This is a genomic window from Brevibacillus ruminantium, from assembly GCF_023746555.1.
GTDB classification, from domain to species: domain Bacteria; phylum Bacillota; class Bacilli; order Brevibacillales; family Brevibacillaceae; genus Brevibacillus; species Brevibacillus ruminantium.
In genome coordinates this window covers 5,042,672-5,504,044 of sequence record NZ_CP098755.1, presented here as the reverse complement: position 1 = coordinate 5,504,044, position 461,373 = coordinate 5,042,672, and the positions used below count along the sequence as shown (strand labels likewise).

Below are 461,373 nucleotides of genomic sequence, written 5' to 3'. Positions count from 1 at the left end.
GAGATGAATGAACAGCTTGGACAGATGGTAGATATTTATGTAGCGAATACCGACATTGCGTCGCGCGCTCCTATCTCTCCGGAACAGGTGAGGGCCAAGCAAATTCCGAAAAAGTTCGTGGACAATTCATACATAACAGACAAAGCAGCCTTGCAGGGTCAGGTCACGGTTGTTCCTTTATCGGAAGGGGATATCATCACGAAAAACATGATCAAGCCTACAGCCCAGCTCCGGGAAGAAAACAATCGCCTCGTTACGGTATACGCTTCGGATCGAGTCATTTTTGACCAGCAGCTGGAGGCTTTGGATCGTGTCGATATTATCGTTTCGTACGAGGTAAATGACCTGCCTGTGACAGAGGTATTCATGGTTGACGTACCAGTCGCGATGGTTTCAAAGTCGGAAAATGAATTTAAAGGTGCAGCGTTGGAACTGCCTTTTGACAAGGTACCCGCGTTCATCCACCAGCAGCATTATGTATCCGTCATGCGCATCTTAAAGGCCAATGTAGGCAAAGGGAACCTGGTGATCCCAGAACCCTTCCGAACGAGGCCGAGAGAGCCGGGAGCGTCTCTGTCAGATCCTGCTGGCAGAATCAGGGCAGGGCAGCAGCCCGTGCAGCAACCCATGCAGCAGCCCTTAGCAATCCCGCAAACGGAGGCTGCGCAGCCATGAGCATGGATACGGCCAAAATACTCGTCGTCGTCGATTACGATTCTGTCAAGGATCTGCTGAGTGAAACACTGGCACAATACGATGTCCAATTCACGACATCGCGTGAAGTAAAACTGGAAATTGACCGCATCGGGCCTGACGCAGTACTGCTGGTGCAGCCGGAAGACGGCTCGGGCATTGAGTTGATCCAATACATTCAAAACGAGCTTCCGCAAGCGATCATCATCTTTTTAACCGAAAAGCAGGATTTTGTCCTGCTGCGGGATGTTGTCCGGGCGGGTGCGGTAGAGTATATCCTTCTGCCGGACGAACTGAATTTATTAAACGACCGCATGGAGAAAATCGCAGAGCTGATGCATCAACAGCAGCGAAAGCAGGAAGCCTCGTTATCGGGGCAGCCATTTGCTCGCGGGAGAGGAAAGGTGATCTCCTTTTACAGCGGAAAAGGCGGGAGCGGCCGCACGCAGCTGTCGTCCGGCTATGCACAGGCGCTAAAGCTCGAATCAGCGAACCGTGTGCTGTTGATCGATCTGAATCTGCAATACGGCGGTGTGGAGACATTTTTATCGCTGGACACCAACCGGACCCTAGCTGATCTGGTTCCCGTCCTGCATGAGATGAACGAAAACCATATTCGCAACGTCACGCAGCGTGAGCTTCATTCCAAGCTGGAAGTAATGCTGAGTCCGCGCGATGCCGAAACAGCGGAACAGATGACCGAAGAGTTTATCAGCCGCCTGATTCGCGCCAGCCGGCGCAGCTACGACTACGTGATTATTGATCTGCCGACCCACATGGATGAGCTGACCTATACGGCACTCGAGGAGTCTGATCAGATTTATTACGTAATGACTCTGGATACCCCGTCTGTTCAGGGCTTCCGCCTTGTAGGAAATCTCTTTAGACAACTTGGCATTGATACCGAGGGACGTCTCGAAATCGTGGTAAACATGGTAAGCAAACACAATGAATTTTCGGTCGCCGATTTAAAGGGCTTGATCCCCGTCCCGATTGCCGCCCAGATTGGCATGGATCAACGGGAGGTTCAAGCGGCTGTCAACCAGGGTGTACCGCTGCAAAAGACGGCCAATGAAAAGAAGCTGGGCCCTGTGGCCAAAGATATCCGCAAATGGGTACTGAGCAAATTAACGTAGGAGGGATGAGCGATGGGCTTGTTTTCACGTAAGCAAGAATTAAACAAACTCAAAGACCAGGCGACGAAGACGCTTGCGGTGGCACCAGCCCCTGTTCAGCAAAATCCCTATATTGATCAATTGGCTGACCACTATAAAGCAAGGCTGTTGCGGGAGAAGAATCTGGAGCGGTTGACCAGCCTGGATGCAGCAGAGCTGCGGCAAGCGATCGAGCGGATCGTGTCCAAGTACATGTCGGAAGAAAAGGTGGTCATTCCGCGCAGCGAAAAAGAGCTGTTGCTCACACGTCTGATCAACGAATCGGTGGGGCTGGGACCTCTGGAGCCGCTCTTGGCAGACGCTGAGATCACAGAGATTTCCATCAACGGGCATAGGGAAGTTTACATCGAGAAAAAGGGTCGCCTGGAATTGACCGGACTCAAATTTCGCGATGAGGAGCATTTGCGCCATATCGTGGACCGGATCGTAGCGCCGCTGGGTCGGCGGATTGACGAAAGCTCCCCGATGGTGGATGCCCGCCTGAAGGATGGCAGCCGTGTGAATGCCGTGATTCCGCCCATCAGCTTGAATGGAACGCTTGTCTCGATTCGGAAATTCCGCAAAGATCCGTACTCGATGAATGATTTGATGCAATTCGGCTCCTTTGACGAAAGGATGTCCAGATTTTTGCAAGCGGTCGTCCAGGCCAAACTGAACGTACTGATCTCCGGCGGTACGGGTAGCGGGAAAACAACCCTGCTCAACGCTCTGTCGAGAGCGATCCCGCACTACGAGCGCGTCGTCACGATCGAGGACTCCGCCGAGCTGAAGCTGGACCGCCCTGGCGTGGTCGGGATGGAAGCACGGCCGCCCAATATGGAGGGCAAAGGTGAAATCACCATCCGCAATCTGGTCCGCAACTCGCTGCGGATGAGGCCGGACCGGATTATTGTGGGTGAGGTTCGCGGCGCCGAGGCGTTCGATATGCTGCAGGCAATGAATACCGGTCACGAGGGCTCATTGACCACGGTTCACGCCAACTCGCCGAATGATGCGTTTAACCGGCTGGAGGGGATGGTCGTGATGGCCGGGATGGATTTGCCGTCCTCAATCATCCGCGAATACATCGTCAGCGCCCTGGACATTATCGTACAGGTGATGCGTCTCACCGACGGAACGCGCAAAATGATGTCCATCTCCGAGGTGGTGACGACCAAGGATAAAAAGGTGGAAGTCAATGAGATTTTCCACTTCAAACGAACGGGTATGGGCAGCCGCGGGGAAGTGTTGGGATATTACAGGCCAACAGGGGTGATCCCCCACTGTCTGGAGCGCTTGCAAGTATTTGGGATTGATATGGATGAATCGCTGTTCCGGGAATGAGGTGAGGACGCGTGGCTATTTTTATGACCGTTAGTCTTTCCGTACTGGTGGGGATATGGGGGATGTACGAACTTCTGGGCTATCGCTCGAAAAAGAGCGGGTGGAAAAAGAAAGCAGAAGAATGGTACGGCGCCGGGGCAAGGCGGAAAAGTGTCCTGCTCGTATGGGGAGACCGCTTCGACCAGACTGCGCGTGCCCAGGAGATGCGGAAGAAACTGAAAAAGGCCAATATTCCGCTAGCCCCCTCAGAGTTTTACGCAGGAATGATCGTCGGTGTGATCGGTATCGCCTACCTGTTGGGCAATATCGTAGGGATTGGCTCCCCCTATCATATCGTGCTGAGTATTGCCGTGATTTACGCGATTCAAAAGCTGCTGTTCCTCATCAGGCGCAACAAGTACCAGGAGCGGCTGAATGACCAGCTCTCCGAGGTATGCCGCATGCTGGCAAACTCCTTGCGGGCGGGACTTACGCTGACACAGGGAATCGAACTGGTCGCCAAAGAGATGATGGACCCGGTAAAGGAAGAGTTCGGGAAAATGTCCCGGGAATTGCAACTGGGGGTTAACTTTGAAAGGGCCATCGCGGACATGGAGCAGCGCATCCCAACACGGGATTTTCGCATCTTTTCCGCTACCCTTCTCATCCAAAGGCGAGCGGGAGGCAATCTGAGCGAGGTTTTGTACGAGATGGCCGAAACGCTGGAAGAACGCAGATTGGTGGCTCAGGAGATCAAGACGATGACAGCGGAACAGCGCTATGTATCGATTCTGGTGCCGATCATGCCGATTGTCCTGTTGTTTATGATGAACATGATGAACAAGGGCTTTATCGATCCGTTGTTTACGCCGGTGGGCTACATCCTATTAGGTTTGTTTCTGACCGGTACAGTCTTGTCATTTGTGCTTGTAAAAAAAGTGACAAACATAAAGGTGTGATTCCATGGATGACCTGATACTGACATGTTTGTTCGTTTCACTTCCGTTATTTGTCATATCTCTCAGAATGTGGTACCAATATTTGACACAAAGAAGACTGCTGGTCGAGCGTGTCTCGGAGATTACCGGATACCAAAACGCGCGGACCCAGAAGCAGGAAAACGTCGCCAAGCGATTGATGAAGCGGATTTTAAAATATGGCGATGATTATGCGGCGCTGGGTCAACGGGTCAATTTTTTCAGTGAGGCCCATGAAGTAGAGGATTGGCTATTAAAGGCAGGCAGTCCGCTTGATTTGACGGTGGCCCGTTTTCAGGGAGTCAAAATCGTCCTCACGTTGCTGGGCTTTTTTGCGGGAAGCGTATTTTTTGTCCTCGGATTTCCCCTCTCTCAGTTTGGCTTGGTGTTCTGGCCATTGATCGGGTACTTCCTCCCCATTTTCCTGATCAAGAAAAAGGGAAAGGAGCGGCAGCAACAGCTTCGCTACGACCTGCCTGAGTTTTTGGATACAGTCAGCGTTACCCTGCAAGCAGGAGTCGGCCTGGATCACGCCTTGCGGGAAGTGGTTCGCCACTTTACCGGCCCGATTCGAGAGGAGTTTTCCCGATTCATGCAGGAGATCGAGCTTGGGGTCCAACGAGAACAAGCCTATGAGCAATTGCTGAAACGAAATGACAATCCTGAATTTCAGCTTTTGATCAAGGCCTTGATTCAGGGCATGAAGCTGGGAGTGCCGATCGCTGTCACGTTTAAGCTCCAGGCTGAAAATATGCGCAAAATGCGTAAAGAACTGGTGAAGGAAAAGGCAGCCAAGGCCTCGCCGAAAATTACGCTGATTACCACATTTGTTGTCGCTCCGACGGCTGTCATTATGATCGGCGGGTTGATGGTATTAAACATCTTGGGGTATGCGAAAGTCTTTTCTTGAAGAAATGGCAGTACATGTGCGGGAACAGGATGTCGATGTGAAAGGGGTGATGTCAGGAAGAGGGGGAGGGGAAGTGTCTCGGTGCCGGGTGCTTGCCGCAGGTCATTCATATTTTCTTCATGAAATCAAAAATAGAAGGGAGTAAAAAGTATGAAAACGATGATGCAAAAGCTGTATGTAAAGGTAACGGGTGCTCTGCAGAACGAGAAAGGTGCCCAGGCTGTAGAGTGGATCGCACTGGCTGGGGTGGTTATTGTGATTCTGGGTGCGATTCAGGGTGTTTTTAAAGACGGCGGAGACACGGCAGTTGGAAAAGCAGTGTCAAAGACACTTTCCAACATCATTAAAGGGATCAAAGGTGATTCTTAAAATCATACATTGCAAAGCAGTTGGATGGTGGAGATATTCCTCCACCATCCAACTCTAAAAGAACATTTCAGCTATTTAGTCACGCGGAGGGTACGGGCGGATGAAAATGACGGGAAGAATAGCAACTGCCGGAATACTAATTTGTTTTCTGGTTATGTCAGCTTGTAGTCCACAAGAGGGGGGACAGCCTCCCGGGACGGAGACGGGTAACGAAAATCCAATCGCGTCTCCACAGACAAATTCAAATCCGAATCAAACAGAACCTGTGCAAACAAACAGGGAAGAAAAAATAAAACAATTGCAGAACATGATCCCTGAAGGAGTAGCAAAAATTCCAACAACAGTTGAAGAGTTTGCTCAATTCCCGACAGGTATTTATGCTGGTCGGAAACTGAGTGATGAGGATAAAGAGGAAATTGAAAAGTTGCTAAATCAATTCCCAGACATTGAAAATCCGGATCAGGAAACGATCAATCTATATTTTTTGGCCTTACTGGGTCTCTTTGCCGAGGATTATCCTGATCCTTTGGATATCATAGATCAGATTAAGGTTGCCTCCTTCGGCAGTCCAGAAATTGATGATCCACGCTTCGCAGTAAAGCAAAACTATAATGTGCAAATCATTCTGGATGCGAGCGGCAGCATGGCGGAAAGGGCTGGCGGGAAGACGAGAATGGAAGCGGCCAAAGACGCGATCATGTCGTTTGCCGAATCATTACCCAAAGAGGCCAATGTGGCACTCAGGGTATATGGCCACAAGGGCAGCGGCAAGGCATCGGACAAAGCGCTTTCATGCGGAAGCAGTGAGCTGGTATACGGGATGGAGCCATACGATGCAAGTAAAATGCAAGATGCTCTTTCCAAATTCCGGCCGACTGGATATACACCGATTGCCTATGCGCTTCAGGAAGCAATGAAAGATTTCGGTGGCTTACCTGGAGTGAAAAACACCAACATTATCTACTTGGTCAGTGATGGTATTGAGACGTGTGACGGAGATCCCGTGAAAGTAGCAAAAGAGCTGGCTTCTTCAGACATCACCCCGATTGTCAATGTCATTGGATTCGGAACGGATAGAAAAGGACAGCAACAGCTAGAAGCGGTGGCTGAGGCAGCAGGTGGCCGATTTGTGCTGATTCAAAATCAGGAAGAACTGCAAAGAGAATTAGATCAAGCAAAAGAAATGGCTGATAAATGGTGGCGATGGCAATTTGATTCCTCCTATGAAAATTTCCAAATCCATCTCGATCAGGAAATCAGTATTCTGAGATTTGGCCTGGATTGGTCATCCAAATCAAATAATGAAGATTACAACATTTTTAGTGCGTTAAATGAATTAAGCTACAGGAATACCTTATCAGAAGAAACAATTGCCGCATTAACGAAAAAATATCAGGAACGTAACAAATTAGTTAACAGACATGGAGAGGAACTGGAAAACTTCCTGAATTCCTTAAATAACAAAACATACAAAGAAGCGATTGAAACCATAGATAACCTATACAAGCAAAATGTAAAGCAATAGAAGGAACCACTTCAATGGCGGGTTACGAATAGAGGTAATCTGCCTTATTAAATGCAGGGGGATGGCAAAAAATCACACCTCATACTGGGATTAGGTAACGAAAGGAGGGACTTTTGTGGGGAAGCAACCATTTTTCGTGAGAGCGATCAAGGGGTCTAACGCATTTATTTTCATCCTCCTGTTTCTAATGGTATTCATAGGCCAGCCATTTTTAGTAAAGGCTGAAGGCATTAATGTGGAAGGCATCAATGCTGATGGTATCCAGGTGGAAGGCATCCATACGGAAGGAATCAATACAAAAGGAATAAATCCGCAGGGAATAAACCCCAAAGGGATGAATACCCAAGGCATTCAAACAGAAGGAATCAGCGCTGAAGTAACCAAGCCAGAGGGAATTCAAACCAAGGGGATTGACAACAGCGGTATAAAGACAGAAGGAATCAATGCGGAGGCAACCAAGCCGGAGGGGAACCAGACCGAGGAGATTGATGCAAGCGGTATTCAAACAAATGGAATCAATAAAGACGGAATTAACCCCGCAGGCACTGATGGCAGGAGTTCAAAAAAAGAAGGTCAGTTGTACAATGCTTTATCGTTTACATTCAAAGATGTGGTGGGTGGAACGTTAGGGTATACAGCCGGACTGTTAGCACAAGGCGAAATTGATTTATCAAGTGGTATAAAAGGGAGAGGCCTGTTTTTATCCGAACTAGGAATCAGAGGTTTGGGATTTGTCTTTGGAGATAAAGATGGTGTAGGGACGGTATCCGGTCTGGGCATTGATGTGTTTGATGCGATGAGTGGTTACGATAGCTATAAGTTTGTGAGACAGAGGGGCCCAATTTCCGGAATATCCGGTTCTATTAACAGCTATGCTCTTAGTTCAAATCCACCAACGCTTCAAATGACAGGCTTATACAAGGGTTTCAATGTTGCGACTGCAGGCATAAGTCTCGTCTTTGACGGGATAGATACCTATAGGAACTTCAGTGATGCCTTTACCTCGAGTAAGAGCGAAGCGGAGCAAAATGAAAAATTTGTGGATGGTGTAGGCAGTGTAGGCGGTGTATTGATGGATGCGGCAGTATTTGCATCGGTCATCCCGGTAGCGCAGCCCATCGCTGCTGGTTTATTCATAGCTGGAGCTGCCTTATGGTTGATCAGCCGTGGCGTCAAATATGGCGACAAGCTCTCTGGTGGTGCAATTACCCGTGGAGTCCGATCCTTTGTGAAAGGTGCCGTTGGTTTTGTAAAATCGCTATTTGGATAACGGAGGATTCTAGTGATGAAAGTGGTCCAATCTACAGCAGTCAAGAAGCAAATACAAAGATTCAAACGTTTTTTCGAAAAAACGGTTATTTTTAACTATTCAGCGAAGATAAATGGCCAATTTTATTACAAAGTACAGTACTGGAGATGGGGCAAAAAAGACGCAGTCGGATATTTGATCATGCGTCCGGATGGGCAATTGGTTCCACGCCAAGAAGCGATTCCAGTCATGAGACTGTTTACGTTGCGTAATATTGCTGCCCATCGTTTAGTGGATAACCTCGCCAGGGATAAGGAGAAGCCTGTTTGGATGTTCGAGCACAAGTATGAATATCTGCAGGCACTTCATTCCTCTTATGAAAAACAGATGAATGAAAGCATAAGACAGGATGTTCAGGAGCTTATGGAGGTATGTCTGTATATAACCCAGAGCAGAGAGAAATTAAGAAAAATATACGACAGAGGAATTGCAAGACATCATGAAATAATGGAACGTGGATACGTGATTCCAGGAGACGAATTTTTCTTATTTGATTGTTTGTACGAATCGGATTTCATTGTATATGAAGGATTACGTATGCAAGAGATCTGGGAGACCATCGATAGACTGATTGATTTCTTCAGCCATACGAAAGCTGAGCTGACGACAGAGCTTAAGAAGAAGAGAACGAAACTTCTTGGTTTACTGGAGGATTATAACAAAAAAGACTTACGGGCAATTTTGGAAACCTCCATTACAAGCTTTGAAACGAGTCAGACAAGCAAACGTGTCGTATTCCAATCTGCTGAACATTTTAAAGAAGTTTACTCAAAAGCGAATGAACAAGCGTTCCTGATAGAAGGAGTTCCGCTGTTACGAAATACGTAGTCAAGGAGAAAGATGATTACCACCATCACCGGAGTATCGCATTCCCGCCGCGAGTTCTGTAGTAGGTGAATATTTCTATTTTAGGAACATTACGGTGGAAATAACCGTTTATGTAACTAGGAAGATCTCCAAAAGGGGTATGAGCAGTATGCGATTAAAGCAGATGATTGGCAATGAATCATACAGACCTTTCAGCTATTTAGTCACGCGGAGGGTACGGTTGGATGAAAATGGTGGGGGAAATAGCAACTACTGGAATGATAATTTGTTTTCTGATTATGTCTGCTTGTAGTCCACAAGAGGGGGACAGCCTCCCGGGACGGAGGCGGGTAGCGAAAATTCAGTCGCGTCTCCTGATCCGGATACTCTGCATACAGGCAAAGAAGTTGAAACCACAACAGCAGAGACAGATTCAAATGGCAATACCAATCAGCCGGCACAAACAAGCAGGGAAGAAAAAATAGAGCAACTAAAGGCAATGGTGCCTCAGGGAGTATCCAAAATTCCTGAAACAGCAATGGAATTTGCTCAGTTCCTACCCGGCATTTTTTCAGGAATGGATTATAACGATGAATACAAAGAAGAGCTTGAAAAGCAACTTCGTAAATTCCCAAACATTGAAAATCCTAATGAAGAGATCATCCACTTATATTATCTTGCCTTGTAGCGGGCGGTCGCTTTGTGTTGATTCAAAATCAGGAAGAGCTGCAAATGGAGTTCGAGCAAACGAAAGAAATAGCCGAAAAATGGTGGCGGTGGAAAAGCAAATCGGAAAGGGAAGCATTTTCAAATTTGCTAAAAAGGGATAAAAGTATTCTGAAATTTAGTCTGGAGTGGGCACAAAAGTCTATTCGAGAGGATAACCGTATTTATTCATCAATCAGTCGGTTGGAGTACGATCAAATTGTTTCAACGGAAATAACGGAAGCGTTAAACCAGTTGAGAAAAAAACGATGGGAATTGAGTAATCAACATGAGGATGAGCTAGACACCATGCTTAACTCCTTAAACGACAAAACGTACGAGGAAGCGGTTGAAACCATTAACAAACTATACGATCAAAGTGTGAGGAAATAAAAATGACATTGGAACCGACTTCAATGACAGATTAGGAATCTAAAGAAGGAATTCCGTTACTACGGAATCCTTAGTCAAAGGCGGGTGAAAAAAATGGCCCTTTTCCAAGCGAGTTTGCAATTCTATGCACAAAACATCAGGCAGCTCTTGCTGCTGTCTGTTCTTGCGGTGTTTCCCCCTTTGCTTCTATACAACATCATCATGAATTATCTCAATCTCCTGACCACCATCACCGGGGTCAAACTGGTCTCTGGTTTTGTGAACATGTTTCTCCTGCTGCTCATCTTTACGGTCATCCAGCTGCCCTTTGCCCAATTTGTTCAAAATCGCTTGGACGGCGAAGAAAGGCCCCTCGGGAAAGCACTGTACGCATTTGCTGAACACGGTTTTACGATTTTTCTCTTCGGGATCGCATATGCGCTGGCAGTGACGACGGGCATGCTTCTTCTGGTTATTCCCGGATTGATTCTTTTCATCTTGTTTTATGTGACTCCGTACCTCATGGTGATCAAGCAGCAATCAGCGTGGAAGTGTTGGCGGGCGGTTGTGGAGATGGGCAAAACGCATTTTTTCAAGATTCTCGGGCTCATCCTGGCTGTGAGCATCAGCCAATTCGGTGTTTCCATGCTGGGGATCTGGTTGCTGACGCTTGTCACCACGAGCTACGGAGTTGGATTCTTTACACAACTGTTGTTAAATGTCGTTCTGTTTCCTTTTATCGCGGTGCTCTTTTCCATGTATACCCGGGAACATGCGCCAAGAAAGGATCTGAATCGGATGGGCATTCCGGGCGACATTTTTTGAGCACCGTCCGTTTTGGCAAATTGGGGAAAGTGGCTATAAGGGAGGAGCGGAGTAGATATGCGGCTGAAGCAGATGATTCGCAATGAAAAAGGCTCGATGACAGTTGAATTTCTCGCTGTTCTTCCGCTGGTCTTTGTGATTTTGATGATCTGCTGGCAGTTTTTAATTGGGGCTTACGCTGTCATTACAGCACAAGCGGCGGCCAATGAAGCAGCGAAAGTATATGCGATCACAGGGAATTCCTCCGAGGCGCTGAACGCGGCGAAGAACGTGGTATCGGCTGCGGGCGGAGGAATCGGCTATGTGTCCGGTAATATCTCACACGGCAACTATTTTACGGCTGACATACAAGTACAGATTGACCTCATTTTCATTCCCAGTCTGATCCGCGACAATATGGACCCCAAAGACAGGGTTATCACGTTTCACCGGGAAATGACAGGTCGGGTGATTCGCTAGATGAAAAACAGGGTGTTCTCTGTATTAAAAGAAGAGCGAGGCAATATGCTGGTGTTTTCCCTGACGATCTTTACCTTCATGCTGCTGGTCATGTTTGCCGCTGTCTATAATTTTTCCACGGTCTTCGTCGGGAAAGACAAAGCCATGAACAGCGCCCAGCAGGCAAGCATCGGGGCGATCAAGAGTGTATATGACGCGATGGAAGAAGCCATCCTCGCCTATGATGCGTGGGCAAGTGTCAATTTTGTGCCGCCGATCAGCCCGGACGTCGACGAAAGGGAGCGTGCTTTACGGTCAGCAAATCGGGACTGGGCAAGCAGCGAAGTCCGCTATACGGCTATCGATCAGATCTTCACTGAACAACTGGGATCAAGGCCGATGCTCGCCTCCTTCGTAATGGCTGGGCTGGCGAGAGCGAAAGCTGAAATACCGGGAGTGGTCGCCTACATACTGGGGGAAAACAACGCATCACTGGAATACGTGACGACATTTAATGGCGATGATCGAATCGAGGTGGAAGCATCCATCCAATACCGAGTGGATAAGCTTGGTCTGGACTTTTTCCCCAATTACTCGGAAAAAATTGTCCAGACCGGCGAGAGCAGGAGAATCGGGTTTTTACGGGCGCTTTAATCGTCACAATGTTTTCGGCACAAGGAGGCAAAGGCTAAAATGTGCATCTCGAAAAAAACGCTGCTTGCACTCATATATAGCATTCTCATGTTCCTATTGAGCAGCTGTTCCCATCAGGCTTCGGGAAGCGGTGCGCCTTCAGCAGTTCCTCAAATCCCTGTATCCACTTCCGAATTGATCGCGATGGAGCCAGGGCCCTTGGCTGGGACTCATTTTTACCAAGAGGAAAATGAAAATCTTGAACCTATTCAAAACGTTCTCGACCGGTTTCCGAGATTAGCTGATGACACAGATGAGGAAGGGATGAAGACCTACTGGGCTCAGTTGCTTCGTTTGTTTGCGGAAGATTACCTAAGCCCTCAGATGGTGGTGGATCGTTGGCGGGTTGCCTCATACGGCAGCCCGGATATGGAGGATGCCCGTCTGCAGTTTAAAGAGAACTTCAATGTAGAAATCATCCTGGATGCAAGCGGAAGCATGAATGGAAAAATTGGTGAGTCTACCAAGATGCAGTTGGCAAAGGAAGCGATTAAAGAGTTTGCGGCCAGTCTGCCGGAGGGAGCGCGTGTTTCTCTTCGCGTCTACGGTCATAGGGGCAGCAGTGCCGACCAACATAAACAGCTTTCCTGCGGCAGCAGTGAGCTGGTCTATCCTTTCCAGCCCTATCATGCGGAAATGCTGGAGAATGCCTTAAACCGGTTCGAGCCGACGGGATGGACGCCGATTGCAAACTCTTTGAGGCTGGCGCAGCAGGATATGGCCGAGTTTGACGCCGCAACCAATACAAACATCATTTACCTGGTGAGCGATGGAATCGAAACCTGTGATGGCAATCCGGTACAGGTGGCCAAGGAGCTGGCGGCCTCCGATTTTACACCGCTCCTCAATGTCATCGGCTTTGATGTCAATGCAGAGGGACAGAAGCAGCTCAAGGAAATCGCCAAAGCTTCCGAAGGATTGTACGCCAACGTTACGAACAAGGAGCAATTCAAGCAGGAACTGGAGCGGGCCCGAGAAATCGCTGAAAAATGGGAGCTCTGGAAGCAAAATGCCTTGGCTGAAATTGACGAGGTATGGGTCGACCGAGCCAAATGGATCGAGCTCTATCAGCGTGATTGGTACGACAAGAATTGGCGGGAAAGTCTGAACCTTGGCGCAGCGATTGACCATTTGGCGGCATCTGGAAAAATCGGGCAAAAAGGGAGAACGTACTTTACCCAGCAAAGGGAGGAGCGGGAGAGGTTTGTTGCCGCGTCGGAGAAAGAGTTGATCGAGTACTTGTTTCATTTATCGGCGTCGTCCTACGAGGAAATGAGGGCGGAAATCGAGTCGAAATACACGGGCAACTGACGAGAAAGCAGATACCAGTATTTTTTCTGCAAGTGGATAAGGACCAATATCGCTGATGTGATTGACGGGGGGTTTCGTGAATATGCAACGCTTTTTCTTTGCAAAAGCGACCGTAATTACGTTAACAGCGCTGATTTCACTTACACAAACGTTTCATGCGGTTAAAGCAGAAGGAATTCATGCACAGGGAATCCATGCCGATGGAATCAACACGCAAGGGATTCAAACACAGGGAATTAGTACACAAGGAATCGGCACACAAGGAATTAATAAGCAAGGAATTGACGCCAAAGGGATCAGTCCGGACGGGGTGAATGCAGAAGGAATCAACAACAAAGGTATCAATCCGGATGGAATCAATGCCAAGGGAATTCAGGCCAATGAGATCAATGCAACGGGGATAAAAAATAACGGGGTTTCCCCAGACGGTATAAAAGCCGATGGGATTCAGAATGGAGGAATCAACCCCGGAGGGATCAAGAATGGAGGCGGTCAGCCCTCCCAGAATCCGGCTTCAGATCCGAACAAAAACGGGAATGGCCAAAAAGAAACGCCGGCTCCTACAAAACCGAAGGACAATACGTCGGCTTCGCCCAAACCAAATCAGGATACAAAACCAAAGACCGAAACAAAGCCAAATGAAACAAAACCGAAAGATACGAAGCCTGGCACCGACAAAAAAGACAATCAAAGCCCGCCGCCTTCCAAAGATAAAAATCAGCCAAATGCCGGGACAAAGCTGGGTTCCTTATCAGCCGCCTATGAATCAAACGGCAATCCAGGCACCATTTCCACAGGAAAGGGAGATATCGGCGGAAAGTCGTATGGCGCTTATCAATTTAATTCAAAAGACAAGGTCATTGATCATTTTTTTCGATGGTTGGAAGGGAAAGATAAGGACATCTATAACCAGTTATTAGCAGGGTTTAATGCGGATGGGAAAAAGATCGGATCAAGCTTTGATCAAAAGTTTAAAGAGGTCGCTGCCAATGATTCGGACAGATTCCTGGAACTGCAACATCTGTATACAAAGGAGAAATACTATGATGTCGTGGATCGCGCCTTGCAGAAGGACATCGGCTTTGACATCAGTCAGAGAAGCGCTGCACTGCAGGACGTCCTGTGGTCAAGGGCGGTTCAACACGGGGGAGCAGGCGGGGCGAAGGTTTTCAAAGAAGCGTTGAAAAACCTCGATCTGGCAACAGCTACAGATGAGGATATCATTCGAGCGGTCTACAAGGAAAGCGGCAAGGTCGTGGACAGCGGGAAAAATCAAATGCTGTCGCAAAAGGCCAAAACGAACGGTGTGCATGGGAAGTATATGAAATATTTTTCGGGCAATTCTTCTGACATACAGATGGGTGTATGGGAACGGTTAAATATCAGGGAACCCGAAGCTGCTTTAAAAATGCTGTACGGCAAAGACTATGTATTTAAAGGATTGTAAAAAGAAAGGGGAAGCCCATATGAAAAAGATGCTTTTTCTCGTGACCTTTACGCTGATCTTGACAGGTTGTGGAGGGAAAGAGAGTGCAGCGCCAGATACAGCAACAATAAATGCACAGCCTGGTCAAAGCGTTACAGATCATGTCCAGGCAGCTTCCCAGGAAAGTCCGCAGGCGGGGGAAGCGTCGCAACAGTCTGTAGAAAAACCTGAAGCTTCCGGAGAACAGAATGACGATGCGAAGGCAGACACCTTTCATGTAGAAAACATCGTTTCCGGTTATGAAGACTTGATCATTGGTGCCATCAACCAAAAGGATTTTTCCTACGTAAAAGACTTCCTGCTTCCAGACAGCCCGGTTTATCAGGAACAAGAAAAGCTGATTGAAGACCTGGGGAAAAAAGGCGTCAGTCTCAAACTGATTGACTCGCGCATCGAAGACATCAAGGAATCGAATCAACCGAACGAGTATCTTGTGGACGTGCAGACAGAGCTGGAGATCACGAAAGCAAACGAGACGAAAACAAAAGAGATCAAGAAGGTGTATACAGTCCTTTCACAGGACGACAACCTGTACATTAAGGAAATCAAAGCGGATCAAACCTATGAATAACGCAAGTGCATAGCTCGAAATGGTTCGGGTTTTCCACATTTTCCGTGTTGGGTAAAGGGAGAGATTTTTGTGAGAAACCAGTATTTTCAAGTGGGGGGAAAGAAGGGAGCGGGCGTTTTCGCAATCCTTGTGCTTCTGACGGCGTTCACCTCTCCATTTGAATTGACAAGTGCTCAAGGAATCAATACAACAGGGATAAATGCAGACGGAATCAACTCGCAAGGAATTCATTCGGAAGGGATCAAGACACAGGGAATCAATGGACAGGGAATTGATTCGAAGGGGATTCAATCACAGGGAATTCACTCAGAAGGGGTTACTCCACAGGGGATCAATCAGGAAGGAATCAACCGACAGGAAATCAATCCACAGGGTATTAATTCACAGGGTATCAATCCAAAAGGAATCAACCCACAAGGGACCCAATCCACCGGCATTACGGGACAGGGAATCCAGAATAACGGGATTCAAACAGGCGGAAACGGTCCATCCGTTACACCCGGAAAATCGCCTTCAACGCCAGAGCCGAAGAAACCAGAGCCATCCCAGCCAGTGCCGCCAAAGCCGGAGCCGAAGAAGCCAGAACCGCCAAAAACAGAGCAGCCAAAGCCGGAGCTGAAAAATCCGGAACCCAAGAAGCCGGAGCCGCCAAAGTCGGAAACTCCAACACCACCGAAAAAGGACGACAAAAAGTCCACAAATCGGACGAAGGAAAATTATCAAAAAGTATTGGATATGGAGAAATTTGATGTAAGCAAGCATTACCTGCCGGATCAGTATACCTACTGTAATATTTTCTCCAGACATGTCATGAAGGAGATGGGAGCCTACCTTCCCGAGAAGCTGGCAAACGATTTATACGGATGGCTCCAAGGGAAAGAGGCAAAAAACAAAGGTTGGCGGGAAGTCACGGCAGAAGAGGCGCAAAGGTTGGCGAACGAAGGTTTTCCGACGATCGCATCCTGGAAGAATAATAACGGATATCACGGGCATATTGCGCCAGTGATCCCCTATGCGAAGGGTGAAACCTTTAATCCCAAAGATGTTGCAGCAAGTGTGGTAGTCAAAAATGCAGGTGCAAGTAATTACAATTACACAACGCTCGAGCAAGCGTTTGGGAGAAAAAGGGTTCCGGAAATTAAGTTCTTTGTAAATGAGTGACAGCAGCGTTCATAGAGGAATGGAACAGGGAGGAAAGGACCAATGAACAATTTTCGGCGAGGAACATTTGCAACACTCTTACTCGTGTTTCTACTCAGCACTGCCGTCCTATCAGGATGCGCTGAGACAAAAGCAAAGAAACAAGAGCCACCGCAAGCAAACTTGCAGGAGCAGCCTGCTTCGGACGCTTTGACACCGCCGGAAAGCCCGGAAAAGACGCCTTCTGCGTCATCCATCCAAACACAAAACGAGCATGCCAATCCATTTGATCCGCGTGAGATGAAAGTGGGGGACGTCGTGGCCGGAATGAAGGTAACCAAGGCCGACATCTTGCCTAGTACCGATGCGGAGTTTTACGTAGATCAAGCCAATTTGGACCTGGCAGGTGAAGTCGAGGTAAAGGGGACGATGGAATTCTATCCTCAGGGGTTTGAGCATTTGGATCAGCATGTGTTGTTTACCGTGGACCCATCATCTTCATTTCCGCGTATGAAGGTTACGGATGATCCGGATTCCTACGATAAAATCAAACTCGTCTTTGATGATCCAAATGATTTGAAGGATTTTCGCGACAAACCATCCCGCGGGGAAGCCACACTCCTGATTCGAGAGTATCATCTGCGTTTCCCGGGTGAAGATGGTGATGAAACGACGGCGATTGTGAAAAAGATCGTTTCTAAAAACATGAAAGAGGCAACTGCGGAAGAATTGCAAGTGGTCGAACAGAACTAGGGTAAGTGTAACCTGTAGGGCCTGGTAGCAAGGGTGAAACAACCACAGGGAGGTGTAACGATGTCATTACAGCCTATCAAACAACTGTTTCCATATGTGGAGGACCAGGATGACGGGAAAAACATCATGTACATCCGAATAGAGCCGGCTCTGCTTTATCTGGAGGCCGGTCAGACGTCGAAGATCAAGGTATATGCAGTGCTGACGGATGGCCGCAATGAAGAGATTACGCATAAAGTCAAATGGCAATCGCAGCACACGACGGTTGGCAAGGTCAATGAAGAGGGAACAATCACGGCCGTAGAAGCAGGCAGTATGACGATCACGGCTGAGTTTGAGCGGCATAAGGCGGAGTTGGTTGTCTCGATTGACAAGCGGGAGGCGACGGTAAAAAAGAAAAATCCCGTCGTGATGGACAAAAGACTCGGCAGAATTGCGCTTTTAACATTGGCGGCAACATTGGTGGTCTCCGGCAGTATTTATGGAGCAAGCCAGTTCCTGTCCTCCGATGAAAATGCAGAGGGTGATCTGACTGCGTCATTACCCGTACAGGCCGCTTCAAACGATCCAGGCAACCAAGCGGAACCAGCATCAGAACCTCCGTCAAACTCTGCTGTGCTGCAAACCGAGGGGACACCTGGCCCTGATGGTGAAAAGTCTGGTGAATCAGCACCATCCTCCGCAGCAGCAGCAGAAGAGAGTTTCGTCCAAGGGAGCGAAGGGGTCCAAACGACGGAACCAGGTTCCGTAGCAGCAGGGTTCATGAGTGCTTTATCCCAAGCAGTTGCCGCGACAGATCGAGCAGCAGCATCCACTGCAGCGGAAGAAAATGCACAACCTGAACCAACTTCAGCATCGGCACCGACGCCTGAACAGACACAGGCATCGTCAACGCCTGCTGCGACATCCGCGCAGACACCAGCAGCCTCAAAACCTGCTTCGACGCCTGCACAGACACCAGCAGCCTCAAAACCCGCTTCGACATCTGCACAAAAGCCAGCATCGTCAACACCCAAGCCTGCTGACACGAAAGGAAAAGAGAAACCGAAGCAACCGGCAGCGAATCCAAAACCAGAAACGAAGAACACGGCTCCGTCAACGCAGAGCAATCCAGCCCCAGACGTCAAACCGGAGGCCGCGCAGCCAGCAGCTCAGTCTACCGCTGCGGCGCCTCAAAAGCCGCCAGCCGCTGCAAGTCAACCAGTAAAACAGGAAGCCGTTATCGCGCTGGTGCCTGTAGAAAAGGGAGGAAAATGGGGGTACAAGCGATCCGGCGAAGAGGAGATCGTGATTCCCTACCAGTTCGATCATGCCGCGAAGTTCTCGGACGGTCTTGCTGTCGTGAAGAAGGATGGACAATTCGGTTACATCAACAGCAGCGGACAAGTGGTAATTCCGATTGAATACTCCTACGCATCCTCGTTTTCCGGCGGCAAAGCGACCGTTAAAAAAGATGGGAAAATGGGAACGATCGATAAGAAAGGCAATTTTAATGAAAATTAAAGACTACCAGGGCAGATACCGAGGTGTGGTGATCTGCCCTTTTTACTGGGGTGGATTGGTCTGTGCACAATTCCTGTTGTGATGAGGTAACAACCTTGATTGGCTTTGGCCATTCAAGGTTTCTTTTTGTTCGCCCGGCGTGATCAAGAGCCTTTTGCCGAGGAATGTTCATCAACACGTCAGCCGTAGCGTGAATGACATGGCATCGGATCGATCACTGGGACAAGATACTGATGCTTTCACCGATAAAATAGCCGGCAGTTATAAACGTAATGCACCAGATGAGCGCGCCAAAGCCGGCAAACAGGAGATATTTTCGGAACCGGATACCGCTGATGCCGGACAAATAACAGGTAAAGTGGCGCACGCCCGGGATAAAATAGCCGAAGCAGACCGCCCACAATCCGTATCGGTCGAACCACCGCTCCGCTTTGTTTAGCCTGGCAGGCGTTAACCGAAGCCACCAACCGTATTTCAACAGCAGCGGTCTGCCAAATTTTCTGCCGAGAAAATAACTGAAAATCATGCCGCTGATCGCTCCCAGAAAGCTGACTGTGAGCGCCGCAAAAAAATTAAAAATCTGAATCGATGTTAAATAGCCAACAAAGGTCATGATCGTTTCATCGGGAATAGGGAGGCCGACAATCCCCAGTGCCAGCAAGAAATAGAGGGCGAAATAGCCATATTGGTCGATCAATTCTTTCATGATATCCATCATTATCAGACTCCAGTTAGGTAGATAAACGCTGCTTGCTTTATAAGATTGTAATGGCTTGGTTGCCCAATTGCTTCCATCCCGCTTCAAAGGACACTCTGCTTTTCTTGGATGTCTCGCCCTGTTTCAATGGGTCTAGAAAATAGACGTATTTTCCGTCGTATCCTGTGAGCAGGACAGAGTGTTCATTTCTGGTGGTATGGATGGGTCCATCGGGAGTCATCCAGTTCAGATTGCGAGTATTGTCATGCTGATACGTTCTCGTAACAATCACCCAAACGGGATATCCGCTCTCTACAAACTGCAGGATATCGTCGAAATCCAGCGTCGATAAATTGACGACTCGCTCACCTGCATATGTGCGTGCAAGGGCTTCAATCGGTGGGTGAAAAACGCCAAAACCAGGCTCTCGCACATCGTACATGTTACCTACAAACCCTTTGTAAGGATTGCCCCACCACGTATTGTTTTTATCATCAGACGTACGAGGGGTCGTGTCTTTTACCAGCTCACTGGCCAATTGCATTTTATCCACAGCATATCCGTTGTAATTCAGCAGCATCGCAAGTGCTGTCACTTCACAACCCCTTGGCAATTCTGGTAATTGACTAATATGCGGTGCTTGTACGATCGAGAGCTGGCGTGTCTTTGGTTCTGCCTCAAAATTCCGCCAAATCAAGCTCTCGCGTGTTTGTACCTTTACATTCATTTGAGGAGACATCGCTTTGGCAATCGCGATGGCTTCCCTCGCATCCTCAAACGAACCGACCAGAGTGGTTTCCTGATAGACCGTAAATGGAGCTTCAGCCTCAGCCTTAGAGTTCTCAGACGTTTGATCCACGGCAGAGCTTTGACGGTAAAGAGGCAGAATAAAGTCTTTGAGGGCATACCCTTTTTGTTGAAAATAGGATGGGAGGAAAAAGAGAATCTCCAGTAAGGCGATGGCGAGGAAAATGTTTACAGATTTCTTCCATTTCCTGTACATGTTTACCAGACCTCGTTAGTAAAGTGATAGATCATCCGTGATCATGATCATAATACGTACCTATTCATTGTACTCGATCGGGCTGGAAAATCCTCCAGAAAAAGAAAAATAGGGATTTGTAACGGAAATGTAATTGTGGATTTGTGACAAAAATGCCAATGTTATGTCATGATACGACAAAAAACTGCTCTATCATATCTACAAGTTGAATGGAAAAGGGTGGTAAAAGAGAATGGCGATGAAAATAAGATGGATTTCGCTAACGCTACTGGCTGCAATCGTGCTTGTAGTTGGTTACTACGGTTATTCTGTGATGCAGTTTGCCATGAATATCAGCAAACCGGCAACGGATTATACAAACGTCGACAAACCATCAGAGGAACAGGAGGAAGCTGTTTATCAGGTTCCTGAATGGGAAGGGAAAGAAAGAGTAAATATCTTGATCCTGGGCGGAGATGGCAGAGACGAAAAAGATCCTGGACGTTCTGATACGATCCTGCTTCTGTCCATTGAGCCGGTAAAAAAGCAACTGCATCTTTTTTCGATCTTACGCGATACCTATGTGGATATTCCTGACCACGGGAAAAATAAAATCAATGCAGCACTCGCCTTTGGCGGTCCAAGCCTAGCGATGAAAACAGCGAGCGATCTTGTCGGCTTACCAGTCCATTACTACGTTTTTATTAATTTGGATAGTTTTATTGACCTGGTGGACATGATCGGGGGCGTAGATCTTTACGTTGAAAAAAATATGAAGTACTACGACCCGACAGATAAACCGGAATATCAGATCAACCTGAAAGAAGGGATGCAGCATCTGGACGGAAATAAGGCGCTGCAATATGTCAGGTTCCGCAAAGATGCCCTGTCGGATTACAGCCGGACGGAAAGACAACGAAAGTTCCTGATGGCTGTGGCTGAAAAAATGCAAACCACATCCACATTGATCGCGCTTCCCAACATCCTGGAGCAGATGGCTCCCCACATCCATACCAATATGGAAGTCGATAAAATGCTGAAACTGGCTGTGCTCGGTTATAAAATACCGAAAGAATCAATCGTTTCCGCACAGCTGCCCCCGATGGATTTACTAAAAGAGAATACCATTAAAGGAGCATCCGTCATCCAGGTAGACGGTGAGCAGCTAAAAAAATACGTAGAGCAACTGCTTGAGTAAAACATCCGCCATTTCAAAAACCCTTCTCAGAAGTTCTCTAAGAAGGGTTTTTTGCAATCGTCTTTAAGGTTGTACTTTACGGTAAGGCCCTTTTATGAATCGATTATGGTAATATGTACGTTAAAGAATGGAGGTATCATCATTTTGAATCATTTGCCAAATTGTCCAAAATGTAATTCCGAATACACATACGAAGAAGGAAGTTTTCTGGTTTGCCCCATCTGTGCTCATGAGTGGACGCTGCAAGCTGGAGGCGAGAGCAGCGGTGATGCCAAAATCGTGAAAGACGCAAATGGGAACGTCCTGCAGGATGGCGACACCGTAACGGTCATCAAGGACTTGAAAGTGAAAGGAAGCTCGTTGGTCGTCAAAATCGGGACGAAGGTGAAAAATATCCGTTTGGTTGATGGAGATCATGATATCGATTGTAAAATTGATGGTTTTGGCGCTATGAAATTAAAATCGGAGTTCGTGAAGAAGGTATAGAGGAGCGATACATAGCCCCCACATTTGTGTGAGGCAACGCTCATATAAGCATGTCAGATTGTCGATGAACCCGCTATCTTCCTCCTGCCGAATGCAGCTGCTCCATTTTTTTCTTTTCCTCACCCTTATAGCTGGCCAAGACAGCACCGGTGATCGTGATGACGCCCCCGATCGAGGTCACGAAAGATAACTGTTCATCAAAAAGCGGCACGCCAAACACTACGGTCCAAACCGGCAGGAGGTTGATATAGGGCGCCGCTTTTCCCGCTCCCACGATTTTCACCCCCGCATTCCATGCCAAATAGGCGCCGACCGAAGCACACGTACTGACGTACAGAATGCAGAGCAGACCTGTTGTACTCAAATGGATCATGCTCGCATCCACGGTTCCGATACAGCTGATGCCGCTGAGAATCGTTCCGTAAAAGGCAGCGCCCGCTGTCAGCGTCAACGGATCCGTATCCTTGGCATATCGTTTGCCCAAAACGGTGTACAACCCCCATGCCAAACAGGACAAAAGAATGGCGATTTCACCGAGCAGAGATCCTTCGGAAGCGTCTGCCTGCTTGCCTTGAATCAGCAGAATGACCCCGGCGATGGAGATCACGGTCCCGATCCATGCTTTCACACTGATTTTTTCTTTCAGAAACAACGGACTGAGCAGCAGGATAAAAATCGGGATTCCGGCTGAAATCATCCCGGCGACAGATGCGTGCAAATACCGGAGCCCGACGTAATTTAGCGTGGAAAAGGCAAACACGCCAAAAAAACCGAGAATGAAGAATTCCTTCGCCTTTGAGAGGAGGGGGAAGCTTTTTTTGTTGATCGCCAGCAGTCCCCACAGCAAGACGGTGGACAAGCCCCAACGAATCGTGTTAAGCAGGGTGGGAGGCAATTCCTGAGACAAAAACCGTCCGCAAATATAGTTGCCGCCCCAAAGAATGGTTGCCAAGACTAAAAGGAAAATGCCGCGTTTCATCTCGTTATCCCTTTCTTGCAAAAATTATGTATCAATAATGGACACTATCGTATCAGTAATGATATATTGCAACTATGATAAAGAGGATGAAAAAAATTGTCAATGGAGAATGTAAGCGATGAACACACAGGAAACCGTAAACAGTGTCGTGCATGCGATAAAGCTTTTGGAACAATTTCACAATGGCGAGGGACTGCGTGCCAGTGAAATCAGCAAACGGATCGGGGTTCCCAGAGCGACCACGTATCGTCTCTTGAAAACATTGATGGCCCACCAGCTAGTCATACAGGGAGAGGACAAAAAATATCGGCTGACTTTGCGATTGCTCGAGCTGGGCAATGCCGCCCTATCGATTCCCAATCTCCAGCAGATCGTTGCCCCTTTTTTGATTGAGCTTGCCGAGCTTACAGGGGAAACCGGTCATTTTTCCATCGTCGATGGCTATCATGTTGGCTACATTGCCAAGAAGGACTCTCCCAATCCCTTTCGCATGCTGTCGCATGTAGGCTGGCGAGGTCCTTTGCACGCGACGGCGTCCGGCAAGATACTTCTGGCTCATGCAAAGTCCGAATACGTCGATCACGTCATCGGCCGAGGACTGGAGGCTTTTACAGCCAACACCATTACAGACCCCGTACAGATGAAGCAGGAGATCGCCAACGCGAGGGAAAACGGCTTTGCCATTGATGATGAAGAGCAAAGTGAAGGCTTGCTCTGTCATGCCGTCCCCGTTTCTTTGGGAGAGCAGATCGGCGCTTTGTCTGTTTCCGGGCTGAAATCGCGGATTCTTCAAAGGCTGACGCAAGCGGAGATTATTTCGATTCTTCAAGAAAAGAGCATGCAGATCACGCAGAAATTGGGAAGGTAATTCCCCCCAGGCGATCCCACTTTCTTCCTGATCAACCGTCAATATGATAAACTGTCAGGGAAGTATCGAGCATAGTCACGATCAAGCTGCAATCATGCTCATCCTTTCGAAATCGTACAAAACAGGTGGTACTAACATGCGCTCCATATGGCAGATTTACAAGACAGACTGGCTGAATATATTCAAGGTGCCGACGGGAATTTTTCTGATCGTCGCGATCATCCTGCTGCCCTGCCTTTATGATTGGGTCAATATCAAATCGGTCTGGGACCCGTACGCCAACACGGCAGGAGTCAAGGTGGCTGTTACGAGTGAAGACCAAGGCACGACGATTGCCGGTAAACAGATCAATATCGGGACAGAGCTGCTCCACAATCTGGAGAGCAACAAGAAGCTGGGATGGACATTTGTCGACAGGGAAGAAGCTGATCGGGGTGTGGATCGGGGAACCTATTACGCCAGTATCTTGATCCCGTCGGATTTCTCGGACAGAATCACAGGGATTGTCAACGGTCGTCTGGACCGCCCGGAAGTGATCTACAGTGTAAACGAAAAAGTGAATGCAGTTGCCCCCAAAATCACTTCATCCGGCGTCTCGACGATCGCCAAGCAGATCAATGAGAATTTTACGGAAGCGGTAAGTGAAGCCCTGCTGACGAAGCTGAAAGAGGTCGGGATTCAGATCGAGGAGCAGCTGCCGACGATCCGCAAAATCGAAAATGGCATTTTCGAGCTGGAAAAAAGGCTTCCCGAGATCCAGGCTGCCGGACAGAAGGTATTGGAGCTGGAGCAGAAGCTCCCGGACATTCATCAAAAAGCGCAGATCATCATTGAAGTCGAGAAAAAGATCCCCGAGATCAATCGGGCTGCGCAAAACGTGCTTCGCCTCCAGGGAAATTGGCCGACAATCAGTGATGCCGTCTCGCGTGTACTGGCCATCCAGGACAGGCTCCCTGAGATTCAACGCGCCGTGGCAGTAGTTCAGACGCTCGATCAAAACTTTGATCAGGTCGAAAAAACAGTGGATCTTGCTGCGGAAAAAGCGGGGCAAGCTCTTGAGATCGTGGACGCTGCGGAAAAAGCGATACCTCGCCTGGAGAAACTGGCCGCGAGCGGGGCCGATTTTGCCAATGAATTTAACCAGTTTCTGGTGTACCATGACGGAGCGTTCGAGACGATTGCTCCCGTGGTGAAGCATAGCCTGACGCTGGCCCAGCAGGCCGCCGCTGCTTCCGAAAGGCTCACGGAGAGGCTGCTCCAGATAAACCCCGCTCTACTGCCGACTGCCGAAGAGGCAAGGGCAGTGCAAGACAGACTGTCCAAAGCCGCAGGAGCAGTGGGACATCTGACATCTCTGCTCGATCGCATCAACGGCTATCTGCCGGGGAACCCGTTAGCTGAGAAGCTGAAACGGCTGCATACCATAGAAGACAATCTCAACCGGCAGGTCGAGCTGTTGGACCGGATAGCTGCTTCGCTGGAAAGCGGGAAAACCCCCGCCAAGGATCTTGTAAAAAGCTTGCACGAACTGTCCAAAGCGACCAACAGTGCTCTCGGTGACATTCTCGCAAGATACGACAGCGACATCGTGCCTGCCATCCAGGAAGCAATCGATAGGCTGAAACAGCTGACTGGAACGACGGCTGACGCATTGCAGGCGGCGAAAGACAGGCTTCCTGTGATCGCGGGCATTCTGTCTGACGTGCGGAAGGGGCTGGAGTTCGGACAGGCCGAGCTGACGAGAATCCAGGAGGAGATGCCCCGTCTGCGGGCGAAGGTCCATGAGCTGGCACAAACACTTCAGGAGCGTACAGACGCTCTCGAGCGGGCGTTTTCGGTCGCGGCCCCGATTATTCAGGAAAATCTCCCGGTGATTGGGGAAAAGCTGGACGAGGCGGCGCGTTTCATCCAAAATGATCTGCCCCGTGTGGAGGAGGAGATTACCAAGCTGGCTGATTTCGTCCGCGTCAAGCTGCCGGAGGTGGAGGCGGGCGTGCACAGAGTAGCAGAGCTGGTGCGTGACGATTTGCCTCAGCTCGAACATGCGATTCGCCAGGCAGCAGACAGGCTGAGAGAGGTGGAAGCAACGAACCACTTTGCCGACCTCGCCAAGCTGCTCCGCGGAGATATCAAGAAAGAGAGCGAGTTTTTGGCCAGTCCCGTCGAGATCAAAGAGATACGGAAATTCCCGATCCCGAATTACGGTTCCGCCATGTCACCGTTTTATGGCGTGCTGTCCCTGTGGGTGGGAGCGACGCTCTTGATCTCATTATTGAAACCGGATGCCGACAACCCGGACGGGCGTTATCGGTCTTATCAGTTGTACCTCGGCCGACTGGCAACCTTTGCAACCATCGGGCTGTTTCAGGCGTTGTTCATCACGCTGGGAGACATCTACATCCTCGGGGCCTATGTGGCAGACAAATTGCCGTTTGTGTTCTTCGCGATGCTGGTCAGTCTGGTGTTCGTAACGATTACGTATACCCTGCTTTCTGTTTTCGGCAACATCGGAAAAGGCATTGCGATCATCTTCATGGTGTTTCAGTTCTCCAGCTCGGGCGGAACGTTCCCGATCAGCATGACAGCGCCCTTTTTCCAGATGTTAAATCCGTTCATGCCTTTCACGTATGCGATCAGTCTGCTGCGAGAAGGGGTTGGCGGCATTTATTGGGAAACGGCAACGCGAGATATCCTGTGCCTGCTCGGGTTTATTGCCCTGAGCCTGTTCGTGGCTCTCGTATTGAAGCGTCCGCTCAGCAGCCTCATCAAAAAATCAACGGAGAATGCGAAGAAAACAAAAATCATCGCGTAACGTGATGCTGACCGACTGCCCCAGCATGGCAGAACGGCAGCAGCTGGTGGGAAAATTCAAGGTGCAACGAACAATCATTGACAACCTGCATAAACAAATTTACACTGTAATGAAATTGGATAATAAAACCTTGTTGGGACGTGGACTTTTCTGGAGATTGCTCTAGTTTCGCCACACTGTTTGTCAGTTGACAAATGGTGTGGCTTTTTTTGTTGAAAGGGTGAAAATCATGAAAACTTGGCATTATGCGGTAATTGTTTTTTTGGGCGGGTGCTGCTACGGAGCATTATCGACATTTGTGAAACTTGCTTACGCGGCGGGTTATTCGGTGACAGAGGTAACAGGCGGCCAATATTTTTTCGGAGCATTGCTTACCTGGGTACTCGTTCTGTTTATGAAAAAGAAAAAAATAACGTTAAATCAAACGTTCAAATTACTGGCATCCGGAATTCCGTTTGGCCTGACAGGTGTGTTTTATTATCAAGCACTGCAAACACTTAATGCTTCGCTAGCAATCATTTTTCTATTTCAATTTGTTTGGATTGGCACACTTTTTGAGTGGATACTGTATAAGAAAAAGCCAACAAAAGGGAAGGTGATTTCCATCGCCACTCTTCTCATCGGCTCCGCTTTGGCCGCTAACATTGTGTCAGCAGAGGGAATGGTTCTTTCATGGGAAGGAACAGTTTGGGCACTGCTTTCGGCCTTTACGTTTACAACGTTCATTTTTCTCAGCAGTTCAGTTGGGAAAGATACCCCGCCCATATTGAAAAGTGCTCTTCTTTCCACGGGCGGTTTGATCGTTGTCTTTTTGGTATTCCCGCCCATGTTTTTATTCGATTTACCCGTCGTAATGGGTGTTGCACCGTATGGATTGCTTCTCGGTTTTTTTGGAGTAGTTTTGCCGCCATTATTATTTTCAATTGGAATGCCGCATATCGGGCCGGGACTTGGCACCATATTAACATCTTCCGAGCTTCCCGTAGCCGTTTCCATGTCTTCACTCGTATTAGCTGAGTTTGTGAGCTTGTCGCAATGGATGGGAGTCGTGCTCATATTGGGCGGGATTGTAGTCGGAAATATCATGCATTCAAACAATAAAATGATGTCTGTAGATGTGGAAAAAAACCCCTTGTAACGGGCGATATTCTAGTGTCCTGCCAACGATCTCGAAAGCGATATTGGACGTATAACGGTTTTTCTGGCAAGTGCAGACGATGAAACCATTACTGCTATACGCCCGGTGCGATGACCAATATTGCCAACCGGCTGATCAAAATGGGGTTTGCTGAGCGGAAGTACGATGAACAGGATCGGCGAAATGTTTTCCTCGCGATTACGGACAAGGGCTTGGAAATCCTGAAAGAAGCCCAGCAAAAAGGGCAGGAGCTGCGAATCGAGCTGTTTCAGGTGCTGAGTGAGGAAGAAGTGCAGCAGTTTCAGGCGACCCATGAAAAGCTGCTGAAGAATTTGGAAGAGCAAAAAGAGGGATCGTGACAAAGAAAGCTGTGCCTGCTCCCAGACACAGCTTTTCTAGTACGCCCTTTTCGGGTTTAGTCATGTGGAGGAGAAGAGGCCCTAACCAAAACCGGTTGTCCCTCTTCCGCAAAAAACTGCTTCGTCAGCTTAAACACGACAGGACTGAGAAGCACCAACGCAATCAAATTGGGAATGACCCCAATCCCGATCAAAATATCGATAATCCCCCAAACCATCTGCAAACCGCCGACCGCCCCGATGAAGGTAAAAGGCAGGAAGCTGTACCGATAGAGAGGGCCCCACTTTTCTCCGGCAACGTATTTGAACAAAGTCTCACCATAAAATGAAAGCGCAATAATTGTTGAAAAGGCGAATAAGACCAGACTGACTGTCACAATGTATTTCAGGGCAGGGAAGACAGAGCCAAAGGCGAGGCTGGCTAAGACAGCGGGTGAACTGTCCGAAGACATGACGCCCGTGGTAAGTACGGCCAGAGCCGTAATCGTGCATACGCCAAACGTGCTGACGAATACTTCCATCACACCCCATAGGCCTTGTCTGGCGGGATGATCGGTTTTGGCAGTAGCGTGGGCGATCGGTGCCGTTCCTTGCCCGGCCTCGTTGGAGTATAATCCGCGGGCAACCCCGTACCGTATCGCTTCCATCACAGCAAAACCGGCGATGCCCCCACCTGCGGAAGTAGAGGAAAAAGCGCTGGAAAAAATGCTTCGAAACGCTTCAGGCACATGGCCGAAATTGACGATGATGACGATGAGACCGCCGATCAGGTACAGAATAGCCATGAACGGCACCAGGACTTCGGTAATTTTGCCGAGCATCTTGATCCCGCCGAGTGAAACGACGGCAACGAGCAGCAGCAGAACAATTCCGATCGCGACAGGGGAGATACCCGCAATATCCTTGATCGATTCGGAGATGCTGTTGGCCTGTACCATGTTTCCGCCCAGACAACCGAGAGCGACGCAGAGCGAAAAAATCGTAGCGAGAATAGGAGATTTCAATCCTCTTTTCATATACCACGCCGGACCGCCCGTGAAGGTACCGTCTTCTTTCTTTTCGCGAAAAGCGATGCTGAGCACAATTTCAGCATACTTGGTGCACATCCCGAAAAGTGCAGAGGCCCACATCCAGAATATCGCGCCGGGTCCCCCCATCGCCAAAGCCGTTGTGGTGCCAACAATATTCCCGACACCAATGGTAGAGGCCAGCGCTGTCGAAACAGCCTGCCTCGGGGTAAGGGTACCTTCTCCCGGTATTTCGGACTCTTTGAGATGGGCCCGTCCAAACGTCTGTTTCCAAATAAAAGGGAATTTGCGAATCTGGAGAAAGCCGGTACCGATGGTGTAGTACACGCCGACCCCAACGAAAAATACGACGAGCCAAGGCCCCCAGATCAATCCGCCGAGCCACGCGATCCATTCCGTAAATGTTTGCATCAAGCCCCCTCCTTTCTGACGCACGCAGCCACAAATGCCAGAAACAGCTTGAGATATTCCTCATGTTTGTCAACCATCATCTCTGGATGCCACTGGACAGCTACCACGAAGCGCTCCCCCGCCATTTCGATTCCTTCCACCAAGCCGTCAGGAGCGGTCATCGTCACGCTGAAATCGCTTCCAACTTGCTTGATTGCCTGGTGATTGTAGCTGTTTACACCGATTTCCTGAGCCTGGAAAATTGCTTCGAGCCGAGAACCAGGTTGAATAGAAGCGGGATGGACCGGATGGTATTTGGGCGAATACCTGAGAGCATGAGCGATTCCTTCCGGGCGTTCAGTCTGCAAATCCTGGTACAGCGTTCCGCCAGAAACTACGTTGAGGAGCTGGCTGCCCCGGCAGATTCCCAAAACAGGAAGATTCGTGTCCTGCAACACTTTTTTCGCGAGGGCGATTTCGTGCCGGTCGCGCTTCGGATCAATCGGGCCCAATCCGGCGCGCGGCCACTCGCCATAGTAAGCAGGATCGATGTCGGTGCCTCCTGTAAACAGGATGCCGTCCAGCTTTGACAAGAGCGGATACAGACTTTCAGGATTTTCCGTCACTGGCAGAATTACAGGAACGCCGCCGCTTCGTTCAATCGACTTGATATAATCGTCAGCGAGAAGCTGCCAGTCCTGGCCGGGCAAACCGAGATTGCTCGTGATCCCTACGTTGTCTTCATGAGAATAGTTGGCACTGATTCCTATCAAGGGTTTCATTGTTTGTTCCTCCTTCAGATGTCGGGTCACTCTTTATAAAGCAATCCTCGTGCCAACGATAAAAACGCATAAGAAAGAGGCTCCTTGGACAAGCCTTGTCAATTTGATTTGTCATTTTGACAAGGAAAATCAGAAATGCTGTTTCTTCTCCACTGAAAAAACGGACGCTCCGCTTGTCATTTTGACAAATGGGTTATCCGTTTGAGAAATTGAGGGAGGCTATTTCATTTCACGAAGGCGCCGGTATAATGTGGACAAGCTGATCCCCATCTGTTTTGCCACCATCGCCTTGCCTTCCAGATGATCACCGTACTGGTGCAACAGCCGTTGGATCGTTGCTCTCTCCAGCTGTTTCAGATTGCAGTCGGCGCCCTGCCCGGTTTGCGGGGAGGCAGCAGCGCGGAGCTTGGCGGGAAGACTTGCAGCTTCGATCGAATCAGTCTGTTCTACATGAACGGCATATTCGATCGCATTTTCCAATTCGCGGACATTGCCGGGCCATTGGTACAAGAGCAGCATTTGCTCTGCTTGCTCGGTAAAGGTTTCAATTTTCTTCCCAAAGATTCGATTGAACTTTTGCAAAAAGAACCGGGAAAGCGGCATTACATCTTCCCGGCGCTTGCGCAACGGAGGAAGCGGGAGCTGGATGACGTTGAGTCGATAGTATAAATCTTCACGGAATCTTCCTTCCGCGATCATGCGTTCCAGATTTTGATTCGTGGCCGCAATCAACCGTACATTCAAGTCAATCGGCTTGACGCTTCCGACGCGCTCCACCTTGTTGTACTCGATCACCCGCAACAGCTTTGGCTGCAGGTGCAGGGAGAGATCCCCGATTTCATCCAAAAACAGCGTTCCGTTCTGAGCCATTTCAAATTTGCCCGGCTTGCCGCCCTTTCTGGCTCCCGTAAATGCCCCTTCTTCAAAGCCAAACAGCTCGCTCTCCAACAAATTTTCCGGAATAGCTGCACAATTCACTGCGATGAACGGCCCGGAGCTGCGATCGCTCATCTGATGAATGGCGCGGGCAAACAGCTCCTTGCCTGTTCCGCTTTCGCCCTGAATAAGCACGTTGGAGCTGGCACGCGATGCGCTGGCAGCAATTCGTTTCGCTTCTTCGAAAACGGCGCTTTTTCCTTTGATTTGCTCCAGATGAACAGTGTGTATATCTGTACGGTCAGAATCGCGGGTATTTCTGTCCCGCGCTTCTTGCTCCCGGAATAAAAACAGCAGGTCGGAATGCGAGTTATCAGGCTGAACATTCTTCACTGTAATCCAGTAGGTTTCCCAGAAACCCCCATCCTCGTGTTCATAGGGCCAATCTTCTATGGGCTTGTCTGCTTTTAGCAGCTTCTCTGCCACATAAGCAGGGAGAAGGGTACTCAACGGCTTGCCTGCTCGCGCTCCGGCTTGTTCCATGTGCTGATTGCTCATCAGGATGGTTCCCGCCGCGTCTGTCAGCACAATCCCTTCTTTTACTGTATTCAAGATGGCATCCATTCTTTTTTGCTTCTCCGCTTCCTTCACCTTGGCAGCGATAAAATCAGAGAGATTTTTCATGAAAGCAAGCAGCTCGGTCTCCATATGAATCAGCTTGTCTTTGGCCTCTTCGGAAAACTCCGCAATGGAGATGGCGCCGATCGCTTCATTATCGATCTGGATAGGGTAGATGATACTGACTTCTTTCAGACAGATGTTACGCACTGTACAAGTTTGGCAGACCTGATGTTCCAGCGGATTGAATATGATCAGGGGAGAGTTGTTCCGGATCACATGGTAAAATGCTGATTCTTCTGGCAGTTTCAAGCCGACATATTGCTCATATCGTCCCGTACCGGCTATCCGCATCCGGCTGTCATCGACCACCGAAAGATCAAAATGGACAAGTGGTTTCATCGCTGCCAGCAGGTGACGAACAGCCTCGCCAATATTGTGCAATCGCGTCATGAAGTTTCCCCCTTATACTAATCTCATGCTTCCGCGATTTATGCAGCAAAGCTTTTTTACTGTGATAAACCTGTACGTCATGATCATTACGGTTATTATAACATTTTATACTGCGCCCCTCCCTTTACAGACAAAATTGACTGAATAGGTGTACAATGGCAAAAGTGAAGCAATACGGACAAAAGAGTGCCTCTTTCTGTGAATAGGAAGGCCGTGCACTGTCAAAGGTCAGGGGGAATGTGACATGGAAAAACGGCAGCCGATTGATCTGGGGCATGGGATCCAGTTGATCGACGGATTTGATTTGGGTTTGGAGAACAGGACAGGTACCTATGTGATGCAGGAGGAGGAGCTGACGCTGATTGAGACAAGCGCCAGTCCCTCCGTCCCGCATATCCTGGCCGGCTTGTCCGCTCTTGGGCTTGATCCGGCCGATGTCAAATACGTGATTGTAACGCATATCCATTTGGATCATGCCGGAGGGGCCGGGCTGCTTTTGCAAGAACACTGCCCGCAGGCAAAAGTTGTGGTTCATCCAAAGGGCGCCCGCCATCTGGTGGACCCGTCCCGGCTGATCATGGGAGCGCGGGCGGTATACGGGGACAAATTTGATCAGTTTTTTGAGCCGATCATTCCTGTGCCAGAGCAGCGGGTTTTGATCAAAGGGCATGAGGAGACGCTGCAGATCGGCCCCTCTCGTGTGCTGCGATTCTTTGATTCGCCGGGACATGCCTATCACCATTGCAGTATTTACGATCCCGTCAGCAATGGCATGTTTACCGGTGATACGCTGGGGGTTCAGTATTCCCAGTTAAAGGCGGACGGAGTTTCGCTGTATCTGCCGTCGACCTCGCCCAACCAGTTTGACCCGGAAGCGATGCTTCACTCACTGGCGATGGTCCAGGAGATGCAGGTAGAACGTATCTTTTTCGGCCATTTTGGCATGAGCACAGAGGTAGAAGAGGTATACCGCCAGCTTACGATGTGGATTCCCCGGTTTGTACAAATCGCGGAAGCTGTGGCTGCGAGCGGGGACCTGGAGAGCAGCGAGGTCAGCAGACAGCTGCTGGCGATGGTCGCATCCTATCTCAAGGATCAAGGCATTGCCGCCGATCACCCGGAGTTCGGCATACTGCGTTCTGATCTGGAAATATGCGCCATGGGACTGGTCGATTATTTGCAGAAAAAGCAATAAGACTGAGCATGGAGAAAAACCTCTACCGTCAGGCAGGGGTTTTTTGGTCGTTGAAAAAGACTTGCGTCAATTCTGAAAACTTTATATAATAAAAACCATAACATGCGTTAAAATAACGTTATATTAATTAATCGTCACATACCTGGAAAATACGATAGGGAAAGCAGGGATAATGAATGGTGAAATTGGTGGCTATTTACCGCGTCCCCGAGGATGTCGAAGCCTTTGACAAACATTACTTCGAAGTGCATGGTCCGCTGGCTGAAAAAATGCCAGGCCTGATCAAAATGGAAGTAGGCAAGGTATACGGTACTCCTGCTGGTGACAGCGATCTGCATCTGATCGCAGAAATGTACTTTGCATCTAAAGAGGCTTTGATGGAAGCGTTGTCATCCGCCGAAGGGCGTGCGGCAGGAAAAGACCTGCGCGGTTTTGCCGGGCAAGTGGTGTCCATGCATTTCGTCGAAGTGGTTGAAAAATGAGTGGAAAACGGATCGTAGACGAGCGTGAGATCCACCATAAGCATTACGAGGAAATCAGCGCCAAGCTGGTGCAGGATCAGTTCGCCCAGTTTCTCGGCATCAAGCTGCTGGAGCTGGGCGAGGGAACGGCAACGGCGGAAGTGTCCGTGCAGGAGCATATGCTGAATGCGCATGGCACCGCTCATGGAGCCTTGATTTTCTCACTGGCCGACTTCGTGTTTGCCGCCGCCTGCAACTCGTATGGCAAAACCTCGGTGGCTCTCTCGATGAACATTGGTTTTCTGGCGGCTGCGATGAAAGGGAATCGCCTGGTAGCGACAGCGACGGAAGAAAAGAAAAACAACCGCACTGCCTGGTATCGGATTCGGGTAGAAACCGAGCACGGTCTGGTCGCGACGCTGGATGCTTTGGCCTACCGCAAAAATGAGTACTTCGTGCCAATAGACGAAGAGGCTTGAGTCAAACGGAACGAGACACAGGAGTAAAGCAAAGAAAAGATAACCGTACGATAAGCGAACACATTAATGAAAACAAAACTGAACGCAAGACACGCGGAAAGGATGCCAGATGTCACGCATAGGGCTCCTTTCACCGTTTCAACGCAGATCAAAGAAAAAGGGGACGCTTTGATGACAGAGGAAATCCGAAACCGATTCAATCACTATCTGGGCATCGAGGTCGTGCACCGGGATGAGCAGGGATGCAGAGTAGCGTTGAAAATCCGCCCCGAGCTGTTCAACAGTATCGAAGGGGTTGTGCATGGCGGAGTCACCGCCACGTTGGCAGATGTGGCCATGGGCCACGGCGCCGCTCCCCATATCGATGGCGTACAGCAGTGCGTTACGGTGGAGAGCAAGATTCAATACCTGAGTCCGGCGCGCGGTGAACGGCTGGAGGCGGAATCTCGCGTGCTGAAAAGCGGACGAAGCCTGATCGTGATGGAAGCTCGCGTGACCTGTGACGGGAAGCTGGTCGCCTTTGCTACTGGCACCTACGCGCGAGTCTTTGGCAAACCATCCTAATCCCGCCCGAGGAGGACAAACATGAGCCAGGAAACCGTACGATTTGAACGGGACGGGCATTTGGGCATCATCACCTTGAACCGTCCGGATGAACTCAATGCTTTGAATTACGATACCCTTGAGCGTCTGGGGGAGCTGATCGATCAGGTGCGGCTGGATTCCAAAGAAGTCCGGGTCGTGATCATCCGGGCAGAGGGCCGCGCCTTCTGTGCAGGAGCCGACTTGAAGGAGCGCCGCACCCTGACAGAGCAGCAGGTCCGCCGCAATGTACGCAAGATCAGAGATGTCTTTACAGCGCTGGAGCGTCTCTCCCAGCCGACGATTGCCATGATTAACGGCTTTGCCTTTGGCGGCGGATTCGAGCTGGCACTCGCTTGTGACTTCCGCTACGCGCTGACAGATGCCAGGATGGGTCTGACCGAGGTCAGCCTGGGCATCATCCCCGGTGCGGGAGGTACGCAGCGCTTGTCCCGGCTGGTAGGCCCGTCCAAGGCCAAAGAGCTGATCTTGACGGCTCGCCGCATTACGGCCGAGGAAGCGTACCGGCTTGGGTTTGTGAGCGGGGTGGCAGAGGATGCCGAACAACTGGAACAACTGGCAATGGGCCTGGCCCAGGAGATTCTCGCCAATGCGCCGCTTGCCGTATATCAGGCCAAAGCCGCGATTGACCGCGGATCGAGTGTGGATCTGCAAACCGGACTCGATCTGGAAACGATGTGTTACGAAGTGATTATACCGACCAAAGACCGTCTGGAAGCATTAGAAGCGTTCCGCGAAAAGCGGAGACCGGTGTTTACGGGCGAATAACAGCATCTAGAGGAGCAGACGATAAACGAAACGGAATGAGGGGAAACGGCATGATCTTTAATGTAGAAATGGAAACGCTGCCAAGAAATAAAATGGGCGAAATCCAACTGGAACGCTTGAAGGAAACCGTTAAACGAGCCTATGAGCGAGTACCGTTTCATCAGGAAGCGTTTAAGGCCGCTGGCGTGAAGCCCGAAGACATTCAATCCCTGGAAGACATTCAGAAGCTACCGTTTATGAAAAAAACGCATTTGCGTGAAAACTATCCGTTTAATCTGTTCGCTGTTGATATGAAAGAAGTTGCTCGAATTCACGGTTCCTCGGGAACCAAAGGAAAACCGACGGTGGTAGGATACACCAAAAAGGACCTGGAAAACTGGGCGGAGATCGTAGCCCGTGCCATCTGCTGCGCTGGCGGCGAGCCGGGAGACATTTTCCACAATGCCTACGGCTACGGACTGTTTACCGGCGGCCTTGGTCTGCACAACGGCATTGAGCATTTGGGGGCTGTCGCGGTGCCTGTATCCGGCGGCAACACCTCCCGCCAAATCACGCTCATCCAGGATTTCCAGCCGCGCGGACTGGCGGCGACACCGTCCTACGTGTTGAATATCGTGGAGGAAATGAAGAAGATGGGTCTTGACCCGCGTGAAACCAGTCTGAAATACGGCATTTTCGGTGCGGAGCCGTGGTCCGAGGAAATGCGCGTGCAGCTCGAAGAATCGCTCGGCATCAAGGCCGTGGATATCTACGGACTGAGTGAAGTGATGGGTCCTGGCGTCTCGATCGAATGCCACGAAGCGCAGGACGGTTTGCACATCGCAGACGATCATTTTTATGCCGAAATCATCGATCCGCAAACAGGGGAAGTTCTCCCGTACGGACAAGAAGGCGAACTGGTCTTCACGTCATTGACGAAAGAAGCTTTCCCGGTGATCCGCTACCGCACAGGCGATATCGCTTCACTCAATCCGGAGCCCTGTAAGTGCGGCCGCACGACCATGCGCATGTCTCGCATCAAGGGACGGGTGGACGATATGCTCATCATTCGCGGCGTCAATGTATTCCCGACGGAAATCGAGTCGGTTCTGCTTACCTTCGATCAATTGGCCCCGCACTATCAGGTCGTCATTGAGCGGGATGGTGCCCTGGACCGCTTTGAGGTGCACTGTGAGCTGACTCCGGATTACGCAAGCCAGATCGCGGGCAATGAAAATGCAGCGATTGCTCCGTTGGTGAAAGAGATCGGCCATACGATCAAATGCACGCTGGGTGTGACGGTCGTACTGCGCGTACTGCCGCCAAACTCCCTGCTTCGAAGCGAAGGCAAAGCGATTCGCATCGTCGACAACCGCAACAAGCCGCAAGCCGCGATCTAAACGGCTGTTGCCAGGAGAAAGGTGTGAATAGTCCGTGTCGTATGAATTCATCACAGTTTCCATAGACGAAACAGTCGGGTTGATTACACTTAATCGACCGAAGATTCTCAATGCCTTGAATTTACAGTTAGTAGATGAGCTGGTAGCGGAGCTTGAGCGCATGGATCGTGACCCCGCCATCCGCGTCATCCTCATCACCGGAAATGAACAGGCATTTGCCGCCGGTGCCGATATCAATGAAATGGCGGAAGCGTCGGCTATTGAAATCATGAAAAGAAATCAGTTCGCTGTCTGGGATCGCATGTCCCTGATCTCCAAGCCGATCATCGGGGCCGTCAGCGGCTTTGTCCTCGGCGGAGGCTGTGAGCTGATGATGAACTGCGACATTGTCATCGCCTCGGAAACAGCGCAGATCGGCCAGCCGGAAATCAAGCTGGGCGTGATGCCCGGCGCTGGCGGGACGCAGCGTCTGACTCGTGCGGTTGGACTGCGCAAGGCAATGGAGATGCTGCTGACAGGCGATCCGATTTCAGCCAGAGAAGCTTGGCAGTACGGGCTCGTCAATCGGGTAGTGCCTGTAGAAGCGTACCTGCAGGAAGCGCTCAAGCTGGCCAAAAAAGTAGCCAAACAGCCGCCTCTGGCCGTTCAGGTGATCAAGAAGTCCGTGCACAAAGCGGAAGATCTGCCGCTTCAGGAAGGCATGGACTACGAACGAAGCGGCTTCTACCTGCTGCTGGCCAGCGAAGATCGCAAGGAAGGCATGCAGGCCTTCCTGGAAAAGCGCAAACCCCGGTTTACGGGAAACTAGGAGGCAGCCATGTACGAAACGATTCTCTATGAAGTGACGGAAGGCGTCGCGGTCATCACGCTGAATCGCCCGGAAAAATTTAATGCCTTCACCGAACAGATGAATAAAGAAATCACCGCTGCGCTCAAGCAGGCGCAAAAGGATGCCGATGTCCGCTGCATTTTGCTGACAGGAGCCGGACGCGCTTTTAACGCCGGCCAGGATTTGGGCGATGTGCAGGGCGGCGGCGTGGACTTCGGCGGCTTTTTGCGAAACCGTTACAATCCGATGATTCTTCAGTTCCGAAAAACGGAAAAGCCGATCATCGCGGCAGTCAACGGTGTGGCTGCAGGAGCAGGCATGAGTCTGGCGCTAGCTTGTGATATCCGGCTGGCATCGGAAAAAGCGTCGTTCGTCAACGCCTTTGTCAACATCGGGCTGGTTCCTGATTCGGGCGGCTGCTACTTCCTCCCGCGTATCGTGGGGATCGGCAAGGCGCTGGAGCTGGCGATGACGGGCGAAAAGCTGTCCGCAGAGGAAGCACTGAAGCTCGGTCTGGTCAATCAGGTCTACCCGGCTGACTCGTTCCAGGAGGAGGCGCTGGCATATGCCCGCAAGCTGGCGGTATTGCCGACCCGTGCGATTGGCCTGATCAAACGCACGATGTACAAGGGACTGGAGATGGATCTGGAAGAGACGCTGGAATACGAAACGTACGCGCAGGAAGCGGCTGGAAGCACGGAGGACCACCGGGAAGGGGTTGCCGCCTTCCTGGAAAAACGTGCGCCCCGATTCCAGGGACGCTAGGCAAAAGGGAGGCTCGGCAAGTGGGTAAGCATACAGAAACGGTTGGTGTAATCGGCGCAGGTACGATGGGGGCGGGGATCGCCCTTGTCTGTGCCCGCAAAGGACATATGGTCAAGCTCTTGGATACCAATCAGGCTGTACTGGACAAGGCATTCGCCTATTTGCAGGCAACCCTGTCCAAGGACGTGGACAAAGGCAAGATCAACGAGCAGCAAAAGGCGGATACGCTTGAACTGGTGGATTTGGTCTCGGCTATGGAGCATTTGGCTGTTTGCGATATCGTGATCGAAGCAGTGCCGGAGCGGCTCGATCTGAAAAAGAATATTTTCAGCGGGCTCTCCCGGATATGTCGGAGCGACGCCCTGCTGCTGAGCAATACCTCCTCGATCTCGATCACGGAAATAGCGGGAGGATTGCCCCATCCCGAGCGCATTCTCGGGTTTCATTTTTTCAACCCGGCCCCGGTAATGCCGCTGGTCGAGGTGATTCGCGGAACGAAATCCAGCGAAGAAAATGTGCAGCGTGCGTACCGCTTTGCGGAAGAGCTGGGCAAGGTGCCCGTCCTGGTGACGGACTCACCCGGCTTTATCGTCAACCGGATCGCCCGCCCTTATTATAATGAAGCATTGCGCATCCTTGGCGACCATGTAGCCGATGTGAAAAAGATTGACCGGATCATGAAGCGGGCCGGCGGATTCAAAATGGGGCCGTTTGAGCTGCAGGACATGATCGGCATTGACATCAATTTTGCCACCACCCAATCGGTGTACGCCGATTTCTTCCACGAAGGACGATTTAAGCCCAGCCGGATTCAGCAACGGATGGTTCAGGCCGGAAGCCTGGGCAGAAAGACGGGGGAAGGTTTCTATGACTACAACAACTAAAGCCATTTTACTTGCTGGCGACAGTCCGCTCTACGCCGAGCTGCATCAGTTGATCACGGACAGCGGCTATCAGGTGCTCTCGCCTGATGAATCGGCAGCCAGGCTGCAGGAGATCATTCTCGCCGTCGAAGTGAACAATGTCAATCTGCAGGCAAAAGAGGAATGCATTCGCGAGCTGGATCGACTGCTTCCCGCGCATGTGCCCATCATCACTACATCGCTGGCAATTACGGCGACAGAGGCGGCCTCCTGGACAGAGCATCCCGAGCGTGTCTGCGGATTCGGTACGCTGGTGCCTCTGGCTGAGCGGGAGCTGTTTGAAATCGCTCCGGCACTGCAAACGGAGGCGGCAGCCATGCAGGTGGCCATCTCTTTCTTTCAATCCCTCGGCAAGGAGACAGAGATCGTGGACGACGAGGTGGGTCTCGTTTTCCCGCGAATCCTGTCACTGATTATCAACGAAGCGGCCTTTACTCTGATGGAAAAGGCGGCGACCCCCAGAGATATCGATATCGCGATGAAAAAAGGAACCAATTATCCCTATGGTCCGCTGGAATGGGCGGATCGGATCGGCTTGGACGAAATCTATGCGATCATTCGCGGATTGCAGCGCGATCTGGCCGAGGAACGCTACCGTCCGGCGCCGCTTCTGCGCAAGCTGGTGCTGGCAAAACGCATTGGCGTTCGCGCCGGACAAGGCTTTTACAGCTATGCGGATAAGGAGGGGAGCGAAGGATGAGTCAGATGAGATCGGATGCCTACGTCACTGCGGCGGTTCGCACGCCCATCGGCAAGCTGGGCGGCAGCTTGAAAAACACGCCGATAGACGATTTGACCGCTATCGTTTTGAACGGAGCCTTGCAGCAGGCGGGCCAAAGCGGGGAAGCCGTGGACGGGGTCATCATGGGCAACGTGATTTCAGCCGGTCCCTTCATTAATATCGCTCGGGTAGGGCTGCTGAAGGCCGGGTTGCCGGAATCCGTACCGGGTCTGACGGTGAACCGGGTGTGTGCCTCTGGTTTGGAAGCGATCAATCTGGCGGCTCAGTCGATCCAGGCCGGTCACAGCAGTGTCATGCTGGCTGGCGGGGTGGAAAACCTCACCCGTTCTCCGTATATCATGGAAAAATTTGAGCAGCCGTACCAGCGCGGCGGGCAGATGCTGATCGAATCCTTTGGCGGCCCGCGCTCTGCGCCTGTTACGCTGTACGGCGATTTGACCATGGGCGATACCGCGGAAAATGTGGCCGAGCAATTCGGCATCAGCCGTGAGGATCAGGATCGGTTTGCCCTGGAAAGCCAAAGGCGGGCCGTCGCTGCGATCGATGCCGGTCTGTTCCGGGATGAGATCGTCCCCGTAACCCTGCGCGGAAAAAAGGGAGAAGAAATCCTGTTTGACACCGATGAATTTCCGCGCCGCGACGCCAGTCTCGAATCGCTGGCCAAGCTGCGTCCGGCTTTTCGCAAAGCGGGCAGCGTGACAGCAGGCAACTCGTCGGGGATCAATGATGGCGCGGCCGCTGTCCTGCTCATGAATGAACAGAAGCTGAAAGAGACGGGCCTTATGCCGCTTGGACGGATCGTCCATTTTGTATCAGCCGGCGTGGACCCGCGCATCATGGGCATTGGACCGGTCACTGCCATCCGCAAGCTGCTTTCTGAGGCAAACATGACCGTTGAGCAAATCGACCTGTTTGAATTAAACGAAGCCTTTGCCTCGCAGGCGCTTGCCTGTATGCGCGAGCTAGGGCTACCGCCGGAGAAGACCAATGTAAACGGAGGAGCGATCGCTCTGGGTCATCCGCTTGGCTGCTCGGGCGCACGTCTGCTCGGAACGATTTTGTACGAACTGCGCCGCCGCAAGCAGCGCTATGGCGTCGTCTCTTTGTGCATCGGCGGCGGACAGGGCTTGGCCACACTGGTAGAAGCTTTGTAGAGGTTCGGGGAGAAAGAAGTCTGTACGCGATGGAGGAGTCGGAGATGAATACACCTGTTATTGTAGACGCTTTGCGCACGCCAATCGGCCGTTTTGGAGGAGCGCTGAAGGATGTGCGTCCCGACGATCTGGGGGCGCTGGTGATCCGCAAGCTGTTGGAGCGCAGCGCGATTGATCCCCGCAGTATCGACGATGTCATTTTTGGCTGCGCCAATCAGGCGGGTGAGGATAATCGCAATGTAGCCAGAATGTCTCTGCTGCTGGCCGGAGTGCCGGTCGATGTTCCGGGTGTCACGGTGAACCGTCTGTGCGGCTCCGGCCTGGAGGCGGTCAACCAATCTGCCAACGCGATCAAGGCGGGAGCCGGAAAGGTCTATATCGCCGGCGGTACGGAGAGCATGACGCGTTCGCCGCTGGTGATGATGAAGCCGGGTACGGCTTTTCAGCGCGGCAACCAGCAGTTGGTGGACACGACGCTGGGCTGGCGGCTGGTAAACAAAAAGATGGAGGAAATGTATCCGCCGATCAGCTTGGGCGAAACAGCCGAGAACGTGGCGGAGCAGCATCAGATCAGCCGTGAAGACCAGGACGCGTTTGCACTGAAAAGCCAGCAAAACTACGCACGTGCGCTGGCAGAAGGAAAATGGGAGCAAGAGATCGTTCCCGTGGAAATTCGCGGGCGCAAAGGGGAGGTCACTCTGTTTGAGCGTGACGAACATCCCCGCCCCGACACGACGATGGAGCAGCTGCAGAAGCTGAAGCCTGCCTTTAAAGAGGGCGGCTCGGTGACCGCAGGCAATTCCAGCGGATTGAACGACGGGGCCTGCGCGCTGCTCGTCATGGAGCAAGGAACAGCAGAAGCGGCCGGTCTGAAGCCGCGTGCGCGCATTGTCGCTTCAGCCGTGGCCGGTGTAGATCCCTCCGTCATGGGGATCGGGCCTGTTCCGGCTGCCCGCAAGGCATTGAAGCAGGCGGGCCTTTCCATTGATCAGATCGACCTGTTTGAGTTCAACGAGGCATTTGCCGCGCAGGCAGTCGCCAGTGTGCGTGAGCTGGGCGTCAATCCTGAGCTGGTCAATGTGAACGGGGGCGCGATTGCACTGGGCCATCCGCTGGGTTGCAGCGGTGCGCGCATCCTGACGACATTGCTGTATGAAATGGAGCGGCGCGAGGCCCGCTTTGGCATGGCTGCCATGTGCATCGGCGTCGGTCAAGGCATCGCCACCATTATCGAACGGGTGTAATCGTGCCAAAGGAGGCGTAGCCTTTGAAAAGCGGACTTGTGCCGGGTTCGGCGGCAGAGTTTACGGTGACGGTAACGGATGAGATGTTCCCCGCTTTTGACGGCGAAGTGGTTCATCGGGTCATGTCGACCGTCAGCATGATCTACTATATGGAAAAGGTCGGGCGTTACGTCATCTTGCCCTATTTGGAGGAGCATGAGGAAGGCTCCGGTTTTGCCATCAATATCAAGCATGTCGGACCTGCTGTGGCCGGACAGGAAGTCACGTTTCGGGCTGTTTGTACAGAGGTGACGGAAAAACGGGTGGTTTGCGAGGTAACGGCGCAAACCACCCGCCACACCGTAGGGCTGGGCACATTTACACAAGCCATTTTCAACAAGCAGGAAATGAGGCAGAGGTTCCAGGACCTGCAGACAGTCGTTGACGAAGAAAAAAAATCGGTCAGAAGTGACAGAAAAAATTGACTCTTGCGAAACGTTTTAATATAATAACGTTATTAAAACGTAATATCGATTTTCCGACATATTCACCAGGTCGATTCACGTGCTTGCAGAGAATATGGTACAATTTCACAGCAATGGGATGAATCGATCTGGAGGTAGAAAAACGTGAAGCCACAATCCATGCTTTTTACAATTTACGGTGAATATGTTCGCCATTACGGCAGTGAAATCTGGATCGGCAGTTTGACCAAATTGATGGGAGAGTTCGGGTTGTCGGAGCCAGCCGTTCGAGCAGCGATCTCCCGGATGCTTCGGCAAGGCTGGTTGGACTCGCGCAAGGTAGGAAACCGGAGCTACTATTCTCTGTCAGGTCGCGGCAAGAAACGCATGGACGAGGCCGCCGCACGTATCTACAAGGTGGAGACCGATATCTGGGACGGGAAGTGGTGCATCGCCAGCTACAATATTCCCGAGGAGCGCCGGGCACTGCGCGACCAACTGCGAAAAGACCTCGGCTGGATGGGCTTCGGCATGCTGACGACCAGCACGTGGATCAGCCCCAACAATCTCGCAAGCCGCGTCAAGGAATTGACAGAGTCCTATGAAATTACAGAGCATGTGGAGATTTTTACGGCCGAGCATCTGGGCTGGAGCGACCCCAAGCAATTGGTGCAGAAATGCTGGGATATTGCGGATATCAATGAGAAATACAAGGCATTTATCGATGCCTATCGTCCACAGTATGAGGAGCTGGCAGAAAGCATCCGTCAAAACAAGGAAGTTGCCGACAGCCACTGCTTTGTGGAAAAAACCAAACTGGTTCACGAATACCGCAAATTCCTGTTCATCGACCCCGATCTGCCGCAGGAGCTGTTGCCGCAGGTCTGGCTCGGCAAGGAAGCCGATCAGTTGTTCAAAGATTATTACACGATGTTGAATCCGGGAGCAGTCCGGTTCTTCGAGACTGTGTACGAGGCAGCGCCGCAAAAATAGTGGAGGCCAGGCAGGGAAAAGCCCTAGTCTTGCTAGGGCCACTCCCGTCATTTATTTACCATTAATTGAAATGTAAGCGTTTTATATGGGAATATAAGGCGCGAAAAAGGGGGTACAACACAGATATGACAGAATTGCTTCAGTATGTTGCAAACGGCCTCGTCAGCGGCGGAATCTACGCGATCGTTGCAGTCGGCTTCATCACGATCTACAGCGTCAGCAAGGTGATTAACCTGGCGCAGGGCGAGTTTTTAATGCTCGGCGGCATGATCACAGTCGCGTTGATTGGCATGAATCTCCCTTATGGGGCAGCCGTACTGTTGGCCGTGATTGCGGTGACGCTGGTCGGGGTTCTGATGCAGAAATACGTCATTGCGTATGTGCGAAATAGCAATCCAATTAGTTTGATTATTTTGACAATTGGTGTCTCCACACTGATTCGCGGGATCGCCAGCTTCATCTGGGGCAAGGATGCGTTTGCGCTCGCTCCGATTACCAGCAACCAGCCCATCTCCATCGCCGGCGTCAATGTGGCCCAGCAAAGCATCTGGATTCTGCTATCCGTTCTCATCATTCTGTTCTTGCTGTGGTTTTTGATGGAGAAAACGATTTTGGGCAAAAAGATCAACGCCTGTTCGATCAATCCGATGGCCGCGCGTCTGATGGGGATCAGCCCGGCCAAGATGAGCATGCTGGCCTTCGGGATCAGCGGTGCTACCGGAGCGATCGCCGGTATCGTGATTGCCCCGTTGAGTGTGACTTCGTACGACATCGGCGTACTGCTTGGGATCAAGGGCTTCTCCGCCGCAATCCTGGGCGGACTCGGAAATCCGCTGGGAGCCGCAGTCGCGGCATTTCTGCTGGGCATCGTGGAATCGCTGGGAGCTGGCTACATCAGCTCCGGTATGAAGGATGCCATCGCGTTTCTCGTGCTGATCGGCATGCTGCTGATCAAGCCGTCTGGCCTCTTTGGTGAACGCAGTGTAGGCAAGGGAGGATTGTAATCATGCAGATGATCAACAAATGGGGAAAAAGCCTGGGCATCTATCTGCTGCTGGTCGTAATCTTTCCCTTTATCATGCCGGATGAGTATTACCGTTCGGTCGGCATTATCATTGGTCTTCATGCGATTGTGACAGTCGGGCTTTGTCTGGTGATGGGGCTGGCGGGTCAAATCTCGCTGGGGCAGGCCGGATTCTGGGGAATTGGCGCCTATACCTCTGCGGTACTGACGACGAAGTACGGCTTCTCCCCTTTCATCGGACTGATCGCATCAGGGCTTTTGCCGGCGCTGTTCGCCTTTATCCTGGGCCGGGCCATCGCGGGCTTGCAGGGCTACTATCTGGCGATGGCGACGCTGGCCTTTGGTTACATCGTGCAGATTGGCATCACCGAATGGGAGCCGGTGACTGGTGGAGCGAACGGCCTGATCAGCATCCCCTCGGTTCCCTTCTTTGGAGACAGTGAGCTGTCCACGTATTACTTGATCTGGGGAGTCGTCACCTGTGTGCTGCTCTTCTCGCTCAATCTGCTGCATTCACGGGTGGGCCGAGCGTTTCGGGCGATCCACAAAAGCGAGATCGCGGCGACCTCGATGGGGATTGATGTACGCAAATTCAAGCTGAACGCTTTTGTGATCAGCGGCATGTTTGCCGGCATCTCCGGCGGCTTGTACGCCCATTACATGGGAATCCTCGACCCGCAGCCGTTTGGCTTGCATGAATCGATCAAGTTCCTGACGATGGTGGTCATCGGCGGGATGACGAGCATCTGGGGAGCGTTGGTCGGTACAGTGCTGATCAATTCTATCAGCGAAGGACTGGCGATGCTGAGTGAAGTGATTCCCGGCCTGCAGGGCGACTTCGATACGATCGTGTTTGGCGCCATTCTGGTGCTGATCATCATGTTCATGCCGGAGGGAATCGTACCGCGTTTACGCTCAGCCTATGAAAAGATGCAGATGAAAAAGGCAAAGGCGAAGCAAGCGCAGCAACAGTCGGAGCAAGTGGTGGAAAGGAAGGCGGCGACATGACAGCTCTGTTGGAGGTACAAGACCTTTCACGCGATTTTGGCGGCGTCCGGGCCGTCAACCAGGTAGATTTTCAGGTGCAGCAGGGAGAGATCGTTGCGCTGATCGGCCCAAACGGAGCGGGCAAAAGCACGGTGCTCAACATGGTGTCGGGAGTAATTCCTCCATCCGGTGGGGAGATCCGCTTCGACACCCGGCCGATGACGCGGGTTCAGGGCTTTGAATACGCCGGATTGGGCATTACGCGAACCTTTCAAAACCTGCAAACCTTCGATGATATGACTGTGCTGGAAAACGTCATGGTCGGGATGCATACAAAGACCCGGTCCAGCCTGTTTGCCTGCGGGATGAATCTGGGCAGCGCCCGCAACGAAGAGCGGAAGATGGTGGAGCGGGCACAGGATTGGCTGGAGCGTGTGGGGCTGGCGGAGGAATTGTCCTCGTTGGCCGGCAGCCTGCCGTACGGAAAGCTGAGACTGATGGAGATCGCCCGGGCGATGGTGGCCGATCCGCGGCTGCTGCTTTTAGACGAGCCTGCGGCTGGCTTGAACCACACAGAGACGGCAGAGATGAGTCAGATGTTTCAGGACATCCGCAAAAAGGGAACGGCGATTCTGCTGGTGGAGCATGACATGGACATGATCATGACCATTGCAGACCGCATCGTGGTGCTGGATCAGGGAACCAAAATCGCGGAGGGCACACCTCGTGAAATCCAGGAAAATCCCCGTGTCATCGCGGCGTACCTGGGTGGAGACGAAGAGTGAGAGAGTGGGGGTGACGAGATGGAGAAAGCCATTTTACAGGTGGAAAATATGATCGCACGCTACGGGCCTGTGGAAGTGCTGCACGGCATCGATCTGCAGGTAAACGAGGGAGAAATCGTCTCCCTGCTCGGGTCGAATGGTGCTGGCAAAACCACGCTGTTGAACTGTATCTGCGGTCTGCATAGCGCAAAAGAGGGAAAGGTTCGGTTTCGCGGTGAGGAGATCACGCGAATCCCCGCCGAGCTGGTCGTAGGCCGAGGCATGGCACATGTACCGGAGCGCCGGCAGATTTTTTCCACGTTGACCGTAGAGGACAATCTCTGGCTGGGTGCATCGCACCGGATGCCCAAAACCAGCAAAAAAGAGATTCTCAAGGAAATGGATACCGTGTACCAACGTTTTCCGATTTTGGCGGAGCGCAAATGGCAGCTTGGCGGGACGCTCTCGGGCGGACAGCAGCAGATGCTCGCGATCGGGCGGGCGCTTCTCTCACGGCCGCAGCTCCTGCTTTTGGATGAGCCTTCGCTGGGACTGGCGCCGCTGATTGCCAAAGAAATCCTGCAAATCGTGCAGGAGATCCGCGATCAGTGGGGGACGACGGTTCTCCTCGTAGAGCAGAACGCCCGCGCCGCACTGGCTGTCTCCGACCGGGCGTATGTCCTCTCGACCGGGACTGTGATGCTGGAAGGGACGGCTGAACAGATCAAAAACGATCCACGTGTGCAATCCGCCTATTTGGGCCATGCCCATGAAGCGGTTTGACCCATAAAAGAAAGCCAACAATCAAGGGGGAGTAACCATGCAAAAAAGAAAGATGACCAAATGGCTGTTTCCACTGGCAGTCGCATCTCTCGTCCTGCTCAGTGCCTGTGGCGGGGGAGCAAAGCCGGCCGCAGAAACAGGAGCAGCAGGCACAGGGACAGGGGCTGGGGCCGGGCAAACCGCAGCAGCGGGAGAAGCCAGCAAGGACCCGATCAAAGTGGGAGCTATTTTTTCTCTGACTGGTCCGAACAGCCCGCTTGGCGTACCGGAAAAGCAGGCGGTTGAAATGCTGGTAAAAGAGCTGAATGCGGCAGGCGGAGTGGATGGGCATCCGCTGGAGGTCGTCTTTGAGGACGATAAATCTGACAACACGGAAGCGGTAAAAGCGATCAAAAAGCTGGTTTCCAAAGAAAAGGTAGTAGCGGTGCTGGGTTCCTCCGGCAGCGGTCCTTCCCTGGGCATGGCTGAATTTGCAGCCGCCGAAAAACTGCCGATGATCTCCATGGCTGCGGCGGATCAAATCACCAATCCCGTACGCGCAGGCATCTTCAAGACTCCGCATACCGACGTTCACGGGACCAAGCGCATCTTTAAATATTTGCAAGAAAAAGGGATCACAAAAATCGCCACGCTGAACGACAGCAACCCGTACGGCAGCGGCTGGACGGCGCAGCTGCAAAAATATGCGCCTGAATATGGCATCACCATCGTAGCGGAAGAGAAATACGGAACCAAAGATCCTTCCATGAGCTCCCAGTTGACCAAAATCAAGGGAACGGATGCGCAAGCGCTGATCGTAGCGGGAACCAACCCGGGTCCGGCGACGATTGTAAAGGAAGTGAAACAGTTGAACCTGACGATACCGATCATTAGCAGCCACGGTTCTGCCAACAGCAAGTTCCTGGAGCTGGCTGGCGATTCGGCAGAAGGCGTTCTGATGGTAGCAGGAAAACTGCTGGTGCCGGACCAGGTGGATGGCAGCGACCCGCAAGCCACGATTATCAAAAAGTTTGCAGATGGCTATCAAGCGGCGTACAATGCCGAGCCGGACGGCTTTGCCGGATATGGCTACGACGGACTCAACCTGTTGGTAGAAGGGCTGAAGCAGGCAGGCGGCGATGCATCCAAGCTGGGCGAAGTGCTGGAAAAGGTAAAATACGTAGGGGTTACCGGGGAGTTTTCCTTCTCTGCTGAGGATCACAACGGTCTTACCGAGGACAGCATGATCATGGTCGAGGTGAAGGATGGCCAATACCAGATTATCAAATAATCGGCAACGTTAAAGACTGCAACCGATACGGTCATACGGCTGTTCTTTCCGCGAAAGGATGGATGCGGAGGGAATAGCCGTTTTCGTCACCAGATGTTGAGGAGGTTACGAGCATGTCTCAATTGCTGAGCAGTGTTCTTACCGTAGCTCCGATTCTGCAGAAGGCGTTTTTGTTTGACTGCATGGTCGGCGTGACGGACAGGGAAAAGTTTTTGGCGTATTATCCGGCCCCGGGACTCAATCTGGGGATCAAGGTGGGAGACCCGCTTCGCCCGGGCAGCATCAATGCAACGGCCATAGCAGAGCAGCGGCGAGTCGTGCGCAAAATCAGCAAAGAGATTTACGGTATCCCCTATGTAGCTGTAGGTTACCCCATCATCGAGAACGGTCAGGTAGTCGGCTGCCTGGCCACCGGTGTGACGACGGATCAGGAGGATCGATTGCGCGAGCTGGCAGAGAATCTGACAAATGCCCTGGAGGAGATTGCCCTTCATACGGAAAGTCTGGCCAGGGAAGCGGACGATCTGGCACAGGCCAGTCATACGCTCAGCGATGCGGCGGTCCAGATGGAGAACAAAATCGTGGAAACCTCGCAAATCAACGATCTGATCCGCACGATTTCCACTCGTTCCAATGTGCTTGGGTTAAACGCAGTGCTGGAGGCAGCGAGGGCGGGTGCAGCGGGACGGGGCTTTTCGGTTGTAGCAGAAGAGATCCGGCATTTATCACAGACGACGGCGCAGTCTGCCAAAAGCATTTTTGGCATACTCGATGAGATGAACGAATTGGTCAATCTGGTTTCAAAAGAAATGGAAAAGACACTGAACCACAGTATTCACCAATCCACGCGGATACAGGAGCTGTCTGCCGTCATGCAGCGCTTGCGCACGATGGCTGACCAGCTGAAGCAGGCGGCCGCGGCAGCAAGCCGGGAAGAATAATTCCAAATACATGTATGAATGTTGCGCCTATTGCGAAAACGTATGACGATATGTTATTATAACGTTATAAAAACGTACTATAAAAAAATCATAATGAAATCGGCATAAAAAGGAGGGCTTTCTCCATGCAAGTACAGATGGATCGTTCGAATCTGACCGAAGAAGAAAAATTGGAAGCGTTTTTAGCGCGAATCGATGCCGGAGAGAAGATTGAGGCGGATGACTGGATGCCGGATGATTACCGCAACCAGTTGATCAAGCTGATCTCGATGCACGGCATCAGTGAAATCATGGGCGCGCTGCCGGAGAAGGAATGGGTACCGAAAGCGCCAACGCTGCGCCGCAAGCTGGCGATCATGGCCAAGGTGCAGGATGAGATGGGGCACGGACAGCTTCTCCTGCGGGTAGCGGAAGACTTGATGGCTCCTCTCGGCAAGACGCGTGAGGATTTGATGCAGGATCTGTTTGCCGGACGGCTGAAATTTCACAACGTCTTCCATATGGAAGCGCCAACCTGGGCAGATGCCGGAGTCATCGGCTGGCTGGTTGACGGGGCCGCGATTATTACCCAAACAATGTCGCTCGATTCCTCTTACGCGCCGTATGCACGTGCCCTGCACCGTATCTGCGCGGAAGAGAAGTTCCATGCACAGCATGGGGAAAGCATTGTGCTGGAGCTGGCAGAGGGGACAGTGGAACAGCGTCAAATGCTTCAGGAAGCGATCACGCGCTGGTGGCCTTCTCTGTTGATGTTCTTCGGACCGCCGGACAACGGCAAAATTACCAGCAACCAGGAACAGAACATGCGCTACAAGATTCGCACACAGACCAATGAAGAGCTGCGCCAGGCATTCCTGAAAAAATACGTCCCGCGGATTTTCCACCTCGGGTTTACTCTCCCGGATGAAACCATCCATTATGATGAGGCGAAAGATGAATGGGTCTATCAGCAGCCGGATTGGGAGGAATTCAAGCAGATCGTCAAAGGCAACGGTCCGCGCTCGGCCCATCGCCTGAATCTGCGGTCCATGTCTTACGAAGAATCCAAATGGGTGCGGGACGCAATCTTGTCGTTCGGCCGCCAGGCAGGGTAGGTGAATGAAATGAGTGCGAAAACGAATGCAAATGAGAATTTTTTCATCTATGAGGTATTCAGCCAGAAAAACGTAAGCAGCGCGTTTGTCCATCAGTTCAGCCTGCTTGCGCCGAACGCCGAGGTAGCATTGACCATGGCGCGGGACAACTTCCTGCGCCGCGAGCCCTGCTTCAACCTCTGGGTCGTAAAGCGGGATGACATTCACGGTCTGGCTCCTGAGGAGCGTCCGCTGCTGGAGCGCCTCGACAACAAGAGCTATCGGGAGACAAAAGGCTATGGCGATTTGCAGGCCAGATGGCGCTACCACAAAGAACAGTACGATGAAAAACAGAAACAGGCAAGCAACGGCAGTTGAAAAGGAGGAGGCAATCACATGGGCGACCAAACTCGTGTAGAAACAGTTGAACAAGCAAAACAAAACCAGGAATACGCGCAAGCCTTGACTGATCTCCTGTTCCAGCTTGCCGACGATGATTTTATTCTGGCGTACCGGGGATCGGAATGGCTCGGCCTGGCGCCGCATATTGAAGAAGATGTTGCCTTTTCCTCCATGTCACAGGACATGATGGGACATGCGGTGATGTTCTATGAAATGCTGGAAGAACTGGGCTCGGGCAAAGCCGATGATCTCGCCCAGCTGCGTGAAGCAGGCGAGTTCCGCAACGCCATTTTGGTCGAGCGCAAAAACGGAACCGGAGACTACAACGACGATCCGCATTACGACTGGGCATACGCAATCGTCCGGAGCTATGTGTACGGACTTCATAAGCTGGTGCGGCTGGAGGCGCTGCGGGATTCCTCGTACGCACCGCTCGGGCTGGTCAGCCGCAAGATGCTGACCGAGCACCGCTACCATCTGATGCATTGGCAGGTATGGCTGAAGCAGCTTGCGAACAGCACAGCAGAGGCTCGGCAAAAGCTGGAGGCCGCGATCACAAAAGTATGGGAGGATGCAGGCGAGCTGTATGAGCTTGGACCCCATGCGGCAAATATCGTTCGCTTCGGTCTGATCACCGGCGAAGAGCTGCTCAAGCAAAAGTGGCTGAACAAAACAAAAGAAGTCTTTGAGGGAGCCGGGCTGAAATGGCCGGGCGAACCTGGCAAACCGCAAGAAAAGGGCCGGAGCGGAGAGCATACCGCTGACTTGGCCATCGCGCTCGCAACCTTGTCTGAAGTGTACCGCATCGATCCGGCTGCAAGCTGGTAAAAGGGGTGATCCGCATGACGCAGGTAAGAAATGAAGGGCTGGAAGCGGCATGCTGGGAACTGCTGCAGGAAGTCAAAGATCCGGAAATTCCGGTGATCAGCATGGTAGAGATGGGCATGATTCACGACGTTCGGGTGGAAGAGGGAGCAGCGCGCATCGAGGTGCTGCCCACCTTTGTCGGCTGCCCTGCCCTGGAAATCATGAAGAAGAACATCACGGAAAAACTGGCGGAAGCAGAGGGCATCCGCGACGTGCAGGTTCACTTCGTCTACGATCCCCCGTGGACTTCGGATCGCATCGCGATGGACGCCCGGGATAAACTGCGCAGCTTCGGCATCGCCCCTCCGCCGCTTGATTTCAAGCCGGGCGATCCGTGGGAAGTGAGCTGTCCCTACTGCGATTCACCGTATACACAGCTGGAGAACCTGTTTGGACCGGCAGCTTGCCGCAGCATTTTGTACTGCCGGCACTGCAAAAATCCGTTTGAAGCTTTGAAACCGATCTATTCACATGATTGAGAGGAGCGAGCGTACATGGGAGAGAGCAAGCACATGTATATCAATGGAGAATGGGTATCCGCGGAAAGCGGAGAGACTGTTCAAATCGTCAACCCGGCTACGGGCGAAGTCGTGGGGACCGTGGCCTTCGGCGATGACCGCGATGCCAACAAAGCGATTGAAGCGGCGCATCAGGCATTTGCAGGCTGGTCCCGCCTGACTGCACGCGAGCGTTCCAAATACCTGTACAACCTGTCCGAGCTGGTGAGAAAAAGCCGCGATGAGCTGGCAGGCATTATCTCGGCAGAGATGGGCAAGCCGCTTGGCGAAGCCAAAGGGGAGGTCCTGGGCGCAGCGGATAACTTCGTCTGGTACGCGGAGGAAGCAAAACGGGTATACGGCGAAACGATTCCCTCCTCGCTTGCGAACAAACGCATTATGGTGCTCAAGCAGCCCGTAGGCACGGTAGGCGCAATCACCCCGTGGAACTTCCCGGTCAACATGGTCGCACGCAAAATCGCCCCAGCCCTGGCGGCAGGCTGCACCGTAGTGCTGAAGCCGGCGGAAAGCACGCCGTTGTCTGCGATTCGCCTGTTTGAACTGATCGAGGAGGCCGGTTTCCCCAAAGGTGTCGTCAACCTCGTCATCGGCAAGCCGGAGGCAATCGGCCAGGAGTTTATCGACAATCCGAAGCTGAGCAAAATCGCCTTTACCGGTTCCACCCGTGTCGGCAAGCTTCTGATGGAAGGGGCGGCCAAACAAGTGAAGCGCGTCAGCATGGAGCTGGGCGGTCATGCGCCGTTCATCGTGTTCCCGGATGCCGATCTGGACGCGGCGGTCAAAGGTCTGTTTGAAAGCAAGTTCCGCAACTCCGGTCAAATGTGCATCTGTACCAACCGCCTCTACGTCCATGAGGAAGTGGCAGACGCCTTCACGGAAAAGCTGGTCGAGCGTCTGAAGCAGACCAAGGTCGGCGATGGCCGCGAGAAAGGAACAGAAATTGGTCCGCTGGTCAATGAGCGTGCGCTGAACAAGGTGCTGGAGCATATCGAGGATGCCAGGAGCAAGGGCGGCCAGGTGGTCTACGGCGGCAAACGTCTGACCGAGGGCGATTACGCCAAAGGCTTCTACTGTGAACCGACCGTGATCGCCGATGTGACGGACGAGATGAAAATCTCCTACGAGGAAACCTTTGGTCCCGTCGTGCCGATGGTTCGTTTCACGGATGAGGCGGAGGTGCTGAAGCTGGCAAACAACACGCGCTACGGTCTGGCAGCCTATGTCTACACCCGTGACAACCAGCGCTGCTTCCGCATGGCGGAGGAGCTGGAGTACGGCATCGTCGGCATCAACGACGGTTCGCCGACCCAGACACAGGCGCCGTTCGGCGGCTTCAAGGAAAGCGGAATCGGCCGCGAAGGCGGACATTTCGGCATGGATGAATACCTGGAAACCAAATTTGTCTCCATCGGCCTGTAAAAGGGATCGACATTGTATAAAAGTTCAAAAATCGAAAGCTGACGCCTGGTCGTTAACAGGTGTCAGCTTTTTATCATGAACGCTCTTTTTTCGCGCCCAGGTACCCAACCCCCGCCACCAGCGCCAGTACACCGCAGGCGAAAATCTGGATTACGTCCAAAAAGATCAGATTGATGACCAAAGAGATCAAAGAAATCGCCAAACCCCATCCGAAAATTTTCTGCTTCATCACGACCGTTCGCCTCCCGTCTCTTTTCCGGTGTACGGCTCGATTTTTCTAGACAATGTCTGCCTCTTCCACTTGACGAATGGACCAATACGAAATAAAGATGCCTACAACAGCCAGAGCAAGCGGAATATAGACGATGGAAGCCAGTGAAAATCCCGGACTGTTCTGAGTGGTTAGTGTCACGATCAATACAGCGGAAACAATGGTAGCGGGAACAGAGTATTTCCGCATGCCGAAATAGAGCGGAATCAGACTGGTTCCAGCGGCACCAATGGCAAAGACAATCATGCTTGCTACCTGCTCACCGATTCGATCTGCCGGGAATTCTCCGGGAATAAACTGAAACCAGGTATTCAGACTGATAAACATAGCGGCGACAAACAGATTGGACAGGAAAATCGTCAGAAAGGTCAGCCCAGCGATGAGCATAAGTTTGGCCGCGATGAGCTTTTTTCGACTGATCGGATAGGTAAACATCAGGAAGATGGTTTTATTTCGGTACCCCCCGATAACGAGCCTGGCGATCAGCACAGCGGCAAAGATCATAAAGGTTGACCTGACCAATGCGCCGATAATGACCAGACTTTCCTCATAGCCCGTAAAGATCATCTCTCCCTCGAGGTTTTGAACAAACCCTATTAGGCAAAGAAAACCGACAATGATCAGATTGGCCAGGACAGCCCCGGAAACATACCAGCGCAATTTCATTTTTTTATATTCCAGTTTCATCAATGTAAACAACATTTTTCACCTCAGTATGAGCGGGATGTGAGCAACTGCGTATTTGCGTTGTCTTCACGGATGAGTCTCAAAAAATATTCCTCCAGAGTCGTGGTCCTTTTATTGATTGCTTCCACCTCAACATCATGCAGGATCAATGTTTTGGAAATGGCTGATTGAGACACACCCGTTTCATAGATACGTATGATATTATCGTCCACGATTTTGAAATTCTTGATCTGGAGATTGTATTCGAGAACTGTCACCGCTTTGTTCCGGTTCGTCGTGACCAGTTCGATGTACTCGGTATTTTGACCGCGAATGCTCTCCATGGATACCTGTTCGATCAGTCTGCCGTTGCTGATCACGCCAATCGTATCGGCGATCTGTTCGATTTCCGCCAGAATATGGCTGGAGATCAGCAATGTCGTGCCGTATTCTTTGCTTAAAACCTGGAATAAGCTTCTCATCTCTTTGATGCCCACCGGATCGAGACCATTGATCGGTTCATCCAGCAAGAGAAGCTCAGGCTTGGTGACCAGGGCCCTGGCAATACCAAGCCGTTGCTTCATCCCCAGTGAAAAGTTCTTCACAGGCTTGTTGTCGATATTGGTCAAGTTGACCATCTCCAGGGCTTCCCCGATCGCCCGTTTGTCGTGATAACCCATGTATACACAGTGAAGCTCCAGATTCTCCCGGGCTGTCAGTTTTTCGTAAAAGATCGGGTACTCGATCATGTTGCCCATCCGTTTGAATAGCTCATACGAAGACGGGGCCAGCGGTTGCTGAAAAATGCGGATTTCTCCAGCCGTCGGCTTGACCAGATTTGTGAGCATCTTCAAGACGGTTGTTTTCCCGGCGCCGTTGGGACCGAGAAAGCCGTAGATCTCCCCTTTTCGAATCTTCATGTTGACGTTGGAGACGACTTCTTTTCCATCAAAGGATTTGGTTAAACGGTTGGTGGTTACGATGTAAGTCACACATCCGCCCTCCTTTCTGTTCTGGTCTTCATTGTAGCGATGGACTGTTTCTTTTTACTTTCTTGATTCTTACGAAAACCTTACGTTTGTGACAGGGTCACGTCCAGCGCTGTAATTGGACCGTAAACGTCGTTTTGTGAAACGGCTTGCTCTGGAGCAGAATCTCCCCGCCCATTTCCTCCACAAGTCTTTTCGTGATCGTCAAACCCAGGCCGCTGCCTTGAAAAGATCGGTTACGAGATTCCTCCAGCGTGAACATTCGCTCAAATACAAGCTCCTGATACGGTTCACGAATCCCTTTTCCGCGGTCCCAAACCTCGATGTAGACCTTTTTCTCATCGTAGGACAATGTCAGACCGATCGTTTTTCCATCTCCGCCATACCGGATCGCGTTGGAGATCAGGTTGTCCAAAACACTGGTGAGCGCCTCTTCATTTCCCTGGACAAAAACAGGCTCGTCCGGGATGTGGATCACCGCTTCGCAGCCTTTTGACTGAATCAAATCATAAAAGGAAAGGATGTTTTGTCTGCAAATCTCATTGATTTGTACTTTGGCTAGCGGAATTTCTTTATCCCCCGACTCCAATTTAGCCAGATCAAAAAATGCATTCATCAGGGAGATAATCTCCAGCGTTTTTTTATGAATATTGCCGAGCAGCCGGTCTCTTTCCTCTGGGTGAACATCGGGATCATTCTGGATCATTTCGATATAACCGAGAACAACCGTTAACGGGGTTTTGAGATCATGCGAGATATTGGCCAGCATTTTTTTCATCGAATGCTCGGTCCGTGAAAACTGGGCATGCCCCTTTCGATTGTCGTCCAACAAACGGTTGATCTCAATCAGCAGCGTTTGCAGATGCTGATCATCTGTCATGAGCAAAAGCTGCTCGGACGAGCTGTCAGTAACGAGTGCATTCAGCTTTTCAGCCATATATCCCAGGTTTCGATCCCGCACCTTCTTTCGTTGGTAGAGGATGACGCTGACGATGACAGAAGCGATGGCGATCACCAAAAGCAGAGTTACCATGTTAAAATTCCCCCAGCTTGTACCCGATCCCCCAGAGCGTTTTGATGTATTGGGGGCTGGAAGGATTGTCCTCGATTTTTTCTCGCAGTCGGCTCATGTGTACGTTGATAATGTTCTCATCGCCGTAATACTCGTCGTTCCAAACAGACCGGTAGATTTGTTCTTTCGTAAACACCTTTTTAGGATTCGTAAAAAACAGCTTGAGGATGTGCCATTCCTTTGCGGTAAGCTTAATCTCCTGTCCCTGTTTGGTGACCTGAATATTCTCGATATCCAGTGTCAGCTCATGGACACGAATCACCGAAGGGGGTACAACAGTCTCGCCAGTACCCGTGCCAGCGTCAGCGGTATATTGAGTAGCTCTGCGGATGGCGGCCTTCACTCTCGCTGACAGCTCAATCATCGAAAACGGCTTGACGATATAGTCATCGGCCCCAAACCCGAGGCCCAGCGCCTTCTCTACATCGCCGTCCTTGGCAGAGATAATCAGGACCGGTACGATGCTCTCTTCTCTTATGATTTTTAACAGGTCCATGCCATTTCGCTTGGGCAGCATCAGGTCCAAAAGGATTACATCAAAGGAGCGTTGGCGAAACGTGAGCATGGCTTCCTCTCCATCAAAGGCCTGCACGATTTGGAATCCTTCTTTGGTTAAATAGTCCGTAATCATTTCACTGATTGAATGATCATCCTCAATAAGCAGGATGGTTTGTTTCAATTTTTTTCACCAACCGATCTTTCAGATTCTGTTCAGGGCGCAAAATCCCATCATCTTACTATATACCATTCCGGTATTTTCTGACGGGTCAGGCGCTTTTTGAAAAAAGGAGGAACGTCCGCGATTGTGAAATCAAAGGCGATTTTTTTCCAGAGCCCGAAAAAAATGCACCTCGACCATATGGGATGAAATTATGCCTTTCGCTGCATCTCGCAGGGAGAGTTTTTTTATGGGCGAGTAAAAGATGAATTTTGTTAAGCCAATGTGAACAACTTGAAATTTATGTAAATGATCGCGCAAATACAAAGGGTTGCGTCGATTCCTGCCGAAATTTGTGATGATTTATCTCTCTATCATTCATAAAGGTAGGACTCTCCATGATTGAATTTCAGCATGGATTCAGACGTATCCAAATGGCATGAGGGAGTGAGTGAAATGACTACAGAGAAAGGCAAACAGAGATTGACGATTTTGCAAACCAGCGATCTGCACGGCTATATCTACCCGCACTCATACGCCAACCATGAGCCGAGCGATCTGGGGATTGCCAAGGCGGCGACGCTCATCAAAGCGGAGCGCAAGCAGGCAGAGCATCTGCTGGTGATTGATAACGGCGATCTGATCCAAGGCTCGCCTCTAACGTACCATCACGCACGTCTGAAGCCGGAAGCGGCCCATCCGCTCATCCTCTGTCTGAACGAGCTCGGCTTTGATGCAGCAGTCCTTGGAAATCATGAATTCAACTACGGCCTGCCCTTTCTGGAAAAGGCGATCGGAGAGAGCCGATTCCCTTGGCTGAGCGCCAATCTGACGAATGAAGCGGGAGAACCGTTTTTCGGCAAGCCATATCTGATCAAAGAGTTTGAGAAGGGGCCGAGAGTAGGCATTCTCGGTTTGACGACTTCCTACATTCCAAATTGGGAAAAGAAAGAGAATATTACCGGCATCTCTTTTCTCGATCCGGTGGAAACCGCCCGCAGATGGGTTCGGGTCTTGCGTGAGGAAGAGCAGGTAGATGTGGTTGTGGTTGCCTATCACGGCGGATTGGAGAGGGATCTGGAAACGGGAGAGCCGACTGAGGTTTTGACCGGCGAAAACCAGGGGTATGAGCTGTGTACTGCAGTGGAAGGAATCGATGTACTTTTGACTGGTCATCAGCATCGGACGCTGACTGGGACTGTAAAGGATGTTTGTGTGATTCAGCCGGGTCATGCCGGGAGAATCCTAGGGAAGGTAGAGCTGACGCTAGTCCTGGACGGAGCGGGATGGATGATTGCGGAGAAACGGGCGAGTCTGCTCTCGGTGGAAGGAGTAGAAGCGGATGCGCAGCTTTTGGCGCTCACCGAGGAGTACGAATGGCAGACGCAGCACTGGCTGGATCAGCCGATTGGCCGTTTTACCGGAGAGATGAGGGTGCTTGATCCGATGGCAGCCAGATTGAAAGACAATGCCTTTGTCGAATTTATCAATCGGGTGCAGATGGAAGTGTCCGGGGCCGCGATTTCCAATACCGCTCTGTTTGACGATCACTCGCCGGGTTTTCCGGCCGAAGTCACCATGCGTGATATCGTCAGCAACTACATCTATCCCAACACATTGACGGTCTTGCGGGTAAAGGGGAGCGACATCAGGGCTGCGCTGGAGCAGACAGCGGACTATTTCGCGCTCGATGATGCGGGTAAAATCGTGGTCAATCCGCGCTTTCTTCATCCCAAACCGCAGCATTACAATTACGACATGTGGGAGGGAATCGAATACCGGATCAACGTGGCAAGGCCAGTCGGTCAGCGGATCGTCAGCTTGACTCGAAATGGGCAGCCGCTGGAGATGGATGCCGAGTACGAGGTTGTGATGAACAATTACCGGGCAGGCGGCGGTGGAAATTACTTCATGTTTCGGCAGAAGCCTGTGGTGAAGGAGATTTCCATCGATGTGGCAGAGCTTTTGGCCTCCTACATCCTGGAGCGAAGAGTCATACAGGCACAGGTGAATGAAAATTGGGAAGTTGTGGCAAATTAATCTTTCTGTCTGAGTTACGGGCAACGTTTTCGAAATATGGGAGAGTGAAACCATTGAATCTGTGGGAAGCATTTGTAGCGGTTGTTCTGGGTCTTGTCGAGGGGCTTACGGAGTTTGCGCCAGTCTCCTCGACCGGCCATATGATTATCGTCGACGATTTTTTGTTCCAGACCCAAAACATGTTTACGCCAGGGGTAGCCAACACCTTTAAAGTGGTGATCCAGTTGGGCTCGGTTTTGGCAGTGGTGGTTCTGATGTGGGATCGCTTCTTGAATTTGCTGGGCTTGAAGAAACTTCGCGGCCGGGAAACGGATGGACCTCGTCTCAATTTGTTGACTGTTCTGGTTGGGCTCATACCTGCGGGGGTCGTCGGGGTTCTGTTTAATGATTACATTGATGAACACCTGTTTTCGACAAAGACGGTTGTCATCGGTCTTGTACTGGGTGCGCTGCTGATGATCGTAGCGGACTGGTTCCGTCCGGGACGTCCAAAGATTGATACCGTAGATCAGATCACCTATAAACAGGCTCTGGTGGTCGGTTTGGTCCAATGCTTATCACTTTGGCCAGGTTTTTCACGATCGGGATCGACGATCTCTGGCGGGGTTTTGCTGGGGATGAGTCACCGGGCAGCTGCTGACTTTACCTTTATCATGGCTGTTCCGATCATGGCTGGAGCAAGCTTTCTCTCGCTTTTAAAAAGCTGGCATGCCATCACGATGGATGTCGTCCCCTTTTTCGTCATCGGTTTTATCAGTGCCTTTGTGTTTGCCCTGGTCTTCATTCGCTTCTTTTTGAAGCTGATCAACCGCGTTAAGCTCGTGCCGTTTGCGATTTACCGGTTGGTTCTGGCTGCTGTGATCTACTTTGTGTTCATGTAGGAAAAGACGCAAATAAGAGCTTTCCCGCTGGCAACAAACCCGGAGCGACTGTGGCTCCGGGTTTGTTTGATCGGTCGGAAGCATTTAGCTGGGAAACGAATGTGGCCTTAGCTTTGGTATCCCAATTCCCGCGAAATACTTGCCGACGTCTCTTTCATTTTCCCGACCAGCTCATCCTGCACCCGCTCTATCGTGATCCGGCTGCTCGGACCGGCGATGCTGAAGCTGGCGATTACCTTGCCCTGATAGTCAAAGATAGGAGCGGCGATGCAGCGAATCCCATCCTCGTTTTCGATGTTGTCCAGCGCAAAGCCTTGTGTTTGGATCAACTTGATTTCTGCATCCAGCACTTCTTTGGACGTAATGGTTCTAGGCGTTTTGGCGACAAAATCAAAGGTAGAAACAGCCCGCTCATAGGCGTCCTGCTTCATGCCCGCCAAAAGCACTTTGCCCACACCCGTACAATACATCGGTGCGCGGCTTCCAATGCGCGAGAACATGCGGATCGTTTGCGTACTCTCTATTTTATCGACATAGATGACTTCATGACGGTCTTCCATGCAAAGGTGAACGGTCTCATTGACGTCCCCGGACAATCTTTGCAAATACGGCTTTGCTACAGAAATGACATCCATTCCGCTCAGGATATTGCGGGCCAGATAGATCAATTGAAAGCCGAGCTTGTACTTGTCCGACTCTTCGTCTTTGACGACGTAGTTCATTTTCAGCAGAGTGGCCAAAAGCCGGTGCGTGGTGCTCTTGGACAAGCCCGCTTGCTCTGCTAAACGGGTAATCTGCATGCCGTCAGGATAGTCGGACAATGTCTGCAACAAACGAAGCGCACGTTCCAAGGATTGAACATTTGCCATGGCCTTTCTCCCCTCTTTGGAACCGTGTTCCCTTCTTCATGGTAAGGGAAGCGAATCGGGTTGTAAATATTGGGGAGCGGCGTGCATTCTTGTTGTCCGCAAAATGGTCATCATCGTTTTGTTTAGAAATTGTTCAGACCATAACGATAGAATGGGTGTGAGATTTTTCACACATGTTGTTCACGCGAGGTGAATGACAGGTAGGCAGGCAGGCGGGTGTACTATGAATGCTAGGAAAAGCATTATGATCGTTGACGATGCTGTGTTAATCAGGTATATGATGAGCAATATGATTCAATCTCTGGGCTTTGGGATCGCTGCGGAAGCCATGTCCGGGGAAGACGCCGTCAGAAAGTATCGCTTGTATCGGCCAGAGCTTGTGCTGATGGATATAGCGATGCCGGGTATGGACGGTTTAAGTGCGGTTCAGAAAATCATCGAATTTGATCGGGAGGCCAAAATCATCATCTGCTCCGCCGTTGCCCAGCGGGAAGTGGTGATCAAAGCAATTCACGCAGGAGCGCAGGATTTTATTGCCAAGCCGCTGCAAATGGAAAGGATCGAATGGTCGATCCGTAAAGTGCTGGGTACATAGCGGCGAAGAGAGCGGCCAGCCAGTCCTCATCCGTCGGCATTGTTCATTTCCCGTCAAATTGATTATGATGGGAGAAGGGGTTTTTTTATTTTCATCCCCCGTGAAAGGATGTCAAAGATGAGCAAAACACTGGTACTGGCTGAAAAGCCTTCTGTGGGACGGGATATCGCGAGAGTCTTGCATTGTCATAAAAAAGGAAACGGCTTTTTTGAAGGCGAGAAATATATTGTTACCTGGGCTTTGGGCCATCTGGTGACCCTGGCTGATCCGGAAGTATACGGGGAGCAGTTCAGCTCATGGAAAATCGAGGATTTGCCGATCCTGCCGTCTTCCTTCCGGCTGGTGGTGATCAAGGAGAGCAGCAAGCAGTTTCACACGGTGAAGCATCAGCTGAACCGAAAGGATGTCAGGGAGATCGTCATCGCTACCGATGCGGGACGGGAAGGTGAGCTTGTCGGCAGATGGATCATCGAGATGGCGCGGGTGCACAAGCCGATCAAGCGTCTCTGGATTTCATCTGTTACGGATAAAGCGATCAAGGACGGTTTTCGCCGGTTAAAAGAGGGCAAGGAATTCGAGCCGCTGTACGCTTCTGCGGCTGCCCGTGCCGAGGCGGATTGGGTTGTGGGCATTAACGCGACGCGCGCGCTCACCTGCAAGCACAATGCCCAGCTCTCCTGCGGCCGTGTGCAGACGCCGACCCTGGCGATCATCGCCCGGCGGGAGCAGGAAATCCGGGAGTTTACACCGCGGCCGTTTTACGGGATCACAGCCGTGGCAAAGAACAATCTAAAGCTGGTCTGGCAGGACGCGAAGACCAAGGATATCAAAACCTTTTCCCGGGAGACTAGCGATCAGATCCTGAAGTCGCTCAAAGGGAAGGACGCCGAAATCGTCGACATTGCCAAAACGAACAAAAAGAGCTTTGCCCCCCAGCTCTACGATTTGACGGAGCTGCAGCGCGATGCCAACAAGCTGTTCGGCTACTCGGCCAAAGAGACGCTGTCCATCATGCAGGGTCTCTATGAAAATCACAAGGTGCTGACCTATCCGCGGACCGATTCCCGCTATCTCTCCTCCGATATTGTGGAGACGCTGCCCGATCGGATCAAGGCGGTCCAGATCAAGCCGTACGCCCCGTTTGCGGCGAAATTGCTCCGTTCACCGGTCAAAGGAAACAAGTCCTTTGTCGATGACAGCAAGGTATCCGATCACCATGCCATCATCCCCACGGAACAAACTGTATTCCTGGGTGATTTGAGCGACAAGGAACGGAGAATCTTCGACCTGGTGGTCAGACGCTTCCTGGCGGTGCTGTTTCCGCCGTTTGAGTATGAGCAGACCTCCATTTACGCGAAAATCGGAGAGCAGTCGTTCATTGCCAGGGGCAAGCGGGTCATTGCTCAAGGCTGGAAGGAAGTCTACGATCATGATGTGGAGGAAGAAGACAGCCGAGAGGGAGTAGGCGAGCAGCTGCTGCCCAGACTGTCCAAAGGAGATCGGTTGCCGATCACGACCCTTTCGCAAACAGCAGGCGAGACGAAACCGCCGGAGCCTTTTACGGAGGCCACGCTGCTGTCTGCCATGGAGAATCCGGCCCGGTACATGGCCAATGAAAAGAAAGAGCTGATTCAAACCATTGGCGAAACAGGCGGCCTGGGCACGGTAGCGACGCGGGCGGATGTGATCGACAAGCTGTTTAACACGTTTCTGATCGAAAAAAGAGGAAAGCACATCCATGTCACCTCAAAAGGAAAACAACTGCTGGAGCTGGTTCCTGATGAGCTGCAATCTCCCACACTGACCGCCCAGTGGGAACAAAAGCTGGCTGCCATCGCCAAAGGAAAGCTGAACAAGCAAGCCTTTATCGGCGAGATGAAAGGGTATGCCAAATCCGTGGTGCAGGAAATCAAAAACAGCGAGAAAAAGTTCCGGCACGATAATCTGACCCGAACCAAATGCCCGGAATGCGGCAAGTTTTTGCTGGAGGTCAACGGGAAAAAAGGGAAAATGATGGTCTGTCAGGATCGGGAGTGCGGGTATCGGAAAAACATCGCCAAGGTGACCAATGCCAGATGTCCACAGTGCCACAAAAGGCTGGAGCTGCGAGGCGAGGGCGAAGGGCAAACCTTTGTCTGCGTCTGCGGTCATCGGGAAAAGCTGTCTACCTTCAACGAGCGCAGAAGCCGTGAGAAAAACACCAAGATGTCGAAGAAAGAGGTATCTCGCTTTCTGCGGGAGCAGAGCAACGACGATGATGCCATGGTGAATACAGCGCTTAAAGATGCGCTTGCCAAGTTGAAGCTGGATCAGTAATCCCGTGCGAATACGGGTATCAGAAAGCCTTTCGTCTCCGATGTACAGGGAGATGAAGGGCTTTTTTGTTTATACTTTCGGAAAATTTAATTTTGCTAAAGCGATAAAGGGTGAAAGTATAAGAAAAACTAAGGCTTTCGCTATTTGACTTGGCGATAAGCCAAGTTTTTTCTAATTAGATAAAGATGAAAACAGCACTGTACAGCAATAGCACTCCCATTCCGATATTGAATACTCTCTCATGCTTGGATATCCATGTGTGAAACAGGGCTCCAAAGCTGGCCCAGCTAGAGGTGCTCAGAAAGCCGACAAACCCGAGAAAGAACGAAAAGAAGATCAAGCTGATCTGAGATTGGTAGAAAGGGATAACAAAACTGGATATCGCGGTGATCCCGTAGAGAATCGCTTTTGGGTTGATAAATTGTAAAAGGAATCCAGTAAAAAAGGAATAAGTCTTCTCCTCGTGAAGATCGTTCTTTTCAGACCGACTGGTCATGATTTTCACGGCGAGATACACCAGATAGAGCGCTCCCAAAATGCTCATTGCTGTCTTCATTTTGGGGAGGAAGCCAGACAGCAGAAGATGAAAATAACTGCTCATAAGGGCAATGACTGTGGTCCCGGTCGTTACACCGAGAATAAACCAGAGTGTTTTCCTGAAACCCACCTTGGCTGCAGAAGTCATGGATATAAAATTATTCGGACCAGGTGTAAACGACGTGACAAAAACGTATAGCAAAAACGGTACCCACTGCATGTGAAAGCCAACTCCTTTGTATGTTATAATGTCGGAAGCGTACGTTTTAACGTCTGTTCGCTATGATTATACAATATGATCGCTATAACGCACAATTGGGGGATGTGTAGCTGTATGGACAATATTAATGTTGTGCTTGCGGAGAACCTAAAGACCTTGCGGACGAGCAAGAAGCTCAGTTTGGACAAGGTTGCCGAGATGACAGGGGTAAGCAAAACGATGCTTGGCCAAATTGAACGAGGAGAATCCAATCCAACGATTCAAACAGTCTGGAAAATCGCGAATGGCTTAAAAATCTCGTTTACTGCGCTGATCAGCCATCCACAGCCCGATACCCGTGTCGTTACGAAAAGCGAGATTCAAATGCTGCAACAAGACGATGGAAAATACAGAGTCTATCCCTTTTTTCCTTTTGAGGACAACAGGCAGTTTGAAATGTATTCCGTGGAGATTGACAGCGGGGGATATGTGAGCGCAGAACCGCATCGCGAGGGCACGGAGGAATTCATTACGGTATATGAAGGAGAACTGACGATCCGTTTGAATCAAGAGGAATATCGTATCAAAAGTGGCGAGTCGATCCGATTCAAGGCCGATCGGCAACATGTGTATCACAATGGAGGTGACCTCGTTACTCGACTATGCATGGTCATCTCCTATCCTGATTAACAGGTACCATTTGGAGAACGCAAGTGGCCTCCCTCTGAGGGAAGCCACTTTTTTCAAAGATGAGACAAAGGGCACTGCCGCCTGTCTTTGCTTCCACGACCAGTTCTCCGGTAAGCTGTGCAAGAATAGAGGCACGTATTTTCGAACCACAGGACAGAGTAATGGTCATCGGCAAAGCTGACGAGGAACCTCAAGCTTCTCAAAAGGTTTGAAGGCTCATTGTCCCTGTATCTTTGTACAGCTTCACAAAACCTAGACGATTTATCCACATGATCTTAACAAAGGCTTGCTAGGATAAAAGACGTAAGCGAGTACATCATCATATACCGACTGTACGCGGGTTGAGACGAGGAGAAAGCCCCCATACAGGAATAGCTGAGCGAGGACAAAGCTGCACTGCGCAGTTCTGTCTGTCTGGGCTATTGCTGGGTGGGGGTTTTTTGTCCAGCGAAGACGCGGACACAGACGCAGAGAGGAGAGAGCGAGAGGCTTTGCCGGATGCAGCTTTGTTTGACGCGTATTTCTTTGATTTGGACGGCACTGTTTTTATCGGAGACCAATTGCTCCCAGAGGCAGCGGAGACGCTCGCAGCCCTGCGGGAGTCCGGGCGAAAGGTCATGTTCCTGACCAATACCTCGGTGCAGACGAGAGCCGACTGTCTGGCGAGATTGCACAGGCTGGGAGTGGATGCGGAGCTGGAGGAGATTATGACCGCCGCTTATGCGGCCGGGCAATTTCTGCAAGAACAGGCAGATCAGGCGCTTGTTCTGGTGATCGGCGAGACCGCACTGGAAAAGGAATTGGAGGGCTTTGGGATCGCGCAGGTAAAGAATCCGCTGGACGCTACGCATGTCCTGGTCGGCATGGACCGGCAATTTACCTATCAAAAATTACAGGCCGGAATGGAAGCTGTGCGAAATGGTGCGCGACTGATCGTGACCAACCCTGATCCGCTCTGTCCGGTCCCTGGCGGTGCGATTCCCGATACCGGGGCATTGGCCAAGGCGATCGAGACAGCGAGTGACGGACAGGTATGGGCCACAGTCGGCAAGCCCTCTGCCTACTACGCGGAGAAGGTATTGCAGCGGATTGGCCTGTTGCCGGAGCGGTGCCTGATGGTCGGCGATCGTCTGGAGACGGACATTCTGCTTGGACTGGGCAGCGGCATGAGAACTGCGCTTGTCTTGACCGGAGTGACCGGGCGATCAGATGCAGAGGCGGCACAGATCAGACCCGACTACATCCTGCCGACGATGAAAGAGATTCGACTCGGCTTGCTGGGCCAGGTTGCAGATTAACAGGACCTTTACGAAAACCAAATCCCAGCTTCGCACCAGACTGCTATGATGATGCTTGGTATCAGGGAAATATCGGGTTTGAGTGAAGAGGAACAGGAGGGAGAGACATGGCCGAAGTAGAGCTGCGGCGCATCTCCAAGAAATATGATCAGCAGATGGTGGTCCATGAGGTGAATGCGGTCATCCAGCCGGGAGAGTTTTTTGTCCTGGTAGGCCCCTCAGGCTGCGGAAAATCGACGACACTCAGAATGATTGCCGGGCTGGAGGAAATCAGCACAGGAGAGCTGTTGATTGGCGGAAAGCAGATGAACCACGTGCCGCCAAGCGGGCGCAATATCTCCATGGTCTTTCAAAACTACGCCTTGTACCCGCATTTGACGGTGCAAGAAAATATACTGTTTGGCCTTCAGGTGCGCAAAGTGGACAAGCGCGAACAAGCCAAACGGCTGAATCAGACCGCGGAGATGCTGGGGCTTTCCCAATTGCTGCAGCGCAAGCCCCGCGAATTATCGGGAGGACAGCGCCAGCGGGTGGCCCTTGGCCGGGCGATCGTCAGTCAGCATCCGATCTGCCTGATGGACGAGCCGCTGTCCAATCTGGACGCCAAGCTGCGCGGACAGATGCGGACGGAGATTCGCCAGCTGCAGCAGGAGCTGGGGATTACGATGATCTACGTGACGCACGACCAGGTGGAGGCGATGACGATGGGTGATCGGATGATGGTTCTCCGCGACGGAGCGGTGCAGCAGGTGGGACGCCCTCTCGATGTGTACAATCACCCGGCCAATCTGTTCGTCGCTGAATTTACCGGATCGCCCCCGATGAACACGGTGCATGGGCTGTGGCGCGAGAACAATACGCAGTCCGGCATCGAGATCGGGTCTGGCAGCGATCAGATGCTGCTGCCACTGAGCCGGGTTGAAGGTGTGAGGGAAGGAGCATCCGTAATCCTGGGGATTCGCCCCGAGGCTCTTCAGCCTCTGCCAGTGGAACAATCGGTCTCGGACAGTACGAGCTCGGACATCAGACGCTTTACGGTCACTGTGCAAGCAGTGGAAATCCTCGGATCGGAGACGATTGTAGAGTTTGAGCTGGCAGGAGCCCGCTGGAAGGCCAAATGGAATGGCCAATGGCCGTGTAGAAAAGGCGAGACAGTAGGTGTCGGCTTTGATCCAAGGCAGGTCTGTCTGTTTGACCAGCAGACCGGGAAAAACCTGATCTCCTCTGCTCCCGAACTGAAACGGACGGATGTTTTTCAAACGAATGCGGTCTAAAAAAACCAAATGGGAACCGCGCCATGTTATTGAAAACGGTGCGCCAATCTTTACAAACAAAGGAGAGAAAACCTCATGCGTAAAGTAGTGAAAAGTTTATTTTCCGTACTGGTGGGGATGGCACTGATCACAGGCTGCTCCAGCGGCAATGCACCTTCATCCGGCAGTCAAGCTGGCACAGGAAGTGAAGCGAAGACGGGTTCGGGTACAGCGACTGCCGGCGGAAATACAGAACTGACTTTCTTCTACCCGGTGGCGGTGGGAGGCCCGCTGACAAAAATTGTGGATGGTATGGCCGAGGAGTTCAACAAACAAAACCCGGAGATTACGGTCAAGCCTGTCTACACGGGCAGCTATCAGGATACGACGACCAAAATCCAGGCAGCCGTGCAGGGGAAAACGCCGCCAGATGTAGCGGTGATGCTCTCGACAGAGCTGTATACCATGCTCGATATGGATGCCATCATTCCTCTCGATGACTTCATCGCCAAAGACGGCGGGAATGAGTATGCCAACGACTTTTTCCCAGCGTTTATGGCCAACTCCCAGTCGGAGGGCAAAACGTACAGCATTCCGTTCCAACGCAGCACCATCGTGCTTTATTACAACAAAGACGCGTTCAAGGAAGTCGGTCTGGATCCGGAAAAGCCGCCGCAAAATTGGGACGAACTGATCCAGTACGCAGAAAAGCTGAAAAAGGATGGACGCGCGGGAGTGGAAATTCCGACTTCTGGCTTCGCGAGCTGGATGTTCCAGGCATTTGCCCTGCAAAACGGCAAAAACCTGATGAGTGAAGACGGGAAAAAGGTATTCTTTGATACGCCTGAAAATGTGGAAGCCCTGCAGCTGTGGGTGGATTTGGCGAAAAAGCATAAAGTGATGCCTGAGGGTGTAATTGAGTGGGCCACCGTGCCATCCGACTTCCTGGAAGGCAAAACCGCGATGATGTACCACACGACGGGCAACCTCACGAACGTAAAGAACAATGCCAAGTTTGATTTCGGCGTCGCATTCCTGCCGGCTCGGAAAGGATTCGCAAGCCCGACAGGCGGCGGAAACTTCTACATGTTTAAAGGAACGGAAGCCAAGAAGCAGGAGGCAGCCTGGAAATTCATCCGGTTTATGACCGAGCCGGAACGTGCGGCACAGTGGAGCATCGATACCGGCTATGTGGCTGCCCGCAAATCAGCGTATGAGACCGAAAAAATGAAACAGTACGTCCAGGATTTCCCGGCGGCAACCGTGGCTCGTGACCAGCTTGAGTATGCCGATGCCGAGCTGTCTACGCATAACAACGGAAAAGTGACCAAAATCCTGAACGACGGTCTGCAATCCGTGATTACCGGTCAGTCACAGCCGGCTGCTGCCTTGAAAAAAGCGCAGGAAGAGGCCGAAAAAGCACTCGCGCCGTTTAACAAATAGTAGAAACCGAAGATGGATTGGGGGAGCGAAACATGGGGCGAACACAACGCGCAAACTGGAAGATCAACATCTACGCCTGGCTTCTGCTCCTTCCCTCCCTCATCTTCCTCATTCTGTTTACCTTTTACCCTGTGCTTCAAACGGTTATTCTCAGCTTTCACCAAGCGGATCTGGGTACCCCAGAGCCGTTTTTTAACGGGGGAGAGAACTATAGACAGATGCTGGAGGATGAAGTGTTCTGGAAGGTGCTGACCAACAACCTCTGGTTTGCTCTCGGGACGGTTCCGACGAGCATGGCGCTGGGGCTGGCGATGGCGCTGTTTGCAAACAAAGTGCTCAGAGGAAAAGGCTTTATCCGCACCGCCTACTTTTACCCGACCGTCGTGCCGATGATCGCGGTGGCCAATATATGGCTGTTTATCTATACGCCGGAGTACGGTGCGCTCAGCCATGTGATGGAGTGGTTCGGCCAAAGAGAGATGAATTGGCTCGGGGACAAAACCAATGTCATGTTTGCCATGATCTTCATGGTGATCTGGAAAGAAGCCGGCTATTTCATGATCTTCTATTTGGCCGGGCTGCAAAACATCTCCAAGGAGCTGTATGAGTCAGCGTCGATGGACGGTGCCCGCCCGTGGACTGTCTTCAGGCGGGTGACCTTCCCGCTGCTGATGCCGACCACGATGTTTGTCATGATTATTGCCTTTACCAACTCGTTCAAGCTGGTAGATCATCTGGTCATCATGACCAAGGGCGGTCCCGACAATGCCAGCAATTTGCTGCTTTACTACATCTACGAAACGGCCTTTTCCTTCTGGGACCAAGGCATGGCTTCAGCGCTCACGATTGTCATGGTGGCCCTGCTGTTGCTCGTGGCCGCTTTGCAGTTCTTTGGACTGGATAAAAAGATTCATTACAACTAAGGGGGAGCGCAGATGTTCCGTAAACTGACGGGGGCTGCCATGTTCGGATTGGCAGCACTGTGGCTGTTTCCGCTGCTGTGGGCGCTTTGGACTGCATTTAGGCCCAGGGAGCAGGCGATTTCCTGGACGCTCAGCACAGACCTGACGATGGCTAATTTTGTGACGGTGTGGAACGGGGCTCCCTTTGCCCAGTATTATCTCAACACCTTTCTCATCGTCACCGTGATATTGTTCGTGCAGATTGTGACCGCTACACTGGCCGCCTATGCGTTTGCCAAGCTGCGGTTCTGGGGGCGGGATGTGCTGTTCCTGCTGTTTTTGGTGCAGTTGATGGTGCCGGCTGACATCCTGATTTTCCCCAACTACAATGTCTTGCGTGATCTGTCCCTGCTGGATACGAAGCTGGGGATCATGCTGCCGTACTTTGCCTCTGCGTTCGGCATCTTTCTTTTGCGCCAAACCTTTAAAACCATCCCGCATGAGCTGGAGGAAGCAGCGCGAATGGAAGGCTGCTCGTGGTGGCAAATTCTCTGGCGCGTCTATGTTCCGCTGGCAAGACCGACGTATATTGCATTTGGATTGGTCTCCGTCAGCTATCACTGGAATAATTTTATGTGGCCGCTGATTGTCACCAACTCGGTGGAAAATCGGCCTTTGACGGTTGGCTTGGCGATTTTTGCCCAATCTTTTGAAACCGGGGCGCAGTGGGCGGAGGTAAGTGCTGCCACGATCATGGTCATTTTCCCGCTGTTGCTTGCCTTTTTCCTGTTTCAACGGCAATTTATCAACAGCTTCATCCATTCCGGGGTGAAATAAGCAAGGAGGCAAAGACATGGGAGAACGCGGTTCCGTAACCATCTCCACCTACGCATTGTTTGACCAGCCGCTGGAGCAAGCAGTCCGGCAGATCATCGAAGATGGCTGGAAGTCGATTGAAATCATGTGTGAAGCAGGGCACAGCGAGCTGTTGCGATGGCCGAAAGAAAAACAGAAGGAATTCAAGCAGGCGGGCATCGAGCAGGGAATCACCTGGTCGATCCACGCTCCCATTGAGGGCTGCAATCCGGCAGCAGAGAGCGGAAAACTTCGCGACCAGTCGCTGGAGATGATGAAGCGTTGTCTGGAGCTGGCTGTTGAGCTGGATAGCGCCCATGTGGTAATGCACGCGGGAGAAGTGCATGATCGGCTGGATGAAGCGGAGCGGGCTCGCGGTGTGGAGCAGGTTCAGCGCTTTGTCGAACCGTTGGTCAGCCAGCTTTCCGGGACAGAAACGGTCCTGACACTGGAAAATGTGCCTCCCTATCCCAAGGTACTGGGCTGGACCGTTAGTGATCTGGTGGAAATCTGTGCACGCACGGACTCACAGCAGCTGGGGATTGTGTACGATGTGGGGCATGCCCATCTGATCCGCGAGGGCTATGCACTGGAGGCGCTGCAGGAAGTATTTCCGTATCTGATGGGACTTCATCTCAGCGATAATCACGGGCTGAAGGATGACCATCTGGCAGTGGGGGAAGGGTCGATTCCTTATTCAGCGATCCTCGCCTGGCTCAAGGAAAACAAGTACGCCGGAAGCTGGGTTCTGGAGACCACCAGTTTGGCTGATGCCCGGCTGAGCCTCCAGCGATTGAAGGAACTGTAGACACCGACCAGCATCGCAGAAAACAACGGATCATGACGAAGGGGGTACGGGGCTTTTGAAAATACAGCAAATACTGAAGGCAGGCTCTATCATAGCCGCAACCCAGCAGGAACAATTGCCGGAGGCTCTCGCTTCTTCCGCCAGTGCGATTTTGCTGATGTACGCCAAACTGACGGGGCTGTTGGAGGACGCAGAGCGATTTGCACAATCCCCAAAGCCGATCTTTCTGCACACGGATCTGATGAATGGCTTGTCCAATGACAAAGAGTCGCTGCGTTTTCTGTCCAGGCACATCCGGCCTGCCGGGATTGTCTCCACCAAAAGCCACATGATTCGCGTTGCCAAAAAAGAGGGGATGCTGACAATTCAGCGCATTTTTCTGATCGACAGCAGCTCCCTCCAGACCACGATCAAAAACGTCCTCGAAAACCAGCCGGATGCGATTGAAATCATGCCGGGTATCGCGCCCTCGATCATTCCCTATATCAAAGAACAGCTTCCGCAACCGATTATTTTGGGCGGGCTGATCTGGAGCCGGGAACAGGTACGGGAAGCGCTGGCTCACGGAGCGGATGCGGTATCACTCAGCAGGTCAGATTTGTGGAATATGACAGAGAAGTGATGAAAAACAGGAAATACTTATGAAAAGGGTAGAAATAAAAGGATGAAGTCTTTTTTTAGACGAATTTAGTTTAAAAAGATATTCATTGTATATTGACAAATAAAAATATTTGTGGTATAATATTTATATTTGTTGTTGACCTTCGTTTCGCCGGTGTGATACATAATAACTGGTTATGTATCGATCTACTTTGAAATGAGGGGGCGTTTGATGTGAAAGGCTCAACAGGTGTGAAAATGCTGGAACTGCAAGAAGAAGGTTTGGGCGGCCGGACGTTTCTGCACCCTGCCTTGATATGGGATGCAGAAGGGGCTGTTCTGGTCGATACCGGTATGCCGGGATCGTGGGAACGGATACGGGCCGAAATCCTGGCTGCTGGTGTTTCTCTCGACCAACTGAAAGCAGTCATCCTGACCCACCAGGATTTCGACCATATCGGCAGTCTCCCTGACATTTTGCAGGAATTGGGCGGACGGATACAAGTGTACGCGCACGCTCTTGACCAGCCTTACATCGAAGGCGAACTGCCGCTGATCAAAACAACGCCAAGCAAAATGGCACCGATGCTCGCAGCCCTCCCGGAAGCAGAGCGACAAAAAGTCTTGGACCTTTTTGGAAATCCCCCGAAAGCAAAGGTGGATCAGACTCTCGCGGATGGGGATGTGTTTCCCTGCTTCGGCGGCATACAAGTTATCCATACGCCAGGTCACACACCAGGCCATATCAGCCTGTATGTGAAAGGAAACAAAACACTAATTGCCGGCGACGCCATGGTTTGCGCCGAGGGGATTTTGCATGGACCCGTAGCCCGGGCGACGCTGGATATGGATGAGGCCCTGTGCTCGGTAAAAAAGTTTCTGGACTTTGAGATTGAGTCAGCCATTTGTTATCACGGGGGACGCTGCGATCAGAATGTGAGAGAGCAGATTGAACAGCTGGTAGAGCCGGAAAGCAAATAAATCAACATCACAAATAAATGCTGCGTAAATCCAATCGAAAACAGCCACTTTTCATTGTTTGAAGATGAAAAGTGGTTTTTTTTGTGCATGATTTGCTTTATATGAAAAGTTATTGTATAACATGTTATATATAACCATGTCTCTATAAAGTGAATAAACAGATTGGAGTGATCACAGTGAAAAAGATCGACTTGAGCTTGGTGAAGGAATTACGTGAAGCCACCGGAGCTGGGATGATGGATTGTAAGGCAGCTTTGGAAAAAGGGAATGGTGACAAAGACCAGGCCCTCGCGATTTTACGGCAGAAAGGGGTAGCCGCTGCGGAAAAAAGAGGACAGCGTGTGGCTGCAGATGGCCTGGTCCATGCGCATGTGAGCGCGGACCAAAAAATAGGCGCGCTTGTGGAAATCAACTGCGAGACCGATTTTGTAGCGAAACATACAGATTTTAAGAAATTCGTTCAAGAGATCGCCGGACTGGTGATGGAGCGGAATCCTGCCCATACAGAAGCACTGCTGACGATGTCTATGACAAATGGCAATACTGTCGCGGAAGAGGTAATTCATTTGATAAACCGTTTCGGCGAAAGCATCGCGATTCGGCGCTTTGTCCGTTTTGAAGCCGAGAGCTGCGGTTTGATTCATCATTATATTCACGATGATTATTTGACGGAGGGGAAAATCGGTGTGCTGGTGGAATTGTCCGTTGACCGCGAAGAAGTGCTTTCCCATCCTGTGTACAATCAGTTTTGGAAGGACCTCGTCCTGCAGATTACAGCAGCCAAGCCCGAGTATGTGAGCAGAGAAGAGATTTCCGCTGAAATCATGGAAAAGGAAAAAGCCATCTATCAAGAAAGGGCAGGGCAGGAGGGGAAGCCGGAGGAGGTTATCCGCAAAATGACAGAAGGCAGGCTTGATCATTTCTTCAAAGAAAAATGTTTGCTGGAACAGCCCTTTCTCAAAGACCAAGGACAGCGAATGTCCGCTTTCCTCGAGAGAGTAAAGGAGCAGGCAGGCATCCAAAATCTCGCGGTCGTGCGATTTGTTCGCTTTGAGCGAGGAGGAGCCTCGTAAAGGAGAAGAGCTTCTCTACAATATGCTACAATGACGAGAGTGATTATGTTAGTGGCTTCGGGGGTAATAAGATGTCTTTAGCTAACGCCATACTGGGATTGCTCACCTGCAAAGAGATGACCGGGTATGATTTGAAATATTTTTTTGATGCCTCCATCAAGCATATCTGGCCGGCACATCTCAGCCAGATTTATCGCGAACTGAAAACACTTGAAGAAAAAGGTCTGGTCCGCTCCCATATAGAACCGCAGGAAACCCGGCCTGACCGAAGAATCTACCGGATTACGGACGAAGGAATAAAGGAATTCCTGTCGTGGATGAACAAATCGCCAAAAGATTTTACGACCCTGGCCCGTGATGAAACCGCCCTTCGGATGTTTTTCGGCTCCAAGCTGGAAAAGGATGAGCTCATCTTTCAATTAAAGCTGTTTTTGAAGGAGAAGAAAGAAACCCTGTTGTTTCTCGATCAGATCGCGGAGTCGATCAAGCTTAGTCCATTTGACTCCGAAAAACCCTACTGGCTATTCTCACTGCGCAAAGGGTATAAGGTAGCGGAAGCGGAAATCGACTGGGCAGAAGAGTGTATTGGTGAATTGGAAGTCGAAAAGAAGTGACGACTGCCGGGTGATTCTTTCGAGCGGATCGGAAAGTGACTACGTAACAGAAAAGGAAAAGAAGCGCCCTCCTGATAGCGGAAGGCGCTTTTTTGTTTGGATTACCACGATATGCTCATCGGATGAGATACAAGGTACGGGAAGAAGAAAGCCCTTTGGCGTTTTGATCGTCTATTTTCATTTCAATAAAGGGGATCCCTGCTTCCTGCAGCCGGATACGGTTGGAATTAAAATGGCGGAAATCGACCAGTACAGGCTGATTGCTCTGCTTCATCGCATGCAGTTGCTTTTTCAGTAGCAGATGAGAATAGCTTTGACCGGCAAGGTGCCCCAAGCCGACCATCAGCATGTTTGCCAAAAGGGTGCAGATTAGCAGCCTGCTCCCATTTTGCAACCACTTCTTGCCGCTTTCCAGTCCCATCACTGCGATCAGGAGCGGAATAGACCAAAGCTGAGGGACATAGCGTGCCCACCAGGACTCCGGATTGATGAGTATCGAAATCATAAAAATCCCGAGGATGACGAAGAACGGTCGCACGGTTTCCCTTTTGCAGAGGCATACGCCAAGAAAAACAATGAAGCTTATTAGCACGGCTCCCCCAAACACAGGACCAAACCCGCCCAAGCGAACATCAGGCGCGGTGAAAGCCGCTACCTCGTAAGGCGATACCGAAAAGGGCAGCTTCCATTGACTTTCTCCATCATTCGCGACGTTGGCCGTCATAGCAAACGTGGAGATCAAAAGCTTTTCAAATTGATTTTTGTCCAGAAAGTCGCGCGGACTGTTGCTCGTCATGATATCGACTGCCTGCTCGCCAGCCAACGGGTAAAAGGGGTGCGCCTTTGTGAGCGTATTTATCACATACGGGTTATATCCAACTATCACCACACTGAGAAAAAAGCAGGCAGCTAAGGTAACCGCCAGTTTCCGCCAGTTCCTCCGGCGATCGTACAGGTAAAAGAGCAGCAGCAAGCCTCCGCTGAGCAGCACCGCATACACAAGTGCAGTAAATTTTACATTGCCGAGCAGCATAATGGCAGCGCACAGTCCCACTAGCAACCAGGGATGAAAGCGTTGGAACAGAAGGTAACCGAGGGCGCAGAGGCAGAGAATCAGTGACGACAACTGTCCGTCGATATAAAAGGTGATGAGCTGTGTAAATACAACCGGATTGCAGGCCAAGAGCAGCGAGACAAGCACAGCGCGTCTCTTGCTTTGTGGAAAGGCCGTCAGCAAGGCCGCCACAGACAGGAAAAAGGAAGCAAACATCAGGATGAAGTTGAAGATTTTGCTGACTTCGATCTGATTGGTCACTTTGTACAGGAGGGAATCCAGCAGCCAAGGACCTTTGCTGTAATGATTAATCCAGAGATGAAAGACCGACAATAGCTCCCGTCCCTGTAGCTTTGCCAGCTCGGTATCGGAAGGCGCCTCCAGCAGTTCATGGGCCGGATTCCATCCATCTGTAAGCAGAATAATCGCTTCCTGGTGATAGGTTTGCCCGTCCCATGACATGTCGTAGGTATGGGCACTCACATACCAGCTTATCCCCAAAACCACGGCTAACCCGAGGAGAATAGAAAAAAACATAGCTCCCGTGCGAGCGGGAAAAAAGGAACGGGCCATCCCCCAGAGGCAAATGAGCCCCAGACCAACGGAGAGCCAAAGACTTATGCCCATGATCGGAACCCCGCATAGCAAAAGCAGCGATGTGAACAGTAGCATGAAGGCTAAAAAGAGGATCAAGGTGATCCCGAGAATAGAGAAATAGTGCACCGACTTGTTTCTATTTATTGATTGATTCATAAATACCCGTTCTCTCCCATTCCTAGCTCAGTAGACTCGTACTCACTTGTGAAAGAAGATGCAGGAGCTTGGCGAGCAGTATACCCAGCACGACTCCTCCGACAATCTCCCCTTTTGTGTGCCCCATGCTCTCGCGCAGGGGTTTTGTGGCAGGCAACGCTGGTACATCGGATGTTGCTGAGGGGGTCAACTCCACAGAAACCGGGTGATGCTCTACGGTCATCCGGTTCAGTACAGCCGCATGTTTGCCCACAGCTCTGCGCAAACCCATCGCATCGATGATGATGATAAAGGTAACGGCAACACCCAATCCAAACACAGGATGGTCAAAGCCCTCTCTCAGGCCGATGAAAACAATGCTGGTGACCATCACGGTTGTATGCGTGCTGGGAAAGCCGCCGTTTCCGATTTTTGCCCGGGCTTCCTTGCCAAACCGAAGGTAGTTGATGAGAAATTTAATCGAGCCTGAGACGAGCCAACCGATAAACGGTACCACAGCGTAAAACATAGAAGCTCCTCCGATCGTATTTCTAAAACGGTTACTTGGCCAAAACCGCTAGGACTTTGCCAGGACAAACACTCCAATGACGATTATCGCCAAGCCAGTCATGCGTTTGGCAGACATGGGTTCGTGGAACAAGAAAACAGAAAGCACCGCGACCAGGACATACCCCAAGGCCGCCATCGGATAGGCGTAAGAAAGCTGCACTCTTTCGATGGCCGCGATCCAGACAAATGCGGAGATCCCGTACAAGGAGAGCCCGACAACGATGGGAAGATTGGTCATGTACTGCATGATTTTCAGAACAAATGGATCGCCGTTCCCCGCAAGAGACGAGGCCCCCAGCTTCATGGCGACCTGCCCGCAAGCGCTGAGAATAATCGAAACAAAAATTAGGATGTGTGCCTGCATCATCTTCCACCACCTAACCTGGCTGTTATTCAAAAAAGTACAAGATGCCAGCCACCGTAATGACATAGAGCAAGACGGTGAGCAAAATAGGCTTATCCTCCAGCAGTACCTTCTCCGGACTTCCCCCTTTGTCACTCATCGTAATCAAATAGAGGTACCGGAAAATGCCGAAGATCACAAACGGAATCGTCCACATCAACTGTACGGTTCGCCCTGATGTGAACGTAAACAGCGAGTAACTAATAATCGTAGCCGTCGTGACAATGGTATTAAGCTGGTTCAATAATTCCGGCGAATAGTTCTCCAGCACTTTTCGGTGCATGCCTTTTTGCGACTGGAGCAAATGAAGTTCATGGCGCCGTTTGCTGATTGCCAAAAAGAGGGCTAGCAGCATCGTACAGAGGAGAAACCAGGGAGTGAGAGGCGTGCCAATCGCAAGCCCGCCGCCAATCGCACGCAGCACGAAGCCGGCGGAGATGACCATCACATCGAGGATAACAATATGCTTCAGCTTGAGCGAGTAGGCGCAGTTCAAAAGGAAATAGATCAGCAGCACCCATCCCAGCAGTATGCTGGCAGAGAAAGCGACAAACAGAGAAACGCTCAGCAGCACGATACCGAAGGTCAGTGCCAAGAAAGGGTTTAACGCTCCCGAAGCCATCGGCCGCAGCCGCTTTTCGGGGTGACTGCGGTCGTTTTTTATATCGATGAAGTCATTCAGAATATAGACGCAGCCGGATACAAGGCAAAAGAGGAGAAAGGCGAGTAGTGCTTGACTGCCTACCACGTAATCGACTTTCTGGAAAGAAAACAAAAGAGCCGCAAAAACCAGCAGATTTTTGGTCCATTGGTGAGGGCGAAGCTGCCTGATCAACAAAATGAAAGCATTTGGATTGCTGGCAGCTTGTGCTTTTACCTTGACCGAATTCGGTATACTCATAAGACACTCCTAATTGATTGATGATATATCCCTACACGGTAGATATGACGGACATGCCTACCAAATTGTAACAAACTATCTCATTTTTGGGTGGATTTTCTATCGAGCCTTCTCCACAAAAAGAAGAGGCGAAACGAAAAGAGTAAAGGGAAAGTGGATATATGAAAATCATTCAATTACACGGAATTTCCTATCCAAATAAAGGATATTCTACAAAATTCGATAAGAAAATAAGGCCACTTTGTCCATTGGTTATATACCCGACTCTCAATTACAACTATTCTAAATATTAAAAAATGAAAGCGTATTCAGCGCGGGGGAGGACATATGAAGAAGGCAGTCGGTTTTGGACTCTCTATCTTATTGGCGGTATCGCTGGCAGCCTGTGGCTCGCCAAAAACGAACGACAGCTCTACCGGACAAGCTTCTGGTGGAGGGGCTTCCAAGGATGAATTAAAGCTCAAGGTCAGCATCACGGTTTCGGAGAAAGACACTTGGGGAGTAGCAGTGAAGAAGTGGATCGAGGAAGTCGATCAAAAATCGAACGGCCGGATCAAGATGAAGATGTATGCCAATGAATCCCTCTCCAACGGCAACCAGCCAAAAGGGCTGGAAGCGGTCCAGAACGGGGCGACAGACATCTCCCTTCACTCCACCATTATCTACAACGTACTCGATCCGAAGTTCGCAGCTCCCTCTCTGCCTTGGCTCATCCCCAGCTACGAGCAAGCGGACAAAGCCATGAACGGAGAAGCTGGAGAAAAGCTGATGGAATTGGTTCGCAGCAAAGGCATTGAGCCATTGGCCTTTGGCGAAAGTGGCTATCGCCAGATTACAAACAGCAAAAGACCGATTGTCACGCCTGACGATCTGAAAGGGCTGAAAATCAGAACTCCCTCTATGGAGGCCATGGTGGGCACGTTCAAAGAGTTCGGCGGAGACCCAACCGTTATGAACTTCTCCGAGGTCTTTACTTCTCTGCAGCAGGGTGTGATTGACGGGCAGGAGAACCCGCTGCCGATCATCCTGAACTCCAAACTGTATGAAGTGCAAAAGTATATGACGGTCTGGAACTACATCTACGATCCAATTGTCTTCGGGGTCAACAAAAAGCTGTATGACAGTCTGGACCCGGACACGCAAAAACTGCTGCGAGAGACAGCGCAGGAAGCAGCCAAATATCAGATTGAATTGAACCGCTCCGAAAATGATAAGGTGTTGGCCGAATTGAAGGAAAAAGGCATGGAAGTCGTTGAATTGACACCGGAACAGATCAAGGTGTTCCAAGAGAAGGTACAACCGGTGATTGACAAATACGAAGAAATTATCGGCAAGGACCTTCTGGATGCATTCCGCAAGTAAAGACGACAGGTGAAGATGGGGGCGGAACGGCCTCCTTTTTCGCCTCCTTACATTTTCCAAGCTTGTTTCGGAGGGGATTATTTTGAGAATATGGGTTCGCTTGGAAGAGTGGATTCTGGCTGCATTGATGGCCTTCATCTGTGTGCTGACGATGGTCAATGTGTTATCGAGATATTTGTTCAGTAGCTCGCTCTCCATGACGGAGGAGCTGACGACCAATATATTTGCTTTCATTATTTTTATCGGAGCCGCTTTACTCGCCAGGGAAAGCGGGCATCTGGGCTTCGCGCTGATCACAGACAAGCTGCCTGTTCGGATACGCGTGGCTACCACCTTCCTGATTGGGTGCCTGACTTCCGCCTTTTTCCTCATCCTGCTCTGGTATGGCTGGGAAATGGTCATGCAACAGTTTGAGTACAACCAGAGAACACCCGCGATGGGTCTGCCGGAATGGCTGATGGGCCTGTCGGTGCCGCTGGGAGCCCTTTTATGCCTGTTCCGTTTTTGGGAGGGCTACATCTTGGAAATACGCCGATATAAAAGCGAGGAGGCAGGGCAATGAGTGCAACCGCCATATTTCTATTCGCTTCATTCTTCCTACTGTTATTCCTGAACATGCCCATTGCGGTAGCACTCGGTCTCTCTACGGCGGCTACCCTGTTGTTATTTGACCTGCCGATTCAATCATTGCCGTCCACCTTGTACTCTTCGCTGACAAAGTTTACGCTGCTGGCGATTCCGTTTTTCTTTTTAGCAGGGCTAATCATGGAGAGAGCAGGGATTTCCAAAAGGCTGATTAATTTGGCGCAAACGCTGACCGGACACTATACCGGGGGTCTGGCTATCGTTTCTGTAGTAGCCGCCTGCTTCTTCGCAGCCATTTCCGGTTCCGGACCGGCGACGATGGCAGCCGTCGGGGCGATTATTATTCCGGCGATGGTCAAGCAAGGCTACCGCAAGGACATGTCCGCGGGACTGCTTGCCACGGCTGGAGGAATTGGCATTATCATTCCACCTAGTATCGCTTATATCGTTTACGCTGTTATTGCGGAAGTATCGATCGGGAAAATCTTCATGGCCGGGATTATCCCCGGGCTGCTCATGGGTGCGATCTTGGCGCTGACGGGGTATTTTATCGCCAAAAAAGAGAAGATTCCCACGCTGCCAAAAGCAAGTCGCCGCGAAATTCTGGCCGCGTTGAAAGACGCTGCCTGGGGCTTGATGGCGCCAGTGATCATTTTGGGCGGTATCTACTCGGGGATTTTCACACCGACGGAGTCAGCCGTTGTCGCTGTCTTTTACGGCCTGATTGTCGGCGTGTTTGTCTACAAAGAGATCAAGTGGAAGCAATTGCCCGGCCTCTTGGTCGAGTCTGCAAAAACCACGTCCATGATCATGCTGATCGTCGCTTCCGCCTCCACGTTTGCCTGGTTGATTACGGTTGAGGGCATCGCAGAGGATTTGGCGAACTCCCTGATGAGTATTGCCCCCGATAAGTTTACCATGCTGCTCATGATCAACCTGATTTTGTTGATCGCCGGTATGTTCGTGGACGCGATCTCGGCCTTTTACATCTTCTTGCCAATCTTCCTGCCGATTTTGGGTATGATGGATATTGATCCGGTCCATTTTGGCGTGATGATGACGATGAACCTGGCCATTGGTCTGGTGACTCCGCCTGTCGGGCTTGATCTGTATGTTGCCTGCGGTTTGGCGAAGATTTCATTGAAAGAGATATCCATCGGAGTGATTCCTTTTATCGTCGCATCCATCATTGCGCTGCTTTTGATCACTTACATTCCCTCTATTACATTGTGGCTGCCTGACCTATTGAACATGAAGTAAGGAGTGATCTGTTTGTCATCGACCCATTGGGATCAAATTGTTCTGGATGCAGCCGAGAAGGTACCATTATACAAGCAAATCTCGCAGCAGATAGAGCAACTGGTACACGAAGGGAAGTTAAAACCCGGGACTCGGCTGCCCTCTGAAAGAAGGATGGCTGAGCTGCTGAAGGTTAGCCGGATGACAATTACGCTTGCCAATGAAGAGATGAAAGCGAGAGGGGTCGTCCGCAGTCAGCAGGGCAGCGGCACCTTCATCATGCGCGGTCCGCGGATCGAACGAACGGAACAGGTCGTAACCTGGCAGACCAGTTTTGCCTACCAGACCGGCAATGTCAACCATGCCATGGAAGAAATCATGCGGTTCGGCCGCGACCCTCGGCTGATCAACTTTGCCGGTGTGGGCACAGCCCCCGAGATTCATCCCGGAATCGAACTGAGTCAATGCTTCGCCGAGCATTTGCGGAAAAATCCGATCCTGCTTCAATTGCCCGCTCCCACGCAAGGCTATGAGCCGCTGCGGATGGATGCCAGAGAGTGGCTGCTGGAGAGTGAGATCGAGGCAGATCCCCAAGAAATCATGATCGTCTCGGGAGCGATGCAGGGGCTTGATCTGATCAGCCGCCTGTTTCTCGCTCCAGGTGACTATGTCATCATGGAAGACCCGGGCTTTCTTGCTGCCTCGGATGCGTTTTCCGCGACCGGTGCCAAGATCTTGCGGATTACGCTGGATGAGGAAGGGATACGCATCGACAGCCTGGAGAATTTGTTAATGCAATTTCCGGTTAAATTTATCTATGTCAATCCGACGTTTCACAACCCGACCGGTGTGACCATGTCCTTGCAGCGGAGAAAGGATTTGCTGGCCCTGGCCAAAAAATACAGGGTGCCGATCATTGAAGACGATCCGTTCAGCCTGCTCTACTTCGGCAAAAAGCCGGTGCCCCCGCTGAAGGCGCTGGATCGCGACGATTATGTCATCTACCTGCAATCGTTTTCCAAATACCTCTATCCGGGCCTGCGCGTGGCGCTGCTGGTAGCCCCGGAAGGGATTATCTCCAGCTTGTCCAAGATCAAGCAGCGGATTGACCTGCACAGTAACAATCTGACCCAGATCGCGGTCCACGCTTTTCTCACCGAGGGGCGCTTGTTGACCCATACGGCAAAGCTGCGGCAGGCGTATGCGGCCCGTTTGGAACTGATTCAGGACATTCTCAAAGAGATGCCGGAGATACGCTGTAAAATGCCGGAGGGCGGCGTGTTTCTCTGGTGTAAAATCCCCAGCTCGATTCGCGCGGAAAGGATGCTGCAATTTGCTCTGCAAAAAGGCGTGTCGTTTGTTCCGGGAAATTGGACGAGCGGAGTGGGATTGGGGGAAAATTATCTGCGGATGGCATTTACCCAGCCTTCGATTGAATTGGTAAAAAAAGGGTTTCACATGATCCGTGATACCATTTCCGAATATCATTAAGACCAATCATATGAATGGTTATATGAAAACGCTTGCACACCCCTTATGCTGAAGATAGTAAATCTTCTATTCTACCATAAGGGGTGTTTTTTGTGGGAAAAAACGCAATACCTGTTGACCTCTTACAAGATTGGTATTACAAGATGCTGCTGATTCGACGCTTTGAAGAGGCAATCAATGAGAAGTTTTTGGCGGGGGACATTCCTGGGTTTGTCCATTTGTATATCGGCGAGGAAGCGACGGGAGTGGGCGTTTGCTCCGCGCTGAACCGAACAGACTACATTACCAGCACACATCGCGGTCACGGACACACACTGGCCAAAGGTGCCGATGTAAACCGCTGCATGGCGGAGCTGTACGGACGTAAAACCGGTTATTGCAAAGGCAAGGGCGGTTCGATGCATATAGCCGATTTCTCGATTGGCATGCTGGGGGCAAACGGTGTTGTGGGCGGCGGCTTTAACCTGGCTGTGGGAGCAGCGCTTGCTGTTCAACTCCGGAAAAGCTCCGAAGTCGCTGTCTGTTTCTTTGGGGACGGAGCGAGCAATCGCGGCACTTTCCACGAGGGGCTGAACATGGCTTCGGTCTGGAAGCTGCCTGTCGTTTTTGTCTGTGAAAACAATCAGTGGGCATCGACGACGCCGCTCCACGAAGCGACGGCGGTTACGGATATCTCGATTCGTGCGACATCGTATGCCATGCCAAGTGCGATGGTGGACGGAAACGATGTGTTTGCAGTCTACGAAGCGGCGGTTGAGGCCGTGGAGCGGGCCAGACGCGGCGAGGGTCCTACCCTGATCGAATGCAAAACCTACCGGATCAAAGGCCACTTCGTCGGAGACCCGGAACAGTACCGCACGCGGGAAGAAGTCATGAACCAGTTGGAGAGCAACGATCCGATCAAAAAGTTCCTGGAGCGTGTGCTTCGCGACGAGCTCCTCAGTGAAGAGCAGCTCAAAGCGATTGAGCAGCGGGTTGCCAGCGAGATCGAAGGCGCAGTCCGTTTTGCCGAGGAAAGTCCGTATCCCGATCTGGAAGAAGCATTCGATGATGTCTATGTAGAGGAGGAAGAGACTCATGCGTAATATCACCTTTTCTCAAGCCACTCTGGAAGCCATGCAGGAAGAGATGCGCCGTGATGAACGCGTCTTTATCATGGGAGAAGACATCGCCAGCCAAGGCGGAATCTTCGGACAGTTCAAAGGACTGCCCAAAGAATTTGGCCTGGAACGCGTGCGCGACACCCCGATTTCGGAAACAGCCCTGGTGGGTGCAGGTGTAGGCGCTGCACTCGCCGGAGCGGTACCGGTCATCGACATGCACTTTGCGGACTTCATCGGTGTGACCATGGACGAGGTGCTCAACCAGATGGCCAAGATTCGCTACATGTTTGGCGGTCAGGCTACCGTGCCGCTGGTCCTGCGCGCTCCTGACGGTGTCACCCGCTCGGCTGCGGCCCAGCACTCGCAATCACTGGAAGCCTGGTTCCTGCACATCCCTGGCCTGAAGGTCGTGATTCCGTCCAATCCCGCTGATGCCAAAGGCTTGCTGAAAGCGGCCATCCGCGACCAGAACCCGGTCATTTACTTTGAGCACAAGGATTTGTTCAGCAAAAGAGGACCTGTTCCCGATGGTGACTACCTGACCCCGATCGGAAAAGCGGCAGTTGTGAGAGAAGGAAAAGACGTCACGATCGTCTCCTATTCGGCGATGCTGGGCAAGTGTCTGGAGGCAGCGGAGATACTTCACAGCGAGCATGGCATCGACGCTGAGGTGATCGACCTGCGTACAATCGTACCAATGGATATGGAGACGATTTACGGCTCGGTGAAAAAGACCCATCGGCTGGTGGTCGCCCATGAAGCAGTGAAAACAGGCGGTGTCGGCGGAGAAATCGCCGCTTCCGTCAGCGAAAACATCCTGGAGTATCTGGATGCGCCGATTATCCGGGTAGGTGCGGAATTTACCCCGGTGCCGTTCAGCCCACCGCTGGAGCAACGGGTGATCCCTCAAGTGGAGTGGATCGTCAATGCCGTCTTGAAAGCCCGCTGGTAGGCCACTTTTGAAAGAGAAAGGAGGAGAAAACATGGCATTCGTAATCACCATGCCAAAATTCGGCCTGACGATGACCGAGGGGACCGTCTCTGTCTGGTTCAAAGCCGTAGGGGAACAGGTAGAGAGTGGAGAAGTGCTGTTTGAGGTGGAGACAGATAAAATCACCAACGAAGTGACAGCACCCGGGAGCGGTGTTCTCCGGCATGTGTTCACGCCAGCCGGCACGTCGGCCAAGGTCGGGGAATCGCTGGCGGTTATCGCAGGCGAGACGGAGGATATCAGCGAGCTGTTGGGCGGCGGAGAGGAATCAGGTATGGAACGTCCAGCAGAGACAAGCGGGATAGAAGAAACGCAGCAGGCAGGGACATCCGGGACGAGTTCGGCAGAGACAGACAGTGAAGCAGACGTCTTGCCGGGCGGCTTTCGAAAAGCGACGCCATTGGCCAGAAAGCTTGGACGTGAGCGGGGAATCGCAATGGACAGCCTCGCCGCATCGGGGCCGGGCGGGATCGTAGTCGCTCGCGATGTCGAAGAGAACAGGGCCAAGCAGCCGGCGATCTCACCAACCGCGAAGAAGTACGCGGAAGAGAACGGGGTAGAGTGGGAGCAAATCGAGCAGCGCGGACGGATCATGCTGCCCGATGTGATTGCTGCCCAAATGAAAACAGCGTGTGCGAGCGTACAGGGCGTACAGTACGAGGCTGCCGAATCGGTCACCAAACCAATGGCCGGAGCCCGGAAGGTTATCGCAGAGCGGATGACCCAAAGCTGGCAGCAAATTCCGCATGTGACGATTACCAGAGAGGTAGATGTAACACGACTGCAAGAGGCGCAGGCGGTTCTCTCCGGCGATTTGGCGGAGGGCGGAGTCAAGCTGACGCTCACCCATTTCCTGATCAAGATCGTCGCGGCTGCCCTGCAAAAACACCCCAGCCTGAATGCCTGGTGTCAAAATAAAGAGATCACGACACATCGGGATGTTCATATCGGCGTCGCTGTCTCCGTGAATGATGGCTTGCTGGTGCCAGTGATCCCGCACGCATGCAAAAAAGACCTGGGCGAAATCGCAGAAGCATTGAAGGACCTCTCTCTGCGGGCCAAAGAGCAGCGTCTCAGCGTCGATGAGATGCGCGGCGGCACGTTTACGATCAGCAATCTCGGCATGATGGGGATAGATGGTTTCACACCGATTATCAATCCGCCGGAAACAGGCATTCTCGGTGTCGGCCGGGTTGTCGACAAGCCTGTCTTTATCGGTGAAGAGATTGCCCGCCGTTCGATGATGACCTTGTCCCTCTCCTTCGATCACCGCGCATTGGACGGAGCGGAGGCGGCGAAATTCCTCCAGACCGTCGATGCCTATATCCAGGAGCCGCTTCGCCTGCTGCTAAAGGGGAGACAGTGAGATGAAAAAACGACTGATCGTGATTGGCGGCGGTCCGGGCGGTTACACGGCTGCTTTGCGGGCGAGCCAACTGGGCGCAGAGGTGACGCTGATTGAAAAGGGCGAGCTGGGCGGCACTTGTCTGAACGTGGGCTGCATCCCAACCAAGAGCTTGCTGGAATCCTCCCAGGTGTGGGCCAAAAGCAGGCAGTGGTACCCTGAGGCTACTGCTCGCGAAGTACCCTGGAGCTCTATTCTCAAGCGAAAAGAGCTGGCGGTTTCACAACTGCGAAAAGGCGTGCAGGGCTTGCTGCGAGCCGGAAAAATCAAAGTGATCAAGGGAACCGCCTCGCTGGCCGGAGGAAAAACAGTGACGGTTGCGGGGGAAGAGGCGCTCTCGCTGCAAGCAGACGCCATCATTCTGGCAACGGGAAGCCGGCCCTCTCTCCCTCCAATTGAGGGAATGAACCTTCCCGGCGTAGTGACAAGCGATGAACTGCTCTCCATCCAGTCATTGCCAAAGCGACTGGCGATTATCGGCGGCGGCGTCATCGGCGTGGAACTGGCGACGGTCTGCTCGGAATTGGGAGTATCCGTCCATGTGATCGAAGCGGCAGACAGAATCCTGCCCAACATGGACACACAAATCTCTCAACAGCTAAAGGATCATTTGGAAAAACAAAAGGTCGTCTTTTCCCTCGGCAAAAAGCTGGAGAAGATCCTCGAAAAAGGCGGGGGCAGCCTGGAGCTGTCCTTGTCGGGCGGGGAATCGGTCGAGGCTGATCTGGTACTGGTGGCCGTAGGGCGGGCAGCGGTACTGGAGCCGCTTCAGCTGGAGCGCGCCGGAGTAGAGGTTGTGCGCGGGAAGGTAAAAGTTAATGCCTATCAACAGACCAATCAGCCGGGGATTTACGCCATCGGCGATTGCGCTAGCCCGATTATGCTGGCCCATGTGGCAATGGCAGAGGGCAAGATTGCCGCCGAGCACGCGTTGGGCCTGGCTGTAGAGCCGCTCAACTACGATTTGGTACCGCAGGGCATCTACTCGCATCCGGAAGCGGCAATGGTCGGTCTGACAAGTGAAGAAGCGCGGAACAGAGGCTTTGACATCGAGGAGGGCATCTTTCCCCTCATGGCAAGCGGCAAGGCATTGGTCAGCGGAGAGACGACCGGTTTTCTCAAGGTGATTGCCGATAAAAAATACGGCAGATTGCTGGGGATTCATCTGCTGGCTCCTCACGCCACCGAGATGATTTCCGAGGCCTCCCTGGGCCTTACGCTGGAAGCGACGATCGATGAGATTATAAAGACAGTCTACCCGCATCCGACTATCGCGGAAGGAATCCAGGAAGCGGCTCTTGCCATCAAAGGCCAAGCCATTCATCTGCCATAACGTGGCATGAAACAGAACGTAACAACAAAGAAGGCTCCTGCGTCCTAGTGACAAGGAGCCTTCTTTTTTCATGTTCCTGATCGCAGTTACTTGTGCTCTTTTCCTCGATGCGTGTGTTCATTAGCAAATTTAACTCTGATTGAGGGAGGATTTCATCCTGTATTGCAGCCATTTCGTTCGTGCCGGCTCCCACAGGATCGCAATCAATGCGCCCAGCGAGGTGTTTGTGATCATATTGGCTACAGCCGGGACAGCCGCTACGGGACTGATGTGCTCCATGGCGAGAAGCGCGGCCAAGGCCGTGTTGCAAATCCCGAACTCATAGACGACGGATCGCCGGTCGGCTTCCGGCATCCGAAAGCCCGCTCCAAAGAAATAGCCCAGCACCATCGGGATCGTCACCTGCAAAAACACGCAGAGAAACAGCCAAGGGAGCAAGCTCAGATTGTCCTCCAGCATCTTTTGCGCCCCCGACACGACAGCGAAGTCAATGATGATCAGCGCAGCAGCGGAGAGCATCGGAATCACCTTTTTCACCCCGCCGAGCTTAGACTCCCATTTCCACTGCACCAGAAGGCCCGCGAGAATCGGCAGCAGAACGACGTAGACCATCTGCAAAAACAGCGGCAGGAAAGAAACAGGGACGACCGTACCTACCGTTCCTTTCATGATCAGCGGTGTCAATATCGGACCGACCAGGGTGTCGATGGTCGACATCATAATGCTGAGTGCCAGCGTCCCTCCCGCCATAAACGTGTAGAGGTTGGCCGATGTGCCGCTCGGTACAGCTCCGGCAAGAATGGTTCCGGTCATCAGCTCAGGCTGATTGCGAAAGAACAGATAAGCAAGCAAAATAGAGATGGAGAGGGTAACGGTCCACTTGCCCGCTACCCCGAGTATCGCGTTTTTGGGATGTTTGATCACGCGCTTCAGGCTTTCGCGCGACAGGGTCAGACCCATGTTGAAGAGGATAAAGGCAAGCGATGGTGCCGTCCAATTTTTCAAAAAGAGAAAATGCTCCGGGTAGTGATAGGCGAGCAGCGCACTACAGATAATCCATAATGGCAAGAATTTTGTGACAATTTCTTGCAAAATGCGAAACATATGGGAATCCTCCTGGTTACTTCACAGTCCACCCACCACATACATTCAGCGATTGGCCAGTGATGTAGTTTGCCATATCGGATGCCAGAAATGCAACGGTTTTGGCTACGTCGCCAGGAGCACTGACTCGTCCAAGCGGAATGTCGCCAATGTAATTTTGCAACGAGCGGGAAGCGCTCTGACCGGAAAGCTCGCTCATATCTTCTGCCATTTTGGCCAGTAATTCGGTCTCCATCGCGCCAGGGCAGACGGCGTTTACACGAATGCCGCGAGGGGCCAGAACAATGGAAGCGGTCTTGGTCAGGCTCAAAACTCCCGCCTTGGAAGCAGCGTACGCCACCGAAAGCGGTCGCGGACTGTTTGCAGCGACAGACGAAATATTGACAATCGAAGCACCATCGGACAAGAAGGGAGCAGCAGCCTGGGTCATGAAGAAGACCGCCTTCAGGTTGATATCCATCACGAAATCCCATTCAGCGCTGGTCACCTGGTTCATCGGTTTGACTACATTGACGCCAGCGTTATTGACCAGGACGTGGATGCTTCCGCATTCTTCGTGAATCTGTGTCAGTACCGCAGGAATCTCATCGGTTTGCGACAGGTCAATTGGTTTTCCCGATGCGTCATACCCGGCAGAGCGGAGTGTTTCGACGGCTGTCTGAAGCTGTTTTTCATTGCGGTCCAGGAGAACAACGTGATGACCGGAGCTGGCCAGCTCCTCAGCAATGGCATAGCCAAGTCCTTGCGCTGCTCCTGTTATGACAGCAAGCTTTTTTTCCGTACTCATGGATCGCGCCTCCTATATCGATATCTCTTGAACCATACCCCCAGTTTGCTGGTTTCCCCCTGGTTGCGTCTAGTACCAGTTCGGAAATTGGCCTTGGTTTTACAGGGAATTGCAGGAATGCGCCGTTTGGGCAAGCGCACTGCTTGAGATTATTGTATAATTTGGAAATGACCACGAGGGATGAGAGGATAAACGATGAAAAGACTAAGCGTGTTTTTTCTGATGGTAGTGATGCTGTTTTCCGTGACATCAGCCTATGCTGCTCCTCTGCCGGAGCGGGCGGGCAGCGTGACCGACCCGGTCGGGATATTTTCGCCGGAGGAACAAGAGAGGATCGCAGCCGCTGCGGCGAACCAGAAATACGAGGTTTTGCTTCTGACCGCAAGCGGATTGGATGAGCAGGAGGGTGAACAGCTCGCCAATCAAGCCTATGATGCCTGGAAGCTGGGACCGAATCAGCTGATGCTGGTCGTGACGGTCAACCCCAACCATGTGCATCTTGTCTTTGAGAACCAGCAGTTGGCCGATCTCGTTTCCCGCAGCGATGCGTCTGATGTCAAAGGAATTTTGGATCAGCAATTCGTGCCACAGGCCCGAGACGGCAACCTGGCAGAAGGAGTCATCGCTGTCAGTGAGTTTGTCAATGGATTATCTGCGGCGGCATCGTCGCCGGAAGGATCGGGTGGAAGCGGAGCGGCGACGCAGCCTTCCGGATCGAGTCAGTCGTCATCACCGCCGACTGTATCCCATACACCCAGCCGCTCATCCACCACACCATCCAGTTCGCTGCCGGTTACCGCGAACGCTGGTGGAGGGAACAACGGACTGTCGGCAGGCCTGATCGTGGGGCTGCTGCTGATCGCGATCCTGCTGTTTTTTGTCGTAAAACAGCTCGTCTTTCGTTCACGCCTGAACAAACTCCTTACCCAAGTAAAAGAAAAGCATACAGAAGTGACACCGGTGATTGACCAGATGATCGTGTCGGAGTTGTTCCGCGAACTGGAAATTGGCCTTATCGAGGGAGAGACGAAGAAAAGAGCGACCCAGCTTGAACAGGAAGCTCTCAAGCTCCACAAAGAGTCTCAGCAGCTAAAGGAACAATTGGACACACAAAAGATCGGCTTTTTCTCCACGGCGAAAACAGAGCAAGCCGTGGCAGAATTGATGGAAGCGGTAGACAAGTACGCGGCGGAAATTACAGATACACAGGCGCAGATGTCCGAGATGGAGAGATTGTCGCGGGAAGTCAGGGAAGCAGTGGAGGCTGCCAAGGAGCGGGCGAAGGAGATCGGCGCACTCATCGAGGCGCTGGCCCGCGAGACGTCATTCTCCCTTTCGGTCATGCGCAAAGATATGGAGCAGACACTGGCTTTGTTGAACAAAGCCGACAGCATGGACGAATTCGATTATCTCCAGGCGGAGGAACCGGCAAAGCAAGTGCACGCGCAGTTTGACAGCTTGCAGCTGGCGGTCGAAGAGGTGCGGCTGCAAATCCGCCAGCATCAGGAGTTTCCGCCGCGCATCAAGTCCAGAGAAGAGGAGCTTCGCCTTATTGTGGGGCGGGAGCAGCTGCTTCTGGTCGATGCTGATCCGTTTGCCATCCTGCGAGCAGCAGAAGCGGAGATTCCTCGTTTAGGCGGCTTGATTGAAGCAGGAGATACAAAAGAAGCGAAGGCTTGTGCGCAGCGCGTAGAGAATGGACTGCAAGAGGCGAGCGAGGTTGTGGCTGCGATGATTCGGCACCGCGACTTTGCCAAAGAAACGGTACGGGACATCAGTCAGCTTTTGGCCGAGCTGCAGGACTTTGATCCCCAGTATGCCCAGGAGCTGTCTAGATTGCAGCAGCAATACGCAGAGGTTCATTTGCGAGAGCAGGATGAGCGGTACAGCCAGATCATGGAGGACAAGAGCGACCTGGAGCGGCTGCTGATGGAGATCAAGGCCGCGATTGATGAACGCGCACAGAGATACAGACTGGCCTTTGAAAAAAGTGAAACGGCCCAGCAACTGCTCTCGCGGGTCAAAAATACGCGTGAACAGAGTCTTGGCTACCGTCAAAGCCTGGAGGATCGGGTGCGCACGGCCAGCGAGCGTTTTCAGAACCAGGAGAGCCGGTTTTATCAGGCGGCTTCCCTTTTTGACCAGCTCCGTGTCCGCATACCGGACATCTCGCGCATGATCTCTCACATCAAAAGCGAGGCCGCTGACATCGAAGCCTTGGCAAACAGTGCCAGGATCGATGTCTACCAGTTGGAGGATGCGATTTCCTCCTTTACCTCCCAGGTTGATCAATTGGTCCACCGCGTCGATCAGGTCAGACGGGAGAAGGAAGAGACGATGCGAGCCTTCCAGAAGCTTCAGGACGACTATGTAAGCAGACGAAATCGATACGGAGGAAAAATCAAGGTGTCGCGCTATGCTGCACAGTTTGATCAGCTCCGCGATCAGGTTGACGGTGCTGTAGCAGAGGGGCTTTTTGCCGAAGCGATGAGTGAAATCACCAATGGCCGGGAGATTTTGCGGCAGATGGAGAGGGAGTATCAGCGCAAGCTGGATGAAGAGCGGCGGCGGCGCAACAACAATTCCGGCGGGTTCGGCGGCGGTATGGGCGGCGGCCTTGGTGGAGGCTTTGGCGGCGGACGCTCATCGGGAAGCTCCGGTTGGGGCGGCGGCGGTCGTTCTTCAGGAAGCTCAAGCTGGGGAGGCTCCTCCGGCGGCAGCAGATCCTCCGGTTCATCGAGTTGGTAAAGGAACGAGCGATATACAAAAACGGCTGGAAACGGCCGTTTTTTTATTTGCTCCGGGCGGCGGACTGAGCGGAGCTGGGAAATATGCTTCTTTTCACCGAAGCTCCGCAGCAAGAAGCTTCATCCAAGCACCACCTTCCAAACAAGCACCACCACTCAAAAGACTATGGTATGCTAAAGAGTAAAAAAGGGGGAGAGGAATCCATGCATCTGTTTTACAAGCAAACGCTCCACCTGCTGGATACGGAGCTGGATCGCATCAAAACGGCGCTAGACCGGTTGCCGGAAGAGCTGCTGTGGGAAAAAGCCCGTGGGGGAACCAACAGCATCGGCAATCTCTGTTTGCATCTGGCCGGAAATGAGTATCAGAACATCATCAGCGGGATTGGACAAAAGCCGTTCATTCGCGAACGGTCTGCGGAATTTCTGGCAGAGGGCGGCATCGAGGCGGGAACACTCCTGCAAAAGCTCACGGACATTCGCACGCAAACAAGAAACGTTCTGGCGACTCTTACAGCGGCTGATCTGGACAAAGAGGTCATGATCGTCTATCCGCCCGGTGCCGGGATCGAGTCCTATACCCGTACCGTGCTCGAGCTGTTGTATCACACCACGGCGCATTACTCGTACCATACGGGTCAAATCGTCTATATGACCAGACTTTTACAGCGTTCGGACGAGCATATACTGAAGTGGAAGCATTGATATATCAGCCTATTTGTGTTACTTTTTCGGAATATAAAGTGAAATAGTCTTGTCTATTGCAAGCAAAAACCTGGAGGGACGTTTTGTGAAGAAATCAGCAATGCTCGTTGTAAGTGCGTTATTGTCGATGTCATTGGCTCTTGCCGGCTGTGGGCAGAAGGAAGCAGGAAACACGGCCGAACCGAAGCCAGAACAAAGTGCGGCGGCGGAAGCAGCAACCGTGCAGATCGGAATGCTCAAGCTGACCAGTTCCGCGCCACTTTTCATCGGGATTGAAAAAGGGTTTTTTAAAGAGGAAAACATTGATGCACAGGCCAAATGGTTTGAGGCTGCGCAACCGATTGCCGTCGCAACAGCAGCAGGCAGTGTAGATGTCGGGGCGACCGGGATTACTGCCAGCTTGTACAATATGGTTTCCGGTGGACAAAAGCTGGTTATCGTCGCGGACAAAGGAAGAGAACAGCAAGGCTACTCTTCATCTGCTTTATTAGTCCCTGGGGATTCACCGCTGAAAAGCATCGAAGAATTAAAGGGCAAGAAAATCGGGATCACCCAAACCGGTTCTACTTATCACTACATGGCAGGCAGAATGCTGGAGAAGCACGGAATCGCCCTGAACGACGTAGAATTGATTCCGCTCAACAGCATCAAGGGTCTGATGGAAGCACTCAAAAGCAAACAAGTTGACGCCGTGCTCCTGAACGAACCCAATATTTCCACTGTTGTTGCAGAAGGCTATGGCAAGGTCATCGCCCAGGTTGGGGACGAAATCGAGTACCAAACCTCGGGACTCTTTTTCTCGCCAGCGCTGGCAGAGAACAAGGATGTCGCAGAGCGCTTCCTCAAAGCTTATGCAAAATCGACGCGCTATTACTATGATGCTGTACTGACCAAGAAAGACGGTCAGATTGTGCCGGGCGAGAACTTTGATGAGGTCGTTCAGATCATCGCCAAATACACCGATCAAGAGCCGGATATGATTAAAAAGGGTCTTCCTTATATGGACAGAGACGGCAAACTGCTTGAGTCCGATATCAAGACACAGGTAGAATGGTACGCCAAAGAAAAGCTGATCGACAAAGCGATCGACACAAGCGAAATCGTCAATACCCAACTGCTGGAAGACGCCCTGCAGAAATTAGGGAAGTGATTGCATGAGAATCGTCATCGAAGAAGTGGGCAAAACCTTTCTCGATTCGAAAAAAAGAGAAGTAACCGCCCTGCAGAACATCAACTTTTCGATTGAAGAGCAGGAGTTTGTCGTGCTGGTTGGACCGAGCGGCTGTGGGAAGTCTACACTGCTCAATATTGTCGGTGGCCTGATGTCTCCGACAAATGGAAGCGTCTATTTCGAAGGAACCCAGGGCAAGAAGCCCAATCTGGGAATTGTTTTTCAAGAGATTGCGCTGTTTCCCTGGCGGACTGTTTATGAAAATGTCATCTTTGGTCTGGAAGAAAACGGGGCCAGCAAACAGGAGCAGCAGGAAAAGGGCAGGCATTACATCGAGATGGTCGGACTGCAAGGGTTTGAAAATGCGTATCCCAAGCAGCTGTCAGGCGGGATGAGACAGCGGGCAGGAATCGCCCGTGCGCTGGCGATCGAACCGGATCTGCTGTTGATGGACGAGCCCTTCTCTGCCCTGGACGCTCAGACGCGGACGCTGATGCAGGAGGAGCTGCTGACGATCTGGAACCGCACCCGACTGAGTACCTTGTATGTCACCCATAACATCCAGGAGGCGGTTTACCTGGCTGACCGCGTGATTGTCCTGTCCAGGCATCCCGGTCAAATCAAGAGCATTATTCAGATTGACCTGCCGAAAATGGGCCGAGACCAGGAGGAATACCGCAGCCGGTTTGAGCAGTACGCGGACCAAATCTGGCAGTTGATTCGTCATGATGCCCAGGAAGCGCTGAAGGAGGGGTGATAAGATGAGCGAACAAAGACAAGTCATCACCAACCGCGTCGCCTTTCTGGAACAAAAGATTCCCGGCTATGCGGCAGCCATGGGGATTGCCGGTCTGCTCATCCTGTGGGAGATTATTTGCCGGTTGAACATTGTACCGCCGCTGTTTTTGCCAGCACCATCGGCGATACTGGCAGCAGCCTGGGATATGCTGACCAACGGCGAGCTGCTGGAAAATCTGCTGGCCAGCATGTCCCGGATCGGGGCCGGTTACGCCATCGGCGCCCTGTGCGGCATCGTGATCGGGCTGCTGCTCGGCTTTTCCCGGTGGTTTGATGCCATCCTGACGCCGATTGTCTATTCGATTTACCCGATTCCGAAAATTGCTTTGTTGCCGCTGATTATTCTCTGGCTCGGCATCGGTGAAATGCCCAAGGTAGCGATCATAGCACTGGGGGTCTTTTTCCCGGTCGTCATCAACACCTACTCCGGGGTGAAAAGCGTAGACACGATGCTGATCAAGGCGGCCGTCACGTTTGGCTCCAATCACTTCAACGTGATCCGAAAAGTGATTTTGCCCGGGTCGCTGCCGATGATTTTTGCCGGTCTGAAGCTGGCAGCCGGAACCTCGCTGCTCCTCTTGGTGTCTGCAGAAATGATCGCTGCCCAACAGGGGATTGGCTCCATGGTGCTGCACTACGGAAACCTGATGATTACCACCAAGCTGATGGTAGGCGTTTTGCTCCTGTCCTTGCTGGGGCTGATTTTTAACCGCACCCTTCAATGGCTGGAGCGCAAGCTGATTCCTTGGAAATAGGATGAAGTAATCATCGTAATGAAAGAACAAAGAGCACCCTGCTGCAAAAGCAAGGGCGCAAAACGTAAAACCAAAGCTGATGTCTGTAAGCAGAAATGCTGCAGATGTCAGCTTTTTCTTGTTTTTACAAAAAGATTTTTTCGCCTTGTCACAAATGGGGGGTGTTATTTGTTATACCTTACAAAGGGAGGTGAAAAATTTGGAAAAGGAGCAAATAGAACAAATCGTGGAGGAAATCAAAGTCTCCGGTTGTTTGGAGAAGTTTGGTACCCTCGTGGAAGTTCTGCAACAACCGATTTTTACCTACTGCTATCATATGCTGGGACATCGACAGGAAGCGGAGGATGCTGTGCAAGAGGTGTTGATCAAGGCCTATGAGCATCTCGAAAAATATAATCGAACCATCTCCTTTACCGCATGGGTTTACAAGATTGCCTACCATCATTGCCTCAATCTGATCAAAAGAAAGAAGCTTCACCAGGTAATCCTGTTCTGGAAAAAGAACGAGGCAGCCCGGGAGCACGAACAGGAAACATCCCGGTTGATTCACGAGCCGTTCAGTGAACCGCTTCATCAGGCCCTGGGTGCCTTGACGCCAGAAGAGAGGAATCTCGTGATTTTACGAGTGATCGAAGAAAAAGGGTATGACGAACTAGCGACGCTATTAAATGCAAGCTCAGCCACACTGCGAAAAAAATACGAACGCGCTATCAAGAAATGCAAACACCAACTGCAGTCACAGTCACAGAAAGGAGGGAAAATAAATGAAGCATATCGAGCCATACGATGATTTTGAGAAAAGGTTGAAAAATACACCTGTTCCGCAGATTCATATCAAAGACCAGGTTTTAGATAGATTGCGTGAACGAAACAATCAAAAGGAGGCAGTTCGAGTGAAAAAGAAAATTGGTCTGATCGTAGCAGCATGTTTGGTGTTTGGAGTAACGTCCGCCTATGCGGCCGTCAAGGTATATGAGCTGAAAAATGAAAAAGGTGAAGTCATCTCCCAGATCAGTCATACGACGGAAAAACCGGTCCTGGATAAACAAAGAACGTACTATGAGTTGTTGGAAGAAGTTCGTGAGACAGTCAAGCCGGGCGGTGCCGTTGCCGTGTATATTGTGCCGGACAATCCGCAAAAACGGATCAGTTTCTTCCAAAAGCCGATGAGCTTTGAAGACCGTTCAGCGTTTCTTGAGTCCGTTGGTGGAGGGCTAACCTTCCCGGAGGAGCTTGTCGGCGGCTACAAGTTTACAGAAGGTATGTACCAAAACGAGCTGATCCGCGATTACAAAAATGAAGATTTTTACAAAGAAGCCGAAGAAACCAAGAAAGATGTCATCGTGAAGGAGCTTGCGGTAGAACCGGACTATCAGTATGCAATTGCGCGATACGCCAAAGACAAGGGCACAGTGAGCATCAAAATTGACAACTTTGCGAAAGTGAAGAATTCCTCAACAGAAGCAGGTCCGGATGACACGGTTGAAAAGGTGAAAGTAAAAAATAAAGACGCACTCTACCTCATGCGCAAATTTATGGGTGAAGACGGTAAAGTAGCATCTATCGAGCAATCCATCGAATTTTACAAGGATGATGCAAAGCAACTGTATACTGTTTTCACAACCTCAGATAAAATCACGAAAGAAGAAATGCTGGCTATCGCAGAAAAGCTGGAGTAATTCCCTGAAAAGAGGATAAAAAAGAGGGGCTGTCCCAGATCGTCAGGAAAAACGACGGGACAGCCCCTTGTCTATTCTCTATAAAACGATAAAAAGTTCCGCTTACCGATGAATGGCCTGCTTCAGCAAATCGGACGCCTCTTCGGTATCGACGCCTTTTACCAGCTCGACTTCACTGATGAATAATTGCTGTGCCTGATCCAGCATGAGCTTGTCACCTGTACCCAAGTTTTTTGTCCGGCTGATCCAGGACAGATCCCGAATCACTTCCGCACCTTCGTAGATATCACCGCTTTTAAGTTTCTCCATATTGATCCGATGTCGTTGGGCAGCGGTTACACTCATATCTGGTTCGCCCTCATGCAGCTTGACAAAAACAGCTTCCAGGGTTCTTTCTTCGACGACCAGTCGAATGTGCAGGTCATTGATTTTATTTAGTGGGACCATGATCTGCAGCTCCCGGAGCAGCATGTCCAAGACGTAATAAGACTGCTTTTCTCCAAGGAACTCTTTCTCAACGATCGATTCAATTACCCCAGCACCATGAACAGGATAAAAAATCTTGTCGCCAATGTGAAACACAAGCCCACCCCCGATCTAGTAATAAAATAAGTATAACATAATTCGTTAATTTAATAAAATAAATTATCTTAACACAGAAAAATATTTCCTGTCAATATTCTTTTGGTGATTTTGTAAGCGTTTTAATCATGGACAGCAGGCAATTCGTTAAAAGCGTAAAAACGGTGCTGTTGTGAGAAGAAGCATGTTTCCCTGCTAGGCTCCGTACTCCGCCCGCAAGGGAGGATTGACTGTCCGCTCCAGGCCGATTCGCGGGGGATCGCAAAAGCAGAACCGCTCCGAGGTCATCCCACGTTGCGCTCCTTTTTCCCGCGAATCGCCCCTCCGCTGGGTCAGGGCTCCACAGTCGCAACGCAGGGAAACATGCTTCTTCACGAAACCGGTGCTGGTAAAAATTCGCGGGTATAAGCGATGGAGAAAAATGATCAATAATTGGAGGGGGAAAAGATTGAAGTAGGAAAAGATGAAGAAACGATGTAACGCTGTTGACAACGATGAAGTAAATGTGAAGTGCATGAAGAGGCAAAAGAAGAGCGTTAAGTCTTTGCCAATAATTCATTTTCAAAGCAATAGATTTCAAATCTATATAACATTTGGTAATATATGAAAAAATAAAGGATGTGGAATTTAGGTTCGCGTATACAGTGGGGGAGCCTACATGCGGGCAAGATCATATTGATGAGCTTTCCCGAATTTTAACTTATAGGTCGAGAAGTCTCCCACTTCTAAAACCTTACAGCGTTTGGTTGTAAGTGGGGGATGAATCGACTTTGGACAAGGACAGGCTTTTGCCTGTTCAGTTGTCCGACACTTTGGTAAAATCTACTTATGATGTTCTTTGATAACTGGATATATGGGGTTGCATGGAGAAACAAAATGCGAAAACCAAGCTTATCCTTCCATGCGTAAAATATCCAAGGTAACAAAAGAACTCCGAAACGTCGGACATCTAGGGTAGGGACTACCCGAAGTAACGCTCGAGGAGACGAAAGGTTACTTTCGTCGTGGATTTGAGAAGCTCCCACTTCAAGGCGTTAGCCTAAGTGGAGAGTAGTTCACAAAAACATGTTGCTTCTGTAGCACGTGTTTCTACCCGCGAGAGAAAATATCAATTTTTAGGAGGCTTGTATATTGAGCGAGATTTACCCGTATTTGGTAATCGGCTTAATGCTTTTAACGTATATGTATAGTTTTTGGAAGAAAATAAACACGCTAAGAGATATGAATGGTGCTGTTTTAGCACTGCTTGTTTATATTATAGGGGAACAATTTTGGTGGCTAAGCCTTATCGTTTTGGTAACAGCGTATTTCTTTGCTATCCTTCAGGCGAAGCGATAACCCTCTCCCGTGAACTCCTGCAAGCGTTGATTCGTGCGGTGACCCCTCGTAAACTGTTCGGGTTCCTTCGATCGTTTGTTGTCAAACACGTTGTAAACCTCTCAAACAAGCTCCATTTCCTCTTCCTCACTCAAATCCTGCTTTCCATCATAATAAAAGCAAGCAAGGAGCAGTATGTACGAAGAAGAATCATGTTTCCCTGCGGTGCGACTGCGTAGCCCAGCTCAGCGGAACGGCGGGTGGCGGGAAACAGGGCCGCAACCTTGGAATGACCTCGAAGCGACACGGCTTTTGCGGACCCCCGCCAGCCGCTGTGGAGCGGACAGTGAATCCTCCCTGCAGGGCGGAGAACGGAGCTAAGCAGGGAAACATGATTCTTCTCCCGACAGCCCCGTTGCACGATCTTTTATCAAGTTACCCCATGCAGGACAGACTGCAGCATCTTTGCTCGCACACCCAAAACAGCGATCCCATAGGAAAAGAGCAAAAAATCGGTTATAGTCAAAAGTGAGGTGTTATTTCAGAACCGACTCGGCAGGAGGAGAAGCCCGATGCTTTTCATCGACAATCAAAACATCACCGACCCGACGATAAATCTGGCCATCGAAGAATACGCCCTGAAGTATCTTCCGGCTGATCACGATTACTTGCTATTCTACATAAACGAACCATCCATCATCATCGGCAAGAATCAGAACACGGCAGAGGAGATCAACGCAGACTACGTGGCGAAAAACGGGGTTCACGTCGTGCGCCGTCTCTCCGGCGGGGGAGCTGTCTACCACGATCTGGGGAACCTGAATTTCAGCTTCATTACAAATGACGACGGCAACTCCTTTCACAACTACCGGAAATTTACCGAGCCGGTCGTTTTGGCGCTGCACAAGCTGGGCGTCGAGGCCGAGCTGACAGGACGCAACGACATTCAGGTAGGCGAGCGGAAGATTTCCGGCAACGCCCAGTTTTCGACGAAAGGACGCATGTTTACCCACGGGACCCTGCTGTTTGACTCCCAAATGGAAAATGTAGCGTCAGCGCTGAACGTCAATCCGGAAAAGATTAAATCCAAAGGAGTCAAATCCGTTCGCAGCCGGGTAGCCAACATCTCCGAGTTTCTGCGCGAGCCGATGACCATTGAACAGTTCCGCGCACATATTCTCGCCTCTATCTTCTCAGGGGCCGAGGTAGAGGAGTATAAGCTGACCGATGCCGATTGGGAGCGAATTCATCAAATTTCCGTCGAACGCTACCGGAACTGGGACTGGAATTACGGAAAATCTCCGGCTTTCAACGTACAGCGCGTCAAACGTCTGAGCGCAGGTACCTATGATGTCCGGCTCTATGTAGAAAAAGGCCTGATCCAGTCTGCCTCTGTCTTTGGCGACTTCTTTGGCCTGGGGGAAACCTCCGAGTTTACGGACAAGCTGCTCGGTGTGCGGTATGACCGGGAAGCACTGCAGGCTGTCCTGGATACAGTGGACCTCAGCCATTATTTCGGACCGATTACCACCGAGGAATGGCTGGACATGGTATTGTAGGCAGTCAAAACGATAAACAGGAAAAGAACCGATAAACCGGAAAAAGCTCTTTTTCCCACAGGTCACCAGCATGCCAGGGGAAGAGAGCTTTTTCTTTTTTTTTGAATCTGTTTTCGGATGGGCTGCGGACCAAGCTGCGGACCGCTCTCTACGCTCTCTACTCTTGCAGCAAAGCTTCCAGCCGCTCTTTTTGCCGCAAATGATGGCGGAAATGCATCTCCACCAATATGAACCACTCCGTTGCATTCAAATGGCCAAAGCGGGGGTGAGGCTCCCGACAAGCAGGGGAAATCTCGGCCAGCAGCGGCTCCAGCTCATGCATCTTTGTCACCACTTGTCGCAAACCCGTCGAGAGTTGCTCTTTGCTCTCTGGTTGCGGCGGGGTGTATTGAGGGGACGGCGGAACGCTGATGCGAACAGGCGGAAAGCTGCCGAGAGCAAAAATTCCTGCGCCTGCTTCTGTTTTGCCTGGGACGATATCCTTGTCGGCTGCACTTCCATCTGTTTCTTCCTCCGACCCGGCATGATTGCCAGTCATAGAATCATCCGCAGGTGCGGACACAGCCAAACGCTCATTTGCCGTTTGCATTTGCTTGCTTTGTTCCCAACAGAGCTCTACATTGCGAAGCTGCATAAACAGGGCGGAGCGGATCAGATGCAGGTACATTTGACCGAGCGACCAATCCTCCTCACCGTATTTGTACGTAAGCTGGTCCATGTCGAAGCGCTCCAGATCGCGAAGATATTGCTCCGTCACCGCTTCCATCTGTGTCAGGATTTCTTTGGTATTCATAGACATTGAGCCCCTTTCGATTTTTCATGCGTCTATGTCTACTATATGTGGGGGCTACTGACAGCAGTATGTCAGTAGTGAAGCTGCATTTTTTTAATTTCGCAGCGAATTCGTTCCCGAAATGATTCCGGCTCGATGACGACAGCCTTTGCACCAAAGCCCAGTACCCATGGCAGCACCTCTTCCGGCTGGCGAAACCGGAGCGTGACGTAAAGGCCGTCCGGCTGCTCAGCCATCGTGTCGATAAAATAAAAACGGGATTCTTTCACGTGCTCCGCAACATCGTACGCCATCCGGACGGTCATGCTCAGATGGCGGTTGTCATCCGGGCGGTAAGCCTGAAGGTTGAAATCAGCGGGCGGCACAGCCTTTTCTTCCAAAAGGCAAAGCGATGCCATGCGGTCTAGTCGAAAGTGACGGAGTTCCTGGCGCAGGTCGCAAAAGCCGAGGAGCGACCAAGAGCCATTTACAAAAGCCAGGCCATAAGGAGTTACATCGCGGAGGTGTTGGCGGTTGCCGTCTTTCTCAGGGAGCTTCTTGGTATAGAGAAACCGCACTTTCCTTTCTTCCTGAATCGCTTGTCGCAACTGCTGGAGAGTAATGCGGACAGGGTCATCTGCAGGTGCATGGGAGGTGAGCAGCTTGAAGCCGGAGCGGACCCGGGCTGCTTCCCGGCGAACAGCTTCGGGCAGGATGGATTCGATTTTCTTCCGTGAATCCTGAGCACTGGCGCGGTATACCGGATCAAACTGCTGTTCCACAAAGTCCAGTCCCAGCAGCATCGTGACCGCTTCTTCGGCTGTAAAATGGAGCGGCGGCAAGAAGTATCCTTCCATTAGGGAATACCCTTGGCCAGGAGCACCGATAATCGGGACGCCAGCCTCCGAGAGAGCTTGTACATCCCGATAAATCGTCCGCACGCTGGTCTCAAAAACAGCGGCCAGGTCCTCTGCACGAAGCGACCCTCTGCGTTGCAGCTCCAGCAGGATGGCGAGCTGGCGATCCGTCTTGTTCATGTAGACACCCCTCCCGTCATGTTTTGCCCTTTCACTGTATACCTGTAGCGGTATTGCTGACAACTCCTCATTCGAAAACCTTGCAAAAACATACAATCCTACTCCTATTCCGAATAATTCCACCTAAAATCGCCGTTTCTTTTGTGAAAATACGAATGATTACTTGCCGAAGGGCTAGATCATATGTATAATGGGGGAAAATCAAAATACCTGAACCATGCTCTAGCAGGTGATATCATGACCCTACTGGACTCGAATGAGAGTAAAAAAAAGCTGAGTCACATCTACAACGAAATCTCCAAGGAATTATTCGGATTTGGCACGACCCTTTTGCGAGTGGAGATAGACAAGCAGATCATTACCTTTCAAGCCAGGCATCGGCGATCACCTCGTTCAGCAGCATTAGAGGGAGAAGCTCCCACACTAAAGCTGGAAGTCGACTTTCGGATGTCGCTGTTGTATAAAAAGAGACTCCGCGAGCGACTGGAAGAAGAGATGGGCCTGCGTATCGAAGCTGTGTTGCGGGATTATGATGCACCGACCCTGTGGGCGATTACCAACGTCATTTTGCTGGAGACGCCATAAACTGAATCATTGATTGCCGGCTGCCGGATTGTCCCTTTTGATCTATCTTAAGAGATGACCGAAGCTTGGCTCCAAACAGCAGTCACTTCTCTTTGTTTACGAAGAAAAGTGCTCTTGTTAGAAAGATCTTTTCTACCAAGGGTACTTTTCTTTCTTTTATTTGGTAAAATAAGGAATTTTTACAGAGAAAGCATTCAGGAGGTGATGGGGAACAGAAATGTCCGAAAATTAGAAGATGTTGAGGGATAGAAAAAATTTTTTTCCTCAAAAAAGCCAAAAACACGAATGATTTTTAGTGGTATTATGTTATTGTTCGATTTTACGAAAATAATGAGTGGAGGAATAGAGCGATGAAAAAGATGAAATGGATGGGTGGCTTTCTGACAGTATCCCTTTTGTCCGCAGCTTTGGCTGGATGCGGCGGCGGAAAGGAACCGGCCACAGAAGGAAAAGCAGGTGAAGCAGGCAAAGGTGATCCGCAGAAGCTGGTAATCTCGACATGGGGCTTCTCCGAAGACTTTTTCCGCAAAGAAGTATACGAGCCGTTTGAAAAAGAACATAACGTAAAAATCGTGGTAGAGATCGGCAACAATGCAGAGCGTCTCAATAAAATCCGTCAGGGAAGCTCGCAGGTCGATCTGGTTTACCTCTCTGACTACTACGCACAGCAGGGCATTGACGCCGGTTTGTTCGAACCCATCGATCGCAGCAAAATCCCGAACATCGATCACATTTACGACATCGCCAAAGCACCGCTGGGTGAAGAATACGGACCAGCCTATACAATCGGTCAATTTGGTATTGCCTACAACCCGAATGTAATCAAAACCGAGGTGAAATCCTGGAGTGATCTGTGGAAGCCTGAGCTGGTTGGCAAGCTGACCCTGCCGAATATTACCTCTACCACAGGACCGATGCTGCTGGACGCCGCTTCACAAGCAGCTGGAAGCCAAGAATTCAATGAGGATCAGGCATTTGCCAAAGTAAAAGAGGTCAACCCAGGTGTGGTCAAGTACTACGACAAAACCTCTGAGTACGTAAATATGTTCAGCCAGGAAGAGATCGCAGTCGGACCGATTATGGAAATGTACTTCAAAGACATTCAGGCCGCTGTGCCGGAAGCAAAATTCGTTACCCCTGAAGAAGGCGGCTATGCTGTTATGAATACCGTCAACATCGTCAAAGGAAGCAAGCAGAAAGAGCTGGCGGAAGCCTTTATCAACTGGCAATTGAGCCGGGAAGTACAGGAAAAGGCAGCAAAAGCGAAAGTCGATTCACCGGTCAACAAAGAGGTGCAGCTCTCTGAAGAAGAGGCAAAAGGCGTCACCTACGGTTCCGAGGTGATCAACAAGCTGCACAAGCTGGATATGAAGTTTGTCAACGAGCACTCCAAAGCATGGATTGACCGCTGGAACCGGGAGATTGCCCAATAATTGACGAATATGACAAGAACAAGGGTATATTGCACAAGATATGCCCTTGTTTTTCTGTCAAAAGGTGAAAAGAAGCCTACATCTGTTTGGGAACAGGGGGAATGGAAGCATGAAACAAAAAGTGATTCTCGATGTGGATACCGGCATTGATGACGCTCTGGGCATCATGCTGGCTGTGAAAAGCGGGCGCTTCGATATACTCGGGATTACCACAGTAAACGGAAATGTGTCACTAGACAAAGGAACGGAAAACACATTGAAGGTGCTGGAGTTTTTGGGAGTCGAAAAGGAGATTCCGGTGATCAAGGGAGCGGACCGTCCCCTGCTCAGACCCAACTTTTTTGAGCATCGGGTTCATGGCGAGGACGGCTTGGGCGGCGCTTTGCGGGACGTCACCGTTCAGACGCAGCCTGCGACCGGATTTGCCCCTGATTTCCTGATCGAAAATATTCTTCGCCATGACGGGGAAGTAACCCTGATCATGACTGCGCCGCTGACCAATCTGGCACTTGCGCTGCGCAAATGTCCCGAGCTTGTCCGCCATGTAAACGAAGTAATCGTCATGGGCGGAGTAGTGAAAGACGTCGGGAACGTGACGCCGACTGCCGAGTACAACATCTTTGTCGATCCCGAGGCTGCCAGGGTTGTTTTCCGCGCCGGCTTTCCCCGCTTCACACTGGTCGGGCTGGATGTAACACGTCAGGCCTTGCTGACCGAAGAGCATATCAGACTGCTGGGTGATACTCGCATCGGTCAATACGTAAAAACGAGCACGGCTGATTACATGAAGCGCTATTTCGAACGAAACGGCGTCGCAGCTTGCGCGATGCACGATCCGCTGGCGGTCGGCGTCGCCTTGCAAAAGGACCTGGTCACGACGCGTAAGCTGTTTGTGGATGTGGAGACAAGAAGTGAGCTGTGTGACGGCCAAACCGTCTGCGATTTTCAAAATCGCTTGTCACAGCAGCCGAATATGGATGTCTGCCTCGATGTGGATGCAAAGGCCTTTCTCGACCTATTTATCCGGACGCTGCAATCGTAGCGAAACCAGGGAACAGGAGTACATGTGATGAAAAAAATCGGTCTCTATCTATTGCTGCTGCCTGGCCTGCTGTTCTTGACGCTGTTTATGGTCATTCCCATTGCCATGACCATTTTGTCTACATTTTTTCAGGAAGGAAGCTTTACCGTAGAGGGTTATTTGCATTTTCTGACCGACCCCTACTTCCTGAAAATCTTGTGGACAACGCTGCAGGTCAGTCTGGTCACGACAATCGCGTGCATACTGCTGGGTTTTCCGGCTGCGTACTACATCTCCAAGCTGGGGCCGCGGAAAAAGGGAGTGCTGCTGGCGCTGGCGATCTTTCCGCTGTTGACCAGCTCTGTCGTTCGTTCCTTTAGCTGGATGATTATTCTCGGGAAAAAAGGGCTGTTGAACAGCTCGCTGCTCTCAATCGGGCTGATTGAAAAACCGCTTGAGATTTTGTATACACCTACGGCCATGATGATCGGTTTGATTCATCTCTTCCTCCCGCTGATTATCATCACGCTGGTCGGGGTGATGGAGAACATCGACCCGGATTTGCTGAAGGCGGCAGAAAGCTTGGGTGCATCCAGATTTACAGCGTTTCGTCAGGTCATCGTTCCGCTTAGTGTGCCGGGTCTGATCATCGGAAGCATTCTGGTCTTCGTCGGCAGTCTGACTGCGTATACGACGCCGGCGCTTCTGGGAGGGAAACAGCGGGTTATCTCGACGTTTCTCTACCAGAATGCCATTACCTTGAATGACTGGCAGATGGCATCAGTGATTGCCACGATCATGATTGTGATTACCTTTATCGTAATCGGACTGATGAACAAACTGGCGACAAAACTAAATCCGAAGGGGTAAGAGGTATGCGGGAGAAAAATCGGGGGCTCGCCCTGTTTACGTTTTTTATCTTTCTCTTTTTGCTCGGGCCGTTGCTGATTATTTCAGTTACCTCCTTCGAACCCGGCACGGTACTGAAATTTCCGCCTCAGGGCTTCTCTCTGAGATGGTATGAGAACATTTTTGAGGTAGAAATGTTCCTGAAAACCTTTCAGACTTCGATGATAGTCTCGCTCGCAGGGAATCTTCTGGCTTTGCTTCTTGGGATTCCGGCTGCCTACGCGCTAAGCCGTTTTCAATTCAAGGGCAAATCGTTTTTGAATGCAGTCTTTATCTCACCCGTGCTGATTCCCGGCATTGTCATGGGCTTTGCCATGCTGAAATACGTCATCATCACCTATCAGCTGCCGATATACGCAGGTCTGCTGGTCGGTCACACGGTACTGATGCTTCCCTTTATCATCCGGGTGATTGCCTCCAGCCTGTCCAACTTTGATTTTGCCATTGAGGAAGCATCGCTCAGCCTGGGGGCCGGGCGTCTGGAAACATTTTGGAAGGTCGTGCTTCCCAACATTCGCTCCGGGATTATCGCTGCGGTGCTGATTGCTTTTCTGGAATCATTCAACAACGTGGATATTTCCGTTTTCATGACAGGACCGGGGGTAAGCACATTGCCGATCCAAATGCTGACCTATGTGGAAAACAACTTCGACCCGACGATTGCCGCTCTCTCCGTTGTGCTGATGATCATCACGGTGATCCTGATGTTTATCATCGAACGGCTCATGGGGTTGTCCTACTTTACCAAACGATAATGGAGGCGTCATTTCATGGCATTGCTCACGCTGGAAAACATATCGGTGGCCTATGAAAATCAGAATATCCTGGACCAGTTCAACCTGAACATTGAAAAAGGGAAGCTCATCTCCCTGCTCGGCCCGAGCGGCTGCGGGAAGACGACGACACTGCGGTTGATCGCCGGTTTTCTGGAAGCAAAACAAGGGCGCTTCCTGTTTGACGGCAAGGATTATACGCGGGTGCCCGTCAACAAGCGCAACTTCGGCTTTGTCTTTCAAAGCTACGCGCTGTTTCCGCATTTGTCGGTGTTTGACAACGTCGCTTTTGGATTGCGTCTGCGCAAAGTCAGTCAAGCCGAGATTGATCAGCGCGTTCGTCACATCCTCGATGTGGTCAGCCTGCACGGTTTTGAAAAGCGTTTCCCCAAAGAGCTCTCCGGCGGCCAAAGACAGCGCGTCGCCATCGCCCGTGCGCTGGTGATTCAGCCTGATCTGCTCTTGTTTGACGAGCCTTTGAGCAACCTGGATGCCAACCTGCGGGTAAACATGCGGGTGGAGATTCGCCGGATTCAGCAAGAGCTGGGCATTACCACGGTCTATGTATCCCATGACCAGGAGGAGTGCTTCTCGATCTCGGACCAGGTGGCCATTATGAACAAGGGGATTATTGAACAGCTTGATGATCCGGCGACGATTTTCAAATATCCCCGTACCGAGTTTGTCGCAAGATTCATCGGGTTCAACAACTTTATTGCGTTTGGCGAGCGGACGGAGCAGGACGGCGAGATTCAATTGACCACGGGCAACCATACCTTCCGCGCTACGAAAAATCCGGGCACGGCCAGTCACGGGGGAAAACAAGGCGCGATCCGTCCTGACGACCTGATTGTCTCGGCGGCAGAACCGGCTGACCCGGGGCTGAATGTTTTGAAGGGAAAGGTAAAAGTAAGCACCTTCCTGGGCAGAAGCTATCAGTATGTAGTAGAGACAGAACTGGGAGATTTCACAGTCAATCAGGAGATGGAGTCCCCGTACAAAAGCGGCCAGTCCGTTCATCTGATGTTTCCCAAGGAAAAACTGGTACTGGTCGACTAACCGCAAGAGACAGGAGGGACTTCTATGCAGGTTGATCTGTTGATTTTGAATGCAAAGGTATACAACAGCTATTTTAAAAAATTTACTGAGGGCAATGTGGCCGTTGTTGATGGCCGCTTTCTCTATATCGGGAAGCGCGGTACGGAATCGTTCGAGGCAAAGGAAGTGATGGAAGCCGAAGGGAGATTTATGGTTCCCGGACTGGTCGATATCCATCTGCATATCGAGAGCACCATGGTGACCCCGGCAACCTTTTCCTATGGACTGATTCAAAACGGTGTGACGACCATCGTCCCCGAACCACATGAGATCGCCAATGTGTTTGGCCTGGATGGCATTCGGGAAATGATCCGGGCCAGCCAGGATTGCACGGTCGATATGCTGTACGCCATCCCCAGCTCCGTGCCGGCCACCTCGATGGAAACGACCGGGGGCGCTGTAGAGATAGCCGATATCGACGAGCTGCTTGCTACAGAGCGGATTATCTGCCTCGGAGAGATCATGAATTACGTCGATGTCATCACCGATCCGGACTGCAAGACCAATCAGATCCTGAAGCATATGCGCAGACATTATCCCGATCTGGTTATCGAAGGCCACTGCCCCAAGCTGCTGGACCTCGATTTGCATCGAGTCATTTTTGCCGGCGTCGACTCCGACCATACGCACCAGACCGTGGAGGGGATGGAGGCGCGCATGGCGGCGGGGATGTTCATCGAGATTCAGGAAAAGTCGATGACGGAGGAAGTGATGAGCTACCTGATTCAAAACGACGTAGACGAGCTGTTTTGCTTTGTTACCGATGATGTGATGACAGACTCTCTCTACCGCCGCGGCCATCTCAACCACATCGTGAAAAAGGCGATTCAGATGGGCATGTCACCGGAGAAGGCGATCTACGCCAGCACATTTACCCCGGCGCGGAGAATGAAGCTGCACGACCGCGGAGCCATTGCGCCAAACAAGGTAGCTGACTTCCTCCTGCTTTCCGATCTGCGTGAACTGGCCATCGATCAAGTATACAAGCACGGGCGCAAGGTATATGACAAAAAAGAGGCGTACAGGCAAGAAGGAAAGCCCAACCAGTTCCCTGCCCACTACTATCAAAGTGTGCAGCTTGCTCCTTTGACCGAAGCAGACTTCACCGTTCGGGTGGGCGAGGATACGGCGGACGGGCGTTACGCGGCACGGGTCATGCTGGTCAAGGACGGCTCCACCTTTACGGAGGAGCATCACGGAGAAGTGGAAGTTCGGCAAGGAGAGCTGAGCTGGCAGGAGAGTCCATACGGTTTGATCGCGGTATTTGAACGCTACGGAAAAAATGGCAATCGCGGCTACGGATTGATCGGCGGAGATACGATCAAGCGAGGAGCAATCGCGACGACGTATTCGCACGACAATCACAATCTGCTGGTGGTCGGCCACAACCCGCAAGACATGATGCTGGCTGCCAACGAGGTCATCCGCAATCAAGGCGGCTTTTGCGTAGTGGACGACGGACGCATTCTGGCGAATCTTCACTTGCCTGTCGGCGGCATTCTGACCGAAGAGCTTCTGGAAAAGACAGCTCGGGAGGTAGAAGAGCTGCGACAAGCGATGCTGTCGCTCGGTTACCGCCATTACAATCCGATCATGTCAATCAGCACACACTCTTTGCCGGTCAGTCCTGCTCTCAAGATCACCGATCTGGGATTGATTGATGTAAACGAGGGCAAGGTGGTGTCCCTGCTTATAAAATGACGCTTATCACCCTTCGCCAATCTCATACGTTCTGTGTCAAAAAACGGCCGCTGCGCTCAGGCAGGGCCGTTTTTTTAGGCTATGAAGATAAATTTCCGAATCATGCAAACCGAAGGGTTAAGGAGAGGGTATCTATCAAAATAGCTATCAAGTTCACAGAAAAAATATTATACAGGAATGCGGACTATGGTATATATTGGTGAGTGTGCCGTTTTACTTACATGGAAATTTTTTCAATAGGGACATAGTCACGTGAATGTAAAAAGAAGAAAGGGTGTATGAAAAGACAGATAGGAGTGCCTCGATGTTTATCAGAAATCCGAAAGAGAGAGTGGAACCAACGTGAGAATTGCCAAAGTGTTGAAAATGGGAATTGTGTTTTTTCTCTTGTTCTCATGCCTGACGTTCGTCAGTTTATATTTCCTTACTGTATCCATTAAAGAACAGGATGACGCGGTCGATGTGCAGATGGAAGGCAGACAACTGGCAAATGATCTTTTGCAGATCAGCCTGTATCTGACAAATGAAGCCAGGAATTACGTGCAGTCACAGGACAAAGAGCACCGCGACAATTACTGGAAAGAGGTAGAAGAGACGAAGACACGCGATAAAGTGCTCGACCGACTTGCCGAGCTGCAAGTACCGTCTTCTATTTTTGATCTGGCGGAGCAAGCCAAACAAAGCTCGGATGTGCTGTTGGGGTTGGAGAAGCAGGTATTCACGCTGGCAGATGCACAAGAGCATGACCTGGCTCTGCGCCTGTCATTTGGCGATGACTTTAAACAAAAACAGCAGATGGTGGTCGATAAAATAGAAGATTTTCAGGCTTCTTTGGATGAATGGGCGACAGAGAGAGCACACAAAATGACCCAAATCTTGCATCTGTGTACCTGGATTACCATTGGCCTTGTCCTGCTTATGGCCATCAGCTCGATCTGGATCATCCTCTATTTGTATCGTCGATTGAAGCCGCTGCCGATTTTGACAAAAACCGCTGAAATGATTGCCAGCGGTGATCTGCGGGTCCCTGATTTGAGCGTAAAGGGTAAAGACGAGGTAGCTCAATTGGCTCAATCGGTAGGTCAGATGGCCAGCAACCTGCGCGAGATTATCACCGTCGTCAATGATTCCAGTGAAAAAATTGCTTCCTCCTCCAGTGATTTGCTGCTGAGTGCTGAGCAGACTGCTCAGGTGGCAAATCAGGTAGCCAGTGCCATGCAAGAGATGGCGAGCGGGGCGGAACGGCAAGCGGCGGGAGCGGAGCAGAGCAGTCAATCTATTTCTGAAATGGCCTTTGGCATCAAAAACATTGCGGGATCGGCTCATATTGTATCGGCCTCGTCGCAGGAAGCGTCCCAGCAGGCCACAGAGGGAGGCACCTCCGTCGCCAAAGTCGTAGACCAGATGAAATTGATTGATGCCAGCGTGACACAGACAGCCAATATCGTAAAGCAGTTGGGAGAACAATCTGAAGAGGTAGGAAATATTGTAGAAGTCATCACCGCGATCTCCACACAAACCAACCTGTTGGCGCTGAATGCCGCGATCGAGGCAGCCCGTGCTGGCGAGCATGGAAAGGGTTTTGCAGTGGTAGCTGACGAAGTCCGCAAATTGGCGGAGGACTCCAAGCAGTCGGCTGAGCAAATCGCTTTGTTGATCGGCAATATCCAGGAAAGCACCCAAATGGCCGTGAAGCAGATGGAGGAAGTTTCTCAGGTGGTCGAAAATGGGTCCCATGTGGCCAGGGAAGCAGGAGAATCCTTCGAGCACATCCATCAAGCGATCCAAAAGGTATCCGCAGAAATCCAGGATGTATCCAGTTCGGTGGGACAACTGTCAGCAGGCTCCGACTATGTAGATGAGCTGGTAAAAGAAGTGATGCAGCTTGCCCTGAATGCAGCCAGCCATGCGCAGAACGTAGCCAGCTCTTCCCAGGAACAGTTGGCTACCAATGAAGAGATCAGCGCCGCCATTGAATCTCTGCACCAGTTTGCGGATGAACTGAAACATACCATGAAGCGTTTTACCATTTAAGAACAAGTGCGAAGTGGTGGGAAAAGGTGTACTTTTGAAGTGCGCCTTTTTCTTGTATGCCCGGAAAATGAGTGAGCCGGTTTCAGGCAGGGCCGGAAAGTTTTGACGATGCACTTGATCTCTTTGCTATTCCGCCCCGGTTTCTCTATAATAACATTCAGTATGTTTGTAAAATCTGCAATAACAAGGATGTTAAAAAAATGTATCAGACCCATACTCGAAAGGAAAAATTCCGTCAGTTTCTTACGGTATTGCTTCCGATTCTCGTTACACAGTTGGCCCTGTTTGGCATGACGTTCTTTGATACCGTCATGTCTGGACATGCAAGTCATATTGACCTGGCGGGAGTCGCCATCGGCTCCAGCCTGTGGACGCCGGTTCAGGCCGGACTGACAGGAATCTTGCTGGCCGTGACTCCGATGGTAGCCCAGATGGTCGGTGCCATGCGAAAGGATCAGGTGCCGTTTACGGTCATGCAGGCGCTGTACCTCTCCGTCGTCATCGCGATCGCTGTCGTGTTCCTGGGTGCTGCTCTGCTTGGCCCCGTGCTGAACGGCATGAGTCTGGAAACGGAAGTGCGGGAGATCGCCTACTATTATCTGGCCGCCATCGCACTGGGGATCATTCCGCTGTTTCTCTACACCGTTTTGCGCTGCTATATTGACGCACTCGGGATGACCCGGGTCACGATGCTGATCACCTTGGCTTCTTTGCCGATCAACGTCATCCTGAACTACGTCCTGATCTTTGGCTACTTCGGCTTTCCGCGCCTCGGAGGTGTAGGGGCTGGACTGGCTTCGGCCATCACCTACTGGCTTATCCTGCTGATCAGTCTGTACGTAGTGCACCGCGTCGAGCCTTTTGCGGAGTACGGCATCTTTACCAGGTTTTTTCGGGTATCTATGGCATCCTGGAAAGAGATTTTGAAGCTCGGGCTGCCCATCGGCTTTGCCATCTTTTTTGAGGTGAGCATCTTTGCTGCGGTTACCCTATTGATGAGTCAGTTCAATACGATTACGATTGCGGCCCACCAAGCTGCGCTCAACTTCGCGTCGTTTCTCTATATGGTGCCGATGAGCATCTCCATGGCTCTGACGATTGTGGTCGGCTTTGAGGTGGGGGCGCTGCGTTACCGCGATGCGCGGCAGTACAGCTACATGGGGATCGGGACAGCGCTGATGCTGGCAACGCTCTGTGCTGTCGGGCTGTTTGTCTTTACCCGGCAGGTGGCCGGCTTCTACACCAACGATCCGGCTGTTTTGGACTTGGCCCAGCATTTTCTGATGTACTCCATCCTGTTCATGCTGTCTGATGCCGTCGCTGCCCCGATCCAGGGGGTGCTTCGCGGGTATAAGGATGTGACCGTGACGTTTATCGTGGCGCTGGTTTCCTACTGGGTGATCGGTCTTCCGCTGGGATATGCATTGGCCAATTTCACGACGATGGCCGCATTTGGCTACTGGGTTGGCCTGATTGCCGGTTTGGCCGCAGGGGCTGTGTTCCTGTTCGGCCGTCTGCTCATATTGCAGCGCCGGAAAATCGCAGAGACCGCCAGTTAAGGGTCCAATAACAGAACTGGATTTGTCCCATTGTGATCGGGCATAAGTGATTCGAGAGCTGCCTTTGCGGGTATGCCCTCGAATCCTTTTTTACGGTTGGACAAAAGAGAGCCCATCATATTTGCAGCTTTTACGAATGGATCAGTATTTGCGGAAAGGGTGATCGGGTTGTTGCAGCAGGCAGAGGAGAAATTGCAAACCTACTTTGGCTACGCCTCCTTTCGGGAAGGGCAGAAGACGATTGTAGAAAGTCTTTTATCAGGCAGTGATACGGTCGGGATCATGCCGACAGGGGGCGGGAAGTCGATTTGCTACCAGATTCCGGCCCTGTTGTTCAGCGGGGTGACGATCGTGATCTCTCCCTTGATTTCCCTCATGAAGGATCAGGTGGATGCACTGGTGAGCGCAGGGATTCCGGCAGCAGAGATCAACAGCACGCTGGACTCCTCCGAGGTGCGGGAGCGGATGAAAAAAGCGCGGCAAGGCGGCTACAAGCTTCTGTATGTCGCCCCAGAGCGGTTGGAAACCGAAAGCTTTTTGTCCCTGGCCAGCGAGCTGCCCATCGATCTGGTGGCCGTAGATGAGGCCCATTGCGTCTCGCAATGGGGGCATGATTTCCGTCCCAGCTATCTGGCAATCGCGCGGTTTATAGACGCCCTGCCGAAGAGGCCTGTCGTGGCTGCACTGACCGCAACTGCGACGCCCGAGGTGACGGAGGATATCCGAAGACTGCTCACGCTGGAGGATGAGCGTGTCTATATCAGCGGTTTCGGCCGGGATAACCTGCATTTGTCCGTACGCAAAGGGGAGGATAGACGCCGGTTTATTCAGGATTATCTGGAATCACATCGGCAGCAGTCAGGGATTGTCTACGCTTCCACCCGAAAGGATGTCGATGCCCTGTATGAATACTTTGAAGGGCGAGGCTTTTCGGTAACCCGCTATCATGCCGGCCTCTCAGAGGCGGAGCGGGCGCGCAACCAGGAGGCGTTTCTCTACGATGATGCCAAGATCATGTTCGCGACCAATGCCTTTGGGATGGGCATCGACAAGTCCAACGTCCGCTATGTGATTCACTACAGCATCCCGAAAAATCTGGAGGCTTACTACCAGGAGGCGGGGCGCGCCGGGCGGGACGGGGAGCCGAGTGAGTGCATCCTGCTGTTTCACTCGCAGGATATCCAGACCCAGATGTTCTTCATCGAGCAGAATCCGCTTGGCGCGGAGCGAAAAGAGCATGAGTACAAAAAGCTGTATGCCATGATCGATTATTGCCGGACGCCTCGCTGCCTGCAGCAATATATCGTCCAGTATTTCGGGGATCACGGGGCGGCGGAGTGTGGACAGTGCGGAAACTGCACCAATGACGCCGAACTGACCGATATCACCCTGGAAGCGCAAAAGGTCTTTTCCTGCGTCAAAAGGATGCGGGAGCGCTACGGAGCCTCCCTGGTGGCCCAGGTATTGAAGGGGTCCCGCAATAAAAAGGTGCTGCAATTCGGCTTTGAAAAACTGCCCACCTACGGCTTGATGAGCGATTATACCGAAAAGCAGATTGTCGATCTGATCGAGCTGTTTATCGCCGAAGGATATCTGCGTGTGACGGAAAACCAATATCCGACCCTGGCTTTAGGGGAAAGAGCGCTTCCAGTGCTAAAGGGAGAGGAACAGGTTTGGCAAAAAGTATTCATCCGCCCAACCAAGCGGGAAGAAGATGACGAGCTGTTTGAGCGGCTGAGACAGCTGCGGAAGGAGCTTTCCCAAAAAGAAGGCGTGCCGCCGTATGTAATCTTCCACGACAGCACGCTGAAGGAATTGAGCCAGCTTTGTCCCACAGAAAAAGAGGCCATGTTGACGGTAAAAGGGATTGGAGCAGCCAAATTCGAGAAGTATGGGCACATCTTTTTGACGTGTTTGCAGGAGTATGCGGAGAGCAAAGGCCATTCTTAACATTTCAGGATGTCGGAATCCAACATAGTTGCTATTGTATAAGGCCGGGGTGTCCCCGGCTCTTTGTTGCGTTCCTTTTTTCCCTTCTGTGAAGGCGCGCTACATCACTTGCTTTAACTCGATAATTACCTTTTCAAGTTCATCTAACATCCTGTTGTGATACTCTGTTTCAGTTTCATCTTCACGTTTTTCATTCTTATTTTTAAGCTCTTGAACGATGTTCAATCTAACTAATGCTTCTTCATAACCGGCTCTAGAAAATTCGTAAAAAAATTCTTCTTCTGTGATACCAAGTTCTGCGATCATCCCGTCTAATATGTCGTATGTAACGTCTTTAAAACTATCGGCAATATCTTTAATATACGCCTGGATCTCCTCTTCAGACGGGTAAATATTCCGCTCCTTGGCATATTTGGCTACCAATTTTCTTTCTTTTAACTTTTCTATTGCTTGGCTTTCTGTTAATTCGATCCCAAATATTTTAGAATACGCTTTATACATGGCAATTTTTTCTGCAAGCTCGTCTTCGCTGATTTGATCAGGTACATGATCCAGGGTAGTTTTTCTTTTCTTGAATTGGTCTAACGTTTTTTGATAAAGCTTGGCGAACTCAGTTCCCTTAGCAAAGTCACTCAATTTATCGTTTGCGAGTGAATAAGAGAGACTTCCGATTGATAGCACAGCGATAACTGCTAGGAAAACCCAAATCTTCTTCAATAGATATCACCGCCCCTTTATCCTACGGAACGCGATTGATCCAGCCCTTTTTCCCTTCGTATTGAACCTGAAACCAGCCATCTGCCTCGGCAACAACCTTGACGGACCCCTTCGCAGGCCAGGGGATCTGTCCAACCTCGCCGTACTGCTGTCCGGGCCCGGCATACATGGTAATCGTGTTTGGCTCTGTCTGGTTCACGATATCAGGCGGCGGCCCTTCGGCGGGGACATAAGGGGTAGAAGAGCCAGTCTTGTCCGTGCCTCCTTCCGCCTGGGCATGGTCTGAGTTCTGATCGCTGGGGCTGTTCTGCTGAGCATCGCGCGGCCTCTCGTCGTTCCCCGCTTCGGATGGTGGGTCTTGTTCGGCGTTATTCCAGTCCGGTATGCCCTCATCCAGTTTCCCTGCGTACACCAGCCCCTCCTCTTCCAGTCTGTAAGAAGCGATCGTCTTTTCCTCTTCACCAGCGGGATTCCCGATGATGATCTCCTCAGGGCTCTCTGCGGAAAAGCGGTCTCCCTCAATCTCAAACCTTTTGACCAGCGCGGACCGGAGCATGTCGACACGATAGCCGACGTACTGATAGGCACGCTCCCGCCCCTTTGCTTCTAGCAGAATCAGCGGAGCTTCCTTCTGACCAAGCTCCTCGGAGAGGCTAAGGCGGACCGGCTTGCCGGCTGTCCGGATGGGATGCTCCAAATAGCGGACCTCGCCATCTGGCATTTTCGCAGCCAGATAGAGAATGGGATTGTCTTCGTCGGACAGTCCGATGGCGTAAACCTCTGTCCGCCAGAGCTCCTCTCCTGAGCGGACGAACCGGAATGATTTTTCCGGATATTTTTCTCTGAGCAGACGCGTTGGCTCCTGGTCAGCCCAGTTGCTCTCCACGGCGGCGATATAGGTGGTCGTATCCTGCAGCGGACTCAACTGCCGGTACAGCTCGATGGCTTTGTCATAGTCTTGTTTGGCCGCATATTGCTCGGCCTGGCGCATACGCGTGCGCAGGTGCCTGTCGATATCATCCAGCGTGCCTGAATTCCGGGGCAGCACATCTTGAATCTGCCGGTACGATTTTGCCAGCGAAACAAAAGCTTCCACATCATCCTGCCTGATGACGGAGCGCAGCTCTTTGGCCGCGTATCCCTCCAGGAGCGAGACCAGCCAATCCGCTTGCAGGTTCAACCGCTTATAGGTACGGAGGCTGTCAGCCGTGCTTGCCACGACTTCAGAAAAATCGGCGGAATCCGTCCAATCCTTGAATTTCGCCTGATCGTACGAACGGAACAGCCGGGTCAATTCCCTGTTTTTCTTTTCTGCGTCCCCGTAGAATTCATCCGGGATCGCCAGCAGTGTGGCAAAAAAGTGTTCATCCTGGTAGCGCTTTTTCGCCAGGTTTTGCTCCAGGCCGCTCTTCGCCTGCTCCTTTACCTGCAAAAAGTAGTCATCCACCTGTTTCTCCAGGGCAAGGCGGCTGGAGATTTTTTGAAAAAACGAAGAGGATTCAGCGACTTGCTGCTGTTCAACCTTTTTGACCAAAGCGTGATAGCTCTCGTAGACCGACAGCATGCCGGCATCATCGCCAGTCTGACTTGCGGCAGCGGCCTTGCGTGACAGGGCCTCCAGCTCCAGACGGATCGTGGTGAGGGCGGACAGAGACTGACTCCATACCTCGTCTCCGTAGCGGATCGAACTGATTTCATGGGCCCGGGCATAGGTCTCTTCCGCGAGCAGCAAATTGCTTGCCTCATAGTATTTTCTGGCTTTTTCGTATAAGCTCATTTTGTAGACACTCCAACCGATTTTCCAGAAGGATGCGAGCAAGCCGATCACGAAAAAAACCAGGAGGATATTGCGGATCCAAAGCGATTTTCGATAGGAAGAGACAAGCATGTCACCATACTCCTTCACAAAAAAGCCTTTACAAGATACCCTTGAAGTCAGGATCAAAGGAATAGCGTGTCTCAATGAGGCGGGAAGCCGCTTCCCGCAGTTCCGGCCAGTTTTCGTCAGGATGGGCCTGCAGCAGTCTGACGAGACGAAGCAGACGCTCTCGCGGCATGTATTCCAGAGACTCTCGAATGAATTCCTGGTACCGAACCACATACGATTTCATGCGCAATGCAGCACCGGCCGTAAGCCCGATGACGCGCGGACCGTTTTCTTCTAAAATGATATGCCCACGAAAGCGGATGACGTACTCGATCACTGCCTTTTTTAGCAGCCACGGTTTTACTTTCAGCACTTCGCCGAGATATTCGACGAAGTTCTTGTCATAAAAAGAGGGAATCAGGCTCTCCAGCTCCAGCTCCATGTCCTTGCGCAGGACGAAGTGATTGAGGAGCATGATTTTGCATATCTTGACGGCATCGGCATAGAGCAGGTAGCCGACCTCCCTGATTTTCTCATAAGCATCCTTGAAGCGTTCGGCTTCAATATCTTCATTCACTTCTGTCAGATTGCGGCTCAGACCGTTTTTGATCTTGCTTTGTTCTTTGCTGACCAGGTGCATGAAATAATGATTTCGTTCATAGGAGACAAATTTTCTTTGCATCAGAAAATACAGCACCATAGAAACGATACCCCCGCCAACAGCGGCCACAAGCTGCCAGATCGTATCGGCACTGAGGATGGCCAAACAGATCAACAGCCCCACGATCAAAAGCTGTTTCTGCAAATGGCGGCGGGTCAGGATATGCGCGAGCTGGCGCAGCGTGAGAAAGCTGTTTTCCCTGCCGCAGACATCACATTCCTCGTGCCAAAGGGCCGTGTAGGATTCGCAATGCTTGCAATATCTCAAGCGTTCAAAGGCGTGTGCGGTTTTCGGACTTTTCCTGAACTGGACCCCCAGCTTTTTTCTCATTGGAATCCCTCTCGTTATTTAACAAAGTGTGAAGATGCTGGTCAATCTCTGCTTCCGACAAGTTTTTTCGCTTGTGTTTGATCAGCACGATATACCGAAATACCAATACGAGCAGGACAACGGCGAGGATATAGTAGGTAAGCATCGATCATTCCCCCCATTTGGTTTGTCGGATTATGTAACAAAAAATGAAGTAGCCCGTATTACGTTATATAGGTCGGAGGATTCTTTTTCAACAAAGTTAGTGTAGAATATAGTGGTAATCTTGTCATAATCTTACTTGTTTTGCAACACTTCCGAAAACATCGACCTATTATTTTCGACAAAAATCTACATAAGCGGAGGTTCATACAGATGATACGTTTACCGGCACTCTTTCGATACATTCTGAGTCTGTGGCTTCTGCTCGCCCTCGTAACCACGGGAGGAAGCACGGGTTTTGCCCAAAGCGGCGGAGACAAAATGGATGCCGTTTTGGTCGTGGACGTCAGCCATTCGATGTCACAAAGCGACAAAAACGGCGTCAGCCTGGAAGCGATGAAAATGTTTGTGGACATGACTTCGGCACAGGGCAACAAAATCGGAGTCGTCGCTTATACGGACAAAATCGAACGGGAAAAAGCACTGATCAATGTGAATTCCGAGCAGGACAAGAAAGACATCAAAGCGTTCATCGACAGCTTGCAAAAGGGACCGTACACCGACATTGCCGTCGGCGTGGGCGAAGCTGTGAAAATATTGGAAAACGGACAAGACCCGGCTCACGCCCCCATCATCGTGCTGTTGGCCGACGGCAACAATGATCTGAACAAAGCGTCCAAGCGCACGCAGGAGAAGTCCGATGAAGAGCTGAATGAAGCGATACAAACAGCCAAAGACAAAGGATATCCGATCTACACGATCGGGCTGAACGCGGACGGAAAGCTCAACCGAAACCCTTTGCAGCAGATTGCGGCGCAGACGGGCGGCAGGTTTTTTGAAACCAGCACAGCGGACAATTTGCCGCAGATTTTGAGTGAAATCTTTGCCAACCATTCTAAGGTAAAGGTCGTGCCACTGCAAAACTTTACTTCCAACGGACAGTTCCAGGAGGTCCCCATCACCATTCCGAACGGAAGCGTGCTGGAGGCGAATATCTCCATCACTTCGGGCAAAGCAGTCGAGCTGAAGCTGACAGATCCATCAGGAAAAGACGTTGCCATCCCGTCACAGGACATTCTGCTCTCCCGCTCCCGGACATACACCATGCTCAAGCTGATCCAGCCGTCACAGGGCGACTGGAAACTGCAGGTAAAAGGAGCGGAGCGGGACAAAATTGCGGTCAACCTGATTTTCAACTACGATGTGCAGCTTATGCTTGAACCGCTTGCCGCCAAGGCCTTCAAAAAAGGCGATGTCATTTCAATCAAAGCAGCCCTGGTCACCAACGGCCAGCAGTCCGTCAGCCCTGATCTGTATAAAAAGATGAAGGCCAAGCTGATCGTCCAGGAGTCTGGCAGCCAGCAGCCGAGCGAGATCGATCTGACCAATACGGGCAGCGGCTTTGAAGGCAGCTTTACCATACCGGAGGCAAAGCAGTACGAGCTGAAGGTAAAGGCAGAGGACGCCAGCTTTTACCGTGAGACAAAGCCCGTCACGGTAGATGCCTCCAAAGGCGCCGGGACCGGGAGCGGAACGAATCCGCCTCCGATTACGTCTCCTATAACAGAGGAGCCTGGCTCATTTCCCTGGACGGCGGTGATTGTGGGAGCAATTGGCGTGCTTCTGGTTTCCGCAGGAGCGATCTACCTGTTTGCCGCATGGAAAAAGGCCAACAAGGGCTTTACTGGCCAAATCGCGATTGAGATCGTCGATGAGGACACAGGAGAGAAGTCAAACCCGCAGTACAAAAAGCTGAACGCATTTAAAGGAAAAGTGAAGCTGCATCAGCTGCTGCAGCTGGCACCCGAATTCCAGGAGACGGACAAAGTCCTCTTCTTCCCGGGAAAAAACGACACCCTGCTGATCGAAAACCGCTCAGGCTGCCGCGTGGAAAAGGCCGGCCGCGTCCTCGACGCCAGCAAGGGCCGGGAAATGAAGAAGAATGACCGCATCAAGATTTCCCTGACAAGCGTGAACAAATCCGTCTATGTAGACTACATCGTGTAGGAGTGATCGATGATGAAAGCAGTAGTCAGAGAACATATTCAACAGTTGGACGTATCGCTCGGCGGCGGGATTGTCAGCGACAAAATCCGCGTCGATACCATCGACAACCCGATGCTCGTGATCGGTCTCGGGGGTACCGGGATCGACGCGCTGCTGCGCCTGAAGTATCAGGTCAACCGCCGCTTCAAGCTGCCTGTAGACCCGCTCTCCAAAAAGCGGAAAGAAAAGCCGGACAATATCGAATTTCTCGCTTTTGAAACCAACGAGCATGACCGCAACAAAAAATACAAGGGCATCGGACTCGATCCCGTAACGGAGTTTGTGCTGCTGTCCAATCCGGAAATCGGCGGCGTGCTGCAAAACAGAAGCATTCTGGAGCCGTACATCACCGACTGGCTCTCGCCCGAGCTGACTATTACCGATGGTATCAGCGGTGCATCCGGGGTGAGACAGGCCGGACGCTTGCTTCTTTTCACCAAGATTACCCAAGTCGTGCAGACGATTGAGAAAAAAATCAAAACGCTCTCCGAGGGCACGAACAAAAAGCTGATGGTCTTTCTCCTGACGGGTATCTCCGGAGGGACCGGCAGCGGCTGCTTCCTCGACGTCGCTTACATCGTGCGCGGCATCATGGAGCGCGATTTTGGCAGCGGCGGGGTCGACAAGGTGAATACGCTGGGCTATCTGTTTACGCCGGACGTCAATCTGTCCAACAAGAGCCTCAGCTCGCACACCCGCGACTACATCATGAAAAACGGCTACGCCGCACTGAAAGAGCTGGATTACTGGATGAATGCCGACGAGCGCATGGAGCGTTTCCGCCAGCAGTATGGCAACGTCCTGACGGTGCAGTCGCCGATGCCGCCGTTCAACCTCTGCCATCTGATCTCCGCCACCAATCTGGAGGGCAAGGCGCTGGAAAACGCCTATGACTACTGCATGAACGTCACAGCGGAGAACATCACCAACTTTATGGCGAGCGAAGAAAAGCGCTCCGGCGAGGAATTTGCGATTCACGACTATATCAGCAATATCCGCACCAACATCAACCAGATGCCAAAGGCATACGCCGCCAACTATCAGTACAACGTCATCGGCGCCTCATCGGCCGTGCTGCCGATTGAAGAGATGACAACCTATCTGGCCTATCGCCTGTTTAAAAAGATGGAAAAGATGTTTGCCGTCGCTCCGACTCAGGAGGATGCCGAGAAGTTTGCCCGCAAGCTGGGGATCGACGTCGACTCCATTTCCCGGAAATTCGAGGAGCGCGTGCCTGAGCCGCTGCCGGGCTATGAAAACAGCGAACGCCTGAACTACAGCAACGTGATCAGCCAGCAGGTCGTCAGTATCGACCACGAGCTGGAGCAGGGCTACCTGGCCAAAGCACGGGAAGAGTACATCAAGTGCAAAAAGCAGCTTCCGGGCGAGCTGACAGTCGTGTTCGGCGACATGATTACACGCGTCTTCCTGCATCCGCAGCAAGGGCCTTTCTACGCGTCCCGCCTGATTCATTCGGACAAAGGCTACTGCCTGCTGAAAATGATCCAGTCTTACATTGAGACGCTGAAAGTCAATCTGGAGAGCTATCCCCGCGAGATTGAAGGCGCGCGCGACAACGCCAATGAAAAGCTGGGGGATGCCCGCAGCGCGTTTATCTCCAAGGAGAAAAAGAAAAACGCCTACATCGAGGCGAAGATCAACGAGTACCAGATTGTCGCCGACCAGGAAAAGCTGGAGCAGATGATCGAGTTTTACGAAGAGCTGTACCGTCTGCTGAACGACGAGAATAACCGGATTTATAACGTATTTACTGAGATTTTGAATACATTGAACCAGATTTTCGAGAAAAACGGCGACATTCTGATCAACGGCAGTGAGGAAGTAGACCGCACCGGCAACAAAACCTACTACTGGAATATCGTCGGCGTGCCGGATATCGCCAAAGTGATCAACAGCATCATGGAGCAGAAAGAAGCGGAGGATTTGATCCGCGACTTTACCAGTGAGCTGTTGAAGCGCTCCGACCAGTGGGTGAAAGAGCAGGAGCTGGATATCGTCAGCGCCATTTCCGAGTTCCTGTCCGAGAAGTTCGGTGATCTGATCACCAAATCCATGGAGGATTTCCTGGTGATCAAATACGGGCAGGAGGAGACGCTGGACCGGATCGTGGAGCGCAAAATTGCCGGCAAGCTGGATGAAGAAGCCATCCCGGTCTTCCACCTGAGCAATAACCTGGGCAACCTGCACTTCCCGTCCTGGGGCTTCGTATCCGTACCGGTAAAAGCCCCCGGTATTCTGAAAGGGATCAAGAATTACCAGAATACCTCGATCAGCGGCTCACGCTTCACTGTGAAGGAGAGCGAGGTTAAAAACCGCATTTTCTGGCTCAATACCAAAAACGGCATTCCGCTGTTTGTCTATACGCCACTGAAGGTGTACGAAGAAAGCTATGAGCGCACCATTCTGGAAAGAGAAGGGATCGGCCGCCACCTCGTGCAGACGGAGAAGAACAACTGGGCCTACCTGCCCTCGCCGATTCCGGAAAAATCCTGGGGCGATGTGTACAGCAACAACCGCGTCAAGGAATACAATGCACATGTCAGACAGTTGTTTGACCAGGCGCAGCGGTTCGGTTGCATCCGCGAAAAGGGCATGAACAGCCAGACCAGCAGCCGCTATGAGTGCATCATCACGAAGCCGTTTGAGATGAAAGCCTTCCTCGCCGGATACGGACTGGACGGAGAGGCCCAAAAAGCCAGCCCGGGCGAGATCAAGCGCTGTCTCGCTGAGCTGAAAGGCTTCATGAAAGAAGGACTGGAAAAGGATTCAATCCGCGACATCTTCGGCAGTATCAACGAAGAGATGGCCAAGGAAAACCTGATCCGTTATCCGGAACTGATTCGTCTGATGCAGGAGGAAGTGCGCAAATACGCAGCCATCGAAGAGAAGATTGGCGAGCTGGAGGCGATCGTCAATTCGATGCAGGGAGAGGAAGAGCTGCTCAACCTGTTCATCGAGGCTATGTATACCAGCACCATCTGCAAAAAGGGCGCCCTCTACGTATACGACAAGGATGAAGAGGAAGAGGCCTGGGAGCCTTTCGTCAATCTGATGAAGGTAAACAAGCACGCGGAATACGCGATCTATGAGCAACTGCGCAACCTGGAGCCAAAGCGTATGACCAACCTCAAGCGGAAGGCGAGCAAAAGAAGCGATGCGATGACACTCTCTGAGGATACAGCAGCGCTGATCGGCAAACTGGATGAGATCGCCGCCGCCTTCCAGGAAGCGAAAAACGATCTGGAATATGACCGCGACGATTACGTGAACGGCGAAGAGCTTTATCAGTTTTACAAAAAAGTGTGGGCAAAAGTAAACGACATGCGCAAAACGCTGCAATAGAAAGGACACTGGCGGACGAGGACGCCATCACCACACGACGATAGCGGGAGGAAGCATGAGGGATTTGATCGAACAGCTCGCGACGAATTACGCCACGGGATTGCACACACAACTGGATAGCGGAAACGGACAGCGAAGCATACAGAATCCCGTGCTGTTCCTCTTTATCGGGGACGACAGCCTGGAAGCACTCCAGGCTGTTTATTCTAGCAATGAACGGCAGTGGCAAAACCACGGAGGAGTCCTGTATCTACATGCCGGCTCCGCTGATGCGCTGCCGGGTCCGCAGGTATACGGCTGCCCGTTGCCAAGCCTGCAGGCAAGCCGAAAAACCTTGCGGAGCGATCTTTACGATGCGTTTTACGAGGATGAGCCCTTGCGCATCGAAATCAACAAGGTCATGAAGCTGGCAAGCATCCAAATGGCAGAAGCGGGAAGGCACTGCACCTCCGTCCAGCATGTTCATGTGGCAGTTGTGACCCGTGCAGACGATCCGGCCAATGTTTTGGTCCCGGAGCTTACCCTGCTGTTGAAAAGCTATCTTTCCGAGGTATTCAAGCATGTCTCCATGGACTTGTACACCTTGATTCAGGACAAGAGCAGCGGCGAGGAGTTTGGCTTTTCTGCTGCGCTGGGCGTCAGCTTTCTGGAGGAGCTGACCGTGTATCAGCGAAGCGACTACCGGTTCCGAAAACCGCTGCAGGTGACTGAGGATCAGGTCACGCTGGAGGTGGCGCATACCGGCTCCCCGTTGTTTTCGCTGATCTACCTGCTGAGTGACAAAAATGAACGCGGCCTGTTTGCCGAAAATGGTCAGCAGGACAATTATGAACTCATCAGCCATCTGGTTTTGCTGAACAACAAACCGGCCGAGACCGAACTGGGCGAGGGAAACGAGAGCTACAACAAGCATCAGTTCATCCGCAGCATCACGGTGGACAGCGGACATATAGCCTTTGCCACGGCGGGCTACTCCCGGGTGAAGCAGCCGCGCGAAGCAATCGCCCTGACAGTGCTCTCCCATGTGTATGACGACTTGCTCAGGCGTTTAAAGGGAGCAGAGCTTCCTGACCTGACGGAGCTGCTGGAGCCATTGGAGCTTTCCAACCGGCATATTCATCGAAAGGTGCAATCCATTTTGCCGGATGGCGGCAAGCTGGAGGAGATGACCGGCCTGATGGCGACGGGAGTCAGCTATGCCGAGCTGAAAAACATGTCGCTCAAAGAAGCGGAGCAAGTCTTGTTTCAAGGGAGCAGTCAGCATTTTTTTGAAAAGAATTTCACCGAGCCGGCACGCAAAAATCTGGAGGCATTGCAAAGCAAGGGCATGCTTCCGCGGCTTATCAGAGAGGCGATCATCGAAAACCCGCGATTGGGCTTGTATACGGCTTGCCGGCTTACTGCCGGGGCGTCCGGAGCGGAGAAGGACTGCTCGATTCGCGCCGAACTGCTGGCCCGCATCCGGGAAACCACGCGACTGCTGGAGGAGACGAGAGCAGAGTGGGAGGAGCTGTACCGGGAGCGCGTCGAACAGCAGGATTTTAAAAAGGGCGGCTTTTTCACCCGGGAGAAGGATCGCGTGCGAAACTTCATTCGCCATTTTTTCCCGCTGATGTACGGGAAGCGATACGAGCTGTTGGGCCTGGAGATGGAGCTGCAGCTCCTGCGAGATTATGAACAGCAAATCGAAGAGATGCATCGTCAGCTCCAGGAGGAATGGGAGCGGCTGGAGAGTCTGCAAAAGCAACTGCAGGAACTCTCCCGAAAAAGAGTGCAGGAAGCGTCGGATTACCTGGGAAAAAATATCGATCAATACTATGGCGCTGTCGTCAAAGAAGTGATTTCATCGCTGGAAGCGCGGCGAGGCCCCTCCTTTTACTGGGAGGAGCGCCATCTCGGACAGTTATCCAATCTGTTGAAGGACGGGATGGCCGCACTGATCGAGCGGCTCACCCGGCTGTGTCACCAGGAGGTCATGAGCAGTCCCCCGTTCGCCATGGCGTTCGAGGACGAACTGCTGGCCAGGGCCAACGTGACCGTCGCGTACGAGAACAGGGAGGTCCTGACCAAAGAAGAACTGTTCGAGGATCTCTACCGCGCACTGGAAGAGCGTGCCGCGGTGCATATGGAAGTCTTTCATTTTACACAAAAGCATCGGTATGAAGAGAAGTACTTTTTTGCCGACAATCACAGCGAATTTATTCAATATGTTATCGGACTGGATCAAACGGCCCGCACCTGCAAGCAGGGCTATGTGCACGAAGAGGGAAAAGGCGGGATTGAGAAGCTGAACCTGATGGGCGGCTTTACGAAAGAGGATCTGATGTACTACCGCAACAACAAGAAATATTATGACTCCTACGTGGCAAACGGCTTTGTTTTTCACCGCCGGGAAGAGGGGGTATCGATATGAATCAAAAACGCATAAGCATGCAAATGGTCTTGTTTAGCCTGATCGGGGGTCTAATCGGATTTGGAGCAGGAGAATGGATGATGCACGAGCTGTCGGGAAAGCTTCCCGATTGGCTCTTGATCGGCTTGTACATCGGGCAGTTTGCCTTCTTTGTCGGCCTGTTTTGCCTGCTTGCAGAAATGATTTCACCGAGAATCAACGGCATAGGCTGGCGGCAGCGCTACGTTGGTTTTTCCTGGAAAATGCTGGTGCCCGCCACGTTTGTCATGCTGGGAACAGCCGGACTTTTGTTTCAACTGTTGTACGGCTCCGATCTGCAGCGCTCGAGCGGTTCTGATAGCATCGTCATGCTGCTGGATACCTCGGGGAGCATGACGCAGACAGACCCGGACAATCAGCTTTTTGAAGCAGCGGCTGATCTGATCGGCCGGATGGACAACGATATGCGCGTCGCCGTGATCACGTTTAACGACCAGGCCACGGTATTGCAGCCGATGATCTCGCTCAGCAATCCCGCAGACAGACAGGCTGTGATGCAAAAGCTGGAGGATCACGAGGGACCGAGTGGGGGAACCAATATTGAAGCGGCGTTAACCACTGCCCTGGATCTGATCCGGGACCCGGCATCCAAGGCGGGCAACAGCACGGTTGTCCTGATGTCGGATGGTTATAGCAGTGTCAACACAAACCAGGCCCTGTCCCCGTTTCAGCAGATGAAGATACCGATCCATACCGTAGGGATGAGCACGGTAAGCGCCGACGGCACCAATCTGTTGAAGCAGCTTGCTGCGGAGACGCGCGGCACCTACACCGATGTGGTGAACGCAGGACAGCTCTCCAGTGCCTTTGGCCAGATTTACGATTTGAACCGGCAAGACCGCAATCTGCTCGGTGATCGGGTCGGACCAGACAGGGACAGCCTGCTGTATGCGGCAGAACGCGTGCTGATGATGACCGTCATCGGAACGCTGCTGGGACTTGCGCTCGGACTTATTTTTGATAACAAGCATGTGGCAAAAAGCTTTTCGATCGGAGGAGCAGTCGCCGGTATCCTGGCGGGGCTGGTGCTGGAAGCCGGATTTGCTTCCACAGACCTGCCCGGGGTTCTGCTGCGGTTGCTGGCCGATCTTGTGCTGGCTGCGGTTCTGACCTTGTTTGCGGTCACCATCCCGGCTTCGGCGAGCGGCCAGTCTGACAGAGGGAGCTTTTCCAGACGAAGATACTCGCCGACGGAAAGTCTGGATGCCGGATCATCCGGTTCGAAGAGATTCAATTAGTCTTACGTGGGAGCATGATGCCAGATGATCGAAATGGAAGAAACGGACCGTCGACTGATCAAGGATGTCACCTGCCAGCTGCAGGGGAGCGATTGTGTCATCAACTGGCATTGGCCGGATTCAGTCCCCTGCGTCTACGTGCACAAGTCGCCGTTTGATGCGCCGTTCGATCCCCTCCTGCTGACACCCCGGGATGTAAAGCTGTACACCCGGGAGGAATACAAGGTTAACCGGGGCTATCGGGAGCCGGCGGAAGGGATCGGCCGTTATACCTATCGCATCTTTCCCTGCGAGCTGCGCGGCGGCAAGCCTATCATGCTGCTTCCGCAGGGAGATTCGCATATCGGCCACATCAGCACAGGAAAAGCGAAAATCTACTACTCCGTAAAAAGCAAGAAAAGCTGGTTTCGCCCGTATCAATCGATCCAGATCCGGATCTTTTCAGAGCTGCCGCTCTCCAAAGACGTACTCTGCTACGTCAAAAAGGAAGGCTCCTATCCCGCAAACAAAGAGGACGGCACCCAGTATGCGTTCATCCGCGACCTGGAGCCGGGTACGAATCTGATGCCGGAGATCGAGATCGGAAAAAACGACTTTATCCGGCTATTTTTTACCGATGGAAAAAAATACGGGGAACTCTACGAACTGATTCCCGAATAGGAGGGAACGGAGATGCTCACGTTTTTCAAAAACATGTTTGAAAAGAAGCCGCCGCAAAAGGAAAGGCTTCCGTTTTACGATATCGTCTGTCCGTACTGCTTTGCCAAATATTCGCCGGAGCAAGTCGTGTTCCGTGCTGCCCATCATCGCGAAGAGGATGAGGATTACGCGCTGCAGGAAGACGTCATTTTGAACCAATACCGAAACAAGTTCGGTCTGGATGACATCGAGGAAATCGAGGCCGTGATCGACCCGGAGACGATTCCCTACGAAAACCGGATCGTGGTGGACAATGTGCTGGTCGGTGTCACGGACAAATACGGCGTCGTCACCAAACGCAGGCTCTGCCCCAAATGCCACAACGAGCTGCCGATTACAGCAGGGAAGGCGCCGAGCAATATTATCTCCATCGTCGGTGCCTCGCAGGTGGGCAAGTCTGTTTATATGACCTCGCTCATCCACACCCTGCAAAATACCACGGCGAACCATTTCAATGCCGCCTGCATGCCGCTCAACGCTCAAATCAGCCGCAAATTCCGGGAAAACTACGAGTCTCCCTTGTTCGAACGCGGACAATTGCTCGATTCCACGCAGAAAGAGAAGCGGCAGGAGCCGTTCATCTTTCAATTCATCTTCAAGGACAATGAACGGGCCCCGCTGATTCTCGTTTTCTTTGACGTCGCGGGCGAGGGCATGGTGGATCGGGAGTATCTGGAGATCTATGCGGCTCACGTGAAAAACTCCTCCGGCATTCTGTTCCTGGTCGATCCGCTGCAAATCAGGACGATTCGCGACAAGATTCAGCTTCAAGTCGGGGATGAGCCGGGAGAATTTACGGCCAAGTATGATGAACCCCGTGAGGTTGTGATCACTATGTTTGAAAACTTCATCGGGTACGAACAGGAGAGCAAGACGCATATCCCGACGGCTGTGGTCCTGACCAAGAGCGACATGCTGCACATGCTGAAGGAAGAGGATAGCGAGTACATCAAGTCCAACAGCAATGTGTTCCGCAACTTTGTCCATGAAGAGTACCTGAATCTGTCCGAGTTTGAAAACATCAACGGAGAGATTCGGCGGTTTATCGAAAAAGTGGATCGTCCGTTCAAAGACGCACTGGAGGTCTATTTTACCAATACCGCCTTTTTTGCCGTATCGGCACTGGGCAGCAATCCGGTCAATCAAAAGGTGAGCGGCGTCGTCACGCCTGTCCGGGTCGATGAGCCGTTTATCTGGCTCCTGCATCAACTGGATTACATCGAGGGGAGAGAGCGATAGTGACGCGGGATTTGATCGGGCAACAGTACTACACACGCGGGCGGCAGGGGATTTTTCGCACCAACGAAGGCTATGATACCGTCGCCAGATCACCGGGTCTGGATCACTCGTTTATCAAAAAGAGCCTCCATCCCTTTTGTGTATACGACGCACCCCGCGAGCTTCAGGAGCGGGAAGCAGATCGCAGCGAGTACCCGGAGGCGCTGGTCAGTTTTCGCGCCGAGACGGGAGAGCTGGTCATCGGCAGAAGCGTGTACGCCGGTGCGGATTTTACGGGACAGCGAAACACATTTTTTTCGCATAATTACGTGATCCCTGCCCATCGCCGGGACGAATTTTGCCAAAACCCTCGCAAGATTTTCGGGATTGCCGATTTTGCGCAGTCTCATCACGAGGAACAGGGAAAAGAGCTTCCAGCCCTGGAAGACATCCCTTTTCAAAGAGAAGGCATCACGGACAAAAGACAGGCTTTGGCCCGCTTGGGAGTAAGCGAGCAGACGTTCAAGCAACTGCTCTATGCAGTCATGGTGTCGCTCTCTGCCAAGAAGAAGGTGTTTGTCACCCTCAACGGCGAGATTGGCGAGGCAGCGGCGTCAGCCAAAACACTGATGGAAATCCTCTACGGCTGCCTCCCTTACGAAATGCGCAGGCACGTCGGCTTTTTGACGCACAGCAGCGAGCCGCAAAGCAAAAAGCACATCCATATCACGTTTGTGCAAAAGGGCAGCATCCGGCCAGGGAACAGCCACATCGACAAGGAGTTTCTGTTCGACTTTCCCAACCAGCGCTTCTGGAATGCTGAACTACAGGAAGGCGAGCATGAATATCTCAATTTCGCCTGGGAGTACCTGCATGAGCCGCGGATTTTGGCGGAGTTCTTTCAGTTTGCGGAAGAGGTGCTGGAGGGGGATGGGGGCGCGCTGGGCTTGCGTCTCGCCACCTACTATGAGCTGTGCTCGCTGTATATGATTGAAAAAGGAAGAATGAATGTTTATGAACGGAACCGGGCGGCGATTTGGCAGGTTCTCCTGAACTATCTGGAAAACAGCGGATTGACCAATAAAAAACGATTGTCTGAGCTGCTTGCCGCTCTGTTTCGCGAGGAAAAGCAAGCCGTCGCAGCCAGAGTGCTGCCGACCACCGAGCTGGCCCGGCTGATTATCCAATCTGGCGGTGTCGTCGAGGGACGGGGCCGGCAATCAGAGCTGGTGCTGTATCTGATGGACGTTCTCCTCAAGGGGCGCATTCTGAAGGAGCAGAGCTACGTGGACGAGGTGTACAAGCATTTGGCGGCCCGTCCAAAGCTTTTTTCACTCGTGATGAACACAGCGCTGCGGCATGAGCAATTCGCCGCGCCTCTGTTTGAGGAATATCTGAAAAAGCGGCTGGAGCTTGCGCTTCGCATCGAGGATGTCCTGAAGGAGATCGATTATTGGGCCGAACATGTGCCGGAAGCGCTGCGTCACGCGTTTTTCCAGAAGGCGACGCGGGAAAAGCTGCTCGCCCAGTTCAGAGGGAGCGGGCAGAAGATCGATGCAGCCCTGCAGATTCACCGCTTTTTTGAGCAATGGTCCAAGAGCGATGCCTACGCGGAGGAAACCCTGGATGAGCTCGACCGCAGTCTGCTGAAATACGCCAATCTAGAGACCCTCTCCCGCGAGGAGTTCGCGGAAATCGTCCTGCTGCTGGAGGATAAGCCGCAAACCTTTGCCCGCGGACTTGATCTGGAAAGCAGGGAGACGTATGACCTGCTCATGAATCTGGCTGCAATCGAGCAGGCTGGCGACTTGTCCTCGCCGGAAGAGTTTTTCCGTTCCTTTGATCAGCAGGATCGGAACAAGCTGCAGCGGCTGCTGCGAAAGCTGCTCGGTCAAAAGCTGGACCAAAAGAGTTATCCCAAGATATGGCTCGCATTTTATGAGGCGGAATCCCTCGGTATCCAGCAGACCTCGTTTGATCAGATGATCGCTTTTGTCGGGGAGCGAGGCGGAGAGGAGGCAGTCCTTCCGTTTATCCGCTGGACGCTTTCCGAGCGGAGCTTTTTCGAGGGGAAATTCCTGGCTCCGGCCTATCGCTCTGCGTTGAAACGCTATTTTCTGGAGGACAACGGCAGCCGACTGCGCAAAAAAGAGTGGCGAAAACAGTGGTACGCACTGAGAAACGCGGAGTTCCGGAAGATTCTTGATGAGGTGCGGTACGAGACGTCTAACGGTCTGGTTCGGCTGTTTCGCCGGCATACCGGGATCATGGTGCTCAGCACGGTGCTGATCGTGGCAGGATGCTCGGTCGGCGGCTTCATGCTCTTTGCGTCCAAACAAGCAAACCCCGCTGTGGACCAAAACGGAAATCCTCTGCCAGGCAACGATTCAACGGTCCCGGGAACAGGCGTTTCGGAGCCCGGTTCCGAGCAGCCAGGTGACAGCACGGAACCACCTGTCCGGATTTATGGCCCGTTTTTGCCTGGAACCCACCCACTTCCTGGGGATGAAGCGGAAAGCGGGGGAGCTGGAACCAGCACCGACGGCGTAGATGCCAGTGGAAGCAATGGCGGTCAAAGCGGAGATAGCGGAAAAGACGGTAATAACGGAAGTAATGGAAATAACGGAAGTAACGGAAAAGATGGAAAAGACGGAAAAGACGGCAATACCGGAAATAACGGCAATACCGGTAACGGTAATAGCAGTGGGGGCAGCACGCCAGGAGCGGGGACACCTGCTGATAAGACATAATACAGACTCCGGCGATGAGAAAAGCCAGCTTCACCTCCTACGGACCCGCCCACGACGTCCGCAACAACGCCGTGAGCGGGAAGAGCAACAACGCCGGCAATAATTTCAACAACAACACAGCCAGCGCCTGCTGCACCAACAACAGCATAAGGTTCCCAACAACACAGCCAACACCTGCTGCACCAACAACAGCACCCGGTTCACAACAACACGGTTGGCCTCCGCCACGCTAGAACCAGCGGCACCCGTCCACTCTCTGAGCTGGACAGGACATAAGCTTTCGTAGCTGCACCTAAAGAACACACGCAGACAGAGTGCTATATAGCAAAGAGAAAAGCCGTGACGGAAAAGGTCACGGCTTTTTGGCTTACACTTTACGAAGAATCTGACAGTCAATCTGCAAGACAATCTATACCCGTCTCCCTACCAGCCGCTTGGTTTGGCCAGCCAGATAGAGAAGGAAGAGCAGGAGCAGCAGCGCTTGCGCAATGATCGCGCCCGAGATGGATGACCCGAGATAGACGATCACGTAGTAGATTCCCGAGCCGGCCAGCATGAGCACGTTTTCGAAGAAGTTCTGAATCGCGATGGTTTTTCCCGTGCCGACCATGACCTTCCCTTCCTCTTGCAGGACGGTATTCATCGGGACGATAAAGACTCCGCCCATAAACCCTACCAGCAGCAGGAACAGGATCGCTACCGCCGTGATGTGGAACAACGGGAACAGGATGATCAGCACAAACATCAGAAATCCGTACAGGATGGAGCGTTGAAACTGTTGAAGCGGGATCAGCTTGGGAGCGAGAAAGGCCCCTGCGATAATGCCAATCGATGTCGTGGCCAGGATGAGTGAGACGGCAAAGCTTTTCGGATCAATGCCGAGTGCGAGCGGCACCCAGGCAATCACGGCCACGCGCAGCACTGCCGAGCTCATCCAGAAGGCACCGGTACCGACAATCGCAAATCCCGTCTCCGGCTTTTTCATCAGCTTCTGAAAGTGAGCGAAGAAGAGGCCGGCTTCCTTTCCGTAGCGGATCGACGCATTGCCTGCGATCCGCGGGATGGCGAAGGTCATCAGTACGGATAACCCGTACATCAACAAGCAGATGGTAGAGGAGGTGACGGTCGGTGTTACTGCGGCAATCGCACCGCCGCCTCCGATTCCGGTCAAAATGGCGATAATCGTATACGCTTCAATCCGGGCATTGGCTTGAAACAGCTCATCCTCGTTTTTCGTCAGCTCCGGCAGGATGCCGTATTTGGCCGGCGAGTAGACGACTGCTCCCACACCGACAGTGAAGTAGGAGAGCATCAGCAGCAGGATGTTGCTCTGATCGATCACCAGCAGCAGCAGGACGCCCAACACTTTGATCAGGTTGCCGATGACCAGCACAAATGATTTGGGGTGCTTGTCGGCGAAAGGGCCCACGAGCGGGGCCAGAACGATATAAGGTAAAAAGAAGGCCATGGAGACAAGCGCCAGCATGACGGGCGAAAAGCCGTTGTCCTGCAGCAGATTGGCGATCACGAAGAGAATCATGTTGTCCGCAAAGGCGGACAAAAATTGCGTAAAGTAGAGTGCCTGCAGTGGCCGCATCCGAGTTCTCATGCTGCGCCATCTCCTTTTTCTGCGAATTGTTTCAGCGTCACGTAGTCTGTCTTCCCGCTTCCCAGCAAGGGGAGCGTTTTGAGCAGACGGACGGAGGACGGGAGCAGCAGCGGCGAGAACTGTTTCTCTGCCAGGTACGCCCGAAGCCGATCCAGTTTGGCCGTATCGTCCGTGGTGTAGAGAAGAATTCGCTCTCCTTTTCGGGCATCGCTGACCGCGACAGAGGCAAATTCTGAGTGTCCGAAGCATTGGCTGGCCAGCTCCTCGACCAGATTGAGCGAAATCATTTCGCCGCCGATTTTGGCAAAGCGCTTCAGGCGGGACTGGATGGTCAAATAGCCTTCAGCATCTGCCGCGACCAGATCACCTGTCTGATACCATTCCTCGGCGGGGAGGAAGCCTTTTCCGTGAATCAGATAGCCCTTCATCACATTGGGGCCTTTGACGAGAAGCTGTCCGCCGTTTTCAATGCCTTCCACCTGTTGGAGCTGAAAATCGATGCCGGGCAGCAGACGTCCCACGGTTCCTTGCTTGTTTGCAAGCGGCGTATTCAGGGACAGGATCGGAGCGGTTTCGGTAGCTCCATAGCCTTCAAAGATACGCACGCCGAATTTTTCCATCCACATCTGTCTCACGTCCGGCTTCAGCTTTTCAGCACCGGCAAAAACGTAACGCAGCGAGTAGAAGTTGTACGGGTGGGCAAATTTGCCGTACCCGGCCAGGAAAGTGGAGGTGCCGAACATGATCGTGATGTTTTGGTCGTAGCACAGCTCCGAGATCACTTTGTAATGAAGCGGGCTGGGATACATATAGACCGGCAGACCGGCAACGATTGGCAAAAGTGTGCCGGCAGTCAGACCAAAGCTGTGGAACATCGGCAGAGCGTTCAAAATTTTATCCTGGCTGGTAATATCGATGACGCTCAGAACCTGCTGGATGTTGGCGTAGAGGTTGGTATGCGTCAGCACTACGCCTTTTGGCTTGCTCTCGCTGCCGGAAGTAAACAGGATCAGCTCATTTCTCGTCGCTGTCGACCGTTTTCCCGTCAGGTAGGAAAAGAGAGCAGACAGTTTGTCACCTGTCGAAGCAGAAGCTTTGACATCTTCCAGATAGATGAACTGTACATGTCCGCTCAAGCCGGAAATCAGGTGGTCCAGCTTCCCTTTTTCAATAAAGACGCGGGAGGTCAGGACGGTCTGGATGCCGGCTGTTTCGCAGCAATCCAGCAGGGAGCGAACGCCCAGCGAAAAGTTCAGGATCGCCGGAGTGATGCCGATGCGAAACAGCGATTGCAGGGTAATCACATGGCCGACGGAGTTTGGCAGCAGAACACCTACGGTTTGCTGATTTTGCAGCGTCTTTTTCAGCTTGCTTCCCAGCAGATAGCTTCCGATCAGCAGCGTACGATAGTTGATCGAGGCCGTCATATCTTTGACGACGATGGATTTGCTGCCGTACATTTTGGAGGCTTCCAGCGCTTCGTTAAACAGGTTGACGTCTTCTTTCATTCGAGCCTGGAACAATTCACGCTGCAGGGTGCGCAGAATCTGGTCGCTTGCCGCTGCTTTCTGCTCGCGCATCGAGACGTCTTCCCGTTTGTGCATGGTAAACGGTGTCCCGACAGAGATGTTTACCTTTGGGAACCAGGAAAGACGTACCTTGCCCTTCAGATAAGAGAATACCGAGCGTTCCAAACCCCGGATGATGATCGGATACACGGTAGCACCGGTACGCATCGCCAGATAACCGACGCCGCTGTAGATTTTCATCAGGCCGCCGGTCGTCGTGATGCGGCCTTCCGGGAAGATTACGAGAGACTCGCCGCTTTTGACGACGCGGATCATGTGGCGAATCGAGTAGGGATTCATCGGATCTACGGTGATGAATTTGCGAAAACGCATGAAAAGTGAAAACTTTTTGGCGATCTCTGTGTTGGCTACAAAGGTCGTGTTGGATGGGAGGCAGAAGGACAAGAGCACCGCATCCAGGAGTGACACATGATTGGGAATGATGATGCAAGGCTGGGAAAAGTCCAGTTTGTGCATTCCCTGGACGCGCAGGCGAAACCAGAGCAGGAGGAACCACTTGATGAAGGTATGAATGAGTACCATCAGAACCACACCTTTACGAATGATAATAAATTCCGTTCTTGATAGTTCTCATTCTACGTGGTCCCCGATTTTAAAAAAGTACCAACTTTCCTTGGTACCTGGTCATAAGACTTGCAAATAGGGGAAGAAGCGCGTTTTTTCCGTTAAAACAGCTTCTTCTGTTTGGCTTTTGCGGCCGCTTCCTTGCTTGTTTTGACGCCCATTTTTTTCAGGATGCGGTTGATGTGATTTTTGATCGTTCGCTTGGTGATATGGAGGTTCTGTTCGATTTGGGACTGCGTCTGTCCCTGATGGATCAACTGCAGGATATCCCGTTCGGCCGGGGACAACAGCTTCTGGTCCTCGCCGCTTCGTAAGCGGAGGAACTCGTTGCGAAGCGCGGCGGCCGCCGTCGGATGAATAGAAGATTGGCGCTGGTGAGCGGCGCGGATGGCATCCGGAATTTCCTTGAAATTGGATTTGCTGATGTAGTTGACCACCGCGGCTGCGGAGAAGGACTCGACGATGATCTCCTCAGCAGTCAGCGAAGTCAGCATGATGATGGAAAAAGGCCGTCCCAGCTCTGTCAGGGCAAGAGCGGCCTCGATGCCGTCCAGGTTGTTCTCCGTGAGATTGATGTCCATCAGCACCACATCGGCTTCTCTCGTTTCATCCTCGAACCATGTGAAAACGGCCTCCTTGGAATCGGCCTCTCCTACGATAGCGATATCCGTTTCTTTATTGAGAAAATCGATCAGTCCCCTGCGCCAGACAGGGTCGTCCTCTACGATATAAACGCGAATCTGTTCCATGAGTGGTGATCCTCCATTTACTGGTGTAAGCTTGCGGAAAAGACGGGGGCGTCTGCCAAGTGTATTAACGTGTCGTTGAACGTGTATGAAGTATGAAAGCGGCGGGCGGCCCACCATCACGAGGCTGCTTCTACACGCCTCAGCGGGAAGAACAAAAAGACAGTCGTCCCCTCGTCTTTTACGCTGTGGATATCCAGGGTGCCCTGATGCTTTTGCATGACGTTGTAGCAGTAGGACAGCCCCAGTCCGAAGTTATTCCCGGTCTTTTTGGTTGAGAAAAAAGGGTCCAGGACATGCGGGAGGTTTTCCTTGGCAATCCCTGTGCCAGTGTCAGTCACTGCGATGACCAGATGCTTCTTGGACAAAAACAATTGGTGTGTCAATGTGCCACCGGTTTTCATGGCCTCCAGCGCGTTCATCGACAGATTGATCAGGATTTCCCGCAGTTGGACGGGGTCGCAGAGGAGCAGCCAGCACTCGTCCAGCTCTGTTCGCAGCTCCACCTGCTGTGATTCGGCCAACGGACGCAAGGTTCGCTGCACGTGCTCGATCAATGCGGCGGGGCTTGCCACCTCCTCACGCAGACGGATATCCTGCAGCTGTCCCTGAATCCGGTTGACCATGTCCAGCAGATGCTGGGTGGATTGCTGGATGACCTGCAAGTCTTCCTGCAGCGCGGGCTGGTTGGTCTCGGCTGCATAATCCTGCATGCGCTGTGTGTAAAGCGATATTTTCCCCGCTTCATTTTTGATTGAGTGATTGATGATTTGCGCCCCGGAGGTCATGGCGCGAAGCGTGCTGTCCAGCCTCCGTTTTTCGACCCGCCATTTTACGCCGAGAAAACCGTATTTCATACTGATCACCAAAATCAGAAGAAACTGAATTCCGACGATCAGACTGTTGTAACGCCACGCCTCGTAATTATTTTGCGTTCGCATCACATAGATCGTGATAAATACCAACAGCACCGGAAAAATGACCAGGATATTGGTAAACAGTCTGCTTTTCTTGACGAGCGGGTCTTTTTCTTTCCAGTACAGCAGGACCAGGATCAGACTGGCCCCGATGAAATAAGGAAATACCCAGCTCACCATTAGCCAGTAGTTGAGCCTAAGCACTGGATAAATGGGCGTGATGGCCAGCATAAGCAGCGGAGGAAGCAGCGCTGTGTATTGCAAAACCGTTTTGGTCCTCGTACTCAGAAAGTCCCCCGAATGGACGGCAAACATGAGAAACGTATAAGGCAGCCCCACCTGGCAGAGAAAGGATGAGACTCTGCTGGCAACCAGGAGGGCCGTCGTCAAGGAAGAAGAAAGCGGCAGCGATTCGCCTACGAGCGGCAGGAGCGTCTCGTCAAAAACCGCTGAGAGAAACCCGCATCCCCCGACAAATGCCGTGGCGCTGGCCCAGCGAATCGATGTATTTTTCGGGTCGGTATAGAGAATAAAGGCCCCGAAGGCCCAAATGGCCAGAAAGATCAGTACCATCATGGCGCAGGCCTCCTGTCTTCGGTATCGCTTCCATTATACCTTACGGGAGCGGGGGGTGTCTTACCTGGCAATGTTTCACTTTTGTAAATGGGTCAAACCATTTTTGCGAGAAATGGTCACAAAAGAGGTCGCGAAAAGCGTTATAGGGGTAGTGGGAGGAGGGGAAAGGTGGAAAAGAGTGAGTTGGAGCAGTTGATACAAGAAATTCAGCAGGGCGATTGGGGGAGATTTGAACAGGTAATCGACCATTTTCAGAAGCCGATGTTCACCTATTGCTATCATATGCTGGGACACCGGCAAGAGGCGGAGGATGCCGTGCAGGAGATCCTCATCATTGCCTATGAGCGTTTGGGTGAGTACACATACACTCTCTCTTTTTCAGCGTGGCTGTACAAAGTTGCGTATCATCACTGCATCAGTTTGTTGCGAAAAAAGAGGCGAAACCGAATCTTCCCCTTTTTCTTCTCTAAGCACGAGAAGGGAGAAGATCAGATCAAGGAGAGGATCGATCAGCACTACCTCAGTGAACCGCTCCATCAGCTGCTCGATCAGCTCAATCCGGAAGAGCGAAATCTGATTATTTTGCGCGTGCTGGAACAGAAAGGGTATGACGAAATTGCCCAGTTGCTGGAGTCAAAGCCGGCAACGCTCAGGAAGCGATACGAACGCGCTATCAGAAAGTGCAGACGCTATTGGCACAATACAGGGGGGTTGGCGGATGGTTCAAAACAACACGGATAAATGGCTGGAAGAGCTTTTTCAATCGACAGCAGTCCCCCCCAGCGATGTCAAACAGCGCGTCATGAAAGTGATTGAAAAAAAGGAAACAAAAGAGGAGGATGTCAAAGTGAAAAAGAAACTGGGATTCTTTCTGGCAATCGGTCTGTTGGTAGGCGGCTCATCCGCATTTGCAGCCTTGCATACGATTCAACTGCATGATGAAAAAGGAGAGGTTGTCTATGAAGTGGGTCCCTCGAATGCGGTAGATGTCCCTGCTGAATATGAAGACTTGTTCAAACAGATTCAGGAAGAAAACCAACGTAAGAACAATATTGTGAATGCCCACAGGGAGACGATGAAGCCGGGCTCGGCGGCAGCCATTTATTTCGTGCCGAAAAGGGCGCCAGAGGGAGAAGTGAAAATGGCTGGAAATCCGAACCGTCCACATCCAGATCTCACGTTGGTGACGAACGGATTTTCCTATACCGCGGCACAGGACCTGCAGAAAAAATTGGGCGATCAGGTAAAGGTTCCCGCTGATTTGGCAGGAGGACTCCGTTTTCAAGAGGGAGGCGTCGATTACTTCGCGAAAAATGATGTTGATCTGGAGCTTTTGCGCAAAGAAGCCGAACAGACCAAGAAGGATTATGTGATCAAAGAGATCGAGCTGAGTGACAAGCTTAACGAAGTGTACATGTCCTATAAAGGGGAGAAGGGCAAGATTCTCGTTATCGTAAAAAATCTGGAGTGGATCGAAGGGCCGATCAGGGGTGGGACTCTTGACGGGACGAAAGTGGAAAAAGTGATCATCGGCGGTATGGAGGCTGTATATGGCGAGACGAATTCGCCAGACGGATTCCACCTGAAAAATATTGAGTGGATGAACAGCGGATCGAAACTGTCTTACGATCTGACTACGCGTTCCAAGGAGATCAGCAAAGAGGATTTCATCAAAATTGCCGAGAGCTATGTCACAGCGAAATAGAATGACAGCGAAAAGAAGTGGAAATTTGAGAAATCGAAATAGCCAAAGGTATAGCGAAAAGTGAAGAAAACGGCTCCTCTTTCCAAAGCATCAAGCGAAAGGGGAGCCGTTCTTTTCTATTTTTCCACAGGGTCCTTCGGAACAAGTTCAAAGATTTCATGCGATTCCAGCGTGTCGATAAAGCGGGAGAGCCATTCGTAATACGCGATGCCATTTTCGATACGGGTGATGCTCAGCTCCACACGTGCTTTTACATCCTCCGGCAGCTCTTCGCTTTGAAGCAGTGCGAGTAGCTCCTGACGGGACTTTTTCATGGCGTGTACATTCTGTTCGGAAGCCGCTCTCCACTTCAGGGAAAAGAAATCAATAAAGGTCTGGTGCCAATCCAGATTGACCTCGTAGTGATCCTTCCTGGTCCCTTTTTTCCATATCTTGTCGACCATTTGCAAGTCCATCAGGGTGCGTACACCGGTACTCATACTCGTCTTGCTCATCTCCAGCGCTTCGCCCATTTCGTCCAATGTCATGGCTTTGTCCTGAAACAGCATTGTGCCATACAAAAGACCGGTAGACATCGTAATTCCGTATAGATCCATGTTTTTGGCGAGTGTCTCAATGACCCGATCCTGGGCTTTTAACAGTTTTTCTTCATGTTTGTCTTCCATTTTAAAAAGAGCAGCTCCTCTGGTGAATTTACCTGTATCCGATTGTACTAAATGAGATGAGAAAAAGTAAATAAACGAATCGGACTGTATATGCTAGATAAACTGAGTATTCGGTACAAAAAGTACGTAAAGTTTTTTCTGAACAAAGATTACGCCCGAATACAGCCGATTACCAAATTTGAGCAAACAAAGGAGCGACCGATACAATAAGGGAGTCAGGATGGAGCGAGCAAAACAAAAATCACGTGGAGGTGACGGTATGCCAAAAATAAGAGTTGAAAAGCTGACGAAGGTTTTTGGACGTCAGCCGCAGCGGGCCCTTCCGCTTTTGCAAAAGGGAAAATCCAAGCAGGAAATCCTCCAGGAAACAGGACTGACGGTCGGCGTAAATCAGGCCAGTTTTGATGTGGAGGCAGGTGAGATTTTTGTCATCATGGGCCTTTCGGGAAGCGGCAAGTCTACGCTGGTACGGCTCCTGAACCGCTTGATTGAGCCAACCGAGGGAAAAGTTCTGATTGACCATGCGGACATCGTGCAGATGAATGAGAAGCAACTGCAAGAGGTGAGACGAAAAAAGCTGGGTATGGTCTTTCAAAAGTTTGCCCTGTTTCCTCACCGGACGGTGCTGGAAAATGTCGAGTTCGGGTTGGAAGTACAGAATATTGAAAAAACACAACGGGAATCCAAAGCACGAGAAGCGCTGGCGCTCGTCGGACTGGGCGGCTGGGAGCAAAGCTATCCGGACCAGCTTAGCGGCGGCATGCAGCAGCGGGTGGGACTGGCCCGGGCGTTGGCCAATGATCCCGATGTCTTGCTGATGGACGAAGCCTTCAGCGCACTCGACCCGTTGATTCGCAAGGACATGCAGGATGAGTTGATCGAGCTGCAAGCGACGATGCAAAAAACCATCATTTTTATTACGCATGACCTGGATGAGGCTTTGAAGATCGGGGACCGGATCGCCCTCATGAAGGACGGGACCATCGTCCAGATTGGCACGCCGGAAGAGATTTTGACCAATCCGGCAAATGAATATGTGGAAAAGTTTGTGGAAGATGTGGATCGTTCCAAGGTGATTGCCGCAGAGCATGTGATGAAGCGGGCGCAAACCATCACGTTAGACAAGGGACCGCGTGTAGCCTTGCAGTTGATGAGGGAAAGCGGCGTTTCCACCCTCTATGTGGTAGACCGTAAAAAGACGCTGCTCGGCGTGGTTACTGCTGATGCTGTGAACAGAGCACAGCTGGAATCGCTCCCCTTGGAGAGTGTGATGCGCAGGGAGATCCCTACGGTAAATCCAAAAACGCTGCTCGGCGATCTGTTTGATCTGGTCGCCTTCTCTGATGTGCCGATCGCCGTTACCGGTGACCAGGATCGTTTACTCGGAGTTGTGGTCAAAGGGGCGGTATTGGGCGGTCTGGCAGGCAAAGTGAATCTCTCGGTGGAAAGAGGCCTCTCTCCTGACCCAGCCGCAATGCCGGCAAACGGTGCGTCTGCGAGCGCAAACACTCCCTCACCGACTCGAGTGAACATCGGTGTGAACAAGGAAACGAAAACCACGGACCGCGCAGCGGACGGGGCTATGGACTCCTTGGGAGACGAAAGGCAGGTGAACTAGGATGGGAGAGCTTTTTCCAAAAGTGCCGTTGGACCGCTGGATCGAGTATATCGTCGATTTTCTCGATGATCATCTGGGAATCGTGTTTGATTTCATCTCGGCGGTGATCGGCGGCTTGGTAGATTTGTTTAGCTTGCTCTTTTCCGGTCTGCCTTCATGGCTGCTGATCCTGGCTTTGGTGCTGCTCGCGTATCGTGCCGGAAAATGGCCGATTGCTCTGTTTTCATTGATTGGACTGATTCTGATTGAAAATCTGGGGTACTGGGCGCACGCCATGGATACACTGGCTCTGGTCATGACGGCTGGCTTTATCTCGATTATTGTGGGAATTCCCGTAGGGATTTGGTGTGCACGGTCAGACAATGTGCGAAATGTGGTCACACCCATCCTCGACTTTATGCAAACGATGCCCGCCTTTGTCTATTTGATTCCGGCCATCTTCTTTTTTGGACTGGGCAAAGTGCCAGGGGTTATTGCTTCCGTGATTTTCGCGATGCCGCCGACGATTCGACTGACCAATCTCGGGATCAGACAGGTGCCCGCCGAGCTGATCGAGGCATCCGACGCTTTCGGTTCCACCTCGTGGCAGAAGCTGATCAAGGTGCAGATGCCGCTTGCAAAGCCTACGGTGATGGCGGGCATCAACCAGAGCATCATGCTCGCGCTTTCCATGGTCGTGATCGCGTCCATGATTGGTGCCAAGGGTCTGGGGGCGGACGTCTATCGTGCCGTGACGCAGATCAAGATCGGCGCAGGTTTTGAAGCCGGACTGGCAATCGTGATCATGGCCATTTTATTGGATAGAATCACCCAAAGCATGGGGAAAAAGAAAAACGCCTAGGAGGGGTCTTCATTGAAAAAAAGATGGAGTACAGGAATTGCTGTCGTATTGGGGTTGAGTATGCTGATGGCGGGATGTTCGGGAGCGTCGCAGCCGACAGACAAGTCGACAGAAAACCAGAATGCTTCCGGCTCAGATGGCGCGGGCAGCGGCCAAGGCGGCGTCGGTGCGCAGGTCGATTATAAAATTATCGGGATTGACCCCGGTGCAGGTCTGATGAAAGCAACCGAGAAAGCGATTCAGGAATACGATCTGAAGGATTGGGAACTGGTCGAAGGCTCCGGTGCAGCCATGACCGCTGCGCTGACGCAAGCCTACAAGGACAAAAAGCCAATTATCATTACAGGCTGGACACCGCACTGGAAGTTCTCCAAGTTTGACCTGAAGTACTTGAAGGACCCCAAGGGCGTGTACGGAGCGGATGAACAGATTCACACGATTGTCCGCAAAGGATTGAAGGAAGAACATCCGAGCGCGTATGCGTTCCTCGACAATTTCCACTGGACGACGGCTGACATGGAATCCGTCATGCTGGCCATCACGGACGGGAAAAAGCCGGAAGAAGCCGCTGCGGATTGGGTAAGCGCCAACGAAGAAACCGTCAACAAATGGGTGGAAGGTATTCAGCCTGAAGAAGGCAAAAAAATCTCTTTGGCGTACGTGGCTTGGGATTCGGAAATCGCCAGCACCAACGTCGTGAAGACGGTGCTGGAACAGAAGCTGAAGTACAAAGTGGAGCTGAGCCAGGTAGAAGCCGGTCCGATGTGGGCGGGAGTAGCGAATGGTGACGTGGACGGCATGGTAGCGGCGTGGTTGCCGACGACACATGCGGATTACTACGAGAGACTGGGCAAAGACCTGGAGGATTTGGGTCCCAATCTGGAGGGCACCAAGATCGGGCTGGTCGTTCCCGCCTATATGGATATCGACTCGATTGAGGATTTGAAGAAGTAAACGACTATCGAAAACACCTGGAATGCTGCGGCTTCCAGGTGTTTTTTTGCACACTTTCAAGCAAAACAGCCCTGTTCCTTGATTTGAGGAAGCGAGGGCTGTTTGCTTGTAGCATCATTTGGGAAAGACCACATTAACCTTGAAGTAGTCGCCGTCGATCTCGATGGAGAGGCTTCCCCCTTGCAATTCGACGATGCTTTTGGCTATCGCGAGTCCAAGGCCGGAGCCTTCGGTATGGCGTGATTTGTCTCCCCGTTTGAAGCGCTCGAAGAGTTCCTTGGCGTCAAAGTCAATCTCGTAGGCGGAGACGTTTTTTATGCTCATGACGACCGCGCTATCTTCATCGTGCAAGCTGATGTAGACGCGGGTATTTGGCATGGAGTATTTCAAGGCATTGACAATCAGGTTTTCCATCACGCGCCAGGTTTTCTTCCCATCCAGCTTGGCGTACATCTGTTGATTCTCAACCTGTACGCGGAAGGTGAGAGAGGAGTCCTCGATCTTGTCGCTAAACTCTGCCAGCGCCTGGTTGAGAAGCGAGGCAACATTGACATTCTCCAGCTGGAGATCAACGGCGCCGCTGGCCATTTTCGAGGCTTCAAACAGATCGTCGATCAGGACCTTCAGACGCTGGGTTTTCCTGTCGAGAATCTCGATATAGTTGCTCATGTCCTCGGGCCTCAGGTTTTCACTCTTGAGCAGATTGACGTAGTTGACGATGGAGGTGAGCGGTGTTTTTAAATCATGGGAGACGTTGGTGATCAGCTCCGATTTCATCCGCTCGCTTTTCATCTGACCCTCCAGTGATTGCTTCAAGCCCTGCTTCATATTGTTCAGGTTACTCGCCAGACGGAACAGATTTCCTTTGCCGGTCGCATGGATCTGATGGTCGAGATTGCCCGAAGCCATCTCTTCGGCCCCGCGAAAGATTTTGTTCATCAAACTGATCCGGCGCAGGATGTAGGGCAGTACAAAGAATACATAGAACAGGCAGTACCCCAGTGAGAGAAGCAGCAGTGTTCCCTCGTGATTGCCGAGGGCGTACAGGAGGATGATGGCTGCGAACGGAAACGCCAGGGAAAAAGAAGCAGAGACAACAAGCTTGAACAGGATTTTGCGGTTGGCAAAGGTATCCGTCAATAGCTCCCGGTATTTGACGAACAGGCTGTCTTTCCATTGTTGTGTCCAGATTGTGCTGTCCTGTCTCATCCTCGCCACCTCCAATATGCACAGGATCAAGTAAGCTGCCGCACAGGATTCCAGGCCCAGGATCAGAAACTGCTCTGGCCGGATGGGCAGCTGGAAGAATGAGACGGTCGAGGCAAGGATGTAGGCGCATAGTATGGCAAAAGCGAGCACAAGCATCCTGACATCGATAGGTATGCGCCGCAGCAGGGCCAATGTCCGGTCAACAAACGTAAGCTCGGCTGCGTGCCTGCGCAAGTAGAAGAACAGAGCGACGGTAGCAGCGACAAACATGACCAGCAGGACACATTCTTTGATCAGACGCAGGCGGATGGATGAATAATACTGCGCGTTGGAATGGATCATGCTGTATCCCTGTACGTCCTTGGGAACGGCAATCGTCCCTTCCAGCTGGTTCGTGACAAAATCCTGGTTAATCCATGTCAGCGTGCTGCGATTGGAGGTGGTACTGTTTGGAAAGCGGACCGAGTAGAGATAGGCTGATCTCAGTTCTGCTGCGGTCGGCAATTCTTTAATATTGGCGTATACATCGCCATTTTTTTTGTTGCGGATATAGTAATGAAAAGATCCTTCACGCAGAGCCAGGCTTTGCTGGATATTTTTGAATTCCTGTTCACCGGAGGAGACGATCTCCCTGATCTGGCTTTGAAAAGCTTGTTCATGCTCCTGGCGTATTTTTTGCAATTGCAGCTCGCGTTCTTTTTCCAGGGCGGCTGCTTCCTGAGGCTTGCCCTCAGCTTCCGCATGCTTGATCTGGTCGGAGAATTGCTGGGTCGTCTCTTCAAGCGCAGTCTTTACTTGTTCTTCGTAGTTTTGTTTCAAACGTTCATATTGTTCGACCCCGACTTTTTCCTCGTCGGATTGCTGCAGATAATTCGCCCGGTACTCGATATAATAATTTTTTAAAATATCCACAAACTGGCTCAGTTCATTTTCAAACAGGTCCGTGGAAAAGTAGTGATCTTCCTGCAGATAATTGGTCCGCTGCAGGATGTCTTCCGAAGTGAGAAACGAGAGGGCCGGCAGACAGACAAAGAGAAGAGCCGCCAGCGTTAGAATCAGCTTATTTTTCGATTTTGTAACCAATTCCCCATACCACCTTTAGATATTTCGGGTCCTTCGGGTTGATCTCGATCTTCTCCCGTATCCGTCTGACATGGACTGCCACTGTGTTTTCGGCGTTGAGATAGGGTTCTTTCCAGACCAGCTCGTATATTTCTTCGATGGAGAAAACCCGGCCTTTGTTTTTCATCAGCAGCTCCAGGATTTTGTACTCCGTCGGGGTGAGGCGTACTTCTTCGTCATCGACGAAGACAGTCTTGTTGGTCGTGTTGAGCACGAGCCCTCTGACGTGAATTTCATCATCATTGGCTGCATGGGTGCCCAGACTGGTGTATCGGCGCAGTTGGGATTTGACCCTGGCAACCAGCTCCATCGGATTAAAGGGCTTGGTCACATAATCGTCAGCCCCTACGGTGAGACCAAGGATTTTGTCTGTGTCCTCCGACTTGGCTGAGAGCATGATGATAGGGATGTTTTTTTCCTCGCGTATGGCGAAGGTCGTTTTGATCCCGTCCATTTTTGGCATCATGATATCGAGGATGATCAGATGCAGGTCCTCATTTTCCAGCACTTCCAAGGCTTCCAGGCCGTTCTCGGCTTTAAACACCTTGATGTTTTCATTCTTCAGGTATATTTCAATGGCGTCGCGGATTTCCGCTTCATCGTCCACGACGAGCACCTTGTATTTAGACACGTTTGCTTCCCCACCTTGTTTCCTGATTTCCGTTTGGCCCAATGGCCGCCCATCCAAAGCTACCTCTATCATACCGAGGACTTTTTACAAAAGGTCTTTGAAAATCCTTACAATATTCTTACGAAATGATTATACGCCAAAAAAAATCAACCCGCTTCACAGGGAAGGCGGGTTGGTTGGGTTGTTATGATCCGTAGCTGGCATAGGCGATGATGCCTTCATCATCGTCGAGCACCAGTTCCAGACGAGCCGCAAAGGGATCGCGATTCATATAGGTTTGCAGCCAATAGCGGATCGCTTCGATTAAATTGATTTCCACCAATATCTGCTGCCGGCCCAGTGCCTCTACTTCGGCAGAAAAGCCGTATTCCTCATCCCACATCAGTTCGACCAGAACCTCTTCGGGCTTGATTTGCTTTTTGCTGGCCACATGCATGCACACGGCATTGATAATATCTTGTTCCAGAACCGTTATCTTTTCCATGGGTTCAAATCTTCCTGTTTCTTCCGTTGATTTTTAAAGAGCTGGTAAACTTTGCGGATCAACACAAACAGGGCCACAATCGCCAGAGCGTTGATTAAAAAGCCCATGATGGAGCCAAGCATGCCCAGATCACTGAACAGGCTGCCAAACAGGAGTCCGGCCAAACCGCCGACCAACAGACCCTTCATAAAGCCGCCTTTGCTCGGAGCGGCAGTCGATGTGTTTTTGGCAGTGGTGGCATTGGTTGTGTTATTGGTATTGTTGTTCGTAGTGGCATTTACATTGGAATCAGCTTTGTTCGGCGTTGTTTTCGTTGGAGCAACCGACTTTTTCCCGGATTTGTAGCCTTTGGCATCTGCATGGTCAACGCCAAATCCGACGGGAGTCAGCAGAAGCGCGAAAGCAATGAGCAGCATCCACAGCTTTTTCATAAGCGATATGTCATCTCCTTCTCGTTTGCCTTTCTATGATATAAGTGTATGATTATTTGTCTGGATATTCAACCGGCATCACGGGCAAATCTGCTGTGTTCACAGAATGGCCTTTTTTTGACGGCTTCGGCTCAACTCGCTCGATGGGTAAAATCACTGTATTTTCCTTATTCGCAGTGTTTGCTAAATCAAGTAAAAGGTGCTATGATAAGATGTATGTTAAAAAGACATGAATACCCGGGAACGATTTTGCGGCCTCGTGCATGAGGTTTCAAGCGGAAACGGTTTTGAAGGGTTTCTTGCTTTTTATCAATTGTTTACATGAGGAGGCAACAATCGTGATCGGAAAAGTAAAATGGTTTAACGCAGAAAAGGGCTTTGGTTTCATTGAGCGTGAAGATGGTGACGACGTATTCGTACACTTCTCCGCGATCCAAGGATCTGGTTTCAAAAGCCTGGAAGAAGGACAAAGCGTAGAATTTGACATTGTGGAAGGCAACCGCGGACCACAAGCTGCAAATGTAAACAAACTGTAAATCCTTCTGATATAAAACAGGGAAAAGAGGGCTTATTCCAACTCAAGGAATACAGCCCTTTTTTTCGGTCATTTTAATGAGTAAGCTCTGTAGATTTTTGTAAAGGAGATTGACGCGCATTGGCAACATTTTATGAGTTTGGGCTCGATCATTTGGTGGCTCGGGCCCTGAGTGACATGGGCTTTGAAGAGGCCACTCCGATTCAAGAGGAAACGATTCCGACCGTCCTTCAGGGCAAGGATTTGATTGGACAGGCGCAGACCGGTACGGGAAAAACTGCGGCCTTCGGCATCCCGCTGGTGGAGCGGGTAAGTGATGAGCCGGATCTGATTCAGGCTGTCGTCCTGACGCCTACCCGGGAGCTTGCCGTCCAGGTAGCAGAAGAACTGAACAAGATCGGTCAGTACAAAAAAGTAACAGCGCTGCCTATCTACGGTGGTCAGGATATCCAGCGCCAGATTCGGGCTTTGAAAAAGCATCCGCAAATTATCGTAGCGACCCCAGGCCGGTTCATGGATCATATGAATCGCAGAACGATTCGACTGCACGGTGTGGAAATGGTTGTCCTGGATGAAGCCGATGAAATGCTGAATATGGGCTTCGTGGATGATATCAAAGCGATCCTGAAAGAGATGCCGGAGGAGCGCCAAACCCTGTTGTTCTCGGCTACCATGCCGCGTCCGATCCAGGAGATTGCCCGCAACTTTATGAAAGACCCGGTCACGATCTCGATCAAGGCGAAGGAGTTGACCGTTCCCAATATCCAGCAGCATTTCATGGAAGTTCCGGAGAAACAGAAGTTTGACGTATTGTGCCGTCTTCTCGACATTCATTCTCCCGAGCTGGCCATTATTTTCGGCAGAACCAAGCGTCGTGTCGACGAATTGTCTGAGGCCCTGAACAAACGAGGCTACGGAGCAGAAGGCATTCACGGCGATTTGAATCAGGCGAAGCGCGACAGCGTCCTGCGCAAGTTCAAAGAAGGTACCATCGAGGTGCTGGTAGCCACGGATGTAGCCGCTCGCGGTCTGGACATCAGCGGGGTTACACATGTCTACAACTTCGATATTCCGCAGGATTCGGAAAGCTATGTGCACCGGATCGGCCGTACCGGGCGTGCGGGAAAAACGGGATTAGCCATTACCCTTGTGACCCCGAGAGAAATTGACCATTTGCGTTATATTGAAAAGGCGACCAACCGCAGGATGGAGAGAAAGCCGGTTCCGACCATGGCTGAGGCGATTGAGGGCCAACAGCGTCTCACGGTAGACCGTTTGATGGAGACTGCTGGAAGCGATACCCTGAATCTGTACCGTTCGCTTGCCGAGCAGCTGCTGGAGGAGACGGATTCCGTAACATTGGTCGCAGCAGCCTTGAAGCTGCTGACCAAAGAACCAGATACCACGCCGGTTCGGTTGACCGAAGAGTCGCCGCTTCGCGTCGGCAAGAAGAAAATGATGGATTTTCCACGAGGCAGAGGTCCGCGCAGCGGTGCAAAACGGAGCGGTCCTGGTGGTGGCGGCGGCTACGCAAGAGCGGGTCATTCCAAAGGCAGAGCGCCGCAAAACAACAGAAACAGAAGAGACAGAGATCGCGACAGAGACCGAGACAGAGGGAATTTCTAGTACCCGCGCAAAACGTCGAAGTTTTGGTTCCCCGCTGAGGGGAGACGCGTTTTCACAGAAAAAAGCCGCCAAGCTGATGCCAGGCGGCTTTTCGTATATCCAAAGGAATCGATGGCCTTTCGCGTATGTTTTCCAGGGAGCGGGATCAGACCCAGCCTCTTGCCCTCATCGCTTCGGCAATGCGCTTCAGCGAGATCATGTAAGCGGCGGTGCGCAGATCTGTTTTGTACTCGTTTGCGATAGAGCGGACTGCCTGATAGGACTGCGTCATGACATCGCGCAATTTTTGATTGACCTCTTGTTCGCTCCAGTAGTAATTCATCAGGTTTTGCACCCACTCAAAATACGATACGGTTACACCGCCAGCGTTGGCGAGAATATCCGGGATGACGAGCACGCCGTTTTGATGCAGCACCTTGTCAGCATCTGGTGTCGTCGGGCCATTCGCTGCCTCTGCGATGATGCGCGCTTTGATTTTATGAGCATTTTTCCGGGTGATGACGTTTTCCAGAGCAGCCGGCACCAGAATATCAACATCCAGCTCCAGCAGCTCTTCCGGATTTTGCAGACGATAGCGGGCATCGTAATCGAGAATGGTCGAGGTGTCTTTCAGACGCTCTACCTCAGCCAGATCCAGTCCGGCGGGATTGTAGAGTGCCCCTTTGGAGTCGCTGACGGCTACAATCTTGCAGCCAAGGCCAGACAACAGATCAGCAGCGATGCGCCCGGCATTGCCGAAGCCCTGAATGGCGACGGTGGCATTTTGCAGCGGTTTGCCAGCGTCTTTGAGCGCTTCCTCGATCGTGTAGACACAGCCGCGGGCAGTCGCTTCGCTGCGTCCTTTGGAGCCGCCGATAATCAATGGTTTGCCGGTAATGACGCCAGGGCTGTAAGCGCCTTTGATGCGGCTGTAGGTGTCCATCATCCAGCCCATGATTTGCGGGTTGGTGTAGACGTCCGGAGCCGGAATATCCTTTTCGGGGCCGACGATTTCGGCGATCGCTTCCATGAAGCCGCGGCTGATTCTCTCGACTTCGGCTTTGCTGAAGTCATGGGGGTCGCACACGACACCGCCCTTGCCTCCGCCGTATGGCAGGCTGACGACGCCGCATTTGAACGTCATCCACATGGACAGGGCTTTGACTTCATCCAGCGTCACATCCGGGTGAAAGCGAATGCCGCCTTTTGTCGGTCCGATAGCATCATTATGCTGGGAACGATATCCTTCAAAAACGCGTACGCTGCCGTCATCCATTTTTACCGGGAAGGAAACGTACATCACACGTTTTGGTTTTTTCAAGATCTCGACAACGCCGCGCTCCAAGCCGAGCAATGCGGCTGCTGTTTCGATTTGCGACTGTACAATTTCATACGGGTTCAGGTTTTCTCCTGCGCTTTGTAAAACCTCCTGAGTAATGGCCATGGTTCTTCTCCCTCTCTCTATTTCTGTATTTTCTAAGTATTCTCTACATGCAAATCATTCATAGGCGAACCGTTCTTGACAAAGGAAGAACGGGTACAAAATTATTTTATCTGTCTGAATTAATCGAAACAATATAGAATGTAGATAAGATTAATGCCGAAATGAGATGAATGAACGAAAGGAGAGAGAAGAGAGGTGGAGCTGAGGCAAATTCAGTATTTCATCGAGGTGGCCAAAAGAGAACATGTGACCGAGGCTTCGCATGCCCTGCATGTAGCTCAGTCTGCTGTCAGCAGGCAGATTGTCAATCTGGAGGCGGAATTGGGGGTAAATCTGTTTATCCGGGACGGAAGAAATGTGCGGCTGACTCCAATCGGCAAGCTGTTTCTGGATCATATGGTGCAGGCGATGAAGGTAATCGACAAGGCAAAGCGCGAGATCGAGGAGTTTTTGGACCCGGAGCGGGGGACGATTCGCATCGGCTTTCCCAGCAGTCTGGCAGCCTATACGCTGCCTACCGTGATCTCAGCGTTTCGGGAGCAGCATGCCCATGTCCAGTTCCATTTGCGGCAGGGATCGTACCGGTCGCTGATTGAAGCCGTGATCAAAGGGGAGATTGACATCGCGCTGCTGGGCCCGGTGCCGAAAGAAGAAAAGCAGGTGATCTGCCATACGCTGTTCCTGGAGAAAATCGTCGCACTGCTTCCCCGGCACCATCCTTTGGCAAGAGAAAAGTCGCTCCAGCTCGGGCAACTGCGGGAGGAGGCATTTGTCCTGTTTCCGGAAGGGTTTATTTTGCGGGAATTGGTCGTCAATGCGTGCAGTCAGCTCGGTTTTCGTCCGACGGTTTCCTTTGAAGGAGAGGATATCGATGCGATCAAGGGGCTGGTTGCCGCCGGTTTGGGCGTGACGCTGCTGCCCGAGATTACCTTGACGGACAACCGGCCACGCAATACCGTCATGATCCCGGTAACGGAGCCAAGCGTGACGAGAACCGTGGGCCTTATCATCCCGGCTGACCGGGAATTGCCACCCACGGAACGTCTGTTTTGTGAGTTTTTGAAAAAATTCTTCAGTGTTTTGGAAGACTATGATATGTAGGCGAAGCCGTCTGGTTTCGCAGAAAGTACAGTGTCAGGATGGCTGACCAGATGAGGCAGATTGCGATGAGAGCCAGCTTGTGCAAAACGGGTGCGGCTTTACTCAGGATGACCACAGCCAAACCGGCAGCCAACAATCCGAGTATGGCCAGGCAAAGCCGCATCGCCGCTTTTTGCCGTTGCCCGGATGAGATCGGCAATAGGCGGATGGCGGGCGGATGGATGATCGTGCGAATATGCTGGGTCACCTGTTTTCCTGCCGCAGCAAGGCTGAGCAGACAGAGGGCGTACATCAGGACTGGTGACTGTGCCCACGCCAATATGACCAGTGCGACAGCAGACAGTCGCAGGTAGATCGCAAAGGTTTCACCTGTTCGGATCACATGCCGCACCAGCAGGAAGAGGTAGGCATCCCTTTTGGCCCCGGTCAAGCGATCAAATAGATAGACAGCCCAGGCTCTGCCGCGAACTTTTTTGCGCTTGTGAGGTACGTCGATAAACAGGTTCAGTACGCTGTAGTACAGGTCAATCCTCCGGTTTTCCCGCTCGATCAGCTCAAGCCAGGGCAGGTGGTACCTGGCGGAGCCGGCCGCGGCCTGGATGGTTAGAATAGCCATGAGCAGAAGCGAGCCGCCCAAATAGAGGTAGGAACTCGTCCACAGTCCGTACAAAAAGAGCGAGACGAGCACCCACCTGATCAGGAGCAGCAAAAGTGAGTCGCGTTTGAGGCGCAGATGACGCCAATGCAGGTCGACACTCCACGCTTTGAGCACGAGCAAGCAGACCGCCAGCAGCAGAATGCTCTGTGGCGACCGGGCCGTCTGGACGTACAACGGGTTGACGATGGCAGCAAGCAGCAGCATGCTGGCCAATTGGAGCAGGAGACTGTAAAGAAAAGCAGAGCGAAGATAACTCACCATAGGATAGGGTGAGGGTGCCAGCAGGGCAAGATCTGCTTTTCGCAGGAATGTCCGAACAGAGGCAGGAGCTACCAACCCTGCTGTCAACAGGGCGGCGGCAAGCTGCGTCCAGATGGTGGCGGACAGGGAGTCGGTTGTCTTCGTATAAAGGAAGGCTGCTGCAAAGTAAAGCACGGCCAGCCCCAAAGAATTACTGCCGGAAACGGCCTGCTTGGCGTACCGAATCCCCGTTTTCCAGGCCGCTTGACAGCGTGAGGAAAAAAGTGGGTCCAACGTCATCCTGATCACCTCCGCACGACCGACAGAAACAGATCGTCCAGAGAAGCCTGCGGCAGGCCGGCTTGACTGCGCATCTCGGGCAGCGTGCCATAGAGGGCGATCCTTCCATCGTGAACGACGACGAAGCGATCCACGTAGGTTTCTGCCAGCCCCAGCACGTGGGTGGACAACAAAATGGCAGTCCCCTCTTTTTTTAGCTCGGTCAACTGGCCGAGAAGGGTCTCCGTCGCCAGCGGATCGAGGCCGACAAACGGCTCGTCAACTACCAAGACATCAGGCTTTACGAGAAAAGCACAGAGGATCATCACCTTTTGCCGCATGCCTTTGGAAAAGGAGCTGGGGAAATGATGCGCTCTGTGTGCAAGCCGAAACAGCTCCAGCAGTCTTTCGGCACGCTCCTGGAAGGGCTGTTCCTCCATTTGGTACGCGCGGGCCATAAACTGCAGATGCTCCCAAAGGGTCAACTCCTCATACAGCTCGGGTGTCTCTGGGACGTAAGCCAAAAGCGGCTGCCGATCCGTGGAGAAGCTGATCGTGCCAGAGCTGGGCTGCAAAAAGCCGAGTACATGCTTTAAAATCGTGCTTTTTCCAGCCCCGTTCAAACCAATCAGACCCACGATTTCGCCAGCCTGTACGGTAAAAGAGATATCGTGAATGGCAGGTTTTCCTGCCGTGTAGCCGCCCGTAATCCTCTCTAGTGTAAGCAATGGGTTCACCTCGTCGTCCATCATTTTTCCATATTACGGATAGGTTTTCCTTTATCATATCACGAATGAGGAAAAAGGCCGAACGGCGAGGCTGTGGGCTGTCTTTTTTGTTACACCAGCAAAAAGGTCAACGTCGACAACAACACCGAGGTAATGGTCATGGCAATCAGCGGGCGAGAGGCTTTCGTTCGCAAATCGCGCAGGTTTACATTCAGACCCAGACCGACCATGGCCATCGTCAAAACAAAGGTGGTCAGGCTGGCAATTCCGCTGTTGAAGCTCTCGGAAACCGGGATTTGTTTGCCCAGAACATAGCTTCCGAACACACTCATGACAATAAACCCGATCAGGAACCAAGGGAATTCAATCCGGGTGCCTTCTTTCAGCTTGCCCGAGCGCTTCATCCAGTACATCAGCACAAAACAAAGCGGAACGAGCAGGAGGACACGGCCCAATTTAGCCAAAAGACCGAGCGCAAGTCCGTCTGGTCCAGCCGGTGCGGCGGCCAGTGCTACGTGTGCGATCTCGTGCAGACTCACGCCTGACCAGGTGCCGTATTCGATCGCAGACAAAGGCAGGAACGGCCGCAGGATGGTGTAGGCGATGGCAAAAATGGTACCGACAAGGGCGATGATGCCGACCCCGATCGCTGTATCCTCGTCTTTGGCCTTGATGATAGGCGATACGGCGGCGATGGCAGCAGCCCCGCAGACACCCGTACCGACCCCGAGCAGCATAGACAGGGACATATCGGCCTTGAGCCATTTGGCGAGCAAAAGTGTCAGGCAAATAGCAAAGATAATCACTCCGGCATCGTACAGCAAAAGGCCTAATCCATCATGCAGCACCACATCAATATTGAGCTTCAGCCCGTACAGGATAATCGCCAGGCGGAGCAGCCGTTTGGCGGAAAACTGAATGCCCGAGCGAAGGGCTTCGGGATATCCCCAGATTTGGCGGTAGGCGACTGCGATCAGAATGGCGCAGGCTAGCTGACCGACGCGGTTAAAGCCGGGAATTTGCGCCAGCCCGTAGCCCAGCATAGCGACGACAAAAGTAAAGGCAATGCCGCCAAGCCAGAGCTGGCCCGCTTTGGCATTCTTCGCTTTGGCGGAAGAGGGGTGAGCGCGTGCCGCTTGCTGCTCGACAGACAAGCTTTCTTTCAACTGCGTTGACATGAGATCATCTCCGTTGTTTGGTATAAGGTTCTACATGTGTGCTAACTTCAGCATAAGACAGAATGATGAATAAGAAAAATAAATCATTATGATAAATACGATAAGTAAATGGGTATGATAGAAAGAAGATGATTGGGGAACAGAAAGGGGAGGCCGTGTGGATCAACCATTACTTGTTTTTGTGACTGTCGCGGAAATGCAAAATTTCTCCCGTGCTGCAGAACAGCTTCACATGACGCAGCCGGCTGTCAGCCAGCATATTGCGGCACTGGAGCGGCAGCTCGGCACACGGCTGCTGGAGAGAAGCAATAAATACGTTCGTCTCAACAAAGCGGGCGAAATCGTCTATCACCATGCCAAAGAGATTCTCGGACTGCATGCGCGAATGACTGATCTGGTCAACGATCTTCTGCACACTCCGAGCGGCAACCTGGTGATCGGATCAAGCTATACGTTTGGAGAATATGTACTGCCCCACGTCATCGCACGCATGCGCAGTCTCTACCCGATGATCAAGCCGACGATCTCGATTCACAATACCAAGGAAATTGTGGAGCTGATCGGCAGTCGCCAGTTGGATGTAGGGATTGTCGAGGGCGAGTGCCGGGACGAGAAGCTATGCATCGAGCCTTTTGCGGATGATGAAATGCAGCTGATCGTCTCGCCTCATCATCGACTGGCGGGGAAAGAAACGGTGAAGCCCGAGGAGTTGGAGGAAGAGACATGGATCGTCAGGGAAGAAGGATCAGGGACGAGGGAAGCAGCGGAAAAAATGTTTGACCGTCTGGATGTTCATCCACAGAATCTGATGGAATTTGGCAGCACCCAGATTATTAAGGAATCCGTAGAGGCTGGACTGGGGATCAGTCTGCTGTCAACCTGGGCGATTCGCAAAGAACTGAAGCTGGGAACGCTTTGCCTGGTGCGGCTGCAGGAAACGCCAGTCAGGCGGAAGTTTTCTGTCGTGACCCAGGCCAATCAATTTCGCACGAAGGCACTGGAGCTCTTTCTGGAGCTGCTGCGAAATCACGAGGCTTTGCCCGGCTCGGCAGACCGGTACAAATAAATACCTGCCTCTCGTGAACGGTTTGGAGGCGTATATTGCAAAAGGACAATGTGCCTGGAAAATGGCCGACAAAAGAAAAAGCTGCGAAAATCGGAAAATGAGGAGAGGCGTAGATCTGATCGGGTCCGCAGGTCCGGAGATTGCAGGAGGAGTCGAAGAAAACGCTTGCATTTTTGATCAGGCTATAATAAAGTGGTTACACAGGAAGTAATCAGAATTTACTCACTCTTTTCTGCTTTTCGGAAGTGAATAAAAAAGGCAAAGGTGCCAGTAACACAAGGGTGGAAGCCCGCGTGTTTCGGCACCTTTTTTGCGTTCTTCGGCAAAAGGTTGGTGCCTCAACCGGAAAGGAGCGTGACAGGCATGGACAAACCGATCAGAGCAACGCCGCTGTCTGTGCGGCTGATACCAAATGTTGATCCGCGACTGGCAGAGAAACTGGGTGTTGCTCCCCATCTGAAAAGCTTGGGACTGCTCACCTCGACGATTGACGATGTCGGCTACACTGCAATCGACGAAGCGACAAAAAAGGCAGCCGTCGAGGTCGTATACGCCCGCTCATTTTACGCGGGCTCGGCCCATGCGTCAGGTCCGTTGTCAGGAGAATTCATCGGCGTGATCGGAGGGGCGACGCCTTCTGAGGTGGAAAGCGGTCTCGATGCAGCGATTTCCTTTATGGAGAGCGGCGCTTGCTTCTACTCATTAAACGAAGAAGGAACGCACGCCTACTACGCGCATGTCGTTTCCCGGACGGGCAGCTACCTTTCCCAGGTAGCAGGCATACGGGAAGGCGAACCGCTGGCTTATCTGATCGCCCCGCCGCTCGAAGCGGTGTACGGTCTCGATGCGGCACTCAAAGCGGCAGACGTCACACTGCAGCAGTTTTTCGGCCCGCCGACAGAGACTAACTTCGGAGGAGCGCTCCTGACTGGCAGTCAGTCAGCATGTACCGCGGCGGCTCAGGCATTTGCCGATGCGGTGCGCAGTGTGGCGAAGCAACCAGTAAAACGATAGGGCGGGAGGAAACGTAAATGCGCGCACATGCTTATGCGCTTGGCATGATAGAGACTTGGGGATTTCCGGCGCTGGTGGCTGCTGCAGACGCCGCAGCAAAAGCAGCAGATGTCCAAGTGGTCACGTACGAAGGAGCAGATGCCGGTATCGTCACCGTGTACGTCATCGGGGATGTCTCATCGGTACAGGCCGCCGTGGACGCGGGTGCTGAGGCAGCTAAACGGGTAGGAAGGCTGCTGCACTCCCACGTCATTCCCCGTCCGGACGAGACCGTGCCGCTGATGATTCAAAAGAAGTTCAACCAGCAGAACGCGGCAAGATACGACGCACCCAAACAACAGGAGGCTGAGCAGTCTGGCGTTGATATCCCCACTGTTTCAGAGCTGCAAGGGATGACGATCAACGATTTAAGAAAGCTGGCCCGTTCTTATACGGATTTCTCCCTGTCTCCACAAGAGATTCACACGGCGAAAAAAGAAGATTTGCTTCGCCTCTTGGAAGAAAGACGAAACGAGGGAGGTGAGCCCACAGCATGATGCTGGATGCTGATTTGTATTCGGTACAGGAGGTGCGAAACTGCCTGTCCCAGGCCAAAGAAGCGCAGGCAAAGCTTGCAGCCTTCAGTCAGGAACAGGTGGACGCGATCATCGCGGCGATGTCCAAGGCCGGAGAGGAAGCAGCGCATCGCTTGGCGGCTCTCGCGGTGGAAGAGACCGGTTTTGGAAATGTGCCGGACAAACGGACAAAAAATTGGTTTGCGGCCAAGCAGGTCTATGAAGCGATCAAAGATCAAAAAACGGTGGGCTTGATCGGGAAAGATGCGGAGAGCAAGGTCTGGGAGGTTGCCCAGCCTGTAGGAATTGTGGCGGGAATCGTCCCTTCCACCAATCCGACCTCTACGGTTATCTTCAAGTCCTTGATCGCGCTGAAGGCAGGAAACGCCATTATTTTCAGTCCGCATCCCTCGGCGGCAGCCTGTACACGGGAAGCGGCCAGAGTAATGGCCGAAGCGGCCGTCCGTGCAGGAGCACCGGAAGGACTGATTCACTGCATCACCCAACCGACACTGCAAGCCACCCAGGAATTGATCGGGCACAAGCTGACCGATCTGATCCTGGCAACGGGAGGCACGGCGATGGTGAAAGCGGCCTACAGCTCCGGAAAACCTGCCTATGGGGTGGGACCTGGAAATGTGCCAGTCTACATTCACCACACGGCAGAGGTGGGGCTGGCGGCCAAGCGGATTGTACAGAGCAAGACGTTTGACTATGGCACGATCTGTGCGTCTGAGCAGGCCTTGGTCGTCGACGAAGCGATTCAACGACAGGTGATTGCCGCCCTGCAGCGGGAAGGCGCCTATTTTCTCAGCGAACAGGAAAAAGAAAAGATCGCGTCCGTCATCATGAAAAACGGGGCGCTGAACGCTGCGATTGTCGGCCGTTCCCCGCAAGTGATCGCGGAGCTGGCAGGGATCAAGATTCCTGCGGATACCCGGGTGCTGATTGGAGAAGAAACACAGGTGGGCAAGGCGTTTCCGCTATCGGTAGAAAAGCTTTCCCCGATTCTGGCCTTCTACACGGTTCAGGATTGGAGGGAGGGGGCGAAGCGTTGCCGGGAGCTGCTCGAGCTGGGAGGACTCGGTCATACGCTGGGCATCCACGCACAGGATGAAGCGGTGATTACGGCATTTGGGCTTGCTCAGCCAGCATCCCGGATTGTCGTCAATACCGGCACCACCTTTGGCGGGATTGGCGCGACGACGGGAATTTTACCCTCACTGACACTGGGCTGCGGCTCTTTTGGCAACAACATTACATCGGACAACATCGGTCCGCAGCATCTGTTCAATCGAAAGCGTATCGCGTTTGGCATTCGTGAAATGCCTGCTGCCCAAAAGGAGGATACAGCAGATACAGCGGCATCGGCCAAAGTAGAACCAAAGCCTGCCGGGCAGGCGGTGTCTACGCTGCAAGGCGGACTGAGCCGTGAGGAGATCAAAGAGATCATCAAAGCGGTGTTGGTCGACATGAGTGCCAAACCATAATTCACAAGCAGCACAAAAAAAATGTGAACCGAGGAGGAAACGAGAATGGCAGGAGAAATGGCAGCATTGGGCATGGTGGAAACAAAGGGTCTGGTGGGCGCAATTGAGGCGGCAGACGCGATGGTAAAGGCGGCCAATGTAAAACTGATCGGCAAGGTGCATGTCGGCGGAGGTCTGGTCACGGTGATGGTACGAGGGGATGTAGGAGCGGTCAAGGCTTCGACAGATGCTGGGGCAGCCGCGGCAGAAAAAGTCGGCGAGCTGGTTTCGGTTCACGTCATTCCGCGCCCGCACGGCGATATTGAACTGATTTTGCCAAAGCTCGAAGGGTAATCCCGGATGGCTGTGATTACAGAAACATCCTTGCGAGCCTTGCATAAGACAGGCATCCCCAACCCCTTTTTGCTGGAAAAGGGGGATAAATTAACCCCGGCCGCCGCCGATTTTTTAAAGGGAAGAGGGATCGAAGTGAAGACGTCAGGAGAACATCTGCAACCATCCGTTCAGGAACAGCCGGAGCGCTATATTCCGGTAGGAGTGTCCAACCGGCATGTTCATCTCTCGCCGGAGGATGTGGAGACACTCTTCGGTCCCGGCTACCAGTTGACCCCTCTTCGCGAGCTGTCCCAGCCCGGCCAGTTTGCCTGCCAGGAGACGGTGACCATAGTCGGTCCCAAAGGCTCCCTGCACGGAGTCCGGATTCTGGGACCGGCTCGGGGCGTCTCCCAGGTGGAAATTTCCCGGACAGACAGCTTTCAGCTGGGTGTGAACGCGCCGGTGCGAATGTCAGGTGATCTGGCAGGGACGCCCGGACTGATCCTGGTGACGGCAAAAGGATCGCGTGTGCTGGAATCCGGCGTGATCGTGGCCAAGCGGCATGTGCACATGTCTGTAGAGGAGGCAGCCGAATATCAGGTAAAGGACGGCGATACGCTGATCCTTCAGACGACCAGCGAGCGGCCAATTATCTATCCCGACGTGGTGGTGCGGGTGAATCCGCGCTTCTCTCTCGATTTTCACGTCGATTTGGATGAGGGAAATGCGGCCCATCTGAAAACGGGTGACCGGGTACAGGTCATAGGCAAAAACGGCCAGTTGTTTACCCGTCAAGGGAGGTAGGACACCATGGATATCCGAGAAATGGTGGCATCCATCACGAGAGAGATCCTGCAATCAATGAATGAGGCAAAGACAGAGCCGTCGCCGCGCGTCCTGTACGTCTTTTGTGACAGTCAGGCGCACGAGGCTTTTGCCGATCATTTTATCCAGTTAAAAAATCACGGTATTTGCCACGACCTTCTCTTTTTGGACGGAGAGACCTCTTGCTGGCTGGGCATGCACAAGATCGAGTGCGGGGGAGCAGGGAAGATCATCGCCGCTGACGAGTACGCACCGGTCCCTCTCGAAGTACCGAAAGACTATGACGGCATCGTGATACCGGAAATCGACCTGGACAACGCTGCCCGCGTGGCGAGTGGCATGAAAGGGACGATCAAGGCGGAAATCATTTTTTCCGCTCTGGTGACCGGAAAGTTCGTCCTGGTCGGCTCTGATGTACCGGGAATCAAGCGGGCGGACCGGCGCACATTGGCGACGTTAACTCTCCCCGCCGCGTACGAAAAGCGGTTTCACCGGCATGTGCAGGAGATGAAGGAGCTGGGCGTAGAGTTTGCCGAGCAGAAGCGATTGGCAGACCGAGTCATCGCCAGGCTGAACGCTGTCCGGAAAAAGGCGGAGGGAGTCTCGGAAAAGCCGGTGCTAACCCCGCTCGATGAGACAGAAGCCGTCTTTACCGGCCGCCTGCTTACGGCAGATTGGGTCCGGTCACAGCCCCAGCTCCAGGGGACGACCCTGCAAGTCAAACAGGGAACGATTGTTTCGCCGCTGGCGGTGGACAGCTTGCGTGAGCGGGGAATCACACTCTCCTACCTGGGAAAAGGGTGATCACATGTTTTTGGGAAAAGTGATTGGCAGCGTATGGGCCACCCAGAAAGAAAGCGGGATGGAAAATCTGAAGCTGATGGTGGTCCAGCCCATCGATTGGCGGGGACTGGAAAATGGCCAGACGGTGATTGCGGCGGACCGGATCGGAGCAGGGATCGGCGAGCAGGTGATCGTCTCCAGAGGAACACCAGCCCGGATTCTGTTTGGGTCCAACAGTGTGCCGATTGATGCCGCTATCGTTGGAATCGTGGATTCATTCGAGGTGCCGGGAGTAAGCGAGGAGGAGGGATAGGCGATGGAACAGGAACGCTCTCGCGTCATCCAGGAGTTCGTGCCGGGAAAGCAGGTGACGCTGGCACATGTGATTGCCAACCCTGATCAGATGCTGTACACCAAGCTGGGAATCGCGGAAGCGGGGGCGATCGGGATTCTGACCCTCACTCCGACGGAGACAGCCATTATCGCCGCCGATATCGCCACCAAAGCGGCCAATGTAGAGCTGGGCTTTCTCGACCGCTTTACCGGATCATTGATCGTCGTGGGAGACGTCTCTGCGGTCGAAATGGCGGTGGAGGCAGTCAATCGCGTCTTGCATGAAAAACTGCGTTTTACACCGGCGCTGGTGACGAAGTCATGAAAAAACGGGTGATGATTATCGGAGCGATTCAGGCAGGCAAGTCTTCTCTGGTCAAAGCGCTGTTCAACGATGAGCAGCCGGCGAGAAAAACGCAGGCTTTGGAGTATCGTGACTGGCTGATCGACACGCCGGGTGAGTACAGTGAAAATCCGATGTATTACCGGACGCTGATGGCCACGTCGCTGGAGGCAGGAGCAATCCTGATGGTACAGGATGCTACGCGTGAGAGGAATTACTTTCCGCCCGGGTTTTCCACAGGTTTTCCCCAGCCGTGCATCGGAGTCATCACCAAGATCGATCATTCCACTGCCGATGTGTCCCGAGCAGAACGGTTTCTTCGCCAGTCACTCGGTGATGCGCCTGTGTTCGCCACTTCCTCCTTTACCCGGGAAGGCATTGCGGAGCTGATCGAGCACTTGAAAAATATGGAGATTGTCTAGTTCACCTTTTCGTCCAAGAAATTTTATGAGAAAATTTTAAAAACTCGTACCTATTATCGGACGATAAAGAGGGATTGGATGCAAACCTTACAAGAGCTGTGTCAATCAAAAACCACATTGCGCGAGGAAGAGATTCAGATTTTGGCTGATTTGGCCGGCAAGCTGCAAATTTTTTCGAACCTGTATCAGGCGGATATGTTCATCGACTGTCTGACGGCAGACCGCAGCTCGGCACTGGTCGTAGCACAGGCTTCTCCCCAAACGGCCAAATCCCTGTACAGAGGCTCGGTCGTGGGACAACTGGCTACTGCGATCAACGAACCGGCTGTCATGTACTGTCTGACCACAGGCAAATCAGTGATTGGCTCCCGAGGCGTTTCCCAGGAGCAGGTCGTGATGCGGCAAAGCGTTACGCCGATCTGCAACGCGCAAGGGGAAACCATCGGCACGCTGATCACGGAGCAGGATATCTCCAAGCAAGTCGAGCAAGAGCGAAGTGTTGAACTGCTGAAGGAGACGACCGAGCATCTCAGTGAAACCCTGATGCAGTTTGCCGAACCAGACATGCCGATCTCGTCGCTGCTGCACGAAGGCATGATTCTGTTTGATGCACAGGGGCAGGTCACATACGCCAATCGCCGCGCGGTTGAGCTGTTATCGTCAATCGGGTATCCCCTCCCGGAAAAAGGGGAGAGTGTGGAGCGGATCTTTTCCTGGCTGCTCACACCGGAAAGCTTCGTTCGGAGCGGCGGCTTTATCCAGGAGGAGCTGTCGCGGGGCAAAATCTTTCTCCTGATGAAGGCGGTGCTGGTCGCGCACAAACCAGATGACAGAGGGGGGATTGTCCTTTTGCGAGACATCTCTGACATCCGGGAAAAGGAAAAGCAGCTGATGATCAAATCGGCGGTCATCAAAGAGATCCACCATCGAGTGAAAAACAATCTCCAAACCATCTCCAGTCTGCTGCGACTGCAAATGCGCCGCTCACAATCAGCAGAGATTGAAAAGGTATACCGGGAAAGCATCAACCGGATCAGCAGCATTGCGATTATTCATGAATATCTGGCCCAGGACGGGCTGGAGCAAATCGATTTTCAAGATATCTTAACCAAAATCGCGAAAACAATCGTCTCGTCGATGAGGCGTTCCGAGCAGGACATACAAGTAAGCATTACGGGGGAATCCGTGTTTTTGCCGTCCAGCAAGGCCACCTCTTTTGCCTTGATTGTGACGGAGCTGATTCAGAACTGCATGATTCATGGATTTCGGGATCGACAGCAAGGAAATATCATCGTATCGCTTGTTCCCAAGGACGATTTTGTCAGCCTGTCCGTAACCGATGACGGCATCGGCATCGATGAAACGGAACAATTCCTGAAAAAAGGCCATTTGGGGCTGAAAATCGTGGACACGCTGGTCAAGGAAGATCTGGAGGGAAGCATTCATTTCAGGAACTCGGGCAATGGAACAGAGGTGACGATTCTCTATCCGCTGCATAAGGGAGATGAACAGGATGACACAGCCGAAAATTTTGCTCGTTGACGATGAACCCATTATTCGCATGGATTTGCGGGAAATGCTGGAGGGGGAAGGGTATCTGGTCGTGGCGGAAGCCAAGAATGGGGAAGAGGCCGTAGCGCAAGCCCATCGGCACAAGCCGGATCTGATCATCATGGATGTGAAAATGCCCGTCCTCAATGGTATCAAGGCGACCAATATCATTCGTTCCTTTTCAGACTGTTCGATTCTGCTGCTCACGGCGTACAGTCAGCGGGAGCTGGTCCGGGATGCCCGCAAAGCAGGAGTGACGGCCTACCTGGTCAAACCGGTCTCTGAAGAAGACCTCATCCCGGCTGTGGAGATTGCATTGAGCCAAAAGGAAAAAGTAGCGGCACTCAAAAAAGACATTCATGAAATCAAACAGAAGATGGAGGATCGCAAAACCATCGAGAAGGCGAAAGGGCTCATCATGAACCACCACGCTCTTGAGGAAGAGGTCGCCTACAAATGGATGCAGCGTATCAGCATGCAGCGTCGCATGCCCCTGGTCAAGCTGGCGGAGGATATTCTCTCCGGCAACCAGGTGTACTCTCCGTCTGTGTAGAGCAAAGGGCAAGCTCTCTTATTGCAATCGTCTCTTTGGCCAAATGAATCACAAAGCAAAGGCGCTTTGACAATCAGCCGGATTCTACTCTCCATCCGGTGATTTCCAAGCGTCTTTTTTTCGTATGCGACTGCTTTCTTCGTATGCCACTGCTTTCAAGGAGGTTCATGATGGATGAACAATGGATCCAAAGCGTGGGAATAGACGTCGGGACGAGCACGACAAAGATGATCGTGAGTCGGCTCAGGCTGGGGAGGATGTCCAGTACATTTTCGCTTCCCCGCTATCAGATCGTGGAGCGCCAATTGCTGTACGCAAGCCCCGTTCACACCACTCCGCTGCGCGGCTGGGACGAGATTGACGCAGACGGAATCGGGGCGATCATGCAAAGAGAGTATGAGCAGGCGCAGATCAGCCTGGGCGAGATTAAATCGGGTGCGGTGATTATTACAGGAGAAACCGCAAGCAAAAAGAATGCCCAGCATATTCTGCACCTGTTGGCTGAAAAGTCCGGCGACTTTGTCGTCGCTACTGCCGGAGCCGATCTGGAAGGCGTGTTGGCAGGCAAAGGCGCAGGAGCAGAAAAACGCTCGGTCGCCATCCAGGGGAGGATTGCCAACGTCGACATCGGAGGCGGGACAGCCAACGCTGCTCTCTTTTACCGGGGCAAGGCTGTGGCCACCGTCACCTTTCATGTCGGCGGCCGTTTGGTTCGTCTGAGTGAACAGGGGGAGGTGCAGTATGTTTCCCCACATATTCAGGCGTGGATGCAGGCAAAGGGGGTATCAATCGCCGCGGGCGAGCAGCTCACCAATGAACGACTGCGTGATTTTTCCACGCAGATGGCCCGCAGCATGCTGGACTATCTCAGCGGCAGGGAACGGAGCTTGTCAGGACTTCTGGTGCTGGGAGCACCGCTGCCCGAGGGAATGACACCGGATGAGCTTTCCATCTCGGGCGGGGTCGGTCAGCTCATGGCATCACCCGAACCAAAGACCATCCGCGAGGCGTGCCGCTACGGTGACTTTGGGCCGATGCTGGCGTACGCCCTGAAGCGGGAGCGGGAGGCCGGAAATTACCCGGTGAACTGGATCGATCCGGAACAAACCGTGCGGGCCACTGTGATCGGGGCCGGCATGCAAAGTACGGAGATCAGCGGCTCCACTGTTCACATCAAGCCGGAGCTGCTGCCGCTTCGCAATGTGCCGATCTTGAAGCTGGAGCTTACGGAAAAGCAACTGTCTGATCCGCAGCAGCTTTGCGGTGAGATTGAAAATATATACGCTCTGGGACAGCGATTGTTTGAGAAGACGACAGGCAGTCCATTTGCCCTCGCTCTTTCAGGCATCAGCTATTGTTCTTACGCTTTGCTGCAGACCATCGCGGAGAAGCTGTCCCAGCAGTACAAACAGAAATTTGCGGAGAGTCGCATCATGATCGTCATTTGCGAGACGGATATGGCCAAAGCTCTCGGTCAGGCGCTGGCTCTGCGCTGCCAGGGCTTGCCGGAAATCATCTGCATCGATCAGGTTCGCGTCGAATACGGCGATTATATCGATCTGGGAGAGCCTGTTTCCGGGAGCATCATCCCGGTGATCGTCAAAACGCTGGCATTTGATGAAGCGCCGCAAAAAGGGGGGTAACCATGCTGACAAAAACAACCGTTCTGGGGCAAACCTATCAATTTGGCAGCGTCAAAGAGATTTTCGCCAAGGCAAATGAAGAGAAATCAGGGGACCAGCTGGCGGGCATCGCCGCGCAGGATGCCCGGGAGCGGATAGCTGCCAAACAGGTGCTGGCTGATCTGACGCTGGCGGACATTCGCAACAATCCGCTGCTTTCTCCCGAGGAAGACGAAGTCTCGCGGGTGATTGAAGAAGGCATCAATGAGAAGATCTACAACGAAATCAAAAACTGGAGCGTAGCCGAGCTGCGTGAATACATTCTGAGCCATCAGACAGGAGAGAGTGGGATCAGGCGCCTCAGCCGCGGGCTGACCAGTGAGATGATCGCCGCGACGGCCAAGCTGATGTCCAATCTGGATTTGATCACGGCCGCGGCCAAGATCCGAAACATTACGCATTGCAACATCGCGATCGGCCAGCCGGGCGTGCTGGCAGCCCGGGTCCAGCCCAACCATCCGGCCGACAACGTGCAAGGCATCAAAGCGGCAATCTACGAGGGACTCAGCTACGGGATTGGCGATGCAGTCATTGGCATCAATCCGGTTATCGATACAGCGGACAGCGTAAAAGACATTTTGGAAATGACAAAAGATGTGATGCAGAAATGGAGCATTCCCACGCAAAACTGTGTCCTGGCGCATGTCACGACGCAGATGCGGGCGATTCGCCAGGGAGGACCGGCCGATCTGATGTTCCAGAGTTTGGCCGGATCGGAAAAAGGCAACCGCGCCTTCGGGATCGATGTGGATTTGCTCGATGAAGCTGACGACCTGATGCGTCGTGAAGGCACCTCGACAGGACCGAACTTCTGGTACTTTGAGACGGGACAGGGATCGGAGCTTTCCTCCGAAGCTCATTTTGACATAGATCAGGTGACGCTGGAGGCGCGCTGCTACGGTTTGGCCCGAAAATACAACCCGTTTATCGTCAATACCGTGGTTGGCTTTATCGGTCCGGAGTACTTGTATGACAGCAAACAGGTGATCCGCGCCGGTCTGGAGGATCACTATATGGGGAAATTGCACGGCCTGCCGATGGGCTGTGACGTCTGCTATACCAATCATATGAAGGTCGATCAAAATGACATGGACAATCTCGGGATTCTCTTGGCAGCGGCGGGTGTCAACTTTGTGATCGGGGTGGCGATGGCAGATGATGTCATGCTGAACTACCAGTCCACGAGCTTTCACGACATCGCAGCTTTCCGAGAGGTGCTTGGATTGAGACCAGCTCCCGCGTTTGAAAGCTGGCTGGAAAAAATGGGGATCATGGAAAACGGCAAACTGACTTCGCTCGCGGGCGACCCTACGATTTTTATGTAGGAAGGGAGGGAAAGAAGGATGGGACAACAGCTAGATTACCTGGTCGATCAGGTCCTGGCACAACTGGAAAAAAGGCTGGGCGAAATGAGCGGGAATGCGTCCGCAGCTCAGGGATCGGCGATCAATCCGGCGGGCGCTGAAAGGAAAACGGGAACGAAAGCGGGGAGCAGGGCCGAAAGTGTGGCGGAAAGTAACGCGGAACACAAAGCAGAAGGCAAAACGGAAAGCGACGCTGAACGACAATTCCCAAGCCAAGCAGAAAGCACGGCGGAAAGTTCTTCGATCGAAGCGGTACAAACGCCGCTTACGGCTGACGCATCAGCCTCGCGCGCACAGATCCCTCACCCGAAATGGCAGGAAGGCTTGCAGGAGCTGCTCGAGAGCACACCCGCCCGGATCGGGGTATGGAGGACTGGCGTCCGTCCGTTGACCAAAACCATGCTTCAGCTTCGCCGCGATCATGCGGCTGCTGTGGATGCTGTGTATGGCGAGGTCGATCAAGCGATTCTGGAAGCGTTCTCGTTGTTCTCGGTAGAGACCCAGTACGATAACATCGAAAATTACCTCAAGCGGCCTGACATGGGACGCATCATCAACGAGGAAGGGGTAAGGCTGATCGAGGAGCGCTGCCAGAAGCGCCCGCAGGTGCAAATCATCGTCTCGGACGGACTGAGTGCCAGTGCTGTCGATGCCAACCTGCGGGATGTACTGCCCTCCCTCTATGATTCTTTGAAAAGCTACGGCCTCAGCTGGGGGACGCCCTTCTTTGTCAAAGGGGGACGGGTGGCCAGCATGGATCACATCGGAGAAATCCTGCAGCCCGAGGTGCTGGTGCTTCTGATCGGGGAGCGTCCCGGCTTGGTAACGGCCCACTCGATGAGCGCCTACATGTGCTATCGCCCGCGCAAAGGGATGGTGGAATCGGAGCGCACTGTCATCTCCAATATCCATCGGCAGGGGACATCCCCCGTAGAGGCTGGCGCCCATATCGGAACGATACTGAGCAAAATGCTGGAGCAAAAAGCAAGCGGCGTGAAGCTGGTTTTATGAGTGGTGACAAGACCGTTCGGGAATATGCCCGGACGGTCTTTTTTCACTTCTGCCAAAAAAGGGTATGATGGTAGCAAGAAAAATGAGCGAAGGGGGCGGCAAACGTGGCGAATGATCCGTTAACCGTCGAACAGTTAATGCATCTGCCCGCTTTTCAAGGCGCCAAAATCATGGCGGGGATCGAGGGCATGAAAAATGAAATCTATTACGTGGACAGCATGGAAATCCCCGATCTGACCGGATGGCTGCGTCCCCATGAGTTAATCATCACAACAGGCTATGCTCTGCGCGATGAGCCCTTTTTGCTCAGCCGTTTGCTGGAGGAGATGCACCGGGTCGGAGGATCGGCCATCGCGATCAAGACCAAACGCTTTCTGCAGGAGATTCCGGAAGAGGCTTTGCGGAAAAGTGATCTGTACCGTATCCCGCTCATCGATATTCCGGCCGAAATTCCCTATATTGATCTCACGCATTCCGTGATGGAAAACATCCTGAATCGTCAACTCGCCGTGATGCGTGGCGTCCATGAAATAAATCAGCAGTTTACCCATATGGTGCTGAACCGGCGTACGCCCGAGCTGGTCGTGCTGCTCGGAAAACTCCTGCATGGGGAAGTGGCGGTGCTGAATACAGAGGGTGAGGTGGTAAACAGTACCGCACATTTTACCGCCGAGAGAATCGCAGACAAACGGCCAATTCAGGTGAACAACCGAGCGGTCGGCTACGTGGCGCTGACCCGAATTGTCGATCAGCAGGACCGATTCGGCCAGATGTGTCTGGATCAGGCCGTGACGGTATTGGCGATAGAATTTACGATACGCCAATCTCTCCAGTTGCAGCGGGAACGGGAACAGGAGTCTTTTCTGGTAGAGCTGTTATCCGGAACAGCCGGTCAGGAGGAATTGCTGCGTTATCGGGCCAAACAGGTTGGCATCCCGCACGTTGGCCAGCAATACGTGATGATGATTGCTTTGAGTGATCCGAATTTGGACCAGCAGAAGAAAGAAGAGCTGCTGCTGACCTTATTGAACAAGATCAACCAAGGAGAGAAACCGTATCGAAAAGGTGTGTTGATTAACGATCAGTTAGCGGTTATCTGTGCAACGACGCAAACGGATGTCGCCGGACAGAGGGAAGAGGCCAAACACTATCTGGAAAACTGGATCGGCGGCACCATGGAGCAGGACGTTTACAAAGAATGGCGCTGCGGTCTGGGATGCATCCATGAAAAACTGGAGGATCTGCGTCTCAGCTACCGGGAAGCGAAACGGGCACTGCAGATAGGCAGTCTGATTCATCCTGCGCAGTCGGTGGTTCATTTCGAAGATATTCTGGTAGAGGATCTGCTCGAACAGACGAGAGATCATCCATCGCTCGTGTCTTTGTCCCGCAGATTTATCGTCCCCCTGGTCGCGTATGATCAGGAGTTCGGAACCGAGCTTTTGGCGACTTTGGAGTCCTTTTTGCGGACAGGCGGTCAAACCAAAAAGGTGGGGGAAGAGCTGTTTATCCATCGCAATTCGGTTTTGTACCGGCTGGAGCGAATTACAGAAATCCTGGGAGTCAATTTGCATGATGCCGAGACACGCTTCAGGCTGGATCTGGTCATGCGTGCCTGGAAGCTGAGGGGCTTGGCATCGGACGCGGAGGGTTTGTGACGCCGCCTAAAAATAAGCGCTTTCTTTTGGGTCTCTTCCCATAGGGGGAAAAGACCCGTTTTTGTTATAGTGGGAATTAACTTAACAATCAAAAATAATTCGACAAATCGAGGCAGGTGATGCCATCAGGGACTGAGGTCCGAAGTGATGTTTCACATTTTTTTATGTACCAAAAGAGAACCAGTGGTTCGAAATGAGAAACAAAGCGGCCATGGCCGTTTTTCACAGATAAGGTGGAGAAGCATGCTAAAAACACTGGATAACTCACTAGAATTGCTCAAATACTTTACCCGGGAAAAACGGCAATGGGGCGTTCGAGAACTGGCCAAGGAAATGAATATCAGTCATACCGCAGTATATCGGATGCTGGCCACATTTGAACGCTATGGATTTATCAAAAAAGAGGCAAAGACAAACAAGTACGAGCTAGGGTATGCCTTTTTGGAGTACGCCTCCATACTCAGGGACAATCTGGATATTACGCAGTTGATTCATCCGGTCATGAAAAAGGTTGTGGAAGAAACGAATGAATCCGTTTTTCTGACCTGGCTGGACGGTGAAGAAGGCATCTGTCTGGATATTGCGGAAAGCAGACAGCCTGTCAAATACGCGTTGTCCGTAGGCAGCAGGACCGTGCTGCACGCCGGTGCATCCAACAAAGTCATCATGGCGTATTTGCCATCGAGTACGCAGGCTGCCATTCTCGACAGAGGTCTGCTGCCGAGAACAGGGCACACGGTCCGGGAGAAGGACAAGCTGTTGCAACAGCTTTCCCAAATCAGGCAGGATGGCTGGGCGTATTCCGTAGGCGAGTATACGGACAGTGTTTTCGGGATTGCCGTCCCTTTATTTGCCCAAGACAGACAGGTGGTGGCGTCGTTGACCATTGCCGGTCCGGACTATCGAATGCCGAGAGAGAAAGTGCCGGGAGTGTTACAGGTGCTTCAGGCAGCCCAACAAGAGATTCAATCCTTATTGCACCGCATTCTGTAGCCCAAAGGGGGTTATTTCAATGAATAGCATGAAGAATGGACAGACGAAAAAAGAGAAACATCCTTCGATTTTTGAACCTTTTGCGTTGATTCTCAATATTGTTACCGCCGTGATCGGGGCGGTCATCGGGATGCAGCTCGTGACGTCACTTGGCATTACTCCGAATACGGCGATTATCGGGGCATTGATCGCCATGCTGATTGCGCGACTGCCCATTGCGATCTTTTCCAAATACAAATCCATTCATCGTCAAAATCTGGTGCAAACCTCGATTTCATCGGCGACCTTTGGGGCGGCCAACAGCCTGTTAATCCCCATTGGTATCCCTTTTGTGATGGGCAAGCCCGATTTGATCATGCCGATGCTGATTGGTGCCGCGCTGGCGATGTTTGTGGATGCTGCTCTTCTCTATAAATTATTTGATTCCCGCATCTTCCCGGCATCTGGCACCTGGCCGTCCGGAGTGGCTACGGCTGAGGCGATCATCGCCGGGGACAAAGGCGGAAAGCGCGCCGCTCTGCTCGGTATCGGTGCGGCAGGGGGACTGCTCGGGTCCTGGCTCGGCATCTCGATGTCGGCATTTGGGGTAGCTTTTATCGGTAACATCTGGGCGCTTTCCATGTTTGGAATCGGGCTGTTGCTTCGCCAGTACTCTGTACCGCTGTTTGGAATGGATGTAAACACGGCATTCATCCCGCACGGCTTCATGATCGGGGCCGGTGTCATTGCGCTGTTCCAGGTCACGATGGCGATTCTGAACCGCAAGAAAAAGGGAGCTGTCGCCGCAGCAGACCAAGCTACAGCAGACCAAGCTCCGGCAGAAACGTATACGCGTGCGGACAAGGAAACCACCCGCACTCTCGGACTTGGATTCCTAGCGTATCTGGCAATCTCTCTGATTTTGGCTGTGATCGGCGGACTGATGACAGAAATGTCTCCGGGTATGCTGATTGGCTTCTTGATCTTTGCTGCTTTTGCCGCCTATGTGCATGAGCTGATCGTAGGGATTGCCGCCATGCACTCCGGTTGGTTCCCGGCTTTTGCTGTAGCGCTGATTACCCTGATCATCGGGCTTCTGGTCGGCTTCCCGCCGGTGGCGCTGGCTCTCCTGGTCGGATTTAGCGCAGCGACAGGCCCGGCCTTTGCTGACATGGGGTACGACCTGAAAACCGGGTACATTCTGCGGGGGGAAGGGAAAGACAGGGAATTCGAGCTGCACGGCCGCAAGCAGCAGTATGTAACAGGTATGATCGCGTTTGGTGTTGCGCTGATCACGGTCATGTTTACCTACAAAGGCTTTTTTGCAGAGGGACTGGTTCCGCCGGTCGATGCCGTGTATGTGAAAACGATTGAAGCGGGAGCGTCGCCTGAAGTGGCGAAACAGCTTTTCCTCTGGGCCATTCCTGGCGCGATTCTGCAGTTGGTAGGCGGTCCTAGCCGTCAGTTGGGTGTCTTGTTTGCTACCGGTCTGTTGATCTTGAATCCGGGTGCCGGTTGGGCAGTAATGGCCGGGATTCTGATTCGCATGATCGTCCTGAAGCTGAAAGGCAAAGAAGCCGAAACCTCGATGAGTATTCTCGCTGCCGGTTTTATCGCCGGTGATGCGATCTACAGTTTCTTTAACTCGATGCTCAAATTTACCCGGAAATAGGAGGGAGTCACATGTCGAAAATCCTGTTGGATGAACGGATGATGGAAGCCGCTGTGTACGGCGGCGCGGTGCTAGGCGGCGGGGGCGGAGGCTGGATCGAAGACGGCCTGCAGATCGGGCGGTTGGCCTTGGAGGTCGGGCAACCCGTGCTTGTTTCCGATGACGAGATGGCTGATGACGATTTGCTGGTGACCGTCTCGCTGGTCGGCGCTCCTGCAGCCAAGGACAAATTCCTCAAGCCGATCCACTATGTGCGGGCCCTGGAGCTTTTGTCAGAAAAGCTGAAAAAGCCGCTCTCCGGGATTCATACGAATGAAAACGGTGCGGGCACCACGGTCAATGGCTGGTTCCAGGCAGCAGTGACGGGTCTTCCCATCGTAGACTTGCCCTGCAACGGCCGGGCACATCCGACCGGAACCATGGGCTCGCTGAACCTGCATGAACTGCCGGATTACGTCTCTCATCAGGCAGCAGCAGGCGGGAAGGGAGAACGCTATGTAGAAATGAGCATTTCTTCCACGATTGAAAAAGCGGCGTCGATGATCAGGAAGGTGTCTGTAGAAGCAGGCGGGCTGGTAGCTGTGGCCCGAAACCCGGTGACGGTATCTTATGCCCGGGCAAACGGCGCACCAGGCGGTATCCGTCAAGCCATCGAGGTGGGCGAGGCGCTGCTCGGCAACAAAGGCGAAGCCGCGATTGAAGCTGTCTGCGCCAAACTGGGCGGCCGTGTCGTCGCCGAGGGAGAAGTACGAGAGTGCTCGCTGGAGACGACTGGCGGTTTTGACGTGGGCCGGGTCATAGTCGGCAACACAGAGATGACCTTCTGGAACGAGTATATGACGCTGGAGCAAGACGGCAAGCGTCTAGCTACCTTCCCCGACCTCATCATGACCCTGGATGCCCGCACGGCACGTCCGATCGTGACGGCAGCGATTGAGAGCGGCCAGGCGGTCGCCGTGATTCACGTCCCCGCCGACAAGCTGATCCTCAGCGCAACGATGCGGAACAAGGGCTTGCTAAAGCCGATTGAAGATGTGATTGGCAAAGAAATTTTGCCTTATCTCTAAACACAGAGCTGACAACAACCTAAGACGGAGGGAACAATCATGTCATTGAAACAAACGATTACAGTCTTTGAAACGATGGACAGTGCTTATGTAAACGGAGAGGCAATCAAAAAACTGTTTGCCGGTTATGATGGGATTGAGGTAACGGTTCAAACGGTTACGGGCGAAAAAGGCAGTACCGATTTCGTGAAAATCGTCGTTCCCGGAAAAGAGGGAAAATCCAGAGGGGGAAGCGCACCCACCTTTGGAATCATCGGCCGTTTGGGCGGCATCGGCGCACGTCCGAGCAGAATCGGTCTTGTCTCCGATGCGGATGGCGCAGTAGCTGCAGTGGCCAGTGCGCTGAAACTGGCAGAGATGCAAAAACAGGGGGATGTCTTGCCGGGTGATGTTATTATCACTACCCACATTTGCCCGCATGCGCCCACTCGTCCGCATGAACCGGTTGATTTTATGGATTCGCCTGTCGATATTTTGACCATGAACAAATACGAGGTTACGCCGGAGATGGAAGCGATCCTTTCCATCGATACCACAAAGGGAAATAAAGTGATCAACCACCGGGGAATCGCCATTTCCGCTACGGTAAAGGAAGGGTACATCCTGCGAATCAGCGATGACCTGGTACGGATCATGGAGATGACGACCGGACAGCTCCCCGTCACTTTCCCGATCACGATGCAGGATATCACACCCTACGGAAATGACCTCTACCATATTAACAGCATTCTGCAGCCATGCGTAGCGACGGATGCCCCTGTCGTCGGACTGGCGGTCACTGCTCAGTCAGCCGTTCCGGGCTGCGGTACGGGTGCCAGCCACGAAGTGGATATCGCACTGGCGGCCAAGTACGCGGTTGAAGTAGCAAAAGAGTACACCAGCGGGACCTGCCGTTTTTACGATGCCGATGAGTTTGCCAAAATGACATCACTGTACGGCTCCATGAAAGTATTGCAGACATTGGGCAAGTAAACGAGGCGAGGGGGAAATCCCCTTGCCTTCTTTCAAAAGAGGAGAGAACGGAACCAGTTTTATGAGGAGTGGATGACCGTGACCATAAAAAGGATCGGAATGATTACGATTGGGCAGGCGCCGCGCACCGATGTGGCACCGATTGTAGAGACGCATTTGGCGGGCAGGGCCGAGCTGCTTCAGGCTGGCGTGCTGGACGGAATGACGAAACAGGAAGTGGATGAACAACTTTCTCCCGGTCCGGGTGAATACGTGTTGACGTCGCGGATGGCAGACGGCGAAGCAGTGGTCATGTCACGCGAAAAAATTCAACCCATCCTGCAAAGCAAAATTGAAAGCATGGAGAATGCGGGAATCCAAACGATTTTGCTCTTGTGCACGGGTGTTTTCCCCGGTCTGTCGGCACAACATGCATTTTTGATTGAACCGGATCACGTCATTCCTCCGACGGTAGCCGCGATGGTAAAAGGTAAGCGCCTGGGGGTGCTGGTCCCGCTCGCTGAGCAAAAGGAAGCCTTAAAGGAAAAGTATCACCGCTATGGGCTGACTCCTGTCTTTGCCGCAGCTTCGCCGTATGTCGAGGATGCTGAGAGTTACCGGGAAGCATGTGCCGAGCTGAAGGATCAGGCCGACATCGTGCTGCTGGATTGCATGGGGTACACCGAGGGGGCCAGGGAGCTGGTCTCTGAATTGACCGGATTGCCGGTTATCCTGTCCAATGCTATCATGGCTAAACTGGTATCTGAAATGATTTAGGGAGGATGGATTGGTGATGAAGCTGATCGAAATCAGTAAGGGCATATTGACGAACTGCATGGCGCTGAAGGCGGGGGAATCATTCCTCGTAGTCGCCGACGACGAAAAGCGGGAGCTGGGTGAAGCACTGTGGGAAGCGGGTCGCCAGCTTGGAGCAGAAGCGATGTTTGTGGTCATGAATCAGCGCGAAAAATCGGGACAAGAGCCGCCTGCAGCGATCAGTGAAGCGATGAAACTGGCTGATGTCGTGGTCTGTGTAACCCGTCACTCGCTGACCCATACCAAAGCGCGCAAAGAAGCCGCAGCAAACGGTACACGTCTGGCCACCATGCCTTCGATCACCGAGGACATGTTCCTGGAGGGAGCGATTACGGCTGATTATTCCCAGGTCAAAGCCCTGACCGAAAAGGTGACGGGTATGTTGACCCAGGCGAAAACCATCCGGATTGAAAAGGAAGGGAAAGCACTCACCTTCTCGATCACTGGACGAAACGGCGTTCCCAGCACCGGTGTCTACGTCAACCCGGGTGAATCGGGCAATTTGCCTTCCGGCGAGGCGTACATAGCGCCCGTGGAGGGAACAGCAGAAGGGCAGATCGTCGTGGACGGCTCTATCGCCGGGATCGGCAAAATCGACAGTCCGCTTGTCCTGACCGTGAAAGAGGGACGCATCGTGGAGGCAGATGGTGCTGCAGCAGACAGACTGCTGCAAATCCTGGGGGATGGAGATGGACGCTTGCTCGGTGAATTTGGTATCGGGACCAATGACAAAGCGCGCATCACCGGTGTTGTCCTGGAGGATGAAAAGGTGTACGGCACCATCCACGTAGCGTTTGGCAGCAACAACACCTTTGGCGGCACCATCGCAGCAGGCGTCCATATCGATCTGGTGGTCAAAGAGCCGGACGTCTACGCCGATGATGTACTCATCATGAAAGGCGGCAAGCTGCTTGCCTAGGTTGACGGGCGGCGGTGGTCTGCCTGGCCTGCCGGATGGCGGAGCACACGTCTAAAAGATTGACGATCTGCGATTATGGTCAATCCAAAAAAAAGGGACCGGACAGCATCTTTGAAAGCTGTCCAGTCCCTTTTTGCTTATGCGGTTCCCAAAGTGACACCCAGTTCTTTTAAATACTGGCGGTAAGCAATACTGACGCGGTCGCATTTGAGGGACAATTCCACCTGGAGGTCGAGCGGAAGCTCTTCCGGCTTTTGATTTTCCACAATCGGCTTGTCCTGAGCAAAAATCATGTTTTGGAACTCCACTATTTCCGCGTCCGTCGTTCCCGTGTCGTAGTTAAAAGAAAGAACGCCGTACGCAACTGTTTTCCCTTCTTCTGTCGGCACGACAGTCAGCAGGATCGACATCAGGTTTCCTGTTTCCCGGTCGCGCTTGGTGAATTTTACAGAGAGCGGACGCAGGATTTCGTACGTGTAGTACACATGTTTCGCCTGACCGCTGCCATCCGGGTCTGGCTGAAACACTTCGATCTCTTCGGAGCGAATGCTTGTCCCATCCTGATGGACGCGGTAATCGCCGATCTCGGTATGGCTGGCGACGCCCAGATAGCCTTCATGAACAACAGCCAGATGGCCTACATCGAGAAAGTTTTCTACAACGCGTGGCGGTTTGGCATTGACGCTTTGCGGCCCCCAGATGACACAGCGGAATTCAGGATCGTTGAACTCCGGGAGTGAAAACATCTCGGGCTCATTGTTCCCCAGGTTTACCCAAATAAAGCCGTAACGCTCGGTACATCCGTATTTAAAAGCGCGAGCTTTTGCAGGAATCGACTGATCGGCGGGAAGCTGAGGAATTTTCACACAGGCTCCCGTGGATTCGTACTCCCAACCGTGGTAAGGGCAGACCAGCTTGCCGTCACGGACACAGCCCAAAGAGAGGGCGGCACCGCGATGTATGCATAAATCCTTGAACGCATGAACGCCTTCTTCATTGCGATAGAGTACGATTCGTTCTCCCATGATCATGACCTGGATTGGCTGTTCCTGCAAATCTGTGGAACGACAGGCGACGATCCAATCATTTTTCAGTACGGCATCTTGTACCATCCTTTGATTGCCACCCTTCCCTCTTCTACTTCTTGCTGCTTTTTTGGCGCGATACATGGCCATTTCCCTCATTATTTTAGCCTGCCACGATCAGAGGAGTCAACCAAAACGCGAACATTATATTTTTTTATGTCGAGATCATTCGATTTTTTGTGTACAAACGTATACTTATGTCCTATAATCTGGCGTATAACATTCGTTAATAGCCATAAAAATGGGGAGGCATAGAAGTGGAACAACAGCGAGAAGACGTTCGTTTGCTGGTGGGCGTCGATGACAAGATTAGCGTGGGAAAGGCGTTTTTGCTCGGTTTGCAGCACGTGCTGGCGATGGATTTGTACATTGCGCCGATTATCATTGCGGGGTTATTAGCGCTTGATCCTTCTGGAACCTCCTTTTTTATCCAAATGTGCTTCCTGGCCACGGGGATCGGTACGCTGATCCAGACGGGCTTCGGTATTCGCCTGCCTGTCGTCCAAGGTCCTTCATATGTACCGATTGGCGCTTTGGCCGCCATCGGAGGAAAATTGGGAATGGCAGGGATGATCGGCAGCATCATTCCGGGTGCATTGCTGATGGCTCTGATCGGCAATCCGTTGAAATGGTTTGCGAAGGCCGTTCGCCGTTTTATCCCGCCGCTCGTAGGGGGAACCGTAATCGTCATCGTCGGGATTGCGCTGATGCCTACTGCCATGTCCAACATTTATCACGCGGAAGGCAATATCGCCACGAACAGTCTGGTGGCGGCTGTATCGGCAGCGGTTCTCGTCGCCTGTATGCTGCTTGGACAAAAGGTCGGAAAGGCAGGCACCTTTTTCCGCCTCGTTTCCGTACTGATTGCAATTTTAGTGGGAACGGTGACAGCTTCCTTTTTTGGCGGTGTCGATTTTAGCCCGGTACAAAATGCAGCATGGTTTTCCCTTCCGAAATTCTTTCCGTATGGAGCACCTGTTTTTGACATCAGTGCGATTTTGACCATGATGTTCGTCTACCTGATTATTTTGATCGAAACGACCGGTACGTGGTTCGTCGTTTCCACGATCACCGGGAAAGAATTGACGGAAGAGCGGCTGAACCGTGCTTCCTTCGGTGAAGGACTGGGGTGCTTCGTGGGCGCTCTGTTCGGGGGGACGCCGATGACGGGGTATTCCTCCAACGCGGGGCTGCTCGCCGTAACAGGTGTAGCCAGCAGGATGGCCATTATGGCAGGGGGAGTAATTCTGATCGCGCTGGGATTGGTGCCCAAGCTGTCTACGGCGATCACCTGCATCCCTGAACCTGTCATCAGCGGTATTTTTGGAATCGTCTGCGTGGCGATCGTCACGAACGGACTCAAAGTGATTCAGCATATCACGATTGACGATCGCAATATGATGGTGATCGGCTTGCCGATCTTGCTGACGATTGCCGTGACCGTACTGCCCAAGGATGCTCTCCAGGGCGCACCGGACTTCGTCGCCTACATCCTCTCTTCCAATATTACGGTGGGTGCTTTGGCGACACTGATCCTGAACCAAATCATCCCGGAAAAAAAGAGCTGGGCACAGCAAGATGTAACGGCGGAGGGCCGTCCGTCATAGCTTGACCCCAAGCACAGCGCCAAGTACGGCACAAGGTACAAAACAAAGTCTGACACGGGAGCGAACCGCCCTGTCGGCTGATGAGTACATGAAGAAACCCGTTCCCTGAAAAGAAATCAGCGGAACGGGTTTTTGTATTTAGGATACCAGCTCAAAGGATTCTGTGAGGACAATGCTGCCCTCAACGGACTGGGCCATCGGGCAGTTTTTTCTGGCCAGCTCTACAGCTTTCTTCACCTTTTCCGGGTCAAGCTGTTCACCTGTGATGACAAAATGAAGGTGGATCTTCTCCACGCGATTGGCCTTTTCTTCATTTCTCTCCACTTCGGCTGTCACTTTCATATCGCTGCAGGGCATTCTCATCTTTTCCAATATCTTGCGCAGGACACCGCCACTGCAAACGGCGATGGAGGAAACGAGCAACTGAAACGGCCGGAATCCGTGTTCGTCGTCACCGGACACGTGAAGATCCCCATAAGAAAAATGTGCGATAAAGCCTTTTTCCTTTGCGACAAACTCCATGAATAATAGCGCCTCCTTGCATCTTCTGTTTGTTCCATTATAAAGAAAGAGGGAGTGGGAGGAACAGAGGAAGTGCAAGCAGGCACTCGCTTTATATCAAAACAATCCGTCGCCCCGGTAGGTGGTCACTACATTTACGATGCGACCTTCAGAGACGCAGTATAGTCACCGAAAATGTTCGCACAGCTTACCGGCTCACTGACCGAGGCTGATCTTGGCAAAATTGGGAGTGTGACCTTCTTAGACACGATAGTTCGGATTAATGTTCGTGTTTTGTGTATAAAATATTAATATTTCGGGGTTTATATTAACGTAATGTAACAAAAGGCGAATAAAAATTATCCAATTGATTGACAAGGTCCTATTTTTGCGTTATCATCCAAATTGTTGTGAAATGCTGTACTCAACAAAACAGAGCAAACGAAAACAATTCGTATATCCTCAGAAATAAGGTTTGAGGGTCTCTACAAGGAACCGTAAATTCCTGACTACGAATGGGTGTCCCGCTATACCCGTTCGCTTGTTAGGATTTTTTATTGCGAGGAGGATATGAACGTGAATAATATGATGAAAAACAATAAGTATGATGTGATTATCGTAGGCGCAGGTCCCGCAGGTATTTTTGCAGCTTACGAGCTTACGCTGAAAGCGCCGCAAGCGAAGGTATTGTTGATTGATAAAGGCCATGATATTTATTCCCGCAGATGCCCGATTTTAGAGGAGAAGATCAAGCTGTGCCCGCCGGCAGCCGGAAAGAAGGAGTTTGCCGGATGCTTGCCTGCTTGCTCGATTACAGCCGGTTTTGGCGGAGCTGGTGCATACAGCGACGGGAAATTTAACATCACCACCGAATTTGGCGGCTGGATGACGGATTATCTGTCTCCATCCCAAGTGCTTGACCTGATCAAATACGTGGATCAAATCAACCTGAAGCACGGGGCTACCACCACGATTACAGACCCGACGACGGAGACGATCAAAAGCATTGAGCAGCGCGGCTATGCAGCCGGGTTGAAGCTCCTGCGGGCAGAAGTTCGTCACCTGGGTACGGAGCAAAACCTGGAGATTCTGAAATCCATCTATGAATATCTGAAAGAACGAATCGACATGCTGTTCAAAACAGAGGTAGAGGACATCCTGACGGTAAAAGGTGAGGACGGACACCGCGTACAAGGCGTCGTATTGAAAAACGGCGAAGAGTATCAGAGTGATTACGTGATGATCGGACCCGGACGCGACGGTTCGGCCTGGTTAACCGGGATTTTGAAAAAGCGCCGGCTGAAAATGTACAACAATCAGGTGGACGTCGGCGTGCGCGTCGAGACGTCAGATGTGGTCATGCGAGAGATCAATGAACATCTGTACGAAGGGAAATTTATCTACAACACTTCGGTGGGCACGCGAGTACGCACCTTCTGCAGCAATCCGTCCGGTCACGTTGTAGTCGAGAACCACAGCGGGGTCATGGCGGCCAATGGTCATGCGTTCAAAGATCCGGCACTCGGGTCACAGAATACCAACTTTGCGCTGCTTGTCTCGCATAAATTTACGGAGCCGTTCGACAAACCGAATGAGTATGCGCGTGAAATCTGCAAACGCGCCAATGATCTGTCCAATGGCGGTGTGATCGTTCAGAAATACGGTGACATCCTGCGCGGCCGCCGTTCCACAGCGTCGCGTATCCGCGAGGGGTTTTTGGAGCCGACCTTGAAGGAAGCGGTACCGGGGGACCTCGGACTGGTTTTGCCTTACAATACGATGAAGAGTCTGATCGAGATGGTGGAAGCACTGGACAAAGTAACGCCAGGGATTGCTTCCGAACACACCCTATTCTATGGGGTGGAGGCGAAATTTTATTCCGCTCGTCCGAAGCTGACGGAGGAGTTTGAGACGGAGGTCAAGGGGCTGTACTGCGGCGGTGACGGCGCCGGAATTACTCGCGGTCTTGCGCAGGCTGGTGCAGCAGGCGTATGGATTGCCCGCAATATCCTGAAAAAGTCTTTGTAATCGAGCGGTCCTGGCGAACGACCGGTTCATAACAACGTAAAAAAGAGGTTGTCTCCTGTCGGCTTTGACGGGGTCGCCTCTTTTTTCTTTCTCTCTCAAACAAACAGGGAGAAACTGTCGCTTTTCAATATCGCTCTGCACTCGCTAAGCGTTGGTCGCCATGATTCCGAGCGCCAAGAGTTGGAATCTGGCGCTCCTTGATTTGCAGCCTGATCTTATTGGACAGGACATGGACAAAGTCACTTCCAGGTTTGAAAAGCTCGCGCAGCGGGAATATCTTCCCTGTCTGGACATCGGCTGTCAGAGCTCCCGCCCCTTTCCCGGATGGTATCCTTTGAGATCACCATCAGCCTATGCCCAGGCAGAGAAAATGGTCAGTAGAACTTTTTTCACACATTTTTACATTATACGTAGTCGTTGGGACTTATCTCGGTCTATAATCATTATAGGAACAATTCTCCAGTATGACAGGCAATGAGGGGGTACATATGATTCGGTTGGTTCGCAACACCTTGACAGACAAGGAAGGCTTCATGATCTTTATTCTTTGGAATCATCTTTGGGTTGCGGGTTGGATCGCGTACCAGATGGACGTGAATTTTTGGCAAATCACTTCCCTGGGATTGTTGGTAACGCTGATCGTTTCCCCGTTTTATTTTATTCGGAAAGACAGCTACATCATTCGCTATCTGGTGGGGACGGGACTGCTTTATTACTCTATCGCCTTTGACCACTTTACTTCCTTTCAGGAGATCTCTTTCCTGGCCTTTATTGTCCTCGGTTTTCTGGCAGCCTACCTGGACTGGAAGCTGATCGTAACCGCAGGAATTGCGCAAATTGTGGCAACTCTCGTTGGATTTTACACCGGTTATTACCAGTTGTTTGACGGTGTGGTTACCGAGGTCAATCTGCTTTTGCGCATCGTCGCTTTCATTTTGATGATTGCTGGGCTGACGTATCTCTGTCTGGCTGGACAAGCAACCCTTTCCATCGCAAATCGGGCGAGACAGGAAGCCGAAGAAAAAGAACTTCGACTGGTTGAATTGCTGCGCGATATCAAGCTGGTCACAGAGCAGGTGGAACGCACTACCGAGCATGTCCACGAACACGCTGAGACAACCAAGCGCAATACAGATGACATGATGATCGCCTTTAAAGAAGTAGCGACAGGGATGGAGTCTCAGGCTAACTCCACGGTGAAAATTGAGGAAGAGGTACAGTCTATCGATCAGGAAATCGTGACGGTGAACCAGCAAGCGAACGTGATGAAGGTAGAAGCCGATCAAAACAGTCGCCGTCTGGCTGAGAGCATCAGCATGATGACGGAGCTGTCACGGCAGATGGAGCAAATCGTAGGGGCTGTTACGGTTGCCTCCTCTACCATTCGGGAATTGAACCGGCAGGCCAATCGGGTGGAGGAAATCGTCCAAACGATTAATCAGATTGCGACCCAGACCAACCTGCTTGCCTTGAACGCCGCGATTGAGTCAGCCCGTGCAGGCGAGCACGGAAGAGGCTTCGCTGTCGTAGCGGATGAAGTGCGAAAGCTGGCCGAGCAAAGTGCGACAGCAACGCAGGAAATTGCCGAGATCCTGCAATCCTTGCACCAAGAGAGCGAAAACGCTGTGAAACACATGAGCACCGGGGAAACATCCGTGGCAAAAGGACAGGAGCTGGCAGTGGAAACCGTGGCATCCATCGAGACAGTGCGTGCAGGAATGGAGTCTTTCCTGGAGGCGGTCGAACATGTCCGCACCAGCATGGATCAGGTAAAGCTCCGTTCCGGAGAAGTAGCTGCAGAGATGTCTACGATTACGGCTGTCACCGAGGAATCGGTTGCCAATCTGGAGGAATTGTTTGCCACAGCGGAGAACCAGCATCAAAAAATGCGGGAGATCACAGAGGAAATTGGCGAACTGAATGCATTGTCCCTGAAGCTGAAGCAATCCTTTCAGCGACAATCCTAATTGTTTCAATTGCGAAAAAAGAATTGCTTTTTCCTTTCGTTCTGCTAGAATAAGTTCAGCATCTAATTAAATAGTTTCACCTTACCTTATCAAGAGCGGCGGAGGGACTGGCCCGATGAAGCCCGGCAACCAATGTACAGGATTGTTTCCTGTACAGAAAGGTGCCAATTCCTGCAGAACCCACAGGGTTTTGACAGATGAGGAAGAGGTTCGCGATATACAGCCAACTCTTCCTCCGGGAAGAGTTTTTTTGTTGAGAGGAGGTATTGACGAACATTATTTATAAAATATATAATAATGTTCGGATTTGAAAATATTTCAACCAGTGTGAACCGCAATATTCTTTCAAGAGACATAAAAAATACGAAGGTGTTTGGATAGGAGAGTAGACATCATGAAAAAGTTATTACTGGCATTGACGACATTTGCTGTGCTGGCAGCCGGATGCGGGACAGGCGGAACCGCCACCGATGACAAAGGACAAGCCCAGGCAGGCGGACAAGATGCTCCGAAAAAACGCATCGCCCTGGTGCTTCCCGAAAAAATTGGCGTCAACCCGTTTTTCCAGCAGATGGATGACGGTGCGAAAAAAGCGGCGCAAGAATTCGGGGTAGACGTCAAGACAATCGAATCCACGGACCACGGAGCCATTGAAGAAAATATCCGAGTGGCTGTGGCGGAAAAATACGACTTGATTATCACCTCTTCCTTTGAAGCAGAAGATGCACTGAAAAAGGTGGCGACTGAAAACCCTGACCGCAGCTTTGCGATCATTGATACACAAGTGGATCTGCCCAATGTCCGGAGCGTCATGTTCCGCGAACAGGAAGCTGCCTATCTGGTAGGAGCAGCAGCAGGACTGGCAACCAAAACGAACAAGGTCGGCATCGTCGCCGCCATGGATATTCCGATCCTGAAAAAATGGACAGGCGGTTTTCAGGAAGGGCTGAAAGCAACCAATCCGAATGCAGAAGTGCAAATCAACTATGTCGGCAGCTTCAGCGACCCGGCAAAAGCGAAAGAATTGGCTCTCCTGCAAGCATCGAAGGGCGCAGACTTCATCTATGGCGCAGCAGCAGTTGGCGATCTCGGTGTGTTTGAAGCTGCCAAAGAAAAAGGCTTTTACACATCCGGTCAGGACGTAGATCGTACCAACATCGATCCGGAGCATATCGTTCTTTCGCAGCTGAAAGGGACTGACTCTGCAGTGTATGAGACAGTGAAGGCTTTTGTGGATGGAACTCTGCAGCCTGGCGTTGTCGCCTATGGATTGAAAGAAAACGGTGTGGGACTGACCTATGTGACGCACGACAGCCCGACTCCGCTGAATCCGTTTATTGGTGAAGAGATCGTGAACAAGGTAAAAGCGATCAAAGATGAGATCGTGGCCGGTACGCGCACAGTAACCGACCCGTTGAAGCAATAAGGGAAGCAGTTGATAAACGGAAACCGACTACATGCCAGTAGTCGGTTTCCCTATTCTGCCGAGGAGACGAGCAAAGGAGGGGGAAGCCTGTGACGATTCGATTGGAAATGCGGAACATGACCAAGCGGTATGGTGACTTTACCGCGAATGACAGCGTCTCGTTTACGCTGAAAGAAGGAGAAGTCCATGCCATCGTCGGGGAAAACGGGGCAGGAAAAACGACGCTAATGCGCATGCTCTACGGGATGGAGCAACCGACTTCGGGCGAGATCGTGGTGAACGGCAAGGCAGTAGCTTTCCGCGGCCCTGAGGACGCCATTCGGCAGGGGATCGGCATGGTCCACCAGCACTTCATGCTGTTTGCCGACTTTACGGTGGCTGAAAATATCGTGATCGGCTACGAACCAAAGCATAGAGGGCTGTTTCAGCGCAAGGAGGCCGTCCAGGCTGTCCGCTCTTTGAGTGAGCGTTACCGGATTCCGATTGATGAGCATGCGAAGGTATCTGCTTGTTCAGTCGGAGAGCAGCAGCGGGTAGAGATTCTCAAGGTGCTTTACCAGGGGGCCGACATTATTGTGCTGGACGAACCTACAGCCGTGCTGACACCGCTGGAGGTAAAGGAATTGCTGCAAACGATCCGCCATCTGGCCGAAAGCGGCAAAAGCGTCATTCTGATTACGCACAAGCTGCAGGAGGTCATGGAGGTAGCTGACCGGATCACGGTGCTGCGAGGCGGACGTGTAACCGGGACCGTTTCCCGGCAGGAGACCAATACAGATGATCTGGCCCGTCTGATGGTGGGGCGCGACCTTCAGCAGCTAAGCGAACGGGTACGTTTGGAGGGTCGACCGCTTCTGCAGGTAAAGGGCGTGACCGTGCGGGAGAAACAGACGCTGCTGGAAGATGTGTCGTTTACTGTCCACCACAGGGAGATTGTCGGGATTGCCGGGGTTTCGGGCAACGGACAATCCGAGCTGTTGGAGGCGATCACCGGACTGCGCTCCGTGTCAGCTGGCAGCATCCGTTTGGGAGAGAAAGAGACGACTGATCTGTCGGTGGCGGCCATTCGCGAGGCGGGATTGGCGCATATCCCCGAAGACCGGTATCTGTGGGGGACGGCCAAACTGGAGTCGGTAGAAGAAAACGCACTGATGGGGTATCAGCGAAAGCCGGAATACAATCGACGCGGAATCATCCAACGGACTGCGTTTCGCCGTCTGGTGGAGAAGTGGGTGGAGCAGTTTGCGATCAAGACAGGCTCCCTTCACTTGAAGGAGTTGGCCGGCAACCTCTCCGGCGGAAATCTGCAAAAGCTGATCGTCGCCCGGGAGCTGGGACAGAAAACTCCACTTTTGATCGCAGCCGAGCCGACGCGGGGCGTCGACATCGGGGCGATGGAATACATCCATCAGGCGCTTTTGGAGAAGCGAAACGCAGGAGACGGCATCCTCCTGGTTTCGTCAGAATTGACAGAGATTCTGGCGTTGTCGGATCGGATTCTGGTGATGTACAAAGGAAAAATTGCCGGTGAGTTGAAGCGTTCTGAAGCGACCGAAGAGAAACTCAGCGTGTTGATGGCAGGAGGAAGCATTCATGGAAGCAATCAAGCAGCTATCTAAGTCGCTGGTGCAACCGCTGTTGGCTGTCGTCATCGGCTTGTTGACAGGAGCGATTTTCATCGCCGCTGTTGGCGAATCGATTCTCGGCACCTATCAGGAGATGTGGAAGGGCGCTTTTGGCAGCTTTTACTTCCTCACCTCGACGTTGGCCCGGGCCACACCGATCATGCTGATCGCACTTGGCCTCTCGCTTGCTTTTCGGGCCGGTGTGTTCAATCTGGGAGCGGAAGGGCAAATGGTGTGCGGAGCGATTAGCGCTACATTGGTCGCCCTTTACCTGCCCGCCCCCGGCTTGGTGAAAATGCTTGCCGCACTGGTGACAGGTGTATTGGCCGGCGGGCTCTGGTCGCTTTTTGCCGGTTATCTGGAAGCGAAGTTTCGGATTCAGTTACTCATATCCTCTCTGCTGCTCAACTACGTGGCTGTCCTATTTGCCAGCTACCTGGTAAGCGACCCGTTTCAGGATAAAACCGGTTCGGCGGCAATGCCGCAGACACCGATGCTGGAGAAAAGCGTCTGGCTGCCCAAGCTATTTCCAGGGATGAGTGTCCACGCAGGCTTCCTGTTTGCACTGGCAGCAGCCCTGTTGATCTTTTTTGTCATCCGGTTCACGGCATTTGGCTACGAAGTGAAAATGCTGGGGCAAAATCCGTTCTTTTCCCGGTACGGCGGGGTTAACCGAGTGCGTGTGATGCTGACCAGCATGTTTTTGAGCGGCGGTCTCGCTGGTCTTGCCGGCACAGTAGAAGTCTTGGGCTCGCATTACCGTTATGTAGAAGGAGCGCTGACGGTTCCCAACTTTGCATGGACGGGCTTGATGGCTACGCTCTTGGCCAATTCTCATCCGATTGGCGTGATCTTTACTTCGCTGCTTCTGGCTGCGCTGCAGACGGGGGCGATGGGTGTGGAGCGAAATACGGAGGTGCCGCTGGAGCTGGCCAGTGTGATACAGGCGGTATTGATATTGTTTATCTCTGCGAAATTTACGTACAGCTGGTGGAAAAATCGCAAGAGCAAGAGGAGGGAGTCACAACATGGGAGAGCTGCTTGATTGGTCCCTCGTTAGTTCCACGATACGGATGGTGACGCCGATTTTGCTCGCTGCGCTGGGCGGCGCGCTCTGCTCGCGAGTCGGTGTCTTCAATGTCGGTCTGGAAGGACTGATTTTGGTAGGCGCGTTTTCGGCGATCGTCGGCAACCATTTTACAGGAAGCCTGGTTCTCGCTGTGCTGTTTGCGGCTGCTGTGACTGTGCTTTTCTCGCTCTTGTTTGCTTACATGACCATTGGCCTGAGAGCCAATGAAATTGTCGTGGGGGTAGCGATCAACTTTTTGGCGCTCGGTCTGACGACGTTTGCGCTGCGCGCCGTCTTTGATGTAAAAGGAGCGTTTTACGATAAGGATATGGCTGGGCTGCCGCAGCTCAAGCTTCCGCTGATCGGTGATGTTCCCGTGCTGGGAGAGGTGTTATCCGGCCACTCGCCGCTTGTCTATCTTGCCTTTCTCATTGCCATTTTGCTTCATCTTTTCTTTACGCGTACGGTGACCGGCTTCCGGGTCTTGGCGGTCGGGATGAACCACACCGCTGCGCGCAGCATTGGCCTCAAGGTGACCCGGCTGCAAGTGCTGGCGATAGCCATGTGCGGAGTGCTGTGCGGAATGGCGGGGGCACAGCTTTCCCTGGGACAGGTCACCATGTTTTCCGAAGGGATGACGGCGGGCCGCGGCTTTATCGCACTGGTGGCGATGATGCTGGGACAGTCTCACCCGCTGGGGATTCTGGCTTCCAGCTTCCTGTTTGGACTGATGGACGCGCTGAGCATCCGTCTGCAAGGCTTTTCTCTGCCGACACAGTTTACCGCGATGCTGCCTTATGTACTGACCATTCTGGCGATGTTCTTCCTGAAGGACAAAGGCGCCTCATCCGCGAGCTCTAGCCAGCAAAGTACGAGATAGCGTTGCCAAGTTCGTGCTGAACGAGAAAACACTGCGGAGGAATCGACAGATTTGACAGCAGAAGGGAGTTACTCAGATGAACAAAGCAGAGCGAATCAAACGCATGAAGGTGCCGACCGTCGATCCCGCCCTGGCCGAAAGACTGCCGCCAGGACAGGTGCTGACCGAGCGCTTTCCGATTTTGCACGAGGGTGAGGTACCGAACTACGATCTGGAGACGTGGACGCTGCGGGTGTTTGGCGAGGTTGACCGGGAAGTCACCCTGCGCTATGAGGAGCTTCTCGCTATGCCGCAAAGTATGCTTACCTGCGACATTCATTGTGTCACGCGCTGGTCCCGTTTTGGCAACCGCTTTGAGGGCATCCGTTTTCGCGATTTCCTCGCAGCGATTGGCGTAAAACCTCGCGGCTCCTACGTGATGCTGCACGGAGATCACGGGTATACGGCCAATCTGGCACTCTCCGATCTGGATCGGGATGATATCCTGCTGGCGCATTCCTTTGAGGGCGAGCCATTGACAGAAAAGCACGGATGGCCGCTGCGGCTGATCGTCCCTCATCTGTATTTCTGGAAAAGTGTAAAATGGCTGCGAGGCATTGAGTTTATGACGGAAAACAAGCCCGGCTTTTGGGAGCAAAACGGCTTTCACCTAAACGGCGACCCCTTCCTTGAGGAGCGGTTCTCCGGTGAGGCACTGCCGATCCCGGAAGATGAATGGGAGAAAAAGGAGTTTGATTGAGATGCTGCCTAACCTGAAAATTGACCCCAAAGAATTGCCCGAGCGCGTCATCGTTTGCGGTGATCCGAAGCGTGCAGTCCGCATCGCTTCTCTCCTGGAGGAGCATGCTCTGGTCGCGGAAAACCGCGAGTACCACAGCTACAAAGGGAAGTGGAACGGTACCGAGGTGGCGGTGGTCAGTCACGGCGTCGGCTCGCCGGGAGCGGCCGTCTGCTTTGAAGAGCTGGCCAAAGGCGGGGTAAAAACCATTATTCGCGTGGGTACCGCTGGCTCCTATCAAAAGGAGATCGAGCCCGGCAGTCTAGTCATCAGCTCTGCCGCAGTGCGTCAGGATGGATTGACCAGCCAGTTGGTTCCTCCTGGATTCCCGGCATTGGCGAATCGCCATGTCGTCGACGCTTTGGCCGCAGCGGCTGAGAACCACAATACGGGCCTTACTGTAGCAGAAGGAATCACGCTGACGCTGGATGTATTCTACAGCGGCGTGGTAGAATTTCCGCATAAGCTCTACCAAAAGGCGGGTGTGTTGGCCGTCGAGATGGAGAATTCCGCGCTGTTTGTCATCTCTGCTCTGCGCGGCATGCGGGCGGGTTCCATCCTGGCCATCGATGGTTACGCTGATGCCGACCTGCTGGAGACGTATGATCCGCATACGGAATCTACACAAAAGGCGATCGAGGCAGAGGCGCGGATTGCGCTGGATGCAGTTGTGGCTGTGAAGTAAAGCTGGCTTCTCATATAGATAAGGTTGAATAGGCATGAAGCAGATTGCGAAGCCGTCAGGCTTCAAAGGCGATCTGCTTCTTTTTTATTGATAAAAGCTTATCACTTTGCAGGTTACACAAACTCGTATCGGTACTCGGCATTACATTTTCAAACTCGTGGGAACGGGGCTGCAGTGAGAAGAAGCATGTTTCCCTGCTAAGCTCCGTATTCCACCCGCAAGGGGGCATACACTGTCCGCTCCGGGGAGATTCGCGGGGATCGCAAAAGCAGTACAGCTTCGAGGTCATCCCAAGGTTGCGCTCCTTAATCCCGCGAACCCCCCTCCGCTGGGGCAGGGCTCCACAGTCGCATCGCAGGGAAACATGCTTCTTCTCGATACCGTTTCTTATTAAAAAACTGTGAGTGAAAGCTGCGGTGCGTTTGCTTCTGCAAAGGCGGCCGGATTAATCGTAAAAATGAACAAAGAAGTAGGCAACCAGATAAGCATTTCTCTTTCGCAATTTTAAAATGATAGAAGAGAAATCAGTTCATACAAATGACGGGACTTAACGATGGACGCAATATTTCCCAAATGTATGAAAGGTATGTCGCTTGATTTTTTGAGAAATGATCTTGCTTTTCCTCATTTGAAATCAGGGAAGAGGCAGTATGTGCGGAGAAGAATCATGTTTCCCTGCGGTGCGACTGCGTAGCCCAGCTCAGCGGAGCAGTGGATGGCGGGAAACAGGGCCGCAACCTTGGGATGACCACGGAGCGAAACGGCTTTTGCGGACCCCGGCCAGCCGCTGTGGAGCGGACAGTGAATCCCCATGCAGGGCGGAGTACGGAGCCAAGCAGGGAAACATGATTCTTCCCACAATGGCCCCGTAGCACGATATTTCATCTTGGCGAACCCAGATAATCCGACCCTCACGTAAAAAACTACCAGGGATTGATCCGGACGACGGAAAGATTCTCTTTGCGCAATGTATTGAATGCCTCTTCCAGCTTGTCTTGCAAAGGCTGGTCGGAAGTGTGTGGCACATAAAAAACAAGCACATTCTCAATGGCAAAAACATAGGGCAAAATCATATCAGCTCTGTCCCGTATCTGCTGGAAATCCTGGAGCGCCTTTTCACGATCCTTGATCGTAGGGAATTGATAAATGTGGATGTGCTGGTACGTACCATTTCGATAGCTCACAGGTGTCGTTTGATTTAAGAGAAAATACGAATCTTTTGATTTTGGTGGAAGAAGTGAAATCTTATTCGCTTTTAATGTTTCAACAATTTTATCAGCAGTAGTATGAGCTTCGGTTACTTTTTGGTCAATGTGAATCACATTACTCTCTTCATCCCACTTCACGCTGTATCCCAAATACTCACTGACAAATCGCAGGGGAACATATGCAGTGCCATTGTAAAGAAACGGCTTTTGTGCAGAGTGTACGGAAACCTGATTAACTTTCACGTCATTAATGCTGTACGAGACTTCAATAACTTTTCCAATCGCACCACTCACTTGCATCGACCCAAACAAGATGGCTCCAATAATAAATCCACTAACAAATCGCTTCATCGCACAATCCTCCTTTGTAGTAGTCAGAAACGAATGAGCATGATTAACCATAAGAACGTAATGGGAAAATATGTATGATTCGGTACAGCAATAATAGTCTCACGATGTGATCTTGTCAAACGAGTATACGAACTGATTCAAGCATCCTGCAGTGAGCCGCCTCATCAATAAGAAATGATCTTGCTTTTCCTCATTTGAAATCAGGGAAGAGGCAATATGTACGGAGCCAAGCAGGGAAACATGATTCTTCCCCCAATGGCCACGTAGCACGATATTTCATCTTGGCAGTTATGCTTTTACAAAATTCTTGAAAAACGTTAACACTCCTTTCACACAGCCTTAACCCATAAACAGTACCATTCTAACTAACAAGTGAATAAATCGATCGGTTGGAGCCCTGGAGAAACCCCCGACATTCATTTCCAAGCACTTTCATCTTGAAGTCTTTGGCATTTGTTTTGTCGCGGGTTTTTTTGTTGTGGATAAGGAGGCGAGCCGGTGTGAAACAAACAGAGTTTTACCAGCGGTTGGGCAGGCAGAAAATGATTGCCTCGGTCAAAGAGGCCAAGTATCTGGAACGAGCCGCGGAAGCAGAGGTGAGTGCGGTGGTTCTCTCTACGGGAAACATCGGGGTGATCAAGCGCTACGTGGACCTGTTCAAGAGTCGCGATGTTCCTGTTTTTCTTCATCTGGAGCGTATTGGCGGGATTAGCTATGACCGGGAAGGGGTGGCTTTCGTCGCCCACTATGTCAAACCGGACGGGATCGTCACCACGCGCAATACACTGGTCAAGCTGGCGAAAAAAGAGGGGCTTCTGACGATTCAACGCCTTTTCCTGGTGGACAGCGACGCGCTCCGTTCCGGCCTGCAGTCTGTCAAGGAAACACAGCCGGATGCGGTGGAGCTGATGCCCGCGCTGCTGCCGGAATTCATCGCGGAGTACGCGCAGGAGCTGGGACAAACCCCGATCATCGCCGGCGGTCTGATCCGCAAGCGGGAACAGATGGAGCTTGCCTTGCACTACGGAGCCGCAGCCGTCTCTGTGGGCAGCTATTCATTATGGAAGGAGTGTCTTGCTGATGTATCCATGCCTGTTGTTTGACCTGGACGGAACCTTGCTGGACAGCAGAGAAGCGGTGATTGACGCGGTGGCGCATACTGCCGAACGATTTGCCCCGGGACGATTTAGCCGGCATGATCTGGTGTGGCGTTTTGGGGAGTCCTTTGATGATTTCCTGGCAGCGGCAGCCGGTGAGGAGTATGACCGCAAAGCAGTGATGGACACCTATCTTTCCTATGTACGCGCCCATCACAACGATCATGTCCGCCTGTTTCCGCGTGTGAGCGAGGAGCTGGGGCGTTTGCGGGATGCCGGTTTCCGACTCGGCGTCGTGACAAACAAACAGCGGGAATTCGCGGTCGCCGGCCTGGAGCTGGCGGAAATTGCCGGGCTGTTTGAGGTTGTTGTCGCAGTGGATGACGTATCGCGCGGCAAACCATCGGGAGAACCGATTGAGAAGGCGCTAACCCTGATGGGGATGGAGCCGGAAGAGGCACTGATGGTGGGAGACAGCCGGTATGACGTCCTCGCTGCGGTGGGTGCGGGAGTCCGATCCGTTGTACTGGAGTGGTACGGTCCCCAGGAGTGGAATTACATTGCGCCGGATTACCGGTTTGCCGATATCCGCAGCTTTGCGGATGAGATGTTGGCCGTCAAGGCGCAGGGAGGGGAATGACAGATGGCACAGGTGGTATTGAAGCAAGTAAGCAAAGCGTTTCAGAACCAAAGCGTGGTCAAAGGTCTTGACCTGGTCATCCCGGATGGTTCCTTTACCGTACTGGTGGGGCCGTCCGGATGCGGGAAGTCGACGACCCTGCGGATGATTGCCGGGCTGGAAGAGGCGACAGGCGGAGAGATTTTGATCGGAGAGCAGTCTGTCAATCACGTGCCGCCCGGAAAAAGGGATGTGGCTATGGTTTTTCAAAACTACGCCCTGTATCCCACCATGAGCGTCTACGACAACATTGCGTACGGTCTTCGAAACCGCGGTTACTCCAAAAAGGATTGCCAGGTGCTGGTCGCGGAGATCGCCGGGGTGGTGGGTTTGTCCGACTATCTGAAGCGGAAGCCTTCGCAGCTTTCCGGCGGACAGAGGCAGCGCGTAGCACTGGCGCGGGCCATGGTGAAGAAGCCGGAGGTTTTTCTCATGGATGAACCGCTCTCCAATCTGGATGCCAAGCTGCGCAACCAGATGCGGGTGGAGCTGACCAGCCTGCACAAACAGCTGGGAAGCACCTTTATCTACGTCACGCATGATCAGGTGGAAGCGATGACGATGGGCGACCAGATTGTGGTCATGAACGAAGGACGGATCATGCAGGTAGCAGCCCCGATGGAATTATATCAGGAGCCGGAAAACCTGTTCGTCGCTCAGTTTATCGGTTCACCCGCGATGAATATTGTGCCGGCGAATGACAGTGAGGGTGAGCTGTGGGGTTTTCGCCCGGAAAAAGCGACGATTCAGCACACGGGAGTCTCCCCGGTTTCAGCTGCAGAAGGGATGAGCTTGCAGGGAAGGATCGTATCCCGCGAGATTCTTGGTTCGGATGCCCTCTACCATATCGAGACCGACAAAGGGCAAATCGTGGTGAAAACAGATACGGAATCGTTGATGAATACAGGTGTGACTGTGCATGTCACAGTGGCGCAGAGCAGCATCTATGTATTTGATCGCCTCACCGGACAGCGGATCAGGCGTGTAAAAACGGAAGAGCGGCGGCCTGTGCAGCCTGTGCTGGCTGGAGGGGTGGTTTGATGCGAAAAGCGGTGGCCATGCGCGAGATTGCGGCCCCCGAACCGGGGGCGATTGCCGGGGCAGGAGCCAAGGCAGGGATGTCAGATTTGCTGCACACCCTTCGCCCTTATCTGTACATTACACCCGCGCTCGCGTTTTTCGGTGCCTTTTTCTTCTTTCCGATTGCCTATGTCATCTACTTGTCCTTTTTTGATTGGTCCCTGCTAAATCTGGAGGAAATCGAGTGGGTGGGGCTGGCGAACTTCGGGGAGGTTCTCCGGGACAGCGATTTTCGCCAAGTGCTGGGAAACACGATCATGTATACGTTCAGCACCGTACTGCTGGGAATCGGCATCGCCTTTTTCCTCGCTCTCTGGCTCAATCGCCAGGCGAAAATCTTTGGATTTATCCAGGCAGCGGTGTTCAGCCCGCATATTATCTCGCTGGTGTCCGTCGCGATGCTCTGGATGTGGCTGATGGACCCGCAGTACGGCCTGCTCAATGCCATCCTGGAGTTCTTCGGACTGCCTGCCTATAGCTGGCTGGCAGATACCAACAGCGCGCTGCTCTCGCTCATCCTGGTCAGCGTCTGGAAGGTAGTCGGGTACAATACGATCGTGTTTATTGCCGGGCTGCAAAGCATACCTAAAGATATCTACGAAGCGGCTTCGCTGGACCGCTTCCCCTGGTGGCGAACACTGACCCGGATTACGATCCCGATGCTTTCGCCGACGATCTTCTTTTTGCTGGTGATCAATACGATTTCGTCCTTTCAGGTCTTTGACACGATTTACATCATGACACAGGGCGGGCCCGTCAACAGCACCAATATGCTCGTGTTCTACATCTACGAGCAAGGGATCGATTTTTACAACGGCGGCATCGCTTCGGCAGCGTCCGTGATCCTTTTGGGGATGATCGGCGTGCTTACCATGCTGCATTTTCGACTGATGGAAAAACGCGTTCATTATCGCTGATCCCTCGTAAATAGATGGACGAGCAAATGGATCATCCCATAGACGAAAGGAGGGGACAACATTGCGACAAGCTGGTACGACGGCGTGGAAAACAATAGAAGGGATTCTGCTCATCGCTGTAGCTCTGGTCTTCGTGTTTCCGTTTCTCTGGATGTTTCTCACTGCGTTTAAAACCATGCCGGAGGTTTACCAATTCCCTCCCACGTGGCTGCCGGAGTCCTGGCAATTTCAGAATTTCCAGACCGCCTGGAGATCAGGGCCCTTTCTCACCTACGTATGGAACAGCTTTCTCGTAGCGGGCGGGATTCTTGTTCTGCAGCTGCTCACCGGGGTGCCTGCGGCCTATGCATTTGCCCGCTACCGTTTTCGCGGCAAAGAGGCGCTGTTTGCTCTCACCCTGATTGCGCTGATGATTCCCGCACAGGTCATTTTTCTGCCGGTCTACGTAGAGCTTAGCCATTGGGGGCTGGTCAACACCTTGTGGGCTTTGATTCTGCCCTACGGTGCGAGTGCGTTTGGCATCTTTTTGCTGCGGCAGTCGTTCATGCAGGTGCCGGATGAAGTGATCGAAGCCGCCCGGCTGGACAATGCCTCGGAGTGGAAAATCATGTGGACCATTATGGTGCCGATGGCGAAGCCGGTCCTTGTCACCTTTGGTCTGTTCAGCTTCATCTACCACTGGAACGACTATTTCTGGCCGCTGATCATGACCAACAGCCAGGAAGTGCGAACACTACCCATCGGGATTTCCATGCTGAAGGCGGTGGAGGGCGGAAAACAGTGGAATGTGATCATGGCGGGCAATATGATTCTCGTCTTCCCGATCCTGCTCATCTTCTTCTTCGCACAACGGCACATTATCAGGGCATTTGTCTATCAATCCAAGTAAACCAGGGAGTTTTCAGGTCCCTGCATATAAAAGGAGGCACAAGTGGTGAAAAAAGTTCGTGGATCTGTCTTGGCATGTGTACTAGGTTTGACGGCCGTACTGGCCGGATGCGGCGGGGGCAATCAAGCGGCAACCCAGCAGCCGGCAAGCAGCGGGACTGGCGGCACGACTGCGCAGCCGCAGCAACAAGCAGCAGAAGCAGCCAAGCCGGTGGAGATCGATTTCTGGTACGCGCTCGGCGGGCGCAACGGGGAAATCATTGAAAAGATGGTCAAAGATTTCAACGAATCGCATAAGCATATTGTGGTCAAACCCGCTTATCAGGGCAGTTACTATGAGAACCACTCCAAGGTGCTTGCCGCCGTCTCTGCAGGCAATCAGCCGGACGTGACGATGGTGGAGGTAGGCTCCATCGGTGCCTTTGCCGAAGCCAAGGTACTGCAGGATCTGGGACCGTACGCCAATGGTGCGGAGGAGAAATACATTCCCGGTCTGCTGGGCAACTCTTACTGGAAAGAGAAGCTGTACGCCATCCCGTTTAACCGTTCCACGCCGCTGTTGTACCTGAACCGCGATTTGCTGAAAGCAGCAGGACTTGATCCGGAAGGGCCGAAAACCTGGGAAGAGCTGCAGCAATTTTCCAAAGCGCTGACGAAAAAAGAGGGAGCGAAAACCACGACGTACGGATTCTCTACGCCGATCGACATCTGGTTCTACGAAGCGCTGGTATTCCAAAGCGGCGGCAATATTTTGAGCGAAGACGGCAAAAGCCTGCTTATAAACGAAGAGTCCGGAAAAGCACCGCTGAATTTCTGGACGGGGATGCTGAAAGAAGGCATAATGAAGGCACCTCCTGGTGAAAAGTACAATGCCTGGGACGTCGCCAAACAGGATTTCATCAACCAGCAGGTAGCGATGATCTTCACGTCGACGGGCGATCTGCGCGGCCTCAAGGAAGCGGCCAAGTTTGACATGGGCACCGCGTTCCTCCCAGCCAACAAGAGCTACGGAGCGCCGACTGGCGGAGCCAATCTGGTCATGCTGGCGAAGTCTTCCGACGAGGAGAAGAAAGCAGCGTGGGAATTTATCGAGTGGATGACTGATACGAAGCAAACCATTCCGTGGTCGCTGGAAACCGGCTATATGCCCGTGACCAAAGATGCAGTGGAATCCGAAGATATGAAAAAGGCTTACGAGAAAGAGCCGAACTTCCAGGTAGCCGTCAAGCAGCTGGAATACGCCAAGCCGCGTCCAATGGTGCCGGGCTACAAGGAATTGCAGGAAGTCATTATGACGGAAATTCAACGGGCCGTATTGGGGCAAGCCACAGTCGACCAAGCGATTGGCAATGCGGTGGAAAAGGGACAGAAGCTTTTGAAAAAGTAACAGGACCGGGCAGCTTTCTATAGCTGCCGGGAAAAAGATGGAGGGAAGCAGCATGAACGTGTGTATGGCACACCGCGGCTGGTCGGGAAAAGCTCCGGAAAACACAATGACCGCGATACGCCTGGCGCTGGCAGAACCGGCGATTGGGGCCATCGAGATAGACGTCCAGTTGTCCAAGGATGGCATTCCCGTATTGTTTCATGACTTCACGCTGGAGCGGACCTCAAATGGGAGCGGCCTGATTTCTGCGTACACCTATGAAGAGCTGCGTGCGCTGGATGCTGGCAGTTGGTTTGGAGAAAGGTTTGCCGGAGAGCGGATTCCTTCCCTCGAAGAAGTGCTGCAGGCCGTGAAGGGACGCTGCACGCTAAACATCGAGTTAAAGACGGCACCCGGTATGCATCCGGGACTGTCCGAGAGTGTACTGGCTTTGCTGAAGCGCTATGACATGAGAGGCGAGGTGTACGTGACGTCGTTTGATCACGAGGAAATCCGCCGCTTCCGAAGCTTGGATGACGAGGTGAGGACGGGCTTGATCGTGTATGGAAATCCGGTCATGCTGCTGGAGCAGTTGCATGCTGCCAGGGCGACGATCCTGTCGATGGCCTATCCTTATCTGACAGAGGAGCTGGCAAGCGCTGCGTTGGAGCAAGGTGTAGAGATCATTGCCTGGACAGTGGATGACCCTCAGGCGATGCGTCAGCTTCTCAAAGCGTATCCCGACGTGCAGATATGCACCAACCACCCGGAGCGGATGCTGGCGATTTGCTAGTCGGCATTAAATTCTTGTTAAACTTTATTCGGCTCTTGCGAGGTGTCTTTCATACACTTCGCAAGAGCCGTTTTCGTTGGCGATTCGACGCCGAACGGGGCAGCCAGCTCCATTTCGGTAGGCAGTTTCGAGCCGGAAGGGTATTGACCTGTCTTGATCATCTGCAGCACTTCTCGACAAATTTTCTGTGAGATTTTCTCCCGCTTTTTCATAGACTCTCACTCTTTTACTGAAGGACCTGACGATTTCTTTCCACCCCTCCCGTTTTAAGCTAAGTACGGCGTTTGGCCCCGCATGGACATGACCGATCGACACCGAGTTCGGCAAGCTTGGGCTGGTCATTTGCTATGAACTGCGTTTTCCTGAGGTGAGCAGGCAGCTGGCTTTGGAGGGAGCAGATTTCCTGATCGTTTCGGCTGGCTGGTATGGCGGGATATTAAAAGAAGACCACTGGGAAGTGCTTGTGAGGGCCAGGGCGATTGAGAATACTACCTTCGTGTGCGCGGCGAACCAAACCGGCAATATCTTTTCGGGCCGAAGCATGGTGGCTGATCCGATGGGCGTCATCCTGGCAAGCGGAGGCGAGGAGGAAGGGCTGATTTTGGCCGAAATCGATCAGAACCGGGTGAAGCGGGTAAAGGACAAGCTGCCAAGCATGGTTCATCGCAGACCGGAATTTTATGCAAAGCTCAGCAATCACTCTTCATCCTAAAAGTCAAAAAGCACGGAGTCGGCAGATGTTCCCGACCCGTGCTTTTTTCAATTAACGGTACAAGATAAATTTGCGAACCTGATCCTGCAAATCCTCTGCCACTTTGGCCAGGGACTCTGCGGAAGAGGTCACTTGCTGGACAGCAGCCAGTTGCTCCTCGGTGGCAGCAGAGACATTTTGAGTGCCATCCGCAGCATTTTCGGCAACCTTGGAGATTTGTCCGACCAGATGGACGACCTGCTCGGTGTCCTTCGTCATTTGCAGGGAGTAAGCCTGAACCTCATGGATCTGGGTAGCTACCTGTGAGACAGAATCACGGATCTGCACGAAGGATTTACCTGCTTCATTGACCACATCGATGCCCAGGGCAACCTCCCGCGTTCCCTTTTCCATCGAGTGCACAGCTTGATTGGACTCCGCCTGAATAGCCGTGATCAGCTGTTCGATCTGCTGTGCGGACTTTGCGGATTCTTCCGCCAGCTTGCGTACCTCATCGGCGACCACGGCAAATCCTCGGCCGTGTTCCCCTGCTCTTGCAGCCTCAATCGCTGCGTTGAGGGAGAGCAGGTTGGTTTGTTGGGCTATCGCCGTAATCACTTGGACAATCTGTCCGATTTCCTGTGAGCTCTCTCCCAGACGTTTGATAATGGATGCGATGTCATTTACCGTCGCGTGGATCAATTGCATTTGATGCATGACCGTTTGGATGACATCGTTCCCGTTCGCAGCAATTTGCGATGCGGAATTTGCCGTGTCGGCAGCGTGTTCCGCGTTGGACGCGATCTGTTGGATACCCTTGGAGACAGCATCGATGGTGCCGACGCTTTCGGAAACACTGTGCACCTGCTGCTCTGCCCCGTACGCGACTTCTTGGATGGACGAAGCAATTTGCTCGGTAGCCTTGCTCGTCTCTTCGGCATTGGCAGAAAGCTCTTCAGCCGATGCGGCGAGTTCTTCTGCCGAGGAGTTTACCTGCTGGATAATGCTCCGCAGGTTGCCGACCATCTGGTTGACCGATTCAGAAAGCTGTCCGACTTCATCCCGGCTTTTGATCGTCAACGGTTCTACAGCCAAGTCACCTTCCGATATCCGCCCTGCGATGACGGAAACCTCTGCAATCGGTCGACTAATTTGACGAGATACAAAGAAAGCTGCAGTCAAAATGATAGCTGTGATAATCGAGCAGATCAGGGTGATATTTTTGACCATTCCCCATACCTCAGCGGTTATCGTCGATATCGGCAGATGGAAGAACAGGCTATAACCGGTTTGGGGAATCGCTGCGAAAGTGACGAGATACTCTTTTCCACTGTCCGAGTAGATCGAGGAACCAGCAGATGGAGCACCGTTTTTCAAGATGCTGCCCAGTCCCTCCGGGAGAGACGCTTCCTCGATGGATTTGCCGATCAGTTCAGGATCGGGGTGCGCCTGGATCAAACCATTGTGATCCACGAGAATTGGATAGCCGCCTTCACCCAGGTCCAGATCATGCAAAAACGTCGATAAAAACGAGTCTACATTGACGAGACCAGTCAAAACGCCAAGCGTCATCCCCGCATTGTTGACGACAGGTGCCGCCACCACAATGGAGCGGTTTCCTGTCGTTTTGGCGATGAGCATGTCCGAGTAGCTGGTCTTTCCTTCCATACCCTGTTGGTAGAACGGACGATCCTTCAAACTGATCCCGACGCTGCCGGGAAACGTGTCTGCACGAACGATACCGTCAGAAGAAATAAATGTATTCCCGTCAAAAAGCTTGATTTCATCCGTAAACTTGCGGATAAACTGGTTTTTCGCTTCGGCGTCGTCCGATTGGATGTCTGAGGATCGGGCGAGCACCATTACTTCCGACAGACGCCTGTCCAACCACTGATCCATTGCTTGTGCGGTGGATTCGGTCAAGTGAACGGTGGATAGCTTTTGTTTTTCGATCAAAATGTTCGTACTGTCGGTAATAATCAGATAAGAGTTCAGAATCAAAGGCAGTACGGCCAAGAGCAGGAACCAGAGGACAATTTTATGGCGCAGTTTGTTAAACAGTCGCATGGTTGTCGCATCCTTTCGTGAAGACATGTTGATGTTTCAAGCTAGTCGGACCATAAATCCAGGCTGTGTAGTGGATGTGACAAATCACCTCGAATTGGGAAGTTGTTTATCTGTTGGATGATATTCCCTCGATTCGGTAATAATAAACTTTTGTCAAATACGTCCGTTTACTTGGACGAGCTGTGAAGCTGTTGGTGGATTTTCGTGAACACCCATTCGCAGGCATCTGCTTATGATGGTAAAAACCTCTGCAAGGGCGCTTCGATTGTTATCGTCCGCGATCTAACAGACGGGTATAGGCTTTTACCGCAAGCAGATTTGCCAAGGGGTGAAAAACAGACCATGATGCATCCGGATACGGAATTGCGCTTTATGAATGAGGAGATCGGGTACGGTGTATTTGCGACCAAGCTGATTCCCAAAGGTACCATCGTCTGGGTACTGGATGATCTGGATCAAGTGCTGGAGCCTGAATATGTAGCGGCACTTGATGAGCTGCGCAAGCGGGATGTGATCAAATATTCTTTCCGCAATCAACACGGACAGTACATCTTGTGTTGGGATAAAGCACGCTTCGTCAATCACAGCTTTCATGCAAATTGCGTAGGTACGATGTATGACATGGAGCTGGCTGCGCGGGATATCCTTCCTGGTGAACAGTTGACCGATGATTACGGCACGCTCAATCTGGATGAACCGTTTGCTTGTATGCCGGAAGAAGGGACGGACCGTCGATGCGTATTGCCAGATGATCTCCTTCGGTATTATCAACAGTGGGATCAGATGGCGGGAGAAGCCTTTGCAGCGCTTCTTCACGTACCACAACCGCTTTTACCCCTGATCAGACCTGTTCATCGTGAGCGAGTGCGTGCCGTAGCGGAAAATCAGACCTTGCTGGATTCGATCAGACATTTGTATTTCAACCGCAGCAGTGAGCCGGAAAACCAAGCTCGGGGATGAGAGAGGAAAGAGAACCGCGGGGTTGCAGGCGACCGGGAATACAGTGATTTCCGACGTACATGCAACCTCGGGGCTCTGGATAGAGAATGAACGGCAGATGATTGGACAAGCAGGGTGATTTTGTTGAACTATCACGATGGAATCAGTATTATGGAATGTAAAGGTGAAGGGAAAGGTTGATTTTCATTGGAAAACAAATCGGCATCATCCAACTTTATCCGCAACATCGTCCTGGAAGACCTGAAAGAAGGCCGAGTCAAGGAAATCGTGACACGCTTTCCTCCAGAGCCTAACGGGTATCTTCACATCGGACATGCGAAAGCGATTTGCCTGAACTTTGAACTGGCAAAAGAATTTAACGGCAGAGCCAACCTGCGCTTTGACGACACCAATCCGCTCAAGGAAGATACGGAATACGTAAACGCGATCAAGGAAGACATACAATGGCTTGGTTTTGAATGGGACGGGCTGTTCTTTGCTTCTGATTACTTCGAAGAGATGTACGATCGCGCTGGACTGCTGATCAAAAAAGGACTGGCTTTCGTATGCGACCTGTCGGCGGAAGAAATTCGCCAGACCAGGGGAACACTGACCGAGCCAGGAACAAACAGTCCGTATCGCGATCGGTCAGTAGAAGAAAATCTGGATTTGTTCCAACGGATGCGCAATGGTGAGTTTAAGGACGGCGAGAAAGTATTGCGCGCCAAGATTGATATGAGCTCTCCGAATATCAACCTGCGTGATCCGGTGCTGTATCGGATTGCCCATGCGACTCACCACAATACAGGTGACAAATGGTGCATCTACCCGATGTACGATTATGCCCACCCGCTGGAGGATGCGATCGAAGGCGTGACGCACTCGCTCTGTTCGCTGGAATTCGAGGATCATCGTCCGCTGTATGATTGGGTCGTGCGCGAATGTGAAATGGAAAAGGTACCGAGACAGTACGAATTTGCCCGGTTGAACCTGACCAATACGGTCATGAGCAAGCGGAAGCTGAAACAACTGGTGGACGAGAATGTCGTGGATGGCTGGGACGATCCCCGCATGCCGACGATCTCCGGCCTTCGCCGCCGCGGATTTACACCGGAAGCGATCCGCACATTTGCCCGGGAAATTGGCGTGGCGCGCAACAACAGCACGGTAGATGAGAAAATGCTGGAGCATTTTATCCGTGAAGACCTGAAGCTGAAAGCTCCGCGGACAATGGCAGTGCTTCGCCCGCTGAAGGTGGTCATCACCAACTACCCGGAAGATCAGGTAGAAATGCTGGACGCAGAGATCAATCCGGAAAATCCGGAGATGGGCATGAGACAAATCCCGTTCTCTCGTGAGATTTACATTGAGCAGGACGACTTTATGGAAAATCCACCCGGCAAATATTTTCGACTGTTCCCGGGAAATGAAGTGCGGCTGAAGAACGCGTACTTCATTAAGTGCACCGATGTGATCAAGGACGAGCAAGGAAATGTGCTAGAGATTCATTGCACGTATGACCCGGAAACGAAGAGCGGCAGCGGATTTACCGGCCGCAAGGTGAAGGGCACGATTCACTGGGTGGACGCAAAGCACGCGCTGCCGGCTGAATTCCGCCTGTATGAACCGCTGATTCTGGATGATCAGGAAGAAGGCAACAGCTTTCTCGACAACGTGAATCCAAATTCTCTGGAGACGCTGCAAGGCTTTGTAGAGCCCAACATGAAAGAGACTAAGCCGCAGGACAAATACCAATTCTTCCGCCATGGGTACTTCAATGTCGATCCGAAGTACACGGCAGAGGATAAGCTGGTGTTTAACCGAATCGTCTCTCTGAAAAGCTCATTTGAACTGCCGAAACAAGGATAATAGGAAAAAGGAAAAGGACAAGCTGACTGGCAAATACCAGGCAGGCTTGTCCTTTTTGCGTTGCGAGGTTGCGAGGTTCCGAGGGCCGGTCCGGGACACCTGTGGGCAAGATTCCTAAAAACAGGTGAAGCCCAGAACGACACTAGGCAATCATGGCAAATAATGGCAGATTGTTTTTGGCCGATCAAGGTTGTTTGCTCGTAGAAGCCGAACGAAGCAGCAGTGACAGATCACTGGCGAGATTAGTTTTTTGCATGGTAGCAGCCTGAGGATGGTGCTTCGACAAGCTTTGTCTGATGCGCTCCATCGCCGCAACCGCGTCCGGATTCGTCACGGTCCGAATTTGTACGCGTCCGCCATAAATGCGTTCGATTTGATCATGGGCTCTGGCCATCAGCCCTGCTTGATCGCTTGTACCCAGTGTGCCGACTTTATCCCCTGGCTGTTTTCCGCGCGCGGAGCTTCCTTGATACCCGCTCAGGAGATGGGATTGTGTCTCATCCATGTGATTGACGGAGAGGGTCTTGCCATCTGCCGGTGCGACAAACACGCAGTCATCCATAACCAGAGCCTTTACCCCGTGTACACCGGCTGCCGCGAGCTGCGACTCCAGATTGGAGGAAGGACCGCCATCGAGCAGGCTGGAGCTGCCCATCATGCTGTAGGTGGCGGTTCCCATGCCGCTGTTGGTCGAATCGTACCGATTGGTCGTCAGTTTTTTATCGCGGTCTACACTGGGGATGACGGTGATGTGATCATGTCCGCCGCCGGGATGTTGGGTGGCTTTGGTTTGTGTCCCCTGTTTGGTTTGTGCGCCCGGTTTCTGAGCTGTCTGCTTTTGCGTGGCTTGTTGACGGGCCGCTTGATTGCCAGTCCCTTTATTAGGGGCCGCCTGATTGGCGCAGGCTGCCAGGAGACAAACGATTCCGACTGCGCTGATCAACTTTTTCATCTGCATTCGCTGTATCCCTCCACTATTTTCTTCCTGCTACCGATAGGGTTTGCCGATTATTGGATATTTATTGATGCGGCTGCTTGGAAAATTTTCTCGATTTGCGGTTATTTTGGCTTAGGATTGCGCAAATAAAAGATAGACAATCAGGAGGTGGTAGCGATGGCACAGACAGATGAACGACAAGAGCAACCCGTATCAAGAAGGAAATTCTTGAAAAACTCCGGTTTGGTGTTGGGTGGCCTGGTAGTAGGGGGTGTGGCTGGCAGTTTGCTCAAGACAAAAGCCCCGCCCGCACCGCAGGCAGCTCCTGCTGCACCTGATTTTAACCAGGCACTGATGTATTTTACGCCCGAACAATTCCGGGTTGTCGAAGCAGCTACAGAACGGATTTTTCCGGAAGACGAACACGGACCTGGTGCCAAGACGTTGGGGGCGGCTTACTTTATCGACCACCAACTCGCAGGAGATTGGGGGTTCAACTCTCGTGAATATATGCAGGGGCCGTTTTATCCGGGCGAGGCGACGCAGGGATACCAAGGCAGGCTAAAGCGGCGGGAGATTTTTGATATCGGAATTCAGGAAATGAACAACTACAGTACGGCCAAACATCAAAAGCGATTTTATGAATTGGAGCCAAACCAGCAAGACGGTGTCTTGAAAGCCTTTGAATCCGATGAAGTCAAGCTGACCACGATTTCGGCCAGCGGCTTTTTCAAAATGCTGCGGGCAAGCACGCTGGAGGGTGTCTATGCGGACCCGCTCTACGGAGGCAACAAGAATATGGACGGCTGGAGAATGAAGAACTACCCGGGCAACCAGATGGCCTATACGCAAGTTATCGAGCAAGACAAATTTGTCAAAATGGACCCAGTCAGTCTGCGAGATCATCAGCATGGATAAGAGGGGATAAGGATGGCAAAAAAACTGCCGAAAGTTGACGTTGTGATTGTCGGTGTAGGATGGGGCGGGGGCATTATCGCCCAGGAATTGACGAAGCAGGGCCTGACCGTTGTCGGTTTGGAACGGGGAAAGGAAAGAAAGACGGAAGACTATTTTATGGTGCACGATGAGCTTCGCTACGCCCTGCGCTATGAATTGATGCAGGATTTGTCAAAGGAAACCATCACCTTTCGCAGCAATACGCGAATCAGGGCGTTGCCGATGCGGCAGTACGGCTCCTTTTTAATCGGGACCGGGCTTGGCGGAGCGGGTGTTCACTGGAATGGACAGACCTTCCGCTTTTTGCCGTATGATTTTCAGATTCGCAGCAAGACGATAGAGCGGTACGGGGAGAAAAAAATTCCGGATAACATGACCATCCAGGATTGGGGCATCACCTATGATGAAATGGAGCCGTACTATGACCGGTTTGAAAAACTGACAGGCATTTCCGGTGAAGAAAATCCACTGGGCGGCAAACGATCCAGCCCCTATCCCACACCGCCGATGAAGCAGACGCCGGCCATGAAAATGTTTGCCGATGCAGCCACAAAGCTGAAGCTGCATCCCTACATGATGCCTTCAGCCAACCTCTCGCAGCAGTATACCAATGAAGACGGAGTCTCCCGGGCGGCTTGCCAGTATTGCGGCTATTGTGAGCGCTTTGGTTGTGAGTACGGAGCCAAGGCTGATCCGGTTGTCACGGTGATACCCGTAGCCAAAAAGTCGGGGAAATTCGAGATCAGGACGCACTCACATGTCCGTCGGATTTTGCATACCGGGAACAAAGCGACAGGCGTGCTCTATACGGATGTGACCACAGGCGAAGAAATCGAACAGCCGGCGGATATTGTCGTTTTGACCAGCTATGTATTTAATAACGCGCGTCTTCTTCTTCTCTCCAAGCTGGGACGGCCCTACGACCCGGCAACAGGAAAAGGAGTCATCGGAAAAAACTATGCCTACCAAGTTATCCGCGGTGGAGCGACCGGCTTTTTTGAAGAGAAGGAATTCAATCTGTACGCAGGAGCAGGCTCTCTGGGCATGACGCTGGATGATTACAACGGAGACAATTTTGACCACTCCGACCTGAAGTTCATCCACGGTGCCAGCATCAGCTTTTCCCAAACGGGACAGCGTCCTGTCGCCAACAATCCGGTACCCAAAGGAACACCGAACTGGGGCAAAGATTTCAAGGCGGCTTCGATCAAGTATTTTAACCGTGCTTTGGGAGTAGGTGCCCAAGGGTCCTCTATGCCTTTCCGGCAGCATTTCCTCGATCTGGACCCCACCTATCGGGATGCGTTTGGCGATCCGCTGATTCGCATTACCTTTGACTTCGAGGAGCAAGACCGTCAGCTCGCCGCCTTTACAGCGGACAAGTGCGGTGAGATTCTCAAAGAGATGGGAGCAACGCAGATCGATGTCAGACGAGAGCTGGGTCCCTACGACATCACGCCATATCAATCTACCCACAACACCGGCGGCGTGATCATGGGAGCCTCTCCTGACATCTCCGCGGTGAACAATTACCTCCAGATGTGGGATGTGGAAAACCTGTTTGTTATCGGGGCGTCTGCTTTTCCTCATAACAGCGGCTACAACCCGACAGATACTGTAGGAGCGCTGGCCTATCGGGCGGCAGAGGGAATTGCCAAGTATGCAAAAGGCAGCGGAGGATTGCTGGTCTGAAAGCAAGAGCTTGCTGCTGCGCCATAACCCTGGAACCTCGGAACCTTGCAACCTTGGAACCTAAAAACCGTGTAGCTTTGTAAACCTGTAACCCTTGTAAACCTGTAACTCCGAACTCTGTAACCCGGTGCTGCGAACATCGGGTTTTTTCTGTTTGTCTGCCTGGCGCACAGCTGCATGATGTTTACGTAGAACCTAAAATCGCATTCTTGCCAAAGGTTTTTGCAAAAGTGCGAAAAGAACCGCTTGCCAGATCAATAGAATGATGAAAAATCCAGAACTCAACGTCCCGAGGCAGGTGTCCGCAAAGCTTGAAAAGGCGATGATACAGGGGTTTACGGGCCATGTGCGAGGGGGGCGGCTTTCCCAATTCTCTTGTTGGCATAACCCTTGCTTATAAACTTGCTTATAGATAAGAAATAAGAGAAAAAGGACAAAGATGTGAGGGGAAGAGACAGCATGGATACAAAAAAATGGAGGATGGATACCTCTTTAATTCACACCGGCCAAGAGCCTTGCCAGAAAACAGGAGCAGTAGTTTCGGCTGTTGTCCCTGCCGTGGCTTACGCTTTTACGGATGCCGAGGCTGCTGCTGCCGTGGTAGCAGGAGAAAAAGAAGGGATCTACTACGGACGTTACGGCAACCCGACTATAGCCGCTTTGGAAGCAAAAATCGCGGTGCTGGAGAACGGAGAAGCCGCATTGGGAGTCAGCAGCGGCATGGCGGCCATTTCGGGTGCCCTGCTCGCTTTTTTGAAGCAGGGTGACCATGTCATCTGTACCCGGGATGTGTATGGAGGAAGCTATAAATTTTTGACCTCGCTGGCACCTCGTTACGGGATCGCCGTCGACTTTGCAGACTGTACCGATCTGGCTGCGGTAGAGCAGGCCATCCGACCGGATACCCGGGTGCTTTATCTGGAAACACCTTCGAATCCTTGTCTGACGATCCTGGATATCGAGAGGCTCTCCGAACTGGCTCACGCTCACGGTCTTACGGTGATCGTGGACAATACCTTTATGACGCCCTATCTGCAGAAGCCGCTGGAGCTGGGGGCGGATGTCGTCGTACACAGCGCGACCAAATATCTGAACGGCCACGGTGATGTGATCGCCGGCTTTATCGTCGGCAAGCGGGAAGCCATCCAGTTTATGCGCAAGCACATCATGGGCGATCTCGGCCAAAATCTCAATGCCTGGGATGCTTTTTTGATTCTGCGCGGACTGAAAACACTGGGGCTGCGGATGCGTCAGCACTGTCAAAGCGCGGAGCAGATTGCCCGCTATCTGGAGGCGCATCCCGCGATCGAGCGTATCTATTATCCGGGGCTGTCCTCCCATCCGCAGCATGAGCTGGCCAAGCGTCAGATGTCTGGAATGGGCGGGATTGTCTCCTTTGAAGTGAAGGGCGGCGCGCAGGCAGCCAAATCTTTCATTAACGCCCTGCGTCTGGCTATGATATCGTTTAGTTTAGGAGACCCAGAGACGCTGGTGCAGCATCCAGCCTCCATGACGCATTTTTCCATACCGCCGGAGGAGCGGGAAGCCTTTCAGATTACCGAGGGACTGATTCGCCTCTCGACCGGCCTGGAGGATGTGTCGGACATTATCGAGGATTTGGAGCAGGCGCTGCGCCCTCTGGTCAGCACGGTAAAAGCCGGCAGCTAGCAGTGAGGGACGAGGGCAGGAGGGGCAGGTCATGACGGAATTTGCACACATCCGTACTTTTCTTCAGGGGTACGCGGAAAATATCGCCCAGGTGCTGGGGCTGGATGTCACGATCTTGGATGAACAGGGAATTCGGGTCAGCGGCACTGGCTATTATCAGGACCTGATCGGCTTGCCTGCCCCTGAGGGATCGTTTTTCCGCATGATTTTGCAGACGGGTCAGCCGGGTATCATCTACGACATGAAAAAGAATGAGTCCCAGTGCATGAGTTGCAAATTTCTGCACCAGTGCAGGGAGCTGGCAACGATCGGCTTTCCGGTCTACAAGCGGGAGAAGATGGTCGGAGTTATCGGCGTCATCGGTTTTTCCCCTGAGCAAAAAGAAGAGATGGTGCAGCATACTGAGAAATTGATGACGTTTCTGCAGCATACCAGTGCCTTGATCGAGCACAAGCTGCTGGAGCTGGAAGAAGAGCGGAAACAAGGCTGCAACATCCAGGAGGAGCTGCCCGATGATGCCGGACAGGCGGTTTACTTTGCGCAGCTTATCGGTGCCGAAACGGGCCTGTCCGAAGTGATCCGCAAGGCCAAAAAGGTGGTAGGCAGCATCTCTACAGTACTGATCCGCGGGGAGAGCGGAACGGGCAAGGAGCTGTTGGCCCGGGCGATCCACAGTGAAGGGAATCGCGCCAGACACCCTTTCATAGCGGTTAATTGCGCAGCGATTCCGGAAACGCTGCTGGAAAGTGAGCTGTTTGGCTACGTAGGGGGAGCTTTTACCGGGTCTCGCCGCGAGGGGAAGCCGGGGAAATTTGAGCTGGCTCACCAGGGGACCATTTTTCTGGACGAGGTGGGAGACATTCCACTCTCCCTGCAGCCCAAGCTGCTTCGTGTTTTGCAGGAGAGAACCGTAGACCGCGTAGGCGGAATCAAGCCGGTCACGGTGAATGTTCGCGTGATCGCAGCGACGCATCGCGATCTGGAGAGCATGGTTCGGGAGGGAACCTTTCGGGAGGATCTGTACTACCGGTTGAATGTCATCCCCCTTCGCCTGCCGCCGCTGCGGGAGAGACGCATGGATGTCCCCTTGTATCTCCAGCATTTCCTGCACAAGTACGGGACGCTTTTGCAAAAGGGACGATTGGACATAGAGCCGCATCTGCTGGAGCATCTGACCTGCTATGAATGGCCGGGAAACATCAGACAACTGGAAAATGCGATGGAGTACATGGTCAATATGGCCGAGGATACCGTGATCCGGGTAGCGGATCTGCCGGAGTACCTGGAGCAGCCGATGACGCTGCCGGACTGCGTCGAAGCTCAGCCTGGAGGGCGAGAAGACGAGCGGGCTTTCGGCTTCGGCAGTCTGGAGGAGCGGGTGGCTGGTTATGAGCGGCGTATTCTGGAGCATTATCTCGGCTCACCCGAATGGGGAGGGGACAAGGCAAAAATAGCGGAAGAATTGCAGATCAGCTTGTCGACCCTGTACCGGAAGATGGAGAGGCACCGGCTGGATTAATTGGCATTGATGAAACTATTTGAGCATATGTATGCAGATAAAGCAGCGGCCCCAAGAGGAGAACCGCTGCTTTTTTTCTGTGAAAAACGTCCCCTCTCAATCGGGGGATTGGAACATCTTGACGTTTTTTATAAAATTGGATGTGACCGCTTGCTTGCAGTCAGTCGGAACGGTTAAAGCCGTTTTGTCGCTCAGTATGAAAAGAATAAGAACGATAGCAGAAGACCGAAAAACCAGCGCCAAAAGACTGAAACTTCTCGGTTTAGCATTTACTGCAACAGGGAGCGGATCTCACCTGTATTGGGATTGACCACAAACCATCCATACGTGCTGGTGTAGCTGTCACCCGATTGGAAATTATTTACCACAGTTTGGTAGACCTGGATGACGTAATGCCCTTTTTCATCGTCATGATCGTATTCGACGATATGCTGCGGGGTCAGGCTGCCTGCAAATTTCTTTTTGACCAGTTCGACGGCCTCCAGCTTGGAGTACATTTTACCCACGGGCAGCTTGCCGAGGAAGATCGATTTGGTTTTGGCGTCATAGAGGACGGATTTCCCCAGATTTTCGGCAACAAAGCGGATGGGTACATAGACGGAATTTTTGTACAATATGCCTTGTACATCCATAGAGGGCGATTTTGGAATCCCGTCAAAATAGTAGGTAAACGGTGTTTTGTTGATTTCGCTGGTGTCCGGGAAGGCAGGAGCGGCCAAGGCCCAGCCGGAGAAAAGCGCCGATCCCACGACGATTCCCCCCGCAAATGATTTCAAATCCCATTTCATCTTTACAAACCTCTCTCCCGTTTCGATAGTAAGAGAATCCAAGGGATATTATGTCAAAAAACATAGGACCAAGCTATCAAGCAACGGTCATAGGAACGGACGCCCAGAAACCGGAAAAATGGCTGTGTGTTCCTTCTGCATAAGTCCCAGGAAGGTGTCCATGAGGATGGCCAGGGCAAGGTAAGAAGGCCCTTTTCCTGCAAAAGGATGGATTTTCCCGGTCTCTTTTCTATTAAAATGGAAGAAGGTATGATAGAGAAAAGTCCTACGTGGAAAAGGCCAGGTGTAGAAGATGTCTATTTTGCGGAACGATTGGGCGACGCTTTTGGAGGAGGAATTCCAGCAGCCCTATTACATCCAGCTTCGCGAATTCTTAAAAACCGAATACCAGAACGGGACGATTTATCCCGATATGTACGATATATTTAATGCGCTCCACCTCACCTCTTACCGGGAAGCCAAGGTCGTGATCCTCGGACAGGACCCGTACCACGGACCCGGGCAGGCGCATGGCCTCAGTTTTTCGGTCAAGCCCGGGGTAACCACGCCTCCGTCTTTGCAAAATATCTACAAGGAGCTGCAGAGCGACCTCGGCTGTGCGATTCCGCAGCACGGGTATCTGGTCGAGTGGGCCAAGCAGGGAGTGCTGCTGCTCAACACAGTGCTGACCGTACGCGGGGGAAATCCCAACTCGCATAAAGGGAAGGGCTGGGAGCAGTTTACCGACAGAGTCATCCGTGTGTTGAATGACCGGGAAACGCCGCTGGTCTTTATATTATGGGGCCGACATGCCCAGGAAAAGGCTGCTTTTATCGACAGAGGGAAGCATTTTGTGATCCAGTCGCCGCATCCGAGCCCTTTTTCGGCCAACCGCGGTTTCTTTGGAAGCCGTCCTTTTTCCCGGGCCAATCAGTTCTTGCGGGAGCAGGGGCTGGGCGAAATCGATTGGCAGCTTCCTTTGCAGGCTGAGCGCGAAGCAAGCGGGGCATCTGCCCGCTCGTCGCTTACCTAAAGGGATGAACCTCAGGTCAGGGCGTCGCTCTTGAACACTCCTCCACTTTCGTCAAACTAGGATAGACCTAGGAGTGGGAGTCTTCGGCTAAATACGATAAAAAAATCTCCCTGTTTGTCAGGGAGATGGCTTAGTCCATGCTTTGGATGACGAGCAGGTACCCGTCAGCAACGGTAACCGTCCCGGTATCTGCCAGCAGTACATTGCTGATACCCAGAGTGTCGCCGATCCGCAGTGTGGCTTTGTCCAACGGGTATTGAAAGCCGGTGAGTGTGATGCCGCTCACCTGTTCTGTCAGCGGGAGCAGGGAGACATGGGCAAACCGCTTTCGGTGGAGCGTCACTTGTTGGTCGACCAGCAGAACCTGGTTCTTCTCATCCACGATCCGGCAAGGAACCCCGGCCACAAGCGCTTTTCGGAGCAGGTGAACATTGGCCAGCGAATGATCGAATCGGGAGCCGAGCGCACCTGCAAGGACAATTTCCGCAGGCTGCTGATCCAGCGCCCAGCGCAGTCCCATCTCCGTATCGGTCAAATCCTTCATGACCGGGTCGCAAGAGCGCATCTCCCCGCTGTTTTGCCGAATCACCTCCCGCTCTGCTGCGGTGACGGAGTCAAAGTCGCCGATGGCCAGATGAGGCTGTCTGCCGTTTTGGATGAGAAACAAGGCCCCGCGGTCAACGCCGACCAACACATCTTCCTTTTCTATTTCCTCCAAAGCCCAACTGCCGAGGCTGCCTCCTGCAAACAGTATGATTTTGGATTTTGTCGTCATGATGTTCGCCCTCATTTGCGTAGATTGGTGACCGTCCAGTGCAGTTCAACAGTCTTCCTTCATCTTACCATGTCCCGACCACGTGAGATAGAAAGGAAGATAAGGCCCGGCACTCCCCTTGCAGAAGGCATGGCAAAAGGACTACGATAACCGTAAGAAGAAAGCCGCTAGAATAACAGGAGGTGGGGATATGTCTGAGAAATATGCGAAGGCGTACTCGGAGGAGTCTTTTTGGAAAAAGGTAAAGAAATTCGCGAAAAAAGCAGGGGGCAAGGTCGTCTACGTAGCGCTGCTGCTTTACTACGCTTTGCAAAATCCTAAAACCCCTGCTTGGGCGAAAACGGTGATCTTGGGAGCGCTGGGCTATTTCATCAGTCCTCTTGACATCGTGCCGGATGTGACGCCGGTAGTAGGATATGGGGATGACCTGACGACATTGATCGGTGCTTTGGTGATGGTGGCTGTCTACATCGACGAGGAGGTCAAAGGAAAGGCGCGCAGCAAGCTGACCGATTGGTTTGGCACAGAAGTATTGCCTGAGCTGGAAGAGATTGATGAAAAGCTGAACAAGAAAAAGGAGAAGTAAGCAGGATCGATTTACTCGTCACGATTCTGATCATCAGGCAGGGCAGTGGGGATCTGTTCGATTTGCAGGCCAAAAATTTGCGGCGGTTGGACCTGGTTGGTCTGCATGTAAGCGGAGAGCTGTCCGCGATGGTGAATCTCGTGCTCGATCATGGCCATCACGATTCTCCAAGCGCTGACTTCATAGCCCAGCAGATTTTTTACTTTTTTATTGAACTGCTCCGGCTCCAACTGTTGCAGTCCGGTGAGAACGGCTTCATGACAGTCCTGCAAATAGTGTAGGGCCGCTTCCAGCGTTTCTCCTTTTTCCGGTCCATGCCCGGTGTACTTCCACTCATTCTCGGTGATAGCATGATAAAACATCCGTTCTGTCGACCCCAGATGGCGTATGATGTCTCCGCAGGAAAATTTGTCAGGAGCGGGACGCCAGTCCATCATATCTGCCGGCATTTCCTGAAGATACTTCAACGTTCGTTTTCGTACACCTGCAAATTGAGAGATCAGTACTTCTTTGGAAAGCATGACATCAACCCCCTGGAAAAAATGTAAGAGCCCTCCTTCATGGTATATCATACTTCGTACTGCCTTCCACTTTTTTCAAATGACCCGATTGAATTTTTTGAATTTATCGATTAAAATTTTTTTATCTAATGAATTTTAAGACCATTTTCAAGAAATGGATGGTGATATCCTGTGTCGTCGATTTCCATCAAGCGTTTTCCTGAATGTACATTGGCGGAGATTACAGAAGCCTGGAACCGTGGATTTGAGGGGTACTTTTTCCCGATCACGATGACGGTTGACAGCCTGACGCAAAGGCTGGGAGCCGAGGGATATACTTCCGCGCTCTCGGTCGTCGCTTTTTCGGATGGAGCACCGGTCGGTCTCGTCGCCAGCGGTGTGCGGTCTATCGCTGGCAAGAAAGTGGCCTGGAACGGAGGAACCGGTGTTGCGACAGAATTTCGCCGCCAAGGGCTGGGGCGAAAGCTGATGGAAGCCACTCTGGATCTGTACCGGCAGGAGGGGGTGCAGCTCGCGACGCTGGAGGCTGTCAGTCAAAATGACAAGGCAATCGCGCTGTATCAGCAGCTCGGCTATGAAATTACAGACCGCCTGCTTTTCTGGCAGCATACAGAGCCTTTTGCGGGAGAGCCTTTTGGCGATGTGGCGTCCATGCCGTATCGGATTCGCCGCGGAGTTCCCCAGGAGGCGGCGGGCTTGTCCTTTTACTCGGCCCATGTTCCCTGGCAGAATCAGTGGCAGAGCCTTCGCGACGGAGAAGCCGTATTCGTTGAGGATTCTTCCGGAAAGCCGGTCGGTTACGCTTTGTACAAACGCACGTGGGACGAAGAGGGCAAGCTGGCATCAATCACCCTGCGCCAATGTGCCTTCGACGGGGAGCGTTCCGACGGAGAAGAGATCGTCCGCTTTGCGCTCTGTCATGCGTTTGCGCCGTTAGACTACACATGCAGGAGAGGGACGTTCAATCTGCCAGCGTCAGAGTCGGTGGTACTGACCGTGCTGGAGCAGGCAGGCTTTGCCTCTTCGGGGAACGAGCAAGTGTATATGAAACGAAAAATGGAAGCGGATTGATCGAGCGGTGGCGGATGTTGGATCGGGCTGCCGGTCAGGTTGACCGGCTTGTCCCAATCGTCAGGCGGGTAGGCGGGTTCTGGCCAGAAGGGGGAGGCTTAGCGCTGACAACTGGGACAGTAAAAAACCTTTCGCGATGACCACTCGTCCTGCGTGATGGGATGTCCGCAGCGCGGGCAAGGCTCGTTGCCGCGATCATAGACGAGGCAGCGGTCATTGTAGCCGCCAGTCAGATGGTCCTCGTGAAACAGCGGCACTTCCATGTATCCCCCATGCTGGAGCGCCTCCCGAAGCACCGTTTGCATCGAGTGAAACAGCTTCCCGGCCTCTTCTGGAGAAAGCGAAGGAATGCGGCGCAGCGGCAGGATTTCGGCACGGTGGCAGATTTCGTCGGCGTAGCAGTTGCCAATCCCGGCCAGGAGATGCTGATCGACCAAGGCGGATTTCAGCACACCGCGTTTTTTCTGGAGCAGCCGGGAAAATTGATCAGAGGTAAACAGCGGGTCGAGGGGCTCGGGGCCGAGATCTGCCAGCCGTTCCTCGGCCTCTTCGCGCGTGAGCAAATGAAGATAGCCTAGACGGAGCCCGTGAAAATACAGCCGGTGGTTGCCCATGGACAAGGTGACCTGGGCAGTTCGGTCGAGCTTGTCCGCTTCCGTTCCCCAATAGAGAAAGCCGCCGAGCATCAGGTGAAGCAGCAGGACATCACCGGATTGAAGATGAAAAAGCAGATGTTTTCCTCTGCGCCCAGTGGCCACAAAAGAGTTGCCCTGGAGACGTGCGACAAAGCTGGCAACGGGCAGATTGATCGTCTTTTCGCGCTCCACGCTGACACTGGTGATCCTCTGTCCCGCCAGTCGTTCATGGAGCAACCGGCGGTAGTTTTCCATTTCCGGAAGTTCCGGCATCGCTCATGCCTCCTGTCAGACGGATGCTCTTTAGTTTGTGATCACGCAATCTGATCCCCCACTTTACTCCTCGCCCAGCTCCAGACGGTTGAGCAGCACATCCTCCACTTTGAGCAAATGGTGCAGCATTCTTTGCTGTGCCATCAGGGCGTCACGCTCGCGGATTGCCTTGTAGATCAAGACATGCTCCTCGTACAGCCGCTCTGTGCTGGATTTCTCTCCAAACAGCCACATTTTTCGGGTGTTGCGCATGCTTTTTGTCATCGCTCCGGAGATGGTTTTCATCATATCAATCAAGAGGCGGTTGTGGCTGGCGTGCGCGATTGCCTGATGGAAATCGATATCGGCTTGATCACTCGCTTCCTCCGAATCCACGCTCTCCCGCATCTGGTCCAAAGCCTGTTTGATGGCGGCCAGATCACCATCCTTCCAATTGCGCGCGGCCAGACCGGCACTGCCGACCTCCAATATTTTCCGCATTTCCAGCAATTCGAGAATATCCTCCGAGCCCATCAGAATGGTGGAGAGCGGAGCGCTCAGGCTGGATGTTTCAAACTTGCGGACAAAAGTCCCTTCGCCTTGTTTGATCTCGACCAAACCCATCGCTTGCAGTGCGCTCAGCGCTTCCCGGACAGCAGAGCGGCCCACCTGAAATTTTTGCGCCAGCACTTGCACGGAGTCCAGTTTATCCCCGGGCTTGACTTGGCCGTCCACAATCATCTGCTTTAATTCCTCGGTAATGACTTCATATATTTTTTTGCTGGAAATCTGCTGAATCGGCAATGTGCTTCCTTCCTTTACCTTGTGCTGAAATCATTTTACTATACGAGGACCCCTGAAGCATCTTGCCTTGGGGGTTGCCTCTTATGCGCGGCCATTTGTCAGATACGCACCAGTTAGAACGATCGATCCCGGATTACAGAGTGACAGATATCTGATCACCTGACGAGCATTCTAGCAAAATGGGAAGCTGAATTCAACAAATTGATAAATTTTTCTGAATATATATAATAAAGGGTATGGGGAGACAACCCCTTGAAAAACAAGGATACCAGAGAAACTTGAGTTCAGGCAGAAGGGTATTGCCGAAGAAGATTTGGGGCAAAGGGATTGTTGTCCAGACAGATGAAATGCTATCATTTTGATCAGATATCTGATGACCTGATGACTTTAGAAAACGGGGGAGAAACAATGCTGGAGAAAGCGATTCGGGAAGAGCTGAGGGCGATTGTAGGCGAGAAGTATTTTCTGGATACGCCGAATGAACTTTACGCCTATTCCTATGATGCAACGCCTATCTTTCAGGCCATGCCGGATGCGGTGGTGATCCCGGGAACAGTCGAAGAGGTGTCGGCGGTTTTGAAGCTGGCAAATACGCACGGGATACCGATCGTACCCCGCGGTTCGGGAACCAATCTGGCGGGCGGAACGATACCGGTCGAGGGCGGCATCGTCCTGAATATGACCCGCTTTAACCAGATATACGAAATCGACAAACAAAATCTGACCGCAACGCTTGGTCCCGGTGTGGTTACAGCCGACCTGCACCAGGCGGTGGAAGCGGAGGGGTTGTTCTATCCTCCTGATCCGGGCAGCATGCGGATTTCCACGGTCGGCGGAAATATGGCCCAGTGCGCCGGCGGGATGAGAGGGCTGAAATACGGAGTCACCAAGGATTATATTCTGGGGCTGGAGTACGTGCTTCCGTCCGGAGAAGTGCTGCGCTGCGGCGGCAAAAATATGAAAGACGTGGCTGGCTACGATATGACCAGGCTGATGGTCGGATCGGAGGGGACACTGGGCGTGATTACCGAGATCACGGTAAAGCTGCTGCCTTTGCCCGAGTCCAAACGAACCCTGGTTGCCTACTATACCAATCTCGTCGATGCCGCCAAAACAGTGGAAACGGTGATCGCCTCGAAGATCATTCCAGCCACTATCGAGTTTCTCGACCAGTCTACGATGAAGGTCGTGGATGATTTCGCCAAGCTGGGACTGCCCCTGGAGATGAAATCGATGCTCCTGATCGAGCAAGATGGCCCGGAGGAGCTGGTGGTACGGGATATTGAAAAAATCGCGGAAATTGCCCGGCAGCAGGGGGCGGCCGAGGTGCAGTTGGCCAAAACCCCGGAGGAAGGAGCCAAGCTGCTGGCAGCTCGTCGCTCTGCTTTGGCGGCACTGTCTCGTCTGCGTCCGACGACCATTCTCGAGGATGCCACGGTTCCGCGCTCCCGACTGGCTGATATGGTCGCAGAGGTAGAGCGGGTCGCCGAGAAGTACCAGCTCCAGATTTGTACGTTTGGCCACGCCGGAGACGGAAATCTGCATCCCACCTGTATGACCGATGAGCGGGACAAGGAAGAAATTCACCGGGTAGAACAAGCCTTTGAAGAAATATTCCACGCGGCTATCCGCATGGGCGGCACGATTACAGGAGAGCATGGCGTCGGGATGGCCAAAATGAATTACCTCGACCTGAAGGTAGGCGAGGGTGGGATCCAGCTGATGAAGCGGATCAAGGCAGCTTTTGATCCGAACAACATCATGAACCCCGGCAAAATGTTTGCAAACAGCGGTCGACGCAGAGTGGTGGTGAAACGATGACCCGGACAAACCAGGAGCTGCTGGCCAAATTCAACATGGACGAGATCATGAACTGCATGCACTGCGGCTTTTGTCTGCCGGCCTGTCCGACCTACCGCGAGACGGGGTTGGAATCACAAAGTCCGCGCGGGCGCATCGCCCTGATGAAGGGGGTAGCCAACAGCCAACTGACCGTAGACGCGGAGTTTGAGAAAAACATGTACGCCTGTCTGGGCTGCCGTGCTTGTGAGACGGCCTGTCCCGCCGGTGTCCCCTATGGCAGTCTGGTCGAAACCGCACGGGAGGTCGTCGAGGATCACAAAAAGAGCGAGACAAAGCCGCCTTTTTTGCGCCAACTGGTCTTTGATCGGGTGTTTCCGTACCCGGAGCGCATGAAGACATTGGGGACTGTGCTGTGGGCGACGCAAAGCGCGGGGCTGCAAACACTGGCCAACAAAACGGGCCTGATCAACATCCTGCCCCGGGAAATGGCAGAAATGCAGCAGGCTGTGGACAAAATCGCTTCGCCCAAAGAGCGGAAAAAAAGGGAGCCCGTCATGAAGGCAGACGGCGAGACCGCGCTTCGGATCGGGATGTTTACGGGCTGTATCATGGATATGATGTTTTTTGAAACCAACCAGGCAACCGCTCAGCTCCTGACAAAAGCGGGCTGCGATGTCGTGTTTGTGGAAAACCAGGTGTGCTGCGGGGCTTTGCATGCTCATGCCGGTGAGAAGAACGGAGCAGTCGAGCTTGCCAAGCGAAACATCGAGGCGTTTGAACGGGCCGGTGTGGACTTCGTCGTCAATAATGCGGGCGGCTGCGGGGCGGCGCTGAAAGAGTACCACCACTGGTTCCACGGAGACCCGGAGTGGCAGGAGCGGGCGATGGCCTTTGTAGCCAAGGTGAGAGATGCCAATGAATTGTTGGCAGAGCTGCCGCCGCTGACCTTTACCAAGCCCCTGGAAGTCCGAGTGACCTACCAGGATTCCTGTCACCTGGCGCATGGGCAGGGGGTGCGCAACCAGCCTCGTCAGTTGCTGAAAAGCATCCCGGGCCTGGAGCTGGTGGAAATGTCCGGTGCGGACAACTGCTGTGGCTCGGCCGGCATCTACAACATCACGAACTTTGACATGTCGATGCAAATTCTCGATGGCAAGATGGAGCACGTCAAGAAGACCAAGGCTCATCTAATCGTAACGTCCAATCCGGGGTGTCTGTTGCAAATGAAAAAGGGCATTATCCGGGCGGGGCTGGAAGGACAGATGGAAGCGGTGCATATCATGGATTTGCTGGCTCGGGCTTTGTAAGGGAGAGCTATCGGACATTTGCTTTATCGATGTTACATGAAATGCTGGATGAAATTGCTTGAGAAGCTCTGTTCTTTTGGGAATGGAGCTTTTTTAGTAACTTTAGCTGGGGGTTCTGAGGGATGAGATTCGTTGTCTTGCTCTTAGTTTTAAGTAAAGGAACGGGGCTGCCGGGGAGAAGAAGCATGTTTCCCTGCTCTGCTCCGTATTACGCCCTGCATGGATGATTCACTGTCCGCTCCGGTTCGATTTGCGGGGGAGCCGCAAAAGCAGTTTCGCTTTGAGGTCATCCCAAGGTTGCGCTCCTTTTTCCCGCAAATCGAACCGGAGCTGAGCAGGGCTCCACAGTCGCGCCGCAGGGAAACATGCTTCTTCTCGAAGCCGGTGTTTTTTAAAAGATGTGGGAGCAAGTACTGGAAGAAAAGGTTTACAAAAGACAGGTCCGCTCACCCCGTTGGAGAAATCAAAAGCGTTGTAGCTAAATGATCGATATCATACATGAATCATTTCGGAAAACTCAGAGATGTAGTTCCATTTCCATATTATGGTTAATAAATATTTTTCCTTTATCTAAAAGTAAACCTCACTGGTAAGCGGATGACGAAACGATACAAGCATGTTCAATCATTTTTATCAATTTTTATTCAAACGGAATTCCACCGTAAATGATGGTTCTATCGTAAACATCAATGATCATGCTACAGATATCTTCCAGGATCAATCTAACTCTTTCTGTTTGGCATTTCTTAAATAGATCCACTGTAACGAGAAGAAGCGTGTTTCCCTGCGTTGCGACTGTGGAGCCCAGCCTAGCGGAGCAGCGGTGGGCGGGAAACAGGGGCGCAACCCTGATTTGCCTCGGAGCGACACTGCTTTTGCGAACCCCCGACCACCGATGCGGAGCGGACAGCCCACACATCCCTGCAGGGCGTAATACGGAGCTAAGCAGGGAAACATGCTTCTTCTCACTACGGCCGCGAATCCAGGTGCTTTTCAAGTAATGAAGTTTTCTCATGTAGAACATTTCCAATATCCCCAGAGAATCGGGTAATATATGATAGGGGGAAAGCACCCTGCCATTTAGCAAGGACAGGAGATCGTATCATGCAAAAAGTGGAATTGATTGCGACGGCGACGTTCGGTCTCGAATCGGTCGTGGCCGAAGAGGTAAAAGCGTTGGGTTATCAGGATGTTCGGGTGGACAACGGCAAGGTTGAATTTACAGCGGACATTTCTGCCATCGCTCGGACAAATTTGTGGTTACGAACTGCGGATCGCGTGCGTCTAAAAATAGGGGAATTTCAGGCGACGACCTTTGACGAATTATTTGAGAAGACCAAAGCATTGCCTTGGTCTGACTGGATTCCGGCGGATGCCACTTTCCCGGTCGAGGGAAAATCGGTAAAATCCACACTCTACAGCGTGCCGGATTGCCAGGCGATCGTCAAAAAGGCAGTCGTGGAAAGCCTGAAAAAAACGTACAAGCAGGATTGGTTTGAGGAAAAAGGGCCTTTGTACAAAATCGAAGTGGCTTTGCTAAAAGATACGGCGACACTGACGATTGACACGACGGGGGCTGGGCTGCACAAGCGTGGGTATCGGACGCTGATCGGTGCCGCTCCTCTCAAAGAGACGATGGCCGCAGCGATGATTTTGTTGTCACGCTGGAAGCCGGATCGCGTGTTCATGGACCCGATGTGCGGTTCGGGGACGCTCCCGATTGAAGCGGCGCTGATCGGACAAAATATCGCGCCGGGCATGAACCGGGAATTTGTCTCGGAATCCTGGCCGACCATCCCGAAAACGGCATGGCGGGAAGCGCGGGCGGAGACGCATGATCTGGCCCGGTATGACCAGCCCCTGGAGATTATCGGGACAGACATTGACGAGGATATCTTGCGTGTAGCGAGGCGCAATGCCGGGGAAGCGGGCGTGGACGAATACATCCATTTTCAACAGATGGATGTCAGGGATGTGCGGACGAAGCGGAAGTACGGCTACCTGATCTGCAACCCGCCCTATGGGGAACGGCTGGGTGACTGGAAACAGGCAAGCCGCTTGTACCGGGAGATGGGGCAGACATTTGCCGCGCTGGACACGTGGTCGTTCTACTTCCTGACCTCAGATGAGCAGTTTGAAGAGGCGTTTGGACGAAAAGCGAGCAAAAAACGAAAGCTCTACAACGGGAACATCAAGGTGGACTACTACCAGTTCTTCGGTCCGCGGCCGCCGCGCCCAAACTCGTCCCAGCCCCCAAGCCAATAACGGTTGGATACCAGAAAGATGCAGAAAAATGGAGGAGAAAAAATGGGTGTGACACGTAAGACAGGGAGGGTTATGGCTGCGCTTTTGGCGTTGTCGTTGATGACGAGCTCAGCTTTGGCAGCGACGGACCCTTCTGCCAAGGTACCGGAGGCAGAGCCGGATAAACAGGCGCAACCGGCAGAGTCAATGCCGGAAGAGCAGACCATTACCTTTACTGACCTGGGGAACAGCTATGCGCGCGACGCTGTTTATCATTTGACATCTCTGGGCCTGATCAGCGGACAGGGGGGAGACCTTTTCCATCCCCAGGAGTCCATTTCCCGGCAGGATGTATTCGTCTTGCTGTCCAAGGCGATGGGAGTTCAGCCGAAGCTTCCGCGAGAGCATAAGTTCGACGATGTTTCACAAGAAAGTGCCTACGCCCCCTACATATACGGACTGGCCGAGCTAGGTGTACTGAACGGACGCAGCGACGGTACGCTGGGAGCCAAGGACGCTTTGACCCGGCAGGAGTTGGCGGTCATATTGGACAGGCTGTGGAAAGCGGGCAGCGGCACCAAACAAGTGGCGGAGCAGGAAACGTATGCTGACCAGGACGAAATTGCCGACTACGCCAAGGAAGCCGTCGCTTCTGTTACTGCACAAGGCTGGATGAAAGGGGCAAACGGGGTCTTTCGCCCGCAAGGCCAAGTGACCAGAGCAGATGCCGCTCTGATTGCAGAGCGCGTCTGGACGGCACGCTACCAACTGGCGGAGAAAGCCGATTTCACCGTAAACAAGACGAAGCTGACCGTGATGGCGGGCACCAGCGAACAGGTCGAGGTGACCCGCCCGGGCGGAGGAGCACTGCCCTTTACCCCTGTCTTTGCCTTTGACCAACCCACTCTGGGTGTGATGTCGCCAGACGGAACCTTTACCGCCGGGCCAACCCCTGGCAAGGGCATACTGACCGTAAGCGTCGGGCTTCGCTCCATTACCCTTCCCGTGGAGATCACGCCAGCGCCTGTCGATTCGCATGCAGGCAAAACGGCTGATCTGGAGCAGGGAGCGGAAAAGGAAAAGGCTGAGACGAGCACGGAAACAAAAACAGACTCAAAAACAGATACAAAAGCAGATACAAAAACGGATGCAGGTACAAAAACCGACACAAAAACCGACTACAAAGCAGATGTTCAAACAAACGCAAGCACAAGCACGCCGGCTGCTGACTCTGCAAGCAAAGAAAAAGCGGAGGGGACTGCCGGGAAAAACCAGTCCGCAGCGACGGATCAGGCGACAACCAATCAAACGGCATCGGACAAGGATGGCACCGAATCTGTCGATCATGCCGTTCCAGACGAAGAGGAAGAAGAGCAGAGCGTTGAAGCGGCGGACGAGCTGGTCAATCTGGCGCCGGGCAGCTTTACGTCAGTCAAACCTTTCGGGAAAGAGGATGCCTACTTCCGCGAGGTTGAAAAACAGTATCCGGGTCCGGTCGGCGGTCTGGTCACACCTTCGGATACATGGACCGGCTACAATCGCCAATTCGGCCGGAAGGTAACCGTCGTTTTGCCGGAGCCCAAACAACTGGAGCGGGTGGCACTTACCTTTAGACACGCAAAAAGCTCAGGCATCACCATTCCGGAGTGGATGGATGTCGAGGTGTCCCCTGACGGCAAGGCGTGGTATTTCGCCGGAAAAGCCAAGCACGACATCTCTCAGGCAGAAGACGCTATTCTGGAACGCACTTTGGCCGTTACACTGCCGCAGGTGGAAACCCGCTATGTACGAGTATCCTTCCCGGTGAAGGTATTTGCTTTCGCCAGACAGCTTGAGGTGTGGGGACGAGACGGGCGAAATCAAACAGCGCCATCCGTGCTGCTCCCGTTTGCCAACCAGGCTGATCCACAGGCCGAGAAGAAAAATGTACGCCGCGTTGAAAACATGCTGCTGGCTTACACGGGGGACCATGGACAACTGGGCACCTGGACCAAAGAAGATTTTCTCCCGATGGTAGGCTATCGCACCAAGGACGGCTATATGCGCGATCAGATGTTTGACACCATCCTGTTCCTGCCGTATCAAACCATGCCGGCGACCAAAGAGAAATGGCTGGAATACCAAAAAGACCTGTTTGCCTCGAATCAGCAGCTGGAAGCATTAAATGATGCGATGCGCGAGTTCAACAGGCTGCGGGGCACCCTGTATGCCAACACGTACGTAGAAAATGTCGTGCTGGCGCTGCCGTATCCCAATGGCGCCCAGACGGACTTTGGAAAGCTCGATCCAAACAAGGAGTCTCTCTCTTTCTCTGCGAAGCAGGTAGGCGAGGAAAAAGCGTATCAAAACCGCAAGCAGGCGCTGGAATGGTATTACAGCGAATTGAAAAAGCGCTGGGATCAGGCGGGCTTCCAGTATCTGAAGCTGGACGGCATCTACTGGTTCCACGAGCTGGTGGAGGACAGCGGACCGAGGGAGCGAGACCTGATCCGCGACATGGGCAGGATGGTGCACGAGGATTCACTGCGTTATTACTGGATTCCGTACTTCGGTGCACCGGGCCTGTCAGAGTGGAAATCCCTCTACTTCGATGCGGCATTCCTGCAGCCCAGCTACTATTCGGATAAGCCGATTCCGCTCGACCGGATCGAGGGCACACTGGAAGTGATCCAAAAATACGGGATGGATGTAGAGATCGAAGGGGATGCCAAGATGTACAATGATCCGAAGTTCCTCCAGATCTACTACAACCAGTTGATTGCGACGCACAGATTCGGCATGGACAAGAACAACATCCACGCTTACTACTTCGGCTCCAAAACGCTGCTGCATGCCGTGAACAGTGACGACCCGGTAATTCGCGGCATCTATGATGACACGTACAAATGGATGCGCGGCAAGTTTGATCAGACGGAGTATATGCTGCCGAGCGATACCAAGAAAGAAGAATAGTGTCCGCTTTGATTATGAAAAACATGAAAAAGCATCCCGTTTCACTTTCTGACAAGTGGCGGGATGCTTTTTGGAGTTTAACTTATAGGTCGAGAAGTCTCCCACTTCTAAAACCTTACAGCGTTTGGTTGTAAGCGGGGGATGAATCGACTTCGGACAAGGACAGGCTTTTGCCTGTTCAGTTGTCCAACACTTTGGTAAAATCTACTTATGATGTTCTTTGATAACTGGATATATGGGGTTGCATGGAGAAACAAAATGCGAAAACCAAGCTTATCCTTCCATGCGTAAAATATCCAAGGTAACAAAAGAACTCCGAAACGTAGGACATCTAGGGTAGGGACTACCCGAAGTAACGCTCGAGGAGACGAAAGGTTACTTTCGTCGTGGATTTGAGAAGCTCCCACTTCAAGGCGTTAGCCTAAGTGGAGAGTAGTTCACTAGGAGCTGATTTCATTGTGGCTGTCATCGTAGGCAACAATCGTTGAAAACGTGCTAACACCAATCTTTACATCAAAATAGTATCTATCATCATTATCAATCATGATGATAGACGATTCGTTATTTGGATAGGTTATCTGGATAGATTTGATTCGTTTATCATGAATGATTCCACTAACGATGTGGAAGCTGGATTCTTTATTTCGCAGTTTGCCCGCAAGCTGCATTTTGGTAAAGGGAGACTGTGAGTCCATTTGTGTAGTTTCCAGATGAACAATATCCCAGGACGCATTAATCTTTTCTGTATAAAATAAACCTTCATAAAAAATATTATTCTTTTTGAATAACAATTGTCCAAATGCACTATTCTCGATATGTGATACTTTTACTATTTTAAAATCTTCAACCTTAAACCCCATCTGTTCATCTGTTTTTTGATGAATAAAAGTGATGAGTGCATTATCTTCGTTTGTAGTTATATTGGGCTCAGAAGGGTCATTGATTTCTTTTGGTTGACAACCAAACAAAATGAGACATAAAAACAGTGCAAACAATATTTTTCTATACATGAAAACCATTCCTTCTTCTTCGAGTAAAAATAGGGGGAATCTCAGTTAGAGTTTTGAGAAAGTCCCCTTTTGATAGGGGACTTTTCATGTCGTTTTAGGTGGTAAAGCCATCATCGTAAAACACTTTAAAGCTAATTTAGACGGTCAAGATACTCCCTGATTCCAGGAAGTTCAAATTAGGGGTTTATCGAAATCCTGAGCCGGGAGAACAAACATGTACAAGATACCTGGTCCCTCAACCTCACTAAATGCATATTGCTTCCAACTTGCTGCTGCTCGCAGAAGTTGCTGCTGTATTCGCACTAACAGCATCGTCCATAATATCACCAGGTGTATTATTGTTGTTCAAGCAAAAATGATGCACGATCGCTACTTTTGAATAACTAATACCTTGTTCAAACTCCCAAGAAGGACCAGTAGGAGGAAAGAGGCGTTGAATTTTCGCTCGACGATCAAGATAGTGAATATTCACTTAATGGAGATTTAGTTGATGCCAACGATGAGTATGTTAACTCTCATCCTCGTGAATATAAAGAAAGGATTCGAAAGCTAGAGCATAGTTGAAAGAACTGCAAACAATACTTTCTTCAAGCTAAAGAACTCCCTAAATTTGGTATATTATAATATTAATTATGAGAGGTGAAATTTGTCAATGAAAATTGTAATTTATGGTAAAAATATGCTACTCTACCCTATTTTAGATTTTATTTGTTAGTAAAAAAGATACATAATTTATTTTAAGACGGTAGAGTTGGACCAAAAAAGTTGAATAAGGAGTCTGCTTAACAATAAACAGACTCCCTTGATTTTCGAACTTCTAGTGACAGACTTTTATTCTCAGGAATTAAGATCTTTGATCGGCGTTTTTCTTCTGAGGAATCAACCGGAACATATAAACATACAACAAAGCACTCAACAAAGAAATGCCCAAAATGATCGAAAAAATGCCGATGGGAGCCATCCATTGAGACAGGCCGATAGCAAGCGGCGCGATAAAGCGGCCAAGCGAAAATTGCAACGACGATGCTCCCATGTATTGCCCGCGTGCATCCTCAGGTGCGTATTTGCTGATAAAGCTTTGGACGACAGGCGTACGAATCAGCTCACCCAGGGTGAGAACGAACATACAGCCGAACAGCAGCCAGATATTTGACGTAAAGGCCATCAGGAAAAATCCGAAGCCGTAGAGCGTCGAGGACAGAATCAGACTGTTTCGGTCGCTCCAGCTTTGAAACCAGTGGGTGACGGGCAGCGTAAACAGAACCACTAGCAAACCATTCAAGCCCATCAGCCAGCCAAAAGCAGAAGTGCCCCCGATGGAAAAAGACCAGTTGCCCCACCAGACCAACGGCTGACTGTGTACGTTTTCTTTCACATACAACGCCATGTACAGGTCAAGCTGCATGAAGGCAATCGCAACCAATACACCCGCCAGAATGTAGATGGCAAACGGTTTGTCTTTGAAAATAATCGCGTAGTTCCGGAACTGCTCCCTCAAAGAAAAGCGAGCCGGCGGTGCCGCGCTGGCCTCTCTCTTGCCCGTGAGTGCCGGGAGTGTTTCCTTGATCAAGAAAAAGATGGCGATCCCATAGAGGAACTCCACAATCGTACAGACCAAAAGCAGCTCAAAACGGTAATGCACGAAGAAAATCGAACCGAGTACCGGACCCAGCACCACCCCGATATTCATGGCCGTGTAAAAGGTAGCGAAGACAACCCGGCGATCTTCTTCGGTGGTCAGATCCGCCACCATGGCAGAGCTTGCCGGCCAAAACATCGACCCGGCCATCCCGATCCCGATAAAAGCCAGATAATCAATCCAGGGGGAGGGGGAAAAGGCAAACAGGCCGAACATTACGGAAGAGGTTGAAATTGAGATCAGCATGGTCTTTTTCCGCCCGATCCGATCCGCCAGATATCCGCCGGCCAGGTTGGAGAAGATCCCGAGCAAAGGGGGAACTGTTAACAGCAGGCCCGCCACATCTTTGCCAAATGTGTCGCTGAAGTAAAGGGCTATAAAAGGAAAGTACATCCAAAAAAACGTATGCGTAATCAACTCGCCGAGCAGACGAACCTTTAAATTCAAATCCCAAGAGCGCCAAATCATGACCAGGATTCCTCCGATCCCACAAAGAAGTGTTTGTCTCGTCTGCAGGTGCCTTTTTCTGCTCCTGTCGTCCGGCTTGGCGTGATGAAAAGTCCACGTGAACCATGTAAGGTTCGGTCCGGGGAAAACAACAAAAGCGCAAAGGGTGAGTAGAAACCTCATCCACTTGCGCTTTTTCGTCTGGATAGGAGGGGCCGGGTCTTTGGGGTACGCAAAGAAAAGACACGTATCCCGCATGTAGAATCGACAAAATAACGACTCGATTCCAACCGGAGTCCCATATCGGAAAAAGACGGAAGCGGTTCAGGCAACCTGCAGCTTCTTGCATTCAGATAGGGTTTTATCAAGGGCGGGACCCTCGATAAGGTCCCTCATCTAAATCATAGAAACTACAGTGATTGTCATGAACCAACGCTCCCGTCTTTTAAAAGTTATTTTTCAGATCAACTCTTGTTGATTAGAATACTCTACCTGCGTAAAAAAATGCAAGATATTTTTTGCTTTTTCTTCCTTTTCCCTTTTTTCTGGAGACAGGCCGCTACGGAGCAACCGTAATCACACCCGGATGATCCGCTACCACGTCCGCAATGATACGGGCCCACTCGACTCCCGCTGCATGCAGCTTTTCCAAGAGGATTTCGCCGTCTGCCGCAGGCAGGCTGATCAGCAAACCGCCAGAAGTAACCGCATCACACAAGATCAGGCGATCGATCTCGTCCATCTCTTCCGGAAAACGCACCCGGTCCGACACCCAGCGAAAATTGGATTTGCTGCCACCTGGAACGATGCCTTGCTCGGCAAGATCGCGGGTTCCCGGCAAGATGGGGACCTCGGAGCGACGGATGCGAATGCCAACACGGCTGCCTTCCGCCATTTCCAAAGAATGGCCCAGCAGACCAAACCCGGTCACATCTGTGCAAGCATGAACAGGGAAATCCTGCATGCATTCGGCCGCGTATTTGTTTAGTGTCGCCATAATGTGCATGACCAGCTCCGTCTGTTCCGTGGACAGCGCTTCCCGTTTGATCGCAGTGGTTTGAATCCCGACGCCGATGGGCTTGGTCAGGATCAGGACATCGCCCGGCTTGGCTCCTGCGTTGGTGAGGACGCGGGTCGGATGCACCGTGCCCGTAACCGCAAGTCCGAATTTGGGCTCCTGATCGTCGATGGAGTGCCCCCCGACCAGGACTGCCCCTGCTTCTGCCACTTTGTCAGCAGCGCCGCGCAGGATCTCCGTGAGGATGGCAGGGTCCAGCTTGTGAATGGGGAAGCCGACGATGTTCATCACCGTCAGGGGCTTTCCGCCCATGGCGAAGACGTCGCTGATCGCATTGGCCGCAGCGATTTGACCAAACCAGTACGGATCATCTACGATCGGCGTGAAGAAATCGAGCGTCTGCACAATTGCCAGATCATCGGTTAACTGGTAGACCCCTGCATCGTCTGACGTTTCTACGCCGACCAGCAGCCGCGGATCGCGAGAAGTAGGCTTTGGCAGATTTTTGAGTACGGAGGACAGCGCGTCAGGACTGATTTTGCAGCCGCAGCCTCCTTTTTGCGTAAGCGAAGTAAGCTTGATTTTTTCAGTCATGTTATGACCTCCTGACCTCTGAGGAATAATGTGGAAAGACCCCTCTGGCGGCACTGTGCCAACACCTAGAGGTGTGAGTCTTCTGTCGTGGCATGATAAAATTGGGACATAAGAAACAGACATACAAAAGATACAGAGATACAGCTCAATACATTCAGGATACCAGAAGTAAGGGTGACGAGAAAATTGAAAGATATTACGGTCGAAGAACTGCTGCATCAGGGATACGCAAATTTGATTGATGTACGCTCTCCGGGGGAGTTTTTTCGGGATACGATACCGGGTGCAATCAATATTCCTTTGTTTAGTGATAGGGAACGCGCCCAGGTCGGGATTACGTATAAGCGAGAGGGGCAGGCGGCGGCACAGTGGCTCGGCATGCAAATCGTCTCGCCCAAAATGGAGGCTTTGATGAATGCCATCCGTCAACGGGGAGAAGAGCTTGGCGAGCCGCCGACAATTTTTTGCTGGCGAGGCGGCATGCGCAGCCGGGCAATGGCTACCTTCGCTACCTTTGCCGGAGTACCGGTGCGCCGATTGACGGGCGGCTATCGCGCTTATCGCAAGCATGTGGTCGGGACGATCGAGCCGTATGCGCTGGAGCAACCCGTCTTTTTGTTGCATGGCATGACTGGCGTGGGGAAAACAGAGCTGCTGCATCGACTGGAAGCAGCCGGACAGCCTGTTCTCGATCTGGAGCGCATGGCAGGTCACCGCGGCTCGGTGTTTGGCGATATCGGCAAAGGCAAGCCAGCCAACCAAAAAATGTTTGATGCCCGTCTGTTCGAGACGCTTCGCCGCTACGAGAACGCCCCGTACTTTATCATGGAAGCGGAAAGCAGACGGATCGGAAATGCTACGCTGCCGAACTTTTTGATGCAAGCCAAGGAGCAGGCGGTACACATCCAGCTGACAGCGCCGCTGGAGGTGCGCGTTCAGCGCCTGTATGATGAATACGTCGTTCCCTTCTCCTGGAGACCTGATTTTTCCGAAAAGGTGGAAGCCGCTTTTCTGAAAATCGCCAGACGGATTCCCACGGAACAGGCAAAAAGGCTGAAGGATGCGCTTCAATCCGGCGATTACCGCACGGCCATCACGCTGCTGCTCGTTCACTATTACGATCCCCGTTACGAAAACAAGCAGGATTCTTACGTGACGAATATCCAGGAGCAGGTGGACGCTGCGGATCTGGATGCAGCAGGAAAAAGAATATGTTCGGTAATTGATAAATTTCTGGATGTTCGGTAAAATTATTTTTATTAAGAACATGCGCAGGGGGAGATAGGATGTTGGATCCACGCATTGTCAAGCTGGCGGAAAACTTGTTGAATCACTCGGTTCGTTTGCAGGAGAAAGAGTGTCTGTTGATTGAGATCAGAGGGGAAGGGCACGTCTTGGCCAAGGAATTGGTCAAACAGGCGTATGCCAAAGGGGCCTATCCATTTGTCCGCATTATCGATCAATCTTTGCAGCGGGAGCTGTTGCTGGGAGCGAGCGAGGAACGGGCATCCTACATGGTTAAATGGGAAGAGCCCATGTTCAAGGATATCCAAACCTTTATCGTGATTAACGGGCCGACAAATGACAGTGAAGCATCCGATGTGCCGGTAGAGCGTCGCCGCGCCCACCAAAAGGTCATGCAGCCGCTGAACGATTACATCGTGTCCGAAACGCGCTGGACGCTGCTCAACTACCCGACCGCGTCGATGGCCCAGAGTGCCAACATGTCGACGGAAGCCTTTGAAGATTTTTACTTTGACGTCTGCTCCCTCGATTATCAAAAAATGAACGAAGCTTTTCTCCCGCTCAAAGAGCTGATGGAGAAAACGGACAAAGTCAGATTGACCGGACCGGGAACAGACCTGAGCTTTTCGATCAAGGGAATTCCCAGCATTATCTGCGCGGGTGAGGCCAACATTCCGGACGGCGAGATTTACACGGCCCCTGTGCGTGATTCGGTAAACGGTACGATCACCTTTAACGCGGCGACATCCTATATGGGCACCCGCTTTGAAAACGTCCGGCTGACATTTGAAAACGGCAAGATCGTAGAGGCTTTTGCCAACAATACGAAACGGCTGAACGAGATTTTGGACAGCGATGAAGGGGCGCGCTTCATTGGAGAGTTTGCCATCGGCGTCAACCCCTACATTCTGCATCCGATGAATGATATTTTGTTTGACGAAAAGATCGCGGGCAGCTTCCATTTCACCCCCGGTCGCGCTTATGAGAATGCAGACAACGGCAACCGCAGCCAGGTGCATTGGGACATGGTCAACATCCAGCGCCCTGAATACGGCGGCGGGGAGATCTGGTTTGACGACGTACTGATACGCAAAGACGGATTGTTTGTCCTGCCGGAGCTTGCGGGACTGAATCCGGAAAACTTGAAGGGATAGATTCGAGAAGACTCTTACGCAAAAAGGCCCGGGGCAAAAGCTCCGGGCTTCTTTCTTCTGTCGGTTATTGGCGCAGCTTGTTTAGATCAACCGGTTTTTCGTTCAGCAGGTAGCGGACGACCTCAAGCTGATCCGTTCCGTCATCACGGAACATCGCCTGATAGCAAACGTCTCCCTCTTTCCAAAGGTAGCTAGTCAAGTTAGGATCAGTCGGAGGGCTCAGCGTTCCGTCAATTTTATACGTGTTTGTCTTCAGCACCTCACGTCCATTGATGGACACGGGCGTTACCTTGACAAAAAAAGGCTGGCCGTCAATTTGCCCGTAAGCGATCTGTCCCTCCTTTTTCACTTTATCATAGATGCCGTTATCCTTGATCTGCGTAAAGTTTACCCGCTTCCATTCCTTTGAGTGGCGTTCCCCTGATGTAAAAAACATAAAGAAGACTTTGCTTTTTTTGTCTTCCTCGTTCTCGGGTAAACTGAAGTTGATTTTTGTAGTCAAATCAGGCCCATTGGTCGTAAACGAGCCGGGCAGTTGCAGGGGCAGCTTCGGCGTGAAATCGAGTGGCTTCAAAAGCCGCTCCAAATCTCCGGTGTCGTAGACAGGCAAGTCTGTCAAATCGGGATTTACGTATCGACTGAAGAGTTCCTGGTCAGGAGCTTTCATGGAGTTGATCAACGCTGCGCTTTCCTGCTCCGTCAAATTGCCTGAGTGCAATAGTTGGTACCCGATGCCCTGATCTATCCAGACATAGACTACCTCCTGGGAGTCCTGTAGCGTTAATGTCGCTTTCAGTACTTCCCGTCCTTCTCGTCCCTTCAATAAAACTTTTTCCTCTTTTATGTCGGTGTAATGGTCTTCGAACCACGATTTCACTTCTTGAAGCAAAGATTCAACGTCGTTGGCACCTGCTCTGGCATACAGGCTGACTAAACCGTTGCGCTCGAAGCTGATGCTGACTGAAGTGGTCTTAAAAACGCCCGGCTGGTCCAGCTTTTCCCGAGATACACTCACTCGATCCATTTGCGTGTTTTCAGGCAAGACCGCCGGGACTTTAAACGGCAAATCAGATAGTCGAACCGCCTTTTCCAAGTTGTTGAATGTCCGATCCAGGGGATCAAACAGTACCTTTTCTTGTTTGTTTGCTTGTACGCCCCCGTCTTTTGCCTCGCTGGTCACAGCTTCGGTTTTCGGGCTATTGGCAATGACCGTGCTACTGGCATTGGTGAGAGTGAAAGCACCAAGGACGGCGACGCAAGCAATAGCGGCCACAGATAGTTTATACGAGCCTTGTTTAAAAGACTTGATCATATGGATTCTCCTCTCCAGTTCTGTTTTTGCTCCGTAGAAAGACAGCAGATGCGGCTGACGATTGGACGAATAACGCTTTACGCCCTCAATCACGGTCATGCCGTAGGGCACAGCCTCAGCTTCGCCAAGCAACTCCAGTACATACGCATCACAAGCCAGCTCTTGCTCCGCCTTCATTTGTCTGATGCTCAGCCACGCCAAGGGATTCATCCAGTGAATCGCCAGGGTAAAGCTGCTGATGGCATTTAAAACAATATCCTTGCGTTTGTAGTGGGCCAGCTCATGCGAAAAGATGTGGAAAAGCTGGTCGTCGCCAAAATCTTTGCAGATGCCTTCGGGAAGGTAGATATAGGGGCGAAACAGCCCGCTGACGAAAGGACTGCTCACGAAGTTTCCCGTATAGACCGGGATGGGCTTTTGCAGGCCGTAAAGTCTGCAGCTTTTTATCATGATGGACAAGATGTGAGGCTCTGTGACGAGTCGCAGCTCTTTTCGTTTTAGCTGCATCCGCACCAGGAACGTGCTCAGATATAGCATGAAGCCAATCACACCCGTCAGCCATACAACGGAAGCAATCTGCACGGCCGCCGGATAGGTAGAGGGGGTCTGCAGATGTCCGATGCGGTTCTCATCAGACGTGCGCTCTTCGCTTGGGCCCTTGTTATCTGCGGGAAGTTTCTCGATTGGTGTCGGAGGAATTGGCAAAGGAATGGTCTGCTGCAGGTCCGTTGTCGCGGCTTGCGGCTCCGGCTTCTGGGCGGAAAAGCTCTGTTCCAGCCTTGTGCCAATGTCGAGGAGAGAAAACATGCTGATCGGACTTGCGGGCAGCACAGGCACCAGCATGCGTACGAGCACGATGAGCCAGATGATGTGCCGGATGCGCGGGGTCAGCCGATGGCGGAATAGCTTCAGAACAACCATGACCACAAGCGCCACAGCGCTGGATGCAAAGGTGGCATCGACAAACAACAAAAATGCGCGGCTGAGAATATCCATTTTTCACCCTCTTTCTTTGTTACCGGCCGAATCTGGCCAATCTGGCTGCGAGTCTGGTTGTATGTTTACGAGCGCTTGGACTGCTCCTTTTTTTCGTTCAGCAGCTTTTGCAGCCGCTCGATTTCCTGTTCGGACAGCTCCGTTTGTTCAATAAAGCTGGTCATCATCAGGTGGGCCGCACCGCCAAATACCCGCTTCAGAAAGCTTTGGCTTTCCGATTTGACGCATTCCGACTCAGAGACGAGCGGGTAGTACAGATAGCTTCTGCCCGATTTCTCGAAGCTGATCGCTTTCTTTTTTAACAGCCGGTTGAGAAAGGTGCGAACCGTTTGGTCACTCCACTCAATTTCAGCAGGCAAGTGAAGGACGATCTGCTCTGCGGTCAGCGGGTGGTGCTTCCAAATGATCTTCAAAATCTCCCATTCCGAATCGGAGATTTTGGGGGGATGTGCCATAAAATCACCTCGCGTTTAGATTTACAAATGTAAATGTAAGCTTACAAGGGTTATTTTACAGATGTAAAAGGTGGAAGTCAATGTAAATTTACAAATGTAAATACAAGTTTGATGAATGCATGAAAAAACGGGCAGAAAGCGATTTTAGAATTTTATATAATTTTTAAACAAAATAGTTGAAAAAATACACTCCTATAGTATACTTATTATACAAAGATGTTTAATAAGTGGGGGTGTTACCATGATCCGCATCCAATGGAAAAATCACTTGCATATGTTTTTTGGGGGAAATTTGCTTGGCAGGGAGTATCACGCAGAAGAAGGTTATGTGACACAATGGCTGGAGATGGGACAACTGCAGGCGACAGAGGGCTTTGACCGGAATTTGAATGACTTTATGCTTCGCTTCTGATCGGACAAATTACTGGATGCTGGCGTGCGCTTGCCCTTTTTCGCTACAATAGGGAGAAATGAGCGTGAAGCAGGAGGATCGCCGTGAGTAAAAAAGGCTGGCTGGAATATGAAGTGGCAGAAGAGGACACAGGGCTTACTGTCGAACAGGTGATTCGGCAAAAGCTTCATGTCTCCGGCAGGATGCTGCAACGGCTGACCCGAAGCAAAGGGATTCGCTTGAACCGCAAAGCCCCGTTTCTGAAAAGGCTGGTAAAGGCGGGGGACCTTGTTTCGATTCGGACGGCAACAGAACCATCGTCACCGGACACGGGATTGCAAGAGAATTGCCAGGAATGGTCGGGAGAGGCTGGCGTAGTTGCTCCCCAGGCAGACATTTTGTACGAGGATGAGCATTTGCTGGTCGCGGGCAAACCGGCAGGCATGATGGTTCATCCGGTCAAGCAGGATCAGGGAGGGACACTCGTGCACGCACTTGCGGCCTATTTGCGAAACAAAGGAGAGGCTGACCGTGTCCACCCCGTACATCGATTGGACAAAGAGACCTCGGGAGCTGTCCTGATCGGGAAAACCAGCTACGGGCATCAGCTGGCCGACCGCCTGCTGCGGGAGGGCAATCTGCATCGCGAGTATCTGGCTGTGGCCAGCGGAGTTATTCAGGATAAAAAGGGAACCATTATCGCCCCGATCGGCCGTGATCCAGGACATCCCACTCGGCGTCGTGTCTCGCAGCGCGGCGAGGAAGCCGTCACACATTATGAGGTCATTGCCGCATCTGCGAAGAACACACTGGTACGGGTATGGCTGGAAACGGGACGCACCCATCAGATCCGCGTCCATTTTCAGCATATCGGTCATCCGCTTGTGGGGGATGCCATGTACGGAGGCAAAAAACAACTTTTGAAGCGTCAAGCCCTACATGCCAGCAAGCTATCCTTTCCCCATCCATTGACGGCGGAAGAGATTTGCTGTCTGGCCGCTATGCCGCCGGATTTGGCGGAGCTGACCGCACGGGAATTCGGATACCGGGATCCCTCTATGTAAGCTGTTGATCTTTTGATCAGCAGCTTTTTTACGCATGCAAGTATTTACATGCATGGAAGTCTTCGCTATAATGGGCTTGCTGAATTTGCCATATGACAGCAAGTACTTGCATGGCATGGAGGTAAAGAAATGAATCAATCCAAAAATACAGTGCCTCAGGGGGGAAGGGGCGAAGAACAGGAGACGCGCGAGCGCATCTTGGCTGCTGCACGTCAGCTTATGGCGCAAAAAGGATACAGAGGGGCCACGACTCGGAAGATCTCAGAGCTGGCGGGTGTCAACGAAGTGACGATTTTTCGCCATTTCAAAAACAAGGAGTGTATCCTGATCGAACTGCTGGAGGAGATGACGGAGATTCGCCCTGCGCTGGAACGAGCAATTTGTGCAGAAACCAGTGATGTCAGATCCATGCTGATGAACTATGCCGAGGCGTACTACAATGCGCTTGTGGAGCGCAAGGAAGTGTTGATTATCTGCATGATCGAAGCGGACAACCATCCCGAGGTGTTCGACCTGCTCAGCCGCATGCCGCAAACCGCAGATGACATGCTCAGCCAAAAGCTTCAGGAGATGCACGAGGCAGGACATCTGCCAAAGGGAGACTTCAATATAGCGGCCCATATGTTTGTCTCGTCCTTTTTCCATGCGTTTCTCGGAAGGCATTGGGTAAAGGTAGATTGTGTGATTGACATCCCCACACTGATTGAAGGCACGACGGACATTTTGCTCCGCGGCATTGACAATCGGTAGTATACGGTCCAGGGCTGGGCGTATAAAAAAAGAAGGGCTCTGATAAATAGAAAAGAAATGGAGCGGTGGGTGAACATGAAGACAAAATGGCTGTACTCTCTTCTCATCTTGGGGCTACTGGCAACAACAGCCTGCAACAATCAAGAGCCGGCAACGGAAGCGGTGGCGGAAGTCAAAAAAGTAGAGCTGGTCACCGTCAAAGAGGAACAAGCTGTAAAAGTAACGGAGCTTTCCGGGACGCTGCAGCCTTTAGAAGAAGCGCTTGTCTCCTTTGAAGTAGGAGGACGGATAACGGAGCTGGCGAAAAACGAAGGGGACACGGTCCGCGCAGGCGATGTCCTGGCCCGTCTGGACAGCAACGATTACTCTCTGCAGGTAGCGGCAGCCAGCGCCACCGTACAGCAGACAGGCGCCACGCTCAGCAAAGTAAACAACGGAGCCAGGGAACAAGAGGTGACACAAGCTCGCCTGCTGGTGGACAAAGCGACAATCGCCTATGAAAAAGCCCAGGACGACTTCAAACGAATCGAGCGCCTCTACCAGGAAAAGGCTATTTCCCAGAGTGAATACGAAAATGCGCAAAACTACCTGAATGTGACTCAAAAGGATCTGCAAAATGCACAGCAAGCCTTGTCGCTCGTCACCCAGGGAGCCAGAGAAGAAGACAAGGAGCTGTCCCGGGCCACCTATAATCAGGCGGTCATTTCCAAAGAGCTGGCAGCCAGCACACTGGCTAAAACACAGCTTCGCTCACCGCTGGACGGCACGATTATCGCCAAGCTGACTTCGGAGGGCTCGCTTGTCGGCGTGGGAAGTCCGGTCTACCGGGTGGGAGAGATCAGTACGTTAAAAGTCGTGCTGCCTGTGCCGGACCGCGAGATTTTTGCCTGGAAAGAAGGAGAGACGGTATCGCTCGATCTGTATGGACAGATGCGGGAGGGCAAGGTCGTTAAAATCTATCCGGCGACGAACCAGAGCACGGGAACGATCGGAGTCGAGGTTCAGGTAGCCAATGAAAAGCATGACTGGTTTGCGGGCCAGGTGGTGAAAGCGACAAAAACCGTGACAGGGAAAGCGGGGTTGTACATACCGGTGGAAGCGGTGCTCAGCCGAGGTCAGGGTGAGGCACATGTCTTTTTGAACAATGGCGGAAAAGCAGTGAAAACGCCTGTGACGATTGGAGAGATCAACAGCAACAAGCTGGAGATCACCAGCGGCATCAAAGAAGGGGACCAGCTCGTGGTCAAGGGGGTCGACCGATTGTTTGACGGCGACCCGATTGAGGCGGCAGGAGGACAACCACAGTGATTGAATACATCGTCCGAAAACGAAAAATCACCCTGCTGTTTTTTGTAATGGTCATGCTCGTTGGATTTCTCGGTTTTTTCCAACTTCCCAAGCAGGAACAACCGGACATTATCGTAAATATTGCCATGGTGACGACCATCTACCCGGGAGCATCGCCGGAGAAGGTAGAGCAGACCGTCACGAAGAAGCTGGAGGAAAAAATCAACGAGCTGCAAGGGCTGAAATACATTTCATCCGTATCCGGGCTGGGCATCTCCAGCATTATCGTGGAAACCAAAAGCGATGTCGATCCCAAACAAAAATGGGATGAATTGCGGAAAAAAGTAAAAGATGCGGAAGCGAATCTGCCGGATGATGCCAAACAGCCGATCATCAATGATGACCTGAACCGCACCTTTGTGCAAACCCTGGCCGTGACAGCCGATACCCGGGAGGAGCTGTACAGTCTGCGATCCACGCTGAAGTCGTGGAAGGATCAGCTGCGGACGATTCCAAACGTCGCTGATGTGACGATTGAGGGATTGCCTGAGCAGGAAGTTCAGATTCAGGTGGATACCCAGCGGCTGAATCAGTTCGGTTTGACCTGGGGCCAAGTCATGATGGCTGTCAAAAAAGAGAATGAGCGGATTCCACTCGGCGACCTGACCTCTGACAACCGCACCTATCAGCTGAAGATTGCGGAGAATCAGGATGTGGAAGCACTGGGTAACGTCATCGTTTCCCGGACGAGAGAGGGCTACCCGATCTATCTGAAGGATATCGGGAAGGTTGAGCTGACGACCGAACAAATCCACTCCTACTCCTACTTCAACGGCAAGCCGTCCGTGTCTATCAGTATCAATGCGGAGACAGGAAGCGACGTACCCTCCCTGCAGAAACGTGTGGACGAGATGATGACTACACTGGAAAAATCGCTGCCGGCCTGGGCCGAAAAGCACTCGATCTACTCCCAGGATGAGCGGGTCAATGATCTATTCAGCGATTTGTCGCGGGAGATGATCATCGCTGTCAGCGCGGTGCTGCTCGTGTGTACGCTGGGCTTGAACCTGATTACCTCCTTTGTAGTCGCGCTGGCGATTCCCATTTCGCTGGCAGTGGGGATGCTATTTTTGCCATCCATGGGCATCACGCTCAACATGATCTCCATTGTCTCCCTGATTATTGTACTGGGGATTCTCGTCGATGATGCCGTGGTCGTCAATGACAACATCGAAAGGCGACTGTCGGTCCTCGGAGAAAAGCCGATGAAAGCGGCCGTCAACGGGGCAAAAGAGGTCTCCATCTCGATTACAACGGCGACGCTGGCGACGATTGCTTCCTTTGGACCCTTGATGTTTTTAAACGGAAACGTGGGGCAGTTTATTCGCCCAGTACCGGTTATCATTTCACTGACCATGCTGGCCTCGATGATCATGTCTTTGACGATCATTCCGATTTTCCGGCAGTGGTATGAACATCGGCGCAGAGGCGGGGTGGAAGGCTATCGCAAACCGCCGGGCCTGCTCGGAAAGCAGCTTTTTCAGTTGAATGCCTGGTATGCAGGAAAGCTGATGCCGCGCATTTTGAAGCGTCCTTTGCTCGCGGGAATGGTCGGCGTGTTGATCGGTACCAGCGCCTACGGACTGATCCCGTTTACTCCCGTCCAGCTTTTCCCCAACGACGACAGACCGCAGTTTCTGGTCAATGTACGCGTGCCCGTCGGCAGCAGCGTCGAGGAGACAGACCGGATCGTCCGGGGTGTGTCTGACTGGATCAGAGAGAAGCCGGGGATTGTCGATGTCGCTGCATATGCGGGAGGCAGCGCGCCCAAGATGTTCAGTGGGGACACCAGCGCGGGCGACGGAATCACGATTGGACAACTGGTCGTCCGCTTTGACAAAACGCAAACAAAAATTGAAAACATGATCGATCCGTGGCGGGAGGAGTTCAAGCAGCTCTACCCGGAGGCAAGCATCCTGCCCGTAGAGCTGGAAGCAGGTCCGCCCGTCGGCAAACCGGTGGTAATTCGGCTCTATGGCGAGGATATCCCGACCCTGCGCTCTTTGGCTGGGGACCTCAAAGACCGGATTGCGAAGGTTCCGGGAACGTATGACGTCCAGGATGATTTTGGGATTGAGCGCTACACCCTGGAGTTTGTGGTTAATGAACAAGTCATGAAAGAAAAGCTGGTCAACTACAATGACCTGTCCCAAACCTTGCGTCTGGCCAGCGAGGGAATTACGGTCAGTCAGTTTGACACAGGCACAGATCTGCTTGACATGAAGCTGTTCATGGAAAAAGGAACAGAAGACCCGTCTGTGCTTTTCCAAAGGCTGACGGTAGCCAATGCCCTGGGTGAACAGATTCCGCTGTCACAGCTGGCAAAGGTGAAGCCTACATTTAGTACGCAAAAAATCCCACACCGAAATCTGTCCCGGGCCATTACGGTTTACAGTGACGTCAGAGGCAGAACGGCGACAGAAGTGATGAACGAGATCAAACCGATTCTGCAATCGACCCAGCTTCCGGAGGGATATCACTGGGAGGTTGGCGGCGAGACCTCGGAACAGACGGATATCTTTATCGACATGGGAAAACTGTCCGTGATTGTCGTTTTTCTCATTCTGATTTTGATTGCCATGCAGTTCTACTCCCTCAGCATTCCGGTTCTAGTCCTCAGTACGGTCTATCTGGCTTTTGCCGGCAGCTTGATCGGGCTGTTTGTCACCCAGACGCCGCTTGGCTTTATGACGATGATGGGGGTCATATCGCTATCGGGGATCGTCGTTCGTAACGGGATCGTGCTGATCGAATTTATCGAGGAGGCACGTCATGCCGGAGTAGAGCTGAAACAGGCCGTGGTCCAGGCGGGAGAAGCGAGGCTGCGCCCGATCCTGTTGACCTCGATGACTGCGGTTGCAGGCTTGACGCCACTCGCGATTTCCGGCGATGTGCTGTTCAGACCGCTGGCTGTCACAATCATTTTCGGCTTGATCTTCTCCACGCTGCTGACGCTGATTGTCGTGCCGTCGTTCTATACCGTTCTGGCCGAGCGCAAGCTGAAGCGAAAAGCCAAACTGGCTGCGAAGCGTCCCGACCTTTACGGGCCGGAAGCAGAGCTGGATGTGTAAGAGCTTGATGCAGAACTTGATGTAGAGCCTGATGCAAAGCTTGAAGTGTAACAACTCGATGCAAGAGAGCTTCCCTGCAAGAAAACGAAAAGTGTGCCTTTCAAGTAGACAATTCTACTGAAAAGCACACTTTTTTCTGCTCAATCGAGAAGGACCTCAACCAATGTTTGAACACGTCATCAGAGTAAAATCCGGTACAGCGCACGCGGCCTGCCTTTTTGATACGGCTGTTCTTCTCCGGTGATCTCGGCATACCGATTGTCGACGAGCTTTTTCATAATCCTCTCGGCCGTCCGTTTGCTGACTTGCAGGTAGTCGGCGAGATCAGAGGCGGAGAAGATGGGGTTATGCCGCAGGCGAAGAAAATCAATAATCTTCGTCATGGTCGCAACGCTGATGCCCGATTGTTTGATGACGGCCAGCAGCTTTTCATCCAGGCTCAGCAGTTGAAAGCTCTTGGTTACTTTCTCATTGAGCGGGCCAATCACCTTTTTGTCCTCCGTCACGATATACGCTTCGTCTCCTCTGCCTTTTTCCGCATGAAACAAGCCAATCTGCGCATGCTCCTCTGCTTCCGTGACGGTCCGGCCAAAGCCGAAGCCAAAGCTTGCTTTTACATCGCGAAGCCCTTTGAACTGCTCAAGGACCGGAAGTTCCCGGTAATGATTGGTAAAGTGCTGAATTCCCCTTCTGGTCCCGTAGATATAGCAGGTTTGCTCATCAGCCTCTTTGAGGGAAGCATCTATCTTTTTGGCAAAGTCCAGCAAGATCGGGCGGATGTCTGACAGGAGGTGAGGGGAGAGACTTGGCTGCTTTTCCTGGGCAGAAGAGAGACGCACGATGCATACAGCGATTTGCGATGCTTTGCTGATCATCAGCTCGGCAGCCTGGATCGCACTGTCCAGCGTGTCCAGTACGTTTTTCTGAGGGATAATGATACGGAAACTGGGTATCCCCAGCTTTTGCAGCTCTTTGTGGACCGATTGAACACTGGTCAGCACGAAGTCAACCTTTTGGGCCTGCCACTGCTCCCGGTGAAACTGCAAAATTTCGTCTGTGTACAAATCGTGCTTGATTCCCTTTTCAAACTCCTTGATATAAATATGGGACCGGTCGAGATCAAGCTCATCCAGGACGTGATAAACGACCTCTTTTCGCGGAATGTCAATCGACAAGCGGTCCGGATGGACGAACAAGGCGTTCTTGATATGGAACAGGGAGAGGGTAAACCCCAGCTCATCAAGCGGAATGAAAACGGCTGGCAAATCCAGCTTTTCGATTTCTTTTCTGGCCAAAAAATAAGGAACGGGCCCCGTAAAAAAGAGGACGTCATAATTGCTGGCTTGCTTGACCAGATTTGCGCTTTCTTCCGGTTTTTCGTAAACGAAGGGGTGGATGTGCACGTTTTCTTTGAGAGATAAGCTGAGCACCTTGTTTACCATTTTTTCGGACCCAATGAGAGCGATTCGAATCAACATGCGTATCCTCCGCGGATTTTTCTGGTCTTGAGAACAGGGAAAGGCCCCTGGCGATCAGGGGCGCTTGGATTATGGTACCGATAGATAATCGTATACGGCTTTGCCTACTTTGGCGATCATTTGCTGTCCGGTCGCGTTATCCGGCAAATCGGTGGTCAGGACAGCTACATATGCGTATTTATCGTTTACTTGAAAAATGCCTGCATCATGAACCATTCCCGGCAGTTCCCCGGTTTTATGGGCAATGACCGGTTTCAGTGAAAATCCTCCCGTGATGAGAGCAGGCAGCGTGGTTTGATGCTGCTGATGCTGGAGCGTCCGGTAAGTGGCCTGTTTCGCGCTCTGTCCCAGGGTAGTGCCCACGACGATTTCCTTTACAAAGCGAACCATGTCAGCAGCAGAGGTAAAGTTGTTCTTGCCTTCTTCGATTGCTTGGAAATCGAGCATTTTGCGCTGCAGTGCTGTTTGGCGGCAGCCAAGGTCATGCGCCAGTCGATTGACCGCATCCATGCCGACTTTCTCGATCAGCAGATTGGTCGCGGAGTTGTCAGAGATCATGATCATTAAAGAGATCAGATCTTCCAGTGACAAGCTGACCTCGTCCGACAAATGGGCGACGACTCCGGTTCCGCCAACCCGCAAGTGCGGGGGAACGGTGTACTTTTGTGATAAGTCTAACGTATCTTCCTGTGCTTGTCGATAAGCTTCAATCATGATCGGTACCTTGATCAGACTGGCAGAAGGGAGCTGCTCGTTTTCGTTGATCAGAATGGCACCGTCTGCCGTTTCAATCGCGATGCTGGACTTCCCCTGAAAGGTTGACGCAAGATGCTGAATCTGTTGTTGAAGTTCATGAAAATTCATAGAGTCTCACCTGCTTGTCAGAGGTTTTGGTTACATGAACAGGGTACGGACAAATACATACAAGACGACGATCACCGTGACGACGACACCGTAGATGATGATGTTCTTCAAATCCTTCGAGCGAGCCAGTCCCATGGCACCGAGTGCATCGCCAGTCGGATAGAGGTAGAACGGCATTTGCGATCCGACCAGAAGGGCAAGCACCCATACGTCCATCGGAATGTTCATGCTGGTGACGGTCGGAAGGAACATTTTATGCATCAGAATCGAGTGCGCGACAGCAGCGCCCGGAATACCAGCAATGTTTACGAGTGTGCTCAGATTCACCATCATGGCTTGTCCGCCGCTTTCAATATACGGCATCAGCAGATTTTTCAGCGCTTCAAATCCGCCCATTTGTTCGGTGAAATAGATAAACGGCGTAAACAGGATAAACTGGAAGAAGATCCAGAGCAGCGGCTTCGCCCCTTCGACAAAGGTATCGGCAATCTGATTGGGCGACATTCTGCCAGCTAGGCCGGTGACGATGCTCGTAATGAGAATGACAGCGATGGTAAAGGTGGACCCGCCTTTAACGGCGATACCGTAGATAATGGCGCCAAGCAACGTGACAAAGAAGGCGATGGTTGCTTGTGTGGTGATCTTTTTCTGTCTGGGATCAGTCGATTCCTCCTGCTGAAAAACAGCGACGTCTTCTTCGGTATACGGATGTTCGATCAGTGTCTTTTTAAGAATTTTTTTGCAGTAAAGGAAGGTGGTGACCCACAGGATAATAGCCATGGGCAATCCTGCGTACAGCATGACCTGAGGATACGTAAGTCCGGTAAGCTCCATCAACGTAACGACAGGGGGAGTAAACGGACCTAGCACCAGCCCTGCATTGGCTGCCCCGTGGAAAAGGAGCGCCACGACACTGGAGGAAAGACCGGCAGAAGCGACAACCGGAATCAGGACGGGCGCGATGATAGCGTTTGCACCGGCCAGCGTGCCAAGCAAACCGGCCAGCACGGACGACGCGATCATGGTGCAGATGATCGCTTTATTTGGCGAGTTGATCCCCACCCGATTGATAATAAATTTGACGATGTTTCGCGCTACGCCGGTTTTTTCAGCGATTTTACCAAGGCCGCCCCCGGCCAGAATCACAAGACCGATATAGGCGATGAAGTCGGTCATTCCGTTCTTGCCGATGACAGTGGCAACGTCCATAATGCTTGCACCGCTCATGACAGCGCCTACAATGACGGCAGTACCAATGGCTGCAATGGGATTCCATCTGATGAAAATTAACAGGATGAAGACAAAAAGCGGCAGTAAGCCCCAGAGAGATGGTCCTTCGATCATATGAAATCCTCCTATGCCTATTATGTGTTAATCAAGTTGTCGATCCACTTTTACGATAGCATCCAGCATGACATTACCGGCAATCTCGATATCTTCGGACGTACTGAATTCTTCCGGGCAGTGACTTTTTCCATTGGGGCTTTTGACGAAGATCATCGCCGCTTTGGAGATGTCAGCCATATGACTCGCATCGTGGCCAGCCATGCTTGCCAGCCGCAGACAGGGGACAAGTCGGTCCTGGGCAGCTTGTTCGATTAAAGTAACGATTTCGCCGTCCATTTCGACCGGTGATTGGTTAAGGATGGTTTGCTCCCTGATCTCAATCGCTCGCGACTGTTTGACCGGTTCCCACTCTTTTTTAATCTGACTGACCAGATGCTCGATATCTGCTCGCGATTCACCGCGTACCTCCAGGATAAACTCAACCGTTCCCGGTATGATATTGGCGGCATTTGGGAAAACGTCCAGCTTGCCGATGGTACAGACGGTATCTTTGGGGTCCTGGCGGGCGATGCGTTCGGCGATCAGAATCAGCTCTGCGGCTGCCGAGAGCGCGTCGACCCGGTGTTCCATCATCGTGGTGCCGGCATGATTGGCTTCGCCCAGCACGGTAATTTTATCGCGGTAAATACCGACGATGCGATCGACGGAGGCAACCGGGATGTTCTTGGCTGCCAACCGCCGTCCCTGCTCGATGTGCAGCTCGATATACGCTTTTTTCTCTGAACGGATTTGTTCTAGGGCAGCGAATTTATGAAGTCCGCCTCCCGCTCTTATCAAGCCATCCGCCAGCCGGTAGCCTTTGGAATCGGTCACCGTCTCCAGTTGATTTGTTGTCAGCTTGCCCGTCAAACAGCGGCTGCCAAACGTCGAGAGATTGAAATCATTTGGCTCCTCAGCGGTAAAGGAAACGATTTCAAGATCATGCTGCAAACGGACACCGCTGTCGATCAACGTGCGGATGATCTCTTTCGCCAGCAATACGCCCAGGGCGCCGTCGTATTTGCCGCCGTTCGGCACGGTGTCGAGATGAGAGCCGATGACGATCGTGCCTTTCTTTTCCCCCGTGCCGGGAAGTCTTCCCCAGATATTGGCGGCTCCGTCGATGCTCACATCGAGCCCCAGTTCTTTCAACTCGTTCACATACAGCTCTCTCACTTCGAAATCAGGCTCGGAAAAGCTCGGGCGGGTAATCCCGCCCTCTGCGCTTTTTCCGTACGCGGCGTATTTCTCCAGATCAACAAGCAAGCGCTCGATTGATATATTCATGTGATGGATCCCTCGATTCGCTATTGTTTCTCCGCTAACAGAGCGTCATTGATTTCTACGCCCAGACCCGGCTTCTCCGGCAAGTGGATATGGCCATCTTTTACCCAGTCCTGGATCGGCGTCTGCAGGATGTCATGGGTGTGCAGGTAAGCGCCGCAGATGAAGTCACTGGGATGTTTGACCACAGGGTGGCTGGTGACGAAATGAGCGCTTGCAGCGATGCCGACGCCCAGCTCCAGATTGCTTCCGACCGTGCAGGACATGCCGGCCGCTTCAGCCATGGCAGCGATTTTTCGGGATTGGAAGATGCCGCCGACCTTGCAGATTTTCAGGTTGATGATGTCGGCAATGCCCAGCTTGATCGCCGTGATTGCATCCTCGGGGGCAAATACCGTTTCGTCAATCATAATCGGTGTTTTTACCTTGTCGCGAATTTCTTTGATTCCGAGAATGTTCCATTTGCGCACCGGCTGTTCCACACATTCGACCTCGCCGGACTCTTCAATCTCGCGAATGACGCGAATGGCGGTAGGTACATCATAGCCCTGATTGGCGTCAAGGCGAAGCTTGGTATTTTTTCCAGCGTCGGAGATGGCTTTTCGGATCAGGTTGACCAGCTCGATATCCCGCTTCGGATCGCGGCCCACTTTGATCTTGATGACGCCAAAGCCTTCGTTGATCCGCTTCATAGCTTCTTCGTACGCGTCTTTATTGTCCTTGATCCCGACTACATACGTGAGAGGCACGCTTTCTCTGACGGTTCCACCGATCAGTTTATAGAGCGGCAGATTGAGCGATTTGCCCCATGCGTCGTGCATGGCGATGTCAATTGCAGACTTGGCAGAAGAGTTGCTGTAAATCGCGTCATTCATTTTTTGATGGGCCAGGGCGATTTCATCGACAGGCAATCCGACTACTTGCGGTGCCAGATAGCGGTCGTTGACCAATTTGATCGTCTCGGCCGTCTCTCCCATAAACGCAGGGGATGGCGCGGCTTCCCCATAACCGCGAATCCCGTTTTCCAGGATCACTTCTACGACTGCGTGCTGGCGGGTATTGCTCGAGTAAAGAGAGATTTGCCAGGTATTGATCAGCGGCACTTCTACGATGTGGGTGATGATTTGTTTGATTTTGTTGGACATGATTACCGGAGACCTCCATCAGATGATGATAACCTTTTCTGTCGTTATATTGTCGTTAAATAATGAAAAAATTTGAATGGGCAGAATATCAACCCTTTCATCAAGTGACGTTATATAGTCGGTTAAAGGATGGTTCTAAATATACAGATTACTTTCTCTTTTGTCAATGTCTGAATGTTTTGCACTCCTCAAGATTTTGATTTTATAAAGTGAGGTATACAGGCTATGGCTCAAGCTCTGTGGCAGTGGTTGGTATGATATAATTCTGGTAGAGAGGAAATTTGTGGTACCGGAAGGGAGTGTCCAGGATGAAACAGCCCCAGCTTTTAGACGAGGAAAAAGTGTTTAAAGACCCGGTGCACAGCTATATACATGTGCGGGACAAGCTGATCTGGGATTTGATCAATTCCGCCGAGTTTCAGCGTCTGCGCCGCATTCGGCAACTGGGCACGAGTTTTTTTACCTTTCATGGCGGTGAACACAGCCGATTTAATCATTCGCTCGGCGTTTATGAGATTATGCGCCGGATCTTGGAAACGTTCGCTGGCCGCATTCATCTCTCCTATGAAGAAAAGCTGCTCTGCCTCTGCGCGGCTCTTTTGCACGATGTGGGCCACGGCCCGTTTTCCCACTCCTTTGAAAAGGTGTTTCGCTATCATCACGAGGATTGGACTCGGGCCATTCTGCAAGGGGATACCCAGATCAACCGGCTGCTGAAGAGAATGGGAGAGGACTTTCCCAATCAGGTAGCCGAAGTCATCGCCAAAACCTACGACAACAAGCTGATCGTCAGCCTGGTTTCCAGCCAAATCGATGCCGACCGGATGGATTATCTGCTGCGCGATGCGTATTATACGGGCGTGAATTACGGCAACTTTGAAATTGAACGAATCCTGCGCGTCATGCGGCCGACCGATGACGGCATCGTCTTCAAGCACAGCGGTATGCACGCGGTAGAAGATTACATCATGTCCCGCTATCAGATGTATTGGCAGGTGTATTTCCACCCCGTTACGCGAAGTGCGGAGGTCGTGTTGCGAAAGATTTTTCAACGCGCCAAAGAGCTCTTTCATGCGGGGTATCCCTTCCGTCAGGAGCCGACCCTGCTTCTGCCCTTTTTAACGGAAACCGTTGAGCTGTCCGATTATTTGGCCCTCGATGAGTCAGTGATTCTCTTTTACATGCAGATCTGGCGCCAGGAAAACGACGCCATATTGAAAGATTTATGCGCCCGTTTTCTTGACAGGAATCTGTTTAAATACGTCGAATATAATCCGAGAGATTTCCGCTTGCTGGCAGAGCTGAAAGAGCTGTTCCAGTCTGCGGGTATTGATCCGGCCTATTATTTGGAAGTGGACACGACATCCGATCTTCCGTATGATTTTTACCGTGCTGGCGAGGATGAGGAGCGGATTCCGATCATGCTGCTGATGCCGTCAGGGGAGTTGACCGAGCTGTCGGAGAAATCGGAGATCGTGCAGGCGATCAGCGGCAAACGCCGCTTTGATTACAAGCTGTATTTTCCGATGGATAAAGTATTGGCTTTGCCGGAAGAGCTGTCCGGCAAGATTCGAGATCGTCTGGGAGTGATGGAGGATGCTTAGGCGTCACGCCAAAATCATACGTCTAATCGAGATCGCAGGGGAAGTAAGCGGCCGCAAGAAACTGCAGAAAATGGTGTACATAGCGAAACAACTCGACGTGGATTTCGACGAGCGATTTGAATTTCACATGTATGGACCCTACTCAGAGGAATTGACGCTGCGTGTGGATGAGCTGTGCAATCTGGGACTGCTGGATGAGCAGGTGGAAACCAAAGGGGCCATCCATATGTACCGCTATTCGCTGAATGAAAACGGGCGTGACTTTTTGCGCTTTCATGAAGTCGATTTCGGACAGGGAGAGCAGGTCATCCAGCGCATGAACGAGGAAAACTCCCGCTTTTTGGAGCTGGTCTCCACGATTTTATACTTCAGTCATCTTTCGTATGAAGAAATGAAAGCCAAAATCTTTACGTTTAAAAGCAAGCAGCGCTACTCCGAAGAGGAGATTCAGAAAGGGCTGCTGTTTATTGAAGAACTGCGGGCACTGATTAAAGTGAATCCTGCAAATTTGATGTGAAAGAAAGGCTTTTTTGCGTTGGGGAAAGAATTGGGTTTGGGACATGGAAATGGAAACAAAATGGAAATAAGACGGTAATGACTTGTAAATAGAGTGGGAATGACTGCAAAGAGAATGGTAATGGCCGTTAATGGAATGGGGATAATTGTAAATATAATGGAAATAAATGTAAATAAAATCGCTGAATAGGCAATAAAGTCGGTCGGATGACCGGCTTTTTTTGTCCCTGTATGGAACGGCATAATACGAGAGAATGCTGTTCTTTGATAATTGCATACCCAACTTTTCCGTCAGTATCCATTGCATGGTTTTGCAAAAAGTGAATGGGAGGGAAGGTATGAAAGGTATGAAAGGTATGAGGAAGGCAGGGTGTAAAGGGAGTAGATCTAAGGCCCGCTGGGTTTGGTTGTGGGGGAGTGTCCTGCTCTTGGCCTGCATGTTTGGTGCCGCCCTGATGACCGCAGCCGTCGGGACCGAGCCAGTGAAGCTGGTGTATGTATTCAGCGAAGATTGCGGATTCTGCACCAGTTTTGCTCCCAAATTTGAGCAGGCAGTAAGGGAGCTTCCCGCATCGCAAATTGAAAGACTCAACGTGCATCGCCAAGGCGAGCTGGATAAGGCTATGGAGCTGGGTGCGGAAGCCGACATTGTTTATCGTCCGGGATGGGCAGGTTGTGGATAAGCTGGAAGGGGACGTGCCTGCAGAACAGGTGGAGTGGTTTGTTGGCAGGTTGGTGGAGGAGTCTTCTTTTTGATGGGTTTTTGGGGTAGAGAGATGGCGGTTATTGACAATGTATGGAAAAAATATCAATTTTCATATAGAATCCCGATAAAGGAAAGAGAGGAAATAACAGGGGGTAAGCGTTATGAAAAAGGTTTTTCATTTTATGACCGGGATGATAGTTACCGCTCTTTTGGTGAGCGGAACCGCTTCGATACAAGCCCCGGTGGCGAGTGCGGCAGCTGCCTCAGCCCAGGCCAAACCAACCGACTACCAAGACCATCCGAATCGGAATGAAATTGATTATGTGATTAAAAATAAATTGATGTGGTTGTATCCGGATGGGAGTTTTAAGCCTGATCAACCAATTACACAGGCTGATTTAATTGCTGGATTAGCTAATGCTAAAGGGTTAACTGATGGAATAGTTGTTCCCAACTTTCCTTTAAATCACTGGGCTAAGGCTTATTATGAGCGTGCTTTAAAGGACGGCATTCTTGACGAGGTTGTTGTTGATCCCAATAAGGTTCTAAATCGTGAGGAAGCATCTTTACTTTTAGTTAACGCTTGGAAGGGGCTTTATAAGCGTTATCAGACAAAAAATTCAACTCATTCGTATACTGCCGTAGCCAGCGGATGGCTACCGGAAAAATCAGGTCAATTTATAAATGGGGTTTCGACCACAGCTTATGATGGTTTAGGGGTTGTAAGTAGGGGTGAGGAGGCTCAAGCATTATTCCAACTACACAAAGCAGTCAATGACATCAAAGTTGGAGAGAGCATTGCAACTCAATTTCATAACTCCTTAAAAGTTTCTGGCGGGATTTTAAAAGGACAAGTCCCATCCAACAAGGGTAAAAGCGCCAGCCTGGTGATATTATTCAAAAATAATGAGACGGCGGAATATCGTTCTGGTAACTTTCAGATTAATGTCGACAAAGTGAAGTATATGGAATTTACAGTGAAAAATTCTGATGAGTCAAGGTCGCTTGCTTGGTATAAATATGAAAAAATGCCAAATACAATTCGAACAAATGCCCGTTAATGGGGGTAAGGTAATGAGGCAGTTATGGAAAAAGTGCTTAAAACTAATCCTATTAACAGCAATTCTCGCGAATAGCCTTACAATCTTCCCTTACGCTACGGAAGCGTCAGTATCAACCCCGGATGTGAAAGATAGAATACCTGGGTGGTTAGATGAGGAGAAAATTGTAAACGGCAGCTTAATAAGTTTGCTGTCGGGATTTGGTTTTGCAAATGAGGAAATGAAGTTAACATTTGCTGATGTTGTATATAACGGAGCAACAAGTGGCAATGGAAGGGTTGCCAACTACTCCCGAGCAAAGGAAAAAGCCAACAATGGTTATCCGATTGTTGATGAAGCTGAGGCACTAGAATGGGCGAGACTCTTTAACGGAAACCCTGGCTTTATGCGTTCAGAAAATGGTCTAAACGGAGGCATCATCAGTGAGGGGGGAGGGCGAGAATATACAGGATATCTTCTTTCAAAAGTTGCTGAAATGTCAGGCGGGAGAGGAAATCCCTTTGAATTTCGACCCGCCCGAAATGGCGAAAAGGGATCTTACGTTGGTGTTACCAGTTTCACTACCACCGCACGACCAGATGGGAGCATTCAAACCGACAAAACAAAATATGAAGTAGGACAAACAGTAACGATAACCGCAAGAGGGACTGACTATAGTATTTATAATCGTGGTTTGAACGTTCTTAACTACTACATTTTCAACCTAGACACCGGACAGATAGAAGTAGCTTTTAACGATTCCATTAAACCGTATCCTATAAGCGGTGTCGGAGACGGAAGTGGTCAAACCATTAATTTTCCTCCAAAGACCTGGGTACCCACAAAACCAGGTAATTATGAAGCGAGGATTTTATTTACAGACACCCATGCTCGTAACACAAAAAACGCCCCGGCTGTTGATGGCCAGGGCGTTCCTTATTCGTATAAATTTACGGTAGGTTCAACAGACAATGGTGGCGGAGGAGGGGGTGGTGATGGTGGAAAAGAACCTGAACCACCCCCTAAAGGTTGTCAAAAAACAACCATGGACCTCCGCATCGAAAGCACAAACACCGACCGTGAAATGAAGGCGATTGCGAGTGGTGGAGAAACGATTGCTCTCAAAAAAGACGATCGTCTCGTCTTTACCGCATCCAAGCCAGGTACCTTCACCCAAAATGGCAGCCCCATGCGTAGTGGTTCCGGTAACAACCGTAGTATAGGAATCATTGACTATGTCGATTCAGGTACCTTTACGGTTAGGTATGAGAGCGACGATGGAAAACTCTGTTGGGATAAAACCTTTTTTGTCAGCTCGGGAGGCAAGGGCCAAGACAGTTGTCCGATTGTCCGAGTCAATAACGATACTGTGCGAAACGGGGAAGTGGTTGAGGTTTTCCCTGGGGAAGAGCTTAGATTTGCGGCAACCTATACCGATAGCCAAGGTGAAAGGCAACCCTATGCCACGCGATGGTTTATAACATTGCCGGACGGCAAAACGAAAGAAATTCCGGTTGAGGAGGATGATCGGGGAAGGGATAAACCGTATGACTCCGATCAGATAAAGCTCCCCTATGGCTGGAAATTTGCGTCCTATCACATCCCTCTGGAAAGAGGTAAGACATACAAGGTAAGGATCAAGTTACAAGGGACGTTTGAAAAAAGACCGGAATGTGAATGGGAAATCACCATCAAGGTAAAGGACATTGCTTGTACCATCGATAAACAGGAACGTATGAGCTTTTACGCTTACGGTGAACCGCCACTCCAGTATCCACCTGCTGGACAAGACATTAGTGGTACAGGCCTATCATCCGGCCTCTTTTTCGAAGGATTTAAACAGCTCACGAATGGATACGACACGATGCTGAGTCTCTCTGCAGACACTCCCGGTACATGGTACTTAATGGAAGGCGATGACCGCGTACCGCTGACTGGAAAATTGGGAGCAAAAGAAAGGTTCCGATTGATTCTGCCACTCTCAGTCCGATCCGGAACGACAGTGGAACTTGTCTTTCTTTCAGAGGATGGGTGTATCAGAGAATTTAAAATCCCGATTAAATCCGCCAATAGGTGCTATATCTTTATCTTGTCACTAAAACAAGACCGGTACGAACCGGAGAAATGGAAACGGACCATTGAGCGCGGGGAGACGTTGGAACTAAAGCAGGAAGACTTCCAGAACAGGTATGATCTATACGTTCGTACGGAAGTTGAAGAAACAGACTTCATATTGTCCTATTTTGATCCGCAGACTCAAACCTGGAGTTTGCGCCGAAACGGGGAGTATCTGTCCAGTTCAAATCGAGCGCGTACCGAACACTCTGTCAGCTTTCCGCGAGCGAATTCGAAAGACCGGGATTCCCCGGTGCTCGATGGGTTTTATATGATCGAGTTCATTTCAGCAGATCGCAACGCAAGAAATTGTGACGGTGCTTTCTTTATCCGGATTGGTGAAGGAACGACACCGACAAATCCTGAACCGCCAACAGATCCGAAAGACCCAACAGACCCGAAAGATCCGACAGACCCGGAAAATCCTGGTGAAACAGAAGAACCAAGAGAACCAAAACCATTTCCTCCAGATCCAGTTGTTCCGAATCCACCAAGCGGTGGGGGTGATTTTGAAGCGGGAGAGATCGGTTTGCAAATCTTTGACAGTGATGGTCGTGAACTTCAGAAACTGGCGATCAATGTCGATGGCGTGTGGGAAAGAGAGCCTGCCAAGATTCGTGTGGCCATTGATCAAGCCCCGATTAATCAACGATTCGAACAAGTGAAACAAGAGATCAATCAAAATATTGAACGGCATGAGTCGCAGCTGCAACAGGCCATCACGGGTGAAGGTGTGCGAAATGTCGCTATTACTGCTGCCCCGCAGTACATTGCGGATGCAAAAAGCCTTGCAGTCTATCAGCCGGCTATGCTGGATCTCAAAGTATCCGGACCAGGTACATCGGAGCAATGGAAGGTAAGCAGCGCTTCAACCGGAGGAGACTATCTCTACACTGGCACGACTGTTCCCACGCAGACGACCTGGAGACAAATCCTGAACGATCAGAAATACAAGGCGGAGATCAACGGTTTTCAGATCATCATGGATTACAATATTGCCTTTCGTATCAGCTATGAAATATGCGGAGAAGCGAAAGGGGAAAATGGGGGAATCGTAGAGAGCTGCCAGCCACGACAGGTTAACCAAAACATGACTGGACGATATACGATTACGGTAAAAGGAAGCGAACGCCTATTTGAAGTGTTTGAGCCGAATGCGAAAGGTGTGCTTCGCCATACTTCAGAGTGGATTGAGTACACCGCTCGCGACCGTTATCCAACGAACAAGCCGGACGATTTTTACGCTGGAGAGAGAATGTTGACACATGTCATATTGGAGCCGCGTCATCGACATCCGGTAAGTGGCCGCTATCCCGAGATCACCGCAGCGCAATCCTGGATTTCAGAGTCAGGACTGCGTCAGACGCTCCTACAGTCTACCCTCGCTTTGAAACAGACAACACCCATATGGTGGCAAGGTCCCTCCTACTCTGTGCCCAAACTGGGTGTTCGAGAGATGGGCGTGGACACACCATTGATGGGAGACAAGCAGAAAGGCTTCCAGAAGGGCTCTACTTACGCAGTCCAGTTCTCCGTTCACTTCCGTTTTGGAGTGGAGAAGGGATTTGCATTTCCGAACAAACAAAGAGGTCAAGGGCATGAATTGACAGATTATCGTGTACCGTTCACCATCACGGCGAATGCATGGGAACGCCAGGGCATCCGGAACCACACGACGCGCTAAAGAGAGAAGGGGAAAATTGTTTGCACCCCCTAGTTGTCTTTTCCTACGGTAGGAGAAGAAAGTGCTAGGGGGGTTATATTTGTGAAAAAGTTTGCGAGAATCACTCGTATCCTGGTTTTGATGGCCCTGCTCTTTACGAGCATCACGCCAACAGGTTTTGCCAGCGAAGAGTTACGTCGTGGGAAACAACTGCTGGAAAGGGAAGCAGAAGAGGGCTTCGTTCCATCTGTTTTGTTGGAAGAGTGGCTGAATGACGAAGGGGAACCAGGTCAGTTGACAGACGACGAAGTAGAGGAATCTAAAGAAACAAATCTGGATGATCAGGATGATTCCCCAAACTCGGAGGGGCAGACAGATGAATGGGAAGAAGCGGAGGATTTGACTGAGCAGGAAGCGGAGCTTGTAGACGAAGCGGAGCATTTGGGCGAGTTAGATCAAGCGGAAATCGAAAAGAACGCGCGTGCCTTCTACCGTCGCTTCGCTGGCGCAAAGAAATTGAGTGAAGCTGATTTGCGCAAGATGCCTACGATCTATGAGATGGAGCCAAATGATACGTTCAATTATGCAGATTGGCTCACTGTGGGAAGACCTGCCTATGGAAAGATAAGAACCGGCAGTGATGTTGACATGTGGAAGGTGAAGCCTAAAGATAACGGGACACTTTCATTTTCTTTAGTAAAACCCTCGAGGGCAGACTACCATTTGTACGTCTACGACGAAGAAAAAAGAGAGCTGGGCTCTTCGAAGGAGCCGGTTGGGAAAGATCAAAAGATTGAAGAAATATACGTAGAAAAAGAGAAGTTTTACTATATTCAAATCGTCGGAAACAACGGCAGCTTTGATCCTTTTGAGTACTATCGGATACGAGCTGATTTCTTCTCAAATAATGAGATGGCACTAGATCCATATGAACCAAATAATAGTATAAAGGAAGCATACGAGCTTACTCCAGGTAAAATTACCGCCAACCTTCACCGTATCGACGATGTGGATTTTTATGCCGTTACATTGGACAAAGCATCCACGATTGTGGTCAACCTAACAGACATTCCCGAAGGTATGGACCTTGACTTGATCTTGTATGACAGCCAACAAAAACGGCTTGCTTCATCGGAAAAGGCGAAAAACATGGATGAAGAAATCGTCTACAACGGCGATCCTGGAACGTATTACATCAAGGTTTTTGCCAGCAGAACATCAGGTTTCAAAAACCATGCTTATCAATTAGAAGTTAAAGTTGATACCATTCCGATCATTTTGATTCCGGGCATTGGCGGGTCAAGGTTACTGGCGAAGGATAAAGTTGGGGTGTACGAGGCTTGGCTTGGTTTGGTAGAGACTGGAGTCGGTATTAATAATCCACTACATCGACATCTACTTTCACTTGAGCCGAAGAGTAAAAATAGTGTTGAGGTCAAGCAAAAGAACGAGGAATTCGGACTCACCGTTTTTCCGGAGAAAGAGGATGAAGGGTTCCGGGCAATTGAATATCTTTCGTACACCTTTAATCAAAACTTTGTGAAGAAAAAAGTAGAACAATATGCCAGCATGGTACAGCGGTTGGAAGAGATGGGTTACACAAAGAACTTGGATCTATTTGCCATGCCATACGATTGGCGTTATAGCAATAAAGACAATGCAAAATTTCTGAAACAAAAAATAGATGAAGCTTTGAAATCATCTGGAGCACGCCAGGTTCAATTGGTAGCTCATAGTATGGGTGGTTTGCTCACAAAGGAAACGCTGCTATCGAACATTTCCTATCAGTCAAAAGTGAAAAGGGTCATTTACATGGGAACGCCTTTTTTGGGCTCACCTCGAGCGTATCAAGCCTTGAAGTTTGGCTATGATTTCGGAGTTCCGTTACTTCATGAGGAAACAGGGAAAATCATTGCTGAATATGCCCCGGCTGTGTATGAATTGCTCCCTTCACCCATGTATTTCCAAAAAGGGACAGTTTTGAAGAGGGATCCGGTTTATGCTTTTACTTATGAAGATATGCTCAAAGACAACCGAGTTAAGTTGGACTATCTTCCATTGCTTCGTCAAGCGGAAATCCTGCATAACAAGTGGGACAAGCTGACGCTAAGAGTACCACAATACTCCATTATAGGATTTGGGCAGCCCACATTGTTAGGGTATGAATACCATTCAGGACATGGGGAGCTGTTGCCCTTTTTTGACCATTCGGGAGATGGGACTGTACCGCTTCTGAGTGCAAATTACAGCCTAAAAGATATGGTGAAAAAGTACTATATACCTGAAGGACACGCGAGCCTTCCTAAAAATCCGCAAGTGATTGAACAAGTTATTCAATTGTTGCAAGGGATAGAGAGCGCACAAACTGGATTACGGAGGAATCTACAACAAGACTCTCAATATTTGTATTATATCCTTTCTCGCGAGGATGGGAGTTTTCCGGAAATATCCTTCCAAAAGTCGGGAAAAACGATGACGATCTCCCGTGATAAAAAAGAAGACTGGGAGAACCTCCGCGTAGAATACCATGGAAATATTGTGGTTATTCACGTTCTTGATCAAGAACCCCTCTTGTTCTTGCAGCCTTCCCAATTACGAGGTGTAAACTCTTCACCTTCTATCAGTATTGAAAAATATTCATCCACAGACAGAGGGGGAGCTACTTACGACATTTCAATGGATGGAGGCCTTGATCAGCAAGACGATGAGTTGGAATTTGAACAGGATGACCAGTATCACAGAAGATCAAGAGGAGATTGAAGAAGTGGAGTAATATGTAATTAGATGTAAAATTAAGGGGGATTTAGATCTGGGAGATAATGATATACTACTTGCCATTTTTACTTTGATGTTAGCTTGGATGACTGGTATTCCGCTTCTCATGCTTGTCATATCCATTTTCATGACACTCGTCTTTAACGTTCGAGTATGGATTACCATGTTGATTATCTTTGCACTTTCTTTTGTCTGTTACGAATGGTTAGTCCCTCAAGTTGGGTGGTTAGTCTTTGATGATGCTGAATTTAACGTATTGAAGGCTTTTCACACTACTTGGAATGTACAGTTAATCGTCTGGTTTATCCAAAAAATAATGAAATCGGTACAAAATAAACAAGATAACAACTAAAATGTGAATTGCACAATAAAAAGGGGGAAATGGGCCGCAAAATTTAGCTGGCCCTTTTTCACTTTTTCCTCCAACTATATTCCCTCACAACCTCCCCGGCTCTCTTTTCACCGTAAATCCAGACAACCTCCGGGGAAAGCCTCCAAAGCTGGCCTGGTAATTGGTCGGCACATCGGTGACCAAGCCCGTCACATTTCCCGATTCACCCTCGGATTGCAGAGTGGAAGCAGGAGATGGTTCATCTTATTCGGATGCATTCACCACAGCTGGAGATGCTGCGCGTTTTTCTGCTACAATCTGATCCAATACTTGTGCGGCATATGGATAGGGCTCCTGCAGCTGCCGTTGTCGGCTTGCCTCCACATCCTGCTCTCTAGGTTGGTCTTCCATGATCGGCTCTCTCCTTCCAGGAAGGGAATAAACTGCAACCATTCATGAATCAAACATGCAACCATTCATGAATCAAGCTTGCAAACATTCGTGAATCAAGCGTGCAACAAAGCTCAATTCAAGAATCCTAAATTCTCGTGATCCCTCGTATTGTCCCCGTTTATTCAACCCACCATGTACACGCGCGTTGTGTGAAAACGGCCCATAAATGTGCATTTCAGCAAAGCTGGGCGTGCGGCCAAATTGCGCGAGACGTGGATTCAGGGTAGAATATGAACAACAGTATGTGAGTAGAGAGGTGTTACGGGTGGATATTTTCGATAGCAAAAAAGGCGGATTTACCATTGTCAGCGGAAAAACCGATGTGCATGGTGGATACGGTCAGGGCGTACTGGACTTGTCTGCTGTCTCTTCTGTTATAATTGACGGAGATGAGGCTTATATTGATATGGGGGCACTGCATGCCAAGAGTGCCGTCGAAAAAGGGATCAAATGGACGACGAACAAAGAAGAGGTTCCCAACGGAAAGCCTTACTGGGTGGTGTGGGTAACCGTGGATCGCAATGATGCGGGACCCTACTATGCAGGGGTAACAGCATGTTACATGGAAGTAGATCGGGAAGCGCGCCGAGGATACAAAATTTTGGCGGATCATGTAAATAAAATGGACTATTCCATGAAGCGCCGCATTATCGTATCCGATCTGGGTGAAAAAGAAAAAGCAGCATTGAAAAAAATGCTGGTCGAACACAATCCGTCGATGTGGGAAAATTCCTCGCAGGAATTAAAGGATGGACTGGCGTAGACGGTAAATCTTGAACGGTATGTGAACAAATGGTGAAATCAATTGTTAGTCATATTGAAGTCAGGTACACTTATTTCCATAGCTGTATACATGTACACTAGGTTAGCAAACAGGGAGAGAGCCGTCACTCTTTCCCTGTTTGTCTTTTTTCATGGACTTCAACAATATTTACAGGGCATCGCTCTGCTGCTTGCGTAACAGACTAAGCATGTACGGCCAAACTGTCGCTGCAAGGAGGCGTTTCATTTGAATCGGGATACCCACACACAAAATGAACACGATCACTTTGTCCGACACGGTGGCGTCCATTTTCGCTCGCTTGTCTCTCCGCAGGAAATCAACAGGTTTATCGGCAGGTTGCCGGCGGGGAAGCGGGAGAGCCTGTTCGAAGTATTGGATGAGCTGGAGAAGGCCGGGAAGATTTCGCTGTACAACGACCAATTGTTTACAGACGGTAACGGAGTGGTGGGTGGCGGCGATCCAGGCAGTGAACCAGGCAGTAATGCAGGCGGGGAAGCAGACCAGGAGCACCCGTCCATTCACTAGCCTTCTGGCTGAAACGAAAGTCGGCTGGCTTCCACGGAAAAGCCCTTCCCCGAGCAAAAAAATGCGCTTGTGGGAAGGGCTCTTTTGCTACAAACGGTTCTAGTCTCCCGGTTGATTCAACCAGCTTCCCATTCGCTGCCAAAAGGAAGGGGAATCGGGCGTGGGAAGGGGTTTGGGTGCTTCGTCGCCAGGCAAGTGATCGGTGCAAAACTCCTGTGGCTCCGTACCTTTGGCAAAGTAATAGAGCTGCGGGTTGGGGCAGTGTTCGGTAGCCAATTTCCCTGACTTGGGATCGATGTAGACGGAGACGACACCTGCAGGCATCTCAAACAACGCCGGCGGTTGATCTTCCAACGCCTTTTCCATGAATTCCGCCCAGACTTTTTTGGAAAGGTACCCCTCTTTGACGTCGTCTACTTTTCGATTCTGGTCATAGCCGACCCAGACGGTACTGACGAGCTGCGGTGTAAAGCCGCTCAACCATGCGTCGTAATCGGTGGAGCCGGTTTTGCCAGCGACTGGCCGGTTCAGCAGATCGGCGACGCGATAGCCCGTGCCGCCCCGTTCAAACACACTTTGCATCATATTGGTCAACAGGGCGGATGCAACCGGCTCGGCAACCTGTGTTTTTTCCGGTTGCTCCTCGACGAGAATATTCCCCTGCTGATCCTCAATCCGCGTAACGGCTACCGGCTTGACATAGGTGCCTTTGTTGGCAAATGTGGCGTAGACCGCATTTAGCTCCAGCGGAGATACCAGCGAGGTTCCCAAGGCCAGTGAGGGAACAGCCTCCAGTGTACTGTTGATCCCCAGACTTTTGGCGGTTTCCACCACTTTTTGCGGCGTGAGATGATCGATCGTTTTGACCGCGTAAATATTGTCCGAGGTTTTGATCGCTTCCCGCATGCTGATAAAGTCATGGGCGTAACGCTCTCCGAAGTTGCGCGGGATGTACTGCTTGACCCGGTCGTAGGTAAATACGGTCGGTTCGCTTTTCATCATGGTCAACGGTGTATAGCCGTTCTGCAGGGCAGTCAGATACAGGATCGGTTTAAAGGATGAACCGGGCTGACGTTTTCCCAGCACCCGGTTAAATTGACTTTTCTGGTAATCGCGACCGCCCACCATCGCTTTGATATGCCCGTTTTTGGGGTCCATCGCGACGAGGGCAATCTGCAATTCCGGGTTGTCTTTCGGCAGTGTGGCGGCTACGATTTCTTCCGCCTTTTTTTGCATGGCGGAATCAAGCGTCGTGTAAATCTTTAGTCCTCCGTGATTGAAGGTTTCTTCGTCGATGCCATAGCGGTTTTTGGCCAGGTTGGCGATGTAATCGATAAAATAAGGGCCCAGATCGACACTTTTTTCCTTGCTTCGCTCCCTCAGCTTGATCGGTTCCGCTGCAGCCTTTTGCACTTGCTCCGCGGTGATGTAGCCGGATCGCTGCATGGCTTGCAGGATCAGTTGTTGACGGTTTTTTGCCTTGTCCCAATCGACGTAGGGAGAGTAATACGAAGGTCCCTTGGGAATTCCGGCCAACATGGCACTTTCGGCCAAGGTGAGATCCTTCGCTTTTTTCCCAAAATACGTTTGCGATGCAGCTTCTGCTCCGTACGCAGAATGGCCGTAGTAAATCTGGTTCATGTACATTTCCAATATCTCATCTTTGCTGTAGTTCAGCTCCAACTGGATGGCCAAAAGCGCTTCTTTAATCTTTCTCTCCCAGGTCTTGTCCAACGACAAATACAAATTGCGGGCCAATTGCTGGGTAATGGTACTTGCGCCTTGCACCTTTTCCATATGGATCACGTCTACGTAGGCAGCCCGGGCCAGCCGTTTCCAGTCGATCCCGTAATGATCGTGAAAGGAGCGATCCTCGATGGCGACCGTCGCTTGAACCAGAGCGGGAGCCATCTCCTTGAGCGGCACTACGATCCGGTTTTGACCCCGATGGAGCGTATCCAGGACGTCTCCGTTTTCTGCGTAAATCGTCGTGGTCTGATTGATGAAGACCTCAGGCAGCGGCTGGGACCGCAGGTAGAGGATCAGCATCAAGGCGGCAAAAGAACAGCATAATAGGCTGAGTATGAGAAATTTTACGAATTTCTTAGCCAGACGCAGGTATCGAATGAGCGGTGCTTCCCGCATCACTTCCATGTCTTCTCGTCCCTTTCTCCCTAATATTTGTGGCTTCGGGGCATACTAAACAGACGGATTGTTTTTCCTATCTAGTATGGGAAAAAACGGGACAGGCTAAACTTGGTGACCACCTGGAGAAGACATTTTTGAAAAACTTCTTGCATTTTGGGGGCCAGCTACTATAATTTTCTTGGCAGATACGAATTATAAGAAATTCGCAAAGCTGTCAGACGTATATCGCAAGGAGCGGCTTATAGCTTGGCTTTGGCCGTGTTTTTCAACCAATGCGGTGATTAAAAGGAGGGTACATAATCATGAACATGGAACTGTGGTACACCGAAAAACAAACGGAAAATCACGGTATTACAACGAAAATTAGCGAGACCTTATACAGCGAGAAAACCGACTTTCAACAGTTGGATATTATTAACACCAAACAATTCGGACGTATGCTGGTGCTCGATGGCATGGTCATGACTACCGACGTGGATGAGTTTGTCTATCACGAGATGATCTCACACGTGGCCCTCAATACGCATCCAAACCCGAAAAAGGTTTTGGTTGTAGGCGGGGGAGACGGTGGAGCTATTCGTGAAATCGTCAAACATCCTTCCGTGGAAAAAGCCGTGTTGGCTGAAATCGACGGCGGCGTGATTGAGTCCTGCAAGAAGTACTTCCCGCAAATTGCTAGCGAATTGACTGGCAACCCGCGTGTAGACGTGCAAGTCATCGACGGCATCAAGCACATCCATGACCACAAAGGCGAGTACGATGTGATCATGGTTGACTCTACCGAACCGGTTGGTCCGGCTGTCGGCTTGTTTGAAAAAGGCTTTTACCAAGGCATTTACGACGCATTGAAGCCAGATGGCATCATGGTTGCTCAGACGGAATCGCCGTGGTTCAACCGCGATTTGATCAAACGCGTATTTAAAGATATCGGGTCGATTTTCCCGGTAACCCGTCTCTATACATGCAGCATCCCGACCTATCCATCGGGTCTCTGGAGCTTTACCATCGGTTCCAAACAGCATGATCCGCTGGAAGTCGATGCAAGCAAAATCAAGGATCTGAATACCAAATACTACAACGCCGAGATTCACCACGCTGTTTTCAAGCTGCCAAACTTCGTGGCTGAGCTGACTCGCGACTAGGACGGGGGCGGAATCGATGCGTTTTGACGAAGCATACTCGGGTAACGTGTTTATCCGCAGCCATGCCAACTACGAGGAAAGCCAGGCGGTCATCTACGGCATGCCGATGGATTGGACCGTCAGCTTCCGTCCAGGCTCCCGCTTTGGCCCAGCCCGGATTCGCGAGGTCTCTATCGGACTGGAAGAGTACAGCCCATACCTCGACCGTTTGCTGGAAGACGTAAAGTATTTCGACGCGGGTGACATTCCCCTGCCGTTCGGCAATGTCGAGGGCAGTCTCGATGCGATTCGTGAGTTTGTTGGCAAAGTGCTGGCCGATGGAAAAATGCCGATTGGACTCGGCGGCGAGCATCTGGTTTCGTGGCCGGTGTTTCAAGCTGTGTACGAAAAGTACAAGTCCGATCTGGTGATCTTCCACTTCGACGCCCATACAGACCTGCGCGACCACTATGAGGGCTATCCGTATTCCCACTCCACGCCGATCAAAAAGGCGTGTGATCTCATGGGCGGGAAAAACGTCTACTCCTTTGGCATTCGCAGCGGGATGAAGGAAGAGTTCGAGTGGGCGAAGGAAAACATGCATCTGTACAAATACGATGTGCTGGAGCCGGTGAAACAAGTGCTGCCGACGCTCGGAAACCGTCCGATCTACCTGACCATCGACATTGATGTACTCGATCCTGCGCACGCTCCGGGCACAGGTACCACAGAAGCGGGCGGCATCACGTCCCGCGAGCTGCTGGACACGATTCACTACATGGCCAAAAACGGGGCCAATGTCATCGGCTGTGACCTGGTGGAAGTTGCGCCGGTCTACGATCACAGTGAAATGACGCAAATCGTGGCGTCCAAAATTCTGCGTGAATTGATTTTGGGCTTTGTCAAATAAAGCATATTGTCTGAAAGAGGGAACGTCTCCGGGAGATACCGGGGACGTTTTTCTCTTGAGGGCGGGCTGTATATATTGGGGAGCCTTTCCTCTCGTTATTCGAGCGAGCACAAGTCAGTTACTTTTGAAACTTTTTTATTTACAAAATAGATTTAAATGGGTAAGATGGTTACAGATACCAAAGAGAGCAAAAAAGGGGCTGGCCGCCATGAGAGAAGTATTTGGCAACCGAGAATTTAAAAAATTGTTTTTTTCCAATTTGTTTTCCGGTTTTGGCCAGGGGATGACGATGATCGGCATTGCCTGGTATCTGGTAGAATCGACCGGATCGGCCGAACTGCTGGGTACCACCATGCTGACCTCAGCCGTTCTGATGTTTTTCGTCGGTCCTTATATCGGTACCCTGATCGACCGGTTGTCACGCAAAAAAATGATGCTGGCAGAGCATGCTATCGGCTTTTCCGTATTGGGTTTGCTGTCCGTATGGGGGTTTTTTGGCGACTACGCCGAGTGGATGCTGATCACGATCTACCTGGTTACCACCCTGATGTATCAGATTCACTATCCCTCTCAGGCGGCGTTGGTACAGGAGACTTTTGATTCCAAGCATTACAATGATATTAACAGCCTGTTGGAGATAGAAGGGCAGACCGCTTCCGTACTGGCGGGGGGATTTGCCGGTTTCCTGCTGGGGCATTTCGGGCTTCATCTGGTCTTGCTCATCAATGCGCTCACCTACCTCTTTGCCTACCTGCTGATGTCTACCATGTCTTACACCTTTACACTGGAAAAAGAGGCGAGACAAAATGTCGGGGTCTCCTGGCTGGGGCAGCTCTACCAAAGCTGGGTCTACATCCGCTCGAAGCGAGGCTTTCTTGTTTTCGGCATCTCTGCCATGATGCCGTTTATCGCAGTGATGGCCAGCAATCTGCTGTCTCCCGTCTATGTCAACCAAACACTGAAAGCCGATGTGGCGATCTATTCCATGGGTGAGGTGACATATGCGATCGGTGCAGTATCCGCAGGGCTGCTGGTCTCTTTGCTGGTACGCAGGATTGGACAGCTGCCGGCTATGGTGGGCAACACCCTGCTGTTTGCCGTGGCGACGATTGCGATGGTGGCGGTAGCGGAGGGCTGGGGCTTTGTAGCCGCTTCGATTTTCTTCGGGTGGTGCAACTCGTCGATTCGTCTGGTTCGTCAGACCCTGTATATGAACGTGGTGCCCAAGCAAGTAATGGGCCGGGTTATGAGCTTCTTCAACTCAGTAGGGATGATCATGCGCCTTCTTTTGATCGGGCTGTTTACGATGATGGTGGACCGCACAGGAGCAGGGGCAGGCTATCTGGTGCTGGCCGGTTTGCTAATGCTGGCCGCGCTTGGCATCATCATGTCGATGCGTCACTTGCTGGCAGCTGCGGAAACGGGAGGCAGAGTTGCAGCAGAAGAACGCGGGGCGTAAAATGGACGGGTGTGAAGTTGTACGGAAAGCGAGGATTGTCTTTTGATGCAAGAAGTCAGTGTAGAATTAAAAACGCGGCACCGAATGTATGACGAATGGCAAGAGGACGTGCATCAGTATACCGGTCGTTTTGTTCAAAAGGGAAGCGACTGGTATCTTACCTATAAAGAACAGGTGGAGGGGGCTGGCGAGGTCAGCGCCACCTGGAAAGTGACGGAGGAAGGCATCTCTCTGCTGCGGCAAGGCGCCATCCAAACCAAACAGTGGTTCAAGCAGGGGAAAACGGATCGAAGCACGTACCGCAGCCCGCACGGTACCTTTTTGATGGAAGTGCACGTAAGCCAAATGAAGATCAAGCGAGACGCTGAGTGCCCGTCGATGATCCAGATTGTCTACCAGCTCTGGCTGAATGAGCAGTATGCCGGAGATCATGAACTGCTGGTAAAAATAGAAACCGAAGGATGACATCGCTCGTGGATCGGGCATTTACTAAAATCGCTCTTTCCAGGAGCGATTTTTCTTGTCATCATGATAGTGAAAAGCAGGCTCAGTCAGGAATGGGAAAAGTGCTGTTTTCCTGATAGCGGCAAGTGAAAAAATGAGTGAAGGCGTGATTCCAGGTGTATAACGTCGAGATCAGAAGACCGCGCGTGGAGGACACGGAGGAGCTGCACCAATTTTTCCGTACGGTCATCCAGGATACGTTTTTCAGAGAAGGAATAGCAGACTTGCTGGATGATATCGAAAATGAGTTTAAAACGAAAAAGCATTATCTAAAAACTGACTTGGAGAGCAACGGTCAGCAACGCTATTTTTTGATCGCCGTGGATAAAAACAACAAGAACATAATCGGCACCATTGAATATGGTCCTGCCAGTGAACTGATTCGCGTTTGCACAGACGGGGCACTAAGCCATCTTCATGAGGTCGGAACGGTATTTGTTCATCCGGATTACCAGAAGCGGGGAATCGGAACGCTGCTTGTAAATGTTATCGTTCTTACCTTGCAGAACAGGGGCATCCAGGAGTTCTGTCTGGATAGCGGATATGCCCAAGCACAGAAGGTTTGGTCGAAGAAATTTGGAGAGCCGGATTATTTGTTGAAGGATTATTGGGGAGAAGGGGCCGATCATATGATTTGGAGACCACGCACCAATGATGTGCCCCTCCTGTTTTAGGCTGACGGCTTTTAGGCTCTGCTCATTTGTTTTGCGAACCCCGGGTGTCTTAACGTACAATAAGGGTAATTGACGGCAGGGGAGGAAGCAAAATGACATTTGTACTCGTCAACGGTTTGGTCGCTGGTCTGATTCTTGCAGCGTTTCTCGCTTTATGTGATGGCCTGTTCGGGACATCGACGTTTGCCGTATTGATTGATGCCAGCTATGTGCCAGGTTTGGCCGGGCTTCCATCTATTGTGGAATTGCTGATCCACCTCTTGATTAGTGTCGTGATTGTTTTTTTTCTGTCATACTTCTATCCCCGGGAGCGCAGGGCCTCTGTCAAATACCTGTTGTATTGGTCGCTTGCCTTTGCTATCGCGTATCTGCCCTTCAGCTTGCTCAGCAAAACACCGATGTCCTTTACCGCCTTTTTAATCTGGCTCGTGGGGCATCTTCTCTATACGGTGGTCGTGGCCGCACAGATTGAACGTCAACGTTAAGTGCTGAATATTCGGCATAGTGATGATTTTTTGGCAGCTCGTTTGAAAGGGGGCCTGCTCTCGGATGCCAATGTCTGAAACAGTCGAGATGCTTCAGGCGATTTTAGGGACGATTGACGAAGGCATTCACGTGGTCGATGCCGATGGAATTACCATTTTCTATAATCATGTGGCGTCCAAGCTGGACGGGCTAACTCCCGACGAGGTACTGGGGAAGCCGCTCCTGGAGGTCTTTCCTTCTCTGGATCGGCACTCCAGCACACTGCTCACGGTGATCGCCGGAGGGGAGCCGATCTATAACAAGCCGCAGACGTACACGAACTGGCGGGGGGTCAGGGTGGAGACAGTCAATACCACGCTGCCGGTCCGCGTTGGGAGGCGTCTCGTCGGTGCGGTAGAGGTGGCCAAGGATATCGGGAAACTGAAGGAGTTGTCGGAAAAGCTGATGGATCTTCAGGCCAAAATCAGCAGACCGAGAAAGGGAAAGCGAAGTCAAAAGGGAAACGGAGACGGTCTTTCCTTTCATTTTTCCGATATCCTGACGCGCAACGAACGAATGCATCAGTTAATTGATCGGGCGAGGAGGGCTGCCCGGACATCTTCGCCTGTTCTTATCTACGGCGAGACGGGGACGGGAAAGGAATTGTTCGTGCAGTCGATCCATCAGGCATCGGCGCGGCGCAGCCAGCCGTTTATCGCTCAAAACTGTGCGGCGCTCCCAGCCACTTTGCTGGAAAGTCTTCTCTTCGGCACGACCAAAGGCAGCTTTACAGGCGCGGATGACCGTCCTGGATTGTTTGAGCTGGCGGATGGCGGCACCTTGTTTTTGGACGAGTTGAACAGCATGCCGCTCGACCTTCAGGCCAAGCTGCTGCGTGCCTTGCAGGACGGGGAAATCCGGCGCATCGGGAGCAGCCATGCCGTCCGCGTCGACGTGCGAGTAATCGCTGCTGTCAATGAGCCGCCGCAGAGGCTGGTTCAATCCGGTGCGATGAGAACAGACCTGTACTACCGGATCAACGTCGTATCCTTTGAGCTGCCTCCGCTTCGGGAGAGGCGTGAGGATGTGGAGATGCTCACCGCTCATTTTCTGGACAAATACAACCGCAGGTTTCAGATGCAGGTTGGCGGCATCAGCGAAGAGGTCGCTGCCTTGTTTTCGCGGTATGACTGGCCGGGTAATGTACGGGAGCTGGAGCATGTGATCGAAGCTGCGATGAACATGGTGGAAGCGGAGCTGATCGAAAAAGAGCACTTGCCTCAGCATCTCTTGGACAGGGTGTCAGGGTTGTCATCTGCTGTGCCGGGGCTGGCGAGGGGGGCTGTGAACACATCAGGAACCACAGCGACGGGGGAACGCACTCTTCCCGATGTGCTGCGCCGGGTGGAGGAACAGATGATTGCCGAGGCCATGCGCGAGACGGACGGAAACATCCTGCGTGCAGCCAAGCTGCTGGGGATACCGCGCCAAACACTGCAATACAAGCTTTCCCAACTGGGTGGGATGAACCGTTGAAAGGGCGGTTAGGAAGTTCAAAAATGGAAGAGGAAGGCCGGAGATAACCGAAGAAAAGCCAGTGGAAAGATTGAAAGTTGCTTTTGGACCTTGAAGTGCCGAATTTCCGGCAGTCAAACCAAGGGTATAAAGAAAAATACATCTGATCAAACAAGGTTACCCGCCCAAAATCCTCCAGCGCAGACTGCCGTAACCCTTTCCAATTGCGGAAAAATCGCGGAAATTAGGAATAGAAAGCAGGATATGCATACCGTTTTCCGAATTTTTCGATTTGGTTGGCATGAGTGTTGCATCTCTTTCTCTATGAGCGAAACAAGTGTATGTACACGCGATGAGAGGGGATGACAAATATGACGACGGTAGCCGCCTTGCGCGACTGGCGCCAGATTGAATTGTGGAAAGACGTTACGGAGGAACAGTGGAACGACTGGATGTGGCAGTTGACTCACACCGTTCGTACCGTGGATGAGCTGAAACAAGTGATTCATCTGACACCAGAGGAAGAAGAAGGGGTTCGCATCTCCAGCCAGACGATTCCGCTCAATATCACCCCTTACTATGCCTTGCTGATGGATCCGGACGATCCGCATGATCCTGTGCGGATGCAGTCTGTACCGCTCTCTTCGGAGATGGTGCGGACGAAATACGATATGGAAGACCCGCTGCATGAGGATGCAGATTCGCCTGTTCCGGGGCTGACCCACCGCTATCCGGACCGCGTGCTCTTCCTCGTTACCAACCAATGCTCCATGTACTGCCGCTACTGTACACGCCGCCGTTTCTCCGGCCAGATCGGGATGGGCGTGCCCAAGAAACAGCTGGACGGCTGTATCGAATATATCCGCAATACACCAGAGGTGCGTGACGTACTCATCTCGGGTGGAGACGGTCTGTTGATCAATGACCGTGTGCTCGAGTACATTCTCAGCAATCTGCGGGCGATTCCGCATGTGGAGATCATCCGCATTGGTACGCGTGCGCCGGTCGTTTTCCCGCAGCGCATCACGGAAAACCTCTGCAATATCCTGAAAAAGTACCATCCAGTTTGGCTCAATACGCACTTCAACCATCCCAAGGAAATCACGCCGGAAGCCAAAAAGGCTTGTGAAATGCTGGCCAACGCGGGGGTTCCGCTGGGCAATCAGGCAGTGATCCTGGCCGGAATCAACGACTGTGCCAATACGATGAAAAAGCTGGTCCACGAACTGGTGAAAATCCGTGTGCGGCCTTACTATATCTACCAGTGCGACCTCTCCGAAGGCATCGGCCACTTCCGGGCGCCGGTCAGCAAAGGGATCGAGATTATCGAGCATCTGCGCGGCCATACCTCCGGTTACGCGGTACCTACCTTTGTCGTTGACGCACCGCACGGCGGCGGGAAAATTCCTGTCTCGCCGAACTATCTCATCTCCCAGTCCGCTGATAAAGTCGTGCTCCGCAACTTTGAAGGGGTCATCACCAGCTATCCAGAGCCGAAGACATATCACGCCCATGATGAGAGCAATTGCGAATACTGCCAGGCGGCGAAGGGCAAGGCAGTCGGTATCGCCGCACTGATGAAGGACGAAGCGGACAATCTCGAGCCAGCCGACCTGCCGCGCAACAAGCGGATCAAGGCAACCAAAGTCAAATCGCTGGCAGATGTGCGGAAAGAGCAAAAAGAGAAAAAGCAGACCCCAGGAGACAAACAAGTATCGGGCGAGTAAGCATCCGGACAAATATGTGTAACCTTGAGGGAAGCAGCAATTTCCCCACGGTAGAATCACCTCGATCAGGAAAAGGAAAAACCTTTTGCTGTCGGGGTGATTTTTTTACTCTCACTTGGACTGGCCTCCCGACCACCATCTGGAAGCAGCCCTTCCAAGAAAGAGTGATGACGAATCACAGGCATATGTGTTAAGATCAGGGCATAGCCTATCCTGAACGAACGCTCAGTCTGGGCGAGTTTGTGCAAAATTTGCAAAAGAAAAAATAATGAGTGAATGGTCATTCATTTTTTCTCTCCATTCTGATAAGATAGAAAACAACAGTCGAAGACGAAAAAGGGGGAGCTGAGGACCTTGCTGGCTCTGATTAATCTCATCGCGTTTTTTCTGGTGCTTGCATACGGTTTGTACCTGGCTTGTCATGTGGTGTACAGCCGGTATCTTTTCATCAAATTGGGGAAAAAGCCGGATGTGAAGGACGACTTTGGCGCACGCATCAACCTGATGCTGGAGAACGTCGTTTTTCACAAAAAACTCCTGAAGGACAAAAAGAGCGGCGTGATGCACGTCGTCATGTTTTACGGCTTTATCATCCTGCAGTTCGGGGCGATCGAGCTGATCATCAAAGGGCTGGTCAAAGGCTTCGAGCTTCCCTTTGGCAGCGCGCACAAGTATTTCAGCCTGATGCAGGAGATTACTACATTTTTGATCCTGGCAGCAGTAGGCTATGCGTTTTACCGCCGCTATGTGGAAAAGCTGAAGCGTTTAAAACGGGGATTCAAGTCCGGCCTGGTGCTTCTGTTCATCTCCACGCTGATGGCGAGCGTTCTGCTCTCACTGGCCTTTGAGCAGCTATGGCTGGGACATGAAGCGTCGGCCTTTGCGCCCATCTCGTCCGTGATCGCTGCTCTCTTTGCAGGCATGTCCACGACGGCAGCAGCTGCCTGTTTCTACGTATTCTGGTGGATGCATCTTCTGATCCTGCTTGCTTTTGCTATCTACGTGCCGCAGTCCAAGCATGCGCACTTGATCTTTGCTCCGATCAATGTCTGGTTTAAAAAGCTGGAGCCGACCGGAAAGCTGTCCAGCATCGATTTTGAGGACGAGACCCAGGAAGTGTTCGGGGTCGGCAAAATTGAGGATTTTACGCAGACGCAGCTCATCGACCTGTACGCTTGTGTCGAGTGCGGCCGCTGCACCAATATGTGTCCCGCATCGGGCACGGGAAAAATGCTGTCCCCGATGGATTTGATTACCAAGATGCGCGATCACCTGACGGAAAAAGGGGCCGTGATTACCTCGCGTACGCCGTGGATGCCGAGCTTTGCCAATGCTTCGGCCAACCAACTGGCTATGCAGGCCTCCGAGGCGGCTGCGGCCTCTGAGGAAGCGACAGCGGCAATCTACGACAAAAACCTGATCGGCGATGTCATCACAGAGCAGGAGCTGTGGGCTTGTACCACCTGCCGCAACTGTGAGGATCAGTGTCCGGTGATGAACGAGCACGTAGACAAAATTATCGACATGCGCCGCTATCTCGTAATGACTGAGGGCAGCATGCCGCAGGAAGCCCAGCGTGCGCTGAACAACATCGAGCGCCAGGGCAACCCATGGGGCATCAACCGCAAAGACCGGATGAAATGGATTGAAGGTCTGAACGGCGAGTACGAAGTGCCTACTGTACAAACGGCGGAGGACTTTGAATACCTGTTCTGGGTTGGCGCGATGGGCTCATTTGACCTGCGCAGCCAAAAAATCTCCCAAGCCTTCGTCAAGCTGATGCACGAAGCCGGCGTCAAATTTGCCATTCTCGGCAATGAGGAGAAAAACTCCGGCGATACTGCGCGCCGTATCGGAAACGAATTTCTGTTCCAGCAGCTCGCCCAGGAAAACATCGCGTTGTTCCAGGCGTATGGCGTGAAGAAGATCGTGACCTGCGACCCGCACGCTTTCAATACCTTTAAAAATGAATATCCCGAATTTGGTCTGGAGGCCGAGGTGTATCATCACTCTGAGCTGCTCGCAAAATGGGTGAAGGAAGGCCGCCTCAAGCCAACCAAAGAAGTGAAAGAGCGGATCACCTACCATGACTCCTGCTACCTCGGCCGTTACAACGAAATCTACGACATGCCCCGTCAGATTCTGGAGGCGATCCCCGGTGTGGAAATCGCCGAGATGAAGCGCAGCGGTTGCGACAGCATGTGCTGCGGAGCCGGCGGCGGACTGATGTGGATGGAAGAGCATGAAGGCACACGGGTGAACGTCGCCCGTACCGAGCAAGCTCTCGAAGTGGGTCCGACAGCCATCGCCAGCGCTTGTCCGTACTGCCTGACGATGATGAACGACGGCGTGAAAATGAAAGAGAAGGAAGACGAAGTGAAGACCCGCGACATAGCGGAAATTCTGGCGGACGCGATTTAAACGGACGCGATCAGAATGGACGGGATCAGAATGGACGCGATCAGAACAGACGCAGCATAAGCGATAGTCGTCTTTGTCCCTGCAGCTTTGTCCAACGAACGGTTTCAGGCAAAAGAACGCTTTACGGGCTTGCACGACATGCATGCCAACGAAGCGATGGAAAATCTCCTTGTCCAAAAAAGGCAGGGAGATTTTTTTCGGTAAGAAAAAGCAGGCTGCCGGATCAATACCAGTAGAGGGGAGTGAGAAAGCTGGAAGAAGCGGGATTTCGCTTAGAGAAAACAAAGGAGGCTGTTTTTGAAAGTCTCGTGCGTGACTACGTCAAAAAGGTTCTGCGCCTCGTCTACCTGATCGTCAAGGATCGCAGCCTGGCCGAAGACATCACCCAGGAAGTCTTTTTGAAGGCATACAAAAATCTGTCTTCCTTTCGCGGGGAAAGCTCTATGCAGACCTGGGTCTACAAAATTGCCATGAATGAAGCGAGAAAGCATCTGCGTTCCTGGTCGTTTCGCCACCTGTTTTACCGGCCCGACGTCGATCTGGAGGTAGCGGAGGCTGCTGAATCGTCCGTGATCCATAACGACGGGCGGGCCCGCTTTGTCAGGATGGTCATGAATTTGCCTCCCAATCACAGGCAGATGATTGTGCTGCATTACTATGAGGAGCTGTCGATTGAGAAAATGGCCGACATCTTGGGAATTTCCCCCGGAGCCGTTTATACGAGGCTGCATCGGGCCCGCCAAAAGCTGAAAGAGCGACTGGAAAAGGAGGGACTGGAATGGATATAGAGAAGCGACTGCTAGGATTGAAAGAGGCTGCTGACCAGACAATTCTGCGGGAATTGGGAGAGACAAGCGCACTGGAGGAACGCATCTTGAACGTCGCCCGGGGAGGCGAAGAGACGGGCCCGCAGAGGCATAGGCTGCGTCCGCTCTCATTGACAGGCGGAGCGATTTTAGTTGCATCCCTTCTGATCTTCGCAGGCGTATCGATGAAGCAGACCGATCTGACGCCCGGAGGACCAGGTCCTCATGGAGCAGTTCAGCCGTCTCCCTCCGATCCTGCCGGACCCCATTTGCCGCCATCTGCTGTCACTGCGCCGGAAAACCAGCCTGCCAAGGGCAGCGATCCCTCACTGAATCCCGAGGAGTTAGCTCGCCGCGATAAGGAGATCAGGAAAAAGGTAGAGGAGATCAAAGAGGCGCTGCGAATCGGCCTGACCCAGGAGGAAGTATTGCTAAGAATTCCGGGGGAATACGAGCCGATCGATGACGGCGGCGATTTGGAAAATGGCGCAGACGAGTTTTGGGGACGTAGCTTTTTTAAACAGCCAGGATATGTGCCGGAGGTACCGGGACATGTGGTAGATGAAGAAGGGCTGCAATCCGGAAAGGTAGGCGTCAATCTGTTTCTCGCCTGGAAGGAAAAAAAGCTGTATTTATACTCCATTCAATACGTGCAGGGCCCTGGCAATGATGTGTATTTTTACTGGATGCGGCCAAACGGAACGACAGGGCTGGAAACGAAGCTGAACGAAAGGCCGGCACCATCTGTCTTTGACCTGAATGATGAACTGAAGAAAATCTATTTCGAATACTACGAGAAAAAAGACGATACCCTGCTGAAAGACCTGGAGCCGGTCGACATCCTGAAGCTGTATATATTTGCCGAGGAAGAGGGAGACCTCCATACGCAATACGCCTTGTACATCGACGACGAAGCCTATGAGAAGCCCTCGCTTGAGCAGTTCCTGGATGATGTCATAAACGATCCGGTGGGCGCAGAGAACACGCAAAAATGGGTGGCCGATCTGAAGCGGAACGTCAAAGGCTTTGAGGTCCGGCTGCAAAGCCCGCAACCTCCCGTCATCCCGGAGGGCGAAAAGCGGTCGATGAAGATGATGCAATCGAAAGAAGCACTCGTCATGATGGAGTTTGCCGACGGCAGGGAACCGCTTGCCTTTCGCATGCTGAAGAATCAGCAGGGCATCTGGAAAGTAAGCTGGATGCCGATTCAATAATAAAGAACTGCCTGACCTCAAGGTCCATCTCTCGTGACCAAGAAAAGTCAGGCCTTCTTTTTTTCTATATTCATTGACTATTCGGACGTGAGGGGGCAAAATGAAGATATAGAAAAATGAGCGACCGCTCAATCAGTTTGATCGTTTTGCATGTCATCTTTCAGGGAGGAACTGGTTGATGAAAACGGTAATTGTGGGGGGAGCCCGCACCCCTTTTGGCAAACTGGGCGGTGTACTGAAGGATGTAACAGCTGTAGATTTGGGTGCCATCGTGATCAAAGAAGCGCTGCAGCGTGCTGGCGTATCCGGTGAGCAGGTAGACGAAGTGATTATGGGCATGGTCATACAGGCTGGCGCTGGGCAGGTCCCATCCCGTCAGGCAGCGCGCAAGGCAGGAGTGCCGTGGACGATAGCCAGTCAAACGATCAACAAGGTGTGCGCCTCAGGGATGAGAGCAGTCACGATGGGTGACCAGATCATTCGCGCAGGGGACGGCCAGATTATCGTAGCAGGCGGCATGGAGAGCATGAGCAACGCCCCGTATGCGATCCCGGGAGCCAGATATGGACTGCGCATGGGAGATGGAACGGTTCGGGACTTGATGATGTACGACGGCTTGACCTGTCCTTTTGATCAGGTGCCGATGGCGGTTCACGGCAGCAATGTCGCTGAAGAGTACGGCATTTCCAGAGAAGAGCAGGACCGCTGGGCCTATCGGAGTCAGCAGCGAGCTGTGCAGGCGATGGAGGCGGGGATCTTCGACGAAGAGATCGTGCCGGTGTCCATTCCGCAGCGCAAGGGAGAGCCGCTCCTGGTCAAAAAAGACGAAGCGCCACGGCCTGATACCACGCTGGAGGGGCTGGCAAAGCTTTCCCCCGTATATAAAAAGGACGGAACGATTACTGCTGGCAATGCGCCGGGCATCAATGACGGGGCGGCGGCCATGGTGCTGATGTCGGAGGAAAAAGCGGCCGAGCTGGGTGTTCAACCGCTGGCGACCATCCTCGGGCACGCACAGGTGGGAGCAGAAGCGCCGTACATTGCCACGACACCGGGACTGGCAATCCAGAAGCTGCTGGAGAAAACCGACACCAGGCTGGAGGATATTGCCCTGTTTGAGGTGAACGAAGCGTTTGCGGCCGTCACGCTCACCAGCGGCAAGATCGTCGGCTGGGATGAAGAAAAAGTAAATGTGAACGGCGGCGCCATCGCGCTGGGCCATCCGATCGGAGCCAGCGGTGCGCGGATCATTCTCCATCTGGCCTATGAGTTGAAGCGCAGAGGCGGCGGACTGGGGATTGCCGCAATTTGCAGCGGTGCTGCCCAGGGTGACGCTGTGTTGATCAAAGTGGAATAGACGAAAGTGACAGCAGTCGAAAGTCGAACGGAGGCGTGGAGATGAACGTACAAACAATCATGGTTGTAGGTGCAGGACAGATGGGCAGCGGGATCGCCCAGGTATCGGCGCAAGCCGGTTTTCGGGTGATCCTGAACGACGTAAAGCAGGAATTTGTGGAGCGCGGACTCGGGATTATCAGCAAAAATCTGTCCCGCAATGTGGAAAAAGGCAGGATGAGTGAGGAAGAAAAGCAAGAGGTATTGAGCCGTCTTACTCTTTCCACCGACTTGTCTGACGGCAAAGCCGCTGATTTTGTCATTGAGGCCGTGACCGAAAACATGGCAGTCAAAACAGAGATTTTCAAAAAGCTGGATGAGGTTTGCCCCGCACATACGGTGCTGGCCAGCAATACATCCTCGCTGCCCATCACCGAGATTGCGGCCGTGACCACGCGGCCGGAAAAAGTGATCGGCATGCATTTCATGAATCCGGTCCCCGTGATGAAACTGGTCGAGATTATTCGCGGTCTGCAGACGGCGGATGAGGTGTACCAGCTCACCGAGGATTTGTCCAAACAGATGGCCAAGGTGCCCGTCAGTGTCAACGATTTCCCTGGTTTCGTCTCCAATCGCGTGCTGATGCCGATGATCAACGAGGCGATTTACTGTGTCTACGAGGGAGTCGCGACGCCGGAAGCCATTGACGAAGTGATGAAGCTGGGGATGAATCACCCGATGGGCCCCCTGACCCTGGCTGATTTTATCGGTCTGGACACCTGCCTCTATATCATGGAGGTGCTGTACGAGGGCTTTGGCGATTCCAAATACCGCCCATGTCCACTGCTGCGCAAATACGTGAAGGCTGGCTGGTTGGGCAAAAAATCCGGTCGAGGTTTCTACGTGTACAACTGAGATGATTCAGAAAGGAAGGCAGGACGGTCATGGACTTTCGATTCAGTGAAGAACAAGAGATGATGCGGCGCATGGTACGCGACTTTGCCCAAAAGGAAATCGCCCCGTTTGTTCCGGTCATGGAGGAGACGGAGCAGTTCCCCCGCGAGATCGTGAAAAAGATGGGGGAGATCGGCTTAATGGGCATTCCTGTTCCGGAAGAATGGGGCGGAGCAGGCGCGGACTTCCCTTCCTATATTTTGGCGATTCATGAAATTTCCAAAGTAAGCGCTACACTCGGAGTGATTCTTTCCGTACACACATCGGTCGGCACCAACCCGATTTTGTACTTCGGCACCGACGAGCAAAAGAAAAAATACGTGACGAAACTGGCGGCAGGTGAAAAGCTTGGGGCTTTCGCCCTGACCGAGCCGCATGCCGGATCAGATGCGGGCCGCATACGCACCTCGGCCGTCAAAGAGGGGGATCACTACCTGCTTAACGGCAGCAAGGTGTTCATCACCAACGGGGGAGAAGCCGACATCTACATCACGTTTGCGGTAACCGACTCCTCCCAAGGAACACGGGGAATCTCCGCTTTTATCGTCGATAAAGATACACCGGGACTGATGATCGGTAAAAAGGAAAAGAAAATGGGGCTCCACGGCTCCAGCACGACGGAGCTGGTCTTTGAAAATGCCAGAGTGCCGGCTGAAAACCTGCTTGGCCAGGAGGGGGACGGCTTTACCATCGCGATGGCGAATCTGGATGTAGGCCGGATCGGCATCGCTGCCCAGGCGCTGGGGATTGCCGAGGCTGCTCTCCAGTATGCGACCGAGTACGCCAAAGAGCGAAAGCAATTTGGACAGCCGATTATCGGGCAACAGGCAATCGCCTTTAAACTGGCCGATATGGCAACACTGGCCGAAGCCGCGCGACTGCTGGTCTACCGGGCCGCTTACCTGCGCAGTCAGGGACTTGCGTGCGGGAAGGAGGCTTCGATGGCCAAAAAATTCGCCTCTGATGCTGCGGTCAAGATCGCGACAGAAGCCGTCCAGGTGTTCGGCGGATATGGCTACACACGGGAATATCCCGTGGAGAGATTGTTCCGCGACGCCAAGGTGACGCAAATTTACGAAGGAACCAACGAAATTCAGCATATCGTGATTGCCAAGCATTTGATTTTTGAATAAAGAAGAAAAATCCAAGAACTAAGGGACGCAGGGAGTGGAAGCGATGAACTTTCAATTGAATGAAGAACAAGAGATGCTGCGCAAGATGATCCGCGATTTTGCCGAAACACAGGTAGCTCCCACAGCCGCGGAGCGGGACGAGGAAGAACGCTTTGACCGCGCTATTTTTGAAGAGATGGCCGAGCTGGGCCTGACAGGCATCCCGTGGCCGGAGGAGTACGGCGGTGCGGGTGCGGACTACCTCAGCTATGTGATCGCGGTGGAGGAGCTGTCCCGCGTGGACGCATCGATTGGCGTAACCTTGTCGGCACATGTCTCGCTGGCGAGCTGGCCGATCTTCAAGTTTGGCACGGAGGAGCAGAAGCAAAAGTTCCTGCGGCCGCTGGCAGAGGGCAAAAAGATGGGGGCATACTGCCTGACGGAAGCAGGATCAGGCTCTGATTCGGCAGGGATGCGGACCACGGCTGTGCGCGATGGCGATCACTATGTCTTGAACGGCAGCAAAATCTTTATCACCAACGCGGGCGAAGCGGAAATCTACATCGTATTTGCCGTTACCGCCCCTGAGCTGAAGCACAAAGGAATCACTGCCTTTATCGTCGAAAAGGGTATGGAAGGCTTTACGATGGGCAAGAAAGAAAAAAAACTGGGGATTCGTTCCTCGCCGACGCTTGCTGTGAATTTCGAAGATGTGCGTGTTCCGGTAGAAAACAGGCTGGGTGAAGAGGGACAGGGCTTCAAGATCGCGATGATGACTCTGGACGGCGGCCGCAACGGCATCGCAGCACAGGCGCTGGGTATCGCGCAAGGCGCTTTTGAACACGCGCGCGACTACGCCAAAGAGCGCAACCAGTTTGGCAAACCAATCGCTGCCCTGCAAGCCATCCAGTTCAAACTGGCCGATATGGCAACCAAAATCGAAGCTGCCCGGCTCCTGACCTATCAGGCGGCGTGGCTGGAGGATCAGGGATTGCCGTACGGAAAAGCATCCGCGATCTCCAAGGTTTTCGCCGGCGATATTGCGATGGAAGTGACGACCGAGGCTGTCCAGGTGTTTGGCGGCTACGGCTACACACGCGAGTATCCGGTGGAGCGCTTCATGCGCGATGCCAAAATCACGCAAATCTATGAGGGAACCAACGAAATTCAGCGCGTCGTGATCAGCAACTACCTGCTGAAAGAGTAGAGCGGACAACCCAGGTTGAGATGAGGGCGTTTCATGCACGAGATCACTAGACGTATTCTCGCAGGAGATGTGCGCGGGGCGGCCCGGGCTATCACCTGTATTGAAAACGACTATCCAGAACGGGACTTGATCTTGAAAGAGCTGTTCCCACACACGGGACGGGCGAAGCTGATCGGGATTACCGGTACGCCGGGAGCGGGAAAAAGCTCGCTTGTCGACTGCCTGATCGGCTATCTACGGTCGCTTGACCTCAAGATTGGGGTCGTAGCCGTGGACCCGACCAGTCCGTTTACGGGCGGGGCGCTGCTTGGCGACCGTGTGCGGATGCAAAGCCACGCCTTGGACAAAGGGGTGTTTATCCGCAGCATGGGCACCCGCGGCAGTCTGGGCGGTTTGTCCACCAATACCCGGGATGCGGTTCGGGTGCTGGATGCCTACGGCTGTGACGTCGTTCTGATCGAGACGGTTGGCGTTGGCCAGTCGGAGCTGGATGTGATGAGCATCGCCGATACGACGGCAGTGGTTCTCAATCCCGGCGGAGGGGACACCATCCAGGCGTTCAAGGCCGGGATCATGGAGATTGCCGATTTGTTTGTCATCAACAAGGCAGATTTGCCCGGCACGGAAAAATTGCAGATCGAAGTGGAGCAGATGCTTGATTTGGCCAAACACGATGCTCCCTGGCGTCCGCCGATTGTACGCACCATCTCAACGGATGGGCAAGGAATGGCGGAGCTGTGGAGCGAGGTCATGCGCCACCAGGAGTTTTTGCAGGAGACAGGCGAGGTGCAGACCCGCCGCTCCCGCCATCTGCAGGAAGAAGTGCTGGACATCGTCCGGGATCGGCTGTTTCAACGCTTGCTCACCAATATTCAGCACGGCCGGCATGCAGACGAGCTGAATCGGGTGGCAGCCCGCGAGGAAGATCCATACAGCGCCGCTGAGCGGATCATCAGCCAGTGGTGGGGACAAACTACCTGAACCAATGGGAAAAGAAAGATTGGCTTTCCGCGCTCTCCAGTCGTATAATAACGGGGATATAAAGACATGTGAGAGCGTTTTGGTCTTTCTTTTTCCAAATCTTGTCTGACCAAACGCTCAGTCGGTTGGAAGGGTGGATATGTCGTGGAAAAGAGAAAAAACATACCGTCGCTGGTGAAGGACCCCAAGCTGATTGAGAAGAGACGCGAGCAGATCATCGAGGCTGCGGTCGATCTTTTTATCAACAAAGGGTTTCATAAAACAACGACTCGTGAAATTGCCCGGGCGTCCGGTTTTAGTATCGGCACCCTCTACGAATATATTGAATCAAAAGAGGATGTTCTGTATCTGGTCTGTGATGCCATTCACGCCGAGGTAGAGAGCAGACTGCGGGAAGCGATCACCTTTAACGGAACAGGGCTGAAAAACCTGAAGCTGGCTCTGCGCAGCTTTTTCCGGGTGATGGATCAGATGAGCGACCGCGTCCTGCTGATTTATCAGGAGTCCAAATCATTGCCACCCGAAACACTGCGCTACGTACTGCGGCGGGAGGAAGAAATCTCGCTGATCTTTGAAGAAATTCTGCGCAAAGGAATTGCCGACGGCTCTATCGGCATCGACGAAAAGCACGTGAAGCTGATGGCTGACAACATCATGGTGCTTGGCGAGATGTGGGTATTCCGCCGGTGGGCGCTGAAACGCCACTATACACTGGAGGAATATACAGAGAAACAGACGGCACTGCTGCTGCGCGAAATCAGCGTATCCGAGTAGTCCAGCGACATCGTCCTGGATGGCACTCGGAGAACGCGTCACTTGATTTCCGGGGAGAGTGGAACGATGGAAACAGAAGTGTATCGTCCGCAAAACAAGGTGCGTTTTGTCACGGCAGCCAGCCTGTATGACGGGCACGATGCCTCGATCAATATCATGCGGCGGATATTGCAAAGCTCCGGCGTAGAGGTGATCCACCTCGGACATAACCGTTCGGTAAACGATATTGTCACGGCTGCCATTCAGGAGGATGTGCAAGGAATTGCCATCAGCTCTTACCAGGGCGGCCATGTAGAGTTTTTCAAATACATTGTCGACCTGTTGAAAGAGCGCGGGGCGGGTCATATCCGTCTCTATGGAGGAGGCGGGGGCGTCATCGTGCCGCGCGAGATTCGGGAGCTGGAGGAGTATGGCGTCAGCAAGATTTTCTCGCCGGATGACGGGCGAAAGCTCGGTCTGCAGGGCATGATCAACTACATGATCCGGGAGTGTGATTTCCCGACGGTCAAGCAGATCGAAGGAGAAGTAGAAGAGCTTCACAAGCAGAATCATCAGGCGATTGCCCGGTTGATTTCGCTTGCCGAGTATGCGGTGGATGAGCCCCAGGTGTTTGAGCAGGTAAAAGAGAAGCTGGCAGAAGCGGAGCATCCGGTTCCCGTGCTGGGAATTACCGGTACTGGCGGAGCGGGAAAAAGCTCGCTGACCGATGAACTGGTTCGCCGCTTTTTGCGAACGTACGCCGATAAGACCGTAGCGATCCTCTCAGTCGATCCCTCCAAGCAAAAAACGGGCGGGGCGCTGCTTGGCGACCGCATCCGCATGAATGCCAACAACACGCCGCGTGTCTACATGCGCAGCCTGGCCAGCCGCCGTTCCGGCTCCGAGCTGTCGGCCGCGGTCAAGGATGCCATCCGCGTCGTCAAAGCAGCCGGATTTGACCTCGTGATCGTCGAGACGAGCGGGATCGGGCAGGGGGATGCCCAGGTCACGGAGGTGTGTGACGTCTCTATGTACGTCATGACCAGTGAATTTGGAGCCCCTTCGCAGCTGGAGAAAATCGACATGCTCGATTTTGCCGACCTGATCGCCATCAACAAATTCGAGCGCAAAGGCTCCGAGGATGCCCTGCGCGAGGTGCGCAGACAGTATCGCCGCAACCATCAGCAATTCGAACTGCCCGATGAAAAGGTTCCGGTCTACGGCACGATTGCCAGCCAGTTCAACGACCCGGGAACCAATGTCCTGTTTGCCGCGCTGATGCACAAGATCGCAGAAAAGACAGCAGTGGATTGGGATGTCTCCGGACTTGATCCGACTCCGGTCAAGACACACAAGCCCTCGCTGATTCCAGTAGAGCGGAATACTTATCTGCAGGAAATCGCAAATACGGTCCGCGGGCACCAAAAGTTTACGGCGGAGCAGTCTGCCATCGCCCGCAAGCTGTACCAGTTGACTGGGGCCAAAGAGACGCTGCTCGCGTCGGGTGAGTCGGCCGCGCAGGAAGTGGCCGCTGTGCTGGATAAGCAGATCGCTCATTTTGAAAGCAAGCTCCACCCGGAATGCAAAGAAATTTTAAACAATTGGCCCAAGTTGAAAGAGATGTACAAACAGGACCAGTTCGTGACCAAGATCCGCGACAAGGAAATCGTGACGACGCTGTTTACGGAATCGCTTTCCGGTACGCGGATTCCCAAGGTGTGCCTGCCTGATTTTCAGGACTGGGGCGAAATCCTGAAATGGTCGCTCAAAGAAAATGTGCCCGGCCAGTTTCCCTATACAGCAGGTGTCTTCCCGTTCAAACGAGAAGGGGAGGACCCCAAGCGTCAATTCGCAGGCGAAGGAACACCGGAGCGGACCAACCGGCGCTTTCATTTCCTGTCTCAAAATGACGAAGCCAAGCGCCTGAGTACGGCGTTTGATTCGGTGACGCTGTACGGGGAGGACCCGGATTACCGTCCCGACATCTACGGAAAAATCGGAACGAGCGGGGTCAGCATCTGTACGCTGGACGACATGAAGAAGCTGTACGCCGGTTTTGACTTGTGCGCGCCATCGACCTCTGTATCGATGACGATTAACGGACCAGCTCCAATGATCCTGGCGAAATTCATGAACACCGCGATCGAACAGCAGGTGGAAAAATTCGCAGAGCGTGAGGGAAGACAGCCCACCGCGGAGGAATACGAGCAAATCAAGGCGTATACACTCTCCACTGTGCGCGGTACGGTTCAGGCGGATATCCTGAAAGAGGATCAGGGGCAAAACACCTGCATCTTCTCGACTGAATTCGCCCTCCGCATGATGGGGGATATCCAGCAGTACTTCATCGATCACAAAGTGCGCAATTACTACTCGGTCTCCATTTCCGGCTACCATATCGCCGAGGCGGGGGCGAATCCGATCACGCAGCTTGCTTTCACGCTGGCCAACGGCTTTACCTATGTAGAGTACTACCTCAGCCGCGGCATGCACATCGACGACTTTGCGCCAAACCTGTCGTTTTTCTTCTCCAATGGCCTTGATCCGGAGTATACCGTGATTGGTCGCGTGGCCCGCCGGATTTGGGCGACGGTGATGAAAAATCGCTACGGGGGCAATGACCGCAGCCAAAAGCTGAAATACCACATCCAGACGTCCGGCCGATCCCTGCACGCACAGGAGATGGACTTCAACGACATCCGGACTACGCTGCAAGCCTTGATCGCCATCTACGACAACTGCAATTCGCTGCACACCAATGCCTTTGACGAAGCGATCACGACGCCGACGGAAAACTCCGTTCGTCGGGCGATGGCAATTCAGATGATCATCAACAAGGAGATGGGACTCGCGAAAAACGAAAACCCGCTCCAAGGCGCTTTTATTATCGAAGAGCTGACAGATCTGGTAGAAGAGGCCGTCCTGCAGGAGTTTGAGCGGCTGAATATGCGCGGCGGTGTGCTGGGGGCGATGGAGACCCAGTATCAACGCGGCAAAATCCAGGATGAGTCGATGTACTACGAGATGAAGAAGCACAGCGGCGAGCTACCGATTATCGGTGTGAACACCTTCCTCAACCCCAACGCCTCGGAGGACGATTACGAGATCGAGCTGGCTCGGGCGACGGAAGAGGAAAAGGAACAGCAGATCCGCAACCTGCGCGATTTCCAGGAGCGTCATCGGGATGCGGCTTCGGCTGCCCTGAAGCGTTTGCAGGAGGTCGCCATGAGCGGCGGCAATATCTTTGCCGAATTGATGGAGACGGTCAAAGTGGCTTCGCTGGGGCAGATCAGTGCTGCCTTGTACGAAGTGGGCGGACAGTACCGTCGCAATATGTAAGGGATGCATCGCAATGGTGGGAGCGGCTGAAACCGTACGGGTAGCAGCCGCTCTCCTGTTGGTTTTCCCCGCAAAATTTGTCGTTATCTGTGAATTGCGCGGGCAGGCGTTTGAATCCCTTGCATTTTCGTCTAAAATAAGGAATACTGTATGATAGCCAATTTATTGTTGGTCTGCCGAACCTATTCGGATTCCGGTCAGCATCGGTTACATAACGGGCTCGGTCGGCTTGCGACAGCTTGACGGTGGCCAAGTTTTCTATATGAAAGGACGTGCCTTGGGTGAGTCAAATACTTGCACATCTGGACCGTGATAAACTTAACGAGATGGCATTGGTCGATATCGCATACGAAATTCTCCGTGAAACCAATCAAGTTCACAATTTCCGTGACTTGATGAACCAACTGGCCGCGCTTCGGGGAATGAAAGAAGAAGAGAAAATGGCGATCATCGCTCAGGTATATACGGAAGTGAACATTGACGGCCGTTTTGTGTGCTTGGGTGATAACAACTGGGGACTGAAGCGCTGGTACCCGACAGATACAGTAGAAGAGACGCAAGAGGGCGGCAAGAAGAAAAAGGTTATCCTGGACGACGACTTTGACGATTACGAAGCAGAAGAAGACTTGGCCGAAGAATACGAGGATGACGAGATCGCCATCTTTGAAGACGATGAATTCGTCGAAGAAGGGGACGAAATGGACGAAGAGCTGGACCCTGATCTCGAAGAAGAAGAGGAAGAGCTTGAAGACGAAGAGCTTTTCGAGGAAGAAGACGAGGAGTTGGCGGATGAGGAATCTACCGACGATTATGAGGACGAAAATGAAGATTTATAATCCTTGACTCCTGTTGGAGGACAAGATAAAATACTCCTTGGGCTTCACATGAAGAAGGATATGATATGGGAAACTACAAAACAAAAGTGCCCCTACCCGATACACTCGGGATAGGACTCGCTTTTGTTTTTTCTTTTTTGGAAGCCGTATTCATCCGTGGAATTATCGACTACTAAGGAACAGGGGAAAGAGGGGACGTAATACGATGACGAAGTACATTTTTGTGACGGGCGGGGTAGTATCCTCGTTGGGAAAAGGGATTACTGCGGCTTCTCTGGGCAGACTCCTGAAAAACAGAGGGTTAAAGGTAACGATTCAAAAATGTGACCCATACATCAACGTCGATCCGGGTACGATGAGCCCGTATCAGCATGGTGAAGTGTTTGTGACCGATGACGGGGCGGAGACGGACCTCGACCTGGGGCACTATGAGCGCTTCATTGATATCAACCTCAGTGCCAACTCCAACGTAACCACTGGGAAAATTTACTCAACGGTGATCGCCAAAGAGCGCCGCGGCGACTATCTCGGCGGAACGGTACAGGTAATCCCGCATATCACCAATGAAATCAAAGACCGCATTTTCCGTTCGGGGAAAGAAACCGGGGCAGATGTCGTAATTACGGAAATCGGCGGAACTGTAGGCGATATTGAAAGTCTGCCTTTCCTCGAAGCGATCCGCCAAATCAAAAGCGATATCGGCCGCGAAAACGTCATGTACATCCACGTAACACTGATCCCGTACATCAAGGCAGCAGGAGAAATGAAGACCAAGCCGACCCAGCACAGCGTAAAGGAATTGCGCAGCCTGGGGATTCAGCCAAATGTCATCGTAACCCGTACAGAGCAGCCGCTCTCCCAGGATATGAAGGATAAGCTGGCTCTGTTCTGTGACATCGACAAGAACGCCGTGATTGAGTGCGTTGACGCAGAAACGCTGTACGATGTGCCGCTTCAATTGCAGGCGCAAGGGCTGGATGAATACGTTTGCCGTCATCTCGGCCTCACCTGCCAGGAAGCAGATATGACGGAGTGGAAAGCGCTCGTTGGCAAAATCAAAAACCTTTCCCAAAGCACCCGCATCGCCATCGTCGGAAAATACGTGGAGCTGCCGGACGCTTATCTGTCCGTGGCAGAAGCACTGTATCACGCAGGCTATGCCAACGATTCCTCGATCAAGATCAAATGGGTCAGCGCCGAGGAAGTCAACGCAGAGAACGTACAGGAGTTGCTGGGCGATGTAGACGGCATTCTGGTGCCAGGCGGTTTCGGCGATCGCGGTATCGAAGGCAAAATTACAGCGACCCGCTATGCGCGTGAAAATAAAATTCCGTTCCTGGGCATTTGCCTGGGCATGCAAATCTCTGTCATTGAATTTGCCCGCCACGTAGCTGGCATGGATGGAGCCAACAGCTCCGAAATCAATCCAGATACCAAGTATCCGGTCATCGACCTCTTGCCAGAGCAAAAAGAGGTGGAGGACAAAGGGGGTACGATGCGCCTGGGCCTGGGGCCAACGAAAGTGATCGAAGGCAGCCTGGCAGCGAAAGCGTACAACAGCACCCTGGTGTATGAACGCCACCGTCACCGCTATGAAGTAAACAACGAGTACCGCGAGCAGTTGGCCGATCTGGGCATGCGTTTCTCCGGTACCACGCCGGACGGCCGTCTGGTGGAAATCGTGGAAGTGGCAGACCATCCGTGGTTCCTGGCGACGCAGTTCCATCCAGAGTTTACATCCCGTCCGAACCGTCCGCAGCCGCTGTTCCGTGATTTTGTACGTGCTTCCCTGATCAACAAACGATAGACGTTTTCGTATAGAACTAGGCCATAAAAAAACGCACGAGGCAGCGAGGGGAGTTTCCCCGCGTTTCCACCCGTGCGTTTTTTTCTAATTGAACCTGTGTTATGACCATGTCTGAAAAAAGGGGGCGACCCATGCGACCCAGTGCGCAGCCGGAGACAGCAATAGCTGTGCCAGCAGGGTGCCGAAGAAGCGAGAGATCATCAGCCCGATGTAGATATCCCGCACTTGACCCATTTCACTTTGATTTTGCATGGCCTTATCTGTCAGCAACCCGACCTGCGGATCAATAAAAATGGTTAAAAGAATGGTAGCGACGCCGTTGATCAACCCGGACGCTGACATTACGGTCGCCTTGAAAGCAGGCTCCAGCAGCGAGGCGTACTGCGAAGAGAGCACGCCGATTGTGTAAATGCCGGTCACGATGCAGTTCAGGAACAAAAGGCGATAGGGAATTCCCTTGATCCGGAAACGAGCCAGGTTCGGAAGTCGCGGCGGGCGAATATGATGTTTTACCTGGCGAAGACGATGGATCGAGACGGTTGATTTGAGCATTTGCGGGACGGAGCCGGTCAGCTCCAGATGCGCGATCAATCGTTTTGAAAGCTGCACCAGCGTAGGAAACAGGAGAATGGCGGCCAGCGTGCCCAGAGAAGCCGCCCCGATAATCAGGTGCAGCGAGGGCAGCACATCAAAATGCTGCGCTGCGGCACGGTCGATCAATCCCCCTGTGAAGGGACCCTGGATCATATTGGAGGTTCGCGATACAAGAACGATCATCCCGGTCAAAGAGAGGGCGACCGCCAATCTTCCAGTCTGCACACCGGCATACCGGAGCGCGTAGGAAAGCGTCTCAGCCGTGTGGATGACGAAGGTAAACAGACAAATAATCAAGACCATATTCATCTTTCGTTGGGTCTCCTTACACGTAGGCGTCATTTCCGTTTTATTATACTCTAACGCGATCATGCAGGAAAATTTCCAGAGGGTTCAGAAGGATTTTCCTGAAATTAGGCGAATCTAAAGGCTTATGAAAAGTAACGGCTTCTAATAGCAGGGGGATTGAAAAAGTATGCAGGATAAACGAGATAAAAAAGTGTTGGTTGTCGATGATCAGTACGGCATTCGCATCCTGCTGTACGAGGTCCTTGGAAAAGAAGGCTATAAGACATTTCAAGCCGCAAATGGAAAAATGGCGCTGGAAATCGTAGAAAAGGAGTCCCCGGATCTGGTGATTCTCGATATGAAAATTCCTGGAATGGACGGCATCGAGATTTTAAAGCATATTAAAAAAATCAACCAGGAAATAAAGGTCATTATGATGACAGCCTACGGTGAGCTGGACATGATTAAAGAAGCGACACAACTGGGCGCGTTGACCCACTTTACCAAGCCGTTTGATATCGACGAGCTGCGGCTTGCGGTACACAAGCAATTGGCCTGTTAAATTGAAGATGGCGAATGTCTTGGGACAAGCGCACCTGTTAACAAGCAGATGACTGTGGTATAATAAGCCACGTTACAGAGTCTGCTAAGGAGGATTTTCAATATGCCACTCGTACCTATGACCGCTTTTATCGAAGACGTCAAAAAGAATAAATATGCAGTCGGTCAGTTTAACCTCAATAACCTGGAGTTTACGCAAGCGATTACAGAAGCAGCGATGGAAGAGAAATCTCCGGTAATTTTTGGTGTATCTGAAGGCGCCCTCAAGTATATGGGTCTGGATTATACGGTAGCGATTGCCAAGGCAGCGGCAGAGCGCGCAGGTGTTCCTGTAGCCTTGCATCTTGACCACGGCAGCAATTTTGATATGGTTATGAAATGTATCCGTGCCGGCTTTTCTTCCGTTATGTTCGACGGTTCCCATCATGCCTATGAGGACAACATCCGCCTGACCAAACAGGTTGTAGAAGCTGCTCATGCTGTTGGCGTTTCCGTTGAAGGTGAGCTCGGTACTATTGGCGGAGTAGAGGATGACCTGTCTGTGGACGAAGAAGACGCTACTCTTGCAAATCCTGAAGAAGCGATTCGATTCTGGGAAGAAACCAAAGTAGACTATGTGGCGATCGCTGTCGGTACAGCACACGGCATGTACAAAGGCGTGCCAAAAATCCGTTTTGACATCATCGAAAAAGTGGCGAACAATATCGGCGCTCCGATCGTGCTTCACGGCGGGTCCGGTGTTCCTGACGAAGCGATTGTCAAATCAATTTCTCTGGGTGTAGGAAAAATTAACGTAAATACAGAAAGCCAAGTCGCATGCACGGAAACGATCCGCAAGGTCCTGGCAGCCAAGCCGAATGAGATCGATCCACGCAAATATCTCGGCCCTGCTCGTGATGCGATCAAGGAAGTTGTCAAAGGCAAAATGCGCCTGTTCGGCAGCAGCAACCGCGCGTAAACCAAGGGAGGTCCACCATGCGCTTTTTAATTGATACAGCAAACGTCGATGAGATTCGCGAAATTCATGAGTGGGGTGTAGTGGCAGGCGTCACGACCAACCCGTCTCTTGTTGCCAAAGAAGGCCGCGATTTTATCGAAACGTTAAAAGAGATTATCGATATCGTGGATGGTCCCATCAGTGCCGAGGTCATCAGCACGGATGCAAAGGGAATGATTGAAGAAGGGGAAAAGCTGGCGGCTCTGTCCAAGAACATCGTCGTCAAGGTTCCGATGACGGCGGAAGGCTTGAAAGCAGTCAAGTATTTCTCCAAACGGAAGATTCGCACCAATGTGACGTTGGTCTTTTCCGCAAATCAGGCTCTGTTGGCAGCTCGTGCCGGAGCCACGTATGTATCCCCATTCCTGGGGCGTCTCGATGATATTGGCCATGACGGCATGCAATTGATCGAAGATATCGCTGAAATCTTCTCGGTTCACGGGATTGATACCGAGATCATTGCGGCTTCGGTTCGCCATCCGGTCCATGTCACGGAAGCTGCCCGTCGCGGTGCCCATTTTTCCACGATTCCCTATAAAGTCTTCACGCAATTGATTTCCCATCCGCTTACAGACAGCGGCCTTCAAAAGTTTTTGGCTGACTGGGCCAACATGCAAAAGTAAGCTTGCATTTGTCAAAATAGAGAGCACCTTTTCCGTTGGGGAAGGTGCTCATTTCCCGATTACGCCTGAGGAGAGCAAAAAATGGAAAAGCTAATCATCAACGGGGGAACCCGACTTCAGGGCTCGGTTACCATCAGTGGTGCCAAAAACAGCGCCGTCGCCTTGATTCCTGCTGCACTGCTGGCAGACGGGCCGGTTGTGATTGAGAATTTACCGCATATTCAGGATGTGGAAATCTATCACGAGCTTCTGCAAGAAATGGGTGCAGATGTGCTGTTTGAGGAAGACTGGATGGAAGTGGACGGCCGTCCGATGAAACCGATGTTGATGCCCAATGGACGCGTAAAAAAATTACGCGCTTCTTATTACCTGTGGGGGGCGCTCCTGGCCAAGTTCGGGGAAGCGCGAGTCGGCTTGCCAGGCGGTTGCGACCTGGGTCCGCGACCGGTTGATCTTCATATCAAAGGATTTGAAGCACTGGGTGCGCAGGTAACCAATAAAAACGGTGTCATGACGATCCAGGCGCCAAACGGCAGATTAAAAGGGGCGCGGATTTACCTCGACCTGGTGAGTGTAGGGGCGACCATAAATATTATGCTGGCGGCTTCCAAGGCAGAAGGCGTCACGATTATTGAGAATGCAGCCCGTGAACCGGAAATCGTGGATGTGGCGACGCTTCTCAATAATATGGGAGCCAATATCAAAGGGGCCGGAACGGATGTCATCCGCATTCAGGGAGCAGAGAGGCTGCGCGGTTGCCGTCACACGATCATACCGGACCGCATCGAAGCCGGAACCTATATGATTGCCGCAGCAGCAACCCGCGGAAGTGTCACGGTAGAAAACGTGATTCCCAAGCATCTGGAATCTGTCACAGCCAAGCTGAGGGAGATCGGCGTGGATGTACGGGTCATGGATGACGCGATTCAGATCAATGGGAAAAGTGAGTATCGGGCGATTGATGTAAAAACGAGCCCGTATCCCGGGTTTCCCACTGATTTGCAGCAGCCGATCACGACGCTGCTCTCGCTTGCTTCCGGTTCCAGCATCGTTACGGACAACATCTACAGCGCTCGCTTCCGTCACATCGATGAACTGCGCCGCATGGGGGCCAATCTGAAAGTAGAGGGGCGCTCGGCGATTATCGACGGAGGCAGTCGGATGAACGGGGCCAAAGTGGTTGCTTCTGATCTGAGAGCAGGTGCCGCTTTGGTCATTGCGGGACTGGCGACGCACGGAACGACTGAGCTGGAGGGTCTGGAGCATATCGACCGCGGTTATGAAAATCTGGTCAGCAAGCTCCAAGCACTGGGAGCAAATGTACAGCGGGTTGGCCTGGAACGGAAGGAACGACAACAGCAGTAACTGATGACCAGGAGAGGAGTCTTCAAGAATGGAACGAAGCTTAACGCTTGAACTGGTACGTGTTACGGAGGCGGCTGCGCTTGCCTCTGCGCGTTGGATGGGTCTCGGCAAAAAAGACGAGGCAGACGATGCAGCGACGACAGCCATGCGCAAAGAATTTGAAAATGTGCCGATGGACGGAACAGTAGTGATCGGGGAAGGGGAAATGGATGAAGCCCCGATGCTGTATATCGGCGAAAAGCTGGGCCAGGGTGTCGCTCCGGCAGTCGATGTAGCCGTTGATCCGCTGGAAGGGACCAATATCGTTGCCAAAGGTACGTGGGGCGCGATCTCCGTCATCGCCGTGGCCGACCGTGGCAACCTGCTGCATGCACCTGACATGTACATGGAGAAAATTGCCGTGGGACCCAAATCCGTAGGCAAGATTGACATCAATGCGCCGATTCGCGACAACCTGAAAGCGGTAGCCGAGGCTCAAGGCAAAGATATCAGCGATCTGGTGGCCATCGTGCTGGACCGCGACCGTCATCAGCAAATCATTCACGAGATTCGCGAGGCAGGTGCGCGCATTCGTCTGATTTCTGACGGCGATGTGGCAGCTGCGATTAACACCGCCTTTGACGACACCGGGGTAGATATTCTGTTCGGTTCCGGAGGAGCTCCAGAAGGTGTTCTTGCTGCTGTTGCACTGAAATGCATGGGCGGAGAAATTCAGGGAAAGCTGCTTCCGCAAAATGAAGAGGAAGTGGAACGCTGCAAACGCATGGGATTGGTTAATCCGTACCAAGTGCTGTACATGGATGATTTGGTAAAAGGGGACGATGCCATCTTTGCCGCCACAGGGGTTACGGATGGGGAACTGCTGCAAGGGGTTCGTTTCCGTGGCACTCGTGCGACGACACATTCCGTCGTCATGCGGGCCAAGACCGGAACGATCCGCTTCATCGAAGGAAACCATCGCTTGGAGCGCAAACCGCGGCTGGTATTGTAAAGCGGCAAATCGACGAAAATAGATGAAGAGTATACAAAGAGTGGTGTAATCATGTTACTTTCAGAACTTGAAGAAAAGAAGCTGACTGATCTCTACAAGCTGGCGAAGGAGTATCAAATCCCGTATTACTCGCAGCTGAAGAAAAAAGAATTGATCTTTGCGATTTTACGTGCCAGAGCTGAACGGGACGGTCTGATGTTTATGGAAGGGGTGCTGGAAATCCTGCCGGAAGGGTACGGATTTCTGCGTCCCATTAATTACCTCCCCAGTTCGGAGGACATCTACATCTCTCAATCGCAGATTCGCCGATTTGATTTGAGGATGGGAGATCTGGTATCCGGCAAGGTGAGACCTCCCAAGGAAAATGAGCGTTATTTCGGATTGTTGCAAGTAGAGGCTGTAAACGGAGAAGATCCTGAGCTGGCAGCCGAACGACTTCATTTCCCCGCCTTGACACCTTTATATCCTCAAAACAAGCTCGTACTGGAAACGACGCCGGAACGCGTTTCCGCCCGCCTCATGGACTTGATTGCCCCTGTTGGCCTCGGTCAGCGCGGTTTGATTGTAGCCCCGCCAAAAGCCGGAAAAACCATCCTGCTGAAGGAAATCGCGAATAGCATTACGGCAAATCGCCCGGATATTCACTTGTTCGTCCTTTTGATCGATGAACGCCCGGAAGAAGTGACGGACATGCAGCGTTCTGTTCAAGGGGAGGTAATCGCTTCCACTTTTGACGAAGTGCCTGAAAATCACATCAAGGTTGCCGAGCTGGTGCTGGAGAGAGCCAAACGGCTGGTTGAGCACAAAAAAGACGTGGTCATTTTGCTCGATTCCATCACCCGTCTGGCTCGTGCGTACAATCTGGTCATCCCGCCCAGCGGCAGAACCCTGTCCGGGGGGATCGATCCGGCTGCCTTCCACAGACCGAAGCGCTTTTTCGGGTCGGCGCGCAATATCGAAGAAGGCGGCAGTCTCACGATATTGGCGACGACACTCGTGGAGACAGGCTCGCGTATGGATGATGTCATTTACGAGGAGTTTAAAGGAACCGGAAACATGGAGCTTCATTTGGATCGCAAGCTCTCCGAGCGCCGCATTTTCCCGGCCATCGATATTCGCCGTTCGGGAACCCGCCGCGAGGAGCTGCTGCTGTCCAAAGAAGAGCTGGATAAGCTGTGGGCGATTCGCAAGAGCATGAATGATTCGCAGGAATTCGTGGAGTCTTTCCTGAAAAAGCTGGCCGATACGAAAACCAACGAAGAGTTTCTGCAAAGCATCGAAACCAAACAAAATCAATCACGTGGAAAACAAAGCAGTGTGACGGCGGGTTCATAAACTCGCCGTCATTTTTTGTCCGGACGAGGCATAGTGTATAAAAGTAGGGTTTGTGCAGATAATGAGGGAATCTGCTGGAAAAATACAGGTGGAGGAGGTATGTCAGTGGAATACGAGCAGTTACCGGCGGAGTGGGGAAGCCCGGATCAAGTCAAGCAGGCGGTCGTCGAGCAGGTGCTCTTTCAAGCCTTCAATCCTTTTTCTGCCCTGAACAAGCCGACTTCGACGGCGAAAAATGATGTGATGACGTATACGGTCAAACAAGGTGACACGATGTCAGATATTGCGTATCGTTACGGATTGTCACTGCGACAACTGGTGGAACTGAACAGGATGGTCAACCCGAACCTTCTGGGAATTGGGATGAAAATCGTTCTTCAGAAAGACGAGATTACCCATTCTGTCCGAAGCGGCGAGAACCTGGACTATATTGCCCGAAGATACAATGTCAGCAAAGAGATGATACTGGAGAAAAATCCACTCGTTCGGTTGATGTCGGACAACCTCTACATAGGGCAAACCATTACGATTCCGATTGCCGACCAACGATCACTGACGGCAAAAGAATTGCAGCAAAAACGGAATAATGTCATGACAGCCAGTCGCAAGGCGAACCGCTCCCGGATGATGGAGTGGCCAGTCAAAGATGCAACGATTACCAGCGGATTTGGGAATCGCTGGGGACGTCTCCACAAAGGGCTGGACATGTGGAACGAAAACGAAGGGCAAACGCCTATCCACGCCGCCAAGGAGGGTGTGGTAGTGGAAGCGGGAGATAACCTCGGGGGCTACGGGTATATTGTCATTCTCGATCACGGAGACGGTTTGCAGACGTATTATGCCCATATGCGAAAAATTCTCGTGAATCCGGGACAGCAGGTAGATCAGGGCGAGATGCTCGGATACATGGGGCGAACCGGCGATTCTACCGGCTATCATTTGCATTTCGAGGTAAGAGAGGATAACGTTCCGATGAATCCGCTTCGCTACTTGAACAGGTAACCGTTCACAATTTACATTGTCTGATCGTTGCGTTACAATGGGCTGAGCGAAAAAAGCGAGGCGATTGGTTGATGTTTTTAGTATACGCAGATGAGAAAGGCAATGTATTCGACCACCCTGAATTGTTTGCGGTGGCTCGAAATGGCGATATATTGACAGAGGTTTTGGAAGAAGAATTGATCCCGTTGCCGGAGGGGGCGACGCTTGTCAGCCTGCCTGATACCGTTCCTGTCGGGATGGACCCGGAGACGGGCGAGATGGTCAAACTGGATGGCTACACTTCCGTAGGTGCATTGGTGCCCCAAGGTTTTACGCGGTTACTGCTGCCCGGATATGTCAAGACAGACAAAACAAGCAAGTTTCCGCTGTTTGGGTATACAGCTGTCGTATGGAAAGATGATCGTTTCTGGGTAGCAGGCCGCCAAAGTGATGATCCCCATCAATGGAATCCGCTTCATTTCCCGATGGACGAGCTTCGCCAGCGCGTAGAAAAGACACGGGAGCTCTTTCCACAAAACCGGATTTTGCAGCATTTGTCTCACTGTGCGCTGGAATACGAATGCCTGACCGCATCGAATAACTTTTTCCACCGTTGGGAAGGCAGTCTCCCGGTTTCCTACACCTGTAATGCCGGCTGCTACGGATGTATTTCAGAACAGCCAGAGGACAGCGGCTTCCCGTCCCCGCAGACGCGGATGAATTTCAAGCCGACGGAGGACGAGCTGGTCGAGGTGATGCTGCATCATCTGCAGACACCGGAGAGCATCATCAGTTTTGGTCAAGGCTGCGAAGGGGAACCTTCGACCATGGCAGGCATCATTGTTCCTGCTATGCGCCGTGTCCGGGAGCAGACCGATATGGGCTTCATTAATATCAATACCAATGCTGGGTTGACAGACCACATCAAAGGCATTGTCGATGCCGGACTGGACTTGATGCGCGTCAGTATCATCAGCGCGATTGATGAGCATTACAATGCGTATTATCGTCCGCGCAACTACACGCTGGAGCATGTGGCCCGCTCAGCGGAGTACGCTGCGTACAAAGGAGTGTACACCTCAATCAACTACCTCTGCTTCCCGGGTGTCTTTGACCGTGAAGAAGAAATGGAAGCGATGATCGAGTTTATCCGCCGCACCGGAATCAAGCTGATTCAGCTGCGCAACCTGAATATTGACCCGGAGAGCTATTTGGAGATGATCCCGCCGGCACAGGGAGAAGTGTTCGGGATGAAGCAGGCTATTGAAATCTATCAGCAGGAGCTGCCGGATGTCGTTATCGGTTCCTTTACCCATGTTCCTCCAGAGGAATTAAGACGCAGGAAAAATCAGGACCTTACCTGATTTCGGTTGCATTCCGCTCGCTGGCGTGCTACTATTTCTTATGTGTATTTTCTATATAACTCTGTTTCGGCAAACGATTCAGGGCGGAAAAGAGGTGTTTCGAGATGAAACAAGGCATTCATCCTAACTACAATGTAGTGAAAGTAACATGTGCATGCGGTAACGAATTCGAATCCGGTTCCGTGAAGCAAGCGTTGAAAGTGGAGATCTGCTCCAACTGCCATCCGTTCTTCACTGGTAAACAAAAATTCGTTGATGCTGGCGGCCGTGTAGACCGTTTCAAACGCAAATACAATCTTTCCTAATTGGGGATTGGAGCGACCAGGTAGAGCAATCTGCCTGGTTTTGTTTTTGTTGTCAGAATGGCAGGAATCGGCAACGCTTAACGAAACCTAAAGGGAGACAAATGACGTGGCGCAATTATATTTTCGCTATGGAGCAATGAATGCTTCCAAATCGATTCAACTGCTGACAGTGGCACATAATTACGAGCAGTCTGGCAAAAAAGTGATGGTTTTTACGCCGGCAATCGATGATCGGTTCGGGGTGGGCAAGGTCGCTTCTCGCGTGGGGATCAGCCGAGAGGCGATACCGATTGCGGAACAGACGGATTTGTTCGCAGTCGTATCCGCAGCAGATCCGCTTCCTCATTGTGTTCTCGTCGATGAAGGACAATTTCTCAGCCCGGAGCATGTGCAGCAGTTGGTCCAGGTCGTGGATAAGCTGGATATTCCGGTCATTGTCTATGGGCTGCTGAAAAACTTTAAAAACGAGTTGTTTGCGGGTAGCGCCCAGTTGTTGTGTGAGGCAGACAAGATCGAGGAAATCAAAACCGTCTGTGTGTACTGCAACAAAAAAGCGACCCATATTTTGAAATACAAAAACGGTCAACCGGTCTACACCGGAGAGACGATTGAGATTGGCGGAAACGAGACATACAGCAGTGTTTGTCGGCGCCATTATTACCATCCGCCGGCAGAACAACCAAGTGAATCGAACTAAAGGTACGGCGAGGCCGCTTCCTTTTGCCTGTGCATGGAGACTGTAACGGATGCGCACACTATGGCAAAACAGGAGGTGGCTTTTTTCATGCAACGCCTGCCGAATGGAAGACAAGTGGCCGCCGCATTGGGGGCTGCCGTATTGTTATTGTCAGCGACGACTGGTTGTGGTCGTACGACGCCTCAGGAAAGCAGCTATGGGACGAAGAGCTACAATATCCAGCAAAATGCGAAGCTGAGAAGCGACCGCAGCGGGGATATTATCGCCAAAGGAACCTCGCCAACCGCGGATCGAGACAAACTGATGGGACGCAGTCAAAACCCGAATTTGATCATCGGCCATAGCAATGTCCAGAATCTGCAAATCGACATGGACAATATGGAAAGGATGGCCAGATCAGTGCCGGGGGTGGAAAATGCCAGAGTGACACTGATGGGTGGGAATGCATATGTTACGTTAGATTTGATACCCAATGTCACAGCAGGTCAAGCACGAACCATCGAGCAGGACGTTATTTCCGCTCTGCGGCAGAAGGTGCCTCGTTATGATTTTCACGTCACTTCCAATGACGGATACCATCGGTAATGTCTCCGACGGCTCGGCCTAGTCCGGGCCGTTTTGTCGTAGGCTGGAAAAGGGCGGAAGACCCGGTATTTCTTTGACTTTTTTGGGGTTTGCCCCTATAATTATTCTGTTGCTTTATGTGATTGACAGGATATGCTTTCCTGTGATCGAGAGCAGGAGGCTTACTTCATAAGATCTTTATCAAGTTATTACTTTAATCTTTCGTAATGGGGTGAATGACAGTGTTCGAACGCTTGTCTACAGTTGAAGAGCGTTATGAGGAAGTAACCAATCTCCTATGCGACCCCGATGTCATCAGTGACACCAAACGGCTGCGCGAACTGTCCAAGGAGCAATCCTCCCTGGAAGAGACAGTGACCGTTTACCGCGAATATAAATCGGTTGTGACTCAGTACGAGGACGCGAAGGCGATGCAGGAAGAAAAGCTGGACGATGAAATGCGCGAAATGGTCAAAATGGAGCTTGCCGAGCTGGGCAAACGCAAGGAACAGCTGGAGAACCGCCTGAAAATCTTGTTGCTGCCCAAAGATCCGAATGATGAGAAAAACGTCATCATGGAGATCCGCGGAGCGGCTGGCGGGGATGAAGCCGCTTTGTTTGCTTCTGATTTGTTCCGGATGTACACCCGTTATGCGGAGCGTCACGGCTTCAAAGTGGAAGTGCTGGAGGCGAATGCTACAGACATTGGCGGATACAAGGAAATCATCTTCTCCGTGAGTGGTCGCGGCGCCTACAGCAAGCTGAAATTCGAAAGCGGTGCCCATCGTGTGCAACGGATTCCGGCAACAGAGTCGGGAGGCCGTATTCATACGTCAACCTCTACCGTACTGGTTCTGCCGGAAGCGGAGGACGTGGAAGTGGATATCCATGAAAAGGATATTCGCATCGATACCTTCTGTTCCAGCGGTGCGGGCGGTCAGAGCGTCAACACGACCAAATCCGCTGTCCGCGTGACCCATATTCCGACGGGGATCGTCGTTTCCTGTCAGGACGAAAAATCACAGCATTCCAACAAGGATAAAGCCTTGCGTGTATTGCGCGCGCGTCTGCTTGACTTCCACATGCAGCAGCAGATGGCAGAACAGGACGCAACGCGTAAAAGCCTGGTCGGTACAGGAGACCGCAGCGAACGGATTCGTACCTACAACTTCCCGCAAAGCCGTGTAACGGATCACCGCATCAACCTGACCCTCCACCGACTGGAGTCGATTCTGGCCGGGGAAATCGACGAAGTGATCGACAACCTGATGATGCACGAGCAGACGGAGCAGTTGAAAACCCATGCCCATACAGCCTGATTGGTCTAATGTCGTGACGATACGGGAAGCCTTGACACGGGCTTCTTCCTTTTTGCGCGAACAAGGGGTGGCTGACCCGCCGTTTGATGCGGAGCTGATGCTGCGCCATGTCCTCGGGTGGGACCGGACCCGCCTGCTGATTTCCATGAACGAGGAGCTCCCCCTGGAAGCCTGTCAGAAGCTGGCTGTATTCTGTGAGCGGCGGGGGCAAAGAGAGCCTTTGCAGTATATGTTTGGCACACAGGAGTTTTACGGACGTCCGTTTTTGGTGCGGCCTGGTGTCCTGATTCCCCGTCCGGAAACAGAGATTCTCGTGGAGCAGGTGCTGCTCCATGCCGCCGAGCTTTGGCAGCCAGACCTCTCTTTGCAGGTGGCTGATATCGGTACAGGCAGCGGTGCGATCTGCCTGACAATTGCCTGTGAGCGCCCTCATTGGCGGGTCAGTACGGTCGACATTTCAGCCGATGCAACTGAAATTGCTCGCGAAAATGCGAACCGGCTTCATGCCGACGTGCGGTTTTTGCAGGGAGATTTGGTCCAACCGCTTTTGGAAGCTGGCGAGCAGGTCGATATCCTGGTGTCCAATCCCCCCTATATTCCCAGCCGGGATGTGGACGAGCTGGACGATGAGGTAAAAGCGTATGAGCCGCGTCTGGCCCTGGATGGCGGAGATGACGGGCTGGACTGTTATCGCCGTCTCTGTGCGGCATTGCCACAGCTTTTGAAAGAGACAGCCTTGGTCGCTTTTGAAGTGGGGATTTATCAAGCTGCCGATGTAGCGGAATTGATGAAGGCTTCCGGTGTCATTGACCGGACAGAGATCGTACCGGATTTGGCCGGAATCGAGCGGGTAGTGATCGGGATCAGGGAAGGAATCAAATAAATAGGGTAAGAAGCAGCTCTTTCTGGGCTGTTTTTTTCTTTTTGCAGGTATATTCAGAATCTTCCCGGTCCATACTGATTTCTAAAGAAAGACATGAAATCAGAGAGGGAGAAGGGTACCGATGAAACGATTTCTGCTGGTAGCATTTAGCTTTGTGACGCTGATGATGAGCTGGGAGGGGCAGCTTACCACCGCCAACGTACTCGATAATGGACCAATCCCTCAGGAATCCATCCGATTGCGCATTATCGCCAATAGCGATTCGATACAAGATCAGTGGCTGAAGCGGGAAGTTCGCGATGCCATTATTGAACAGATGAACGTCTGGGTAAAAGATATCCGTTCGTACGAAGATGCCAAGGTGGTTGTGGCGAACAAATTGCCAGAGCTGCAGGCCGTGGTGGATACGACGATGCGGGAGAGAGGCTTTTCCTATGACGCCGAGGTAGATTTTGGACGAGTTCCCTTTCCAACCAAGCTGTACGGCTCCTACGTCTATCCGGCGGGTGAGTACGAAGCGCTGCGAGTCCGTATCGGCAAAGCAGAGGGGCAAAACTGGTGGTGTGTCTTGTTTCCACCGCTCTGCTTTATCGATATGTCCAACGGCGATGCTGCTACGGCAAAAGCAGCAGAGCCTCGCACCAAAGCTGTGAGTCCCGCTGAAAAAGAGGAAGAAGGAACCAGTGCGGTAAAATGGACGGGGAAGACTCGCGATGAATGGCAAGAGTGGCGGCAATTCCGTTTTGTGGAGAAGGAAAGGCTTGCTGACGAAAAGGCGGATGCTTCTTTCGCCGACACGAAGAAGGCAGCAGAGACAGCGAAACCAGTAGTGGCCAAGGAAACGACCGAAGTCGAAGATACTCCGGAGGAAACTCCCCAGGTGCAAGTAAGATTCTTCATTTGGGAAAAATTGGATAAATGGTTCTCATAACAACGGACGAATTCAAAAATAAACGACACCGGGCTTATGCTTCGGTGTCGCTTTTACTTGCAGCGGATGCAGTTGCATTCGTTATTTTTCGGTATTCAATTCGTGCAAAAGATTCCTGATTTCCGGCTTGAACAGGTTGTTCACCGAGCGGGAAGGAATCGTGAAGGCCGGCATGCCTATGGCGTAGGGCCCGATTTCATACTGGCCGAAATGGATGACCAGGTCGCCGTTTTCAAACGCAAATGCCTGGTCTTCAGAAATGCCGGGGAACTCGTAATCATCGGCAAATCCCAGCTCTTTGTTTGTTTTGATCTGTTGGGTGATCATAAGATTCAGGATGGACCGGTAGTCATAGCCCGGCTGAAAAAGATCAGCCAGTTGCAGCTTTTTGGCCTGATCCTGGTTGGCGATATTATAATAATCTACGCCCGTCATGCCGTGCGCTCCCCCTGTGTACTGGTACGTTTGCACTGCGATGGAGACGAGCTTGCCGGTAACATGGGCTTTATAGGAGATATCCAGTGCATACGGCCGAAACTCATAGCCGTATTTTTTGGCGTCCGCCGCACCCTCTTTGCTTTGGGTTTGCGTATTTTGCAAGGCGGACTGGACTGATTTTTGCAGCTCTTCGTTCAGTTTTGCTTCGAAAGCCTTGTCGGTCAGCCCGCTGATGACTGGGTAGCTGATCTCGGCTTCGTACTCCGCTGTTTTCAACTTCATGGTTTTGGGTGTAAGCACGACGCCTTTTGCTTGGGCTGCGCTTGGCTGCACAGCGGGTGCAGTCTTTTGAGCAGGGGATGCTGCCGGTTTGGCGGTTGCGGCAGTGGAGGCCACAACGGGTGCACAGATCGCAGTCAACAAGACAGCTGTGCCAAGAAGGCTGGAGACAACAGGTTTAAGCGGGGTCATTTCTGTCACGATCCTTTCAGAAAAAGCGAGTGGAATTAGTCGAACAAGGTAATCGTACTACAAAGGAGAAAGCGTTCGGTTAAAAATTAGTAACAACAGGAGAAGCCAGTTTCGGATAAGTTATCAACAAGTTACCCACAGGCTGTTGAAAACTTTTTCTCCCGACACTATACTTAAGGCACGAAATGTTGCAAGAAGCGGAGCAGAAAGGAATTTTACAGATGGCTTTGGAATGGAAAACGAAGATATGGATTGTGGATAAAAATGTGGAAAATCTAAAGAGCTGTACACAGATTGTGGATGCCGCCCGTTTGCTGCATGACGGGGAGACGGTCGCTTTCCCTACGGAAACCGTCTACGGTCTCGGTGCCAATGCATTGTCTGACGAGGCAGTGGGAAAAATATTCATGGCAAAAGGGAGACCGAGTGACAATCCACTGATTGTCCACATTGGAGATAAAGAGCAATTGCGAGAGGTAGCGGCTGCCCTTCCGGAAAAAGGGGCGGCATTGGTCGAAGCGTTCTGGCCAGGACCCTTGACGCTGATCCTCCCCAAAACAGACCGGGTAGCGTCGCTGGTGACGGCCGGCTTGGATACTGTCGGTGTGCGCATGCCTGACCATCCGATCGCATTGGAGCTGATCAGACAGGCGGGTGTGCCAGTCGCGGCTCCCAGTGCCAACCGTTCGGGGCGCCCCAGTCCAACGACAGCAGACCATGTCCTTGCAGATTTGACCGGCAGGATTGCAGGTGTGATCGACGGCGGAGCAACTGGTGTGGGGGTGGAGTCGACCGTACTGGACGTGACCGTAGACCCGCCGCTGATTTGCAGACCCGGCGGCATTACCCGGGAGCAGTTGGAAGAAGTGATTGGAGAGGTTCGGCTGGATCCGGCATTTCTGCAGGAGTCCGTGGAAGCGCCCCGTTCACCGGGAATGAAATATACCCACTACGCTCCCGAGGGTGAAATGTGGCTCGTCCAAGGGGAGGAGTCAAAGGCTCGTGAGCAAATGCGGGTGATGCTCGCCGAAGCCAAACGTCACGGACGAAAAACGGGCGTGATGGCTACGGAAGAGTCGCTTTCCTACTGGCAGCAGCAGAAGGAAGCAGATGTTGTTTTGTCTCTGGGTTCCAGCCGGGAGCTGGGCGAGGTCGCACAGCAGCTCTATGGGGCGCTTCGCCAATTTGACGATGAACAGGTGCAATTTATCGTCAGTCCAGCCTTTCCACGCACGGGAATCGGGATGGCAGTCATGAACCGTCTGGAAAAGGCGGCAGGCGGTCGGATTTTGTTTGTGTAGCCCCTCCTCTCTGCTCATCCTTCTCTGAAAGCATGTCTAAACTCCCTCTTGTCCGCATAAATGTGAAGACAGGAGGGGAGCGACGTGGACCTTACCTTGTTTCATTGGGGGCAATTTCTGACATTGCTCTTGATTGCCTTTGCATTGAGTATGGATGCTTTTTCCCTCGGTGTCGGTGTGGGCATGATCGGGATCAGACTCAGGGAGATCGTAAAGGTGAGTGTGACCATTGGCTTGTTCCACATCGTCATGCCCTTGGTCGGAATCGCTGTGGGCGGATATTTGTCCAAGATGATGGGGGATATCGCCATCATTGTCGGAGGAACGGTTCTGATGGGGATCGGACTACATATGATTTGGAACGGATTTTCAGGTGCGGATGAAAAAAGTATGCTGCAGACAAAAGGCTTTGGTTTGTTTTTATTTGCCTTTAGTGTCAGCCTTGATGCCTTGACCGTCGGCTTTTCTTTTGGGTTAATGGAGATTAACCGATTCCTGGCCGTTTCTCTGTTTGGCGTTATTGGCGGGATCATGTCCTGCTTCGGTCTGATGATTGGGCGAAGCATGGGAGGATGGCTGGGGGAATACAGCGAAGTATTAGGTGGATTGATACTTCTTTGCTTTGGATTGAAAATTATCCTTTGAAAAATCAAAGCAGCGAGGAAGTGGTGTTTCCGAGCAGCCTGTGCATGCCTGTTTGTTTTTGCAGGCAGCCGTGTTTTTCAGGAGGGAGTCAAATATGAAGCGGATTTTATTTGTGTGTACGGGTAATACTTGTCGCAGTCCTATGGCAGAAGCGCTGTTTCGAGCGCGGGTCAAAGCAGCCGGCAGTGAATGGGAAGTAAGATCGGCAGGGGTAGCCGCATACGACGGGCAGCCAGCTTCTCCACAAGCCGTCGAGGTGATGGAGGAGTACGGCATTACGCACGATCATCAGGCATCGCGAGTAAACAGTGAATTAATCAACTGGGCCGATGTGATCCTGACGATGACAGGCAGTCACAAGTCGCTGGTTGTGAACTATTTCCCTGATGCACAGTCGAAGGTCTACACCCTCATGGAGTTCGTCGGTGTAGAAGGACTGGGGGATATTGCCGACCCGTTTGGCGGGTCAGTTGAGGAGTATCGCCGCTGTGCCCAAGAATTGGATCATTTGCTGGACAGGCTTTGGGCCCAGCTGGAAAAGGGAGAGCAAAAGAGATAGGACATGGATTGTCGTCCGTACGTGGTGAATCACCATCGTATAGGACGAACATTTTTGATAAATTTCGTGAAAATGTTCACTTTTTACTGTGTGCTTTCTAAGGTATAATGGTAGCAGATTACGCACAAGCGAGGGATAGCGATGAAAGTGGCCATCGGTTCAGATCACGGCGGATATAAATTGAAAGAGGAAATCAAAGGGCTGCTGGCGACGATGAATGTAGACGTCGTGGATGTCGGCTGTACCTGCGAGGACTCTGTAGACTACCCGGACTACGCGCAGCCCGTGGCGGAAATGGTTGCTGCCGGAGAATGTGAGCGTGGGATCTTGGTCTGCGGCACGGGTATCGGCATGTCGATTGCAGCGAACAAAGTACCAGGCATCCGCTGTGCCTTGGTCCATGATACCTTCTCTGCAAGGGCTACCCGCGAGCACAATAACTCCAATGTGCTGGCGATGGGCGAGCGCGTCATCGGCCCTGGACTGGCTCTGGACATCGTCAAGATTTGGCTGGAGACTGAATTTCAAGGCGGCCGTCACGAACGCCGACTCGAAAAAATTGCCGGAATTGAAACCCGGCATGCGGGAGTGAAATAAAGTGGACCTGCTCTTGATTGAACAGCAAGCGAGAGAGGTTGTTTCCGAGGTGGCTGGCCTGGCGCAGCTTCGGCCTGGCCAGCTCCTTGTCATTGGTTGCAGCACCAGTGAAGTGGCAGGCAAACACATTGGAAAAGCGGGCAGCAAAGAAGTGGCAGAGGCTCTGTTTCGCGGCATTTTCTCCGTCGCTGAAGAGAAGGGGTTCTCTCTGGCATTTCAATGTTGTGAACATTTAAACAGAGCGCTCGTCATCGAAAGAGCGGTTATGGAGCGCAGCGGCTTCGAGGAAGTCTCGGTCATTCCCGTGCCGAGCGCGGGCGGCTCCATGGCTGCCCATGCCTTTGAAAAGCTGACGGATGCTGTCGTCGTTGAGTATGTTCAGGCGCATGCGGGGATTGACATTGGCGATACGCTGATCGGCATGCATCTGAAGCATGTAGCCGTTCCGGTGCGCCCTGCCTGTCGCAAGATCGGCGAGGCACATGTAACAGCGGCACGTACCCGTCCCAAGCTGATCGGCGGTTCCCGTGCCGTGTACGAGCGGACGGCGCCCAATCAAAGCTGTACGTAGGAAACCGAGAGAAAGTTAAGGCGGTTCCCCCTGTGGGAACTCCTTTTCATAACCATTACAAAGATTCAGGAGGAGAAAGAACCATGCTAGAGTTTTTGCGAAAACAAGACCCACAAGTAGCGGAAGCAGTGAATCTTGAGTTAGGCAGACAGCGTGACAAAATCGAACTGATCGCTTCTGAAAACTTTGTCAGCCGTGCTGTTATGGAAGCAATGGGGACGGTCCTGACGAACAAATACGCGGAAGGCTATCCAGGCCGTCGCTATTACGGCGGTTGTGAATATGTAGATATCGTGGAGAATATCGCACGCGACCGCATCAAAGAGCTGTTTGGTGCCGAGCATGCCAACGTACAGCCGCACTCTGGCGCGCAAGCCAACATGGCCGTTTACTTTACGATTTTGCAGCCAGGTGATACCGTACTCGGAATGAATCTCTCCCATGGCGGTCACTTGACGCATGGAAGCCCGGTTAACTTTTCCGGAACGCTCTACAACTTCGTTGAATACGGAGTGGACGAGCAGTCTCACCGAATCAACTACGAAGACGTTCGTGCCAAAGCGCTGGAGCACAAGCCCAAGCTGATCGTAGCGGGAGCAAGCGCATACCCGCGCACGATTGATTTCGCGAAATTCCGTGAAATCGCAGATGAAGTGGGCGCGTACTTCATGGTCGACATGGCCCACATCGCCGGTCTGGTAGCCGCTGGGCTGCATCCGAATCCGGTGCCGCATGCGCACTTCGTTACCACGACGACCCACAAGACATTGCGTGGTCCTCGCGGCGGTCTGATTCTCTGCAAAGAAGAGTTCGCCAAGGCGATCGACAAATCTGTATTCCCTGGTGTCCAGGGCGGTCCGCTGATGCACGTCATCGCCGCAAAAGCCGTCGCGTTTGGTGAAGCGCTGGAGCCTGCCTTCAAGCAGTACGCGCAGCAAATCATCAACAATGCTCATGCCTTTGCAGAAGCGCTGCAAGCAGAAGGGCTCACTCTGGTGTCCGGCGGAACCGACAACCACCTGGTTCTGCTCGATGTTCGCAATCTCGGATTGACCGGAAAAGTGGCCGAACACTTGCTGGATGAAGTGAATATCACCACCAATAAAAATACAATCCCGTACGATCCGGAAAGCCCGTTTGTCACCAGTGGCGTTCGAATGGGGACACCAGCTGTGACCAGCCGCGGCTTCGATGCAGAAGCGATGAAGGAAGTAGCTGCGATCATCGCGCTCACGCTGAAAAACCCAGAGGATGCCGCGAAGCATGAGGAAGCCAGAAACCGCGTGGCTGCACTCTGCGAGCGCTTCCCGATGTACGAAGGACTGACTGTGTAACAATTGGATCAGATTTTGGAAGCAGGCCTCATGAGTTTTGTGAGGTCTGCTTTTTTAGTCGTTCTGAATTAACACACAGTATAAATTTTTTGCCTAGGAACGTGCCGTGGCGAGAAGAAGCATGTTTCCCTGCTCAGCTCCGTATTCCGCCCGCGAGGGAGTATTCACTGTCCGCTCCAGGGCGATTCGCGGGGGAGACGCAAAAGTGGCAACGCTTCGAGGTCATCCCACGTTGCGCTCCTTTTTCCCGCAAATCCCCCCTCCGCTGGGTTGGGCTCCACAGTCGCACCGCAGGGAAACATGCTTCTTCCCGAAACCGGTGGTTTTCAAATTTGTGGGGAAAAGCTTCGATGAAAAATACAATAATGAAATAGCAAAAGTAAAAGTGAAAGCAACCATCAACTATGAAGCTATGAAAGATAAAATAGCAAGTGCAAAACCGGAAACACTATACAGGGATATCAAACATTAAACATAAACGGCACTTGAAGTAAGGATAAAGATCAAGTTCGCCTTTCCTATTTTCGCTCATTTTCGGTAGGGAGATTTGATGTTTACCTGTCTTTACTTGCTTTTCATCATTTTAAAAAAGCGATAAGAAGCAGCGTGTACGGAGAAGAATCATGTTTCCCTGCGGTGCGACTGTGTAGCCCCACTCAGCGGAGCAGCGTTTGGCGGGAAACAGGGACGCAACGTGGGATGACCTCGAAGCGCTGCTGCTTTTGCGAACCCCCGCCAAACGCTGTGGAGCGGACAGTGAATCCCCCTTTGCGGGCGGAATACGGAGCCAAGCAGGGAAACATGATTCTTCTCACTACGGCCACGCAGCACGGAATATGGCCTCGAAATACGAACTTTTGCACCGTACTTTAAACTGGTTTCCAAAAGTATCAATCCCCCAAAACAGATCAAAATTTGTAAAAGAACAGCCAAAAGAATGAAGATTGCACAAATTGACGTTGGCCTGCTGCTCCGCTATTATGGAAAGGATATATCGACAAGTGGAAACGGAGGAACGGACATGAGCCGCGTTTACGTGTTAGATCATCCGCTGATTCAGCATAAGGTTACATTCATCCGCGACAAAAACACGGGAACCAAAGAATTCCGCGAGTTGGTGGACGAAGTAGCCACCCTGATGGCTTACGAGATCACCCGAGACATGCCTCTGGAGGAGACAACCATTGAGACACCGGTGTCTACGTGCACGTCACGAGTGATTGCCGGCAAAAAAGTAGGATTGATTCCGATTCTTCGTGCAGGTTTGGGAATGGTGGACGGCATTTTGCAACTGATCCCGGCTGCCAAGGTCGGCCATGTGGGGCTGTATCGCGATCCAGACACACTCCAACCAGTAGAGTATTACGTCAAGCTGCCTACCGATATTGCAGATCGTGAGCTGATCGTGATTGACCCGATGCTCGCGACAGGAGGATCGGCTGCAGCAGCCATCGATGCACTGAAAAAGCGCGGGGCAAAAAGCATGAAGCTGATGTGCCTGATCGCTGCGCCGGAAGGTATCAAAGTCGTACAGGAAGAGCATCCTGACGTCGATATCTATGTGGCAGCCATTGATGAGTATCTGAACGACCACGGTTACATAGTTCCGGGTTTGGGAGATGCCGGCGACCGACTGTTTGGAACGAAGTAGGAGAGGGAATCCGATGAAAAAGCTAAAAGTGATGACCGTCTTCGGGACGCGTCCGGAAGCGATCAAGATGGCGCCGCTGGTTCACGAGTTGAACAAGCATCCCGAGCACATCGAACCGATTGTTTGCGTGACGGCGCAGCACCGTCAAATGCTGGATCAGGTACTGGAGATCTTCAGCATTCAGCCTGATATTGACCTGAACATCATGAAGGACAGGCAAACCCTGGTTCAGATTACGACCCGGGCTCTGGAGCAGCTTGACCATGTGATGAAAGAGACGAAGCCGGACATCGTGCTGGTTCACGGTGATACGACGACCACCTTTGTTGCCAGTCTGGCTGCCTTTTACAACCAGGTGGCGATCGGCCACGTCGAGGCCGGTCTGCGTACATGGGACAAGTATTCGCCATTCCCTGAAGAAATGAACCGCCAATTGACCGGTGTCATGGCAGACCTGCACTTTTCACCGACGGAGGGAGCAGCAAGCAACCTGCGGCTGGAGAACAAGGCCGAGGGTGTGATCTACATCACGGGCAACACGGCGATTGACGCTTTAAAAACGACGGTCCGGGATGATTACAGCCACCCGGTCCTCGATCAGGTACAGGGGAAAAAGATGGTGCTGATGACGGCTCATCGCCGGGAAAATCTGGGCGAACCGATGCGCCGTATTTTCCGTGCCGTTCGACGTCTGGTAGAGGAGTACCCTCAGATCGCTGTCGTCTATCCCGTTCACCTGAATCCGGCTGTGCAGGAAGTCGCGCAAGAGGTGCTCGGTGGCCACGAGCGAATCCATCTGATCGAACCGCTGGACGTACTCGATTTCCACAATTTCGCTCGCCGTGCCTACCTGATCCTGACCGACTCCGGCGGGGTTCAGGAAGAGGCTCCGTCACTAGGGGTACCGGTCCTGGTGCTCCGCGACACGACGGAGAGACCAGAGGGAATCGCGGCTGGTACATTGAAACTGGCCGGTACGGAAGAAGATCAGGTCTATCAGATGGCAAATCACTTGCTGAGTGATGCTGACGCGTACAACCAGATGGCCCATGCGGCCAACCCTTACGGAGATGGTGAGGCATCCCGCCGGATTGTCGAGGCGATTCTTCATCATTTTGGCAGAAGACCTGAACGTCCCGAGAAGTTTACGACCGGGCATTAAGGCAATGGCATAAACGAAGCAAGACCAACAGGAAAGAGGCGCATGCAGCAGCGCCTCTTTTTCGTCGTTTCTTCTTCATTCAAAAAATTTCGATTGGTTTGATTTGCCAGTGGGCAATGTGCCAAAAATATGAAACTATCCTCCATTCTATGCGTCTAATCATATGGTGTCCAAACGCACATGGACAGAATTGGCACACTAGGCAATCAATGAGAATGAGTACGGAAATCGGAGAGGAGTTATCAACAATGAGAGCGCGGAAGGTTTTATCGCTGCTCACTGCTGCTGCCGTGGCTTGGGGAGCTTTGCTTCCGGTTGCCCCTTTTGCCGCCAATGTGGCGCAGGCGCGAGCGGAGACGAGTACGCTGCAATTAATGTGGCAAACAACAATTGGGGAAGGTACGACCTTACATAAATATACGAAGTCTTTTGCCAATGAACAAATTACGGTCATGGTAACAAAAGTAGATTTGAACAACCCCTATGTGGAAGTAAAGCCGGTCTACGGGACGAAAGGAAAGCTGACCGATCGTCAAACGGTTACGCAGATGGCACGGGAAACCGGGGCAGTGGCGGCGATTAATGCTGACTTTTTTAATATGAACAAGCGCGGGGCCCCATTTGGGATCGTGATGAAAGACAAAGAGCTGGTCTCCTCCATGGGCTTGATTTCATACTGGTACAGCCTGGGGCTTACCGGGGACAAGACGGCGATCATCGACAAATTCGGTTTCACCGGAAAAGTCACCGCCCCAACAGGCAATTCGTTTCCGTTGCAGGGGGTAAACAAAGAAGAATACAACCCCAGCGATGGACGAAAAAGTCATCAAAACCAGTTGAACATGTATACGCCCTCGTTCGGTCAGACAAGCCTGGGGACGATCAGTGGCTACAAGGATGTCGTCGAGGTATTGTTTGTTGACAATGTAGCCAAAGAAGTACGGGTCAATCAACCGGGCTTCTATATCCCCTATAACGGCTTTGTCCTCTGGGGCCATGGCACGGCAGCCAATTATCTGAAGCAGAACTTCCCGGTAGGGTCGACGGCTGTCGTTGAATATCAGACGACACCGAATAGTCAGGATTGGGCGCAAGCAGTAGGGGGCAACGTGCTCCTGGTGGACCAGGGACGGGCACTAAGCTCTTTTCAGGCAGACAAATCCATTACCAACCTGAACGCTCGCACGGCTGTTGGTAACTCGCAGGATGGAAAGACGCTTTATATGGTTACAGTAGACGGCCCTCAGGGGGTCTATCTGGATGAATTGGCCAAAATCATGGCAGAACTGGGGTCGTATCGGGCCGTCAATTTCGACGGCGGGGGATCGACGACGATGTCTGTCAGGATGCTCGGGGATACACAAGCCAATCTGGCGATCCAGCTCAAAGCAGGAGCTGAGCGAAGAGTGCCGACAGGCCTGGCTGTGTACAATACAGCCCCTCCGGCAGATTTGGCGGGATTTGTGATCCAGGGGCCAGCCGAATTGCTGATCGGTCAGACGGGAGAGTTTACGGCCAAAGCCTATGACAAGCACTATCAGCCTTACGCGATTGATCCTTCTGCGATCATCTGGGATGTCAACCGGTCAGACACGGGCTCCTTTACAGGCAACAAGCTGACGCCAACGAGATCCGGACAATTGGCATTTACAGCGCGCTCGGGCAGTGTCGCCCAACAAAAAGAAGTGCACGTGATTTCAGGTAGTGAAGTGCAGCAGATCGTCGTCTCACCAAGTCCGATCTCGATCGCACCGGGACAAACATTGCCACTTGATGTCAAAATCAAGACAACAAAGGGACAATTCGTACAAGCGACGCCGCTTAGTGTGGAAGCAAGCGTAAGTTCGCCAATTGCGACCGTCAATGATAAATTGCAGCTGGTAGCTGGTGATGAGACGGGCAGCGGAACACTGACGGTGGTCTACGACGGTGTGGCAACAAGTGTGCCATTTGTCGTCGGCCAGTTGGAGGAGCCGTGGATTACGTTTGACAATCAGGTGGGCATGCATTATGCAGCCACTCCGGATTCGCTGAGTGCAAAAGGATCATTTACAGCCGTATCCGACCAGGTATTCCGCACGAAGAAAGCCGCCAAACTTGTATACGACTTCACCGGAGCGCCTCAGGGTCAGTTGAGATTTGCTTACGGACGAATCGCTGCCCAGCCGCAGCAGATTCCAGGCAAGCCGACTGGCATGGGACTGTGGGTAAACGGCGACAACAGCCGACATTGGTTGCGCGCCGAAGTGATTGACGCCAACGGGAAACCAGTTTACGTCGATTTGGCGCAAGAGATTGATTGGACTGGTTGGAAACAGGTAAAAGGCTACTTCCCTGCAAACGCCGCATATCCGCTTCAACTGAAGGGCATTTACATTGTGGATCGCGTGGAAGACGGCCATCAGCAAGACAAAGGAACGCTGTACTTTGATGAGATCTCGCTGATCATGCCAGGTACGGCAGGGACAGCGCCGAAGGGAGCAGATGTCGCTGTGGAAGTGCCAGGCAACATCTCGCTGGGTGCCGAGCTGGATCTCTACTACTCGCTTGAACGCACAGCATCGTTCCTGGATTCCGCATCGATCAAGGTAAATTCAATCGTACCGCAGCCGCTGCCAGGCTATGTACCGGCAGATTACTCCTTTACGATCAAGCCGAAGGACTACAAAGAGGGACAGGACGACAGAATTTCCACGTCCCCGATGACACTGACGCTTGTGCCGAAAAAGTGGGTTGCCGGCAAAGGAGTCGGACTCCTGTTTGTGAACGAGGTTCATCATACCTTTGATCAATTGATCGGGACGATGAATGCACAAGGGCAGTGGGTGTACGAAGTGAATGACTACGGCACCTATATCCCGTACTATCTGGATGGTGCAGGCGGCGCTGCCTTTACAGACATCACGAACCACCCAGCCAAAAAGGAAATTGCGTATATGGCAGACAAGGGTTATGTCAAAGGTCTGACGGAGACGACGTTTGGCCCTGAGGTCTCCCTTACCCGAGCGCAGTATGTTACGTTGCTGTCGCGTGTCTTTAACTGGGAGCTGCCGGCAACACCGAAGCTGAATTTCAAAGACAAGGTTCCCGATTATGCGCAGGGAGCTGTGCAGGTGGCTATTTCCAAAGGACTGGTGAAAGGCTACCCGGACAACACGTTCCGCCCGGATCAACCGGTGACCAGAGCCGAAGCGGCTGTGATTCTGGATCGCGTGATGAATAAAAAAGCGACGACGAACAAGGCCATCTCCGATAAAAAGACATGGCCGACCTGGGCCTCTCAGTCCATTACCAACGTAGTGGGCCTGGGCTTGATGGACCCGGTAAACAGCAAATTTGAGCCGAATAAACCGACTACTCGGGCAGTCAGTGTCGTTTCTCTGTACCGGATTGTAACGAAATAAACGCTTCGAATCACAGTCAAACAACAGGCCGGCCTTCTCTTATGTGAGAGGGCCGGCTTTTTGCTGTTTTCAGCGAATCCCGGGATGGAACGGGTTGAACCGCTTCAGATTGCCTATACCCAATATGTTAACCTATATAGTAAAATGGTTAACAAATATTATGAGAGGGGGAGTATCATTGTCCACGACATACAACTACGACGAACTGGCAAGGAAAAACAAACAGTATCTCTGGCATCCGTTTACACAAATGAAGGACTACCTGGCAGACGAACCGCTGATCATCGCCAGAGGGGAAGGCATCAAGCTGATTGACGTCCAGGGGAGGGCCTATTACGACGGATTTTCCTCCGTCTGGCTCAATGTCCATGGTCACAACGTACCCGAGCTGAATCAGGCGATAGCCGAACAGCTTCAGGAGGTGGCGCATTCTACCCTGCTCGGGATGGCCAATGTCCCTTCGATCTTGCTGGCTGAGCAGCTCGTGCGGATCGCACCTTCCGGACTGACTAAGGTGTTTTACTCTGACAGCGGAGCGACAGCTGTGGAAATTGCGATCAAAATGGCCTTTCAATATTGGCAAAATCGCGGCTACTCCCGAAAGCGCTCCTTTATCACGATGAACAACGCCTATCACGGCGATACCATCGGCGCGGTCAGTGTGGGTGCAATTCCGCTGTATCACGAGGTATTTCGTCCGTTGCTCTTTTCGCCTTACACCATCCCTTATCCCTATCCCTACCGCCATCAGGGTGAAGAATCCGCGGTGGAGGCGACCATTGCCAGCTTAAAGCACATCCTGGAGGAAAAAGCTGACGAGATCGCAGCGCTCATTGTCGAGCCGGTCGTGCAAGGGGCGAGCGGGATGATTCTGATGCCAGACGGGTGCCTCACCCAGATGGCCAAGCTGGCCAAAGAATACGATGTGCTGCTCATCGCCGACGAGGTGGCTACCGGATTTGGCCGCACGGGAAAAATGTTCGCCTGTGAGCATGAGGGTGTCGTACCGGATATCATGGCCGTTGCTAAAGGAATTACCGGCGGTTATCTGCCCGTGGCGGCTACCCTGACAACCGAGCGGGTGTACGAAGCGTTTTACGCCGATTACGAGCAGCAAAAAACCTTTTTTCACGGTCATTCCTATACGGGAAATCCACTGGGCTGCGCGGTTGCACTAGCCAACTTGCGATTGATCGAGGAACGGAGAATCGTCGAGGAAGTATCCCGCAAATCGGAAGTGCTGGGCGATTTGCTGCGACCGCTGGAAGCATTTCCGCATGTAGGGGAGATCCGCCAAAAAGGTTTTATGGTCGGCATCGAGCTTGTTCGGGACAAGCAGACGAAGGAGAGCTATGAGTGGAACGAGCGCGTGGGTGTCAGAGTCACGCGGGAGGCGCGGGAGCGAGGGCTTTTGACCAGACCGCTGGGCAATGTCATCGTGCTGATCCCGCCGCTGGTCAGCACAGAAGACGAACTGGCTGAGATGGTAGCGATTCTATCAAGCGCGATCCAAAGCATCACGGAGGGATAGCTTTCATGCAAACCGACAAACAGCAAAGCTGGACCGGATTCTTCGTCTCCGGGACAGATACCGGTGTGGGAAAAACAGTAGTCACAGCAGGGCTGGCAGCCGTCCTCCGCGATGAAGGCTTCGATCTTGGAGTGTTCAAGCCTGTACAGTCCGGCGGGGAGACGGAGGAAGAGCGTGATTCCTATCGCCTTCGTATTCTCTCCGGTGTCTCGGATGACTGCGGAAAGATCGCCCCGTATTCCTTTGCCGCTCCGCTCACTCCTGTGCTTGCCGCCCAGCAAGAGGGAGTCACCCTGACCATGTCTGAACTGGCCGAAGCGGGGGAGCCTCTGCAAAAGAAATACGCTGCTCTGTTGGTAGAGGGAGCGGGTGGACTTGCCGTTCCGTTGACGCAGACGGATCTAATGGCCGATTTTGCAGCGCTCCTGGGAATGCCGCTGCTGCTGATTGGGCGTGCGGGCTTGGGAACGATCAATCACACGATTCTCTCTGCAGCCTTTGCCCGCCAGCGGGGGCTGCAGGTAGCGGGGGTGATTGTAAACGGCTATCGCACGGATGACGACGACAAAAGCGTAGAGACGAACGCGGCCATGATCGAGCGGTATGGTGATGTGCCTGTTTTGGGCCGAATGCCGTGGATCGAGGGCGTGATTACCCAAGCTCGGTTAAAAGAAGCGGTACGGGCGCATGTGGATGTCAAACGTATCAGTGACCTGCTTTCACGCCAATATGGGTGATCCTGCACCAACATCCGTAAAAGAGAAGGGGAGGAAAGAGATGAAGGTAACCTTGCAAGCAGAAAAGTGGAGCGGCTTGGCAGAAAAAGCATTGCGCGGAGAACTGCTGACACAGGAGGAGGCGCTTTTTGTTCTGAGAGCGGAGGATGAAGAGGTGCTGACAATAATGCAGGCCGCTTTTCAGGTCCGCCAGCATTATTACGGCAAAAAAGTAAAGCTGAACATGATCCTCAATGCCAAAAGCGGGCTTTGTCCGGAAGACTGCGGCTATTGCTCCCAATCGATCGTGTCTGCTGCTCCGATTGAGAAATACAGCTTTCTGGACAAAGAAACGATTGTAGCGGGTGCCCGGGAAGCGATGAACCGAAAAGCAGGTACATACTGTATCGTAGCATCAGGGCGGGGGCCGACCGAAAAAGAGCTGGAGCAGGTGGTTGACGCGGTGCGCGAGATACGCGACACCATGCCGCTCAAAATCTGCGCCTGCCTGGGCATTTTGAAGCCTGAACAGGCAAGCAGGCTGAAAGACGCGGGGGTTCATCGCTACAACCACAATATCAATACCAGCCGCGACAACTACAGTCAGATCACCTCTACACATACCTACGATCAGCGTGTAGATACCGTCGAGGCCGCCAAACAGGCCGGGATGTCGCCTTGCTCCGGCGTGATTATCGGAATGGGCGAAAGCGATGAAGAGATCGTCGAAATGGCTGTGGCCCTGAGAAACCTCGATGCAGACTCGATCCCAATCAATTTTCTCAATGCAATTCCGGGCACACCGCTGGAAGATCGCGGACGCACACCTGCGATGAAAGCATTAAAGGTGCTCGCTTTGTTCCGGTTGATGTGTCCGGGCAAGGAAATCCGCGTAGCCGGCGGACGGGAAAAAAATCTGCGTACCCTTCAGCCTCTTGCCCTTTACGCGGCAAACTCGATCTTTGTGGGTGATTATTTGACCACGCCCGGACAAGAGGTGACTACGGATCACCAGATGATCGAGGACCTCGGATTTGAGATTGAGCTTTGTGCCTTGTAGGAGTGAGGAAGGGATGAGCGAAGACAGCAGAATTAGCAGATACGACTGGATGGAGGCCGAACTGAGTGAACGGGAAAGCCGCGCCCTTTACCGAGAGATGAAAAACCTTGAGCGTCCACCAAAAGCGGGCGAGCTCGGGTCTGCGGGCAAATGGCTGTATAAGGGAGGGAAGCGGTTATACAATCTTTCATCCAACAATTATCTCGGACTCTCCGGCGACCCGAGAATTGCACAAGCTGCCAGCAGGGCCCAGGAACAATGGGGGGCAGGAGCGACCGCCTCCCGTCTCGTCTGCGGCAACCACGGCTGCTATCGCGAGCTGGAAGAAGATCTGGCAGCGTGGAAAGGACGGGAAGCGGCCCTGGTCTTTGCCAATGGATACATGGCCAATCTGGGTGTGATCTCGGCGTTGATGCGCCGGGGCGATGCAGTGTTCAGTGACCGTCTCAACCACGCCAGCATCGTAGACGGCATTATTCTGAGCAGGGCCGATCATTTCCGGTATCGCCACAACGATCTGGAACACCTGGAATTTCTGTTGAAAAAACATGACAGCCCGGCACAGAGAAAACTGATCGTAACCGATGCCGTATTTTCCATGGATGGAGATGCGGCACCGCTGCACCAGCTGGTGGAGCTCCGCAATCGCTACGGTGCGCTGCTGATGGTGGACGAGGCACATTCCGGCGGTATCCGCGGGCCGCATGGAGAAGGGTTGTGCCACGAATACGGCCTGCATGAGCAGGTCGATGTGATTATGGGGACTTTCAGCAAAGCCTTTGGTGTATACGGGGCTTATGTTTGTGCAGATCGGGTCTTGATTGAGTATCTGGTCAATGCGTCTCGGCCGTTGATCTACTCGACGGGCTTGCCCCCGATGGTTGTGGCTGCCGCACACGAAGCCCTGCGCATCGTCCGGTCGGAACGGGAGCGAAGGGAAAAACTGAGAGAGCTGAGTGCCTGGTTTCGCCAGCAAATGCATGCCTGGGGCTTGCCGAGCATACCTGGGGAATCCCCCATTATTCCCTGGCTGATCGGCGACAACGCCCGAGCGCTGCAAACGAGCAGCATGCTGGCCGAACGGGGCATTTCAGCGGTAGCAATCCGTCCCCCGACCGTGCCGGACGGAGAAGCGCGGATACGCTTTTCACTGATGGCTACGCATACGCGAGCAGAGCTGGCCCGGGCTCTCGAAAGCATTCGAGCAGTGGCAGGAGAGGTGCAGGAGGTTGGCAGATGAAAGCAGTGATACTTTGGGTGAACGGCTGGAGCATGCCGGATGAGCTGTGGGAGCCGATGATCAGGGCCCTGCCTGATATGGTTCACAGAAAGCCCAACTACGCGGGGATCACCCATCCCGAGCAGTTTTTGCGGGCAGTTCGTGAGGAGCTTACCGCTTCATGTTTTTCCCGCCCCCTGATTGTCATCGGCTGGTCGATGGGAGGGATGCTGGCCCAGCGGATCGCTTCCGAAACGGCGGTCGACGGTTTGATCGTCATAAGCTCCACAGCCCGCTTTGTGCGCGGCCGGGCAGAGCAGCATCTCGGCTGGCAGGAAGGGCACCTGAACCGTATGAAGCGGATGCTGGAGCAGGGCCGAGAAAATGTGATGCAAGAGTTTGGGCAATCCTTATTTACAGCAAACGAACAAGAGTTCATCGCCAAGCAGGGCATCTCCATTGCGGATTCATGGCCGCTTTCTGCACTGACGGCAGGACTTGCGTATCTGCAGAAAGAGGATTGCCGCCCGCTGCTGTCGGGTATTTCATGCCCGGTCACGGTGATCCACGGGACACAGGACACGGTATGTCCCTATGAGGCAGGTGTTGAGCTGTCTGCGGGTCTTTCCTCCTATCGTTTCATCCCGCTCAAGGACTGCGGGCATGCGGTACCCCTCCTGTATCCAGCGATCATCATAGAGGAAGTCAAAAGGTTGGTGAGAGAGTATGTCCAAAGAGATGATGACCAGGCGTTTCAGTAAAAAGGCGGGAACCTACGATCACTACGCCATCGTACAGCAAGAGATGGCAACCTGGTTGGCGGAGCGAATCCGCAGCCAGATGAGGCAGGCGCAGGCAGACAGGCTGCTGGAAATAGGCTGTGGAACAGGAAGGCTGACCGGCATGCTGCACGAGCTGTTTCCCCGCGCCAAGCTCGACGCATTGGATATCGCTCCGGGCATGCTGGAGATGGCAAGGGAACGTTTCCAAGGCAACGCCTCGGTAGAGCTGAAGCAGGCCGATATTGAACAATGGGTCTGGCAGGCCGCAGCACAAAGCTATGGGCTGATTGCCTCCAGTGCCTGCTTTCAGTGGCTGCAACAGCCAGCGCGTACCGCTGCAGGGCTGTTCCGGATTTTACAGCCGGGCGGTCAGTTGTTCATCGCTACGTTTGGCCCAGGGACCTTTCGGGAGCTGCATCACTCCTTTTCCAGGGCCTATCAACAGCTGGGGCGAGAAGAAGAGAGACATGGGCTCTCCTATTTGCATGGAGAGGAATGGAGGAATATGCTCCTCGCAGCCGGCTTTGCGAATGTAGAGGTGACAGGTACTGAAAGAACACTCTATTATCCGGATGTGAGGAGCTTTCTTTTGGCGGTCAAAGAGATTGGAGCAAATACCGGAGCTTCATCCGGGAACAGAGGACTCGGCCAGCGCCGTTTGCTGGTCGCCATGATGGAAGAGTACCATCGCCTCTATGCCACAAAAAGTGGTGTGCCCGTCACCTATGAGCTGCTCTATTTGCATGCTGGCAAACAAGAGCAGACCTTCTTCGACAAGGATAAACACTGAAAAGCAGGAAAATCACCCTCATGGATGGAATGGTATGGGAAGACTATCATCCAGTGCTTGAGGAGTGATTTTTTTATGAGTCAAAGAGAAATCGTGATTGCAAGTGCCGTGCGGACGGCGATTGGCAGCTTTCAAGGTACGCTGGCAAATGTAAGCGCTACCCATCTGGGAGCGATGGTACTGGAAGCAGCGCTGGAACGCGCAGGAGTGGCGAAGGATGCTGTCGATGAAGTGATTATGGGCAATGTACTGCAGGCAGGTCTCGGACAGAATCCGGCCCGTCAAGCGGCGATTCGCGCTGGTCTGCCGCAGCAGGTGCCATCTATGACGATCAACAAGGTTTGCGGCTCCGGGCTAAAAGCTGTCCATCTGGCAGTCCAGTCGATTCTTTCGGGTGATGCTGAGGTAGTGCTTGCGGGCGGCATGGAGAATATGAGTCAGGCACCGTATCTGCTGGAAGGAGCGCGCAACGGATACCGGATGGGCGATCAAAAAGTCGTGGACAGCATGATCCGCGACGGACTCTGGTGTGCCTTCAATGACTATCACATGGGGATTACCGCAGAAAATTTGTGCGCGGAGTACGGTCTGTCGCGGGAAGAACAGGATGAGTTCGCTGCCTGGAGTCAGGAAAAAGCGCAGCGTGCGATCAGCGAAGGACGCTTCCAGGAAGAGATTATTCCTGTGCCGATTCCGCAGAAAAAAGGCGACCCGGTGATGTTTGCTGTGGATGAATTCCCGCGTGCCGGAGCTACGGCAGAGTCGCTTGGCAAACTGCGCCCTGCATTTAAAAAGGATGGAACGGTGACGGCAGGAAATGCCTCTGGAATCAACGACGGGGCTGCAGCTCTGTTGATCATGTCCGGGGAAAAAGCGCGCGAGCTGGGCGTGAAGCCGCTGGCCCGGATCGTAGCCAATGCCAGTGCCGGCGTAGACCCGCGAATCATGGGAATTGGTCCGGTGCCTGCGACACAGCGCGTTCTCGCCAAGGCAGGGCTGTCGCTGGAGCAAATCGATCTGATCGAAGCAAACGAGGCATTCGCTGTACAATCGCTTGCTGTGGGCAAGGAATTGGGCATCGACAAAGAAAAGCTGAACGTAAATGGCGGGGCAATCGCGCTCGGTCATCCGATCGGAGCAAGCGGTGCCAGAATTCTGGTGACACTTGTGCACGAATTGAACAAGCGGCCGGGGGTAAAATATGGATTAGCCACCCTTTGCATCGGCGGTGGACAAGGAGTAGCTACCGTGGTAGAAAAAGCCTAGCAGCAACTTGAAATTTTTCCTGTTTTTATGAAGTGGAATGAGTGTCGTATTTTGCAAACAAACACAGTCGTTTTCAATTGTGAACGCTTTGTGTACAGAACTATCGGCACGTTGACAAAGGGAATAAATCTTCGTTAATATGAATGAGGGCTAAGGGGCGACCGTGTGCCCTCTCTTTTATGTGAGAGGTGTTAAACTACTTGGCAAAATTTGATAGTCCTTGGCGAGCGATTGGTTTTGCAGGCTTGGTAGGAGTTGATTTTGCCATCTGCGTAGTAGCCGGCGTAATGCTTGGCAGGTACGTGGATCGTTTGCTTTTGACAAATCCCTGGTGCATGATGATTGGACTTTTACTAGGGCTTGTTATTGGTGTTTACAGTGTCTATCGATTGATTCGCCCGTACCTCTAGGGAGGTGGAAATGGAACCGATTGCACACGCTATGCGAAAAACATTTCGCTATGCATTCTACTGTTTGGCTTTTGCCGCGATACTTCTGGTTCTGTTGCCCGGGTATGCATTGTATTGGCAAGGTTTGCTCATTGGTATTGTCGGAGGGATGATTAATACCATCATCCTTTTCACAAAGGTTTGGCGTGTCGGTCAGGTAGCTGATAATCCAGGATACAAGCCAGGAGGAACGGGTACCATTCAACGTTTTCTGGTCGCCGGATTGGCAGGGTACCTCACTGTGCTGTTTCCAAACCTTTTCAATCTTGCAGGAGTCCTCATCGGCCTGTTTCTGGTCCACGGACTCAGCTCATTTTTTGTATACCGCTCCTTACAATAGATTTGCATGAAGATTTGCTTGGAAGTAGCCGCAACATCCTTGAGTGTGTTCAAAGAAAGCTCCGAGAGCCGCCTCTGGACAACCTCTCTATGCCGCAAAGAAAGGGGTGAAAAGATGGGTCATCATTATACACTGCGATTTGAAAAACTCGGTATGGTTTTTGACGTTTCAACGATGATTATGACAGTAATCACTGCCTTGATCGTCTTTATCTTCATGTTTGCCATGACTCGCAAGCTGGAAACGGGTGTTCCCGGCGGAAAACAGAATGCTGTTGAGTGGGTTTTTGATTTCGTGAAGAACGTAGGCGCCGGCTACATGGAGCCTAAGAAGGTCATGATGTTAATGACATTGGGAATTACGCTGTTCTTGTACATTTTCTTCGGAAACCAGCTGGGTGTCATTCTCAATGTGAATACAAAACACACAGGTCATGTGAGCGAAAGCGTCATGGATATGCTGACGATTGCCAATACGCCGGAACTTCAAGCGAAACGACAAGAAGTTGTCGAGCATGAACTGGCAACCGAAGGGGTCCACATTGTCTGGTGGAAATCTCCGACTGCTACACCAAGCGTAACCTTTGGTCTGGCACTGGTTGTTCTGCTTTATTCACATTATCTGGGCATTCGCAAAAGTCCGGGTGGTTGGTTTAAACATACGTTCTTAAACCCAATCCACATACTTGAGGAATTTGTCATTAAACCGCTAACACTGCCGTTGCGTCTATTCGGTAACCTGTTCGCAAAAGAGGTCATGATCTCATTCTTGCTGAGCGGTGGTCTTTTGGCCACAGTGCCATTGTTCATATGGCTGGGTTATTCCGTCTTCGTAGGTGCAATTCAGGCATTTATTTTCTTGACGCTGTCGATGGTTTACATTTCACAGCATGTCAACGACGAACACTAGCAACTCATATTTCACTCTATAAAATTTCAGGGAGGTTTTCCTAACATGGAAGGTTTAGGTCTTGCTCTTGCAATTGGTATCGTATTTGGTCTTGCAGCATTCGGTGGTGCACTGGGCGCCAGCTTGGTTATTTCCCGCACAATTGAAGGCGTTGCTCGTCAACCAGAAGCTCGTGGTAGCCTGATGGGTCTGATGTTCCTCGGTATGGGTCTTGTCGAGGCGATTCCGATTATCGCTGTAGCGGTTGGCTTCATTCTGTATGGCCGACTGGGCTAAGCGAACAGTTTAAACAGTAATGCATAGGCGGAGGCATGCCCTTCGCCTCTCTTTTCTGTGAAAAACATCTCGAGGTTTTTCACAACATTTACTTTGACCGCTTGCGGTCTGGAACACGGTCATGACCGTGATGTAAAAATCTCGCGGGTCGCCCGCGACGGATATGCAACGTTGCAGATTTCTCCTGTTGTGCAGGGAAGGAGTGAATAAAATGCTTGACTTTGGAGCCGTATCCCTTGAATGGGGCACGTTACTGTTCCAGGTGATCGTTTTCATTATCCTGTTGATCGCCGTAGCCAAGTACGCTACCAAGCCGATCGCAGGTGTTTTAGAAAAGCGCCGTCAATATGTAGAGAACGAGATCGCTTCTGCAGAGCGCAGCCGCCAAGAGTCAGAAGCATTGCTGGCTGAGCAACGCCGTTTGCTCGATGAAGCTCGCGTGGAAGCAAAATCCATTATTGATCGTGCGACCAAGCAAGCGACTACAGAGTCTGCCAAAATTGTGGCAGACGCTCAAGAAGCCAGCGAGCGCATGAAAGCAGATGCGAGCAAGGAATTGGCTCGTGAAGTGGAAAAGGCAAAAGCGGAATTGCGCGACCAGATGGCTGGCCTGTCTGTTCTTCTGGCTTCCAAAATTATTGAAAAAGAGCTGGATGAAGCAGCGCAAAAAGAAACCGTCAATAAATTCCTCACTCAAGTGGGAGATCGCCTATGAGCGGCGGAGTAGGTAAGCGCTACGCTCGCGCTTTGTTCGAAGTAGCAAGCGAGCGTGGAAAAATTGATCAAGTGGAAGCTGACCTGGGAGCCGTTGTGCAAGCCGTGGAGCAAAACGCTGATCTGAGCAAGATTTTGCTTCATCCGCATATTGCTGCAGGAGCAAAACAATCGCTGGTAGACGATTTGTTTAAAAGCCACATCAGCGAAGAAGTGCACAACTTCCTGACTGTCTTGATTGAGAATGGAAGAGAAGCCCAAGTGGCGCTCATTCATCAGGCGTTTGTGAAGCTGGCGAACGAAGCGCGCGGTATCGCCGACGCAGTCGTTACCAGTGCTCATCCGCTTTCTGCCGAAGAGCAAGCAGAACTCGCAGACAAGTTCGGGCAAAGACTGAACAAAAAGCTGCGCGTAACCAATGTGGTGGATGCTTCCATCCTTGGAGGAATCGTCATCCAGATCGGTGACCGCTTGTACGACGGCAGCATGAAAACGAAACTCGAGCTTTTTGCGCATCAACAATAAAGTACGACTGTTTAAAGCGGCTGGTACGCTTTAAACACCCTTTATTAAGATCGTTGGACGAATGGGGTGAATGTAAGTGAGTGCAATCAGACCAGAAGAGATTAGCTCCCTCATCAAAGAGCGGATCGCTAATTTTACATCTGAAATCGAAGTTGTGGACGTAGGAACAGTCATCCAGGTTGGTGACGGTATTGCTCGCGTTCACGGTTTGGAAAAAGCCATGCAAGGGGAGCTCCTCGAGTTCCAAAACGGCGTTATGGGTATGGTACTCAACTTGGAAGAAGATAACGTGGGTGTCGTTATTATGGGTCCTTTCCGCGACATTAAGGAAGGCGACACAGTAAAACGTACAGGCCGCGTAATGGAAGTTCCAGTAGGGGAAGCGCTGCTCGGCCGCGTAGTAAACCCACTGGGTCAACCAATCGACGGTGAAGGCCCTATCGCAAATGACGGTTTCCGCCCGATCGAGAGCCCAGCTCCTGGCGTAATGGCGCGTAAATCCGTACACGAGCCGCTTCAAACAGGTATCAAAGCGATCGACGCGATGATCCCGGTTGGACGCGGACAGCGTGAGTTGATCATTGGCGACCGCCAAACTGGTAAAACAGCAGTGGCGCTCGACACGATCATCAACCAAAAAGGTCAAAACATGATTTGTATCTACGTGGCAATCGGTCAAAAGCAATCCACTGTTGCCAACATCGTAGAAACCCTGCGTAAAGCAGGCGCTCTGGAATACACCATCGTCGTATCCGCTACAGCTTCTGACCCAGCTCCGATGCTGTACCTGGCACCTTACACAGGTGTAACGATGGGTGAATACTTCATGTACAAAGGACAGCACGTTCTTTGCGTATACGATGACCTGTCCAAACAGGCTGCTGCATACCGCGAAATGTCCTTGTTGCTCCGTCGTCCTCCAGGCCGTGAAGCATACCCTGGTGACGTTTTCTACCTGCACTCCCGTCTGCTGGAGCGCGCTGCGAAATTGTCTGATGAACTGGGAGCAGGTTCCATTACCGCTCTGCCGTTTATCGAGACCCAAGCGGGTGACATTTCCGCATACATTCCAACCAACGTGATCTCCATCACCGACGGTCAGATCTTCCTGGAGACAGACTTGTTCAACGCAGGTCAACGTCCAGCGGTGAATACCGGTCTCTCCGTATCCCGCGTAGGTGGTTCCGCGCAAATCAAGGCGATGAAAAAGGTAGCAGGTCCACTCAAGCTTGAGTTGGCTCAATACCGTGAGTTGGCTGCGTTTGCCCAGTTCGGTTCCGACCTGGATAAAGCAACCCAAGCTCGTCTGACCCGTGGTGAGCGCTTGATGGAAATCATGAAACAAGGTCAATTCGATCCGATGCCGGTAGAAAAACAAGTAGCTTCCATCTACTCCGCGACAAGAGGCTTCCTGGATGATATCCCAGTGGCTGACGTACGCCGCTTCGAGAAGGAAATGCTGTCTTTCCTCGAGTCCAACAAGCCACAACTGTTGGAGCATATCCGCACGACGAAAGACCTTCCAGATGAAAAAGAATTCAACGCAGCGATCGAAGAGTTCAAAAAAGGCTTTTCGGTAACTCGCTAATCGTTTACCTGATAGACATCAGATGCAGGCCGGGCGAATCGCCCGGGCATGCGTCCTCAAGGTGGTGAGAACGAGTGGCTAAAGGAATACGTGAGGTTCGTAGCAAAATCAAAAGTACGAAAAACATGCGCCAAATCACGAAAGCGATGAAAATGGTGGCGGCAGCCAAGCTCCGCCGCAACCAGGAGAAGGCTGAGGCAGCACGTCCTTACGCTGACAAAATCCAGGAAGTGATCGCAAGCATTGCGAGCGGAACCTCTGGCTCCAAGCATCCAATGCTTCAATCCCGTCCTGTGAAAAAGACTGGTTACATTGTCATCACTTCCGATCGCGGTTTGGCTGGTGGATACAACGCCAACATCCTTCGCGCCGTGATCAACAGGATCGCCGAAAAGCACAAGTCTAAGGATGAGTACGGCATTTTTGTGATCGGACGAAAAGGCAGCGACTTTTTAAAGAAGCGCGACTATCCGCTTCTGGAAGAGGCTACTGGCTTGCCGGCAAGCCCATCCTTTGCCGACATCAAAAAGATTGCGAGTGCGGCGGTTGCGATGTTCGAGAACGAACAAATCGATGAACTGTACCTGTGCTACAACAAATTCCATAGTGCAATTTCGCAGACACCTACCGTAAAACAATTGCTGCCGTTGGAAGCTCCCGAGAGCAACAACAACCGCACAGTGAATTACGAGTATGAGCCGTCCTCGGAAGAAGTACTGGCGAATCTGCTGCCGAAATATGCGGAAACACTGGTGTACAGTGCGCTGCTGGAAGCGAAGGCTTCCGAAGAAGGTTCCCGTATGACTGCAATGGGCAACGCGACAGACAACGCAACGGATATGATCAGCCGTTACACGTTGCAGTACAACCGTGCCCGTCAGGCAGCCATTACGCAAGAGATTTCCGAGATCGTAGCGGGTGCTAACGCACAGGCGTAATTGCAGCGGATAGCTCCCAATTCAGCTTTACAGGAGGGAAGAAGTAACATGGCGAATGGACGCGTGGTTCAGGTAATGGGTCCGGTTGTCGACATCGAGTTCGACCGCGGACACCTGCCTGCCATTTACAATGCGATCAAAATTCAACATAAAGCCCAAAGCGCTGGAGAGCGTGACATCGATTTGACGGTTGAGGTTGCGACACACCTGGGTGACAACCTGGTTCGTACCGTAGCGATGTCTTCCACCGACGGTTTGGTTCGCGGCATGGAAGCTGTTGATACTGGTGCAGCTATTTCCGTTCCAGTGGGTGCAGTAACCCTCGGACGCGTATTCAACGTACTCGGCGAGCCGATCGACCTGCAAGAACTTGGTCAAGTTGATCGTCGCGACCCGATTCACCGCAAAGCACCTGAGTTCGTAGACCAAGCGACTAACGTTGAGATCCTGGAAACAGGGATCAAGGTTATTGACCTCTTGGCTCCTTACATCAAGGGTGGTAAGATCGGTCTGTTCGGTGGTGCGGGTGTAGGGAAAACCGTTACCATTCAAGAGCTGATCAACAACATCGCACAAGAGCACGGCGGTATCTCCGTATTCGCCGGTGTAGGTGAGCGTACCCGTGAAGGGAACGACTTGTACCATGAGATGAAAGATGCGGGCGTTCTGCCGAAAACCGCGATGGTATTCGGTCAAATGAACGAACCGCCTGGCGCACGTCTTCGTGTAGCCCTGACCGGTCTGACCATGGCGGAATACTTCCGTGATGAAGAAGGCCGCGACGTACTCTTGTTTATCGATAACATCTTCCGCTTTACCCAAGCGGGTTCCGAGGTATCCGCACTCCTCGGCCGTATGCCATCTGCGGTAGGTTACCAGCCAACACTGGCTACTGAAATGGGTCAGCTGCAAGAGCGCATTACTTCTACGAAAAAAGGTTCCGTAACGTCCATCCAAGCGATCTACGTACCAGCGGATGACTACACGGACCCGGCGCCAGCTACTACCTTTGCTCACTTGGACGCTACAACCAACCTGGAGCGTTCCATCGCCGAGCTGGGTATCTTCCCTGCGGTAGACCCACTGGCATCTACTTCCCGCGCTCTGTCTCCTGACGTAGTTGGTCAAGAGCACTACGATGTAGCGCGCGGCGTGCAAAAAATTCTGCAACGTTACAAAGAACTGCAAGATATCATCGCGATCCTCGGTATGGACGAGTTGAGCGATGAGGACAAGCAAGTAGTTGGACGCGCTCGCCGCATTCAACGCTTCCTGTCCCAGTCCTTCCACGTTGCTGAGCAGTTTACCGGTAACCCAGGCCAATACGTGCCACTGAAGGAAACCGTTCGCAGTTTCAAAGAAATCCTCGAAGGCAAGCATGACCACCTGCCTGAATCGGCGTTCCTGTATGTAGGTACGATCGAAGAAGCAGTGGAAAAAGCGAAGTCCATGGCGTAACACCCTGGAAAGGGGAGACCAGTAAGTGAGCAAGATGACAGTGGAAGTCGTAACTCCTGAACGGGTTATTTTCAGTGGTGAAGCGAATTTGGTCATTGCCCGTGGCGTGCAAGGTGAACTCGGTATTATGCCGAACCACATGCCGCTGGTGACCCCGCTGAAGATCGCTCCCGTTCGGATCAAGACCGAAGGTGGAAAAGAAGTCGTAATGGCCGTTAGCGGCGGATTTATGGAAGTCCGCGGCGACAAGGTAACGATTTTGGCCGAAACAGCAGAAACGCCGGAAGATATCGATGTCGCTCGCGCCAAGTCGGCGAAAGAGCGTGCGGAGAAACGACTGAGCGAAAAGCATCCAGATCTGGATGTACGACGTGCTGAACGTGCCTTGCAGCGCGCCCTTACGCGTCTGCAGATTTCGACGAAATAACACAGAGAAGGTCCCCGTGGCGAGTTGAGCTGCGGGGACTTTTTTCATGACCCTTGTATACCCAGCTTTTAGTAGGATGTCAATTCCAGTTGGTAATCGCCTGCTCATTCGGTGTATAATAGACGAGATGGTTAGCCATTTCAAAAGTTGAATGGCGAGAGAGTGGTCATGATGATGTGGATGTTCATGTGGTTCCAGGTATAAAGGAGAGTGTAAACATATGCAAACAATTAGAGACATCCGTGAGAACAGCGTCGATGGTGTTGCCATCCCAGCAGCATATGCAGCAAATGGCTGGTCCAACGTACTGCCTCACGAAATGAACGTGCTGTTCCAGGCATTGTGCTTCGCAGTGACCAAGGGAGAAAGCAAAGCAGAAATGAATGAGATCATGGACGGCTTCGAAGGATTGAAGAACACGTTTACGGAGCCAAAAGAGGAAATGTTCAAATCCAAAGAGGATTTTGAAGGCTATGTTCACCTGTTGGAGCGTCACAAGAAAGTGATCAACCGTTCCGGCTATGAATACCCAACCTCCCGCGAAGAAGCGCTCGCTCTGTTTGAAAAATGGGGGCTGCTCCTGGACAAAGGAGATGTGTGGGATGTACCTATCTCCCCGTTCCCTGACACCTTGGATCTTTTCCAACTGACAGAAAATGAGCAAGTCGCTTTGATCTATTTGAAGCTGGAAGCTTTGGTTCATCCAGTTTTTAGCCGACTGATTCTCGCTTTGCATGAGCGTGATGACGAGGTGTTCCACCTGTCCAAGGCCGACTTGAAGCAAATGCTGAGTACCAATGACGCCATGTTGACAGAGGTGCTGATCAAGCTGACGCCATATCTTCAAGAACCGGTTGAAAACATGTTGGAAATTCCGGATGACGAGCCGATGACGTTCTCCGTAGTATGGGAGCGCGTTTACGAAGATTTCCTCAAACAAGATTACTCGTCGAACGTCCAATAAAATCAAATGCAGGTATCAATGGAAAAACTTAGGGAGAAAAACCCTGAGTTTTTCCTATTATTGGAACTTGTGGAAGTCATTCGTTAGACACCCTCTGGGCAATTTGCTATAATAGTGGAGGTATTTTTTTCTAATGTTCACAGAGCGGAGGGAACGTCATTGGGTGAAATTTATACCAACAATTATGTGATTGTGGCGATTTTCTTGTTCCTCGGGGTGTTGCTGCCCGTAGCTACGGTTAGCATCATCGGTCCCATGCTGCGTCCGAAAAAACCGACTCCAGAAAAGCAGACTACCTATGAAAGCGGTAACATTCCAGTCGGGGACAGTTGGGTGCGTTTTAATGTCAAGTATTACATTTTTGCCTTGCTCTTTGTGATTTTTGATGTAGAGACGCTCTTTCTTTATCCGTGGGCAGTCGCTTACAAACAGTTGGGACTCTTTGCCCTGGTAGAAATGGTGATCTTTATCTGCTTGCTTGTAGTGGGATTGATTTACGCGTGGAGAAAGAAGGTGCTGGAATGGAACTAGATCTCACGAGCATTGCGCCTGAATTGCAAGAAGAGCTGAATCGAAACGTCATGTTTACGACGCTGGAAACGGTGAAAGGTTGGGTGCGAAGCAACTCGCTCTGGCCGCTTACTTTTGGTCTGGCCTGTTGTGCGATTGAAATGATGGGAACGGGCGGTGCCCGCTATGACCTGGACCGTTTTGGCGTCATTTTCCGTGCATCCCCCAGGCAGTCAGACGTGATGATTGTAGCCGGAACGGTTACGAAGAAAATGGCACCTCTGCTTCGCAGACTCTACGATCAAATGCCCGAACCGAAGTGGGTGATCGCGATGGGCTCTTGTGCGACAGCGGGAGGACCCTATGTGAAATCCTACAGCGTGGTGAAAGGCGTCGATCAGATTGTTCCGGTTGATGTCTACATTCCTGGTTGTCCACCCAATCCTGCAGCGCTTATTTACGGAATAAACAAACTTCAAGAAAAAATTCGTTACGAAGCGAAGACAGGGAAGCGGGTGACGAATCAATGACAGACGAAAAACGCAAACCGACGCCGGAGGAAAAGGCAAAGGCAGCAGCGGAAGCAAGAGCGAAGGCGGAAGCTTTGCGGAAGGCAAAAGAGCAGGAGCAGCTAGCGGCCGAGCAAACAGGAGCCGAACAACCTGCCTCTGAGCAGAAAGCGGAAGCCGAGCAACCAGCTCCTGAGCAAGCAGCAGCGCCGAGCAAGCCGGTTTCGGAAATGACACCGGAGGAAAAGGCAGCAGCCAAAGCAGCGGCGGCAGCGGCAGCAGCAGCGAAAGCAAAAGCTGCGCGTGAAGCAGCGGAAAAAGCCGGAGCGGAACAACCAGCCCCTGAGCAAGCAGCAGCGCCGAGCAAGCCGGTTTCAGAAATGACACCGGAGGAAAAGGCAGCAGCCAAAGCAGCGGCGGCAGCGGCAGCAGCAGCGAAAGCAAAAGCTGCGCGTGAAGCAGCGGAAAAAGCCGGAGCGGAACAATCAGCCCCTGAGCAAGCAGCAGCGCCGAGCAAGCCGGTTTCGGAAATGACACCGGAGGAAAAGGCAGCAGCCAAAGCAGCGGCGGCAGCGGCAGCAGCGGCGAAAGCCAAGGCAGCGCGTGAAGCAGCGGAAAAAGCCGGAGCGGAACAATCAGCCCCTGAGCAAGCAGCAGCGCCGAGCAAGCCGGTTTCGGAAATGACACCGGAGGAAAAGGCAGCAGCCAAAGCAGCGGCGGCAGCGGCAGCAGCGGCGAAAGCCAAGGCAGCGCGTGAAGCGTCCGAAGGCGGAGCTGGTGAAAATGCTGACGCAGATGCCAAAGCCAAAGCAGCGGCAGCGGCCAAAGCGAAAGCAGCAGCGGCAGCAGCAGCCAAAGCCAAAGCTGCACGTGAAGCGGCGAACCAAGCCGGTGAATCAGGAGCCGATGGTGACGCAGATGCCAAAGCCAAGGCAGCGGCAGCAGCCAAAGCGAAAGCAGCCGCAGCCGCAGCGGCCAAAGCAAAGGCTGCTGGGGCCGGTGGAGAAGCCGATGCAGCCCCCGAAGCGCCGAAGCCCCCTTCCAAAAATCAGCCTTACCTGGATAAATATGTAGCCCGTCTTACAGAAGCATTCGGTGCGGATGTTCTGGAATCTTCCTATATTAATGAGCTTAGCAAAGAAGTACCCACGTTGGTCATCAAGAATGAGCGCTGGCTGGAAGTAGCGCAGTTCATGCGGGATGACGAGACGTTGGCTTTTGACTATCTGGCCAACCTGCATGGAGTGGATTACGAGGATCGCATGGAAGTGTACTATCACTTCTATTCCTACAAAAACAGACAAAGCGTAGCGGTAAAAGTGAAAACGGACCGCGAACAGTCAAGCGTTCCTTCTGTGATGAATATCTGGAGGGGAGCAGATTGGAATGAACGGGAAACTTTCGACCTTTTAGGCATTCATTTCCCGGGACATACCGATTTGCGTCGAATTTTGCTCCCGGATGAGTGGGTTGGATATCCGCTGCGGAAGGACTACGTGCAGTACGACGAGGAGGTGTAGAAGATGAATCAAGACATCCTGACCACGAATACAATCTTGTCTTCTGATACCGGAATTCGGACAGAGGAGATGCTCCTCAACGTAGGCCCGCAGCACCCCAGTACACACGGAGTATTTCGTCTGGTCGTGAAGATTGATGGGGAAACCATCAAAGAAGCGATTCCGGTCATGGGTTATCTGCACAGAGGGACGGAAAAGCTGGCAGAAAATCTGACCTACACACAAATCATCCCCTATACAGACCGGATGGACTATCTGGCGGCGATGACCAACAACTACGTGATCTGTCATGCCGTGGAAACCATGATGGGGTTGGAGATTCCAGAGCGAGCGCAGTATCTTCGCCTGATTGCCATGGAATTGAATCGTGTTGCCAGTCACTTGGTGTGGTGGGGCACCTATTTGCTTGACCTTGGTGCCATGTCACCGTTTTTGTTTGCCTTCCGGGACAGGGAGACGATTCTCGACTTGTTCAACGAGCTGTGCGGCGCACGCATGACATTTAACTACATGCGTGTAGGCGGTGTGAAATGGGATGCTCCTCCGGGTTGGATTGAAAAAGTGAAAGAGTTTGTCGCTTATATGAAAAACGAACTGGGCGGCTACCACCAGCTTGTATCTGGGAACGAGATTTTCCTGAACCGACTGCGGGGAATCGGAAAATTTGATCAAAAGACGGCACTAGACTACTCGCTTTCCGGTGTGATGCTGCGCTCTACGGGCATCAAATGGGATTTGCGCAAAGATGAACCATATTGCATCTACGACCGTTTTGATTTTGATGTACCGGTGGCAACTGAAGGGGACTGCCTGGCACGTTATCATCTTCGTCTGGCAGAGGTTGAGCAATCCTTGCGCATCCTGGAACAAGCGCTCGAACAGTTTCCAAGTGAAGGCGAAGTTTTGGGCAAAGTGCCTCGTGTCATCCGTCCGCCAGCAGGCGAAGCCTATGTTCGGATCGAATCGCCGCGCGGTGAGATCGGTTGCTACATCGCGAGCCAAGGTAAGGATAAGCCGTGGCGCTTGAAGTTCCGCCGCCCATCCTTTACCAACCTGCAGATTCTGCCTGCATTGCTGGATGGAGAGAACATCTCTGACATGGTGGCAATCCTGGGCAGCATTGATATCGTGCTTGGGGAGGTAGATTGCTGATGCGCGAGCTTTTGCAACAGGCACCTTCACTGGGAAACATCCTTTGGTTTTTCATCGCAGCCGTGATCCTGCTGGCGGTTTTGCTGGGCTTTGTCACCTACGCGATTTATTTTGAACGAAAAGTGATTGGTTGGATGCAGCTTCGGATCGGTCCGAATCGTGTCGGCCCACTTGGTTTGCTGCAAACAGTAGCGGACGTTGCCAAGCTTCTTTTGAAGGAAGATACACGTCCCAAGCATGCTGACCGAGCGCTTTATACACTTGCACCTATCCTGGTCTATGCGCCAGCTTTCGGTGTTCTGGCTGTTTTGCCATTTACCGACAAAATTCAGTTTGCTGACCTGGGAATCGGGATTCTCTATTACATTGCCCTCTCGGGTATCACAGTACTGGGCGTGATTACAGCCGGATGGGCATCCAACAACAAATACTCATTGATCGGGGGCCTTCGCTCTGCTGCTCAGATGATCAGCTACGAAGTGCCGCTCGTCATGTCCGTTGTCGGTGTCGTGCTCATGACAGGCAGTATGAACCTGAGGGAGATTGTCCTCGCCCAGCAAGGGATGTGGAATTTCATTCCGCAGATTCTGGGGCTGGCTGTTTTCCTGATTGCCGCACAGGCGGAGTTGAACCGTACGCCGTTTGACCTGCCGGAAGCAGAGTCTGAGCTGGTCGGCGGTTATCACGTCGAATATTCCGGCTTCCGTTTTGCGATGTTCATGCTGGCAGAGTATGTGTATATGTTCGGTATGGGGGCGTTGGTAACCATCCTGTTCTTTGGCGGTTGGCTGCCACCCATTCAGGCACTTGATTTCATTCCGGGCATCGTCTGGTTTTTGCTGAAGTTTTCCGTTTATATCTTCTTGCAGTTCTGGCTCCGTGCGACCATGCCGCGTCCACGCGCAGACCAGCTGATGTCGTTTTCATGGAAAGTGCTTTTGCCCTTAGCCTTGTTGAACATCTTGATCACCGCCGTTGTCATTTCCTATCAAAACGGCATGTTCTCCTGATTCGCCTGGGGTGAGCGCGCATCATAACTTCCGCTAAAAGGCGGTCGCTCCACCGAGAGTATGCTTTGATAAACGTTTATTACCAAAGGGGTGACACACATGCTAGGACTGGCCAAAGGCCTGGGGTATACATTCAAAAAAATGACTGAGAAGAAAGTTACGCATTTTTACCCGGACGTGCCTTTTCCCATGCCGCCCCGTTTTCGCGGCATCCAGCACTTCTCGCCGGAAAAATGCATCGTTTGCAACCAGTGTGCACGCGTATGTCCGACAGAATGCATCCAATTGACAGGCAAGCCCCATCCGGACCCGGAGAAGAAGGGGAAAATTATCGACACGTATGATATCAACTTTGAAATTTGTATCTTGTGCGATTTGTGCACCGAGGTTTGTCCGACTGAAGCGATCGTCATGACCAACAACTTCGAGCTGGCCACATACAGCCGGGATGAGCTTTACAAAAACCTCAAGTGGCTGGACGACAACAATATCAACGTCAGGGAGGAGAACTAGTGATGAATGGCGAGTTTCTTGCTTTCTTTATCCTCTCCCTGATGACGATTGGCGGAGCGGTCTTCATGATCAGCTTTACCCGCGTCGTCCATATGGTGATCTCCCTGGGGATTACCTTTATCAGCATCGCGGGACTGTTCGTCTTACTGGGAGCGGAATTCGTCGGAGTTGCCCAAATACTGGTTTATTCCGGGGCGATTTCCATCTTGATGCTGTTTGGGATCATGCTGACCAAACACGATGCGTCAGATGAGGGAACCGGTCATGTATGGAAAAACTGGTTTTCGCTCATTTTCGTCGTAGTCTTGTTCGGATTGATGTTCTGGGGTATTCAAAGCACAGCATGGCCGCCTGCGGCAGAGACGGTTGCCTCTGAGCACAACGTCAAAGAAATCGGGCTTACGGTCTTTACCACCTATGTGATCCCGTTTGAGTTGATCTCTGTGCTTCTGTTGGTGGCACTTGTAGGCGCGATCATCATGGCGAAGAAGGAGGAGGACAGCGAATGAGTGTAAATATCACCTCCTATTTGTTAGTGGCCTTGATCCTGTTTTGTGTAGGCATGTACGGCGCTTTGACCAAACGAAATGCAGTTGTTGTATTAATTTCAATCGAATTGATGCTGAATGCCGTCAACATCAACCTGGTGGCTTTCGCCAAATACGGACTGTATCCGTCAATCACCGGACACATCTTCAGTCTGTTCACGATGACAGTGGCAGCCGCTGAGGTAGCAGTCGGGCTGGCAATCCTGATTGCGCTGTACCGCAATCGCGAAACGGTCAACGTCGATGAGATGGATTCGATGAAACGCTAGGACAGGGATTCGAAAAGGAGGACAAAAATGAATACCTTTATGCAATACGCTTGGTTGATTCCTCTGTTTCCGCTCTTTGCTTTCATCGTGATCGTCTCGTTTGGCCGTCAGTTGAAAGAAGGAGCCGCCGCTGTCGGGATTTTCTTTACTGCCATTTCATTCGTGTTGGCGGTACTGACATTCCTGCAGAGGTTTAAAGAGGGAGCGATTGATTATAAATTCTCGCTCGATTGGCTGAAGGTTGGAGATATTGTCATCACCATGGGGTTTGACGTCAACCAGCTCAATGCATTAATGCTGGTCATCGTCACACTGGTCAGCCTGCTTGTGCAGATCTACTCCAAAGGCTATATGCACGGGGATGAGCGCTTTCCTGTTTTCTACCAGTATCTGGCACTGTTTACGTTTTCCATGCTCGGCCTCGTGATCTCTCCGAACCTGCTGCAGGTTTATATCTTCTGGGAGTTGGTCGGGGTATGCTCTTTCCTGTTGGTAGGTTACTACTACTTCAAGCCGGAAGCGAAGGCTGCAGCCAAAAAAGCTTTTATCGTGACCAGAATCGGGGACTTGGGCCTGTTTATCGCGATTTGTCTGCTGTTTTGGTGGACTGGCAGCTTTGAGTTTACGCAAATCTTTGACAGTGTTGCACTGGGCAAGCTGGAGCCGTGGATGATTACCCTGGCGGCGATCCTGATTTTTGTCGGGGCCATGGGGAAATCAGGTCAATTCCCGCTTCATACCTGGCTGCCGGATGCGATGGAAGGTCCGACGCCGGTATCTGCCCTGATTCACGCGGCGACGATGGTAGCTGCCGGTGTGTATTTGGTAGCGACGACGTTCCCGCTGTTTATCGCATCGGAAACCGCACTCAATGTTGTGGCGTACGTCGGCGGATTTACCGCGATTTTCGCTGCGTCCATCGGTCTGACCCAGCGCGACATCAAACGCGTCCTCGCCTATTCGACAGTCAGCCAGCTCGGGTATATGATGCTGGCCCTGGGGGTAGCCGGAGCGGCGGGTTATGTCGCAGGTACGTTCCATTTGATGACGCATGCCTTTTTCAAAGCACTGCTCTTCTTGGGAGCAGGTAGTGTCATTCATGCTGTACATACCCAGAATGTTTTCGAAATGGGTGGATTGTGGAAAAAAATGCCAATTACAGCATTAACCTTTCTGATTGGATGTCTGGCGATTGCGGGAATTTTCCCGTTTGCCGGTTTCTGGTCAAAAGAGGCAATTCTCGGTGCTGTATATGAAGCGAATCGCTTTGACCTTTTGCTGATCGCTCTTCTGGCGGCCTTCTTCACGGCATTCTACATGTTCCGCCTCTTCTTCCTGACCTTTACAGGTGAGCCGCGGGGCAAGCATGAGGCGCATGAATCACCAGGAGTCATGACGGGACCGCTGTTGGTTCTGGCTCTTCTGGCGATCGTATCCGGCTTTATCCAAACCCCGATCGCTCCGGTTCTGGGCGATTGGCTGATGAGCGGCGATGTGGGCGCGGCGATTGAAAATGTGTACGGAGTGGGCGAAGGGCACGCAGCCGCCTGGTTGCAAGTCGTCGCACTGGCTGTATCGGTTTTAGGGATTTTGGTGGCCTGGCTGATGTATCGAAAGCGTACGATTTCTTCCGATGCGCTTCCGGAAGCGATGCCGTGGCTGTATCAGCTCTCCTACCGGAAATATTACATGGATGAGCTTTATCAGGGAGTGATTGTGCGTCCGATCGGCTGGCTCGGTTCGCTGCTGAATCTGTTTGATAAATACGTGGTGGACGGTCTGGTCTCCCTTGTGGCGGCCATTACCCGAGGGATCGGTGCTTTGCATGGCCGGGCTCAAAACGGACAGATGCAATCCTACGGAGCGATGGTGCTATTTGGCCTGGTACTGTTGATTGTCGCCATCACATTGACGGCGCAGGGAGGTGGATTCCTTGGCATGGGCCAATAGTATGCTGCTATCACTAATTGTCTTTACACCGCTTTTGGCAATCCTGATCCTGACGTTTGTGCCGCGGCACAAGGGAGACTTGATCAAGAAAGTTGGCGTGCTGGGAACACTGCCGCCGCTCCTCCTGTCTCTTCTCCTGTTTGTATCCTTTAACTACGAGTTGTCCGGATTGCAATTTGCTGAGAAGGCAAAATGGATTTCAATCCCTGTCGGCACGTTGCAATCAGGTGCGATCTTCTCTTTTGACCTGGGCTATGAGATGGGCGTGGACGGGATTTCCATGCCGCTGATCGTGCTCACCGCGATTATTGCCACACTGGCAGCCGTCGCATCGTGGAACCAAAAGAAACGGTTGAAAGAATACTTTATCTTGTTCCACTTGCTCTTGATCGGCATGCTCGGCGTATTCGCTTCGCAGAACCTGTTTCTGTTCTTTATCTTCTTCGAGCTGACACTGATCCCGACGTATTTCCTGATCGGGATCTGGGGGTACGGAGAGCGTGAAAAGGCAGCCAACAAGTTCCTGCTGTACAACGGGATTGGCTCCGGGGTTATGCTGATTGCATTTATCGTCTTGTTCATGTATTTGAACACGATGAATATGGAGGCGATCGCCAATCTGCTGGGATCAGTCAATCATCCGGCAGCTCTGGCGCTGACACCGGCGCTTCGCTTTGGTTTGTTTTTGGCCATCTTTATCGCATTCGCCGTCAAGCTTCCCGTCTTTCCGTTCCACACCTGGATGCTGAAGGTACACGTACAGGCACCGCCTGCCATCGTGATGCTCCACTCCGGTATCCTGCTGAAAATGGGTGCGTACGGACTGCTGCGAATGGGGATCGGCTTTTTCCCGGAACAGGCTTACCAGTTTGCGACCTGGATGGCGGTTCTGGGGTTGATCAACCTGCTGTACGGAGCGCTTCTCGCCTTTGTCCAAAAGGATCTGAAGATGGTGATGGCATACTCCAGTATCAGCCATATGGGGATCGTCCTCCTGGGATTTGCCGCGATGAATACGATCGGGTTCCAGGGAGCGATGTTCCAGGTGGTATCGCACGGTTTCATCTCCGCTCTGCTGTTCTTCCTGATCGGGATGATCTGGGAGAGAACACAGACTTCGATGATCGACGAGATGGGCGGACTAGCCAAAGTTATGCCGTTCGCAAGCGGAATCATGCTGGCCGGGGCGATGGCTTCACTGGGATTGCCGGGTATGTCCGGCTTTATCAGCGAATTCTTTGCTTTCCTTGGTTTGTTTGGAAAGATGCCCGTACTCGCTGCGATTGGGGCGATCGGTATCGTCCTGACTGCCGCATACCTCTTGCGCGCTATACTTCGGACTACGTTTGGGCCTACTCCTGACCGCTTTACGGGGGTGGCCGACGCACAGCCGATGGAGGTAATTCCACTGGTGGTGCTGCTCGGATTTATCATCCTGATCGGGGTTTATCCGGCTGTATTGGCAAATCCGCTGCAGCAGACTTTGAAAACAATCGTCCCTATTGTCACGGGAATAGGAGGGTAATCCATGGACGTTAAAGATATCTTCTCGTATAACTGGATGTACCTTCTGCCCGAGTTTATCATTTTGGGATTTGCTACCGGACTGTCACTGCTTGATCTGTTTGCCGGAAAGCGTTTGGGCAAAGCAGTCATCGGCTGGCTGAGCCTGGCGGGAGTTGTCCTGGCTGGAATTTTCGTCTTTGTCAATATCGGCTCGCTTGCCGAACCGTATGCGTATATGGCGGATACGATCCGCATTGACAACTATGGCAATGCCTTCAAGCTGCTTTTCCTCGGTGGCGTTGCGTTCGCCATTCTGCTGTCCGTCTGTTATCTGAAACAGGGAGAGGTAAAGCACGGCGGCGAGTACTACTACCTGCTGCTGTCCGGCCTTTTGGGCGCGATGGTGATGGCATCCTCCGCGGATCTGATCACGATGTTTGTGGGACTCGAATTGCTGTCGCTGTCCTCTTATGTCCTGGTTGGTTTGCGGAAAAAGTCATTGCAATCCAACGAATCTTCATTTAAATACGTCGTCTCTGGAGCGATCTCTACGGCAGTGACGCTTTTCGGGATGTCGTACATCTACGGTTTGACCGGAACGACCAACATTTATGAGATTTCCGGGCGTCTGGCACAAGCTGCTGCGTCAGGCTATGAATTCCTGATCTACGCTGCGTTTGCTTTCCTGGCGGCGGGGCTTGCCTTTAAAATCTCGGCAGCACCTAACCATATGTGGGCCCCGGATGTGTATCAGGGGGCAGCGACACCAGTCACGGCATTCCTGGCTGTCGTGTCCAAAGCCGCCGGTTTTGCTCTGGTGTTCCGCTTATTGATGATCTGCTTCTTCCAGGTTCAGTCCGATACGCGCTTCTTCTTCGAGCAGGGCGCGCTATACCTGGCGTTTATCGCCGGTGCATCCATGATCATCGGGAACACGATGGCGCTGCGCCAGACGAATGTAAAGCGCCTGATGGCATACTCCGGTATTGCCCAGGCTGGATATCTGCTGGTGCCGTTCGCACCGCCGACCATCCTGTTTTTCGGTGAAGTGACGTTCTTCCTGTTTGCATATGTATTGGCCAGCTTTGGAGCCTTCGCTGTCATCATGATCGTCGGGCGCGATCAGCAAACGGATGATTTGAAAGGCTTCGCCGGTCTGTACCATCGCTCGCCGCTGATGGCGATCTCGATGAGCATCTTCCTGCTGTCGCTCGCCGGAATTCCGGTGACGGCCGGTTTCTTCGGGAAGTTCTACATCTTTATGGGCGCGATTGCCCAGGGAAGCTACTGGCTGGCGGCGATTATGATCGCGACCAGTGTCGTTTCCTACTACTACTACTTCGGTTTCATCCGGCAGATGTACATGCGTCCGGGAACCACAGAAGCTGCATTGAGGGTACCTAAAACCATCGGGGCCCTGGTCCTGGTTTTGGCGGCGGCAACTGTGCTGTTCGGGGCATTCCCGGGCCTCGTGACCGATTATGTGCAAACCTATCTCAATCCTGGCTTTAACTTTGGTGACATGTTGCCACCGAACTTTCAATGAAATACAGGCAGAGATCAGGTACAATAAAGGGGACGGCTTCCAGGCCGCCCTCTTTTTGCTGTGAAAAACGTCCCTGATCATCGGAGAATCGAAATCTCTCGGCGTTTTTTATACAAGGGATGTGGCTGCTTGCGGTATCCTATAACGGACAAAACTGTTTGAGTTGCTTACAAGTTGGACTGATCTACCGATACATACGATAGAGGAGTGAAAAGAAGTGTCCCAATCTGTATACGGACTGATCAATATCACCGTCTGCATCGTCCTGATCGGGATAAGCTGGTGGGCTTTGCAGGCATTCCGTTTTGACCTCTTTTTGAAAAGCCCGAACAGTGCAAGAGCCAAGCTGTTGCAAATCATCCTGTCGATCATTCTTGGCTATCAGATCGCCAGCTTTTTCATGAATTATCTCGGCTGGTCCCTCATCTTTGGGCAGATTTTCTCCTGATCACAGGATTCACAGATTCTACTGGTATATCCCTCCAGTTTTACGTGCAAACTGAGAAGTACAGAGAGAGGCGCGTAAAAAGGGAGACGGATAAACATGGGGAAACGGACAGTTTGGGGAACACTGCTGCTTGTGGTTGCACTGGGGACGGCGTGGTTCATGCCGGCAGAAGCGAAGCCAGGAGTGCAGACAGAGCGGCCGGCCGCACGTTTGGTTGAAGCGATAGAAGGCTCCGGAGCCGAAGGAGTCAGTGTGGAAGTGCGCACCCGCATTTCGCTGGGGGAGCTCTCCACGCCTGAAGAGGTAAAAGAATTGGCATCCTTATGGGCAAAGCGGTTGGGTTTCGCGCTCTCCGAAGCGTCCTGGGTTCCAGCTCGCGACCTCTATCAGTATCAAATCCTGTCATCCCCGCACGGGGTCGAGCTCGACTTTCAGGTAACAGGCGTGTCTCATGGAAATGGAATTGACACATATCTAGTACTGTCCATAAAAGGAAATCGTAATTCTCTACCATATGTTGATTTGATACAGAAGAGCCATGAACAAGCCTTCAGACAAGCCGGTTTGGTTCCGCAATTTAGCACTTGTATTCGCGGAATGTACAATGGTAAACTGAGTGTTGATCAACAGGAGGGTAGAATTTTGTCGATATTTAGCGCGCTCCATGCAAAAGAAGTGGAACGGATGCAGGATGAAACGGTGGTCAGCATTTCCGGCTTTACGCCTGAGTGGAAACCGTTTCTATCGCTAAACGGACAAGCAAAGATGAACCTGCAGATCGCCACACACCGGGATGATGAAGCCGGTACGTGGATCACGGCAGGCATGCCGATTATAACAGCGGAATATTAGCACGCGGAGGGGTACACATTGGATAAAATTATTGTCCGCGGCGGTAAGGCATTGGCAGGGAATGTAAAAGTATCCGGTGCCAAAAATGCCGTACTCCCTATTATTGCAGCAGCAATCCTGGCAGAAGAGGGAGCCAACGTCATCCATGACGTTCCCGCTTTGGAAGATGTCCGGATTATCTGTGACCTATTGAAATCACTGGGGATTACCCTTACATACGATAATGAAGTGCTGACGGTTCAAGCTGCGCAAGTGACGAGTGTGGAAGCCTCCTACGAGCTGGTGCGAAAGATGCGCGCTTCTTTCCTGGTCATGGGTCCGCTTTTGGCCCGCGAAGGAAAGGCGAGAGTCGCTCTCCCGGGAGGGTGCGCGATCGGAACCAGACCGATCGATCAGCATCTCAAGGGCTTTGAAGCCATGGGAGCCCAGATCAAGATCGGACAAGGGTTTATCGAAGCCAGCGTAGATGGGCGTTTGAAGGGTGCCAAAATCTATTTGGATATCGCCAGCGTAGGTGCGACTGAAAACATTATGATGGCAGCCGCTCTGGCAGAAGGCACAACCGTGATTGAAAACGCAGCAGAGGAACCGGAAATCGTCGATCTGGCCAACTTCCTCAACGGAATGGGAGCCAAAATTCGCGGGGCCGGTACCGGATCGATCCGTATCGAAGGCGTAGACCGGTTAAAGGGCTGCACCCACTGCGTTATCCCGGACCGGATTGAAGCTGGCACCTTTATGGTAGCGGCGGCAATCACGGGCGGCGACGTGTTTGTGGAAAACGCCATTTGCGATCACTTGAAGTCGGTAACGGCCAAGCTGAGAGAGATGGGCGTGGAGGTAGACGAGCAGGAGAACGGCATTCGCGTCAAAAGAAGCAATCCGCTGAAGGCTGTAGACGTCAAAACACTGCCTTACCCTGGATTTCCGACGGACATGCAGTCTCAGATGATGGCGCTTCTGCTGGCTTCTGAAGGGACCAGCATCGTGACCGAGACCGTGTTTGAAAACCGCTTTATGCATGTGGAAGAGTTCTGCCGGATGAATGCCAACATCAAGATCGAGGGACGCAGTGCCATCGTCGAGGGCGGCGCCAAGCTGACAGGATGCAAAGTAGCAGCAACAGACCTGCGCGCAGGCGCAGCGCTGATATTGGCCGGGCTGGTAGCTGATGGCGAAACAGAAGTAGGCAACCTGCATCACATCGACCGGGGCTATGTGCGTTTCACAGAAAAGCTGCGCGGTTTGGGTGCCCAGATTGAACGGGTTTCACCGGTGATCGAAGTGGAAGCTGATCCGGGCGAGCAAGTGAAAGTCGAACCGATCAAAGTTCAGTTTTCCCCCAACTTTGCGTAATCGTTACCAATCCATACAAGCTAACAGAGAAGAGACTTCCTCACAGAGGAAGTCTTTTTTGTTTTTTTGTACTTTCGGAAAGTTTCATTTCCCTAAAGCGGCTTTCGCTATTTGACATGGCGATAAGCCAAGTTTTTCTAATCTTCCATCTCTCTTATTCTCTCGTTCTACCTGCGCATGCCTGTACATAGACTGAAATAGTCCAGCACATGAGGGGAGGAACTGTCGCATGAAACGTTACCTGGTGATGTGGTTCATCGGCTTGCCGATACTGCTCGTTATGCTGCCTGCTGCGCTGGTCTATCTGTTCTCGTCACCGTCCGGAAGCGATGGACATCTTCAAGCAACGACTCCGACAAATCCGGCTGTTCATTCATCATCGGTTGAGGTTAAAGTGTACCGGAACGAGAAAAAAACGGTCGAGACCCTGCCCCTGGAGCAGTACATTGAAGGGGTGGTCGCAGCAGAGATGCCGGCAGAATTTGAGCTGGAGGCGTTGAAAGCACAGGCGATGGCGGCGCGCACCTACATCATTCGCCGGCTGAATGCCCAATCGTTTGAAGATGTGCCTGAGGGCGGACAAGTTACCGATACAGTCAAGCATCAGGCCTATTTGGATGAGGAGCAGCGACGAGCCAGCTGGAAGGAACAATTCGAGTGGAAAAACAGCCGAATCCGGCAAGCCGTCCAAGCGACAGCCGGAGTGGTGCTGACCTATGAAGGACAGCCCATTGACGCTACGTTTTTTTCTACCAGCAACGGCTTCACCGAAAACGCCAACGAGTATTTCGAGACATCCGTTCCGTATCTGAAAAGTGTAGCCAGCCCCTGGGATATCCAGTCACCACGGTACGAGAATACAGTGAAAATCGGCTTAGCCGACTTCGAGCAGCGTCTGGGCGTCAAGCTGGCGAAGGAAGTCTCTACCGGGTCAGGCGGCTGGTATCAAATCGTCGAAAGAACGACAGGCAATCGGGTCGGGAAAATCAATATCGGCGGAAAAGAGTTTAGCGGCAGAGCGTTCCGTGAGAAGCTGGGGCTTCATTCGTCTGCCTTTTCCCTAGAGCTGCTCGGCAACGAGGTACTCATCACCACCAAAGGCTACGGACACGGCGTCGGCATGAGCCAGTGGGGGGCCAACGGAATGGCCAAAACAGGGAAGTCTGCGGAGCAGATTGTAAAATACTTTTATCAGGGCGTCGCTCTGGAAAATTGTGATCTCATCCTGAAGGGCAAACTTTCAGCAAATTTTTAAGTTTCCCCTCTCTCTCAGGTTTATCCGCCAAAAAACTGGCGATACTGAGTGATGAGGTGATGAATAAAATGGAAGATCAAAAAAATCAAAATCAACCGATTCCATTCAAAAAGGCAAGTTCCTGGAAAAACGTGTTGGGTAAAAAATGGGCATTTCCTGCAATCTACATCGGAACCGCAGCAATCATTCTCGCTTTTGTGATGTGGTATCAGAGCGGCGTGACAAACGTAGTCCCGGGCCAAAAAGGCACGGACGGCGTCGCCATCACCACGCCTAAGGACGGAGCGGGCAATCCATCCGCCACTCCGGGAGAGAATGGCGCTGTACCGGTGGCAGGTTCCGTCCAACCGCTGGCATGGCCCATTGCCCAAGGTGTGAAGTACGAAAAGGGAATGCACTTCTTCGATGATCAGGCAACCAAGGAAGAACAACAAAAAGCGCTCGTCAAGTATCAGGATACCTTCATGCCGCACACGGGTATCGACCTGAAGGCGACAGATGGCAAAAGCTTTGATGTGACGGCCGCGCTCCCGGGCAAAGTGACGAAGGTGGAAAATGATCCGCTCGTCGGCCAGCTGGTTGAGATTGAGCATGCGGACAAGATGGTAACCGTCTATCAAAGTATGGACAAGGTAACCGTGAAGCCAGGCGAAGAAGTAACCCAAGGACAGGTGCTGGGAACTGCCGGCCGCAATGTGTATGAAAAAGATGCCGGCATTCATCTCCACTTTGAGGTGCGGGTAGACGGTAAGGCTGTCGATCCGGAACAATACCTGCTCCAGTCGGAAATGCACGATCAGTAAGCCGCCATTTGCCTGAGTGAAAAACTTGCCCATAAACCTGCAGAGATCAGTACTCTGCAGGTCTTTTTTTTGCCTCCGAAATGTGCGATGTGTACATGCTGCCTAAAAAAGATGTGGTCGTGCTGGCTTGTCAGGCTTGGAAACGTAGAATATGTGTCCGCACCTACCCATATATTGTAACAGACAATGTTGAAACAGGGAGGCGAGTAGCGTGCACGATTACATCAAGGAGCGAACCATAAAGATCGGCCGGTATATTGTAGAGACGCGAAATACGGTTCGCATGATCGCCAAAGAATTCGGTGTTTCCAAAAGCACGGTACACAAGGATCTGACAGAACGACTGCCTGAGATAAATCCGGAGTTGGCGAACCAGGTAAAGGAGATTTTGGAGTATCACAAGGCGATCCGGCATCTGCGCGGCGGGGAGGCAACCAAGATCAAGTACAAGAGAAGAAGCAAGAAAGCACGAGTAGAACAGGAGGAAAGCGTGTAAAAAAATTTCAAATTGCAAACAAATATTTCCTAAGTCTATAAGAATTTCCTTGTCCTCTCACGTGGAACAGCCTATGATAAGGGATAGATATGTAACTGGTACAGGGAGGACCTTTTCATGTTTGGCAAAGATATCGGAATCGACCTTGGTACAGCAAATGTCCTGGTTTTTATTAAAGGCCGAGGCATCGTATTGGATGAACCTTCAGTTGTTGCAATTGACAGCCACACCAAGAAAGTGTTGGCTGTAGGAAATGAGGCGCACCGGATGGTGGGGCGCACGCCAGGAAATATCGTAGCGATTCGACCTTTGCGTGACGGGGTAATTGCTGATTTCGATATTACAGAGGCTATGCTGAAACACTTTTTGGCCAAAGTTAGCGGAAGAAACATGTTTGCACGCCCGCGCATCCTGATCTGTTGTCCGACGAATATCACCTCAGTCGAGCAGAAAGCCATTCGAGAAGCAGCAGAACGCAGCGGCGGCGCACGAGAAGTATTCATTGAAGAAGAACCGAAGGTAGCTGCTGTTGGCGCAGGTATGGAGATTTTCCAGCCTTCCGGCAATATGGTAGTGGATATCGGCGGTGGAACAACCGACGTAGCGGTCCTGTCCATGGGTGATATCGTCACGTCTTCCTCTATTAAGGTAGCGGGCGACAAATTTGACATGGCTATCATGAGATACATAAAAACCAAATATAAACTGCTGATCGGGGAACGTACGTCTGAAGATATCAAAGTACAAATCGGTACGGTTTCCGGCGGACGCCAGGATGAAATGGATATTCGCGGCAGGGATATGGTAAGCGGTTTGCCTCAAACCATTACCATCCGGTCCCACGAAGTCCAGGAAGCCCTGGCTGAGTCGGTTGGTGCGATTGTACAAGCATCAAAATCTGTTTTGGAGCGAACACCTCCGGAGCTTTCTGCCGATATAATTGATAAGGGAGTTTTCCTGACAGGAGGCGGCGCACTTCTGCACGGGTTTGACCAGTTGCTCGCAGACGAGCTGAAGGTACCGGTACTGGTTGCCGAAGATCCGATGATGTGCGTGGCCAAAGGAACAGGCATGATGCTGGATTATCTGGACAAAGTGCCAACGTATCGGAAAAGAAAGTTTTTCGGGAGGTAATGCCGCGTGATCAGAGGCTTGTACACAGCCACATCGGGCATGTTATCTTTGCAGAGAAAGCAGGATTCACTAACGAATAACCTGGCGAACATCAACACGCCAGGGTACAAACAGGATGTCGGAGTAATGCGTTCTTTCCCAGAGCAACTGCTGGCTCGCATCCGGGACCAGGAAGGGCCGGATATCCAGGGGTTGCCGCAAATGGGTGGACAAGCTGCCCTCATCGGTCGTTTGCATACGGGTGTCTATATGTCGGAGGCGCTCCCTGTTTTTCGCCAGGGGGATATCGCTGAGACGCATGATCCCTATGATGTCGCCCTTCTCGATAACATCCAGCCGGATGAGGAAGGAAATGAGCGACGTCTGTTTTTTGGCGTAGCCAGATTGAATGACCCGGCCAACGATACCGCAGAGCCGGAGCAGCTGCGCTACACGCGCAACGGCAACTGGAGCGTCAATGCGGACGGCTATTTGGTAACGCCAGACGGGTATTATGTGCTGAATGCGCAAAACCAAGCGATCCGTGTTAATGATCCGGATTTGCCGGAAAACAATGCGGGCCACACACTTGAAATCAACCAAGATGGCTCAATGACTTACCTGCGGGATGGCGAACGGGTGGCACTTGGTGATCAACCACTGGGCATCAAGATGATTACCAATCCCCAGCAACTGGTTAGAGAAGGGACCAACATCTTTCGCTATGAGGGCGACGTGGAACCGGTCAATGTGACAGAGGACCCGGAAAACGTGGGCTTCTACGGTGTCAAACAGGGCTGGCTGGAGCGCTCCAACGTCGATCCATCCCAGACGATGACGGATATGTTGACGGTCCTGCGGGCGTACGAGGCCAACCAGCGCATCATTACCACCCTGGACGGCACACTGGAAAAAGCAGCCAATGAAATTGGGCGTGTAAACGGGTAAAATAGGAGGAAGAACGCATGCAATCGCTAAACATCTCCACGGCAGCTCTGCGCAGCGTTCAGCAGGCGCTGGATAATACTGCCAATAACCTGGCAAACGTCGATACCGTTGGATTCAAACGGCGTTCGGCCTCGTTTTCCGAATTGCTTACGGATTCCATGAACGAGCAGGCCTCCGTAGACAGCCAGCAGCGCAATTCGCCAGCGGGCCTGCGGATTGGCAGCGGCGTGAGACTGGGCTTGACCAAGCTGGACGTAACCACAGGAAGCATGAAGGTAACCGATGTTCCTACAGATCTGATGATCGAAGGGGATGGTTATTTTCTGGTCTCGCATCTGTTTCGTAACGCAGATGGAGAGTTGGACGACGAGTACCGTCTGACCAGAAGCGGAGATTTCGAGCTGAGCGAGCTGGCTGATCTGCCGGGCTTTGCATTGGTGACGCCATCGGGAGAATACCTGGTTGATGAAAACGGCAATCGCATCACATTTGAAAATGCCGGAGAGCTGACGATTACCCCGGAAGGTGTCGTCATGATGGATGGCAACGAAGTCGCACAGCTGCGTCTGTATAAAGTGGACAACCCTGACCAGCTGCAGCAGATCGGCAATAATCAGCTCCTGGCCCCAACGCTGGATGACCAGAAAGCTCCCGATTTCATGCCATTTGCAGAAGGACGGATTCGTCAAGGCGCTTTGGAAACATCAAATGTGAATGTTCAGGAAGAAATGTCCCAGCTGCTTGCTATTCAACGGGCTTATCAACTCAATTCCCGCGCGATAGGCATCACGGATCAAATGATGGGAATTGCGAATTCGCTGAGATCGAGGTAAGATTCTTGGCATGTCGGAGGAAAAGCGAATGGATCAAGGAAAGGGGAAACGCTCCCCGCGTGACGTTCAGGGAGCAGAGCAGAGAGAAAGGAAGCCAGTTGGCAGGGCTTGGCAGTTCAGGCTGGCCAAGCTGTTGATCATCCCGTTTCTGCTGTTTTTCTCGCTGATCATCGGCCTTGTCATCGGCTACAGTGTAGTCGGGCACAAGCCGGCGTCTGAAGTCTTTGATATCCATACATATAAGCATATGTATGATTTGATGTTCTCTGGTACCTAGATGACAAACCCCAACCGTTGGTGGTCTGGGGCTTTTTTCTTTGAAAAAACGCCCCCTCGAGCAGGATTCGAAACCTCCAACGGTTTTTCGTACAAATGACTGGATCGCTTGTGGTTTGGAAAAACGGGTGTGCCCGATTTTGCAGGGACTTGTTGTGCCCTTTGTCCAAAGAGTATAATGGAACAGTGGTTAAAGGGAGTGACGATTTGATCCGGAGGGATATCCGTGAATCTGCCAAATGCGCTTACCGTTTTTCGCATCGTTCTCATCCCTTTGTATTTGTACGTGTTTTTTCAGCCGTTTCCGTACCACGTTGAGATTGCCCTCGGCATCCTGATCGTGGCGGGTCTGACTGATATTGCAGACGGATACATCGCTCGAAAGCACAAGCTTGTGACAACGTTTGGCACCATGATGGATCCGCTTGCTGACAAGCTGATGATGATGGCAGTCATTGCCTCATTATTTTTGACAGAGCGTATAAGTGTTTGGGCCACTCTCTTTTTCTTTGCCCGGGACGCTGGAATGATTGCCGTATCGGCAGTTTTTCATCTCCGCGGGAAAAAGACGGTGCCGGCAAATGCTTTTGGGAAAATAACGACGGTCTTGTTTTACATCGCGTTTCCGATGGTGATGTTCAGATACCAGTATGGCGAGATGATTTTATGGAGCGTCATCCTGTTCTCTTTCGTGACCACGGCTATTTACCTGGTTAAGTTTCGTCTGATGAATCGCGTGTACTGATACAAAAAAGGGATGTGTGAAAAGAGCACTTCCGCGCTTTGTGCAGGAAGTGCCCCTCTATTTTAACCCCGATCTTTCCAGGTGGAAGATAGGGGGTTGTCTATATTCTCAGTTTGGAGTTTCTTCTTCATGCATGCATGAGGGATATAAAGAATGGAAATGGAGCGGTGTATATGGAGTTGCAACTGCCTTTGGACGTCAGCGCTATTCAATCAATTATTCCCCATCGCTATCCGTTTTTGCTGGTGGACAAGGTTACCGAGCTGGAGTCTGGCAAGCGGGCTGTGGGATTGAAAAATGTAACGGTGAACGAGCCGTTTTTCCAGGGCCATTTTCCTGATTACCCGGTCATGCCGGGGGTGCTTATCGTAGAAGCGCTCGCCCAGGTCGGAGCGGTAGCCGTTCTCAGCATGGAGGAAAACAAAGGGAAGCTGGCTTTTTTCGCAGGAATCGACGAATTCCGCTTCAAGGATCAGGTGAAACCGGGCGATACGCTCACCCTGGAGGTCGAATTGACGCGTGTCCGCGGCTCGATCGGCAAGGGACATGGGACGGCCAAGGTAAATGACAAGGTGGTAGCAGAAGGCGGACTTCTGTTTGCGCTGTCGGCCGCGCAGAAGGGCTGACAAATTGTATCTTCTTGTAAGCGCCCATCGTTTAGGGTAGAATGGCTAATGTGCAACTTTTTATAAATGCCATGCGTCTACAAGGTACTGAAGGTGAAAACGTTGACCAAAGAGGTCGCAAATATACTAGGTGTGTCGTTTGCTACACGAGCCTTTGATGACACGGTGACGCATCTTGTCGACCGTGTGCGGGAAGGAAAATGGACCCATGTCGTGACGGCCAATCCGGAAATTGTGATGCTGGCCAGAAAACAATCGGGATTCCAAACGCTTCTCGATCAAGCTTATGTCGTTCCGGACGGAATCGGGATTGTCTACGCGGCCAAATGGTCGGGTGAGCCAATTCGCGAGCGCGTCACAGGCGTTGAGCTGCTGGAAGCCTTGATGGCGGAGGCAGACAAACAACAGTGGAACGTGTATCTATTAGGTGCGTCGCCAGAAGTAATCAGCCTGGCAGCCGAAAAGCTGTCCCAGCGCTTCCCGGGTGCGCGCCTTGTCGGGTATCGAGACGGTTATTTTCAACGAGACGAAGAGCAAGCAATCGTGCAAGAAATTGCTGAAAAACAGCCCCATCTCCTGTTCGTGGCGATGGGAGCACCCAGGCAGGATGAATGGATTGCCGCGTATCGCGATCAGTTGAATGCGACGCTCGCGATGGGCGTCGGAGGCAGTCTGGACGTCATTGCCGGGAAAGTAAAGAGAGCGCCAAAGCTGTGGCAGCGCTTGCATCTGGAATGGTTGTACCGACTCCTGTCCCAGCCGTCGCGCTGGAGAAGACAGCTGGCAATTCCGCTGTTTGTCTGGACAGTCTTGAAGGAAAAAAGGGGAAACCGTCCGTGAATGTACCCCTTGGAGAGGAGAACATTCGATGTCTACCTTAATCCTCGGATTATTGACTTCGCTGATTGTATCGTTTATAGCTACACCCTATGTAAAAAAACTGGCGGAGTCCATCGGAGCGGTTGATGCACCGAACCAGCGAAAGGTTCATACGCGCATCATGCCGCGCCTCGGTGGTCTGGCGATCTATCTTGGTTATTTTGTTTCCTTTTTCCTGTTTGTTCCGTTTGCAGACATGAAAGAAATGGTCGGCATCTTTATCGGTGGAACGATGGTGATGGTCGTAGGAATGCTGGATGACAAATACCAGCTCTCTCCCAAATGGAAACTGCTGGGACAGCTTCTGGCGGCGGCGATTGTCGTCATTCCGTTTGGCCTGAAAATCGGAGTGGTTAACCTGCCGTATGATGGCAGCATCGACTTTTCATCCGGTTGGCTCCTCTGGCTGGGTGTCCCGATCACGATCTTCTGGATCGTCGGTGTGACCAACGCTGTCAACCTGATCGACGGACTGGACGGTCTGTCTGCCGGGGTCTCCGCGATTGCGACAGCAACCACGGCAATCGTGGCGCTGGTCATGTCGGGTCATGGCGCTGCCCATTACGACACGATCGCGATCTATTGCTTCGTTCTGCTCGGCGCCATTCTCGGCTTTCTCTACTTTAACTTTCATCCGGCCCGCATCTTCATGGGGGATACTGGATCGCTGTTTCTGGGATTCAACCTGGCAGCACTCTCGATCATGGGCTTTAAAGAGGCGCTGTTCGTCTCGTTTATCATCCCCATCGTCGTACTGGGAGTGCCGCTCTGGGATACATTCTTTGCCATCGTCCGCCGGATCGTCAACAAAAAGCCGATCTCCAGTCCGGACAAAGGCCATTTGCACCACTGTCTGTTGAACATGGGACTGTCCCATCGCGCTACAGTCCTGACCATCTACGTCATCAGCATCTTCTTTGGAACGATGGCGATTGTTTTGACCAAGACGACGAAATGGACAACCATTATCGTGATGGTGCTGCTGCTGTTCGCGACACATATGGCAACCGAGGTGGTCGGCCTGGTAGGACGCCGTCACCGCCCGTTGATCAACACCTATCGGAAGTTGAAAATCAAAAATACGGAGCAGCGTCGAAGTCATTAGGAATAAGTGGATAAGACAAGCAAAGCCTCTGCTGGTTTCAGCAGGGGCTTTTTTTCACCACTTTTTTGCAGATTATCCTTAAGGTGAGAGGCGAATTTACCGATAACAGAAAAGGAGAAGTATCGCAAGCCCTGATCGTTTTGAGCGGGATGGGACATTTAACCGAAAGTAAAGAGGTGAAATTCGTGCAGAAAGTATGGAGGATCAGGCAGACCCTGATTACATTGATGGCAGTCATCCTGGTACTGGCGGGAGTCCTGCCCGGTACCGTACATCAAGCGTATGCAGTTGGAGGTAATGGTATCAGCCTCGATGGTTTTTCTACCGGTTCCAGCGGCAACGATCCCTATGTTCACTACGACGATCGAATTACAATCAGCGGGACATTCGTTGGAGTAGATGGAGCAAATCTTCGCATCAGCATTCGAAACAACGGAGTTACGGAAGATTTGACCACGACGAAACCGATTATCGAATCGGATATTTCCAAATTTGTGTTTACCAATGTTTCCCTGAAACCAGGGATGAACGAGATGAATTTCTATGAGTTGAGAAGTTCGGGTAACCGCAGTTTGTTTACATTCTATGTGGTCTATAACACGACCCCGGCATTTAGTAACCTGAAGATTAATGAGGTTGCCTTTTCCAATGATCCGGACGTGCCTACAGTTGCCTACGTCAAGCGAAATACAGCCCTGACGGGAAAAGCAACCAATGCGGACACGATTCGGGTGAACAATAAAACGACAGGCGAGACCTTTACGTCCGAGGTAAACAGAAGCGGGTCATTCGCTCTGGATTTGAATCTTCCCATCGGTTTGAATGTATTGGAGATTCAGGGATTGTCGAACAATAAAGAAGTAAGCCTGATCGAGCGGGAAGTGTTGTTTACAAACGAATACACGACCCCGGGAAGCAACGATATTTTTTACAACGTAAAGCTCGCTTCCACCAAACTGCTCAATCCGGCACAGGCAACTATTGTCGAAGCCAATTTTGAAACCGGAGCATTTGCAATTAACGGCGAAATGCTGATCCACCGTTCGAGCGATCTGGTGCCGTTTGCCGTGAAGGCAGTTCCGGGCAACTCATCGGATACAACTACGAACAGTGCTGCAGGTACCGTTGAAATTTTGGACAAAGACGGTAATCAAGTATCTACGACATCGGTGTCACGTCCAACAGACGCGAGCAAGATACGCGTTATTGGACAAAACGGAGAATTTGAACAATGGGCATTTGCCAGCAGTTTTCCGCAGAGTTCAGCGTATGTGAATGGCGAGACCTATACCATTAAGCTCACGTACCCTTACGTAGAAAACAAATATGTAGACGGCGCATGGCAGTCTACGGAAGGTACTGTGAGTGTCAAATACCATGTGTATCCATTCAAGTACATGAAAACGGGTCTCCCTCAATTTGTGTCAGCCACGCTGTCCTCAGAGGGAAATCAGAAAGTGCTTGAAGGAGGAACGTACAGTGTACGCTCTACTCCTTTCACGATTGACATTGCAACGAAAAATATTGCAGCCGCATCACCCTTTAATCAATTCACGGTGACCTACGGCAGTCCGGAGTCGCTCGCAGCAGGGGATTATTCGATCTCCAGGCTGGAAGACGCGAGTGGCAACCCGACTAACGTCTATCGTATCAAGATAACCAAGCCGCCAGCACGTCAGACGAAAGTGACAGTAAAGTATGCAGATGCGAACGGAAATGAAACCCTTTCTTTCAATATCACTCCGGACGTAGTGCCGCATCTGCAGATGAGCTATGTTTCGTCGTCTAACAAGACTATTTACCTGGAAAATCAGTTAGAGCTGACTGATTTGGATAGCCCGCCTACTTTGAAAGGGTCGGTCAAAAACTACGCAAGTCTGAACAGCAACAATATCAAGGTTGAGCTGGATGGTAAACCGGTTCCTTTCGATATCGACAGCAATAAGAGCGATTTCATAATTAAAAAAGACGATCTGGCAAATGCATTGAACAAAAATAAAGAATCGGGTATCCGTGTTTTAGAAATCAAGCTGACGGATTATCCAAACGTAAAGTTCAAGTACAATATCAAATTCACAAACAAGGATATTCCGAAGATCGAAGACATCAAACTGCAGGTTGAACAGAACCGTCGCGACGTCGATCTGAAGAAAAAATCCACAGATACGGCGTATTCCACAAACTCGCTGTACCTGAGCAATTTCTCGTTCAAAGTAAACAGCAAGACAGCAGATGAGATTACAGTCCGCAAAGACGGGAAAGTAATTGCAGTCTTCAAGTATGAGAGTTCAAAATGGAAGTTTGTGGACAATGATCCTGAGTACTTGGACGCTTTGCGTGATGCCCAAGGTTCAGGAGCAAGCTCCAATAACAAGCTGAAAAAATTGTTTGAAAGAACGAACTTCAATAAATCCGAGAATTCTTCCAGTGACAAGATTGAAGCGGCCATGGACAGCGACGATTATCAAGATCTGCTGGATGAATTGAACGGTCTCAGCTCGGAAGATTTGAACAAACGTCTGCCCTTGTTCCCGCTGATGCTCAACAAAGGCGGCAGCACTACCTTTGAAATCGCTGCAGCAAAAGGCGAGCTGATCACTCGTGAAAAAATCACCATCATGCAAACCACAAATGCATGGGTTGTACTGGACCCGGTAAAACCAGAGGACGCGAAGTACGTCACCGTAAATGCAAATAGTGTACCGATCAAGATTTTTGCCGAGAACGCAAATAAAGTCACTTTTGGCAAGATCGAAGCGGTGGCAAGTCAGACCGACACGCCAAAATTTGAATTCAGTGAAAAACACGGTCGCCCTATTCCTACGAACGGGTACTACGTATTTGAGGCAACGGTTCCTTTGAAGGCAGGTCTCAACACCATAAAGTACACGGTTGAGGTAGGAAGCAACAAATACAACGACGAGATTCAGATCTTCAATGCTGCATCCACGGTAACCGGTGCAGAATACAGAGACACGCTCGGGAAAAAGACTTCCTTTAGTGTGTTTGGTAAAGATCTGGAGTTGAAGTTCCCAGCCGGTACTGTTTTGCTAAATCCTCCTGATCCGCGTGAGGGCAACGAGGTGCATGATCCGAAACGCGACATTCATTCGAATGTGATGCTCTACTTCGGTATTGCGGACAGAACGACCGGAGCGATTCAGCCGGGAGACGGGAACAGCACGATGAGGAGCATCATTGCTGCACCGCCGAATTTCAACTTCGCGAGCCCCTTGTACTATATTGATGCGGGCGATGTGGAAGCAGTAGGCGGACGCGATCCTTATTTTAATGACAGAGTGACTGTAGACGGCCGAGAAGTAGACATGGAGCCGTGGTGGCAGCGATATAAGGATAATTTGGTGCCGAGCAAGCAGGGTACGCTCACGATCAAGTACAATGATTCGATTGTCGATGCGGCCAATACAACCCTGGCGATCTTTTATCACGATGGCAGCAACAAAGGCTGGGTAAACATTGGCGGTGTCGTCGCTACCGGTAAAAAGACGGTGACTGTACCATTTAAAGGCTTTGGATATTACATGGTCATGAAGATCCGAAACAGCTTCCCGGATGTAGTCAGACATGATTTTGCCCGCGACGCAATTGAAACACTGTACTCCAAAGGTATTATGAACAGCTACAGCAATTCGACCTTTGGAACAGAAATGAAAATCACGCGCGGTGAATTTGCAACCATGATCGTGAAAGCTCTGGATCTTCCTATTGATGCAGGACCGTATTCAGATAACAGCAACCGAGTCCCATCAGAGCCAACCTTTACGGATGTGGATCGCAATGATCCGTACCTGCATTGGGACTGGAACTATGAGTATATTGAAACGGCTGCGCGTGCAGGCATCATTCGAGGAAAAGATGCGAAGCGCTTCTTCCCGGATGATTACCTGTCGCGTCAAGAGGCAGCCATTATTATTGCGCGTGCTCTCAACCTGAAGCTGGGTTCAACGGATGCTGCACAGCAGGCACTGGGCAAATCGTTTACGGATGCTCATTTGACCGGTTACTATGCAGCCCCGTCGGTACTCGCCGTAACCAAAGCAAAAATCATGAACGGTGAGCCGAACGATCCGACGGCGAAGAAACCAACGTATCGTTTCAACCCGACTGGTGAGCTGACTCGTGCCGAAATGGCAGTGATTACCGTACGCATCATGACACAACTGAAGAAACTGCCAAAATAAATGGTGGGTAACCAAAAAAGCTGAAGAGGCATAAAACCTCTTCAGCTTTCCTTTTGATGCAGTGATCTGCGAAACATCTTCGGTTTTTAATTCCGTCCGGTAGAATTTCTTCTACTATATGTCTTATACGTCTTCACTGCCTACAGCTTCTACGGGTACTTCCACGTACTCCTTCTCACCCAGGGTGATCTCCGCCTGGCCGTTGGTCTGATCTGTCATGTGATCGACAAAAGTGTCCTGCTCGCCATCGGGGATCAGGACATGCACGGTTACCCTATCCGTATAGTCAGTCCCGACAACGCGCTGCTGACCGATCCGCAGCTCATTTTCCACCTTGCCCCACCAGGTGTAGTCCACACTGATCGAGATTTTTTGGTGAAGCGTATGGACGACGATACCGGCCGCTTTGAGCGCGATGACGGTACCGGCTGTATACGCGCGGACAAGACCGCCGGCACCCAGCTTGATGCCGCCGAAATACCGCGTGACGACAACCGCTGTGTCCTTGACGCCATTTTTCTTGATGCATTCCAGGATAGGCTTGCCTGCCGTTCCACTCGGCTCTCCATCATCACTGGAGCGCTGAATCTGGTCATTTTCGCCGATGACAAAGGCGGAGCAGTTATGGGTGGCATCCCAATGCTTCTTTTTGATCATCGCGATAAAAGCGGTCGCTTCCTCTTCTGTCGTGACACGCTGGGCATATCCGATAAACCGGGAGCGCTCGATGACAATCTCATCTTCTCCGTAGCCGGCAATGGTTTTGTACTGTTGAAGCATGCTTGTTCACCTCAAACATAGCATAGCATTTTCATAAATGCTTTTCGAATGGTGAAATTTTTTGCCGGGTGAATCGTAGTAACACAAGATAGATGAAGTGAAAATGAAGGGATAAAAACACGGGAGGGGGCATATAGATGGCAAAGTGTGAATAGGGTTGGAATTTTTGGAAACAGAATATTCTTCGTGTACGAAATATTAAGTTGTGTGATATAGTGTTAGATGGACAAACTGTAAGCTCACTGCTAGTCAAAAAGTCAAGAACTTCAGGGAAAAAAGGAGTGTACGAGAATGAACTTTCCATATTCACCGAAAAAGTGGCTGGCTCTCACCATGGCAACTGTAGTGGCGGCATCCATCGGCGTAGGAGCCGTTGCAACTGCAAACGCAACAGATACCCCTCAAGCGGCTGCACAAAACCAGGATAGCAAAGCAGACGGGCAAACAGCCAAGGATGCAAACAAAGATACTGAAAAAGCGGATACAGCAGATAAGGGTGCTGCAGATGCGAAAGATACTGCGGATGCTTCCAAGGACAGCACGGACGCTGCTAAGGAAAGCACAGAGGCTGCCAAAGATTCGAATGCTTCTGCATCCACAGATTCCTCTGCAACGTCCAACACTGGCGCAACAAACGCCAATACTAACAACAGCTCCAACGCAACGACTGCATCCGACAGCATCAATCTGGAGAAGGCAGTAGAGCAAGCGATGAAGACTAATCCCAAGATACTGAATGCTCGCCTTGATGCCAAAAACGCGGACCTGAACCAAACCCTTACTTACTATTCCGCAGTTGACATCAACAAAGAAATGATGGACAGCTCGATAGATGCTTCCAAGCAGAAGTATGTCGGCACCGCCCAGGCAAAACTGACGAGTTCCTTGAACGCCCTGGCTGTCAAAGTGACAGAGAGCCAAATCAAGCTGGGCGTGCAGCAAGCGTACTACAACCTGCTTCATGCGCAAGCAGACCTGGATCTGAAAAAGCAAAGCCTGAACCGTGCCCAGACGCAGCTGAAGGTGGCCAAAGCAGCCTTTGACGTGGGAACCAAGGCCAAGACCGATATTCTCCAGGCTGAGATGGGTGTAGCCGGTGCGCAGGCGGCACTGTCTGCAGCAGAGAATACCCTGCAAATCAGCGAGATGAAATTTAACGATATGCTGGGCGTAGACGTCAACAAAAAGTGGAAGCTGGCACAGGAGAACAAGCAGGTTGCGGCTCCATCCCTGACGTTGACCAAGGCACAGGACAAAGCCCAGGAACAGCGCGTGGAAATGAAGCAAAAAATCGGTGAGCTGGAACTGGCGGAATTGAATGTGAAAGTCTGGGAGGATTGGAAATTGCTCTCTACCTTCCAGGGCCGGATCGCCCGCAACAACGTCGAGAAGGCGAAACTGGCGATTGAGGATCAAAAGCGCCAGATCAACATGGAGGTAGCAGAAGACTATCTCAACCTGAATGCAGCCAAAGTCGCCATCGATTTCAGGAAAAAAGCGCAGGAAGCAGCTGCGGAGAGCTATCGCCTGACCAATCTGCGTTATGAAAACGGGTTGGCAACCACGCTGGAAGTAATCCAGGCGGAGGAAGAGTTCTCCGACAAAGAAAATCAATACCTGGAGGCCATCCGCAACTACAATCTGGCGGTGGTGAAATTCGAAAACTCCCTGGGTGTCCAATAAGCCAAAAGCTGATAGACAAACCTGAAAACTGGAAAACGTTCTCTGGTGACAGTCCGCCGAGCCTACTCTATAATACGAATTGTGGCGGATGTCACCATATACATAAGAAGTGAGGATGCGACCACAAAAATTTTTAAAAACTTTTTTCGAAGGCACCGCAACTTTTTGCGAGCTGGGGCGTTTAATAGGATGTCACACGAAATACGGGGAATTGTGTAAAAAAGATTCACGAATTCTAGCACCTGTGATACACTAGGGATTGTTGCATTTACACAATACTGAATATACTAGAGTTTTCACACACAAAAAGCGAATCGATCCTGCGAAAGGAGGTGACACGCGCTTGCAGGATTCGGGCTCAAAAAAGAAAGATAGATTAAGTAAGAATATTCCCCAAGAACAATTTGTTTGTACTAGAGGAGGAGAACCCAAGGTTATGAAAAAGGTTGTTAACAGCGTACTGGCTAGTGCCCTTGCACTGACTGTTGCTCCAATGGTAGTGGGCGCAGAAGAAACAAACACAAACGCTCCAAAAATTGATGAAGGCCTTCAGAAGGTTGTAAATCGTCTGAACGCTCTGGGTGTTGTACAAGGTTATGGCGACGGCGACTTCAAAGTTGACCAAACCATCAACCGTAAAGAGTTTGCTACTTTGATCGTTCGTATCCGCGGACTGGAGCAAGGTGCAAAAATTGCTCAATTCCAAAGCACTTTCACTGACGTAAGCGCTGCTGACTGGTTCGCAGGTTACGTAAACGTAGCGTCCGGCCAAGACATCATCAAAGGCTTCCCGGATAAATCCTTCAGACCGAATAACGAAGTTACTTACGCTGAAGCTGTAACCATGATCGTTCGCGCTCTGGGTTATGAGACGTCAGTTCGCGGCGTATGGCCAAACAACATGATCGCAAAAGCTTCCGAGCTGAACATTGCGAAATCCATCACTAACCCTAACGTTGCAGCTACTCGCGGCGACATCTTCAAAATGCTCGACAACGCTCTCCGCGTAAAATTGATGGAGCAAATCGAGTACGGTACTAGTACTACATTCAACATCACTGACCAAACACTGCTGACTCGCTACATGAAAGTAGAAGTTCGCGACATGGAATGGGCTCGTGAGCAAAAGAACAGCTCCGACGATCTGCCGTTCGTAACGAACGTTCCAGTTATCGGCCTGGGCACGCTGAAAGCTAACGAAGTAACTCTGAACGGTAAAAACGCTGGTCTGGGTTCCAACGTTACTTACAAAGTAGCTGAAGGCATCAACCCGAACGACTACGCTGGTCAACACGTACAAGTGTGGCTCAAAAACGACAGCAGCAACACCATCGTTTGGATGGAAGGTTCTGAAGACGAAGAAGTTGTCCTGGATCGTCTGGACAAATTCCTTCTGGACGGTACTGAACTGAAAGATCCTGAAAAAATCAAGAACGACAGCGATGTAGCAGATCTTGAAATTGAAATGGAAGGAAACGGCAAAACTTACCGTTTCACCAAAAACTCCAAAGTAACTTACAACTTCAAACCAGAATCCAACACTTCCAGCGTTCTGAGAAAAGTAGCTGCAGACAATGTTAGCTTCAGCGCGAAAGTTGTTCTGGACAGCGCAGGCGACATCAGCTACATCCACGTAATTGACGACACAACGCTGAACAAAAACATTGAAGGCGTTAAATACGGTTCCAAAGTAATCGAGAAAATCGATGTTGACAAAAAGAAAATCACCAACCTGAACGGTGGCACTTTCACCAAACTGGATGGTCTGGATGAAGGCAAAGACTTCCTCGTATTCCGCGACAACAAGCCTGCAAAACTGGCTGACCTGAAACCAATGGACGTTTACAGCGTTTACTATGCTGACGGTAAAAAAGGCAAGATGCTGGTATTCGCAACTAGCACAGTGGTTGAAGGTAAAGTTGACAAAATCACGATCCGTAACGACGCTGACAACCGTCTGGTAATCGGTGACAAAACTTACCGTTTCCGTAAAGGAGCTACTTTCTCCGACAACGCTAACAAAGACATCACTGTACTGGAAGAAGGTACTTGGGACAAAGTCCGCAACCTGGATGGTGAAAACGTAAAACTGTACCTGGATGCAGCTGGTCGTATCCGCCACATCGAAACTGGCGACAACATCAGCGATCGTCGTTTCAAAGCAGTTGTTACTCGTGAAGCTGAGTACAACCGCGGTAAATGGGATTTTGCTGTAGTCGGTCAAAACGGTAAGAAATACGATATCGCGTTGAAACCTGACAAGATCATCGCGAAAGACGGTAAAGCTTACGACAAGAAAACCGATGCACATAAATCTGAAGACCAAATCAAAGAAGATTTCATCCCAAGCAAAGACAAGAGCAAACTGCTGCTTCTGGAAGTAACTGTAGATGCAAAAGGTGAACCAGAAAAAGTAAAAGTTCTTGACACTGTGATCCAAGGACCACTGGAAAAATCCGCTTGGTTCGATGCTGCAGACAAAGATGACGAAGCACTCGTTATCGGCAAAACTTCTTACCAAGTAAACAAAGATACAGCGATCTTCGATATGACTGGCGAAATCTCTGGCAAAACTAAAGTTCTGTCAAGTGCAGGTGTTGCGAAGTTCAAAGACATCGCTGAGAAGAAAGATCTGAAAGCATACTACTCCATCGACAAAGACGATGACGTAGAAGCAATCTTCGTTGTTGAAGGTAAAGGTCTGAGCAGCTCTGCTAAGTTCGGTCTGGTTCTCGACATGGGCAAGTCCGGCAAAGACACTATTCAACTCTTGACCAAAGACGATGACAACAAACTCGTTCGTAAAACATTTGATTTGGATGGCGGCGACTACGAAGACCTCAAAGATCTTGGTATCGCACGTGGTGACTTCATCGCATACCGTCTGAACAGCGATAACGAAGTAGTTGTCAACGATGTTGTTGAGATCGCAAACAAAGCACACTCAATTGAAGATGTAGAACTCTACGATGGCAATTTGTCAGATGTAAACATCGAGAAACTGAACGTTGCGAAAGTTTCTAGATACACTTCCAGCAAGATCTACTACGAGTACAAAGACGAGAATGGCAAAAAACAAGAAAAAACCTTCAACGTTAACAACAAGACAGCTTACATCGATGCGTATAACTTTGAAGAGGCTGACGGCGTAGATGAGGGTGACTTCATCATCCTGCTTGACTCCGATGAAAAAGGTTCCAACTTCGACTACGTTGTACGTGTAATTGACGAGAGCAGCTTCAAGAAAGAGTTCTCCAAAGATGAGCGTGCAGATATCGAAGCTCGCTTCCTTGGTTACAAGACAAAACCAGTAGATCCAGTAGATGATGTTGAGCTTGATGAAAAATCTCTTGAATCTGTAGCGAAAACGTCCCTTGGCGCATTTGGTGCTTACACTGTAAAAGGTAAAGGCGAAAAAGGCGCAAAAGTTGAAGTTTCCGTAACTGTAAATAACAAAGAGTACAAAGAAAGCAAAACAATTGGAAACGATGGTACTTTCAAAGTAGAAGTTCTGGGTCGTCCAGGCGCTACTGAGTACACCATCACCGTTTCCAAAGAAGGTAAAAAGACAGTCACTCTGACTCGTGAATTTGACGAAGTAGTAGAATAATAGCCCCGACGTTCTAGTGAACGAAAGGTTCCATTTCAACTACTTGTAACAAAAGTTTGCTAGGAATGACCTGGGGCAGGGGGAAGTCCCTCTGCCCCGTCATTCCATTAACAAACAGAGTTATTCTCAGATATGGGGAAACACACTCACCCAGATACAGACAACATGAGTGTTTCTCAAATACAAAAAACTCTATCAATATCTGGAGGGGTAGTACGTGAATAAAAAGTTGGCACTTTCTGTTCTTTCGACAGCAGTCCTCACTAGCATGGCCGCTTCTGCATTCGCTGCACCGAAAGGCGGATTTTATGTTGGTGGTAATGTAGACAAATATTATTCCGTTGAAGCTTTGACTGATAACTTTGATGTAGCTCTCGATGAGATCATCGAGAACGGTCTGCGTACTGTATATGTAGATTCAAACGGCAAAGCTGCAAACTTCGTGCAAGCAGTTTTCGCTGAGGATCTGAGTGCAGTTCTGAAAGACGCTACTCGCGACATGTTCGAAGACAACCCATACGCTGTAGTTGGTGACGCTGAAGGCAAAAAATGGAACCCAGCTGATGAAGACTGGACTACAACACCTGAAGTTCCTGGCGACTTGGTTGTTGAAAGTGTAAGTGCTATTACGAAAACGAAAGTTCAAGTGAAATTTAACAAAGCGGTTGATTCCGTTAAAGGTGAAAACTTCACTATTGCTGGTGCTGTAGTTGAATCAGCTAAGTTGGCTGAGGATAAGAAAACAGTCGAGTTAGCGGTAACCGGCTTGAAATACGAAACAGAATATACTGTTGTTGCCACAGACGTATTAGTTGATGGAAAAACAGTAGATCCTGTAGAAGCTAAATTCAAAACCCCTGCCGTAACAGACCTTTATGAATTAGAGCTGGAAACAAACGCTAAAGGTGATTCAATTCTGGCGGACGGCCTCGACAACCTGATTATTACCGCAAAGCTTAAAGACAAAGTTACCGGAGAAGTGGATAAAAATGCTGATAATGTATTGATTGCATTCAGTACCACTCGTGGTAACCTGGCAAATGATCGTGTAACTGTACAAGATGGAATCGCTCAAGTAGCGTTGACTTCCGAGCCTTCTGATTACGATGTTGTCGCCAAAGTAGATGCACAAATCATTGAGGCATCTGGGGACTACAAGGATCTGATTGGTAAAGTAGTTGGAACGAAGAATGTACACTTTAAACTGGATCTCAGTGATGTAGACCAAGACTCGCTTCCAGTTTTGCTCAATGTTACCTCTACTTCTGCTGATCGTGTAATAGCGTATTTCGATAAAGAAGTGACTGTTGCGGACTTTCTTGAATATGACAAAGCAAAAGACTTAGTCAAAGTCGAAAATGGAATTGCTGTGAAAAAAGAAAACGTAGATTTTAAAGTATCCCAAGATAACTTTAAAACTACAAAGAAAGTACTTGGCTTAAAGGTGTCGGATAAAAATCCAAAAGCGATCGAAATTATCCTTACAAAAGACGAGTACTTGGAGGATAACAAGGAAGTACAACTTGAGGTAACACATTTCAAAACTAGCACCGGGGATAAGGTAATCCAGAAAAGCTTCGTGTTAGTGGATACTCGTAAGCCTGAGGCTACGTTTGTGGAAGCAGAAAACTTAAACACTGTAGTTGTTAAATTCTCCAAACCGATTGATTCTGCAAAATATGCAGTTGATGGTGGATTAGTAGCCATTAAAGCTGCAGGTTTTGGCGAGTTTGACCCTGCAACACGTATTGATAAGCGCCATATCCTTACAGTTAAGACAGACGACTTTATGTCGCCAGGACTTCACTCTATTCAGCTTTCTGCAATCAAGGATTTTGCTGGTATAACCGACCCGAATAACATCTCTGCTAACCAGTCGTTGAACTTTACAGTTTATGCAGATGAAACAGTACCAAACGCAAAAGTATCTGTGGAATCTCCAGAACAATTCCGGGTTAATTTCAACAAGGCGATTGTAGGTCTGGAAAAAGTTGAAGGACAAGATAAACCTAAAGTAGTGGAAAAACTCTCTGATAAACAGGTTCACTTCCAAGTTCTAGACAAAAACGGAAACTGGGTAACAATTAAGTCCGGGGAAGTTAACGAATTCTTAAATGAGAAATATCCTGGCAAAGATAAAGACGGTAATCAAATTTTACCGGAGCTTGAAATCCACAAAATAACCGATTCTGAGTATGTATTTGAGTTAAAAGCAGACTGGACTAGAAGCTACGATACAGAAGCAACCAAAAAGAATTACTACAATGATCAATATCGTCTGTTTATTCCTGCTGGAAGTATTCGGTATGAGGGTAATGGAAAGACAAACGAGGAGATTAGCTTGCTCCTGAATGATCCAATTATGAAAGCTCCTGATTCTAAGAGTCCAGAGATTAAAGGTATCACGCAAGTTGGTAAAGATGTCTTCCACGTCGAGATGACTAAACCGGTTAAATTGGGACCAGATATTGTTGGAGAACCGAATACACCACCCCAAGGCAAAGAGACACCTATTCCTACTGCTGAATTCGTCGGTAAAAACAAAGATGGTGAGTATGTCACCATCAGAGGTATTATTGACGGTTACGCCACAGACGATCATAAGGACACAGTGATCATTGCAAAAGTAGATAAGAATCAGGGTAAATCCATTCAAGAAGTTGTTGACGAAGGTGGAGATGTGAATTGGGAGATCATCGTCCGCTCAATCTCGGATGATGTCGGTAATACTGCCGCTACGTTGACACAAAAATTCAAAGTTACACCAAGTGAAGCTGTTGAAGAAAACTTCCGAGTTGCAACCAATGGTATCAAGGGTTACCTGAATGAAGCTCAAGACGATACAATTGAGATTGTATTTACATCAGAGGTAAAAACCACTGGTACCGTCGGTAATGCTTTGAGTCCTTCAAACTATACTGTAAACGGGGTTACATTACCAAAAGATACCCTCATTACGTTTACTGAAGCTGGCAAAAAGGATCCAGACAAACGAAAAATTACAATTCACCTGCCGGACGGAACACTCTCGGCAAAATACAGCAATGTAATTACATTGTCCAAATACCTTGAGTCAAATAAAGGACTTAAGTTGTCGGGTGATTATAGCTTCACCTTCTATGTAGAAGAAAAAATTGCAACTAATGCCTTAGATGCAATTAACAGCGGAACTTACACTGCTGATGATTTAACTAAAGCGGGTGTAACCAAAGTTGATGCAACGAAATTTGCTGATTACAAAGCGGCAATTGATGCAGCTAGGGCTGAAAAAGGGAAAGCTTTGACACTGGCAGAAGTTCAGGCTGAGGTTGACAAGGTAAACACTCCTGCGGTAGATCCAGCAGAAGAAGCACTGAAAGCAATCAACAGCGGAACTTACACTGCTAAAGATCTGAAAGATGCTGGTGTAAATAATGTCGAAGATGCAAAATTCGATGATTACAAAACAGCTATCGATGCAGCAAAAGCAGCTAAAAAAGATGATCTGACACTGGCAGAAGTTCAGGCTGAGGTTGATAAGGTAAACATCCCGGCACCAACTAATAAAGTGCCAGAAGCTAAACAAGACATCGACCAAGACGCAACAGTAGGAACTGATTTGGAGCTTACTGTAGATAATCTTGCTACAGATGCAGATGGAGACACTCTTAGCTTCGTTGCAGATTCCTCTTCCTCCGATGCTGAAGATGTAGCTACTGTAAAGATTGAAAACGGCAAATTGGTTATCACTCCTGTAAAAGCTGGAGAAGCTACCATCTCTGTGAAAGTTACCGATGGTAAGGAAGAAGTTACTGTAAGCTTTAAAGTGACTGTTGAAAATGCAGCAACTAATAAAGTGCCAGAAGCTAAACAAGACATCGACCAAGACGCAACAGTAGGAACTGATTTGGAGCTTACTGTAGATAATCTTGCTACAGATGCAGATGGAGACACTCTTAGCTTCGTTGCAGATTCCTCTTCCTCCAATGCTGAAGATGTAGCTACTGTAAAGATTGAAAACGGCAAATTGGTTATCACTCCTGTAAAAGCTGGAGAAGCTACCATCTCTGTGAAAGTTACCGATGGTAAGGAAGAAGTTACTGTAAGCTTTAAAGTGACTGTTGAAAATGCAGCAACTAATAAAGTGCCAGAAGCTAAACAAGACATCGACCAAGACGCAACAGTAGGAACTGATTTGGAGCTTACTGTAGATAATCTTGCTACAGATGAAGATGGAGACACTCTTAGCTTCGTTGCAGATTCCTCTTCCTCCAATGCTGAAGATGTAGCTACTGTAAAGATTGAAAACGGCAAATTGGTTATCACTCCTGTAAAAGCTGGAGAAGCTACCATCTCTGTGAAAGTTACCGATGGTAAGGAAGAAGTTACTGTAAGCTTTAAAGTGACTGTTGAAAATGCAGCAACTAATAAAGTGCCAGAAGCTAAACAAGACATCGACCAAGACGCAACAGTAGGAACTGATTTGGAGCTTACTGTAGATAATCTTGCTACAGATGCAGATGGAGACACTCTTAGCTTCGTTGCAGATTCCTCTTCCTCCGATGCTGAAGATGTAGCTACTGTAAAGATTGAAAACGGCAAATTGGTTATCACTCCTGTAAAAGCTGGAGAAGCTACCATCTCTGTGAAAGTTACCGATGGTAAGGAAGAAGTTACTGTAAGCTTTAAAGTGACTGTTGAAAATGCAGCAACTAATAAAGTGCCAGAAGCTAAACAAGACATCGACCAAGACGCAACAGTAGGAACTGATTTGGAGCTTACTGTAGATAATCTTGCTACAGATGCAGATGGAGACACTCTTAGCTTCGTTGCAGATTCCTCTTCCTCCGATGCTGAAGATGTAGCTACTGTAAAGATTGAAAACGGCAAATTGGTTATCACTCCTGTAAAAGCTGGAGAAGCTACCATCTCTGTGAAAGTTACCGATGGTAAGGAAGAAGTTACTGTAAGCTTTAAAGTTACCGTTCAATAACTACGAAACGTCACTTCATAAACTCATCTGAGTGAAAGAAGTGGAGAAGGCCCCCAGGCAAGCATACCCTGCTACGTCCAGGGGGCTTTTCTCTAACTGTCTTGTCAAATCGATTGGTGCAATCCCAATCCGCGATAACAGCCAAGCAATCGCGTGCCTAATCCTCCTGCACGCTAGCGGTCCTAATCAACCAACGGCGTGAAGTCAGGTGAAGTCGTACTTGTGCAAAAGCAAGGCGGGGCTCCTTAAAAGCTGGCTATGGTCAGGAGACGAATCCATGTTGACCCAATACGAGGTAGCTGTTGTCAGGTAAGAAGCGCTAGGGGTTTGGCAACAGCCGGTGTACGTGAGATCGTACAGACGAAATAGGAACAATTCAGGCTGTTAAACCTGTTTTTCTCGTATTGTATAGTGGAGACCTACGGTCAGCAAAAGAAGGGATAGACAAGGCGGAACGTTTGAAGTCTTATCAGAAGAGGTGGGTTAGCACCAGAGAGGCTGATAAAATGGCGGCGGGTTCGTAGTAGTGATGATGGCTTGCCGTTCGTACCCGTAGTGGCAACACAGGCGGGGAGGAGAAAACTGGCCGGAGCGAAGGGACCCAGTCAGCGGATAAGAGGATACGAGAACTTACAATGGGCGTTGTAATTTCTCGAAAACCAATCAGGACTGCTGATTCTGCGGAATCGGCAGTTCTATTGGTGTTTTTGTAGCCTGGAACGTAAGTTCCACGGAATTTTTCCCTTTAACTCGCTGCAAAAACCTTCATAAGCTCACTGAAAAAACCTAACGATCACACGTTGAAAAGTTACAATACATACCAGTCAATAAAACTACGATGTTTGCTTCTTGGAACTCTCACTAAAGAATATAAAAACTGCAGTCAGAAGCCCTCTTCCCCGCCCACGTTTTCCCTTTCCCCTCACTTTTTTCTTCACGCCATCCCAGCCGTAATGACCGTAAAATCAAACATATATTATTCCCTTGATCTCGGATAGAAAGGAGGTTCCAGCAGGAGTGTCGAACACGCATTCCAGTGGTATAATGGGAGTACAGACAACGGACGGAGAAGGGAGAGTGATGACGTGACCAAACTAATGGACTTGAAGATCGACTTCGCGTTCAAGCAGGTGTTTGGCAAAGAGGGAAACGAACCGATTCTCCTTGCCTTTCTGAATGCCGCGCTCCAATTGCCGAAGGAAAAGCGGCTCTCTTCGGTGGAAATCCTCAATCCGGAAATCAATCGGGAACATATCGAGGATAAGGCATCCGTGCTGGATATCCACGCCAAGACAGAGCAGGGCGAACACGTGAACATCGAGATTCAGCTGGCAAACAAGTTTGACATGGAAAAGCGCACCCTGTACTACTGGTCACGCATCTACTCGGCTCAAATGAAAAAGGGGATGCCGTACACCGATTTGGCGAAAACGATCACGATCAACATCCTAAATTTTCGTTTTCTTCAGGAGACGGAGAGGTTCCACACCACCTTTCACCTCTACGAGGATCAGGAGCAGTTTCCTTTAACTGACGTGATCGAGATTCATTTCATGGAAATTCCAAAGCTGATGGACAAGTGGGAGCAGCGTGCAGTGAATCCGCACGACAATGAATTGGAAAGATGGCTGCTGCTGTTGGAGGCAGACGATGATGAAGAAATTCGCAAAGAATTGGAGGCGATTGCGATGAGAGATCCGGTGATGAAGCGGGCGTTCGACGAATGGGAAGACCTGAGTCGCGACGAGAAGAAATGGGTGGAGTACGAATCCCGTCGGAAGGCGATTTTGGATGAGATGGCGGCTGTGCGGGAAGCAGAGATTCGGCAGCAGAGAGCCAGAGAAGAGGGCTTGGCGGAAGGTCGAACGGAAGGAGAGCGGCAAAAGGCAACGGAAATCGCTAGAGAGATGCTTGCCGAAGGCGACAGTCTTGAACGTGTTGCCAAGCTGACCAAACTCCCCCTAGCGGAAATCGAAAAACTGAAAGACCAGCTACACTAGCTAAAGTGCAATACGAATCACAAACCGCCTTGTGTCCAATGAATGGATGCAGGGCATTTTTTCGTTTCAGGAGGTGTTTCCAATGGACGTCATTCAGCAGTTCGAAGAGTACCTTGTTGAGAACGGGATCGCCCCGAAAACCATCGAATCCTACGTGGGCGACGTCAGGGCGTTTTGTGCGTTCCTGCGGGAGATGGGGGTGGATCAGCCGACCGATCTAAAACGCTTCTACGTCTCCAGCTACAAGAGCAGGCTCGCCGACAGCAAGTACGCGGTGGCGACCATCAACAAAAAGATCAACTCCCTGCAGGCGTTCAACCTCTTCCTGATCGATCGCAAGTTGACCACGGAGCAGGTCGTCACGCTGCGTAAAGACAGGATCAAGGTGGCCGCCGGAAGCGAGGGAGAAGTCGAGGTGTTCAGCGAGCAGGAAGTCAATCAGCTTCTGTTTTTCGTTCAGGATAGGACGAAGGTCACCTTGCGGAACCATCTCATCGTTTGGCTGCTTTTGTACACGGGCGTTCGGGTGAGCGAACTGTGCGGCATCCGGCTCGGTGACATCGACTACCTAACCAACACGCTGAGAGTGACGGGCAAAGGAGGGAAGTACCGAGAAATTCCGCTTCGCCCCGATCTGGTGGATCTCATCAAGGAGTACGTCAGGACGGAACGGCAGCAGAGCAAGCATCGGGAGAGCCCGTTTCTTCTCGTCAGCCAGCGAGCGGAGAAAATGCATAAAGACGCGGTGAACACGATGCTGGAGGGCTTGGAGAAGCGCCTTGGCTTCCGCATCTACCCTCACAAGTTCCGGCACACCTTCTGCACGAGGCTGCTCCAGAAAAACGTGCCCCTGACGACGGTGAGCAAACTGGCCGGACATGCGCACATTCAAACAACCGCTCATTTCTACATCAACACGAGCAAAGAAGAAAAGGAACGTGCGGTGAATCTACTGTAGAAAGGAGATACAAACGTGAATTCAGTACGGGAAGAATACGAAGCGTTGATTTTGCGGGAAGACGGCGTGGTTCGGAGCGTCCAAACATGCGAACGAGCCCTGTTCCTGCTGGTGGACGAATTGGTCTACAGGGAGAGCGAAAGCTCCTGCCTGGAGACAGCGGAGGCGATCTGCGAGGCGATCCGGCAGAAAGAAGAAGAATTGCGCAAGCAATGGCACCGGATCAGATGGGAAAAGGCGCGTCTGGCCAGCCAGTTCCCGGACAGACAAGCGAAAGCGGAGGTGAGATGACATTCATCGCTCACTTCCGCTTTTCTTCTTCCCAGCTAAAGACGGTTTTCATGAGTGCCAGCACCAGCGAATGGTCGGCAACGGGACGTTCAGACAGCAGCATGACGATCTTTCCGAGCTCCGTTTCGGGGCCGAGCGGATCGACGGAGTGGAACAGCTGCTCTAAAGGAATGCCGAGACTGCGGGCGATCTTGGAGAGACTTTCAATCGTCAGGTTCTTCTCTCCCCGCTCGATCTGGCCGACATAGTTCGTGTGCAGGCCGGAACGTTCGCCGAGCTGTTCCTGGCTTAGGCCCTTGTCCATACGAAGAGTGCGAATCCGCTCGCCCAATCTCTTCGCCAGTTGTTTGGTGTTCGCTTCCATTCAACCCCACCTCACCACAAGCGTACAGGAGGCAGTTTGGTAGTAACACACACTATAGATGTTAGTTGACTATCAGATAACACCTATAGGATAATATAGGAAGATTCTACTAAATCCGACTCATTCTTTTACTTTTTGACAGACAAAAGGCACTAAAAATGGCGGAAGTTCGACATGAAGGGGGGAAACACAGAGATGCGAAGCGCGAAATTCCTAGAAGAAAATCCGTTGACGGATAATGTGCTCGATTTTGAAGAAGTGCTAGGGTTTGTCATTATGGCTTCTACCAATCTTGGCATAGAAAAAAACCATGCGGATCATCTTGTGAAAGAAATGGCGTTGGTGGCGGAAGCGGCCTCTGCCCTGATTGCCGAAGAAACGTACATCGATCCAGCCTTCAAAAAAGACGGACTGATGAGCTTGTCGAAATGGTCGATCGCTAAGGCGAAGCTCAATCAACCCATTGATCGTCGGGAAAAATTCTCTCTCATGGGCGAAGGTCGCTTGAGTGAAGTCATGGTAACGGAGATACAAGCGGTAGGATATATGATGCTGGCAGCCAAGAATCTAAACTTTTTGCATCAACAGATCACGTACCTGGAAATGGAAATGCACTACCTCCTTGTCACGGTAGACCCGGATCAGGCTTACGCTACGTTCCTTGACTTTTTAGAAGAATAAACCAATATGAGGAGAGGAAATCACAATTATGTTTACACTCATTGTCGTGCTTGTCATTGCTTTTATCTTTTTCAGAATCATCCACCGAATTTTTGACATTACTTACTTTGGCGGAAAGGCCCTTTTCACCATGATTCTCGGCTGTCTCGTAGCGGCGTACATGCTCGTGGAATTCCTGTTTTTATGATAAGCTAACTAATCCACTTTCAAATACCAATTGATAGCAGTTGTTCAAAACCAATCGTAAAAGCGAGAGGCATCTTCCCTAACGAAAACGGGAAGGTGCCTTTTCTGTTTGAGGAGGAACGGAACCATGCGGACGATCAAAACCATTCAGGACGTAAGGCTACTGCGGGAAGCGAGAGTGTTTTCCGACGCCTTCGCCGCGTACTTGGAAGAAGAGTTTTTGGCCCTGAAAGAAGCTTTTGACTTCGACGGTTTGGAGGAAGAATTCACGCTCGACATGCACGGCTACATGGTCGTGTTGGAGAAAGGCGACAATCTGCGCGATCTGTCCGTCGTGGGACTGGATCGCAATCAAAACGGTTTGCTGGGATGCCTGCCGGAGTTTGTGGAAAAGGTGGAACGAAACGGCGAGCACTGGTACAAGGTCGTGGTCATCTACACCAACGAGTACGGAATGTCGTTTCTCCTACCGCTTGAATCCGTAGCGGACGATGAGCAGGCCATAGCTTGGCTAGAGGATCAGGTCGAGCGTGATGCCATTTTACTAAACTACTAATGGGAGGAAATCACATGAACGATAAAACCGCAACAAAAGCAGGGCATCAACCTGCCAAACGAGTCAACATCGTCTCGGTAAAGATGGTGCGGGAGTCAAGCCTGCTGTACCCGCAGAGAAGAATTCGCATGGCGAAAGATGCCGTTGGGCTCTTCCGGAAGTTTTTGGAGGAAACGGATCGGGAACAGTTTTTCCTGCTGTGCCTGTCGACCAAAAACGAGCCGGTTGCCATTCACACGGTTTCGGTGGGCTCCCTGGACGCGAGCATCGTACATCCCAGAGAAGTCTTTAAGGCCGCTGTTTTGGCGAACGCCGCTTCCGTCATCGTGGCGCACAACCATCCTTCCGGCGACCCTACGCCGAGCAGGGAAGACATTGAAGTGACACGGAGGCTTCAGGAGGCGGGCGAGCTGCTGGGCATTCCGGTGCTGGATCACATCGTTGTAGGAATGGAAGGCTCATTTTGCAGCCTGAAAGAAAAGGGGTACATGTAAAGATGGTAGAGCGGAAATTGTTTTCTTCAGACAGATACGTGACACGCGGGGTCAATGAAGCTATTCCCTTTGAACTGCAACAGATGTTGTGGAGCATTCTGGAGAAACGGCAGGAACGCGGTGATCAGCTCGATCATCTCCAAATTTTCGAACTCTCCGCCGAGTGGGTGGACGGAGAGCCGTTGCAGAAGGTCTTGAACCGACAGGAGCAGCCTTTCCATGAAGAAGTGTTTTTCGTCGACCATACCGAAAATCTGGCGATCGGCGTAACGGTTTGGATCATTGATTCCGGTACTTACAGTACGGCCTTGCTGCCCGAAGAATATTGAAAGTGGTGACAAGTTGAACATGGGGATCATCTTTGCTGCCTTGCGATAACTCTTGAGCCACAAGATAGAATCGGAAAGGAGGTGCCTGGACTGAATCCAATTCTGAAAGAGATCATCTGGCTCATCGTGAAACTGGTGCTGGAAGGAATGAGTCGCGAGAGGGCCATTACCACAGTGGCAAAAGAAAGAGGACTCGATGCGGAGAAGCTTCGGAGAAAATTTCTGTAGAAATTTAGCAGGGTGACTTGATCATTTGGGCAGGCGACGGTTTGCCCATTTTTTTTTTTTGCTTCCACACGCAGAGGAACAGTCTGATAAAAGTCGACATTCACGACGACTTTTGCATCGACCTGAAAAACGGAGGGATGAAAGATGTTTGAACGACATACTGGAAATTTGCCCCTGACAGAAGCACAAAAGCGAAGTGGTCGGGATTTGATTACGCATGGCATTAGCTGGAGTTCAGTACCCGGACATGCAGATGTAAACGGCGATGATTCGGAAATCGAGTTCGGCTGGGAAGAAGACGGCGAAGTGGAAACAGCGGACGAAATTTCCTCCCGGCACCCGGCTACAGGGCAGCACGGACAGGCTAGTTCGGATCGACCGTTCTCAAAAATCGGCGATTTTCGTTTGCCCGACCATCCATACCCTGGCTTGCGCAAAAGACCGGAATTCGATGAACAGCACAAGAAGCTGACCATTTATGTGGATCGGGAACTGATGGGAACGCTTCACAAGCTGAAAAAACAAAGGTACTTTCGGAGCTACAGCTGGCTGATCACCGAGGCCATCCAGTTTTACCTGCGAGAGAAGCGGGAAGATAACGAAATCAACAAGTAGAAAAGAAAATGTGAAATCTTAGAAAAAGAGGGTTGATAGGAAAGGAAACATCTGCTAGAATAACTACTAAAGTTGAATACCCCACATTGGAAGCCTCTGCTGGAACGGCCACCGAGCCAATTCCGCGTGCAAGCTAACTCAAGTCAGTAAGCCGGACAATAACCGCGTGTGAAGTCCGTATCTAGACGCCAAGCAACAAGGGGAATCTTTGAAAGAGCATTACTTGCTCTAGGTCTATTTGGCCTATTCAAAAAGATTCTTGTTGTTGAAGGGCGTCTTTTTTCTTTGCCAAAAAGCGCCCGAGCATCGGGGGGACAGTTACAAGCTGTCCAATAAGCATTCAACTGAATCCGTTGCACGAAAGGAGGATCAGTTGGCATGTCACTTTCTTCGGTGTAGTGCCCCTGGGCAGGTACCTTGTCGGAGACGCATCAAACGCAGTTGTCTCAAGGGTTCGCGGCGACCGACCCTTGAGACCCTTCCAAAACCGAGAGAAGTAGTTCGGGTTTGAAGAGAAAAGACATAGGTTCTTTTCCGTACACGGTATCGCCGCTAGTATCGCAGGTTCGGAGCTTTGTTTCTGGGTAAGGGTTGTTATCCGTTTTGACTGGCTTGATCAGGATGGAGAATCCTTGGTCTTGTGGCGGGCCGGTTGACGCTCTCAAAATGATGCGGATCACCGCAAATACTTGTAAAGGGGATTCTCAAATGGCAAACCGTATGAATGCACAATCTGAATTGGACTATGTAAGCAATCTATCCATTGAGACGGTTTGGATGGTTTATCCAAACAATGAGGAAGTTGAGCGAAGCTATCCCGAGGGGTTAGACGGGATGTCCACGGCTTTTCACGTCAGACACGATGTTTATTACGAGAAACTGCGCAATGACGACCTTCCCCTGTTCGATGGGACGATACCGTCGGTTCAAGTTTTTGAGTCAGTTGGCGAGCTGGGTACCTCTTTCACCGCCAGGTGGAGTCTGCGGGGAAATGTAGGCTTTCAGACAAAAAGACATCGGGCAAGCTTCCTCAAGAAATTGGAGACAAAAGTCCGTCATCTCATGTGCTTCGATGTGATGGAATGCGACTTTTCCCTGAAAGAAACCATTGGCCAGTTACTTCAACTCTACATTGATGATGTTTTGAAAGAGGAGAACCTGCTCAATCAGCCTGTTACAGACAAAAGATATGATTGGTGGTTGGTTTCTGCGGATGATCCACCTTTACTCACCACTCTATCCTCTCATTAGAACACGAATTTGGTGACTGACGATCAGATCATGGCTGGTCAACACGTTCAATCAAGCTGCACAAAAACAAAGTGAAGGAGCATGTACACATGGAAAACATGATCAATACTGAATTGGATATGGACATCGAAGATATTGAAACTATTGAAGACGTTGAAGAAGTAGCAGAAGTAGAAGAAGTAGCAGAAGTAGAAGAAGTTGCTGATTCCGGCGACGATTTTGATCAGGATGAATCGGATGACGATCATGAAGACGTAGATTTGTCTGATATTACTCCGTCCGTATGCAATCAGCAAGACAGATCGGTCGGAAAAGCAGGAGTAATGTCGATTGTTAATTCCCAAAACGGTATGAGAGTCGCGCTCAGTAAGGAGCTTATGGAGCGGCTTCAGCATCCTAAAACCGTTCAAATCGGATTCGGTGAGGATCGGATCGCCGTTTCAGTGTATCTCGGGGATCAATTTACTTCTTACTCTATGAGAGAAAGCGGTACGAAGCACATTATCTACCGAAGCGAGCTGGTTAAACAAATTACCGATCGTTACGAACTGGACTTTAGCAACCGTACGTCCATTACCTTCTCCGATGTTACTTACAAAGGGCGGGGGAAAAATACGGTCGCCTTCATTCATGTGAAGGAGTAATAGTGCCGCGAGCAGTGGGAGGGGGGCTCCCTCTCCCAGCTATACACAAATTTCTGAGATGAGACAAGGAGGATCAACAAATGAACTTTGATCAATTTCCCAAAACAAACCGCCAAAAAATTAACCGTACCAATGACGTCACGGATTTTGACCTGGATCTGGATACGGATATGGAAGTGGATACAGAGGTCACCGGGGATTCAGACCTCGATGAAGATACTCTCGATTTTGATCAGGAGCCAGCAGAGGTATCCTTACCTGCCCGTGAGGTGGATGACTCGGACGGACAATCCCTGCCGATTCCTGCATCGGTACCGCTGTCTAAAAAGAAAACGAAGTCCAACTGGCCCCATTCATCTGGCGAGTTTCGTTACGGGGAATTTGTGGGGCGTGGCACTGACTTGTTTATATTGAAAAAGGACAAGAGTGGAAAATTGAAGGAAAAGCGGTTTGCAAATTTGGTGTTTATCAAAGAAACCCAACAGAACATTGACGATGGGATGTACCAGATCGTATTACGATATTGGTTTATAGATCAGTGGCATGAGTTGAAGATAAAGAGATCCCAGCTTCAAGTCAACGAATTAACGAAATTACTCGATTATGGTGTGGATGTACCCAACCATAAAGTCCGTCACATTGCAAAATTCTTATCTTTACATGAGGATGCCGCACCATTAAAGAAAGTTCACAAGAAGCTTGGGTGGGCCAAACACGATGGGGCTTTGGTTTATAAACATCAGAAGATGATAGGCTCCAATCTCCCGTATTCCTCTGAATATGTTGATGATCTATCGCTTCAAAAAGGAACGTATGCGGGGTGGAAGCAAGTCATTGAGCAAGAAGTGCTGGGATATATCCCCCTCGAATTTGCGCTAGTTTGCGGTTTTGCTTCCCCTCTGATTTCTCTCATTGCCCGGTTCATCGATATCGAGGTGCTAATGTTTCATATCTTTGGCGATTCTAGTCAAGGGAAGACGTCTGCTTTGCGGGTCTTTATCTCTCCGTTTGCCCTTCCTTCCAAACAGGAAGGGGGGCTCATCCTCCAATGGCACGGCACATTAAACGGGTTGGTTGCCCAGATTAAGGAAAAGCATGGTATACCTATCACATTAGACGAAGCATCCATGAATCGAATGAATAACTTCACTGAATTTTTGTATCTTTTGGCCGAGGGACGCGAGAAAGCACGGATGACCAAAGAGGTTGAGGAGCGTAAACGTGAATCTTGGAGCGGCATCGTGTTTTCGACTGCGGAACACTCGCTGAAAGCTAAATCGAACCAAAATGCCGGGCTTTCGGTTCGGTTACAGGAAATCGGGAATATAAAGTGGACAACTTCCCCAGATAATGCAAAAAAAATCAAAGAAGGACTGTTTGAACACTACGGTCATGCAGGACCCAGGTTTGTTGAATATCTTCTACGTAAAGGCAAGGACGACATCATTGAACGATGGAAGAAATGGTCGACGATTTGCTGCGAAAAAATGGAATACAAAGACGGCTTGTCGGCACGTATCGCAGACCGATTTGCGCTCATCCTCGCTACGGCTGAATTGATGAATGAATTGTTTGATTTTCAGGTAAACATCGACGGCATTCTGGCGTTCTTGCTGAAAATGGATCAGGAGAATATCGAAAGTCGTGATCTCGGCGAGCGGGCGTACCAGTATCTGAAGCAAAAGGTCGTTGAATATCAGGCGCATTTTATCATGGATGGGGCTCCCCCCAGTCGAGATTGCATGGGGAGAATTACTCGTCATCCTGGCAAAGGGGTCGAAGTCGAGATTATGAAAGAGCCATTTCGCAGGCTAATTCATGAAGGTGGATTCGACGACAGTTCTGTGGTGCTTCAAAGCATGAAAGCAAAAGGTTATATGGATCACGAAGAAAAAAAGCTGACAAGAAAACGGAAAATTGAACCCGATAAACCACGCATCGATGTACACATTTTCTTGTTTGACGATTCTTTGCTGGAGATGCTGAAAAGGGAACCACTCCCCTCCTCATTTGTTACCAGCAAAACGAAGCCAGTCGGTAAACGACGTTTGGATGATGCCGAGGATTACACAGAGGTAAATGTGGCGGATCTGGATTAACTGGAGCCATGTCGGGACGCGTCCCACTACCCTGACCCGTCCGGTGACGTGCAGGTTTGATGTCTTCCAAGGGTTTTGTTTCCCTGACCCACTCGACCCACCTTGTTTGCGAGTGTCATTGAAAAAAAGATCCCAAAGCACGTTCTCGTTCGGTTTGGAAAGATCCCGTACCTGTAAAGATCCCACAAGATGAGCGAGACAGCCTTGGGCGGTTGGTTTCCAGCGGAAAAAAACAGATTGGAAAAGAGCATTTCACTTCAGACAAAATTTGCAAAAAAATGTATGTTTATCTGAAAAAAAGATTGGGTCTCCTGGGTCGCGGGTTGTCTTTCCTTGACAGGCAAGGCTTTCGCCGCGACCCAGAGTGGGTCGATGGGGTGGGTCGCGTCCCACAAAAAACGTCTTGAAATCTTTTACAGTTAGATATTATTCCTATGAAGAATATAAAGGGAGAGTGACATGATGTACCTGTTTACTGAAGTCGTCCAGAAATTTCTCCAGCACATGCAAGCGATTGAGCGGAGTCCTGAAACAATCAGTGGCTACTCCAAAGATTTAGAGATGTTTACTCGTTTTATGGAAAAAAGGTACAACGGGGCTTTTTACATCGAGGAGGTGAAGGTTAGTGACTTGGAGTCGTTCCTGGAGCAATTGCAAAAGCAAGGGCAAGCACCAGCTAGCCGTTCAAGAAGATTGTACACGCTTCGTTCATTCTTTGACTATGCCTACAAGAAGGAGTTTGTGAAGCGGAATATAGCGCTTTCTGTGGAACCGCCAAAGTTACAGCAAAAGGAGCGGACGCATCTGTCTGAATCCGAAGTCATGCAACTGGTCGATGCGATTGAACACCCGCTTATCAAACTTGTAGTCTTGACCTTGTACTACACAGGGCTGCGTATTTCTGAATGTCTGAATTTGACGTTAGACACAGTAGATTTAGACGAGAAGAGGATTCGTGTCATTGCGGGAAAAGGGAACAAGGATCGTACCGTTCCGATCTCGGACAAGCTACTTCCCTTATTGGTCGAATATGTTAAAAAGCAGCGGCCAAAGGTATCGTCCAATTACTTCTTTGCCACAGGCAAGACGGGAATGCTTTCTCCGGTATATGTGAACAGGGTGCTTGGCGAAACTGTTACCAAACTGAAGTGGAAAAAGAAAGTGACGGCACACATCCTGCGACATAGCTTTGCCAGCCAACTGGTGAAGAAGGAAGTGAACCTGGTCAAAATCCAGAAGCTGTTGGGGCATTCATCATTGAAAGTGACCAGTATTTATACGCACAGCAACATTGAGGAACTGTGCGAAGCAGTTAATGTATTGTAGGTAAGCCTGCTAGACGGGGCCCTCAGCCCCGTCCTTTTTTCCAGCATGTAATTTTCACTATATAATAAGGAAAGGATGCGTGTTGCATGTCATTACCAGAGGATAAAAAACCAGTTTACGACGAACGAGTGAACGCAATCTTGCGTGGATTGGCGGAAGGAAAGTCCAGGGATGAATTGGCCGCAGAGTTCGGGTACAAAAACTACAAGTCACTGGACATTTACATGAGGCGCAAAAACTTTATTTGGGATAGGGTCAAACAGACGTACGTCCCAGAGTTTAGTCGTGTGGATGTAAAGTCAATCCATTCAGCGATTGCTTCGTCACCGAAGGTAGCTAGTGTACTTTCCTTCTTTGAGAAGGAAGGTGCTGATCCAGTGGTAATCGCAAAGCAACTGGGCTTTTCTGACCATCGGGAAATGGCGGACTACATGAAGGGTAAAGGGTACGAGTGGTCGACGGATAAGAAAAATTATGTTCAAAAGATTGGGCTCATTGAAGAAACTGGTGTCATTAATCGCGGACAAACAATGGTCGTATCAGGGGAAGCTGGGACTGGAGTTGAACCACCGATGGGTGTATCTAGTTACGATCAGGATGCCGGGGAAGTGGATTTCACTCGTTTTCTTCCACTTCTTGAGTTGATGGAGAGAAACAAGGAAAAGCTGTTTCGATTAATCCTGCCCGGCCCTAATGGAGCAAAGCTACCAAGATACATGGTTCCTGGGATACTTACGTCAAAAACGATTCACGTACCAAATACGTTGGACAATCTGGTCAAGGAGTATGCGAAGGAGAAAAACATCAATCAACGCGACGTTTTTGAAGTGGCTTTGATTGACTTCTTTCGACGGTACGGGTACGAGCGGGAGATTGACACGCTACTAGGGGAAAGGTGAGGACTGTGGGAAGCGGCAGCGCTGTTCGAAGAGGTTCGAGGTTGCCGTTTTCTTTTTTTCTTCGAGCGTGAGGCGAAAAACAACGAGTGGGAGATGCTCTACAAAAAACGAGCAACATGGGACTTGTTGGCCAAGACAACGAGCAAACCCCTTGGGTTGCTTGGGGAGCGCCTCTCTTTTTGTGAAAATGGGGTGGAAAACTGTCTTTGGGAAATGGTTGATTCCACTTTCTCGTGGTTTCCTTTCTTTTGCAACTTGGTGACTCCATTTTCTATCGTTCTACAAATGGTTGTGCAACACGTTTTGCAAAATCCTTGAGCCGCTTGAGGTTTGTTTCTGAAAATTCCGCCAAATTTCCAGGTTGGGGTTGTGCTATTACGAAAACGAAAGTTCAAGTGAAATTTAACAAAGCGGTTGATTCCGTTAAAGGTGAAAACTTCACTATTGCTGGTGCTGTAGTTGAATCAGCTAAGTTGGCTGAGGATAAGAAAACAGTTGAGTTAGCGGTAACCGGCTTGAAATACGAAACGGAATATACTGTTGTTGCCACAGACGTATTAGTTGATGGAAAAACAGTAGATCCTGTAGAAGCTAAATTCAAAACCCCTGCCATAACAGACCTTTACGAATTGGAGTTGGAAACAAACGCTAAAGGTGATTCAATTCTGGCAGACGGCCTCGACAACCTGATTATTACCGCAAAGCTTAAAGACAAAGTTACCGGTGAAGTGGATAAAAATGCTGATAATGTACTGATTGCATTCAGTACCACTCGTGGTAACCTGGCGAATGATCGTGTAACCGTACAAGATGGAATCGCTCAAGTAGCGTTGACTTCCGAGCCTTCCGATTACGATGTTGTCGCCAAAGTAGATGCACAAATCATTGAGGCATCTGGTGACTACAAGGATCTGATTGGTAAAGTAGTTGGAACGAAGAATGTACACTTTAAACTGGATCTTAGTGATGTAGACCAAGACTCACTTCCAGTTTTGCTCAATGTTACTTCTACTTCTGCTGATCGTGTAATAGCGTATTTCGATAAAGAAGTGACTGTTGCGGACTTTCTTGAATATGACAAAGCTAAAGACTTAGTCAAAGTCGAAGATGGAATTGCTGTGAAAAAAGAAAACGTAGATTTTAAAGTATCCCAAGATAACTTTAAAACTACAAAGAAAGTACTTGGCTTAAAAGTGTCGGATAAAAATCCAAAAGCGATCGAAATTATCCTTACAAAAGACGAGTACTTGGAGGATAACAAGGAAGTACAACTTGAGGTATCACATCTCAAAACTAGCACTGGGGATAAGGTAATCCAGAAAAGCTTCGTGTTAGTGGATACTCGTAAGCCTGAGGCTACGTTTGTGGAAGCAGAAAACTTAAACACTGTAGTTGTTAAATTCTCCAAACCGATTCATGACGCAAAATATGCAATTGATGGTCGATTAGTAGCCATTAAATCTGCAGGTTTTGGCGACTTTGACCCTGCAACACGTTCTGATAAGCGCCATATCTTGACAGTTAAGACAGACGGCTTTATGTCGCCAGGACTTCACTCTATTCAGCTTTCTGCAATCAAGGATTTTGCTGGTATAACAGACCCGAATAACATCTCTGCTAACCAGTCGTTGAACTTTACAGTTTATGCAGATGAAACAGTACCAACTGCAAAAGTATCTGTGGAATCTCCAGAACAATTCCGGGTTAATTTCAACAAGGCGATTGTAGGTCTGGAAAAAGTTGAAGGACAAGAAAAACCCGAAGTAGTAGATAAACTCTCTGATAAACAGGTTCAATTCCAAGTTCTGAACAAAAACGGAAACTGGGTAACGATCAAGTCCGGGGATGATGACGAATTCTTAAATGAGAAATACCCTGGCAAAGATAAAGACGGTAATCAAATTTTACCGGAGCTTGAAATCCACAAAATAACCGCTTCTGAGTATGTATTTGAGTTAAAAGCAGACTGGACTAGAAGCTACGATACAGAAGTAACCAAAAAGAACTACTACAATGATCAGTATCGTCTGTTTATTCCTGCTGGAAGTATTCTGTATGAGGGTAATGGAAAGACAAACGAGGAGATTAGCTTACTCCTGAATGATCCTATTATGAAAGCTCCTGATACTAAGAGTCCAGAGATTAAAGGTATCAAGCAAGTTGGTAAAGATGTCTTCCACGTCGAGATGAGTAAACCGGTTAAATTGGGACCAGATATTGATGGAGAACCCAATACACCACCACAAGGCAAAGAGACACCTATTCCTACTGCTGAATTCGTCGGTAAAAACAAAGATGGTGAGTATGTCACCATCAGAGGTATTATTGACGGTTACGCCACAGACGATCATAAGGACACAGTGATCATTGCAAAAGTAGATAAGAATCAGGGTAAATCCATTCAAGAAGTTGTTGACGAAGGTGGAGATGTGAATTGGGAGATCATCGTCCGCTCAATCTCGGATGATGTCGGTAATACTGCCGCTACGTTGACACAAAAATTCAAAGTTACACCAAGTGAAGCTGTTGAAGAAAACTTCCGAGTTGCAACCAATGGTATCAAGGGTTACCTGAATGAAGCTCAAGACGATACAATTGAGATTGTATTTACATCAGAGGTAAAAACCACTGGTACCGTCGGTAATGCTTTGAGTCCTTCAAACTATACTGTAAACGGGGTTACATTACCAAAAGATACCCTCATTACGTTTACTGAAGCTGGCAAAAAGGATCCAGACAAACGAAAAATTACAATTCACCTGCCGGACGGAACACTCTCGGCAAAATACAGCAATGTAATTACATTGTCCAAATACCTTGAGTCAAATAAAGGACTTAAGTTGTCGGGTGATTATAGCTTCACCTTCTATGTAGAAGAAAAAATTGCAACTAATGCCTTAGATGCAATTAACAGCGGAACCTACACAGCTGCTGATTTAACTAAAGCGGGTGTATCCAAAGTTGATGAAACGAAATTCGCTGATTACAAAGCGGCAATTGATGCCGCTAGGGCTGAAAAAGGGAAAGCTTTGACACTGGCAGAAGTTCAGGCTGAGGTTGACAAGGTAAACACTCCTGCGGTAGATCCAGCAGAAGAAGCACTGAAAGCAATCAACAGCGGAACTTACACTGCTAAAGATCTGAAAGATGCTGGTGTAAATAATGTCGAAGATGCAAAATTCGATGATTACAAAACAGCTATCGATGCAGCAAAAGCAGCTAAAAAAGATGATCTGACACTGGCAGAAGTTCAGGCTGAGGTTGATAAGGTAAACATCCCGGCACCAACTAATAAAGTGCCAGAAGCTAAACAAGACATCGACCAAGAAGCAACAGTAGGAACTGATTTGGAGCTTACTGTAGATGTTCTTGCTACAGATGAAGATGGAGACACTCTTAGCTTCGTTGCAGATTCCTCTTCCTCCAATGCTGAAGATGTAGCTACTGTAAAGATTGAAAACGGCAAATTGGTTATCACTCCTGTAAAAGCTGGAGAAGCTACCATCTCTGTGAAAGTTACCGATGGTAAGGAAGAAGTTACTGTAAGCTTTAAAGTGACTGTTGAAAATGCAGCAACTAATAAAGTGCCAGAAGCTAAACAAGACATCGACCAAGACGCAACAGTAGGAACTGATTTGGAGCTTACTGTAGATAATCTTGCTACAGATGAAGATGGAGACACTCTTAGCTTCGTTGCAGATTCCTCTTCCTCCGATGCTGAAGATGTAGCTACTGTAAAGATTGAAAACGGCAAATTGGTTATCACTCCTGTAAAAGCTGGAGAAGCTACCATCTCTGTGAAAGTTACCGATGGTAAGGAAGATGTTACTGTAAGCTTTAAAGTTACCGTTCAATAACTACGAAACGTCACTTCATAAACTCATCTGAGTGAAAGAAGTGGAGAAGGCCCCCAGGCAAGCATACCCTGCTACGTCCAGGGGGCTTTTCTCTAACTGTCTTGTCAAATCGATTGGTGTAATCCCAATCCGCGATAACAGCCAAGCAATCGCGTGCCTAATCCTCCTGCACGCCAGCGGTCCTAATCAACCAACGGCGTGAAGTCAGGTGAAGTCGTACTTGCGTAAAAGCAAGGCGGGGCTCTTTAAAAGCTGGCTATGGTCAGGCGACGAATCCATGTTGACCCAATACGAGGTAGCTGTTGTCAGGTAAGAAGCGCTAGGGGTTTGGCAACAGCCGGTGTACGTGAGATCGTACAGACGAAACGGGAACAATTCAGGCTGTTAAACCTGTTTTTCTCGTATTGTATAGTGGAGACCTACGGTCAGCAAAAGAAGGGATAGACAAGGCGGAACGTTTGAAGTCTTATCAGAAGAGGTGGGTTAGCACCAGAGAGGCTGATAAGATGGCGGCGGGTTCGTAGTAGTGATGATGGCTTGCCGTTCGTACCCGTAGTGGCAACACAGGCGGGGAGGAGAAAACTGGCCGGAGCGAAGGGACCCAGTCAGCGGATAAGAGGATACGAGAACTTACAATGGGCGTTGTAACTTCTCAATTTCACAGTTTGATTCTAACAAAGTAAGACTGCAGAAGATCATCACTTCTGCAGTCTTTTTTATCACTTATTCCTCACCCTGTACTTTTCATTTGGTTAAGACAACAGCTGATGTTTTAGTGAATGAACAAATGCCTTTTATTCACCTGCTGTATAATTAAAAAAAACCGCCGGTTTGGCGGTATCGCATCATCTTATGAACTTCCCAACAACGTCTCAATCTCTCTTTCATACCCATACCGTCGAAAAAACTCAATTAAAGCGACGGCAAAGATATCCCGCTGACTAATATTCTTCTCCTTGCTGTACTCTCTCACCAGGGAGTCCAGCGTATTGGTCATATGTACGGATTTGGTGACAAAGATTCCCGGCACCGCATAGCGAGGCACTTTGCCGCTCTCTGAGCCGGGTACGATGAGATCGACCAGTTTATCCCGGTTTCGATCCAACATCTCCAGCAGAGGTAAAAACCGTTCAAGCTGAGCTGCATCCATTCTAGCCATTCGAGAGGGTGTAGAAGCTGCAAAAGCCTCCTCCAGCTCGTCCTTTGCATATACAGGGTCTGCAGTGTCTGTAGAGGGTTCCTCGAGTTCATTGATCTGTCCGTAAACGCGAAAGTAATTGCCCTTCTCCGATGACCACTGATAGCCTTTCGCCTTCATGTACGTAGCAAGTTCACGGTGGTCACTGAAGCCAAGACGCTTTGCGATTGTTCTTGCATCGGCACCTTCTTTTTGAAACAAAGAAATAATGGTCGCTACTTTGGACGAAGTCATTTCAGCGTATTCGAGGTCTTGCTTTTCCAGACGACTATGTGCAGGAATGTAGGTCTTTTTTTCACGGTCCCATTTGAAATTCTTACGTTTCATGTAAATGTCCAGCGTCTTGTAATTCTTGTGGCCGAGCTCTTTCGCAAGATCATCCCTGGTTTTTCCCTCAACCAGGCCGCGAAGAATATTCTTTACACGATCGTCGTAAACAGGTTTTTGAGCGGAAAACGAAGTCATTTCTATACACCTCTAACATATTTGCAGATCGGCTAGTGTAGCATTTAAAGTGTATCAATTGCCTCGCTGAGTTGATCCAGATCCGTGTGAGTGTAAATACTGGTAACATTAAGAGAAGAGTGGCCCAGCAGCTTTTGGATCTGCACGAGATTTACATCATTTTTGACCAGTTGGCTGGCAAAGCTGTGGCGCAAAATGTGTGCGGTCACTTTCTTTTTCCAGCCCAGTTTGGTTACCGCTTGCGTGATAATACGATTCACATAGACCGGTGACAACATCCCTGTCTTTTTCGTGCAAAAAAATAGTGGAGATTCCGTATCCGGACGATGGTACCGGATGTAATCATCCATCAAAGGGACAAGTCTTTTGGAGATCGGGATTAGCCGATCCTTGTTTCCCTTCCCCGCCACCACGTGAATCACACGATTCTTCAAGTCAACATTGTCCAATGTAAGATTCAGACACTCGGAGATACGCAGTCCCGTCATGTATAAGACTATGACCACCAAACGTATTAAATGATGATCAATCGTTTTTATTAAAAGCTCCACTTCTTCTTCCGTCAGATAGGTTCTTTCTTTCTGCTGCACCTTGATTTTTTCTACAGAAAGCGCCACATTTCTGCTTACCAGCTCCTTATTGTACGCGTACGTAAAAAAAGAGCGCAACGTATGCAGATTTCTCCCCCTGCTGGCTGGAGCGTAATTTCTTTTCTCTTTGAGATACATGAGGTATTCCTCTATATCGTAGGCAGTAATTTCATCGAGGTAGGATTCGCAGTTATACTTGGACTCCAGAAAACGGGTAAACAAAAAAAGATCTTTTCGATAGCCGGTTATCGTTTCCTGGCTGCGCTCTAATGAGGACAAGTATTGTATAAAATTATGGATTGCATTCATTAGTAGCATTCGATATCTGCCCACCTTTAATAACGAAGCTTGCTCCATGATCTGTATATATAGTTCTAGTACATATTTTTACCAATTTTATTAAGCGCAAAACCAAAAGATTGATACAGCCTGGGTAAAATTAATGGGTACTTAATCATGTCATGATTGAGTAGTTGGTACCAGGTAATTCATGTCGATATCAACATTTAAAATGATGTAGAAAAAAATCATATATATTAAATTATACCAGATATTGTACAAAACTACCATGTTGTGATCAAACTTACCTAGGATTATGTAACCAGAACTTTTAAGTCTAAATTCCTGTTATCATTCGTTTAGAAAACTGCTTTACTTTCTACATTTGTGTGCAAAAATCTCTTGCCTGGGTTCTTTCGGCAAGCTCAGTTAAAAAAAGAGCCTACCTCATTTGAGGTAGACCCTATCAGCAAACGTTAGATGTAATTAAGAACATCTCTTACTTCTTTCACTCAGATGAGCGAATGGAAGTAACGTTTTATTGACGAGTAGTAATATTGATTGGATCAGCGATCACTACTGCGGAACCATTGGCATCTACAAGGCCTGCAATAGCAGCGATTTCTGTAGCAGCGGCAAGTTCAGTTCCGGGTTTTACGGTAATTGTTAATGTTTTACCATCTTGAGATTTTTCAATATCAGCAACTGGAACAGCTACTGTAGCACCACCGTCGATGGTAAGATCAACATTATCAAGGCCTTCAATGCTAACAGCTTCAGTAAAGGTAAGGACGAGTGTTCCGTTTACAGCAGGGGTGCCAGGTACCAAAACATCGCCTACGTTAATTGCCGGACGTGCATCATCTTCTGTTGCGATTACTGCCGGTACTAGTACATCGCCTACTTTGATTTCTGTTTGCACATCATCTTCTGTCGCGATTACCGCTGGAGTGGTTACTTCTCCAGTGTCAGGATCTTTGACTTCCTCTACTAATACATCGCCTACGTTAATCGCTGGACGTGCATCAGCTTCTGTTGCGATTACTGCCGGTACCAATTCATCGCCTGCTTTGATTTCTGTTTGCACATCAGCTTCTGTTGCAAGTACTGGCAGTACTGCATCAACCGGTACTGCAGTGAAGATTGCAGTGCTAAGCAGGGTATCAACTGGATCTGTAGGTTCAGTTGGCTCAGTTGGTTCAGTTACCAAGTCAGGGTCAACTTCTACGTTAAAGACAAACGCTTTACCACCGTTAATGTCTGCAATGGTAACAATTACCTGGCTGTTAGATGCAATATATTCTACATTAGCAATCATACCAGCGTTAAAGATTTCTTTACCATCTTTGTCATTTCCAGCTGTTACGTTAGCTGCAATGAAAGCCGCAGTAAGGTCATCTGCATTTTTAACTTTCAAAACAGTAGCATCGTCTTTCAGTGTCAGCGTATTGATTTGTTCGGTAGTATTTTTAACAGTTACATCAAAGGCCGCATAAGTAGTTACTTTTTGACCTTCTTCTTTTACGAGGGAGATTGTTGCAGTACCTGTTGCAACAGCTTTTACTTTACCATCAGCATCTACTGTTGCAACCTTTTCGTTGGAGGATTTGAATTTCAAACCGTTCGCAACGATTGCTGCTGTTACATCGTCTTGAGAAACCTTCACTCCGTCAACAAACCCATTAACAGTAAGAGTCAAAGTTGCTGGGGCTTCTTCTGTTGTGCCTTTCAAATCAAGTTCTGATTTAGCCGATGTTAACGCAAATTTATCAATTTTCGTTGCATCAACTTCTACACCTTGAAGATTAAGAGTGCCGATTACTTTGTCGCCTTTATTTACTTCAATTGTGTAGTTTCCAGATTTCGACAAAGTAAAGGTGACAGTACCTTTTTCACCAGCAGCAATGCTTAATGCTTGGGCTTCGCCAACTGCATTACCCTCTGCATCCTTCAAGGTATAGGTCAGAGCTTGATTCGAGCGAAGTGCTGCTCCGTATTGGTCTACGAGAGAGATCTCGAGGCTGTTTTCAACACCGGTTTGCACCTTCGTTGTTTCTCCAGACTCCACTACTGCAGGAGCTTGAGCAGCTTTTACTTCAAGCTCATAAGTTACTTTTTCTTTAATGCCTGCAAATTCCACTTCAAGTGTAACTTTACCTTCTTTACGTGGAACCAATTTTTTCGTGGTGGTATCATAGTAAGCAACAGTTACATCACTGGAAACAATGTTTTTAACTGCTGGAGCATCTACTCCTTCTGTTTCTCCAAAAGCATTTTCAGCTTTTGTTGCTTGAACAGATACATTTGTTTCACCTAATGTGATGTAGTTAACCGGGAAAGCTTCGTCGCCTACGGCTAAGCCAAGCTCCAAAACTTTCACAGGGGTGTTTGTTGCCAAAGCAGTAACTTCTGACCACTCAGAAGCTGCAACTTTTTCGCCATCTTTCGAAATGGTTACTTGATATTCAAACTTACCATTGAAAGGTGCTTTCGAAGCATCAACAATACCTGTTGATTTGTTAAGATCGGAAGCATTTACTGTATATGCAAAAGCTACTGTATAACCAGCTTCTTCAAGTTGTTTAACAGTAACAGGTTTACCTTCATTAATTGCAACAGCAAGTTGTTGATCACTTGCTTGTTTAATTGTACTGGTAATAGCACAAACCTTTACTCGAATTTCAAATCGTCTGTGAATTTAAAAACTCCAATAATATCAAAGGAAATTCCGACTGATGTTGATTATTCATTTGTAGAAAAAAGGAATGCAGAAGCAATTTTTTCATAAGGAATGTAAAAACAAGTAATTTACAAGTGAGGAAAACCTTATGATTATCGTGATAATATTTGAGCTAGTATCAAAACTATCAATGATATAGGCAATGTTAAAGCGTTTCTTACCTTCAATTTTTTCAACAGATATATGTTGAATAATTTCTACTATAAAAAATACACTCCCAAAACGACCGGAGATGTTCCCAAAGAGGAACATTATCGGTTTTTAAGGAGTGTATTTTTGATTCATGGAGTTATCTACTTAATTAAATTTTGTAAGTGTAAATATCATAAGTATCGTCTTCGTTATAGTTACGGAAATGAGCCTCGGCACCGAGATAATACGTTGTACCAGCTTGTACAGTAACATCAAAATACCTTACTGGGCTATCAAATGTGATTTCCGCAACTTTTCCCAATCCGTCACCGTGTAGTCTCAAACTGTACCGTTGGAAAGAGGAGTGGGAAAAATAGAAGCGATATGTTTCGGTTTTTGTAGGTGTGAATGTAAACCAGTCTGCTGAATCCCCTCGCGGAAATGAACCGGTAATTTGGTTTCCATCGCCAATGATAAAAACATTCGCTTCCGCTCTTGTATCGTTAGGTTCCCTATCTTTGAAAATTGCCATAGGTGTAATTACACTATGTGCGGATTGCGCTGCAGAAGTTGAAGCTGCAATGTTAGAAGTTTCTTTTGCAGAAGCCCCTACTGCAATACTAGAAGCTAACATCATGCTGAGAAGGCTAAAAACTACTCTTTTCATAATTAGTTACCTCCTAATTTTTGGTATATAATTTTTTTACCATATTTCGTGAAAAATGTAAACTTATATTATTTTGAAAAATTTTAATTGCTTGAATCAACTATTGATTAAACACTTATCAATGTATCCAAACGGGCGTGTTGCAAAATTGTTAGACCCATATATGACTAATTTTATGACTTACCACTGCAATAGGACCAATGAAGCTAAGCTGTGAAATTGATACAATGAAACTAGTTGTTGTGAACGGTAGAGATTTTGAGAAACAACAATAAGCTCTGACACCACTAACCCTCAAGATCAGACGAAAGAGACACTTGAACAAACGAGCAATTGATTCTGAGAGGAGGGAAAACCATGCTGGTTCTATCTGCAAAAGTACATATCCCTGCCAAGCGGATGCGGCTGATAGAACGAGAACGTCTTGCACTCCTCCTCGATCAAGGCCGCGGTTGCAAACTGACGGTCGTCACCGCGCCGGCCGGCTATGGAAAATCGACAGCACTTGGTGCCTGGGCTGCGCTTCAAAAGCATGTAGCCTGGGTGAACCTGGAAAAATCAGAGAATGACCTTCACCGTTTCTGGGCTTATGTACTGGCGTCGATCCGTGCAGCTTGCCCTTTTCTTCGCGAACCGTCCCAGGATCTGCTCACGGCTTGGAACGTGAATACGATAGAGGGCTGGATCGGTGAGCTGATTGAGCTTGTTTCGGGCATAGAGGAAGAAATCATTCTCGTCTTAGATGATTACCATGTGATTACCGATAAAAGGATTCATGAGTCGCTGGAAGCGTGGCTGAGCGGCTTGCCGGGGCATGTGCATCTCTACATCTCCGGGCGGGCGGAACCGCCGCTCAAGCTTCCTCGTTTGCGGATGAGCGGTCAGCTTCATCTAGTGGGCCTTAAGGACTTGCGTTTTACACGGGAAGAGGGGGAGCGGTTTTTTCGCGATTCAGTTGAAATGCCGCTGACTTCCCGTGAGATCGATGCCATTCTTGATCAAACAGAGGGCTGGATCGGCGGCATGACGCTCGTCGCCCTTTCTTGGCAAAATCGGAGTCATCCAGTTGGGGTGCCTGCGCAATTTTCCGGACGCCATCGCGATGTGAGTGATTACCTGATCGCCGAGGTGCTGGACCAGCAGCCCGCAGATGTGCAAAGCTTTTTGCTCCACACCTCGATATGCAACCGCCTGTCCGCCCCTTTTTGCGATGCTTTGACCGAAATCGACGAGGGGCAACGGATGCTGGAGGAGCTGGATCGCTCCCAGTTGTTTCTTCTCTCATTGGACGATCAGCGGAGGTGGTATCGCTACCACCGTCTTTTTCAGGACTTTTTGCAGGCACAGCTGCAGATTAGGTATCCCGATCGGGTCGCGAGGCTGCACCTTGAGGCCGGGAAGTGGCTAGAGCAGAACGACTATCTCGAAGAGGCCGTCGAGCATTATCTCCAGGCTGAGCAGTTCGGGGATGCTATGCGCCTCATCCAGCAGCTTCAGGACAAGCTGTCTCCGTCGCTGTTGGAATCCATGAGGGGCTGGTTGTTAAGAATACCGGGAGAGTTGCTGAGAGAGAGCCCCGAATTGGAGATGTCTTGCATTGTATTGCTGCTGTGCTCGGGGCGGTTGGAGGAAGCGGAAAAACGCTTGGAGCGAGTGGGAGCCTCCCTGCATGATGCTGAAGAAGGGGGACTAGGTGACGACCGGGAGCTTGATGACGACGGGGAACTGGTTGACAACAGAGAACCCGATGACTACCGGAGGCTGAGCGAACGGCAGCAGTGCTGGCAGGGGCGTTATCACACCGCCCGTATGATACTGGCGTATGAACGAAAGGATTATGAGGAGATGCTCCACTACGGTGAACGCAGCGCAGAGGCGAGTTCCAGTAAAAGCGGTGACTTGCTGTCGATGCTTCTGAAGCCATTGGACCCGGGGCTGGTAGGGAGGCAATTTCTTGCGCAGATCGGCAGCCTGCGCGTGGCCGAACAGGTCATTTCAGCCGCGATCCGGCTCTGGGAAGAAAAGAACCACGATGATTTCACGGCGGTTTCTTACGGAAGCTACAGCGCGCTCCTATACGAATGGAACAGACTGGACGAGGCAGAGTTTTGGCTGGAAAGGGCATTGGAGATCGGGAGCGGTGAAAAGGTCTCGGCATTATCCATGCTGTTGCTAAAGGCGCGTATCCTGCAGGTGCGCCAAGCCTACACGGAGGCCGTCGAGCTTTTAACGGACGGAATGGCCCGATTGGATCATTGGGGGCAAAGCGAGAGTCAGCTGCGTATAGCGGCCGAGCTGTCGAGGATTTCTCTTGCCCAAGGCGATGTGTCATCGGCGGTCAGATGTATGGAAGAGAGCGGCTTGGAGGTAGCGTTGGACCCGCTGGTACCCGCCTATATGCAGGAATACGCTGTGCTGGCGAAAATCTGGCTCGCCCAAAAGCGATTTGACGAGGCGAAGTTCCTGTTGAATCGATTGCATCGTGTGGCCCAGGCCCATGACCGCCCGCTGGATGAAGTGAGGATTTTGGTGCTGAAAAGTATTGTTTACGCGCAGAGTGGACAGCAGCAGATGGCGATGCTGAAACTGGGTAAGGCGCTTAAAATGGCCGAGGAGGATGAATGTATTCGCACATTTGCCGACGAGGGTCCCATGCTCTTAGAATTATTGTCTGCATATGAGACGATGCGCCCACACAGCATTCTGCTCGGGGAACTGTCGCGGGTTTCGCTGGATTATGTGAAAAAGCTGCTGTGCTGCATGCGGAGCGAACTGGGATTGCCGGAGATGTCCCAGGCTTTGCTGACCGCGCAGGAATTACGCATCCTGCAGCTCATTGAGAGCAAGCTGACGAACAAGGAGATTGCCGGAACGTTGAGCGTCAGCGTGACCACCGTCAAGACTCATACGAACAACATCTACCGCAAGCTGGATGTGAAAAGCCGTTTCGAGGCTGTGCATCGCGGTACCGAGCTAGGGTTGCTATAATGCGGATTCAAAAAAGGTCCCTGTATCCAGGAAACAGATACAGGGACTTTCTGCGCGCACCTATGGCGGGCATCAGGAGCGCGATCAAGGATTACTTCAGCTGTTGCTCGGCCAGATCGCCCACGAACGGTAGCTTGAAGTACTCGCCTTGATAAGCCTTGTACATCAGCACAACCCACAGAATCAGGGTGATGGGGCCGATCAGCAGACTGATGAACCAACCGATGATCGGCAGGAAGCCTAAAATCAGATTAAGAATGAACAATGCCCCGAAAACGAAGGTAGACTGCATGGCATGAAACCGTACAAAGCGGTTTTCTTTCTCAATCACGAGGAAAACGATCCCCGTCACAAATCCAACGAGATAGCAGAGCAGTCCGGCAATATTCGACATGAGTCCGGTTGACGTGGTGACCGGTTTTTCCCGCATGTCCTTATTCTTTTGATCCATTCCTTTGTTCCTCCTCGCCTTTTCCTATAGGATATTCGACATCTGCTCTGGTAGTTCTGGTTGATATCCAAAATTCAGAATCACATTCCAAGTACGCCAGAATTTGTCAGGGTGGTCACATAGATTATCTTACCAAAGATGGGAAAAGAGAAAAAGAAAAATCAAAACCTGCTATATATTCAAAAATGTAGTATTGTTACATATTTTGTTTCGTTTTTAAATTTTACTAAAAATAAATAAGGGATTTCCTTATGTTTGTCGATATAAAAATTATCGGCTTCTTTTTGATAAGAATAGAGACGGAGGGAATATCATGAAGCGATTGATTTCAACCAGTATGATTTTGACCTTGTTGGCTGTTGCGCCACTTGCGGGTGTGCATGCTGTTGAACAAGGGAAAGACGTAGGAAAAGTAAAAAGCGAACTGAGAGGCGACAGCAAGGACAAGGAAAAAGAGAAGGCAGATAAAGAAAAAGAGAAGCAAAAAGAAAAGGAAGAGAAAGAAAAAGAAAAAGAAAAAGAAAAGGCTGAGAAAGAAAAGGAAAAAGCCGAGAAAGAGAAGGAAAAAGCAGAAAAAGAAGCGGAGAAGGCGAAAGAAAAGGCCGAAAAAGAAGCGGAAAAAGCGAAAGAGGAAGCCGAAAAGACGGCAGAGAAGGCTGAGAAAGAAAAGAAGAAAGCCGAAGAAAACGCAAAGAAAGAAATGGAGAAGCTCCAGAAAGAACTGGAAAAGGCTTTGGAAGACGCGCAGAAGGAAGCCAAAAAGACTGGGAAACTGGTTGATCCGGCTCAAATCAATTCCCAGGTAAAGCTGGACTATGAAGCCAAAAAAGCAGCGATTCAACAGGCCGTTCAAACGAAAAAAGAGCTGATTGATCTTCGTGTGCAACTGAAAAAAAACACCAGCCGTTACCGAAGAAGTTCGGGCCAAATACGAAGAGCTGACCAAGCGACTGGAAGAGATCTCTGAGCTGCATCAAGCCTTGGAGGTTCAGAAGGAACTGCTCGACCGCTTCTACAAGCCAGGAAACAAAGAGGTGTATGAGAAGCTGGGCGAGCTGTATCAAAAAACAGGCGAAAAAGGTCTGAAAACCTTTATAAATGGAAAAGAAATCGTCATGGACGTAGCACCGTTCCGCGACAAGGGACGAGCTTTGGTGCCCGTTCGTGCGATTAGTGCCTCTCTCCAGGCAGAAGTGAACTGGAGTGCAGAGACTCGCACTGTTGAGGTCGTACGCGGTGACAAAAAGATCGTGCTTTTCCTCGATTCGGGTGAAGCCGAAGTAAACGGTGAAAAAGTGAAGCTGGAAACCAAGCCTGTCGTTAAAAACGGCCGAGTCTTCCTGCCGCTCCGCTTTATTGGGGAGACGCTGAATGCCAAGATTAATTATCAGGAAAAAGGTGAAATTATCATCATTGAGGATGAACAGCCGGCTGATTCAGCTACAACAACCGCTGCCGGTGAATCCACGGTAACCAGCGAATCTACAGAAGATACCGCGACACCAGCTACTGGTGACAGTTCAACCACCGAAACAACCGCAACCGCTGCGGGTTCCCGGCAATAATACACAGCTAAAATCGGGCTTGTCGAAACGACGGGCCCTTTTTTCATGCAAAAATGAAAAAAATTTTCTCGTTTTGGATGACTTCTTTTCATGCGTTTTCTATAATGTGAGCAAATACCGAAAAAGGGAGTCTGCCCGAATGACGAAAGTAAGCACGAGCATGCCTCAAAGCGTTTCCGTTCGGATTCGCGCCATGTACCCGCAATTAAGCGCAAAGGAACAGCAGATTGCTGATTATATTCTCGACCATCCCACGGAAATCATTCACCTCTCCATCACGGCTCTGTCTGATCTGTGCGAATGTGCCGAAGCGACGATCTTTCGTCTTTGCCGGAGATTGAATTTTCAAGGCTACCAGGCCCTCAAAATAGCCCTCGCCAGTGAAGTGGTCCACCCCTTGCAAAACATCCATCAGGAAATATCGCCCACGGATGATGCCGCTTCGCTGGCTGACAAGGTCTTTCAGGCAGACATCGATACGATTAGCGATACGCTTCAACTGACCAAAGCCAATGCAGCCCAGCTCGAAAAAGTGATCGATACGCTGGTAAAAGCCCGGCGAATCGAGTTTTACGGAAACGGCGGCTCCGGGATCATCGCGCAGGATGGCTACCATAAATTCATGCGGACGGGAATCCCCTGCATGTACCACTCGGACTCGCATTATCAGGTGATGTCAGCGTCGCTTCTGCAAAAGGGAGATGTCGTCATCGCGATCTCCCACTCTGGTTCCAACAAAGATATTCTGGAAGCGCTGAAGGTAGCCAAGGATGCGGGGGCGACCATCGTGGCGATTACGGGCTATGGAAAATCTCCGCTGGTCAAACTGGCAGACTACAGCCTGTTTACCACCTCGCGCGAGACGGCTTTTCGGACGGAGGCCCTGTCTTCCCGGCTGGCCCAGCTTAGCTTGATCGATCTGCTTTATATCGCGGTGTCTTTCCGCAGACAGGATGAGACGGTAGACAACATCAGCAAAATTCGCCATTCGATTTCACTGAAACGGCTGTAAGCTCATCGCGCCTGTACAGATGGGCTGAAGCAAAAGGCTTAGGCAAACAGCTTTGAGTAAAAAATAAGCAATACCGTTTATCGCCAGACTATAGAATATACGCAAGGGAATGAGACATGACGTGAAGACAACCTGTGTAATCGGTCTTGATATCGGAACCACCAGCACCAAAGCGGTCGTCTACAGAGAGGACGGCCAGCTTCTGGGCTTGGGCAATGTGAACTACGATCTATCGACGCCTCGACCGGCCTGGGCAGAGCAGGACCCGGATGAGATTTTTGCAGCCGTACTCACGGCACTGCGTGAAGCCATCAGTCATGCAGGGGTGGAAGCGGGACAGATCGCAGCGATTGGATTTAGTACCGCGATGCATAGCCTGATCGCCGTAGACGAGTCCGGACGTCCGCTGACCAATCTCATCACCTGGGCGGACAATCGAAGTCTCGAACAGACAGAAAGACTCAAACGCGAGGGACTGGGAAAGGCCATTTACCAACATACCGGAACGCCGATCCACCCGATGTCGCCGCTGTCCAAACTGATCTGGATGAAAGAGGAGGACCCGGAGACATTTCAGCGGGCGGCCAAATTTATCTCGATCAAAGAATACGTGCTGTACAAGCTGTTTGGCGAATATGTCGTAGACTACTCGATCGCCTCGGCTACCGGACTGTTTGATATCCGTCGTCTGGATTGGTACGAGCCTGCTTTGGAGGCGGCTGGCATCACCCGTGATCGGCTCAGTCTGCCAGTACCTACCACGCATATTCTTCGTGGAATCCGTTCACCTTACTCTACTGACATAGGCATTTCTCCCGAGACACCGTTTGTCGTCGGGGCAAGCGACGGGGTATTGGCCAACCTCGGGGTAGGCGCGATTCGAAATGGTCAGTTGGCGGTCACCATTGGGACGAGCGGTGCTGTGCGCAGCGTGGTTGACAGGCCGCTTACAGATGAGCAGGGGCGGACGTTTTGCTATGTGCTGGCAGAGAATCGCTGGGTGATCGGCGGACCGACGAACAACGGCGGGATTGCTTTGCGCTGGTTCCGGGACCAGTTTGGAGAGAAAGAGGGACGCGAAGCAAAAGAGCGCGGGCTGGAAGCGTATGATCTGATGCTGGAAGCCGCTTCGCAGGTACCGGCAGGAGCCGAGGGCTTGCTGTTTTTGCCGTACCTGAGCGGGGAGCGGGCACCGCACTGGAATGCGGAGGCGCGCGGCAGCTTTTTTGGCATCGGGCTGCATCACAGACGGGAACATTTTATGCGTGCGGTCCTGGAGGGCATTCTTTTCAGTGTGTATCATGTCGAAACAGTTTTGCGCCAGCTGGCTGGCCGCTCCGAGGAGATTCTCGCTTCCGGCGGATTTGCCCGTTCGGCTGTGTGGCGGCAGATGATGAGCGATTTGTTCGGCTATGACCTGCTGGTGCCGCAGACGCATGAGAGCTCCAGCTTTGGAGCTGCAGTCCTGGCGATGCAGGCAGTAGGCATGATCGGGCAGCTGGAGGAAGTGGAGCGTTTGGTTTCTATCGTGGAAAGGCATCAGCCGAATGTAGCGAACACGGCCGTCTATCACCAGCTCTTTACCATGTACGAAAAGCTCTATGAAAAAAACATGGACCTGTTTTCGCAGCTTGCGTCCTTCCAGCGTCAGTAGATCAGAATCTCTTTTTGCTCTTAATTGAAAAAATTTTTCTTCAAATACAGTTGTTTTTGAAAAAAGTTTACAATACAATAAGAGATGTTAGCGCTATCATTTTGTAATCTTGTGATTATTTTTAAGGCCAAAGAAAAAAGGGGGAAGTTTCCATGAAAAAAACTTTCAAAGGCATGAAAGCAGCTTCGGGTCTGTTTGCCACCATCATGGGTCTTAGCGCTGTTTTGGCCGGATGCGGCGGGGGCGGCCAACAAGCTGCACCACAGCAGCCAGCAGGCGGAGAGCAAAACGCTGCTCCAGCACCAGCCAAAACGGAACAGACAATTCGCCTGGTAGCGGCCAACCATCCATGGACTGAGGGAATCAAGCCACTTTTGCCTGATTTTGAAAAAGAAACCGGTATCAAAGTAAAAGTGGACAGCTACTTCGAAGATCAATTGACACAAAAAACCTCCGTCGAGTTCGCGGCCAACTCCAAAAGCATTGACGTAGTCATGTTCCGTCCGCTGCAAGATGGAAAACAGTATGAGAAAAACGGATATTTCGCTTCCCTGAATGACTTTGTGTCCAAGGAACCTGCGATCACAGATGATATCATCCCTTCGTCTCTGGGGGCAGTAAAAGAGGGAGACAAGCTCTACGGATTCCCGCTCGTAACCGAGACCCAGGTGCTTTACTACCGCAAAGATCTTTTGGAAGCAGCAGGTCTGCAGCCGCCAAAAACACTGGATGAGCTGAAAGAGCAAGCGGCCAAGCTGACCGATCCGAACGCAGGCGTATATGGCTTCGTATCCCGCGGTAAGCGCTCTCCTTCTGTAACCCAGTTCTCCAGCTTCCTGTACAGCTTCGGCGGAGACTTCATGAAGGACGGCAAAGCAACGCTCGATACGCCGGAAGCATTGCAAGCGTTTGAATACTACGGCGGCTTGCTGAAGGATTACGGTCCTCCAGGCACACTGAACATGAGCTGGCCGGAAGCGTTTGGTGTCTTTACTCAAGGTAAAGCGGCATTCCTGACTGATGCTTCTTCCCTCTACACCAACGCAACCGATCCTTCCAAATCCAGTGTCGCTGACAAAGTGGGCTTCGCTCCGTTCCCGGCAGGTCCGGCAGGCTCCAAGCCGTATAACATCACGTCCTGGGCGATTGGTATCGGTGCCAACTCCGAGAAAAAGGATGCGGCATGGGAGTTCGTCAAATGGGCAACCAGCAAAGAAGTCGTGGGCAAGCTGCAAGCAACCGGCATCTCCGGTGCGCTGAAATCGGTGTGGGATTCGCCTGAAGGCACAGCTTCCTTCCCGAAAGACCTGACAGATGCGATCAAGGCAAACAGTGATTCCGCTGTTCCTTATGACCGTCCGCTGATCGTCAACGTTGGGAAAGCGCGCGATGCGATCGGTGATTCTGTCAACGCAGCGATTCAGGGCAAAGATGTGAAGGCTGCTCTGGCAAAATCGAATCAGGAATTCCAAGCTGTACTCGATACGGAATAAATAAAGAATAATGTCGTCAAGACGGCTTTCGGCCAAGCAATCTGGGGTGGATCTGGATCGCGAGTCAAAGCCGTCTTACGTTCTCCAAACGAAAAAACAGAAGGGAAAAAGGGGCCATATGACGCACTGGATCGAGAAGAATATTAAATGGATTTACACCATGCCAGCCGTGTTGTTTGTCGCCGTCATGATGGTGTTTCCGGTCGGCTATACGCTGTGGCTCAGCTTTCACGAGTGGGATATGTCCAACATTACCCCGCCGCTCTGGGTTGCGTTGGAAAACTACAAAGTGCTGTTTCAGGATGAACTGTTCCTGGATTCCATCTGGCTGACCTTTTACTTCACGGTTGCGGCTGTCTTTATTGAGACGGTTTTGGGTATCTTGCTCGCACTGATCATGAACCAGCATTTTATTGGAAAAGGGCTGGTCAAAACGCTGTTTCTGCTGCCGATGGTAGCGACGCCGGTCGCAGTCGGTCTGGTCTGGATTTTGATTTATGAACCCAATATCGGGATCGCCAATACGTTTTTGCAGGCTTTGGGCATTCCGCCGCAGGAGTGGCTGGCCTCCCCTGATCTGGTTATGCCTTCGCTGATCCTGATCGACGTGTGGGAGTGGACGCCGATGATCGCCCTGATCGTGCTGGCGGGGCTGGTCTCGCTGCCGAAGGACCCGTATGAAGCGGCGATCGTGGATGGAGCGAATAAATTTCAAACCTTCCGCCATATCACGCTGCCACTGTTGAAGCCGACAATCTATTCTGCCGTCCTGCTTCGCCTGATCGATGCGCTGAAAACCTTTGACATTATTTACGCAACGACCCAGGGAGGTCCCGGTACCTCTTCGCAGACGCTGAACATCTACGGCTATGTACTCGGCTTTCAATACTTCAAGATTGGGCAGGCTTCGGCGTTGCTGATGATTTTCTTCGCGATCGTGCTTGGACTTAGCGTTCTGTTTATTCTGTTGCGCAAAAAGGCAGGTGTCTCCATGTGATGGAAAAACGTACTCCGCTCAAATCCGCCCTGACGCATGTGGGCGTGTATCTGTCTTTGTTTCTCTTCATTTTGCCGTTTCTCTGGATGGTGCTGGCTTCGTTCAAGACGCAGCAGCAAATTCTCGACGCGGGCAATCTGCTCAGCTTTACCCCCAGCTTTGACAACTACCGGAACGTTTTTACCCAATACGCGTTCCTTGATTTTATCTGGAACAGCTTCCTGGTCGCCTTTTTCTCGACCATTCTGGGCTTGGTTCTGGGATTGCCGGCTGCCTATGCTATTGCCAAATACAAGCAGCAGGGGTTGGGCCTGTTGATTCTGGTGGCGCGGATTGTACCGGGGATTTCCTTTTTGATCCCGTGGTTTATCATTTTCTCTCGCCTTGACTTGATCGATACCTACACCTCGCTCATCCTCAGCCATATGCTGGTGACCATGCCCTTTATCATCTGGGTGATGATCCCGTTTTTCGAGGGCTTGCCACATGAGCTGGAAGAGTCGGCACGTGTAGACGGCTGCACGACGACCGGTGCTTTTATCCGGGTGCTGCTGCCGATCTCCTGGCCGGGGATTATCACATCGTCGATTCTGGCCTTCATTTTTTCCTGGAACAACTTCATGTTCTCGCTGATTTTGGCAGGTGAAAAAACGAAGACGCTGCCGATCGCCATCTTTAACTTCATGTCGTATTCCGAGATCAACTGGGGAGGTCTGATGGCGGCTTCTGTCATCATTACGCTGCCTGTTCTGCTGATTGCTTTGTTCGCCCAGCGCTATATCATCGCCGGATTGACAGGCGGAGCAGTCAAAGGATAACAGGGGAAAAGAGTGATGCTCTTCGTTACGGGGAAATGAATTTGTGAGAAGGAGAAAACGTTATGCATATCGGAGTAATTGGACTTGGCAAAATGGGAATGAACTTGGTGCTGAATATGAAGCGGCATCAGGCGGAGGTATCTGCCTTTGACATCAGCGCAGAACGTCTGGCTGAGGCAAAGGAGGCTGGCGTTCCTGTCTATGAGGATGTGGAGACACTGGTGCAGACACTTGCGACTCCGCGCGCATTTTGGATGATGATTCCGGCGGGCTCTGCGGTGGATGAAGTACTGGCGAAAATCAAACCGCATCTGCGCTCCGGCGATATTGTGATTGATGGTGGTAACTCGCATTTCAAGGATTCGGTTCGCAGACATGAGGAACTGGCCGCTTTGGGCGTCGATTTTCTCGATGTGGGCTCCAGCGGCGGCACCAGTGGCGCACTGAACGGGCTTTGTCTGATGATCGGCGGTCCCAAAAGCGCGTATGACAAGCTGGAAGGGCTGTTCATCAAGCTGGCTGTCCCCAACGGCTGCTTGTACACCGGTGAGGCGGGCAGCGGCCACTTTTTGAAAATGGTCCACAACGGGATCGAGTACGGCATGATGCAGGCGATCGCGGAAGGCTTTGAGGTATTGGAAAAAGGGCCGTACACCTATGATTATGAAGAGGTGGCGACGGTCTGGAACAACGGCTCGGTCATCCGCAGCTGGCTGATGGAGCTGATGCAAAACGCGTTTTCCAAAGACGAGCGCCTGGACAAGATTCGCGGTGTCATGCATTCCTCCGGTGAAGGCAAGTGGACGATTGAGACGGCCCTCGACTACCAGGTGGCGACCCCAGTCATTGCCCTGTCACTGTTGATGCGCTACCGCTCCCTGCAGGAAGACACCTTTGCGGGCAAGGTGGTTGCCGCTTTGCGCAATGAATTTGGCGGGCACGCCGTCGTCAGTGCAGACGAATCCTGATCAGGCTGATCACAGAAGGGAGAAGGGAAGATGAGCATTCTCCATGAATTGGTCAAACATATTCCGATTCCGCGCATGGTGCGGATTCAGCAGTCTTTTCCGGCCGACTGTCTGACGAATCTGGATGAGGCTTTGCAGACAGAGCTGGCCAAGGTAGAGAGCATGATTCAACCGGGGATGGAGATCGCGATTGCCGTGGGCAGCCGCGGTGTGGATCAGATTGTCACCCTGACCCGATTGACGGTGGAGATGATCAAGCGGCGTGGCGGCAAACCGTTTATCGTCCCCAGTATGGGCAGTCATGGCGGGGCAACAGCAGAGGGGCAGATTGCCGTCCTGCGTCATCTCGGGGTAACCGAAGAGAGCGTCGGCGCCGAAATCCGCTCTACGATGGAGGTGGACCAGATCGGTTCGCTGCCCAATGGCTTGCCTGTCTATATCGACAAGTATGCGGCCAAGGCAGACGGCATCGTCGTGATCAACCGGATCAAGCCGCACACGGCGTTTCGCGGTCCTGTCGAAAGCGGCTTGCTGAAGATGATCAGCATCGGCCTGGGCAAACAGAAGGGAGCGGAGGCTTGTCACCAGCTCGGCTTTGGCCATATGGCGGAAAATGTGCCGGCGATGGCCCGGATGATGATGGAAAAGCTGCCTATTCTGTTTGGCGTAGGCACGGTGGAAAATGCCTTTGACAAAGTTGCCAAGGTCGTGGCGGTTCCGGCAGCGGAGATGGAAGCCGTGGAGGTAGAGCTGCTGAAAGAAGCGAAAAATCTGCTGCCAAAGATCATGTTTGACCAGATCGATGTGCTGGTGATCGACGAGATCGGGAAAAACATCAGCGGCGACGGGATGGACCCCAATATTACCGGTCGTTATCCCACGCCGTTTGCACATGGCGGACCGCAGGTAAACAAGATGGTCGTGCTGGATCTGACCGAGGAGACGGAAGGAAACGCCAATGGGATCGGCACAGCTGACTTTACCACACAGCGGCTGGTCGACAAGATGGATTTGGAAAAAACCTATGCCAACGGACTGACCTCTACCGTCGTCGCTCCGACCAAGATTGCGACGACGCTGGCGGATGACCGGGATGCGATCCGGGCCGCGATTAAAACCTGTAACATTCTGGATTTCCATCAGGTCAAGCTGGTGCGCATCAAAAATACGTTGCAGCTCGGCGAGATCGAAATCTCCGAAGCGCTGCTGGAACAAGCAAAAGCGAATCCGGCAATCCGCGTCCTGAGCGAACCCTATGAATGGGAATTTGCCGAAACAGGAAAATTGCTATAGAAGGAAGGGACTCCCGTGAAAATTACCAAGCTTACTTTGTACAAAGTACAGCCTCGTTGGCTCTTTCTGAAAATCGACACGGATGCAGGAATCGAGGGCTGGGGCGAGCCAATCGTCGAAGGGCGCGCCAGCACCGTGGAAGCCTGTGTAAATGAACTGGCCGACTATTTAATCGGAAAGGATCCGCTGCGCATCGAGGATCATTTCCAGGTCCTGTATCGGGGTGGATTTTACCGCGGGGGCCCGATTTTGACGAGCGCGCTCTCCGGCATCGAACAGGCGCTGTGGGATATCAAAGGGAAGTTCTACAATATGCCTGTCTATGAAATGCTGGGAGGAGCAGCTCGCGACAAGGTTCGCATTTATTCCTGGATCGGCGGCGATCGGCCCAGCGATGTAGCCGAGGCGGCCTTGGAAAAGGTAAGAGCCGGCTTCACCGCTGTAAAAATGAATGCGACAGAAGAGCTGGATTATTTCGATACCCATTCAAAAGTGGAGGCCGCCGTCAACCGGATCGCGGCTGTGCGGGAAGCGGTTGGACCGGATGTCGGCATCGGCATTGATTTTCACGGGCGTGTGCACAAGACGATGGCCAAAATTCTCGCCAAGGAGCTGGAGCCGTACCGTCCGATGTTTATCGAGGAGCCGGTCCTTCCGGAGAACAACGAAGCGCTGCGGGAAATCGCGCGCCACACGACCACGCCAATCGCGACCGGCGAGCGCCAGTATACGCGCTGGGGCTTCAAGCAAATCCTGATGGACGGGTATGTGGATATCATCCAGCCTGATCTTTCGCATGCGGGCGGGATTCTTGAGGTGAAGAAGATCGCAGCGATGGCAGAGGCTTTTGACGTCTCGGTGGCTCCGCATTGTCCGCTGGGACCGATCGCGCTCGCATCCTGCCTGCAGCTTGATGCCTGCACGCCCAATGCAATCATTCAGGAGCAAAGCCTGGGGATTCATTACAACAAAGGAAGCGATTTGCTGGACTACTTGGCCGATCCGCAGGTGTTCCAGTACCGGGATGGCTATGTGGATATTCCGAAAGGTCCGGGGCTTGGGATCACGATCAACGAAGAAGTGGTTAAACGGGCAGCAGAAGAAGGACACAACTGGAAAAACCCGGTCTGGCGCCACCAGGATGGCTCTGTGGCCGAGTGGTAATCGTTGGTTTTTTTCGATGATGATAGAGAAAAGGTCAGCCTGATTTCTGCGGCTGACCTTTTCTCGCATATTTTCCGCGACTCTTTTGCTTCTGGTGCGTTAAATAATAGAGATGGAAAGATTTATGCCATCCGGTACCTGGATACCAAGTTTTCGATGTTGCAATGAAGTTTCACTATGCTATAGTGGAAAACGAACAGTATCTCTATATGTCTATATAGATGTAGAGACAAGTTGGGAGCGACGATATGTTATCCTTTTTAAAGAACTTTATGGGAAAAACGCCGACACCGGAAGAAATAAAGAAACAGTTGCGCGAGGAGTCCGTGTTGTCCGCAGAACAATCGGGGTTGGCCGATGAAAAACCAGCGAAAAAGCACGAGACTGGCGCAGGGGCTACCCCTCTTTCACTCCATGAGTCGTGGGAAAAGCAACTAAATGCTTCAGCCAAATATGCATTGTCCTTTACGGCACAGGAGCTGCCACCGATTCAGTCCGATAATATTTCGATTACAGGCCTGTCTCTGGTCCCTCATGAACAAGGGATTGAAGTAACGGCTTTTCTGCGCAATGGCACAGACAAACTTGTGCGTTTGCAAAAGATGACCCTTGTTGTCTTGTTTGACGAAGACGAACTGTTTGCGCGCCAGGAGTTTGATATGTCGGAGGTGGGCGAAATTCCGCCTCACTCGGCTCGCCCTTGGGCCTTTGTCTTCACCAGCGAAAACTTCCTCAAAAGAGACGTCCTGCTCAAGAACTGGAAGATTGCTTTTGAACTGGCACAGAAAAAGATGGTGCTGCCTCAGCAGCTGGAGCTGGAAGAATCCTGGATTCGCGCGTTGAATGACCAGCAGAAGCAATCGCTGATTGAGCTTGCCAAGCGTCTCCCGGCATTAAAAGAGGGAGAGGTAAATATCCAAAGCGTCCAGATTCGCCGTTCTGATGAAGGATCGCTGCACGCCATGCTGCTGATCCGCAACGGCTCGACTGAGTCTCTCACTCTTGACAAGCTTCCGCTCGCTCTGCATGATGCGGCAGGGCAGCAGGTTGCCGTCGGCCTTTTTGAACTGAACGGATTGACGGTTCGTGCAAACACCAGCAAACCATGGATGTTCATCTTTCCAAAAGAGAGCATACTGATAGAAGAGCCGGATCTGTCCAGATGGAAGGTAAGCTTTCCGCAGGGATCCTGATCCTTGCCGTTTCTGATTTGACCCAGATCGCCCAAAACCTTTATCATAGAAAAAAGTCATCGTTCGTTGCGCGGACAGGTGAGGAGGATGTACATGTTTTCTTTTTTTAAAAACCTGGTGAAACAAGACCAAAAAGTCTCTGAAGAAGAGCTGAAGAAGGAACTTCGGGAGGAATCCCTGGTTGATTTAAACGAGCTGGATGAGCTGGAAATCACGAAAGAGGAGCCAGTATCTCAGGAAGCGGCTCCAGAAGCGACTGAACCAGGCATCAAAGTAAACACCGAGCTGTCTTTGCACCCGGAATGGGAAGCCCAATTGGATAATGAAAAGAAGTACACGCTTCGTTTTCTGCAAGCGGAACTTCCGAAGATGACATTGGGGATGGTGGGTGTGACAGGCTTTAGCTTGATGCCACAGCCTCAAGGCGGTGTTACCGTGGCGATGTTTTTCCGCAACGGTTCGCCAACCCCGGTCAGCTTCCGCAAGATTCGCCTGACCGTTTATTTGGACGACACTCCATTTGCCCGCATGCGTTTGGATCTGAGTGATCTGGGGACGATTCCGCCATTCAGCAGCCGTCCTTGGGAAGTACACTTCCCGGCTGAGAGCTTTCTGCACGATAATTTTGATTTCCAAAATTGGAAAGTCATGTTGCACGGAGTAAAAAGCCCGTACGTATGGCCGAATGAACTGGAGTTGGATCCGGAGATGGAAGCGCGGATGACAGCGCGCCAGAAAGATCGCTTGGAGGCGATTGCCTACACATTGCCGCCGCTGAAAGCCGGATCCGTGGAAATTACCGGGTTTGATATCGGCAAAACCAAAGATGGCCGCCTGGTGATCGGGTTGTTGTTCCGCAATGGCCGCTTCTCGGATTTCAATCCGAAGGTATTGAAAATCGCCGTCTATGAAAAAGAAGGCGGGGATTTGGTGGCATCCGGTATGATTGACGCCAAGAAGATTCGGGTACGTTCCAAAACAAGCCGTCCCTGGATGGTTGTTTTCCCTGCAGAGATCATCAAAAAAAAGGATGCAAATCTGCGCGATTGGTACATGGAAATTACCACATAAGACGAGAGCAGGATGACGTATTGCTGTGGTATGAGGAGGATACTGCATGAGTTGGTTATTGGAGAATTGGTTTGGCTCCAAGGAAAGTCTGGAGCAAGTGCGCGAGGATATCCATGAAAACCTGCACACGGAGCTTTATCTTGGCGTGTCTGGGATTGAAGATCCGGAGCAATCAGCCAATCGGCTGCCGTCGAAGGAGCTGTTTGTAAGCTTGCATGGTCCATGGGATGCGCTCGAAGAACAGGAAGCAGAGCTGCTCCGTTATATTCATGATGAGCTGCCGCCTGTCGTCCGTGATGAAGTAGGGATTTTTCCTTTCTATACGCAGGTTACGCAGGATGGTTATCTCGTTTTAACTTATATCCGCAATGCAACGGAGAACAGCGTACTGCTTGATACACTGCCGCTGACCCTGATCACACCCGAAGGGGAAGTGGTAGCCAGCAAGAACTTCGAAATGATGACGTTTGGACCGATTGGTGATGAGTCCAGCCGTCCATGCGAGTTCTTATTCCGCTGGAACGAGTTCAGCAATCTGCCGGAGAAGGAGACCCCGCTTACCCTGGGCTACCGGAAACCGGAGAAAAAATCGGGTGAATCTTTATTTGCAGGAGGAGAAATTGAGATGGATGAAATCGAATACTACCGTCAACAATTAGCTGCTAATCCGGTGGAGGAAGGCAAAGTAGACCTGAAGGCACTGGGTCTGAAGGAAGCGGAAAATGGCAGTATTAAAGTAGTGGTACTGTTCCGTAACGGTCTGGACAAACGTCTGGAATTCACTGAAGTTCCGATCATCATCAATGACCAGAACGGCGACACGGTCGCACGCGTCAGCTATACGCTGGAAAATATGAAGGTGGATCCAAAAGATTATCGTATCATTGCTTTTCAAATTCCGGCGACCTCCATCCTCAAAGAGGGTGTGTCGATTGAGGATTGCACAGTCTTTATTCCGAAAGCAACTCAACAGAAAAAGGAACCTACTGTGTTTGATGCAACGAAGCCAAAAGGATTCCTGCAGTAAGGAGATTCCCCCTTTCGCACTGCGAGAGGGGGTTTTTCACTTCTTCTGTTTGATACTGATATTCCAGCAATTGGCTGGGACAGGGTTGCGTTTCTCTCTTTCGTTCCGCTATGCTAAATGAATAGAATAACTATATAAGAGGGAGCGGAGCTTCTTTGCTTGCAGAGGAGAGGCCTGACCTACATGCCTTTTTTCTTGTGAAGAGAAAGGGGTGGAAGGACTGTTTTTTATGAAAAGAATACTGACGACGTTTCTTGCCTTTGCAATGGCGATGTCCATCCTGTTTGCAGGAACACAAAGAGTAGAGGCAGCGGCGCTTACGAATGATCGTTACATAAACAACCAAACTCATTTGAAGCTGATCGGGGCAGATGCAGCCTGGAAGCTCGCGACGGGAAATCAATTGATCAAGATTGCTGTCCTGGATACGGGGGTGGACTACAATCACCCCGATCTGCAAGGGAACCTTTTACCGGGAGTCAATCTGGTGAATCCTTCCAAATCAGCACAGGACGACAGCCTGAACGGACATGGAACGGCTGTCACGGGAGTACTGGCAGCGCGGGGAAACAACGGGATCGGGGTTTCCGGAGTCTTGTGGAACGCAAGAATTTTACCGATAAAGGTATTAGATAAATACGGCGAGACAGACGTGGAGCTTTTGGCTAAAGGAATCCAAACGGCGATTGATCGCGGAGCGAAAATCATTCTGATGTCGGTGAGCAGCATGTCCTACTCCAAATCGCTGACGGCCGCCGTTCTGCGTGCCGAAGCAAGTGGAGTCCTGGTCGTTGCCGCCAGCGGCAATGAAGCCAACCGGGTGGCGTATCCGGCTGCTTATCCCACGGTGGTGGCAGTAGGGGCTGTCCGCGACAACCTTACTCCCTTGCATGACTCCAATACGGGTCCGGAGCTGAATCTCGTCGCTCCGGGGTTCAACATTTATACGACCAAGCCGAACGGAAAATACGGAACATTCAGCGGCACCTCTGCTGCCGCTCCCCAGGTGGCGGGGGCAGCCGCATTGCTGCTTGCACGATACCCCAATATGACGCCACTGGATATCAGGCAGATGCTGTATCAGACAGCCTTTGATTTGGGTGAACGGGGATGGGACCGTCAAACCGGCTATGGTATGGTGAACCTTGGTGATTTGCTAACGGAAAAACAATCGCTTGATTTTCATGAGCCAAACAACACGCGAAGTCAGGCCAAGGCATTTCCGATCGAATCACAGCTTCGTGCACAACTGTCTGAGCAAGACGTTGTCGATTGGTATTTCATGGACATACCCTATGACGGAAAGGTGACGTTTGTCACAACGGTTACGTCCCCTCTGCCCGCGCCTTTGGCGATCTCCTTTTTTTCCGAAAACCGCGATCCCTCTACGTATTACGTCGGGAACGGGGATACATTGACCGTACCGGCAAAAGCGGGAAGAATGTATATCAAAATGGAGCGAAGCGGCGGTGTCAATGCGTTTACCTATCTTATGACGAGCCGGTTTTTGATCAACCCGGACCGCTATGAACCGAATAATACCATCGATACCGCCAGGCCCCTTGTCGGGAACCAGATTTCGGTCATTGGCAATTTCCACGTAGAAGGAGACGAAGACTGGTTTTCTTACTATGTGCGTGAATACGGGCGGTTAAAGGTAACCGTCACAGCAGATACCAAGCGAATTGACTTGAACATGAAGATCGGGAAGGAAGGAGAGGGCTGGGAGGAGTATGATACAGGCGACCGGAATGACCCGACAGAACGTGCAGAGAAAGAAGTGTCGCCGGGAAAATACTACATTCGCCTTACAGAATATTGGAAAAATCAGGTAAATGGCGAATATAAACTCGACCTTAGCTTCACCCCGGTCGTGAAGGACACCAATGAGCCCAACGATACCTATCGACAGGCGTCTCCACTAGCTGGCGGTACGATGATGATTGGTACCCTGCCAACCCATGAAGATCAGGACTGGTTCTACTTTACAGTCGAGTCTGAATCCTATGTCAGCATCAAGGCGCCGATAATCCCGGTATCGAGTGGTGTGCGGCTAGAACTGTACGGAGCCGATACGCTGAACTACGCCCTGTATTCGACAAACGATGTCGCCCAGTTGTCCGATCAGGGAAAAGAAGTGCTCGGGATGAAACTCAAACCCGGAAAGTACTACATCAAGCTGAACAGCTTTGTTCCATTCAAATACGAGACATACCGGCTGACTGTGACGAAGCAGCCTCTCATCGAAGGTTATCGGGACATCAGCTCTCACTGGGCCAAGAGCGACATCGCCAGATTAAGCCGCAAGGGAGTGGTCAAAGGCTTTGACGACGCAACCTTCCAACCGGACAACCCGGTTACGCGCGGCCAGTTTGCGACGATGCTGATTCAGTCCATGAGGGCGAAAGGGATCAATATCGTCCCTTACACCGGGGCAAGTCCGTTTGGGGACCTCACCACCAAACACTGGGCCTACGGAAACCTGTTGACCGCCCACAAGCTTGGGATTATTCAGGGCTACCCCAACGGTACCATTTCGCCTGACCAGTCGATTACGCGGGCAGAAATGGCGCTGATGGTGGCTAGAGCCAATGATCTGTTGCTTTACAAACGCAGCACCTCATCTTTTGCCGATTTGCCGACCAGCCATTGGGCATCCCCGGCAGTCGAAGCGCTGGTAGCGAAAAAGTGGATCAGTGGATACGGACAAATATTTAAACCGCAGGGCAGAGCTACGCGGGCCGAGGTCGTCGTCCTGCTGGCCAAAGCCTATAACTTATAACCCGATGGAAAAGGAGAGGGCAGAAGATGAAAAAAACAACCAAGGGAATCCTTGCCGTAGCGATTATAGGAACAGCGGTCTTTGCCTCGCAAGCGATGGCAGACGGCGTCTCTGGTGTACCCGGTTCTGTCGATGATCCGGTCGTGACCAAAAGCTATGTAGACCAGCGTATTCAACAAGCGCTTGGCGGCGGTGGTGGAGGCGGGGCGAGTGTCTCCACCGGCTTGACCGTCGTCGAGCTGTATCCCGGTCAGACGCTGTATGGCTTTGAGGGGACTGAGTTTATCGTTCGTACGGGGAAAGTACAAGCAGTAGCCGGAGACAAAGGGGATGGCCTGACGGACATCACAGAAGGTGTCGATTTGAGCGGGGGAGCAAAAGTACAGACCAATCACCTGCTCCTGATAGCGCGCTCGGACAATCGCGGTTTGCGCTTGCAGGCCGGGTATGACGGGGTTTCGCACATTATGGTGCGCGGCAAATACGAATTGCGATAAGCCCTTATTGACACCAAGGGTAAAAACGATTATTCTATAAACCGTAATGGATACTCTTATCCAGAGCAGGCGGAGGGACTGGCCCTATGAAGCCCGGCAACCGACTCGAGCGGTGCTAACCAGCAGGACAGAAACCCTGTTCTGGCCGATAAGAGGGTAGGGAACGCAAACACCAAGCACCTTTTCCTCTCATACAGGAAAAGGTTTTTTTGCTTGTGCCTTCATAATAACCTGTTTCGGCACCCACACTATTTGTATGAGGTCAAAGGAGGTATACACATGGCTTTGCAAAAAGGTCGTCGTCTGTTCACTTCTGAATCCGTCACAGAAGGTCACCCGGATAAAATTTGTGACCAGATTTCTGATTCGATCTTGGACGCGATTCTGTCCAAGGATCCAAATGCGCGTGTCGCATGCGAAACTTCTGTAACGACTGGTCTGGTACTTGTGGCCGGTGAAATTACCACGAATACGTATGTGGACATTCAAAAGCTGGTGCGCGAGACGATTCGTGAAATTGGATATGACCGCGCGAAGTTTGGCTTTGACGCTGAGACTTGCGGTGTGTTGACTGCCATTGGAGAGCAATCGGCTGATATTGCCCTAGGGGTAGACCAAGCACTGGAAGCGCGTGAAGGCAAAATGACAGACGAACAAATTGAAGCAATTGGTGCCGGAGACCAGGGTCTGATGTTTGGATTTGCTTGCAACGAGACACCTGAACTGATGCCTTTGCCGATCAGCATGGCTCACCAGCTGGCTCGCCGTTTGACAGAAGTGCGTAAAAATGGCATGCTGAGCTATCTGCGCCCAGACGGAAAAACACAAGTGACGGTAGAATACGATGGGGACAAGCCTGTCCGCATTGATACGATTGTCATCTCGACCCAGCATGCGCCTGAAGTGACGCTGGAACAGATCAAAGCAGACCTGACCGAACATGTCATTAAGCCTGTTGTGCCAACGGAACTGCTGGATGCAGAAACCAAATACTTCATCAACCCGACCGGCCGTTTCGTAATCGGTGGTCCTCAGGGAGACGCCGGCTTGACTGGCCGTAAGATCATTGTCGATACCTATGGCGGTTATGCCCGTCACGGTGGCGGAGCATTTTCTGGCAAGGATCCGACCAAAGTGGACCGCTCTGGTGCTTACGCAGCTCGCTACGTTGCGAAAAATATCGTAGCTGCAGGCCTGGCCGACAAGTGTGAAGTGCAAGTGGCTTACGCGATTGGTGTAGCCCAGCCTGTATCGATCAGCGTGGATACGTTTGGTACTGGTACAGTTTCCGAAGAGCATTTGGTCACTTTGATCCGCAAACATTTTGATCTTCGTCCTGCAGGGATCATCAAGCAACTCGACCTGCGTCGTCCGATCTACAAGCAAACAGCGGCATACGGCCACTTCGGTCGTAATGACCTGAATGTTCCATGGGAGCGTACCGACAAGGCGGAAGCACTGAAGCAAGATGCTGCACTCCTTCAGTAAGGAACAAATGCGAGAGCCTAGTGATTGCTAGGCTCTTTTTTTACTTTCAGAAAGTTTAATTTCGCTAAAGCGATAGAGGGTGAAAGGTTAAGTGCAACGAAGACCACGCCAAAAAGCATGGCGTAGCCAAGTTTTCTAACCATGCTGTGGCAGATGGGCAGGACCAAAGGCTAGTGGGTGTACTGGAATTGAGTTCATAAAGGAATCTGTATACATACGTCGAAATTCCTATGTAGGCATGAAGGAGGGAGTTTTTGTGCCGAAGAGATGGCCCTTCTTTTTGGTGTTTTTTATGACTTTAGGGCTGGTTGTGGCGAGTGGACTGCTCGGAAAAACCACTTTTTTAAAAGAGAATGCGTCAAAAATGCAACCTTTCCCCCAGGTTACTACGTCTATAAGCACAAGTGAGGAGCAGACAGCTTCACGACAGACCGTGAACGATCAGAAAGAAGCTGCTCCCTCGACAGTTTGGTATCGAAATCGGGTAGTTGTTTTGACGTACCATCATGTGACTGACGATTCTGACCAGCGCTATGTCATTGGTACGAAACAGTTTGAAAAACATATGCAGTTTTTATATGAAAACAACCTGCATCCGATTTCTCTGGCTGAATTTGTGCGATTTGTAGAAACGGGGTTGCTGCCCACGGAAAATGCAGTACTAATCACATTTGACGATGGGTATGAAAGCTATTACACGCATGCTTTTCCCGTTCTGACTCGATACGGCTTCCCGTCCGTCAACTTTGCCATTCTTGGGCGGCTAAAGGACACCGAAGAGCGGAAGCGGGAAAAAATGACGACACCGCTGACTCGTCCGCAAGTCAAAGAGATGCTGCGAACGGGATTGGTGGATATCGGTTCCCATACGTACAGTCTGCATGATGAGAAAGCAAAAAACGAATGGGGCGATCTTGGACCGGAGACAGCCCCTGTGTATCTGCAGGATATGAATCGGCTCGAGGAAGAGCAGGAGTACCGAACGCGCTTGTATATTGATTTTACAATGTCGCGTGTCGGACTGAGCGAGCTGATCGGCAAACAGGTGGAAGCGATATCCTTGCCGTTTGGATACAGCAATAGCATCGTTCTGGATACGGCCAAACAGGCGGGCTACCGCTTTGTTTTCAATTCCAATCCGGGAGTTGTGGCTCCAGATGTGAATCCGCTTTCGATCCCGCGAAACGACGTGGGACTCAGAGAAATCGACGCAGGGAGACTTCAGGAATTGTTCCAAAAGGTCAAAAATGCGGTTGAAGGAGAACAATGATGAATCAGCAGGCGATCAGTATTACCATGTTGGATGGTGTGATTAATCGCACAATCGAGACGGTGGAGACGAGTAAATCGCAAATATTTCAGATCGCCGAGAATGCTAGGCAAGAGGGAAATTCTCTTAAATTTGATTTGCATGAATTGCGTCAGGAGATCGCCAAGGTCATCAGCAAGGTTGACGAGCTTGAGCTGTCCTACCGCAAAGCCAGGGCACGTCTGGTTTTGGTCAGTCGGAACTTCAACACCTACACGGAGGAAGATATCCGCATCGCCTACGAGGAGGCCAATCGCATCCAGGTGGATCTGTCCATATACCGGGAGCGGGAGGATAATCTGAAAAAACGGCGCAACGATCTGGAGCGGCAGCTGCGCACATTGGAAGAGACCATTGAGCGCGCAGAAAAGCTGGTTACCCAGATGGGAGTCGTCCTCGGATATCTGACTGGTGACTTGAGCAAGGTAGGGGCTGTATTGGAAGAAGCCAAGCAGCATCAGATGATGGGATTAAAAATCATCCAGGCTCAGGAAGAGGAGAGAAAGCGGGTAGCGCGGGAAATCCATGACGGCCCCGCCCAATCGATGGCAAACGTCGTCCTCCGATCTGAGATCGTCGACAAAATGCTGAAAAACGATCGCATTCTGGAAGCGCAAATGGAGCTGCACGAACTGAAAGACATGGTTCGCCTCAGCCTTGCGGATGTCCGACGCATTATTTTTGATCTAAGGCCAATGGCGCTTGATGATCTCGGGCTGGTTCCGACTCTTCAGAAGTACATCCAGACTTATGAGGAGCGGACAAAAGTTTCGGTTGATCTGGTCGTCTTTGGAGTAGAGCAACCACTCCAAAGCTCTGTGAAAGCTGCTCTCTTTCGTCTGGTACAGGAATGCTTAAACAATGTGGAAAAGCACGCTGGTGCCGGCAGTGTTCAGGTAAAATTGGAGTTTCTGGAAGAAATGTTGCGCCTGGTTGTCAAGGACGACGGCGTCGGCTTTGACAAGGCGTCACAAATAGCCAAGGGAAGCTCGTTCGGCTTGTTGGGGATGAAAGAACGCTCGCAACTGCTGGAAGGGACTATGGAACTGCAATCTTCCCCTGGAGAGGGAACGAAAGTGATGTTTCAAATACCAGTTAAATTCTAATGCACAGAGTGTACAGGGAGGATGACATATGGACAAGGTACAACAACAAGAAATTCGCATCGTGATTGTAGATGATCATCAGCTGTTCCGTGAGGGTGTCAAGCGTATTCTGGAAATGGAAAAGGATTTTCAGGTCGTGGGAGAGGGAGCCGATGGAGATGAAGCATTCCGTCTGGCCGAGGATCATAAGCCCGATGTCGTCCTTATGGATATCAACATGCCAAATGTCAGCGGTGTTTCCGCAGCCGAGCAAGTGATTTCGGTCAGCCCGGGCACTCGTGTTATCATGCTGTCGATCCACGATGACGAAGGCTATGTGTACCGTACGCTGCGTTCCGGCGCTTCCGGCTATCTGTTGAAGGAAATGGGGACCAATGATCTCGTGGAAGCCGTTCGCGTAGTAGCTGCGGGAGGTGCGTACATACATCCCAAAGTGACGGGCAAACTGATTGATGAATTCCGCCGTCTCAGTGAACAGGAAGGTTCGGGAGACCGGAGCGGCGCTTTGGCTGATGCAGAACCGATTGATCCCAAAGTGATCGAATCTCTCACCCGCAGAGAGCGCGAGGTTCTTCAGTTGATGGCAGAAGGGAAGAGCAACCGGGCCATCGGAGAATTCCTGTTCATCAGTGAAAAGACCGTGAAGAACCACGTCAGCAGCATTTTGCAAAAACTGAGTGTGCAGGATCGCACGCAAGCTGTCGTGAACTCGATTAAAAACGGCTGGGTAAAGCTGTAACCCTCACCCTGTCCAAGCCATCTCGCATACCTTGATCGTAAGAGGAGGTATGACCGTGATGGAAGAGTTGGTGATCTGGTTACTGGCGGCATATGGGGGCTCCTCTTTACTGGTGGGATTGATTGACTGCTGGATGCGGCGGATGAAGCACACCGTCCCCCCGACGTATGAACATTATCGGTTGTTGTTGTTCAACTCGGGGGATGTAGTCGAACAAGTAGTCAGGAAACTGCAATTCCGCTCCTATGTAAGAGGTGTCCCTATTCGCATTTCGTATCAAGATGATGGATCAGTGGACGATACCCTCCGGATCATGACAGTACTAGAGCGGACCGAATACCCGTGCCGAGAGGAGCCTGAAAGTACCTTCAAGGGAGTTTCTGTCATGACCATAGACCTTCGCCGGAGCGGCGAGGAGAAGCGCGCACAGTAGCGCGCTTTTTTGCGTTTTTAAAGGGAAAAAAGCTCAGCCCTCATTGTTCTAGATCGCTTGAGCTCGCTCATTCGGGATTGCTTGCTCAAGGCGCTTGCTCCGAAAAATATTTGCGCGGGTGTCCAGTCTTTTCGCACACTGGCGGTAACAAGTGGGAGCGGGGGGAATGGCATGCGGGAATACCTGCTTTATATCAAAGTGTCAGGCAAAGCAGCACAGGCGCACATCACGCCTTGTTTTCAGGTGGATCAGGCATTTTGGCAGGAAAGAGAAGGAGCGCAGTTGTACGTGATCGGCAAGAGCAGGTCGCTGGCACTCGCTTTTTCCTTGCGGGGAAAACTGAACGAAGCGCTGGGGGAACGGACCTTTACGACGGGGAGTATTGAGCGCTTGCGATCGATGGCTTGTTTGTACGTTCGAGAGGCCAGCCTCTTATATGGCAAGCAGGCGGCAGGAATGGCACCCATTGGGGAGAATTGGTTCTCCTTTGAAACGGTTGGTGAGCCGGGAGTCATCTCGGAAGCTGATGATTCGAAATGGGGCAGGTCTGCTGGATCGGCGGAAGCTGTCTTCTCAGCATGGGACGAGTTGGTGGATCTGAAAGGGGAGAGTGAAAAGCTGTTGAGCCTTTTGGGCGGAAGAGCCCTGTTGCAGGAAGAGATATCCGTTTTTCTCGCAAAAAAAGGTTGGGTGTCGACGTTTCCTGAGCAAGCCCTGCAGTGGATTGTGCTTTCGGGAAAAGCAGAGCGCAGGCCTGGAATTGAATGGCGGGTCAGAAAGGGCTGGCTGAGACATCGACTGGAATTTCAGTGCGGCAGATGCGGTTCCAAACAGTCGATCCATCTGACGCGTTGCCATACGTGCAGTCAGGGCTGCGCGTACTGTACCGAGTGTTTGGAGATGGGCCGAAGCAAATGCTGCACCCCGTATTATTGTGTTCCGGCTCAGCATGGTGGGATTGGACGCTCCGAGGCAGCTTATCTCGCTTGGCAGGGGCAGTATTCGCCTATGCAAAAGCTCGCCGCAGAGAAAGCGCGGCAGTTCGTGGCATCGGGGAGGCCAGGACATACCGAGTTTCTGCTCTGGGCTGTGTGCGGTGCAGGGAAAACAGAGCTGTTGTTTCCGTCCGTCGCTGAAACCTTGCGTTCAGGTGGCCGCGTTCTGATCGCCACGCCGCGAAAGGATGTGGTGCTTGAGCTTGCTCCGCGTATCGCCAAGGTATTTCCGGCTGCACAGGTGATCGCAGTTCACGGGTCCAGTGCAGAAAAGTGGGAGGATAGCGATATTACCATTGCAACGACTCATCAGGTCATGCGCTATTATCAGCGGTTTCCACTGGTAGTGCTTGACGAAGTAGATGCGTTTCCCTATCACAACAACCCCGTCCTCTACCATGTGGTATCGCGGGCCGTACAACTTGGCGGCAAAACACTCTATCTGAGCGCGACACCCCCGCGCTATCTGCAAAAGCGGCTTGTTCCCAAAAGCCGATCGGTGAGGAAGTGGCCCTTCTTTTTGAAAAAGAGAGAGCATTCTCCTTCAAAGGGCGCCAGCTCGGAACGCAGCTCGCATACTCATGTCCTTTTGCCCGGCAGATACCACGGTTCTCCGCTCCCAGTCCCTCAGGTCTGCACGGTGAACGGATTGCATCAGCGATTGGTATCCGGCCGCTCTGTTATCGAACTGCTCGACCCGTTAAACGCTTCATTGTCGCAAGGGCGTCAGGTATTTGTCTTTGTCCCTCGCGTCGACCAGGTTCCGCTGATGCTTCAGTATTTGCAAAAGCGCTTGCCAGATTATGCCGAGTTCATGGCTGGCGTCCATGCTGCTGATGAAGAGCGGGAAGAAAAGGTTCGGCAATTTCGTGCCAAAAAGCTGCTTGTGATGGTGACGACCACGATCCTAGAGCGAGGAGTGACCATCCCGCGTAGTGATGTGATCGTGATCGGGACAGAGGCTCCGGTCTTTGATGAGGCTTCTCTGGTGCAGATAGCAGGGAGGGTCGGCAGGTCCGCAGACTCCCCGCATGGCACGGTCCTCTTTCTCGAAGCCTATCGTACAGGTGCGTCCAGAGCAGCGATCCGTCAAATCAATCGAATGAATCGGTTGGCAGCCAGTTCCGAGCAGGAAGGAGAGACGTTATGAACGGAAATTCCTGCTTGAGCTGCGGAGGGATCATATCAGTCAAAAACAGAGAGGAGCGGGTACGGTTCTGGAGTCGTGCTCTTGCCCGCCCGGCCGTGTATCCGCGTATGTATCGTTTGATGGAACGCCTTGCCTTGTGCAGCCATTGCCTGGAGGAGTGGCCGGTGATCGGTGACAGGATCTGCTGCGGTTGCGGAAAAGACTTAGATAGAGATGTGGCTCGATTGTTCCGAAAAGAACGTGGTGGCCCGCAATTATACGAGGCCGTTGGTGCAGGAGGACAAACGAATGCGAAGACAAACCTGCCACCCGGGACAGATTCACTCTGCCAGGATTGTAAAGTCTTGCGAGAAAAGGAGACGGTTCCCTCAGTTCTTCTCAGCAACAGAGGGTTGCTTCATTATGAGAAGCAGGGCAAGGCTATGCTAAGTAGGTTTAAATACCGGGGAGACGAGCGGCTGGCCGCTTTTTTTGCGACGTTGTTGGCGATTGGGTACTATCGAAGTTATGCGGATCGATCTTTTTGGTGCTTGTCAGAGGTACCACTGCATCAAAGCCGGCTGACAGAGCGGGGATTTAATCAAATGGAGCTGGTGGCAAAAGAATTGTCTGGAATCATTGGAGTTCCGTACGTACCGCTGCTGGTTCGCGCGAAAGAGACAACCAAGCTGAGTCAGCAGCGAGGGAGAAAGGAGCGGGAGAACAGCATGAGCGGGGCGTTTTCATTGATACATCCGGGCAGTAGGTCAGGTCGTGATACCTGCGCCATTTTGCTCATCGATGATATTTATACAACGGGCTCCACCTTGCGTGCCTGCGCTGCATCTATCCGGGAAGGACTGGGTACAGGGCATCACGTATATGGGCTTACTTGTTATCGGTAACAGGCAGGTAGCCTTTATTATCTATCGCGAGCGGACAGGCCTGATAGACTTTTCATCTGTTTTTTGAACGTTCGTTATTTTTTCTTGTACATTCGCCATTTTTCGATATGATGGTAATACATCCATTTTTTTCTCAATGTTGACTCGGATCGGATAAAGGAGTTGTCTTTATGTCCCTGGGCAAACTTTCCAATTGCACGAGGTGCGACGCTCTGTTTGTACAAACTGTACGTGATATTTGTCCCAAATGCCATCAGGCTGTGGAAAAGGAGTACGAGGAATGCGCCCGGTATTTGCGGAAGCGCGAAAATCGGGGAGCGAACATTTATCAGGTAAGTGAAGCGACGGGCGTCAGCGTCAAGCAGATTACCAAGTTTATAAAAGAAGGACGGATTTCCGTAGAGGGAAGTCCCAGTCTCGGCTATCCTTGTGAAAGCTGCGGCACCCTGATTCGCAGCGGGAACCTCTGTGAGTCATGCGTTCGCAGTCTGCAGCACGATATTACGCAGCAGAGCGATCTGGATCGTCGACTGGAAGAGGAAAGACGCGAGAGACAAGCCCAGGCTGCTTATAAGAGAAGGACGAAAACGGGCGAATAAACCCTCCCTCACTTTGCGAATCAAGCTCGAAATGATTCGCTCCTCTGATGAGGGCCAACTCTTTTTCACAGAAAAAACCTAATCGAACGGAAGGAATTTGCCGATGATACTACTAAGAGCTAGTATCGTCGGCTTTTTTCATGAAGCTTGATCGGTTTGAGAGGGTGGGTAACAGATGCGAATAAATGAACCGAATCGCACCGGGATGATCAACTCATACAATCAATCAAATAAGGCCCAGTCGGCCAAAGGACGCACGCCGATGGGCAAGGATGAGGTCAACATCTCGAGTGAAGCGCTGGAGATGCTCAAACAAGTGGAAGACCCGCAGTCGCCTGCTCGGAGAGAAAAAGTAAGCAGTCTGAAACAACAAGTGGAAGAGGGAACCTACAAAGTTCCCAGCGAGAAGATTGCTGAAAAGTTCCTGGCGTTTTGGCGTAAACGATAGGGCTGGGGGTTAGCGCCGTCTCGGCGGTTAGCCCTCGTTTTGTTTTGCTGCACGAGTCGAACCGGGCCGCAGCAGCTGAGAAATTTTTGTATCACTTTACGTAAGCGGGGGAGCATCATGGTGAAATGGAGCCATCTCTACGAGCTGCTCGACAACTTGATCCAACTGCATAAGGCATTGCTTTCGCTGTCCCATCAAAAGAAGGACGCTTTGGTCCAAGGAGATGTGGACCAGCTGTTGGCGGTGACCACCAAGGAAAAGAAGCTGATCAAAGCCGTAGATGCGGCTGAAAACGCGCGTCTGTCACTCGTCACGCAGATTTTTGCAGAGCAAGGCATGAAGCGGGAAAACGGTACCTTGGCAGACCTGATCAAGCTGACGACCAGCCCGGAAGAGAAAACCCGTCTGATGAACGCCCGGGAAGAACTGACGCAAATCGTCAGCGAGCTTCGCCAGCAAAACGAAGTGAATCAGCAGCTTCTGGAGCAATCCTTGTCTTTTGTGAATATGACGCTGGATCTGGTCACCGATACGCCGGAAGACGATTTCTTTTACGGTAGATCACCCAGATCGGATGGGTATCGCAGTCATACACGGACTTTTTTTAATACAAAGGCATAACGAAAAATTGGGAAAGGGGTGCCATGATGCGCTCTACTTTTCACGGATTAGAGGTAAGCAAACGCGGATTGTTCGCACAACAATCTGCTCTGAATACGACAGGCCATAATATTTCCAACGCGAATACAGAGGGATATACACGTCAACGAGCAAACATGCAGGCAACGACCGGAATTCCGTACCCAGGCTTGCACGCCAATGTGGAGCCGGGCTTACTTGGAACCGGTGTGAATGTCGTCAGCTTGCAAAGGCTGCGGGAAGATTTCCTGGATGTGCAGTATCGTAATGAATACAAGCGCCAAGGATATTGGGATGGTCGACTGGAAACCTTGGAAAAGCTTGAAGGAATTATGAATGAACCGTCTGAAACCGGGCTGCAGAAGGTTATGGATCAGATGTGGCAATCTTGGCAGGATCTCGCCAAGGATCCAACAAACACCTCTGCTCGTGCGGTGGTAAGAGAGCGCTCGAAGGCGTTTGCGGATACCTTGATGAGCACGTACAACCATCTGGAAGAAGTACAGCGTGATCTCGATAATGTCATCGGTGTAAAAGCGATGGAGATTAACTCGCTTGGTCAGCAAATTGCCAGTCTTAATCGCCAGATTGCCGATGTCGTCCCGCATGGCTATGTCCCGAATGACTTGTATGATCAACGTGACGTTTTGTTAGACAAGCTGTCCAAGCTGATGGAAATTAAAGTAACACCCGGTGCAAGTGGAACCGTTAACGTTACTTTGGAAGGCCGCGATTTTGTAACAGGTTCCCAATCACAGCCGGTAGCCACTCAGCAAAATGCCAATGGAATGCTTGATCTTACGATTGCAGGTGCTATAGTTGTTCCTACGACTGGTTATATGGCTGGTGTATACGAATCAAGAAATCAAATTGTCCCAAACCTAAAGCATCGTCTGGATGTATTGGCTGTTAACCTTACAAAAGAAATCAACGATCTCCACAGACAGGGTGTAAGTCTTAATGATATGAAGAATGGCACTGTCCAAGACTTGCCATTCTTCGTAGATACAACGACACCGGTTGGAGGAAAAGATTATCCAAAAGGAGCCGGAACGATATCCATACACCCAGATATTTTGGCAAGTTTGGACGCAATTGCGGCTGCACAGCCTGAAGCAGGAGGAAACTCCGCCGGCAATAACCAAAATGCGCTCGCGATTGCTGCCATTAAATTTAAGGTGCTTCAACCTGGCCCTGGACCAATGGACTTAAAAGAGAGTTCATCTTTAGACGATTATTATCGCTACACCATTGGTCAACTTGGAATTGACGCCCAAGAAGCACAGCGAAACCAACAAAACGCCGAGATGATTGTAGGCACTATCGACAGTCAGAGACAATCCGTATCTGGCGTGTCACTTGATGATGAAATGGCAGAGTTGGTGAAATACCAACATGCTTATAGTGCTTCAGCCCGGATGATGACCAGTATCGATGAGATTTTGGACAAAGTGATAAATGGTATGGGGCGGGTAGGCTTGTAATACCGTTGTAAAACACGGGAAGAGGTGAATCAAACATGGCCTTGCGTGTCACGCAAAATATGCTAAATAACAACATGTTGCGAAATTTGCACAAATCGATGCTGAATATGGATAAGATGCAGCAGCAGCTAGCATCTGGGGTGAAAATTAATCGACCGTCTGATGATCCGGTTGTGGCAACGAGAGGAATGTTTTATCGTTCTTCTTTGATGGAAAATGAGCAGTATAAGAGAAATGTGAACGAGGCACTATCCTGGATGGATTTAACAGACAAAACGCTCGATGAAGTAGGAAATGTTTTGAAGCGTATCAGCGAGTTACTTGTTTACTCAGGTAATGGGGCTGCTTCACCAGACGATTTGAAGACGATGGGTGCTGAAATTGAGGAATTACGGAATCATTTAGGTACACTTGCTAACCAGACGATCAACGGCAAGTATATTTTTGCTGGTACGCAGACAGATAAGGCACCATATGATCCGACAGTAAACGGGGGAAAAGGAGACTTTGTCAATACAAACAGCTCTGAAGTGCAACTGGAGCTAAGTCAAAATGTGTTTGCAGCAGCGAATATAAACGCCCAGAAGATCTTTAATTTCCCGAATAATGCAGGCAACATGTTCAAAGTACTTGACAATATCATTGGTGAATTGAGCGGCGGTCGGACAGCTTCTCAGTTTGAAGATGATATTGCCAGTCAATTTGATAATCTTCTTGCAGAACGGGCGACATTAGGAGCTAGGGTCAATAGAATCCAGTTAATTGAAGAAAGATTGAATGTCCAGGAAGTAAATGTGAAGGAACTAATGTCGAACAACGAAGATGCGGATATGGCGCAAGTTATCACGAACCTGAAAACCCAAGAAGGTGTCCACCGTGCAGCGTTGGGTGCAGGCGCTCGCATTATTCAGCCATCTTTACTGGACTTCTTGCGTTAACCTTAAAGCGGAAGGGGAAATTAACCGTATGCAGCTTCCGCACATTCGCATGCAGAGCGGTTTTGTTCAGCTTGGTTTGAACATTCGTAAGCCTGTTCAGGAAATCGAGCAACCAAAGGCGGAGTTAAACCTTCGTCAGGAGGCGGCTGTTCTCAACATACAGCAAGGAAAACTCGAGCTATCGATCGACGCAAGTCAAGCACGCAGTAATATTGGTCTCATGACTAGCATGCAGTTTAGTGATAGTAACGCTTCTTTTGGACGATCACAATTGATGGAAGCGATCGAACAGATCAGCTACGAAGGCGATGCGATGATGCGCATCGAATCGGGAGCAAACGTGATTGCCGATCTGGCAATGGATCGCGGAATCCTGCTCAGAAATGGCTTTACGCCCCCAGCGGCTTCCTACGATGAAGGGGTGGACGTAGATATCAAACAGAAGCCTGTTGTTATAAATGTAGAGCGCGGAGGTATGCGGATGGACCCGGTAATCAAAGCGCCCGTTCATAAATATACTCCGGGAAAGGTCGAACCCTACATACTGAAATGGCCATATCTACATCTTGAGGCAATCGGTATTTTTGTAGATCGAAGCATATAAGCGAGGGACCGCGATGAATGCAAATCAACAGGTAGAATTGGGTAAACTGTTTTTTGAAGACGGAATTCCAGGGTTTGGTGAACTGCAATTTTTCCTGTTAAAGCAGGAGGAAGAAAGTCCGTTCTTTTTAATTCAGTCGGCTGAAGAAAAAGAAGTAGGTTTTTGGGTCATCAATCCGTTTGTCTTTTTTCCTGAGTACGAGTTTTCTCTGACAGATGCAGCGAAGTCGGCCTTGCACATAGATGAGGATACGTCTATTGCTGTATTTACCATTATTACGATGAGAGAAAAGCAAGTAACCGTCAATTTGAAAGCACCTATCGTTGTTAATCTAATCAAACGGATGGCCAGACAGGTGATTTTGCAGGATGACCGTTATTCCATTCGCCAGCCGTTGCTTGAAAATGAAGCGGCCGTGACAGAGTAGGTGGTGAGCTGATGCTCGTGCTATCCCGGAAGAAAAATGAATCGATCATGATCGGAGACTCTATCGAAATCAAAGTGATCGCAGTAGAAGGCGATACAGTACGTCTGGGGATAGAGGCTCCTAGAAACGTAGAGGTTTATCGTAAGGAAATCTACGAAGCGATACAAGAAGAAAATAAAATAGCGATTCAGCATCAAACGGATTGGGCGGAAATGAAAGAAGTACTCAAAAAGGCCCGAAAATCTAGTGATGATCAATAAGCAAAGGATGGTCGATTCGACTATCCTTTTTTATATGCTTCTTGAAGAAAAAAAGAAAAAAGTGCTAAAGGAACTAATCTCTGATTCCGATAATGTAAATGTAGGGAAAAGATTGCAAGCGCGCGATTGCGATCTCACCCATTATAATTGCAACAGTCACAGGGACGTGACTGTCGAAAATCAAGGAGGAAATAGGCATGATTATTAACCACAATATTTCTGCAATGAACACCCATCGTCAACTGGGCGTAAACACTGGCTCTTTGGCGAAAAACGTTGAGAAGCTCTCTTCTGGCTACCGTATCAACCGTGCTGCTGACGACGCTGCTGGTCTTTCTATCTCCGAGCGTATGCGCGCACAAATCCGCGGTATGGAACAAGCTTCCCGCAACTCTCAAGATGGTATCTCCCTGATCCAAACTGCTGAGGGTGCTCTGCAAACTGTAAACAACATGCTGGTTCGCATCAAGGAAATCGCTACACAGTCTGCAAACGGTACCTATGGTGACGATGCTGACCGTGCTCGTCTGCAAGAAGAGCTGGCTGAGTTGACAAAGGAAATCAATAACATCAAAGATAACACCACATTCAACGGAATTCACCTGCTCAACGGAAATAGCAGCAAAGACATCACGCTGCAAATCGGTGAAGCTGCAGGTCAAGTTCTGACTCTGACTGTTTCTAGCTTTAACCTGAGCTCTGTGGCTCAAGCTGTTAGTGGCTGGAATATCGGAAGCCAAACTGGAGCATCTGCTGTATTGGCTGCGATCGAAGAGCAAATCAATAATGTAAGTAAAGCTCGTTCCTATCTGGGGGCTAACCAAAACCGCCTGGAAAACACCATTAACAACCTGAACATCACTTCTGAAAACCTGACTGCTGCTGAGTCCCGTATCCGCGACGTAGATATGGCGAAAGAGCAAATGCAGTTCACGAAGAACAACATCCTGACCCAGGCTTCTCAAGCTATGCTGGCTCAGGCTAACCAATTGCCACAAGGCGTATTGCAGTTGCTCCGTTAATTAACAAGATAAAGGCATGGACTACTGACCAAACAGTAGTCCATGTTTTTTTATTCCAGAAAATCTCATTAAGTAGTTTGTCTATGAATGACGATATATAAAATATAAGAACCTTTCGATGGGGGCAAAATAAAATGCGGCTTGTAGTGTCTGGACAGGAGTATTACTTTGAGGGTAAGAATTTTGAAGCTTCTCAGATTATGGAGAAGGTAGTTGAAATATCCCGATTAGAAAATCTGGTATATAGCCATATGAGGATAGATGGTGTTGATGTTTATGAAAATGTTGAGCAATTTATTGAGGATCATGCTCAAACAATTGAACTGGTAGAAGCTATATTTATTACAATTTCCGAGTTGATAAACGACATTTTAATCTCTACAGGACAGTATAGTGAGCGGGCTATACCTGAACTTCAAGAGCTTTTTGAGGAGTGTTATAAAGGTCCTGACAAGGATACTTGGGTAAAATTTGGACAATTAGTGGAAGGCATTCAATGGTTGCAACAAACTGGGGTATTCATAAAGGAAAATAGGGAGAGCGTTAATGATTGTCAAATTCAGGAGGAAATTTTTAATTTTGCAAATGAAGTAGTTCTCTTAGAAGAGGCAGTGGAACAACAAGATTTTATCCTTTTAGGTGACATTATTCAGTATGAGATATTACCCAAATTTCAACTGATAGGTAATCATTTGAAAAATATCACATCCTATGAGGTAGTCAAACATGATTTTAATTGAAAATGTTATCTTCTTAAAAAATAAATTTCCCTTTACTTGGGATTTGGTTAAAGCAGAAGAGGAAAAAGGGATTTCGGATGAAGTAAGGGTAGAATCTACTCGGACAGGGATGAAGACACTCTCTATTCAAACAGTGAAGGGTGCAAACTATTTGCACAGTAAATACGACCCCGTTTCTGAGGCTGAGAAAATTATAGAGAATTATTCTGATGTAGGGGAATATCAGCATGTGTTTTTTTACGGGATCGGGTTGGGATACCATATTGATAAGTTTTTAGAGAAATACCCCAACATTCCGTTTACCTTGTACGAGCCGGATATGAACATTTTCCAGACACTTCTATCGAATAAAAAATTGGAAGACTGGAGTTCTAAATCATTGATGAATATCTATGCTGGGCATACTCCTGAATTAATCTCAAAAAACCTAACACATTTTATTAATGCAGTTAAAGAAAAGGTTATGTTGTTCATTCTCCCAGGGTACGAACGTATTTTTACAGATTTAACACGAAAGTTTGTGTCGGAGTTTCGCGATGTTGTATATGCTAAAGCTTCATACATTTACGCAAACGTAGTTTTTTCAAAGCGACAGCCGATAAATAGTATTGTCAATGTAACCACTACTTTTAAAACACCTAACATTATTCATGAGAAACCTGAGAGTTTTCAAGGGAAACCGGCAATATTAGTTGCAGCGGGCCCATCGCTTGATTTTGAATATGAAAACCTTCGATATATTAAAGAAAATGGTTTAGCCTATATTTTCTCAGTAGGTTCAGCCATTAACTCGTTAATTGAGAACGGAATTTATCCAGATGCAGCTTGTACATATGACGGAAGTGAGAGAAACCATCTCGTATTCTCTAAAGTAGTGGAAAGAGGTATTACTGATATTCCGCTTATATACGGGAGCATGGTAGGTTATGAAACAGTCGAAAAATATCCTGGACCAATGATGCATTTTCTGGTTGGAGGAGATTACTTTTCGAACTTCATTTTAAAAAGCAACAACAACTTACCAATTGATTATGTGTTGCCAGCAAAATCTATTGCGATTATTACGCTCCAATTATTACATAAACTCGGATGCAGTCCGATTATTTTAGCTGGGCAGAACTTAGCCTATCTGAAGGAGCGGACCTATGCGCAAGGAATGACATTTACTAATGAAATTACGGAAGCACAAAAGACACAAGCGATACTCGTGAAGGATGTAGAAGGTAACGATGTTTACACGAATAGGGGTTTAGATGGTTTTAGAAAGGAAATGGAGGACCGTATTAAAAAGTTATCAGATGTGGTGGTAATCAATACAACGCGAGGTGGCGCTCATATTGAAGGGACAAAATTTGAACCTCTGACAAAAGTTATTGATGAGCGACTGCAAAATCGGGTCGTTGATCAGAAGTGGTTAACTAAATTTGACTATCAATATAATCAAGAATACTTATGCAATAAAATTCAAGAACTACTATTTGAACAAAAAGAATTTACTCGCATATCCAATTTATTTTATCGTTTGTTCCATGAAATGGAGCACTATATGGAATCATACAACAGTAAAAATCTTGGGAAGTGCTTCAATAAATTTGACAAGTTATTTGATAAACTTCAAGATAACAAATTCTACCGATTATTGCTGCAACCGATGAACCAACTCTTATTCGAAAATATCTTGAAACTAATGGGGGAAATCCGCTTTAAGCAAGATGAGTACTCTAAGGCAAAAAATATTATTGCTCATTTTACGAACTTTTTAAAGCATTGTGAATCAGATATGAATACAATCAAACCTTTGATCGAAAAAATAGATGAGAAAGTTTTAGAATGGAATAGAGGGTCTGAGATCGAAACACCGCAATGATTTTACAAATATTTATATAATGATAAAACAGGTGATCCTATGAATGAATTCATTATTGGAGACAGAAAGATTGGACTTTCACATCCTCCTTTCGTAATTGCTGAAATTGGTATTAATCATGAGGGTAGTTTTGAGAAAGCCATACAAATGATAGATGATGCTGCGGCTGTAGGATGTGAGTGTGTCAAATTTCAGACTCATGTTGTAAATGACGAAATGATTCCAAATAACGTTATTCCAGGGAATGCAAAAGAATCGATTTGGGATATTATGAGTCGATGTGCTTTAACAAAAGAAGAAGAAAGAGAACTGAAACAATATACAGAAGCGAAAGGGATGCTATTTCTCAGTACCCCATTTTCTAGAGCAGCAGCGGTGCAATTGGAAGAATTGGGTGTCCTCGCGTATAAAATTGGTTCCGGAGAGTGTAATAATTATCCTCTCGTAGAGCATATCGCTCGTTACCGAAAGCCAGTTATTTTAAGCACAGGTATGAATAACCTGGATAGTATTAGAAAATCTGTAGCTATTCTTCGAAAATATAACACTCCTTTTGCTCTCATGCATTGTACCAGTATCTATCCTACGCCATATGACAAGGTTCGGCTAGGAGCATTGGAGGAGCTTGCTCAGGAATTCCCCGATGCAGTTCTAGGATTGTCTGATCACTCATTGTCTAACTATCCTGGCTTTGGTGCGGTGGCTCTAGGAGCAAGGATACTTGAACGTCATTTTACTTCCGATAAAAGTTGGCCTGGTCCTGATATTCCCATTTCAATGAACCCTACAGAGTTAAAAGAGTTAATTGAGGGGAGCAAAGCAATTTTCCAAGCTCTTGGTGGCGGAAAAACCATTTTAAAGGAAGAACAGCCGACAATAGATTTCGCGTATGCTTGTGTAGTTGCCATTCGTGATATCGAAGCAGGAGAAGAGCTTTCAATGGAAAATATTTGGGTGAAAAGGCCGGGTACGGGAGAAATAAAAGCGGAGCATTTTAACGGCCTTTTAGGGAAAAAAGCACTATCTCCGATTAAACGAGACGAGCAACTTCGGTGGGAGAATATAGATGAGTAAAAAAATTTTATTTCTAACAGGCACTCGGGCAGATTTTGGTAAGTTAAAGCCATTAATACGTGCTGTTGATGGATCTCCCTTATTTGAATGTGCAATTTTTGTTACGGGAATGCACACGCTTTCCCGTTATGGAAACACGGTGGAAGAAGTATATAAAGCTGGTTTTAAAAATATCCATACGTTTCGAAACCAAATCCATGGAGAGCCCATGGATTTGGTTTTAGCCAACACAATTGGCGGACTTTCAAGATTTATACATGAAGACAGACCTGATTTGATTGTTGTACATGGGGATCGGATTGAGGCCTTGGCGGGAGCTATTGTTGGTTCTTTAAACAATATTTTAGTTGCGCACATTGAAGGAGGAGAATTGTCGGGAACCATAGATGAATCAATCCGACACTCTGTGTCGAAGTTGTCTCACATACATTTTGTAGCTAATAATCAAGCAGCAGCTAGGTTAGAACAATTAGGCGAGAAGGCCAATCATATTTTTATTATTGGTTCTCCTGACATTGATGTTATGCTTTCTGATCAACTACCATCCCTGGCAGAAGTACGAGAACGGTATGATATATATTTCGAAAAGTTCGGAATTGTATTATATCACCCGGTAACTACGGAATTGGATTTTATTCGAGATCACGCCAATCAGTTAGTAAAGGCTTTGATTTCCAGTGGTCAAAATCATGTTGTTATCTACCCAAATAACGATTTGGGGAGTAATGATATTTTAGCTGAATATAAGCTTTTAGAAAATAATCCTCATTTTAGAATCTTTCCTTCATTGCGATTTGAGTATTTTTTAACCTTATTAAAAAATACTGAATACATTATTGGTAATTCCAGTACTGGTATTCATGAGGCTCCAGTATACGGCGTGCCAGCAATTAATATTGGAAGCAGACAGGAGAATAGATTCTTTCATAGTACGATTTACAATGTGTCTAATGAATGCAATGAGATATTGGAAGCTATTAAGGTAGTTTCGCAGATTACAAAAAGGGAGCCGTGCTTTAGTTTTGGCCGCGGAAATAGTACGACCCTATTCATGAATGTGTTGGAGGAAGGGGCAATATGGGAGACATCGAAACAAAAACAGTTTCAGGATTTATTGATAAGGCAATGAAGCCTAGCATTTTAGCAATCATTCCAGCTCGTGGTGGATCGAAAGGAATCTTTCGAAAAAATATTCGGAAGATAGCCGGAAAGCCTCTGATAAGCTATACGATAGAGGCAGCTATTCAATCCCCCCTGATAGATCGCTGCATTGTGAGTACGGAGGATGAAGAGATTAAACAAATTAGTTTAGATTCAGGGGCTGAGGTTATAGATCGACCTTTTGAGCTGGCAACCGATACCGCCTTATCAGAAGATGTAGTTCGTCATGTTTTAGAAGACTGCATCAAGAAAGGGAGGCTACCGGATTTTTTTGTTCTTCTCCAGCCGACTTCTCCTTTACGGTCTGAGAAATATATCACGGATTGCATTGTCATGAGCCTCAAACACAATTCACGATGTACAATCAGCGTGACAGAGGTAGAACACCATCCATACAAGACTTTTTATGAGGAAAACGGCACTCTTACTCCCTTAAAAAATAGACAAAGTTTAAGTAAACCAAGACAACAATTACCACGTGTAGTTCGTCAAAATGGAGCAATTTATTTTATGGAAACTGCCAGTTTTTTAGAGCAGAATACTTTTTTTATAGAACCAGCGCTTCCATTTTATATGGAAAATGAAATAAGTATTGATATAGATTCAGAGAACGATATGCTATTTTGCGAGATATTGATGAACAGTGCAAAGAATGGGAATAGGTAGCAAAGAAAAAGTTAAGTATTTCTCTCAAAAACCCGATAACTATGATAGAAAGTATATCTTAAGGAGGATTATCAATGGACGTCGGTTCAATCCAAGGCTATGGTAAGGTGAAGCCCTATTCCGAAGTAAACCTGCCTAATACTCAGCCTGTAGAAAAAACGCCATTGTCCCCAGATAAACAGCATAGTAAAGGCGAAATTGAATTGGAAATTGCCGGAATAAATAAGTGGTTACAGTCTACGAGTTCACATATCAAATTCACGCTTCACGAAGATTTGAATGAATACTATGTACAGGTTATAAATGATCAAACGAACGAAGTAATCCGGGAGATTCCCTCTAAAAAAGTAATGGATATGGTAGCGAAGATGCACGAGATGATAGGATTGCTAGTTGACGAGAAAAGATAGAAGGGAGAAACATGAATGGCACCGATTCGTTTTACCGGCATGGCTTCTGGCTTAGACACCGAAAAAATGATAAAAGACCTGATGAAGGCACAACGCGAACCAGTCAATCGTTTGGTAAGAAAAAAGCAAACGGATGAGTGGAAGCGCGATACTTATCGCGAGATGAACACCCTTCTTGATGAATTGAGAAAATCAGTAGAAATGATTCGATATTCATCCAACTTTAAAAGAAAAGTTGCCTTTTCGGAAAATGATGGGATTGTTGCTGCAAAAGTTGTGGGTACTCCGCAATATTCGTCCTTTGCTGTCGAGGTGAAGCAGCTGGCAAAAGCAGAGATGCCGGCGGGTGTAGATTTTAAAGTGCAAGGGATTACAGGCAAAGATCAGCAGGCTGACGTCTCTGGAACCTTAATCGTTAACGGAAAAAGTATAACCATCGAGGAATCTGATTCAATTTCAAAGATTATTGAAAAAGTAAATACAACATCAGGTGTGGGCGTTGAGGCAAAATTTGTGGATGGCAAGTTGATTTTTACATCAACGTCTGGTGCTACGTTAACGGGAACAGATAATTTAGACCCCACAAGAGATAAGAATTTCTTTACTGTAGAGTTTCTTGGTGACGGCAGTAAACTAGGTATAACCAGCAGTAAAGATTCTTCTACTCGGTCGGCTGGGAGAGATGCGATCGTTCATATAAACGGAATAGAGCATACGTCAAAAACGAATACTATTTCCTTCGATGGCGTCGATTTTACCCTTAAAGCTTCGAATGAGGGATCTGCGATTAACATCAGCACAAAGACTGATGAAGAATCAATTTTTAACATGATCAAAGGCTTCGTAGACAAGTACAACGAAGTGATCGACAAGATTAATAAAAAGATCTCCGAACCCAAGTATAGAAGTTACAAGCCACTTCTGGACGAAGAAAAAGAAGCATTGCCAGAAAAAACAGCGGACAAAATGGAGGCTATGGCCAAAAGTGGTATTTTGCTGCGCGATCCGATTTTAAAAGGTGCCCTGGACCAGATGCGTTATGCAATCAGCACACCATTAAAAGTCGACGGAGTTAATGAGAGCTTTAACACATTGTCTAAAATCGGCATAGGCGGCCCTCCAAGTGGTAAATATGCGTATCAAGAGAACGGAAAACTGTATATCGATGAAACGAAATTACGTGAATCTATACGTAATAATGGGGATGATGTCCTTAAATTATTTACTAATTTCAGTAAAAGCGACGATGCTGCAACTAAGTTTAGCGAGAGTGGTGTAGCTGAGCGTCTTTATTCCCAACTAACCAAAGCGATGGACAAAGTCACAAAAGAAGCTGGTAGTTCATTATCAACTGTTGACGATAGTGTAATCGGTCGCAACATTAAGAACACGAATAAAGAAATTGACCTATGGGAAGATCGTTTAAAATTGATTGAAGACCGCTATTGGAAGCAGTTTACTGCAATGGAAAAAGCGATGGCCAAGTTCCAATCTCAAGGCAATTGGTTTGCCCAAATGTTTGGCCAACAATAACAGGGAGAGATGCAGATGTTACATAATGCTGCTCAGACCTATCAATCAAATCAGGTAACGACGGCTACTCCTGGCGAATTGACGCTCATGCTGTACAATGGCGCAATCCGATTTATTAAACAAGCAAAAGGTTCTATGGAAGAGAAGGATATTGCAAAGGCACATGAGTTTTGTTTAAAAGTACAAAACATCTTGTACGAGCTTCTTTCCACTCTAAACGGGGAATACCCTATTTCAAAAGAGCTTGAGAAAATGTACGATTACATGCTTCAGCGGATGATTGAAGCCAACATTCGTAAAGACGCTACCATTCTTATGGAAGTGGAGGACTATTTCGTACAGCTTCGAGATACATGGAAAGAAGCCATGGTACTTGCCAAAAAGCATGGGTAAGGAGCAGGTGTATGGTACAGGGGATTGACGTTGCCGTAGAAGCTCTACTCCAGCTAACGATTGAACTGGAGCAAGCCGTAACGAAAAATGATAGTGATCCAGATATGTGGTTGAGTTTGCTAGACAAGCGTGAAGCGATGATCCATGAGGTAGACGGGATGATATCAGTAGGTTGTGTACTCACTGATTCGCATCGCAGAATATTGTCCCAGATCCATGAAATCAATCAAGGATTGTTGCCATTGATGTTAAATCGAAAACAAGAAGTTCAAAAAAAGCTCGCGGATATTCAACGAAGCAAAATATCCATGAATACTTACCACGATACTGGGCCAAATGCTTACGGAGCTTTCTTTGATTCCAAAAAGTAAAAGAACTCTATCCTCTCTGACCAGTTCAGTGGAGAGATAGAGTTTTTTCGATAAACAGTTATAAAACATCTGAGGAGAAATAGTATTGAAAGATATATCCATCATGTACCATTATGTTCAGATCCCTGGGTTGAAGGGGATTTTTCCATTTGACCCCAAAGAATTCGAGCTTCAAATCGAGTGGGCAACCAAACATTACGATATTGTAGCTCCTGATGACCTTAATAAGCCAAGGGGGAAAAAGCCTTATTGTGTGTTGACGTTTGATGACGCTACAAAAGACCAGTATGAAATTGCATTTCCGATCCTTCAAAAGAAAGGGATTCCTGCGTACTTTACAGTCATGTCAGGTCCGCTTTTGGAGCGCCGCGTTCCCGTATTCCACTTAATTCATACAGTGTTATCTTTTTTCACAGACGAAGAAATATGGAGAGAGCTTACTGCAAGGTTTGATGTAAAGGCCGTACCAGAACGAAGTCATTATTATTCATATGAGTCTTCTCCCTTTAGAAGGTATAATAAATACGCTCTGAACTTTCATTTAACTGAACAGCAAAGCAGGTCATTCCTGGAGGAAAAAGCCCTTTCCGTTTTTCACTCATTTGAGAATTTTATTAACAGCTACTACATTAATGAGCGTGAATTCATTAAGATGTGCCAAGCTGGCATGACACTTGGAGTACATGCTGCTCATCATCGGCCTTTTACAGGAGACGCGAAAGCTTTCTATGATAGCGAGATCGAGCCGTGCCGTAAATTTATGGCTGACAGGCTCGGCGTAGATGCCAAGTGGTACACCCCGGCATTTGGAGGCGGCACGCAGGCAGAGCGTATGATGAAAGAACTTGGGGAAGTATTAAGGGATCATGGGTTCAAAGGGGCCTTTACGACAAAGTCAGGATTCAATAACGGGCTGGATTCTTTTTGGTTACACCGATATGATTGTATCTCGCTACCTCCGAGGAGTGAAGTGCCATGGAAGTAAGGGTATTTCGCCGTAACGAAACGGATTTGTTGCAATCAGCTATTCAATCTTTGGGCAAAAAATCATGTACTCAGCAGGGATAAGCATTGCTGAATTACATGTTTTATGAAAATCCCGTGGGCCGGAGGGTTTTTGGAGAGCATCACTATGGTTTCCTCGGAGCTTGGAATGAAGGGGAATCAATTGGCCTCTTAGGGTTGGCCTTTGATCTAAACGTAAAAGGGGTTCAGTTGAAGTCATTCCGAATCGCGCGATAGACCGGATTGTTCCTGTTGGACAGGCGCTGAACTTTAGTTCGGTTTGGGATGGGTATTCATTTTTCCTTTACTTAACCAGGGAAGTAACAATTATATAATCACAACGAACTAATAACTCTACTCTTCAACCACACCAACCATGGACTTTTTGAAGAGATAGAGTTTTTTTATGAAAACGCACAATCACCCCCCCACCACCGTATACACTGTCAAGAGAAAACAAGCGCTACAGAGGTGAGCAGTCCATGGCCCATGTCCTCTTTCGTGTGGATGCCTCTGGGTAGGCGTCGCTGGGTAAGTACTAGTACATTTCAATAAAATCAGTTCGGTACATCCCTCTTCCCAGGCAGCTCGCACAGCTTCATCCAACTCCGCCAAAGAGGCTATTCCAGTTGAAATGCTCAACGGTTTTCCTGTTCGGGCCACTCTGCGGATCAATGGAACATCGGCATTTTAGAGGGGGACGTCCAGACTCTCCAAAAAATCTACCGCAGAACTATCAAAGGGCGAACTGAAACCAATCATCCCCAACTCCCGGCAGCGTTCAAATATCGGCTGGTGCCATGACCACGGGGTTGCGGCTTCTTGGTACAATTCGTACAAGGATTTTCCTTTCCACAAACTCTGCTGATTCTGAATCAGAAACTCTCCCTGCTTCGGCACGGAAGGCAGTCGATTACGGAAGAAGACATTGCGATGGTTACGGAAACCCTGCGTTCCCCAAATTTTGACACAGGGACCGAAAATTCAGGAGTTTGAAGAAAAGGTGGCGCAAATGGTTGGGGCCCGCTATGCCGTAGCCTTTACAAACGGCACGGCAGCTTTGCATGCGCCGGGATGTCGTAATCGCCTTGGAAAAGGTGCTGCGGACGTATGCTCTTGTGTAAACTCCCTAAGTGATTCTGTCGATAAAGAAAGATAGAGCAAAGCACGTGTCTATCCTTTGGGGAGTGAAGTCCAATGAGAGTAAATATAACCGCAACGTCAAGTTCCTTGCAACCAGGTGTGGTTGGTCCCATAACTGAAAGTCCGGGAGATTCTCCCCAAGCAGGGGCGACTGTCACTACAGCCGGCTCAAAGGGTCAACCCGATGCAGCCAGCATGTTGCGCGGTTTGGGGATGGAACCCACTCCGGAGATGAAGCAGTCCGCCAAAATCCTTTTGGATAGCGGCGTTTCTCTGAATAAAAAAGCAGTGCAGGATTTAAAAGAGTTCATGGGAAAAGCTCTCGGAAGCATGGAACAAAAGCTGGAGACAGTCCAGGCTTTGGCTGATAAAAAAATTGAGGTTACTGCGGGGCATCTGCGAGCGGTCCATGAAGCTCTGCACGGCCAGCCTTTGAGCGGCGCGCTGAACGATCTGGCACAGGCTGGAGAGACGGGACTGGAGAGTGCGGAAGCTAGTACAAACAAGCTTATGGGTAAAAGCAGCGACTTGGAAAAGACGATGAAGACTATCCGGGAGAGGCTTGCCAGCAACCCGAGAATACCGCCACAGGTAGCTGAGAAGCTGAGCAAAGTGTTATATGAAGCTGCCGCGCTCCAGCAAACTGGTAAGGAAGGGGAAGCTCGTCAGTTGATGATTCATGTGATCCAACAACTGGCTGTGTTAGAAAATTCAAGCCTCTCCACGATGCCCTTGCCAGCAACCGGGGCGGCAGCGGTTTCCCAGGGCAGGGCGAGTGAAGCGGTTAATGCAGGGGGCCTGAGTCAACTTTTTTCAAAACTGAAAGTGTTGTCGCAGCAAGGAGCCTCCTTGGAGGAACTATTGAATCAATATCAGGACCAGCTTCGCAGGCAGCCTCAGTTGAATGGTAAAGCAGCCTCTCGGGTAGAGCAGGCGCTTGAGCAAGCTGTCACCTTGCAACAGATGGGGTGGGAACAGGTCGGACGTGAGCAAATACTCAAACTGCTTGATCAAGCAGCGGGTGATCTGGTTGGGGAACCAACCAACTCGGCAGAAGCAGCGCAGTCGATCCCTTCAAGCGGTGTTGCCTACGAGGATCAGGCAGGGATGAGTCTTGCTCCCTTTTTGACGTCTAAAGAACTGGTCGTCACTCAGTTCACACAGAGGATGAATGAGGCGGCGGCCCAGTTCCAATCTGCCAAGAGAGAGATTGTGAAATATATCAGCAATGTCATCCAGGTGGCAGAAATAAACAGGACTCAGAGTCAGGCAGCAGTTAAGCCGCTGCTGGAGTCGACCATTGACTTGCTGGACAAAGCGATTCTAAAGAGTGAAATGATGATGCTGACTGATATGGAAACAGAAAAAGAGCTGATCAGGGCAAGCGGGGATTTAGCTGAGGCGAAAAGGTTGTTAGCCAGAGGAGAACATGTACAGGCTTTAACTGTGCTCAAAGAGGTCAAGGGAAAGCTGGATGCGATGAACTGGAGGCCGTCCGATGTTCGGATACAGCACTTTGCGACCGGACAAAGCCTGTTTGCAGACAAGATTCCAGCGGCCCAGGTTTTTTCCCAGGTAGCAGAAACAGCGCAGCATTTTCAGAGCCACCCGCCTTCTGCACGAAACATGTTTGAGTTTATAAGAGCGCTTGGATTAAATTATGAAAGTGATCTGGCAGATTCCCATAAACATCAGCAGCAACGAGGGCGTGAAGAGAATCCTCATAACTTAAAAACAGCACTGCTCCAGCTCGCCAAAGCAGGGGAGAGAACGCTTGCGAACGGCAAAGTAAGTCTGGCGGCTGAGCAAGTCCTCCAAAACTTAACCGGGCAACAATTGCTAAGTAAGCCAGAAGCCGGGAATCAACCGCAGAACATGTTTATGCAATTGCCCTTGTTGCTTGAAAACGGGCTGGAGAACGTAAAAATGTATGTCCAATCAAAGAACGAAGGTCAAAAAGTGGATTGGGAAAATTGCAGCCTTTATTTTCTAATTGAAACCAAGAAAATGGGACAGACAGGCATCCATATCCAAGCAGTTGAGCGTAATTTGTCTATCACCATCAAAAATGACCAGCCCCAGTTTAAACAGCAAGTGGAGTCGCTTGTCACAAGATGCAAGGATAGTCTGGCAGAGATTGGTTACAATGTGATAGGAGTCACATTTACCCAATTTACCGAACAGAAAAAAGAAGAGACGGAAGCAGGAAGACCGAGTCCTGTTCTAGGGGGGGCCGCTACTTCCCAAGAGGCTGTCTCGGCTGCGAAAGGGCTGGATCTAAAAATATGATCCGTAAATCTTTTAATCAAAAACAGAGGCAAGCGTTAAACGGCCCTATGGCAGCTGTCATCCGCTATGACCAGGAGAGGGATTACATACCGACAGTTACCGCACAGGGGAGAGGTCATCTTGCTGAAAAGATTATGGAGATGGCAAGACAAAATGACATCCCTCTTCAGGAAGATTCTTTGCTTGTAAGAAATTTGATCGATATGGATCTTGGAGAAAATATCCCGCCACAGTTGTACTCGGTCGTCGCTGAAATCCTTCTGTTGATAGAGGAAATGGAAAAGCTGAAGGGAAGATCGTGACGGCTCAGTTTCTGTCATAGATTTTGAGGAAAGGTACGGATCGAGATGGAAGTAAACAAGATCGGACAGTTATCCGTGGAACAGAGAAAGGCCAAACATGATGTGCCGGCAGATCGTGTTGTTTTTTCCGAACTAATGAACAAAGGAAGGAATCAGCTAAATGCTGAACGCCTTCAAAAATTGGTTGTCGACATTGAGGAGCAAGGGAAAATCCTTGCAGACTCACGCACTGTCGGAGATTTGAGGAAGTTTAAATCACTGGTCAAGAGCTTGCTTGATGATGCTGTCAAAAACGGTCTGAAGTTGGAAGAACAGCAAGGCTTTAATCGAAGAGGCCGCTCCCGAGTGTTTAAAGTTGTCAAGGAAGTAGACCAGAAGTTGTTGGAATTAACAGATGCGGTTCTGAAAAATCAGGAGCCGGGTCTTCGTATTCTTGAACGTGTCGGGGAGATTAAGGGTTTGGTATTGAATATATTTGTATAGAAGCTCCTTTTCTAATAGAAGTGGAGGGCATCTGAGAAGCCGTTTGCTCAGGGGGATTTTTTTATGCCTATGAAAGGCCAGACATTCAAGAAATATTCGGTAGAGTTTAAGCTTAAGGCAGTAAAGATGTATGTAGAGGATGGCATGGGCTATAATCGGGTGACACAAGAACTGAATCTTAGCAGCAGCTCTTACATCCGCCGGTGGGTAAAAAATTTCCGGGAGTATGGACTGGAAGGTCTGGAAGAACGGCGTGGACATAGAAAAATCAGCCCAGGTCAACATGCAGAAGATGAGGTTGGCAAGTAGAACCATGTTAGACACATAACGTGCCTACATAAACGACCGCAGGCTGCCCGTTCAGGCAGCCTGTTTCGTCTGTCGAAAATCACAAGTCATACATTTTTCCCAAAGCCGGAGTAAGCTTCTGGCAGCCTTGCCTACACGCTGACATCAATCACATTGCCCGCGGTCGGGTGAGGTGCGGCTTGCGCGGCCTGCTGTACGCCTTGCTGAGCCTGGACAAAGTCCTGCAGCATGACAGTAGCGCTGGCAGTCTGTGTAGCCTGCACCATCTTCATCATGCTGAGACTGACGGTGTGCTGGAGCTGGCTGAGCTGTGCTCCCATGATGGAGTTTAGGTCCATAGAAGTTCCCCTCCTTTTTCTACAACGGTCCCTCATTTTCTTATCGGCTTGGAAACTCTTTGCTATTATAATGAAACAGGACATCTCCGATAACAGGAAGAGAAGAATGCAAGCAGGAAGGTGACAGGCTTTGGCGACAAAACGACGCTCGCTCCTCTTGGTGGGAGCAGTAGTGCTTATTTTCACACATGCAGTTTATTTGAAAGGGAGCCTGTCTGAACTGGTAAACCTCGCCGCCCTTGAGCTGGTCGGGCTGTCGGTCATCATCTCCTTTGCGATCAAGCGCAAGCATCTGGAAGTGCGAAAACTGGTGCGGCTGTTGATCCACGGCCGCGAGGGAAATCTAGAGGAAACGATCAAGCGGTTTTACTACTATGCTCTGGTGCAAAAAGAACAGGGCTATCTGGAGCTGGAAAAAGAGCTGCAGAATGAAAAGGACTCGTTCGTTCGTCGCGGCAGTCTGCTGGCGATTGAAGGAGTGCCGGAGGAAGAACTCCGCCTGATACTGGAGAACGAGTTAAAAGGGGAACAGCATCGCTACCAGCAGGCCGCTGGCTTCTTTCGTCTGGTCAGCTTGCTTGCTCCCGGCATGGGGCTGGTGGGGACGCTGCTCGGGATGACAGGTGTATTGGAGACGCTGTCTGATTTGACCCAGACTGGATACAGCTTGAGTGCCGCCATTGTGGCAACACTGTACGGTGCGCTTCTGGCCAATATGTTTGCCTTGCCGTGTTACTATCGCCTGATGGACCTGGTGGATCAAGAGATGTTTGAAAAGCGTCTGTACCTGGAGGGCTGCCTCGGCTTGCAGCGGATGGAGACACCGCGCGTGTTGTTTGAAAAACTGAATTCGTTCCTGCCGGGCGACAAAAAGCTGGTGCTGATCAAGACCCCAGGCAGTATGAAAGGGACGATTGAAAGGCAGGATCTCCATGCATGACGAGCGGCTGTACGACGAGAAAGAGCTGGAGAAAAGCTGGCTGATCAGCTATAGTGACTTGTTTACTCTCTTGTTTGTGATTATCCTGATCGTCGCAGCGGCCCATGCGGCCAAGCTGAAGGTAGAGATGCAGGAGGTCAAACAGGAGGAAGCAAAGCAGCAGGAAAACCTTCAGGAGGTGCAGGAAAGCCTCGATTTGCTCAACATCAAGAAGCTGGAGCTGCAGCGGCAGGTTCACGAGCTGGAGGCGCGGCGGTCGACCCTGGAATCGCTGGTTGATGAAAAAACGGGGACGGAGGTCCTGCCAAAACCGGCGGTGCCCACGGAAAAGGGGGACGACGCAGACCGCGATATGGAAACCGTGCGGACAGAGCTCTCTTCAGCCCTGCAAGAGCTGAATATCGACTATGAAGAAACGGAAGAAGGGCTGCGTGTGAGGCTGCCGGCCGCGATCCTGTTCCGCAGCGGGTCTGCCGATTTGCAGGAAGAGGGCAAGCAAGTAATCGGTACCGTAGCAAAGGTACTGGAGCACTTCTCTTACCGGGTGCGGATCGAAGGGTATACAGACGATATGCCGATTGTACATAGTGTGTACCGCTCCAATTGGGAGCTCTCCTCCGCCAGGGCGATCGCCGTGATGCGCGAGATGGTCGATGAGCATGCGCTGGCGGCTTCCCGCTTTACGGTAGCCGGTTGGGGCGAGCACAAGCCGTTGGTGGACAACTCCAATGCTGAAAATCGAGAGCGAAATCGGCGGGTGGAAATTGTCATTTTGGCAGAAAAAATATAATACAGAAAATTTTCTGTAAATAACCGAAGTTTGAAGAAGGATTCGCATGTATCAGATAGAAGTATATCTGATAGGAATCCTTCTTTCTTTTTCTATACGAACCCTTGTTCCTTTTTTCTTGATCGCTAACATAGTATGGACAGCATGAGCAGCAGGGGTGAGTTATCCCCCGCTTGTGCACAACGCCCTGTGGATAATGTGGATAAATCTGTGGATGAGGCAAAATAATCAACCTCACGTTGTGGACAGTGCTGGGGAAAAAAGAATCAAGACAGATACAGATGAGGGGGGCTTGAACACATGAAACTGAGGAAAAAATGGTGGACATCATTGATCCTGACTGTTGGCGTAGGGCTTTTGGTATCTGCCTGTGGATCGGGAGGGAACCAGTCTGCGACAGGAGGAGGCACAGCAGACAAGGTTTACGTCGTAGGCACAGATGCAGCTTATCCTCCATTTCAAGTGCTGGAGGCTGACGGCAAGATCACCGGACACGACATTGATGTCTTAAATGCGGTCGCCGAAGCAGCAGGCTTTAAGGTTGAATGGAAGAATACCGGTTGGGACCCGTTGTTTGATGGCCTGGACAGAGGGACCGTAGATATTGGGATCTCTTCCATCACGATAACTGATGACCGCAAAAAGAAGTATGATTTTTCTGAACCCTATTTTGAGGCCAATCAATTGATCCTGGTAGCGGAGGATTCACCCGTCAATACGCTGGCTGATCTGAAAGGCAAGAAAATTGGCGTTCAAGGTGCTACCACCGGCGGAGAAGTGGTGAAGAAAGCATTTGGCGATACGTATCAAGGTCTGAAGGAATACGATGACATGCCGTCTGCTGTTGATGATTTCTTTAATGGACGTGTGGAAGCCGTCATTGGAGACAACGGTGTCATTCAGTACTATGTGAAAAAAATCCAGGACAAAAAGTTTAAGCTGATCAAGGACGATTCCTTTGAGAAAGAGAATTACGGCATCATGGTGAAAAAAGGAAACACAGAAATCATGAACAAAATCAACGAGGGATTGAAGAAGATCAAGGAAAACGGAAAGCTGGAAGAAATTCGCAACCAGTACTTCGGTAAAGAGTAAATGTGGATACGACCGGGTACGTCAAAAGGCGTGCCCTGTTTTTCTATGTAAGCCAAGCAGCATGGAAGGGAGGGCACACCTTTGGACTGGAGCGTCGTTTATAATTATCGAGAGTTGCTTATCCGAGGATTTTTCAACACGATACTGCTGACGGCGGTAGCTACTTTGATTGGTACACTTCTTGGGCTGTTTATTTCTTTGGGGAAACAGTCCGGCAAAGCCTGGATTCGTATACCTTGTTCCATCTATGTCGAACTGTTTCGCGGAACCCCGATGCTGGTCCAAATCCTTTTGATTCACTTTGCAGTCATTCCTTCCATTTGGGAGGTATTCTTTCCGGGGCAGAGCAGTCCGGAAGCCATTTATTCAGGTATGATCGCGTTATCCTTGAATGCGGCAGCCTATATCGCAGAGATTTTCCGTGCAGGAATACAATCGATTGATCCTGGGCAGATGGAGGCAGCTCGTTCCCTTGGGATGACCAAGGGGATGGCGATGAGACTGATCGTGATACCACAGGCGTTTACGAGGATGCTCCCTGCGCTGGGGAACGAGTTTATCTCCCTGCTGAAAGACTCGTCGCTCACGGCTGTTATCGCGACTCCGGAATTGAACTACGCGGCCATGAGCATCGCCAAGAGCACCTTCGAGCGCTATCCCCCGTACCTGACGGAAGCCGCCATTTATCTGGTCCTGACCCTTTTCTTGTCAAGAGTCGTGGTCAGGGGCCTGGAAAAGAAATATACCCCCAAATAAATGCACGAGACACATGAATGAAAATCCCCTGTTGCCGAAAGGTACAGGGGATTTTTGGTGCGGGAGGAAACCTCTCGTTATTCAATGATCGATTGGATCTGCAGGGTGCGATGCTGACGCAAATCCAGGTATTCTCCTTTGCGACGCACCAACGGGCGCATAGGCTCGTCCGTGTGAATCAGAAGGATCTCGACGCGCTCTCCAGAGTTAAGATAAGCTTCTGTGCCGACATACAGCATGATGACGTAGTGGATAAAGGGAGTGACGATTTGCGGGTTCAGTTTACCGGCGTAGGCAAGATCGGACAGAATGGTCGCAGCTTCAAAGGGAGATGTGCCTTTGCGATAGACCCGGTCTGTACAGATGGCGTCAAACACGTCGGCGACACTGACAATCTGGCATTCAAATGGAATGTTTTCTTGCCGGCGTCCTTCCGGATAGCCTGAGCCATCCAAACGCTCATGATGCAGCAACGCACACAGGGCGAGCATTTCATCGGCTCCATCCATATTGCGAATGAGGTACTCTCCCAGTTTGGTGTGCTGTTTCATGATTTTATACTCATCGTCTGTCAAGCTGTCCGGTTTGACCAGGATCTCTTGGGGAATCATCATTTTTCCCACATCATGCAAAAGTCCGGCCTGGCCTAAAAACACGATCTGCTCCTCCGATTGCCCCATTAATTTGCCGATCAGGGCCGAAAGGATGCCGACGTGCAGGGAGTGGCGGTACGTGTATTGGGCATTTCCTTCCCTTACGTAGATAAAGCGTTGAACGCCATGGCGCTGCAAGATATCGTCCAGCAAGGGGTAAAACACCTGATTAAATTGGTGAAGAGGAGGAATGGAGCCGGTAGCGATGCGGATAAATAACTCTTCTGTATGTTGAACGGCTGCCATATATTCGTGAGCTGCTTGTACTTCGTTCCAATGGAGCAAGGGAGAAGGTGGGTCTGGTATAAGGTCGTCATTGGCCACAAATACCTGCTTGACCTTGTGAGCGCTGAGTAAGCGTATATCACTTGGGTGCAAGACCGCGCCCGCCGGCAGGAGCAAAAGACCGTTTTCGTTGTAAACGTCTTCCGCCAGCGTCTTCCCCGTGATGGAATGCGAAGGTTTTGCCTCTTCCATGAGGATTCCTCCATTCTATAGTCATGCACGGTAAATGCTCACGGTAAATATTACCTAATTGTAGTAGTATACCATAGCTTGGTGACTTTACTAGAATCTTGTCGTTTCTTGTAGAAAATTTAAGTTTTTGTAAAGGAATTTTGAAGGAAGCGGGAGGATTTTTTACAATCGCAAGGAATAGTTATAGGAAAGACGGAAGGAGGTTTTAACCATGAAATTCCAAATTCGTGGAGAAAACATTCAAGTAACCGCAGCACTTCGAGAGTATGTAGAAAAGAAAGTGGGCCGTCTTGCTAAGTATTTTGAGGATTCCAGCCTCACAGAAGTACAAGTAACGATGAGTGTCATCAGAGGTGATGGGACCATCGAGGTAACCATTCCTCTCAGCGGGGTCATCCTTCGCGCAGAAGAAACGCACGAAGATATGTACGCCGCTATTGATCTAGTGGTAGAGAAGTTGGAAAGACAAATCCGCAAGCATAAGACCAAACTGATCCGCAAGCTTCGTTTCGAATCCAACAACAGGGCCATCGGAAATGCCCGCCAGCCAGTAGCCGTGCTGACGCAGGACCTGGAAGACGGGGACGACGTCGAAATCGATATCGTCCGCACAAAGCGCTTTAATCTGAAGCCGATGGATGCCCATGAAGCCGTCATGCAGATGGATATGCTAGGACATAGCTTCTTTGTATTCCAAAACAGCGACACAAATGATGTCAATGTAGTTTACCGCCGAAATGACGGGCGCTATGGATTGATTGAACCGAAATAACGACTGGCAAACAGGGAGTTGCTGATTATGGCAACTCCCTTTACTTGTGTACTTACGCTATCATTTGATAAAATATCATTTTAGGGAAGAAACATCACAAAATGGCTTCCTGTTTTCATGGATTGGAAGAGTGTGTCCCCCTGTACGCCGTTCAGGTTTACAGCGGTTTGCACATGAAAATACAAAGGTACCAAGAAGCTGGTTCATTTGTCACAGGTAGCCCCCTGCGGGGACTGCAGATGTGGCTGCGCATGAAGAAATAATCGAGGTAGTATTGCCACTTGGAAGGGGTGTCCTTATGCTGGGACTCGTGAAAAAGATTTTTGGCGACAGCAATGAACGTGAAGTCAAAAAGATGTTCAAGCGCGTGGAAAAAATCAATGCGCTGGAGCCAACAGTAGCAGCACTCACGGACGAGCAACTGCGTGAGAAGACAGAGGAATTTAAAAATCGCCTGGCAAAGGGCGAATCATTGGAAGACATTCTGAACGAAGCGTTTGCGGTAGTGCGTGAAGCATCCAAACGGGTGCTGGGCATGCGCCACTTTGATGTGCAATTGATCGGTGGTATGGTCCTGCAGGAAGGCCGTATCGCCGAGATGAAGACAGGGGAGGGGAAAACCCTCGTCGCGACGCTGGCTACCTACCTGAACGCGCTTCAGGGCAAAGGGGTCCATGTCGTAACCGTGAACGAATATTTGGCTGAGCGTGACTCCACGATCATGGGACAGCTCTATAATTTCCTAGGTCTGAGTGTGGGACTGAACAAAACAGGACTGACCGCGGAGGAGAAACGAGCGGCTTACTATTGTGATATTACGTATGGGACCAACAACGAATTTGGCTTTGACTATCTCCGCGACAACATGGTGCTGTACAAAGAGCAGATGGTTCAGCGACCGCTCTACTTTGCCATCATTGACGAAGTGGACAGCATTTTGATTGACGAGGCGCGTACACCGCTGATCATCTCCGGTGCTGCGAACCGGACGACAGAGCTTTACTATATCTGCGCGCATTTTGTGAAGCGACTGGAGCAGGAAAAAGATTATACCGTCGATGAAAAGCTGAAAATCGTAACCCTGTCGGATGAAGGTGTCGCCAAGGTCGAACAGGCCTTTAACATCGAAAACCTGTACGATACGGCCCACATGACTCTCAACCATCACATTACTGCGGCACTGAAGGCTCAGGTCTTGTTTAAACGCGACGTAGACTATGTCGTTCAAGATGGCGAAGTTGTCATCGTTGACGAATTTACTGGCCGTCTGATGGTGGGACGCCGCTACAGCGAGGGTTTGCACCAGGCGATCGAAGCCAAAGAAGGCCTGCGGGTCCAAAGCGAGAGCATGACGCTGGCTACGATTACCCTGCAAAACTACTTCCGGATGTATCAGAAGCTCTCCGGTATGACCGGTACAGCCAAGACGGAAGAAGAAGAATTCAAGAAAATCTACGGATTGGACGTCGTGGTTATCCCGACGAACAAACCGGTTGTTCGACAAGACCATCCCGACCTTGTTTTCAAAACAGAAGCGGCCAAATACCGCGCTGTTGTGAATGACATCGTCGAGCGACATAAAAAAGGCCAGCCGATCCTCGTCGGTACCATTTCAATCGAAAACTCTGAGATGCTCTCCCATCTGCTGAAGCAAAAAGGTGTGCCGCACAACGTCCTGAACGCCAAGCAGCACGCCCGTGAAGCCGAGATTATCGCGCGCGCGGGTCAGTACGGTGCGGTTACGATCGCGACGAACATGGCTGGTCGCGGTACCGATATTCAGCTTGGAGAAGGTGTAGCGGATCTGGGCGGTCTGCATATCATCGGGACAGAGCGCCATGAGAGCCGCCGGATTGACAACCAGCTGCGCGGACGTGCTGGACGTCAGGGAGACCCGGGTTCTTCCCAGTTCTTCCTTTCCATGCAGGATGAGCTGATGCGCCGCTTTGGAGCGGACAACATCATGAACATGATGGACCGCCTCGGTATGGAAGAAGACATGCCGATTGAAAGCCGCCTGGTTACACGTGCGGTCGAATCCGCCCAGAAACGGGTGGAGGGCTCCAACTTTGACGCCCGTAAAGTGGTTCTGCAGTATGACGATGTGATGAACCAGCAGCGTATGGTCATCTACAAGCAACGCCGCGACATTTTGGAGCAGGAAGCGCTCAGCGATGTGGTACTGCCGATGATTTACAGTGTCGTCGACCGTCATGTCGAGACCTTCTGTCCGAAGGAAGAAGTGCCGGAGGAATGGAATCTGGAAGGCTTGGTCGAAGCGGTCAACAACGGAATCCTGCATGATGAAACCTTGACCGTCAATCAGCTGAAGGGCAAGGAAGCCGAGGAAATTACCGAATTCCTGAAGGAAGAGGTCCTCAAGCAATTCAAGCAGCGTGAGATTGAGATCGGTGAGATGTTCCGTGAATTTGAAAAGGTCGTTGTGCTGCGCGCTGTCGACAGCAAATGGATGGACCACATCGATGCTATGGAACAGCTTCGTCAGGGTATTCACCTGCGGGCTTACGGCCAGAACGATCCGCTGCGTGAATATCAATTCGAGGGCTATGAGATGTTCCAGTCGATGGTCGCTGCTGTAGAAGAAGAAGTGGCGATGTACATCATGAAAGCGGAAGTCAGCCAAAACCTGGAGCGTCAAGAAGTCATTCGCGGTCAGGCTGCCGATCAGTCCCAGCTGCAAACGTCCGGTCCATCCGAACGTCCAGTAAGCGAGACTTCGGGGGATGCCGACCCTAAAAACCGTGCACAGCGCCGGGCGGAGGAACAGGAACGCCGCCGTCAGATGAAGCGCGGTCAGTAAGCAAAAAGCAAGTACAGCCTGAGGATAATCTCGATCAGCGAACCACCTTTTCCCTATGGGAAGGGGTGGTTTTTTTCGTTTTTCTTCCTGACTGTCAGACAGGCTTCGCCCCTTTCCCGGTTTTTTCGTTGCCGAAACACGAATGGTTTGTCTGACCCTGCAAAAAAGTAGCGAACGATTTTTCTGGAAAAGGTAGGCATAATCCGTAGAATCAAAGGTACGTCTTATTACTTTTGCCTGGAGGATGATAGCGATGAAGAAAACCGTGAATGTTTTACTCAGTTCCACTTTGGTATTGGGGTTGGCGATGTCCGCCCTTTCAGCGGTACAGACGCCTATCTTTGCGAAAGGGAAGGAAACGACGTATCTCATCGCTTACAAAAATGATATTCCGAGCGATTTTGAGGAACGGATTGAAGAACTGGGAGGATCAGTGGAAACAGTTGTGGATGAAGTAGGGATTGTATCCGTTACTTCCAATGATCCGAACTTTTTGAAAAACATAAAAAAAGACAAAACCATTCTGGCGGCCGAAGAGGAGCTGGAGGTATATCTGGATCAGGAGAGACCGGAAGCGGCTGACGGCCAGCCGATCACAGATGTCCCGCAACCGGACTGGGATGATCCCGACCAGAACTACCATGATCTCCAGTGGGATATCAAACGGATTACCAATGACTTCCGCTCCCATGATATCAGTAAAGGCAACTCCCGCACCGTCGTCGGCATCATCGATACGGGTCTTGATTTTGACCATCCTGATTTACGGGATAATGCGGATGAGGCGGGCAGCCGGACTTTCGTGCCGGGAACAAAAGATGCGTGGGATCAAAATGGCCATGGAACACATGTGGCTGGATCGATCGCTGCCAATGGAAAGGTATTGGGAGTGGGGCCTGATCTGACAGTACGCGCCTACCGCGTATTTGGGGCGTCAGGAGGAGCGCAGCAGTCATGGATTACCAATGCACTGGTGGCCGCAGCCAATGACGGCGTCGATGTCGTAAACATGAGTCTCGGCGGCTGGCGCTGGATGGCTCATAACTACGGGGAAAAGGGAGAGTCCGCCTCTATGGTTGCATACAAGAGAGCGGTCCAATACGCCGTGAAAAAAGGCGTGACCGTCGTAGTAGCAGCCGGAAACGACTCGCGTGAGCTGGGGAACCTGCATGATATGCAGGAGTACTGGAAGGAAACCTACGGCCTGGATATCAAAGGACCCTCCCGCGTGGTGCCTGCCCAGATTCCGGGAGTGATTACCGTATCGTCTTCCAATGAATGGTCTACTGATAAAATCGCCTTCTATTCCAACTATGGAAACCCCATTGATATCGCTGCGCCAGGCGGGGACAACGGGCCGGAATACGACAGGCTGTACAGGGAAGATCCAAAGGGCGATTATCTCGACAAGCGAGACTTCCACTATCGCGCATTGTCCACTTACCCGACGTATCTTCCTCCATACTTTACCTCCGATTTGAAAGGCTATGCGTTCATGCATGGAACCTCCATGGCAGCGCCAAAAGTGGCCGGAATCGCTGCTGTGATCAAATCAGAGAATCCGAAGATGAAGCCAAATCAGATAGCGGCGTTGATCTACAAGACGGCAGAGGATTACGGCAAGCGTGGACAGGACAAGCTCTTCGGAGCAGGGGAAGCAAATATTTACAATGCACTGACCGAATGAACACTCCCTCCACCTACGCTTTACGCTGAGGTTTAAACGAGCCGTTACGACATAATATGGGACGGAGGTTAAGAGGCATGAGAACCGGAGATCGTGTCATGGGGATTCAGGCGAAGTTTATTCTGGAAAGAATTGACGAGACCTGGACGCTGATAAAGAAAAGGGGAGCTTCCGGAACAAGCAGTTTTCTGTTCGGTAAATGCACCGTTCCGGAAGCTGAGGAAGCCCAAGAGCATACAGATGCTATGGAAGCTCAAGAAGTACTGGGAACTCAAAAAGTTCTGGGAACTCAAGAAGCTCTGGCAGCTCAAGAAGCCAATGAAACACAAGAGGCAAAGAAGCAGGACTGGACCTTGCTCCTCCGGCAGGATGCGGTGTTCGACGATCATCGGCTGACCACGGAGCTGGCAGAGCCAAACTGGAACGGCTGGGGACAAATGCCCCCAAAACAAGTCGCTTTGATCACGGACGGGGGAAATGGGAGCAGCTATAAAAGACAGCCAAAGGGAGGGAACAGGTCCGTGGGTAAACGGGTTCTACTCTACAGGCAGAAGTCCACAAAAGGCGGTTTCCTGGTCTGGATGGGAGAATACAGCAAGCGTTCAGAAGGACCGGTCGCAATGTCGAGGGAACCGCAGGAGACGAGGTCTGCTCCCGCGCCGCCTTGATGTGACAGCTAGAGTCTTACCTGCCCCAATATACAACCTCAACGATGTACAACCTGCACAAACGTACAACCCTCACGAATAGGGGCGTACCCAAACAGCAGCAGTCATGTTGCGAATCCGCCGATTTACGGTACAATGAAACATAGCATAAAAAAGAGTAGGTGATTCGCACATGGCATTAATTGATATTGCGGACATCAAACAAGAGATGTCAAGCATGGCTAAACGTTTAGCGGATATCAGGGGGTCTCTTTGACCTCCCAGTAAAACAGGAGCGGATTGGTGAACTGGAAGAGCGCATGCTGGCCCCCGATTTTTGGGATGACAATGACGCTGCCCAGAAGACCATCAGCGAACTGAACGCATTGAAGAGCCTGGTAGAGACCATGGTCAAGCTGGATTCCCAATATGAAGACCTGCAGGTGATGTTGGAGCTGATCATCGAAGAAGGCGATCAATCGATGATTCTGGATCTGTACAACAGCACGCAGGAGCTGCGCAAGGAATTTGAAAGCTTCGAGCTGGAGCTGCTGCTCAGTGATCAGTACGATAAAAACAACGCGATTTTGGAGCTTCATCCGGGGGCCGGCGGGACCGAATCCCAGGATTGGGCTTCCATGCTGCTCCGCATGTATACCCGTTGGGCCGAGGACAGTGGCTTCAAGGTCGAAACGCTGGATTATCTGCCGGGAGACGAAGCGGGGGTCAAAAGCGTTACCCTTTTGATCAAGGGACACAATGCCTACGGCTACCTGAAATCAGAGAAAGGCGTTCATCGTCTGGTGCGGATATCCCCCTTTGATTCATCGGGACGCCGTCATACCTCCTTTGTGTCTTGCAACGTATTGCCCGAGATTGAGGATGACAATGAGATCAACATCCGTTCCGAGGATTTGAAGATAGATACCTATCGTTCCAGCGGAGCGGGTGGACAGCATATTAATACGACCGACTCTGCGGTTCGGATTACCCATTTGCCCACGGGAATTGTGGTCACCTGTCAAACCGAACGTTCGCAGATTAAAAACCGTGAGCGTGCGATGAAGATGCTGATGGCACGCCTTTTTGAACAAAAGCGCGAAGAGCAGGAAAAAGCCCTGCAAGCCATCCAGGGCGAGCAAAAGGATATCGCCTGGGGCAGCCAGATTCGCTCCTACGTGTTCCACCCTTACAGCCTGGTGAAGGATCATCGCACCAATGTGGAGATTGGAAATGTGCAAGCGGTGATGGACGGAGAGATTGATTCCTTTATTGATGCCTACCTGCGGTCACAAATCGACCGTCCACAATAAGCAGGTCCATTTTCGCAGTGCCGCATGGCAGGATGAGACGACAAACCATAGCAAAGGGAGAGGAAACCAATGTACTACGTCGCAATGCTAACCATTACGGATGCGGATTTGAATGCAAAAATTCGCCCGGCCCACCTGGACTATATCAATGATTTGTACAAACAGGGCAAGGTCGTGATGGCAGGCCCGTTTACGGACAAAAAAGGCGGCATGGTAATTTACAAAGCTTCATCCGAAGAGGAAGCACGGGAACTGGCCGAAGCAGATCCGGTAATCAAAGAAGGAGCGCGGACGCTGGAACTGCGAGAGTGGGGCGCTCTGGAATTTCCTTTAGGATGATTTGTTAAATCAAGAATGAATAGAGCGCAGCGGAGGCATACTTAGCGAAGAAATATTCTTCAATAAGGAGGGAACAGCCATGAAGCGATTCCCATTAACTGTCCTTTCCGCTGCGCTTGTTCTGTTGCTGGGAGCTTGTGGAGGCGGCGGCAAACAAGCTGCACCGCCACCTGCGACGACACCACCAGCGGGCGAAACTGCTCCGAGTGCACCTTCGGGCGGATATGATGCTGCCACGGCACAAACCTTGTTCAACAGCAAATGTTCCAGCTGTCATGGGCAGGATCTTTCGGGTGCAGTCGGTCCCAATCTGACGAAGGTCGGAGATAGATACACCAAAGAGCAGATTCTGGAGATCCTGAAAAACGGGAAAGGCGGAATGCCCGGTGGTCTTGTATCCGGGGCAGACGCAGATACCGTAGCTGCGTGGCTTGCAGACAAAAAATAATAGAGATGACACAGACAAGCGTCCGATTTTTCCCGTCGGGCGCTTTTTCTATGTGGAAAGGGTTGTGTTTTGTATGAATTTTTATTATCATTCATGTATAAAAATACAAAAAAGGGAGAGAGACTATGATTCGGGTCGGGATTGTCGGCGCTACTGGTTACAGCGGTGTCGAGCTTATACGTCTCTTGGCGGGCCATTCTGATGTGCAGGTGGCTCATCTTTATTCAAGTTCATCAGAGGGAGAAGCGCTCGCAAATGTATTTCCGCATTTGCATGCACATCCACTGCCGCCTTTGGCCAAAATTGATGCGGAGCAGATGGCAGCAGACAATGATGTCATTTTTCTGGCTACTCCGGCAGGTGTGAGTACGGAGCTTTCACCAGCCCTGCTTGAGAACGGTACCAAAGTAATCGATCTGTCTGGAGATTTTCGCTTGAAAAATGGCGAAGACTACCGAAGCTGGTACAAACGGCAGCCTGCTGAGGCACCATGGCTGGAAAAAGCCGTGTACGGCCTGTCTGAGTGGCACGCGGAGGAAATAGCCAAAGCCGATCTGATCGCCAATCCGGGCTGCTACCCCACGGCTGCGCTCCTGGGCTTGCTTCCATTGGCACAGTCGGGCTGGGTAAATCCGAAAAGCTGGATCGTCGATGCCAAATCCGGCGTTTCGGGGGCGGGCCGTGGTGTCTCACTCGGAGTTCACTACAGTGAATTAAACGAGAGCATCCATGCCTACAAAGTGGGAGCCCATCAGCATACGCCGGAGATCGAGCAGGAGCTGAGCAAACAGACCGGACTTCAGCAGCTTATCCAATTTACGCCCCATCTCGTTCCGATGACCAGGGGGATTCTCGTCACCGCTTACGGAACATTGGAGAGCGCAGTGTCACCCTCCCAGGTACAGGAGCTCTATGAGAGTGTGTACGCAGACAAACCCTACGTCCGGGTCCGTGCGCAGGGCAGTCATCCGCGGACCAAAGAGGTCTACGGTTCCAATTTCTGCGACATTGCACTGCATGTCGACGAGCGTACGGGCCGGGTTATCGTGCTAGCGGTCATCGACAATGTCGTCAAAGGGGCTGCGGGGCAGGCGATTCAAAACATGAACCTGATGTTTGGGCTGAAGGAGACGGCCGGGTTGTCCCTGGTGCCGCTTTTCCCGTAGAGGAGGAGAAAGAGGATGGAAGGAATCGTGGTCATCAAATGCGGGGGCAGTACGATGGAACAGTTGCCTGACCGCTTTTTTCAAGCAATTGCGGAGATTCAGCAAAAGGGAAAGCAGCTCGTCATTGTACACGGTGGCGGCCCGGCGATCAACAGCATGCTGGAGCGCTTGGCGATCCCCTCCCAGTTCGTGGACGGACTTCGGGTGACCTGCGAGGATACCTTGCAGGTCGTCGAACAAGTATTGTGCGGGCAAATCAATAAGTGGCTGGTGAGGCGGCTATCCGAGCATAGAGCCAAAGCCTGGGGGGTAAGCGGGATGGACGGCGGCATGCTTACCGCAGTGCAGACTGATAAACCGCTTGGACTTGTTGGAGAGGTAAAAAAGGTGGATGCGGCGATTCCGCTGGCCATTCTTTCCCATGGATATTTGCCGGTTATCGCCCCGCTCGCTGTCGGGACGGAAGGGAGCCAGAAGTACAATGTAAACGCAGATATAGCAGCGGGGGCAATCGCTGCTGCACTAGGGGCGGAAAGCCTGATCATGGTGACTGATGTCCCGGGAATCCTGGCACCAAAAGAAGAGGGCACTGCCTTGATCCCCAAAACAAATCCCCGGGAGATCGAGCAGATGATTCAGGAAGGGATCATTACAGGCGGGATGATTCCCAAGGTGAGGGCTGCTCTCGATGCCCTTTCTGAGGGGGTTCCCCAGGTTGTCATTTGCAGGGGGACTGCAGAGGATTTGCTCCGGGTTTGCCAGGGAGAGACGGCTGGTACGGCCATTGTCTCCAAAGCGGCCCAGGTCCACGCTTGAATACGGGAGGGTAATGATGAGTACAACGACTGCTCCATACCATTTGATGAATAACTATGCGAGATGGCCAGTTCATCTGGTGAAAGGGGAGGGCAACAAGGTCTGGGATGAATCAGGCAAAGAGTATCTCGATTTTATCTCGGGAATTGCTGTCACTTCGCTGGGCCATGTGCCAGCCAAGGTAGCCAAAAAGCTGCATGAACAAGTAGATACACTCTGGCATTGCTCCAATCTGTTTCACATCCCTCAGCAGGAGGTCTTGGCACAGAAACTAAGTCAGGTCTCAGGACTGGATCGCGCCCTTTTTTGCAACAGCGGGGCGGAAGCAAACGAGGGGCTGATCAAGCTGGCACGCCGCTACGCGCAAAAGGTGAAGGGGACAGAGTGCTACGAGATCATTACATTTGGCCAGTCTTTTCACGGCAGGACACTGGCAACTTTGACCGCAACAGGGCAGGAAAAAGTAAAGGACGGCTTCACACCGCTGCCAGAAGGCTTCGTGACCGTACCGTACAATGACCTGGATGCCGTCAAGCAGGCTGTGAATGAGAAAACATGCGCGATCCTGCTGGAGCTGGTGCAGGGAGAGGGCGGAGTCCATTCGGCAGAAGAGCCGTTCGTCAAAGGGCTCCGTCAACTATGTGACCAGCATGGCCTGTTGCTCTTGATTGATGAGGTGCAAACCGGCATCGGCCGGACCGGAACCTGGTTTGCTTTTCAACAGTATGAGATTCTCCCTGATGCGATTTCGCTGGCAAAAGGGTTGGGCAGCGGCTTTCCGATCGGCGCCATCCTGGCAACAGAAGAAGCAGCTCAAGCCTTTTCGCCCGGCACGCATGGAACGACCTTCGGTGGCAATCCCTTGGCAATGGCAGCGGGGATCGCAACCGTGGAGACCATCGAAGAAGACGGCCTCTTGAGTCGGGTCAATCAGCTGAACGAGCTGCTCGTCAGTCGATTGCAGCAGTTGAAAACAGCCCATCCAGAGAAAGTAGTGGAGATCCGAGGGAAGGGCTTGCTTTTGGGAATGAAGCTTTCGATCCCGGCAGCCGGGGTGCTGGATTACGCTCGGGAAAAAGGAGTGCTGGTGCTTTTGGCTGGGCCTCAGGTCATTCGCATGCTTCCGTCTTTTGTCACCACCGAGGATGAAATAGAGCGGGTCGTGGCCGTACTGGACGAGGCGCTTCAAAAAGGATAACAGGAAAATCTACAGGATAAAGAGAAAAAAGGTAAAGCAATAAAGGGAAAACGAGAGGCAGTCAAAGGCTGCTTCCGTTTTTCTCTTTTCCGGGATAGCAGGCATCAGCAAGCAAGAAAATCTGCCAGGCAATGAGTGAAAAGTTGCGAAAAACTCATTGCATTTTTATTAGTACGAATGTATATTAATACAAGTAGTTGCATAAATTTTCGTCAGAGAGTTCCCGCGGGAGAGGAGTGAGCTATACCGATGAACAGAGAGAAACACGGATATGGCCCAGGATACTTAACACTGGAGAGCGGAGAGGTATTTGCCGGAACACTGTTTGGCGCTCCTCTCGAAGGTATTGGTGAAGTGGTTTTTCATACAGGTATGACAGGATATCAGGAGGTCATGAGCGACCCCTCGTTTGCAGGGCAGATCGTCACTTTCACATATCCGTTGATCGGGAATTACGGGATTAACGATCAGGATTACGAAGCCGCAAAGCCTGCTTTGGCAGGGATGGTGGTCAGTGAGTTGTGCAGCGAACCCAGTCATTATCAATCCGGCCGTTCGCTGGCTGAAGCGGCGGAGGAATTTGGTTTTCCCATCCTCGCAGGGGTAGATACGAGAACGGTCACCAAAAGAGTTCGCCAAGAGGGGCCGCTGTGGGGAGTGATTGCTGATCGGCCGCTTTCTCTTGAAGAGGTGTCGGCACTCCGAAAAAAATACATCAAAAAATCGCTGGTTGCCAATGTGTCCAGCCAGGAAATACAGCGCTACCCAGGGACGAAGGAACATGTCGTTCTCATCGATCTTGGAATGAAACGGTCGATCCTGGAATCATTGCAATCCCTCGGATGCCGTGTAACGGTCGTCCCTTTTGATACAACCTATGCGCAGATTCAAGCGTTGCAGCCGGACGGCCTGCTGTTCTCCAACGGCCCTGGTGACCCGGAAGATTTGCTTACCTATTGCGTAGAGTGGCGCAAAGCGGCCGAGCAGTATCCGACCATGGGGATCTGTCTGGGACATCAGGTGCTTGCGCTTGCGTTTGGCGGAAAGACAGAAAAATTGAAGTACGGTCATCGCGGCGGAAATCATCCGGTAAAAGAACTGCTGACGGGCAAGGTGTACATGACCTCGCAAAATCACGGATACGTGGTAAAAGAAGAGTCGCTGGACAATCGGCAGCTATTGGTTACGTATCGCAATGTAAATGACAACTCCGTAGAAGGACTGCGCCATCAACATTTGCCGGTGATGACGGTCCAGTTTCACCCGGAGGCGCATCCCGGACCGAGCGATACCTCACATATGCTTACACAATTCTTGCAGTTGATTCGTGGAGTGGGAGCGAAGATCTATGCCTAAATTGGCGCACATACAAAAAGTTTTAGTCATCGGGTCCGGGCCGATTGTGATCGGGCAGGCGGCAGAGTTTGATTATGCCGGAGCGCAGGCTTGCCTTTCTCTGCAGGAAGCGGGCGTGAAAGTGGTGCTGGTCAACAACAATCCGGCCACGATCATGACGGATGAACAGGTAGCCGACAAGGTGTATCTGGAACCGCTCACGCTTCGGTCCCTGACTTCGATTATTGCCAAAGAGAGACCGGATGGACTGCTGCCGACACTGGGCGGGCAGACGGGGCTGAATCTGGCCGTTTCACTTGCGGAAGCAGGCGTACTGGAGCAGTACGGAGTGGAACTGCTGGGAACACCCCTGGATGCGATTCAAAATGGAGAAGATCGCGAGCTATTCAAGCAGCTCATGCAGCAGATTGGCGAGCCCGTACCAGAGAGTGCAACAGTGGAAACGGTAGAGGATGCGGTGTCATTTGCCGAATCGATCGGCTATCCTGTCATCGTCCGTCCGGCTTATACGCTGGGCGGTGCCGGGGGCGGAATTGCCGAGAATGAGCAAATCCTCCGTCAGGTCGCCGCATCCGGAA

General features: G+C 51.0%; 418 protein-coding genes, 1 pseudogene and 3 riboswitches (2 of these 422 only partly in view). Of the genes and pseudogenes, 343 read left to right on the top strand and 76 right to left on the bottom strand.

The window, feature by feature from the left end; all coding sequences use genetic code 11:
• The 20 genes from NDK47_RS26915 to NDK47_RS26820 all read left to right on the top strand — a co-directional run.
• Window positions 1–675: the 3' portion of an SAF domain-containing protein gene (locus NDK47_RS26915; RefSeq protein WP_251872779.1), read on the top strand. Its footprint begins 93 nt before the window's first position; 675 of the gene's 768 nt are visible here — the last part of the coding sequence; its start codon lies off the left edge, out of view; its stop codon occupies window positions 673–675.
• Window positions 672–1,829 (top strand): CpaE/TadZ family protein, encoded by a 1,158-nt coding sequence (locus NDK47_RS26910; RefSeq protein WP_251872778.1) that lies wholly within the window; start codon window positions 672–674, stop codon window positions 1,827–1,829. Before NDK47_RS26915 ends, NDK47_RS26910 begins: the two co-directional genes overlap by 4 nt.
• Before the next feature lie 12 nt (window positions 1,830–1,841).
• Window positions 1,842–3,191, top strand: a complete 1,350-nt coding sequence (locus NDK47_RS26905; protein WP_251872777.1) for a TadA family conjugal transfer-associated ATPase — start codon at window positions 1,842–1,844, stop codon at window positions 3,189–3,191.
• Between the two features lie 11 nt (window positions 3,192–3,202).
• The gene (locus NDK47_RS26900) at window positions 3,203–4,129 is read left to right on the top strand and encodes a type II secretion system F family protein (RefSeq protein WP_251872776.1); all 927 of its coding nucleotides are present in this window, start codon (window positions 3,203–3,205) and stop codon (window positions 4,127–4,129) included.
• Between the two features lie 4 nt (window positions 4,130–4,133).
• Entirely contained in the window at window positions 4,134–5,057 is a 924-nt protein-coding gene (locus tag NDK47_RS26895; RefSeq protein ID WP_251872775.1) for a type II secretion system F family protein, read from the top strand.
• A gap of 150 nt (window positions 5,058–5,207) precedes the next feature.
• Window positions 5,208–5,426, top strand: coding sequence for a hypothetical protein (locus NDK47_RS26890; protein WP_251872774.1), 219 nt, complete (start codon window positions 5,208–5,210; stop codon window positions 5,424–5,426).
• Window positions 5,427–5,526: 100 nt separating this feature from the next.
• Window positions 5,527–6,951, top strand: coding sequence for a VWA domain-containing protein (locus NDK47_RS26885; protein WP_251872773.1), 1,425 nt, complete (start codon window positions 5,527–5,529; stop codon window positions 6,949–6,951).
• 115 nt (window positions 6,952–7,066) lie between these two features.
• Window positions 7,067–8,221 (top strand): hypothetical protein, encoded by a 1,155-nt coding sequence (locus NDK47_RS26880; RefSeq protein ID WP_251872772.1) that lies wholly within the window; start codon window positions 7,067–7,069, stop codon window positions 8,219–8,221.
• 15 nt (window positions 8,222–8,236) lie between these two features.
• Entirely contained in the window at window positions 8,237–9,088 is an 852-nt protein-coding gene (locus NDK47_RS26875) for a hypothetical protein (RefSeq protein ID WP_251872771.1), read from the top strand.
• 478 nt (window positions 9,089–9,566) lie between these two features.
• Window positions 9,567–9,755 carry a hypothetical protein gene (locus tag NDK47_RS26870; protein ID WP_251872770.1) on the top strand — a complete coding sequence of 63 codons (189 nt, stop codon included), beginning with the start codon at window positions 9,567–9,569 and terminating at the stop codon, window positions 9,753–9,755.
• Window positions 9,756–9,769: 14 nt separating this feature from the next.
• Window positions 9,770–10,165 carry a hypothetical protein gene (locus tag NDK47_RS26865; protein ID WP_251872769.1) on the top strand — a complete coding sequence of 132 codons (396 nt, stop codon included), beginning with the start codon at window positions 9,770–9,772 and terminating at the stop codon, window positions 10,163–10,165.
• 93 nt (window positions 10,166–10,258) lie between these two features.
• Entirely contained in the window at window positions 10,259–10,969 is a 711-nt protein-coding gene (locus NDK47_RS26860; RefSeq protein ID WP_251872768.1) for a hypothetical protein, read from the top strand.
• A 57-nt stretch (window positions 10,970–11,026) separates the two neighbouring features.
• Window positions 11,027–11,428 carry a TadE/TadG family type IV pilus assembly protein gene (locus NDK47_RS26855; protein ID WP_251872767.1) on the top strand — a complete coding sequence of 134 codons (402 nt, stop codon included), beginning with the start codon at window positions 11,027–11,029 and terminating at the stop codon, window positions 11,426–11,428.
• Window positions 11,429–12,061 (top strand): pilus assembly protein TadG-related protein, encoded by a 633-nt coding sequence (locus NDK47_RS26850; protein ID WP_251872763.1) that lies wholly within the window; start codon window positions 11,429–11,431, stop codon window positions 12,059–12,061.
• A 303-nt stretch (window positions 12,062–12,364) separates the two neighbouring features.
• The gene (locus NDK47_RS26845) at window positions 12,365–13,411 is read left to right on the top strand and encodes a vWA domain-containing protein (protein ID WP_251872761.1); all 1,047 of its coding nucleotides are present in this window, start codon (window positions 12,365–12,367) and stop codon (window positions 13,409–13,411) included.
• Between the two features lie 82 nt (window positions 13,412–13,493).
• Window positions 13,494–14,858, top strand: coding sequence for a VgrG-related protein (locus NDK47_RS26840; RefSeq protein WP_251872759.1), 1,365 nt, complete (start codon window positions 13,494–13,496; stop codon window positions 14,856–14,858).
• A gap of 19 nt (window positions 14,859–14,877) precedes the next feature.
• A complete protein-coding gene (locus NDK47_RS26835; protein ID WP_251872758.1) occupies window positions 14,878–15,468 on the top strand; it encodes a membrane lipoprotein lipid attachment site-containing protein in 591 nt (196 codons plus the stop codon).
• Window positions 15,469–15,537: 69 nt separating this feature from the next.
• On the top strand, window positions 15,538–16,629 hold the full coding sequence (locus tag NDK47_RS26830) for a hypothetical protein (protein WP_251872757.1): 1,092 nt from the start codon (window positions 15,538–15,540) through the stop codon (window positions 16,627–16,629).
• A 42-nt stretch (window positions 16,630–16,671) separates the two neighbouring features.
• Window positions 16,672–17,361, top strand: coding sequence for a flagellar basal body L-ring protein FlgH (locus NDK47_RS26825; RefSeq protein ID WP_251872756.1), 690 nt, complete (start codon window positions 16,672–16,674; stop codon window positions 17,359–17,361).
• A 60-nt stretch (window positions 17,362–17,421) separates the two neighbouring features.
• Window positions 17,422–18,864: a WG repeat-containing protein gene (locus tag NDK47_RS26820; protein ID WP_251872755.1), complete on the top strand. Its 1,443-nt coding sequence runs from the start codon at window positions 17,422–17,424 to the stop codon at window positions 18,862–18,864.
• 214 nt (window positions 18,865–19,078) lie between these two features.
• On the opposite strand, the gene NDK47_RS26815 is transcribed toward NDK47_RS26820, so the two are convergent.
• Complete coding sequence (locus NDK47_RS26815) at window positions 19,079–19,582, bottom strand: DedA family protein (RefSeq protein ID WP_251872754.1); 504 nt, start codon at window positions 19,580–19,582, stop codon at window positions 19,079–19,081.
• A gap of 37 nt (window positions 19,583–19,619) precedes the next feature.
• The gene (locus tag NDK47_RS26810; RefSeq protein ID WP_251872753.1) at window positions 19,620–20,564 is read right to left on the bottom strand and encodes a C39 family peptidase; all 945 of its coding nucleotides are present in this window, start codon (window positions 20,562–20,564) and stop codon (window positions 19,620–19,622) included.
• 238 nt (window positions 20,565–20,802) lie between these two features.
• Between NDK47_RS26810 and NDK47_RS26805 the strand changes: the two genes are divergently transcribed.
• Window positions 20,803–21,741 carry an LCP family protein gene (locus tag NDK47_RS26805; protein ID WP_251872752.1) on the top strand — a complete coding sequence of 313 codons (939 nt, stop codon included), beginning with the start codon at window positions 20,803–20,805 and terminating at the stop codon, window positions 21,739–21,741.
• Window positions 21,742–21,885: 144 nt separating this feature from the next.
• Complete coding sequence (locus tag NDK47_RS26800; RefSeq protein ID WP_251872751.1) at window positions 21,886–22,227, top strand: zinc ribbon domain-containing protein YjdM; 342 nt, start codon at window positions 21,886–21,888, stop codon at window positions 22,225–22,227.
• 73 nt (window positions 22,228–22,300) lie between these two features.
• On the opposite strand, the gene NDK47_RS26795 is transcribed toward NDK47_RS26800, so the two are convergent.
• Complete coding sequence (locus NDK47_RS26795; protein WP_251872750.1) at window positions 22,301–23,206, bottom strand: DMT family transporter; 906 nt, start codon at window positions 23,204–23,206, stop codon at window positions 22,301–22,303.
• Window positions 23,207–23,324: 118 nt separating this feature from the next.
• Here NDK47_RS26795 and NDK47_RS26790 point away from each other — a divergent pair, with 118 nt between their 5' ends.
• The 4 genes from NDK47_RS26790 to NDK47_RS26775 all read left to right on the top strand — a co-directional run bounded on the left by NDK47_RS26790 (window position 23,325) and on the right by NDK47_RS26775 (window position 28,383).
• A complete protein-coding gene (locus NDK47_RS26790) occupies window positions 23,325–24,074 on the top strand; it encodes an IclR family transcriptional regulator (protein ID WP_251872749.1) in 750 nt (249 codons plus the stop codon).
• 136 nt (window positions 24,075–24,210) lie between these two features.
• Window positions 24,211–26,886 carry a YhgE/Pip domain-containing protein gene (locus tag NDK47_RS26785; RefSeq protein WP_251872748.1) on the top strand — a complete coding sequence of 892 codons (2,676 nt, stop codon included), beginning with the start codon at window positions 24,211–24,213 and terminating at the stop codon, window positions 26,884–26,886.
• Between the two features lie 229 nt (window positions 26,887–27,115).
• Window positions 27,116–28,024: an EamA family transporter gene (locus NDK47_RS26780; RefSeq protein WP_251872747.1), complete on the top strand. Its 909-nt coding sequence runs from the start codon at window positions 27,116–27,118 to the stop codon at window positions 28,022–28,024.
• A gap of 110 nt (window positions 28,025–28,134) precedes the next feature.
• Window positions 28,135–28,383, top strand: a complete 249-nt coding sequence (locus NDK47_RS26775) for a MarR family winged helix-turn-helix transcriptional regulator (RefSeq protein WP_251872746.1) — start codon at window positions 28,135–28,137, stop codon at window positions 28,381–28,383.
• 56 nt (window positions 28,384–28,439) lie between these two features.
• Here the strand turns inward: NDK47_RS26775 and NDK47_RS26770 are convergent, their stop codons facing one another.
• The 3 genes from NDK47_RS26770 to NDK47_RS26760 all read right to left on the bottom strand — a co-directional run bounded on the left by NDK47_RS26770 (window position 28,440) and on the right by NDK47_RS26760 (window position 32,530).
• Window positions 28,440–29,822: an alanine/glycine:cation symporter family protein gene (locus NDK47_RS26770; RefSeq protein WP_251872745.1), complete on the bottom strand. Its 1,383-nt coding sequence runs from the start codon at window positions 29,820–29,822 to the stop codon at window positions 28,440–28,442.
• On the bottom strand, window positions 29,822–30,583 hold the full coding sequence (locus NDK47_RS26765) for a gamma-glutamyl-gamma-aminobutyrate hydrolase family protein (protein ID WP_251872744.1): 762 nt from the start codon (window positions 30,581–30,583) through the stop codon (window positions 29,822–29,824). Before NDK47_RS26765 ends, NDK47_RS26770 begins: the two co-directional genes overlap by 1 nt.
• Window positions 30,584–30,802: 219 nt before the next feature.
• Complete coding sequence (locus NDK47_RS26760; RefSeq protein ID WP_251872743.1) at window positions 30,803–32,530, bottom strand: sigma-54 interaction domain-containing protein; 1,728 nt, start codon at window positions 32,528–32,530, stop codon at window positions 30,803–30,805.
• 244 nt (window positions 32,531–32,774) lie between these two features.
• Between NDK47_RS26760 and NDK47_RS26755 the strand changes: the two genes are divergently transcribed.
• From NDK47_RS26755 to NDK47_RS26635, 25 genes are all read left to right on the top strand, one after another.
• Window positions 32,775–33,725 carry an MBL fold metallo-hydrolase gene (locus NDK47_RS26755; protein ID WP_251872742.1) on the top strand — a complete coding sequence of 317 codons (951 nt, stop codon included), beginning with the start codon at window positions 32,775–32,777 and terminating at the stop codon, window positions 33,723–33,725.
• Window positions 33,726–33,901: 176 nt separating this feature from the next.
• Window positions 33,902–34,207 (top strand): EthD family reductase, encoded by a 306-nt coding sequence (locus NDK47_RS26750; protein ID WP_251872741.1) that lies wholly within the window; start codon window positions 33,902–33,904, stop codon window positions 34,205–34,207.
• Window positions 34,204–34,665, top strand: coding sequence for a hotdog fold thioesterase (locus NDK47_RS26745; RefSeq protein ID WP_251872740.1), 462 nt, complete (start codon window positions 34,204–34,206; stop codon window positions 34,663–34,665). Before NDK47_RS26750 ends, NDK47_RS26745 begins: the two co-directional genes overlap by 4 nt.
• Window positions 34,666–34,836: 171 nt before the next feature.
• Window positions 34,837–35,229, top strand: coding sequence for a PaaI family thioesterase (locus tag NDK47_RS26740; RefSeq protein ID WP_251872739.1), 393 nt, complete (start codon window positions 34,837–34,839; stop codon window positions 35,227–35,229).
• Between the two features lie 21 nt (window positions 35,230–35,250).
• Entirely contained in the window at window positions 35,251–36,036 is a 786-nt protein-coding gene (locus tag NDK47_RS26735; protein WP_251872738.1) for an enoyl-CoA hydratase-related protein, read from the top strand.
• A gap of 50 nt (window positions 36,037–36,086) precedes the next feature.
• On the top strand, window positions 36,087–37,415 hold the full coding sequence (gene paaK / locus NDK47_RS26730) for a phenylacetate--CoA ligase PaaK (RefSeq protein ID WP_251872737.1): 1,329 nt from the start codon (window positions 36,087–36,089) through the stop codon (window positions 37,413–37,415).
• 34 nt (window positions 37,416–37,449) lie between these two features.
• Window positions 37,450–38,223, top strand: a complete 774-nt coding sequence (locus tag NDK47_RS26725; RefSeq protein ID WP_251872736.1) for an enoyl-CoA hydratase-related protein — start codon at window positions 37,450–37,452, stop codon at window positions 38,221–38,223.
• A 9-nt stretch (window positions 38,224–38,232) separates the two neighbouring features.
• Window positions 38,233–39,009 (top strand): enoyl-CoA hydratase-related protein, encoded by a 777-nt coding sequence (locus NDK47_RS26720; protein ID WP_251872735.1) that lies wholly within the window; start codon window positions 38,233–38,235, stop codon window positions 39,007–39,009.
• A gap of 65 nt (window positions 39,010–39,074) precedes the next feature.
• Entirely contained in the window at window positions 39,075–39,893 is an 819-nt protein-coding gene (locus tag NDK47_RS26715; RefSeq protein ID WP_251876411.1) for a 3-hydroxyacyl-CoA dehydrogenase family protein, read from the top strand.
• Window positions 39,877–40,632 carry a 3-hydroxyacyl-CoA dehydrogenase family protein gene (locus NDK47_RS26710; RefSeq protein WP_251872734.1) on the top strand — a complete coding sequence of 252 codons (756 nt, stop codon included), beginning with the start codon at window positions 39,877–39,879 and terminating at the stop codon, window positions 40,630–40,632. Before NDK47_RS26715 ends, NDK47_RS26710 begins: the two co-directional genes overlap by 17 nt.
• Window positions 40,629–41,828, top strand: coding sequence for a thiolase family protein (locus tag NDK47_RS26705; protein ID WP_251872733.1), 1,200 nt, complete (start codon window positions 40,629–40,631; stop codon window positions 41,826–41,828). Before NDK47_RS26710 ends, NDK47_RS26705 begins: the two co-directional genes overlap by 4 nt.
• A gap of 44 nt (window positions 41,829–41,872) precedes the next feature.
• Entirely contained in the window at window positions 41,873–43,072 is a 1,200-nt protein-coding gene (locus NDK47_RS26700; protein WP_251872732.1) for a thiolase family protein, read from the top strand.
• 23 nt (window positions 43,073–43,095) lie between these two features.
• Window positions 43,096–43,536: a thioesterase family protein gene (locus NDK47_RS26695; RefSeq protein ID WP_251872731.1), complete on the top strand. Its 441-nt coding sequence runs from the start codon at window positions 43,096–43,098 to the stop codon at window positions 43,534–43,536.
• 144 nt (window positions 43,537–43,680) lie between these two features.
• Entirely contained in the window at window positions 43,681–44,508 is an 828-nt protein-coding gene (gene paaX, locus NDK47_RS26690) for a phenylacetic acid degradation operon negative regulatory protein PaaX (RefSeq protein WP_251872730.1), read from the top strand.
• Window positions 44,509–44,633: 125 nt separating this feature from the next.
• Window positions 44,634–45,512 carry a branched-chain amino acid ABC transporter permease gene (locus NDK47_RS26685; protein WP_251872729.1) on the top strand — a complete coding sequence of 293 codons (879 nt, stop codon included), beginning with the start codon at window positions 44,634–44,636 and terminating at the stop codon, window positions 45,510–45,512.
• Between the two features lie 2 nt (window positions 45,513–45,514).
• Window positions 45,515–46,540, top strand: a complete 1,026-nt coding sequence (locus NDK47_RS26680) for a branched-chain amino acid ABC transporter permease (protein WP_251872728.1) — start codon at window positions 45,515–45,517, stop codon at window positions 46,538–46,540.
• A complete protein-coding gene (locus NDK47_RS26675; RefSeq protein WP_251872727.1) occupies window positions 46,537–47,304 on the top strand; it encodes an ABC transporter ATP-binding protein in 768 nt (255 codons plus the stop codon). The genes NDK47_RS26680 and NDK47_RS26675 overlap by 4 nt, the downstream gene beginning before the upstream one ends.
• 18 nt (window positions 47,305–47,322) lie before the next feature.
• Window positions 47,323–48,066: an ABC transporter ATP-binding protein gene (locus tag NDK47_RS26670; protein ID WP_251872726.1), complete on the top strand. Its 744-nt coding sequence runs from the start codon at window positions 47,323–47,325 to the stop codon at window positions 48,064–48,066.
• Between the two features lie 37 nt (window positions 48,067–48,103).
• Window positions 48,104–49,336, top strand: coding sequence for an ABC transporter substrate-binding protein (locus NDK47_RS26665; protein WP_251872725.1), 1,233 nt, complete (start codon window positions 48,104–48,106; stop codon window positions 49,334–49,336).
• A gap of 113 nt (window positions 49,337–49,449) precedes the next feature.
• Window positions 49,450–50,277: a methyl-accepting chemotaxis protein gene (locus NDK47_RS26660; RefSeq protein ID WP_251872724.1), complete on the top strand. Its 828-nt coding sequence runs from the start codon at window positions 49,450–49,452 to the stop codon at window positions 50,275–50,277.
• Between the two features lie 125 nt (window positions 50,278–50,402).
• Window positions 50,403–51,371 carry a 1,2-phenylacetyl-CoA epoxidase subunit PaaA gene (gene paaA, locus NDK47_RS26655; RefSeq protein ID WP_251872723.1) on the top strand — a complete coding sequence of 323 codons (969 nt, stop codon included), beginning with the start codon at window positions 50,403–50,405 and terminating at the stop codon, window positions 51,369–51,371.
• Between the two features lie 9 nt (window positions 51,372–51,380).
• Complete coding sequence (paaB, locus tag NDK47_RS26650; RefSeq protein WP_251872722.1) at window positions 51,381–51,728, top strand: 1,2-phenylacetyl-CoA epoxidase subunit PaaB; 348 nt, start codon at window positions 51,381–51,383, stop codon at window positions 51,726–51,728.
• A gap of 18 nt (window positions 51,729–51,746) precedes the next feature.
• Window positions 51,747–52,580: a 1,2-phenylacetyl-CoA epoxidase subunit PaaC gene (gene paaC, locus NDK47_RS26645; protein ID WP_251872721.1), complete on the top strand. Its 834-nt coding sequence runs from the start codon at window positions 51,747–51,749 to the stop codon at window positions 52,578–52,580.
• A gap of 14 nt (window positions 52,581–52,594) precedes the next feature.
• On the top strand, window positions 52,595–53,098 hold the full coding sequence (gene paaD / locus NDK47_RS26640; protein ID WP_251872720.1) for a 1,2-phenylacetyl-CoA epoxidase subunit PaaD: 504 nt from the start codon (window positions 52,595–52,597) through the stop codon (window positions 53,096–53,098).
• A gap of 15 nt (window positions 53,099–53,113) precedes the next feature.
• Complete coding sequence (locus tag NDK47_RS26635; protein WP_251872719.1) at window positions 53,114–54,556, top strand: NAD-dependent succinate-semialdehyde dehydrogenase; 1,443 nt, start codon at window positions 53,114–53,116, stop codon at window positions 54,554–54,556.
• A gap of 73 nt (window positions 54,557–54,629) precedes the next feature.
• On the opposite strand, the gene NDK47_RS26630 is transcribed toward NDK47_RS26635, so the two are convergent.
• From NDK47_RS26630 to NDK47_RS26610, 5 genes are all read right to left on the bottom strand, one after another.
• Window positions 54,630–54,788, bottom strand: coding sequence for a hypothetical protein (locus tag NDK47_RS26630; RefSeq protein ID WP_251872718.1), 159 nt, complete (start codon window positions 54,786–54,788; stop codon window positions 54,630–54,632).
• Window positions 54,789–54,833: 45 nt separating this feature from the next.
• A complete protein-coding gene (locus NDK47_RS26625) occupies window positions 54,834–55,526 on the bottom strand; it encodes an ABC transporter permease (RefSeq protein ID WP_251872717.1) in 693 nt (230 codons plus the stop codon).
• An 11-nt stretch (window positions 55,527–55,537) separates the two neighbouring features.
• Window positions 55,538–56,485: an ABC transporter ATP-binding protein gene (locus NDK47_RS26620; RefSeq protein WP_251872716.1), complete on the bottom strand. Its 948-nt coding sequence runs from the start codon at window positions 56,483–56,485 to the stop codon at window positions 55,538–55,540.
• Window positions 56,486–56,582: 97 nt separating this feature from the next.
• The gene (locus NDK47_RS26615; protein ID WP_251872715.1) at window positions 56,583–57,515 is read right to left on the bottom strand and encodes a sensor histidine kinase; all 933 of its coding nucleotides are present in this window, start codon (window positions 57,513–57,515) and stop codon (window positions 56,583–56,585) included.
• Window position 57,516: 1 nt separating this feature from the next.
• Window positions 57,517–58,185: a response regulator transcription factor gene (locus NDK47_RS26610; protein ID WP_305883396.1), complete on the bottom strand. Its 669-nt coding sequence runs from the start codon at window positions 58,183–58,185 to the stop codon at window positions 57,517–57,519.
• Between the two features lie 483 nt (window positions 58,186–58,668).
• Between NDK47_RS26610 and NDK47_RS26605 the strand changes: the two genes are divergently transcribed.
• Together NDK47_RS26605 and NDK47_RS26600 are read left to right on the top strand one after the other, a co-directional pair.
• Window positions 58,669–60,252, top strand: coding sequence for a bifunctional metallophosphatase/5'-nucleotidase (locus NDK47_RS26605; protein ID WP_251872714.1), 1,584 nt, complete (start codon window positions 58,669–58,671; stop codon window positions 60,250–60,252).
• Window positions 60,253–60,305: 53 nt separating this feature from the next.
• Entirely contained in the window at window positions 60,306–61,133 is an 828-nt protein-coding gene (locus NDK47_RS26600) for an undecaprenyl-diphosphate phosphatase (protein WP_305883355.1), read from the top strand.
• Between the two features lie 107 nt (window positions 61,134–61,240).
• On the opposite strand, the gene NDK47_RS26595 is transcribed toward NDK47_RS26600, so the two are convergent.
• Window positions 61,241–62,002, bottom strand: a complete 762-nt coding sequence (locus NDK47_RS26595; RefSeq protein WP_251872713.1) for an IclR family transcriptional regulator — start codon at window positions 62,000–62,002, stop codon at window positions 61,241–61,243.
• A 223-nt stretch (window positions 62,003–62,225) separates the two neighbouring features.
• On the opposite strand from NDK47_RS26595, the gene NDK47_RS26590 reads away from it, so the two are divergent.
• Together NDK47_RS26590 and NDK47_RS26585 are read left to right on the top strand one after the other, a co-directional pair.
• Entirely contained in the window at window positions 62,226–62,597 is a 372-nt protein-coding gene (locus NDK47_RS26590; protein WP_251872712.1) for a response regulator, read from the top strand.
• 117 nt (window positions 62,598–62,714) lie between these two features.
• Window positions 62,715–64,913, top strand: a complete 2,199-nt coding sequence (locus NDK47_RS26585) for a DNA topoisomerase III (protein ID WP_251872711.1) — start codon at window positions 62,715–62,717, stop codon at window positions 64,911–64,913.
• A 175-nt stretch (window positions 64,914–65,088) separates the two neighbouring features.
• Here NDK47_RS26585 and NDK47_RS26580 read toward each other — a convergent pair whose 3' ends face one another.
• Complete coding sequence (locus tag NDK47_RS26580; protein ID WP_251872710.1) at window positions 65,089–65,670, bottom strand: LysE family translocator; 582 nt, start codon at window positions 65,668–65,670, stop codon at window positions 65,089–65,091.
• 114 nt (window positions 65,671–65,784) lie between these two features.
• On the opposite strand from NDK47_RS26580, the gene NDK47_RS26575 reads away from it, so the two are divergent.
• The 11 genes from NDK47_RS26575 to NDK47_RS26525 all read left to right on the top strand — a co-directional run bounded on the left by NDK47_RS26575 (window position 65,785) and on the right by NDK47_RS26525 (window position 76,166).
• Entirely contained in the window at window positions 65,785–66,339 is a 555-nt protein-coding gene (locus NDK47_RS26575) for a helix-turn-helix domain-containing protein (protein WP_251872709.1), read from the top strand.
• A gap of 491 nt (window positions 66,340–66,830) precedes the next feature.
• A complete protein-coding gene (locus tag NDK47_RS26570) occupies window positions 66,831–67,637 on the top strand; it encodes an HAD-IIA family hydrolase (protein ID WP_251876405.1) in 807 nt (268 codons plus the stop codon).
• Window positions 67,638–67,744: 107 nt separating this feature from the next.
• Window positions 67,745–68,911 carry an ABC transporter ATP-binding protein gene (locus tag NDK47_RS26565; RefSeq protein ID WP_251872708.1) on the top strand — a complete coding sequence of 389 codons (1,167 nt, stop codon included), beginning with the start codon at window positions 67,745–67,747 and terminating at the stop codon, window positions 68,909–68,911.
• A gap of 75 nt (window positions 68,912–68,986) precedes the next feature.
• Window positions 68,987–70,333: an ABC transporter substrate-binding protein gene (locus NDK47_RS26560; RefSeq protein WP_251872707.1), complete on the top strand. Its 1,347-nt coding sequence runs from the start codon at window positions 68,987–68,989 to the stop codon at window positions 70,331–70,333.
• Between the two features lie 32 nt (window positions 70,334–70,365).
• Window positions 70,366–71,256: a carbohydrate ABC transporter permease gene (locus tag NDK47_RS26555; protein WP_251872706.1), complete on the top strand. Its 891-nt coding sequence runs from the start codon at window positions 70,366–70,368 to the stop codon at window positions 71,254–71,256.
• 12 nt (window positions 71,257–71,268) lie between these two features.
• Window positions 71,269–72,072, top strand: coding sequence for a carbohydrate ABC transporter permease (locus tag NDK47_RS26550; RefSeq protein WP_251872705.1), 804 nt, complete (start codon window positions 71,269–71,271; stop codon window positions 72,070–72,072).
• A 16-nt stretch (window positions 72,073–72,088) separates the two neighbouring features.
• The gene (locus NDK47_RS26545) at window positions 72,089–72,898 is read left to right on the top strand and encodes a sugar phosphate isomerase/epimerase family protein (protein WP_251872704.1); all 810 of its coding nucleotides are present in this window, start codon (window positions 72,089–72,091) and stop codon (window positions 72,896–72,898) included.
• A gap of 55 nt (window positions 72,899–72,953) precedes the next feature.
• Window positions 72,954–73,520, top strand: a complete 567-nt coding sequence (locus tag NDK47_RS26540; RefSeq protein WP_251872703.1) for a glycerol-3-phosphate responsive antiterminator — start codon at window positions 72,954–72,956, stop codon at window positions 73,518–73,520.
• A 212-nt stretch (window positions 73,521–73,732) separates the two neighbouring features.
• Entirely contained in the window at window positions 73,733–74,479 is a 747-nt protein-coding gene (locus NDK47_RS26535) for an MBL fold metallo-hydrolase (RefSeq protein WP_251872702.1), read from the top strand.
• Between the two features lie 176 nt (window positions 74,480–74,655).
• On the top strand, window positions 74,656–75,552 hold the full coding sequence (tsf, locus tag NDK47_RS26530) for a translation elongation factor Ts (RefSeq protein ID WP_251872701.1): 897 nt from the start codon (window positions 74,656–74,658) through the stop codon (window positions 75,550–75,552).
• Window positions 75,553–75,623: 71 nt separating this feature from the next.
• Window positions 75,624–76,166: a PadR family transcriptional regulator gene (locus NDK47_RS26525; protein WP_251872700.1), complete on the top strand. Its 543-nt coding sequence runs from the start codon at window positions 75,624–75,626 to the stop codon at window positions 76,164–76,166.
• Between the two features lie 115 nt (window positions 76,167–76,281).
• Here the strand turns inward: NDK47_RS26525 and NDK47_RS26520 are convergent, their stop codons facing one another.
• From NDK47_RS26520 to NDK47_RS26505, 4 genes are read right to left on the bottom strand one after another with little or no spacing between them, the layout of a single operon-like run.
• Window positions 76,282–77,973: a hypothetical protein gene (locus NDK47_RS26520; RefSeq protein WP_251872699.1), complete on the bottom strand. Its 1,692-nt coding sequence runs from the start codon at window positions 77,971–77,973 to the stop codon at window positions 76,282–76,284.
• Between the two features lie 22 nt (window positions 77,974–77,995).
• The gene (locus tag NDK47_RS26515; RefSeq protein WP_251872698.1) at window positions 77,996–78,481 is read right to left on the bottom strand and encodes a divergent PAP2 family protein; all 486 of its coding nucleotides are present in this window, start codon (window positions 78,479–78,481) and stop codon (window positions 77,996–77,998) included.
• Between the two features lie 48 nt (window positions 78,482–78,529).
• On the bottom strand, window positions 78,530–78,889 hold the full coding sequence (locus NDK47_RS26510; protein WP_251872697.1) for an SMR family transporter: 360 nt from the start codon (window positions 78,887–78,889) through the stop codon (window positions 78,530–78,532).
• Window positions 78,890–78,911: 22 nt separating this feature from the next.
• Window positions 78,912–79,826: a decaprenyl-phosphate phosphoribosyltransferase gene (locus NDK47_RS26505; RefSeq protein WP_251872696.1), complete on the bottom strand. Its 915-nt coding sequence runs from the start codon at window positions 79,824–79,826 to the stop codon at window positions 78,912–78,914.
• Between the two features lie 327 nt (window positions 79,827–80,153).
• Here NDK47_RS26505 and NDK47_RS26500 point away from each other — a divergent pair, with 327 nt between their 5' ends.
• From NDK47_RS26500 to lpdA, 8 genes are all read left to right on the top strand, one after another.
• The gene (locus NDK47_RS26500; protein WP_251872695.1) at window positions 80,154–81,188 is read left to right on the top strand and encodes a DctP family TRAP transporter solute-binding subunit; all 1,035 of its coding nucleotides are present in this window, start codon (window positions 80,154–80,156) and stop codon (window positions 81,186–81,188) included.
• A gap of 82 nt (window positions 81,189–81,270) precedes the next feature.
• Window positions 81,271–81,750: a TRAP transporter small permease gene (locus NDK47_RS26495; RefSeq protein WP_251872694.1), complete on the top strand. Its 480-nt coding sequence runs from the start codon at window positions 81,271–81,273 to the stop codon at window positions 81,748–81,750.
• A complete protein-coding gene (locus tag NDK47_RS26490; protein WP_251872693.1) occupies window positions 81,747–83,033 on the top strand; it encodes a TRAP transporter large permease in 1,287 nt (428 codons plus the stop codon). Before NDK47_RS26495 ends, NDK47_RS26490 begins: the two co-directional genes overlap by 4 nt.
• Before the next feature lie 12 nt (window positions 83,034–83,045).
• Window positions 83,046–84,503 carry a MocR-like pyridoxine biosynthesis transcription factor PdxR gene (gene pdxR, locus NDK47_RS26485; protein WP_251872692.1) on the top strand — a complete coding sequence of 486 codons (1,458 nt, stop codon included), beginning with the start codon at window positions 83,046–83,048 and terminating at the stop codon, window positions 84,501–84,503.
• Window positions 84,504–84,646: 143 nt separating this feature from the next.
• Complete coding sequence (locus NDK47_RS26480) at window positions 84,647–85,588, top strand: thiamine pyrophosphate-dependent dehydrogenase E1 component subunit alpha (RefSeq protein ID WP_251876403.1); 942 nt, start codon at window positions 84,647–84,649, stop codon at window positions 85,586–85,588.
• The gene (locus NDK47_RS26475; RefSeq protein WP_251872691.1) at window positions 85,581–86,558 is read left to right on the top strand and encodes an alpha-ketoacid dehydrogenase subunit beta; all 978 of its coding nucleotides are present in this window, start codon (window positions 85,581–85,583) and stop codon (window positions 86,556–86,558) included. The genes NDK47_RS26480 and NDK47_RS26475 overlap by 8 nt, the downstream gene beginning before the upstream one ends.
• A 31-nt stretch (window positions 86,559–86,589) precedes the next feature.
• Window positions 86,590–87,963, top strand: coding sequence for a dihydrolipoamide acetyltransferase family protein (locus NDK47_RS26470; protein ID WP_251872690.1), 1,374 nt, complete (start codon window positions 86,590–86,592; stop codon window positions 87,961–87,963).
• Window position 87,964: 1 nt separating this feature from the next.
• A complete protein-coding gene (gene lpdA / locus NDK47_RS26465; RefSeq protein ID WP_251872688.1) occupies window positions 87,965–89,335 on the top strand; it encodes a dihydrolipoyl dehydrogenase in 1,371 nt (456 codons plus the stop codon).
• A 129-nt stretch (window positions 89,336–89,464) separates the two neighbouring features.
• Here the strand turns inward: lpdA and NDK47_RS26460 are convergent, their stop codons facing one another.
• Complete coding sequence (locus tag NDK47_RS26460) at window positions 89,465–90,439, bottom strand: bile acid:sodium symporter family protein (RefSeq protein ID WP_251872687.1); 975 nt, start codon at window positions 90,437–90,439, stop codon at window positions 89,465–89,467.
• A gap of 16 nt (window positions 90,440–90,455) precedes the next feature.
• Window positions 90,456–91,226 carry an SDR family NAD(P)-dependent oxidoreductase gene (locus NDK47_RS26455; protein ID WP_251872686.1) on the bottom strand — a complete coding sequence of 257 codons (771 nt, stop codon included), beginning with the start codon at window positions 91,224–91,226 and terminating at the stop codon, window positions 90,456–90,458.
• A gap of 195 nt (window positions 91,227–91,421) precedes the next feature.
• Between NDK47_RS26455 and NDK47_RS26450 the strand changes: the two genes are divergently transcribed.
• The 7 genes from NDK47_RS26450 to NDK47_RS26420 all read left to right on the top strand — a co-directional run bounded on the left by NDK47_RS26450 (window position 91,422) and on the right by NDK47_RS26420 (window position 99,081).
• On the top strand, window positions 91,422–93,974 hold the full coding sequence (locus tag NDK47_RS26450) for a TPM domain-containing protein (protein ID WP_251872685.1): 2,553 nt from the start codon (window positions 91,422–91,424) through the stop codon (window positions 93,972–93,974).
• Between the two features lie 203 nt (window positions 93,975–94,177).
• A complete protein-coding gene (locus NDK47_RS26445; RefSeq protein WP_251872684.1) occupies window positions 94,178–94,678 on the top strand; it encodes a DinB family protein in 501 nt (166 codons plus the stop codon).
• 85 nt (window positions 94,679–94,763) lie between these two features.
• Entirely contained in the window at window positions 94,764–95,828 is a 1,065-nt protein-coding gene (locus NDK47_RS26440; protein ID WP_251872683.1) for an ABC transporter substrate-binding protein, read from the top strand.
• Window positions 95,829–95,832: 4 nt separating this feature from the next.
• Complete coding sequence (locus NDK47_RS26435) at window positions 95,833–96,606, top strand: ABC transporter ATP-binding protein (RefSeq protein ID WP_251872682.1); 774 nt, start codon at window positions 95,833–95,835, stop codon at window positions 96,604–96,606.
• Between the two features lie 4 nt (window positions 96,607–96,610).
• Entirely contained in the window at window positions 96,611–97,402 is a 792-nt protein-coding gene (locus NDK47_RS26430; RefSeq protein ID WP_251872680.1) for an ABC transporter permease, read from the top strand.
• Between the two features lie 199 nt (window positions 97,403–97,601).
• Window positions 97,602–98,192 (top strand): RNA polymerase sigma factor, encoded by a 591-nt coding sequence (locus NDK47_RS26425; protein WP_251872678.1) that lies wholly within the window; start codon window positions 97,602–97,604, stop codon window positions 98,190–98,192.
• Window positions 98,167–99,081 carry a hypothetical protein gene (locus NDK47_RS26420; protein ID WP_251872677.1) on the top strand — a complete coding sequence of 305 codons (915 nt, stop codon included), beginning with the start codon at window positions 98,167–98,169 and terminating at the stop codon, window positions 99,079–99,081. The genes NDK47_RS26425 and NDK47_RS26420 overlap by 26 nt, the downstream gene beginning before the upstream one ends.
• Before the next feature lie 102 nt (window positions 99,082–99,183).
• Here NDK47_RS26420 and NDK47_RS26415 read toward each other — a convergent pair whose 3' ends face one another.
• On the bottom strand, window positions 99,184–99,663 hold the full coding sequence (locus NDK47_RS26415; protein WP_251872676.1) for a CarD family transcriptional regulator: 480 nt from the start codon (window positions 99,661–99,663) through the stop codon (window positions 99,184–99,186).
• Window positions 99,664–100,794: 1,131 nt separating this feature from the next.
• Between NDK47_RS26415 and NDK47_RS26410 the strand changes: the two genes are divergently transcribed.
• The gene (locus NDK47_RS26410; RefSeq protein WP_251872675.1) at window positions 100,795–101,001 is read left to right on the top strand and encodes a hypothetical protein; all 207 of its coding nucleotides are present in this window, start codon (window positions 100,795–100,797) and stop codon (window positions 100,999–101,001) included.
• A 130-nt stretch (window positions 101,002–101,131) separates the two neighbouring features.
• On the opposite strand, the gene NDK47_RS26405 is transcribed toward NDK47_RS26410, so the two are convergent.
• Window positions 101,132–101,287, bottom strand: coding sequence for a hypothetical protein (locus tag NDK47_RS26405; protein WP_251872674.1), 156 nt, complete (start codon window positions 101,285–101,287; stop codon window positions 101,132–101,134).
• A gap of 265 nt (window positions 101,288–101,552) precedes the next feature.
• Between NDK47_RS26405 and NDK47_RS26400 the strand changes: the two genes are divergently transcribed.
• The gene (locus NDK47_RS26400; protein ID WP_251872672.1) at window positions 101,553–102,539 is read left to right on the top strand and encodes a lipoate--protein ligase; all 987 of its coding nucleotides are present in this window, start codon (window positions 101,553–101,555) and stop codon (window positions 102,537–102,539) included.
• Window positions 102,540–102,696: 157 nt separating this feature from the next.
• On the opposite strand, the gene NDK47_RS26395 is transcribed toward NDK47_RS26400, so the two are convergent.
• Window positions 102,697–103,332, bottom strand: a complete 636-nt coding sequence (locus NDK47_RS26395) for a DinB family protein (protein WP_251872671.1) — start codon at window positions 103,330–103,332, stop codon at window positions 102,697–102,699.
• 71 nt (window positions 103,333–103,403) lie between these two features.
• The gene (locus NDK47_RS26390; RefSeq protein WP_251872670.1) at window positions 103,404–104,348 is read right to left on the bottom strand and encodes a helix-turn-helix transcriptional regulator; all 945 of its coding nucleotides are present in this window, start codon (window positions 104,346–104,348) and stop codon (window positions 103,404–103,406) included.
• Between the two features lie 237 nt (window positions 104,349–104,585).
• On the opposite strand from NDK47_RS26390, the gene NDK47_RS26385 reads away from it, so the two are divergent.
• The 10 genes from NDK47_RS26385 (at window position 104,586) to recQ (ending at window position 117,411) form a co-directional block, all read left to right on the top strand.
• A complete protein-coding gene (locus tag NDK47_RS26385) occupies window positions 104,586–104,933 on the top strand; it encodes a DUF2294 domain-containing protein (RefSeq protein WP_251872669.1) in 348 nt (115 codons plus the stop codon).
• Window positions 104,934–105,283: 350 nt separating this feature from the next.
• A complete protein-coding gene (locus NDK47_RS26380; RefSeq protein ID WP_251872668.1) occupies window positions 105,284–106,366 on the top strand; it encodes an ABC transporter substrate-binding protein in 1,083 nt (360 codons plus the stop codon).
• Between the two features lie 109 nt (window positions 106,367–106,475).
• Complete coding sequence (locus NDK47_RS26375) at window positions 106,476–107,408, top strand: nucleoside hydrolase (RefSeq protein WP_251872667.1); 933 nt, start codon at window positions 106,476–106,478, stop codon at window positions 107,406–107,408.
• Between the two features lie 27 nt (window positions 107,409–107,435).
• A complete protein-coding gene (locus NDK47_RS26370) occupies window positions 107,436–108,257 on the top strand; it encodes an ABC transporter permease (protein WP_251872666.1) in 822 nt (273 codons plus the stop codon).
• A gap of 5 nt (window positions 108,258–108,262) precedes the next feature.
• A complete protein-coding gene (locus NDK47_RS26365) occupies window positions 108,263–109,051 on the top strand; it encodes an ABC transporter permease (protein ID WP_251872665.1) in 789 nt (262 codons plus the stop codon).
• A 15-nt stretch (window positions 109,052–109,066) separates the two neighbouring features.
• Window positions 109,067–110,128 (top strand): ABC transporter ATP-binding protein, encoded by a 1,062-nt coding sequence (locus tag NDK47_RS26360; RefSeq protein WP_251872664.1) that lies wholly within the window; start codon window positions 109,067–109,069, stop codon window positions 110,126–110,128.
• Between the two features lie 24 nt (window positions 110,129–110,152).
• A complete protein-coding gene (locus NDK47_RS26355) occupies window positions 110,153–111,868 on the top strand; it encodes an adenine deaminase (RefSeq protein ID WP_251872663.1) in 1,716 nt (571 codons plus the stop codon).
• Window positions 111,869–112,210: 342 nt separating this feature from the next.
• Window positions 112,211–113,902: a methyl-accepting chemotaxis protein gene (locus tag NDK47_RS26350; RefSeq protein WP_251872662.1), complete on the top strand. Its 1,692-nt coding sequence runs from the start codon at window positions 112,211–112,213 to the stop codon at window positions 113,900–113,902.
• Window positions 113,903–114,102: 200 nt separating this feature from the next.
• Window positions 114,103–115,461 carry an MATE family efflux transporter gene (locus NDK47_RS26345; RefSeq protein ID WP_251872661.1) on the top strand — a complete coding sequence of 453 codons (1,359 nt, stop codon included), beginning with the start codon at window positions 114,103–114,105 and terminating at the stop codon, window positions 115,459–115,461.
• Window positions 115,462–115,629: 168 nt separating this feature from the next.
• Window positions 115,630–117,411, top strand: coding sequence for a DNA helicase RecQ (gene recQ / locus NDK47_RS26340; protein ID WP_251872660.1), 1,782 nt, complete (start codon window positions 115,630–115,632; stop codon window positions 117,409–117,411).
• Window positions 117,412–117,510: 99 nt separating this feature from the next.
• Here recQ and NDK47_RS26335 read toward each other — a convergent pair whose 3' ends face one another.
• From NDK47_RS26335 to NDK47_RS26320, 4 genes are read right to left on the bottom strand one after another with little or no spacing between them, the layout of a single operon-like run.
• A complete protein-coding gene (locus NDK47_RS26335) occupies window positions 117,511–118,128 on the bottom strand; it encodes a SurA N-terminal domain-containing protein (protein ID WP_251872658.1) in 618 nt (205 codons plus the stop codon).
• 22 nt (window positions 118,129–118,150) lie between these two features.
• On the bottom strand, window positions 118,151–120,016 hold the full coding sequence (locus tag NDK47_RS26330) for an SH3 domain-containing protein (protein WP_251872657.1): 1,866 nt from the start codon (window positions 120,014–120,016) through the stop codon (window positions 118,151–118,153).
• Between the two features lie 28 nt (window positions 120,017–120,044).
• Entirely contained in the window at window positions 120,045–120,986 is a 942-nt protein-coding gene (locus tag NDK47_RS26325) for a C1 domain-containing protein (protein ID WP_251872656.1), read from the bottom strand.
• Window positions 120,928–121,131, bottom strand: a complete 204-nt coding sequence (locus NDK47_RS26320; RefSeq protein WP_251872655.1) for a hypothetical protein — start codon at window positions 121,129–121,131, stop codon at window positions 120,928–120,930. Before NDK47_RS26320 ends, NDK47_RS26325 begins: the two co-directional genes overlap by 59 nt.
• Window positions 121,132–121,340: 209 nt before the next feature.
• On the opposite strand from NDK47_RS26320, the gene NDK47_RS26315 reads away from it, so the two are divergent.
• Genes NDK47_RS26315 through NDK47_RS26285 form a run of 7 tightly spaced genes read left to right on the top strand, consistent with a single transcriptional unit; the run spans window position 121,341 to window position 134,893 of the window.
• On the top strand, window positions 121,341–123,134 hold the full coding sequence (locus NDK47_RS26315; protein WP_251872654.1) for a vWA domain-containing protein: 1,794 nt from the start codon (window positions 121,341–121,343) through the stop codon (window positions 123,132–123,134).
• A gap of 12 nt (window positions 123,135–123,146) precedes the next feature.
• The gene (locus NDK47_RS26310) at window positions 123,147–126,536 is read left to right on the top strand and encodes a tubulin-like doman-containing protein (protein WP_251876401.1); all 3,390 of its coding nucleotides are present in this window, start codon (window positions 123,147–123,149) and stop codon (window positions 126,534–126,536) included.
• Between the two features lie 55 nt (window positions 126,537–126,591).
• Complete coding sequence (locus tag NDK47_RS26305) at window positions 126,592–128,949, top strand: hypothetical protein (RefSeq protein ID WP_251872653.1); 2,358 nt, start codon at window positions 126,592–126,594, stop codon at window positions 128,947–128,949.
• Entirely contained in the window at window positions 128,946–130,226 is a 1,281-nt protein-coding gene (locus NDK47_RS26300; RefSeq protein ID WP_251872652.1) for a vWA domain-containing protein, read from the top strand. Before NDK47_RS26305 ends, NDK47_RS26300 begins: the two co-directional genes overlap by 4 nt.
• A 24-nt stretch (window positions 130,227–130,250) precedes the next feature.
• The gene (locus tag NDK47_RS26295) at window positions 130,251–130,886 is read left to right on the top strand and encodes a beta-mannanase (protein WP_251872651.1); all 636 of its coding nucleotides are present in this window, start codon (window positions 130,251–130,253) and stop codon (window positions 130,884–130,886) included.
• A 12-nt stretch (window positions 130,887–130,898) separates the two neighbouring features.
• Window positions 130,899–132,164, top strand: a complete 1,266-nt coding sequence (locus NDK47_RS26290; protein ID WP_251872650.1) for a TRAFAC clade GTPase domain-containing protein — start codon at window positions 130,899–130,901, stop codon at window positions 132,162–132,164.
• Window positions 132,164–134,893, top strand: coding sequence for a GAP1-N2 domain-containing protein (locus NDK47_RS26285; protein ID WP_251872649.1), 2,730 nt, complete (start codon window positions 132,164–132,166; stop codon window positions 134,891–134,893). The genes NDK47_RS26290 and NDK47_RS26285 overlap by 1 nt, the downstream gene beginning before the upstream one ends.
• Before the next feature lie 409 nt (window positions 134,894–135,302).
• Here the strand turns inward: NDK47_RS26285 and lplT are convergent, their stop codons facing one another.
• The 4 genes from lplT to NDK47_RS26265 form a co-directional block, all read right to left on the bottom strand.
• Window positions 135,303–136,502 (bottom strand): lysophospholipid transporter LplT, encoded by a 1,200-nt coding sequence (gene lplT / locus NDK47_RS26280; RefSeq protein WP_251872648.1) that lies wholly within the window; start codon window positions 136,500–136,502, stop codon window positions 135,303–135,305.
• Window positions 136,499–138,613, bottom strand: coding sequence for an AMP-binding protein (locus NDK47_RS26275; RefSeq protein ID WP_251872647.1), 2,115 nt, complete (start codon window positions 138,611–138,613; stop codon window positions 136,499–136,501). Before NDK47_RS26275 ends, lplT begins: the two co-directional genes overlap by 4 nt.
• 143 nt (window positions 138,614–138,756) lie before the next feature.
• A complete protein-coding gene (locus NDK47_RS26270; protein ID WP_251872646.1) occupies window positions 138,757–139,404 on the bottom strand; it encodes a response regulator in 648 nt (215 codons plus the stop codon).
• A 116-nt stretch (window positions 139,405–139,520) separates the two neighbouring features.
• Complete coding sequence (locus NDK47_RS26265; protein WP_251872645.1) at window positions 139,521–140,894, bottom strand: sensor histidine kinase; 1,374 nt, start codon at window positions 140,892–140,894, stop codon at window positions 139,521–139,523.
• A gap of 168 nt (window positions 140,895–141,062) precedes the next feature.
• On the opposite strand from NDK47_RS26265, the gene NDK47_RS26260 reads away from it, so the two are divergent.
• Together NDK47_RS26260 and NDK47_RS26255 are read left to right on the top strand one after the other, a co-directional pair.
• Window positions 141,063–141,635, top strand: coding sequence for an RNA polymerase sigma factor (locus tag NDK47_RS26260; RefSeq protein ID WP_251872644.1), 573 nt, complete (start codon window positions 141,063–141,065; stop codon window positions 141,633–141,635).
• Window positions 141,613–142,599: a DUF4367 domain-containing protein gene (locus NDK47_RS26255; protein WP_251872643.1), complete on the top strand. Its 987-nt coding sequence runs from the start codon at window positions 141,613–141,615 to the stop codon at window positions 142,597–142,599. Before NDK47_RS26260 ends, NDK47_RS26255 begins: the two co-directional genes overlap by 23 nt.
• Window positions 142,600–142,715: 116 nt before the next feature.
• Here NDK47_RS26255 and NDK47_RS26250 read toward each other — a convergent pair whose 3' ends face one another.
• Window positions 142,716–143,264 carry a GbsR/MarR family transcriptional regulator gene (locus NDK47_RS26250; RefSeq protein WP_251872642.1) on the bottom strand — a complete coding sequence of 183 codons (549 nt, stop codon included), beginning with the start codon at window positions 143,262–143,264 and terminating at the stop codon, window positions 142,716–142,718.
• Window positions 143,265–143,523: 259 nt separating this feature from the next.
• Here NDK47_RS26250 and NDK47_RS26245 point away from each other — a divergent pair, with 259 nt between their 5' ends.
• Genes NDK47_RS26245 through NDK47_RS26235 form a run of 3 tightly spaced genes read left to right on the top strand, consistent with a single transcriptional unit; the run spans window position 143,524 to window position 146,677 of the window.
• Window positions 143,524–144,882, top strand: coding sequence for a quaternary amine ABC transporter ATP-binding protein (locus tag NDK47_RS26245; protein ID WP_251872641.1), 1,359 nt, complete (start codon window positions 143,524–143,526; stop codon window positions 144,880–144,882).
• 1 nt (window position 144,883) lies between these two features.
• Complete coding sequence (locus NDK47_RS26240; protein WP_251872640.1) at window positions 144,884–145,723, top strand: ABC transporter permease; 840 nt, start codon at window positions 144,884–144,886, stop codon at window positions 145,721–145,723.
• A gap of 60 nt (window positions 145,724–145,783) precedes the next feature.
• Entirely contained in the window at window positions 145,784–146,677 is an 894-nt protein-coding gene (locus NDK47_RS26235; protein WP_251876399.1) for a glycine betaine ABC transporter substrate-binding protein, read from the top strand.
• Between the two features lie 114 nt (window positions 146,678–146,791).
• On the opposite strand, the gene NDK47_RS26230 is transcribed toward NDK47_RS26235, so the two are convergent.
• From NDK47_RS26230 to NDK47_RS26215, 4 genes are all read right to left on the bottom strand, one after another.
• Window positions 146,792–148,969, bottom strand: coding sequence for a sensor histidine kinase (locus tag NDK47_RS26230; RefSeq protein WP_251872639.1), 2,178 nt, complete (start codon window positions 148,967–148,969; stop codon window positions 146,792–146,794).
• A complete protein-coding gene (locus NDK47_RS26225; protein WP_251872638.1) occupies window positions 148,947–149,639 on the bottom strand; it encodes a response regulator transcription factor in 693 nt (230 codons plus the stop codon). The genes NDK47_RS26230 and NDK47_RS26225 overlap by 23 nt, the downstream gene beginning before the upstream one ends.
• Before the next feature lie 184 nt (window positions 149,640–149,823).
• On the bottom strand, window positions 149,824–150,123 hold the full coding sequence (locus NDK47_RS26220) for a YxcD family protein (protein WP_251872637.1): 300 nt from the start codon (window positions 150,121–150,123) through the stop codon (window positions 149,824–149,826).
• A complete protein-coding gene (locus NDK47_RS26215) occupies window positions 150,111–150,554 on the bottom strand; it encodes a hypothetical protein (RefSeq protein WP_251872636.1) in 444 nt (147 codons plus the stop codon). Before NDK47_RS26215 ends, NDK47_RS26220 begins: the two co-directional genes overlap by 13 nt.
• A 338-nt stretch (window positions 150,555–150,892) precedes the next feature.
• On the opposite strand from NDK47_RS26215, the gene cspD reads away from it, so the two are divergent.
• Together cspD and NDK47_RS26205 are read left to right on the top strand one after the other, a co-directional pair.
• The gene (cspD, locus tag NDK47_RS26210; RefSeq protein WP_407653372.1) at window positions 150,893–151,090 is read left to right on the top strand and encodes a cold-shock protein CspD; all 198 of its coding nucleotides are present in this window, start codon (window positions 150,893–150,895) and stop codon (window positions 151,088–151,090) included.
• 119 nt (window positions 151,091–151,209) lie between these two features.
• Window positions 151,210–152,715 (top strand): degradosome RNA helicase CshA, encoded by a 1,506-nt coding sequence (locus tag NDK47_RS26205; RefSeq protein ID WP_251872635.1) that lies wholly within the window; start codon window positions 151,210–151,212, stop codon window positions 152,713–152,715.
• 145 nt (window positions 152,716–152,860) lie between these two features.
• Here the strand turns inward: NDK47_RS26205 and NDK47_RS26200 are convergent, their stop codons facing one another.
• A complete protein-coding gene (locus NDK47_RS26200; protein ID WP_251872634.1) occupies window positions 152,861–154,138 on the bottom strand; it encodes a Glu/Leu/Phe/Val family dehydrogenase in 1,278 nt (425 codons plus the stop codon).
• Between the two features lie 195 nt (window positions 154,139–154,333).
• Here NDK47_RS26200 and NDK47_RS26195 point away from each other — a divergent pair, with 195 nt between their 5' ends.
• Complete coding sequence (locus NDK47_RS26195) at window positions 154,334–155,239, top strand: glutamate biosynthesis transcriptional regulator GltC (RefSeq protein WP_251872633.1); 906 nt, start codon at window positions 154,334–154,336, stop codon at window positions 155,237–155,239.
• Here NDK47_RS26195 and NDK47_RS26190 read toward each other — a convergent pair.
• The 3 genes from NDK47_RS26190 to NDK47_RS26180 all read right to left on the bottom strand — a co-directional run bounded on the left by NDK47_RS26190 (window position 155,211) and on the right by NDK47_RS26180 (window position 158,322).
• A complete protein-coding gene (locus NDK47_RS26190) occupies window positions 155,211–156,437 on the bottom strand; it encodes an ABC transporter permease (protein ID WP_251872632.1) in 1,227 nt (408 codons plus the stop codon). The two genes, NDK47_RS26195 and NDK47_RS26190, sit on opposite strands and share 29 nt — an antisense overlap.
• Before the next feature lie 5 nt (window positions 156,438–156,442).
• Entirely contained in the window at window positions 156,443–157,153 is a 711-nt protein-coding gene (locus tag NDK47_RS26185; protein ID WP_251872631.1) for an ABC transporter ATP-binding protein, read from the bottom strand.
• 101 nt (window positions 157,154–157,254) lie between these two features.
• A complete protein-coding gene (locus tag NDK47_RS26180; protein WP_251872630.1) occupies window positions 157,255–158,322 on the bottom strand; it encodes a YeiH family protein in 1,068 nt (355 codons plus the stop codon).
• A 157-nt stretch (window positions 158,323–158,479) separates the two neighbouring features.
• Between NDK47_RS26180 and NDK47_RS26175 the strand changes: the two genes are divergently transcribed.
• The 22 genes from NDK47_RS26175 to NDK47_RS26070 all read left to right on the top strand — a co-directional run bounded on the left by NDK47_RS26175 (window position 158,480) and on the right by NDK47_RS26070 (window position 179,683).
• Window positions 158,480–159,388, top strand: a complete 909-nt coding sequence (locus NDK47_RS26175) for a LysR family transcriptional regulator (RefSeq protein WP_251872629.1) — start codon at window positions 158,480–158,482, stop codon at window positions 159,386–159,388.
• A gap of 363 nt (window positions 159,389–159,751) precedes the next feature.
• Window positions 159,752–160,402 (top strand): ethanolamine utilization microcompartment protein EutL, encoded by a 651-nt coding sequence (gene eutL, locus NDK47_RS26170; protein WP_251872628.1) that lies wholly within the window; start codon window positions 159,752–159,754, stop codon window positions 160,400–160,402.
• A 17-nt stretch (window positions 160,403–160,419) separates the two neighbouring features.
• On the top strand, window positions 160,420–160,938 hold the full coding sequence (locus NDK47_RS27700) for a BMC domain-containing protein (RefSeq protein WP_305883354.1): 519 nt from the start codon (window positions 160,420–160,422) through the stop codon (window positions 160,936–160,938).
• Window positions 160,935–162,446, top strand: a complete 1,512-nt coding sequence (locus NDK47_RS26160) for an acetaldehyde dehydrogenase (acetylating) (RefSeq protein WP_251872627.1) — start codon at window positions 160,935–160,937, stop codon at window positions 162,444–162,446. Before NDK47_RS27700 ends, NDK47_RS26160 begins: the two co-directional genes overlap by 4 nt.
• Before the next feature lie 45 nt (window positions 162,447–162,491).
• The gene (gene eutM, locus NDK47_RS26155) at window positions 162,492–162,779 is read left to right on the top strand and encodes an ethanolamine utilization microcompartment protein EutM (protein WP_251872626.1); all 288 of its coding nucleotides are present in this window, start codon (window positions 162,492–162,494) and stop codon (window positions 162,777–162,779) included.
• Window positions 162,780–162,785: 6 nt separating this feature from the next.
• Complete coding sequence (pduL, locus tag NDK47_RS26150; protein WP_251872625.1) at window positions 162,786–163,565, top strand: phosphate propanoyltransferase; 780 nt, start codon at window positions 162,786–162,788, stop codon at window positions 163,563–163,565.
• 6 nt (window positions 163,566–163,571) lie between these two features.
• Window positions 163,572–164,390, top strand: coding sequence for a hypothetical protein (locus tag NDK47_RS26145; RefSeq protein WP_251872624.1), 819 nt, complete (start codon window positions 163,572–163,574; stop codon window positions 164,388–164,390).
• A 4-nt stretch (window positions 164,391–164,394) separates the two neighbouring features.
• Entirely contained in the window at window positions 164,395–164,682 is a 288-nt protein-coding gene (locus NDK47_RS26140) for a EutN/CcmL family microcompartment protein (protein ID WP_251872623.1), read from the top strand.
• A gap of 3 nt (window positions 164,683–164,685) precedes the next feature.
• Entirely contained in the window at window positions 164,686–165,027 is a 342-nt protein-coding gene (gene eutS, locus NDK47_RS26135) for an ethanolamine utilization microcompartment protein EutS (protein WP_251872622.1), read from the top strand.
• Window positions 165,024–165,467, top strand: a complete 444-nt coding sequence (locus tag NDK47_RS26130) for a EutP/PduV family microcompartment system protein (protein ID WP_251872621.1) — start codon at window positions 165,024–165,026, stop codon at window positions 165,465–165,467. The genes eutS and NDK47_RS26130 overlap by 4 nt, the downstream gene beginning before the upstream one ends.
• 78 nt (window positions 165,468–165,545) lie before the next feature.
• Complete coding sequence (locus tag NDK47_RS26125) at window positions 165,546–167,009, top strand: sensor histidine kinase (RefSeq protein ID WP_251872620.1); 1,464 nt, start codon at window positions 165,546–165,548, stop codon at window positions 167,007–167,009.
• Window positions 166,981–167,571: an ANTAR domain-containing response regulator gene (locus NDK47_RS26120; RefSeq protein ID WP_251872619.1), complete on the top strand. Its 591-nt coding sequence runs from the start codon at window positions 166,981–166,983 to the stop codon at window positions 167,569–167,571. Before NDK47_RS26125 ends, NDK47_RS26120 begins: the two co-directional genes overlap by 29 nt.
• Window positions 167,572–167,741: 170 nt before the next feature.
• Entirely contained in the window at window positions 167,742–169,214 is a 1,473-nt protein-coding gene (locus tag NDK47_RS26115) for an ethanolamine ammonia-lyase reactivating factor EutA (RefSeq protein ID WP_251872618.1), read from the top strand.
• A gap of 2 nt (window positions 169,215–169,216) precedes the next feature.
• Window positions 169,217–170,578 carry an ethanolamine ammonia-lyase subunit EutB gene (locus tag NDK47_RS26110; RefSeq protein WP_251872617.1) on the top strand — a complete coding sequence of 454 codons (1,362 nt, stop codon included), beginning with the start codon at window positions 169,217–169,219 and terminating at the stop codon, window positions 170,576–170,578.
• A gap of 18 nt (window positions 170,579–170,596) precedes the next feature.
• Window positions 170,597–171,628, top strand: coding sequence for an ethanolamine ammonia-lyase subunit EutC (gene eutC / locus NDK47_RS26105; RefSeq protein WP_251872616.1), 1,032 nt, complete (start codon window positions 170,597–170,599; stop codon window positions 171,626–171,628).
• A gap of 104 nt (window positions 171,629–171,732) precedes the next feature.
• Window positions 171,733–173,286 (top strand): PucR family transcriptional regulator, encoded by a 1,554-nt coding sequence (locus NDK47_RS26100; protein WP_251872615.1) that lies wholly within the window; start codon window positions 171,733–171,735, stop codon window positions 173,284–173,286.
• 243 nt (window positions 173,287–173,529) lie between these two features.
• Window positions 173,530–174,279 (top strand): IclR family transcriptional regulator, encoded by a 750-nt coding sequence (locus NDK47_RS26095; protein ID WP_251872614.1) that lies wholly within the window; start codon window positions 173,530–173,532, stop codon window positions 174,277–174,279.
• 19 nt (window positions 174,280–174,298) lie between these two features.
• Window positions 174,299–175,930: an OPT/YSL family transporter gene (locus NDK47_RS26090; RefSeq protein ID WP_407653368.1), complete on the top strand. Its 1,632-nt coding sequence runs from the start codon at window positions 174,299–174,301 to the stop codon at window positions 175,928–175,930.
• An 11-nt stretch (window positions 175,931–175,941) separates the two neighbouring features.
• A complete protein-coding gene (locus NDK47_RS26085) occupies window positions 175,942–176,997 on the top strand; it encodes an S-methyl thiohydantoin desulfurase family protein (protein WP_251872613.1) in 1,056 nt (351 codons plus the stop codon).
• 39 nt (window positions 176,998–177,036) lie between these two features.
• Complete coding sequence (locus NDK47_RS26080) at window positions 177,037–177,969, top strand: DUF1177 domain-containing protein (protein WP_251872612.1); 933 nt, start codon at window positions 177,037–177,039, stop codon at window positions 177,967–177,969.
• An 84-nt stretch (window positions 177,970–178,053) separates the two neighbouring features.
• A complete protein-coding gene (locus NDK47_RS26075; RefSeq protein ID WP_251876393.1) occupies window positions 178,054–178,725 on the top strand; it encodes an AroM family protein in 672 nt (223 codons plus the stop codon).
• A gap of 16 nt (window positions 178,726–178,741) precedes the next feature.
• Window positions 178,742–179,683 (top strand): aminopeptidase, encoded by a 942-nt coding sequence (locus tag NDK47_RS26070; RefSeq protein ID WP_251876391.1) that lies wholly within the window; start codon window positions 178,742–178,744, stop codon window positions 179,681–179,683.
• Window positions 179,684–179,820: 137 nt separating this feature from the next.
• On the opposite strand, the gene NDK47_RS26065 is transcribed toward NDK47_RS26070, so the two are convergent.
• Complete coding sequence (locus tag NDK47_RS26065) at window positions 179,821–180,795, bottom strand: aromatic ring-hydroxylating dioxygenase subunit alpha (RefSeq protein ID WP_251872611.1); 975 nt, start codon at window positions 180,793–180,795, stop codon at window positions 179,821–179,823.
• 230 nt (window positions 180,796–181,025) lie between these two features.
• On the opposite strand from NDK47_RS26065, the gene NDK47_RS26060 reads away from it, so the two are divergent.
• The gene (locus NDK47_RS26060) at window positions 181,026–182,375 is read left to right on the top strand and encodes a nucleobase:cation symporter-2 family protein (RefSeq protein ID WP_251872610.1); all 1,350 of its coding nucleotides are present in this window, start codon (window positions 181,026–181,028) and stop codon (window positions 182,373–182,375) included.
• 138 nt (window positions 182,376–182,513) lie between these two features.
• Here NDK47_RS26060 and NDK47_RS26055 read toward each other — a convergent pair whose 3' ends face one another.
• Complete coding sequence (locus tag NDK47_RS26055; RefSeq protein WP_251872609.1) at window positions 182,514–182,897, bottom strand: OsmC family protein; 384 nt, start codon at window positions 182,895–182,897, stop codon at window positions 182,514–182,516.
• A gap of 411 nt (window positions 182,898–183,308) precedes the next feature.
• A riboswitch (purine riboswitch) is annotated at window positions 183,309–183,408 on the top strand.
• Between the two features lie 53 nt (window positions 183,409–183,461).
• Here NDK47_RS26055 and NDK47_RS26050 point away from each other — a divergent pair.
• The 8 genes from NDK47_RS26050 to NDK47_RS26015 all read left to right on the top strand — a co-directional run bounded on the left by NDK47_RS26050 (window position 183,462) and on the right by NDK47_RS26015 (window position 193,334).
• Entirely contained in the window at window positions 183,462–184,904 is a 1,443-nt protein-coding gene (locus tag NDK47_RS26050; RefSeq protein WP_251876389.1) for an NAD(P)/FAD-dependent oxidoreductase, read from the top strand.
• Between the two features lie 488 nt (window positions 184,905–185,392).
• On the top strand, window positions 185,393–186,871 hold the full coding sequence (locus NDK47_RS26045) for a methyl-accepting chemotaxis protein (protein ID WP_251872608.1): 1,479 nt from the start codon (window positions 185,393–185,395) through the stop codon (window positions 186,869–186,871).
• An 83-nt stretch (window positions 186,872–186,954) separates the two neighbouring features.
• Window positions 186,955–187,075: riboswitch (SAM riboswitch) on the top strand.
• Between the two features lie 190 nt (window positions 187,076–187,265).
• Window positions 187,266–188,297 (top strand): BMP family lipoprotein, encoded by a 1,032-nt coding sequence (locus tag NDK47_RS26040; RefSeq protein WP_251872607.1) that lies wholly within the window; start codon window positions 187,266–187,268, stop codon window positions 188,295–188,297.
• An 89-nt stretch (window positions 188,298–188,386) separates the two neighbouring features.
• Window positions 188,387–189,916 (top strand): ABC transporter ATP-binding protein, encoded by a 1,530-nt coding sequence (locus NDK47_RS26035; protein WP_251872606.1) that lies wholly within the window; start codon window positions 188,387–188,389, stop codon window positions 189,914–189,916.
• Window positions 189,891–190,967: an ABC transporter permease gene (locus tag NDK47_RS26030; protein ID WP_251872605.1), complete on the top strand. Its 1,077-nt coding sequence runs from the start codon at window positions 189,891–189,893 to the stop codon at window positions 190,965–190,967. The genes NDK47_RS26035 and NDK47_RS26030 overlap by 26 nt, the downstream gene beginning before the upstream one ends.
• A complete protein-coding gene (locus NDK47_RS26025) occupies window positions 190,951–191,871 on the top strand; it encodes an ABC transporter permease (protein WP_251872604.1) in 921 nt (306 codons plus the stop codon). Before NDK47_RS26030 ends, NDK47_RS26025 begins: the two co-directional genes overlap by 17 nt.
• A 76-nt stretch (window positions 191,872–191,947) precedes the next feature.
• On the top strand, window positions 191,948–192,610 hold the full coding sequence (locus NDK47_RS26020) for a sulfite oxidase-like oxidoreductase (protein ID WP_251872603.1): 663 nt from the start codon (window positions 191,948–191,950) through the stop codon (window positions 192,608–192,610).
• A 1-nt stretch (window position 192,611) separates the two neighbouring features.
• Window positions 192,612–193,334: a nucleoside phosphorylase gene (locus tag NDK47_RS26015; RefSeq protein WP_251872602.1), complete on the top strand. Its 723-nt coding sequence runs from the start codon at window positions 192,612–192,614 to the stop codon at window positions 193,332–193,334.
• A 923-nt stretch (window positions 193,335–194,257) separates the two neighbouring features.
• On the opposite strand, the gene NDK47_RS26010 is transcribed toward NDK47_RS26015, so the two are convergent.
• Entirely contained in the window at window positions 194,258–194,893 is a 636-nt protein-coding gene (locus NDK47_RS26010; protein WP_251872601.1) for a copper amine oxidase N-terminal domain-containing protein, read from the bottom strand.
• A gap of 500 nt (window positions 194,894–195,393) precedes the next feature.
• On the opposite strand from NDK47_RS26010, the gene NDK47_RS26005 reads away from it, so the two are divergent.
• The 7 genes from NDK47_RS26005 to NDK47_RS25975 all read left to right on the top strand — a co-directional run bounded on the left by NDK47_RS26005 (window position 195,394) and on the right by NDK47_RS25975 (window position 201,713).
• A complete protein-coding gene (locus tag NDK47_RS26005; RefSeq protein ID WP_251872600.1) occupies window positions 195,394–195,996 on the top strand; it encodes a glycerol-3-phosphate responsive antiterminator in 603 nt (200 codons plus the stop codon).
• Window positions 195,974–196,630, top strand: a complete 657-nt coding sequence (locus NDK47_RS26000; protein WP_251872599.1) for an HAD-IA family hydrolase — start codon at window positions 195,974–195,976, stop codon at window positions 196,628–196,630. Before NDK47_RS26005 ends, NDK47_RS26000 begins: the two co-directional genes overlap by 23 nt.
• Window positions 196,631–196,633: 3 nt before the next feature.
• The gene (locus NDK47_RS25995) at window positions 196,634–197,710 is read left to right on the top strand and encodes an ABC transporter ATP-binding protein (RefSeq protein ID WP_251872598.1); all 1,077 of its coding nucleotides are present in this window, start codon (window positions 196,634–196,636) and stop codon (window positions 197,708–197,710) included.
• The gene (locus tag NDK47_RS25990) at window positions 197,710–198,666 is read left to right on the top strand and encodes a carbohydrate ABC transporter permease (protein ID WP_407653364.1); all 957 of its coding nucleotides are present in this window, start codon (window positions 197,710–197,712) and stop codon (window positions 198,664–198,666) included. Before NDK47_RS25995 ends, NDK47_RS25990 begins: the two co-directional genes overlap by 1 nt.
• Before the next feature lie 61 nt (window positions 198,667–198,727).
• Window positions 198,728–199,555, top strand: coding sequence for a carbohydrate ABC transporter permease (locus NDK47_RS25985; protein ID WP_251872597.1), 828 nt, complete (start codon window positions 198,728–198,730; stop codon window positions 199,553–199,555).
• 45 nt (window positions 199,556–199,600) lie between these two features.
• The gene (locus NDK47_RS25980; RefSeq protein ID WP_251872596.1) at window positions 199,601–200,941 is read left to right on the top strand and encodes an ABC transporter substrate-binding protein; all 1,341 of its coding nucleotides are present in this window, start codon (window positions 199,601–199,603) and stop codon (window positions 200,939–200,941) included.
• A 52-nt stretch (window positions 200,942–200,993) separates the two neighbouring features.
• Window positions 200,994–201,713, top strand: coding sequence for a glycerophosphodiester phosphodiesterase (locus NDK47_RS25975; protein ID WP_251872595.1), 720 nt, complete (start codon window positions 200,994–200,996; stop codon window positions 201,711–201,713).
• A gap of 17 nt (window positions 201,714–201,730) precedes the next feature.
• Here NDK47_RS25975 and NDK47_RS25970 read toward each other — a convergent pair whose 3' ends face one another.
• A complete protein-coding gene (locus NDK47_RS25970) occupies window positions 201,731–201,925 on the bottom strand; it encodes a GntR family transcriptional regulator (protein WP_251872594.1) in 195 nt (64 codons plus the stop codon).
• Between the two features lie 95 nt (window positions 201,926–202,020).
• Between NDK47_RS25970 and NDK47_RS25965 the strand changes: the two genes are divergently transcribed.
• Window positions 202,021–202,425, top strand: coding sequence for a nitrilase-related carbon-nitrogen hydrolase (locus NDK47_RS25965; RefSeq protein ID WP_407653468.1), 405 nt, complete (start codon window positions 202,021–202,023; stop codon window positions 202,423–202,425).
• A gap of 51 nt (window positions 202,426–202,476) precedes the next feature.
• On the opposite strand, the gene NDK47_RS25960 is transcribed toward NDK47_RS25965, so the two are convergent.
• The gene (locus NDK47_RS25960) at window positions 202,477–204,471 is read right to left on the bottom strand and encodes a methyl-accepting chemotaxis protein (RefSeq protein ID WP_251872592.1); all 1,995 of its coding nucleotides are present in this window, start codon (window positions 204,469–204,471) and stop codon (window positions 202,477–202,479) included.
• A gap of 342 nt (window positions 204,472–204,813) precedes the next feature.
• Between NDK47_RS25960 and NDK47_RS25955 the strand changes: the two genes are divergently transcribed.
• Window positions 204,814–205,431 carry an SET domain-containing protein gene (locus tag NDK47_RS25955; RefSeq protein ID WP_407653467.1) on the top strand — a complete coding sequence of 206 codons (618 nt, stop codon included), beginning with the start codon at window positions 204,814–204,816 and terminating at the stop codon, window positions 205,429–205,431.
• A 186-nt stretch (window positions 205,432–205,617) separates the two neighbouring features.
• Window positions 205,618–207,279, top strand: coding sequence for a glutamine--tRNA ligase/YqeY domain fusion protein (locus NDK47_RS25950; RefSeq protein ID WP_251872590.1), 1,662 nt, complete (start codon window positions 205,618–205,620; stop codon window positions 207,277–207,279).
• Between the two features lie 184 nt (window positions 207,280–207,463).
• Here the strand turns inward: NDK47_RS25950 and NDK47_RS25945 are convergent, their stop codons facing one another.
• Window positions 207,464–208,237, bottom strand: a complete 774-nt coding sequence (locus NDK47_RS25945; protein WP_251872589.1) for a hypothetical protein — start codon at window positions 208,235–208,237, stop codon at window positions 207,464–207,466.
• Between the two features lie 156 nt (window positions 208,238–208,393).
• Here NDK47_RS25945 and NDK47_RS25940 point away from each other — a divergent pair, with 156 nt between their 5' ends.
• The 4 genes from NDK47_RS25940 to NDK47_RS25925 all read left to right on the top strand — a co-directional run bounded on the left by NDK47_RS25940 (window position 208,394) and on the right by NDK47_RS25925 (window position 214,052).
• Window positions 208,394–209,134 carry a gluconate 2-dehydrogenase subunit 3 family protein gene (locus tag NDK47_RS25940; protein WP_251872588.1) on the top strand — a complete coding sequence of 247 codons (741 nt, stop codon included), beginning with the start codon at window positions 208,394–208,396 and terminating at the stop codon, window positions 209,132–209,134.
• A 12-nt stretch (window positions 209,135–209,146) separates the two neighbouring features.
• Window positions 209,147–210,865, top strand: coding sequence for a GMC family oxidoreductase (locus NDK47_RS25935; protein WP_251872587.1), 1,719 nt, complete (start codon window positions 209,147–209,149; stop codon window positions 210,863–210,865).
• Between the two features lie 459 nt (window positions 210,866–211,324).
• A complete protein-coding gene (locus tag NDK47_RS25930; protein WP_251872586.1) occupies window positions 211,325–212,533 on the top strand; it encodes a trans-sulfuration enzyme family protein in 1,209 nt (402 codons plus the stop codon).
• A 31-nt stretch (window positions 212,534–212,564) separates the two neighbouring features.
• The gene (locus NDK47_RS25925) at window positions 212,565–214,052 is read left to right on the top strand and encodes a sigma-54 interaction domain-containing protein (RefSeq protein WP_251872585.1); all 1,488 of its coding nucleotides are present in this window, start codon (window positions 212,565–212,567) and stop codon (window positions 214,050–214,052) included.
• 269 nt (window positions 214,053–214,321) lie between these two features.
• Here NDK47_RS25925 and NDK47_RS25920 read toward each other — a convergent pair whose 3' ends face one another.
• The gene (locus tag NDK47_RS25920) at window positions 214,322–214,840 is read right to left on the bottom strand and encodes a stalk domain-containing protein (protein ID WP_251872584.1); all 519 of its coding nucleotides are present in this window, start codon (window positions 214,838–214,840) and stop codon (window positions 214,322–214,324) included.
• A gap of 292 nt (window positions 214,841–215,132) precedes the next feature.
• Between NDK47_RS25920 and NDK47_RS25915 the strand changes: the two genes are divergently transcribed.
• Window positions 215,133–215,852: a uracil-DNA glycosylase gene (locus tag NDK47_RS25915; RefSeq protein WP_251872583.1), complete on the top strand. Its 720-nt coding sequence runs from the start codon at window positions 215,133–215,135 to the stop codon at window positions 215,850–215,852.
• Between the two features lie 130 nt (window positions 215,853–215,982).
• Here the strand turns inward: NDK47_RS25915 and NDK47_RS25910 are convergent, their stop codons facing one another.
• Window positions 215,983–216,627 carry a thiamine diphosphokinase gene (locus NDK47_RS25910; RefSeq protein WP_251872582.1) on the bottom strand — a complete coding sequence of 215 codons (645 nt, stop codon included), beginning with the start codon at window positions 216,625–216,627 and terminating at the stop codon, window positions 215,983–215,985.
• 190 nt (window positions 216,628–216,817) lie between these two features.
• On the opposite strand from NDK47_RS25910, the gene NDK47_RS25905 reads away from it, so the two are divergent.
• Complete coding sequence (locus NDK47_RS25905) at window positions 216,818–217,213, top strand: YkvA family protein (RefSeq protein ID WP_251872581.1); 396 nt, start codon at window positions 216,818–216,820, stop codon at window positions 217,211–217,213.
• 11 nt (window positions 217,214–217,224) lie between these two features.
• Here NDK47_RS25905 and NDK47_RS25900 read toward each other — a convergent pair whose 3' ends face one another.
• On the bottom strand, window positions 217,225–217,734 hold the full coding sequence (locus tag NDK47_RS25900) for a DinB family protein (protein WP_251872580.1): 510 nt from the start codon (window positions 217,732–217,734) through the stop codon (window positions 217,225–217,227).
• Between the two features lie 171 nt (window positions 217,735–217,905).
• Here NDK47_RS25900 and NDK47_RS25895 point away from each other — a divergent pair, with 171 nt between their 5' ends.
• The gene (locus NDK47_RS25895; RefSeq protein WP_251872579.1) at window positions 217,906–218,805 is read left to right on the top strand and encodes a GNAT family N-acetyltransferase; all 900 of its coding nucleotides are present in this window, start codon (window positions 217,906–217,908) and stop codon (window positions 218,803–218,805) included.
• Window positions 218,806–218,903: 98 nt separating this feature from the next.
• Here the strand turns inward: NDK47_RS25895 and NDK47_RS25890 are convergent, their stop codons facing one another.
• Both NDK47_RS25890 and NDK47_RS25885 read right to left on the bottom strand, forming a co-directional pair.
• Window positions 218,904–219,713: an Fpg/Nei family DNA glycosylase gene (locus NDK47_RS25890; protein ID WP_251872578.1), complete on the bottom strand. Its 810-nt coding sequence runs from the start codon at window positions 219,711–219,713 to the stop codon at window positions 218,904–218,906.
• 63 nt (window positions 219,714–219,776) lie between these two features.
• On the bottom strand, window positions 219,777–220,496 hold the full coding sequence (locus NDK47_RS25885) for a FadR/GntR family transcriptional regulator (protein WP_305883353.1): 720 nt from the start codon (window positions 220,494–220,496) through the stop codon (window positions 219,777–219,779).
• 408 nt (window positions 220,497–220,904) lie between these two features.
• Between NDK47_RS25885 and NDK47_RS25880 the strand changes: the two genes are divergently transcribed.
• The 4 genes from NDK47_RS25880 to NDK47_RS25865 all read left to right on the top strand — a co-directional run bounded on the left by NDK47_RS25880 (window position 220,905) and on the right by NDK47_RS25865 (window position 228,802).
• On the top strand, window positions 220,905–222,317 hold the full coding sequence (locus NDK47_RS25880; protein ID WP_251872577.1) for an FAD-binding oxidoreductase: 1,413 nt from the start codon (window positions 220,905–220,907) through the stop codon (window positions 222,315–222,317).
• Window positions 222,314–223,606, top strand: coding sequence for a (Fe-S)-binding protein (locus tag NDK47_RS25875; protein ID WP_251872576.1), 1,293 nt, complete (start codon window positions 222,314–222,316; stop codon window positions 223,604–223,606). The genes NDK47_RS25880 and NDK47_RS25875 overlap by 4 nt, the downstream gene beginning before the upstream one ends.
• A 1,104-nt stretch (window positions 223,607–224,710) precedes the next feature.
• Window positions 224,711–225,871: a THUMP domain-containing class I SAM-dependent RNA methyltransferase gene (locus tag NDK47_RS25870; RefSeq protein ID WP_251872575.1), complete on the top strand. Its 1,161-nt coding sequence runs from the start codon at window positions 224,711–224,713 to the stop codon at window positions 225,869–225,871.
• A 42-nt stretch (window positions 225,872–225,913) separates the two neighbouring features.
• Window positions 225,914–228,802 carry a DUF4855 domain-containing protein gene (locus NDK47_RS25865; RefSeq protein WP_251872574.1) on the top strand — a complete coding sequence of 963 codons (2,889 nt, stop codon included), beginning with the start codon at window positions 225,914–225,916 and terminating at the stop codon, window positions 228,800–228,802.
• Window positions 228,803–229,242: 440 nt separating this feature from the next.
• Here the strand turns inward: NDK47_RS25865 and NDK47_RS25860 are convergent, their stop codons facing one another.
• The 3 genes from NDK47_RS25860 to selD form a co-directional block, all read right to left on the bottom strand.
• Complete coding sequence (locus NDK47_RS25860; protein WP_251872573.1) at window positions 229,243–229,812, bottom strand: hypothetical protein; 570 nt, start codon at window positions 229,810–229,812, stop codon at window positions 229,243–229,245.
• An 844-nt stretch (window positions 229,813–230,656) separates the two neighbouring features.
• Window positions 230,657–231,919 (bottom strand): MDR family MFS transporter, encoded by a 1,263-nt coding sequence (locus tag NDK47_RS25855; RefSeq protein ID WP_251872572.1) that lies wholly within the window; start codon window positions 231,917–231,919, stop codon window positions 230,657–230,659.
• Between the two features lie 538 nt (window positions 231,920–232,457).
• Window positions 232,458–233,510, bottom strand: a complete 1,053-nt coding sequence (gene selD / locus NDK47_RS25850) for a selenide, water dikinase SelD (RefSeq protein ID WP_251872571.1) — start codon at window positions 233,508–233,510, stop codon at window positions 232,458–232,460.
• A gap of 186 nt (window positions 233,511–233,696) precedes the next feature.
• Between selD and mnmH the strand changes: the two genes are divergently transcribed.
• The gene (gene mnmH / locus NDK47_RS25845; protein ID WP_251872570.1) at window positions 233,697–234,758 is read left to right on the top strand and encodes a tRNA 2-selenouridine(34) synthase MnmH; all 1,062 of its coding nucleotides are present in this window, start codon (window positions 233,697–233,699) and stop codon (window positions 234,756–234,758) included.
• Between the two features lie 38 nt (window positions 234,759–234,796).
• Window positions 234,797–235,909, top strand: a complete 1,113-nt coding sequence (locus NDK47_RS25840; protein WP_251872569.1) for an aminopeptidase — start codon at window positions 234,797–234,799, stop codon at window positions 235,907–235,909.
• Window positions 235,910–235,973: 64 nt separating this feature from the next.
• On the opposite strand, the gene NDK47_RS25835 is transcribed toward NDK47_RS25840, so the two are convergent.
• A complete protein-coding gene (locus NDK47_RS25835) occupies window positions 235,974–238,217 on the bottom strand; it encodes a M56 family metallopeptidase (RefSeq protein WP_251872568.1) in 2,244 nt (747 codons plus the stop codon).
• A 65-nt stretch (window positions 238,218–238,282) separates the two neighbouring features.
• Window positions 238,283–238,672 carry a BlaI/MecI/CopY family transcriptional regulator gene (locus tag NDK47_RS25830; protein ID WP_251872567.1) on the bottom strand — a complete coding sequence of 130 codons (390 nt, stop codon included), beginning with the start codon at window positions 238,670–238,672 and terminating at the stop codon, window positions 238,283–238,285.
• A 241-nt stretch (window positions 238,673–238,913) separates the two neighbouring features.
• Here NDK47_RS25830 and NDK47_RS25825 point away from each other — a divergent pair, with 241 nt between their 5' ends.
• From NDK47_RS25825 to NDK47_RS25805, 5 genes are all read left to right on the top strand, one after another.
• Window positions 238,914–239,084, top strand: a complete 171-nt coding sequence (locus tag NDK47_RS25825; RefSeq protein WP_251872566.1) for a hypothetical protein — start codon at window positions 238,914–238,916, stop codon at window positions 239,082–239,084.
• A gap of 83 nt (window positions 239,085–239,167) precedes the next feature.
• Window positions 239,168–240,127, top strand: coding sequence for an RluA family pseudouridine synthase (locus tag NDK47_RS25820; RefSeq protein ID WP_251872565.1), 960 nt, complete (start codon window positions 239,168–239,170; stop codon window positions 240,125–240,127).
• 129 nt (window positions 240,128–240,256) lie between these two features.
• Window positions 240,257–240,877, top strand: a complete 621-nt coding sequence (locus NDK47_RS25815; protein WP_251872564.1) for a TetR/AcrR family transcriptional regulator — start codon at window positions 240,257–240,259, stop codon at window positions 240,875–240,877.
• 75 nt (window positions 240,878–240,952) lie between these two features.
• On the top strand, window positions 240,953–242,185 hold the full coding sequence (locus tag NDK47_RS25810; protein WP_251872563.1) for an efflux RND transporter periplasmic adaptor subunit: 1,233 nt from the start codon (window positions 240,953–240,955) through the stop codon (window positions 242,183–242,185).
• Window positions 242,182–245,295, top strand: a complete 3,114-nt coding sequence (locus NDK47_RS25805; protein ID WP_251872562.1) for an efflux RND transporter permease subunit — start codon at window positions 242,182–242,184, stop codon at window positions 245,293–245,295. The genes NDK47_RS25810 and NDK47_RS25805 overlap by 4 nt, the downstream gene beginning before the upstream one ends.
• Before the next feature lie 179 nt (window positions 245,296–245,474).
• On the opposite strand, the gene NDK47_RS25800 is transcribed toward NDK47_RS25805, so the two are convergent.
• The 5 genes from NDK47_RS25800 to NDK47_RS25780 form a co-directional block, all read right to left on the bottom strand.
• Window positions 245,475–246,773 (bottom strand): HTH domain-containing protein, encoded by a 1,299-nt coding sequence (locus tag NDK47_RS25800; RefSeq protein WP_251872561.1) that lies wholly within the window; start codon window positions 246,771–246,773, stop codon window positions 245,475–245,477.
• A 69-nt stretch (window positions 246,774–246,842) separates the two neighbouring features.
• Window positions 246,843–247,637 (bottom strand): serine hydrolase, encoded by a 795-nt coding sequence (locus NDK47_RS25795; protein WP_251872560.1) that lies wholly within the window; start codon window positions 247,635–247,637, stop codon window positions 246,843–246,845.
• A gap of 30 nt (window positions 247,638–247,667) precedes the next feature.
• Window positions 247,668–248,981 (bottom strand): hypothetical protein, encoded by a 1,314-nt coding sequence (locus NDK47_RS25790; protein ID WP_251872559.1) that lies wholly within the window; start codon window positions 248,979–248,981, stop codon window positions 247,668–247,670.
• 27 nt (window positions 248,982–249,008) lie between these two features.
• Window positions 249,009–250,250 (bottom strand): Zn-dependent hydrolase, encoded by a 1,242-nt coding sequence (locus NDK47_RS25785; protein WP_251872558.1) that lies wholly within the window; start codon window positions 250,248–250,250, stop codon window positions 249,009–249,011.
• A gap of 20 nt (window positions 250,251–250,270) precedes the next feature.
• Complete coding sequence (locus NDK47_RS25780) at window positions 250,271–251,392, bottom strand: mandelate racemase/muconate lactonizing enzyme family protein (RefSeq protein WP_251872557.1); 1,122 nt, start codon at window positions 251,390–251,392, stop codon at window positions 250,271–250,273.
• Window positions 251,393–251,700: 308 nt separating this feature from the next.
• Between NDK47_RS25780 and NDK47_RS25775 the strand changes: the two genes are divergently transcribed.
• From NDK47_RS25775 to NDK47_RS25750, 6 genes are all read left to right on the top strand, one after another.
• Window positions 251,701–252,996 carry an HD domain-containing protein gene (locus NDK47_RS25775; protein ID WP_251872556.1) on the top strand — a complete coding sequence of 432 codons (1,296 nt, stop codon included), beginning with the start codon at window positions 251,701–251,703 and terminating at the stop codon, window positions 252,994–252,996.
• Entirely contained in the window at window positions 252,989–253,513 is a 525-nt protein-coding gene (locus NDK47_RS25770; RefSeq protein WP_251872555.1) for a YwgA family protein, read from the top strand. Before NDK47_RS25775 ends, NDK47_RS25770 begins: the two co-directional genes overlap by 8 nt.
• Window positions 253,514–253,940: 427 nt before the next feature.
• The gene (locus NDK47_RS25765) at window positions 253,941–254,195 is read left to right on the top strand and encodes a thioredoxin domain-containing protein (RefSeq protein ID WP_251872554.1); all 255 of its coding nucleotides are present in this window, start codon (window positions 253,941–253,943) and stop codon (window positions 254,193–254,195) included.
• Between the two features lie 184 nt (window positions 254,196–254,379).
• Entirely contained in the window at window positions 254,380–255,279 is a 900-nt protein-coding gene (locus tag NDK47_RS25760; protein WP_251872553.1) for an S-layer homology domain-containing protein, read from the top strand.
• A 13-nt stretch (window positions 255,280–255,292) separates the two neighbouring features.
• A complete protein-coding gene (locus NDK47_RS25755) occupies window positions 255,293–259,057 on the top strand; it encodes an ABC transporter permease (protein ID WP_251872552.1) in 3,765 nt (1,254 codons plus the stop codon).
• Between the two features lie 81 nt (window positions 259,058–259,138).
• Window positions 259,139–261,796: a lipase/acyltransferase domain-containing protein gene (locus NDK47_RS25750; RefSeq protein ID WP_251872551.1), complete on the top strand. Its 2,658-nt coding sequence runs from the start codon at window positions 259,139–259,141 to the stop codon at window positions 261,794–261,796.
• 610 nt (window positions 261,797–262,406) lie between these two features.
• On the opposite strand, the gene NDK47_RS25745 is transcribed toward NDK47_RS25750, so the two are convergent.
• Window positions 262,407–262,553, bottom strand: coding sequence for a hypothetical protein (locus NDK47_RS25745; RefSeq protein WP_251872550.1), 147 nt, complete (start codon window positions 262,551–262,553; stop codon window positions 262,407–262,409).
• Between the two features lie 307 nt (window positions 262,554–262,860).
• Here NDK47_RS25745 and NDK47_RS25740 point away from each other — a divergent pair, with 307 nt between their 5' ends.
• Both NDK47_RS25740 and NDK47_RS25735 read left to right on the top strand, forming a co-directional pair.
• Window positions 262,861–263,358, top strand: a complete 498-nt coding sequence (locus tag NDK47_RS25740; protein WP_251872549.1) for a YwhD family protein — start codon at window positions 262,861–262,863, stop codon at window positions 263,356–263,358.
• Between the two features lie 246 nt (window positions 263,359–263,604).
• Window positions 263,605–263,904, top strand: a complete 300-nt coding sequence (locus NDK47_RS25735) for a hypothetical protein (RefSeq protein WP_251872548.1) — start codon at window positions 263,605–263,607, stop codon at window positions 263,902–263,904.
• Between the two features lie 99 nt (window positions 263,905–264,003).
• On the opposite strand, the gene NDK47_RS25730 is transcribed toward NDK47_RS25735, so the two are convergent.
• Window positions 264,004–266,058 (bottom strand): transglycosylase domain-containing protein, encoded by a 2,055-nt coding sequence (locus tag NDK47_RS25730; protein WP_251872547.1) that lies wholly within the window; start codon window positions 266,056–266,058, stop codon window positions 264,004–264,006.
• A 302-nt stretch (window positions 266,059–266,360) separates the two neighbouring features.
• Between NDK47_RS25730 and speE the strand changes: the two genes are divergently transcribed.
• The 8 genes from speE to kamA all read left to right on the top strand — a co-directional run bounded on the left by speE (window position 266,361) and on the right by kamA (window position 274,427).
• Window positions 266,361–267,194 carry a polyamine aminopropyltransferase gene (gene speE / locus NDK47_RS25725; RefSeq protein WP_251876383.1) on the top strand — a complete coding sequence of 278 codons (834 nt, stop codon included), beginning with the start codon at window positions 266,361–266,363 and terminating at the stop codon, window positions 267,192–267,194.
• Between the two features lie 16 nt (window positions 267,195–267,210).
• The gene (speB, locus tag NDK47_RS25720; RefSeq protein ID WP_251872546.1) at window positions 267,211–268,083 is read left to right on the top strand and encodes an agmatinase; all 873 of its coding nucleotides are present in this window, start codon (window positions 267,211–267,213) and stop codon (window positions 268,081–268,083) included.
• Between the two features lie 208 nt (window positions 268,084–268,291).
• Window positions 268,292–269,542 carry an MFS transporter gene (locus NDK47_RS25715; protein WP_251872545.1) on the top strand — a complete coding sequence of 417 codons (1,251 nt, stop codon included), beginning with the start codon at window positions 268,292–268,294 and terminating at the stop codon, window positions 269,540–269,542.
• Between the two features lie 45 nt (window positions 269,543–269,587).
• On the top strand, window positions 269,588–270,007 hold the full coding sequence (locus tag NDK47_RS25710; RefSeq protein ID WP_251872544.1) for a YwiB family protein: 420 nt from the start codon (window positions 269,588–269,590) through the stop codon (window positions 270,005–270,007).
• 155 nt (window positions 270,008–270,162) lie between these two features.
• On the top strand, window positions 270,163–270,720 hold the full coding sequence (locus NDK47_RS25705; protein ID WP_251872543.1) for a GNAT family N-acetyltransferase: 558 nt from the start codon (window positions 270,163–270,165) through the stop codon (window positions 270,718–270,720).
• Between the two features lie 92 nt (window positions 270,721–270,812).
• Window positions 270,813–271,205 (top strand): hypothetical protein, encoded by a 393-nt coding sequence (locus NDK47_RS25700; RefSeq protein ID WP_251872542.1) that lies wholly within the window; start codon window positions 270,813–270,815, stop codon window positions 271,203–271,205.
• A gap of 64 nt (window positions 271,206–271,269) precedes the next feature.
• Window positions 271,270–272,721 carry a sigma-54 interaction domain-containing protein gene (locus NDK47_RS25695; RefSeq protein ID WP_251872541.1) on the top strand — a complete coding sequence of 484 codons (1,452 nt, stop codon included), beginning with the start codon at window positions 271,270–271,272 and terminating at the stop codon, window positions 272,719–272,721.
• Between the two features lie 350 nt (window positions 272,722–273,071).
• Entirely contained in the window at window positions 273,072–274,427 is a 1,356-nt protein-coding gene (kamA, locus tag NDK47_RS25690) for a lysine 2,3-aminomutase (RefSeq protein WP_251872540.1), read from the top strand.
• Between the two features lie 65 nt (window positions 274,428–274,492).
• On the opposite strand, the gene NDK47_RS25685 is transcribed toward kamA, so the two are convergent.
• Complete coding sequence (locus NDK47_RS25685; protein WP_251872539.1) at window positions 274,493–274,711, bottom strand: hypothetical protein; 219 nt, start codon at window positions 274,709–274,711, stop codon at window positions 274,493–274,495.
• A 70-nt stretch (window positions 274,712–274,781) separates the two neighbouring features.
• On the opposite strand from NDK47_RS25685, the gene NDK47_RS25680 reads away from it, so the two are divergent.
• The 12 genes from NDK47_RS25680 (at window position 274,782) to NDK47_RS25625 (ending at window position 291,192) form a co-directional block, all read left to right on the top strand.
• Window positions 274,782–276,848 carry a (Fe-S)-binding protein gene (locus NDK47_RS25680; protein ID WP_251872538.1) on the top strand — a complete coding sequence of 689 codons (2,067 nt, stop codon included), beginning with the start codon at window positions 274,782–274,784 and terminating at the stop codon, window positions 276,846–276,848.
• Window positions 276,849–277,090: 242 nt separating this feature from the next.
• Window positions 277,091–277,636, top strand: coding sequence for a sigma-70 family RNA polymerase sigma factor (locus NDK47_RS25675; protein WP_251872537.1), 546 nt, complete (start codon window positions 277,091–277,093; stop codon window positions 277,634–277,636).
• The gene (locus NDK47_RS25670) at window positions 277,627–278,868 is read left to right on the top strand and encodes a hypothetical protein (protein WP_251872536.1); all 1,242 of its coding nucleotides are present in this window, start codon (window positions 277,627–277,629) and stop codon (window positions 278,866–278,868) included. The genes NDK47_RS25675 and NDK47_RS25670 overlap by 10 nt, the downstream gene beginning before the upstream one ends.
• A gap of 178 nt (window positions 278,869–279,046) precedes the next feature.
• Window positions 279,047–280,225: an acetyl-CoA C-acetyltransferase gene (locus NDK47_RS25665; protein WP_251872535.1), complete on the top strand. Its 1,179-nt coding sequence runs from the start codon at window positions 279,047–279,049 to the stop codon at window positions 280,223–280,225.
• Between the two features lie 41 nt (window positions 280,226–280,266).
• Entirely contained in the window at window positions 280,267–281,118 is an 852-nt protein-coding gene (locus NDK47_RS25660) for a 3-hydroxybutyryl-CoA dehydrogenase (protein WP_251872534.1), read from the top strand.
• A 29-nt stretch (window positions 281,119–281,147) separates the two neighbouring features.
• Complete coding sequence (locus NDK47_RS25655) at window positions 281,148–282,290, top strand: acyl-CoA dehydrogenase (protein ID WP_251872533.1); 1,143 nt, start codon at window positions 281,148–281,150, stop codon at window positions 282,288–282,290.
• 43 nt (window positions 282,291–282,333) lie between these two features.
• A complete protein-coding gene (locus NDK47_RS25650; RefSeq protein WP_251872532.1) occupies window positions 282,334–283,476 on the top strand; it encodes an acyl-CoA dehydrogenase in 1,143 nt (380 codons plus the stop codon).
• Window positions 283,477–283,509: 33 nt separating this feature from the next.
• Window positions 283,510–284,457, top strand: a complete 948-nt coding sequence (gene meaB / locus NDK47_RS25645; protein ID WP_251872531.1) for a methylmalonyl Co-A mutase-associated GTPase MeaB — start codon at window positions 283,510–283,512, stop codon at window positions 284,455–284,457.
• Window positions 284,458–284,601: 144 nt separating this feature from the next.
• Window positions 284,602–285,231, top strand: coding sequence for a TetR/AcrR family transcriptional regulator (locus NDK47_RS25640; protein WP_251872530.1), 630 nt, complete (start codon window positions 284,602–284,604; stop codon window positions 285,229–285,231).
• A gap of 66 nt (window positions 285,232–285,297) precedes the next feature.
• The gene (gene icmF, locus NDK47_RS25635) at window positions 285,298–288,549 is read left to right on the top strand and encodes a fused isobutyryl-CoA mutase/GTPase IcmF (RefSeq protein WP_251872529.1); all 3,252 of its coding nucleotides are present in this window, start codon (window positions 285,298–285,300) and stop codon (window positions 288,547–288,549) included.
• 281 nt (window positions 288,550–288,830) lie between these two features.
• Window positions 288,831–289,385 (top strand): DNA-directed RNA polymerase subunit delta, encoded by a 555-nt coding sequence (gene rpoE / locus NDK47_RS25630; RefSeq protein WP_251872528.1) that lies wholly within the window; start codon window positions 288,831–288,833, stop codon window positions 289,383–289,385.
• A gap of 205 nt (window positions 289,386–289,590) precedes the next feature.
• Entirely contained in the window at window positions 289,591–291,192 is a 1,602-nt protein-coding gene (locus NDK47_RS25625; RefSeq protein ID WP_251872527.1) for a CTP synthase, read from the top strand.
• A 99-nt stretch (window positions 291,193–291,291) separates the two neighbouring features.
• On the opposite strand, the gene NDK47_RS25620 is transcribed toward NDK47_RS25625, so the two are convergent.
• On the bottom strand, window positions 291,292–292,095 hold the full coding sequence (locus tag NDK47_RS25620) for a lipid II flippase Amj family protein (protein WP_251872526.1): 804 nt from the start codon (window positions 292,093–292,095) through the stop codon (window positions 291,292–291,294).
• A 166-nt stretch (window positions 292,096–292,261) separates the two neighbouring features.
• Here NDK47_RS25620 and NDK47_RS25615 point away from each other — a divergent pair, with 166 nt between their 5' ends.
• From NDK47_RS25615 to spoIIR, 14 genes are all read left to right on the top strand, one after another.
• On the top strand, window positions 292,262–292,636 hold the full coding sequence (locus tag NDK47_RS25615) for a response regulator (protein WP_198827832.1): 375 nt from the start codon (window positions 292,262–292,264) through the stop codon (window positions 292,634–292,636).
• Window positions 292,637–292,738: 102 nt separating this feature from the next.
• Window positions 292,739–293,593 carry a class II fructose-1,6-bisphosphate aldolase gene (gene fba, locus NDK47_RS25610; protein WP_251872525.1) on the top strand — a complete coding sequence of 285 codons (855 nt, stop codon included), beginning with the start codon at window positions 292,739–292,741 and terminating at the stop codon, window positions 293,591–293,593.
• A gap of 17 nt (window positions 293,594–293,610) precedes the next feature.
• Window positions 293,611–294,255 carry a fructose-6-phosphate aldolase gene (gene fsa, locus NDK47_RS25605; RefSeq protein WP_251872524.1) on the top strand — a complete coding sequence of 215 codons (645 nt, stop codon included), beginning with the start codon at window positions 293,611–293,613 and terminating at the stop codon, window positions 294,253–294,255.
• 81 nt (window positions 294,256–294,336) lie between these two features.
• A complete protein-coding gene (locus NDK47_RS25600) occupies window positions 294,337–295,620 on the top strand; it encodes a UDP-N-acetylglucosamine 1-carboxyvinyltransferase (RefSeq protein ID WP_251872523.1) in 1,284 nt (427 codons plus the stop codon).
• Between the two features lie 28 nt (window positions 295,621–295,648).
• Window positions 295,649–296,611, top strand: coding sequence for a class II fructose-bisphosphatase (glpX, locus tag NDK47_RS25595; RefSeq protein ID WP_251872522.1), 963 nt, complete (start codon window positions 295,649–295,651; stop codon window positions 296,609–296,611).
• A gap of 51 nt (window positions 296,612–296,662) precedes the next feature.
• On the top strand, window positions 296,663–297,946 hold the full coding sequence (gene rho, locus NDK47_RS25590; protein ID WP_251872521.1) for a transcription termination factor Rho: 1,284 nt from the start codon (window positions 296,663–296,665) through the stop codon (window positions 297,944–297,946).
• Window positions 297,947–298,051: 105 nt separating this feature from the next.
• Complete coding sequence (locus NDK47_RS25585; RefSeq protein WP_251872520.1) at window positions 298,052–298,948, top strand: M23 family metallopeptidase; 897 nt, start codon at window positions 298,052–298,054, stop codon at window positions 298,946–298,948.
• 71 nt (window positions 298,949–299,019) lie between these two features.
• Entirely contained in the window at window positions 299,020–300,291 is a 1,272-nt protein-coding gene (locus NDK47_RS25580) for a radical SAM family protein (RefSeq protein ID WP_251872519.1), read from the top strand.
• 104 nt (window positions 300,292–300,395) lie between these two features.
• Window positions 300,396–300,596 carry a 50S ribosomal protein L31 gene (gene rpmE, locus NDK47_RS25575; RefSeq protein WP_198827824.1) on the top strand — a complete coding sequence of 67 codons (201 nt, stop codon included), beginning with the start codon at window positions 300,396–300,398 and terminating at the stop codon, window positions 300,594–300,596.
• 106 nt (window positions 300,597–300,702) lie between these two features.
• Window positions 300,703–301,293 carry a thymidine kinase gene (locus NDK47_RS25570; protein WP_251872518.1) on the top strand — a complete coding sequence of 197 codons (591 nt, stop codon included), beginning with the start codon at window positions 300,703–300,705 and terminating at the stop codon, window positions 301,291–301,293.
• Window positions 301,294–301,380: 87 nt separating this feature from the next.
• Window positions 301,381–301,878: a YhcN/YlaJ family sporulation lipoprotein gene (locus NDK47_RS25565; protein ID WP_251872517.1), complete on the top strand. Its 498-nt coding sequence runs from the start codon at window positions 301,381–301,383 to the stop codon at window positions 301,876–301,878.
• A 221-nt stretch (window positions 301,879–302,099) separates the two neighbouring features.
• Window positions 302,100–303,176 carry a peptide chain release factor 1 gene (prfA, locus tag NDK47_RS25560; protein ID WP_251872516.1) on the top strand — a complete coding sequence of 359 codons (1,077 nt, stop codon included), beginning with the start codon at window positions 302,100–302,102 and terminating at the stop codon, window positions 303,174–303,176.
• A complete protein-coding gene (prmC, locus tag NDK47_RS25555) occupies window positions 303,160–304,059 on the top strand; it encodes a peptide chain release factor N(5)-glutamine methyltransferase (RefSeq protein ID WP_251872515.1) in 900 nt (299 codons plus the stop codon). The genes prfA and prmC overlap by 17 nt, the downstream gene beginning before the upstream one ends.
• 121 nt (window positions 304,060–304,180) lie before the next feature.
• Entirely contained in the window at window positions 304,181–304,990 is an 810-nt protein-coding gene (gene spoIIR, locus NDK47_RS25550; RefSeq protein ID WP_251872514.1) for a stage II sporulation protein R, read from the top strand.
• Between the two features lie 81 nt (window positions 304,991–305,071).
• Here spoIIR and NDK47_RS25545 read toward each other — a convergent pair whose 3' ends face one another.
• Window positions 305,072–305,899, bottom strand: coding sequence for a DUF3298 and DUF4163 domain-containing protein (locus NDK47_RS25545; protein WP_251872513.1), 828 nt, complete (start codon window positions 305,897–305,899; stop codon window positions 305,072–305,074).
• Between the two features lie 221 nt (window positions 305,900–306,120).
• Between NDK47_RS25545 and NDK47_RS25540 the strand changes: the two genes are divergently transcribed.
• From NDK47_RS25540 to NDK47_RS25280, 53 genes are all read left to right on the top strand, one after another.
• Complete coding sequence (locus NDK47_RS25540; protein WP_251872512.1) at window positions 306,121–307,200, top strand: L-threonylcarbamoyladenylate synthase; 1,080 nt, start codon at window positions 306,121–306,123, stop codon at window positions 307,198–307,200.
• A gap of 84 nt (window positions 307,201–307,284) precedes the next feature.
• Window positions 307,285–307,845: a manganese efflux pump MntP gene (locus NDK47_RS25535; RefSeq protein WP_251872511.1), complete on the top strand. Its 561-nt coding sequence runs from the start codon at window positions 307,285–307,287 to the stop codon at window positions 307,843–307,845.
• Between the two features lie 94 nt (window positions 307,846–307,939).
• Window positions 307,940–308,404 carry a low molecular weight protein arginine phosphatase gene (locus NDK47_RS25530; RefSeq protein WP_251872510.1) on the top strand — a complete coding sequence of 155 codons (465 nt, stop codon included), beginning with the start codon at window positions 307,940–307,942 and terminating at the stop codon, window positions 308,402–308,404.
• A gap of 141 nt (window positions 308,405–308,545) precedes the next feature.
• On the top strand, window positions 308,546–309,001 hold the full coding sequence (rpiB, locus tag NDK47_RS25525) for a ribose 5-phosphate isomerase B (protein WP_251872509.1): 456 nt from the start codon (window positions 308,546–308,548) through the stop codon (window positions 308,999–309,001).
• Between the two features lies 1 nt (window position 309,002).
• Window positions 309,003–309,572, top strand: a complete 570-nt coding sequence (locus NDK47_RS25520; protein WP_251872508.1) for a TIGR01440 family protein — start codon at window positions 309,003–309,005, stop codon at window positions 309,570–309,572.
• A gap of 83 nt (window positions 309,573–309,655) precedes the next feature.
• Window positions 309,656–310,906, top strand: a complete 1,251-nt coding sequence (locus NDK47_RS25515; protein WP_251872507.1) for a serine hydroxymethyltransferase — start codon at window positions 309,656–309,658, stop codon at window positions 310,904–310,906.
• A 1,021-nt stretch (window positions 310,907–311,927) separates the two neighbouring features.
• Window positions 311,928–312,557: a uracil phosphoribosyltransferase gene (upp, locus tag NDK47_RS25510; protein ID WP_251876381.1), complete on the top strand. Its 630-nt coding sequence runs from the start codon at window positions 311,928–311,930 to the stop codon at window positions 312,555–312,557.
• Window positions 312,558–312,570: 13 nt separating this feature from the next.
• The gene (gene wecB, locus NDK47_RS25505) at window positions 312,571–313,719 is read left to right on the top strand and encodes a non-hydrolyzing UDP-N-acetylglucosamine 2-epimerase (protein WP_251872506.1); all 1,149 of its coding nucleotides are present in this window, start codon (window positions 312,571–312,573) and stop codon (window positions 313,717–313,719) included.
• Between the two features lie 248 nt (window positions 313,720–313,967).
• Window positions 313,968–317,123 (top strand): phosphodiester glycosidase family protein, encoded by a 3,156-nt coding sequence (locus NDK47_RS25500; RefSeq protein WP_251872505.1) that lies wholly within the window; start codon window positions 313,968–313,970, stop codon window positions 317,121–317,123.
• Window positions 317,124–317,247: 124 nt separating this feature from the next.
• The gene (gene bioA, locus NDK47_RS25495; RefSeq protein ID WP_251876380.1) at window positions 317,248–318,654 is read left to right on the top strand and encodes an adenosylmethionine--8-amino-7-oxononanoate transaminase; all 1,407 of its coding nucleotides are present in this window, start codon (window positions 317,248–317,250) and stop codon (window positions 318,652–318,654) included.
• A 5-nt stretch (window positions 318,655–318,659) separates the two neighbouring features.
• Window positions 318,660–319,391, top strand: a complete 732-nt coding sequence (gene bioD / locus NDK47_RS25490) for a dethiobiotin synthase (protein ID WP_251872504.1) — start codon at window positions 318,660–318,662, stop codon at window positions 319,389–319,391.
• Window positions 319,392–319,431: 40 nt separating this feature from the next.
• Entirely contained in the window at window positions 319,432–320,430 is a 999-nt protein-coding gene (gene bioB / locus NDK47_RS25485; protein WP_251872503.1) for a biotin synthase BioB, read from the top strand.
• Window positions 320,431–320,443: 13 nt separating this feature from the next.
• A complete protein-coding gene (bioF, locus tag NDK47_RS25480) occupies window positions 320,444–321,670 on the top strand; it encodes an 8-amino-7-oxononanoate synthase (protein WP_251872502.1) in 1,227 nt (408 codons plus the stop codon).
• Window positions 321,667–322,410 carry an alpha/beta fold hydrolase gene (locus NDK47_RS25475; protein ID WP_251872501.1) on the top strand — a complete coding sequence of 248 codons (744 nt, stop codon included), beginning with the start codon at window positions 321,667–321,669 and terminating at the stop codon, window positions 322,408–322,410. The genes bioF and NDK47_RS25475 overlap by 4 nt, the downstream gene beginning before the upstream one ends.
• On the top strand, window positions 322,376–323,221 hold the full coding sequence (bioC, locus tag NDK47_RS25470; protein WP_251872500.1) for a malonyl-ACP O-methyltransferase BioC: 846 nt from the start codon (window positions 322,376–322,378) through the stop codon (window positions 323,219–323,221). Before NDK47_RS25475 ends, bioC begins: the two co-directional genes overlap by 35 nt.
• A 75-nt stretch (window positions 323,222–323,296) precedes the next feature.
• Entirely contained in the window at window positions 323,297–324,487 is a 1,191-nt protein-coding gene (locus tag NDK47_RS25465) for an acetyl-CoA C-acetyltransferase (RefSeq protein ID WP_251872499.1), read from the top strand.
• A 200-nt stretch (window positions 324,488–324,687) separates the two neighbouring features.
• On the top strand, window positions 324,688–324,897 hold the full coding sequence (locus NDK47_RS25460; RefSeq protein WP_251872498.1) for an AtpZ/AtpI family protein: 210 nt from the start codon (window positions 324,688–324,690) through the stop codon (window positions 324,895–324,897).
• A 10-nt stretch (window positions 324,898–324,907) separates the two neighbouring features.
• Complete coding sequence (locus NDK47_RS25455) at window positions 324,908–325,276, top strand: ATP synthase subunit I (protein ID WP_251872497.1); 369 nt, start codon at window positions 324,908–324,910, stop codon at window positions 325,274–325,276.
• 114 nt (window positions 325,277–325,390) lie between these two features.
• Window positions 325,391–326,185, top strand: a complete 795-nt coding sequence (atpB, locus tag NDK47_RS25450) for a F0F1 ATP synthase subunit A (protein WP_251872496.1) — start codon at window positions 325,391–325,393, stop codon at window positions 326,183–326,185.
• 45 nt (window positions 326,186–326,230) lie between these two features.
• On the top strand, window positions 326,231–326,461 hold the full coding sequence (gene atpE, locus NDK47_RS25445) for a F0F1 ATP synthase subunit C (RefSeq protein ID WP_251872495.1): 231 nt from the start codon (window positions 326,231–326,233) through the stop codon (window positions 326,459–326,461).
• 211 nt (window positions 326,462–326,672) lie between these two features.
• A complete protein-coding gene (gene atpF, locus NDK47_RS25440) occupies window positions 326,673–327,176 on the top strand; it encodes a F0F1 ATP synthase subunit B (protein ID WP_251872494.1) in 504 nt (167 codons plus the stop codon).
• On the top strand, window positions 327,173–327,700 hold the full coding sequence (locus NDK47_RS25435) for a F0F1 ATP synthase subunit delta (RefSeq protein ID WP_251872493.1): 528 nt from the start codon (window positions 327,173–327,175) through the stop codon (window positions 327,698–327,700). Before atpF ends, NDK47_RS25435 begins: the two co-directional genes overlap by 4 nt.
• Window positions 327,701–327,776: 76 nt before the next feature.
• The gene (atpA, locus tag NDK47_RS25430) at window positions 327,777–329,288 is read left to right on the top strand and encodes a F0F1 ATP synthase subunit alpha (RefSeq protein ID WP_251872492.1); all 1,512 of its coding nucleotides are present in this window, start codon (window positions 327,777–327,779) and stop codon (window positions 329,286–329,288) included.
• 74 nt (window positions 329,289–329,362) lie between these two features.
• Window positions 329,363–330,226 carry an ATP synthase F1 subunit gamma gene (gene atpG / locus NDK47_RS25425; RefSeq protein WP_251872491.1) on the top strand — a complete coding sequence of 288 codons (864 nt, stop codon included), beginning with the start codon at window positions 329,363–329,365 and terminating at the stop codon, window positions 330,224–330,226.
• 48 nt (window positions 330,227–330,274) lie between these two features.
• Entirely contained in the window at window positions 330,275–331,684 is a 1,410-nt protein-coding gene (atpD, locus tag NDK47_RS25420) for a F0F1 ATP synthase subunit beta (protein WP_251872490.1), read from the top strand.
• Between the two features lie 25 nt (window positions 331,685–331,709).
• Window positions 331,710–332,111 (top strand): F0F1 ATP synthase subunit epsilon, encoded by a 402-nt coding sequence (locus NDK47_RS25415; RefSeq protein WP_251872489.1) that lies wholly within the window; start codon window positions 331,710–331,712, stop codon window positions 332,109–332,111.
• 220 nt (window positions 332,112–332,331) lie between these two features.
• Window positions 332,332–333,075: a DUF6042 family protein gene (locus tag NDK47_RS25410; RefSeq protein ID WP_251872488.1), complete on the top strand. Its 744-nt coding sequence runs from the start codon at window positions 332,332–332,334 to the stop codon at window positions 333,073–333,075.
• Between the two features lie 159 nt (window positions 333,076–333,234).
• Window positions 333,235–333,606 (top strand): NADH-quinone oxidoreductase subunit A, encoded by a 372-nt coding sequence (locus tag NDK47_RS25405; protein ID WP_251872487.1) that lies wholly within the window; start codon window positions 333,235–333,237, stop codon window positions 333,604–333,606.
• Window positions 333,597–334,115, top strand: a complete 519-nt coding sequence (locus tag NDK47_RS25400) for a NuoB/complex I 20 kDa subunit family protein (protein ID WP_251872486.1) — start codon at window positions 333,597–333,599, stop codon at window positions 334,113–334,115. Before NDK47_RS25405 ends, NDK47_RS25400 begins: the two co-directional genes overlap by 10 nt.
• Window positions 334,116–334,324: 209 nt before the next feature.
• Window positions 334,325–335,614 (top strand): NADH-quinone oxidoreductase subunit C, encoded by a 1,290-nt coding sequence (locus NDK47_RS27695; RefSeq protein WP_305883395.1) that lies wholly within the window; start codon window positions 334,325–334,327, stop codon window positions 335,612–335,614.
• Between the two features lie 3 nt (window positions 335,615–335,617).
• Window positions 335,618–336,766 carry an NADH-quinone oxidoreductase subunit D gene (locus NDK47_RS25390; protein ID WP_251872485.1) on the top strand — a complete coding sequence of 383 codons (1,149 nt, stop codon included), beginning with the start codon at window positions 335,618–335,620 and terminating at the stop codon, window positions 336,764–336,766.
• On the top strand, window positions 336,763–337,776 hold the full coding sequence (nuoH, locus tag NDK47_RS25385) for an NADH-quinone oxidoreductase subunit NuoH (RefSeq protein ID WP_251876376.1): 1,014 nt from the start codon (window positions 336,763–336,765) through the stop codon (window positions 337,774–337,776). Before NDK47_RS25390 ends, nuoH begins: the two co-directional genes overlap by 4 nt.
• A gap of 99 nt (window positions 337,777–337,875) precedes the next feature.
• The gene (gene nuoI, locus NDK47_RS25380; RefSeq protein WP_251872484.1) at window positions 337,876–338,289 is read left to right on the top strand and encodes an NADH-quinone oxidoreductase subunit NuoI; all 414 of its coding nucleotides are present in this window, start codon (window positions 337,876–337,878) and stop codon (window positions 338,287–338,289) included.
• Window positions 338,290–338,291: 2 nt separating this feature from the next.
• Window positions 338,292–338,798 (top strand): NADH-quinone oxidoreductase subunit J, encoded by a 507-nt coding sequence (locus tag NDK47_RS25375; RefSeq protein WP_251872483.1) that lies wholly within the window; start codon window positions 338,292–338,294, stop codon window positions 338,796–338,798.
• Entirely contained in the window at window positions 338,795–339,106 is a 312-nt protein-coding gene (gene nuoK / locus NDK47_RS25370) for an NADH-quinone oxidoreductase subunit NuoK (RefSeq protein WP_251872482.1), read from the top strand. The genes NDK47_RS25375 and nuoK overlap by 4 nt, the downstream gene beginning before the upstream one ends.
• A gap of 27 nt (window positions 339,107–339,133) precedes the next feature.
• On the top strand, window positions 339,134–341,056 hold the full coding sequence (gene nuoL, locus NDK47_RS25365; RefSeq protein ID WP_251872481.1) for an NADH-quinone oxidoreductase subunit L: 1,923 nt from the start codon (window positions 339,134–339,136) through the stop codon (window positions 341,054–341,056).
• A gap of 1 nt (window position 341,057) precedes the next feature.
• Complete coding sequence (locus tag NDK47_RS25360) at window positions 341,058–342,581, top strand: complex I subunit 4 family protein (RefSeq protein ID WP_251876374.1); 1,524 nt, start codon at window positions 341,058–341,060, stop codon at window positions 342,579–342,581.
• Between the two features lie 3 nt (window positions 342,582–342,584).
• A complete protein-coding gene (gene nuoN, locus NDK47_RS25355; RefSeq protein ID WP_251872480.1) occupies window positions 342,585–344,108 on the top strand; it encodes an NADH-quinone oxidoreductase subunit NuoN in 1,524 nt (507 codons plus the stop codon).
• Window positions 344,109–344,325: 217 nt separating this feature from the next.
• Window positions 344,326–344,556: a DUF1146 family protein gene (locus NDK47_RS25350; protein ID WP_251872479.1), complete on the top strand. Its 231-nt coding sequence runs from the start codon at window positions 344,326–344,328 to the stop codon at window positions 344,554–344,556.
• A gap of 96 nt (window positions 344,557–344,652) precedes the next feature.
• Entirely contained in the window at window positions 344,653–345,408 is a 756-nt protein-coding gene (locus NDK47_RS25345; RefSeq protein ID WP_251872478.1) for a YwmB family TATA-box binding protein, read from the top strand.
• Window positions 345,409–345,426: 18 nt separating this feature from the next.
• Window positions 345,427–346,764: a UDP-N-acetylglucosamine 1-carboxyvinyltransferase gene (gene murA, locus NDK47_RS25340; protein ID WP_251872477.1), complete on the top strand. Its 1,338-nt coding sequence runs from the start codon at window positions 345,427–345,429 to the stop codon at window positions 346,762–346,764.
• 229 nt (window positions 346,765–346,993) lie between these two features.
• Window positions 346,994–348,019, top strand: coding sequence for a stage II sporulation protein D (spoIID, locus tag NDK47_RS25335; protein ID WP_251872476.1), 1,026 nt, complete (start codon window positions 346,994–346,996; stop codon window positions 348,017–348,019).
• A 68-nt stretch (window positions 348,020–348,087) separates the two neighbouring features.
• Window positions 348,088–348,822, top strand: coding sequence for a M23 family metallopeptidase (locus tag NDK47_RS25330; RefSeq protein ID WP_251872475.1), 735 nt, complete (start codon window positions 348,088–348,090; stop codon window positions 348,820–348,822).
• Window positions 348,823–349,033: 211 nt separating this feature from the next.
• Complete coding sequence (spoIIID, locus tag NDK47_RS25325; RefSeq protein WP_198827778.1) at window positions 349,034–349,318, top strand: sporulation transcriptional regulator SpoIIID; 285 nt, start codon at window positions 349,034–349,036, stop codon at window positions 349,316–349,318.
• Between the two features lie 117 nt (window positions 349,319–349,435).
• On the top strand, window positions 349,436–350,452 hold the full coding sequence (gene mreB / locus NDK47_RS25320; RefSeq protein WP_251872474.1) for a rod shape-determining protein: 1,017 nt from the start codon (window positions 349,436–349,438) through the stop codon (window positions 350,450–350,452).
• A 6-nt stretch (window positions 350,453–350,458) separates the two neighbouring features.
• Complete coding sequence (locus NDK47_RS25315; RefSeq protein ID WP_251872473.1) at window positions 350,459–351,379, top strand: flagellar hook-basal body protein; 921 nt, start codon at window positions 350,459–350,461, stop codon at window positions 351,377–351,379.
• Between the two features lie 17 nt (window positions 351,380–351,396).
• Window positions 351,397–352,212: a flagellar hook-basal body protein gene (locus NDK47_RS25310; protein WP_251872472.1), complete on the top strand. Its 816-nt coding sequence runs from the start codon at window positions 351,397–351,399 to the stop codon at window positions 352,210–352,212.
• A 28-nt stretch (window positions 352,213–352,240) separates the two neighbouring features.
• Window positions 352,241–352,489: a DNA-directed RNA polymerase subunit beta gene (locus NDK47_RS25305; RefSeq protein ID WP_251872471.1), complete on the top strand. Its 249-nt coding sequence runs from the start codon at window positions 352,241–352,243 to the stop codon at window positions 352,487–352,489.
• A 225-nt stretch (window positions 352,490–352,714) separates the two neighbouring features.
• Window positions 352,715–353,233, top strand: coding sequence for a CDP-alcohol phosphatidyltransferase family protein (locus tag NDK47_RS25300; protein ID WP_251872470.1), 519 nt, complete (start codon window positions 352,715–352,717; stop codon window positions 353,231–353,233).
• Between the two features lie 173 nt (window positions 353,234–353,406).
• Window positions 353,407–353,859 (top strand): 3-hydroxyacyl-ACP dehydratase FabZ, encoded by a 453-nt coding sequence (gene fabZ / locus NDK47_RS25295; RefSeq protein ID WP_251872469.1) that lies wholly within the window; start codon window positions 353,407–353,409, stop codon window positions 353,857–353,859.
• A 102-nt stretch (window positions 353,860–353,961) separates the two neighbouring features.
• Window positions 353,962–354,699, top strand: a complete 738-nt coding sequence (locus NDK47_RS25290) for a WecB/TagA/CpsF family glycosyltransferase (RefSeq protein ID WP_251872468.1) — start codon at window positions 353,962–353,964, stop codon at window positions 354,697–354,699.
• Between the two features lie 28 nt (window positions 354,700–354,727).
• Window positions 354,728–355,843, top strand: a complete 1,116-nt coding sequence (locus tag NDK47_RS25285) for a glycosyltransferase family 4 protein (RefSeq protein ID WP_251872467.1) — start codon at window positions 354,728–354,730, stop codon at window positions 355,841–355,843.
• 185 nt (window positions 355,844–356,028) lie between these two features.
• Window positions 356,029–360,045 (top strand): S-layer homology domain-containing protein, encoded by a 4,017-nt coding sequence (locus NDK47_RS25280; protein ID WP_251872466.1) that lies wholly within the window; start codon window positions 356,029–356,031, stop codon window positions 360,043–360,045.
• Window positions 360,046–360,168: 123 nt separating this feature from the next.
• Here NDK47_RS25280 and NDK47_RS25275 read toward each other — a convergent pair whose 3' ends face one another.
• The gene (locus NDK47_RS25275) at window positions 360,169–360,825 is read right to left on the bottom strand and encodes a YigZ family protein (RefSeq protein ID WP_251872465.1); all 657 of its coding nucleotides are present in this window, start codon (window positions 360,823–360,825) and stop codon (window positions 360,169–360,171) included.
• A 291-nt stretch (window positions 360,826–361,116) separates the two neighbouring features.
• On the opposite strand from NDK47_RS25275, the gene NDK47_RS25270 reads away from it, so the two are divergent.
• The 6 genes from NDK47_RS25270 to NDK47_RS25245 all read left to right on the top strand — a co-directional run bounded on the left by NDK47_RS25270 (window position 361,117) and on the right by NDK47_RS25245 (window position 374,339).
• Complete coding sequence (locus NDK47_RS25270; RefSeq protein WP_251872464.1) at window positions 361,117–362,508, top strand: TolC family protein; 1,392 nt, start codon at window positions 361,117–361,119, stop codon at window positions 362,506–362,508.
• A gap of 343 nt (window positions 362,509–362,851) precedes the next feature.
• A complete protein-coding gene (locus tag NDK47_RS25265) occupies window positions 362,852–366,118 on the top strand; it encodes an S-layer homology domain-containing protein (protein WP_251872463.1) in 3,267 nt (1,088 codons plus the stop codon).
• Between the two features lie 217 nt (window positions 366,119–366,335).
• The gene (locus NDK47_RS25260) at window positions 366,336–371,090 is read left to right on the top strand and encodes an Ig-like domain-containing protein (protein ID WP_251872462.1); all 4,755 of its coding nucleotides are present in this window, start codon (window positions 366,336–366,338) and stop codon (window positions 371,088–371,090) included.
• A 1,085-nt stretch (window positions 371,091–372,175) separates the two neighbouring features.
• On the top strand, window positions 372,176–373,090 hold the full coding sequence (locus tag NDK47_RS25255) for an Rpn family recombination-promoting nuclease/putative transposase (RefSeq protein ID WP_251872461.1): 915 nt from the start codon (window positions 372,176–372,178) through the stop codon (window positions 373,088–373,090).
• A gap of 82 nt (window positions 373,091–373,172) precedes the next feature.
• Window positions 373,173–374,048 (top strand): tyrosine-type recombinase/integrase, encoded by an 876-nt coding sequence (locus NDK47_RS25250; RefSeq protein ID WP_007778546.1) that lies wholly within the window; start codon window positions 373,173–373,175, stop codon window positions 374,046–374,048.
• A gap of 15 nt (window positions 374,049–374,063) precedes the next feature.
• Entirely contained in the window at window positions 374,064–374,339 is a 276-nt protein-coding gene (locus tag NDK47_RS25245; protein WP_251872460.1) for a hypothetical protein, read from the top strand.
• Between the two features lie 10 nt (window positions 374,340–374,349).
• On the opposite strand, the gene NDK47_RS25240 is transcribed toward NDK47_RS25245, so the two are convergent.
• Complete coding sequence (locus NDK47_RS25240; protein WP_007778552.1) at window positions 374,350–374,703, bottom strand: helix-turn-helix domain-containing protein; 354 nt, start codon at window positions 374,701–374,703, stop codon at window positions 374,350–374,352.
• Between the two features lie 195 nt (window positions 374,704–374,898).
• On the opposite strand from NDK47_RS25240, the gene NDK47_RS25235 reads away from it, so the two are divergent.
• The 12 genes from NDK47_RS25235 (at window position 374,899) to NDK47_RS25180 (ending at window position 387,868) form a co-directional block, all read left to right on the top strand.
• Window positions 374,899–375,384, top strand: coding sequence for a hypothetical protein (locus NDK47_RS25235; RefSeq protein ID WP_005834967.1), 486 nt, complete (start codon window positions 374,899–374,901; stop codon window positions 375,382–375,384).
• A gap of 28 nt (window positions 375,385–375,412) precedes the next feature.
• A complete protein-coding gene (locus NDK47_RS25230) occupies window positions 375,413–375,571 on the top strand; it encodes a hypothetical protein (RefSeq protein WP_023555253.1) in 159 nt (52 codons plus the stop codon).
• Window positions 375,572–375,697: 126 nt separating this feature from the next.
• A complete protein-coding gene (locus tag NDK47_RS25225; RefSeq protein ID WP_007778561.1) occupies window positions 375,698–376,126 on the top strand; it encodes a hypothetical protein in 429 nt (142 codons plus the stop codon).
• Between the two features lie 14 nt (window positions 376,127–376,140).
• The gene (locus tag NDK47_RS25220) at window positions 376,141–376,620 is read left to right on the top strand and encodes a JAB domain-containing protein (RefSeq protein ID WP_023555254.1); all 480 of its coding nucleotides are present in this window, start codon (window positions 376,141–376,143) and stop codon (window positions 376,618–376,620) included.
• Between the two features lie 2 nt (window positions 376,621–376,622).
• The gene (locus tag NDK47_RS25215; RefSeq protein WP_251872459.1) at window positions 376,623–376,949 is read left to right on the top strand and encodes a DUF960 family protein; all 327 of its coding nucleotides are present in this window, start codon (window positions 376,623–376,625) and stop codon (window positions 376,947–376,949) included.
• A gap of 372 nt (window positions 376,950–377,321) precedes the next feature.
• Window positions 377,322–377,792 (top strand): ribbon-helix-helix domain-containing protein, encoded by a 471-nt coding sequence (locus NDK47_RS25210; RefSeq protein WP_251872458.1) that lies wholly within the window; start codon window positions 377,322–377,324, stop codon window positions 377,790–377,792.
• A gap of 708 nt (window positions 377,793–378,500) precedes the next feature.
• On the top strand, window positions 378,501–379,043 hold the full coding sequence (locus tag NDK47_RS25205) for a hypothetical protein (protein ID WP_251872457.1): 543 nt from the start codon (window positions 378,501–378,503) through the stop codon (window positions 379,041–379,043).
• Window positions 379,044–379,132: 89 nt separating this feature from the next.
• Window positions 379,133–379,687, top strand: a complete 555-nt coding sequence (locus NDK47_RS25200) for a hypothetical protein (RefSeq protein ID WP_251872456.1) — start codon at window positions 379,133–379,135, stop codon at window positions 379,685–379,687.
• A 170-nt stretch (window positions 379,688–379,857) separates the two neighbouring features.
• Window positions 379,858–381,786, top strand: coding sequence for a DUF927 domain-containing protein (locus tag NDK47_RS25195; protein WP_251872455.1), 1,929 nt, complete (start codon window positions 379,858–379,860; stop codon window positions 381,784–381,786).
• Window positions 381,787–382,245: 459 nt separating this feature from the next.
• A complete protein-coding gene (locus NDK47_RS25190; RefSeq protein WP_039971691.1) occupies window positions 382,246–383,112 on the top strand; it encodes a tyrosine-type recombinase/integrase in 867 nt (288 codons plus the stop codon).
• A gap of 86 nt (window positions 383,113–383,198) precedes the next feature.
• Entirely contained in the window at window positions 383,199–384,011 is an 813-nt protein-coding gene (locus NDK47_RS25185) for a hypothetical protein (RefSeq protein WP_005834985.1), read from the top strand.
• A gap of 248 nt (window positions 384,012–384,259) precedes the next feature.
• On the top strand, window positions 384,260–387,868 hold the full coding sequence (locus NDK47_RS25180; RefSeq protein ID WP_251872454.1) for an Ig-like domain-containing protein: 3,609 nt from the start codon (window positions 384,260–384,262) through the stop codon (window positions 387,866–387,868).
• An 850-nt stretch (window positions 387,869–388,718) separates the two neighbouring features.
• Here NDK47_RS25180 and NDK47_RS25175 read toward each other — a convergent pair.
• The 4 genes from NDK47_RS25175 to NDK47_RS25160 all read right to left on the bottom strand — a co-directional run bounded on the left by NDK47_RS25175 (window position 388,719) and on the right by NDK47_RS25160 (window position 393,939).
• On the bottom strand, window positions 388,719–389,531 hold the full coding sequence (locus NDK47_RS25175) for a hypothetical protein (protein ID WP_251872453.1): 813 nt from the start codon (window positions 389,529–389,531) through the stop codon (window positions 388,719–388,721).
• A 44-nt stretch (window positions 389,532–389,575) separates the two neighbouring features.
• Entirely contained in the window at window positions 389,576–390,439 is an 864-nt protein-coding gene (locus tag NDK47_RS25170) for a tyrosine-type recombinase/integrase (protein ID WP_251872452.1), read from the bottom strand.
• 499 nt (window positions 390,440–390,938) lie between these two features.
• A complete protein-coding gene (locus tag NDK47_RS25165; protein ID WP_251872451.1) occupies window positions 390,939–392,798 on the bottom strand; it encodes an Ig-like domain-containing protein in 1,860 nt (619 codons plus the stop codon).
• A gap of 643 nt (window positions 392,799–393,441) precedes the next feature.
• On the bottom strand, window positions 393,442–393,939 hold the full coding sequence (locus tag NDK47_RS25160; RefSeq protein WP_251872450.1) for a hypothetical protein: 498 nt from the start codon (window positions 393,937–393,939) through the stop codon (window positions 393,442–393,444).
• 357 nt (window positions 393,940–394,296) lie between these two features.
• On the opposite strand from NDK47_RS25160, the gene NDK47_RS25155 reads away from it, so the two are divergent.
• Entirely contained in the window at window positions 394,297–396,927 is a 2,631-nt protein-coding gene (locus NDK47_RS25155) for a winged helix-turn-helix domain-containing protein (RefSeq protein ID WP_251872449.1), read from the top strand.
• Window positions 396,928–397,018: 91 nt separating this feature from the next.
• Here NDK47_RS25155 and NDK47_RS25150 read toward each other — a convergent pair whose 3' ends face one another.
• Window positions 397,019–397,378, bottom strand: a complete 360-nt coding sequence (locus tag NDK47_RS25150; RefSeq protein ID WP_251872448.1) for a DUF4870 domain-containing protein — start codon at window positions 397,376–397,378, stop codon at window positions 397,019–397,021.
• A 313-nt stretch (window positions 397,379–397,691) separates the two neighbouring features.
• Between NDK47_RS25150 and NDK47_RS25145 the strand changes: the two genes are divergently transcribed.
• The 41 genes from NDK47_RS25145 (at window position 397,692) to NDK47_RS24945 (ending at window position 438,637) form a co-directional block, all read left to right on the top strand.
• On the top strand, window positions 397,692–398,345 hold the full coding sequence (locus NDK47_RS25145; RefSeq protein ID WP_251872447.1) for a hypothetical protein: 654 nt from the start codon (window positions 397,692–397,694) through the stop codon (window positions 398,343–398,345).
• A 13-nt stretch (window positions 398,346–398,358) separates the two neighbouring features.
• On the top strand, window positions 398,359–398,943 hold the full coding sequence (locus tag NDK47_RS25140; protein ID WP_251872446.1) for a copper amine oxidase N-terminal domain-containing protein: 585 nt from the start codon (window positions 398,359–398,361) through the stop codon (window positions 398,941–398,943).
• A gap of 139 nt (window positions 398,944–399,082) precedes the next feature.
• Window positions 399,083–399,955, top strand: coding sequence for a MurR/RpiR family transcriptional regulator (locus NDK47_RS25135; RefSeq protein ID WP_407653352.1), 873 nt, complete (start codon window positions 399,083–399,085; stop codon window positions 399,953–399,955).
• A gap of 109 nt (window positions 399,956–400,064) precedes the next feature.
• Window positions 400,065–401,609 carry a gluconokinase gene (locus tag NDK47_RS25130; protein ID WP_251872445.1) on the top strand — a complete coding sequence of 515 codons (1,545 nt, stop codon included), beginning with the start codon at window positions 400,065–400,067 and terminating at the stop codon, window positions 401,607–401,609.
• Between the two features lie 152 nt (window positions 401,610–401,761).
• Entirely contained in the window at window positions 401,762–403,102 is a 1,341-nt protein-coding gene (locus NDK47_RS25125; RefSeq protein WP_251872444.1) for an ABC transporter substrate-binding protein, read from the top strand.
• 118 nt (window positions 403,103–403,220) lie between these two features.
• Window positions 403,221–404,099: a carbohydrate ABC transporter permease gene (locus tag NDK47_RS25120; protein ID WP_251872443.1), complete on the top strand. Its 879-nt coding sequence runs from the start codon at window positions 403,221–403,223 to the stop codon at window positions 404,097–404,099.
• Window positions 404,099–404,917: a carbohydrate ABC transporter permease gene (locus tag NDK47_RS25115; RefSeq protein ID WP_251872442.1), complete on the top strand. Its 819-nt coding sequence runs from the start codon at window positions 404,099–404,101 to the stop codon at window positions 404,915–404,917. Before NDK47_RS25120 ends, NDK47_RS25115 begins: the two co-directional genes overlap by 1 nt.
• Window positions 404,918–404,979: 62 nt before the next feature.
• The gene (gene gnd / locus NDK47_RS25110; RefSeq protein ID WP_251872441.1) at window positions 404,980–405,885 is read left to right on the top strand and encodes a phosphogluconate dehydrogenase (NAD(+)-dependent, decarboxylating); all 906 of its coding nucleotides are present in this window, start codon (window positions 404,980–404,982) and stop codon (window positions 405,883–405,885) included.
• A 30-nt stretch (window positions 405,886–405,915) separates the two neighbouring features.
• Window positions 405,916–407,178 carry a nickel pincer cofactor-dependent isomerase, group 22 gene (locus tag NDK47_RS25105; RefSeq protein WP_251872440.1) on the top strand — a complete coding sequence of 421 codons (1,263 nt, stop codon included), beginning with the start codon at window positions 405,916–405,918 and terminating at the stop codon, window positions 407,176–407,178.
• A 15-nt stretch (window positions 407,179–407,193) separates the two neighbouring features.
• Window positions 407,194–408,342 carry a galactonate dehydratase gene (dgoD, locus tag NDK47_RS25100; RefSeq protein WP_251872439.1) on the top strand — a complete coding sequence of 383 codons (1,149 nt, stop codon included), beginning with the start codon at window positions 407,194–407,196 and terminating at the stop codon, window positions 408,340–408,342.
• 248 nt (window positions 408,343–408,590) lie between these two features.
• Window positions 408,591–409,535, top strand: coding sequence for an accessory Sec system S-layer assembly protein (locus tag NDK47_RS25095; RefSeq protein WP_251872438.1), 945 nt, complete (start codon window positions 408,591–408,593; stop codon window positions 409,533–409,535).
• A gap of 93 nt (window positions 409,536–409,628) precedes the next feature.
• A complete protein-coding gene (locus NDK47_RS25090; RefSeq protein WP_251872437.1) occupies window positions 409,629–410,606 on the top strand; it encodes an SLAP domain-containing protein in 978 nt (325 codons plus the stop codon).
• A gap of 46 nt (window positions 410,607–410,652) precedes the next feature.
• Window positions 410,653–411,633 (top strand): SLAP domain-containing protein, encoded by a 981-nt coding sequence (locus NDK47_RS25085; RefSeq protein ID WP_251872436.1) that lies wholly within the window; start codon window positions 410,653–410,655, stop codon window positions 411,631–411,633.
• A 229-nt stretch (window positions 411,634–411,862) separates the two neighbouring features.
• Complete coding sequence (locus NDK47_RS25080) at window positions 411,863–414,415, top strand: S8 family peptidase (protein ID WP_251872435.1); 2,553 nt, start codon at window positions 411,863–411,865, stop codon at window positions 414,413–414,415.
• 26 nt (window positions 414,416–414,441) lie between these two features.
• Complete coding sequence (locus tag NDK47_RS25075) at window positions 414,442–414,912, top strand: hypothetical protein (RefSeq protein ID WP_251872434.1); 471 nt, start codon at window positions 414,442–414,444, stop codon at window positions 414,910–414,912.
• Between the two features lie 53 nt (window positions 414,913–414,965).
• Window positions 414,966–415,067: riboswitch (SAM riboswitch) on the top strand.
• A 124-nt stretch (window positions 415,068–415,191) separates the two neighbouring features.
• Window positions 415,192–416,400, top strand: a complete 1,209-nt coding sequence (gene metK, locus NDK47_RS25070; protein WP_251872433.1) for a methionine adenosyltransferase — start codon at window positions 415,192–415,194, stop codon at window positions 416,398–416,400.
• A gap of 256 nt (window positions 416,401–416,656) precedes the next feature.
• Window positions 416,657–417,670 (top strand): polysaccharide deacetylase family protein, encoded by a 1,014-nt coding sequence (locus NDK47_RS25065; RefSeq protein WP_251872432.1) that lies wholly within the window; start codon window positions 416,657–416,659, stop codon window positions 417,668–417,670.
• On the top strand, window positions 417,670–418,815 hold the full coding sequence (locus NDK47_RS25060; protein ID WP_251872431.1) for a sensor histidine kinase: 1,146 nt from the start codon (window positions 417,670–417,672) through the stop codon (window positions 418,813–418,815). Before NDK47_RS25065 ends, NDK47_RS25060 begins: the two co-directional genes overlap by 1 nt.
• A 28-nt stretch (window positions 418,816–418,843) precedes the next feature.
• Window positions 418,844–419,554: a response regulator gene (locus NDK47_RS25055; RefSeq protein WP_251872430.1), complete on the top strand. Its 711-nt coding sequence runs from the start codon at window positions 418,844–418,846 to the stop codon at window positions 419,552–419,554.
• Window positions 419,555–419,612: 58 nt separating this feature from the next.
• Window positions 419,613–419,987, top strand: coding sequence for a glycosyltransferase family 2 protein (locus NDK47_RS25050; protein ID WP_407653466.1), 375 nt, complete (start codon window positions 419,613–419,615; stop codon window positions 419,985–419,987).
• A 171-nt stretch (window positions 419,988–420,158) separates the two neighbouring features.
• Window positions 420,159–422,132, top strand: a complete 1,974-nt coding sequence (locus NDK47_RS25045) for an ATP-dependent helicase ComFA (RefSeq protein WP_251872428.1) — start codon at window positions 420,159–420,161, stop codon at window positions 422,130–422,132.
• Complete coding sequence (locus tag NDK47_RS25040; protein WP_251872427.1) at window positions 422,129–423,016, top strand: ComF family protein; 888 nt, start codon at window positions 422,129–422,131, stop codon at window positions 423,014–423,016. Before NDK47_RS25045 ends, NDK47_RS25040 begins: the two co-directional genes overlap by 4 nt.
• 170 nt (window positions 423,017–423,186) lie before the next feature.
• Window positions 423,187–423,615 carry a TIGR03826 family flagellar region protein gene (locus tag NDK47_RS25035; protein WP_251872426.1) on the top strand — a complete coding sequence of 143 codons (429 nt, stop codon included), beginning with the start codon at window positions 423,187–423,189 and terminating at the stop codon, window positions 423,613–423,615.
• A 175-nt stretch (window positions 423,616–423,790) separates the two neighbouring features.
• Entirely contained in the window at window positions 423,791–424,063 is a 273-nt protein-coding gene (gene flgM / locus NDK47_RS25030) for a flagellar biosynthesis anti-sigma factor FlgM (protein WP_251872425.1), read from the top strand.
• A 117-nt stretch (window positions 424,064–424,180) separates the two neighbouring features.
• Window positions 424,181–424,684: a flagellar protein FlgN gene (locus tag NDK47_RS25025; protein ID WP_251872424.1), complete on the top strand. Its 504-nt coding sequence runs from the start codon at window positions 424,181–424,183 to the stop codon at window positions 424,682–424,684.
• A 26-nt stretch (window positions 424,685–424,710) separates the two neighbouring features.
• Window positions 424,711–426,186, top strand: coding sequence for a flagellar hook-associated protein FlgK (gene flgK, locus NDK47_RS25020; RefSeq protein WP_251876370.1), 1,476 nt, complete (start codon window positions 424,711–424,713; stop codon window positions 426,184–426,186).
• A 35-nt stretch (window positions 426,187–426,221) separates the two neighbouring features.
• Complete coding sequence (flgL, locus tag NDK47_RS25015; protein WP_251872423.1) at window positions 426,222–427,124, top strand: flagellar hook-associated protein FlgL; 903 nt, start codon at window positions 426,222–426,224, stop codon at window positions 427,122–427,124.
• Window positions 427,063–427,728, top strand: a complete 666-nt coding sequence (locus tag NDK47_RS25010) for a DUF6470 family protein (RefSeq protein WP_322112080.1) — start codon at window positions 427,063–427,065, stop codon at window positions 427,726–427,728. The genes flgL and NDK47_RS25010 overlap by 62 nt, the downstream gene beginning before the upstream one ends.
• Window positions 427,729–427,741: 13 nt before the next feature.
• Window positions 427,742–428,155: a flagellar assembly protein FliW gene (gene fliW, locus NDK47_RS25005; RefSeq protein ID WP_251872421.1), complete on the top strand. Its 414-nt coding sequence runs from the start codon at window positions 427,742–427,744 to the stop codon at window positions 428,153–428,155.
• An 11-nt stretch (window positions 428,156–428,166) separates the two neighbouring features.
• Entirely contained in the window at window positions 428,167–428,415 is a 249-nt protein-coding gene (gene csrA, locus NDK47_RS25000; protein WP_251872420.1) for a carbon storage regulator CsrA, read from the top strand.
• Window positions 428,416–428,612: 197 nt separating this feature from the next.
• Complete coding sequence (locus NDK47_RS24995) at window positions 428,613–429,437, top strand: flagellin N-terminal helical domain-containing protein (RefSeq protein WP_251872419.1); 825 nt, start codon at window positions 428,613–428,615, stop codon at window positions 429,435–429,437.
• A 134-nt stretch (window positions 429,438–429,571) separates the two neighbouring features.
• Window positions 429,572–430,177, top strand: coding sequence for a DUF8042 domain-containing protein (locus tag NDK47_RS24990; protein ID WP_251872418.1), 606 nt, complete (start codon window positions 429,572–429,574; stop codon window positions 430,175–430,177).
• A complete protein-coding gene (locus tag NDK47_RS24985) occupies window positions 430,164–432,044 on the top strand; it encodes a motility associated factor glycosyltransferase family protein (protein ID WP_251872417.1) in 1,881 nt (626 codons plus the stop codon). Before NDK47_RS24990 ends, NDK47_RS24985 begins: the two co-directional genes overlap by 14 nt.
• Before the next feature lie 39 nt (window positions 432,045–432,083).
• A complete protein-coding gene (locus NDK47_RS24980; protein WP_251872416.1) occupies window positions 432,084–433,118 on the top strand; it encodes an N-acetylneuraminate synthase family protein in 1,035 nt (344 codons plus the stop codon).
• Window positions 433,111–434,247 carry a UDP-N-acetylglucosamine 2-epimerase gene (gene neuC / locus NDK47_RS24975; protein ID WP_251872415.1) on the top strand — a complete coding sequence of 379 codons (1,137 nt, stop codon included), beginning with the start codon at window positions 433,111–433,113 and terminating at the stop codon, window positions 434,245–434,247. The genes NDK47_RS24980 and neuC overlap by 8 nt, the downstream gene beginning before the upstream one ends.
• On the top strand, window positions 434,196–434,945 hold the full coding sequence (locus tag NDK47_RS24970; RefSeq protein ID WP_251872414.1) for an acylneuraminate cytidylyltransferase family protein: 750 nt from the start codon (window positions 434,196–434,198) through the stop codon (window positions 434,943–434,945). Before neuC ends, NDK47_RS24970 begins: the two co-directional genes overlap by 52 nt.
• A 74-nt stretch (window positions 434,946–435,019) precedes the next feature.
• Window positions 435,020–435,355 carry a flagellar protein FlaG gene (flaG, locus tag NDK47_RS24965; RefSeq protein ID WP_251872413.1) on the top strand — a complete coding sequence of 112 codons (336 nt, stop codon included), beginning with the start codon at window positions 435,020–435,022 and terminating at the stop codon, window positions 435,353–435,355.
• 15 nt (window positions 435,356–435,370) lie between these two features.
• Window positions 435,371–436,888, top strand: a complete 1,518-nt coding sequence (fliD, locus tag NDK47_RS24960) for a flagellar filament capping protein FliD (RefSeq protein WP_251872412.1) — start codon at window positions 435,371–435,373, stop codon at window positions 436,886–436,888.
• Window positions 436,889–436,903: 15 nt separating this feature from the next.
• Window positions 436,904–437,281, top strand: a complete 378-nt coding sequence (gene fliS, locus NDK47_RS24955; RefSeq protein WP_251872411.1) for a flagellar export chaperone FliS — start codon at window positions 436,904–436,906, stop codon at window positions 437,279–437,281.
• An 11-nt stretch (window positions 437,282–437,292) separates the two neighbouring features.
• Window positions 437,293–437,652 (top strand): flagellar protein FliT, encoded by a 360-nt coding sequence (locus NDK47_RS24950; protein WP_251872410.1) that lies wholly within the window; start codon window positions 437,293–437,295, stop codon window positions 437,650–437,652.
• Between the two features lie 85 nt (window positions 437,653–437,737).
• Window positions 437,738–438,637, top strand: coding sequence for a polysaccharide deacetylase family protein (locus NDK47_RS24945; RefSeq protein ID WP_251872409.1), 900 nt, complete (start codon window positions 437,738–437,740; stop codon window positions 438,635–438,637).
• Between the two features lie 539 nt (window positions 438,638–439,176).
• Here NDK47_RS24945 and NDK47_RS24940 read toward each other — a convergent pair.
• Window positions 439,177–439,614 (bottom strand): annotated as a pseudogene (locus tag NDK47_RS24940) (N-acetylneuraminate synthase family protein); the annotation flags it as partial.
• A 46-nt stretch (window positions 439,615–439,660) separates the two neighbouring features.
• Between NDK47_RS24940 and NDK47_RS27910 the strand changes: the two are divergent.
• From NDK47_RS27910 to NDK47_RS24920, 5 genes are all read left to right on the top strand, one after another.
• Complete coding sequence (locus NDK47_RS27910) at window positions 439,661–439,816, top strand: hypothetical protein (protein ID WP_407653351.1); 156 nt, start codon at window positions 439,661–439,663, stop codon at window positions 439,814–439,816.
• Window positions 439,817–439,854: 38 nt separating this feature from the next.
• The gene (locus NDK47_RS24935) at window positions 439,855–442,089 is read left to right on the top strand and encodes a hypothetical protein (RefSeq protein ID WP_251872408.1); all 2,235 of its coding nucleotides are present in this window, start codon (window positions 439,855–439,857) and stop codon (window positions 442,087–442,089) included.
• Window positions 442,086–442,391, top strand: a complete 306-nt coding sequence (locus NDK47_RS24930; protein WP_251872407.1) for an EscU/YscU/HrcU family type III secretion system export apparatus switch protein — start codon at window positions 442,086–442,088, stop codon at window positions 442,389–442,391. The genes NDK47_RS24935 and NDK47_RS24930 overlap by 4 nt, the downstream gene beginning before the upstream one ends.
• A 45-nt stretch (window positions 442,392–442,436) precedes the next feature.
• Complete coding sequence (locus NDK47_RS24925) at window positions 442,437–442,874, top strand: YaaR family protein (protein ID WP_251872406.1); 438 nt, start codon at window positions 442,437–442,439, stop codon at window positions 442,872–442,874.
• A 63-nt stretch (window positions 442,875–442,937) separates the two neighbouring features.
• Window positions 442,938–443,183: a transposase gene (locus NDK47_RS24920; protein ID WP_251872405.1), complete on the top strand. Its 246-nt coding sequence runs from the start codon at window positions 442,938–442,940 to the stop codon at window positions 443,181–443,183.
• Between the two features lie 131 nt (window positions 443,184–443,314).
• Here NDK47_RS24920 and NDK47_RS24915 read toward each other — a convergent pair whose 3' ends face one another.
• Window positions 443,315–443,521 (bottom strand): polyribonucleotide nucleotidyltransferase, encoded by a 207-nt coding sequence (locus NDK47_RS24915; protein ID WP_251872404.1) that lies wholly within the window; start codon window positions 443,519–443,521, stop codon window positions 443,315–443,317.
• A 130-nt stretch (window positions 443,522–443,651) separates the two neighbouring features.
• On the opposite strand from NDK47_RS24915, the gene NDK47_RS24910 reads away from it, so the two are divergent.
• From NDK47_RS24910 to NDK47_RS24895, 4 genes are all read left to right on the top strand, one after another.
• Window positions 443,652–444,461, top strand: a complete 810-nt coding sequence (locus tag NDK47_RS24910; protein ID WP_251872403.1) for a motility protein A — start codon at window positions 443,652–443,654, stop codon at window positions 444,459–444,461.
• Window positions 444,454–445,251: an OmpA/MotB family protein gene (locus tag NDK47_RS24905; protein ID WP_251872402.1), complete on the top strand. Its 798-nt coding sequence runs from the start codon at window positions 444,454–444,456 to the stop codon at window positions 445,249–445,251. Before NDK47_RS24910 ends, NDK47_RS24905 begins: the two co-directional genes overlap by 8 nt.
• A gap of 300 nt (window positions 445,252–445,551) precedes the next feature.
• Window positions 445,552–446,346, top strand: coding sequence for a basic amino acid ABC transporter substrate-binding protein (locus tag NDK47_RS24900; RefSeq protein ID WP_251872401.1), 795 nt, complete (start codon window positions 445,552–445,554; stop codon window positions 446,344–446,346).
• Between the two features lie 81 nt (window positions 446,347–446,427).
• Complete coding sequence (locus NDK47_RS24895) at window positions 446,428–447,102, top strand: amino acid ABC transporter permease (protein WP_251872400.1); 675 nt, start codon at window positions 446,428–446,430, stop codon at window positions 447,100–447,102.
• Between the two features lie 77 nt (window positions 447,103–447,179).
• Here the strand turns inward: NDK47_RS24895 and NDK47_RS24890 are convergent, their stop codons facing one another.
• Entirely contained in the window at window positions 447,180–448,232 is a 1,053-nt protein-coding gene (locus NDK47_RS24890) for an HD-GYP domain-containing protein (RefSeq protein WP_251872399.1), read from the bottom strand.
• Window positions 448,233–448,443: 211 nt separating this feature from the next.
• On the opposite strand from NDK47_RS24890, the gene hpf reads away from it, so the two are divergent.
• The 12 genes from hpf to carB form a co-directional block, all read left to right on the top strand.
• The gene (gene hpf / locus NDK47_RS24885) at window positions 448,444–449,004 is read left to right on the top strand and encodes a ribosome hibernation-promoting factor, HPF/YfiA family (RefSeq protein ID WP_251872398.1); all 561 of its coding nucleotides are present in this window, start codon (window positions 448,444–448,446) and stop codon (window positions 449,002–449,004) included.
• Window positions 449,005–449,302: 298 nt separating this feature from the next.
• Window positions 449,303–451,825 (top strand): accessory Sec system translocase SecA2, encoded by a 2,523-nt coding sequence (secA2, locus tag NDK47_RS24880; RefSeq protein WP_251872397.1) that lies wholly within the window; start codon window positions 449,303–449,305, stop codon window positions 451,823–451,825.
• Window positions 451,826–452,078: 253 nt separating this feature from the next.
• On the top strand, window positions 452,079–453,512 hold the full coding sequence (locus NDK47_RS24875) for a S8 family serine peptidase (protein WP_251872396.1): 1,434 nt from the start codon (window positions 452,079–452,081) through the stop codon (window positions 453,510–453,512).
• A gap of 77 nt (window positions 453,513–453,589) precedes the next feature.
• Window positions 453,590–454,180: a hypothetical protein gene (locus tag NDK47_RS24870; protein WP_251872395.1), complete on the top strand. Its 591-nt coding sequence runs from the start codon at window positions 453,590–453,592 to the stop codon at window positions 454,178–454,180.
• Window positions 454,181–454,352: 172 nt separating this feature from the next.
• A protein-coding gene (prfB, locus tag NDK47_RS24865) for a peptide chain release factor 2 (protein ID WP_251872394.1) occupies window positions 454,353–455,472 on the top strand; the annotation gives its coding sequence in 2 pieces (ribosomal slippage) (window positions 454,353–454,433 and window positions 454,435–455,472; 1,119 coding nt in all).
• 69 nt (window positions 455,473–455,541) lie between these two features.
• Window positions 455,542–455,811 (top strand): YciI family protein, encoded by a 270-nt coding sequence (locus NDK47_RS24860; RefSeq protein WP_251872393.1) that lies wholly within the window; start codon window positions 455,542–455,544, stop codon window positions 455,809–455,811.
• Between the two features lie 79 nt (window positions 455,812–455,890).
• Window positions 455,891–456,259 carry a cytochrome c551 gene (gene cccB, locus NDK47_RS24855; protein WP_251872392.1) on the top strand — a complete coding sequence of 123 codons (369 nt, stop codon included), beginning with the start codon at window positions 455,891–455,893 and terminating at the stop codon, window positions 456,257–456,259.
• A gap of 125 nt (window positions 456,260–456,384) precedes the next feature.
• The gene (gene argC / locus NDK47_RS24850) at window positions 456,385–457,425 is read left to right on the top strand and encodes an N-acetyl-gamma-glutamyl-phosphate reductase (RefSeq protein WP_251872391.1); all 1,041 of its coding nucleotides are present in this window, start codon (window positions 456,385–456,387) and stop codon (window positions 457,423–457,425) included.
• 15 nt (window positions 457,426–457,440) lie between these two features.
• Complete coding sequence (gene argB, locus NDK47_RS24845; protein WP_251872390.1) at window positions 457,441–458,241, top strand: acetylglutamate kinase; 801 nt, start codon at window positions 457,441–457,443, stop codon at window positions 458,239–458,241.
• Window positions 458,242–458,257: 16 nt separating this feature from the next.
• Window positions 458,258–459,439 (top strand): aspartate aminotransferase family protein, encoded by a 1,182-nt coding sequence (locus NDK47_RS24840; RefSeq protein ID WP_251872389.1) that lies wholly within the window; start codon window positions 458,258–458,260, stop codon window positions 459,437–459,439.
• A gap of 249 nt (window positions 459,440–459,688) precedes the next feature.
• A complete protein-coding gene (locus tag NDK47_RS24835) occupies window positions 459,689–460,795 on the top strand; it encodes a carbamoyl phosphate synthase small subunit (RefSeq protein ID WP_251872388.1) in 1,107 nt (368 codons plus the stop codon).
• Window positions 460,788–461,373, top strand: partial view of a carbamoyl-phosphate synthase (glutamine-hydrolyzing) large subunit gene (gene carB / locus NDK47_RS24830; protein ID WP_251872387.1) — the 5' end (the start) only. Its footprint extends 2,651 nt past the window's final position; 586 of the gene's 3,237 nt are visible here — the first part of the coding sequence; it begins with the start codon at window positions 460,788–460,790; its stop codon lies beyond the right edge, outside the window. The genes NDK47_RS24835 and carB overlap by 8 nt, the downstream gene beginning before the upstream one ends.

What these genes read in the sequence shown, in the direction of transcription:
- NDK47_RS26910 (WP_251872778.1), top strand. Translation starts at nt 672, where the DNA reads ATGAGCATGGATACGGCCAAAATACTCGTCGTCGTCGATTACGATTCT.
- NDK47_RS26905 (WP_251872777.1), top strand. Translation starts at nt 1,842, where the DNA reads ATGGGCTTGTTTTCACGTAAGCAAGAATTAAACAAACTCAAAGACCAG.
- NDK47_RS26895 (WP_251872775.1), top strand. Translation starts at nt 4,134, where the DNA reads ATGGATGACCTGATACTGACATGTTTGTTCGTTTCACTTCCGTTATTT.
- NDK47_RS26890 (WP_251872774.1), top strand. Translation starts at nt 5,208, where the DNA reads ATGAAAACGATGATGCAAAAGCTGTATGTAAAGGTAACGGGTGCTCTG.
- NDK47_RS26885 (WP_251872773.1), top strand. Translation starts at nt 5,527, where the DNA reads ATGAAAATGACGGGAAGAATAGCAACTGCCGGAATACTAATTTGTTTT.
- NDK47_RS26875 (WP_251872771.1), top strand. Translation starts at nt 8,237, where the DNA reads ATGAAAGTGGTCCAATCTACAGCAGTCAAGAAGCAAATACAAAGATTC.
- NDK47_RS26870 (WP_251872770.1), top strand. Translation starts at nt 9,567, where the DNA reads ATGGTGCCTCAGGGAGTATCCAAAATTCCTGAAACAGCAATGGAATTT.
- NDK47_RS26860 (WP_251872768.1), top strand. Translation starts at nt 10,259, where the DNA reads ATGGCCCTTTTCCAAGCGAGTTTGCAATTCTATGCACAAAACATCAGG.
- NDK47_RS26855 (WP_251872767.1), top strand. Translation starts at nt 11,027, where the DNA reads ATGCGGCTGAAGCAGATGATTCGCAATGAAAAAGGCTCGATGACAGTT.
- NDK47_RS26850 (WP_251872763.1), top strand. Translation starts at nt 11,429, where the DNA reads ATGAAAAACAGGGTGTTCTCTGTATTAAAAGAAGAGCGAGGCAATATG.
- NDK47_RS26845 (WP_251872761.1), top strand. Translation starts at nt 12,365, where the DNA reads ATGAAGACCTACTGGGCTCAGTTGCTTCGTTTGTTTGCGGAAGATTAC.
- NDK47_RS26840 (WP_251872759.1), top strand. Translation starts at nt 13,494, where the DNA reads ATGCAACGCTTTTTCTTTGCAAAAGCGACCGTAATTACGTTAACAGCG.
- NDK47_RS26835 (WP_251872758.1), top strand. Translation starts at nt 14,878, where the DNA reads ATGAAAAAGATGCTTTTTCTCGTGACCTTTACGCTGATCTTGACAGGT.
- NDK47_RS26825 (WP_251872756.1), top strand. Translation starts at nt 16,672, where the DNA reads ATGAACAATTTTCGGCGAGGAACATTTGCAACACTCTTACTCGTGTTT.
- NDK47_RS26820 (WP_251872755.1), top strand. Translation starts at nt 17,422, where the DNA reads ATGTCATTACAGCCTATCAAACAACTGTTTCCATATGTGGAGGACCAG.
- NDK47_RS26815 (WP_251872754.1), bottom strand. Translation starts at nt 19,582, where the DNA reads ATGATGGATATCATGAAAGAATTGATCGACCAATATGGCTATTTCGCC.
- NDK47_RS26810 (WP_251872753.1), bottom strand. Translation starts at nt 20,564, where the DNA reads ATGTACAGGAAATGGAAGAAATCTGTAAACATTTTCCTCGCCATCGCC.
- NDK47_RS26805 (WP_251872752.1), top strand. Translation starts at nt 20,803, where the DNA reads ATGAAAATAAGATGGATTTCGCTAACGCTACTGGCTGCAATCGTGCTT.
- NDK47_RS26795 (WP_251872750.1), bottom strand. Translation starts at nt 23,206, where the DNA reads ATGAAACGCGGCATTTTCCTTTTAGTCTTGGCAACCATTCTTTGGGGC.
- NDK47_RS26790 (WP_251872749.1), top strand. Translation starts at nt 23,325, where the DNA reads ATGAACACACAGGAAACCGTAAACAGTGTCGTGCATGCGATAAAGCTT.
- NDK47_RS26785 (WP_251872748.1), top strand. Translation starts at nt 24,211, where the DNA reads ATGCGCTCCATATGGCAGATTTACAAGACAGACTGGCTGAATATATTC.
- NDK47_RS26780 (WP_251872747.1), top strand. Translation starts at nt 27,116, where the DNA reads ATGAAAACTTGGCATTATGCGGTAATTGTTTTTTTGGGCGGGTGCTGC.
- NDK47_RS26775 (WP_251872746.1), top strand. Translation starts at nt 28,135, where the DNA reads ATGACCAATATTGCCAACCGGCTGATCAAAATGGGGTTTGCTGAGCGG.
- NDK47_RS26770 (WP_251872745.1), bottom strand. Translation starts at nt 29,822, where the DNA reads ATGCAAACATTTACGGAATGGATCGCGTGGCTCGGCGGATTGATCTGG.
- NDK47_RS26765 (WP_251872744.1), bottom strand. Translation starts at nt 30,583, where the DNA reads ATGAAACCCTTGATAGGAATCAGTGCCAACTATTCTCATGAAGACAAC.
- NDK47_RS26760 (WP_251872743.1), bottom strand. Translation starts at nt 32,530, where the DNA reads ATGACGCGATTGCACAATATTGGCGAGGCTGTTCGTCACCTGCTGGCA.
- NDK47_RS26755 (WP_251872742.1), top strand. Translation starts at nt 32,775, where the DNA reads ATGGAAAAACGGCAGCCGATTGATCTGGGGCATGGGATCCAGTTGATC.
- NDK47_RS26750 (WP_251872741.1), top strand. Translation starts at nt 33,902, where the DNA reads ATGGTGAAATTGGTGGCTATTTACCGCGTCCCCGAGGATGTCGAAGCC.
- NDK47_RS26745 (WP_251872740.1), top strand. Translation starts at nt 34,204, where the DNA reads ATGAGTGGAAAACGGATCGTAGACGAGCGTGAGATCCACCATAAGCAT.
- NDK47_RS26740 (WP_251872739.1), top strand. Translation starts at nt 34,837, where the DNA reads ATGACAGAGGAAATCCGAAACCGATTCAATCACTATCTGGGCATCGAG.
- NDK47_RS26735 (WP_251872738.1), top strand. Translation starts at nt 35,251, where the DNA reads ATGAGCCAGGAAACCGTACGATTTGAACGGGACGGGCATTTGGGCATC.
- paaK (WP_251872737.1), top strand. Translation starts at nt 36,087, where the DNA reads ATGATCTTTAATGTAGAAATGGAAACGCTGCCAAGAAATAAAATGGGC.
- NDK47_RS26720 (WP_251872735.1), top strand. Translation starts at nt 38,233, where the DNA reads ATGTACGAAACGATTCTCTATGAAGTGACGGAAGGCGTCGCGGTCATC.
- NDK47_RS26715 (WP_251876411.1), top strand. Translation starts at nt 39,075, where the DNA reads ATGGGGGCGGGGATCGCCCTTGTCTGTGCCCGCAAAGGACATATGGTC.
- NDK47_RS26710 (WP_251872734.1), top strand. Translation starts at nt 39,877, where the DNA reads ATGACTACAACAACTAAAGCCATTTTACTTGCTGGCGACAGTCCGCTC.
- NDK47_RS26705 (WP_251872733.1), top strand. Translation starts at nt 40,629, where the DNA reads ATGAGTCAGATGAGATCGGATGCCTACGTCACTGCGGCGGTTCGCACG.
- NDK47_RS26700 (WP_251872732.1), top strand. Translation starts at nt 41,873, where the DNA reads ATGAATACACCTGTTATTGTAGACGCTTTGCGCACGCCAATCGGCCGT.
- NDK47_RS26685 (WP_251872729.1), top strand. Translation starts at nt 44,634, where the DNA reads ATGACAGAATTGCTTCAGTATGTTGCAAACGGCCTCGTCAGCGGCGGA.
- NDK47_RS26680 (WP_251872728.1), top strand. Translation starts at nt 45,515, where the DNA reads ATGCAGATGATCAACAAATGGGGAAAAAGCCTGGGCATCTATCTGCTG.
- NDK47_RS26675 (WP_251872727.1), top strand. Translation starts at nt 46,537, where the DNA reads ATGACAGCTCTGTTGGAGGTACAAGACCTTTCACGCGATTTTGGCGGC.
- NDK47_RS26670 (WP_251872726.1), top strand. Translation starts at nt 47,323, where the DNA reads ATGGAGAAAGCCATTTTACAGGTGGAAAATATGATCGCACGCTACGGG.
- NDK47_RS26665 (WP_251872725.1), top strand. Translation starts at nt 48,104, where the DNA reads ATGCAAAAAAGAAAGATGACCAAATGGCTGTTTCCACTGGCAGTCGCA.
- NDK47_RS26660 (WP_251872724.1), top strand. Translation starts at nt 49,450, where the DNA reads ATGTCTCAATTGCTGAGCAGTGTTCTTACCGTAGCTCCGATTCTGCAG.
- paaA (WP_251872723.1), top strand. Translation starts at nt 50,403, where the DNA reads ATGCAAGTACAGATGGATCGTTCGAATCTGACCGAAGAAGAAAAATTG.
- paaB (WP_251872722.1), top strand. Translation starts at nt 51,381, where the DNA reads ATGAGTGCGAAAACGAATGCAAATGAGAATTTTTTCATCTATGAGGTA.
- paaC (WP_251872721.1), top strand. Translation starts at nt 51,747, where the DNA reads ATGGGCGACCAAACTCGTGTAGAAACAGTTGAACAAGCAAAACAAAAC.
- paaD (WP_251872720.1), top strand. Translation starts at nt 52,595, where the DNA reads ATGACGCAGGTAAGAAATGAAGGGCTGGAAGCGGCATGCTGGGAACTG.
- NDK47_RS26635 (WP_251872719.1), top strand. Translation starts at nt 53,114, where the DNA reads ATGGGAGAGAGCAAGCACATGTATATCAATGGAGAATGGGTATCCGCG.
- NDK47_RS26615 (WP_251872715.1), bottom strand. Translation starts at nt 57,515, where the DNA reads ATGGTAACTCTGCTTTTGGTGATCGCCATCGCTTCTGTCATCGTCAGC.
- NDK47_RS26610 (WP_305883396.1), bottom strand. Translation starts at nt 58,185, where the DNA reads ATGATTACGGACTATTTAACCAAAGAAGGATTCCAAATCGTGCAGGCC.
- NDK47_RS26605 (WP_251872714.1), top strand. Translation starts at nt 58,669, where the DNA reads ATGACTACAGAGAAAGGCAAACAGAGATTGACGATTTTGCAAACCAGC.
- NDK47_RS26595 (WP_251872713.1), bottom strand. Translation starts at nt 62,002, where the DNA reads ATGGCAAATGTTCAATCCTTGGAACGTGCGCTTCGTTTGTTGCAGACA.
- NDK47_RS26590 (WP_251872712.1), top strand. Translation starts at nt 62,226, where the DNA reads ATGAATGCTAGGAAAAGCATTATGATCGTTGACGATGCTGTGTTAATC.
- NDK47_RS26585 (WP_251872711.1), top strand. Translation starts at nt 62,715, where the DNA reads ATGAGCAAAACACTGGTACTGGCTGAAAAGCCTTCTGTGGGACGGGAT.
- NDK47_RS26580 (WP_251872710.1), bottom strand. Translation starts at nt 65,670, where the DNA reads ATGCAGTGGGTACCGTTTTTGCTATACGTTTTTGTCACGTCGTTTACA.
- NDK47_RS26575 (WP_251872709.1), top strand. Translation starts at nt 65,785, where the DNA reads ATGGACAATATTAATGTTGTGCTTGCGGAGAACCTAAAGACCTTGCGG.
- NDK47_RS26565 (WP_251872708.1), top strand. Translation starts at nt 67,745, where the DNA reads ATGGCCGAAGTAGAGCTGCGGCGCATCTCCAAGAAATATGATCAGCAG.
- NDK47_RS26560 (WP_251872707.1), top strand. Translation starts at nt 68,987, where the DNA reads ATGCGTAAAGTAGTGAAAAGTTTATTTTCCGTACTGGTGGGGATGGCA.
- NDK47_RS26555 (WP_251872706.1), top strand. Translation starts at nt 70,366, where the DNA reads ATGGGGCGAACACAACGCGCAAACTGGAAGATCAACATCTACGCCTGG.
- NDK47_RS26550 (WP_251872705.1), top strand. Translation starts at nt 71,269, where the DNA reads ATGTTCCGTAAACTGACGGGGGCTGCCATGTTCGGATTGGCAGCACTG.
- NDK47_RS26545 (WP_251872704.1), top strand. Translation starts at nt 72,089, where the DNA reads ATGGGAGAACGCGGTTCCGTAACCATCTCCACCTACGCATTGTTTGAC.
- NDK47_RS26525 (WP_251872700.1), top strand. Translation starts at nt 75,624, where the DNA reads ATGTCTTTAGCTAACGCCATACTGGGATTGCTCACCTGCAAAGAGATG.
- NDK47_RS26520 (WP_251872699.1), bottom strand. Translation starts at nt 77,973, where the DNA reads ATGAATCAATCAATAAATAGAAACAAGTCGGTGCACTATTTCTCTATT.
- NDK47_RS26515 (WP_251872698.1), bottom strand. Translation starts at nt 78,481, where the DNA reads ATGTTTTACGCTGTGGTACCGTTTATCGGTTGGCTCGTCTCAGGCTCG.
- NDK47_RS26510 (WP_251872697.1), bottom strand. Translation starts at nt 78,889, where the DNA reads ATGATGCAGGCACACATCCTAATTTTTGTTTCGATTATTCTCAGCGCT.
- NDK47_RS26505 (WP_251872696.1), bottom strand. Translation starts at nt 79,826, where the DNA reads ATGAGTATACCGAATTCGGTCAAGGTAAAAGCACAAGCTGCCAGCAAT.
- NDK47_RS26500 (WP_251872695.1), top strand. Translation starts at nt 80,154, where the DNA reads ATGAAGAAGGCAGTCGGTTTTGGACTCTCTATCTTATTGGCGGTATCG.
- NDK47_RS26490 (WP_251872693.1), top strand. Translation starts at nt 81,747, where the DNA reads ATGAGTGCAACCGCCATATTTCTATTCGCTTCATTCTTCCTACTGTTA.
- NDK47_RS26480 (WP_251876403.1), top strand. Translation starts at nt 84,647, where the DNA reads ATGCTGCTGATTCGACGCTTTGAAGAGGCAATCAATGAGAAGTTTTTG.
- NDK47_RS26475 (WP_251872691.1), top strand. Translation starts at nt 85,581, where the DNA reads ATGCGTAATATCACCTTTTCTCAAGCCACTCTGGAAGCCATGCAGGAA.
- NDK47_RS26470 (WP_251872690.1), top strand. Translation starts at nt 86,590, where the DNA reads ATGGCATTCGTAATCACCATGCCAAAATTCGGCCTGACGATGACCGAG.
- lpdA (WP_251872688.1), top strand. Translation starts at nt 87,965, where the DNA reads ATGAAAAAACGACTGATCGTGATTGGCGGCGGTCCGGGCGGTTACACG.
- NDK47_RS26460 (WP_251872687.1), bottom strand. Translation starts at nt 90,439, where the DNA reads ATGTTTCGCATTTTGCAAGAAATTGTCACAAAATTCTTGCCATTATGG.
- NDK47_RS26455 (WP_251872686.1), bottom strand. Translation starts at nt 91,226, where the DNA reads ATGAGTACGGAAAAAAAGCTTGCTGTCATAACAGGAGCAGCGCAAGGA.
- NDK47_RS26450 (WP_251872685.1), top strand. Translation starts at nt 91,422, where the DNA reads ATGAAAAGACTAAGCGTGTTTTTTCTGATGGTAGTGATGCTGTTTTCC.
- NDK47_RS26445 (WP_251872684.1), top strand. Translation starts at nt 94,178, where the DNA reads ATGCATCTGTTTTACAAGCAAACGCTCCACCTGCTGGATACGGAGCTG.
- NDK47_RS26435 (WP_251872682.1), top strand. Translation starts at nt 95,833, where the DNA reads ATGAGAATCGTCATCGAAGAAGTGGGCAAAACCTTTCTCGATTCGAAA.
- NDK47_RS26430 (WP_251872680.1), top strand. Translation starts at nt 96,611, where the DNA reads ATGAGCGAACAAAGACAAGTCATCACCAACCGCGTCGCCTTTCTGGAA.
- NDK47_RS26420 (WP_251872677.1), top strand. Translation starts at nt 98,167, where the DNA reads ATGAAGCATATCGAGCCATACGATGATTTTGAGAAAAGGTTGAAAAAT.
- NDK47_RS26400 (WP_251872672.1), top strand. Translation starts at nt 101,553, where the DNA reads ATGCTTTTCATCGACAATCAAAACATCACCGACCCGACGATAAATCTG.
- NDK47_RS26395 (WP_251872671.1), bottom strand. Translation starts at nt 103,332, where the DNA reads ATGAATACCAAAGAAATCCTGACACAGATGGAAGCGGTGACGGAGCAA.
- NDK47_RS26390 (WP_251872670.1), bottom strand. Translation starts at nt 104,348, where the DNA reads ATGAACAAGACGGATCGCCAGCTCGCCATCCTGCTGGAGCTGCAACGC.
- NDK47_RS26385 (WP_251872669.1), top strand. Translation starts at nt 104,586, where the DNA reads ATGACCCTACTGGACTCGAATGAGAGTAAAAAAAAGCTGAGTCACATC.
- NDK47_RS26380 (WP_251872668.1), top strand. Translation starts at nt 105,284, where the DNA reads ATGAAAAAGATGAAATGGATGGGTGGCTTTCTGACAGTATCCCTTTTG.
- NDK47_RS26375 (WP_251872667.1), top strand. Translation starts at nt 106,476, where the DNA reads ATGAAACAAAAAGTGATTCTCGATGTGGATACCGGCATTGATGACGCT.
- NDK47_RS26370 (WP_251872666.1), top strand. Translation starts at nt 107,436, where the DNA reads ATGAAAAAAATCGGTCTCTATCTATTGCTGCTGCCTGGCCTGCTGTTC.
- NDK47_RS26365 (WP_251872665.1), top strand. Translation starts at nt 108,263, where the DNA reads ATGCGGGAGAAAAATCGGGGGCTCGCCCTGTTTACGTTTTTTATCTTT.
- NDK47_RS26360 (WP_251872664.1), top strand. Translation starts at nt 109,067, where the DNA reads ATGGCATTGCTCACGCTGGAAAACATATCGGTGGCCTATGAAAATCAG.
- NDK47_RS26355 (WP_251872663.1), top strand. Translation starts at nt 110,153, where the DNA reads ATGCAGGTTGATCTGTTGATTTTGAATGCAAAGGTATACAACAGCTAT.
- NDK47_RS26345 (WP_251872661.1), top strand. Translation starts at nt 114,103, where the DNA reads ATGTATCAGACCCATACTCGAAAGGAAAAATTCCGTCAGTTTCTTACG.
- NDK47_RS26330 (WP_251872657.1), bottom strand. Translation starts at nt 120,016, where the DNA reads ATGCTTGTCTCTTCCTATCGAAAATCGCTTTGGATCCGCAATATCCTC.
- NDK47_RS26325 (WP_251872656.1), bottom strand. Translation starts at nt 120,986, where the DNA reads ATGAGAAAAAAGCTGGGGGTCCAGTTCAGGAAAAGTCCGAAAACCGCA.
- NDK47_RS26320 (WP_251872655.1), bottom strand. Translation starts at nt 121,131, where the DNA reads ATGCTTACCTACTATATCCTCGCCGTTGTCCTGCTCGTATTGGTATTT.
- NDK47_RS26315 (WP_251872654.1), top strand. Translation starts at nt 121,341, where the DNA reads ATGATACGTTTACCGGCACTCTTTCGATACATTCTGAGTCTGTGGCTT.
- NDK47_RS26310 (WP_251876401.1), top strand. Translation starts at nt 123,147, where the DNA reads ATGAAAGCAGTAGTCAGAGAACATATTCAACAGTTGGACGTATCGCTC.
- NDK47_RS26305 (WP_251872653.1), top strand. Translation starts at nt 126,592, where the DNA reads ATGAGGGATTTGATCGAACAGCTCGCGACGAATTACGCCACGGGATTG.
- NDK47_RS26300 (WP_251872652.1), top strand. Translation starts at nt 128,946, where the DNA reads ATGAATCAAAAACGCATAAGCATGCAAATGGTCTTGTTTAGCCTGATC.
- NDK47_RS26295 (WP_251872651.1), top strand. Translation starts at nt 130,251, where the DNA reads ATGATCGAAATGGAAGAAACGGACCGTCGACTGATCAAGGATGTCACC.
- NDK47_RS26290 (WP_251872650.1), top strand. Translation starts at nt 130,899, where the DNA reads ATGCTCACGTTTTTCAAAAACATGTTTGAAAAGAAGCCGCCGCAAAAG.
- lplT (WP_251872648.1), bottom strand. Translation starts at nt 136,502, where the DNA reads ATGAGAACTCGGATGCGGCCACTGCAGGCACTCTACTTTACGCAATTT.
- NDK47_RS26275 (WP_251872647.1), bottom strand. Translation starts at nt 138,613, where the DNA reads ATGGTACTCATTCATACCTTCATCAAGTGGTTCCTCCTGCTCTGGTTT.
- NDK47_RS26270 (WP_251872646.1), bottom strand. Translation starts at nt 139,404, where the DNA reads ATGGAACAGATTCGCGTTTATATCGTAGAGGACGACCCTGTCTGGCGC.
- NDK47_RS26265 (WP_251872645.1), bottom strand. Translation starts at nt 140,894, where the DNA reads ATGATGGTACTGATCTTTCTGGCCATTTGGGCCTTCGGGGCCTTTATT.
- NDK47_RS26255 (WP_251872643.1), top strand. Translation starts at nt 141,613, where the DNA reads ATGGTTCAAAACAACACGGATAAATGGCTGGAAGAGCTTTTTCAATCG.
- NDK47_RS26250 (WP_251872642.1), bottom strand. Translation starts at nt 143,264, where the DNA reads ATGGAAGACAAACATGAAGAAAAACTGTTAAAAGCCCAGGATCGGGTC.
- NDK47_RS26245 (WP_251872641.1), top strand. Translation starts at nt 143,524, where the DNA reads ATGCCAAAAATAAGAGTTGAAAAGCTGACGAAGGTTTTTGGACGTCAG.
- NDK47_RS26240 (WP_251872640.1), top strand. Translation starts at nt 144,884, where the DNA reads ATGGGAGAGCTTTTTCCAAAAGTGCCGTTGGACCGCTGGATCGAGTAT.
- NDK47_RS26235 (WP_251876399.1), top strand. Translation starts at nt 145,784, where the DNA reads ATGCTGATGGCGGGATGTTCGGGAGCGTCGCAGCCGACAGACAAGTCG.
- NDK47_RS26220 (WP_251872637.1), bottom strand. Translation starts at nt 150,123, where the DNA reads ATGGAAAAGATAACGGTTCTGGAACAAGATATTATCAATGCCGTGTGC.
- NDK47_RS26215 (WP_251872636.1), bottom strand. Translation starts at nt 150,554, where the DNA reads ATGAAAAAGCTGTGGATGCTGCTCATTGCTTTCGCGCTTCTGCTGACT.
- NDK47_RS26200 (WP_251872634.1), bottom strand. Translation starts at nt 154,138, where the DNA reads ATGGCCATTACTCAGGAGGTTTTACAAAGCGCAGGAGAAAACCTGAAC.
- NDK47_RS26190 (WP_251872632.1), bottom strand. Translation starts at nt 156,437, where the DNA reads ATGACGTTGGACCCACTTTTTTCCTCACGCTGTCAAGCGGCCTGGAAA.
- NDK47_RS26180 (WP_251872630.1), bottom strand. Translation starts at nt 158,322, where the DNA reads ATGTCAACGCAGTTGAAAGAAAGCTTGTCTGTCGAGCAGCAAGCGGCA.
- eutL (WP_251872628.1), top strand. Translation starts at nt 159,752, where the DNA reads ATGGACAAACCGATCAGAGCAACGCCGCTGTCTGTGCGGCTGATACCA.
- NDK47_RS27700 (WP_305883354.1), top strand. Translation starts at nt 160,420, where the DNA reads ATGCGCGCACATGCTTATGCGCTTGGCATGATAGAGACTTGGGGATTT.
- NDK47_RS26160 (WP_251872627.1), top strand. Translation starts at nt 160,935, where the DNA reads ATGATGCTGGATGCTGATTTGTATTCGGTACAGGAGGTGCGAAACTGC.
- eutM (WP_251872626.1), top strand. Translation starts at nt 162,492, where the DNA reads ATGGCAGGAGAAATGGCAGCATTGGGCATGGTGGAAACAAAGGGTCTG.
- pduL (WP_251872625.1), top strand. Translation starts at nt 162,786, where the DNA reads ATGGCTGTGATTACAGAAACATCCTTGCGAGCCTTGCATAAGACAGGC.
- NDK47_RS26145 (WP_251872624.1), top strand. Translation starts at nt 163,572, where the DNA reads ATGGATATCCGAGAAATGGTGGCATCCATCACGAGAGAGATCCTGCAA.
- NDK47_RS26140 (WP_251872623.1), top strand. Translation starts at nt 164,395, where the DNA reads ATGTTTTTGGGAAAAGTGATTGGCAGCGTATGGGCCACCCAGAAAGAA.
- eutS (WP_251872622.1), top strand. Translation starts at nt 164,686, where the DNA reads ATGGAACAGGAACGCTCTCGCGTCATCCAGGAGTTCGTGCCGGGAAAG.
- NDK47_RS26130 (WP_251872621.1), top strand. Translation starts at nt 165,024, where the DNA reads ATGAAAAAACGGGTGATGATTATCGGAGCGATTCAGGCAGGCAAGTCT.
- NDK47_RS26125 (WP_251872620.1), top strand. Translation starts at nt 165,546, where the DNA reads ATGCAAACCTTACAAGAGCTGTGTCAATCAAAAACCACATTGCGCGAG.
- NDK47_RS26120 (WP_251872619.1), top strand. Translation starts at nt 166,981, where the DNA reads ATGACACAGCCGAAAATTTTGCTCGTTGACGATGAACCCATTATTCGC.
- NDK47_RS26115 (WP_251872618.1), top strand. Translation starts at nt 167,742, where the DNA reads ATGGATGAACAATGGATCCAAAGCGTGGGAATAGACGTCGGGACGAGC.
- NDK47_RS26110 (WP_251872617.1), top strand. Translation starts at nt 169,217, where the DNA reads ATGCTGACAAAAACAACCGTTCTGGGGCAAACCTATCAATTTGGCAGC.
- eutC (WP_251872616.1), top strand. Translation starts at nt 170,597, where the DNA reads ATGGGACAACAGCTAGATTACCTGGTCGATCAGGTCCTGGCACAACTG.
- NDK47_RS26095 (WP_251872614.1), top strand. Translation starts at nt 173,530, where the DNA reads ATGCTAAAAACACTGGATAACTCACTAGAATTGCTCAAATACTTTACC.
- NDK47_RS26090 (WP_407653368.1), top strand. Translation starts at nt 174,299, where the DNA reads ATGAATAGCATGAAGAATGGACAGACGAAAAAAGAGAAACATCCTTCG.
- NDK47_RS26085 (WP_251872613.1), top strand. Translation starts at nt 175,942, where the DNA reads ATGTCGAAAATCCTGTTGGATGAACGGATGATGGAAGCCGCTGTGTAC.
- NDK47_RS26080 (WP_251872612.1), top strand. Translation starts at nt 177,037, where the DNA reads ATGTCATTGAAACAAACGATTACAGTCTTTGAAACGATGGACAGTGCT.
- NDK47_RS26070 (WP_251876391.1), top strand. Translation starts at nt 178,742, where the DNA reads ATGAAGCTGATCGAAATCAGTAAGGGCATATTGACGAACTGCATGGCG.
- NDK47_RS26065 (WP_251872611.1), bottom strand. Translation starts at nt 180,795, where the DNA reads ATGGTACAAGATGCCGTACTGAAAAATGATTGGATCGTCGCCTGTCGT.
- NDK47_RS26055 (WP_251872609.1), bottom strand. Translation starts at nt 182,897, where the DNA reads ATGGAGTTTGTCGCAAAGGAAAAAGGCTTTATCGCACATTTTTCTTAT.
- NDK47_RS26050 (WP_251876389.1), top strand. Translation starts at nt 183,462, where the DNA reads ATGATGAAAAACAATAAGTATGATGTGATTATCGTAGGCGCAGGTCCC.
- NDK47_RS26045 (WP_251872608.1), top strand. Translation starts at nt 185,393, where the DNA reads ATGATTCGGTTGGTTCGCAACACCTTGACAGACAAGGAAGGCTTCATG.
- NDK47_RS26040 (WP_251872607.1), top strand. Translation starts at nt 187,266, where the DNA reads ATGAAAAAGTTATTACTGGCATTGACGACATTTGCTGTGCTGGCAGCC.
- NDK47_RS26030 (WP_251872605.1), top strand. Translation starts at nt 189,891, where the DNA reads ATGGAAGCAATCAAGCAGCTATCTAAGTCGCTGGTGCAACCGCTGTTG.
- NDK47_RS26025 (WP_251872604.1), top strand. Translation starts at nt 190,951, where the DNA reads ATGGGAGAGCTGCTTGATTGGTCCCTCGTTAGTTCCACGATACGGATG.
- NDK47_RS26020 (WP_251872603.1), top strand. Translation starts at nt 191,948, where the DNA reads ATGAACAAAGCAGAGCGAATCAAACGCATGAAGGTGCCGACCGTCGAT.
- NDK47_RS26015 (WP_251872602.1), top strand. Translation starts at nt 192,612, where the DNA reads ATGCTGCCTAACCTGAAAATTGACCCCAAAGAATTGCCCGAGCGCGTC.
- NDK47_RS26010 (WP_251872601.1), bottom strand. Translation starts at nt 194,893, where the DNA reads ATGAAGCGATTTGTTAGTGGATTTATTATTGGAGCCATCTTGTTTGGG.
- NDK47_RS26000 (WP_251872599.1), top strand. Translation starts at nt 195,974, where the DNA reads ATGTATCCATGCCTGTTGTTTGACCTGGACGGAACCTTGCTGGACAGC.
- NDK47_RS25995 (WP_251872598.1), top strand. Translation starts at nt 196,634, where the DNA reads ATGGCACAGGTGGTATTGAAGCAAGTAAGCAAAGCGTTTCAGAACCAA.
- NDK47_RS25990 (WP_407653364.1), top strand. Translation starts at nt 197,710, where the DNA reads ATGCGAAAAGCGGTGGCCATGCGCGAGATTGCGGCCCCCGAACCGGGG.
- NDK47_RS25975 (WP_251872595.1), top strand. Translation starts at nt 200,994, where the DNA reads ATGAACGTGTGTATGGCACACCGCGGCTGGTCGGGAAAAGCTCCGGAA.
- NDK47_RS25970 (WP_251872594.1), bottom strand. Translation starts at nt 201,925, where the DNA reads ATGAAAAAGCGGGAGAAAATCTCACAGAAAATTTGTCGAGAAGTGCTG.
- NDK47_RS25960 (WP_251872592.1), bottom strand. Translation starts at nt 204,471, where the DNA reads ATGCGACTGTTTAACAAACTGCGCCATAAAATTGTCCTCTGGTTCCTG.
- NDK47_RS25955 (WP_407653467.1), top strand. Translation starts at nt 204,814, where the DNA reads ATGATGCATCCGGATACGGAATTGCGCTTTATGAATGAGGAGATCGGG.
- NDK47_RS25945 (WP_251872589.1), bottom strand. Translation starts at nt 208,237, where the DNA reads ATGCAGATGAAAAAGTTGATCAGCGCAGTCGGAATCGTTTGTCTCCTG.
- NDK47_RS25940 (WP_251872588.1), top strand. Translation starts at nt 208,394, where the DNA reads ATGGCACAGACAGATGAACGACAAGAGCAACCCGTATCAAGAAGGAAA.
- NDK47_RS25935 (WP_251872587.1), top strand. Translation starts at nt 209,147, where the DNA reads ATGGCAAAAAAACTGCCGAAAGTTGACGTTGTGATTGTCGGTGTAGGA.
- NDK47_RS25930 (WP_251872586.1), top strand. Translation starts at nt 211,325, where the DNA reads ATGGATACAAAAAAATGGAGGATGGATACCTCTTTAATTCACACCGGC.
- NDK47_RS25925 (WP_251872585.1), top strand. Translation starts at nt 212,565, where the DNA reads ATGACGGAATTTGCACACATCCGTACTTTTCTTCAGGGGTACGCGGAA.
- NDK47_RS25920 (WP_251872584.1), bottom strand. Translation starts at nt 214,840, where the DNA reads ATGAAATGGGATTTGAAATCATTTGCGGGGGGAATCGTCGTGGGATCG.
- NDK47_RS25915 (WP_251872583.1), top strand. Translation starts at nt 215,133, where the DNA reads ATGTCTATTTTGCGGAACGATTGGGCGACGCTTTTGGAGGAGGAATTC.
- NDK47_RS25910 (WP_251872582.1), bottom strand. Translation starts at nt 216,627, where the DNA reads ATGACGACAAAATCCAAAATCATACTGTTTGCAGGAGGCAGCCTCGGC.
- NDK47_RS25905 (WP_251872581.1), top strand. Translation starts at nt 216,818, where the DNA reads ATGTCTGAGAAATATGCGAAGGCGTACTCGGAGGAGTCTTTTTGGAAA.
- NDK47_RS25900 (WP_251872580.1), bottom strand. Translation starts at nt 217,734, where the DNA reads ATGCTTTCCAAAGAAGTACTGATCTCTCAATTTGCAGGTGTACGAAAA.
- NDK47_RS25890 (WP_251872578.1), bottom strand. Translation starts at nt 219,713, where the DNA reads ATGCCGGAACTTCCGGAAATGGAAAACTACCGCCGGTTGCTCCATGAA.
- NDK47_RS25880 (WP_251872577.1), top strand. Translation starts at nt 220,905, where the DNA reads ATGCTGGAGAAAGCGATTCGGGAAGAGCTGAGGGCGATTGTAGGCGAG.
- NDK47_RS25875 (WP_251872576.1), top strand. Translation starts at nt 222,314, where the DNA reads ATGACCCGGACAAACCAGGAGCTGCTGGCCAAATTCAACATGGACGAG.
- NDK47_RS25870 (WP_251872575.1), top strand. Translation starts at nt 224,711, where the DNA reads ATGCAAAAAGTGGAATTGATTGCGACGGCGACGTTCGGTCTCGAATCG.
- NDK47_RS25865 (WP_251872574.1), top strand. Translation starts at nt 225,914, where the DNA reads ATGGGTGTGACACGTAAGACAGGGAGGGTTATGGCTGCGCTTTTGGCG.
- NDK47_RS25860 (WP_251872573.1), bottom strand. Translation starts at nt 229,812, where the DNA reads ATGTATAGAAAAATATTGTTTGCACTGTTTTTATGTCTCATTTTGTTT.
- NDK47_RS25855 (WP_251872572.1), bottom strand. Translation starts at nt 231,919, where the DNA reads ATGATTTGGCGCTCTTGGGATTTGAATTTAAAGGTTCGTCTGCTCGGC.
- selD (WP_251872571.1), bottom strand. Translation starts at nt 233,510, where the DNA reads ATGACTGAAAAAATCAAGCTTACTTCGCTTACGCAAAAAGGAGGCTGC.
- NDK47_RS25840 (WP_251872569.1), top strand. Translation starts at nt 234,797, where the DNA reads ATGTTGGATCCACGCATTGTCAAGCTGGCGGAAAACTTGTTGAATCAC.
- NDK47_RS25835 (WP_251872568.1), bottom strand. Translation starts at nt 238,217, where the DNA reads ATGGATATTCTCAGCCGCGCATTTTTGTTGTTTGTCGATGCCACCTTT.
- NDK47_RS25830 (WP_251872567.1), bottom strand. Translation starts at nt 238,672, where the DNA reads ATGGCACATCCCCCCAAAATCTCCGATTCGGAATGGGAGATTTTGAAG.
- NDK47_RS25825 (WP_251872566.1), top strand. Translation starts at nt 238,914, where the DNA reads ATGATCCGCATCCAATGGAAAAATCACTTGCATATGTTTTTTGGGGGA.
- NDK47_RS25815 (WP_251872564.1), top strand. Translation starts at nt 240,257, where the DNA reads ATGAATCAATCCAAAAATACAGTGCCTCAGGGGGGAAGGGGCGAAGAA.
- NDK47_RS25810 (WP_251872563.1), top strand. Translation starts at nt 240,953, where the DNA reads ATGAAGACAAAATGGCTGTACTCTCTTCTCATCTTGGGGCTACTGGCA.
- NDK47_RS25800 (WP_251872561.1), bottom strand. Translation starts at nt 246,773, where the DNA reads ATGTTGATTCGAATCGCTCTCATTGGGTCCGAAAAAATGGTAAACAAG.
- NDK47_RS25795 (WP_251872560.1), bottom strand. Translation starts at nt 247,637, where the DNA reads ATGAATTTTCATGAACTTCAACAACAGATTCAGCATCTTGCGTCAACC.
- NDK47_RS25790 (WP_251872559.1), bottom strand. Translation starts at nt 248,981, where the DNA reads ATGATCGAAGGACCATCTCTCTGGGGCTTACTGCCGCTTTTTGTCTTC.
- NDK47_RS25785 (WP_251872558.1), bottom strand. Translation starts at nt 250,250, where the DNA reads ATGAATATATCAATCGAGCGCTTGCTTGTTGATCTGGAGAAATACGCC.
- NDK47_RS25780 (WP_251872557.1), bottom strand. Translation starts at nt 251,392, where the DNA reads ATGTCCAACAAAATCAAACAAATCATCACCCACATCGTAGAAGTGCCG.
- NDK47_RS25775 (WP_251872556.1), top strand. Translation starts at nt 251,701, where the DNA reads ATGAAACAGCCCCAGCTTTTAGACGAGGAAAAAGTGTTTAAAGACCCG.
- NDK47_RS25770 (WP_251872555.1), top strand. Translation starts at nt 252,989, where the DNA reads ATGCTTAGGCGTCACGCCAAAATCATACGTCTAATCGAGATCGCAGGG.
- NDK47_RS25760 (WP_251872553.1), top strand. Translation starts at nt 254,380, where the DNA reads ATGAAAAAGGTTTTTCATTTTATGACCGGGATGATAGTTACCGCTCTT.
- NDK47_RS25755 (WP_251872552.1), top strand. Translation starts at nt 255,293, where the DNA reads ATGAGGCAGTTATGGAAAAAGTGCTTAAAACTAATCCTATTAACAGCA.
- NDK47_RS25745 (WP_251872550.1), bottom strand. Translation starts at nt 262,553, where the DNA reads ATGGAAGACCAACCTAGAGAGCAGGATGTGGAGGCAAGCCGACAACGG.
- NDK47_RS25730 (WP_251872547.1), bottom strand. Translation starts at nt 266,058, where the DNA reads ATGGAAGTGATGCGGGAAGCACCGCTCATTCGATACCTGCGTCTGGCT.
- speE (WP_251876383.1), top strand. Translation starts at nt 266,361, where the DNA reads ATGGAACTGTGGTACACCGAAAAACAAACGGAAAATCACGGTATTACA.
- speB (WP_251872546.1), top strand. Translation starts at nt 267,211, where the DNA reads ATGCGTTTTGACGAAGCATACTCGGGTAACGTGTTTATCCGCAGCCAT.
- NDK47_RS25715 (WP_251872545.1), top strand. Translation starts at nt 268,292, where the DNA reads ATGAGAGAAGTATTTGGCAACCGAGAATTTAAAAAATTGTTTTTTTCC.
- NDK47_RS25710 (WP_251872544.1), top strand. Translation starts at nt 269,588, where the DNA reads ATGCAAGAAGTCAGTGTAGAATTAAAAACGCGGCACCGAATGTATGAC.
- NDK47_RS25700 (WP_251872542.1), top strand. Translation starts at nt 270,813, where the DNA reads ATGACATTTGTACTCGTCAACGGTTTGGTCGCTGGTCTGATTCTTGCA.
- NDK47_RS25695 (WP_251872541.1), top strand. Translation starts at nt 271,270, where the DNA reads ATGCCAATGTCTGAAACAGTCGAGATGCTTCAGGCGATTTTAGGGACG.
- kamA (WP_251872540.1), top strand. Translation starts at nt 273,072, where the DNA reads ATGACGACGGTAGCCGCCTTGCGCGACTGGCGCCAGATTGAATTGTGG.
- NDK47_RS25685 (WP_251872539.1), bottom strand. Translation starts at nt 274,711, where the DNA reads ATGACCATTCACTCATTATTTTTTCTTTTGCAAATTTTGCACAAACTC.
- NDK47_RS25670 (WP_251872536.1), top strand. Translation starts at nt 277,627, where the DNA reads ATGGATATAGAGAAGCGACTGCTAGGATTGAAAGAGGCTGCTGACCAG.
- NDK47_RS25665 (WP_251872535.1), top strand. Translation starts at nt 279,047, where the DNA reads ATGAAAACGGTAATTGTGGGGGGAGCCCGCACCCCTTTTGGCAAACTG.
- NDK47_RS25660 (WP_251872534.1), top strand. Translation starts at nt 280,267, where the DNA reads ATGAACGTACAAACAATCATGGTTGTAGGTGCAGGACAGATGGGCAGC.
- NDK47_RS25655 (WP_251872533.1), top strand. Translation starts at nt 281,148, where the DNA reads ATGGACTTTCGATTCAGTGAAGAACAAGAGATGATGCGGCGCATGGTA.
- NDK47_RS25650 (WP_251872532.1), top strand. Translation starts at nt 282,334, where the DNA reads ATGAACTTTCAATTGAATGAAGAACAAGAGATGCTGCGCAAGATGATC.
- meaB (WP_251872531.1), top strand. Translation starts at nt 283,510, where the DNA reads ATGCACGAGATCACTAGACGTATTCTCGCAGGAGATGTGCGCGGGGCG.
- icmF (WP_251872529.1), top strand. Translation starts at nt 285,298, where the DNA reads ATGGAAACAGAAGTGTATCGTCCGCAAAACAAGGTGCGTTTTGTCACG.
- NDK47_RS25625 (WP_251872527.1), top strand. Translation starts at nt 289,591, where the DNA reads ATGACGAAGTACATTTTTGTGACGGGCGGGGTAGTATCCTCGTTGGGA.
- NDK47_RS25620 (WP_251872526.1), bottom strand. Translation starts at nt 292,095, where the DNA reads ATGAATATGGTCTTGATTATTTGTCTGTTTACCTTCGTCATCCACACG.
- NDK47_RS25615 (WP_198827832.1), top strand. Translation starts at nt 292,262, where the DNA reads ATGCAGGATAAACGAGATAAAAAAGTGTTGGTTGTCGATGATCAGTAC.
- fba (WP_251872525.1), top strand. Translation starts at nt 292,739, where the DNA reads ATGCCACTCGTACCTATGACCGCTTTTATCGAAGACGTCAAAAAGAAT.
- fsa (WP_251872524.1), top strand. Translation starts at nt 293,611, where the DNA reads ATGCGCTTTTTAATTGATACAGCAAACGTCGATGAGATTCGCGAAATT.
- NDK47_RS25600 (WP_251872523.1), top strand. Translation starts at nt 294,337, where the DNA reads ATGGAAAAGCTAATCATCAACGGGGGAACCCGACTTCAGGGCTCGGTT.
- glpX (WP_251872522.1), top strand. Translation starts at nt 295,649, where the DNA reads ATGGAACGAAGCTTAACGCTTGAACTGGTACGTGTTACGGAGGCGGCT.
- rho (WP_251872521.1), top strand. Translation starts at nt 296,663, where the DNA reads ATGTTACTTTCAGAACTTGAAGAAAAGAAGCTGACTGATCTCTACAAG.
- NDK47_RS25580 (WP_251872519.1), top strand. Translation starts at nt 299,020, where the DNA reads ATGTTTTTAGTATACGCAGATGAGAAAGGCAATGTATTCGACCACCCT.
- rpmE (WP_198827824.1), top strand. Translation starts at nt 300,396, where the DNA reads ATGAAACAAGGCATTCATCCTAACTACAATGTAGTGAAAGTAACATGT.
- NDK47_RS25565 (WP_251872517.1), top strand. Translation starts at nt 301,381, where the DNA reads ATGCAACGCCTGCCGAATGGAAGACAAGTGGCCGCCGCATTGGGGGCT.
- prmC (WP_251872515.1), top strand. Translation starts at nt 303,160, where the DNA reads ATGCCCATACAGCCTGATTGGTCTAATGTCGTGACGATACGGGAAGCC.
- spoIIR (WP_251872514.1), top strand. Translation starts at nt 304,181, where the DNA reads ATGAAACGATTTCTGCTGGTAGCATTTAGCTTTGTGACGCTGATGATG.
- NDK47_RS25545 (WP_251872513.1), bottom strand. Translation starts at nt 305,899, where the DNA reads ATGACCCCGCTTAAACCTGTTGTCTCCAGCCTTCTTGGCACAGCTGTC.
- NDK47_RS25540 (WP_251872512.1), top strand. Translation starts at nt 306,121, where the DNA reads ATGGCTTTGGAATGGAAAACGAAGATATGGATTGTGGATAAAAATGTG.
- NDK47_RS25530 (WP_251872510.1), top strand. Translation starts at nt 307,940, where the DNA reads ATGAAGCGGATTTTATTTGTGTGTACGGGTAATACTTGTCGCAGTCCT.
- rpiB (WP_251872509.1), top strand. Translation starts at nt 308,546, where the DNA reads ATGAAAGTGGCCATCGGTTCAGATCACGGCGGATATAAATTGAAAGAG.
- NDK47_RS25515 (WP_251872507.1), top strand. Translation starts at nt 309,656, where the DNA reads ATGCTAGAGTTTTTGCGAAAACAAGACCCACAAGTAGCGGAAGCAGTG.
- upp (WP_251876381.1), top strand. Translation starts at nt 311,928, where the DNA reads ATGAGCCGCGTTTACGTGTTAGATCATCCGCTGATTCAGCATAAGGTT.
- wecB (WP_251872506.1), top strand. Translation starts at nt 312,571, where the DNA reads ATGAAAAAGCTAAAAGTGATGACCGTCTTCGGGACGCGTCCGGAAGCG.
- NDK47_RS25500 (WP_251872505.1), top strand. Translation starts at nt 313,968, where the DNA reads ATGAGAGCGCGGAAGGTTTTATCGCTGCTCACTGCTGCTGCCGTGGCT.
- bioA (WP_251876380.1), top strand. Translation starts at nt 317,248, where the DNA reads ATGTTAACCTATATAGTAAAATGGTTAACAAATATTATGAGAGGGGGA.
- bioD (WP_251872504.1), top strand. Translation starts at nt 318,660, where the DNA reads ATGCAAACCGACAAACAGCAAAGCTGGACCGGATTCTTCGTCTCCGGG.
- bioB (WP_251872503.1), top strand. Translation starts at nt 319,432, where the DNA reads ATGAAGGTAACCTTGCAAGCAGAAAAGTGGAGCGGCTTGGCAGAAAAA.
- bioF (WP_251872502.1), top strand. Translation starts at nt 320,444, where the DNA reads ATGAGCGAAGACAGCAGAATTAGCAGATACGACTGGATGGAGGCCGAA.
- NDK47_RS25475 (WP_251872501.1), top strand. Translation starts at nt 321,667, where the DNA reads ATGAAAGCAGTGATACTTTGGGTGAACGGCTGGAGCATGCCGGATGAG.
- bioC (WP_251872500.1), top strand. Translation starts at nt 322,376, where the DNA reads ATGTCCAAAGAGATGATGACCAGGCGTTTCAGTAAAAAGGCGGGAACC.
- NDK47_RS25465 (WP_251872499.1), top strand. Translation starts at nt 323,297, where the DNA reads ATGAGTCAAAGAGAAATCGTGATTGCAAGTGCCGTGCGGACGGCGATT.
- NDK47_RS25455 (WP_251872497.1), top strand. Translation starts at nt 324,908, where the DNA reads ATGGAACCGATTGCACACGCTATGCGAAAAACATTTCGCTATGCATTC.
- atpB (WP_251872496.1), top strand. Translation starts at nt 325,391, where the DNA reads ATGGGTCATCATTATACACTGCGATTTGAAAAACTCGGTATGGTTTTT.
- atpE (WP_251872495.1), top strand. Translation starts at nt 326,231, where the DNA reads ATGGAAGGTTTAGGTCTTGCTCTTGCAATTGGTATCGTATTTGGTCTT.
- atpF (WP_251872494.1), top strand. Translation starts at nt 326,673, where the DNA reads ATGCTTGACTTTGGAGCCGTATCCCTTGAATGGGGCACGTTACTGTTC.
- NDK47_RS25435 (WP_251872493.1), top strand. Translation starts at nt 327,173, where the DNA reads ATGAGCGGCGGAGTAGGTAAGCGCTACGCTCGCGCTTTGTTCGAAGTA.
- atpD (WP_251872490.1), top strand. Translation starts at nt 330,275, where the DNA reads ATGGCGAATGGACGCGTGGTTCAGGTAATGGGTCCGGTTGTCGACATC.
- NDK47_RS25410 (WP_251872488.1), top strand. Translation starts at nt 332,332, where the DNA reads ATGCAAACAATTAGAGACATCCGTGAGAACAGCGTCGATGGTGTTGCC.
- NDK47_RS25400 (WP_251872486.1), top strand. Translation starts at nt 333,597, where the DNA reads ATGGAACTAGATCTCACGAGCATTGCGCCTGAATTGCAAGAAGAGCTG.
- NDK47_RS27695 (WP_305883395.1), top strand. Translation starts at nt 334,325, where the DNA reads ATGACACCGGAGGAAAAGGCAGCAGCCAAAGCAGCGGCGGCAGCGGCA.
- NDK47_RS25390 (WP_251872485.1), top strand. Translation starts at nt 335,618, where the DNA reads ATGAATCAAGACATCCTGACCACGAATACAATCTTGTCTTCTGATACC.
- nuoI (WP_251872484.1), top strand. Translation starts at nt 337,876, where the DNA reads ATGCTAGGACTGGCCAAAGGCCTGGGGTATACATTCAAAAAAATGACT.
- NDK47_RS25375 (WP_251872483.1), top strand. Translation starts at nt 338,292, where the DNA reads ATGAATGGCGAGTTTCTTGCTTTCTTTATCCTCTCCCTGATGACGATT.
- nuoK (WP_251872482.1), top strand. Translation starts at nt 338,795, where the DNA reads ATGAGTGTAAATATCACCTCCTATTTGTTAGTGGCCTTGATCCTGTTT.
- nuoL (WP_251872481.1), top strand. Translation starts at nt 339,134, where the DNA reads ATGAATACCTTTATGCAATACGCTTGGTTGATTCCTCTGTTTCCGCTC.
- NDK47_RS25360 (WP_251876374.1), top strand. Translation starts at nt 341,058, where the DNA reads ATGCTGCTATCACTAATTGTCTTTACACCGCTTTTGGCAATCCTGATC.
- nuoN (WP_251872480.1), top strand. Translation starts at nt 342,585, where the DNA reads ATGGACGTTAAAGATATCTTCTCGTATAACTGGATGTACCTTCTGCCC.
- NDK47_RS25345 (WP_251872478.1), top strand. Translation starts at nt 344,653, where the DNA reads ATGGGGAAACGGACAGTTTGGGGAACACTGCTGCTTGTGGTTGCACTG.
- spoIID (WP_251872476.1), top strand. Translation starts at nt 346,994, where the DNA reads ATGAAACGTTACCTGGTGATGTGGTTCATCGGCTTGCCGATACTGCTC.
- NDK47_RS25330 (WP_251872475.1), top strand. Translation starts at nt 348,088, where the DNA reads ATGGAAGATCAAAAAAATCAAAATCAACCGATTCCATTCAAAAAGGCA.
- mreB (WP_251872474.1), top strand. Translation starts at nt 349,436, where the DNA reads ATGTTTGGCAAAGATATCGGAATCGACCTTGGTACAGCAAATGTCCTG.
- NDK47_RS25310 (WP_251872472.1), top strand. Translation starts at nt 351,397, where the DNA reads ATGCAATCGCTAAACATCTCCACGGCAGCTCTGCGCAGCGTTCAGCAG.
- NDK47_RS25305 (WP_251872471.1), top strand. Translation starts at nt 352,241, where the DNA reads ATGGATCAAGGAAAGGGGAAACGCTCCCCGCGTGACGTTCAGGGAGCA.
- fabZ (WP_251872469.1), top strand. Translation starts at nt 353,407, where the DNA reads ATGGAGTTGCAACTGCCTTTGGACGTCAGCGCTATTCAATCAATTATT.
- NDK47_RS25285 (WP_251872467.1), top strand. Translation starts at nt 354,728, where the DNA reads ATGTCTACCTTAATCCTCGGATTATTGACTTCGCTGATTGTATCGTTT.
- NDK47_RS25275 (WP_251872465.1), bottom strand. Translation starts at nt 360,825, where the DNA reads ATGCTTCAACAGTACAAAACCATTGCCGGCTACGGAGAAGATGAGATT.
- NDK47_RS25270 (WP_251872464.1), top strand. Translation starts at nt 361,117, where the DNA reads ATGAACTTTCCATATTCACCGAAAAAGTGGCTGGCTCTCACCATGGCA.
- NDK47_RS25250 (WP_007778546.1), top strand. Translation starts at nt 373,173, where the DNA reads ATGGACGTCATTCAGCAGTTCGAAGAGTACCTTGTTGAGAACGGGATC.
- NDK47_RS25240 (WP_007778552.1), bottom strand. Translation starts at nt 374,703, where the DNA reads ATGGAAGCGAACACCAAACAACTGGCGAAGAGATTGGGCGAGCGGATT.
- NDK47_RS25235 (WP_005834967.1), top strand. Translation starts at nt 374,899, where the DNA reads ATGCGAAGCGCGAAATTCCTAGAAGAAAATCCGTTGACGGATAATGTG.
- NDK47_RS25230 (WP_023555253.1), top strand. Translation starts at nt 375,413, where the DNA reads ATGTTTACACTCATTGTCGTGCTTGTCATTGCTTTTATCTTTTTCAGA.
- NDK47_RS25225 (WP_007778561.1), top strand. Translation starts at nt 375,698, where the DNA reads ATGCGGACGATCAAAACCATTCAGGACGTAAGGCTACTGCGGGAAGCG.
- NDK47_RS25220 (WP_023555254.1), top strand. Translation starts at nt 376,141, where the DNA reads ATGAACGATAAAACCGCAACAAAAGCAGGGCATCAACCTGCCAAACGA.
- NDK47_RS25215 (WP_251872459.1), top strand. Translation starts at nt 376,623, where the DNA reads ATGGTAGAGCGGAAATTGTTTTCTTCAGACAGATACGTGACACGCGGG.
- NDK47_RS25210 (WP_251872458.1), top strand. Translation starts at nt 377,322, where the DNA reads ATGTTTGAACGACATACTGGAAATTTGCCCCTGACAGAAGCACAAAAG.
- NDK47_RS25205 (WP_251872457.1), top strand. Translation starts at nt 378,501, where the DNA reads ATGGCAAACCGTATGAATGCACAATCTGAATTGGACTATGTAAGCAAT.
- NDK47_RS25200 (WP_251872456.1), top strand. Translation starts at nt 379,133, where the DNA reads ATGGAAAACATGATCAATACTGAATTGGATATGGACATCGAAGATATT.
- NDK47_RS25195 (WP_251872455.1), top strand. Translation starts at nt 379,858, where the DNA reads ATGGAAGTGGATACAGAGGTCACCGGGGATTCAGACCTCGATGAAGAT.
- NDK47_RS25190 (WP_039971691.1), top strand. Translation starts at nt 382,246, where the DNA reads ATGATGTACCTGTTTACTGAAGTCGTCCAGAAATTTCTCCAGCACATG.
- NDK47_RS25185 (WP_005834985.1), top strand. Translation starts at nt 383,199, where the DNA reads ATGTCATTACCAGAGGATAAAAAACCAGTTTACGACGAACGAGTGAAC.
- NDK47_RS25175 (WP_251872453.1), bottom strand. Translation starts at nt 389,531, where the DNA reads ATGACTTCGTTTTCCGCTCAAAAACCTGTTTACGACGATCGTGTAAAG.
- NDK47_RS25170 (WP_251872452.1), bottom strand. Translation starts at nt 390,439, where the DNA reads ATGCTACTAATGAATGCAATCCATAATTTTATACAATACTTGTCCTCA.
- NDK47_RS25160 (WP_251872450.1), bottom strand. Translation starts at nt 393,939, where the DNA reads ATGAAAAGAGTAGTTTTTAGCCTTCTCAGCATGATGTTAGCTTCTAGT.
- NDK47_RS25155 (WP_251872449.1), top strand. Translation starts at nt 394,297, where the DNA reads ATGCTGGTTCTATCTGCAAAAGTACATATCCCTGCCAAGCGGATGCGG.
- NDK47_RS25150 (WP_251872448.1), bottom strand. Translation starts at nt 397,378, where the DNA reads ATGGATCAAAAGAATAAGGACATGCGGGAAAAACCGGTCACCACGTCA.
- NDK47_RS25145 (WP_251872447.1), top strand. Translation starts at nt 397,692, where the DNA reads ATGAAGCGATTGATTTCAACCAGTATGATTTTGACCTTGTTGGCTGTT.
- NDK47_RS25135 (WP_407653352.1), top strand. Translation starts at nt 399,083, where the DNA reads ATGACGAAAGTAAGCACGAGCATGCCTCAAAGCGTTTCCGTTCGGATT.
- NDK47_RS25130 (WP_251872445.1), top strand. Translation starts at nt 400,065, where the DNA reads ATGAGACATGACGTGAAGACAACCTGTGTAATCGGTCTTGATATCGGA.
- NDK47_RS25125 (WP_251872444.1), top strand. Translation starts at nt 401,762, where the DNA reads ATGAAAAAAACTTTCAAAGGCATGAAAGCAGCTTCGGGTCTGTTTGCC.
- NDK47_RS25120 (WP_251872443.1), top strand. Translation starts at nt 403,221, where the DNA reads ATGACGCACTGGATCGAGAAGAATATTAAATGGATTTACACCATGCCA.
- NDK47_RS25115 (WP_251872442.1), top strand. Translation starts at nt 404,099, where the DNA reads ATGGAAAAACGTACTCCGCTCAAATCCGCCCTGACGCATGTGGGCGTG.
- gnd (WP_251872441.1), top strand. Translation starts at nt 404,980, where the DNA reads ATGCATATCGGAGTAATTGGACTTGGCAAAATGGGAATGAACTTGGTG.
- NDK47_RS25105 (WP_251872440.1), top strand. Translation starts at nt 405,916, where the DNA reads ATGAGCATTCTCCATGAATTGGTCAAACATATTCCGATTCCGCGCATG.
- NDK47_RS25095 (WP_251872438.1), top strand. Translation starts at nt 408,591, where the DNA reads ATGTTATCCTTTTTAAAGAACTTTATGGGAAAAACGCCGACACCGGAA.
- NDK47_RS25090 (WP_251872437.1), top strand. Translation starts at nt 409,629, where the DNA reads ATGTTTTCTTTTTTTAAAAACCTGGTGAAACAAGACCAAAAAGTCTCT.
- NDK47_RS25085 (WP_251872436.1), top strand. Translation starts at nt 410,653, where the DNA reads ATGAGTTGGTTATTGGAGAATTGGTTTGGCTCCAAGGAAAGTCTGGAG.
- NDK47_RS25080 (WP_251872435.1), top strand. Translation starts at nt 411,863, where the DNA reads ATGAAAAGAATACTGACGACGTTTCTTGCCTTTGCAATGGCGATGTCC.
- NDK47_RS25075 (WP_251872434.1), top strand. Translation starts at nt 414,442, where the DNA reads ATGAAAAAAACAACCAAGGGAATCCTTGCCGTAGCGATTATAGGAACA.
- metK (WP_251872433.1), top strand. Translation starts at nt 415,192, where the DNA reads ATGGCTTTGCAAAAAGGTCGTCGTCTGTTCACTTCTGAATCCGTCACA.
- NDK47_RS25060 (WP_251872431.1), top strand. Translation starts at nt 417,670, where the DNA reads ATGAATCAGCAGGCGATCAGTATTACCATGTTGGATGGTGTGATTAAT.
- NDK47_RS25055 (WP_251872430.1), top strand. Translation starts at nt 418,844, where the DNA reads ATGGACAAGGTACAACAACAAGAAATTCGCATCGTGATTGTAGATGAT.
- NDK47_RS25050 (WP_407653466.1), top strand. Translation starts at nt 419,613, where the DNA reads ATGGAAGAGTTGGTGATCTGGTTACTGGCGGCATATGGGGGCTCCTCT.
- NDK47_RS25045 (WP_251872428.1), top strand. Translation starts at nt 420,159, where the DNA reads ATGCGGGAATACCTGCTTTATATCAAAGTGTCAGGCAAAGCAGCACAG.
- NDK47_RS25040 (WP_251872427.1), top strand. Translation starts at nt 422,129, where the DNA reads ATGAACGGAAATTCCTGCTTGAGCTGCGGAGGGATCATATCAGTCAAA.
- NDK47_RS25035 (WP_251872426.1), top strand. Translation starts at nt 423,187, where the DNA reads ATGTCCCTGGGCAAACTTTCCAATTGCACGAGGTGCGACGCTCTGTTT.
- flgM (WP_251872425.1), top strand. Translation starts at nt 423,791, where the DNA reads ATGCGAATAAATGAACCGAATCGCACCGGGATGATCAACTCATACAAT.
- NDK47_RS25025 (WP_251872424.1), top strand. Translation starts at nt 424,181, where the DNA reads ATGGTGAAATGGAGCCATCTCTACGAGCTGCTCGACAACTTGATCCAA.
- flgK (WP_251876370.1), top strand. Translation starts at nt 424,711, where the DNA reads ATGCGCTCTACTTTTCACGGATTAGAGGTAAGCAAACGCGGATTGTTC.
- flgL (WP_251872423.1), top strand. Translation starts at nt 426,222, where the DNA reads ATGGCCTTGCGTGTCACGCAAAATATGCTAAATAACAACATGTTGCGA.
- fliW (WP_251872421.1), top strand. Translation starts at nt 427,742, where the DNA reads ATGAATGCAAATCAACAGGTAGAATTGGGTAAACTGTTTTTTGAAGAC.
- csrA (WP_251872420.1), top strand. Translation starts at nt 428,167, where the DNA reads ATGCTCGTGCTATCCCGGAAGAAAAATGAATCGATCATGATCGGAGAC.
- NDK47_RS24995 (WP_251872419.1), top strand. Translation starts at nt 428,613, where the DNA reads ATGATTATTAACCACAATATTTCTGCAATGAACACCCATCGTCAACTG.
- NDK47_RS24990 (WP_251872418.1), top strand. Translation starts at nt 429,572, where the DNA reads ATGCGGCTTGTAGTGTCTGGACAGGAGTATTACTTTGAGGGTAAGAAT.
- NDK47_RS24985 (WP_251872417.1), top strand. Translation starts at nt 430,164, where the DNA reads ATGATTTTAATTGAAAATGTTATCTTCTTAAAAAATAAATTTCCCTTT.
- NDK47_RS24980 (WP_251872416.1), top strand. Translation starts at nt 432,084, where the DNA reads ATGAATGAATTCATTATTGGAGACAGAAAGATTGGACTTTCACATCCT.
- neuC (WP_251872415.1), top strand. Translation starts at nt 433,111, where the DNA reads ATGAGTAAAAAAATTTTATTTCTAACAGGCACTCGGGCAGATTTTGGT.
- NDK47_RS24970 (WP_251872414.1), top strand. Translation starts at nt 434,196, where the DNA reads ATGGGAGACATCGAAACAAAAACAGTTTCAGGATTTATTGATAAGGCA.
- flaG (WP_251872413.1), top strand. Translation starts at nt 435,020, where the DNA reads ATGGACGTCGGTTCAATCCAAGGCTATGGTAAGGTGAAGCCCTATTCC.
- fliD (WP_251872412.1), top strand. Translation starts at nt 435,371, where the DNA reads ATGGCACCGATTCGTTTTACCGGCATGGCTTCTGGCTTAGACACCGAA.
- fliS (WP_251872411.1), top strand. Translation starts at nt 436,904, where the DNA reads ATGTTACATAATGCTGCTCAGACCTATCAATCAAATCAGGTAACGACG.
- NDK47_RS24950 (WP_251872410.1), top strand. Translation starts at nt 437,293, where the DNA reads ATGGTACAGGGGATTGACGTTGCCGTAGAAGCTCTACTCCAGCTAACG.
- NDK47_RS24935 (WP_251872408.1), top strand. Translation starts at nt 439,855, where the DNA reads ATGAGAGTAAATATAACCGCAACGTCAAGTTCCTTGCAACCAGGTGTG.
- NDK47_RS24930 (WP_251872407.1), top strand. Translation starts at nt 442,086, where the DNA reads ATGATCCGTAAATCTTTTAATCAAAAACAGAGGCAAGCGTTAAACGGC.
- NDK47_RS24925 (WP_251872406.1), top strand. Translation starts at nt 442,437, where the DNA reads ATGGAAGTAAACAAGATCGGACAGTTATCCGTGGAACAGAGAAAGGCC.
- NDK47_RS24920 (WP_251872405.1), top strand. Translation starts at nt 442,938, where the DNA reads ATGCCTATGAAAGGCCAGACATTCAAGAAATATTCGGTAGAGTTTAAG.
- NDK47_RS24915 (WP_251872404.1), bottom strand. Translation starts at nt 443,521, where the DNA reads ATGGACCTAAACTCCATCATGGGAGCACAGCTCAGCCAGCTCCAGCAC.
- NDK47_RS24905 (WP_251872402.1), top strand. Translation starts at nt 444,454, where the DNA reads ATGCATGACGAGCGGCTGTACGACGAGAAAGAGCTGGAGAAAAGCTGG.
- NDK47_RS24900 (WP_251872401.1), top strand. Translation starts at nt 445,552, where the DNA reads ATGAAACTGAGGAAAAAATGGTGGACATCATTGATCCTGACTGTTGGC.
- NDK47_RS24890 (WP_251872399.1), bottom strand. Translation starts at nt 448,232, where the DNA reads ATGGAAGAGGCAAAACCTTCGCATTCCATCACGGGGAAGACGCTGGCG.
- hpf (WP_251872398.1), top strand. Translation starts at nt 448,444, where the DNA reads ATGAAATTCCAAATTCGTGGAGAAAACATTCAAGTAACCGCAGCACTT.
- secA2 (WP_251872397.1), top strand. Translation starts at nt 449,303, where the DNA reads ATGCTGGGACTCGTGAAAAAGATTTTTGGCGACAGCAATGAACGTGAA.
- NDK47_RS24875 (WP_251872396.1), top strand. Translation starts at nt 452,079, where the DNA reads ATGAAGAAAACCGTGAATGTTTTACTCAGTTCCACTTTGGTATTGGGG.
- NDK47_RS24870 (WP_251872395.1), top strand. Translation starts at nt 453,590, where the DNA reads ATGAGAACCGGAGATCGTGTCATGGGGATTCAGGCGAAGTTTATTCTG.
- NDK47_RS24860 (WP_251872393.1), top strand. Translation starts at nt 455,542, where the DNA reads ATGTACTACGTCGCAATGCTAACCATTACGGATGCGGATTTGAATGCA.
- cccB (WP_251872392.1), top strand. Translation starts at nt 455,891, where the DNA reads ATGAAGCGATTCCCATTAACTGTCCTTTCCGCTGCGCTTGTTCTGTTG.
- argC (WP_251872391.1), top strand. Translation starts at nt 456,385, where the DNA reads ATGATTCGGGTCGGGATTGTCGGCGCTACTGGTTACAGCGGTGTCGAG.
- argB (WP_251872390.1), top strand. Translation starts at nt 457,441, where the DNA reads ATGGAAGGAATCGTGGTCATCAAATGCGGGGGCAGTACGATGGAACAG.
- NDK47_RS24840 (WP_251872389.1), top strand. Translation starts at nt 458,258, where the DNA reads ATGAGTACAACGACTGCTCCATACCATTTGATGAATAACTATGCGAGA.
- NDK47_RS24835 (WP_251872388.1), top strand. Translation starts at nt 459,689, where the DNA reads ATGAACAGAGAGAAACACGGATATGGCCCAGGATACTTAACACTGGAG.